Raw genomic sequence first — 457,782 nt, 5'->3', positions numbered from 1 at the left:
AGACCGCCGCCTTGACCCCGGATACCAGCCTGCCGCCGGACGGTATCGTCGGCTACGAGGGCAACGAGGCGATCGGCTATTTCGAGGCGCTCAATCGCATCTACTGGGCGGGCGACGCCGGTGTTTCCGCCTCGCTCGACGACATGCTCGCCTGGGAGTGCTTCATCGACAGGACGCGTGACGATGAGGACGGGCTCTATCGCCGCCTTTCTGCGCCGCAGACCTATGCGGATGGCCGCCCGGCACCATACGGCTTCGGCCTCGCACAGGAAATGATCGGCGATGTCGCGATCAGCGGCCACGGCGGCGCGCTCCGCGGTTTCCGCTGCCGCAGGCTCTACGCGCCGGCCGAGCGTCTCTCCGTCGTGGTGATGTTCAATCACGAAGGCGATGCCCATGCGGCTGCAACGACGCTGATGAAGATCGCTCTCGGCCACGAGGATACCGAGACCGCGTCCGGAAGCTGGGACGCGCGGAGCACCGGAAGCTACTTGGATCCGGAAACGGGCCTCGCCCTTGTCGCCAGGCCGACGGCATCGTCCCGCATCGAACTGCGGTTCGCGACCTCGCCCGAAACGCTTTCCGTCAGTGCCGACGGCAGCGCCCGCTCGGCGGCGGTGACCCTGATCGCGCAAGGCGCCGCGCTTCGCATGGAACGGCCCCGCGAAAATTTGACGGTGAATGCCGAACGCATTTCCGGCACGGCGATCACCGATATCGCCGGCCGCTACCATTCGGCTGAACTCGACGCCCATCTCGACATCGTCTCCACCAATGGTGTCTTCTACGGCGGCTTCGACGGTGCGCTCGGCACCGGAGCAATGGATGCCATGCGACCGCTGGCCGAAGACGTCTGGCTCCTTCGCTGCAAGCGCTCGATGGATGCACCGGCACCGGGAGACTGGACCGTGCTTGTCCGACGCGACGCGCAAGGCAAGGTGGCTGGCCTCACCATCGGCTGCTGGCTCGCCCGGCGGATCGATTACACGAAGATCGGCTGAGGCCGTGATCGAGGCACCGGATATGTTAAGCAGAGGCGCGGCAACGGGCCGCGACAGGACCAGGAACCGGAAGACCGCGGTGTGAAACAGAAGCGACCAACAGCTGCGCGAGACAACGGCCGCCGCCCCGCAGCCGATGCCGGCAAGCGCGTGACCGTTGCCCGCGCACTTTCCAAGCTCGGCTACTGTTCGCGCACGCAGGCCGAAAAGCTCGTGCTGGAAGGACGCCTGAGCATCGGCGGGCGCAAGATCACGGACCTTTCACACTGGGTCGACATCGACAAGGATCACATCACGGTCGATGGCAGGCCGGTGCTTGCCGAAGAAAAGATCTATCTGATGCTGAACAAGCCGCGCGGACTGGTCACCACTCGGCACGACCCCGAGGGCCGGCCGACGGTGTTCGATTGCCTGACAGAAACCGACTCGTCTTTCCTGTCTCCGGTCGGCCGCCTCGACAAGGCGAGCGAGGGCCTTCTGCTCTTCACCAACGACACGGTGCTTGCCCAACGCCTGCTCGACCCTGAAACCCATCTCGGCAAGGTCTACCACGTGCAGATCGCCGGGCAGATCGGTGACGGGCATCTCAGGCAGATGGTTGCCGGCATCGAGGAAGGCGGCGAGGTGCTGCGCGCCGCACGTGCCGTCCATCTCAGAGGCGGCGACAAGAACACATGGATCGAAGTGGAGCTCGAAGAGGGACGCAACCGCCAGATCCGCCGCATGCTCGATAAGCTCGGCTTCGAGGTGTTGCGTCTGTTGCGGGTTTCGATCGGTACGGTCGCGCTTGGCGACTTACCCAAGGGCGCCACCCGTGCCCTCACGACGGAAGAAATCACCTATCTGAGACAACGCACGGGTCTTTGAAGGGACATCCGGACATCCCCAATCGGAACATTAAAGTGCTTCGCGACACAAGCTGGCCTTAAACTTGCCAGCGGACTTCGGGGGAAGGGGGCGACTAAGTCGTCCGCGGCGCGTGACCAGGTGTGATTGTGCAAGGATGCTGTAGGCGTGATCGAAGCATCGAACCAACCGTCAATGCGCGGACAAAGACGAGTGCTCACGCGGTGCCAGCTTCCCGAAGAGAGCAGGGCCAGGCGTAGATTTCGTCACCAAATGGTGCTATTTTCAACACCGGAATCAGGAACCAAACGATGCGCTCGACTATCAATCTTGACGACACCCTCATGGAAAGGGCCAGGTCCCTAACCGGAAAGAAAGAAACTTCCGCTCTGGTTCGCCAAGCGTTGGAGACGCTTGTTCGTGTGGAATCGGGAAAACGCCTCATCGCGCTCGGGGGAACTATGCCGGATGCGGAGGCAGCCCCACGCCGCCGGAGCGCAGCTGCCAAGTGATACTTGCTGACACTTCCATCTGGATTGATCATTTCCGACATGCCGATGCAGAGCTGCGTAGGATTATTGAGGACGATCGTCTTCTCTGCCATCCGGCCGTGATTGGAGAACTCTCGCTGGGCAGCCTTCGGGATCGTAGTAGCGTGATAGCCTTCCTGGCGGCTCAACGGGAAGCGTTCGTCGCAACGCATGACGAAGTCATGACGATGATTGATCGCCACGCCATTTTTAGCATGGGCATTGGCTACACAGATGCCCACTTGGTGGCCTCGGTACTCCTCGATCAGCGGACGGCCTTGTGGACCAGAGACAAGCGTTTGCGGGCAGCCGCCGAAAAGGCGGGGGCTTCACTGCACCCCCCTGCCAATCAGCGAAACTAAATGCTGAATCCAGACGACCGTTACTCGTGCTGGCCTGAGTGGCAGACGCGACTTCATTGACTGCTATGAAGCTTTAATGCGGGCATTCTTCGACGGAAGCCCCGGCGGGAGCCTGCTCATCCAACCTAGGGCAACCGTGAGAGCCCTGCTCAGTGCGAACCCGATATAGCCATGCGGCTATGTGAAGCATCGGTGTTTCCTCGAGTTCCACGTTGTTGAAGGGTGTCGCCTTTCAGGCCGCCTCGTCGCGGCCAATCGCCTGGATCTTGTCCCAGACGCGTTCGGGCCGAGGAATCTCGAGGTCGAAGACGGTCTCAAACGTGTCCGCGAGATGGTCCGCGCTTGTAATGCGGTGTTCGCTAACGCTGACGGGCGTGACCGTGCGCAAGCGGTCGTTCTGTAGGGCGACATAGCCGTTCGCGGTATGACGCAGGACCGCCAGCGCGTTTGTGAATGGCGATCCGGGATCCCGCATCAGCCAGCCATGCGTGTCAGCCATGGCAGCCTCATCGCTGTGGTCGGCCCGGAAATCGAAGCTACGCGCAATGCCATGCGCATGATTGTTGAAGCGCAGCCAGTCGTCCTGCGTCGGTACGATCGAAAAATCGAAACCACGCTGGCTGATCGGTCCGACGGCAAGCGGCACGGGTTCGATAATGGCATCGGCCACGCCGACCTCGGCGAGATAGGAGCGGTCGCCGAGATCGACACGCAGGGTCAGGTGATTGCCAATGGCAACGTCGCCCAGTTTTTCGCGATCGACGCCGCCGCAAAGACGGGTTACCCGGAAACCGAGCGCATCGAGAGCTGCGCCGAAGAGACCATTCATCTCGTAGCACCAGCCGCCGCGCCTGCCCCCCACCATCTTGGCGAAGGCGGAAGCCGGGGTAATTGAGGACGGCCATCCCATGAAGGCATCCAGCGCCTCCCACGTGAAGGTCATGAGGTGCGCACGGTGAAGCCTCGACAAGCTGGGAAGATCGAGAGAAGCTGGCCGGTCGACACCGGTCTTTGCGAGATAGGCGTCCAGCTGGCCAGCTGTCAGGGTCATTCCGTTTTCGTTTGAAGGCGTGAGTGTCATCCTTCGGTCTCCTTTCGATGGACCGTTGCTGAGGTTCTCGGTGCCGGAGTTGAGGGCAGTTCGTCGCCGGGTCAGGCGATCTTGCGTTCGTCGTCGGGCAGGAAAGTCAGGCCGAAATCCTTTGCGACGGAGGCGATCTGCTCGGGCGTTTCGGGCTTGCAGAGCTCGATGATCGGAAAGAAGTTCTCGAACCCGCCCGGCGTCACGACGACCATCAGATGGCCTTCCGTATCTCCGATGTTGCGGAAGCGATGCGGCACGCCACGCGGCAGCGCGATGCAGCCCCCTGCTGACAATTCGACATAGTCGCCGGCACACCAGAAGCCGAAGCAACCGGACAGGACGCGAAAGAACTCGTCCTCGCGCTCATGCACATGAAGCGGCGGACCTTCTCCGGGTGGCACGATGGCCTCGAGCATGCCCAGCGCGCCGCCCGTGTTGGCGGCCATCATGCGTATGACGTGTTTTCCGAACGCCGCTGCGAGCGTTCCATGGCCTGGCGGTGATACCACCGCATAGGTGAATGTCTTCATCTCGGGTCTCCTTCTGCTTGAGGACACCCATTGATTACTTTGTGCTCCGCCTCATGATAAGAGCGATAAATTAACATCATTGAACGGATAATCGCCCTCATGAAAACACTGGATCCGCTTGACGGGATTGCCGCATTTCTAACGGTTTCCGCGCATCTCAGCTTCACCAAGGCGGCGGACGAACTGGGCATGTCGCGTGCGACGGTGGGAACCCAGGTCAGGCAGCTCGAGGATCGCCTCGGCATCCGCCTCTTTCAGAGGTCGACGCGCAAGATCGCCCTTACCGAAGCGGGCGCGGCGTATCGGGAAGCTCTTTCGGGTATCCTGCCGCAGATAAAGGAGGCGGAACGGGCGGCCACCTCGTTCCAGAAGGAAGCCGTCGGGCGCTTGCGGGTGTCCGCTCCGCCCGATCTCGGGCATCTGGTGATCGTGCCAGCCGTTTCGGAGTTCCTCAAGCTCAACCCGGCTATGTCTCTCGAACTGGACCTGTCGCATCGGGCGGTAAACCTGGTCGAGGATGGCTTCGACCTGGCCATTCGGGGTCGCCTCGAAGTCGACATCAATCTCATCACCCGGCAACTGGCGACATCGTCACTCGTGATTTCCGCGTCACCCGCCTACATAGCCGAATACGGTGCGCCGGAAACGCCACACGACCTCGCGCACCACTCGTGCCTCCACTTCGCCGAATTAAGATGGGGGCGGGTCTGGCCGTTCAGAAAGAACAATGAGGAGTTCCGGATTCCAATCGTGCCCCGGCTGGAACTCAATCACAGCCTTGGCCTGCGTGACGCCGCCTTGCTGGGGGTCGGTATCGTCCTCCTGCCCGACTTTATCGTTGGCGAAGATCTCAGGCAGGGTCGGTTGGTTCGTCTTCTCTCCGATTGGCACGTCAGCACGATACAGCTGCAAGCGGTCTATCCGGCCAATCGCCATATCGCGGTAAAGGTCCGACGCTTCGTCTCGTTCCTCGCAGGCAAACTGCGACCGTAGACGAGGCGAAACCCGCACTCCGGATGAAGGTGAGAATGAGCAGGCAGCGCCAGGAAGCTCCGGAACGTCTGCTGGCCGCTTGCACCAGGCGGATGCTGGCGCGGATCGACCCGCTCCTCACAACTAATGCGACGTCCGAAACGACGACCTCACTCCGCCGGAACAGGCACGCGCCAAGCGCGTGATTGGCGGACAGCCGATCGCGACCTCAATTCTCCCGCATGGCCCTGCGAAACGTTCGTGCCAGCGGCTCGCCGATATAGGCGAGCATCGTTCGACTGCCGGTGCGGATCATCACTTCGCTGGTCATCCCGGGGAGCAGCTTGCGGCCGGCAAGTTTGCCGAGCTCTTGCTCATCGACCACGATGATAGCCGTGAAATAGCCGGCGCCGGTTCTGTCATCGGTCAGGCGATCGGCCGATACGAGCTCAACGCGACCATCGAGCGGCGGCATATCATAACGTGCAAAGGCCGATATCCGGACATGTGCGGTCTGCCCGACGGCGATGGTGTCAACGTCTTCCGGACGGACCATCGCCTCTACCACCAGCTTCTGGCCGACGGGCACGATCGACATCAGCGGCTCGCCGGGGCGCACGACACCACCGGCTGTGTGGACCTGCAATCCCATGACAACCCCGTCGACGGGCGCTCTGATGTCGGCGCGCGCAAGCACGTCCTCGGCCGCGCGCAACTGCTGCTGGAGATCGAAAAGTTCGGCTTCGACCTTGCTAAGCTCGGCCACCGCCTCGTTCAGGCGGGTCGTGGACAGGTTCATGATCTGCTGCTCGATCTCCGCCATCGATTCCCGAATGCGGGCGATTGCGGCGATGTTCGTCGCGCGCTCCCCTTTGAGTTCCCCCTGGCGCCGGCGCAGCTGAAGGTGCCGCTCGCGCGTGGCGAGGCCCTTCTTTGACAGTTTTTCCAGATCAGCCGCTTCTGCTTCGATGGACACCATCACTTGATCCTGGGCAGCGACCATGTCTTCGAGCCCTTTGATCTCATTTTCGCTTTGCAGGATGCGCTGATGCAGAATGCCGGTTTCGTTGCTGAGCGCCAGGCGCCGCGCCCGGAAAACTTCGTTCTGTACGGCGACCGCTTCGGCGGCCGAGGACGACGACGACGTCAGAAGCTCTTGTTCGAAGGCAATCTCGTCTTTTCCGTCCCGCTCGGCCCGTAGGCGGGCGGCCGACGCCTTGCGAGATATGACACGGTTCCTGAGGAGCTCCAGATGCGCGGCTGCCTGCGTGTCATCCAGCTTGATCAGAACCTGGCCGCTTTTGACGTGTTCACCATCGGCAACCTTGAGCTGCGAAACGATGCCGCCTTCGAGATGCTGGATCACCTTGCGCTCGCCCTCGACCTTGACGACGCCCTGGGCGACTGCCGCGCTGTCGAGCGGCGCCAGAGCGGCCCAGCCACCGAAGATGCCAAAAAAAGCGAGGATCACCACAAGCCCGGTTGCCACAGCAGGTCTTAGTCGCGGCAGAAGCCGGGCGTCGTCGGTGGCTATGTATGCAGTGGGATCGCCACCAAGAGGGGTTAGCAGCTTGGCAATCATGCGCTCACGACTCCCAATCGAGGGGCAGTGGCTGCGGCTCGCGCTCGCTCTTCCATCGCACGGAACACATCGTTACGTGGGCCGAAGAGATCGATCTGACCGCGCTGAAGCACAAGAACCTTGTCGACGCTGTCCATCATGTTTGAGCGATGGGTGATCAGAACTATCGTTCTTCCGGCGGCCTTGAGCCTTTGAAGCGCATTGCTCAGCGCCTGCTCACCGTCTCCGTCAAGGTTTGAGTTGGGCTCGTCCAGGAGCAAGAACGCAGGATCCCGGTAGAGCGCGCGGGCAAGCGCGATCCGCTGACGCTGGCCGCCCGAGAGCACCGCGCCCGCCTCGCCAATCTCAGTGTGGTAGCCTTTCGGAAGCCCTTTGATGAGTTCGTGTACCCCGGCCTCGCACGCAGCGCGTACGACATCGCTGAAGGACTGCTCGTTGAGTTCCTGAAATCGAGCGATGTTCTCGGCGACGGTCCCGGAGAAGAGCTCTATGTCCTGTGGCAGGTAGCCGACATGCTGGCCGCGATCGGCCGCTGCCCACTGCGCGACATCCATGCCCCCAAGGAGCACCCGGCCATGGCCGGCCGTGGAAGCGCCCACGATGAGCCTTGCCAGACTCGTCTTGCCCGCAGCGGACGGACCAATGACGGCGAGCACTTCGCCGGGTTCGAGCTGGAAGCTCACGCCCTTCAGGATCGGCTCGCCGCCGCCTTCGCGTGCAACGATGACATTCTCGACGACAAGCCGCCCCTCAGGACGCGGCAATGGCAGAATGGGAACCTCGTCGCCCCGGGCGCCGGCCACGACGGATAGCCGGTGATAGGCAGATCGCGCGCTCAAGATCGACTTCCACGTACCGATCGCCTGCTCGACGGGTGCAAGCGCCCGCCCCATCAGGATGGAGGCAGCCACCATTGCGCCGGGAGACGCTTCAGCGTGCACGACGAGATAGGCTCCGAGCCCGAGAACGCCGATCTGCAGGCCGAGCCGGAGAAAGCGCGCCGCCGCGGCAAGGGCCGCCGAACGAAGGCTTGCGGTCGCCTGCCCCTCCGCCGCAGCCTTCTGCACCGCCTTCCAGCCGGACATCATCGCCTGCAGCATCCCCATGGCCTGTATGGCCTCGGCGTTTCGGATCGCTGCCTCCGCTTGCGCATAGGCTTTGCTTTGAGCGCCGCTCGCCTGGGCAACCGGCTGTCGCGTGACAAGCTCCGTGAGCACCGCCAGAAGGAAAAGCGCAATACCGCCTCCCAATGCCAGCCAGCCGAGCCACGGGTGCAGGAGGAAAATCGCCGCGAAGAAGATCGGCGCCCAGGGCGCGTCGAGGATCGGAAAAATTGCCGAGCCGGTGACGAAGTTCCCGAATTGCTCGAGGTCGCGCAGCGTGCGAGCGCCGCCATTACCCTTCTTTCCGGCCGCCTGTTCGATCGACGCGGCAAGAAGAACCGGCGACAGGCGACCGTTCAGCCAGATCCCGGTTGCGATTAGCAGCTGCGATCGAACGGTTTCCAATATTGCCAGGGCCAGGAGCGCCACGACGGCCATGATAGTGAGCGCCGTCAGCGTTTCGAGGCTGTGGCTCGATAGCACCCGATTATAGACCTGCAGCATGTAGAGCGCCGCCGTCAGCATTAGGATGTTGATCGCCGCGCTGAAGGCTACGAGTGGCCAGGCGGCACGCCGAAGTTCGGCCATCACCGCCTGGAGGGAGGACTGGTTGGGTGCCCGGCTCATCGTCGCTCCTAAGAGAACTGGAAATCACCGGCATTCAAGGTGCCGAGATTGCCAAGGAGCGTGACATTGTCGAGTTCCGCGACAAGTACGGCGCCACCCGCCACCGCCGGATTGGGGTCGTAGTAGACCGCGGCATGACCTAGATCCGTATTGTGGAAGACGAAGAACGCACCCGTGGTGATATTGCCGTAGCCGTTGATCGTTCCCTGGACGGAAGCATTGGTGACGCTGGCATCCGTTTTGACGGCAACCTCCGTGCCGGCGAAATTGATCGCTGCGTTGTTGCCCGACTTGAAGTTCTCCACGGTCGCATTGTTGTTGCCGAGCGAGAACTCGCTTGCCCCGGTCCCCACGTCGAAGCGCAAGGTATCGACAGTCGTCGAATTGCTGCCCGCGTCGAAGTCGGTGACATGATTGGTCGTGCTTGCGAATTTGCCGAAGACAAATGTGTCGTTGCCGATCCCGCCGGTGAGAATGTTGTTGCCGGCCCCGGCTTCAAGGGTGTCATCCCCGTTACCACCGACGAATACGTCGTTTCCTTGGGTTCCGCTAAGCGTCAGATTGGCGGTGAGGGTATCCTCGTGGTTCTTTCCATCAATGTACGAATAGTTGTAGCTCAAGGAGCCCAGGTTGATATCATTATCATTGCCGGTCGACGCCACGGAGGGCGTTTGAATGGTGAACTGGGCGGTCGACGTGTGCCCCTGTCCATCGCTGACCGTGTACGCCAGGGTGGCCGCTTGGTTGACATTGCCCGTGCTCACGTTGAACCCGGTGACCACCCCGCCCGCAGTCACCGACGTGATCGTCCAACCGCTCGGCAGCGAGCCGATGCCCGCCCCAGAAATCGAAAGGGCGTCTCCGTCAGCATCCGTGTCATTGTTGAGCAGCCATGCCGCCGAGAGGAATATGGACGTTCCGGTAGATATGACGATAACATCATTGCTTGCCACCGGCGCCGCATTGGCAGGCGGACTGACTATGATCGCCACAGTATCGGTATCGCTCAGGAATCCGTCCGACGTCGCCACTGTCAGCGTATCGGTGCCGCTGTAATTGATATTGCCGAGATAGCTCAGCGCGGCCAGCGCCGCATTGACCTGCACGAGCGTGCCGCTGATCGTCACCGCATTGGTGTCGTTGTTGCTAACCGTCGCACCACCACCGGTTCCAACCGTCAGCTTGCCATGGCCGACCGATACAGTCGTCGACACGTTGGGGCTGTCGACATCCGCCACGGCGACGCCGTTGATCGCGCTCGCCATGTTCGAGTTGACGGTCTGCGCGCCTGGCACGGTATTGGTAGGCGCGTCGTTGACCGGGGTGATGTCGAGGCTTGCCGTGCCCGCCACGCTGCCGCCGTGCCCGTCGGTGATCGTATAGCTGAACGAGACCCCGGTGTCGTCGTTGGCGGCAGGCGTATAGGTCCAGGTGCCATTGGCGTTGGCAACCAGCGAACCATTGCCGATCGCAATTTCCAGATTCGTGGCCGTCAGACTGTCGCCGTCAATGTCGGACGCATTGGCTCGCAGCTCCGCCTGGGTGATGATGCGGCTGGCGCTGTCCTCGGCAATTGGTGTTAGCGTCACCGCAGAGGTCGTCGGCGCATCATTGGTGCCGGTAACGGTCCAGGTGGCCGAGGCCGCCGTCGAGGCGACGCCGTCCGACACCGCATAGTTCACCGTCACGGTCGTCGGCTGGCCGGCCGCCAGGTGATCGTAGGCGGCATCCTTCGGGTCGAGCGTAAAGGAATGGGTGGCGGCATCATAGCTGACGCCGGCCGGCAGCTGGGTCGGCACATCGACGACCTGCAGCGTTGTGCCGTCGTCGACGTCCGAGGCGTTGGCGAGCGCGTTGAGCGTCACGGCCGCTCCGCCCTCGGTGGCCCCGCCGCTGACCGCCCCCGACACGGCAGGCGCATCATTGGTGCCGGTAACGGTCCAGGTGACCGAGGCTGCCGTCGAGGCGACGCCGTCCGACACCGCATAGTTCACCGTCACGGTCGTCGGCTGGCCGGCCGCCAGGTGGTCGTAGCCGGCATCCTTCGGGTCGAGCGTAAAGGAATGGGTGGCGGCATCATAGCTGACGCCGGCCGGCAGCTGGGTCGGCACATCGACGACCTGCAGCGTTGTGCCGTCGTCGACGTCCGAGGCGTTGGCGAGCGCGTTGAGCGTCACGGCCGCTCCGCCCTCGGTGGCCCCGCCGCTGACCGCCCCCGACACGGCAGGCGCATCATTGGTGCCGGTAACGGTCCAGGTGGCCGAGGCCGCCGTCGAGGCGACGCCGTCCGACACCGCATAGTTCACCGTCACGGTCGTCGGCTGGCCGGCCGCCAGGTGGTCGTAGGCGGCATCCTTCGGGTCGAGCGTAAAGGAATGGGCAGCGGCATCATAGCTGACGCCGGCCGGCAGCTGGGCCGGCACATCGACGACCTGCAGCGTTGTGCCGTCGTCGACGTCCGAGGCGTTGGTGAGCGCGTTGAGCGTCACGGCCGCTCCGCCCTCGGTGGCCCCGCCGCTGACCGCCCCCGACACGGCAGGCGCATCATTGGTGCCGGTAACGGTCCAGGTGACCGAGGCCGCCGTCGAGGCGACGCCGTCCGACACCGCATAGTTCACCGTCACGGTCGTCGGCTGGCCGGCCGCCAGGTGGTCGTAGGCGGCATCCTTCGGGTCGAGCGTAAAGGAATGGGCAGCGGCATCATAGCTGACGCCGGCCGGCAACTGGGCCGGCACATCGACGACCTGCAGCGTCGTGCCGTCGTCGACGTCGGTAGCGTTGGCGAGCGCGTTGAGCGTCACGGCCGCTCCGCCCTCGGTGGCCCCGCCGCTGACCGCCCCCGACACGGCAGGCGCATCATTGGTGCCGGTAACGGTCCAGGTGACCGAGGCTGCCGTCGAGGCGACGCCGTCCGACACCGCATAGTTCACCGTCACGGTCGTCGGCTGGCCGGCCGCCAGATGGTCGTAGGCGGCATGCTTCGGATCGAGCGTAAAGGAATGGGTGGCGGCATCATAGCTGACGCCGGCCGGCAGCTGGGCCGGCACATTGACGACCTGCAGCGTCGTGCCGTCATCGACGTCGGTGGCGTTGGTGAGCGCGTCGAGCGTCACGGTCGCTCCGCCCTCGGTGGCTCCGCCGCTGACCGCCCCCGACACGGCAGGCGCATCATTGGTGCCGGTAACGGTCCAGGTGACCGAGGCTGCCGTCGAGGCGACGCCGTCCGACACCGCATAGTTCACCGTCACGGTCGTCGGCTGGCCGGCCGCCAGGTGGTCGTAGGCGGCATCCTTCGGGTCGAGCGTAAAGGAATGGGCAGCGGCATCATAGCTGACGCCGGCCGGCAACTGGGCCGGCACATTGACGACCTGCAGCGTCGTGCCGTCATCGACGTCGGTGGCATTGGTGAGCGCGTCGAGCGTCACGGTCGCTCCGCCCTCGGTGGCCCCGCCGCTGACCGCCCCCGACACGGCAGGCGCATCATTGGTGCCGGTAACGGTCACTACGATGTCTTGGCTGGCGGTCCCGTCCGCGGACCACACGGTCAGCTTGTCCGTGACATGCTGTCCGGCGGGAAGCGCCTGGGTCGCCAAGCGAGCATTGTCGAGTGCGTAGGTCCAAGCCCCTGTGGACGCGTCGAAGCTGAACTTGCCGTATGTACCCGCGAGCGCGGCCTCCAGCGGTGCCTGGAAATGGTTCTGGTTGGAATCGGCATCATAAACGTGCAGCGTACCGGTCGCTGTCGGCGAACCGGGATCGCTGTTGTTCGTGCCTCCCGCTTCGACGACGGTCCCTTCGTAACTGCCGCCGAACGTCGGCCCGTCGTTCTGGCCCGTTATGTCCAGCGTCACCTTGGCGTAGCTCAGCGTGCCGTTGCCGAGCCGGATCGAATAGTAGAACGAGTCCTGTATGTGTTCGCCGCCAGCCAAGGAGTCGACGCTCCGGGCATTGTCGGGCGAGTTGGAGCCGTCAGCAATTCTATATTCGATCTTTCCGTTGGAGATTCGCATCCAGTTTCCTTCTGCGGTCCTCTCCCAACTGGTTGTGATATTGCTCTGCAACAGCTCCGTCATGAAATTCGAGCCGCCGTCGTCGATCGACCAGAGAGTCTTCGCTTTACCGCCAAGATCGTTGGCCATCACGTCCAGGGTGATGGTGTTGGTACTGGAATTGTAGAGGCTAGATGCCTTCAGCTGATCCTCGGTCCACGCATAGGCGTCGCCCTGCGCCTGCGGTGCGTTGCTGAAAGATGTAGTGCTTCCACCACCCGTGGTCTGCGTAGCCATGACATTACCCCTCCCGCCATGCGTACCCCTTATCGAGGCACTGTGGTTTTATGCGATGCCCGTCCGATGGCGTGCCTTTGCGCCATCGGCGATCTCATCCCACCGTTGATTGAAATCCTTCATGCAGGGCGCAGAGAGCGCCAAAGCATCGATGTCCTGTGTGGAGCGACCGAGTGTGAGCCCGCGACGACCTGCTCGCGATCGCCCGGTTGGTCGAGCATTGGAAGAAGAAGCAACACTGCAATTCTCGGCCAAGCAGAGGCAAGAATACTGGCCAGTCTTAGCCGGTGTCCTTGCCGTCGGCACGCCCTCTCGGGGCGAGAAAAATTCGCGCACGACTACTCCTATCGGGGCAGCCAGAAAAACAGCCGCTCCCAAACTAACTTCCTGAAATTTATGTTGGTTTCCTCAGCCGCTCTTTGTCCCACCGGGCTTCGGCAACCTATATCCTTAATGAATTAATAACACATTCGGCGGATTAGCAAGCAAGATATTTCAATTTGCTAATTTAAAGAGTGTAAACATAGTTAAAATCCTTCGCGCCCGAAAGAATGAGCGAAAATGGCACACCTAATCCTGCGACCACGAATACTCGCGGGGAAGAGGTGATGCTGGCGGGCTCAGCCGCGACGCGATGGACTTTCCGCCCCCGGAAGAAGGCCGAAAAGGCTTTGAGATCCAAGAACGCTAGCGGCAACAATCGACGAAACCGAAGCGCCCTCGATGCCAACTTCTACGTCATTCGCATAAATCCGTACGACGAACAGACGAGCCCCGCCCCCTTGGTACCCGCCGTGTTGACGTTGAACCGCGGGCTCCGTCGCTGTATCATTTTGGTGTTCTTTTTCATCCTGTTAGCCTGCGGAAGGAGGACAAAATGCGCCTTCCTGAGATACCTTGGGCGGTCCCGCTATCTGTTCGTTTGCAGTCAGGATCGAACCGCATTTTTGCATCGGTCTACGACGCGCTGGACTTTCTAGAACATGAATGGCCGATACGGCACGGACAAGGCTATGAACGAGCCGTCATAACGTGCCGCTGTGCGCTGAACCGCTCTGTTCCAGCAACGGTCGCCCGTGATGCCTTCATCGGTGCGTGCTTGGAGGCTGGTATGGCGACGTCAGCGGTTGCCAACCACTATCATCATGGCGGCCCGGGATCTCATGGCAACAAGCCATTGAGCTGAACCCTGCCCCTCCCGTGCTTATCGAACTCCGATCTTCGCTGATCGGCTCTTCCAAAATGTGGTGATGGGATCCGACCGATCCAGCCAAGATGAGACGAACGACTGCGTACCGAATATGTGACGACACCCGACGGCGCCGCCTAAGCTTCGACAGCGTTCGGGCCTTGGTTGACGACATCCGCGTCTGGGATCATTCTCAATTCATCCCGACTGCAATCCCTTAGGCTGGTCCGATGCGCTGACAACGACAATCGGGGGTGCCTGCCAAACGTCGATTTCGACTTGGGAGCATGGTCGGCGGGGCTGGCTCCTATGTATTTTCTTCGTGCGGCCGTTGTGCTCTCGTTCTTTTTTCTAAGCTCCTACGCTTGGGCCGAAAAGCGCGTCGCGCTGGTCATTGGAAACTCGGCCTATCAGCACGCGCCACAGCTTACGAACCCTCAGAATGACGCCAGCGACATGGCGTCGAAGTTGACAGGACTGGGATTCGTGGTGGTGACCGGCCGCGATCTCGACCTGGCGGGAATGCGTCGGTCGATCCGAGAGTTTGTGGGCAAAGTCGAAGGCGCTGACGTGTCGCTCTTTTTCTATGCCGGTCACGGGCTGCAGGTGAACGGGGTCAACTACATGATCCCAGTCGACGCGCAGCTTCGCTCAAACAACGACCTGGATTTCGAGGCGTTGCCGATCGAGCTCGTGCTCTCCGCCATGGAGCGTAACGCCAAGGTCAACTTGGTGTTCCTCGACGCGTGCCGTGACAATCCACTTGCCGTGACATTGGCCCGCTCCCTGGGAACGCGGTCCATGGTCGTGGGGCGGGGGTTGGCGAAACTCGATACCGGCGTCGGCTCGCTGATTGCGTTCGCAACTCAGCCGGGAAACGTTGCCCTTGATGGGGCTGGCAGGAACTCCCCGTTCACGACGGCCTTGCTGAAACACCTCGGTACACCCGGGCAGAGCATAACGGATGATCTGATTGCAGTGCGTCGCGCCGTATTACAGGTCACGGACGGCAAGCAGATCCCTTGGGACAGCTCATCCCTGACAGGCCCCGTTGTTCTAAATCCATCGCCGGTCCCGGACCCGGCAACGCGCCCGGCGGCGACAGCCGATACCGACAGAACCGTGGAGCTTGCCTACTGGAATTCCATTAAGGATTCGACCGAAAGCAGTTTTTTCGAAGCATACCTCCGGGAATACCCCAATGGCGCGTTCGGAACGCTTGCGAAGTTGAAGATCGCGGCGATCGGAGCGCACGAAAAGGAAAGGCAGGCGGCGGAGCAGGAAACGGCCGATTCCAAACGCGCCGTAAACCTGGAAGACAACGCCGGGCCAACCGATGTCGCGGCGCTTGAACAGGCCAACCCAGGGGCACAGGTATCCGGTTCAGCCGCCAACATGACTGTCGGCGAACTCGCGTTCGCCACCCAAAGGGAACTGGCGCGCATCGGATGCCTCAGCCGGGTCGACGGCAAATGGGGTGACAGCAGCCGGAAGGCCCTACAGGCATATGCCGAGCGCAAGGGACTGAAGCTTGCATCACTCGCTCCGACCGAGGAACTTTTGAATGGCCTGAAAGCGATCGGCAATCGTGTCTGTCCGCTCGTCTGCGGCAACGGAATGGAAGCCCGCGACAATCGTTGCGTGGAGCCCGGCCTGAGTGCCTTCGATGGCACATGGCGGATAACAAGGCATGCAAAGACGGACTGCGGCGATTGGCGCGAACTCTCGTCAACCGTTTTCGTAAGTCACGGCACAGTGTCGTCCAGCTATGGGTTCTCGGGAAAAATCTCCAGCAACGGAGCCGTCACCATTACCCACACATTTGTCCATAAGGGAAGGAAAGGAGGCAACATCCTGACGGGGATGATAAAAGGAGATAAAGGGACCGGCAAGTTCAGGGGGACCGGAGCAGGCAGCGGTTGCTCCGGAATTATTACTATGGGCAAGATGTAGCGCGAAGGTCGTGTCAGTAGACTTCGATGTGCGTGCGACCTGCCACCGAACTTTCATCCCGCGGCGACATGCTTGAAGCCTGCGGCGCCACCCACTTCAACGTCAAAGGCGGGTTCCTGGGCCATCCGTGTCGAGTCGCCTGGGCCTTCGTCCGGTTCCTGTGCGATTGCAAGTGCAATGGAGAAAGCGTTTGCTTAGGTAGCAACGGCCTGCAAGCGGTGTTCCACGGCTTGGTCGCTTTAGTCCCCGCGCAACATGGCCGCTTGAAATCGCCCTGCGCGAGCCTAGCTACCATTGCATTGCCTACCTTGAAGGAGCGCAGCCATGGAACTCACCGTGGTGCCCATCGTCAAGCCGGACGCCGCCAACTTCATTTTCGGCCAGTCCCATTTCATCAAGACTGTGGAAGACCTCCACGAGGCGATGGTGGGCGCGGTTCCTGGCATCCGCTTTGGGCTGGCCTTCTGCGAGGCCTCCGGTAAGAGGCTCGTGCGCTGGTCGGGTAATGACGAGCCCATGCTCGCCCTTGCACGCGACAACGCATTGGCGATTGGCGCCGGCCACACCTTCCTGATCTTCCTGGGTGACGGATTCTTTCCCGTGAATGTGCTGGCCGCCGTGCGTGCCGTGCCGGAGGTCTGCCGCATTTACTGTGCGACGGCCAACCCGACACAGGTGATCGTCGCGCAAACGGAGTTGGGTCGCGGCGTGCTCGGTGTGGTGGATGGCGCCTCGCCGCTGGGTGTCGAAACCGACTCAGACATTGCGTGGCGGAAAGATCTGCTGCGGCAGATCGGCTACAAGCTTTAGTGCCTGGATTAGGCTATGAAATCGCTGCGGGGCTTGCCCGCTTCCATACGACCCCTCGTTTTGCTCGATCTCGGCGAAGCTCACCTGTTCATTCCCCCTCGATCAGCTCGTCAACGCACTTGCGCGGGAAAGGGGCGTCATCAATGCAAACCGTCGCATGTTCGTAACGGCGAAGGGTAATCAGGAGAACGGAACCTCTTCACCGTTCGTGACGGCTAACGAAATTCGTACGCCGTCGTTTCCAGATGATACGTCGTTTCCAGATGATACATTGTGCGAGGCAACAGCGGACCTGCACCGGCGCTGTAGCACTTTGATTTGCTGCATGTCTTCGTCCTCAAATAGAGGTCGACTTAAGGACACATGCCGTAGGCAAAGCACGCTCGGAACTACTCAGAGCACGCATGCTGCCGCTCAACAACACTCATCCTCCCACGAAGTGAGGAAGACGTCATTCAAGTGCCGAGCGACAGATCGGCATCACGTCAAACCGTACTTGCGGATTTTATCGTGCAGGGTCGCCTTTGGCGTCAGTAATTCCTCGCTGGTGCGGGCGAGGCTATTGCCGTTGCGGCTGAGGGCTTCGGCGATCAACGCGCGCTCGAAAGCTTCGACGGTTTGTGCCAGAGGACGAGAGGTGGCGTCCGCCGCTCCGCCGAAAGGCGGAAAGCCGGTCTCGATGCCCAGCACGCAGCGCTCAGCGACATTGCGCAGCTCGCGCACATTACCCGGCCAATGATAGGCAAGCAGCCGCCTTGTCCGCTCGGCATCGGGACCGAGCACGGCCCGCTCGTGGCGTGACGCCGCCTGCAGGGCAAAATGCTCGAACAGCAGGCCGATGTCCTCGCGGCGCTGGCGCAAGGGTGGCAAGGGTAGCGTTGCGACATTCAGCCGATAGTAGAGATCGGCACGAAACTCTCCTCGTTCCGCAAGCGCCGCCAGATCGACCTTGGTCGCAGCGACGACGCGGCAGTCGATGGAGATCGGCGTGTTCGATCCAAGGCGCTCGAGCGTTCGCTCCTGCAACACCCGGAGCAGCTTGACCTGCATGGCCATCGGCATGCTCTCGATCTCGTCGAGAAACAGCGTGCCGCCGCTGGCGTGCTCGATCTTGCCGATCCGGCGCTTTGCGGCACCGGTGAAGGCGCCCGGCTCGTGGCCGAAGATTTCGCTGTCGAACAGGTTTTCGGGAACCCCGCCGCAATTGATGGCGACGAAATTGCCGCTCCGTCTCGGGCTGGCATCGTGCAGGCAGCGTGCCACGAGTTCCTTGCCGGTTCCGGTCTCGCCTTGGATCAGCACATCCGCAGCGCTGTTGCCGAGCTCGCCGATAAGGTGACGCACCCTCTCGATGGCGTCAGAGCCTCCGATAATGCGAGCGGCGGTCATTTGCCTGTTCTCAAGCCGCGCGCGCAGTTCGCGGACCTCCAACGTCAGCCTGCGCTTTTCAAGCGCTCTCCGCACGACCTCGACGAAATAGTCGGGCGAGAACGGTTTCTCGATGAAGTCGTGGGCTCCGTCCTTCATCGCTTGAACTGCCAGAGAAACGTCGCCATGCCCAGTCATCAAGACGACCGGCAGGTCGCGGTCCTGCCGCAGAAGATCATGCATGAGCGCCATGCCGTCGTCTCCCGGGAGGCGGATGTCGGTAACGACGATGCCCGGAAAGTCGGCAGGAACGAGCCGTCGCGCCTTCTCGGCGCTCTCCACCGCTTCGACATCCATGCCTTCAAGCTCGAGCGTCTGCTGGCATCCAAGGCGGACGTTCGGCTCGTCCTCGACGATCAGGACCTTGAGGTTGTCGCTCATGGCGTTTCTCCGATACCGGGTGCGGGCAGGACGACGGTGAAAATCGCGCCGCCCTGAGGGTGGTTCGCCCCGGTCAGCGTTCCACCGAAATGGTGCACGATTTCCGACGAAATGGCCAAGCCGAGCCCCAAGCCCCTGTTGCTTTCCTTCGTCGTGAAGAAGGGCTCGAAGAGGTGCTCGCGCACGTGTTCCGGCAGGCCCGGTCCGTTGTCATGGACCTCGATGACCGCGCGTCCATCTTCGCGCCAGCCGCGAAGGCGCAGAGCAGGCGAGGCTGCGTTTTCGATGGCGTCCAGCGCATTGGCAATCAGGTTGACCATGACCTGCTCCAAACGGTTGGCATCGCAGAGCGCCGTAATCTCTCCCGTCCCAATCTCGGTGGACACGGCCACGTTCGCGCGGCGCAGGCGCTGGTCGAGCAAGAACAGCGCGTTGTCGACGGCGCGTCGGACATCGACCGGACCGGGCGTACCCGAGGATTTTCGGGCGAAGGACTTGAGCTGGTTGGTAAGCGCGCCCAGCCCGTCGACGATGCCGCCGATGCGGTCGAGATTGCTTTCGGCAGTCGCCACATCGCCGCGCCGGAGGAATTTGACCGCATTGCCGGAAAGGGTCCGCAGCGCCGCCAGGGGCTGGTTTATCTCATGGGCAAGGCCAGCGGAAATCTGCCCGATCGTTGCCAGTTTAGCGGCATGGACGAGCTCGTCCTGCGCGGCCCGCAACGTCCGTGTCCGTTCCTCGACCTTGCGCTCCAGCTCGTCATGGGCGCGCTGCAGCGCTTCGCGAGCCCGCAGTTGATCGTGCAGATGCCGCCGCCGTTGGTCAAGCAGCACAAGCACGATGCCGACGAAGGCGCTGGCGATTGCGGCCAGCGCCGCACGAGTCCAAGCGATCGCACCGATTTCGCCGGCGGGGGAGAGCACCGTCAGCGACCAGCCAGTGTCGCCCATCGGGGCGGTCTGCGCCAGAAAGTTGCCCGACAGCTTGAAACCACCGTCGACGTCCGCCGATGGCGCGAGCCGCACGAGGGTGGCATTTTCGCTGAAAGCCTCCTCGCGCCGCAATCCGAGCGAGGGAAGCGGCCGGGCGTTGTACTGCAGACTGCGCTCCAGACGCCGCCGCTCTTGGTCGGGCAGCGGGCGCAGCGTAGTGAATTTCCAGGAAGGTACGGACGCAAGGATGACGACGCCGTTCTGGTCCGTGACGATGACCGGCACTTCGACGGTCGCCCAGGACTGCTCCAACTGCTCAAGGCTGACTTTGACCGCAGCCACGCCGACGACCACGCCGTTCGCGAGCAAAGGCGAAGAGAGATAGTAGCCGGGCTCGCCGCGGGTGGTACCGATGCCGAAAAGCCGGCCGGGGCGCCCCTGCATGGAATCGTTGAAATAGGAGCGATAGGACAGGTCCTCGCCGATGAAGCTGTCCGGGCGGTTCCAGTTGCTGGCGGCGACCACGTGTCCCCCGCGATCGAGCAGGTAGATCGACAGCGTGCCTGCCCGCTGGTTGAGCTGCTCCAGGTAGCGGTTGACGGTGTCGGTAAGCGGCTTACCGTGCGCGATCAGGTCGATCACGTCCCGCTCCAGGCCGAGCGTCGCCGGGAAATAGGCGTATTTGTCGATCTGCCTGTTCAGGCTGGTGGCATAGAGTTCGAGGCGTTGCGTTCCGGTTCTCTGTAACTCCGCCAGGCCCAGCGTCTCGCTGATGCGAAAGCCCGCAAGGCCGACAACGAGCGCCACGGCGGCGAGGCCGGGGAGCAACAAACCGTATTTGCGGACAAAAGAGGCGATCGACATTGGCACGAATGGGAGCGGATGCACACGCCGCAACACTATTATTGATCCGGCTCCCTACCACATCCGATGAGGCCGAGCGAGCATGCGGTGGTCTGCCCGCCTTCTCAAGAGAAAGCGGGCAGACCGTCATTGGGCGTCGGCCTATTCGGCTGCGACTAGTCTTTCGCGCGTGCGCTGTTCCGCTTCGTCAGGAATGTCGAGTGCGTTTTCCCACTTGGCGACGACCGTCGTGGCGATCGCATTGCCCAGCACGTTGGTGGCGGTACGTCCCATGTCAAGGAAGTGGTCGATGCCCATGATCAGGAGCACGCCGGCCTCAGGCAGGTTGAACATTGGCAGTACCGCCGCAACGACGACCAGCGCGGAGCGCGGCACGCCGGCGATGCCCTTGCTCGAAACCATGAGGACCAGCAGCATGACGATCTGCTGTTCCATGGTGAGCGGCAGGCCATAGGCCTGGGAGATGAACAACGCAGCGAAGGCCGTATAGATCATCGAGCCGTCGAGGTTGAAGGAGTAGCCGAGCGGCAGGACGAAGCCGATGACGCGCTCCTTCACGCCGAAGTCTTCCAGCTTCTCCATGACACGCGGATAGGCCGCTTCGCTGGAGGCGGTGGAGAAGCCAACGAGCATCGGCTGGCGCACTTCCTTGACTAGGCGGAACACGTTCGAGCCCAGCACCAGGAAACCGGCACCGACCAGCACGGCCCAGAGCACGACAAGCGTCGTGTAGAAGCTGCCGACGAACTTGCCGTAGACCATCAGGATGCCGAGGCCCTGGACGGTGACGACGTTGGCGACCGCGGCAAAGACGCCGAGCGGGGCGAAGCGCATCACATAGTCGGTCACCTTCAGCATTACCGGGACGGCACCTTCGATGACTTCGATCAGGGCGCGAGCCTTCGTGTCCTTCAGGCTGCCAAGCGCAAGACCGAAGAACACCGAGAAGACGAGGATCTGGAGGATCTCGTTGTTCGCCATCGCTTCGAAGATGTTGCGCGGGAAGACGTGGGTGATGAAATCCTTCAGATTGAGCGACGACGTCTTCAAGTCGGCGGTGGCCGAAATGTCGGGCAGCGGCACGCCGACATTGGCGCCGGGTTGGAAAAGGTTGGCGAAGATGAGGCCGATCGCCAGCGACGCGAGCGAGGCCATCAGGAACCAGCCGAGCGCCTTGCCGCCGATGCGCCCAACCGTGCGGGCGTCGCCCATGCCGGCCATGCCGGCGACGAGTGTGGTGAAGATCAGCGGCGCGATGATCATCTTGATCAGCCGCAGAAAAATGTCCGTCACCATCGCGAAATAGCCGGCGATGTCCTTTGCTGCAGCCGGGCTGCCCGACAGGACGTTGCAGCCATAGCCGACGATGACCCCCAGGATCATCGCGATGACGATCCAGGTCGTCTGCTTGTTTATCTTCATGATAATCTCCTTCCTCCCTCCGCCCGGCTCATCCGGGCGGATTTTCAGTCAACAATTGGGGTGGTTCAGTTGCGCGCCATGATCGGGCGCGGTTTGGTCAGCGCCTCGGGGCGCAAGGCTTCGGCAAGCGTTTCGGCCGTCATCAGGCCGCGCGCCTCCACGAGTTCAGCAACGCCTTTGCCGGTCCGGTGCGCCTCGGCTGCGATCTCGGTGGCATTGGCATAGCCGATGATCGGGTTGAGTGCGGTGACGATGCCGATCGAGCCCAGCACGCTAGCTTCCAGGCGTTCGCGGTTCGCGGTGATGCCGTCGACGCATTTGTCGGCGAGGATCAGGCATCCCTGACTGAGGTGGCCGATGCTCTTGAACAGGCTGTGGGCGATGATCGGTTCGAAAGCGTTGAGCTGCAGTTGGCCCGCCTCGGCGGCGAAGGTCACCGTCAGGTCGTTGCCGATCACCTCGAAGGCGATCTGGTTGACGACTTCCGGGATCACCGGATTGACCTTGCCGGGCATGATCGAGGAGCCGGCCTGGCGCGGCGGCAGGTTGATCTCGCCGAAGCCCGCCCGCGGGCCGCTGGAAAGCAGCCGCAGATCGTTGCACACCTTGGAGAGCTTCACCGCGACGCGCTTCAAGACACCCGAAAGCTGGACGAAGCTACCGCAATCCTGTGTGGCTTCGATGAGATTGGGCGCGGTGATCACCGGCACACCACTGATCTCAGCAAGCAACCGACAAACCAGGGACGCGTAGTCGGGATGGGCGGTGATGCCCGTGCCGATGGCGGTGGCGCCGAGGTTGATCTCGCGGATCAGTAGCGCAGCTTCGCGCAACCGCTGCTCGTCTTCGGACAGCATCACCGCATAGGTGGAGAACTCCTGCCCCAGCGTCATCGGCACTGCGTCCTGCAACTGGGTACGGCCCATCTTGAGGATGTCGTGGAATTCGTCCGCCTTGCGCTCGAAGGCCGCCCGGAGATGCGCCATGGCATCGATCAAACGGAAGATGCCGCTATAGGTCGCAAGCTTCAGCGCGGTCGGATAGACGTCGTTGGTGGACTGGCCAAGGTTGACGTGTTCGTTCGGATGCAGATGCCCGTAGTCACCGCGCACGCGCCCCAGGACCTCGAGCGCCCGATTGGCGATCACCTCATTGGCGTTCATGTTGGTGGAGGTGCCCGCGCCGCCTTGGATCACATCCACGACGAATTGATCGTTGAGCGCGCCGGCTTCGATATCCCGGCAGGCTGCAACGATCGCCTCCGCCCTTTGAGCATCGAGCTGCCCCAGTTCCCGATTGGCCCGGGCGGCCGCCATCTTGATCTGCGCGAGCGCGCGGATCAGGTCCGGATAGTGGGAGATCGGAATTCCGGTCACCGCGAAGTTTTCGACGGCGCGCAGGGTGTGAACACCGTAGTAGGCGTCCATGGGGACCTCCCGGTCCCCGAGCAGGTCATGCTCTACACGGCTCAAGGCAACAGTCATTGAATGTTTTCTCCTCTCCATCCACCCGCTGCCGAGCGGGGGGTTGCCTGAAGAGAGCAACACGCGTGCCAATTCGAGCGGACACGAGCAGCGCCGCTAAACCATTGAAATCAATCTATCCTGTTTGCTGGCCCGCTCGATCGCGTTCGGATTTCCGGATGAGGCGTGGCCAGCGCGTTCGGAAACCCGAATGATATACCCCCGTTCCGGGAGCCACCCCACTTCCTGTCGTCGCGGCCCAAACAAGACTCGTCCGGATGCCGGGCTTTTGCTTAGCCATTTCGCCTGGACATGATCCGGCATTGGCAGGGATCTTTGGGTTTTGCTGGCTCCACGCCGCTGTCCCAATTGCGCCCGCGAACGGACGAATGCGCGCGCGATGAGCAACGCGAGCCGACCTGCCAATTCGACTAAGGGTAAGTCTGAGCTATCTCGTCCACGAGCGTCATGCTCCCGGACGGCATCGGCAGCAGCGCCGAGCCGCCGCCGCATAGGAGCGCGATGACCAGGTCATCCGCAGACAGACTCGAGACCGCTTTCAAGAGCCGCCTCGAGGCGAAGCCCCGCCTCGTCAGCTACCGGATGCGATGCTGCGATAACTTGGATCCTTGCCGCAAGCGACGCCGAACCCCTATCGCGTACCGACGACCCCACGGACCATCCCAATTGCTCTCCAGCGCTTTCGCCATCGGCGCCGAACCCTTGCCCGCACCGATAACAACGGCGCGGCCCTTCGGGCGCGGCGGCAGATAGGCGGCGATCCCTTTTACCGGATCGGCAGCGACCGTGGCATAAAGAGCGAGGTCAAGAACGGACGACGCTCATCGGGTAGTTACAAGTATCACTCCTCCGCTGGCCCGTAGAGGCCGAGCTTTTCGAGCAGCGCGCGCTGACGATCGACATTTTCAACGAGCAAGCCGGTGTAGCGATCAACGATCCGGTCGCGATGGTCCGGACCGCAGACGGCAGAGAGCGCGCCGAGGATCGCAGCGACCCTTTCAGACGTTTGCCGTAGGTCCCCAAGGAGCTCCGCCTTGCCGCCGAGGTCGGTGACCGCTCTCTTCGACACCCGGCCGATGCCGGCGGGAGTGCGACTGCCTGCCGACACATAGCCAACCGGCAGGTCGCCCTTGAGGTTGGTGACCGACTTGAATCGGATGGCATCGAAGATCTGGTCGACTGCCTGCTTCGCACCGGTTACCCGCGAGGGATGATCGGTATCCGCGGCAGCATGCGGCAGCAGTTCGAGCTTGCCCTTATGGCGCTCCTCGAGCGGCAGGTAAGGCAGCATCGGTCCGCTGAGCTTGCCGGTCGCGGCATCCTTGAAGAGGTCGGCGTCGATCGCGGCGTGCGCGATCTTGCCGGATGACAGCGCCTCGTCGAGCGCGACCGCATCGACGACCTCGCCGCGGTCGTAATTGACCAGCACGGACCCGTCATTCATCGCGCCGAGCACCTTCGCGTCGACAGTTCCGGCGTTGGAATAGACGCCCGTCGCCGCGTCGAGGCGGCCGAGACCAATATGGACGGAAAGCACGTCGGCACCGGTCGCCGCCGCGAGCGGAGTTGCCGCATAGTCAAAGCCTTCCGCCTCGATCCAGCGCTTGTGATGCGCGCGGGCGTAGATCGCCACCTTCATGCCGAAGGCCTTGGCGAGCTTGGCGACTTCACGACCGATATTGCCGTAGCCGAGAATGGCGATCTTCCGGCCTTCGAGCTTGGCGGTGGGAAAATCCTTGAGCTGACGGCCGGTGTCGAAGTCGCCCTCGGCAACCATCCGATGCAGCCTGTCGACCGGCAAATCAGGAACGACCTTCACGACCGCCTTCATCGCCATCTGGGCGGTCGCCCGGCTGTTGATCCCCGGCGTGTTCATGAGCGGCGCCTCGCCGCCCTCGCCATTGCCGCCGCCCCAGGAGGCCGAGCCCATGTTGCCGGTTCCCGCGCCAATGCGCACCCCGCCGAGCGGGAAGATGGAGGCCTTCGGAATGAAGGTCGCTGCCGCGATCAGCGCGTCGTACTGGCCCTTGTCGGTCTGCGGCAGGATCTCCGCCTCGGTGCTGAGATCTGGCTGGTAGAAGAAATGGATGCGGCCTTTCTCGAGCGCCGAGCGGTCGCCGAGCGGCCCGAGATGAAACACACCGCCCTTTTCCTCGATATAGGCCTTCACCTCGCTGTGATCCGGCTGACCGTCGGCGCCGAAGCGCAGGCCGATCATATCGGCGATCAGCACGGTATAGGCGCGCGTCGGATCGTCCTTGCGGATGGGTCCATCGACTTTGGCCGGAGCCTCGAATGTGACGCCGTTCTTCGCCAGTTCCTCTTCGAGAACCACGATCTTGGCACGCAGATAGGCGTATTGCAGGTTCTCCAGAAGCGCGACGACGTCTTCCGGCTCGCGGATGCCGCCGACCCAGGCGCGGTAGTCGCCGGGCGTGCCCGGGAAGGCATTGACGTAACGGGCCGCGTCGAGGCCGGCCTCGTATTCGCCGTTCGGGTGGGTAATGCCCTCATAGCCGAGCAATTGCTTCGAACGGGCGATGATGCGGGCGTGGATGGCAGGATCGCTGATGCCGCCGTCCTCCACCTTCAGCAGCGTCACCGCCGCGCCGCGCCGCTCGGCATCGGTGACCGTCAGCGACAAAAGCGGATGCGCCTTGACCCACTCGTCGACCACTTTGCGATTGGCGGCGGACCGACGGTTGAGGTCGATGACGGAGCCAACCCGAGCCTCCGACTGCAACAGGCCGAAGGTGGTTTCGGCAAAGGCGAGCGCGCTATAGGTGTTGATGACACCGCCGAGCATGCGATCTTCGGCCGCGTCGTAGAACGGCCCTGCGTCGACGGAGCGCTTGGCCGAGAACGGCTGCCTGGGATCAATCGGCGGCGCGATCTTCAGTTGCCGGGGGATCGCCCAGGCGGGAGATTGCTGGTTCTTCTCGATCAGTGCCAGGGCGTGCGGCGTGAAGGAGGCGACAAAATAGCCCGAAATACCGCCGATCGCCTTCTGGAAAGGCATGAACAGGCAGCACTTCGCCATAACGGCAGAGACCAGTTCGGGCTCCCACGGCATCGCACCGAGCATCGAGGTTGCGTCGAATACCGCATGGCGGTTTGCCGGATCGCCGTCGATCCAGTTCAACAACTCGCGGATCTCGCCGCTGGTATAGGCATTGGCACCGGTCGTCTCGTGGCCGACACCGACGAAGATCGAAACGCCAAGGGAGGAGAGCTCTGCCGCCGTTGGAATGACACCTTCGGAGGCGGCGAAATGGATGCGGCTCTCGCAACCCTTTTCGGCGAAGCGCTGCATTTCGATCAGTTGAGTTGCCCAGGACTGGCGGAAGAAACCCGCAGCCTTGGACGGATCGCTCTCTGGCCGCGGCGTATCGACATAGATGCGTTGGGAAGTGTCGTTGGCGTTCATCAGATGCTGAACGCAAACGGTGAAACCACTATGGCCACCGCCGAGCCCGACTGCCATGCGGTTCGTCTTCGGAAAGCCGAAATAGCGATGGATCGCCCGCATCATGTCGGTCAGAATCTTATCGGCCGGATAGCCGCGGTGCATGCTGCGGGAAATCTCGGCGGTTGTGAAGCCGCCAATGTCATTGCCCCTGTCGTCGAACTTGCGATAGGTCTTCTCGATCCAAGCATCAAATGCGATCCGCCGCAGGCGGCTGTCCACTTCGTCGGTGGTTGCATCGGTGATCGGGCCGACACCGAAGAATGGGTTGGACGGCAACGCCGGCGCGCCCGATTTGGTCAGTTCGATTGCCGTCAGTCGCTGTTCCTGCATCTGCGCGATATTCATCATGATCAGCCTATCTGTTTTCGAGGCATGAGGATGCTCGAATAGTGGATCGAACCCATCGGAAAGAAGACTTCATCTGCGGCGAACAGCAGGCGAAATGCGCCATGGGCGCGCTCCGAAGCATCCCGATCACGCTCGCGCCGGCATCCGCGCCCAGGTCAGTCCAACGGACGATATTAACGGAATCGCCTTTCGCGCCGCGGCGGTAGCAGACCAAGCGCCGAGGCAAGTACCGGAACCGACAGGCCGCCGAGTACGGTCGGCGTGACGACGACCCCAGCGACAAAGGCTGCATGACGATCAGTCGCCCCTGTCAAAGGCGCCGGACTAATTCGTTTGGGTAACTTTTCGCGCATCGTCCGCACGTTCTACTATCTTGGCGTGAAATGCGGAGAGGGGCATGCACTATCGCCAAAGATCGGTGCTGTTCGCAGCGCCCGGGCTGATCATCGGAGCGATCGCAGTGGGCGCTTCCGGCGGCATGACCGTTGCGGATTTAGAGAAGCCGGAACTGCTGATCGCTGCCCTGTTTGTCGGACTTGTCATCGGCATGGCCGTCGAGCAGTTCCTAACCACGATGCGAAGGGAGGCGTGGCGGGCGAGAGACAAATCACGCTGGGAGGAAAAACGCAGTATCGGACACATCGTATTGGGGCCTTGGCCCCCGCGCCTGTTGCCGAACCGCCGAGACAAGTCGACGCGGCTGATCAGCTGCGCATTGTCATGGGCTCGCATTTCAGCATTCAGCCGCTGCTCAATAAGAGCGAAGCGCGGGTGTTTAGGGAACTTGACCGCATTGTCATTGGTTGCAACCCCTCTTGGCAAGTGATGGCGCAGGTCTCATTGGGCGAGATCCTCAGGAGCAAGGATGCTGACGCGTATCGTTGCATCAACTCCAAGCGCGTCGACTTACTGCTCGTCGACGGCGACTGCCAGCCGCGGCACGTCGTCGAATATCAAGGCGGAGCGCATCATCAAGGCACCGCAGCCGCGCGTGATGCGGTAAAGAAGGAAGCGTTGCGACGCGCCGGGATCGGCTATTACGAGGTGGTGGCTGGCCAAACGACACCGTCGGAACTCAGACGCCTTGTCGAAAAGCTGATGGACAAGCCGAGTGTTACCTAACGCGCCCTCGTCACGAATGCCTTCACGGTCGAACCACTTCCATTGGAGGAAAACATCGCCTTGGCTTGATGGAAATGAGGCAGCCCCGAGATGATCTCCGATTTCGAGGCAGTTCGGCGGAACTTGTTTCCGGCCAGTCATGGCGCACGCGATCGAGGACTGGAATGCATTCCCCTGGCATCGTGACCGAGCGAACCGAATTCAGGCACACAAAGTGCACTCATCGCAGGCCATCGCCATTGACGTCTTCGGCACACTCAAGATGAGCGCAGATCGCGACCGCATCCTCGACACCATCGCTGAAAGCGTGAGATTACCACAGGGTGGTCCATGGTCGATAACGCTCGAGTGGAAGGATACCGATCGGCTTTTGGCCGAACCTCGACCCACGCAAGTCGATGTTCTTGCTGTCGGCGCAAGGGCAGCGCTCGTTATCGAATGCAAGTTTACCGAACCTGGAGGGAAATGCGGCCAAACGGCTGCGTCGGCCTCTGGCCAGCGTCAATGCTGTGGAAGCTACGTCGACCAAATCAACCCGGTCAGCGGCGTGCGTGCCCGGTGCACTCTTGCAGGCAAGGGCATTCGCTACTGGCAGTACATCCCACAGATATTCGCGCTCGATCCGGATGTTGACCAGTCGCCTTGCCCCTTTGCAGGAGACGCCTATCAGTGGATGCGCAATGCCGTGCTGGCGGCCGCAATAGGCAAGCACCGCAATCTTCAATGCTCGGCACTCGCCGCCTTTGCCGACCACCCAAGCTTTCCGACGGCACGGAAGGCAAAGCTGGGTCTGATTGGTCTCAGCGGACAAGCAGCCATCACACCGATCTCCTATCAGCGGATCATTGAGATGGCTCGCCACGTCGGCCTGGATCAGGACCTTTGGAGCCGCCTTTCTGTTTGGGTAGATCAAAAGATCGCAGGAGCGGCGTCGCGCTCGTCCGGCAAGTTTAGGGGGACCGGGGCAGGTAGCAGCTGTTCAGGAACTATTACCGAGAACAGGATGTAGAGGGTGATGTCCGTGCACCTGCGATGCGGCTCGGTGTAGGCCGTCGCTGCGACTACCATGTGACGGGAAAACTGAAATTCCGCGACATCCCGGGTCATAGGGCTGGCGATAGCGCCTTCCCTGGTACCCCGCCTTACCAGCGACCAAGCAATTGGTGATGCAGTCCCAAGCCACCGTCAATTGCCCACAACTGCTTGGTCATGGTCAACGAAAACGCGACTGTCTTTGCGGTTACGTCCGCAAAGGGCTGATAGTGGCCAAGTTGGCTTTTGAAAGAAGCGCGCTGTCTAGTCCGGAAAGCCGACTAGCCGGACGTCGTGTCCAGCCAGATCGTTACGGGACCGTCATTGGCCAATTCCACCCGCATGTCCGCGCCGAAGACGCCATTCGCAACGGCAACGCCAAGGGCCGAGACATTGGCTGAGAAATTCTCATACAGACGTTTTCCCTCCTCCGGTGGCGCCGCCGTAGAAAAGCCCGGGCGGTTGCCTTTCGTCTCGGCGGCCAACGTGAACTGGCTGACGATGAGAGCTGAGCCGCCGACGTCGACAAGCGAACGATTCATCCGATCCGCATCGTCCCTGAAGATGCGCAGGTTGACGATCTTGCGCGCCAGCCACTCGCTTTCCTTTTCGGTGTCGCTCTTCATCGCACACACGAAGACCACCAGGCCATTGCCGATCTCCCCCGTCACCGCCTCGTTGACAGTGACGCGAGCGGACGACACGCGCTGAATAAGTGCTCTCATGACGACGATTCTCCCTATATTCGCGCTCTTATCGGCTCCGCGGCAGGCGCAATCAAGCTCTACCTAGAATCGCCCACCGATGGTCTGGAGATCGTCACGAAATCGATTAACAGCCGTAGCGCAGCCTAGAGCAGTGTCGCGAACGAAGCGAAGACGCCGTGCGCTTCGTGCTCGCCATTGATCCGTAATTTCGCGCCTCAGCTTCATCGTGCCAACCAGCCGCCATCGACCGGTATTGCCGCACCATGCATGTAACGCGATGCCGGCGCCAGCAGGAAGACCGCAGCATCGCCGATATCATCGGGCGTGCCCCACCGGTCGGCAGGGATGCGCTCGAGGATGGCAGCGCTGCGATCCTCGTCTGCCCGCAGCGCCTCGGTGTTGTTGGAGACGATGTAGCCGGGCGCGATAGCGTTAACGTTGATACCCTGACTTGCCCACTCGTTGGCAAGGATGCGGGTGATACCCAGCACCCCATGCTTTGACGCCGTATAGGAAGCGACGCGAATGCCTCCCTGGAAGGACAAAAGCGAGGCGATGTTGACGATCCGCCCTGCCCGCTTTTCGGCAAGAAGTCTGCGGCCATAGGCTTGGCAAAGAAGAAAGGTCGCCTTGAGGTTAAGGTCGATCACCTCATCCCAGTCCGCTTCCGAGAGCTTCACTGACGCGGCCCGCCGAATGATCCCGGCATTGTTGACAAGTCCGTCCAGGGCACCGCAATTCTCCCAGACGCGGTCGATCAACTGCCTTACCGCTTCGCCACCGGCGAGATCACATGCGAAGGGCACGATCCTGCCGTCCGCGGCTCTGACCTTCTCCACCGTTTCCGCCATCGACGAGCGCCCGACCGCGATCACCTCACCTCCGGCCCTGCCGATCGAAACCGCTATGCCTTGGCCGATGCCGGTGTTTGCGCCGGTAACCAGCACGCGCTTCCCTTCGAGGCTGAAGGCGGAAAGATCACTCATCGCAATGTCTCCATCGGTACCGGATCGACATCGGTGTAATCGACATTGTCCCCCGCCATCGCCCAGACGAAGGCGTAGTTGGAGGTGCCGCAGCCGGAGTGAATGGACCAGGCGGGCGACAGCACGGCCTCTTCGTTGGCTATGACGATATGGCGTGTCTCGGATGGCTCGCCGAGGAAATGAAAAACCCGTGCCGGCTCCGGGAGGTCGAAATAGAGATACACCTCCATGCGCCGGTCATGGACATGCGCAGGCATGGTGTTCCACACCGACCCCTTCTTGAGTTCCGTCATGCCGACGACCAGCTGGCAGGTCTCGATCCCATTGGTGAACTGGAAGATCGAGCGTTCGTTGGACGTCTCCAGACCACCGAGATCCAGGCGTTTCGCCCCGGCAATCGTCAAAAGCGCCGTCGGAAAGGCCCGGTGCGCCGGTGCCGACAACAGGTAGAACTTTGCCGGAACTGCCCGATTGTCCGATACGAACGTCACCTCCTCGCCCAAACCGACATAGATCATATCGCGCGCACCGAGCGGATGGCTCTTGCCGGAGACAACGACACGCCCCGGTCCGCCGATGTTGACGGCAATCAACTCGCGGCGCTCGAGGAACGTCTTCGTACCCATCGGCTTGATGGCTTCGAGCACCAGTTCGGTCTCAACCGGCATCGCCCCACCGATCACCATGCGGTCGTAATGCGTGTAGATGAGGTTGACACGATCGCCTTCGAAGAGGTCAGCGATATGGAAATTGTGGCGCAGTTCGTCCGTTCCCATGGCGGCGGCTGCGAGCGGGTCAATGGCATGGCGGGACGAGAAATCAGGGATTGTCATATCAGGTCTTTCGGTCGTTGCGGGAGGATCGATGACGGTTAGAGCGGCACGCCGCGCATCAGCGTTACAGCAGTCCCCTGTTCCGACAGGAGCAGTCGCAGCGCCTCGACGTCGGGCGCTACAGGCAAACGGGCAAGCTTCCTCTTGCCATCGTTTGGCTCGACCTGCGCGAGAACCGCCACGGCGAGAATGCTGATGCCGGCAGGAATATTGCCGAGCAGTTGAGGGACCATGGACTTCGCGGAAATCAGATTGGTATTCGGAGCAGCGATGTGGCACCGCCCGATGCGGGGGACGCTGGACCCGATGTCAATGATGGCCGACAGGTCCGCCGCCGTGGTGACGACGGCCCGACCAGCATCCTTATCTGCTACTTCGCCGACGTCGCGTCCGATAGCAAAGCCACCTTCGATGGTGGCGAGCCGCCGTGGCGTGTCGATGCGGTGGAGCCGGACATGAAAATCGCCGTCCCAGTAGAGCCAGGTCTCGACCGAGACATCGGCAAAGGGCCGCCAGCGCGCGTAGAGAACATCGCCGGCAATCATCGCCGCTTCGTTGCTTTCGCGCACGCGGAAATGCACGCCGTCGTCGCTGAAGCCGATCATGGATTCGAGCACGGAATTGTCGAACCGCCAGGGATCGTTCTCGATGCTGAAGCCGTAGCGCGCCGAATAGGCGAACTTCGCATATTTCTCCGGTCCGAAGCGGACGAACGTATTTCCGGGGCCTGTCTGTTGGCCGCAGGATAGCGCAATGGCGTCGCCAGGCGGATTGGCGATCAGGAAGCCGACGTGACGCTGCGCACAGATCGTCGGCCTCGGCGGGCAAAATTTCTCGTCGCTCGCCCAGAACGGATGCTCCTCAGGCAACATGAGCGGAAGGAAGGCCTTCAGCGCCCAATAGGGCGATTGCGCGGAATTATACGGCTCCGACATGATCAGGTTTGGATAGGCGTAGCCGACGGGCATCACACCGTCGCGCGCGGCGAAGGGCTGCTTCGCCCACCAGCGCAGATGTCTTAGGAAGTAGCCCTTCTGCTCGCCGAAAGGAATCACCTCTTCGCCCGCGAGCGCCATGGCACCGAAGAGACCGCAGATGGCAAAGCGATAGGTCATAGAGCGGCCGAAGCAGAGCGCCGGTCCGCCATCAGCAAACCATCTCGCCATGTCTCGGGCGATCAATCGGGCCCGCTCACGATATGTGTTCGTCCAGTCGGCACCATCCAGCGCCGCCAGGATCAAGCCGTAGAAGTGGAAAGCGAAGGGAATGTAGTGATCGGCGCGGCGCGTATCGCCATCGTGATACCAGCCGTCGCCAAGGTAAAAGCCATCGAGCTCCTGCCGGTACTGTTCGTCGAGCCGAGGATCATAGTCGACGCCAACATGGCTCAACCCCATGCCGACAAGCAGCCGGAAGAACTTCCAGTTGTTGTCGCTGTATTCGCAGGCATGGCCTTTTAACAAATAGCAGGCGACGTTGCGCTGTTCGGCCTGCGTCAACGGCGTCCAGAGCTTGTCCGGCACGAGCTTCAGGGCGAAACCGATCGCTGCCAGCTCCACCAGGCGCTGACTGCGGTCGAAGCAGTCGCCCCAATACTCCGGGTGTGCCGGATCGCAGCCATTGGCGAGACCGCGCGCGATCGGCGTCCAATCGATCCACGTGGCGCCGCCGACCTGTGCTGGCGCCAGGCCCCAGAGCAGTCGCGAATAGCCCTCCATGTCGGCGGATTCCTGGTCGAAATGCGCGGCATGAGCGTCCAGTCGAATGCGCGCGCCGCCGGGAGACCGGTACTTCTCGACCGGCTCCACCAGCGCCCTGAGTGCAATCTCGACATCGGCGCGGCTTTCAAGGGGATTCCCGACCCAGGGTTTGAACAGGGTTTCGGCGAAGATTGTGTCTGTCATGTGAGGCTTCCGATCGGACAATTCTGCGCGGGAACGGTGGCCCTCCCGCGCAGCGCGGTAAGCTGGAGCAGATACTCAGGCCTTGAGGATACGGTCGGCCGCCGAAATGAGCTCGCTCCCCGCGTCCGCCGGCGTCAGTTGACCAAAGGCAACTTTGTCGGCGAGCGGCCGGAAGACGCGCTCGTCAAGTTCACCGGCGCCGAGCGGCACGGCCGGCGGGTAGGCGCCGACGCGGTCGCCGATGCTGTTGACATAATCAACGGTCTTTTTCGCCGTCGCGTCAATTGAGGGGATGACTGCGGCTTGCACGTCAGTATTTACGGGCACGCCGCGCTCGACCTGAAGTATCTTTCCGGCCTCAAGGTCGTTGACGAAGAAGTCGATGAACTGAGCCGCGAGCTCCGGGTTCTTCGCCGTGCTTGCGATCGACCAATGCAGGCCCGGGCGATAGAAAAGACCGGAAGGCCCACCGGCACTGCTGACCGGCAGCGATGTGATGTCGAGGGTGCTCTTCGAGATCTTCTGGAAGGCCGGCAGTTGATTGGAGAAGGCAATGGCGATCACCGCGTTGCCCGTCGTCATGGGGTTGGTATCGACCAGGACTTTGTCCAGCGCTTGTATCTCGGCCGACACGCAGCCGCCGTTCTTGGTGAGGCTTTCCCAATAGCCAAACCAGTCGGCCGCATCGCTGGCCTCGTATCCAAGCTTTCCGGCTTCGGTATAAAGCTTCTTGCCGCGTTGATGCAGAAACGCCTCGAAAGCGAAGATGTAGCGCGACGCGTTTCCAACCGCCCACACGTTCTTGCGGCTAATCGCCTTGGTGAGATCGATGCAGAGCTTGGCAAAATCGTCCCAGGTGGTCTTGGCCGACGGTGAGGCAAGCCCGGCCTTCGCCACGGCATCCGCGTCGTAGATCATGGCGAAGGCGTTCAACGACAGCGGCATGCCGGTGACCTTGCCGTCGACCGTTCCGAGATCGAGCACCCCTGGCACCAGCTTCTCCGTGCGGATCACCTTGCCGAGATAGTCGTTGAGCGGCAGGTTGGTGGCCCGGCGGCTGTAATCGGCAAAGCGGCTGGGCTCGAGCTGGAAGATGTCCGGCGCATTCCCGCCGGCGATCATCGTCGTGAGCTTCGCCCAGTAATCGCTTCCACCCACCTCGCCAACGATCTTTGCCCCGGAATGCGCCGCTTCGAAAAGTTTGGCGACGCCGAGCGTGCGCTCGGCCCGACTGGGTGTCCCCCACCAGTAGAGGCGCATGGATTCTTCTGCAAAGGCGCGGAACGCAGGCACTGTCGCGAACGTGGCACCGGCGCCAAATAGCGCGGCGTTACGCAAGAAGTGGCGTCTATTGATCATGTTTTCCTCCTCCATGATTTGTTTTGAGATCCCTTTTTTGAGATCATTGGCCGATGCGATCGCCGGCCTCGTCGAACAGATGGCAGTTTTCCGCGGCAATCCTCACCTCCAGTGTGGAGCCGGCGCTGATCGCGCGTTGGCCATCTACCGCGACCGTCAGCGACTGCCCGTCGACGAGCCGGCCATAGACGATGGTCTGGCCGCCGAGATGCTCGACGTGGACGACGGTGAACGCGCCGAGTTCGAGCCCGCCGGCTCCGTTGATGCCGATATGTTCAGGCCGCAGGCCCAGGCTGACCTTCGCACCAGCCGCGATGCTGTCCTCGATCGGTAGCCACGCTTTTCTGCCGGCAACATCGATCGACACTCCGCCGTCGCGAACGCCGCCCGCGACGACATCGAGGAAATTCATCTTGGGCGAGCCGATGAAACCGGCGACGAACCGGTTGGCGGGGCGGTTGTAGATCTCCAGTGGCGTTCCGTGTTGCTCTATGACGCCGGCGCGCAAAACGACGATGCGGTCGGCAAGCGTCATCGCCTCGACCTGGTCATGGGTGACATAGATCATCGTCGCCCCGATATCCTTGTGCAGTTTGGCAATCTCAACGCGCGTCTGAACCCGGAGCTCGGCGTCGAGGTTGGAGAGCGGCTCGTCGAACAGGAAGATCTTGGGATCGCGCACAATCGCTCTGCCTATGGCGACGCGCTGCCGCTGGCCGCCGGAAAGCTGCTTCGGCTTGCGGTCGAGCAAATGCGTGATCTGCAGGATGTCAGCCGCCTTGCGTACGCGTTTGTCGATCTCCGGCTTCGGCATCTTTGCCGTTTCAAGGCCGAAGGACATGTTCTTGTAGACGCTCATGTGCGGATAGAGGGCATAGGACTGGAAAACCATTGCGATGCCCCGCTCACTAGCCGCCCTCTCGTTCATACGCTCGCCGCCGATCGAGAGTTCACCGCCGCTGATCGGCTCCAGGCCAGCGATCATGCGCAGCAGGGTCGACTTGCCGCAGCCAGACGGGCCAACGAAAACCACGAACTCTCCGGAGCCGACCGCCAGGTCGACGCCGCGGATGATGTCGAGATTGCCAAAGCTCTTCTTGATCTTGCGCAAAGCCAGCGTCGTCATCGTTTCCGTCCCTATCTCTCGGTTCCAGTTTGTCTCAGCGCTTCATGCCGGTTGTCGCGATGCCTTCGATCAGCAGTCGCTGGAACAGGATGAAGAGGATGAAGATTGGCAGCACCGTCAGCGTCGACATGGCGAAAAGCGCGCCCCAGTCGGACGTCCCTGTGGAGTCGACGAAGGTACGCAAACCGAGCTGCGCGGTGTATTTCTCGATGTCATTCAAGTAGATCAGAGGGGCGAAGAAGTCGTCCCAGGTCCAAATGAACGAGAAGACTGCTGCCGTCGCCAAGACGGGCGTGGAGAGCGGCAGGATCACCTTCAGGAATATGCGCAGCGGCCCGCAACCGTCCATGATTGCCGCCTCGTCCAGCTCGCGCGGGATGCCCCGGAAGAACTGCACCATCAGAAAGATGAAGAAGGCGTCAATCGCCAGGAATTTCGGCACCACCAGCGGCAGGATGGAGTTCACCCAACCAAGCTTGAGGAACATCACATATTGCGGGATCAGTACCGCATGCTGTGGCATCATCAAGGTGCCGAGCATCAGCGTGAACCAGAACCCGCGTCCCTTGAAACGCAGTCGCGTGAAGGCATAGGCCGCCATCGAGCAGGAAAAGAGGTTGCCGATGACGACCAACAGCGAAATCACCAGCGAATTGAAGAACATCCAACCAAAGCCGATGCTCAAACCGCTCCAGCCACGACGATAGGCATCGACCGTGAGTTCCGTCGGGATCAGCCCTGTCGAGGTGAAGATCTCGCTGTCCGGCTTGAACGAACTCGCGACCATCCAGAGCAGCGGATAGAGCATGAGGAGACTGACCGCCACGAGCAGCGCGTAAAGCAGGGCCCGTTTCCACGGTGACGCGGCAGGCGCGCCCCGGTCGGTGCGCGATGTGACGGTAGTCGTCGAAAGAGCGGCATCAGTCATCGTAGTGAACCCAGTATCTGGCCGTCAGGAAAGACATGGCGGTGAAGAAGGCGATGATGAGCACCAGGACCCAAGCCAGCGCCGAGGCATAGCCGAAACGGAAATTGGTGAAGGCCTCCTGGTAGAGATAAAGCGTGTAGAACAGCGTGGAGTCGATCGGGCCACCGGTCCCGTCGCTGATGACAAAGGCCGAGGTGAAAGCCTTGAAGGCATCGATCGTCAGGATCACCGCATTGAAGAAGATCACCGGCGTCAGCAGTGGCAAGGTGATCTTGAAGAACTGACGTGCCTTGCTGGCGCCATCGATGCTTGCCGCTTCGTACATGTCCTGCGGGATCTGACGCAGACCGGCAAGAAAGATGATCATCGACGACCCGAACTGCCAAACGGCCAGGAGGACGAGGGTATAGAGCGACGTCGAAGGGTTCGAGATCCAGCTTGGCCCTTCGAAGCCGAACAGCGTGTTGAGCGCCTGATTGAGCAGACCGTCGCCCGCAAATACCTGTCGCCATAGCACCGCCACAGCGACACTGCCGCCCACCAGGGACGGCAGGTAAAAAATCGCACGAAAGAGCGACAGGCCTTCGAGGCCTCTGTTCAGCGCCACCGCAACGGCGAGCGCAAAGAGCAGCTTCAAGGGAACGGACAAGAGCACGAACGTGAAGGTCACGTTCATGGCGGTCCAGAAGCGCGGATCGTCGGTGGCGATGCGCACATAGTTTTCCGCGCCAACCCAATTTGCGGCACCAAGGCCGCTGTAGTCGGTCAAAGATAAATAGAACGAGGCAATCGCAGGGCCGAGGGTCAGCAGAAAAAAGCCGACAAGCCACGGCGCCAGAAAGCCGTAAGCGGCTAAACTGTCGCCGAACCTGAACCGGCCACCGGCAGCCAGCCTTTCAGTTGTCCGCAATGTGGACATGGGTATCCCCTCCAACGATGCCCGGCTCCTCCCGAGCATCCGACTCCTATCGTTTAGAAATTTTCTCGTCAACAGAAAGTTTCGTAGTTGACGAAAATATCGTTTTCGTGCGAAAACTTCACAAATCAACGTGAGGCTCATCATGCGCATCGAACGAAACAGCTACTTCAACGCGGTCGAAATGGTTGGCAATCGCCCCAGTCGCGAACGTCACCAGCAAGCCCTGGAACGCTGCGTTGCCAAATTGCGCCAGACCATGCCGGCCATCGGTCTGCGCAATCCAAAAATCGGCCTGCCGGATCAGACGTGGAGCTATTGTGGACCTTATGACTGGGTCGTGAGCTTCCACGCCGGCCAGCTCTGGCTGGCGCTAGAGCTCACCGGCGATTCCTGCTTCTTGAACGCCGCCCGTGCCCGACGCGCCGTGTTCCGCGACATCTTGCGCCATCGCGACGCCCAAGACCACGATCTCGGCTTCCAGTTTTCGCTGAGCTGCGTCGCGGAGTGGCTGCTGACTGGCGACCGGGAGGCCCGCGAGCTCGCTCTTGAGGCCGCGTCCCGGCTGCTTGAGCGCTACCGGCCGGACGCGCAATACATCCAGGCCTGGAATGCCCGCTCGATCCATGGCGGCATTCGCTCCGAATTCGCCAATGGACGCGTCATCGTCGATACAATGCAGAACCTCGCGCTGCTGCATTGGGCGCATCGCGAGACGGGTCGCGGCGATTTTGCCGAGGCCGCCAACGGCCACGCCACGACGACGCTGAAACACCTCGTTCGTGCTGACGATACGAGCTTCCACACGTTTCTGTTCGACCCGGCCAGCGGCAAGCCGCTGCGCGGAGAGACCCATCAGGGCTATGCGGACGATTCCTGCTGGTCGCGCGGCCAGGCCTGGCTGATCCATGGCTACGCGCAATGTGCTGCGACGACCGGCAACCCAGTCTTCCTCGACGCGGCCAGGCGCTTGGCGGCGAAGGCGGAAACGCTCATGGGTGATGACGACGTTCCTGTCTGGGACTATTCCGTCCCCAACGCCAAGACCGCGCCGCGCGACAGCTCGGCCGGCGCGATCATGGCCGCCGGGGTCTTCATTCTCGCAGGTCTCTGCGAACCGGAAGAGGCGTTACGCTGGCACGGCTTCGGCGATCGCCTGATCGGCGGCCTGCTCGACAGTTGCGACCTGACCGGCGATCCCAAAGCCGAAGGCTTGCTCGCCCATGGGGCTGCCCACGCCAGCGCCGGCTACTCCGACGCCATGCTGCCTTACGGCGACTACTATTTCATGGAGGCATTGATGCGCTCGCTTGGGCATACGCGCTTCTTCTGGTAGTGGACGGATCATGACCACGCAGCCGCGATCACTCTCGCCCACTTCGGCACAATAGGACGCTCGTCGATATGGATGACGAATCGAACGCCCCGACCCTCAAGGACATCGCCGACGCCGCCGGCGTTTCGGTCGCGTCCGTATCGAAGGTGCTCAACAATCGCGGCGGCGTCGGTGACGAAAGCCGGCGCAAGATTCTCGACCATGCGGAGCGGCTGGGCTACCAGGTCCGCGCCGCCCGCTCCCTCATCCGCGCCGGTGTCGAGAGCACCGTGCTGGTGATGCCGGCGCAGTTTTATGCGAGTTCCGCTTTCTATGAAGACGTCATCCAAGGCGTCCTTTCGGAGGCAGGCACAAATTCGCTGCGGATTGACGTCAGGCTCGTTTCCCTCGACGCAGAGATCGCAATTGGCGAGATTGCCGACATCCTGCGTGACCTCCGTCCGGGCGCCCTGATCATGCTCGGCATGGATCATCCGGTCATGATCGACAGGATCGTCGAAAGCGGTATCCCCGCCGTCATCATCAACGGCATGGACCGGACCATGCGGCTCTCTTGCGTGCTGCCCGACAACTGGTCTGCCGGCTGGCTCGCCGCACAAAGGCTGCTGGCGGCCGGCCACCGCGAGATCGTGCACGTGACGATCCCGCATCGGCTCTCGCTGCGCCGCCGCCTCGAAGGTTTCCGCGTCGCGCTGGAAGAAGCCGGCATCGGCTTCGACGAAAATAAGCACCTCTTCGATCTCGGCCGCCTTGGCCTGCAGGAGCCCGACACGACCCCGGCCATAAGGCAAGCCCTGCAGCAGGGACGCTTCGGCGACACGACGGCCTTCTTCTGCAGCACGGACCTGATCGCGATCAACGTCATGCAGGCGCTCGAGGCCAGCGGCCATTCTGTGCCGGAAGACTTCTCTATCATCGGTGTCGACGATATAGCAATTGCCCGACACAGCCGCCCCCCACTGACCACAATGCGAATTGACCGTTCCGAGCTTGGTCGGGCCGGCATCCAGCTCCTATTGGAGCGGATCAACGATTCCGAAATCAACGTGCGCCGGGTCAATCTGGGTGTACGCCTGGTGGAACGCGCCACACTCGCTGCGCCAAGGAACAGCCTTCACGCGAAAAGAGCGTGAGACGCAGCAGAGATCCGAAAGCGACAGCCTTGCTACCCTCCACTCCGAGGTCGCGAAAGGCAAGCGTCCCGGCCCCTGCCGCGGAAGCGGGCATGGCCAGTTCGGCGCGGCGTCACCGGTTAAAAAGCATGACCGGTTAGGTCACCGCATGTTCAGCATGGGTAGCCATCCTCGCCTTCAATCCGCAGATCGAGTTCGGCATTGCGCACGTCGTCGATCGAATAGCTTTCCTCGAATAGACGAATGAACGGGCCGAGCGCGCAAGAGGCATTGTTGTCCTTGGCCTTGCCAAGCAACAGCGCCGAGCGCCCTTCGACATCGCGCAAGTTCACATCGTGGCCGAGCGTCGGTTGAGTGCCTGGGCCAGCGGGAATGAAATCGAACGTTGGCTAGTAACGGGCATTTCGGGTCTCGCGAAAAAGCGCGGTGCGGAACATAAATTACGTCTGGAGGTTCTGCCCGGCATTCGAAATGGAGAACTGCGATGAGAGAGCCTCGAACCGGTAAGCCCGGGACAACGAGTCAGTCGCCACGGTGGGAAGGGCCCAGGGAAACGCGACCCCGCGGCTACCTGCCTCCGACCGATAATCCGGAAGAGGATCGGGATGCCGTTGGCGAGAACCTGAAGGACCCGCATCGCGGCAAAGCCTCGGATGCAGGCAAGACCAAGGGTGATTGAGGTTGCCCTATTGATGAACCGCGTTTGTCGACCTTGTTGAGTGAGAGCACCGATTTACGGAGAACTCGTAGTGGATCACTTTCTTTTTCGGATGGCTGATTTTCTATCCCGTCCTCCCGGCTTTTATTTCGTGATCCTGGCGATGGCCGGCAGCACCGCCCTGGTGCCCTTCGGCTTAACAAACGTCGTCACCTATGCTCTGTCGGTCGCAGCGATCGTGATCACCAGCGTTGTTTTGATCCAAGGCTATCGCGACACCGCAGCAATCCACGCCAAGCTCGACGAAATCATCATGTCGATGCATGCAACCCGGAACGAGGTGGTCGGCCTCGAACACGAGCACCCGGAGCACATCGCGGCAGCAGTCGAGCAGCGCGAAGCGGAAGCTGACGCACAAGCCGGAGCGACTCAGGCGACCACCATCTAGGGAATTTGCGTAGCGACACCTGTGCGGGAGACTGCGCAGGATTTGGTCAGATGGCACGGGCCGCCCCGCAGACAATGGCTCCCCGTGTGGCTGTGGCGAATTTTGAATCTGGGAGGGGATGGCAATTTGATGTCGTCGGCCGTCACCATGTCTCTTGCCGAAAAGACGAAAATAGCTCTCGATGAATCCCGGATGTTAATGCTGGGTGCCCAAATTCTGCTCGGCTTTCAGTTCCATGCACCATTCCAGGACGGGTTTTCGCGACTAAGTCCGCCTGAAAAGGCGACAGAGATCATTGTCCTTCACACGATTGTAATCGTCATCGCACTGCTGATCACGCCGAGCGCCCGCCATCGGATAGTGGAGCGAGGAGAAGACGCGCCGAGCTTCAACCGTTTTGTCACTCAAATTGCTATGATCACACTTGCGCCGCTTGCCCTTGCACTCAGCCTTGACCTTTATGTTGCCGGGAACCTCAGTCTTGGATCGCCTATCGGGGCGGTAATGGGTCTTATTGGAGGTCTCGCGGCTATTGGCCTCTGGTACGGGCCGTGCGTGCTTAGGAACTCGGAGGGAGGTCCAGCCGTGTCAACTTCGAACGAGAAAACGTCGCACGCCGCAAAGATCAACTACGTGTTGACCGAAGCGCGTGTCGTATTACCCGGCGTCCAAGCGTTGCTTGGCTTCCAACTTGTAATCGTTCTGACAACCAGCTTTGCCGATCTGTCTGCCGGCGCAAAAGCCATTCATGGCATGGCCCTGGGTTTCGTGGCCTTGGCGATCATGCTTTTGATAGCGCCGGCTGCCTATCATCGTATCGTTTATGAAGGCGCGGACGTTCCCGAGTTTTATCGCATAGCAGGGCGCTTTCTGTTGCTGGCGACCATTTTTCTGGCACTCGGTCTCAGCGCCGACATTCAGGTTGTTACGGCAAAGATTACTGGAAGCGAGGTATTCGCCAACATTACGGCAATCGCGACTGCGATGGTCCTGTTTGGACTGTGGCATATCTGGCCCTATTGGTTGCGCATTCGAGCACGCAAACCGTGAGGTGTCGAAATGAAGAGCGGGTACTCAAGGCAGCCACGTCGAGACGAAGTCCGAATGCATCACGTTTGACTTGAAGCTCAAGTCGGCATTGCCAGCAGGATCGATGCCGGCGCGTTCGTCCGGTTGACCAGCGCCCGCGCCTCACCTGGCGCCAGCCTGCAACTGTCGAGCAAGCCGAGCGTCACGCTCTCGGTTGGCGTTTCGATTGTCACCTCGCCCGCAACGACGATGTAAATCTTCTCGACTTCGGCCGCCTTGAGAGACGTCCGGCCAGCGGGAAGGAGATGCGACAGGCCGATCCAGATCGTATCGGTTTCCGTCGCCTCCTTGCCCTGCAGCCGGAGGCAGCGCATGTCGTAATGCTCCGCTGCCTCGTAAGCCTTGGCCGCGGCGTAACGCGTGACCTGCATCCGGCTCTCCTTACGGCTTCAGCAGCACGCGGTCGGCCGTGCCGCGCAGCACCGAGGCATAGGCCTTGGCCGCTTCCGCAAGGCCATAGACGGTCGCCGGGTTGATTGGGAACGGCTTCAGTTTGCCTTCTTCGAACATCGGCTTGAGCTTGTCGAAGATGCGTGCGCCCTCGACGGAGGAGAGAGCCAGCGTGTCGATGCCGATATATTTGTGGCGGCCGCGGAAGAAATTGAAGATATCGAAGGGCACGGCGCGATCGAAGGTGGAGATGAAGATCTGCCGCGCCTGCTTTGCCATGGCATTGTTGGCGATTTCGAAATAGGGGCTGCCGACCGTATTGAAGACAATGTCGGCGCCATGACCGCCGGTCTTTTCCTTGACGATCGCGGCAATGTCGTCCTTGGCGCTGTTCAGCATGTCCACCGGAGCGTTCGTGTGGGCGAGCAGCGGCTGCTCGTTATATTCGACGGCGAAGACCCGTGCGCCTGCAAGTGTGGCAAGCTGGATCGCCGCCTGGCCAACCTTGCCGTTGCCGCCACAGACGAGCACGACGTCTGTCGGCTGCACGCCGCCGGCCTCACGCAAACCCTCATAGGCCGTGATGAAAGGAACGCCAATCGACCCTGCCTCTTCCATCGTGAAGTTCGAAGGTTTGGCGCGCACAGCCTTCTGATCAAGAACCATCCACTTGGCGTGACTGCCATCCTGGGTAATGCCGAGCTCACCGCCGCCGCCCCAAATTTCCATACCGACCATCGAAGCCGGTCCCTCGCGCACGACGCCGCCGAAGTCGCGTCCCGGCGTGCGTGGCCAGATCGCATGCGGCATATGTCCGAGCGACGCCTTGACGTCGCTCGGATTGACGCCGGCTGCAACGACTTCGACAAGCACCTGGCCAGGGCCTGGCCGCGGAATGGTCACATCGACCAGATCAATCTTGAGATTGTCGAGATCAGGCGATTTCTCGCTGACCCTCAACGCTTTGGCGATTTTCGCGTCGACCTGGATATTCATGTCTCATCTCCCCTGAATTGGTTGTCAAAATCATGCCGGAAGGCCGAGCATCTCGCGCGCCTGTGAGGGCTCGGCGATCTTCCCGCCGAGTTTCTCGATCAGGTCGCGCGCACGCTCGACGAGTTCGTTGTTGCCTTTGGCGAGCACGCCCTTGGCGATGTAGGAATTGTCTTCGAGGCCCACCCGCACATGGCCGCCGAGCAGAAAGGATTGCACCGCCATCGGGAACGACATCCGGCCGACCCCAAACCCGGTCCAGACGGCATCGCCAGGCAGCATGCGCGCGGCGGTTGCCATGATATCGGTCGTCGACGGAAAGCCGTATTTGACGCCGGTGACGATCGTAAACATCGCGGGCGACTTCAGGATGCCCGCTTTCAAGAGGTCCTGCGCGAGCTGGATGTGACCCGTGTCGAACACTTCGAGCTCGGGCTTGGATCCCGCGTCGTTGATGATTTCCGCCATGATCTTCACGTTCTCAGGCGTGTTGATCACCACCTCCGAGCCGAAAGTCATCGTGTTCAAATCGAGCGTCGCAATGTCGGGCTTGAGTGCCACGATGTGCTCGACGCGCCGTTCCGGCCGCATCAGCGTGGTGCGCGGCCCGGCGACGGCGGGATTGTCCTCGCTCGGATGATACCTGCCGCCGGGACCGGTTGTGATATTGAGGATCAGGGCATTGTTCCTCGCCCGAATCCGCTCGACCACCTCCCGATAATATTTGAGCTCCATCGACGGCTTGCCGGTCTCTGGATCGCGGACGTGGATGTGGGCGATAGCGGCGCCCGCTTCTGCCGCTTCCAGGCAGGAATTGGCGATCTCCTCGGGCGTGACGGGTAGACCGGGGTGGTTTTCCCGCGTGGTGAGATTGCCTGTCACGGCACAGGTGATGATGACGTTTTGCCGCATCAGAGATGCCTCCCACCATCGACGACGATCCGGTCGCCGGTCGAGAACTTGAGATGTGTCGCGCAGGCGACGATCGCCTCGGCCACATCGACCGGCGAGGTGATGCGCTTCAGCGGCGTCGTCGCAGCAACTTTGTCGTTGAACTCCTTGCCGCGACCGGGGACGAACTGGGTGTCAACCGCGCCGGGCGACACCGAGAGCACGCGGATGGCTGGTGCCAGTGCGCGAGCGAGCGATTTCGTCATGATGTCGAGCCCGGCCTTGGCGCCGCAATAGGCGACATTGGAGCCGACGCCCGTAAAGGCGGCGATCGACGAGACGTTGACGACGAGCCCGTCGCCGCGCTCCTGCAGTGCGGGCGCGAATGCGCGGATGGTCGCGAAGACTCCGCGCCAGTTGTTGACGAAGATCTCGTCGATGAGGTCGTCCGTTAGCGCATCGAGGTCGCCATGCGGGATGGGCTTGGTGATGCCGGCGCTGTTGACGAGAATGTCGGCGCCGCCCATTTCGACGAGCACACGGTCGCGAAAGCCGTCAATGCTGCGGCTGTCTTCGATCGAGACGGCCTCCGTCATGTGGCCCTCCCCCGCCAGGCTCTCCTTCAGCGTCCGCGCCTGTTCGGCGGACGACCGGTATCCGATCGCCACCCGGGCGCCCGCTTCGGCGAGAAGCCGGCAGGCCTCGCGCCCGATGCCGCCGGAGCCGCCGGTGACAACGGCCACCTTGCCGGCGAGCGGCAGTCGATGTTCATGTGCTGCCATCATGACTTGGTCCCCGAGATCGGCGGGACGGGATAGGTCGACTCGCCCTGCGTCAGGCGGAACTGGTATTCGCAGGTGTAGAAAGGCGAGGGCGTATCCGGGTGATCAGGATGCGGCTCGCGATGCTCGACGAAATCGCCGACGATCTGCTGCTTGGCGCCGAACACGACGTCATCTGCGAGCGCCTCCGGCGTATCGGAAAAGATCTGCGTGATCAGGGTCTTGTATCCGGGCGCCGAGACGATGAAGTGGATGTGGGCCGGACGCATCGGACGCCGCCGCTGGGCATGCAGCAGTTCCCCCACCGGTCCGTCCGTCGGGACCGGATAGCCGGCGGGTTTTACCGAGACGAAATGGAACGAGCCGTCCGCGTCCGTATGAAAGACGCCGCGCAGGTTGAAGTCCTCCTGGTCCGGATCCTGGTTCTCGTAGAGACCAACGGGAGAGGCCTGCCAGACATCGAGCTTGGCGCCGGCAATCGGCATGCCGTCGACCCCGGTCACCTTGCCCTGGAAGAAGAGCTTCGGCCCGGCCGTGTCGGAGCGCGCGATGCAATCGCCGCAGGCGCAAGCGGGAGCCTTGCCGCGGTAGAACGGGCCGAGCAGCGCGGACATGGTTTCGCCCTGCATGCCGTCATTGTTGATGAGGTCGATCAAGGTCGATGCGCCGAGAACATCGGCGGCGAGCACGACCTCATTGTTGGTCTCATTGGTGTGGTGACCGAGGGCGGCGATCCATTGCAGCGCCTTTTCGAATTCCGCCTCGGTCGGAAGGGTCTCGATGATGAACGCATGAAGGTGACGCGTCGCGGACTCCATCAGCGTGCGCAGGCGCGCGTCCGGTGTAGCCGCCATCGCCGTGACGACCGTCGGCGTCACATCCTCGAGCGTCGATATCAGTTTCGGTTCGACTTTTACGTGTTGCATGACATGTCTCCTGGCTGTCGCAACCGGCCTCAGGCCGCCGTCGTCTTCAGGGATTGCAGGTGCGGGTATTTCTCAGTCAGCAGCGACCCGTGGTAGTAGGTCGCGGCGAAGGCGTCGGTCTCGCGGATGAGGTCCAGCCAGCGGCCGACCGCGGGCGTTGCGGCCCACAAGTGGCCGAGGTCGATGTCGTCCATGCGCACGATGACCGGCATGATGGCGATGTCGGCGAGCGATAGTGTGCGGCCGAGGACAAAGGGGCCACCGCTCTCGTCGATCCAGCGCGCGAACCGGTCGACGCCGCGCTGCAGGCGGCCGAGCGCTTCGTCCATCTCGGCCTTGGGGAAGCCGGTGCGGCCCATCTTCAGGAGGAACTCGCGGCGCAGCGGCTTGCTTTCGCAGACGGCCAGAAATTCCTCCTCGGTCATCGCCTGATAGTGTGGCAGGAAGGCGAGATTGTAGGAAGGTACGCGCACGGCCGGTGTCGGCACCTCGTCGATGTAGCGCATCTTGGCCCGCATTTCGGCAACCTTGAGCGGGTCGGACGGGCGAAGCGGCGCCACCTCGGGATGGATGTCCTCGAGGTATTCCATGATGACGGAGGAATCGAGCACTGAGGTCCCGTTGTGGACGAGCGCCGGCACCAATCCGTTGGGATTGATCGCCAGATAGGCAGGCTTCAACTGGTCGCCCCGGAAGAGGTCGAGCTTGTGCTCGACGAAGGGAACCCTCTTCGTGTGCAGCGTGTAGCGAACGCGCTGGCTACAGGTCGATTGCGGTGCGTTATAAAGTTCGTACTCGGACATGCCTTCCTCCTCCTGCGTCCTGCAGGTCAGTCGTGTTGCAGTTCGATGTGTCGGGACTGGCGCTTCAGTCCCAGTTGAGCACGCGGGGCAGCTTGCCACGTCGGGCGAGCGTCCCAACCAGACCGAGCGGGAAGAACATCAGCCCGAGCGCCATCACCACGCCGGTGCCAAGGATGTTGAGTTCCGAAGCCCCCATCATGGCGACGAAGAGCTCGTTGAGCGCAACGATCAGCACGGCGCCAATCACTGGACCGGCAACGGTGCCCTTGCCGCCGAGGATCGACATCAACACGAGGTTCACCGCGATCGGCATGATCAGGAAGATATTGGGGCGGAGATAGGTGATGTACTCGCCCCAGACGGCGCCAGCCATGCCGACGAAGAAGGCCGAGAGCGCGAAGGCCATGACCTTGTAGAAGCGCGTATCGATGCCTGCGCTTTCCGCCTTGATCTCGTCCTTGGAAATCGCCCTGAGGCCGAGGCCGAACTTGGAGTGCTTGATGCGATAGCTCGCCCAGACGCTGAAGGCGGCGATCGCCAGCATGGCGTAGTAGTAGGGAACCTTTGCCCAGAGCACCGGAAGACTGGTGACGGGCAGCGTCACGCCATTGGCACCGCCGACGAATTCCCAGTTGTCGAACAGGATGCGGGCGATCATCAACAACGCGATCGAGGAGATGATGAAGCTCGGACCGCGAACCTTGAGCGTGATCATGCCGATCAGATAGCCGATCACGGCGGCGACGAGGCCGGCAATCGGCGCGGTGATGATCGTCGAGACGCCGAAGCGGGCCAGGATCATGCCGGAGAAATATCCGCCGATCGCGAAGAATACGGCGTGGCCGAGCGAGATGTAGCCGGTAAAGCCACCGAGGATGTTCCAGCCCGAGGCCATCGCCACGTAGCTCGCGGTGAAAAGCACCATGTGCAGCACGTAGTTGTAATTGCCGGTAAGCTGCAGCAGCGGCAACGCGACAAGAATCGCCATCAAGGCGAGCGGGAACCAAGTCGTCCGCGCCTGGTCGGCCTTGCGAGCGAGCTTCTCGTTGTGCAGGCGGCGTGCTTCGAGGACGCCGCTGGTGGTGGATTGCTGAAGCGTGACGGTCATCATGCCATCTCCGGTTTTTCGCCGAACAGCCCCTGGGGCCGGACGAGCAGGATGAGGAAAAGGGCGACGAAGAAGGTCAGCGTCGACCAGGTCGCGCCAACCCAGGCGCCGACGAAGGCGGCAATGACCGACAGGAACAGGGCGGCTACGACCGTGCCGAGAATACTGCCCATGCCGCCGAGCACGACGACGGACATCAGCATCGCAATCCACTCTCCATGTTTCGCCGGGAAGAAGCTGAAGACGAAACTGACCAGCGAGCCCGCTGCACCGGCAAGGCCGATGCCGATTGCGAAGGCAAGCACGCTGATGAAGTTGACGTTGACACCGAGAAGCTCTGCCGCCTCCCGGTTTTGCGTCGTTGCCCGAATCGCATAGCCGAGGCGCGAATATTTGAGGAACAGCGTCAGTCCGGCGATGATCCCCAGGGAGACGATACCGGCGTAAAGCTGGCCCTTCGGAATGAAAAGGTCACCGATGAAGAAGGCATCGGTCGCATAGTCAGGCGAGACGATGCGCTGCGTGTTGGTGAAGAGCCCACCGAGCGCGCCTTCGACGACCATTGCGAGCGCAAAAGTCAGAAGCACAGTCATCTCGGAATATCTGGCGCTTTTCGTCTGCCTCTCGAGCATCAGGCGATAGAGCAGCACGCCGATTGCCGCCATGATGACGGAGGCGACGGGCAGCATGACGATCGGATCGACGCCAAGGAGCTTGAAGGCCCAATAGGTGATGTAGGCACCGGCGATGATGAGAGACGGGTGCGCGAGATTGACGATGCGCATCACGCCGAACACCAGCGACAGACCGGAGCCCATCAGCGCGATGACGCCGCCTAGAGCCAGACCCAGGATCAGAATTTGAAGTGTTTCTGCCATCATAGCTCCTTCAGGCGGCTTTTTTGCCGCCGAGATAGAGTTCTTGGATGCGCGGATCGGACAGGATCATCTCTGCCGGGCCCTCGAAAAGCGTGCGGCCGAGATCGAGCACCACGCCCCAATCGGAATTCTTGAGCCCCATCAAGGCGTTCTGCTCGACGAGCAGCACCGTGACACCCTCCGCCGACATCATCTTCATGATGTCGAACATCTCCTGAATGACCTTCGGAGCGAGTCCGAGTGACGGCTCGTCGAGCATGACGATGGCCGGCTTGATGATCAGCGTGCGGGCCATCGCAAGCGTCTGCTGCTGGCCGCCGGACATGGTGCCGGCGTGCTGGTCGGCGCGCTCGCGCAGGATCGGGAACCGCTCCAGGATGCCGTCGATCCGCCGCTCGAGTTCCCGCTGGTCGTTGAGGATGAAGCCGCCCATGCGCAGGTTTTCGCGCACGGTCATTTTCGGGAAAAGCGCCCGCTCCTGCGGCACGAAGCAGATGCCCTCGCGCAGGATCTGGTCCGGGCGCATGCCGTTCAGGCGCTTGCCCCTGAACACGACGTCGCCCTTGCGGATGGTGAGCATGCCGCAGATGGCTTTCATCAGCGTCGACTTGCCGGCGCCGTTCGGGCCGATGATGCAATGGACCTTGCCGGGTTCGACGGTGAGATGCGCGCCGTCGAGGATCGCCGGACCATCGCCGTAGCCGGCGGTGATGTTGGTGACCTGAAGAAGCTCGCTCATCACGCCGCCTCCGCTTCCAGGACGCCACCAAGATAGGCTTCGAGCACCTGCGGATCCCGGCGGACGACATCCGGCGTGCCGGAACAGATGACGCGCCCCTGCGCCATCACCACGACCTTGTGCGAAAGACGCATGATCAGATCCATATTGTGCTCGACGATGAGCACGGTCAGGCCCTTCTCGTTCAAGGCACGGATGTGGCCGATAATCTCTTCGAGCAGCGACGGGTTGACGCCGCCTGCCGGTTCGTCGAGCAGGATGATCTTGGGATCGGACATCAGCAGAGCCGCGAGATCCATCAGCTTCTTCTGGCCGTAGGAGAGATTGTGGCCGTCCTCGTAGGCGATGCGGGTGATGCCCAGGAACTCCAGGATCGACATCGCCTTGTCCTTTTCCTCCGCGCTCATGGCGGGACGGAACAGCCGGACCAGCCATCGACCCGCGATTGCACGATGACGTTCTCGATAACCGACATGTCCGCGAGATTGCGCGAGATCTGGAAGGTCCGGCTCAAGCCGCGCGCCGTCACCTTATGTGGCCTCAGATGATCGATCCGATCGCCGTCGAGCCGGATCTCGCCCGATGTCGGCGTGACCGTGCGGCTGATGCAGTTGAACGCCGTGGTTTTTCCGGCGCCGTTCGGGCCGATCAATGCGGTGATCGATCCCTTCTCGACGGTAAAGCTCGCACCGTCGACGGCCCTGATGCCGCCATAGTGCTTGCAGAGATTCCTGACTTCGAGCATGCGCTCGACCTCCCGTTCCTTCAGTTCACAGGAATGTCGCGAGGCGGACAGTTGCCGCCTCGCGTCGGCTTCACCGGTCAGAAGCCGGCCTTGGGGTAGCTGAAGGGGACGACGCCTTCGAACTCACCCTTCGGATAGACGAACTTGAGGTTGCCACCCTGCCACTGGGTCATGATGTGGGATTTGTTCTGGGCGAGGCCGCGCTCATCCCAATTGAAGCGGCCGAGCACGGTTTGCACGGGTGCATCCTGCGTGCGCGCGTGCAGCCATTCCGCCATCTTGGCATTGTCGGTGGAACCGGCGCCAGTGATTGCCTGCTCGATACCCTGGCAGACAGCGAACGGGATGGCGCTGTCCTCGTCCGGCTCGACGCCGTAGGCCGCGGTGAAAGCCTTGACGAAATCGCCATTGCTGAACGGCTTGCCGGCGAGCGTGCTCTCGAAGGGCACGTCCTTGTGCCAGGTGGTATGGATCATGACGCCGTCGGCCGCGTCCTTGCCGACGCCTTCGATGAATTCGTTCTGCGCGCCCTGGCTCAGGTAAACGAGTTTCGGCGTGGCACCAACGGTCTTCAGCGCGCGGGTCAACTGCACGGCTTCCTCCGCCGAGGCCGTGAGGCCGACGACCATTTCAGCGCCGGAGCGCTTGATCGAGTTGGCGAGGTTCAGCCAGTCGTTGAAGCCTTCCTCCGGCCACTTCTCCTGCATCACGACCTTGATGCCAGCATTGGCGAGGTAACCCGGAGCGAGATCGGCGATCTCTTTGTCGGTCGCCGGATCCTTGACCTTTTCGCCGAGCAGGCCGGCGGCAATCGCATTGGCAAAGAAGTCGTCCGCGGACACGATTGCAGCACTCTTGGGCCCCTCGCCTGCCGGGATCAGGTCGTGGATGACAGCAGTCACGTCCTTTCCGGTATATTCGGCCGCACTCACCTGGAAATAGAAGAGGTTGCGGTAGCCCTGCTCGTAGATGCGCAATGCGCCGCCGGAGGGAACCGCGTGTACCATGTTGTACTTCGACAGAATCGCGGCGACGGGGAACGTCAGGCGGCTCGAAGAACGTGCCGTAGACGGCGTCGACCTTGTCGACATTGATGAAGCGTTCGTATTGATTGATGGCGGTCGCCGGATCGGAACGATTGTCGCTGACGATCAGGTCGACCTGCCGGCCGAGAATGCCGCCGGCTTCATTGATCAGCTTGGTGCAGAGCTCGTAGCCCCGCTTGTGCTTTTCGCCGCTGACGGACAGGCCGCCTGTGATCGGCAGCGACGCGCCGATGCGGATGTTCTCCGCATGCGCAGCGGTTGCTGCGAACACCATTGCGGTCGTTGCTGCCAGAATTCTTGCCAGAGTCATCGATGCTCCTCCCATCAAATCGGCTACCGGTTTCATTGCGCCTTTACATCGTGCAATCGATTGCACACATCGGCGCAAAACAAGTCGGTCAACGCGTGACGCGCACCCTGACGATCTCCTCCATCGCGATTAGGGCACCCGCCCGGCACAGCCGCGGTATCGACCGCGCCCATGCAATCGATTGCGCAACGTATCTAACACGGCTAATATGTCGCGTCAAGATGATTGTGCAATCGATTGCTTCGACGCTCGAACGCGGTAGAATGGGACACGGACGGAGTAACCAAATGAAGAAAAAGAGAGTTACGCTCAAAGACATAGCCCGCGAAACCGGCGTCCACGTGTCAACCGTTTCGCGGGCGCTCGACCCCGTCGAACGCAAGTCGATTACCGACGACGTCGCCAATCGGATTCAGGCTGCCGCCGAACGGCTCGGCTATCGTCCGAACCGCATCGCCGCCGGTTTGCGCACCAACCGGACGATGACCGTGGGCGTCATGATTCCCGACATCACCAACCTGGTTTTCCCGCCGATCCTGCGCGGCATCGAAAGTGTGCTCGAACCGCTTGGCTATGCCGCGATCATCGTCAACACCGACAGCGAGCGCGACCGCGAGGTTCGCCTGCTTGATGTGCTTCGCGACCGAGGCGTCGACGGCATCATCCACGCTGCCGTGCTGCGAAGCGACCCTTCGATCGCGCGGGCTGCCCAGGACGGCCTGCCCGTCGTCACGCTTAATAGAAAGGTGGAGCAATCGACGATCCCCAGCGTGATCAATGACGAAGGCGCCGGTATCTGCGAGATGCTGCGGCATTTGAAACAGCTCGGCCACACCCGCATCGCCCATATCGCCGGGCCGCAGGAACTCTCCACCGGTCAGCTCCGCCTCTCCGCCTTCCGCAAGGCGGCCGATGACCAGGCGATAGAAGTCGACGAGGCGCTTATCCGGGTGGCGACCCGGTTCAACGAGGAGGATGGAGCCCGCTGTCTTCTTGAACTGCTGGATGGCGGTAACGTCTTCACTGCCGTCCTCTGTGCCAACGACCGCCTGGCGCTCGGCGCCATCGAAGCCCTGCACCACCGCGGCATCGACTGTCCCCGGCAGATCTCCGTCACCGGCTTCAACGACATGCCGCTGCTCGACCTTATCCGACCAAAGCTCACGACCGTTCGCATTCAGCAATACGAGGCAGGTCGCACGGCGGCAAAACTGCTGATGCGGCTGGTTAATTCCGCCGAGGGCGACCCGATACCGCTCGAAACCGTTCTGCCCGTGGAACTCGTCGCCAGGGAGAGCACGGCCCCCGTGGCCGCCGGCGGTCCGCGTTCTGGGTAGCCGGGACCGGGCAACACACGATCGTCGAACGGTTCGAGCGGGCCATTAAGCGCTCATTGACTGCAACACGGTTGCCGTGCAGTCATTCTGCAAGTCACGAAGTTTCAGATTCTTGAATTCGCCTGCACCTGCTGCGGCGATATGCGCTCGCCGAGCACATTCGTAAGCTCGGCCAAACAAAGCGGCCCTGCGGTCACCGGGTTGGCGTGGGCACCTTTTCAGCTAGACACCCCATACCACGGCCTGTTCATGTCGATGGATCAGGTGCTGAAGCCGGTCAAAGCTGTGGCGGATGTGTTGCGAGAATTTCTCAATGGCCGGGGTATGCGCCGAGGTCGCGCGTCTCAAAAGCCCGAGGGCGCGTTCCGGGTGCGGGACCGAAACCGGAAGTGCCGTGACCGATTTTTCGTTGCGTAGCGCAAAGACGACGCTGTGCGGAAGCACGGTCAAGGCGTCGATACCCTTGAGGTAGTTGACGAGGCTCATCAGCGAGCCGCCTGTGTAGCGTATCTTGATCTCGGTCGCCCCGAAGGAGAGGAGCAGGCTATGAAGATCCGCAAGCAGCGGGCTTCCCGGCGGCGGCGCCACCCAGGGATATTCGAGAAGCTGCGACGGCTGCGGCCGTCTCTTCAGCAGAAGCGGATGCGTCACCCGGCAAGCGACGACGTTTCGACCGGGAAGCACCTTCTGGAACGCCAAGCCCGATCCCTCCTCAAGAATGTCGATCGGGCAGATGGCAAGATCGATCTGATCGCCCTTCAGGGCAGCGCGCAGATCGGCCATGTAGCCGTAGCTCTGGTCGATCCGGACATCAGGGTTTTGTGCCTGGAAGTCTGCGATCATCGGCGCAATCAAGGCGTCCATGAAAAACGGCGTGCCGCCGACGCGCACGAGGCCGCTTTTGCCGAGGCGAAAGCTCTCGATCGTATCGGACGCCTTGCGCGAGGCCGACAGCATGACCTGACCATGATCGGCGAGCGCGCGCCCGAGCGGCGTCGGTTGCAGCGGCCGCCGCCCTTTGACGAAAAGCGGTTCGCCCAGGCGCTTTTCGAGCATGGCAATGGTGCGCGAGATCGCCGGCTGCGACAGCCCGAGCAGCGCTGCGCCTTCGGTGACGCCGCCCGCTTTCACGACCGCAGCGAGCTGGACAAGATGGCGTTCGTCTATCTTCATAACAATTAATTATATTAACTGAGAGTAAAATCATCAATCGCGCCTGGGCCTCGTGCTAGCTTTCATTTCAGCCAAGTGTCTGGAGGAGTGTGATGCGGGGCGCGATGGTTTCGAATCCCAACGAAGCAGCCTTCACCGAGGCTTTCGCACAGCGAATTTCGAAAGCCGATGACGGCTCGCTGCCGCAGGTGCTGCGCACGGTCGTGAGTCACCTCCACGGGCTCATCAGAGAATTGCGCCCCAGCGCCGCCGACTGGCGCAAGATGATCGAGTTTTTGACCGAGGTCGGTCACACGACCGACGAGCGACGGCAGGAATGGGGATTGCTGTTCGATCTGCTTGGTGCCTCGGCGCTGGTCGATGAGATCAATTCGCGGCGGCCGAAGCAGGCGACACCCAACACGGTCCGTGGTCCCTTCTTTCGCGCCGACACGCCAGAGCGCGCTTCCGGCAGCAATATCTCGCTCGATGGTGTGGGCGAGCGGCTGGCGGTTTTCGGACAATTGCTCGATCTCGACGGGCACCCGATCGAGAGCGCAGAGGTCATGACCTGGCAAGCGAACGCCGCCGGTTTCTACGAGAACCAGCAGCCGGACCTGCAGCCGGAGTTCAATCTGCGAGGCGTCTTCAAAACGGACCGGCAGGGACGATTCGACTACCTGACGGTGCGCCCGGCCGGCTACGGCGTCCCGCAAGACGGGCCGGTGGGCAAGCTCCTTGGCCAAGCGGGTTGCTCGCTCCGGCGCCCAGCCCATCTGCATTTCATCGTCACCGCGCCAGGATTCCAGACGATTACGACGCATATCTACGACGGCAGCGATCCGCATATCGACGAGGACGCGATCTTCGGCGTCAAGCCGGAACTGGTGCACGAATTCAAATGCTTCGACATCGGCGGCAAGTCCGGCTGGCGGCTGGACTTCAAGTTCCTGATGGCGAGGGCAAGGGAAGGATCTGCATCGTGAGGAACAAGTTCACCTATCAGGGCAGCGCAGCGCACATCGTCTTTGGCGAAGGCAAGAGCGACGAAGCAGGAGCCTGGGTCGAAAAGCTTGGGTGCAGGCAGGCGTTGGTGCTTTCAACACCACATCAGCGGGCAGAAGCAGAAGCATTGGCGGAGCGGCTCGGGCCGCTTGCCGTCGATGTCTTTGCCGGGGCTATGATGCATACGCCGGTCGACGTCACGGCAAGAGCGATGGAGGCGGTCAAGCAAAGCGGCGCCGACTGCGTCGTCTCGCTTGGCGGAGGCTCCACCACCGGGCTCGGCAAGGCGATCGCCTATCGCACCGACCTGCCCCAAGTCGTTATCCCGACGACCTACGCCGGCTCGGAAGTAACGCCGATCCTCGGACAGACGGAAGGCGGCCGAAAGACGACCGTTCGGCACTCTTCGATCCTGCCGGAAGTGGTGATCTACGATCCGGAGCTGACGCTCGGCCTTCCGGTCGGCATGAGCGTGACGAGCGCGCTCAACGCCATGGCCCATGCGGTCGAAGCCCTTTATGCGCAGGATCGTAACCCGATCTCTTCACTGATGGCAGCCGAAGGCCTGTTAGCCTTCAAGACGAGCTTGCCGAGGATCGTCGAGGCGCCGGGAGATCGCGAGGCGCGAGCCGAGGCGCTTTACGGAGCCTGGCTCTCGGGCACCGTCCTCGGCACCGTCGGCATGGCGCTGCATCACAAGATTTGCCACACGCTCGGCGGCACCTTCGACACGCCGCACGCGGAAACGCACGCAATCATGTTGCCACATACGGCCGGCTACAACGCCGCGGCCGTGCCTGACCTGCTTGACCCGGTGGCCCGGACCTTCGGCGGATCGGTTGGCGGCGGCTTGTGGGATTTCGCAAAGTCGCTCGGCGCGCCGCTCGCCCTGAAAGATCTCGGGCTTTCCGAAGCCGACCTCGATCGCGCAGCCGCGATTGCGACCGAAAACCCCTATTGGAACCCGCGGCCGATCGACCGCCAGTCCATTCGGGCGCTGCTGCAGAATGCCTGGGAGGGTAACCGGCCGACGAACTGACGACACCCTTCGGGAGGAAGGGCATTGGGAGGAGGAACCATGCTGACGAGACGCGATTTTCTGAAGACGACAGCCGCAGGTGGCGCTGTCGCCTTTTCATCGGCACTTTCGATGCCGGCGATCGCCAAGGACACGGCAATCAAGCTTGGCTATGTGAGCCCGCAGACCGGGCCGCTCGCCGCCTTCGGCGAAGCCGACAAATTCGTGATCGACGCCTTCCTGGCGACAACCAAGGCCAAGGGCCAGACCTTCGAGGTCGTGGTCAAGGACAGCCAGTCGAACCCCAACCGGGCGGCGGAAGTCGCCAAGCAGTTGATCGTCGATGACGAGGTCAATCTCGTCCTTGTCGCCTCGACGCCGGAGACGACGAACCCAGTAGCAACCACCTGCGAAGCCGAGCAGATACCCTGCATCTCAACGGTTGCGCCATGGCAGCCCTGGTTCATTGGCCAGCAAGGCAATCCCGGCGATCCAGCTTCTTGGAAACCGTTCGACTATGCCTATCACTTCTTCTGGGGTCTCGAGGATGTGATCGCCGTCTTCACCAACATGTGGGCTCAGGTGGAGACGAACCACAAGGTCGGCGGGCTCTTTCCCAACGATGGCGACGGCAATGCCTGGGGCGACGGGACCGTGGGCTTCCCTCCGGTCCTCGAAAAGCTCGGTTACGGTCTCACCGATCCTGGCCGCTACCAGAACATGACCGACGACTTCTCGGCGCAGATCAATGCGTTCAAATCGGGCGGATGCGAGATCGTCACCGGTGTGGTCATCCCCCCTGATTTCACGACCTTCTGGAACCAGGCCAAACAGCAGGGTTTCGTGCCGAAGGTCGCCTCGATCGGTAAGGCCCTGCTCTTTCCGCAGGCAGTCGAAGCGCTGGGCAAGGCCGGGCATAATCTCTCGTCGGAAGTCTGGTGGTCGCCGAGCCATCCTTTCGCCTCATCGCTGACTGGCGAGACATCCGCTCAAGTGGCCGAAGCCTTCACCAAGGCGACCGGTCGGCCCTGGACCCAGCCGATCGGTTTTGCCCACGCCCTCTTCGAATTGGCCGTCGACGCAGTGACGCGGGCCGACGATCCGACCGACGGCGATGCGCTGGCTCAGGCGATTGCCGCCACCAGGCTTGATACGCTCGTCGGTCCCGTCGCCTGGGACGGCAAAGGCTTGCCGCCCTTTGCCGCACGAAACGTGGCCAAGACGCCGCTCGTCGGCGGTCAATGGCGGCTCAAGGACAGCGGCGGTTATGACCTCGTCATCACCGACAACAAGACGGCGCCGAACATTCCCGCCGGCGGGAAAATGGAAGCGATCGTTTGAGCGCCTCTAGGCGTGGGACGGTGACCGAGGAGGGTTAGGCATGTCTCTGTTAGAAATCGAGCGGGTCGCGAAGCGCTTCGGCGCGCTGACGGTTGCCGACGAGATCAGCTTCTCGATCGGCGAGGGCGAGGCGCTGGGCATCATCGGGCCGAACGGTGCCGGCAAATCGACGTTGTTCAACCTGATTACCGGCAACATCGCCCCCGACAGCGGCACCGTCCGCTTCGGCGGCGTGGATGTCACCCGAACACCGCCGATGGGCCGCTGTCTGTCGGGCATGGGGCGGACCTTCCAGATCCCCCAGCCCTTCGAAAAACTGACCGTCTTTGAGAACCTGCTCGTCGCCGGCAGTTTCGGCGCGCGGCGGCGCGAGGCGGAGGCCTGTGACCGCTGCGCCGAGATCCTGGTGGACACGGGCCTGTTCGACAAGGCGAATGTTATGGCCGGCGGCCTTACCCTGCTGCAGCGCAAGCGGCTGGAACTGGCAAGGGCGCTCGCCACCGAGCCCAGGCTGTTGCTGCTGGACGAGATCGCCGGCGGCTTGACGGAAGCCGAATGCCACCAGCTTGTCTCGACCATCAGTGCCATCCAGCAGAAGGGCGTTGCCGTCATCTGGATCGAACATGTGCTGCATGCGCTGACCTCGGTGGTGGAGCGGCTGCTGGTTCTGAACTTCGGCAAGGTGATCGGCATCGGAAAACCCGACGAGCTCATGGCGTCGCGTGCGGTCCAGGAGATCTATCTGGGGATCGAGCTATGACGGTGATGCTCGAAACCAGAGGCCTCAAGGCCTTCTACGGCGACTTCCAGGCACTTTTCGGCGTTGATATCGCCGTTGCCAAGGGGGAAACCGTCGCGATCATCGGGGCCAATGGCGCGGGCAAGACCAGCCTGATGCGCGCCATCTCCGGCGTCCTCGCGAGCGAGCCGGGCATGGTCGTCTATCGCGATGAACCGATCGGTGCGCTGGCCGCACCCGATGTTCTTGCCCGCGGCATCGCCATGGTGCCCGAGGGACGCCGGCTGTTCCCGTCGCTGAGCGTCGAGGAAAACCTGCTGATCGGCGCCTATGGCCGCAAGGGAGAGGGGCCTTGGACGCTCGAGAGTGTCTATGAGCTCTTCCCGATCCTGCGCGAGCGTCGAAACAACCCAGCGACAGCCCTTTCCGGCGGCCAGCAGCAGATGGTGGCAATCGGCCGGGCGCTGATGTCCAACCCGGACGTGCTGCTCTGCGACGAGATCAGTCTCGGCTTGGCGCCGGTCGTCGTTCGCGACATCTATGCGGCTTTCCCGCGCATCCGCGAAACCGGTGCTTCGATCGTCATCGTCGAGCAGGACATCGCCCAGGCGCTGAAGGTCGCAACCCAGGTCTATTGCCTGATGGAAGGGCGGGTGACGTTGTCCGGGCGTCCGGAGGCGCTGACCCGCGAGCAGATCCACCAGGCCTATTTCGGAGCGCCGCGCCATGAGCTTCATTGACACGATCGTGCAGGGTGTCCTGCTCGGCGGGCTCTACGCCCTGTTTGCCGCCGGCCTCAGCCTGGTTTTCGGCATCATGCGGCTCGTCAATCTCGCCCATGGGGACCTGATCGTGCTTGCCGCCTTCCTGATCCTTCTGCTGACCTCGGCGCTCGGCCTCAATCCATTTTTCGCGGCACTCATTGCCGCGCCGCTGATGTTCGTTGTCGGTTGGGCACTGCAATATCTCGTGCTCAATCGCACCCTCGGCAAGGACGTCTTGCCGCCGCTGCTCGTTACTTTCGGTATCTCCATCGTCCTCCAGAATGGCCTGCTCGAAGCGTTTTCCGCCGATAGCCGCCGTGTCTCCGCCGGCGCGCTGGAGAGTGCGTCGACCGGTCTCGGCCCGCTCAACATCGGCCTGATGCCGTTGATGACTTTTCTCTCGGCGCTCGCCGTCATCTTCGCGCTGAACCAGTTGATCTATCGGACGGCGCTGGGACGCGCCTTCCGGGCAACCTCCGACGATATCGTGACGGCGGGGCTGATGGGCATTCGCCCGCAACGCATCTTCGCGATCGCGACCGGGCTTGCCATGGTCGTGGTGACGATCGCCGCGCTTTATCTTGGCACGCGCGCCAACTTCGATCCGACGTCGGGTCCGTCGCGGCTGATCTACGCCTTCGAAGCGGTGATTATCGGCGGCCTCGGCTCGCTCTGGGGAACACTTGCCGGCGGGGTCATCCTCGGCGTTGCACAGACGCTTGGGGCGGCCGTCAATCCGGAATGGCAGATCCTTGCCGGGCACCTCGCCTTCCTCGCCGTTCTCGTCATCAAGCCGCGCGGGCTATTTCCCCGCGCCGTCGATTGAGGTCAAGCCGATGTCCATAGCCATTCCGTCCTTCAAGGTCGAAACGCGCAGCGGAACCTCATTGCTTGCAGCCTTGGCGGCATTCGTCGGCCTCGCGCTCGCGATTGCAGCCCCCCTCATCGTCTCCCGCGGCGTCGTGCAGGATCTCTTCTTTATTCTGACCATGCTTGTGCTCGCGCAGAACTGGAACCTGCTCGCCGGCTATGCCGGGCTGATCTCCGTCGGCCAGCAGGTTTTCGTCGGATTCGGCGCCTACGCGATGTTCGGTGCGGTCATTCTCGCGGGCCTCGATCCGATCGCCGCCATCCTGATTGCCGGCGCTCTTTCAGCACTTCTCGCCATCCCGACGGCCTTTTTCACCTTCCGGCTGCAGGGTCCCTATTTCGCCATCGGCACCTGGGTGGTGGCCGAGGTGGTGCGGCTGCTGCTTGCCCAATGGAAGGCGCTCGGCGGCGGCACCGGCACCTCGCTACCGCGCGATGCCACGCGCGATATGGTCGGCGTTGACGTCATCGGCGACCTCTTCGGCATGAAGGCGGCCGCGGCCAGCGATGCCCTCACCTATTGGATCGCACTCCTGTTGGCGCTCGCAACCATCGGCTTCATCTACCGCCTGCTGCGCAGCAAGCAGGGGCTCGGGCTCGCAGCCGTGCGCGACAACGAGCAGGCTGCCCGGGCCGTCGGTGTCGACGCCCGGCGCATGAAGGCGCTGGTCTATATTGCGACGGCTTTCGTCACCGGTGTGGCCGGTGCGCTGATCTATGTGCAGAAGGCGCGCATCTCACCCGACGCGGCCTTTTCCGTCACCGACTGGACTGCCTATGTCATCTTCATCGTCGTGATCGGCGGGATTGGCACCATTGAAGGGCCGATCGTTGGCGTCGTTCTCTTCTTCCTGCTGCAGAAGCTCTTCGCGGATTATGGCTCCTGGTACCTGCTGGTCCTTGGCCTCATCGGCATCCTCGTCATGCTCTTTTCGCCGCGCGGTCTCTGGGGCTTGTTCTCCGATCGCACCGGCATCCAGCTCTTTCCAGTCCGCCGCACGTTGATCGGCGGACCGCCTGCACACACGCCTAAGGGAGGACCAAATGGCTGACATCACAACCGACGTACTCATCATCGGCACGGGGCCGGCCGGGTCTGCCACCGCCGCGCTGCTTTCGAGCTACGGCATCGAAAACCTGGTGATCAACCGCTACCGCTGGCTGGCGAACACGCCACGCGCCCACATCACCAACCAGCGCACGATGGAGGTGCTGCGCGATCTCGGCCGAGACGTGGAGGACGAAGCCTACATGTTCGCGGCCGAACAGGACCTGATGGGCGAGAACGTCTTCTGCACCTCGCTTGCCGGCGAAGAGATCGGCCGCATGAAAAGCTGGGGCAAACATCCGGTCTCACGCGCCGAACATCAGCTTTCCTCGCCGAGCCAGATGAACGACCTGCCGCAGACTTTCATGGAGCCGCTGCTGTTCAAGACGGCTTGCGCACGCGGTACCCAGGCGCGGATGTCGACGGAGTATCTCAGCCATGTGCAGGATGACGACGGGGTTACCACGACCTGTCTCGACCGGTTGACCGGCAAGGAATTCACCGTTCGCTCGAAATATCTGATCGGCGCGGATGGCGGCAATTCGAAGGTCGCGGAGCATGCCGGGCTCAGCTTCGAGGGCCGGATGGGTGTTGCCGGATCGATGAACATCCTCTTCGAGGCGGACCTGTCGCGCTATGTCGCGCATCGCCCTTCAGTGCTCTACTGGGTGCTGCAACCGGGAGCCGACGTCGGCGGTATCGGCATGGGCCTCGTGCGCATGGTCCGCCCCTGGAACGAGTGGCTGATCGTCTGGGGATACGACATCAACCAGCCGGCACCGGCCGTAGACGAAGCCCACGCGAAGAAGGTGGTGCGCGACCTGGTCGGCGTGCAGGATCTCGATGTCACGATCAAGCAGGTCTCAACCTGGACGGTCAACAATATGTACGCGACGACGATGTCGAACGGACGCGTCTTCTGCATGGGAGATGCCACGCACCGCCATCCGCCATCGAACGGGCTCGGCTCGAACACCTCGATCCAGGATGCCTTCAACCTTGCCTGGAAACTCGCCTTCGTGCTGAAGGGCCAGGCTGGCGAAACGCTGCTCGATACCTACACCGCGGAGCGGGCGCCGGTCGCCAAGCAGATCGTCACGCGCGCCAACAAGTCGATTGAAGAGTTCGGCCCGATCTTCAAGGCACTCGGCCTGCTCGATTCCATCGATCCCGTGAAGATGCAGCAGAACATGGACGGGCGCTGCCGCGATACGCCGGCGGCGGAAGAACAGCGCGCCGGCATCCGCAAGGCAATCGCCGCCAAGGTCTACGAGTTCGACGCCCACGGCGTCGAGATGAACCAGCGCTATCGTTCGGATGCGATCGTTACCGATGGTCAGCCCGAGCCTGCCTTTACCAAGGACCCGGAACTACATTTCCAGCAGACCACCTGGCCGGGGGCCCGACTGCCGCATGCCTGGGTCTTCTCGAATGACGGCAAGAAGGCCTCGACGCTCGATCTCACCGGCCACGGGCGGTTCACCGTGCTCACCGGGATCGGCGGACAGGGCTGGATCGAAGCGGCGAAGATCGTCGGCCACGAGCTTGGTGTCGATATTGCGGCCCACGCCATCGGCGCGCGGCAGCATTGGGATGATTTCACCGGCGACTGGGCCGCACTCAGCGAAGTGCGCGACAGCGGCATCGTTCTCGTGCGTCCTGACCATCATGTCTGCTGGCGCTCGAAAGTGCTGCCGGCAGATCCCGTCGCAGACCTTCGCCGGGTCATGACATCAATCCTTGGGAGGTGATCCATGGAAGCGCATGAGAAAGGCTTCTTCACCGAAGAAAACTCGATCGAGGTCGTCACCGGCCGCAACAAGAACGCCAAGGACGAACGGCTGAAGCAGATCATGGAAGTGGTCACGCGCAAGCTGCACGAGGCGGTGCGGGAAATCGAGCCGACGCAGGACGAGTGGATGGAGGCGATCCTCTTCCTCACACGCACGGGGCAGATGTGCAACGAATGGCGGCAGGAGTTCATCCTGCTGTCCGACACGCTCGGCGTCTCGATGCTTGTCGATGCCATCAACAACCGCAAACCGTCGGGTGCCTCGGAAAGCACCGTGCTTGGTCCGTTTCACGTGCAGGATGCGCCGGAGCTCGAGATGGGAGCCAACATCTGCCTCGACCAGAAGGGCGAGGAGATGGCCGTCGGCGGACGCATCCTCGACACCGAGGGCAGGCCAATTGCCAATGCGGTGATCGACGTCTGGCAGGCCAATGACGAAGGCTTCTATGACGTGCAGCAAAAGGGCATCCAGCCGGAATTCAATTTGCGCGGCGTCTTTCGAACAGGGTCAGACGGCGAATATTGGTTCCGGGCGGTAAAGCCGAAATACTACCCGATCCCGAATGACGGTCCGGTCGGCCAGATGCTGGAGCATCTGGGCCGCCACCCCAACCGCCCGGCCCATCTTCACTACATCATCAAGGCCGACGGGTACGAGACGCTTATTACCCACATCTTCGATCCAGATGATCCGTATATCCATTCGGATGCAGTCTTCGGTGTGAAGCAGAGCCTGCTCGCAACATTCCGGCACGTCGAGGACCCGGCTCGCGCCAGGGAATACGGATTCTCTGATCGCTTCTGGGAAGTGAACCACGACTTCGTGCTGGCGCGGTCAAAGGGTGGCGCCCGCTGACCCGATCCGGAGACCCCTACCGTGCTGAGATGATCCGGGAAGTACCGTCGCTGAGGCCGCGGGCCCTTGCGCAGCACAACCACGCCCAACACTACTGCATGTTCCTTTAATCGTACCCGATTAAAGGACAAAAACATGCAGCAATTCAAATACTACGGCGACCTTTGCGCGTCTGATAAGACGCGCGGCGCTGTCGTGGCGCGCCGTGCCCTGGACGAGGAAGCGGGCCGTCTTCGGATGCGCCCACGCGAGGGTGAGATTCCGCAATGGCGGAAGAGAGTGGGAGTCGAACCCACCAGGGACCGTCTGTCAGCCCCTCCCGGATTTGAAGTCCGGACGCCCCACCGGGGACGCATCTCCTCCTCGCGCGTCCGATTGGACGAGTGGCACTCCAGGAACAGCATTCGGCAAATTGCCGAAGAAATCCAGACGGCTTCGGTTGAGGCGGCGGAGGTCCCCGCGTCTGAAGGTGACGCTGTGACGATCGAAGAAGTCAAGGATCTGGATAGCAACCTTGCGGCCGTTTTCGAGGCGATCGCGAAATTGCATCGCAGTGAACCAGCCCTGGTCGGCGGCCGCACCGATCGCTGCCGTGACAGCGATCATCTCGGCAACCACCTGGCGCAGAAAGAAATGATCATGCGCCACTTCGTGCACGCGGCCCATCCGGCTGCCGAGTTTCAGGAGACGACGCGCCTGCACCTCCGGGATCGCCAGCAATACGGCAATATCGCGCACGCGTGGCGGGCGGAACCGTTCGGATCCGCCGAGCAGGGGCTCGATCTGACGCCAGAGCCGCTCGTCGGCCAGGCTCATGGTCACCTGATGTTCGACAAGCCGCACCCAGGCGCCATCCACCACAATCTCTCCTGACGTGACGAGCGCCTGCAGGGCCGCACGAAACGCAGGGACCGGCAGGCGCAGTGGAAGCGCTGTCCGCAACCGCTCTATACCCATGCCCAGCAGATCCGGATTTTCCGCATGGAAGATCGCGAGCCGGGCGAGGATGTCGCTTCGGAGTTTCTCCCAGCTCTGCAAGGACATGACGAGCCTGGCGGCCTCCGATGGCAGTTCAATCACGCCTAGGGATCGCGCCAGAGCTTGCGCTTCGGCGGCAGTAATCGCCCGATCGCGGCCGAAGGCGCCGATGTCGATGAAAAAGGGTGGAATGGCGAGCAACGCCTCGATCGTCTGTCGTGCTTCGCTCAAGCGGAGGGCATCGAGTTGCGCCATCCGTTCCGGCGTGCGGCGCTTCCTTGCGGGGGCCCGCAAATCCAGAAACCGACCGCCGCCGACCGTGCGCCGGGCTGACGTATCGCGAACAACATAGCGGTCACCAGCGGCCGCCGCGATCGGCCGGTCCAACACGAGTTGGACGCGCGCGCGCGTTCCTGGTGACACGGCCTGTTCGGCCAAGAGGACGATGCGGGCTCCGACTTCCACGGAGGCGTGATGAAGCCGCACCGGAAACCAATGCCCGATCGGCTTCGGTTCGGAGCCAAGCACGCGCAAAGTCGCGTCGATGCGGTCGGTCGGCGCATGTAGGCCGGGGTCGCAGACCACGTCGCCGCGGCCGACTGCCGCCTTCGTGATGGCGGGACCAACAAGGTTGAGCGCGCAGCGATCACCAGCGCAACCGGTTTCACTTTTCCTGTTCTGTGCGTGGATTGAGCGCACCCGCGCCTTGAGGCCCGAAGGGCTGACGACGACATGATCTTCGATCGACACCTGACCCGAAAGAACGGTTCCGGTGACGACCGTCCCTACGCCCTGGATGGTAAAGGAGCGATCAATGGCCATGCGGAAGCATCCGCCTGCCTGCCGCCGCGCGAAACGCCGCGCCGCGTCGAGGATTTCGTCGCGAACCGTCGCCACACCTTTGCCCGATATCGACGAAACCGGGATCATGGGCGCATCGGCAAGCGCCATTCCCGCGAGGTGGTTGCGCATCGCCTGCTCGACAGCCGCAACGCGAGCGTCCGTCACGAGATCAGCCTTGGTGATGACGACGACGCCGTGCTTGATGCCAAGCAGATCGACGATAGCGAGATGCTCGCGCGTCTGCGGCATGACACCGTCGTCGGCCGCGACCACGAGCAGCACGAAATCGATGCCGCCGGCACCTGCAAGCATGGTGTGGATGAATTTCTCGTGGCCGGGCACGTCGACGAAGCCGATCGTCTCCACGCCCTCGACCGGCATGTAGGCAAAACCGAGCTCGATCGATATGCCGCGGTCCTTCTCCTCCTTCAGCCGATCCGTCTCGATACCGGTCAGCGCCCGCACGAGCGACGTCTTGCCATGATCGATGTGGCCGGCCGTGCCTACGATCACCTTTGATCCCTCTCATTCGTGGCTTGAGGCGGCACTACCGCTTCCGAGAGCGGCAGCAAGGCTCGGCGCTCGGCCTCCTGCAATTCCTCGGCATTGAGCGCGGCGCGCACGACGTCGAAGAACGGCGCCGCCAGCGTACTGCCTCCGTCGCGCGCCCTTATCAACCAGGCAAAGGCCTCGATCGGGTCGCGGACTGTGCCGCTTCCAAGATGATAGGCCGCGCCAAGCATCGCCTGCCCGTCGGCATCGCTAGCGCACGCGCCGCGCCGCCACCAGTAGGTAGCTTCGACCGGATCGCGCGCCACCCCGATGGCATTGTGATAGAGCATGCCGAGCCGCGTCATTGACGCCGCGGAACCGTTCTGCGCGGCAGCCAGCGCCCATCGACGGGCTTCGGCAATATCGGGCTCGATGAGATCCCCTTCGAGCGCCATCCAGCTCAGCATGTCCTGAGCTTCCGCGTCATTCTGTTCGGCAGCCTGGCGGTACAGGCTTGCTGCGCGCTCGTAGTCCGGCGTGATCCCCTCGCCCTTGAAGAGAAGCGACGCGAGGTTGCGCTGACCAACAGGATCGCCGGCCTCGGCAGCAAGACTGAGCCAGCGATACGCAAGGCCAGCATCCCGGGCGACTCCCAAGCCGCCGGCAAAGCATGCGCCGATATTGTTCTGGGCCCGGGCATTCCCCGCCTGTGCGAGAGGTCCCCACAGGGCGAGAGCGGTTTCGTAGTCACCGTTGCGCGCTGCGGCAAGCGCCTTTGCCATGGGTGCTTCTGAGGACTCATCACCCTTGGGCGGCCTTCCAAGGAGACGGTTGAGAAGGTTCACGATGAAGCTCCCTCTTCTGCCAACGGCTCGAGACGCGCGAGATTGGCGATGAAGCCCTCTTCGTCCTCGAGGCAACGCAAGTCCAGAATGAGCGGCCCGCGTTCGATGCGGCCGATGACCGGCATCGGCAGGCGCCTCAGGGCCGCGGCCAGTTCGGCAAGCATGCGGCCGCTGCCGGACGATGACGCCAACGCCAGGCCCGCGCTCGGCACGGTGACGAGTGGCAAGGCGCCGGATCCGATCTGGCTGCCGCAATCGACGACCGAGACTTTGAATGCGCCCTTTACCGCCCGCTCCACCGGGGGGGACAACCGCTCGGCCTGCTGGCGGACTTCAGCCTGCGGACGCGCGAGCAGACGCATGGTCGGAAGGCGCTCGCTCAAGCGGTCCGGGTCGCGATAGAGCCGGAGTGTCGCCGCCAGTGCCGCCAAGCGGATCTTGTCAAGGCGCAGCGCCCGCTTCATCGGATTCCTGTTGATCCTTTCGAGGAGGTCGACGCGCCCGACGATGACGCCGGCCTGCGGTCCGCCAAGCAGCTTGTCGCCGGAAAAAGTGACGATATCGGCGCCGTCTGCGACCGCTTCGGCGACGGTCGGCTCATGCGCGAGCCCGAACCGGTCGAGATCGACCAGCGTGCCGGAGCCGAGATCGTTGATCAGCGGCAGCCCGTGCTCGCGGGCGATTGCCGCCAGCTCGCGCGCCCCGACCTCCTTGGTGAAGCCCTCGATGCGGTAGTTGGAGGTGTGGACCTTCAATATCAGGCCCGTTTCGGGGCCGATGGCATCCCTGTAGTCCCGGGCATGGGTGCGGTTGGTGGTGCCGACCTCCACAAGGCGGACCCCGGAGCACCGCATGATGTCCGGCATGCGAAACGCCCCGCCGATTTCGATAAGCTCTCCGCGCGAGACGATCGCTTCCCGGCCGGCGGCCAGGCTGTTCAGCGTCAGCAGTATGGCGGCGGCATTGTTATTGACGACCGTCGCACCTGCCGCGCCGGTTAAATCGCAAATGAGCGCGCGCAGGTGATCGTCCCTCTCCCCGCGTTTGCCACTCTCCAGGTCGAATTCGAGCGCGACAGCTTCGCGCATCGCCGCCGTCGCGGCATCGATCGCCGCTTCCGCGAGTAAAGCGCGGCCGAGATTTGTGTGGAGCACTGTTCCTGTCAGGTTGAACACCGGGCGCAGCGTCGATCGATCATTTTCCTCGAGCGCCGCAACGGCAGCCGTGGCAATGGCGTCCAGAGAGGGAACCTCTTCGCCTTTACGCACGTCCTCCCGGGTCATGACCAGGACATTCCGCAAGGCTTCGGTCACAGCTCGCCGCCCGAAACATTCGATCGCTTCGACAAAGGGCGCCGATCTCAGAAGCTCGTCCACCGAGGGGATGTCACGCAACCTGGCATTGGCGTCCATTCCGGCTCTCCCTGGGGCGCGCGCCTCGATTCGATCCAAATAAATTAGAGCGGGATACCGGCGGAAAAACCACTCGGACCTTTCCTCATCTCGCTCTAGATTCCGGCCAGAAGCGGTGCAAACCCGCCCCGGCGATAGGGGCCTTCACGCATCAGGAGATCGAGGCTGAGGCTCGCGACATCGTCGGCAATCGGCTCGGTCGCCGGTGCTCTGTTCTGATAGAAGATCTTCGTCCAGCCATGGCATTCGTCGCAGGTTTCGGCCTTGACGGTGCCGCCGTGGTTCTCGATCTCGCGATAGGCGATCCCCTTTGTGGAGCCGCAAAGCACGCACTTAATGCGGACATAGTGCCAGAGCGTCGAGCAAAGCGAGCAGCAGCAGAAGCGTGCGCCGTGAGAGCCCGGCCAGCCGACGACCATGGATGATGCGGGCCTGCCACCGCAGGCCGGGCAAATGCCGTCGGCGACCGGCCTTAGCGTGGCGGGGTCAAGCACGGATGCCAGCCGGGCGAACTGTACCTGAAGCCCGGCCCAGACGAAGATGTGCTCGGCAACCGCGTCTCCAGGCAATGAGCCGGAGAGGACGGTTCCGGCCATGGCGAGACGTGCGTCACGATCGGCACCGATCACCCGAGCGAGAGCGCCGGCGGCTGCGGCCGGCTTCTCGATCGCGTCAGCGGCGGCGAACAGACGGTCGAATATGGCGTGGATTGTTTCGCCGTCCTCGATCCTGTTGCAGTGGAGCGGCGGCATTTCGAACTCGCGGGCGCGCAGGAGCGTCGCAGCGTCGGGGCTCTCGGCGGGCGGGAGGTCGGCTTGGATGAGATGCTGCGCGGTCGTCAGTCCTGCAAGGAAGTTGAGATAGGACGCAAGTCCGCTCGCCTCGGCCAGATGACTGAAACGCGTGGCTCGCGTGGCAAAGAGGGACGCTGCGTTTGGCAGGCGCGCAAAGGGTGGCGAGGAGACGTCTCCAATAGCGGTCGGATCGGGCACTGCGGCGTCTTTGCGTGTCATCACACTCCCTCACGAACCCGACGGGTCACGTGATGCGAACCCAGAAAAACTACTCGGCTACGGTCTTTTTTCTGTCTGCTGTCGGCTCTTTCGTCGGCGGTCTGGTGACCAGTTCGCGCAACCACTTCCGGTGATGCCGCCACGCCCACCCGCCCGTTACGGAACCACGTACCATTGCCCGTATCGTACCCTTTACCCAGATCGCTGCATAGACATGGGTAATCCAGACGCTGATCGCGAGGATGGCGGCGATCGAGTGCACAAGTAGGGCCCATCGCTGCTGCTCGATCGTGGTGTAAGCCGCGAAATACTGATTCCATATGACGATACCGGACCCTATCAGCACGATGATCAGGATCGACATGGACCAGAAGACCAGCTTCTGCCCGGCATTGTACTTGCCGACTTCAGGCAGGCGCTCATCATGGGCAGCGAGTACGTCGCGCACGCGTGCAAGCCAGGTGCCATCTTCCCGTTTCCAGAGATTGAGCCTCCAGAAGCGCAAGAAAAGACCAAGGAAGCTGAAGAAAAGGACGACACCGATCCAGGGGTGAATGGTCCGCACCCATTGACCGCCGCCGAAGAGCGCCGACAGGAAGAACAGCCGTGGATGGAACAGGGATAGGCCGGAAAGCGCGAGCAGGACGAGGCTCGTGGCAGTGATCCAATGGTTGATCCGCGCGCCGCCGGTATAGCGATCGACCGTGACGGGTTTGCCGGGGTGAACGCTGTCGCCTTTCCCGACGTCATATCCAGTATCCGTACTCATGAGGATCGATCTCCCGTGAGCCGCTCAGCGGCCTCCTCGTCTTCTTCGGAAACGCGGTTCGGACCGTTGACCATGTAATGCAGGAAGCCGGTGACCGCCGCGACGCCCATGACGGCGAGGCCGGCATATTTCGTCACGCCCTTCCAGGCCTCAACGATCGGGCTGATCGTCGGATTGTTGGGCAGGCCGGCATAAATCTCCGGCTTGTCGGCATGGTGCAGCACATACATGACATGTGTACCGCCAACCCCCGGCGGATCGTAAAGGCCCGCATTGGCAAAGCCGCGAGACTTCAGGTCGGTGACCCGCCCCTCCGCATGTTTCTTCATCTCCTCCTTCGTGCCGAAGACGATCGCCTGCGTCGGGCAGGCCTTGGCGCAGGCCGGTCCCTGGCCGACGGCGATGCGATCAGAGCAAAGCGTGCATTTGTAGGCGGTGTGATCGACCTCGGAAATCCGCGGAATGTTGAACGGGCACCCTTTGACGCAATAACCGCAACCGATGCAGTTCTCGTGGACGAAATCGACGATGCCGTTCGAATATTGGACGATAGCACCGGGTGCCGGGCACGCCTTGAGGCAGCCTGGGTCCTCGCAATGCATGCAGCCGTCCTTGCGGATCAGCCACTCCAGATTGTTCGTCTCCGGATTCTCCCACTCGGTGAACCGCATCAGCGTGAACATGTCGGGGGTCAGGTCATGTGGATTTTCGTAGACGCCCGTATTGCTCTCGAGTTGCGGATGAGTGTCATTCCATTCGATGCAGGCCGATTGGCAGGCCTTGCAGCCGATGCATTTCGAGACGTCGATGAGTTTCGCCACCTCGGTCTGTCGCTGGGCCGGCGGCGTCACGGTCGACGCCGATCGCCGCATCAGGTCCTTTTCGCCGAACTTCGGTTGTTGAGGTACGGTGGTCGGGTTTGGGACGGGCGGGAACATGGTTCATGCCTCCTACGCCACCGGCCCGGCAATGGGCTCGATATTGACCAGGAACGCCTTGTATTCCGGCGTCTCTATGTTGGCATCGCCGACGAAGGGCGTCAGCGAGTTCGGTCCGAAGCCCTTCCTGGCTGCGCCGGTGAAGCCCCAGTGCAAGGGGATGCCGACGACGTGGACGGGCTTGCCGTCGCAGATCAGCGGCTTGATCCGCTTGGTGACGACCGCCTTGGCCTGGATCGATCCGCGCTTTGACCAGACGCGCACCCAGCCACCCTTGGTGATGCCCTTTTCGGCCGCGAGTTCCTCCGAAATCTCGACGAAGAATTCCGGCTGCAGCACGGCGTTCACCCGGACATGCTTGGTCCAGTAATGGAAGTGCTCGGTCAATCGGTAGGAGGTCGCAGCATAGGGGAACTCCTTCGAGGCGGTCTCGGCAAACTGCTCGAAGTCGCCCTTGAACACCCGCGCCGCCGGATTGCCACGCACTTTCGGGGCGACGAGATTGTCGAGCGGCGATTCGAACGGCTCGTAATGCGCCGGGAACGGCCCGTCGCGCATCATTCCCCTTGTGAAGAGGCGAGAGACCCCTTCCGGATTCATGATGAACGGCCCAACATCGCCAGGCTTTGCCGTCGGCATGATATCGGGCACGTCGTAGCCCGACCATTTCGTGCCGTCCCATTCAATTATCTTGCGGCTCGAATCCCACGGCTTGCCATTTATGTCCGCCGAGGCCCTGTTGTAGAGGATGCGGCGGTTGGCAGGCCACGAGAACGTCCACTTGGAATAGGCGCCGGTCTCGTCTGGGTCCGACGTGTCGCGCCGGGCCATGTTGTTGCCGTTCTCATTGAAGCAGCCGGAATAGACCCAGCAGCCGCACGCGGTCGAGCCGTCATCGCGCAGCGCCGCAAAGCCGGGCAAGAGCTTACCGGCCTCCGCCACGACCTTTGTCGGGTCGGCTGTATCGTAGACGGTGGCAAGCGCCTTGCCGTTGATCTCCTTGGCAAGTTCTTCGGCGGTCGGCTCATTTGGATCGGCATAGGCCCAGTCGAGATTGACGATCGGATCCGGAAACTTTCCTCCTTCCTTGCGGTAGAGCTCCTTCAGCCGCACATGGATCTGCGCCATGATCCAGTTGTCTGTCTTCGCCTCGCCTGGAGGCGTGCCGCCGGGCCAATGCCACTGCAGCCAGCGGCTGGAATTGGTCAGCGACCCCTCGTCTTCGGCAAAACAGGTGGAGGGTAACTGGATGACCTCCGTCTGGATCTGCGAGGTGTCGACATCGTTGTACTCGCCGTGGTTCTCCCAGAAACGCGATGTCTCGGTATCAAGCGGATCCATGGTGACGAGGAATTTTAGTTTCGACAGTGAATCCGTCAGCTTCTTGCGGTTCGGGGCGGCCAGCAGCGGGTTGAAGCCCTGGCAGAGATATCCCGTCATCTTGCCCTGGTTCATCAGCTCGAACGCGCGCAGGAGGTCGTAGCCTGCAACGTCGAGCTTCGGCAGCCAGTCATAGGCGAAATTGTTCTCCGGCGTCGCCGCCGTGCCCCACATCGCCTTCTGGAAGCTGACGAAGAACTTCCGGTAGTTCTGCCAGTAGCTCATCTGGTTCGGCCGAAGCGGCTTGTAGCCGCGCGTCGACATGTAGGTCTCGAGATCGATCTCCTTGTCGGTCGGTATCGTCAGGTAGCCGGGCAGGAGGTTCGACATAAGCCCGACATCGGTGAGGCCCTGGATGTTCGAATGGCCGCGCAGCGCATTCATGCCGCCGCCGCGCATGCCTATATTGCCGAGGATCAACTGCAGCATCGCCATCGAGCGGATATTCTGCGAGCCCTTCGAATGCTGCGTCCAGCCGAGCGCATACATCGAGGTCATTACCTTGGTCGGCGACGAGCATTCCGAGACCATTTCGGCCACCTTCAGGAACTTGTCCTTCGGCGTGCCGCAGATGCGCTCCACCAGTTCGGGGGTGTAGACGGAGACATGCTCTTTTAGCAGGTTCCAAACGCAGCGCGGATTGGTCAGCGTGTCGTCCACAACAGCATAGCCGTCGGGGCCGATCACATAGTCCCACGTCGACTTGTCGTAGTCGCGCTTGGCTTCGTCATAGCCGGTGAACAGCCCGTCCTTATAAGCGAAGCCGTCCTTGACGATGTAGCTGGCATTGGTGAACGCCTTGACATAGTCCCACTGCACCTTGTCGTTCTGGATGCAGTAGTTGATCACGCCGAGCAGGAAGGCGATGTCTGTGCCCTGGCGGATCGGCGCGTAGAAATCGGCGACCGATGCGGAGCGGGTGAAACGCGGATCGACGACGATGAGCTTCGCGCCACGATTGGCCTTCGCCTCGGTCACCCATTTGAAACCGCACGGATGCGCCTCGGCGGCATTGCCGCCCATGATGATCACGAGGTCGGTGTTCTTGATGTCCGTCCAGGAGTTGGTCATTGCGCCGCGGCCGAATGTTGGAGCCAAACTGGCTACCGTGGGGCCGTGTCAGACACGCGCTTGGTTGTCGAAGACCAGCATCCCGGCGCTGCGGACGACCTTGTAGGTCTCCCATGCCGTTTCGTTCGTTGTCGCCGAGGCAGCGAGGAAGCCGGTCGTTATCCACCGGTTCACCGGCACGCCTGCCTCGTTCCTCTCGATGAAATTGGCGTCGCGGTCGTCCTTCATCAGCCGGACGATCCGGTCAAGGGCGTCATCCCAGCTTATTCGTTCGAACTTGTCCGACCCCGGCTTGCGGATCATCGGATATTTCAGCCGCGTTTCCGACTTCACGAAATCGAGCAGTGCCGCCCCCTTGGGACAGAGCGTGCCGCGGTTGGTCGGGTGGTCGGTGTCACCCTCGATATGGATGATCTCCGCCTGCTCGCCCTTCTTCCGGTCGCCCTTCGAATACATGATGACGCCGCATGCGACGGAACAATAGGGGCACGTGTTGCGGGTTTCGGTGGTGTTTACCAGCTTGAAGGCGCGGATCGCTTCGGCATGCGCCGCCTCGATTTCACCAAAACCCAGGGAGCCAAGCGCCGTGGCCGCAACCCCAGCACCGGCCGCACCCAAAAATTGGCGCCGCGAGAGTTCCATGTTCATGCCATGATACCTCCCTGAATACCGGCTTTGCCAACAGGGGCGCGCCGGAAACCTTGGTACGCCTTCGCATACTCAGGCATAACTCGGCCTTTGAAATTAAAATCTTAGCTGTCCGCTTTCTATTGTCAATTTAATAAGAAAGATAAACGGGAAAGCCACTCTCTAGTTAAGTCCAAAGCCATATATTTGGACTGGCGGCCGTCGCCCCCGTTGCGGGACATTAACGAAACCCGAATTGACGCCCTATTCGCGATCGACCATATTCAATTCATGAGCTTGCTCGCCGCTCCCGAGTTTCGGGGCGCTCCACATCGAACTGACATTGCGCCGCCGCAGTCGGCGATCGCTTCGAATTGTTCCCGCTCATATTCTGCAACATTTGAGCAGACGGACCGGCATTCGACTCCCGCAAGTATCCACCGGCGGAAGTCAGTTCAACGAGGCCCAACTACAGTAACTTCAAAGTGCTACAGCGACCTGTGCGGATGTAATTGGAAGCACAGGCACTCTCGAGCCGGATGCGACGGAATGCGTGATCCGCTCGCGTCAAATTTGTGACGGACTGGGAGCGGGCTGAAGATAATCCTTGCGACGCATGGGAGGCAATCATGGATACCTCGACCGCAACGACGCCCCCCCGGCTGACCGCACTTGCCCACGGCGGCGGCTGCGGGTGCAAGCTGGCGCCCTCGGTTCTACAGCAATTGCTTGTCCATCAACCCGCGGGCGACTTCCCCCGCCTTCTCGTTGGTACGGAGACGGGCGACGACGCCGCGGTCTGGCAGCTTGACGATGAAACCTGCGTGGTCGCGACCACTGATTTCTTCATGCCGATGGTCGACGATCCGTTCGATTTCGGTCGCATCGCGGCGACCAACGCCATCTCCGACGTCTATGCCATGGGCGGCAGGCCCATTATGGCGCTCGCCATTGTCGGCATGCCGATCGCCAAGATGCCGGCTGAAATGGTACGGGAGATCTTGAAAGGCGGCGCCGCAATTTGCGCAGAGGCAGGTATTCCGGTGGCCGGTGGCCACTCGATCGATTCTCCCGAGCCCATCTATGGCCTGGCAGTGATCGGAACATGTCCGGCACACAGCATTCGGCGCAACAGCAGCGCCCGAACCGGCGACGCGCTGATCCTGACAAAGGCACTCGGTGTCGGGATCTATTCAGCGGCCTTCAAGAAGGGGGCGCTGCCATCGGATGCCTACGCGGAGCTCATCGCGTCGACGACGCGTCTCAACAGCATCGGCACCGAACTCGCCACGGACCCTGACGTGCACGCCGTCACCGACGTCACCGGCTTCGGTGTGCTCGGTCACGCTTTGGAGATGGCCCGCGGATCAAAGAAGCTGTTATCGCTGAAGGCGGGCAACTTTGCCCTCTTTTCCCGCTGCGCCGAGCTCGCCGAGCAAGGATTCGTGACCGGCGCATCCGATCGAAACTGGGCCAGTTATGGCACGGACGTCTCTTTGCCCGATGCTCTCCCGATGTGGCAACGCCAGGTCTTGACCGATCCCCAAACCTCCGGCGGTCTTCTTGTGTCATGCAGCGCCCGCCGAGCGCAGGGTCTGCTTCAGCACATCGTTGCGGCAGGCTATCCCGCCGCCAGGATCATTGGTGAGGTCGAGGACGGCGAGCCTGGAGTTCGCATCGTTGCCTGAGGGCCGGTCGATCTTCCGGAGTATTGGTTTGCTCAAGCAACGGAATAAATGCCGGATCGGGTGGCGCTTGACGCGCACCTGCTCGTGGCAGCCGTGTTGAATGGACAGCATTAGCGAAGGGGCGCTGAATGATTTTAAGAGCGATATAGACGTCGTTGCGGTGGCTCTGGTCGCTATTGGCTCCATGGCTGGCGGACCGTAATCGGCCTCACAATTCAGAGGCGGCCTTGCCATTTGGGTTTGGCGCTGGCGCGTCTGTCGTGTCGCGAGGCGGAAGTGTTTGCTCGTCGGACGTCGGCTCGACGTTTTAGGGATCGCGACTGCGGTCTGGCCGTGGTTTCGGGTCGCCCTTCCTTGGCGGCACAGGAACTTTCGCTGACATAATCTAATACTCGCGCTGCAAATACTAACTGACGAAACTAAGGTTCCGCTCGAGCCGGTAGTCTCGTCGTCGAGTGTAGTTGCCGCCTGGTCCAGACGCCGTCTCAGACGAGCATGGCACTGAACTAACCTCGTCACACCTTATCAGTTGGAGTATTCTACCCACTCTGGCGCCGGCCATGGCGCACCCCGTGGTGGTGACCTAGCGCTCGACGCAAGCTGATTGCATGGGGGATACTGCAGTGGAGGGGCGCGAGGCGGATGAATCAAGCGTCAGTCTCAGACAACAGGTCGAACTGCTGAAGCGGGAGCTTGACGAGGCCCTCGAGCAACAGACGGCGACCAGCGAAATATTGCGGGTCATTCCGACCTCGACCAGCTCCGCGCAGCCCGTCTTCGAAGCGATAGCGAAAAGCGCAGCGAGGCTGTGTGCGGCAGAATTTTGCTTTGTCTTTCGGTTCGACGGCGAGCTCATGCACGCCGTCGCCTATCACGGCGTATCGCGCGAAGGCATTGAAGCGGTAAATGCCATTTTCCCGCGGCCACCCTATCGGGGCAATATAACGGGGCGAGCTTTTCTCAGTGGTACCATAGAGCAGATTCCTGACGTATTTGCCGACCCCGAATACCAATTGCTCCCGCTGGCGAAAATCGTGTCTTATCGCAGTGCGATCGGCGTGCCGTTGGTGTTGACAGGGCGTCCGATCGGAGCGATCGGCGTTAGTCGACGGGAGGTCGGATACTTTCCAGAACGGCAGATCAAACTCCTGCGAACCTTCGCCGATCAGGCCGTGATCGCGATCGAGAACGTCCGTCTTTTCGAGGAGGCCCAAGCGCGCAACCGAGAGATTGGCGAGGCGCTCGAACAGCAGACGGCGACCAGCGAAATACTTCGCGTCATCTCGACCTCACCGACCGATGCGCAGCCCGTGTTCGACACGATCGCCCAGCGCGCCGCCCGGCTGTGCGGCGCGCAATTCTGTCACGTGTTTCGCTATGATGGCGAGCTGTTGCATTTCGTGGCGCATCACCGGCTGGAACCCGAAAGCGCGGTGCTTCCAGCCCCACCCGGTCGAGGCACCGCGGCCGGGCGCTCGATCCTCAGCCGATCGGTGGAACAGATACCGGACCGGCTCGTCGACCCGGAATACGTGATGCATCCCGCCATCAAGGCCCAAGCGTCGAACCACCGAAGCCTGCTGGCCGCACCTATCATGCGCGGCGGTGTTCCCATCGGCACCATTGTCGTGGCACGAACCGAGCCAGGATTGTTTCCCGATCGGCAGGTCGACCTCCTCAAGACCTTCGCCGACCAGGCCGGGATAGCGATCGAGAATGTTCGACTGTTTTCGGATCTGGAGGAACGGAATCTCGATCTCAAGGAGGCCCTGCAGCAGCAAACTGCGACAGCCGATGTCCTCAAGGTCATCAGTCGGTCGACCTTCGATCTCCAGACGGTGCTGGATACGCTTGTCGAATTGGCGGTGCGGCTATGCGAGGCCTATGATGCGGCCATTTTCCTAAAGGATGGAGACACGCTCTACTTGAGGGCGCATTACGGGCCAATACCGATCGATTTCGTCGGCTGGCCAGTGTCGCGGGGCTGGGTGACCGGGCGGGCCGTCGTGGATAGAAAACCGGTTCATGTGCCCGACCTGACGGCCGCTGCCGACGAATACCCGGACGGCCAGAGTATGGCGGTGCGGATGGGGCATCGCACGATCTTGGCCGCGCCCCTGCTGAGGCAACAGGAGGCTATCGGTGGCCTCGTTATACGACGAACTGAAGTCAAACCATTTGCCGAGAAGCAGATCGACCTTCTCCAGACCTTTGCCGACCAAGCGGTCATAGCAATTGAGAACGTGCGGCTGTTCGACGAGGTGAAGTCGCGGACCGCGGAACTGGCCGAAGCGCTGAAGCAGCAGACCGCAACAGCGGACGTACTGAAGGTCATCAGCCGCTCCGCATTCGACCTGCAATCGGTTCTGGATACCCTCGTAGCATCCGCTGCCCGTCTTTGCGAGACGGACATGGCGACGATGACCCGGCCGATGGGTGACGCGCACTATCCTGTCGCCCGCTTCGGCTTCTCGCAGGAATTCGACCAATATTTCCGAGCACTGCCGCTAGAGCCGGGGCGCGGCAGCGTAGTCGGGCGAACCCTGCTTGAGGTCCGGCCGGTCCAGGTCGTCGATGTCCTCGACGATCCGGAGTACGCAATGCCGGAAGCGCAAAGACTTGGCGGGTTTCGTAGCGTACTTGGCGTGCCGCTCCTACGCGAAGGAAGCCCGATCGGGGTACTCGCATTGGCCCGCTCCACCGTGCGGCCCTTCACCGATAAGCAGATTGAGTTGGCATCGACCTTCGCCGACCAAGCGGTGATCGCGATCGAGAATGTGCGTCTTTTCCAGGAAGTGCAGACGAGAACCGAGGAACTGTCGCGCTCCCTTGAGGAACTCAAAGCCACGCAGAACCGGTTGATCCAGACGGAAAAGCTCGCCTCGCTCGGACAACTGACCGCCGGAATTGCACACGAGATCAAGAACCCGTTGAACTTCGTGAACAATTTCTCGGCGCTGTCGGTGGAGTTGCTCGAAGAGCTTCAGCAGGCGCTCGACGGCGCTGTATCCGACGGCGCGCCGCGCGCCGAGATCGACACGCTCGCTGAGACGATAAAGGGTAATCTTGAAAAGATCGTCCAGCACGGCAAGCGCGCCGATTCAATCGTCAAGAACATGCTCCTGCATTCGCGTCAGGGAGCGGGCGCGCGCAGGCCGACCAATATCAACGCCATCGTCGAGGAGAGCCTCAATCTCGCCTATCATGGCGCTCGAGCGGAAAAGCAGGGGTTCACGATCACGCTGGAGAAATCACTCGATCCGGCGGCCGGGGAAGTCGACCTGTACCCGCAGGAGATCACGCGCGTGCTGCTCAATCTCATCGCCAACGGCTTCTACGCAACGAGCAAACGCGCGCCATCCGAGGCCGGCGACAGTTATGAGCCGACGCTCGCGGCGGAGACCAGGGACCTCGGAGACAGCGTTGAGATCATCATCCGTGATAATGGTGTCGGAATACCGCCAGAGGTGAGAGAGAAGATGTTCAATCCTTTCTTCACAACCAAGCCTGCTGGCGAGGGGACGGGTCTCGGCCTGTCGCTCAGCCACGACATCGTCGTCAAGCAGCATGCCGGTTCCATCGAGGTGGACACTGAGCTTGGTCACTACACCGAGTTTCGCATTCGACTGCCGCGGATTACCCCGGCGATGTCAGCGCCGGAGGGCAGATCATGAGCCTCCTCATCCTGGTGGTCGATGACGAGCCCGACGTCGAGTTGCTTTTCAGACAGCAGTTCCGCCACGACCTGCGCGCAGGTCGGTTTGTCATGGAGTTCGCGCAATCAGCGTCATCGGCACTCGTAAGGATCGCCGATGCAAGCGACGTCACGCTCATCCTCATCCTGTCCGACGTTAACATGCCAGGCATGAGCGGGCTCGAATTGTTGCCGAAGGCGAAGAGCGTACGGCCTGATGTGCCGGTGATCATGATCACTGCCTATGGCGATCCGGATACGAAGCGAAGAGCCATGGAAAGTGGCGCAGAAGCGTTGCTCACCAAGCCGATCGACTTCAGCGCGTTGCGAGAAGAAATCGACAGTCGAGTTGGGCCCGCCGCATGAACACAAACATACTCGTTGTAGACGACGAGCCGGACCTGGAGATGCTTCTTCTCCAGAAATTCCGGAAGCAGGTCCGTGACGGATCATTGCGTTTCCTGTTCGCCCGCGACGGAGTTGACGCCTTGACCATGCTTGCGGCCAATCGTGACGTGGATATTGTGCTGAGCGACATCAACATGCCGCGTATGGATGGCCTGTCGCTGCTGGCGAAGCTTCAGCAGATGGACGAGGACCTATCCACGATAATCGTCTCCGCCTACAGCGATATGGCCAACATCCGCATCGCAATGAATCGCGGCGCCTATGATTTCGTAACGAAGCCGATCGATTTTCCCGATCTGGAGGCGACGATCGTCAAGACGATCCACCATGTGGAGGCGTTGCGTGAGGCGCAACGCAGGCAGTCTGCGGCCGAGCAGGCGCGCGCGTCGCTTTCCCGCTACTTTTCGCCAAACCTTGCCGAGCGCCTAGCCAACGGCGTCGACGCCCTCGATCTTGGTGGAAAGCGCCGAGACGTTGCGTCGCTGTTTACCGATCTGACCGGGTTCACCACACTGGCGGAAACGATCGAGCCGAACGTGCTTGGGCAACTCCTCAATGATTACATCGTCGGCATGACGGACATCGTGTTCACCCACGACGGAACTGTCGCCAAGGTCATTGGCGACGCACTGCATGTCCTTTTCGGTGCGCCGGTCGATCAGTCGGACCATGCCAGTCGCGCGATCGCCTGTTCATTCGCCCTTGACGCTTTCGCACGGTCTTTTCGAGAACACTGGCGCAGAAAGGGAATAGCCCTCGGCCACACCCGGATTGGTGCACATGCCGGCACGGCCGTAGTCGGCAACTTCGGCGGAGGAAAGTTCTTCGACTATAGCGCCTACGGCGACACCATCAACGTTGCCGCGCGTCTGGAAGCGGCCAACAAGTCGCTTGGCACGCGTATTTGCGTGAGTGGCAGCCTCGCGGCGAACATGCAGGGGTTTTGCGGTCGCCCTGTTGGCGACCTCCTGCTGAGAGGTAGGGTGGAGCCGATCCGCGCGTTCGAGCCGCTTGAGGCCGAAATCTATGCCAGTGGCGCAACGCAGGCGTACATGGCTGCATTCGAAGAGCTGGAGGCCGGCGATCCTCGTGCCGTAGCTTCATTCGCTGCGCTGGTCGGTCGCAATCCGGAGGACCCGCTCGCTGGCTTTCACCTGAAGCGACTCATGAACGGCGAATTCAGCGCAACCATCAACCTCAAGAATTTCCACTGATCGGCTAGCCTTTCAGGACCAGCTCATCGTCCAAACCTTCATTCCTCCCTGAACGCGCGGGCGCAATCCCTCGGGAGTTGGCTGGTAACCACGCCGGCAGTTCCCGCCAGGCGTGTTCGAACTTCGAGCTTGCAGACTGCCAGGGCGGCATGGCCTTCGTCGCAGTGACGCGCGCCAAAACAGGGCCACCTGCCCTTTCAACAGTCACGACTACGCTCCGGTGCCTGTCGTTTTCTGCGATCCTGTCCGCAACCGCTCTGCCGCGCGCCACCGCCTGGCTGTCGCTGGCATGAAACGTTCCGGTGTGGTCGCGATTGACCGTCCCAAGAAGATGAATGTGGAAGAGATATCGGCGCATCTTCGTACTCGAACACCGGCATGGCTTTTCCACTTCTTAGCAGTTTCTAAAGTAATTTGCGCGTGACAGTCGCGTGACACCCCTCGCCGCCTGGTTGCTTTGTCGGGCGCGACCAGTAGTTTCATTTGTCGTAACCGAGAACTCGTTCTGCTCTATTGGAACATTGGCTGCGAGATCTTGGCACGCCAAAATGCTAAGGAATGAGGCAGCCGCGTCATCGATCGGCTCGCCGCAGATCTTCGGCGCGACGAAACCCCAAGTATTTGCGCGCCTTTGCTGAGTCGTTCCCCAACGGGCAAATCGTGCAACAACCTGTTGCACAATTGCCCTGGGACCATAATGTCAAGCTCGTCGAAGGCAATGTCCCATCATGCGAGCCGATTCGGCTTGTCAGATCCCAGTCGCTGTCGGGGTTCTCACGGTCATCAGCAGCGCACTTGCAGCGCCGCCGGCGCCGCTTCAGCGCGGGGCAACGGCGCCCGCATAGAAACCGCCGTCACCGCCGTAGTAATCCTCTCTGACACTGCTCGCACCGCCGGCGGTCTGGGCGCATCCGGCGAGCGCGGAGAGTACGAGCAACAATGTGACAATACGCATTGAGTTTGATCCCTTCTTGGCTGCCGCACACATAGTCATCGGCAAAGGCTCGGACAACCAGGCGAAAGCACGATTTTCAACCAAACCCTGTATTCGAACGGGTACGTCGAAACGAAGACGCACAACCGTGACGATCCCGCCCTCGGCCAAATGTTGACCCGGCGCTCGATCGATACATTGTGTGATCTTTGCCGCCGTGGTCGCAAGGGCCTCGGCGGAACGTCGGCAAACCCGCCGATAGCCATTTGCCCTCAGCTCGGCACACGCCGTTCGGTTTCGGCGTCGAAAAGATGAATGCTGCCGGGGGCGAAGTTCAGCCCGACCCTGTCGCCGGCTCGCGTCTCCGACCGGCCATTGAAGACCACCGAAAGCTCGGGCGTCGTTGCCATCGTCAAAAAGCAGGTCGCCCCGGTCGATTCGACCAGGGCCACTGGCGCCGAGAAAACGCCCTGATCCGGCGCAGCAAGCTCGATATGCTCTGGACGCAAACCGATGCTCAGGGCCTGCCCCGGCCGCACCGCCCGGTTGATGGCGATTGTTTGTTTGACGCCGAGATCCAGGATGACCGACTGCCCATCCTGGCCGCCGATCGCAGGCAAAAAATTCATGGCCGGAGATCCGATGAACCCGGCCACAAACTTGTTCGCCGGCCGGTCATAAAGCTCAAGCGGGCTGCCCTGTTGCTCGATGACTCCATCGCGCATGATGACGACATGGTCGGCCATCGTCATAGCTTCCACCTGGTCGTGAGTGACATAGACCGACGTGGCGCCCAGCCGGTCATGCAGCGCGCGAATTTCCTTTCGCATATGTACGCGAAGTGCCGCATCGAGATTGGAGAGCGGCTCGTCGAAGAGGAACGCCTTCGGATGACGGATAATCGCTCGGCTCATCGCCACGCGCTGTCGTTGGCCTCCGGAGAGTTCACGCGGATAGCGCCCGAGCAGATGCGTAAGCCCTGTCACGGCGGCGACTTCATTTGCCGCCCTCTTGCGCTCGGCCTTGGCAACGCCCTTGATGCGCAGGCTGTAGGTCAGGTTTTCCTCGACCGTCATGTGCGGGTAGAGCGCGTATGACTGGAACACCATCGCCACATCCCGCTTGCGCGGAGGCACAGCGTTCATAACCTGGCCGTCGATCTTCAGGGTGCCGGACGATATGCTCTCCAATCCGGCCAGGGACCGCAGCAGTGTCGACTTGCCGCAACCCGAAGGACCGACAAGCGCGGTGAAACTGCCCTTTCTGATCGAAAGCTCAATATCCTTCAGGGCATGGTAGGCGCCATAGTACTTGTTGACGTTGGTCAGTTCGATCTGGGCAATCATTTGAGCGCTCCCGAGGTGAGGCCAGAGACGATGCGGCGTTGCAGGAGGACGAAAATGGCGAGGATCGGCGTCACGTAGATCGCCGCATACGCCATGATGTTGTTCCATTCATTGGTGTTCGGCCCCATAAAGGAATTCAAACCGACGCTGGCGGGTTGAAGCTCGACAGCCTGGATCATCGATTTCGAATAGACGAACTCTCCGAAGGCCTGCATGAAGATCAGGATGGCGCTAACGAGGATGCCGTTTCGTGCCAGCGGCAGGACGATGTTGAAGAACGCGCCGACCCTGGAGTTGCCGTCTACCAGTGCTGCTTCCTCCAATTCCTGCGGCACACTCATGAAGGTCGCGCGAACCAGAACGACGAAGAAGGGCATGCTTTTCGCCGCAATCGCAAGGATGACCGCAAGCCGAGGATAATTGAGCAGTCCAACTTGCGAAAAGCCCACGAAGATTGGCGTCACCATCAGCGATGCCGGGAGCACCTGCAGCATGAGGATGAGGAAGAGCCCGATATCGACCCAGATGTTGCGGTAGCGCGCCAGCACGTAGGCGCAGCCGACACCTAGCACCGCGATGACACTGACCGCCCCGCAGGCAATAACCAGCGAATTCCAGATATACCGGCCCATATTCCGGCTTTGCCAGACATTGCCGAAGATTTGCCACTGAGGATCGGTCGGCCAGAAGGTCGGCGGCGTGGCGAACATCTCCGACCCGGACTTGATCGTGGTGATGTACATCCAATAGAGCGGGAACAGATAGATGCCGGCGAGAATGATGGCGGCTGCGAAAAGCAGACGATCACGGGATACGTTACTCATCCGCGCACCTCATGTCGTGTCGAGCGTACATAGACGACCGAGGCAATCATCACGAATACGATCATGATCACAGAGATCGTCGCGCCCTTGGCAAAGTCATACTGCCGAAACGACAAATCCCAGGCCCAGTATTGCGTGACGTTCGACGCATTGTTCGGCCCTCCCGAGGTGATGGCCGCAAACAGATCGAATTGCTGCAGCGTGAAGATAAGCCCGAGCGCGATGATGGCACCGATCGATGCGCGCATCATTGGCAGCGTGATCGTCCAGAAGCGCTGCCAAACATTGGCGCCGTCCAACTCGGATGCCTCATAGAGATCGCGGGGGATGGCCGACAGTCCCACAGACAGCAGGATCATGTTGAAGGATGTGCCAAGCCAAATGTTGGCGATAATGACCGCCCAAAGCGAAAAATCGGGATCGGAGCGCCAGAAGATGTTGCCACCGATAAGACCTGTTTCGCGCAGGATAAAGTTGAGTACTCCAAAGTCGCCCGAGAGGATCCAGTTCCAGATTGCGCCGACCACAAGCCCGGGCATCACCCAGGACACCAGGAACAGACCCCGCAGCCACGAAGCACCTGGAAAATTTGTCCAGAAGAACAATGCCAGGCCGAAACCGACGAGGAATTGACCGGCGATCGAGGCGATGACAAAGGTCGCGGTATTGGCAAGGATCGGCCATGTTTCCGGCTGAGCGAACAGATCGCGGTAATTCTTGAGACCAACGAAGGGGCGCCAGAAACTGCCGAGGCTGAACATATCAACCTCCTGGAAGCTCATGACGATATTGTAGAGCAGCGGCAGACCGGACAGAGTGAGCAGGAAGGCGAGCGGCAGGCTGACAAGTCCGATATCGAAGCCGCGGCCGTCGATCATGCTGGATAGAAAGCGTTTCATGGGCTCCTCCGCCGCCAAGGCGCCAGCACACGGCTTGTACAACCCGGCCTGCAAGTTAGAACGTGTGGGAGCACGCCGACACTGGCGGCGTGATTTTGCGGTTTCCGCCCGAGCGCCTCGTTGCGATTGAGCGCGTCTGAAAGGCGGCCGGCTGCTCCGGTCAGTCCGGAAGCGTGCGGGCCGCCTTGCCCGAAGCTTTTAGCCAAGCACCGCCTTTATCTTTTCAGCCGCCTGGTCGAGTGCTTCCTTCGAGGTCATCTGTCCGGTCAGAGCCGCCTGGATTGCATCCTGGATGGCCTTCGAGATCTTCGGCCATTCCGGATGAGGCCCGCGCGGCCTTGCAAACTTGAGCTGCTCGATGAAGACTTTGAGAGCCGCGTCCTTCAGCGGCACGCCGGTCTCGGGGATAGCGATATCGGAACGGGCCGGAAGCTGGCCGAAGTCCTTGAACATGCGGTTGTCCTGGGAGGCGAAATACTCAAGCACCTTGAACGCTTCGGCAGGATGCTGCGTGTTCGAGAAAATCGCCCAGTTGAAATCGCCCATGGCCGACGAACGCTCCGCACCGACCTCCGGCACCGGCAGCAGCGCGACGCCCCAGTCGAACTTCGCTTCGCTCACCATGCGGTCGAGCTCCCATGGGCCGGAGATGGCCATGGCGGCGTTGCCGGAATTAAACGTGCCGGTCGAGTCCCACTGACCGCGGGTCAGCGTATCCGGCGAGGCCAGTTTTTCGGTTATGATCGTCTTCCAGATGTCGAGCGCCTTGACGGCGCCATCCGAATTGATGTGCTCGTAGCCACCGCCGGCCATTTGGGCCCAAGGCAAGAACTGGAACGTCCCCTCCTCGCTCGCCTTGGCCGAAAACGCGAGGCCGTAGACGTTGGCCGCGGGGTCCGTCAGCTTGCGGGCCGCGTCGACCAGTTCGGCCCAGGTCTGCGGCGGCTTGTCGGGATCGAGGCCCTTCGCCTTGAACATGTCCTTGTTGTAGTAAAGCGCGATCGTATTGGTGGCCTTGGGCAGGCCGTAGTTCTTGCCGTCCCACATAGTGGAGGCGAGGGGTCCGGGAAAATAGTTCGCCGTTTTCACCACGGTCGACTTGGCGATCATGTCGGTGAGATCGAGGAATGCGCCGCGTGACGAAAACAGTGCATGTTCCGGATTGTCGATAGCGATGATGTCCGGCGCCTGCCCGGTCGAATAGGCGCGCATTGCCTCGCTGACGACATCATCGAACTGGATCTGGCGATACTCGACCTTGATGCCGGTGTTCAGCTTGTTGAAGTCCGCTATCAGGTTCGGTGCGGGCTGGATATCGCGATCGAGCGACCAGACGCTGATCGTGACATCGTCCGCCTTGGCAGAGAGACCGAACAAAGAGACACCTGCAAGGGCGAGAGCGCCCAGGATTGCGGATCCGCGGATAGCCATTTTCTCCTCCTTTGGTTATCCCAATGCCGGCATCCTCCATGCCGGCCGGCATGCACGTCTCAGACCGGGTCGACGACAAAGTCGCCGCCCCGGCACGTCTTGAGGTACCTCAATCCATGGACCTGGCCAGTCATCTCCAGATCGTCGCGGTAGACCGGATCGTGCCAGCCTTCGATATCGATCGAGCCGGACCAGCCGGCCAGCCGAAGCTCGGAAATCACGTCGGTCCAGTTGGTGTCGCCAAAGCCGGGCGTGCGCATGAAGACGAACTTTTCCTTGCCGAAAATTCCGTGTTCGCGGATGACATCCCAGCGGATGGTCGCGTCCTTGCCGTGCACGTGGAAGATCTTCTTCGCCCATTTGCGGATCTGCGGCAGCGGATCGATCAGATAGACCATCTGATGGCATGGTTCCCATTCGAGGCCGATATGGTCGTCCGGCGTCTCGTTGAAGATGAGTTCCCAAGCGTCCGGATTATGCGCGATGTTCCAGTCCCCCGTATGCCAGTTGCCGTCCATGGCGCAATTTTCGAAGGCGATCCTTACGCCTCTGTCGGCTGCGCGCCTTGACAGCTCCGACCAGATTTTCCGGTAGCGCGGCAGACTGTCGGTCAAAGGCTTGCCGCGAAGACGGCCGGTGAAACCGGCGACGCATGTGGCGCCGAAGTGGTGGGCGTTGTCGATGCAATCCCGCCAGCCCTGCAAGGTTTCCTCGTCGACCGCGGTCGTCTCCAACGGATTGCCGAACATGCCGAGCGTGGAGATGGTGATGTCGCGATCGCCGATCGCCTCGATGCAACGCTTGCCAAGTTCGGCGAGATCCTGCCCATTGGTCGTCTGCCAGAAGAAGGGCTCGAAACTCTCGAAGCCCATGTTGGCGATCTGGCTGATGCGCTTGTCTGCGCCGTCCTTAGTGGCCGAAATCATCGTTCCGATGCGAATGGAGTTTCTGGGGTTTTTCAAAATTGGCTCCCTAGGCTGCGATGGTGACGCGCTTGCCATCCCGCGCGCTGTCGATCGCGCCGAAGACCATGGCAAGGCTCTTGATGTTGTCGCTGCCATCCGTTTCCGGCACGGTTCCGGCGTCGATGGCTTGGACGAAACGCCCGATGACGCTCGCGTGCCCGTGCGTGTCAGCACGGTCTTCGGCCTCGGGCACTGCGATCGGCTCGACGGCACGCAGGAAACCCTCGCTGCCGGTGACCACATTGGCCTCGAAGCGCTCGCCGCCATCCCAGAGCAAGGTTCCCTTGGAGCCGACAATTCGCCACGCGCTTTCCCAACTGGTGTTGGCGCCCTCTGCGCACCAGGAACCGCGATAGCTGAAGGCGACATTGTCGGAAAATTCGAAGATCGCATTGGCGGCCGCGCCGTGGCGATACCAGGAGCCCTGCGGATTGTATTCGTGGCAATAGACAGCAAGCGGCTCCTTGCCGGACATGAAGCGGGCCGCATCGAAGGTGTGGATCGCCATGTCGAGCAAAAGGACATTGTCCATCTGTTCGCGGAAGCCCCCGAAATGCGGACCGAGGAAGAAATCGCAATGCAACGCCGTCAGCTCGCCGAGGATGCCGGACTGGATGAGGCGGCGTATACGGCGGACGCCGTCGATGAAACGTCGGTTCTGCACGATCGCATGGATGCGCGAGGCTTCGGTCGCAAGTCGGCGCAACTCGCGCGCCTCTTCGAGCGTGGCTGCCATCGGCTTTTCGCTCAGCACATGGCAACCATGGGCGAGACCGGCGGCCACCACCGCACGCCGTGCCGCCGGAACGACGATGTCGAAGAGCAAATCAGCCCGGCTTTCGCGAAGAACCTCCGGCAGGTCCGTACCGATCAGGATGTCGCCGAGGTGGAACTCGGCGGCGAGCGCTTCAGCGGTCGCCCGATTGAGATCGACAAGGCCGACAATCTCCACCTTATCTTGAAGAGAGTTGCTCTCTGTCAGAGCCCTCAGCCAGCCTTTGGCCATAGCTCCGCACCCGCACAAAACGGCCCTGTGTCTCACGTGATTTCCTCCAAGAAACGGAAGCGGCAACTCCTCAATTGGCTTCCGTAAACGTTTACGATACTATGCGGCAACGGGTTTTTATGTCAAGAGGTGAGAAAATGGCCGGTCGCGGGTCTGAGGAGGAACGCGGAAAAATGAAGGGGATTCGCGAGCTTGCTGAACACCTCGATATTTCGATCGGCACGGTGTCCCGTGCGCTGAACGGCAAGCCCGACGTCAACGAGGAGACGAGAAAAAGGGTGCTGGAAGCAGCGGAATCCCTTGGTTACGTCGCGAACCAATCGGGTCGCGCCCTCCGGAAGGGAGCAACTGGCGTCATCGGCTTCATGATGCAGACCGGCACTGAAATCACCGGTCAGGGCGATACCTTCTTTATGAGCGTCTTCGACGGTGTTCAGACCGTTTTTGCGCGTCACAAGCTCGATCTGGTCGCCCTGCTCTGCTCCTCTGAGGAGGATCCGAACGACTATTTGAAGCGCGTCGTTGCACGCGGTTTTGCCGATGGCATCATCCTCTCGGCGACCCGGCGGCACGATGCCCGCTTCGAACTGCTGGCCAAGCGCAAGATCCCGTTCATCACGCTCGGACGAAGCCTGACCGATGTCGGTCAGCCGTGGCTCGACCTGGATTTCGAGGGCATGGCCGAGGCGTCCATCGACCGGCTCGTCGCCCGTGGTCACAAGAACATTGCCGTCACGCGACCGCATGACGACATGAACCTCGGCTATGTATTCGAGGATCAGTGTCGGGCAACCCTTGCCCGCCACGGGCTTCGCCTCGATGAGCGTCACGTCTTTCGTTCGACTCCGAACGAGGCCGGAGGCTACCAGATCGCCCGTGAATTGAGCGCGCTTCAGAACCGTCCGACGGCGATCGTGCTGATCAACGAAGCAATTACTGTCGGCCTTTATCGCGGGCTGGTGGAAGCGGGAATAAAACCTGGACGAGATCTTGCGATTATCGGTCGTCAGAGTCCGCATTCGCAATTCCTGTCGCCCCGCCTGACATCATTCAGCCTGTCGCTACGTGACCTCGGCATTGCACTTGCCGAATCCCTGCTTGGCACGATGCCGGCTTTCGCCCACGTCTACCCGGCGAAACCCGCACGACTGCTCTGGCCCATGGCACTCGTCCCGGGCGAAAGCGATTAAGCAACAGACATGTCCCGTCAGCAGAAACGGGCTCTATGCAGCTGTGCATCACGACGTCTTGAAGCGGTCGAAGGCCGTCAAGTGCTCGAGGCAGATCGACCTCATCCCAGCAATATCCTCGCGCAACGCAGCGATGACGGACAGGCATTTGGCCCGACTGGCGGAGGCGATCGTTCGGATAACGCCTGCGAATACTCGTCATCCCCTGAAATGGGTACAGCTCCCCATAGGACCAAAAGGTGGAAACTCAGTTTCCCTGGGAACGGCCGCTTCTAACTGGCCTGCCTAACATTGGTGTCGTTCAAATCGGTCATGGATAGATCAGATGTCTAACTCAATCTGCGAGACTTTTCCCGGGATATGCGAAAAAAGCCGCCTCAGAGGTCCTCGACCGACTCGGCTCTTGCGCGCCGCAAACGACAACCTTCTTCATGGCAACTGGTCATCGTTCGATACGTCCCTTCCCACGCTGCCTCCTGGCGGCGACGGCAGCCCTGTCATCCGATTTGGATCCGCGATCTCCATCTTAGGGTTGGTTGTTGTCACCGCGCATGCCGAGATTGGAGCCGCGGCAGAAATCCTCTTCGGGGCGCTTGGTGAACTCTTGACGAGAGTGCCAACGATTCTCTGGTAACTTCGGCATGTCAGCAAGGCCAGCACGGGCCGGCAGAGGCGGTGCGGACTGATCCTTCCGTGCGGCCGAGTGCGCGGTTCCCCGCGCCGTCGACATGGTTTAGAATCCGCGTGGCGGCACGAACAGGCAGACGGTCCGCCCGCTGTTGGAGCCGTTCACTGAACACCAATGATACTCGCCATCGGGCGAATCCCGGATCCTTGCGTCCTTGTAGGGAATAGTCTCGCCGGTCGCTTTTACGATGAAGCCTTCCGGACGCTCGCTGATGTCGGCAGCCGGCACTTCCCGACAATCGAAGTTCGAGCAGCAAGACGATGGATAAGTCCATCCACTCAGTGCGTCGTGGGCCGAAACGGGCGACGATAGCAAGCAGAGGCCGAGAATAATGGAAATCCGCATCCTGGGTTCCTCTTTTCGTCAAGCCTTCAGATTCGAAGGCCGCGAAACGGAACCACGATCGACGTAAAATGATCCATCGTTTCTGAGTGCGCCCCATTAAGCTTCATCGCGAGTTCACCCGAGTGATGCGCTTGCGCACGCGATCCAACATGTAAGACGCGAGACCTTTTATACGAGGAGCATATGGCTCTACAGGGGCTGCATTTTTCGCAAATCGCTCAGTTGCCGCTTCATCTGCTGAAAACGCGCCTGTTCCTCCGGAGAGCGGCGCATAGCAACGCTTGTAGAGAGAATATCAACGACGACGAGTGCCGCGATCCGAGAAATCGTCGGTGTATACATGTTCGTATTTTCGAGCGTCTCAACAATGAGCGCCACGTCGCAATAGCCTGCAAGTGGTGAATCGGAGCCGGTCAGGCCAATTACTTGCGCGCCATTCTCCCGCGCGATCCGGGCAATTTCGATGATGGAACGCGTCATGCCGGTGTTGGAAATTACGAAGGCCACGTCGCCGGGCTTCATCATCGAAGCCACCATCACCTGCTGGTGGGAGTCGAGCTGAGCGCCACACGGAACACCGAAAAGTGGGAACTTCTGCTGCGCATCACGGGCAACTATCCCCGAAGCGCCAAAACCGAAGAACTCGATCGAGCGGGCAGCCGCCAGAATATCGATCGCCTTGTGCAAAGCGGCCTTGTCGAGACGCGAGCGCGCCCAATCCAGGCTCGTCATGGTGTAGTCGAAGATCTTCTCGGCTACGATTTCAGGCTCATCTGTATCGAGCAAGACCGAATGAGTTGCGGGCGTTCCAAGCGCAAGGCTCTGGGCAAGCCGGATCTTGAAATCCTGAAACCCTCCGCAACCGATCGCGGTCGCGAAGCGAACGACCGTCGGTTGGCTCACCTGCGCAAGTGCAGCCGTCTCACCCACCGTGGCATTGAGGATCCGGCGCGGATCCTGCAATACGACATCGGCGACCTTCCGGTCTGACTTGCGCAACTCCGACCGCAACGTACGGATCACCTCTATGATGTTCCGGTTGGGGTTCCGGATGTCTGCGCGTGCATCAATGTCCATATCTAAGAGGTGTCTCCACATTCGTCGCGCCGGTATGCAATCCTCGCCCCTGCGTCATTCCCATGCTAACGCAAGTCGCCGGCAGGTGAAATCACCGAAGCCCGAACATCGATTTCGTTGATGAGAGGCTTTCGGCGACGTCTCACGCTTGCCAGCGATAGCAGACTCCGGTGCATGCCCGCAAAAGTTTAAGCGGCTTGACGCGCGGTATCGCAGCGTCAATCGCCGCCGGATCCTCGGTATTAAAATCGAACAGCCCATAGTGATGGGCAATCATGGTGCTGACACCGATATCCGCGGCGATCTCGGTCGCTTCGTCGAGGGTGAAGTTGCCGGGCACTCCATTGTTTGAAAGTTCCGGCCGTCGGCCATTGACCGGCAACAATGCAATCTGTGGTGCAAGCGCTCTCACCTCCGGCACAAGACCGTCAAACGGTATGCAGTCCCCCGAATGCCACAAGCGAAGCGTGCCAATGTCGATGACATAGCCGAGGAAATTGTGATGCCCCTCCGCGTCCAAATCCAACCCCTCATGCGCCGCACGGCTCGCCGTCACGCGCACGCCGGGCAGCGGCTCGATGATCTCACCGGCGTCCATCGTGATCAGCCTGTCTGCCCCCAGGCCCGAGCGTTCCAGTGCCTGAGCCCTGACGGCCCGCGGGGCGACAAAACGGGCTCGGGGGCAGGCAGCAAACAATGGGCGCAGCGTCCCGGGATCCATATGATCCGTATGGGCGTGAGTCGATAGCACGAGATCGACTTCGCCGAGATCATTGACTTTGATTGGCGGCGGCATCATGCGAATATGGGGTCGCGCCGTTCCTTTGTATTTCTCGGCGAGAGAGTCCGACAGATAGGGATCGACGAGCAACCGCAATCCTCTTACCCGCAGGAGAAAGCCGGCCTGCCCAAGCCAAAACAGCTCGCCCGTGCTGGCGGGCGTCTGCAAATATTCGGCCAGATCGCCGGAAAACTCTGTTGCAATCAGCTCTCCCATCATGCCTTCCCCATAACCATCCAGCCCGCCTAGGGATCGAGACTGGCAAGCAGATTTTCAGCGGCGATGCGCGTCGCACGGTCGACGCTCTCGCCGGTAAACCCGCCGATGTGGCTGGTGGCAATCACCCTTGGATGAGAGACGAGCGTGAGAGATGGCGGTGGCTCCACCTCGAAGACATCCGTGGCATAGGCGCCGAGCTGACCACTCTCGAGCGCTTCCAGCAATGCCTCTTCGTCTACCAGCCGTGCCCGAGCGGTATTGATAAGAACCAATCCGGGTTTAACCAACTTGATCCTTTCCCGCGAAATCAACGCCGACCCGTCACGTGGCGGCGGTGCGTGCAACGAAACGACATCGGACGATGCCAGAATATCGTCGACATCGGCATAAGAAAACGACGACGAAGGCAGATCAAGGTTCGGTCGGGCAGGATCGAACGCCATGACCTGGGCCCCGAGACCGATGACCATTCGGGCCACTTCGCGGCCGATCGCACCACAACCGATAATGCCGACCGTACGGCCCTGGATCTCGCTGCCGCGCGCCCTCGGCCAGCCGCCGGCCTTGACGCCGGCATCCGTCAGCGGGATCGACCTCAGTGCGCTGAACAGCAATCCGATGGCGAGCTCGGCCACCCCACGCGCATTGGCGCCCTCGGCAATACGGACCGCCACACCCTTGCGGGCAAGCGCCTCCATTGGCAGATTGTCGACGCCCACACCATTGCGACTGATGACCTTCAGCTCGGTTGCCGCCTCGATAATGCGCTGCGTGACAGGCTCGACGCCGGCAAGCCAACCGATGCAGCCAGGCACCAGCGCGACCAGTTCATCCTCCGTCGGCATCGCGCCGGGCGTGGAATAGACGATATCGAATCCGACGTCGCGCAGACGCTCGACTTCCGGGTGTGGGTCGGCGGTGAGCGATCGCGGTGTGACAAGAATACGCCGAACCATCATCACCTCCCGGCCGCTTTCAGGGCGATCTGGGAGATCTGTTCGAATTCCGGGCCCGAGGTGGCGATATCGATGTCGAACACCTCTGCGATCACCTGTGTCCAACCATGCAGGAAGTACGTCCAGCCATCTTCGACCTGTAGCGAACGAGTCCGCTCCTGCGCTCGCGCCTGGTCGAGAAACACGAGTTCGCCGCGGTAGTTGAGATCCCACACAACAGCGCGTTCGGGAAACACAGCCGCATTCGATAGGGGCGATCCCGGTGCATCCTTCCCAAGTCCAGTCGCGTTGATCACGAGTGAGCCGGGCTTGAGATTTGCAAGCACCGCGTCGTTGTCCTCAGGTCTGGGCGCAAGCACGTATTCCACGGGAACATCGCTTGCGATCTCGGTATGGATCCGCCTGATCTCGTCAAGTCGGTGCTGGCTGCGGTTGGAGACAACGATGCGGCCCGGTACATCCTTGCCGCGGGATCGGCGCATGAGGTGCCAGGTGATTGCAATGGTCGAGCCGCCAGCCCCCATCGAGAAGAGATCTGCTCCAGTTCTCGCAAAATAGCCGGCGCCGAGAAAGCCATCGATCGCAAGCCCCGAGGAAATCGGGTCCTTCGCATGACACACAAGCTTGCCGTCGCGTTTCGATATGCAGCTCGTTTCGTCCATCAGCCTCGCATGCGGATCGACGACGTCGAACAGACCCTTGCAAGCATTGAAGAGATCGATCTTATGCGTGGTCACCAATGCGCCCATCGAAAGTGGATCGTCACGGATGAATTCGACGGCCTCGCGATAGGCGGCCGGATCGTCGTGCAGTTTGAAATCGATCCCTTTGATCTGGGCACCTTCTAGACCAAGATGCGCGGCCCAGGCCGGAAAGACCTTCATGATCGAGCTTTTTGTCGTGGTCACGCCGATGAAATAGAGCGTGGGCATCGTTGCGGCTTGGTATAGGGTCATGCGCGCTTCTCCAGTGCCTGACGGGCCACTCTGACGGCAGATGCCGCGTTCTCGGCGATCGCCTTGAAGCGGCCTTCCCGGATATCCTCAGTCTTCGCAATCCACGTGCCGCCAACCGCAACCACCTGCGGTATCGAAAGCCATTCGCCAATGGTCGCCTCGGTCACGCCGCCGGTTGGAATGAAGCGCATACCCAGATGGGCAAAGGGCGCGGCAATGCCGGAGAGCGCCTTGGGGCCACCGGCAACGCCTGCAGGAAAGAACTTGGCAAGGCGAATGCCTTGCCCCGCGGCAAGGGTCAGATCGGTCGGAGTCATGATGCCGGGGCAGAAAGGAATCTTGGCGTCTGCCGCCGCTGCCACGACCTGCGGATCATGCCCCGGCGCAAGGGCAAAACGAGCGCCCGACGCGATGGCGCGCTCCAGGTTCGGCCTGTCGAGGATCGTGCCGGCACCGATGCAGAGTTCCGGACGGGCATCTCGGATTGCAGCCAGCACATCGGCTGCCGCCTCGGTCCTGAACGTGATCTCGGCCACCGCCAACCCGCCCTCCAGCAGAGCGTCGGCCAAGGGGACAGCGTCCCTGGCATTTTCGATGGCAATGACGGGCACCACGCCAAGCCGGGCGATGAGGTCAATCGGGTTTTCCATGTCGGTCTCCTCAAGAATTGCTGCGCGGTCAGGCATGCTGCTTCATCAATGAATTGACCGTCGTGGTCGAGCGCGGTGCATAGGCAGGATTTTCGGTGAGTTCCCAGCCGCCATCCGCCCGCGCCACAATGCGATGCCGCATACCGTTCGACGCCTCGATGATCCCGTAATCCTGGCCGCTGTCGGACGGGTAGGCGAAGACCATCACCAGATCTTCGCTGCCGACATTGATCGAGCGATGGATCCAGAACGGCGGCACGTAGCAAATGGTCTGGGGAGCAATTTCAATGATGCGCGTCTCGCCTTCGGGCGACTCGAGTTGCATCAGCCCGCTGCCCTTCTGGCCGTAGTAGATTTCCGGACGGTCGGCCTTGGCATGGATGTGACCTCGCGTCAGGAAAAATTCGCGCCCGACCCTGCCCGGGCTCATCCGGGTAACGCCGTAGATGAGGTCGCCGGACTTGTCGCCTGGGCGAAAGTCCTCAACGTCATAGACAATTGGATTGCCAAGTGCGCCGACAAGACGGGCATGCTCTTCGCCGTCTTCATAAAGCCCCGCCAGGTCCGCAAGACGCTTTTCATAGCGGCCGGTATGGCCGCTCATTCCGCCCGCGCTGACATCAACAACGCTCACTCTCGGTTCACGCAGCATTCTAACCTCCGTATTTGGTAGTTAAATTACATAAATAAACACAGACATTCAATCAAGCGTAAAATTTCACGCCAAATTGCGTAATTTCATTGCCAAAAATGTCAGAAATCGTATTGACGATCACAAATCTCGTAATTACGTTACAAATTAGCCGCTGAATTGTGGCCGCCCAATGCCATCCGTGGAGGAGATGTCTGATGTCCATTCTGAAAACCACCGCAATGAAGCTTGCCTTGGCCGCAACGGTCTCGCTCGGCACGCTTTCCGTCGCTCACGCAGCCGATTGCAAGATCGGTATTTCCATGAAGACGCTCGACGCGCCCTACTTTGCCGCGCAGGAGGTCTCGGCAAAGAAGAAGGCAGAGGAACTCGGATGTGAGGTCATTTCCGTCGATGGACAAAACGATCTCAACAAGCAAATTGCCGACGTCGAGGATATGGTTGCGCAAGGCATCGGCGCTCTGATCATCAACCCGCGTGACAGCAAAGGTCTGATCCCCGCAGTCAACGCCGCTTCGGCAGCCGGTGTAAAGGTCTTCGTGATCGACTCGACACTCGATCCGCAGGCAGATTTCGTGACCCTGGTTCAGTCTTCCAACAGCGCCAACGGCCTTCTTGTCGGCCAGTGGCTCGCAGACCAGACCAAAGGCAAGCAGTTGAAGATTGCACTCCTGTCGGGCGACAAGGGCAATGAAGTCGGTCAGGAGCGCCGCCTTGGTGTTCTCGCCGGCCTGCTTGAAGGCCAGTTGCGCAATGAAGGTCACGCCAACTTCGAGATCGTCGGCCAGGGTTGGGGCCTTTGGGGCCACGAAGGCGGGCTGAAGGCAATGGAAGATATCCTAGTTGCTAACCCCGACATCAATGTCGTGCTCGGCGAAAACGACTCCATGGTGCTCGGCGCCAAGAAAGCCCTTGAGCAGGCCGGCCGAACCGATGGCGTGCTGCTGGTTGCAGCAGCGGACGGACAAAAGGAAGCGCTGCAGATGATCAAGGAAGGTCAGTACGGCGCCACCGGCCTCAACGATCCGGCCCTTGTTGCCGCCACGGCCGTCGAAATGGCCAAGCAGGCAATCGATGGCTCGCTTCCGGCAAACACCGGCAAGGTGACCTACACCAAGCCAGCTGCAATCACCAAGGACAACGTCGACCAATACATCAAGGCGGACGCTGTCTTCTGATGATTTGATCCTCTCGACGGCGAACGGGCGTCTGACAGCCTGGCCCGTTCGCCTGCCTATTCGCGATCAGGCGCGTGCTTGGCGCCTGCCAAACAGCATGAAAAGCAACCCCATGGATCACCTCGTAGAACTGACCGGCATCCGAAAGTCCTTTGGAGGCGTTCACGCTCTTCAAGGGGTGGACTTCGCGCTCAGCGCCGGTGAAGTCCATGCCCTCCTCGGCGAAAACGGTGCAGGCAAGTCAACGCTGATGCGCGTACTTGGCGGCGAGTATGTTCCCGAAACCGGCTCCGTCACCGTCGCCGGCGAAGAGCAAAAATTCCGAACACCATCTGACGCCCTCTCGAAAGGTATCGCCATCATTCATCAGGAGATGGCATTGGCGGAGGATCTTACCGTCGCGGAGAACATCTACCTCTCCGAGATACCTTCGATCATCTCGTGGCGCGAACTCAACCGCAAAGCGGCGGAACTGATTGCTAGCCTCGGTTTTTCCATTCACCCGGGAGCTGTCGTATCGGATCTGTCGGTCGCGCACCAACAAGTGGTCGAGATTGCCAAGGCGCTGTCGCGCAATGCCCGCATCATGGTCTTCGACGAACCGACAGCTGTTCTGTCCGTTCAGGACGCCGAGAGACTATTGGGCATCATCCGAACGCTGCGCGCGCGCGGGGTCGGCGTGATCTACATCTCCCACAGGCTGGACGAGGTCTTCCGAATTGCCGATCGCATTACGGTGATGAAGGACGGTGCCTCCGTCGCGACGGTTGAGCGCAAGGATGTGGAAATCGAGGATGTCATTCGAATGATGGTCGGTCGATCGCTGAAAGCGCTCTTTGGCGAAGACGTAGCGCGGACCTTGGGCAAGGAAGTCTTGCGCGTCGAGGATCTATCCGACGGGGCGCGGGTCAAGGGCGTTTCACTTAACGTTCGCGCTGGCGAGATTGTCGGCCTGGGCGGCCTTGTCGGTGCGGGTCGCACCGAACTTGTCCGGCTGATCTTCGGCGCAGAACACGCACGCTCGGGAAAGGTCCTCGTCAACGGTGTCGAGGTGACGCCGAGATCGCCACGGGACGGCGTCAAAGCCGGCATCGGGCTGGTGCCCGAGAGCCGTAAGGAACAGGGACTCGTCCTTGACTTCCCGATTCGCGTCAATGCGACCATGGCTAAGCTCCGCCCCCTTACCAACTCTTTCGGCTTCATTCGCCGGGCCAAGGAAAGATCAACGGTCGATGCGCTGGCCAAGCGCCTGCGGCTGAAGGCAGGCAGCATTCACGATCCGGCCTCCAGCCTTTCAGGCGGCAACCAGCAAAAGGTCGTGCTTGCCAAATGGTTTCACGCCGATGGTGAGGTGCTGATCTTCGACGAGCCGACGCGCGGTGTCGATGTCGGCGCGAAAACCGAAATCTACTCGTTGATCAAGTCTCTCGCCGCCGAAGGGCGGGCCGTCCTCGTCATTTCTTCCGAGCATCTTGAGCTGTTCGGCCTTTGCGATCGCATTCTTGTCATGCGCGAAGGTGAAGTGACGGGCACGCTCGATCCTGCCGACTACACCGAAGAGAAGCTTCTCAAGCTGGCGATGGTGGCGACGCCTTCCAGGCCTGAACTCGTCTCCAAGCATTGATTGGATAGCACCGTGACCGAATTGACCGAAACCTCTCCCCGCTCCTTCAATATCAGCGCATTGCTGCAGCGCTACGGAACTGTGGTCATCCTGATTGCGCTGCTCATCGTCGCGACCTCGATGTCGAATGTATTCCTGACCGAGCGCAACATCCTCAACGTCCTGCGGCAGATATCCGGCAGCAGCCTGATGGCTATAGGCATGCTGTTCGTCATCCTGACACGCGGCATCGATTTGTCGGTAGGCTCGATCGCGGCACTCGGCAGCGTGTTGTCGGCCATCCTCATCCAGACCTTTGCACCCGGCACGGCAATCGTTGCCACGCTGATCGCGGGCGGCGTCTGTGGCCTGGTGTCGGGCGGTCTCGTCTCGTTCCTTAAACTGCCGCCCTTTGTCACAACGCTCGCAATGATGACCGTCGCGCGGGGTCTTTCGCTTATCATTTCCGCTGGTCAGCCGATCGTTATGGGCGAGCGTGGCGGTATCATAACCGCTTTTGGCGCGGGCTCCTTTGCCGGCATTCCCTATTCCGTGCTGCTCATGGCCGCCGTTTTCCTGCTTGCTGGCACCGTGTTGATGTTCACTCGGTTCGGCAGGTTGGTAAAAGCGATCGGCTCGAACGTGGAAGCCGTGCGTCTCTCCGGTATCCGTGTCGCCTGGTACACGATGTCCGTCTACGTGATTTCCGGGGTTCTTGCCGCCGCCGCCGGCATTATCTCCTCGAGCCGCACCGGCGTCGGATCAGCGACCATCGGTGTCGGCGCCGAGCTCGACGCGATCGCGGCCGTCGTCATCGGTGGCGCCAGCCTTATGGGCGGACGCGGTGGAGCGTTCAACACTTTCATCGGTGTCGTCGTCCTTGGCATCATCGCCAACATGATGAATCTTGCCCGTGTGCCCGGCTATCACCAGCAGGTGTTCATGGGCTGCATCATCATCGGCGCGATGCTGTTGCAATATGCGTCCAACTGGATCCGTCGATAAAGGAACCGCGCGCAGCAATCGACGAAGGCCAGAACAACATCAAGTTCAGAAGGTTCGAATATGACGGAGGAGATCACCCTGGCATTTGATATCGGGACGGGCAGCGTTCGTGCCGCCCTCGTCGATGCTCAAGGTCGGATCCTGGAAATGGCGACGCGCGAGCACGAGCAGATCGTGCCGTCCTTCGGCTGGTCGGAACAACGTCCTGCAGATTGGTGGGAGGGTATCGTCGCAACGATCCGTGAGGTTCTGAACCGTCGCCCGGAGGCGCGCTCGCACATCGCTGCCGTTGCCGGCTGCGGACAAATGCATGGCACCGTTCTGGTCGATGACCGAGGTGCATTGACGCGCGATACGGTGCCCCTGTGGAACGACAAGCGAACCGTCGACTATGTTCGCACCTTCGAAAAGAAGCACCGGCCCGAGAGCTATCTTGCCGAAAGTGCAAATCCACCGACGCCGGCGTGGCCGGGCTTCAAGCTGCAATGGCTGCGCGATAATGATAGGGACGCTTACGGTCGCGCCCAAGCCGTCCTCATGCCCAAGGACTATATCAATCTCAAGCTGACCGGCGAATTCGCCATGGACCGCACCGACGGTGGCGCGAGCATGCTGATGAACCCGCGCACCGATACCTGGTCGCAGGCCATGGTCGACATGCTCGGGCTTGATGCGTCCAAGCTCGCGCCCTTGCGTAACCCAGTCGAAATTCTTGGCCGTATCACGAGGCAGGCAGCTCGGGAGACGGGTTTGCGCGAAGGCACCCCCGTCCTCGTTGGCGCAGGTGACTATCCCGCCGCCCTTTATGGTTCCGGCGTCTGCCGCCCCGGCCTTGGATCGGAGGTCATGGGCACTTCGGCGATCATTACGGCGATCGCACCCAAACCGTTGCTCGATCCCGAGATTTCCAATGTCGGCACGGTCGAGGGTAATTGGGGGGCCTTCATGCTCCTTGAATCCGGCGGCGATGCGATGCGCTGGGCTCGACGCGCCTTTCATGAAAAACAGATCAGCTACAGCGATATCGTCGAAAAGGCGTCCGAAGCGCCTGCCGGGTCCGATCGGCTGTTCTTCATGCCCTATCTCGCAGGCGAACGCTTTGGCGAGCACCGCAATGCGCGCGCGCAATTCTTCGGGCTGGCTGCATCGCACGGCCTTGCCCACTTGCACCGCGCAGTGCTTGAAGGCGTCGCCTTCGGCGTCAAACGACACATCGGCATCCTTCGAGAAAATCTCCGGTCACCGGATCGAACGGGTTGTCGCCTCCGGTGGCGGCGCCAAGACAAAACTCTGGATGAAGATAAAAGCGAGCGTCTACGACATCCCCATCGTCGTCCCATCCGAACCTGAATGTGGCATCGTCGGCTGTGCGGCAATGACCGCGACCGCCATGGGTCAGTACAGGACGCTGGAAGACGCGGCGAGCGCTCTGGTACGTTATACCGAAGAGATTGCACCAGACCCGGCCTGGGCAGAGATTTACCGCCCCATGCAGTCGTTCTTCGACAAGCTCTACGCACACAGCCAGGCCCTCTACGACGACCTTGACAGGCTTGCATCATGAGAAAGCGACCAGTTCTGTTTGATATGGACGGAACGCTGGTCGACAGCGAGCCTCTGCATTTTGCGTCTATGCTGGAAGCTGTGACAGCCAAGGGTCACAGTTTTCCAACCGGTTTTGGTGAAGCGATCACCGGCAAGAGTGCGGCTGAGTGCCATGCGGCTCTTGTCGCAGCCACCGGGCTGGCGATGACGCTGCCGGATTTCGTCGCTGCGAAAAACGCGGCCTACCTGCGGGAGGCGCATCGGCTGAAGCTCAGGGACGGCGCGGCGTTGGTGCTCGATGTCATGGCACGCTCCGGGCAACCCATGGCCATTGTCTCGAACTCCGACCGGATGATCGCCGATGCCAATCTTCGCGCAACCGGGCTTCTGCGGCCCGACCTGATCAGCGTCACGCGTAACGACGTCCGACAGGGCAAACCGCATCCCGAGCCCTATCTCAGAGCGGCCTATCTACTCAATGTCGCGCCAGCCGACTGTATCGTCGTTGAAGATAGCATACCCGGCGCCGCAGCCGGTCTTGCAGCCGGGATGACCGTGATTGGTTGGCCGGAGCCGCACCGCACCGACATTGCCTTTCCGCTCGGTACGATCCTCGCGTCGCCGGACGATCTCCTTCCCGTTCTTAGTCGCTGCCTCATGGGAGAGGCCGCAGCAACAGCATGAACATGCCAAGGATTAGCTGATGTATCTCGAAAAATTCAAACTGACCGACAAGGTCGCGGTCGTCACCGGTGCTGCCCGCGGTATTGGTCTGTCAGCCGCCGAAGCCCTGGCGGAAGCCGGAGCGACAGTCGTGCTGACCGACATGAACCCGCAACTCCTAGAGGCCGCAACCAGCGGCTTGCGGGCCAAAGGCTACTCCGTCGACAGCGAGCATCTCGACGTGACCGACCCGGCAGGCGTGCAGGCCGCCCACGACGCAATCCTGTCGCGCCACGGGCGCATCGATGTTCTCGTCAATAACGCCGGCATTGCAATCAGCAACCACCCCGCCGAGACGATGTCGGATGAGGTCTGGAACAGGGTCATCGACGTCAATCTCAACGGTGTCTTCTGGTGCTGCCGCGCCTTCGGCAAATCGATGTTGGAACGGGGCCAAGGCAGCATCGTCAATGTCGGTTCCATGTCCGGTTTCATCGTCAACCGGCCGCAAGAGCAGGCCAACTACAATGCCTCCAAGGCTGCGGTCCACCATCTGACACGCTCGCTCGCGGCCGAATGGGGCGCGCGCGGCATTCGTGTCAACGCAGTCGCCCCGACTTATATCGAAACGGAGATGAACGCCTATGTCTACCAGGATGCAGAAATGTATCGCCACTGGGTTGGCGGCACGCCGATGAACCGTCTCGGGCGCACGGATGAGGTCGCATCGGTCATTCTCTTCCTGGCGAGTGAAGCGTCGAGCCTCATGACCGGATCAATCGTTCTTGCCGATGGGGGCTACGTATGCTGGTAAGCACCCCACAACCGCCAGTGCGCGGCGCCCGGTTTCCAGGTCGCTACATCCAGGGCCAAGGGGCGATCGCCAGACTTGGTAATGAAGCCGGGCAGTACGGTCGACGTGCCACAGTTCTGCTCGACAATGGTGTCTTCGACCTACTGCGAGAACAGGTCGATGCGGCATTCGCCGGATCTGCAGAGCCCGAAATCGTCCGTCATGCGGGCGAATGCTCGGAGAAGTCAATCGCAGCACTTGTGGAATCGGCGCGGGCGTTTGGCGCAGAGGTCATTGTCGGAGCCGGCGGTGGCAAGGCGCTCGATACGGCCAAGGCGGCGGCCCATTCGCTCAGCCTGCCGATAATTGTTGTGCCGACGATCGCCGCATCCGATGCGCCCTGCAGCGCACTCGCCGTGGTCTATAACGATGATGGCACCGTTGCCTACGATCTCTTCCTGCCAAGCAATCCGAATCTCGTTCTCGTCGATACGGCGCTAATCGCCGCCGCGCCCGCTCGGTTTCTCGCCGCCGGTATCGGCGATGCGCTTGCAACCTTCTACGAGGCGGACTCGTGCCGCCAAAGCGGCGCGTCTAACTGCATGGCAATGCCGGGTGTCAGCCTTGCCTACGAGGTCGCACGCTTCTGCAGGGACACGATCTTCGAAAACGGCGTTGCCGCGCTTGATGAGTGCGACGCCCGTAAGCCGGGCGAGGCATTCGAGCGTGTGATTGAAGCGAATATTCTTCTGTCCGGCATAGGCTTTGAATCTGGCGGCGTCGCCGCCGCCCACGCGATCCATCACGGCCTGTGCGAACTCGACGATGTCCATCATCACTTGCACGGAGAAAAGGTCGCAATCGGCGTTCTCGCCGGCCTGAAACTTCATGGCCGCGATGAGGAGTTCGAGAAGATCCGAAGATTCTGCAAATCCGTACGTTTGCCGACGCGTCTGGCCGATATCGGTATCACGGAAGCGACGAAGGAGAAGCTGGAGATCGTGGCCCGGCGCGCCTGCCGCGCCGGCGAAATCATCCACAACGAACCGATTGCGATCGATGAAAAGATGGTCGTTCGTGCTTTGGCGGCACTGATCTAGGTAGTTGATCATCCCGAGGAAGGAACAAAGATGCATATTGTCGAAGTGTATGCTCCGGGCGTTTTTGCCGGAAAATCCGTCGTGGTGTCAGGTGGCACCAGCGGCATCGGCCTGGCATTGGCGAAGGGCTTTGCGGACGCCGGCGCATCGGTCATTGCGACAGGCAGCTCCCAGGAGAGATTGGTAGCCGCACAGCAGGTAGCTACCACGAAGCTGTCGTTTGAGCGCCTCGACGTCCGCGATGTGATGGCCGTCGAGGCTTTCTTCGGATCACAGAGCACGCTCGATGTTCTGGTCAATTGCCAGGGTGTAGCTCGCCCGGATGCCGAGTGGGAGGAAGAGACCTTTCTCGATGTGATCGACGTCAATCTATCGAGTGCCATGCGCCTGACCCGGGCCGCCTATCCCTTGCTGAAGGCGAACAGGGGCAGCGTCGTCAACGTCGCTTCGATGCTGAGCTATCTCGCCGACGAGACAGTTCCTGCCTACACCGCAAGCAAGACCGGCATCGTCGGATTGACCCGCGCGCTTTCGCATAAATACGGCCGCGATGGCGTGCGGGTAAATGCGGTTGCACCGGGATACCACCGCACGGAGATGACCAAGCCACTCTGGTCGGTCGCCGAAAGCGAGAGCAAGATCAGTGAACGGTCCGCCTTGAAGCGCTGGGGCACGACAGACGATCTTGTTGGCCCCGTGCTGTTCCTCGCCTCACCAGCCGCGGCTTTCGTTACAGGCGTTACGCTGCCGGTCGACGGGGGGTATCACATTGGCTGACACGCGTCTCGACGATGGTTCAAGTCTCTCCCAGTGAGATAGAGCAACCACTCCTCGTGCACGACGCGGCATACCGCACGCGCTGATCACCGCCCATCAGTTGGTTCTTAGCCGCGGTGTCCGGGCACCGGTGTGCCCTTCACACGCGCGGCGTCTCTAATCCAGATGAACGCCTGGTCAGGGCTGTGTAAGAACGGCGCGCATCGTTCTGATCGACCGGGGCAGAAGAGAAGTCTGAGGGAATCAAGCGAAACCAGAGGCTGGCCCACACTCCGTCCGGGGCCCGGCTCGAACGTTGCCGAACTCAGCGAACGGGGCTTTGTACGTCTCCATTCAAAAACGCGCTGAACGGAGTTGGCCGCCTCTACACTTCAGAACTCCTGCACGATCCAACCCCTACGACTGTGAGAGAGCGCCGTAACCCGGCCGCTTATAGAGCATGCTCTCGTTGGCCGCGATTTCAGGATCGTAAACTTTTGAATCCCACTCCGCCGGTTCCACTTCGGAGATGGAAACGGAAAGGGAAGCATCGCTTGAACCTAAGATGGTTTTCGCGGCTTCGACTACTTTCGCGGCGAATTCCTGCTTCTGTTCCTCGGTGCGGCCAGGGAACATCTTTACGGCTATGTGCGGCATTTCCATTCCATTTGTTGGTAGCGCGTGCACTGATGGGGAAAAGCACGCCAAGTGTTACGCGGATCGCGTCCCGAATCGATATCTCACCTGCTCGCCGCGCGATAGCCCGTTATGGCGGTCAAAATGCTTAGAAGCGGCGAGCATGATCACCCCCAGCCAAAGCTTGCGGCACCAAAGTTCGACGCAGACGCTGTCCGCCTTGGTGTCGGTCTTCTCGTCGTTCATCCCTGCCTTGCCACCCTTCAGGGCTCATTGGCGGCGATTGGCAGAAGCGACGCCGCCGAAGGTGCGGCCCCATTCCGGCCGTGACGCCCGGAGGCAATGGTAAAGCCATTGCGACCATGCCGCTTGGTCTCGTAGAGGGCCATGTCTGCCTCTTCGATGATATCTTCGAGAGAGGCGACATCGCCGGCTGGCCGGAGCGAGACACCGACACTGATCGACAGCGGAATGATCTCATCTTGCCAATCGAACCGACTCGCAACGACAGCTCTTGCAAGTTGATCGGCGAGTGCCCGTGCGACGGCCGGTTCGCTGACAACAAGAGCAATCCCAAATTCGTCACCCGCCAGACGTCCGAGGAACTGTCCTGACAGCCCCACTATCCGTTTGGCAACCGTGGAGAAATGCTGCAAGCAGGCGTCGCCTGCCGCATGTCCATATGTGTCGTTGATGGTCTTGAACCGATCGACGTCGATGATCATGACGCCGAAGCTAGCACGGCGGCGCTCCGCGTCTGACTTCATCGTGCGCGAGGTTTCCATGAAGTTGCGACGATTAGGCAGCCCGGTAAGCTCGTCGAAGGAGGCGATTCTGGTGAGATCGGATGCCAGGCGATCTACAGCCATCAGTACAAAGCCAAGGTTCCAAACGGTTGCGCCGAAGATAGCCGCAACAAGCAGGAAGGCGGCTAGGTCATAATAGCGCTCCGTCGACAAACTTCCGGCCAACCGCATAACGTTCAGCAGCACTTCGGTACCTTGTCCGGCGAAGGCGACAACAAAGCCGAATGTTGCGGCGATCGCTCCGAGACTCGGACGTTGATATGCCTTCAGTGAGACGATCGCCAAAGCCATCGGGATGAGTTGGAACACAGCAATAGCGACATTGATGACGGGGCGGCTGTCGCCGGTCAATGCCAAGACACATGCACCCGCAAAAACAATAAGTGCGACGGCGCGCCACGCGGCAGGCTCTCCTTGAAACCGTCTGATACCGGTCCATCCCAAACAGAAGCCCAGGACCGTGCAAGCGTTAGCAGCAACGATGCACACGTGTCCGTACGTTGTCCCGAGTGCGAAGAGAACGCCGCCTAGTGTCGTCAATAGGCACGCAGCGAGCCAGTATCCGGCACCATCGATATTACGATGCACCCCGACGAAACCCGACCACACGATGCAGAGCACGACCGAATTCAACAGGATGATGAGGTAAAGCGTTTGGAAATCCAGGCTCATCCGAGTTCCATGAAACGTGTATTCAATTCGCGCTGCACGCCTCTCATGGCGACCGCATACCCACCACGATCCGTGGGGGGAGCCTCGCAGTAGCACGCTCCACTTAGATCAAGTTCAAGAAAATCGCTAAATTTAAGCCAATGGCTGGCTGGCTGAAGCCGGCCCAGCCCTCCCGCTCGACTGTATCGCCCGCCTTCAGTCGCCCGGACCTGCTCAATCCGAGAACGGTCGAGAAAATCCTCTCGATTGCAGAAGAGATCGGCTATCGGTCGAACAATATCGCCTGGGCGCTTCCACAGTCCGGACCGGCAATATCGGGCTGCTCTCACACGCTATCGCCAACCCGTTCTTTCTGCCTCGTCAAGGCCATTCAGCAGCATGCGGACGTTCATAACCTCCACCTGTTTCGGCTCATCTGGAGAAAGCGCAGCGCGGGAAAATACGCTTTTCCAGCGTCTGGCCAGCCAAACGGATGGCATCTCCCTTGCGCCATCTGTCGTGCTTTCTTGTCAAAACTTCAATGACTGCAATCGGGACTTCCAATTTAGACCCTACTAATATCTACTGACTGTAACGTGCATTGCGCAAGGCTGAAGCTCTCGATTGCGACGAACTTAAAGACGATCGGTGAAAGTCTATAGGATGAGGTCCACCCCATTGGATGCTTTCAAGCAGGCGCTCTCGACGTCTCAGAAACTGCGCGAAACCCTGAGTTTGTATGGTGATTGGGGGATTTTTCATGTTTTTGAACCGCATCGACCTAGATGACGCCGTCAAACGATGGCGCGACATCATCCTGACGTCCTTGCCGTGGGACCGACTTGGCGGCTACGTGGCGCTACGCAAGCATGATTTGACGATCGAACTCCACGACCTTGATGAGGACGGCGATCTCATCGTGTTTGCCACCGATGGAGAAGCTCTCATCGATCGGTTCCGTTCGGCTTACCCATTCACCGCCACATACGCAGGAAACCCCGGTTACCCACTGGAATATCTGGTCTGGCTCTCGTTCCACATGCAAGCGAACTTTGAGCGGTTGGGTGCCCTTGAAATGAGCGCGGCATACGAGGATGAAGACGGCGACGTCGAGAGCATGTCAGCCCTAGCGATGGGCTTCTCGCGCCAGGCCGATCTTGAGGACTTCATAACGCGGTTCGATGGCAAGGACTTAAGCAAAGATCCTATGTTTGGCTACGAGGCATACGTCTCAGAAGTCAGAGACAAAGCCGAATAGACCTCCCCGCACCTCTCGCCCTCTGCCCGCCGAAACCGGCCTCTATGCCGACCCGCGGCGCCAACTCATCGTTGGGCCGGACGCCGCGACGCGCAGCGGATACCGGAGGGCACCCACCCCATCGATGAAGCGCTCCTGTCCGTGACCATGCCGATTTCGACGGCTGCTAGCTATCCGCCGTCCAGACGCCCATGCCGTGTTCTGGCGATCCAATCCGGCCCACGTTCCAGGTGGTCTGATTTTGGCGGACGCCGTTTGGCAAACCAGAGGGCGCATTCCAGAAGACAAGCTTCGTCCGTATGACCGAGACGGAACTCATCGACAAGGAACCTGGCGACCTGGTCGCCGCCAGCAGAGTGCTTCGATAGCTGTGCTAGAAAACAGGTCTTTTCGAAAACCCGTTGCAGCAGGTCGATATCTGACGGGCTTAAGTCGCACCCCGTCTTTTCGATGAGATAATGCATTTGACGCCTCCCGCAAAGGAGCACCTATCGGCTGCGTTTTGGTACAACTCGATCAGACGGGCAGTGGGTGCCGCCGCCTTTCGACCCGAGCCGAAAGCGCTTCTGCTTACAGCCGCTTATGGGCTGCCAGGATCGGCCCGCGCGACCAATGTTCGACTGCTGTGTCATCTTCAATGGGGTTCGACTCCGCTGAGCGTGCGTCTAAGGGATACTGCGACCAGCACATCAGCATCCGCAAGGCCGCTTCGCAGCGCTTGATTGGCCCATGGTCTTCTCCTCGCCAGCGCCAACTCTGGATAACGTTGCTTGTTCCGACCTGCTCAATAATCAAATTGGGCTAGGACTGCAGTCGCTGTCGATCCCAGCGGGTTGCGGTTTGTCGTCATCGGATGACGTCCCACCAACGGGAAGATTCCGCAATGGCGGAAGAGCGTGGGAGTCGAACCCACTGGAGGGTGGCTATCGCGCTCGGTCTCTATCACGACGCGCAGATCGCCGAGGTGCTGAGCGGCGGCATCGAGGCTGTTCCGATGGGCCAGATCGAGGCCGGGGCGGCGCTCGGCCCCAGGGCGACCAGATCAGCCGGCTCGTCGTCGTGCCCCGAGCTACGCACCGTCGTTCCGCCTCTCAACAACCAGTTCGCCTGTCTACCGGCCATGGAGGTATCCTCCTTCGGTTCAGAGCGCTCTGAAAAAACACAGCACACGCATCAACCACGCGCGATTTTGACGCCGCCATTCCAGTGAAAAAGAGGCAGCGACGGCGAAGTCGCAAATCCTTGTCCTCGATCTGAGTTTTCGCCACGCTCCGCGGCGCGAGCAGCTTCAAGCATAGCCAGTGCAGCGTCTCCACAGCGGAAGGTCGCACCAGGCATGACACCATTCTCGGCGGCGGACAATGTCGCCTGAGCGGCCCGACCACCGTTACAACTGCGGCAATCGCGGTCCAGAGCCTACCACTTGGCGACTAGCTTTTCGGCAATCCCTCGGGTCTCAGGAGCTTTCTCAGCGCGGCAATGCGAAAGATGGCGTTGGCGGCTCCGTAGCCGCGATAGCCGCGCCTTTCGACAATCTCGAAAAAGAAACCTTCGCCAAAGGTCGGGCTGTAGAGCTGGAAATACTCGCCACCGTCATCGCGATCATAGAGAATGTTCTCGGACTTCAGCCGCTCGATAAGTTCCGCATCGAGACCGAACCTGGCCTCGACATCGTCGTAGTAGTTCGGCGAGATCGGCAATGCGTTGAAGCCATTTTTCCGCAACGCCTGCGCCGTCGCGAAGATATCTTCGGTGGTAAAGGCCAGGTGCTGGACGCCGGAGCCGAAGGTTTCGGCAATGAAGCGGCCCGCCAGCGTATTGCGGTTCTCCGCGCCATTCAGCGTCAGGCGCAACGTGCCCGCGTCGTTTTCCACGACCTGACTGCGAACAATGCCGGCCGGGTCGATGATGTCGACCATGGATGTTTTATGCGCATCCAGTAGCGATGTGTAGAAGAGCAGCCAGGTCAGCATCTCCTCGTATTTGACCGTCTGAGCGATGTGATCGATGGTGGACAATCCGGCCGGGATGACCGAGTCTGCGTCTCGTACCGGATCGAATTCGATCTCCCAGATCCTGGAAAGCTCGGATTTTTCGTCCAGGAAATAGATAAGCCCCCCGCCAACACCGTGGATCGCCGGGACCAGGAGTTCACTTGGGCCGACCGGCTGCTCGAACGGTTCGGCGCCAAGCGCCCGCGCCCGTTCCACGGTCGCGACCGCATCGTCCACCATGAGGCCGAAGGCGTAGGCCGACGCGCCGTGTACCAGATAGGAGGCGCTGGCAAAGCCTTCCCGCTCGGTATTGACAACCAGATTGATTGCTCCCTGGCGATAGACCACCACCTGTTTCGTCCGGTGCTGTGCCGCCTTCCTGAAGCCGGTGGAAACGAGCAGGGCTTCGAGCTCGCCTGCTTCTTCCTCGGAGGCACTGAACTCCACGAAGGCTACCCCCTTCACATCGACGCGGGGGGGCATCTTTGGAACCGGCAACGCGATATCCGCTTCGGCGCGCCTGACCTGGTCCCCGAGATAGATCAGCGAGCGATATCCGTCGACGGCAATCGCATTGGCGTTGCCGCCCCGAAATTGGTCATTGAAGATTTCGAGCGACAGATAACCGTCATAGCCGGTTGCCGCCACCGCGCGGGTAAAGTCGGTCACCGGCAAGTCGCCCTCGCCCGGCATGTTGCGGAAATGCCGGCTCCAATAAAGAAGGTCCATGTCGATCAATGGAGCGTCGGCGAGCTGGACGATGAAAATCTTCTCCTTCGGAATCGAGCGGATCGAGTTGACTTCGATCTTGCGCGACAACGTATGGAAGCTATCGAGGATCAGGCCAATGTTTGGATGATCGGCGCGCCGGACAATCTCCCAGGCGTCGCGATGATCGCTGATGTGGCGACCCCAAGCGAGCGCCTCGTAGCCAACGCGCAGGTCCCGCTTCGCGGCGCGTTCCCCGAGCTCGCGAAAGTCAGCGGCCGCCCGGTCAAGTCCACCCAGTGCCGCCGGCGACACATTGGAGCAGACGAGGACGAGGTCGGTACCAAGCTCCTGCATCAGATCGAACTTGCGCTCGGCGCGGTCGAAAGTCCGTGTCCGAAGCGGCTCCGGCATGCCCTCGAAATCACGGAACGGTTGGAACAGACTGATCTCGAGGCCGAAGTCGCGCACCATCCGCCCAACTTCGCGTGGACTCTCGTCGAAGGCGAGGAAATCGTTCTCGAAGATTTCGACACCGGCAAAGCCCGCCTTGGCGATGGCACGCAGCTTGTCCTTGAGATCGCCGCTGAGCGAAACCGTTGCTATCGAAGTCTTCATCGTTCGTTCCTCGCTGGAGTTCTCGGCGTCAGCCGGTCATCGCCTTGAAATGGTTGAGCATCCGCGCCGCGTCCGGCTCGTGCCCTGTAAACAGGCGAAAGGCACCGACCGCCTGGAAGACGGCCATTCCGCCGCCATCGAGCGTGCGGCAGCCGCGTCGTCTGGCTTCCACGAGCAGCGCCGTTTCGAGCGGGAAGTAGACGATCTCGGCGACCCAATGGCGCGGATCGAGAAGCTCGCTGTCGAGCGGCAGCCCCGGATAATTCGCCATGCCCGTCGGCGTGGCGTGGATCAACCCCGACGCTGATCGCATTGCTGCCGGGAGGTCCGTGCCGGCTGCGATATCCGCCTCGGGGAACAGGGCGGTCAGCATCTTGGCAAGCGACTGCGCCCGTGCCGGCTCGCGGTCGAAAACAGCCAGGCGCTTCAGGCCGAGCGAAAGCGCCGCGTAAGCGGTCGCGACGCCGGCGCCGCCTGCCCCGAGCTGCACGGCAAAGGAAAGGTCAGCATCTGGTAGCCCGCGCCTGAAACCTTCGGCAAACCCCCACCAATCGGTGTTGTGGCCGTAGCGCCGCCCTCCCTTGAGCACGACGGTATTGACGGCGCCGAGCCGCTGCGCGTCAGGTGCAAGCTCATCGAGATGGGCAATGACTGCCTGCTTGCACGGATGGGTGATGTTGAGGCCTACAAACCCCAGCCGTTCAGCCTCGGCAAGCAGGCGCGGCAGATCGTTTTCTGTCTCGTCGATTTCGCGAAGGTCGATCAGTTCGTACGCATAGCGAAGCCCTTGAGCCGCACCTTCGGTCATGTGCATCGCCGGGGTCAGCGACGCTTGAATGCCCGCGCCGATCAGACCGGCCTTCAAGGGACTTACAAGCGTTTCGGTCATGGTTTGCGTTTCCATCTTCTAGGCCCGCAGCAACGGGCAGCCAGCCTCCGGCCCGCCGTGACTTGCGGGCGGGCCGAAGTCTTCGCGCTGTTACTGGCCCCGTGCGGCACCAATCTCCTTGAACAGCGCCTGCACCGTCTCCGTGCCAATCTCGGCGCTGAACTTCTCGATCACCGGCTTGACGGCATCACGCAGCTTCTGCGTCTCCTCCGGGCTGAGTTCGCTGATTTCCATTCCGGTCTTGCGGATTTCCTCAAGGGCTGCGGCGTCCGCTTCGCGCGACACCTTGCGCTGATAGTCGCGCGCTTCGGTTGCAGCCGCCTGCAGGACCGCCTTCTCCTCGTCGTTCAGCCCATCCCAGAACTTCTTGCTGACGAGCACGATCTGCGGATTGTACTGGTGACGGGTCAGCGTCATATATTTCTGCACTTCGTAGAACTTGGCGTTCAGGATGTTTGCGGCCGGGTTTTCCTGCCCATCGACTGTCCCAGTCTCGAGCGCGGTATAGAGTTCGGTATAGGGCAGCGGCACTGCGTTGGCGCCGAGCGTGTTGAAGAGCTCGATCGGGATCGGGGACTGGATCGTGCGGATCTTCAGACCCTTGATGTCTTCGAGCTTCGTCACCGGATGGCGATTGTTCGTGAGGTTGCGGAAGCCGAGCTCCCAGTAGCCAAGACCGACAAGGCCGGTATCGGGCAGAAGCTTGAGAAGACTGTCGCCGAAGGCACCGTCCATCACCTTGTCCGCTTCCGCACCGCTGTCGAAGAGGAAGGGAAGGTCGACGGCGCCAAACTGCTTGACGTTATTGGCAAGAATGCCGGCGTTCAGCACCGTCATTTCGATGACGCCGCCCTGCAGCGCCGACACGGTCTGCACGTCACCGCCGAGCGTGCCGCCCGGGAAGAGCTTTACCTCGATCTTACCGCCGCTCTTGTCCTTCACGATTTCGGCAAACTTCTCCATGCCCATCACCTGCGGGTGACCCTTGTTGTTGGCCGAAGCGAACTTGATGGACTGGTCGCGTATTTCCGCAAGCGTCGGCCCTGCCGCCAGCAAAACGAGCGGCAAGGCAAGCCCCAAGGCCATTTTCGTCAGTTTCAACATGTTCTCCTCCCAGATTTGGCCGGCATTTCCACCGGCCGTGTTGAAGCGTGAAATTTCCGTCAGTGCCCGAACCAGGTAACCGGGACGGTCACCAAGGCGGGGAACAGGACGAGCAGGAACAGGACGATCAATTCGGCGACCAGGAAGGGCAACACACCCTTCATCAGGTCTTCCATAGACAGTTTCGAGACGCCGCAGATAACGTTCAGAACCGTGCCGACCGGCGGGGTGATGAGGCCGATCGAATTGTTGATGATGAACAGCACGCCGAAATAGACCGGGTCGATGCCTGCCTGCTTGATGATGGGCATCAGCACAGGCGTCATGACCAGGATGGTCGGCGTCATGTCCATGGCCGTGCCGACGACGACGATCAGCACCATGATCGCAATGAGCAGAGCGGTCTGGTTATCCATCAGCGGTTCGACAAGGGCGGCGAGCGCGCCGGGGACGTCGGCAACGGTGATCAGCCAGGCGGAGACCGCTGCACAGGCGACCAGGAACATGACAACGGAGGTGATCTTTGCAGCCGACACAAAGACATGAAAGAGCTGAGCCGGCGGCAGTTCGCGATAGACAACCATGGCGACGAAGAGCGAGTAGACGGCAGCAACAACACCGGCTTCGGTTGGCGTAAAGACCCCGAACTTCAGGCCAACGATGATGATTACGGGCAGCATGAGTGCCCAGATGCTGTCAACGAGCGCCTTGAGACGCACTGCCCCGCTCTGCCTTGGCGGCAACTCGAACTGCTCCTTGCGGGCAACGATCAGCCAGGTGACGCAAAGGGCCGCGGCAATCATCAGCCCCGGGAAAATGCCGGCGAGAAAGAGTTTGGTAATCGAGACGCCGCCGACGACGCCATAGAGGATGAAGCCGATCGACGGCGGGATGATCGGTCCGATCACCGAGGCGGAGGCAAGCAGCCCGCCAGCGCGCGCCGCGTCATGACCGCTTTTCAACATCATCGGCAGAAGCAGCGCTCCAAGCGCAGCCGCATCCGCAACGGCCGAGCCCGAGAGACTGGAAAGAATGCAGGCGGCGAAGATCGCGACGAAACCGAGGCCGCCGCGAATATGGCCGACCATCGCCATTGCCAGCGCGACGATGCGGCGGGAAAGCCCTCCAGTGTTCATAACCTCGCCGGCGAGCAGGAAGAAGGGCACGGCCATGAGCGGAAAGCTGTCGGCACCGTTCAAGACGTTCTGTGCCACGATTTGTGCGTCAAAGAGACCTAGGTAGAGCATCAGCGCGACACCGCTGATAATGAGGGCAAAGGCAATGGGCACGCCGAGCGCCATGGGTCCGAGAAGTGCGCCGAGGAAGATCGTAACGGTCATCGCAACATCCTCAGCGCTTGGCGGAAACGGAGCCGAGGACCGGCTCGGGAAGATCGTCGAGCGCCATCTCGTCCTCGCTGTCGCGCACCAGTTCGACCGTTGTCACATCGATACGGCCTGTGGCGATGGCGAAGGCGTCCGCAAGCAGGATCAGGAATGCGGGGACACCGAAGGCGAGACCGGCGCCGTAGAAGAAGCCCATCGAAAGCCCGGTCGCCGGCGCGCCGACGTGAAAATTGATCAGCGTCTGTGCCCAGCTGCCGCTAATCATCAGCCAGGTCGCATAAAGCATCAACACATGGCCAAGAAGCACCGCGGCTTTTGCTGCGGTCGGCGGCAGTCGTTTGATGAGTGTGTCAACGCCGAGGTGCCCGTGTTCGCGCATGGCGACGACTGCACCGAGGAAGGTAAGCCAGACGAAGAAGATGCGCGACAGTTCCTCGGAAACCGTAATCCCCTGATTGAAGGCATAGCGTAGGACGACATTGCCGAAGACGAGCACGACCATGCCGGCGAGCAGCAGGGCAATCGCCACCTTCAGCGCGAAGAAATAGAAATCGATGATGCGGGTCATGCGCTCCTCCCAAAGCAGAGTGCCGTCGTCGCACCCCAAGCATCTTATGGCTTCATCGGGCGGAGTCCGGGGCACGGCGCGAATACGGCCTCCTCCGGTCGTCTTCGCTTTCTACAAAATGTACGAACTAGTACGTATGTCAAGTGGACTCTCTTGAAAGGCCCCGCCAACCTCAATATGACTTCCAAGGGAGACGAAATGAGGAGGGCCCGTGGCCCGCCCATTTTAATTTGGTTTCATTGGGAAAATTTCGGCTGGTGAAAGATATCGGCCGGTGTCGGGAGTGACGACGAGAGGATGGCAGGGCGGGCGGAGGCAAGTCGAAAGAACGATCCAGAACGAACGAAGGAAGACATCCTTGTCGTCGCCACGGAGGAGTTCTCGACGCATGGGCTAGCGGGCGGACGCGTCGATGCGATCGCAGAACGGACCCGAACCTCCAAGCGCATGATTTATTACTATTTCGGGAGCAAGGAAGGACTTTACCTCTCCGTGCTGGAGCGCGCCTATCGCAAGATCCGCACGCTTGAAGAGGATCTGAAGCTTGCGAGCCTTGCGCCGGAAGACGCGTTGCGCACGCTGATTTCCAGTACCTTCGACCATGACGAGGCCAATCCCGATTTCGTGCGGTTGGTTAGCATCGAAAACATCCACCACGCAGCACATATGCTGCGTTCGGAAGCCATTCGAGATTTGAATGTCTCAGTCATCGAGACTATCGCTGGCATTCTGGAGCGCGGTATCGCCGAAGGGGTGTTTAAGCGGAAAGCCGACCCGATCGACGTGCACATGTTGATCAGCGCCTTCTGCTTCTTCCGGGTTTCGAACCGCTATACATTCGGAACGATCTTCGGCCGCGACCTCTCTGAGCCGGATACGATCGGCAGGCATCGGAGCATGATCGCCGATGCCGTTATCAGTTACCTGAAAAATACAGACGAACCGATTTGACAACAGTCGTGCTCGGTAACTTGTGCGATATTCAGCCGATGGAACGGAATCTTACCGTTAAGTGCCAAGCGACACCTTCGCGTTCAAATGTAGAGAGCATGTAGTGAACCTGTCGCACGGAGGTCTGCTGCACTGAGGGAATTCAATGAGCGCGGTAGAACCAACCGTTTATCCTAAAGGTGGAGAACAATGGGCGTCATCAACGAGACGAGCCGTCGGGCCGCGGCTGCGTCTTTTCGCTGTGAAACAACCTCCATTTTGTTGGCCTGAAAGTGATGCGGGTCCGGCGGGGAAAAAGTGCACGATCGGGCGGCAGTTCAATCTCGACCACTGAATACGACTCTCCCAACCCCACCTCTAAGTGCCGAGTGCCAGCGACGCGCCGACTTCCAGTGATATGGCCCTCGAGGCCGTTTTCGGAATCCTCAAGGAGCTCTATGTCGTGGGGCCGGAAGTAAAGGACCGCTTCACCATCGGACTCGCTTATAGCCGGCAGCCCTGAAGATCGGCCGTTGAGCCAGATCTCACCGCCTGAAATACTAACGTTTAAGCAGGTCGACTGGCCAATAAATCCGTAAACGAACTGAGACACTGGGTTATCATATATCTCGTCCGGCGTGCCCGACTGCTCGATTGAGCCGTTGTTCAGCACGACAATCCGATCGGCTAGCTCAAGCGCCTCCTCTTGGTCGTGAGTAACAAAAACTGTTGTGTATCCGGTGCGATCATGGATTTCCCGCAGCCGTCGGCGCAATTCCTTGCGCACCTGGGCATCAAGCGCACCGAAAGGTTCGTCGAGCAACAATATTGTGGGTTTGACAGCCATCGCACGTGCAAGTGCCACGCGTTGACGCTGGCCACCTGAAAGCTGAGCGGGGTAGCGCTTTTCAAGACCGGAAAGCTGCACAAGTTCGAGCAGGTCAAGCGCCCGGTCGCGGATCTCTTCTGGAGGTGGCCTTTTGTCTGAGGGACGAACCTTCAGCCCAAAGGCGACATTGTCCAGCACCGTCATGTGCCGAAAGAGGGCGTAATGCTGGAAGACAAAACCTATGTTTCTTTCCTGCACGGTCTTTTGCGAAGCATCTTCGGCGTCAAAGAACACCCTGCCGCCAGTCGGGTTCTCCAGGCCGGCGATCAGACGGAGTAACGTCGTCTTTCCCGAGCCGGAGGGACCGAGCACAGCAACCAATTCGCCAGAGTGAATGTCGAGAGAAACGTCATGGAGCACGCCAATGCGGTCAAACTCTTTGCTCAGACCTTCGATTCGAACATCCATGTAAGCCGCCAAAAATCAGCTTCACGTTTTGTGGAATCTGAACGCGCGAAAAGAGATTTTGTTCGTAAGGCTGCTAAAGTCGGTCACGATCACGGATGGGCCTGCCAGAAGAGGAAGCGCTGAACCGGCTGAGCATCAGCGCGGCTTGCAGCAGCCAGGCCATTTCCTGATTTTGGCAGGCCGCCGAGCGCCAACCCAATTTGGGGGCGACGCTCGGCTGTTAAAGATCCTCGCAGCAATGCGAGAGGGCATGTTCAAAACACCTTCCCTTCCCTCAAATGGGTGGTCGTGCCGGTCAGCAGATAGTCCCCTAGAACACGCGACTTGTGCAGGAGCGGGTTATGGTTAAGGACGGTGCGGATATTGCGCCAGTGCCGATCGAAGTTGTTGTTGCGGGAGGTCGCCGACCCGCCACCCAACTCGAACATGCGCTCGGCGCTTCGCAATCCGAGCTGGCCAAGAACGAGCTGTGCCCGCGCCGTCGAAAGCGCGCTGGCGATCAAGGCATCCTCAATCTCTACGTCCGTTCCTCTGCCGAGCGCGGCGACTGTGCGGTCCAGCGCCTCCGCGGCGGCGGCGACCACCTTATCGATGGCGAAGGAGTTTGCAGCGATCTCGCCAATGACGTGCTGGACGAAGGGATCGTCGCTTGCCGTCTCGGCGCTGCTGTGGGCGGCGGAGCGCGCCTGCTTGCGGACATAAGCAAGACCATCGGAAAGGACGTTGCGCACTGCGCCCGCCGCACTTGCCGCCAGGTGCAACTGGCGCAACGTCGAGCAATGGCGACCGACAACGTTGTCGAGCGCGCGGCGGGTAAGCTCGTGCGGAAAGACTTCGACATTGTCGAGGATCACGCCGCCACTCGCGGTCAGCCGCTGCCCCATGCCATCCCAATCGTCGAGAATGGTTATGCCTAGGCGATCGGTCGGCAGGAGAACGCCGACCGCCTCGCCCTCCTCGTCGAGCGCACTGAACGACGCAAAGTCGGCGAAGGCAGTGCCTGTGGCGTACCACTTGCGGCCATTCAGCCTGTAGGTATCGCCATGCCTGACGATCGTCGTCGTCACCTGCCCCGGGCGGGCGGTGCCCTGTTCGGTATGGGCGCCGCCGAACAGCTTTCCTGCGAGAATGAGTTCGATTGCGCCTGCATCACGCTCACGCGGGTCGCTGAGGATGACGTTTTCGACATAGTTGAAATGGGACCGGAGCGCGTGTGCGACGTTGGAGTCAGCAGCGCCGATTGCGGCGATCATTTCGATATAGTCGGCAACCGAACCGCCTGGCCCGCCGAGCGCAACCGGGATGCGCAGCGTCCCAAGTTCAAGCTCACGAAACAGTTCGAACGCTTCGAAGGGAAGCGTGCGCGTCAGATCGCGTTCGGCCGCCCCCTTGGCGACTTCGGATACGAAGCCGGGAATGCGCGCGAGAAGTTCCGCACGTGTCGGACGGGAAACAGTCAGCGCCTTGGTTATCGTCACATGTCAACTCCAACTGATGAAGAAGAGAGTGCAGCCGGATTCCACTCCGGCTGCACTGCGCCTTCGACGACTAGGTCGTGGGGATCGTTCACGATTGCCCGTCGAGATAGATGTCTGCCCCGTTGCTCCAGAGATGCTCGACACCCAGTTTCAGGTTCTTCACCCGCTTGTCGTAGACGGTGATCACGGCCGGGGTCACGATGTCGAGCGTCGGTAGATCCTCAACGACCAGCTTCTGGAACTCGTTGAAGAGTGCCAGCCGCTTCTTCGGGTCGATCTCGACTGCGGCCGTCTCGAGCAGGCGGTCGACTTCAGGGTTCGAATATTTGGAGCCGTTGGTGAAAGGCACTCCCGGCTTGAAGTTCTTCGACCAATAGAGGCGCTGGACGCCGACGGTCGGATCGTAAAGGTTGCTCATGCCTTCGATCGCGATATCGAAATCGCGGTCGGTGAAGACGCGCTTGACGAAGGTCGCGAAGTCCTGCGTCCGCGGCTCCACCTTGATGCCCACCTTGGCAAGGGCCTGTGCGATGTATTCCGCGGTCTGCTTGGGAGGACCGGACGGCTGGGTGGGATCGATGAACAGCTTGAAGCGAAAACCATCGGCCCCGCGCGCATAGCCCGCCTCGTCCAGAAGCTTTTCGGCCTTCGCCGGATCGAACTCGTATTTGGGGAGGTCCGGCGCGTAGAACTTCGCAAGGTCCGGACTGACAGGCCCGTCGAGCCGCGTCGCATAGCCGAGATAGACGGTATTGACGATGAAGTCCTTGTCGACCGCGTGCGCAATCGCATGGCGGACCTTGATGTCGGCCAGATACTTGTTCTCGAGGTTGAACTCGGCGCGCGCAATGCTCGGCGAATAGGGTGCTGGGTCGGTATCGACGACGAGGTTCGGATTGGCCTTCAGCCGGTCGATGTCGGTCAGCGGCAGATTGGCGGTCGAGACCTGCACTTCGCCCGTCTCGATCGCCGCAACGGCTGCGGCCGGGTCGATGATGAAGCGGAAGATGAGCTGGTCGAGGTAGGGCTTAGGCGAACCCCAGTAGTCCTCGTTGCGGACGAAAAGCGCGTGGCTGCCACGGACCCATTCGACGAACTTGTAGGGGCCAGTGCCAACCGGCGCGACGTTGTGCGGATTTTCCGCGATCTTCGTTCCTTCGTAGAGATGTTTTGGAACGATCGGCGCCTCGAAGCTGGCAAAGGCGGTCAAAAGGTAGGGCGCCGGCTTTGAAAGGATAAGCTCCACTTCATGCGAATTGAGGACGTTTGCCTCTTCCACGTGGGCAAAGGTCGCACGGCCGCGCGGATGGTTCTCCTTCAAAGCCAGGATTGAAAAGGCGACATCCTCGGCGGTGAAATCCTTGCCATCGTGCCAACGAACGCCCTGACGCAGCTTGAACCAGTAACGCAGGCCGTCTTCGCTCACCGTCCACTCCGTGGCGAGCAGCGGCTGGGGATTGAAATCCTTGTCATAGGTCAGCAGGCTCTCGGTCGCCTTGCCGCTGATGTAATAGGCGGCGCCGGCGCTATGGGCGATAAGCACCAAAACCGGCGGCTCAGTGCCGATATTGATCGAGACACTGCCGCCGCGCGGCGGCTCGTCTGCCGCCAACGAGGGCGTCGGCAGTATTGGCACGGCAATTGCGGTCGCGAGCGCAACGGAGGAGAGGAGGAACGCGCGGCGCGTCGGTTTCAAAGTCCCTGTCTGTCTTGATGTCATCTGAGTATCCCCAAGCAGGCGAAGCACAGGCAACGCCGATTTCTGCAGCACCTGGACGGGCTGTTAGGCAAACCTTATAAAATCCACTAATTTTATCGAGATAGTGCATTTCTAAAGTCTGCGGCTTTTCTGAAAAAAGCTACTCAGAGCGCTCCGTATGCCGCGTTCCTGATGTTCACACGGAGAGGTGACGATGCGGCAGTGCCGCCTCGATGGAGGAAAAGTTCTCGTTTGGACGAGCGCGCGGCAATCCATCCCAAGATCCGCGGGCAAAACGCAATCGACAAAATACATCAATTGAATAGATTATGACTTCACATGCCTGCTTTCTGAAGGAGTTCTCCATGCGCCCTGAATTCATTGGCCACACGTCCAACAGGGAAGGGTCAGACATTGTGCCCGCCTCGGGCCCGGTCATCGACAAGGCCTATATCCGCAATCACGTGCAGGCGGCGGAGGCGGCGGGCATCGATCGTCTGTTGATCGGCCAATTCGCCCAATGGCCCGACAACAACCAGATCGCGGCTTACGTCTTCAGCCAGACCGAACGGATCGGGGCGCTGCTTGCCCACCGGCCGGGCCTGATGGCGCCGACGCTCGGCGCGCGCCAGCTTGCCACACTCGACCAGTTCTCCGAGGGCCGATTGTGGGTGCATATCATCACCGGTGGATCCGACACGGATCAGGCACGCGACGGCGACTTCGAGGATCACGATACCCGCTACGCCCGCACCGACGAGTATCTGCAGGTGCTGAAAAAGGTTTGGGAGAGCGACCAGCCCTTCGATCACGAGGGACACTTCTACAGGTTCAAGGGCGCCTTCAGCCAGGTGAAGCCGTTCCAGAAGCCGCGGATCCCCATTTCCTTCGGCGGTTCGTCGGACGCGGCGATCGCCGTTGCCGGAAAACATGCAGATATTTATGCGCTTTGGGGCGAGCCGCTCGACGGCGCGCGGGAAACCATCAGCAAGGTACGGGCCGCGGCGGTCGCCAATGGCCGTGCGGCCGACGATATCCGCTTCACCCTCGCCTTTCGCACCGTCGTGGCGGAAACCGAAGACGCAGCCTGGGCAAAGGCGGCGGATATCCTCGATAAGGTCAAGGCGCAGGTTGCGCGCTCGACCGGCGGCAACGGCGAAAAGCTGCCGTCGAATGTCGGTTCCGTTCGCCTGCGGGAGGCCGCCAGCCGCGGCAAGGTCCTCGACAAGCGGCTGTGGACCGAAGTCGCGGAAGCGAGCGGCGCCGGCGGAAACTCCACAGCGCTGGTCGGCACGCCTGAGCAGGTCGCCGACGCCATCCTCGATTACTACGATGCCGGCGTTTCCAACTTCCTGGTTCGCGGCTTTCATCCGACGGAGGACACCGTCACTTATGGACGCGAAGTCGTACCACTGGTCAAAGCCGGCATCGCTGACCGCGAAGCACGAAAGGTTGCTGCCGAATGACCGCGCCGCTCGATATCGTCGACATCCACGCCCATCTCTGGCCGCCCGCCTGGCGTCCCGGTGGCAAATATGAAAAGCCAGCCGCTGCTTTCGCGCCGGAAATACACCGGAAGATCACCACCCCGCAGACGCTCGTCGATGAGCTTGAACACAATGGTGTGTCGCTTGCCGTGGTCACGGCCACAATCGAAAGCCTCTTCGGGTTGGAAGGGAGCGTGCCTCTTGCCGCCGTCCGGCAAGCCAACGACTGGCTGGCAGCGCTTTCGCGCGAATACCCAACGCTTGCCGGTTTTGCCGCCATCGATGCCTTTGCCGGTGAGGAAGCAGCCCGCGAAGCTGAACGTGCGATCGTGGAGCTCGGCCTTTCAGGACTGGTGATCGACTCTGCACGCGACGGCAAGTTCATCGCCGATGTCTCGGTCCGCCCGACGCTCGAAGTCGCGGCGCGCCATAAGGTGCCAGTTTTCGTGCATCCCGTCGCCCATCCGAATGCCGAGGGCCTGATCAAAGGCGCGGGCAATCTCGGCAATTCACTTGGTCGCGGGCTGATGAACGGCGTCGCATTCCTGTCGGTCATCCAGTCTTCTCTGCTCGACGACCTTCCGGACCTGCATCTGGTCTTTGCCACGCTCGGACTTGGCGCAATCGTGCAGGCGGCACGCGGCGGCATCTACGGTCGTGGCGAGCGGACAGCCAGGCGGCGGCCCAACATCTACTTCGATACGATGGGGTATGATCCCGACATCGTCCGCATATTGACCGGCTTTTTCGGAGCGGAACGCGTCCTCGCGGGTACGGATTGGCCGATCCTTGGGGTCCTGAACGCAGACGCGTTGCGACAGAACTTGGAGCAGGCGGGGTCGAACGATGAGGAGGCGCGCCTCGTTGCTGGCGGCAATGCCCGACGCCTCCTCCGCCTGCGGCATGATCAAACGATAGCGGCTGAGTGAAACCTGACAAAACCAAGCCGCCCCGGATCCTGGATCCGGGGCTCTTTGCACCTGGATAGCACCCGCCAAACGATGCCCAACCAGAACCTATTAGGCGACACGCTGTGAGCGGGTAAGCGGAATGATCTCGGCCTCCGCGGCGCCGAAACGCGGTTCACGTCCCTCAAGCGGGTGGCCCGGATCGGTGAAGCCCGGTGTTGACGGATGGCCCGGCGCAACCAGGCGATCGACCAAAGCCTCGTCTTCAGCGTCGAGCTTGACTCCGAGTGCGCGGATATAGCCATCCCAATGCTCTTCGGTGCGCGGGCCCGCAATGGTCGAGGTGATCAGCCGGTTGTTGAGCACCCAGGCAAGCGCGAAATCGGCTGCCGCGATGCCCTTGGCCTCGGCATGCGCGGCGATCTGCTTGGCGATCGCGATCGATTCATCGCGAAACTCGACGTCATGCATGCGCTTGTCGCCACGCCCGGCGCGCGTATCGGCAGCCGGCGCTTCGCCGGGATTGTACTTGCCCGTCAGAACGCCGCGGGCGAGCGGGCTGTAGGAGACGGCACCCAGACCATAGGCGGCAGCGGCCGGTAATTGCTCTGCCTCGGCGGTGCGGTTGACGATGTTATAGAGCGGCTGGCTTGCAATCGGCCGGTCAATCCCCAACTGGTCGGCGAGATGGGCGACTTCCGCAATGCGCCATCCGCGGAAGTTCGAAACCCCGAAATAGCGCAGCTTTCCGGCCTTGATCAGGTCGGCGATCGCCCTCACCGGCTCTTCGAGCGGCGCGTCGAAGACGGCGCGGTGGAAATAAAGGATATCGATATAGTCCGTGCCGAGGTTGCGCAGCGAGTTCTCGACCGTCTGGTACACCCACTTGCGCGAATAGCCGCCAAGGTTCGGCCCCTTCTGGCGCGAATTGACGAACTTCGTCGCCACCACCCAGTGGTCGCGATGCGCCTTGATGCCACGCCCAACCACTTCCTCCGACTTGCCGTCGTGGTAGACATCAGCCGTGTCGATGAAGTTGATGCCTTGTTCGCGCGCCTTGTCGATGATGCGGAAGGCGACGTCGTCCGGCGTCTGGTTGCCGAACATCATCGACCCGAGCGTCAGCGGCGAGACTTTGAGGGCGCTGCGCCCAAGATAGCGATACTCAACCATTCAAGTTCTCCATTCAGTTGATGTGGTCCGCGACATGACAGGCCACCTGATGGCCCGGTTTGATGGTGCGGAATTCGGGTTCGGTGACGCGGCAAAGCTCGGTCGCCAGTGGGCAGCGAGTGTGGAACCGGCAGCCCGACGGAATGTTGCTTGGGCTTGGCAGATCGCCGCCAAGGGGTGCCGCTCGCCTAGGCCGCGACGGATCGGGCACAGCTGCCATCAGGGCTCGCGTGTAAGGATGGCGCGGGTCCGACCAGAGCGTCTCGTTATCGGCACTTTCCACGATCCGGCCGAGATACATGACCAGAACCCGGTCGCAGAAATAGCGCACCACCGACAGGTCATGGCTTATGAACAGATAGGAGAGACCGAACTCCTTCTTCATTTCGACCAGGAGATTGAGGATCTGCGCCTGGATCGACAGGTCGAGCGCCGAAACGGGCTCGTCGCAGACGATCAGATCCGGATTGAGCAGAAGCGCGCGGGCAATGCCGATCCTCTGCCGCTGCCCGCCTGAGAATTCGTGCGGATAGCGATTGATGGCATCGGCAGGCAGTCCCACCTTGGCGATGATGCCGGCGACGGTACGACGGCGCTCCGCTCGGTTGCCGACCTTGTGCACAATCAGCGGCGCTTCGAGGATTTCTCCGATCGTGTGTCGCGGATTGAGCGAGGCGAACGGATCCTGGAAGATCATCTGGATCGACTTGCGGACGCTTCTAAGCCGCTTCTGATCGAGATCCGTGATGTCCTCGCCCTTGAACTCAATCCGCCCCTTTGTCGGGTCGACCAAGCGCAACAGCGTCTTGCCAAGTGTCGACTTCCCGCAACCGCTTTCGCCGACAAGCCCAACGGTCTCGCCAGGCTCGACCACGAGATCGACACCATCGACCGAGCGCAGCAGCCCGTCGCGGGTCTTATAATGGGTCTTGAGATCAAAGGCTGAGAGAAGCGGCATCGGGAACGGCCTTGATGGACGAGGTGAACGGGCAGGCGACGAGGCGGTCCGGCGTCCGCGCAATCAACGGAGGCACCTGATCACCGCAACTTGCGCGCGCCTGGCGACAGCGCGGTCTGAAGGGACACCCGGCCTCGCCCGCCGCTGAGACGATCGATCCTGGGATCTCGGTCAAGCGACCGCTCAGATAGTGTAAATCGTTCTTCAGGCGCGGCGAAGCCGAGAGCAGGCCGCGCGTATAAGGATGCAGGGGATCGTTAAAGAGATCGCCGGGCAAGGCCTGTTCAACTTTGCGGCCGGCGTACATGACGACGACCTTGTCGGCCCATTGCGCGACGACACCGAGATCGTGGGTGATCAGCACCACCGCCATCTGCAGTTCGCGCCTGAGCTTGTCGAGCAAGTCGAGCACTTGCGCCTGGATTGTCACGTCGAGCGCCGTGGTCGGCTCATCGGCAATCAGCAGTTTCGGCCGGCAGGCAACCGCCATGGCGATCATCACCCGCTGGCGCATGCCGCCCGAAAGCTGGTGCGGATAGTCGTCGACCCGCTTTTCTGCAGCCGGAATACGCACGAGCTTCAACAATTCGATCGCGCGTTCGCGCGCCGCCCTGCCCGACAGCTTCTCGTGCACCTTCAGCACTTCGCCGATCTGCCGCCCGATCGACATGACCGGATTGAGGCTCGTCATCGGCTCCTGAAAGATCATGGCGATGTCGCGTCCGCGCAGCTGCCGCATCTCGCGCGCGTCAAGAGTGAGCAAATCGCGGTCGTCGAAGATGACGCGGCCGCTCCTCACCTGTGCTGCACGCGGTAGCAGTTGCATCAGGGCGAGCGCCGTCAGCGATTTGCCGGACCCGGATTCTCCGACGATCGCCAGCGTCTCGCCCGCACCAACCTCAAAGGAAAGGTTTCGGACCGGTTCGGCGCGCGGAAAGCCGACGGTGAGGTTTGCGACCTGAAGCAGCGGCGCCATCGTCAACGGTCCTGCGTGAAGCGAGGATTGAGGGCGTCGTTCAGCCCGTCGCCGATGAGATTGAGCGCAAGCACCGTAAAGACGATCGCCAGGCCCGGGAGCGCTGTCAGGTACCAAGCTGTTCTGACCAGTTCACGGCCGGTACCGATCATCGAACCCCAGCTCACCACATTTGGATCGCCGAGCCCCATGAAGGAGAGCGCCGATTCCATCAGGATCGCGGTTGCGACCATGACCGATGAGGTGACGATGATCGGCGGCAACGCGTTCGGCAGGATCTCGCGAAAAATGATCCGTCCATGGCCAAAGCCGAGGCTGCGGGCGGCCATGACGAAATCTTTCTCCCGGATCGCTCTGAATTCGGCCCTGGTCAGCCGCGCGACCGTCGGCCAGGAGATGACGGCGATCGCAAGTGTCACCGTCATTGCCGATGGCTGGACGATCGCGACCAGAACGACGAGCAGCACGAAGCTCGGCAGGGTCTGGAAGATCTCGATGAGCCTGACCAGGAGATCATCGACCCAGCCGCCGAAGTAGCCGGCAATCGCACCGACGAAGACGCCGAAGGTAAGACCGAGTGCCGTCGCCATCAGTCCGACGAACAGAGAGATGCGTGCCCCGTGCAGAATACCGGCGAGCACGTCGCGGCCGAGCGAATCCGTACCGAGGGGGAAAGCGGGATCCTGCCCCGGCCAGAGGAACGGTTTCCCAACCATCGACAGGGGATCGTCGGGGTAAAACACGGGCGCCAGCAGGGCGATAGCGATCACGAGCGTAAGGAATGCCGTCCCGAACAGCGCATTGGGATTGGCGAGAAAGACTTTCAGGGCCCTTCGCCCATTGGTAATGGCGACCGCAGCACTCTGCTGGGAGCGCGCGTCGGGCGCCTTTACGTTGGACCAGGCCGGGCGTTCCGGCGCAGTTGCCTGCTCGGTCGTGGCGGGGGCAGCATAGGCGCCGCCCGTGACGGCTGGGAATGCTCCGAAATCGGTGGTGGACATCAGCGCGCTCCAATTCGGGGATCGAGCCAGGCGTGGACGAGGTCCACTGTGGCATTGGCAGCAATGACGAGAAGAGAGGACAGAAGCAGGATGCCGAGGAGCACGGTGAAATCCCGCCCCATGACCGCCTCGAAGGCAAGTCTTCCGAGGCCCGGCCAGCTGTAGACGGTTTCCACCACAACGGCGCCGCCGAGCATGCCGCCAATATGCATTCCGGCCATGGTCGTGATCGGGATCAGCGCGTTGCGCAGGATGTGCCGCACGGTCACGCCAAACGGCGTCAAACCCTTGGCATAGGCGGTGCGGACGAAATCCTGGTTCTTGACCTCGAGCATGGCGGCGCGTGTCAGCCGCGCATAGATCGCTACGTAGAACAGCGCAAGCGACGTTGCCGGCAGCACCATGTAGCGCGCCTTGTCGAAGAGCGCCGGGAATCCTTTCAGCTGCGAGCCGATCGTCGCCGCACCGCCGCTTGGCAGCCAGCCGAACTTGACAGAGAAAAGCACGATCAGCATCAGGCCGATCCAGAAGCTCGGGATCGAGTAGAAGAGCAGCGAGAACACCGACAGCAGCCGGTCGGGAAGCCGACCGGCAAAGGTTGCCATCAGCGATCCCAGGACCACTCCGAGCAGGATCGCAATGACGAGCGCCACCGCCATCAGCGTCAGCGTTCCGGGCAAGCGCTGGGCAATGAGATCAGCGACCGGCATGCCATAGCGCGGCGAAAACCCTAGGCTGAACTGCGCGAGGTTGCCGAGATAGACCGTCAACTGTTCGAGTACGGGACTATCAAGGCCGAAGCGGGCTCTGAGTGCTGCAACACTTTCTTCCGTCGCCGACCCCGCCTCGCCGGCCAAAACATCAGCCGCATCGCCGGGGGCGAGTTGCAAAAGAAAGAAATTAAGGATCACAATTCCGAGGATGGTCGGAACCGCCTGCAAGAACGTTCGCCTGAGCGTTCGCCCAATTCTGATCAGCGCCGGCATCGATGTCGCCTCTCCGTTTGGCTGTCCGCCAACAGCGAACCTTCACCTCGGCTCGATCTCTCGCCGCCGATGATTTTAATTGTTGACTAATTACATAGTCTTTGTCAAATCTGTTTTAGCAATTTCGCCCCGCGAAATCGAGATAGCGGGAATCGCATTTCACAATTCGCTACCGTTTACGCACATTGCGCAAATTTCACCTTCGAAAGCCGCAAAATGCGCAACGACAGACTACGCCGCCGTACTCGAGCGAAAACGCTTTCCGGCACAGCTCAGCACAGACAGTGGAGAACCCCGTGACCCGCAAAAATGCCATCTCTCAAATCTGGTACACGCGCTGCCCTGTCCCGACACCCGTGGGGCTTGCCACCCAGCTCGGCCTGCTCGACAAGGCATTTGCAGCCGAGGGCATCACGCTGAACTCCATCATCGACAGCAAGGACCGCGCTGTCCGGTCCAGCCACTTCGATCACCACCTCGACTATTCGTTTCGCCATGGCGGCAATGTTCCGCCGATCCACGCCCGCTCGGAAGGCAATCCGACGCGGCTCGTCGGCATCACCTGGACCGATGAGTTTCAGGCAATCATCACGCTGCCGGGCACCGGGATCAAAACGACACGCGACCTCGTCGGCCGGCGCTTCGGCATTGCGCGCCGACCACCTGGTATCGTCGACTTCATGGCCGCCACGGCGCTGAAGGGCCTCGTTTCCGCTCTGTCGCTCGAAGGCCTCACGCCCTCCGATGTCGAGATCGTCGATATCCCGCTATCCGAGAGCGTGCTCGACAGCAGGGAGGGGCCGCAGCTCTACGGCCTCAGAAACCGTCAGGCCTACGGGCCGGAAGTGGCCGCGCTGCTGCGCGGCGACGTGGACGCGATTTATGTCAAAGGCACGCCTGGCATTGCCATCGCCAATCTCTTTGCGGCCCACACCGTCGCGGAATTCGGCTTTGACCCCGATCCAAAGATCCGCATCAATTCCGGCTCCCCCCGGGTGCTCACCGTCGATGAGCGTTTGGCGGAAGATCGTCCCGATCTCGTCGCCAAGCTGATCACGACTTTGAAGCACGCCGGCGCCTGGGCCGAGGAGCACCCGGACGAGGTGCGCCGCTTCGTAGCCCGAGAGGTGGGCGCGTCGGAAGAGGTCGTGGCAGCGGCCAACGGCCCCGATCTGCACAAACATCTCGGCATTGGCCTCGAACCGGAGCTTGTCGCGGCGATCGGCCACTACAAGGACTTCCTGCATGAATGGGGATTCCTCGCAAGCAACTTCGACATCAACACATGGGTCGACCAACGCCCCTGGGCGGAACTCGACGCCCGCGCTGTCGCCTGAACGAGAGTGACCGATGACCGATCCTACACGTTTCGAAGCGACGATTGCCGAGGCCGAGGAGCTCGGCAAACGCTTCGCCCTGACCGCCCGCCACTACGATGAAACCGGCGAATTCCCCTTTGCAAATTTCGACGCGCTGCACGAGGCGGGGCTGCTGGGCCTGGTCACGGCGACCGAGCATGGCGGCCTTGGTGGCGGACTGACGGAAGCGCTGGCAGTGGTCTCGGCGATTGCTCGCGGAGAACCATCGACTGCTCTCGTCCTCTCGATGCACTACAATCAGCACTATTCGGTGCGAACTTCAGGCAAATGGCCGCCGCACTTGATCGACCGTGTCACCAGAGCCAATCGCGAGGGTGTTGCGCTGATCAATGCCGCGCAGGTGGAACCGCGCGTCGGTTCCCCGTCCCATGGATCGTTACCGGAAACCGTTGCGCGACGCGTTGGCGATCAGTGGCGCATCACCGGCCACAAGACCTATGCCACCGGCATTCCGCTGCTGCGCTGGGTGTCGGTCCTTGCCGTGACCGACGAACCCGAGCCCCGACTGGGTTCGTTCCTCGTGCCGACATCGGCCGACGGCATTCGCATCGAAAAGACGTGGAATGCAACGGGCATGCGGGCAACCAACAGCGACGACCTGATCCTCGACGATGTTGCGATCCCGCTGGAGGATGTCCTCGACATCGCGCCGGCGAGCGAGGGCCTGAAGCGCGACGAGCGCATGGGCGCTTGGTACTTCAGTCTCGTGCCGGCGATTTACGACGGTGCAGCCCGCGGCGCGCGCGACTGGCTGATCGACTTTACCACCTCGCGGGCACCGGCAAGCCTTGGTGCGCCGCTCTCCACCGTCCCCCGCATCCAGGATGGCCTGGGCGAGATCGAGGTCTTGCTGACGGTCAACAGCCGGCTCCTACGCTCGATCGCTGAGGATTTCGACAGCGGACGTCCCTTCGGCGCCGATGCCGCCGCGGTCAAACACACGGTGATCGCCAATGCGATCACCGTGACGACCCTTGCCCTTGAACTCGGCGGCAATCCCGGCATAAGCCGCGACAATCCGCTGGAACGCCACCACCGCGACGCGCTCTCCGGCAAGGCGCACGCGCCACAGAACAACCTTATCCGGACGATGCTCGCCAATGCCGCTTTCAGCCGGCATGCCGCGACACCTGCGGTCGCGCTTGAGCCGGTGCCCGTTCGATCCCGCCAGCAACCCCGTCTCGCCGTCGTCGGCCGCAGCTAGGAGTTTCGCGATGTCTTCCCTCTCTTCCGTCTGGTACACGCGCTGTCCCGCCCCGACCCCGCTGTCGATCGCCCATCAGCTCGGCTGGGTCGACAATCAATTTCAGAACAGCGGCGTTACCGTCCGCTCGATCCGCGACAGCAAGAATCCGTCGGTCCGGCAGAGCCACTTCACTCATGCGCTGGACTTTTCGTTCAGGCAGGGGGGCAACATTCCACCAATCTGGGCAAGATCCAGCGGGCGTGAGACACGCGTCGTCGGCATCACCACGACGGATGAATTCCAGGCAATTATCGCGCTGCCAGGTTCCGGCATCGCGGTGGCAAGAGACCTGAAAGGCCGCCGCGTCGGCGTGCCGCGCAAACCTAATTCCGACGTCGTCGACTTCCAGCGGGCCACCGCGTTGAAAGGCATCGTCTCGGCGCTTTCGCTCGAGGGGCTAGATCACCGCGATGTCGACCTCGTCTATCTCGACACTGATGAGGGCAATCTGATCGAACGCGGCAATGCCGCCTTCCTGGGCCTGAAGCGCCGGTACCCCTACGGCGACGAACTGCTGGCTCTGGCCTCGGGCAAGATCGACGCCTTCTTCGTCAAGGGAGCGGAGGGCGTCGTGCTCGCCAACCAGATCGGCGCCGTGGTTGTATCGGAATTCGGCTTCCATCCGAATGCAAAGATCCGCATCAACAACGGTACGCCGAGACCGCTGACGGTCGACGCCCGCTTCCTTGACGAGCATTTCGATCTCGTCGTCGATCTCGTCGCGACGGTTGCCAGCGTCGGCGATTGGGCGGCGTCGAACCCGGATACGGCTGTTCGGTTCATCGCCAACGAGATCGGCGTCGGCGAGGATGCGATCTGGGCGGCAAACGGCACCGATGTTAACCGCCACCTGAGGCTGACCTTGGACGACGACCAGATTGCCGCCTTCGACCACTTCAAGCACTTCCTCCTCGATTGGGGATTCATTCCCGGAGATTTCGACGTCTTTGCCTGGATCGACAACCGGCCGCTGGCGGCGGCGTTACGGCGGCCGGCAGCATGAGCGCTCGACCGATCCTCGTTACCGGCGCCACCGGCAAACTCGGACGGCTCATCGTCGAACGGCTGGTCTCCCTCGGGCAACCGGTTCGCGTCCTCACTCGACGCCCTGAAGCGGCACGTGTCCTCTTCAAAGAAACCGTACAGATCGCCGCCGGTGACTTCGGCGACCGCGCGGCCATCGACGAAGCCGTTCACGGGATTGGACGGCTTCTGCTGCTCTCCCCGATCAGTGCCAGGCTTGTTACCGATCAGATCGCCGTCGCGGAGGCGGCGGTCGCCGCGAACGTTGCCCGCATCGTCAAGATTTCAGGCTCCGATTGGACGATCGAACCACCAGGAATTTCGATCTCCGGCGCAGCGCACGCTGCCGTCGAGCGCCACCTTGGCGGGCTGCCGGCAGAGACTGTTTCGCTCCGTCCCAACGCCTGGATGCAGGTGTCACTCGCCAACACCATCAGGCAGGCAATCGCGAACGGTCAGGTCATCGCAGCCAACCTCGACGCCGGCATAGGCTATATCGACGCGCGCGACATTGCCGATGTCGCCGTGCATCAACTGCTTGCCGACCGCGTCCGCGGCCGCACGCTCAACCTCACTGGTCCGGACGTCGTCTCGTTCCGGCAGATCGCCACTCTGTTGGCGGCCGCGTTAAAAAGGCCGGTTGCAGCACTCGAAAAGCCGCCCCAGACAGTTCCCGGAGATGGCGATTTCGAGCACCGCGCCGTCGCGCAGTTCGTAAGGTTGATCGCGGCCGGCCGCGCCGCAACGACAACCGATGTCGTTGCGGCTCTGCTTGGCCGTCCGCCGCGTGCCGTCGCCGCCTTCATTTCAGAACAGCTCGCCTCGGCGGCTGCAGTCCCCGAGTATCAGCCATGACCATGCCCTTCGTCGACGTCGCCATCATCGGTGGAGGGCCGGGCGGCCTCGCCCTGGCGCAGGGCCTAAAGAAGAACGGCATTGACGCCGCCGTCTTCGAGCGCGACCCGGTCCGGTCGGACTATGTGCAGGGTTTCCGCATGCGTATCCGCCAGCGCGGGATCGATGCGCTTCGGGCCAATCTGCCGCCGCATCTCTATCAGGCGTTCCTCGACACACTTGGGCTTGCTCCAACCGAGAACCTGATCCTCGATGAGGAGTTCAACCGTCTCGACGATGCCGGGCAGGCACCCCGCGAACCCGAGGATACCCATATCGAGAAGTCGGTCAGCCGCATCACGCTGCGGCAGATCCTTTTGTCCGGGCTTGATGGCATATTTCATACTGGCAAACGGTTCGAGCGCTACGAGGCGCTGCCGGACAACACGGTTGTCGCGCATTTCTCCGACGGCTCGGCCTTGCGCGCCAATCTGCTGGTAGGCGCTGACGGGGCGGGGTCGACGGTCCGACGCCAGCTGCTGCCAGACCTCAAGAGCATCGACACGGGCGTACGCCGCTTGGCCGGCAAGATCACGCTCGACGCGGCGGCGCGCCATGACGTCTCGCCACTTCTCACCGAGTTCAACACCCATATCCGCCCACGCGACGGCCGCGGCCTGATGATCACCAGCCACCGCGTCGATCCATCCGCATATGCCCGATACGACTTTCTCAGTGCAGATGACCCGGGCCACCGCAACATCCCCGGCTTCCACTTTAACAACTCGACCAGCTACACTTGGTGGAACACGGCCTATGACACGGACGAGCTCGGGCCGGACGACATGCTGGAATCGCTCAGTGGTGCGGCCCTGCTCGAAACGCTCCTTCAGCACATCGGCCACTGGGACGAGCGCATTCTGAAGCTCATTCGCCACAGCGATCCGTCGACTGTCGCCTTTCTCAAGGTCAAGAGCTCCACACCCGGGGCAGTCTGGCAAAGCGGTCCGGTTACGCTGCTCGGCGACGCCATCCACGCGATGACTTATTTCCGCGCGCTTGGCGGCAACACCGCCCTCTACGATTCTGGATTGCTCGCTCGCGAAATCGTCGCCGCAAGGCACCATGGCAAGCCGCTGCTTGCGGCCGTGAACGACTACGAAAACGCCATGCGCGAACACGGCTACGAAGCCGTGCGGTCCTCGCTTTCCGCCATGCAGCGCAATGTCGGCGCCAATCGACCGCTCAAAGCGATACCTGCCCTCTAGTCCTCAGGAAAATCGATCATGTCCATCGTCGTATTCGGTGCTTCCGGCAACATCGGCAGCAACATCCGCAAGGAAGCTCTTTCGCGAAATCACCGCGTCACAGCCGTGACGCACTCTTCAAACCTGGAGCCTGCCGAACGTCTCACCGCGCTAAAGGCGGATATCGCCAATCCGGACGACGTGGCAAAGATCGCCGCCGGCCATGATGCGGTCATCAGCGCCTATAGTCCCGGTCTTCGTCATCATTCGGCGGAGAATGCCGCAGTTCTCATCGAGAAAGCACATGCCTCCCTTTTCGAAGGCGTCAAGCGCGCGGGCGTCCGCCGCATCATCATCGTCGGCGGGGTCGGCAGCCTCGAGGCGAGCCCCGGCGTGGACGTCGTCGACAGCGACTTTTATCCCGCCGATCATAAGGCTCACACGCTGCGCAATCGCGAAATCCTGCGCAGCTTGCAACGCGGCGAGCACGACCTTGATTGGACCTATGTCTCCCCGCCTCTCTCCATCAAATCCGGCGAGCGGACCGGCCGCTTCAGGCTCGGCGAAGATGCGTTGTTGCGCGACGAAGCGGGCGAAAGCCGGATTTCCGAAGCGGATTTCGCCATCGCTATTCTCGATGAACTCGACAAGGGACAGTTCGTCCGCCGTCGTTTCACCGCGGCCTACTGAAGGACCTTCATTCGCATGCCCCGCACGCTCAACCTGAATGTCGGCATCAATACCACCGGCTATCTGCCGGCCGCCTGGAAGTATCGCAGCGGCAACCGCCACGACATCTATGATCCGCAATACTACAGACATCTGACAGAACTCGCCCACAAAGGTCTGTTCGACGCCGTGTTCTTTTCCGATCATCCGGCATTGATGATCGACCCGAACAGCCGGCCATTCCATACCATCGACCCGCTGATCCTCTGTACGGCGCTTGCGGCACAGGTGCCTGACATCGGCTTTGTGGCCACGATGTCGTCGACCTACAATTCGCCCTATAATCTCGCCCGCCGCACCCAGTCGACGGACATCGTTTCCGGCGGCCGGCTGATCATCAACATCGTCTCTTCCTTCAACCCGAACGTGGCGGCCAATTTCGGCTCAGCGCCGCTGCCGCCGCGCAACGAGCGCTACGCGAAGGCCTCCGAATTTCTCGATGTTGCCAAGAAGCTCTGGGCAAGCTGGGATCCGGCCCGGGAAGGTCCCGTGCCCGACGAACGTTTCTGGGATGCAGAGAGCGCGCATGCGATCGACCACCAAGGCGATCATTTCACGGTCAAAGGACCGCTGAATGTTCCCCGCGGCCCGCAGGGTCATCCGGTCATCGCGCAGGCAGGCGCTTCCGAGGGCGGTATCGAGCTTGCCGCCCGCCACGGCGAGATCATCTATTGCAACATCCTCTCCCGCCCCGCCGGCCAGGCCTTCGGCAAGAGGGTCCGGGATCGCGCCGCAGCCCTTGGCCGCGACCCCAAGGGCATCCGGATCGTGCCCGGGGTGGTGGTGATCCTCGGCGCGACGAAAGAAGAAGCGTTGCGCAAGCACGAGCTCTTCAGCGGCGCCGGCTCGGAAGACGGTCTGATCGCGCGGTTCGTCAAGGAGAACAGCATCGATCCGGATGGTTTCGATCCGGATGCAGTGCTCGACGCCGAACGCTTCATCCCGGATCCCAACCGTCTGCAGGCAGTCGGCATGGGTTTGGGGCTTTCCGATCTTCTGACGCATGAAAAGCTCACGGCAAGGCAGGTGGTACGCCGCTCCGAGGGTCATCATCGGCTCCTGCTCGGGACCGCGGAAGAGGTAGCTGATGCGCTCATCGATTTATGGGAAGACGGTACAGTCGACGGCTACACGCTTCAGCCGCCACGAGCACCGGACGATATTGAGGAATTCGTGAAAAAAGTTGTGCCGATCCTTCAGGACCGCGGCGTTTATCGCAGCCGTTACGAGGAGCGCACCGTCCGCGAACGTTACGGATTGCCGTTTCCAGCAGATTGAAGATAGCTCGTGTCGACCGGCGTCCGAGGGCAAGCGGCTTGTCTTCCGATTGCGAAATCTGGCCCTCACAGCCGTTTCACCGCACATGCAGCGACGCCGGTTTGAAACGCCTGCTTTCCCGCTTCAGATTACCTGTGCTGTTACCGAATGGATCGAGTTGTTGCCGTAGCCCAGCCGGTTCCACGCAGCGTGCTCGGGTTGTGTCCGGCCCGCCGTGTCGGTGGCGCGCGCCCGCACGGTGAGTGGCCCCGTCTCCTCAAGTCGCGTGATCAACTCCCACCATTGCCAGGCAGCCCGTCGTCGTTCGCCAACGAGCCGTGCCTCGCACCACGGTCCGTCGTTCAGGCTTACATCGACCCGGGCTATGCTCCCAGCGCCCGACCATGCGACGCCCCGGATCGCGGTCTCGCCGCGCGGCAGGTTCTCTCCCTCATCAGGTGAAGATACCAGCGCTCGTACATTCATCAGCTTCACCGGCGCGCGTTCGTCATGCCCATTATGCACCCAATGGTACCAGTATTTCTCCGCTTGAAAGTACGCCTGGCAGGGCTTGTCGGTAACGATGATCTCGGTCAGCCACTTGACGGACGCCACCGCATACCAGCCAGGCACGATCAGCCGCAATGGATAGCCATGAGGTGGTGACAGTGGCTCGCCGTTCATCTCGTAGGCAAGAAGCGGATCTGTTTCCCTAATCTGGTTCAAGCTCAAGCCACGTTCGAAACGAACCGGCGCGCCGTGCCCCTCGACGACCCCGTTGTCGGCGCCGCGGAAGGTGAGTTCCTTCGCCCCAGGTCGCAGGCCCGCGCGCTCAAGCACTTCCATCAGGCGAACCCCGGTCCACTCGGCGGTGCTGACGGCGCCCAATCCCCAGGCTTCGCCAGGCACGACCGGATCGAACAGACTGCGGCCGTTGCCGGCACATTCCAGCGTCACCACGCGGCTCTCTGCGTGAAGGTTGTGAAGTTCCCTCATGCACAGGCTCAGTGGCCTTTCCACCATCCCGCTGATCGACAGCCGGTAGCTGTCACCGCCAAGGTTCGGAATACCGAAGTGGTTCCGCAAGTAAAACCGACCGTTCGGCATCACGGCACCGCCCGCAAGGTCCGGCACCGAAGTTTCGCCATTCAACGGATTAACGCTGTGAATGAGAAGGCCAGCCTCGATGGCATCCTGGCATGCGTCGGCGGGATTGAGCGCCTCTGCAGAAACGTTCACCGGGCGCCCATCACAGCCGCCGCTCGAAACCATCGCGGCGCAGGTCATCGCTGCCGTCACCTCGACCTCGCCGGCTTGGCGGAGGGGCGACAGAAAAGCCTGAAGCACGGTCTCATCCGCTGCCTCGGCAATGAAGAACAGTGAATGTGCGTCCTGTGCGACGGCTTCTCCCTTGATCAGCACACCGTGGCGGGCAGCGCTCGGCCGGCTCAAATGGTTCAACAGCATCACGCCCGTGGCCGGATTGCGCGCGGGACAGGTCTCGGGTGAGTGCCGATGGTGCACAATGAACAGAGGCATCCAAAACTCCCTGCTGGGGTCGCGTCCAACTGGCTGATCTTGGTCCTTCGGCCACTTCAGCACCTGCATGATCAGATAGAACCGCGTCGCCTCCCGGCCAGATTAAAAGCCGGAATTTTGGATGGAACATGCCTTGTCAGCCGGCCAGGAATAGGTTTGCGATTGATGTTGCGAGGCTGAAGATCCGCTTTTTTCCCCGCCTTGAGCCAATTGAACCCAAGACCCGACGCATGGGGAGTCTATAGCGACGGGGACACTGCCGCCTCAAAGGGTGTGGTCTCGCGCGTCGCGATTGTAAATCCTTTGGAAGCTGCGATAGCCGCAGAATATCCATCGAGACAGGCCCCCCCCCATCTCTTTACGGTCGCCGATCACTAATCTGGCGGATCGCCTCGATTGCCCCCTGCGGCGCCTATCGGTCAGCCGGGGATCACCCCACCGAGAAAGATGGCAGGCCTGCGCTCGCAAACCGCCTAGACCGCGCGAGCGGCCGAAAAGGCCCGCTCCAGATCCGCCTTGAGATCGTCGACATCTTCCAACCCGATTTGCAGGCGCAGGACCGGCCCGTCAGTCGGCGCGGGCGTCACCTTGCGCTCGTCAAGATTGACATGAAGCGCGAGCGAAGCAAATCCGCCCCAGGAATAACCCAAGCCGAATATCGATAAGGCATCCAAAAAGGCTTGTGCTTTCGCTTTGAACCGATCCTCACGCTCGGCGCGAAGGACAAAGGAAAAGACACCACTCGCGCCCTTGAAATCACGCTTCCAGATGTCGTGGCCCGGAAAACTCGGCAATGCGGGGTGAAGAACGCGGGCGACGTCATCGCGTCCTTCGAGCCATGTCGCGATCTCAAGCGCGCTTTTCTGATGGCGCTCTAAGCGAATTCCAAGTGTTCGCAGGCCACGCAGTACCTGGTAGGCATCATCGGGTGCAGCACAAAGACCGAGCAACCCGTTCACCTCCTTCAACCGCGGCCAATGTTCATGGTTTGCCGACACTGTTCCGAACAGGAGATCGGCGTGACCGGCCGCATACTTGGTGGAAGCCTGGATGGAAACATCAACGCCAAAGTCAAGCGGCCTGAAATAAAGCGGTGTCGCCCAGGTGTTGTCCATCATGACGATTGCTGCACGACGGTGGGAAACCGCGGCGATGGCGGGAATATCCTGCATTTCGAAGGTATTGGAACCAGGCGCCTCGGTGTGCACGAGCCGCGTATTCGGCTTGAAGAGGGTCTCGATTTCCGCCCCAAGCGAGGGGTCGTAATAATCCACTTCGATGCCAAGGCGCGCCAGCATGACGTCGCAGAACTGGCGGACATTGCCATAGACGGAATCGACAATCAGCGCATGGTCGCCGGGAGCGAGATAAGCAAGCAGTGGCACCGTGACGGCCGCAAGCCCTGAGGGCACAAGGATCGTGCCGGCTGCCCCCTCCAATTCATTCATTGCCTCACAGAGCGCATCGGTGGTCGGCGTTCCGCGCGTCCCGTAGGTATATTTCTGTCCGTGCGTTTCCATTGTCCACGCATCCGGGAAGAGCACGGTTGATCCGTGAACGACAGGAGGATTGATGAAACCGCGCGGGCTGTTCGGATCGTAGCCGGCCTTGATCAGCTGTGTCTGCGGACCCGGCGCGACGGTGACGTTTGCTTTGTCATTCATGATCGCATGCTCTTTGAAGGATGGAGGATCGATTGCGAAGCTATGGCCGATCGCCACCCAGATGGCGCTCCAGGAAGGGCAGATTGTCCTGTCCCCAATAGAGTTCACCGTCATAGCGATAGGTCGGGAAGCCGAACACGCCGCTTGCAACAGCATGATTGCGGTCATCAGCCCATTTTGCTTTGACGTCTTCATCCGCTTCGCGCCGAACGAGGGCCGCGCCGTCAAGACCCGCAGCCTGCGCAATCGCCTCGCGCACATCCGGATTGCCGATGTCCTGGCCTCGGCCCAGAAGGCATGCTGCAGCGCGCTGGTAAGACCGATCCAATCCTGGCCGTCGATTAGGGCCGCGATCACGATCAGCGATGCAGGTGTCGGGTCGGCAAGTCCGCTCCGCCCTTCGAGCCGCAACGGCTTGCCGCGCGTCCGCGCCCACCGCGCGAGGTCGCGTGCCCCATAGGCTCGGCGGACATCCGGCCGATTTCGCGAGAAAATCCCGCCGTTCTCCTCGATGACGGTGGCCAGATACGGCCTGATCTCCGCGCCATGGCGGGCGGCGAGCTCGAACAGCGTGTCGAAGCCGATATGAGACCATGGCGAGCCGATGGAGAAGAAGTAATCGATCGTCTTTGTCATTTCCATGTTCCTGTCTGGCAAGCGTTCCGCACCGGATGCACCCCTCGTTTTTTAGGCCGCCTTTTGCCCGGCCGGCGACCAGCCGAGTTCCGGCGCGATGCGGGCCACGAAGTCATGGACGATCTGCCGGTAGTCATCGTCCTCGAATTCGTAGGGGAGCTCGAGCCTGAGTTCGCGGACATGCGGCAGGATCGGGTCGGCAAACAAGCGTTCGAGCATCTCGTCCGAAGTTCCGACGAGGTCACGGGCATAAAGCGTTCGTCGTTCCCCCTGCGGCGTCAGCGTCCGCTCGGTGCGCCCGGCCGCGTAGTCGAGATAGCGCCGGCGCGTTTTCGCATCCGCGCCGTCGAGCGGAACAATCACCCGGCCCAAAGCCACTCTTCTGTCCTCGCCGCCGGCTGCGCGATAGGTCTCGAGCTGGCGCCGTTGCGCGACGAAGAAATCGTCGGTCCCCTCCCCGGTCGTCACATTGCCGATCAGGAGATTGAGGCCGCTGCGGCCAGCCCATCCTGCGGACTTCAGCGAGCCGCCGCCGTACCAGATCCGGTCCGTCAGCCCCTTGGCATGCGGCTGCAGCCGGGGACGTTGCGGGCCGAACGGCGTCTTGATGAACGTGTCTTCGTCCCCGATCGGCTGGCTGCGCAGATTTTCGACAAAGCGCAGGACACGCGCGTGGGTAAAGTCGAAACTTTCCCAGCCATCGTCGAAGACGAGATGGCCGATCAGGTCGGCATGTAGCGGACGTCCGGCGCTGAGGCCGATGTTGAGACGGCCTCGCGAAAGCACATCAACCGTCGAGAGATCCTCCGCGAGTCGATAAGGGCTCTCGTAGCCGATCGGAATGACCGCCGTGCCGAGCTCGATACGGTTTGTCCGCTGGGTCGCCGCGGCGAGAAACGCTGCGGCCGACGATATGCCGGGCTCCAAATGTCTCTGGCGCACCCAGGCACTGGCAAAACCCAGCGCCTCCCCGTACTGCAGGAGCGAAAGCGTGTTTTCGAGCCCGTCCAGCGGATCGTCCGCGGGATAGTTGCCCGGGCTCAGGAAGCCGATATGGGCAATCGATATCTTGTTCTGGGTCACGGGGCGCTCCCTAGAATTTCGGCAGGCCAGGCGGATTGGTCTCGGACTTCGGCAACGCCTCCTCTTGGAGGTGCCAGCGTTGCAGAACCTTGCCATAGGTGCCGTCGGCAATCAGACCGTTGGTGGCGATCGTCAGCGCGTTGGCGAGCCCGCTGCCCTTGCGTGTGGTGATCGCCACATCCGAACGCTCCGGCCAGCCGGCGCTCAAGGTCCCGACACGCTTGATGTTGCGGTCTCGGGCGGCGATGAAGACGAGCTGCGCATGCGGCTGAACGATGACGTCGGCGCGTCCCGAGGCAAGCGCCACGAGGCTTGTCGCCTCGTCGTCGTAATATTGCAGCTCCAACGGCTTTAGACCGGCAGCGACATTCTCGTCGCTCCATTTGAGCAGGATGCGCTCCTGATTGGTGCCGGCCCCGACAATGATCCTCAGGCCCGCCGCATCCTTCGGCTCCTTGATCGAAGTGATGCTGCTGTCGGATTTGACGAAGAAGCCATGCAGCCCCTGGCGGTAGGTGGAAAAGTCGAATTTCTCCTTGCGCTGCTCGGTGACGCCGACATTCGAGATGACCGCGTCGTACTTGCCGGAGGTCAGTCCAAGCGGCCAGTCGATCCAGGCGACGGGCACGAGTTCGAGCTCGAGGCCCAGGCTGTTGGCGATCGTGCCGGCATATTCCGGGTCGGCGCCGACGACGGTTCTAGCATCGGTGGCATAGGTCGCAAGCGGAGGGCCGCCCGGGCTCACGGCAACGGTCAGCTTGCCGGGGGTGACAAACTTGAAGTCGGCGGGAATGGCGGCGATGGCCGCCTCGTTGCGGGCGGCGTGTACCTGCCCCGGCTGTTCGGGGCTGAGATCGAAGCCGGCGTCAGCACGCGCCGGGCCAAAATGCAGAAGAGTTGCAGCGGCGGCGGCCAGAAGGCTGCGAAGGGCGGTTGAGGCGATCATGCGGGTTGTCTCCAGGTGGCATGCAGGGCTGGGACCGGCGGCGATCGCGCCGGTCCGCGGCGGTCAGGTCACGAGCCGCTCTTCGGCAGGCCGGGCGGGTTGGTCTGTGCAGCATCCACCGCCTCCGCGCCGAGGCTCCAGCGCTTCAGAACCTCGCCATATTTGCCGTTCTTGATCAGATCGTTGAGCGCGATGGTGACGGCATCGGCGAGCCCCGCCCCTTTGCGCGTCGTGACCGCGATTTCCGCAGTCAGCGGCCAGCCGCCACTGACGATCCCGACGACTTTCGTGTCGTTCTTGATCGAGGCGGCATAGGCCCTCGTCGCATTGGGATTGAACTCGACATCGGCGCGGCCCGACTGCAAGGCGAGATCGCTGGTCGCGCGGTCGTCGTAGTACTGCACCTCGATTGGCTTCAGGCCGGCCGCCACATTCTGCCGGTCCCATTCGAGGATGATCTTTTCCTGATTGGTGCCGGCTCCGGTGATTACCTTCAGCCCGGCGACGTCCTTGGGCTCCTTGATCGCATTGATCTTGCTGTCGGACTTGACGAAGAAGCCGAGTACGTCCTTGCGGTAGGTGGAGAAATCGAACTTCTCCTTGCGCTCCTCGGTCACGGTGACGTTGCTGATGACAGCGTCGTATTTGCCCGAGCTGACGCCGAGCGGCCAATCAGCCCAGGCGACAGGCACGAGTTCGAGTTCAAGACCGAAACTATCGGCAAGCAGCGAGGCGATATCCGGATCCGCGCCGACGACGGTCTTGGAGTCCGATGCGTAAGTGGCAATCGGCGGATCCCACGGGCTGACGGCAACGGTGAACTTGCCCGGGTTGACAAATTTGAAGTCGGACCCGATCGCCTTAACTGCCGCCTCGTTCTTCTCGGCGCGGATGCGGTTGGAGGTATCGGGGCTGAGGTCGAACTTTTCCTCAGCATTGGCCGTGGCGATGGCGAGCGTCGCAGCGGTGACGGCGCCAGCGAACAACAACTTTGCGGTGTCAAGCATTCTCATATTTCGCTCCTTCAATCTTTGGTTGCCGTTGTCGGCAGCCCTCGCCTATCAGGAAGGTCTGCCAGGTTCTTTCAGAGAACGCGCGCCAGAAACTCGCGGGTGCGCGGGTGCTTTGCATGGGTGAAGATCTCGGCCGGCGGACCTACCTCCAGCACCCGGCCCGCCTCCATGAAGATCACAGTGTCGGCAACCTCGCGGGCAAAGCCGACCTCATGGGTCACGATCACCAGCGTCGTGCCGGTGCGCGCCAGCTCCTTGATCACATCCAGAACTTCGCCGACGAGCTCGGGATCGAGCGCCGAGGTCGGCTCGTCGAAGAGCAGCACCTTCGGTCGGAGCGCCAAGGCACGGGCGATCGCGACGCGCTGTTGCTGTCCGCCCGAGAGCTGGCGCGGATAGGCATTGATCTTGTCGCTCAGGCCGATGCGGGCGAGCAGTTCCTGGGCAGTGCGGATCGCCTCGTCCCGCCCGAGGCCGCGCACGTATAGCGGCGCCTCGATCAGGTTCTCGAGCACGGTCAAATGCGGGAAAAGATTGAAGTTCTGGAACACCATGCCGATATCGGCTCGCCGCTTCAGGATATCCTTTTCCTTGAGTTCGTAGAGCGTGTCGCCCTTCTGGCGATAACCGACGAGTTCATCGTCGATCGAGATGAAGCCGTCATCGACGCGTTCGAGATGATTGATCGTTCGCAGCAGGGTCGATTTGCCCGAACCCGACGGGCCGAGGATGGCGGTGACGCTGCCTGGTTTTAGATTCAGCTCGACGCCGTCCAGGACCTTCAGCGACCCGAAGCTCTTGGAAATGCCATGGACATGCACGGCACCGCCGGAACGGAAGGCCTGCGCATCGCGAAAGCCGGTTTTGACCGCGGGAGCACTCGGAACTGCAACCTCGGGCAACGGCCGGCGGAAGCGCGCGATCAGCGCCTGGAACGGCAGGGGTACCGGATTGCGGACGGCCCCTTTTGAAAAATGGCGCTCGATGTAGTGCTGGGCGATCGATAGTCCGGTCATGATCACCAGATACCAAACGGTCGCGACCATCAGCAGCGGGATGACCTCGAGATTGCGGCGGTAGATGACTTGGACCGTATAGAAGAGCTCAGGCAGCGCCAGCACGTAGACCATCGACGTGCTCTTCGCGAGACCGATGATTTCGTTAAAGCCGGTGGGCAGGATCGAGCGCATGGCCTGCGGAAGCACGATGCGGAACGCCTGGCGGTGGCGAGGCAGGCCGAGCGCGGCTGCCGCCTCATGCTGTCCTTGGTCGACAGCGAGAATACCGCCGCGCACGATCTCGGCGAAAAAGGCCGCCTGGTTGAGGGTGAGCCCGAGGAAAGCCGCGGCGAAGGGTGTCAGAAGCTGCGTCGTTGGGTAGTTGAACCACACGGCGTCGGTAAAAGGCACGCCGATGCTGATTGTCTCATAGAGATAGCCGAGATTGTTGAGCACGAGCAGAAGCACGATCAGCGGGATCGAACGAAGAAGCCAGATGTAACCGAAGGAAAGACCTGACAGCAGCGGCGACCTCGATACACGGGCGAGCGCCAGCGCGGTTCCGAGAAGCGAGCCGGAAACGGTTGCCAGCGCCGTCAGCAGAAGCGTTCGTCCAAGGCCTGCCAGGACCGGTTCGGCGAAGAACCATTCCGCAAAGACCGGCCAGCCCCAGCGCGGATTGGTCAACACCGAATAGAGCGCGCCGGCGATGACGAGAGCCGCAAAGAGCGTCCCGAGCGCACGCCCCGGATGACGCGCCGGCACGATACGGTAATGGGCGTGGCCGGGGGTCGGCTCGCTGCTGCGACTGGCGCCGGACACGCCGGCGAGATCGGTCAGAACTGCCATGGAGGAATCCTCTGCTGATGTCTGTTGCGGCGGTGCTCGGCGCTAGATGTGGTTCACGGCCTGGGGCCTTGGTGGCGGCGCATCACCGATGAGCGCGAGTGACGCCAGGAGATGCGTGATGTCCTTCTCGAACGGCAGCGTCTTGTAGACTTCTGGATCGGCCTCGACGTCGAAGAGCGCGGTGTAGCCGTTGGATAGGTAGAGCCCGACAGCTTCGGGTTGGCGAAACCCGGTCGTGAGATAGATGCGCGAATAACCCTGCCGCGCTGCCTGCGCTTCGAGCTCGAGCAGCACCTTTCGTGCCAGCCCCTGGCGGCGCAGATCCGACCGGGTCCAGATGCGCTTGAACTCGGCGGTGCGGTCGTCATAGGGCTTGAAGGCGCCGCCACCGATCGCCTGGCCGTCACGCATCAGCAGCACGAAATTGCCGTGCGGCGGCGCAAAGACCTCCGGCGGGTAGCGGTTCATCTCGGCAGTTGCCCCCTCTTCGCTGAAGTAGTTGCCGTAGCGGCTGTCATATTCGAAGATCAGTTCGTCGATCAGCGGCTTGGCGCGCGGGTCGAGGGGCGTGGTGTAGAGAAACGTGTCGCTCATGTCTTTCGCCGTCCCATGGTCGTCATGCGAGAAAGGTTTCCACCAGCCGCACCCAGTAGCGGACTGCCGGTGCGATGATCGCGTCGTTGAAGTCGTATTGGGCGCTGTGGAGGGCCGCGCTGTCGCCATTGCCGATGAAGGCGTAGTTGCCCGCCTTCTCTTCCAGAAAGAACGCGAAGTCCTCGCTGGCGGTGCGCGGCTTGAAATCGGCGATGACCGTTTCAGGCCCGAAAGCCTCTAGCGCCACGTTGCGGGCGACGTCTGTCTCCGCGGGATGGTTGATCAGGGCCGGAAAGCCGAGCCGGTAGTCGACGTCGGCGCGCGCGCCGAAGCTTTCGGCCTGTGCCTGCGCCAGCGCCTGGACACGCTCGCCGAGCAGGCGGCGAACGTCTCTGTTGAAGGCGCGCAAGGTCAGTTTCAGCGAGACGCTCTCGGGAATGACGTTCGATGCCTGCCCGCCATGGATGGAGCCAACGGTGACGACGGCGGTCTCCTGCGGATCGACATTGCGCGAAACGAGGCTCTGCAAAGCGGTGATCAGCGACGCAGTTGCCACCACCGGATCGACGGTCAGATGCGGTTCGGCGCCATGTCCGCCCTTGCCGATGATGGTGACGTTTGCCTGATCAACCGAGGCCATGGCGGGTCCCGAGACGAAACCGAAACGGCCGGCCGGCACGCCGGGCCAATTGTGCAATCCAAAGACAGCATCGACCGGAAAGCGCTCGAACAACCCCTCCGACAACATCTTGCGGGCACCGGCGCCGATCTCCTCGGCGGGTTGGAAAATGAGCCGCAACGTTCCATCAAAGCGGCCTTCCGTCGCCAGGAAGCGCGCTGCCGCAAGCAGGATCGCCGTGTGCCCGTCATGGCCGCAGGCATGCATCACGCCCTTGTTGCGACTGGCATGGGCAAGTCCGGTCGCCTCCTCGATCGGCAGCGCATCCATGTCCGCGCGAAGGCCGATCGCCCTCCCGCCGCTTCCGCGGCTGAGCGTGGCGACAATACCGGTTCCGGCAATGCCACGGTTCACCTCATATCCCCAGGAGGCGAGCAGGTCGCCGACCAGGTTGCTGGTGCGCTTTTCCTGGAAAGCGAGCTCCGGGTACCGGTGAAGGTCGCGGCGGATCGCGACGATCTCATCTATGAAGGCGTCAAGGCCCCGCGCGACGACGGCGGATCTTTGGGGGTGGGTGGCGATTGCGTTCATGGGAGTTCTTCGCCGGCCCTTCAGGCGCCGACGGCCTTTGCGTGTTCAACGGCGGGCGCGGATTGCGCGTAGCGGCTTTCGCGATAGGCAAGCCCTAGATGAGCACGGAGTGTCGCGCCCTCGAGCCTTGGATCGAAATAGCCGCGGCGCTCAAGGATCGGCAGCACATGTGCGACAAAGTCGGCAAGACCTTCGGCAATCACCGGGAATCCGAGGATAAAGCCGTCGGCGGCCTGCTCGTCGATCCACCGGATGATCTCGTCGGCGATCTCTTCGGCCGTGCCGATGAATGCCGTTCTCGGCGTGGCGACATCGAGCGCGATTTCGCGCAGCGTCGCCCCGGTTTCACGCGCCGTCTTCTTGATGCGGTCCGTCGTTGCCCGGAAACTGTTCCTGCCGATATCGCCGATGTCGGGAAATGGCGCGTCCAGCGGATAGGCGCTGAAATCGTGATGGTCGAAGAAACGACCGAGATAGAGCAATGCCTCCTCGACCGTGACCAGATCGCGGATGGCGCGATACTTCGCCTCGGCCTCCTCGGCCGTCGCCCCGACGATCGGGCCTATGCCCGGAAAGATCCCGATATCGGACGTGCTGCGCCCTTGCGCCACAGCACTTTGCTTGACCTGCCTGTAGAACGTTTTGGCGTCCTCGATCGGACCGCCATTGGTGAACACGGCATCCGCATGTTTGCCCGCCAGCCGAATACCGGAATCGGAGGCACCTGCCTGGAACACCACCGGTTGGCCCTGCCGGGAGCGTTCGATGTTGAGCGGACCCTCGATCCGGAAGAACCGTCCCTTGTGATTGAGCCGGCGCAGCTTCGACTTGTCGGCATAGACACCGGTTGCCCGGTCACGCACGAAGGCGTCGTCGTCCCACGAGTCCCAGAGCCCCTTGATGGCGTCGAGATATTCGTCGGCGATCTCGTAGCGCAGCTCATGTTCCGGATGCTCGCGGCCATAATTGCGGCCGGAGCCTTCAAGCGGCGAGGTCACCGCATTCCAGCCGGCGCGGCCGCCGCTGATGAGGTCAAGCGAAGCGAATTGACGGGCGATGGTGAACGGGTCGCTGTAGGAGGTCGAAACCGTGCCGACGAGGCCGATCTTCGAAGTCGATGCAGCGAGCGCCGACAGGATGGTCAGCGGCTCGAAGCGGTTGAGAAAGTGCGGGATCGATTGTTCGTTGATGTAGAGGCCGTCGGCGACGAAGGCGAAGGCAATGCCGGCAGCTTCGGCCTTTCGCGCCGTTTCGACGAAGAAGTCGAAATTGACGCTGGCATCGGCCGGGCCGCTTGGATGTTTCCAGGCGTTCATATGCCCGCCCGGTCCCTGCAGCATGATGCCGAAAGTTACGTTCTTCTTGGACATGACAGATCCTTTCCTGAAACGATCAGGCGGCGAGAGACAGTCGTTCTCGTGCAATGAGTTCGATTGAGGCGAAGCGTTCGGAAGCAGCGAGTGAAGGCGTATCGATGACGAATTCCTTGACGCCGTAGCGTCGGTGCAGTTCATCGAGTTGCTGGCGAACCTGCCGCGCCGTGCCCGTCAGCACGCTCGGCGTCTTCTCCTCGACGCGGTAGTCGGCAATCCCGGCCTGACGGGCGAATTCGGCAGCCTGTTCTTCGCTACCGACATTGACGCTCTGGCCGTTTGCAAGCAGCACCTTGAAGATCTTCAGATCGGCAACGCGTTCGCGCGCCCGCTGCTCGCTTTCGGCCGCGAAAGCTGCGAGAGCAAGGAGCGGTCGATCGCCTTTCGTTGCGCGCTCATAGGCGTCGAAGGTTTTCTGCAGATTGTCCGGATCGCCGTTGAGATGGCCGGCAAAGACAAGCTTCCAGCCCTTTTCGGCAGCCAGCAATGCACTGTCGACGCTCGCTCCCAGCAGAAAGCGTTCCGGCGCGACGGGCGGCAGCGGCGTCGCCAGCAATTCCGCTTCAGGTCCAGCCTGCAGAAAGCGATTGAGATCGCTCAGTTGCTCCGAGAAACTCCGTCGTATTGTCGGGTCAATTCCGACCTGCAGCGCCTTGGTGGAGAATGGAAAACCACCGGGCGCCTTGCCCACCCCGAGATCGACCCGCGACGGCGCGAGGCTGGCGAGGAGGTTGAAGGTCTCGGCTACCTTGTAGGCGCTGTAATGCTGCAGCATGACGCCGCCGGAGCCGATGCGGATCCTCGACGTCTTCGCCAGGAGATAGGCAATCAGCGTTTCCGGTGCTGAGCTCGCTAGACCTGGTACGTTGTGGTGCTCTGCAACCCAGAAACGATGATAGCTCCATTCCTCCGCCTTCGCAGCGAGACTGGCCGTCGCGTGAAGGGCCTCCGTCGGTGTCTGTCCAGGGTCGACGGGGCTCTTGTCGAGAAGGCTGAGGAGATACGACATGGTTCGGGGCTTTCATCGGAGGTCACGACATAACATCATTAAATACATAATTTTTATAGACTATAGGAATATCGTTCTGTTTCTCAGCCCGAAACGAGAAAAGTTGCCGCTTACAACTACGTCCTGGGCCAAACAACACGTTCTTCGTCTGGATGGGCTTCAACGAGAAGCTCACGAGCGTCATCAGAGAGAATGTGATGAGAGAGAACGCTAGGACGGTGCCCTATCGCTGCGAAAATGACATAGGGGCACTTTCAATATGATCCCGACAATTGAGGGTTTACCGAAAAAACGCTGGCGTTTTGTGGTTAGCGCTCGGATTGTCGCGATCCCCTGTGCTTCGAGCGGCGACGATGTAGCGCAAATTCGCGGACGAACAGCGGGAAGTCTTGCGCGGGCAGCGGCTCTGAGAAAACAGAACCTTGACCTCGGTCGCAGCCCATATTTCGCAGGAGCCTAAGCTGCTCCTCCGTCGCGATACCCTTCGCAGTTACGTCAAGGTCGAGGCTGTGAGCTATCTCGATGATGCCGCGGATGATCTTCTGGTCTGTATTGTTGCGCCCCAGCCCGCGCACGAGACTGCTGTCAATCCTGATGCCATCCACGGATAATTCCTTGAGGTGCGTTAGAGCAGCGTAGCCCGCGCCAAAATCGTTTAGAACAACCTCGTAGCCAGCCTCGCGCAGCCGGTTTGCTTCCTCTCGCACGCGCGTCGATTGCTTCCCGAGGAACAATCCCTCAGAGACTTCAATCGAAATAGCGCCATGGGTCATACCCGCCGAAATCATGGCCTTTGACAATCGCTCGCAATAGTTCGCCACCAGAAAATCGGCCGCGGTCGCATTTATGGCGACCTTCCCAAAGTTGACGCCGTTCTTTGTCCAATCAGCGATCTGCGAAACTGCAAACTCCCGGACAAAATCGCCAAAGGCAGTGGCGAGCCGAAAGTCATCAAAAATCTCTGCGAATTCGTTGGAGCCTACCAAGTCGAGGTTTGGCTGTTCCCAGCGAAGCGACGCCTCCACAGCCTTCAGGCTCTCGTCGGCCAACGAGACGACCGGCTGATAATGGAGGCAGAATCGGCCATCACGCAGTCCGTTGCGCGCCTGGTCCTGCATGCTGAGCCGTCGAACCGTTGCGTCCTGAAGCGCAGGCGTAAAGAACTCGTATCGGTCGCGACCCAGTCTCTTCGCATTATAGAGAGCAATGTCGGCGTTCTTTAGGAGTTCGGCCGGCGTCGCGCCGTGATCGGGAAGGCAAGCTATTCCCATGCTCATCGAGGCGCTTAGCCTGTAACTATCAAACGCAGAAATTCCGACGGCGTCGCGAATGGAAGCCAGTAGCTGCACGAGGCGCGCGCGTGAAGGCGACGGAGTGAATACGACGGCAAATTCATCACCTCCGAGCCTCGCAACGATATCGGTCGCTCGGACCGACCGGCGGATCCCGGAACTCACTGCCTTAAGCAGTTCGTCGCCCGCGTCGTGACCGTGGATGTCATTGATGTCTTTAAAGTTGTCGAGATCCAGCAGAACCAAAGCCACTCCTTGGCGGCCGCCGGCCAAAGGATCTACGGTCTTCGCCAGCTCACTTTGGAAAGCACGCCTGTTCAACAGTCCGGTCAGCGGATCGATATTAGCGACAGCGACTAGATGCTGTTGTGCGCGCTTCAGCTCAGTGATGTCAAAGCGACATGCAACATACTGGCAAACCTTGCCGCCAGAATCGAGCCGCGGGATGATCGTGGTCGCCATCCAATAGAGCGAGCCATCCTTTGCCCTGTTGCATATCTCGCCCCGCCAGATCCGGCCGCCTCTTATCGTGGCGTACATCTCGCGAAAGAACCGCTTGCCATGGAAGCCGGAATTGAGCAGACGATGATTGGAGCCGACCAGCTCGCTCGATGCATATCCGCTGATCTCGCAGAACCTTGAGTTCGCGTAGAGGATCGTGCCCTTCGTATCGGTCACCGCTATGCTTAGAACTTTGTCGATCGCATCGATCCAGAAACCGGAATCCTGACATTGCCAGTTGGCCTCGAGCATCAGCGTTTGGGATAAGCTGTTGGTAAAACAAACCAGATCCTTGATTGCTTCAGGAGAACCGCTGGCTTGTGCATCGCGCAACACTTGATGGATTGCAGATGTGGCCGCCTGCACGGGGTCTGAAGGATATGGGGCTGGTTTCAGGCTCTTCCCCACGGGACTACTATTCATACGGCCCTCGTCGATGCCCCTGCCGCCGAGTTGAAATGCACCCTCTGCGCAGGCGGGTTCAATGAAAGGCAACGTTCCGAAGCGCTCGAAGGTGGCAATTTTGCCTTCATCAGGTCGCTGGGTTGCCGACAGCCCAGAACATAATCCCTTTGGTTGAAACGCCGATTTATCGTCATGCCTCAGCGGCGTGCGCAATATGAGCATTTACTGCTCTCCTTCGCCGAAGAAGAGACATATATGCTCAAATATCCGGTGAATCTTTCGCACGTGATCGAAAGTTGTTCACTTCACCATCGAAGTCTTTTCCGGTTTTTCTATAATAAATGTGCCGCGGCCCCTAAGCGAGAAACCCGACATATTCTCCGAAAACCAGTTTGTTAATCGAGAGGAATTCTTGTATTTGGAGGAATGGGCGGTCCAAATTCGCTCGAAGAACCCCACTTCGATAGCAGAACGTCGCAGAATGACAAATTCAAAGAGATTTCTCAGAGTCTGATTCAAAATTATCCGTTGTAATTTCATAGCCTTGCGATGCGGCGGGTGAAGAGCTGTATCGAGGCGATGAAGAGCCATGCGGTTGCCGATGCGATGGTTTGCTCGAAGTCCTTGGCGAGGCGACGGTTTCGATTGAGCCATGCCAGGGTTCGCTCGACCACCCAGCGCCGGGGCAGTAGCTCGAAGCCTTTCACAGTGTCGGACCGCTTGATGATTTCGACCGTCCACTTGCCGATCCGGCGCAGCGCCTGCCTGAGCTTGTCGCCAGCATAGCCGCCATCGGCGAAGACGTGCCGCAGCCAGGGGAAGCGCCGGATGATTTCACGCAGCACCATCGGTGCGCCGTCACGGTCCTGGATGTCGGCGGTGTGGATCACGGCGTGAACGAGATTACCATCGGTGTCGGTGAGGATGTGGCGCTTGCGCCCCTTGATCTTCTTGCCTGCGTCATAACCGCGAGGGCCGCCGCTTTCCGTGGTTTTCACGCTCTGGCTGTCGATCACTCCGGCGCTCGGCGATGCCTCGCGGCCTGTCGCTTCCCGTCCGATCAGCAGCAGCGCATGATTGAGCGAGAGCCACAGCCCGTCGTCGCGCCACAGGTAGAACCAGCGCCGTACCGTGGAGACCGGCGGGAAGCACGGTGGCAGCATCCGCCACGGCAGCCCGCCGCGCAGCAGGTACAGGATCGCCTCGACGATCCGCCGTAGCGGCCACTTGCGCGGTCGCCCGACATGCGAGGGCGGCGGAAAGAACGGTTCCAGCACCGCCCATTCGGCATCGGTCAAATCGCTTGGCAAAATCAGTTCCGCACGGGCATATTGCGCCCGAGTGGTGTCAGTCCACATCGTTGATTTCCTTCGGTCTGTAGCAAAACCGCTGAATCAACGACTTGGGCTTCCGTCAAGGATAACCCGCTGATACCACTCAACTTAATTTCGGATCAGGCTCTCAAGACTCCAGATTTGAAGTTAAGAATTATAGAAGAACGTTGTAATCTTGGCGTTTGGACTTGGGAAATTGAATCCTCAGAAGTAACCTGGTCGAATGGGTTGTTCCGTATACTTGGAATCGAACCCGCGTCCGTTGTCCCTACAATTGACCTTTACCAGTCCCTTGTGCATCCGGATGACCAACTGGATTTCAGTAATGCTGTGGGGCTCGCATCCGATAAACGACTTGCGGACAGGACGTTCCGGATCATCCGTCCCGACGGCAGCCTGAGATGGGTCCGCAGCAAAGCACAACCGCACTTCGATCGAAATGGAAGTCCGATCGCTATGATGGGCATCGTAGCGGACGTTACCGATGTCCAGGAGCTTAAAGCCAGTCTGAATGGCGAGAAGAAGCTCAATTACATTTTGTCCCGCCTGCTCGGCGGCCATATCTGGCGGGCCTACCCAGATGGCAAGCTGGTCGAGACAAGTGAATGGTCGAAGCTGACCGGTCAATCGCCAGCGGAAGCTCGCAATTGGGATGAGTTGGCCGCGATACATCCCGACGACAGAGCTACATTCCGGCAGGCCTGGGCAAGCGCGATCGCAACGGGAAAGATGTTCCGTGTAACGATGCGGGTAAAAGATCTGGCGGGACGTTATGTCAGGTTGAAGGGCCAGGCCCTTGCCGTCCGGGATGAGACTGGCGAGATTGTCGAATGGGTCGGATATACCGATTATCTTGACGACCATGTTTTGCAGCCCGCCACAGATGAACCGCTTACTCCCGGCCAGATCCGAGCGGCACGAGCTTTGCTGAACTGGACGGCGCCAGAATTAGCCAAGGTCGCCGGGGTATCATTTTCGACCGTGAGGCGCCTGGAATCGTCTACTGTTTCGGTAAGACAGGAAAACTTGAGAAAGGTGCGAAACGCGCTGGAGACGCACGGCGTTCGGTTCTTCCGCGACTTAAAGGGTGGGGTCTCGGTCGGCCTCTCAACGTCAACGGCCAACACCTGATGATTGCATTTGCCGCAGCTCAAGGTCTTTCACAGCTTTAATGCCCGCGTCTGAGGTCGAGCTAAAACATGGCGATGACCGGCAGTTCATGGCCAAGAAGATCATCGACGCCAAAAAGGAAGAAATCGAAGGTGGCCCTTCAAGAGCTCTCTCGTTTCTGGTCAGCTGGCAGGAACAATCAGCCCAGGGACTGCGACGCCAGGGCATAGACCACCGGCGCACCATTTTCTCCCGTGCCATAGCTGGCGCGTTCCTTGGTCACCATCGTCCTCACCGTGTTGCAGACGCCGAGCCCGCACTGGTGGACGAAGGCAGCAAACGCGCCCGTGTCGAAATGCGTATCGATGCGAAGAAAACGGCCGACATTGGCGGCGACATGCGGCTGGGTGACTGCAATGGCGTCCTCGTCGCAACCGGCCACCACCGGCCCGACAACATGTCCCCGCCCGAAGCGACGAAGCATCGAAAAGGCCCGCAACTGTCGGCCCTGGTAGAGACCGTAGCATATCGAACTGTCGAACAGCCGCACCAGGTGCTGGCACCGCGCCGTACCGAAGGCTGGAGCATCAAGGGCAATGACCGCATCCAGATCGGCACGGTCCAACCTCCTCAGGACAAGGTGTTTGCCAAGCGGCGGAAGCTCCATGGCGGTCATCACCGTGCCTTGACATTGATAGACCTTCCCCTTCGCCATGAAGCCCAGAGACGCATAGAGCCGCCGGGCTTCCCGGGTCGAATTGAGGCGGATGCAGCCATGACCACAGTCCGCCATGATCTGGTTCATCAGCCATTTTGCCGTGCCGTTGGCCTGCAACCTTGGCAAGGTTATCAGCATCCCGATGGTGGCGAAACCCTCGCCATGCGGGAACCACATGGCGGACGCGCCTATGCGGCCGATCTCATCGAGCGCGACATATCCCCTCCCGACATCAAGGAGGTGCTGCCAGTCCGCCGCCCGGTGAGGCCATTCCACCGAGATCGACAAAGCCTGCAACTGGGAAAGTTCGACATCCGCGATGTCGGCGAAGCGCATCTCGAAGTTATCGACACTCAACGTCCCTGGTAGTTCGCTATCCATCATTCACCAAGCCAAACGACAAGTCCTCCTCCGGGGCCGAGTGCCCGGATGTCCCGGTGGCCATGTTAGTTGAGATCCTGCGAAACATTTCACTGCTGAAGCGAAGGCCAGCACAAGATTTGACCGTATCGCTTCCTCTTTCGGCAGCTATTAGTTTCTTATGCCTCTACTTTGATTGTCAAAATCGGTTCGCCTCTCCTGCTGGAGCATGGCGGGGTGCGTAAGGACGTGACAGCGCTTGGAACGGGAACTAATGATGACGCGCGCCATGTACATCCTGGAAAAGCTGGTCAGCTTTCAGTCGGTGGTCGGCACGCCCAATGGCGACATCGTCGAATGGATCGCCGACTATCTGAGGTCCTTCGGCATTGCCCCGCAAATCCTTCCCGGGCCGGAAGGAGACAGGGCGAACCTCTTTGCCACGATCGGTCCCGCCGACAGGCCGGGCTACATCCTGTCCGGCCACATGGACGTTGTCCCGGCCGGGGAAGCGGGGTGGGACGGCGATCCCTTTGTGTTGAGGATCGAGGGCGACAGGCTCTATGGACGCGGAACGACCGACATGAAGGGGTTCCTGGCCGTCGTCCTGGCAGCCGTCCCCTCATTCCTCTCTCGTCCGCTCTCTCGCCCGATTCACCTGGCTTTCTCCTATGACGAGGAAGCCGGTTGCCGCGGAGTGCCACACCTGATCGCTCGCCTGCCGGATCTATGCGGACCGCCGCTCGGTGCAATCATCGGGGAGCCGAGCGGGATGCGGGGCATTCTCGCCCACAAGGGAAAGGCGGCGGCACGACTGACACTCAGGGGCCTTTCGGGCCACTCCTCCCGGCCGGATCTGGGCCTCAATGCAATCCACGCCATGACGGAAGTGCAGCAGGCCGCCGTCGCAACGGCGATCGACCTTGCGGAAGGACCGTTCGAGGACGAATTCGAACCGCCCTACTCGTCTTTGTCGATCGGCACGATCACCGGTGGTCAGGCTGTCAACATCATTCCTGAACTCTGCAACCTGGAACTAGAGGCCAGGGCCATTTCGTCCGTTGACCCCGAAGCGCTGCTGGCTCCGGTGCGAGAAGCCGCAGAGGCTTTGGCATCAAAGGGCTTTGGGGTCGATTGGCAGGTTCTCAGCGTCTATCCAGCGCTCTCCCTTGCCCCGTCCTCTCCCCTCGCCGCTCTGCTGAAAGACTTGACGGGAAGCGAGCCGCTCGCCGCCGTCAGCTATGGAACCGAGGCCGGGCTCTACCAGCGCGCCGGCGTGGATGCGATCATCTGCGGACCCGGCGACATTGCGCGTGCCCACAAACCCAACGAGTTCATTCTCACAAGCGAACTCGCCGCCTGCCAGTCGCTGATCGACGCACTGGGGCGGCATTGCCGCGCGGACCCTTGAACGAGCCAGGATCGGATCCGGACGATGACCTTTCTCTTCAATTCCGATGCCGCTCGCGGCCAGATATTCCGGGACACGTTTGCTCGCGAAATCCCGGACCTGCCGTTCTCGATGGACCCGACGACGGTCGATCCCGACAAGGTGCGCTATCTCATGACCTGGACCGTCCCGGAGAACCTGGCGCGCTACCGCAATCTGGAGGTGCTGTTCTCGACCGGCGCCGGCATCGACCAGTTCAGCGCCGCCAGCGTTCCTGACGACGTGAAGATCGTGCGCATGGTCGAAGAGGGCATCGTGCGGATGATGCAGGAATACGTGGTCCTCGGCGTTCTTTCACTCCATCGCAACCTGCCGGCCTACCTGCAGCAGCAGAAAGCCGAGGTCTGGAAGGTCCTGCCGCAGGCCCAGGCCGGCGAACGCCGCATCGGTGTGCTGGGGCTCGGCAACCTGGGCCAGGCCGTGCTCGAGCGCTTGAAGCCCTTCGGATTTCCCCTGTCCGGCTGGAGCCGATCTGCCCCGGAGATCGAGGGCGTCCGATGCTTCTCCGGCCCAGCGGGTCTGGAGGCCATGCTGGCAGAAACCGACGTGCTGATCTGTCTTCTGCCCCTGACAGACGACACCCGCGGCTTCCTCGACGCCGGGCTTTTCAGCCAATTGCCGAGAGGCGCTGGACTGGTCCATGTCGGCCGCGGACCGCAGCTCGACCAGGAGGCGCTTCTCGCCGCGCTCGACAGCGGCCACATGTCCGGCGCCGTGATCGACGTCACCGATCCGGAACCGCTGCCGCCCGGCCATCCGTTCTGGCATGACGCCCGCATCCTGCTGACCCCGCATATCGCCAGCATCACCCAGCCCCACACGGCCGCACTCGCCGTGATCGACAACATCAGGCGGCTGCGCGCCGGGCTCGATCCGATCGGCCTCGTTGATCGGAAGCGCGGCTACTGAAACCTCAACCCCGAAAGGAATGCCATGTCGCTCCTCAAGACCATCGAGACCAACCCCACCTTCGCACCGCGCGAAAACACGCCCGCACCGGATCGGCTGATCTCCGGCAATCCCCAGCTCAAGACCTGGGCGCAAGACGAAGCCCATGGCGAGCTGGTGCACACCGGGGTCTGGGAAGCGACCCCGGGCGTCACCCACTCGATCAAAGGCCAGACCTTCGAGTTCTGCCACCTCCTGTCCGGCCTCGTCGAAATCACCCCTGAAGGCGGCCAGCCGGTCGTCTACAAGGCGGGCGACAGCTTCGTGATGAAGCCGGGCTTCGTCGGCGTCTGGAAGACCATCGAAACCGTCCGCAAGATCTACGTCACCGTCACGCCGTGACGCACGCTCCGGTGGGGCGGCATCCGTTTCGGGTCCGCGCCGCAGAATGCGCTGTGAAGCTCTGCCAAAACAGTGACTTCCACTGCGGCCTTTCACTCTACCGGATCAACCTGTCCTGGCGATCCGGTAGTGTTGCAGTCAAACGACGGAGACATCCCGATGAGCCTGAGTTTCGATCCTGACAGCCTCGCCCTGCCGGTGGGGCATTTCATCGGCGATCGCCTGCTGGCGGCCGAGGGCGTTATCGCGATGCACCGGCCGTCCGACGGCAGGCCCTACGCCGCCTGTCCGATTGCCGACGCCGATCTTGTCGACCAGGCCGTACTGACAGCGAAGACAGCCCTCAAGGAAAGCAACTGGGGCGGGATCCGCCCACGTGAGCGGCTGAAGGTTCTGCATCGCTGGGCGGACCTCATCGAACAGGACGCCGTAACGCTAGCAAGGCTGGAGGCGGTCTCCTCAACCCGTCCGGTCGGTCACCTGGTCCAAGGCGACATCGCCATTTCGGCAGAGCAGATCCGTTTCTTCGCCGAATTCGCCGACAAGGAAAGCAGCGACCTGGTGCCGACCGACGATGCCAGTCTCGGCATGATCATGACGGAACCCTACGGCGTCGTCGGCGCCATCACACCCTGGAACTTTCCGATCAACATGGCCGCATGGAAGCTTGGTCCGGCGCTCGCCGCCGGCAACGCGGTCGTGCTGAAGCCATCGGAGATGACGCCGTTCTCGACAATCCGGCTGGCAGAACTCGCCGTAAGCGCCGGCATTCCGGCCGGCCTGATCAGCGTCGTGCTCGGCGATGGCATGACCACCGGCAATGCCATCACAGGCCATCCGGACATCGCCAAGATCAGCTTCACCGGCTCCACCCGCGCCGGCTCCGCGATCATGGAGAACATCGCGCGCACCGGCATCAAGCCGATGACGCTGGAACTCGGCGGCAAGAGCCCGCAGATCGTCTTCGCTGATGCCGACATCAATCGGGCAGCGGCGGCAGTGACCGCGAGCATCACCAGCAATGCCGGCCAGGCCTGCGTCGCCGGATCGCGCCTGATCGTCGAGAAGAGTGTCGCGGCCCCGCTGATCGACGCCATCCTGGCGAAGATGAAGGGCGTCGTGCCGGGACCGACCTGGGATGCGGCGAGCCAGTATTCGCCGATCATCTCCGAAAGGCAGCGCCAGCGCATCGATGACATCGTCGCGGCCTCCGTCGCTGCAGGAGCCGAATGCCTGACGGGCGGCAGTCACATGGACGTGCCGGGATATTTCTACGCGCCGACGCTGGTCGCCCGCGTCGACCAGCGCTCTCCTGCCGTCATCGAGGAAATCTTCGGGCCGGTGCTGACGCTGCAGACCTTCGAGGACGAGGAAGAAGCCGTGAACCTTGCGGACCATCCGAGCTACGGACTGGCCGCCGGCCTCTTCACCAGCGATCTTTCCCGGGCCATCCGCCTCACCCGGCGGCTGCAGGCCGGCACCATCTGGGTCAACCGCTACGGCCGCTCGCGCGACCACATCCTCCCGACCGGAGGCTACAAGCAGTCCGGCATCGGCAAGGATCTCGGTCGGGAGGCCTTCCAGGCCAATCGAAAGAGCAAGAGCGTCTTGATCAGCCTCTGAGGACGAAACCATGAAGACACAGACGATAGCCCTGATCCCCGGCGACGGCATCGGCCGCGACATGACGGAAGCCGCTTGGTCCGTGTTGCAGAAGGCAGCCGCTTCGCACGGATTTGCCTTGAAGGGAACCGTATTCCCGTGGTCCTGCGCCTACTACAGGGAGACCGGCGCGATGATGCCGGCAGACGGCATCGACACCCTGCGCGGCTTTGACGCGATCCTGCTCGGCGCCGTCGGCTGGCCGGCGGAGGTTCCGGATTCCGTTTCGCTGCACGGCTTGCTGCTGCCGATCCGAAAGAGTTTCGCACAATACGCCAACATCCGTCCGCACCGCCTGCTGGCCGGCGTCGAAGGGCCGCTCAAGACGACCAGGTTCGACATTCTCTGCATCCGCGAGAACACCGAGGGCGAGTATTCCGGCGCCGGCGGCCGCATCCACCAGGGCTCGGCCGACGAAGTGGCCGTCGAGACGTCGATCTTCACCCGCAAGGGCGTCGAGCGCATCCTGCGCTTCGCCTTCGAACAGGCCCGGTCGCGGCGCCGCAAGCTCGCCTCGGTGACCAAGTCGAACGCCCAGAAATACTCGATGGTCTTCTGGGACGACGTCACGCGGCAGCTCGCGGCGGAATATCCCGATGTCGAGGTCACCAGCTATCACATCGACGCGATGGCGGCGCGCATGGTGATGGCGCCGGAAACGCTCGACGTGGTGGTCGCCTCCAACCTCTTCGGCGACATCCTGACCGATCTCGGCGCAGCCATCCAGGGCGGTCTCGGCTTTGCCGCCTCCGCCAACATCAATCCCGAGCGCAACGCCCCGTCGATGTTCGAGCCGGTGCACGGCTCGGCACCCGACATCGCGCATCTCGGGATCGCCAACCCCATCGCCACGGTCTGGTCCGGCGCCATGATGCTCGAGCACCTCGGCGAAAAGGATGCCGCCGGGGCCGTCATGAAGGCGATCGAGGCCACCACGGCGGCCGGCATCGGCACGGTTCCCGGCAAGGACCGGACGGACACCATCACCGCGGCGCTCCTTGCCGCACTGTAAAAATCGTACCCGAGGATCGGAAGCATGCGGAATTTGAAACTCCCCTCCCTGTTTCGGCAAGAAGGCTTGATCGGCGGCGCGTGGGTCGCAGCCCGATCGGGCAGGAGCGTCGACGTCACCGATCCTGCGAGCCAGGCGGTGATCGGCACCGTACCCGACATGGGGGGCGAGGAGACGCGTGCGGCGATCGGGGCCGCCGACAAGGCCTACCCGGCGTGGAAGAAGCGCACCCATGCCGAGCGCGCGGCGCTGCTCGAAGCCTGGTACGCACTGATGATCGAGCATATCGAAGATCTCGCGCTGATCCTGACGACCGAGCAGGGCAAGCCGCTCGACGAGGCGCGCGGCGAAATCCGCTACGGCGCCTCCTTCGTCAAGTGGTTCGCCGAAGAGGCGCGCCGCATCGGCGGCCAGACCATACCATCGCCGACGCCTGACCGCCGCATCATCGTGCTGAAGGAACCGGTGGGCGTCTGCGGTATCATCACGCCCTGGAATTTTCCGAACGCGATGATTACCCGCAAGATCGCACCAGCGCTCGCCGCCGGATGCACCGTCGTCGTGAAGCCTTCCGAGTTCACGCCCTATTCGGCCCTGGCGCTCGGCGTGCTGGCCGAGATGGCCGGCATTCCCGCCGGGGTCGTCAACATCGTCACGGGCATGCCGAAGGAAATCGGCAACGAGATCATGGCCAATACGACCGTGCGCAAGATCTCGTTCACCGGTTCGACGCCGGTCGGTTCGCTTTTGATGCGCGGCGCTGCCGACAGCGTCAAGCGGCTTTCCCTCGAACTCGGCGGCAACGCACCTTTCATCGTCTTCGACGACGCCGACATCGACCTCGCGATCGAGGGCGCAATCGTATCGAAGTTCCGCAACGGCGGTCAGACCTGCGTCTGCGCCAACCGCATCCTCGTTCAGGCGAGCGTCTACGATCGTTTCGCCGAAAAACTCACGGCGCGCGTCAACGCCATGAAGGTTGGCCCCGGCACGGAAGCCGGCGTTTCGATCGGTCCCATGATCAACGATGCGGCGATCGCCAAGATCAACCGTCATCTCGAGGACGCGCTCGCGAAGGGTGCCCGGATCGTCACCGCCAGGGGCGAACTGCCGGCAGGGCGGCAGTACACGGCCCCGGTCGTCCTGACCGGCGCCACCATCGACATGCAGCTTGCCAGCGAAGAGACCTTCGGGCCGGTCGCGCCGCTGTTCCGCTTCGAGACCGAAGAGGAGGCGATAGCCATTGCCAACGGCACGCCCTACGGGCTGGCGGCCTATTTCTATACGGAAAACCTCAAGCGGGCCTGGCGCGTCGGCGAGGCGCTCGAATTCGGCATGGTAGGGCTGAACACCGGCCTGATCTCGACCGAGGTCGCACCGTTCGGCGGCGTCAAGCAGTCGGGCCTCGGGAGAGAGGGATCACAGCTGGGGATCGACGAGTATCTCGAGGCCAAGACCTTTCATATCGGCGGCCTCACCTGATCCTGCCGCAGCACGCGGGCTACGAAAAAGGTGGGATTGCGATCGCAGCCCCACCTTTCTTGTTCCCGGCGACGATGACCAGTCCCCTGCGAAGCACGCTCCGCGGTTATTGGATCTTGTCGAGCATCCTGTAGTAGAGCCCGACCAGCGGCAGGAACCAGGGCTTGCCGAAATGACCCGGCACCGCCGGCCATTCGAGGCCCTTCACCGGATTTCGGTCAGGCCGACCGAGGATCGCGTCGGCAATCGCCATGCCGAGATGGGTCGAAAGCTGTGCGCCGTGCCCGGAATAGCCCATGGCGTACCATAGTCCGTCATGGTAGCCCGCCCGAGGGTAGCGATCCTTCGTGATATCCACGAGGCCACCCCAGCAATAGCCGATCTCGACATTCGACAGTTGCGGAAAGATGCGGCTGAGGCTGTCGCGAAGGATGGTGCCGCTCCTGGCATCCGAACGCTGGTCCGACGTCGCCGAGAACCGGGCCCGCCCCCCGAAGATCAGTCGGTTATCCGGCGACAGGCGCCAGTAGTTGCCGATGTTCATGCTGTTGACGCAGGTGCGATTGCCCGGCATCGTCGCGGCGATCTCCTGGTCGGTGAGCGGCCGCGTGGCGATGATGAAGCTGCCGACCGCCATGATCCGGCGGCGGAAGTAGCCGAAGTTCGGCGTCGTATAGGCACCGCTTGCCATCATGACGTTGTCAGCCGTCACGGTGCCCCTCGCGGTCTTCAATACATGCCGGGCGCCCGCCTTCGAAATGTCGATGACCGTCGCCTTCTCGGCAATGATCGCGCCGCGCCGCCTTGCCGCCTCGGCGAGGCCGACGACATAGCGCCCCATGTGCATCATCGCACTCTTCTTCGACAGCATGGCGCCGTGGAAGGGCGAACCGATTTCGCGTTTGAGATCATCGGGCGACAGCAGCGCCGTGTCCGGATCGACCTCCGCATGAACCGCCTCGAAATTCCTGGCCAGTCCCTCGAAATGCTGCGGCTTCGATGCGAGCTTGAGCTTGCCGGCACGGCGAAAGTCGCAGTCGATACCTTCCTCGGCGATGATCGCCTCCAGCGTGTCGATCGAATCGTCGAGTGCCTTGTAGAGAGCGATCGCCCGCTCCTTGCCGAGTTCACGCTTGGCGGCAAGATAGCTATGGGCCAGGCCGTTGTTCAGATGTCCGCCGTTGCGACCGGAAGCCCCGAAGCCGACCGTCTCGGCCTCCAGCACGATAACTTTCGCGCCGGCCATGGCGAGCTGCCGCGCCGCGCCGAGCCCGGTAAAGCCGCCGCCGACCACGGCAACGTCGTAATGACCTTCGATCGGACCCGAGACGGCGCTCGCAAAACGGGGCGCGGTGTCGTGCCAGTAGGAGACGTATTTCATCGGCTTCGGCCTTTCCTCAGAGACCGACGACGCCCGGCAGGCCAGAAATGTCGGAGATTTCCTCATAGCCATAGAAGGGATTGGCCGGCTCGTGACCACGATTGACCCAGACCTTGTTCTTTATGCCGAGGTCGTGGGCGGACATCAGATCGTAGCGGAAGGACGAGGAGCAATGCAGGATGTCCTCCGGACCACAGCCAAGCATGTCGAACATGTATTCGAAGGCCTGGAAGCGCGGCTTGTAGGCGTTGGCCTGCTCGGCCGTGTAGACGGCATGGAAAGGGGCGCCGAGTTTGGCGACGTTGGAGGGAATCTGGTCGTTCATCGCATTGGACAGGATGACGAGCGGGATTTCCTTGGCAACCTTGGCCAGACCCGCCGGAACGTCCGCATGGGGACCCCAGGTCGGTACCCGCTCATAGACCATCCTGGCATCTTCGTCCTTGAAGGCGACGCCGTTTCGCTTGCAGGTCCGCTCCAGCGAATTGTGGACGACGTCGGCATAGGGTTTCCAATCCCCCATGATCTCGTCCAGCCGGTAGGCCGCGAAGTTCTTGATGAACTGCAGCATGCGCGGCTCGTCGAGACGATCACCGTAGAGGTCGCGGGCAGCTTCGGCCATCTGGAAATTGATGAGCGTTCCGTGGCAATCGAAGGTGATGTATTTCGGGCGGAAGGTAGTCATGCGCTTCGTCCTTGCGTGATGGCCCATCGAGCCTTTCGGGTGAGAACACGATCATAAGACCGCTTCCGGCATCAGAGCCGACTGATTTGCCGGAATCCGAAGCAGAAAGTTCCGTATCGTGCCGCCGCTTTGGCATTTGGTTGCAGACGGCGGCCGACGTGGCCGGCGATGTGGCGGCTCGTCCCGGCGCCTGATCGCCGACGCACGGCATAAGATGCGGAACCATGCCGTCGCTTTGGCGAAAGATACCGCCACCAGCACCGCCTTCGGATAATCGTCCGGCTCTTTCACCTCGAAACTCTGGGCAGAAACGGAGAGCACTGTCATGCACGTCGGGGACATCGAAACCAGATCTTTCGCCATCGAGCACCTGGATGATGCCGTCGACCTGTCGCGCCAGGCCGGCTGGCCGCACCGCTTGCAGGATTGGCAGACCATGCTTGATCTCAGCCAGGGCGTCGTCGCTGTGAACGAGACCGGCAAGGTGGTCGGCACGGCTCTCATGACGCCCTACGGCAATGACTGTGCCGCGATCAACATGGTGATCGTCGATGCGCGCATGCGTGGCCGGGGCGTCGGCCGCCATCTGATGGACGCGGCGCTCAGCCTCGCCGGCGAACGGTCCCTTCGCCTCGTCGCCACGGTCGAGGGCCTGCCTCTCTATGAGAAACTGGGGTTCCGGGAAACCGGCGCCATCCTGCAACACCAGGGCATCGTCGGCGACGTGGCGGCGCCCGAGGGTACGCAAACCGCGACCCCCGGGGATCTCGCCGCGATCATCGCGCTCGACCGCGAAGCCTTCGGCGCCGACCGTTCGGCACTGATCGCAAGGCTGGCCGAAATCGGCGAGTTCGCCGTCCTGGGCCGCGATGCCAGGATCGCCGGCTTCGCCTGCATCCGGGCTTTCGGTCGCGGCGAGGTCGTCGGGCCGGTCGTCGCCACAGGCATCGACGACGCCAAGGCGCTTATCGCGCATTTCATGAGCCGCCGCACCGGTGCCTTTCTCAGGGTCGACACCGGCGCCGGCACCGGCCTCGCCCCCTGGCTCATCGACTGCTCTCTCGCTCATGTCGGCGGTGGCGTCGCCATGGCGCGCGCCCTGCCCGCCCGCCCTGCCGAATCGACTGTTCATACCTTTGCCCTGGCCAACCAGGCCCTCGGCTGATCCGGAGACACCATGTTCAGCAATTCCCTCATCGAACTCGATCGCGCCCATCTCGTTCATCCCGTCGCCTCCTATCGCGTCCATGAACAGCAGGGGGTACGCGTTCTCGCTTCCGCCAGGGGTGCAACCGTCACCGACGCACAAGGACGCCAACTGGTGGACGGCTTCGCCGGCCTCTGGTGTGTCAACGCCGGCTACGGCCATGACACGATTGTCGAGGCGGCGGCACGCCAGATGCGCGAGCTTCCCTACGCGACCGCCTACTTTGGCTTGGGCTCCGAGCCGGCCATCCGGCTTGCTGCCGAACTTGCCGAACGCGCCCCTGGCGATCTTGACCATGTCTACTTCACGCTCGGCGGCTCGGATGCCGTCGACAGCACCATTCGTTTCATCCGCTACTATTGGATCGCCAAAGGCCAGCCCCAGCGCGACCAGTTCATCTCGATCGAACAGGGCTACCATGGCTCGTCGACGGTCGGTGCCGGCCTCACGGCGCTGCCGAGCTTCCATGCCGGTTTCGGTATTCCCTTCGAGTGGCAGCATAAGATCCCCTCGCCCTACCCCTACCGCAACCCGGCAGGCGAGGATCCGCAGGCGATCATCGACGCGTCGCTCGCCGCGCTGAAAGAAAAGGTCGAGGCAATCGGCGCCGATCGCGTCGCTGCCTTCTACGCCGAGCCTATCCAGGGGTCGGGTGGCGTAATCGTTCCACCCAAGGGTTGGATGAAGGCCATGCGCAACCTTTGCAGGGAATACGGCATCCTTTTCGTCGCCGACGAGGTGATCACCGGTTTCGGCCGAACCGGCCCGCTGTTTGCTTGCACCGAGGACGACATCGTCCCGGATTTCATGACCACGGCCAAGGGCCTGACCTCCGGCTATGTTCCCATGGGCGCCGTATTCATGGCCGATCATGTCTATCAGGTGATCGCCGACGGCGCAGGCGCATCCGCAGTCGGGCACGGCTATACCTATTCGGCTCACCCGGTCAGTGCCGCCGTCGGTCTCGAGGTGCTCAGGCTTTATGAGGGCGGCCTATTGGAAAACGGCATCAGGGCCGGCGCCCGTCTGATGGCCGGCCTGGAAAGCCTGAAGGCCCATCCGCTGGTCGGTGATGTCCGGGGCCGCGGCATGCTGGCGGCGATCGAACTCGTCACCGACAAAGCCGCCAAGACGCCGCTTCCGGCGGACGCCGCGCCGGCTCGCCGCGTCTTCGATCGCGCCTGGGACAACGGCCTCATCATCCGCGCCTTCGCCAACGGCGTGATGGGGTACGCGCCTCCGCTGTGCTGCTCGGATGACGATATCGATGCGATTATCGAGCGTACGGCAAAGACGCTGGACCAGACCTTGGAGGATCCCGATGTCCGTCGCGCCATCAAGAGCTGAGCCGTTTGAGGCCCCAGCTGGCCGAAATATCGCAGCGGCCCGAAATTTCGGAATTATGTGCCGTAGCGCCCGGGCAATTCGGCGCAAACGGTTCGGGCCAAGTGGCACTATCGTAGCCAATAAAGGCCTCAAACCCCGGGAAATCCGGGGATCTTCTTGAAAATACGCCGAGGCCGGGGACAGCATATTCTTCCGCCGGGCTGCCGTTGCGCATCACCTGCGACTTAACTGGGGATATGGAATTGATAAAATCTCTGCCGGAATTCAAGTACATGACCTTCGACGTGGTCGGCACGCTTATCGATTTCGAGGGCGGTCTCAAGTCCTGCCTGCAGGAGATCGCCACGGAAGCCGGCGTCGAGATCAACGGCGAAGAGGCGCTCTCGCTCTATCGCGCCGCACGGTATTGCGACGACGCCGATCTCTTTCCCGACGATCTGGTGCGCGTCTATCTGGCCATCGCGCCGCAGCTCGGCTTGCCGGCTGAAGAGGCCTATGGCATTCGCCTGCGCGATTCCGCCAAAACCTGGAAGGCCTTTCCCGACAGTGTCGAGGCGATGGCGGAGCTTGCAAGGAACTATCGCCTGATTGCCATGACCAATGCCCGTCGCTGGGCCTTCGAGCACTTCTCGAACGCGCTCGGCAATCCCTTCTATGCCGCGCTCACCGCTGACGACACCGGCACGGAAAAGCCGGACCCCGCCTTCTTTCATCAGGTCTTCGACTTCGTTTCGCGTGAAGGCGCGAGCAAGGACGACATCCTGCACGTGGCCCAGAGCCAGTATCACGACATCGGCGTTTCCCGTGATCTCGGCATGACCAATTGCTGGATCCAGCGGCGCCACGCGCAGCCGGGCTATGGCGGCACCATCGAACCGGCCGAGTTCACCAGGCCTGACTATCATTTCATGTCGATGGCCGGACTGGTCGAGGCTGTACAGACAGCACACGGAAACTGACGGGATTCAGGATTTTCTAGCATCGGGCCAAACCACGGAAGATGGGTCGCCCGCCAACCAGCAAAAAGGGGAATGAAATGAACGACAAGATCACGAACTGGACCGCATCTGACGATGCCATGGTCGAGAATGCCATTCGCCGGGGCGCGACCCGCCGCGAGCTGCTGACGATGTTGTTGGCGGGGGGCGTTGCGCTTTCAGCGGGCGGCCTCGTGCTGGGGCGCGCGACCAACGCAGTGGCTGCCACCCCCAAATCGGGCGGGAACCTGAAGGCGGCAGGCTGGTCGTCGTCCACCGCCGACACGCTCGACCCGGCCAAGGCGTCGCTGTCGACTGACTACGTCCGTTGCTGCGCACTCTACAATCGCCTGACGTTCCTCGATCAGGGCGGCACCGTGCAGATGGAACTCGCCGAAAGTATCAAGAGCGCCGACGCCAAGGTCTGGACCGTCAAGCTCCGTTCCGGGGTCACCTTCCACGACGGCAAATCCCTGTCGTCGAACGACGTCGTCTTCTCGCTCAAGCGGCATCTGGATCCGGCCGTCGGCTCCAAGGTCAATGCGATTGCCAAGCAGATCACCGACGTCAAGGCTCTCGACCCGCTCACGGTGGAAATCACGCTTGCCAATCCGAACGCCGACCTGCCGACCATCCTGGCCATGCACCACTTCATGATCGTCGCGGACGGCACGACTGACTTTTCCAAGGGCATCGGCACCGGCGCGTTCAAGATGGAAACGTTCGAGCCTGGCGTCAAATCGATCTTCAGCAAGAATCCCAACTACTTCAAGGCCGGCGGCCCGCATGTCGACTCGTTCGAGTTCTTTGCCATCACCGACGACAATGCGCGCGTCAACGCCCTACTTTCCGGCGACATCCATCTGGCTGCCTCGATCAAGCCACGCTCGATGAAGCTGGTGGAAAGTCAGCCCGGCTTTGCATTGTCGCAGACGACGTCGGGCAACTATACCGACCTGAACGTCCGCCTCGACCTCGCCCCAGGCGACAAGGCCGATTTCGTCATGGGCATGAAGCATCTGATCAACCGCCAGCAGATCCAGAAATCCGTGCTGCGCGGTCTGGCGGAGATCGCCAACGACCAGCCGGTCCCTCCGGCCAGCATCTATCACAATGCGGAACTCAAGCCGAAAGTCTTTGACCCGGAAAAAGCGAAGTTCCATTTCCAGAAGTCCGGCCTGCTCGGCCAGTCGATCCCGATGATCACTTCGGAGGCGCCGACGTCGGCGGTGGAAATGGCGACGATCGTCCAGCAGTCTGGCGCCGAGATCGGCATGAACTTCGACGTGCAGCGCGTTCCTTCCGACGGTTACTGGTCGAACTACTGGCTCAAGTCACCGGTTCACTTCGGCAACATCAACCCGAGGCCGACGCCGGACATCCTGTTCTCGCTTCTCTACGCCTCCAACGCACCGTGGAATGAAAGCCAGTACAAGTCGGAAAAATTCGATAAGATGCTGGTGGAAGCGCGTGGTCTTCTCGACGAAGCCAAGCGAAAGGAAATCTACGGCCAGATGCAGGTCATGATTTCCGAGGAAGCCGGCACCGTCATCCCGGTCTTCATCTCGAACGTGGATGCGATCTCGGCGAACCTGAAGGGCCTCGAAGCCAATCCGCTTGGCGGCATGATGGGCTACGCGTTTGCCGAATACGTCTGGCTTGACGCCTGAGGCTGATCGTCGGCGGCAGGGGATGTCTTTCCTGTCGCCGAAGCGACGCCTGACAGCACCTTCCGCCTTGTCCGCGGATGTTGCCGGCGATTTCCAATTCTTCAGGCAGGGAAACCATATTGCGCACTTATGTCCTCGGACTCATCGCCAACAGGCTCGGTAGTTCCGCCCTGACGCTGCTGATCGTCTCCTTCGCGGTTTTCTTCGCCACGGCAATGCTGCCCGGCGACACCGCAACGATCCTGCTTGGCCAGGCCGCGACACCGGAAGCTGTAGCCGGCCTCAGGGCCGCAATGCATCTCGACGAGCCTGCTTTTATGCGTTTTGCGCGATGGCTGCTCGGCCTGCTGCAGGGAGATCTGGGAACGTCCTATGTCAACAATGTCCCCGTCGCGGAGCTAATCGGCACGCGCTTCGTCAACACGATGCGTCTTGCAGGCATCACGACCTTTTTTGCCGTGCCGCTGTCGCTTGCTCTCGGGATCACCGCTGCCATGTTTCGCGGCTCCGTCTACGACCGTGTCGTGACCGTGCTGACGATCGGCATCATTTCGGTTCCCGAATTCATGATCGCCACCTCGGCGGTGCTGCTGTTTTCCGTCTATCTCAAATGGCTGCCGGCGCTGTCTTTCGCCAGTGACGCGACGTCCTTCGCACAGGTCCTGAAGATCTATGCCATGCCGGTCATCACCCTGACCTTCGTCGTCTCCGCCCAGATGATCCGCATGACCCGCGCCGCCGTCATCGACACGATCAACACGCCCTACGTGGAGGCGGCGATCCTCAAGGGCGCATCACGCTGGCGGGCGGTCCTGCTGCATGCCCTGCCGAACGCGGTCGGCCCGATCGCCAATGCGATCGCACTGTCCCTCTCCTACCTGGTCGGTGGCGTCATCATCGTCGAGACGATCTTCAACTATCCAGGCATTGCGAAGCTCATGGTCGACGGCGTCTCCACGCGTGATCTGCCACTGATCCAGTCCTGCGCCATCATCTTCTGTGTCGGCTATCTCACGCTCATCACCTTCGCCGACATCGTTGCAATCCTGGCCAATCCGAGGGTGCGTTGACCATGACCATGACCACATCCACCGCCCTGTCACGCAGACCGAGCTATCGGTTCAGTTGGGTTGGAATGATCGGCCTTTCGATCATTCTCTTTTGGGCGGTCGTCGCCCTCCTGGCACCCCATATCGTCCCCTATCCAGTCGGCGAAATCGTCGACGAGGATTATTTCGGCCCGATGAGCGACACGCTCCTGCTCGGTTCCGACTATCTGGGCCGTGACATGCTGTCGCGCATCATCATGGGCTCCCGCTATACCGTCGGCATCTCGCTTGCCGCCGTCTGCCTCGCCTGTTTCAGCGGCGCAGCGCTCGGCATGGCGGCCGCTGTCATCGGCGGCTGGTTCGATACGGTGCTAAGCCGGCTGCTCGATGCGCTCAACTCCATTCCGAGCAAGCTTTCCGGTCTGGTGATCGCCGCCGCCGTGGGTTCTTCGCTGGGCGTTCTGGTTGCCATGCTGGCGGTGATCTATACGCCCGGCGCCTATCGTTTCGCCCGATCGCTGGCCGTCAACGTCAACACGATGGACTACATTACCGTCGCCCGCACGCGTGGCGAGGGCATCTTCTACATCGTCTTTTCGGAAATCCTGCCGAACATCATCGGCCCGCTGCTCGCCGATTTCGGTATCCGCTTCGTCTTCATCGTTCTGCTTCTCTCCGGGCTTTCCTTCCTCGGCCTCGGCGTGCAGCCGCCCTATGCGGATTGGGGCGCGCTGGTTCACGAGAATATCGGCGGTCTGCCGTTTGGCGCACCTGCCGTGATCATCCCCTCGCTGGCGATTGCGAGCCTCACAATCAGCGTCAACCTGCTGATCGACAATCTGCCGAAAAAGATCCGCGATCGGAGCGCCTGAATGGAAAATCTCGTTGAAATCCGCGACCTGAAGGTGGAGGCGACCACAGACGCCGGACGCCGCCTCGAGATCATCAAGGGTATCGATCTCGACATAGCACCTGGCGAGATCGTCGCCCTGATCGGGGAAAGCGGATCGGGGAAGACGACGATCGCCTTGACGATCATGGGCTATGCCCGCCCGGGATGCAGGATATCGGGCGGCAGCGTCACTGTCGCCGGCAAGAACATGGTGGCGCTGAGCGAGCGCCAGCGCGCGCAGGTCCGCGGCCTGGAGGTCTCCTATGTGCCGCAGTCGGCCGCTGCCGCTTTCAATCCCTCCAAGCGCCTCATCGACCAGGTTGTCGAGGTCACCCGTATCCACCGCCTGATGCCGCTGGCCCAAGCCAGGGAGAAGGCCATATCACTGTTCAGGGCGCTGTCGCTGCCGGATCCCGAAGGAATCGGCAACCGCTATCCCCACCAGGTTTCCGGCGGCCAGTTGCAACGCCTCGCCGCGGCGATGGCCCTGATTGCCGATCCGAAGCTCGTCATCTTCGACGAGCCGACCACCGCGCTCGACGTGACGACCCAGATCGAGGTGCTGCGCGCTTTCAAGGCGGTGATGAAGAAAAGCGGCATCGCAGGCGTCTATGTATCGCACGATCTCGCAGTCGTGGCCCAGATCGCGGACCGCATCGTCGTGCTGCGCGGTGGCGAGGTCCAGGAGGTCGGGGATACCGCCGCCATCTTGTCAAACGCCAGGCATCCCTACACGCGCGAACTGCTTTCGGCCTTTGAACCCAAGGCTCGCGGCGAAAGCGTCCTTGCCGTGGCGGAAAGCAGGCCGCTCCTCCAGGTGAGCGGTCTGATCGCCGGCTACGGCCCGACCCAGGCTGACGGTCTGCCGCTCGTCAAAGCCGTGCAGGAAGCAAGTCTTTCCCTGGAGAAAGGCCGGAACCTCGGAATTATCGGCGAATCCGGTTGCGGCAAGTCCACGCTTGCGCGCTCGATTGCCGGGATCCTGCCTGCATCGGCGGGAAAACTGACCCTCGACGGACGCGAACTCGCCCGATCCGCCCGGCAAAGAAGCCGGGAACAGCTGCGCGAGTTGCAGATCGTCTTTCAACATGCGGACACTTCGCTCAATCCTGCCAAGTCGATCGAGGAGATCCTCGGTCGTCCGCTCAAGTTCTACCATCGCATGAAGGGCAAGGCCCGGGATGCGCGGATCGACGAACTGCTGGACATGGTTCGCCTGCCGAAGTCCCTTCGCAGCCGCACGCCGGCCGAGCTCTCAGGCGGACAGAAGCAGCGGGTCAACTTCGCGCGGGCTCTCGCCGCTGAGCCGAAGCTGATCGTCTGCGACGAGATCACCTCAGCCCTCGACACGGTCGTGGCAGCCGCCGTCATCGATCTGCTGAAGGAGATGCAGCGGGAACTTTCGCTGTCCTACATCTTCATCAGCCACGATCTCTCGGTCGTCGAAGCCATCTGCGACGAGATCGTCGTGATGTACAACGGTCGCAAGGTCGAGGAAATCACGCCCGCACGTTCGAAGGTTCCGCAGCATCCCTATTCGCAACTGCTGTTCTCATCCGTTCCGAAGCTCGACCCCAGCTGGCTCGACAGCCTGGAACGCGACCCCGAACTCGTCAAAACCTATGTGCATGGGTGAGCGGGTATCCGCGCCTTGCAACAGATGACGCGTCCGCGCAGGCAGAACATCAGACAACATCTTCGGCCGACGCGGCAGGCCACGCAGCCGCCCGCTATACCATGAACAGACTGGTGAGCGGCATGTGCGCCTTGACGATGGGCGACTTCAGGACGACGAAGCTGAAATACTTGTCGATACCGATGTCCATATCGGTCAGCCGCTCCATGATCGTCTGATATTCGCCGATGCCGGCGGTGACGAATTTGAGCATGTAGTCATAACCGCCCGACACCAGGTGACACTCGATCACCTGATCGACTTTTTCGACCGCCGCAAGAAAGCGCGCGAAGTCGATCTGCCGGTGATTTTTCAGTGTGACCTCGGTGAAGACGGTCAGTGTCTGGCCAAGCTTGCCGATATTGATCTGGGCGGAATACCCTTCAATGTAACCCTCATGCTGGAGCTTCTTGACGCGCATCAGGCAGGGGCTGGGCGACAGATTGACCAGTTCGGCGAGCTCGACATTGGTGATGCGGCCGTTCTTTTGAAGTTCGTAGAGGATCTTGATGTCGATACGGTCGAGCTTCACGTGCTGACACCTCCTGCGGCCGCCGGTGGCTTGTAGCATTTTATGCCGCAAATTTTCCGGATCGGACTTTAACACTCTGGCTTTTCTTGTCTATTTCATTCTGCGCAAGAACGACCGGCACAATAAGCTGGATCATCGGCCACCAGCGGAATCTTGTGCTGTCCCGCGGGCGTGTGCGGCAACCTCCGCGCGGCCGCCACCACTATGCTGAAGCATGGTCACGACCCAGGAGATTGAAATTCATGCCAGCACCGCTCGCGCTCGTGGAAACCGACGCCGGATTGCCGCAGGCTGCGGATGCGGTCATTATCGGCGCCGGTATCGTCGGCGTCTTCGCCGCCTATTACCTGGCCAGGCGAGGCCTGAAGGTGGCGCTCGTCGAGAAGGGCCGCGTGGGTGCCGAGCAGTCGAGCCGCAACTGGGGCTGGTGCCGCCAGCAAAACCGTGACGCGCGCGAGCTTCCGATGGCGACCAAGAGCCTGGACCTCTGGGAGCGCTTCGCCGCCGAGAGCGGCGAGGATACGGGCTTCCGTCGTTGCGGCCTGCTCTATCTGAGCGACAATGAGGAAGAGTTGGCTGGCTGGGCCCGTTGGAGGGACTTTGCCCGCACGATGGGGGTCACCACCTGCATGCTCGACAGCACCGAGGCCAGCGCGCGCGGCAAGGCGACCGGCCGCACCTGGAAGGGCGGCGTGTTCTCGCCGACGGACGGTACCGCCGATCCGGCCAATGCCGCACCGGCGGTGGCCCGGGCCATTGCGAAGCTAGGCGGCACGGTGCACCAGAACTGCGCCGCACGCGGCATCGAACTGGAAGGCGGCAGGCTTTCGGCAGTCGTGACGGAGCATGGCACGATCAGAACAAAGATCGCCGTCCTCGCCGGCGGGGCCTGGGCCTCGTCCTTCTGCCGCCAGCTTGGCATCCGTTTTCCACAGGCCTCGGTCCGCTCCTCGATCCTGTCGGTCGAACCGGGCCCGGGCGATCTGCCCGATGCCCTTCACACGGCCCGTGTTTCGGTGACCAGGAGGGGTGACGGTGGCCACACATTGGCCATCAGCGGGCGCGGGCGGGTCGATCCCACGGCCCAGAACATGCGCTTCGCCGGCCAGTTCCTGCCGATGTTCATGCGCCGCTGGCGCAGCCTGTCGCCGGGAGGCCTCGAGGGCATCCGCAGCGGCCACGAAAGCCTGGCCGGCTGGCGCCTCGACCGCCCGACGCCGATGGAGCAGATGCGCATCCTCGATCCGGCCGTCGACCGCAGAACGGTCAGGCTGACGCATCAGCGCGCCATCGAACTCCTGCCCTCGATCGGCGAGCGCCGTATCACTGCAAGCTGGGCCGGGTACATCGATTCAACCCCCGACGGGGTGCCGGCCATCGGCGAGGTGGCAACCGTTCCGGGCTTCATTCTGGCCGCCGGCTTCAGCGGCCATGGTTTCGGCATCGGCCCCGGCGCCGGTCATCTGATCGCCGACATCGTCACCGCTGCCGCCCCGATCGTCGATCCGGAGCCCTACCATCCCAAGCGTTTCCAAGCATCCGCCTGGGGCAAAGTGGCGGACTTCTGATTTCCGGGTCGATACAATAGGCGCTGCCATCGAGAACCATAGGACGTCCGAATGCAGGCACGGCAACTCGAGGTCTTTTGCATGCTCATGCGGAACGGGACGGTGACCGGCGCCGCTGCCATGCTCAACATATCGCAGCCGGCGCTCAGCCAAATCCTGCTGCATGCCGAAGACCAGCTTGGTTTCAAACTGTTCAACCGAGTCCGCGGCAAACTGATCCCTACCCGGGAGGCCGAAGAGCTCTATCCGGAATGCGAGCGGATCTTTTCCGAACTCAGCGCGCTGCGCAGGCACACCACGGATATGCGTTTCGGCCGTACCGGGCTGATCCGGGTGGCGGCTTCGGCGCCGCCGGCGATGTCGATCGTGCCGAGGGCGCTCCTCTCGTTTCGCGCGTCCCATCCCGATATCGTCGTGCGTTCCCTGATCGCCCCGCTGGTCAATATCGTCGACATGATCCGCGACGGCGACGCGCCGCTCGGCCTCGTGATGAACAACAAGCCTCGCACGGGCATCGATGTGGAGACACTCGGGTATACCGACCTGGTCTGCATCATCCCCGAACGACATCCGCTGGCCGAACTGCAGCAGATCTCCTTTGCCGACCTCCAGAACGAGACGTTGATATCGTACCGCGCTGGCACCTTGCCCGGGCGACTGCTGGTCGCCGCGGCAGCCGCGGAGAAGCAGATATTCAACCCGGCAATCGAAATCGACATCTCCATCACCGCCCTTCCCTTCGTGCGTGACGGCTTTGGCGTGGCGATCGTCGACGGCCTCCTGCCGTGGGAGCAGTTTCCCGGTCTCGTCCGCCGGCCGCTCCAGCAGAAGATTTCCGTCCCGATCGCCTTGCTGACGAGCCGAGACCGCCCGCTGACGGGAAGCCATCTCGCCATGCGCGATGACCTTCGTGCGGCCTGCGTTGCGGTCCTGAATGCAGAAAATTCGATGCCGAAGGCGCCCTGACGCTACCCGGTCAGGCATCGCGAACCCATGAGCCGATCGGCAATGGCCTCACCGGTGCCTGTTCGCGCAACCGTCCTGCGTCGCAGACTTTGATCCCCGCCTTGCCGGCAATCAACTCGGCGCCGGCGAGCTGGCAGTAGCGCCCCTGGCAGCGCCCCATTCCAACACGAGCGAGCGACTTGACCCGGTTCGCTTCACCGCCGCCATAGGTGACGCTCTCGCGCAACTGGCCGGCCGTAATGCCTTCGCAACGGCAGACGATCGTCTCGTCCGGTACGGCGCGGACGGCTTCGCCCGGCCAGGGAAAGGCACGTGCCATGGCGCGGGAAAAGCGCTCACAACGATCCAGCCGGCGCAGGTCGGCCGCCACGTCCGGCAACGCCAGGCCCATGTCCGCAAGACACGCTGCCGCCGCTAGCCGCCCTGCGACTTCTGCCCCGTCCGCGCCCAGGATCCGCAACCCGTCGCCGGCCAGATAGAGCCCTTCGGCGGCACGGCCCATCCGGTCGGTGCGCGGCAGCCATTGCGCCCAGTTCCCGTCATAGTCGAATGTGCAGCCCGCCAGGCCGGCAAGCTGCGTTTCGGCGCGCAGGTGCCACCCGAGCCCGACCATGTCGCATTCTGTGAAATGCGTTCTGCCGCGCGCGTCCCGCCAGCGCATGCCGACCGGCTCGCGCTCGTCCGTCTCGATACCGTCAAGCCTGACACCGGCGTGATAGAGCCGGCCGAGTTTCGCGCGCATGAGAAGGCCGCGCAGAACCAGGCCGGGCCGCACCATCATGCCTGGTAGCCCGGCCATCTGGTCGCCGAGCGAGGATGTGTCAAGGATTGCAGCGATTTCCGCGCCGGCCTTGAGCAACTGGGTTGCGACCAGTGTCAGAAGTGGGCCGGATCCGGCCAGCACGATCCGGCGGCCGAGCGCGATACCCTGGGTCTTTAGAGCGATCTGCGTGGCCCCGAGGCTGTAGACACCGGGCGCCTGCCAGCCGGGAACTGGCGCCAACCGATCCATGGCACCGGTCGCGAGTATGAGGCGGTCGTAGCTGAAGTCCCTGCGGCCGCCGGAGGCTAACGCCTGCAGGAGATTGCCGGCAATCGCCAGCACCGAGCTCTGTGGGTAATAGTCGATCTCGCCAGCGGCGACCATGCGGTCGAACAGCGTGTGAAGGGTGACAGCCTTGCGGGCTTCGGATCCGTAGAGCTTGTCGGGCGGCCGTGTAAACCCTTCCGGTGGCCTACGATAGATCTGGCCCCCGGCCTTCATGCCCTCGTCGATTACCACCGGCCGGATTCCGGCATTCACCAGCGTTTCGGCGGCGCGGATGCCGGCCGGACCGGCACCGACAATCACAACAGTTTCCGCTCCGGGCACCATCATTGCCAATCCTCAGGCGGCGCGGTCCGCAGTTGCATACCATCGGCGATCAGCGTCGAACAGGCGCGAAGCCGCTCCCCGTCCTCCTGCCAGAGCCAGCAGTCCTGGCAGGCTCCCATCAGACAGAAGCCCGCCCGCCGCTCCGGTCCGAATTCCGACTGCCGGACCGCAGGCGCCGAAACCAGCACGGCGGTCAGCACCGTATCGCCGGCGAGCGCCTCGCAATAGGCACCGTCCAGCCAGAACCGGACCTGCAGCCTCCCCTGTTCGGCAAGGCGCACTATTCGCCCTGCCTGCCGGGCGCCCTGCGGTACGGATGTCACTCGGCAGCCTCTTTTCTGTCGCGCGCAGGCTCGGGCATGTCCCTGAAGCGCGCACGGACATCCGCAAAAGCGGCTGCCACGCCTTCGGCTCCTACACGCCCCTTCATGCAGCGGAAGATTTCCGTCTTGGTGAAGAAGCGCCAGTGGATGGGCAGCCCCTGCAGAATGTCCGTCAACAGGTCGTAGGCTGCCGGTGTCCATTGCGCCTCGTAGCCCTCGCGCTCAGGACCATAGTGAAAGTGAGCGGAAGATACTGCGCGGGCCGCCCTGAGTTTTTCGGTTTCCGCCTCGTCCACCGCGCCGTTTCGGATGACCACCGCGTAGTCGCGTTCCGCGGCCTCTGGTGAGACGTAGCCGCGCGCGACGTCCTGCGCCACGCGCCAGGTCTCGCGCTCGATCGGATTGCCGCGCCCGCCGCCACCGGCGGAGCGGATTTCCAGGACGTCGCCGGGCTGCAGGATCGCGGTGTCGATGTTGCCGAGACGCCGGTAGTCGTCACGGCCGGAATTGAGGACCATGTCCGACAGGCCAGCAGCCTTGCCGCCCAGCGTGCCCCAGGGACGGAAGAAGCTGCGGTCGCGGTTGCGGGCGGTGATGCGGCTGCCGGGCGAAAAGACCCGAAAGGCCATTTCGGTGGCAAGGCCGCCCCGCCAGCGCCCGGCGCCGCCGCTGTCCCTGGCGAGCCCATATTTAACGAACTCGATCGGCACTTCCGTCTCGGTGATCTCGATCGGCGTGTTCTTGAGATAGGCCGCATCGGCGCCGGAGCCGTTGGTCCCATCGCGATGCGGCATGCCGCCGCCACCGCCGACCACCGGATTGACGGCAGCGATCACTGTGCGGCCGTTCCGTTCATCCGTGGTCATCACGTTGACGATGCAGTTGTTGCCCGCGGGCGCTGCCGGCAGCTTTTCCGGCACGGCCTGGTTGAAGGCGCCGAAGATGACCGAACGCAGGCGGGCGCAGGTCAACGAACGCATGCCGACGGCGGCCGGTGCGACCGGGTTCAGCACGCTGCCTTTCGGCGTGATGCAGGTGAAGGGCCGCGTCAGCCCGGTGTTCAGGAGGATCTTCGGGTTCAACGTGTAGAGCACGTAGTAGACGCCGACCAGAAGCATGGTGTGGCGCGGGTCACCGCCCGAGGGAACGTTGAGCGAAGAGCCGAGCTGCGGGTCCGAACCGGTGAAATCGAGGAGCGCCTCATCGCCGCGGATCGTCAGCGTCAGCTTCAGTCGGCACGGGTTGGCTTCGACGGAATCCTCGTCGGCATAGTCGACGAATTCCCAGGTTCCGTCCGGCATGGACCGCAGCAGAGCGCGCGCCTGCGCTTCCGCGTGGTCGAGCAGGACTTCGGTGCCTTCCAGGAAGGTCTCCTTGCCGAATTTCTCGACCATGGCGAGGATCTTCCGCTCCCCTGTATTCAGGGCACCTACCAGGGCCTTCATGTCGCCGATGTTGAGATCGGGTTTGCGGACATTGGTGGACATGATCTTCAGGATGTCTTCATCGAAAACCCCTTCGTTGACCAGCTTCATGGGCGGGAAGCGGATACCTTCCTGATGGATCTCGGTCAGTGCCCGCGACAGCGAGGCCGGCACGGCGCCGCCCATGTCGGTGTTATGGATATGGCCGCCCGTCCAGGCGATGATCTCGCCCTCGTGGAACACCGGCTTCCACAGATGCGTGTCCGGCGCATGCGTCGCGACGAAGCAGGAATAGGGATCGTTCGTGAAAGCGACATCCCCGGGCTTGTAGTTGTCGATCATCTCGATTGCCCGGGTGTAGGTCAGCCCGGGATACCAGGTTGCGCCCAGCCCCATCGGTACGCCAAAGGTCTCGCCCTTGCGGTTGATCAGCATGACCGTGAAGTCTTCCGTCTCCTTGACGAAGGCGGAATGCGCCGTCCGCTGCAACGTATAGGCCATGTTCTCGGCGGCAGCCCGCGTATGGTTGGCGAACACCTGAAGGTTCAAAGGATCGAACATGGGCTGTTACTCCGAGAAGGTAAGGTGCAGGTTGAGGTGACGGTCGACTTCGACATGCGTGCCGGTCGGGATTGCAAAGGTCGTATCTTCCTGGGCAACGACCGCGGGTCCGGCAAAGCGGCTGCCGGGTCGCAGACGTTCGCGCCGGTAGAGGCCGATCCATTCGAAGGACTCACCTGTAAAGACCGGGATCTCACGCTCCGGCTCCGCCGTCTTGCCGCCTTCGCCGGTATCGACCGGGAATTCCAGCGCCGGCCCGGCGCCGATTGCCGAAAGGCGCAGGTTGACGATCTCTATCGCTCCGTCCGGATCATGGAAGTCGTAGAGCCGGGCGTGCATGGCGTGGAAGGCTTCTTCGATCGAGCCAAGCTTGTTCTCGGCGATCCAGGCCGCCTGGATCGGCACTTCGATCTCGAAGCTCTGGCCGACATAACGCATGTCGGCAGAGACATTCAGCGTCGCGGCGCCGGCATGGCCCTGCCTGGCGAGCCAGCCGCGCCCCTCCGCCGCAAGCGACTCCAGCGCCTCGCGCAATTGCGGTGCCGCGGCGTCGGAGAGATGGGTAAACACCGTGCGGATGAAGTCGCCGCGCAGGTCGGCCACGAGGCCGCCGAGCGCCGAGACGACGCCGGGCCGCGGCGGGCCGATGACCCTGGCCATCTTGAACTCGCGGGCAAGGAATCCCCCGAGCATCGGTCCGCCGCCGCCGAACGGCATCAGCGTGAATTCCCTGAGATCGACGCCGGCTCGTGAGGCCAGCTTCTCGACTTCCACGAACATTTCCGAGATGGCGATATCGAGGATGGCCTGGGCGGCTTCCTCTGCCGTGCGGCCGATCTTTTCCGCCAGCAGCGTGACCGCCGCGCGGGCCAGGCCGACATCGATCTGCAGCTGTCCATAGGCCATCTGGCTGTGGCCGAGCCACCCGCAGACGGCCATGGCGTCGGTGACCGTGGCTTCCATGCCACCGCGCCCGTAGCAGGCAGGTCCCGGTGTCGAGCCCGCCGATTCCGGTCCGACCCTCATGACGCCCTGCGCATCGACGCTGGCGATCGACCCCCCGCCGATGCCGATCGAACTCACCGAGACGGACGGAATGTGCAGAGGGAATTCGCCGATCAGTTCGCCGGTGCCGAACTGTGGCTCGCCATCGATGATCAGCGCGAAGTCGGCCGAGGTGCCGCCAATGTCGAGGGTCAGGATATGCTTCTCGCCGGCCCGGCGGGCGAGCCAGGCCGCGCCGATCACGCCCGAGGCAGTGCCCGAGAGCAGCATCTGCACGCAGGACCGCTTGCCCTCGTCGGCATTCATAACGCCGCCGTTCGACTTTGTGAGCAGCGCCGGCGCCGTCACGCCCCGCGAGAGCAACTTTTCCTCGAGCGCCGCCAGATAGCCGGAAACGCGCGGATGCACGTAACCGTTCAGAATAGCCGTGGTAGTCCGCTCGTATTCGCGGATAACCGGCCAGACCTCGCAGGAAGTGAAGACGAAGAGCTCGGGAGCGATCCGGGCGATTTCCTGCTTGACCGCCGCCTCATGGGCACCGTTGCGCCAGGAGTGCAGGAACGAGACAACGATGCCGGCAGCGCCGCCGGCCTTCGCCTTTGCGACGGCCGCTGCGACCGCTTCCAGATTGGGTGCCTCCACCTCGCTGCCGTCCGCCCGCAGGCGAGCTGGGATCCCGAAGACCATGTCGCGCGCGACAAGCTGGTCCGGCCGGGAGCAAAAAAGCGAGTAGACGTCGGGCATTCTCAGGCGCGCCAACTCGATCACGTCCTCAAAGCCCGCATTGGTCAGCAGTGCGAGCGTTACACCGCGCCGCTGGATGACAGTGTTGATGCCGACGGTGGTGCCGTGGACGAAGCGGGTGACAGTTGCGGGGTCGAGACCCTCCCTCTCACCGAGCAGGGTGAGGCCCGTCATCAGTTCGGCGCCCGGATCATCCGGGGTCGTCAGAACCTTCAACGAGGCGATCCGACCCGAACGGGTCTCCAAAGCGCAGAAATCGATGAACGTTCCGCCGATATCGACGCCAATCTTCCAGTCCTGTTGGCCGAGTTCGCTCGTGGCGGACGCTGACATACTGACCATTCCGGTTCCCTTTCTCCGTGATGCCGGAAAGCTGGCACGAATGGCACGGCAGGGTCCAAGATCGAAACGGGCAGCAGCCATAAGGTCGACTTATGCAGATCGGATCCGGCCATCCCATAGGCTTGACTTATGGACGAGGCAAAACCTCGACTTTGACTTCTTCCCGTCGGATCGCGCAGGCTGGAAATCAATTCAGCAACGCGGGGAACCGATGGACGCGATCGTTCTGGGCGGCGGCCTGATGGGGGCCGCTTCCGCATATTTTCTCGCCCGGCGCGGCGTGCGGGTGACGCTACTTGAACGCAACCGGGTCGGCAGCGGGGCGACGGTCGCATCCTTCGGAAACATCCGCCGCAGCGGCCGCCATATCCCCCAGCTCGGCCTCGCGGGCCGTTCGCTGGCGCTGTGGGGAGAGGCGTCGAAGATGCTGGGCCGGGACGTGGAGTTTCGTGCCACCGGCCACCTGAGGCTGATCTTCAGCCAGGCCGGCCTTAACGAGATGCGCGCCTTTGCCGAGGCAGCCAGGCCGTGGGGCGTCGATCTCGAGGAGCTAGGGCCGACCGAGATCCGCAGCCGCTTTCCGGGCCTTGGCCCTGAAGCGATCGCGGCGTCCTTTTCCCCAAAGGACGGGAGCGGCAATCCCCGCCTGATCGCGCCCGCCTTCGCCGACGCCGCAAGGCGTCTGGGGGCGGAGATCGTCGAGGAAGCGGACGTGACGGCGATCAGGAGGTCTGCCTCCGGCTTCAGGATCGAGACCTCCAGGGGAGCGTACGCTGCGCAGACAATGCTCAACACGGCGGGAGCCTGGGGCGCGCGCATTGCCGCCCAGTTCGGCGAGAATGTCCCGATCGTCGCCAAAGGTCCGCAGATGGGGGTGACGGAACCGCTTCCCTATCGCATCTTGCCGGTCGTCGGAGTGTGGGCGCATGACCATGGCGGCGGCTACCTGCGCCAGGTCGAACGCGGCAACATCGTCTTTGGCGGCGGGGCGGAGAGGACCGACGTCTCGCTGGACAGCGGACATGCCAAGGCGGATCCGGCGCGTCTGCCCGGACAACTGCGGGCCTTGCTGCCGATCCTGCCGGCCCTCTCCAATGTCGCCGTGATCCGGACCTGGTCTGGTTGCGAGGGCTATGTGGGCGACGGTCTTCCGGTGATGGGGCCCTCCGCCACGACACCGGGCCTATTCCATGCCTTCGGCTTCTGCGGCCATGGTTTCCAGCTTGGCCCGGGCGTCGGCGACGTAATGGCAGAGGTGATGACCACCGGCGGTACCGACATCTTTCTCGACGATTTCAGGATCAATCGATTTGAGGCTTTTCCGGGGATCGCTGACCGGCCTCGGGGTTCCGCGCTGCTCTGAGATGACCCGCCGCGATCAGCATCGCCGTGGCCGATTCGGGGTCAATCTGACGAATGCCGCGGGTCTATAGGGGGCCGCATTTAACCGGATTCATCCAAGGCTGCATATGCGAATTCGGCCGTTTCCGCCGCCCAGGTGACAGACATGCCGAATTGCTCGACGACCGCACGATCGAAATCACGTTCGCACACCACAACGGCGACGAGGCCATATTCAAGGGCAAACACGAGACTTCTTCATCAGCCTGCTCGAGCCCGATCCGGTGGCTGCTGGGCACTTGCGGGATTGAGTCCGAAGAACGGCCGTGGTTGATCACATCGCGCGTTCGATGAAGGCCGCAATATCTTTCCTTAAATCCGATCCAGGATTTGCGATGTCAGCACTATAAAAGTCATGCGGCTTGGCAGCATAGGTTTGCGAGCAGCTTGGCACGGCGTCGTTCCAAGTATCATCCGGCCTATTCGGATCGCATTCTCCCCAAATCACCAAGGTCGGTATATGGAGCGGATATACTTCGAAGCGCAGCCTCGTCGAAGAAATGCAGATCAGAGCTTGCAAGTTCAAACCCGCCTTGACGGCATGCCATAAAGCGGTCCCACCGGCGCTGAAACCTATCCCGAGGCAGGAAGGGCCCTCTTCACGAAGGCTCTGGACGGCCCGCTCTAAACCATCGCCCTTAAAAAGATGGTTGTGAAGCTCCTCTCCGCTCAGATCCGGGCGTCCACTGACGTCAGCCAGTTGCAGATTTCGGTGTTCGAAGCGAACAAGCGTTTCAAATACCTTTGGACAACCACGAATGTCTCCAACCACCAACAAATCTCGTATCCTGGGCATTGATCAAACCTGGGCTCGTCAGGGCGGTAGCTTTGCACCGCTAGAATGCTTGCGATACCTAAGATGGCCATTTCAGTCGATACATTGTGCGACCCTGGCAGCACAGCACGAGAACCAGCAAGAAACCTTCGGTGCGACAGTCGCTTAGACAACGCCCATGAACGCTGAGTTCGGAATTTTCTAACTCCGCTCAGGTGCATATCTGCCAGCCGCCGCCTTTGCAGGCTTCTCATCGTCCGCTCCAGCAGGCGGTGCATTTCGATGCGAGTGAGTGCATCCAAAGCGCCGAAGTGCCTCACGCGCACCACGATTTGCGATTCTGCGAAAGGCGCCGAGGAGTGTCGGCACTAGACGCCTGAAAACACACTCGACCAGTCGTTTTCCCGGACCTAACTCCCTTAGGCTCTCTGCTCTTCATAGCGTCGGATGGAGAAGTCTCGCGCTGATTTACTGAGCTAATTGTGCCTTCGGGCGGCTTCGCGGTTCTGGCGAAGGCTGCGGATAGCATCGATGTGTTCCGGCCCGATACCGCAGCATCCGCCCACAATCGTCGCCCCGTCCAGGCCGACCTTGAAGACTTTATAGCGCGGTTCGATGGCAAGGACTTGAGCCAATATCCCTTGTTCGGCTACGACGCATATCTGTCTGAGGTGGGAGAGAAAGTCGATCGAGGATCCTTCTTCAAGGAATGGCTCCGCTTCCGCCCCCGTTAGATTGCAGCGCACCTCGCCAAACCAAACCCGACCAGCAAATCTTCCGCCTTGAGTGAATACGAACCATGGCCCACCAATAGCTTCGATGGGAATGTCCAAGCGGTCAGTGATTGTTCGGCTCCAGCATCCATTGCGGAATGTCTTGCTTGGCATGTAGCACGCGCCACACATCGACATGATCTGGCTGGTCGCGATAGAAAACGAGATAGGGATATCGCTTCAAAGAGACGCTCCGCAGGTCAGGCAATCCCAATTCGTATGCATACCGCAACGATCCGGCCTCCGGATGGCTTGCGATCAAAGCGTACGCCGCTTGAAGTGCGTCAATAAATCCGAGGGCGACCTCGGTTCCTGCTTCGCGTGCATAATAGTCAATGGCCGCCTCGACGTCGCTGCGCGCCAACTGCCGCGGGATAACAGTCTTATTATTCACTTGCTGTGCTGACCACGAACTCGATCGCGCAGACTGGTGAAATATTCCGCGTCGATCGGCTCAGTTGGTGCGGACGAGGCTCCGTCAATCAACAGCCTTCGTAACGCGAGGCGATCTTGATCTCGACGTATCAACTCCCGAATATACTCACTACTTGTCCCATAACCCCGTCCGGCGACTTGCTCATCGACGAAGCTCTTAAGATGGTCCGGCAGGGAAATGTTCATTGTGCTCATGCAAAGTGACCATACCGGCTTTGGCAAAAATTGGCAAGATCGTTCGCTTTCCCTTCAACAACGAGACCGCGCCGCAATGCCGAATCCGCGGCTTGCCAGTGACGGCATTCGCCAACATTACGGCAATCGCGACTGCGATGGTTCTGTTTGGACTGTGGCATATCTGGCCCTATTGGATGCGCATTCGAGCACGCAAACCGTGAGGTGTCGAAATGAAGAGCGGGTACTTAAGGCAGCCACGTCGAGACGAAGTCCGAATGGCATCACGTTTTTTTTTGCCGACTAAAGAGCGTAGGCCGCTGGTCGTGTCATTTTCCGTTGATGCCGCTATGGACGCGCAGGCAAACGAAAATGACATGGTCGCTCGGTCCAGGGTTCGGCATTTGCCCTGATTGCGTGAGATCGTCTCATCGAACCTTCAAAGCCACGCACCGAAATCACGTTGACGCGGAGCTCGATGCGGATGATAGATCGCCGCGATAAAGAGAGGCGCGGAATATGACAGAAGAACAGCACGACGCTGCCGAGAACCTTCAAGAACCTGGGCTGCACGCCCTCGGCAGGCCGGAGGAGATCCCCCGAAGATCAAGCCGGCGCACGTTTTCGGGGCTTTGGTTTTATGTGACTATTGTACCCCAAGCGACCTCCTGACCTCAATCACAACTGGATAGTCCTCGTCGTCCCACTCCAAATAACCGCCGGCAAAATAGTAGATGTGTGTGTAACCCCAGGCGATCGCCTTGGCCGACGCGTAGGCTGCATAGGTGCAACTCTTGCCCTGACAATAGAAGGCGACCTCGCCTTCCTTCCGCGCTACCTTGGCAAGGCTTTCCTTGGATAGGCCGGTCACGAGCGATAGGTTGACGGCCTTGGGGATATGGCCATTGTCATAGTTGAGCGGAGCCCGCACATCGATGAAGGGCACTCCACGTGCGAGGAGCGCCTTTGCTTCTATCACATCGACCTTTATCGTTCTGTCGATACTGAGTTCGCCTTTCCTCAGCGTCAAGAACTTCACGTAATCGTCAAGGGCGAGGTCTGTGCCTGCCCCCTCAGGCAATCCGGCCTTTCGGAGCCCTTCCTGCAGGCGCGCAATGTAAGGCCTGTGGTAGCTGAGCACGCTACCATACCAACTGAACCCGCTCTCCTGGACGGTGAGCGGATCGCCTAAAGAAGACATAGCTAACTTGTTGTACTTGTCGACAAGCGCCCGAATGCCGTCGATGCGTCCGAGGTGTCCATAGCTCGCAATCAGAGTCGCGTAATCCGCCAACAGGTCGGAATTCCTTTCGACCAGGCGTTCAAAGGTGTCCACGGCTTCGTCGTATTTTCCCTGGGAGAAAAGCGAGATTGCCAGCATGCGCAGCGTTGCCTGCGTGGGATGGGGATCAAGCCTCATCGCCAGGCGGGCCTGCTGTTCCGCCTCCGCCGCGTGTCCCGTCGCATTAAGTATCTGCGCCATTCTGACATGATTGTCGGGATCATTCGGCGCAAGCTTCATCGCCCGGTCGATGGCAGCGAATGCCTCATCATAGCGCCCCTGCTGCGCAAGCAATTGCGCCGATATCGCATAGGCAAGCGGCGTTGGTTTCTCCATGGCCTTGGCAAGATTTCTGGTCAGGTTCCTGGAGGCGCTCTCCCTGCGGGAAAAATTCCAAGATAAGACGCTCGCCCGCCAGTTTGCTGCCGCCAGCGATGCATAGGCGCGGCTATAGTTCGGATCGATGACTATGGCCTTCTGGAAGAACGCAGTGGCCCTGACTGTTTCCGCCTCGCTGTCCCGACGAAGATGCTCCCAGCCCCGCAATAAAGTGTCGTAGGCTTGCGGATTCTCCGTTTCAGGTATCGCTGCGACGTTTTGTTCGGCATTCGTCAGCTTTACGGAGAGCGTCGACACGATCTGACCGATCACCCTATCCTGCAGCTCGAACACGCCGCTCATTTCACCATCATAGCGCTCAGCCCAGAGGTGGTGTCCGTCGATCGCATCGATCAACTGGGCATTGATCCGAACATGGTTTCCTTCTCTGCGCACGCTGCCCTGCAGGATGTAATGGACGCCCAGATCCTCGGCCACCTGCTGTACCTTAGTGGGCCTGCCCTTGTAGGTGAAGGTCGAGTTGCGCGCGATCACGAAGATGCCGGAGAGTTTCGAAAGTTCGGTGATCAAGTCGTCGGTCATTCCGTCGGCGAAATAGCCCTGCCCCGCATCGGAGCTCAGATTGTCGAATGGCAGAACGGCGATCGAGGGCGATTGGGGTAGCGGAAAGGCCATCCGCGCAACGGACGCCGCATCGGCACTCTCGCGCCTCTGTGCCAGCCACGCTACCGGAACACCTACCAGGAGCACGAGGACCAAAGCTGCCGGGATTTTCCACTGGCCGAAGCTCTTGCGGTTGAAGCGCCGAAACCGTGCATTTCCCTCGAACCTCACCCGGTAGACACGGACGGGCCGCTGGATGTTCTTCACATGCTGCTCGCCGATAAACTCCAGTGGCAATTCGAATTTGCCCTGCAAGTGATCGAAAGCAGTGCCGGATACGAACAGGCCTCCCGGTTCACACATCTGTTCAAGGCGCGCCGCGACGTTGACGCCATCGCCAAGCAAATCATCCCCGTCGACAACGACATCGCCGAGATTGATGCCCATGCGGAGGAGAAGTCGGCGCTGGATTGGAACATCCCCTTGACGTGCCGCGGCCTTGTTTTGTGACGCGACCGCGCAAGCCACGGCATCGACGACGGAGCCAAACTCCACGATCGCACCATCGCCCATGAGTTTCACGATGCGTCCGTGATATTCCTCCATGAAGGGATCGAAGATCTCGGAACGCCATGCCTTGATCGCTGCTAGGGTCCGGGCCTCGTCGGCTTCGATGAGTCGTGAATAACCAACAATGTCGACGGCAAGGATCGCCACCAGCCGCCGCTCTACGCGAACTGCTTCCATAACCACCTCTCCCTAAGGTGTAGAAGGCTTCGCTATTTGCGTCGGTAGAGGCGGAACTCCCAGCCTCCTAAGCTCCGAAGCTACACTTGTTTCCTCTCCCGTGCCAGATTTATTGCCTAGTTCGCGACGTTGCGGGCGGTACCTCGCAATGCTGACGATACAAGTTGGAGTCGAATGGTTCTGATGTGCGCACCGCCAGCGGGTTAACTGAAGCTTAACGGTTACGGTCTTACCTTGGACCCGCAGACCTTGAAGGCTTCGATTGGACCAGCCATGCCGATTGCGAGCCCGCCGGCCCGCAATCAGGGCGACGGCCGAGGATTTCTTCGATCGCGGCCAGACCGTTGGCCCTAGCTTGGAAAGGAAATGGCCTCGTCTTCGCGACGAACGGCCGGTTCCCGCCGGGAGTGGGAAAAAGCTGGGGGTTAGGTTGCGAGATTGAGTTTTGCCTGTTTGAGACGGCCGTCCGCGACGGCGGCTCGGACTTGAGGAACCCGATGAGCGCCGATCGGTGTCCAACGCATTTGCCGCTTCTTACTCATACGGGCATTGACGAGGCTATTGGCGGCACTTTCAGCCGGCGAACTGGATTATCGGCTGACCGGACCAGTAGCGCCGACAGTAGTTGACGATCGAAGCTGCGTTCTGCCCCAGGTAGGTGCCAAGATTGTTGATCAGCTCGTATAGGCGCCTGATTTTGCTGGGGGCGTCGCGAAATCCGGGATGCTGATCCAATGGGACGAGCATCTACTTCACGGCTTCGCTTGCCTCTCGGACATATCCGCTCCAGAGGAGATGCCGAGCCTGGACGCGTGGACCGCGACGTTTCGCAGATAGACATCCAGATTTTGCAGATGCCTGGCGCCCTCCCAGGCCTGCCCAATGTGCCGCAGCCGCATCGATAGATGAAACCAGTCGAGAATATGCGTGACGGGCTGGCGTGTTGCGCTAAGGACGATGCTCTGCAGCCCGATCTCTCCGTCGCTAAAGACAGTGACATCTGGGCCAGGCAGACATGCTTGCGCGCGCATCGCCGCGCGAACGATATCGTGTTTGCCGGTAGCGATATTCGGCCCACCGGCAAACTGACGCGGTGCTTGGCCTTGCGCAACAACGCGTCCCATCGCCATCTCGAAATGCCAGCTTTGACAACCGGGAACCGCGCGAATATAGGCGCCATCAATGAAAACGGAAACGGGAGATTGCCGGCGCGACTGATACAGAGATAACAGCAATGCTCGCCGGATACGACTCCAGGCCTGCTCGGGCCACGTCTTCGGCAAGACAAAAGCCTTTGTTCAGGCGCCAATTTCAGGACGGACGCTCCACCATCCGCGTCAGCTCCTGCTTTCACTCGTCGCGATGTTCTATTCTCAACCCGGCTCGCGTTCAATCAGTCCCCTCAGGATCGACCGCGGCGACCAAACGGCGACACGCGTCAACCAGGTTGGACTCTTGGAGCAGCGCACCTCCGACAAGATACATTACGTCCCGTCCGTAGGCTTCGCGCATCTCCGGTACACACTCAAACGTCATGCCGCCGCCGGGCGCGGCTACGATTGCCTTCGGCCCACCCATGTCAGCGGCACACGCCCTAGCAATCGATAGGCACTCCTTGCGCGTGAAGCCGAAGCGCCCGCCGAAATTCGGGTAGATCACCGCGTCCGCACCCATGAGGCGATGCAGAGTGCCGAAGTAGGCCCGGTGAGAGAAGCCGCCATCGGGTGAGACCACGTTTGTACCGGAGAAAGCCGGGTGCGTGACGATGGGGAGCGCGAATTCCGGATCGGCCGCAAGCGTGCGAATGACGTCGTAGCCGGCCAGCGCCGGCGCCACCATCACCGCGCCGGCACCAGCCGTCTGGGCTTCTTTCGCCCGGTCAAGTACGGCATTCGCCGGCCCCGTGACATTCGGCACAAAGCTCGCCTTGCCCCCGCTTTTGGAGTTCGCTTCCCCGACCACTTCGACGCAGGCTTTCAACCGTTCGGCAAAGGGCGCCGTCTTCTGGTCGACAAGGCCGTGATCGTCCTTGATGAAGTGCATGCCGCCGAGCGCAAAATCACCGGCAAGGCGGGCGAGCGCCGACGTCGAAAGCCCGACGGGTTTGATCGCCGACATGAGCAGCGGGCTTTCGCCAATGCCTGCCCGGGCGCGCAGCCCTGCGATGCCGTGGCGAGGGCCCTTGCAGAGCTCGAGGATTCCGGGTGAGGGAAGAATATCTTCGACCCTGAGACCGGGCTTGATGGAGCTGTTGCCGAAGACGATGTTCAAAAACTGAAGGAAGTCGCCCCCGACATCATCCTCTGAATAGGAGATGGAGGCGAGGTAGCCTTCGCGGCCGTTTAGATCCTTTTCAAGCGCTTCTAGCCGGCCGAGGATCTCGTCTTCAACGTAGCCTTTCGGAACCGCATTGCGCGGGATCTCGACGGTCTGCTCAAGCGCGATGTCGAGCGCGCGCGCCTTGGCCTCAGCGGCGTCCTGGGCGCGGATGAAATAGGTGACGGTGAAACGCGGAGCCACTAGAGCGCCTCCGCTTTTTGCGCCGAATGAACATGGTCGATCCGGACCTCCACCAGTTCATCCTCGGTGATCACAAGCGGCTTGCCTATGAGGTCGCTGATCGCGGCGACGAGTGCCCCTGCGTCGAGCCCATATTTCTTCATGAGGTAAGGCTTGGAGGCGCCATGCGCGAAGGTATCATGGAGGCCCAGGCGCTTCAGGCGGACACCCAGGCCCTCTTCAGCAAGGATTTCCGCAACCAGCGAGCCAAGGCCACCGACGATGGTGTGATTTTCCAGCGTGACGATCCCCTTCTTGCCGCGCGCAGCTTTCAGCAGGCCCTCGCGGTCGAAGGGTTTCAGGGTCGAAGCGTGGAGGTGGGAGATGCCGATCCCATGCGCTTCGAGAGGCTGGATGGCGCGCAACGCTTCTTCCGTGCAGACCCCTGAGGATACGACGAGAATGTCGTCGCCTTCGGACAGGACGCGCAGCTTGTTGAACTCGAAAGGTGTCGAGAAGAGACGGGGCACCTCGCCGCGAAGCACGCGGACATAGACCGGCCCCTCGATGCTGTCGGCCACTTCGAGCACCGTTTCCACCTCGGTCGCGTCGCCGGTCTCGAGGATCGTCATGTTGGGCACGGCCCGTAGAACCGCAACGTCCTCGATCGCCTGGTGGGTGATGCCGCCGGGGGTGGTGATACCCGGCAGGAACCCCATTAGCCGTACCTTGCGATTGGAATAGGCGATGGAGTTGATGAGCTGGTCGTAGGGACGGCGGTAAAGGAAGACCGAGAAGGTGTGGATGAACGGCCGGTAGCCCTCCATCGCAAGCCCGCCGGCGAAGGACAGCATGTTCTGCTCGGCCATGCCAAGCGAGAGGAACTGCATCGGATGCCGGTCGCGGAAGCCGTCGACTTCGCAGGAGGAGGTCAGATCGGCCGATAGGCAGATGACCTCGGGCCGAGCGGTGGCAAAGGTCTCGAATGCCCTGGCGTAGGGACGATTGACGATCTCGACCATGTTCAGGCCTCTTCCATTGTTTCGATGTCGACGCCGAGTTCGGCTGCCAGCGCCGCCTGCATTTCGAGCCGCTCCTCAGCACTTTTGAAGCGGACGTAGTGAAGGCGCGGGAAGCGTTTCTTGAGGAAATCCATGCCCTGATAGGGCGACGTATTGGCGAGAATGACCAATGGCTTGCCAGGTTCGGCACTCGCGGCCGCCATTCTAAGCGCGCCGAGGTCGTGGCCGTCCACTGATCGGCAGGTGACGCCGAAGGCGCTGATGCGAGCTTCGAGATCGCCAAGGTCCAACACGGAAGACATCGCGCCGTCGCATTGCTGGCGGTTCACATCGACGATGACGCGGATGTTGTCGATGCGGTGATGGGCCATCGCGGCAAGGCATTCCCAGGTCTGTCCCTCCTGGAATTCCCCGTCCGACATGTAGACCCAGACCTTGCCCGGCTCACTTTTTTGCAATCGCGCAAAGGCGACACCGGACGCCATGGAAAGACCCTGCGCGAGCGAGCCGGTCGTCACTTCCATTCCGGGGCTGTGTTCGGCGCCGATCATTTCAACCGAGCTGCCGTCCTTGTTGAAGTGATCGAGCGCGTGTTCGTCCATGCGCCCCATTTCGATCAGCGCCGAATAGATGACGAGCGCATAGTGGGCGGGCGAGATGAAGAAGCGGTCGAATTGCGGACCGACCGATCCATGATAGCCGGCGCCGGTGAAAGCATCGGGATTGTGGGCTGAAGGCACACCACGGAAAGGCAGCGGCACCTTCGGCAGCGTTGGCGCGCCCAATGTCAAGAGCTCGTTATAGAGCAGCGCAAGACTCTCCGCGGCCGAACAAGCCTGGCTGAGATAGCCGCCATTGTTCTTCATGGTGTGGAAGAAGACGCGCCGACGAATGCCGAGCGCGATATCCTCGGTGGAATTCCGGTTCGAAAGGGTCATCGTCTCTCGCTCCGTTCCGGGAAAAGCGCCCTCAGGCCTTCAGGCGACGGCGTCGCGATGCCGCGCTCGGTGATGAGGCCGGTGATGAGGCGGGCCGGCGTGACATCGAAGGCCGGGTTTGCCGCGGGGCTGCCTTCCGGCGCGATGCGCACGCTGGCAATCGTTCCGTCAGCGGCGCGCCCCTGGACGAAGCTCACTTCGTCGGCGGTCCGCTCCTCGATCGGAATTTCCTTGACCCCGTCATGAACCGTCCAGTCGATCGTGGGAGAGGGAAGGGCAACGTAGAAGGGTACGTCATTGTCACGCGCGGCAAGGGCCTTCAGATAGGTGCCGATCTTGTTGCAAACATCGCCATTGGCTGTTGTCCGGTCAGTGCCGACGATCACCATATCGACGTCGCCGTGCTGCATCAGGTGCCCGCCGGCATTGTCGACGATGAGCGTATGTGGCACACCGTGACCGTTCATTTCCCAGGCGGTGAGGTAGGCGCCCTGATTGCGCGGTCGAGTCTCGTCGACATAGACATGCACCGGAATGCCTTCTTCGACCGCCATGTAGATCGGCGCCGTCGCAGTGCCATAGTCGACGGTCGCGAGCCAGCCGGCATTGCAATGGGTGAGGATACGGACGGGTTCGCCGGGGCCCTTTTTGGCCGCGATCTCGCGGATGATCTTCAAGCCGTTTGCACCGATGGCGCGGTTGAGTTCGATGTCTTCCGCAGCGATCTCCGCGGCGCGTTCATAGGCCGCCTTGGCGCGCTCGTTTTCCGGCAGTGGACGGAGGTGATCGCGCATGGCGTTCAAGGCCCAGCGCAGGTTGATCGCGGTCGGGCGGGTTTCATTGAGCTCTTCCCAGACCGCGTCGAGATGGGCGTCCGAGGGATCGTTCGCCATGGCGATCGCAATGCCATAGGCGGCAGTGACGCCGATCAGCGGTGCGCCGCGCACCCACATGTCGTGAATGGCAACGGCCACATCCGCGACGGTTTCCAAGGTCACGACGCGAAATTCGTGCGGCAGCCAGCGCTGATCGATGATGTCGACGGACCGGCCGTCCTCGTTGAGCCAGATCGTATGGTAGTGGCGTTCTCCGACTTTCACGCGAGTGTCTCCTTCTGAAGGCGTTCCGCGACTGCGCGGATGTCCTTGAGGCCATGGATATGATGCCGGTTGACGGCGAGGTGACGCCCGAGCTTCAGCGCCTTGGTTTCGCAGGCGGCACGACGGTCGGGGTCGGCGATGGCTTCGAAATCGGCGTTGTGGGCGAGGCCCAGGATGCGGCGGTGCATCTCGACGCCGGCGAAACCGAGCATCTCTCGCCAGATCTCGTCCATGACGATCTCAAGCGCCTGTTCTGCGCCGAAGGGATCGTTACGGTCCTCAAAGAGGCTTGCCTGGTAGAGAATGCCCTTGCGCTCCGTCCGCCACAGATTTGCGAATTCGGCACGGAAAGTCTCCCAGATCACTTCGATCGTATCGAGCAGATAGGTACGCATGCCGTCCCGGGCGCTGGCTGCGTTCTCGTGCCCGCCTTGCGAGAAATAGCTCATCCAGAAATTGGCGAGCAGCATGCCGACGTCAAAGCTGATCGGTCCGTAGAAAGCGAATTCCGGATCGATGACGCGGGTCTCGTCGTCGGTGACCATCACCGAGCCGGTGTGGAGGTCTCCATGGCAAAGTGTCTCGGCCTTGGCCGAGAAGAGGTGCTTCAACCTCTGTGCCTCGACCTTGAGATCACGGTCGGCGCGAAGCGCCGCAACGATCGGATCGAGCTGCGGTGTCGTGTGCCGATTGAGCTTGGCCTCGAAATAGGGATCGGAAAAAACGAGGTTTTCCGTGATGTCGCACAGTTCAGCGTTGTCGGCAAAAAGTGCGAGGTCGGCCTTCTTCTCGCGTGTCGCCATGGAAAGATCCGAGCCGCGAAACAGTGTACGTGCGGTAAAGAGGCCCAGATCGCGGCCAATCTTCGGCAGCTGCCGGCCGTCGATCAGCGCACGCCTGAGGATGACGTGCGGCGTCAGGTATTCCATCGCGATGAGGGCTTGCGCCTCATCGAAGAAGAAGATCTCCGGCACGAGACCCGGATCGCGCGCTGCTTGGCGCACCAGCGCATGGTATTCGAAGAACGAACGTTTCAGCGGCAGAGGCCAGCTTTCACCGACGAGGCGCACATAGGGAAGCGCCTGCTTGATGATTGCCGCGCCCTTGTCGCCTGTCACGATGAAGACGAGATTGAGGTTGCCGTCGCCGACTTCCTTGACCTCCCAGCACGTGGAATCCGCGCCGATCTTTTCCCGAAACACAGCATTGCCGCCGAGCTTCAACGGCAACGTCTCGGCGCTCAGCGCCTCGAAGACTTGCTTGTCCATGTCGTCCTCCTCCAACGCATGGCGCCGCCTCCACTGCGCGCAGCCATGCCGTGTATAGGCACAACTAATGCGGCATTCAGTCAAATGTCAATGGCCTTGACATTTGACTGAAGTCCGTCTTAACCTGCCTTCATCGGGAGGAGAGAATGAGCGAACAGGCAGTGTTTCGCGTTGAGGGCGTGCGCAAATCCTTTGGGCCAGTACCTGTGCTTAGAGGTGTGGATCTCGACCTCAAGGCTGGAGCGGTTACCGTCCTCATGGGCGCGAATGGTGCTGGAAAGTCCACGCTCGTGCGCATCTTGAGTGGCGTCTACACGCGGGATGCCGGCACGATCGTGCTGGCCGGTGCGTCCTTCGAGCCCGCGACGCCCGCCGAGGCGATCCGCGCCGGTGTCGTGACGGTGCACCAGAACATCAATGACGGCGTCGTGGCCGACCTCGACGTCGCGACCAATCTCACGCTCGATCGATTGAATGGAAGTGGCGCACGGCTCTTCTTCAACCCCCGCCGCGTGCGGCGGGAAGCGGCTGCGGTTGCTTCCCGAATGGGCCTTGCGATCGATCTTGGCGCCAACATCAACGACCTGACGCTCGCAGACCGCCAGATGGTGGCGATCGCCCGCGCCATGGCGCATGAGCCGAAGGTGCTGGTCCTCGACGAGCCGACCTCATCGCTGTCGAGCGCCGAGGCCGACCGCCTTTTCGATCTCGTCGACCGGTTGAAGGCCCGCGGCGTCGCCATTCTCTATATTTCGCACCGCATGTCGGACATCCGCCGACTTGCTGACAGCATCGTCGCGCTCCGCGACGGCCGCATTAGCGGCCGTTTCGAGGGACCGGAACTTGACTACGAAGGCGCCGTCAACGCGATGCTCGGCCGCAAGGTTTCGGCAGGCGCCGTTGCCCTGCGCAAGGCCGGTATGCCGATCTTCAAGGTGCGCGGTCTCAAGCTATCGGAACAGTCGCGTCCGTTTGATTTCGACCTCGGCGATGGGGAAATTGTTGCGGTCACCGGCCTCGTGGGAGTCGGCAAGACGGCGCTCGCCGAAACCTTGTTTGGAGCGCGCGCACCGTTTGCCGGCGATATGGCTCTCGACGGTGCCGGCTACGCACCGAGGAGCACCGGCCAGGCTATTGCCCGCGGCGTCTTCCTCGTTGCTAAGGACCGGAGCGATAGCGGCATCGTGCCTGACTTCAACATCTACGAGAACATCAGCCTGCCGTTCCTGCGCCGGCTCTCCCGGTTCGGCGTTTCGAGCCGGCAGGCAGAAAAAAACAAGGCGCGCCAGCAGATCGCATCTCTTGGTGTCGTCTGCCGCAACGAACGTGATGAGTTGCAGACGCTTTCGGGCGGAAACCAGCAGAAGGTGATGGTCGCACGCTGGCTTTCCGAGCCTTCGCGCCTTCTTATCCTCGACGAACCCTTCCAGGGTGTGGACATCGCCGCCCGCCGCGACATCGGTGAGAAGCTGCGCGCGTCCGCTGCCGGGCGGGCCACAATCCTGTTCCTGACGGAACTCGATGAAGCCTTCGAGGTCGCCGACCGCATCCTCGTCATGTCGGAACAGACGATCGTTGGCGAACATCGCAACTCCGACATCGACGTCGAGCGGCTGCTGTCGGAGATCGCCGGTCAATTCTATCAACAGGTGCATGCGTCATGAGCAGTGAACAGAGCAAATCCGCAGCTCCGGTTGCGGTCCTTTCGAGTGCGTCGGGCTTCCGGGAGGCGGCGATCAAATACGGCTTCCTGGTGCTTCTGGCCGGGCTGGTCCTCTATTTTTCGCTCGTGACCGGCGGGTTCGCTTCGCCTCAAAGCGCTGTCTTCATCCTACAGTCCGTATCGATCACTGGCATTCTGGCACTGGGCGTGACCGCGACGCTTGTGGTCGGCGGTTTCGACCTTTCGATCGGCTCCGTTGCGACGACGGCGATGATGGCCTCATCCTATGTGATGGTGGTCATGGACGGGGATGCGGTAACGGCAACGCTCGTCTGCCTCGCGATCGGCGTACTGGTCGGTCTCGTCAACGGCATCATCATCGTCTACATGCGCGTGCCGGATCTCCTGGCGACGCTTGGCATGATGTTCCTGCTGCTCGGCCTTCAACGAATTCCGACGGAAGGCCGTTCGATCGCCACCGGCATGACGATGCCGGACGGATCCGTCGCTGACGGCGCCTTCAGCCCGGCCTTCCTTGCACTCGGCCGCCATCGCTTCGATTTCATTCTGCCCAATCTCGTGCCGGTCTCGGTCGTGGTCCTGATCGTGCTGGCGATCCTGATCTGGTTCTTCCTCGAATACACGCGTTTCGGCCGGATGATGTATGCCGTCGGTTCCAACGAGCGCGCTGCCGGTCTCGCCGGCGCCCCGGTCAATGCCTACAAGATCTCGGCTTACATCATCTCCGGCGTCTTCGCCTCGATCGGCGGTATCCTGCTTGCCGCCCGTCTTGGCCGCGGCGACATCGCCTCCGGCAACAATCTGCTGCTCGATGCCGTTGCCGCCGCGCTGATCGGCTTCGCAGTCCTCGGTGCCGCCAAGCCGAACGCCTTCGGTACGGCCATCGGCGCGCTTTTCGTCGGCATCCTTCTGCAGGGTCTGACGATGATGAATGCGCCCTACTATACGCAGGATTTCGTCAAGGGCGCGGTGCTCGTCATCGCCCTGATCTTCACCTTTGCGCTCTCTAAAAGAGGCAAACGCTGAGGGAGTGTCCTTCGGCGGATAATAAAAGTTCACCAGTGGAGGAGACTGACATGAACATAACTCGCAGAAGCCTGGGCGGGTTGACGCTCGGGTTATTGGGTACGGCCGCATTCGGCGTGCCGTCCTTTGCCGCCGACATGCCGAAGCCGTTCGACAAGCCGGGCGACGTGAAAATCGCGCTCGTCCGCTACCTTTCGACCGGCGACTTCTTCCAGTCCTACCTTGCCGGTGTCGAGGCCCAGGCCAAGGCGCTCGGCGTGCAGCTCCAGGTCTTCGACAGCCGCCAGGACGCCGCATTGCAGGCCGACATGGTCGACCAGGCGATCGCGCTTGGCGTGCAGGGCATCATCATCCAGCATGGGCTTACGGAATCCATGAAGGAAGCCGCGCAGCGCGCCGTTGACGCCGGCATCAAGGTTGTCGCCTTCGACGTCAACGTCGAGAACGAGAAGATCCCGCAGGTCGAACAGTCCGACCGAGACCTCGCCCGTCTTGCGCTCGAGCAGGCCGTCAAGGACAACGGCGAGAGCTTCAAGGCCGGTTACGTCTATGTTGCCGGCATCGCGCCGCTCGATCGCCGCGATGAGACGTGGAAGGAATTCAAGGCGAAGTACTCCGGCATCGAGGAAGCCGCCCAGTTCGGAACGATGGACAATCCGATTGCCAATTCGGTCGCCAATCAGGCCCGCGCGGTCATCTCGGCGAAGCCCGACATCACCGTGATGTTCGCGCCTTACGACGAATTCGCCAAGGGTGTGAAGATTGCGGTCGACGAGGCCGGGCTTTCCTCGAGCGTGAAGATCTACTCGGCCGACATCTCGACGTCCGATATCGCAGCCATGCGTGAATCTGGTTCGGCCTGGACCGCGACTGCTGCCACGAATCCGGCCGTCGTCGGTCAGGTATCGGTTCGTTCGCTCGCCATGCTTCTCGCCGGCGAAGATCCTGGCCGCCAGGTCATCGTGCCGCCGACGCTGATCACCCAGAAGGACCTGAATGATCAGGACATCAAGAACATGGAGGAACTCGGCGTGAAGCTGCCCCAGTTCGCCCATGCAGAGGTTGCCATGCCGGCGTGGATGCCGAAGCCCTGATTTTGCGAACGGCGGAATGAGGAAGGGGCGGCGAGTGTGCCGCCCTTTTTGTTATGGAACACCTTCGACGCGGGCCCTCCATCAGCACAACGGGAAAGGGCACATTCTCCGGTATCGGGATCATCACGATTGTTAGCCGCTTCAGCCCCATACCGGCGTGGAAGGATTCGACGTTGAAGCTGGCAAAGGCCTGGAAACGCGATACGCCCTGCGCCGACGCCGCGCGACAGCACTTTTTGAAGATCAGGCGGCCGACACCCTGCCGCGCGCACCGGGGTCGATGGCGAAATGGCTTCGATGCGCCAGCCCCTCGCTTATCCGCCCGGAGTCCGGCTCACCAAACGTCCAGCCACGCCGCGCGCGTCGCCCGCATGTTCCACCAAGTAGAGTGCTTTCGAGGTCAGCAGGTCGAGTTTCGCCTTTGTCATCAGAAGCAACGCCACGATCAAACCGTCCTTTTCATAGGCCGTTGCCATCACGGTGGGGTCGGATCGGCCAAGGCGGGTTTTCGCCTGGGAAGCATCCCCTGCGATGGTCTGTCTGATCTTCATTTTCCGCCCGTTCGAGTTGCCCTTGCCGGTCGGCGAGGGGTCGGAGCACATTTACATGCACTCCGATCCCAAGACCAAGGCGCTCAGCGCATCGCTGCCGCGATATTGCCACCATCCACGGTCGTCACGTCCGCAGTGGTGCGCTCCGCGAGGGCGTGGTGTACGAAGGCGCGAGCCACATCCTCCGCCGTTACTTCGAGGCCGAGCAGGTTGCCGCCCATGTAATCCTTGACGGAGAGGCCGCGAGCCGCTGCTCTGTTGGCGATCATTTCGTCGTTGAGCAGGCCCGAGCGGATGCGATCGGCATTGACTGCATTGACGCGAATATGGTCGGCGCCGTGTTCGAGCGCATATTGCCGCGACAGGAACAGCGTGGCCGCCTTCGGCAATCCGTAGGCGCCGAACTTTGCGCCCGGATTGACCGCCTGCTTGGAAGCGTTGAAGAGCAGTACGCCGCCGGTCTTTTGGGCCTTCATGATACGCACGGCATTCTGCGCTACCGATTGGTGGGCGAAGAAGTTCAATTCGAAGCTGCGGCGCAGCAGGGCATCGTCCATCGTGGCAATCGGGCTTTCCCAGGCAGCACCAGCGTTGGAGACGACGATGTCGACACCGCCAAAGGTCGCAACCACCTTGTCGAAGGCGGCGCGAACGGATGCGGGATCGGTGATGTCGCAGGCGAGGCCGATCGAATTGTTGCCGGCGGATTTCGCGACCGCGGCGGCTTTCTCTCCATCGAGATCGAGCACGACCGCATGGGCGCCTTCCGCAACGAAGGCCTTGACGATTGCCGCGCCAATGGCGCCGGCACCGCCGGTGACGAGCGCGACCTGGCCGGTAAACGGCTTCGGCTTGGCGCCGGCGAGCTTCGCTTGTTCCAGCGACCAGTATTCGAGGTCAAAAAGATCCGGACGGCTCACCGGTTCGAACCGTCCGACGCTCTCGGCGTCGCGCGCCGCCTCGATCCACATCTCGCCGACATCGACCGCAATCGTCGCGTCCTTGTAGGTCCGGCCATGGCCGAACATGCCGAGCCCCGGCACCAGCGTCAGCCGCGGCATCGGATCGAGCATTATGCGCTTGACGCCGTCGCGGGCGTCGTTGCTGCGGAAATACTCGGTGTAATCAGCGGCAAAGGCGGCGACGCGCTCGTCGATCACGGCCCGGTAGCTGGAGAGATCGTCCTTGGCCGTCGCCGGAAGCACCATCGGACCCGTCTTGATACGGATGGAAAGGTCGGGCGTTGAAACGCCCCTGGCGGCCATCTCCTGAACCTGCGCCGCGTTGACGAAGTCGAGGATTTCAGGCGAGGAACGGAAGACGCTCACCATCCGCTCATAGCGGCCCTCGCCCTTGTCGACGGCAACGGCGCCGCGCAGCATCGGCGCAATGTCTATTGCACTCGGAAGGTTGGCGGGTAGGGCAGCCGGCGTGAACGGGTTGCGCCCCTTCGCCTTAACATGATCCTCGGCGACGCCGACATAGTGGATCATGCGGTCATAGGCTTCCTTGGCCGTCTCGCCGAAGGTGAAGATGCCGTGCTTGTCGAGGATCAGACCTTCGACCGTCGGGTCCCGATCGAACACTTCGGCCGCCGCCTTGGCGAGCGCAAATCCCGGCATGATGTAGGGCACGAAGCCCATCTTCTTGCCGAAGAGCTCGCCGCACATCTCGCGGCTTTTCGCCTGGTCGGCGATGGCGAGGATGGCGGTCGAATGCGTGTGGTCGACAAACTTGTGCGGCAGGAAGGCGTGCAGCAGCGCTTCCACCGACGGATTTGGAGAGGCGGGATCGATGAGATTGGCGCGCAACAGCGTCACCATGTCTTCGTCAGAGAGCTTTTCGAGCTTGCGGCTCTTGAGCAAGGGGGTGATCTTGACGGCAGGCAATCCTGCCGGCTCGATCGTGCCCATGTCCCAGCCGCTGCCCTTGACGCAGAGAACAGTGTGCGTGTCGCCGACGAGGTCGGTAATTTCGGTCTTAACCGAAGTGTTGCCGCCGCCGTGCAGAACGAGGCGTGGCTCGCCGCCAAGCAGGCGCGTCGTATAGGTGCGCAGCGCCAGATCGCGGTTGATGCCCTTCGCCAGATAGCCCGCAACGACCTTTTCCGCCTCGTCGTCGCGCCATAGATTTTCCATATATTCAGCCTCCCGATAAACCGGCCAGCCGGTATCGGCGGACCCAAACACGAAGCTCAGGCCTTGCCTGAGCCGCTCTTGCCAAGCCCTTCGCGGCTCCAGCGATCCAGCACACGCCGCGCCATCGACTCCGTGACGACGAGGTGCGAAGCAAATCCGCCCTTCAGAGCCGCCATCAACGGTTCAAACTTGCTGTCCTCCTGCACCACCAGCATGCGCTTCTTGATTGCGCGAATGGAATCGAGGTCGGCCGAGATGCAGCGGCGATTATGCTCGCAGTCCATCCATTGACCGTCGCGATCGATGAGCTGCCCGGCGATCACGCCGGCCGCACCCTTTTCGCCCATCGCATGCATGTCTGCTGAAGAAAGCGCACCGCACTTGACGAGATGGCTGTCATCCTCAATGCCACCGACGGAATAGAGTGCGAGCCCACAGTCGGAGATAGTGCCAAGCTGCTCCTTGATGACAGGTTCGCCGCGAAGCTCCTGCGCAAGCCGCTCTGACGAAAGAACGAGCGGCGCATAGAAGTTTATGCCTTCCGCGTTGAGGCGGCGGGCAATTTCAGTGGTGCACTGGTCGGGACGGTAGGAATAGGGTGCGCCGAGGTTGCCGCAGAGCTGTACCACCGTGACGCCGCGCAAATCGGCAAAGGGCATGACGTCGGCGATGTTGTAGACGGTACGGCCCCAGGCAACGCCAACACGGTCGCCCTTGTTGATGAGTTCGAGGAAGATTGAAGCCGCGACAACCGGCATCTCGGCGGCCGGATCGATGACCTTGTCCTCAGGCACGAGCCAGGCGCTCGTGAGGCCTATTGCATCCTCAACCTCGCGTGCAAGAACATCGTGAGAAAAGAGTTCCGTCGAGGTCGCGATCGTAACCATACCCATCTCACGGGCCTTGCGCAGATAGAGCGTGACGGATGCGCGGGAAATATCGAGCCTATCGGCCACTTCGTCCTGGCGCAGTCCATGCGCATAATAGAGCCATGCGGCCCTGTGGATGAGCTGATCGGTGGCACGGGGCGGCATGACTGGTCTCTCGCAAGGTTATTTTGACATAATTCATCAATGATGACAAAAGTCAACATGATAGTGCTGTGGACCCCAGAGCCCGTGCCGGATCACCTCTTCCCGTCAGGATCGATAACAATTAGCAGATCACAGCCGTGACATGGCGCCTGTTGCACGGACGTGTTGATCGCGCCATCCGGGATCTCGAGGGGGCTGTTGGCACGGCTGAGGCCCTCGCAGCAAGAAGGCGTTTACTCGCTCGCAAGGCTTCACAGCCTCGGTTCGCAACTCTATCCGGCCATCTTAGCGAATCGTCGCTCTTGTCCATCATCTGAACGCGCTGCCACGCAAGTGCCTGGGTTACCGCAGCCCGCCGAGGTCTTCATGGCGCATTTGCGCGAGGGAGTTGAAGTCCGACGAAGACGATGTCAGTCCTGTCCCTAACGCCTTGAGTAGACTTGAACCAGACACCCCGAATTGCACACAGAGAGATCAGTAACCGCCAACGATCGGCAGGATCTCGCCGGTGATGTAGCTCGACATTTGTGAAGAGGCGAGAAAGACGTAGGCCGGAGCAATCTCCTCTGGCTGCGCGGCACGCTTCATCGGCGTATCCGAACCGAACTTCTCCACATCTTCCGCCTCCTTGTCCGATGGATTGAGAGGCGTCCAGACCGGGCCGGGCGCGACGGCGTTCACGCGAATACCTTTGGACACGAGCTGTGCCGAAAGAGCACGGGTGAATGCATGAATGCCGCCCTTTGTCATGGAGTAATCGAGAAGCTCCTTCGACCCGGTGAGACCCGTGACCGATCCTGTGTTGATGATTGCCGAGCCGTTCTTCAAATGAGGAATCGCGGCTTTTGCCATGTAGAAGTAGCCGTAGAGGTTCGTTTTCAGCGTTTCGTCAAAGTGATCGTCGGTAAGGTCCTCGATGCCCTCCGTGTGAACCTGAAACGCGGCGTTGTTTACGAGGATGTCGAGGCGGCCGAGCTGCATCACGGTCTTTTCCACTGCCTTGCGGCAGAAGCTTGCATCCTTAATGTCGCCTCTGATCACAAGGCACTTGCGTCCCTCCTTCTCGACAGCAGCCTTGGTGTCCTCTGCGTCCTGGCGTTCCTCGAGATGCACGATTGCGACATCCGCCCCTTCACGAGCAAAAAGGACCGCTACCGAGCGACCAATGCCGGAGTCGCCCCCCGTGATCAGTGCCACCTTGTCTTTCAGCTTGCCTGAGCCCTTGTAAAACGGGGCATCATACATGGGCGCGACAGGAAGATCGGCCTCTGAGCCTGGCTTGTCCTGATGCACCTTTGGAAACGGCGGCTCCGGATAACGGCGAGCACCCGCCTGCATGGCTCCGGAGGTCTTCGGCTTTTGCTTCTTGTCGGCCTCTTCCACCTGCTTCTGGATTTCGCGCTGCTTGTGACCGGTTTCGGACTTCATTGGAACCTCCTTTGATGGAACAGGTAAAACGTTGGGCGGGCAAAAAGGTTTGGACGAGGTTTGCTCGATCGCATGCTCGACGTCCTCGCTTAAGTTTGCGAACGGCAGCGTTGTGTCCGCATTTCGGACGTCAGGGGCATGCGGGAAAACTCTCAAGAGCCTTGGCGGGGACCGCGACGGCGACAGACGTTAACCGGATCACAGAAGAACGACCGTGGCAAAACTCTTTCATCCGCTTCGCCTGGCATCGGTGCTGGCGTTGGCGGCCATGCCAGTCGACGTTACCTTCGCCCAGACACAGGCGTCCGCGGAACAGGCGCCGACGGATGAAATGGCGGCAGACCTTGATACCTACGCTGCCGACGAGGACCCACCGATCTTCGATGATCCCGCCAAGGCGGTAGACGAATTCAAGGCGAAGCTCGCCGCCAATGAGTCAAGGCGGAGCAGCTGAGGGCCGGTGAAGAGGCGATGGATACCTTCGCGCTCATTCACCGTTGCTCACGCGCCCGTCAGGCGGCACGCAGGAGTGGTGGATTGGGTTTGAATATCGAATGCATGTTCGGTTCTGGCTATCGGAACCGTGTCCTCAAACGATCGTGAAGTTCGCCGTTCAGCGCGGCCGTCCGGACCTGCATGAGCATGTGCGCGCCGTGGTGCGACTATCGCATCTGCTGTCTCTTGACCATCCACTTGCCAACAAGGGAATTTACCGCCGAGTCGGCGAGAGTCGTAGCGACGCGAAATCCGGCTCGGTAGCGCTCCATCGTTGATGATCGCACCTGCCGTCGCGGCCCGGATCCCGCCGAGACCTATTGGACGCTTCCCCGATCTCCATGGCTCTGGAGACAGCTCTGAAGCAGGCCCTCTCGTTGTCGATGAGTATGCGTGCCCGGCGCGGAACCTTCCGGCCAACTCGCGCCGCGTTCCTATGCCTCATTGTAGTCAAGCCAAGTCGGAGGCTCAGCGTGTCTGCTGGAGTGCTTCGAACAAGAGCACGGCCTGCCGAATATCTTTGGCACGCTCAGCTGTGCTCTGGCCATCGGTGTGGCGACGCGACGATAAACTTATGGATGACGTAGCGCTCCAGGGCTGGGACTGTCTCAGGAACACCGGACTTGCAGAGCAGGATCGTTCGAATGGGGTAACTGATCAGGAAATCGGGGATGCGCAGCCGATCCGCACCTGCGCTGCCCAGGGCAGGCATCCTTGCGTGCTTTCAATATAGTCGTCACTGCCTCTGTTCGAAGTAAGAAACTCCACCCGATAGCCGGAGCTGCTGACAAGGCGCACGAAGCCACAGCTCCCGATCGATGCGGGACGGGCCGGAAATCGGATAGACCGATCGCAATAGGTCGACGATCGGCGGCAGGTGACGTATGAAGCCTTCTCTGCGTGGGTTCTACGGAGCCTTTCCACTCCAACGACATCCACGAAACCGTCCAACGTTAAGGACGAGCGAGCAGCACGGTCATGCCAGGCTCAAGGTCGTTCGTGGGCATATCCGCCTCCAAGCGAACGCGGAAACTGTTGAGGTCGTGATCTGCGACGGCACGCGCCGCTCGCCATGTCGCGAATTCGCCCAACGGCCGAAGTTCCGTCACATGTGCGGGGATAGACAGCCCGTTCGGCGTCGCAAGCGTTACGGAGGTGCCCACCGTCATGCCGTGGAGATCGTCCTCGCGCACCGTGAACGCGAACCACGACCGGTCATCGACATCCATCGTTACGACAGGTTTGCCCGGCCCGATGATCTCTCCAATTTCGGCGACGCGGATGTTGATCGTGCCATCGGCTGGCGCAACGAGCCGCGTCTTGTCGAGCTTCGCTTGAATACTCGCCACCGTCGCCTCGGCAAGTGCGACCCTGGCATCCGCGAGCGCCCGCTCTTCAACAGTAGGGCCCGCATTCGCCGCTTCCGCCTGAGCGCGCTTTAGCTCTAAATCTGCCTCACCCTTGGCGAGTGAGGCAGCGGCTTCGTCGGCCTTTTGTCGACTTGCGAAGTTGCTTGCCGCAAGCGCCGTTGCCCGATCGTTCTCCTGTCGTGCAAGGACAAGGTTTGCCTCGGCCGTGCGCACGGCCTCCACTGCAATATCAACCTGTTCGCGCCTGACGCCGGAATAGATCCGGTCGCGCTCTGCCTTCGCGCTCGCGGCCGCCGCCCTCGCCTCTCCGACAATCGCCGACAGATCTGGATTGTCCAACACCGCAATTATGTCGCCTTTGCGCACCTTCTGTCCGGGTTTTACGGCAACGCTGGCGAGGCGGCCGGATGTCTCGGGAGCGATGCGGATTTCCGTTCGTCTGACCATTCCGGCGATACCCTCCCTGCCCGCCCCCGCGGCAAACGACGCGGCAAATGCCGAGAGGGCCAATGCGGTCGCGGCAACGATCGGTAGGCACATGGATCTAGCGTTCATTGACGCCCCTCCGTGAAGTGACGAACCGTGCAGAAATCATGGCCAGGGCGGCATAGATGAACGCCAGCATCCAGAGCCGCGCCCAGTCCTTGAAAACATCGCCGAAGGAGGCCCCCATCTGGTTTGCCCGAACCAGCGCATCGATCCCGGACGTGCTTGGAAGGGCGTAGCTCGCGGCCCGCAGTGCCGGCGGGATCGCCTCCGGTGGCCAGGCGACGCCCACAAGGAAGAACAGCGGCAGGCTGATCGCTATGAACAGCAAGACGGCGGTCTCTCGGCGCTTGAACCAGCTACCCGCAAACTGACCCAGGAAGCTGACCGAGAGAATAAAGGGAACAGCGAGCACGAAGAGGTCAAGCACCCGATCAGTGGCGGAAAATCCATAGACTCTCGGCAGGACGACGAGGAAGAACGCGTAGGCAGGCAACGCCAGCAGAAGATGCGCAAGCGCCTGGCCGAGAACTGACTTTATCGCACTACGGCTTCGCCGCGCCTCATGCCCGCCGCGTTCGAACGCAACCCCACCAATCGTCGCCGTCCCCATTAGCAAGGTCTGCTGCAGGATCAGGACAAAGGCAGCCGGCACAATGTAGCTGCCATAGCCGCCCGTCGGATTGAATAGCGGCTGGTTGAGAACCTCGACCGGCGAACTGACGGACAAAGCTGCCCGATAACGGCTTCCTTCGGCGCGCGCGCTTTGCGTGGCGAGGTCGGAGCGAACCGAACCGACAGATTCCTGAATGCCCTGAAGCGTCCGGCTGTAAAGCAGGAAATATGTGGAATCGACAAAGGCCGGCAACCGCGCCGCGGCCCCCTTCATCACCTCGCGCTCGGTGCCGGCAGGAATATTCAGGATACCGAACACCTGCCGTCGGGCGAGTGCCATCTGCGCTTCGGCAAGGGTCGTTGGGCGGGCTGCAACTTCGAGCGCTTCGTGTCCATCCAGGGCCTGGACGATCGTGAGGCTGACGTCCGAGTGGTCGTCGTCGACGACCGCGATCGGAATGTTTCGGATGAGTTGCCCGACATAGGGCTGGGGATAAAACACACCGTAGATGATCGGACCAAGAACGATGAGGCCGAACGCTCCGCGGTCGCGCAGGACGCGGCCATATTCGTCCGCGAGCGAGCGAGCGACGCTGATCCTACCTGATCGCCGTGGTTCGACCGCCTCTTCCACGGTGGGGACAGGTTTATTCGCGATCGCGCGCAACCGAAGCCATGCGAACAGGAAATAGAGCGCTGCGAGAGCGCCAAGTGCCATGAACGGCATAATCGAATCCTGCTCAGGTATGCCGCGGGCCGCCTGGTCGAACAGGACCTGAATGTACCAGCGCAGCGGCAGCAACATCCCCCAGCTTTGGGCGAAGGTACTCATCGCCAGGATCGGGAAGCCGACTCCGGCATAACCGAAGGCGGGAGAGCAGAAGATACCGGTCAGGCTGAGGCCGGCGGCGAGGTTTCTGACGAGCAGTTGAAAGAGGGCGCCGACCGAGAGATAGGCAATGATGAGAAGGCATGCGGCCGCCGCGACCAGGATCGGATTGCCGCGGAACGGGATTTCGTAGAGGCCGTGAATGATGCCGAGCACCACAGCCATCATCAGCAGAAAGATCGCCAGATAAGGCAGCAGCTTGCCGACGAGAGCGGTGAGGCTGCTGCCTCCGGCCGCGGCAAGCCATTCGTTCATGCTGCGCGATCCGAATTCCGATCCGACTGCATATCCGCCCGCGATCGCGACCACGACATGAAGCACTGTCGGCAATATGGCGCGAAGCAGAAACTGCGCGTAGTTCAGGGCCGGATTGGTCAGGACATATTGCTCGACGACGAGCGGACCCGGCCTGAAGGCCGGACTTGCCGGGCCGCGTGGCAGGTCAGCGATCGCCGCCGAAACCGCCGACTGCAGGGAGGTCGCGGCCACGTTCCCGGGTGTGAAATACTGCTTGTTATAGAACAACACGATCTGCGGCCGCCGCCCGGCCAGGATGTCACGCTCGAGATCCTCGGGAATATAGACGGCAGCAATCGCCTCACCCGATCGCACCGCGTGCATGGCGCCGCTAAGATCAAAGGACCGCCTGTCGACGTTGACCCCGGGGGCGGCGCTGACTGCCTGCACAACGGTCATCGAGGTTCTCGACCGATCCCGATCGACGACGTCGACGTGAAGATTGCGGATGACCGCATTCCCAAAAGTTGCGGCAAGCAGAGAGAAAGCCAGAAGCGGAATGCCCACCACCAGAAGCAGAGCGACCTTGTCCCGCCAGATCCACCGGACTTCCCGGGCAGCAACCGCGACGAGCCCGCGGGGCTGAGCGGCCGTCGTCACCGTGCGTCCGCCCAGTCGGCATAGGCGCTCATGCCCGGCCTCAACGTGGCAATCTTTTCGACCGGATAGGCCCGAACTTCAAAGGTTCTGAGGTCGAAATCACCGGTCGCCCGAGTTGCCCGCCAGCCCGCATATTCACCGCGCGTCGCAATCGTGCGGACCTCGACTTCCACGGGGCTGTCACCGAGCGCTGGAATTTTTACCTGGAAATGGTCACCCACCTTCAGGCCCTTCACGAGGTCCTCTCGCAGGTCGAAGCGCAGCCAGATATCGGAAAGATCGACGAGCGAAAGCAAAGGCACGCCAGGCGAGACATACTCCCCCGGTTCGGTGGCAATCTGGTAAACCTGCCCGGCGATAGGCGCGGTCACTGTCAATTCCGCGATCTGTGCTTTCAAGGTCGCGACTGCGGCCTCCGCCTTCGCCACGGCCGCCTTCGCGACACCGCGCTCCTCTGGGGTGTAACCGGCCACGGCCTCGTCGTAGGCGAGTTTCGCCTGCTCGTTCGACCGTTTGGCGACATCGAGATTTGCCGTTGCCTGGTCGAGGTTCTGGACCGACGCGTGTTCGCCCTTCGTCAACTGCAGAGTGCGATCATAGGTCTGCTGCGCCAGCGTCAGGTTCGCCTCGCTGGCCGCGACCGCTGCCTTGCGTTCCGCCACCACCTCTGCCCTTGTACCAACTTCGATCCGATTGAGGTCCTCCACCGAGACGGCGCGAGCGGCCTCGGCCTCCTGCAGCTTCATCAGCAGCTCGGGATTGCTGATCGAGGTAAGCGTCTGTCCAGCCTTGACATCTTCGCCGCGTGACACCGGTCGCTCACCGATGCGCCCGTCCACACGGGCGGCGATATCGATGCGGGTGGCGTCCGCCTCTCCCTGCACCAAGAGCGGCTGCGGCTGGACGAGGTACCAGAGCGACAATCCGACGATCGCCAGCGTGGACACCGTGACGATGAGCGCGGCGGCGATCGGCGGCTTCCCGCGCAGGCCGGACTCGGCCGCGTCGGAAGGAACATTTTCTGGATTGTCGGGCCCACCAAGCTGGACGTTCGGGTCCACCGCCTTGTTTCGTTCCGTCGTCTTTTCCGTCGCGCTCGTCGCGCCATCGGAACTGCGGTCAGTTTCTGAAATACCGTTGCCTGCGCTGCGTGACGTATCTACCACTGCACCGTCTCCAATTCGGCTTACCCGCAGCTCCAAGCACGGCACCGCCCTGCTTCGTCCGCTCTGGGCCCGCGTCTTGAACAAACTGGCCGCCGGGACCTTCGCCCGAGGAGCAAATGGTGCCCGCGTGATGTCGGAGACGTCAACAGGAAAAACCGGTCAAGCGCCGATGATATGCTTGCACGGCAGAAATGGAGAGCGATGGTTTTCGCCGCGTCGGACTCACCGGAATCGCTTTCCTGAACTCAAGGCCATCCCGTCACCGATCAGGAAGGCGGTTGCGGGTTCGCATGGACGCATATCCAGCTAAACACCCCAAACCACGGCCTGTTCTTCGATGGATAGGTGCTGAAGCTGGAAAGCGGAGACGACGTGTTCGCAAAACAGCGAATATTTAGAATATTTTATCTATGTAATTTATATATTATTCGCTTCCATAGACCTGCCGATCTAACGATGAACCTCCCAGCGCCCGCCGAATGTCGCGAGGGCGAATGCGAACTGCTGACATTTATCCAGATTAACCAGGAGATTTCCATGAGCAATCGAGTTCTCGTCAATCAGATCATTCCAGACTCCGATGTCGAGCTGCTGACCGGCCGTGTGGGAGCCGAGATCAAGGGTATCCGCCTCGATGGGGACCTCTCGGACGCAACCGTGGCAGCCATCAATCAGCTTCTCCTGAAACACAAGGTGATCTTCTTCCGCGATCAGGGACATCTTGACGACTCCGAACAGGAATCGGTCGCACGCCGCCTGGGAGACCTGGTGCCTCATCCAACTCAGGGGCCGGTGGCAGGCACGGCTTCCATCCTCAGTCTCGATTCCAGCCGCGGCGGCGGCAGGGCGGATCAATGGCATACCGACGTCACCTTCGTGGATGCCTATCCTAAATTCTCGGTCCTTCGCGGCGTCGTCATCCCGGCAGCAGGCGGCGATACGATCTGGTCCAACACCCATGCCGCCTACGAAAGCCTACCGGCGCCTCTCAAGTTGTTGGCTGACAGCTTGTGGGCCATTCACAGCAATGCCTATGACTACGCAGCCGTGCGCCCTCGCGCCACCGCTGAAGAGAAGAAGCATTTCGAGGAGGTTTTCACGTCGACCGTCTATGAGACGGAGCATCCAGTCGTGCGAGTCCATCCCGAGACCGGCGAAAGATCGCTGCTGCTAGGCAATTTCGTCCAGCGCCTGGTCGGCTTGTCGAAGAGCGACTCCGCCAAACTCTACGAGGTGTTCCAATCCTACGTCACCGCCCCGGAAAATACCGTGCGCTGGCGCTGGAAAGCCGGTGATGTCGCGATCTGGGATAACCGCGCGACCCAGCATTATGCCGTCAACGACTACGGCGACCAGCACCGGGTCGTGCGCCGCGCAACCGTTGACGGCGATGTCCCCGTCGGTGTCGACGGCCGCCGCAGCGTAACGCACGTCAAGGCCGCGAAATCGGCGGCGAAAGCAGCCTGAGCGCATCGGACAAGAAAAGATTATGATATCGTCGCGGCGCTTGCCGTCCTCACGCTGTTCGACAGCCTGCCGGACAAAGCGCTGCTCAGCGTTTCGCATCGGGATTTCTATGAGGATAGTGCCTTTGAGGCGGCTGCGTCAAAGCAGCCTCTCTCGTTCGAAGATCTTAACTCGGATGAGGCGGCGGAATCCGCAGTACAACATTCCGGAATGTCATCCGGCGGGTGGCATTCAACCGAAAGCTCGATCTTCCTCGAACGTCCCTTTTGAACATCAATCCGACTTGGTTAGAGCAGGTCGTTCGCTGCGGTTTCGGCGAAAAGGCATCGGCGTTTGACCGTCGCGCAGAGCGCGGCGTTTTACTGTGGCACTTGAGGTGATGCTTCATCAGCATGATATCGTGGAGGTAATCCTGCTTTGGCCGAAACTCGTAATCCGGATCGATATTGGTTGCGGGTAAAGCACTCGAACAGATTGATGCCGTCCCAGGTGTGTCGACTGCCCCGAACCGATCCGGTGCGGTATCCCGCGCGGGGGAACGCCATGAGCGACCCCGCCTATCTTACGTCAAGCCGCTCAAGCATCTTTCGAAGCAGGATGTTCTCTTGCCGAAGCCGATGTGCCAGCAATCCCTTCAGCCGGCGGTTCTCCTCCTCGAGCGCGACAAGGTCGTCGGGAGAGGCTTCGGCTTCGGTAGCAGCCTTGGTCGCCACTCGACCTTTTCGAAGAATGTTGCGGGTGCTGCGACGGCGCTTCGGCGCTGTCGCCAACGCCATCTTCGGGCTGTCCGTTTCCAGCGGAGAGATGGAAGCTTCTTCGATCCCGGCGACCGTTCCTGTCAGGTCAGCGGATTCCGCAATTTGTGTGGTGTCGCCCGCGCTGGTACTGTCATTTGCGCGGATCTCTACACTTTGCGCCGGAGAAAGCTCGTTCAGCCCCTCAGCCGGTTCGAACAGATGTGGAGCCTCGGTCTCAGCCTTACGCACGAGTGCCTTAAGATCCGTATCGCCCCAGATGGAGGCTGGCCTGATCGTCGAGCGCCGGCGAGCCGATTTAACTTCAACGATGAATTTTCGCTGCTGTGGTTTCATAGGTATCCAATCGTCAGGAGCGCGAAACTGCTCACTATGCGTCGTACCGCTCTAGCATTTGCTTGAGTTGCGCGTTCTGCAAAAGCAATTTTTCTGCCAGTTGGCGTCTCAATTGCCTGATTTCCGCATCCAGTCCAGCAACATCATCGAAGAATGTCATCGGCGGCTGCGCAACGATGGAGCTTTCGACTCCATATTCGACGGCGTAGGTCACCGCAACATTCTTGACATTCGTTTTCCCGCTGCGCCTACGCCTTTTCGCCGGCAATGGTTGGGCTGGATGTGCGCGTTCCGGAAGCACCGCGTGATCGTCGGTAGTTGACCGATCGACCGTCGCAACGGCCGCGCTTTCACTGCCGGAAACTTCGCCGATAGCGGTCTGCGTGGTTGTGGCATCGAGATTGCTAACCGCATCGTTCGAGGCTCCCACTGTGGGCTCTGCACCGTTGCTAGTGGGAACGGACAGTGCTGCAGTGAGGGCTGGCGGCGCGTCCGGTTTCGCGGCCTCGGCTTTCCGCGAGCTGTCGGGCTCCTTCGTTCGGCCGAGAGACGCCAGTTGCATCAAATATTTCCATGGCGATTTCATAGTGCGCCGTCACCCCGAGCCCGCACCAGCATCCATTACCACAGTCCGTAGGCACATCGAGCAAGAATGCGATGATGAGGGCCGATCGCGCAAGCCGATCAGCCCTTCACCAAATGATCAAGCAAGACCAAGCCGCTTGCGCAGATCAGCGTTCTCTGCCCGCAGCTTTTCAGCCAGAGCCTTGCGAAGCCGCGCATTCTCTTCTTCAAGCTGAAGAAGATCCGCGATGTCGTCGAGGATCGGAGCTGGAGCCGGGGTTTCTATGGTCTGTTTTGCCACACGGGTTTTTCGGGTGCCCTTGGCGACATTTTTTGCCTTGCCCCTCGAACCGGCCTGCGTCTTTGCTGAGACCGTCGCGTCTGCCGGCTTGTCTGCGCGCTTCCTGCGTCCCCCCACGGGCTGAGCAGCAGCTGCCTCCGGTGTTTCAGCCGATGCTTCCGAGACTATATTCTTCGGCCGCGGCCCCCGGCGCTTCTTGGGCGGCGCTATCTCTGTGGGCGGAGTCGCTTCCAAAGCGTCTGTATTGTCCTGCGTATTGTTCTCGTCTGCCATAAGTTGTTTTTCCTCTCCAATTGTTGGCCTTTTTCCAATGGGCAGAGAACAGAGTCAATATTCGTGCGTAGCACCCACATCGAGACATCGGCGATCCAGGCCGGTGTTGCGTGAGGCTGTCTCATGAACGACCCCGAGTTCTTGGCTCGTCTCCGGCATCGGAATCGCGCATGGCTTGTCGGGCGCGGCCGCGGGCCCTTTGGCAGCCCCCGTGAATCGGGCGCCAGCGGTCCATGGTGAAACTCGTCGCCACGCCCGTGCGGCAGCGGGAATCTGGCGTCGCGATCGCCGACGCTCGCAAGCTCTGCGGATAGATCAGTCAGCCGAGGGGCTACCAGGTGGACCACCTCTCCCTCCCTCCGGATCCGGCCATAGATTCCGAGCATACCGGCGCCCAGCACGACGCGGCGGTACTTCTCGACGGTCTTTGCCCAGACGACGAGATTGGCGATCCCGGTGTCGTCCTCGATGGTGATGAACATGACGCCCTTGGCCGAGCCTGGCCGCTGGCGAACGAGCACGAGGCCGACGGCCTCCAGCCATCTTCCGTCGCCCGCCTGCATCGCATCGCGGCAGGTGACGATTCGGCGCTTCGTCAGATCGGCACGCGGGAACGAGAGCGGATGACTGCGCAGCGTCAAGCCGACATGTCCGTAGTCCTCGACGACCTCGCCCCCTGATGTCATGGGCCTCAGCGCGATCGATGGTTCGTTGGACTCGGCCACACTCCGACCCTCGCGCTCCGACGCGGCGGCAAACAGCGGCAGAGATTCGTCGCGAAGCGCCTTGATCGCCCAGAGCGCCTCGCGCCGAGCAAGGTTCAGCGACGGCCTGAAGGCATCGGCTTCGCCAAATGGCAGGACCTGTCGCCCGCGGCCGCTTTTGCCTTCAAGACGCTTGATGCGCTCACGAAGTTCAGAGACGACTGTGTTGTCGACTGGACGGGCCATTTTGCAAGGAACAGCTCCTTGGGGCTATGCATTAGTGCTTCCAATTGGTATGTTCTCTATATGTTCCTACTCGAATTGCGAGTCAACGACCTCAAGGGCAAGAAGCTCTCAAGAATGCAACCTAAGGGAAGACGAGTATGACGTCGGACGAAGGCCGCCAGTGTTCGTTGGTGAACTGCAGCGGATTGGAAGCGGGGAGGACTGAAAATGTGCAACCCTCTACAACATCACGACCACGCGTGACGCCGTGATGCAATTCACGAGAGCTTTCCGCGACGAGGCCGGCTGGAATGAGCCGTCTCTGGACATCTATCCGGGCGACCGAGCACCCGTCGTGCGCGTTGGCACGGACGGCCAGCGCGAGATCGCACGCACTACGTGGGGCATGCCCTTCCCGCCCGAAGTCGTAAAGAACTACGACCCCGGCGTCACCAAGATCCGCAATCTCAATTCGCCGCATTGGAGACGCTGGCTCGGTCCTACCAGCCGCTGCGTCGTGCCGTTCACCTCCCTTGCGGAGCCCGATCCCGCAAGCAAGGTGACCGGCCGTCAGGTCATGGCGGCCTCGCCGAGGTGACGGCTATGGAAACGCCAGGCCGACCACGCAAGATCATCCATGTGGACATGGACGCCTTCTATGCGTCCGTCGAGCAACGGGACAATCCCGAGCTGCGCGGGCTCCCGATCGCCGTTGGCCATGGCGAAGCGCGCGGCGTCGTCGCGGCGGCAAGCTATGAGGCGCGGAAGTTCGGCGTCCATTCGGCGATGCCATCGGTGACTGCCAAACGCAAATGCCCCGAGTTGATATTCGTGAGACCGCGCTTCGGTGCCTATCAAGCGGTGTCTCAGCAGATCCACGCGATCTTTGCGGAATACACGCCTCTGATCGAGCCGTTGTCGCTCGACGAGGCCTATCTCGACGTGACGGAGAACCTGAAGGGAATGGGAGTTGCAACCGAAATTGCCGAGGAAATCCGTGGAAAGATCAAGGCACGGACCGGGCTGACTGCGTCCGCCGGCGTTTCCTACAATAAGTTCCTCGCCAAGATGGCATCCGACCAGAGGAAACCCGACGGCCTCTTCGTCATCACGCCGAAGAATGGTCCGGCCTTCGTCGAGGCGTTACCCGTCAAGAAGTTCCATGGCGTAGGGCCGGCAACAGCCGAGCGCATGCACAGGCTCGGTATAGAAACCGGCGGTGATCTCAAGGCTTGCGATCTTGCCTTCCTGCAGCAGCACTTCGGTAAATCGGGACCGTACTTCTACTGGATCGCCCGCGGCGTCGACGAGCGACGGGTGAAACCCGATCGTGTGCGCAAGTCGATCGGAGCGGAAGACACGTTCTCGGCCGATATTCACGATTTCGAAACGGCACGCTCGGGGCTGCAGCCGTTGATCGAGCAGGTCTGGCGTTATTGCGAGGTAAACCGCATTCAGGCCAAGACGGTCACGCTGAAGGTGAAATGGGGTGATTTCACGCAGATCACCCGGAGCAAGACCGTTACCGCCCCGATCGCAAGCGCCGGCGAACTCGCCGACGTCGCGATGCTCTTGCTCTCGCCGCTTTTCCCGGTCGCGAAAGGTATTCGGCTTTTGGGCGTGTCGCTATCATCGCTCGACAGCGCAAGCATCGAAGACAAACATCAACTCGCGTTCGCGCTTTAAGCTTGTCCGGCCGGAACCGTCCACCCTGGCCTAATGTCGCTCTTTTGACATGTTGTGCGGCATATCCTCACGGAGGACTTTGCCAGATTGCTGTAGGCACGAACTTTGACACGTCAGAAGCCTTCCATATCGAAATCGTCGCGAGAAAGCAGCGGGCCGGTTCCAGCACGCAAGAGGGAAATAACCAAGGCCGAAGAGATCAATGCTCTCCTCACACGGCCGATCGCAATCTTGCCGATAAAAGTTGGCGATCCAATCCGGCCCTTTGCCTTGGGCCTATGGAATGAGATCCGATGCCTTCTGAAGCCGGAGATCAGCGTGTCAACGCTACGCAAGGCGACGGGGGCCTATATCCATTCGAGAAGCTATCAGATCGCGGTTGCGCGGCAGGATTCGTCCCGACATGACATTAACGGCGTGCCGATCGATTTCGTATCCGACGCCGATCGATTGGATGCTCACCAGAAGTACGAAAGCTTCAGGATACGCGACGGGAAACGCAAGCCAAGCGTATGTCCCCCTCTCGCTCTTCCTGCACCGCCTTCAAAGACAGAATTGATCCGCACGGCCCGTCTTGATAGACGCCGGCCTCCTAAGACCGGGTAAGCCCATGCCAGAATTGGCGCGGTTCAAAGACAGCTTCACGCCGCCTTGAAGCGGTCGAAAGCCGTCAGGTGCTTGACAGGCGGATCAGCCTCATCCCAGCGATAGATATCCGAGCGCAGGTATCGAAGCTCGTCCTCGAGAGCATCCTCGCCAACTTCGATCCACCATGATTTCGGGCGCCCGTCGCTTCCGTCCGACCAGCGATAGCCGCGTGCCTTCAAATGGTCTTTCATGTCGAATGGACTGTTCTCCGCAAACACACGAACCCGAGATCGCTGGCTTGCCTCATAAAGTTCGGCAAACGGCGTACGGCTCGCGCCGTCCTCGCCCTTTGCCAAGACCTCCAGGAGCGCGAAGCAATCATCGACGGCTCGATGTCCATCGTGGAAGTAACCCGCCTGCCCGATCAGGTAACCAAGCTTGGTGCCTTCAAAGCCGCGAGACACCCAATCAATTTCGGAGACAGAGCAAGCCCAGGCCTTGCCCGCGAAGAGAGGAGAAAAGCCTTCGCAGAAGGGGCGATCGAAACCGGCGTTGTGTGCAACGATGAGATCCGCAGGCTCGATGATCGCGCGCAATAACTGAATGTCGATCATTCGGTCAACAACCATCTCGTCCGTAATTCCGGTCAGGCGCGTGACCTCAGGCGGAATCGAAACGCTTGGTTGCTGCAGCCCTGCATAAACGCCGGTTACATCGCCGATGTTGCCGGCCTCGTCGAACGTGAACGCGATGGCGCCAATCTCGATGATCTCGTCCTTGCGATGGTTGAGTCCGGTCGTTTCCGTATCGAGGATGACGCCTTTCAAGGGAAATTCGGCGCGCAATGCAGTCCCTATGGGGCGCGGCTCGAGTTTCGTGAGTATCCGAAATCGACCTGTAGCGCGTAGGTGTCGGACCATCTCCTCATCGCTGAGGCCGGTTGAAACCTGTCGCTTCATACTTAATGGACGAGCAGCTTTGGAGGGGACCGGCTTATCGGGAGCAAATAGGTCGAACTGTTGCGTCATTCGTTTCCTCGAAATCGTTCCCGAATCTGTTTCCCGAATCCAATGCCCGGAAGCTCGGATCTAAGCCATACGCCTGAACGAACTCCCCGGAAATTGCGGAAGCGATGGAAAGCAGCGAACGCAGCGATTTTACACAATGATAAGCGTAACGTTCCCTGGATCTCGAATTCACGGAGCAAAGGCAAATACTCGCCCCAATCCCCCTGAAATGGCTATAGCTCCCCTCGGGAAGCAAAAGGTGGACTTCAGGCCTGGCAAGGACAAGGTGAGGCTTGGGCAAGTGGGACGTCGATCGTTCCTCACTATAGTTCCCCTGGGAACGGCCAGTTCTAACGGACTACCTAAGATTGGTGTCGTTCAAATCGGTCATGGATACGTCAGATGTCTAAATCAATCAGCAAGACACTTCCGCGGATTTGCTCAAGAAGCCGCCCTAGAGGTCCTCGGTCGCCTCGGCTCTTGCACGCCGCAAACGACAACCTTCCTCCTGGCAACTGGCCATCATTAGACACGTCTATTCCCATTGTTGGCGGCACTGCTCTATGCGATCGGTACGATCCTTGGAAAGAAACTCGGTGACCAGCGTCCGGAGGTCACGACGCTAATGCAGGCCGTCATCGCCGCCGTGCTGCTTCTCGCCGTGCCGGAGGTTACGGAGTCCGTACCGGCGGCATAGTGGAAGTGGCTGGTCTGCCTCGGCGTCATCCATACCGGCATGCCTACACCCTGATGTTCTGGGCGCTGCCGAAGCTCTCGACCCCGACCATCGGCGTTCTAGCCTTCGTCTTCCCTCTGGTAGCCATCATCGTGGACTGGCTGTTTTACCAGCAGTCGCTAGACTAGGTCCGCTTCAGGCAGCTGGAATGGGCCTCATTATGCTCGGCACGCTCGGCGTGCAACTCGGATGGAGTTTGGGAATGCACAAGGAAACCGTCGCGACCTGATAATCGGGGCTGTGTCCGTTGCTGTTTCCGCGCACCGCTGGTACTTCCCGCAGTTGGTGTAGGCTTACACGTCAGCAGAAAGGGACTTGCCATAGCGGTGGAGCAGCTGCGCGACGTCGCTTTGCATGGCAGTCAGGGGATGCGTCGTCTTCACATCGAAGGCGATCGGCTTGCGCTCGAAGACAGCGTAGCAGACCTCGCCGGGATCGTGTCGAGACAGATAGGCAATGCCGTCAGGCTCCTCCGGATGGTCCCAGAGTGCATCTGCCCATGCACCGCACGGCTCGTAGGGGCCAGTCGAGATTGAGTTATCCGTGCCGAGGATCTGCAGCCCGGCGCCGTGCATCGTCACCATGCGCAGAGCCGCCCGGCTGGTGAGCTCCGTTACCGACCGAGTGACAATTTCGCGTTCTGCAACCATCAGTCGTTGCGGATTGCGCAGGATCGTCTCGGCGAACGCGCCTGCGAAGGCGTGGCCGATATAGAGCACGCCGAAGCGTCCGCTCGCGCTGTCGAACCGATAGACCGGATCGTTGCCGGCTCCCGGTCCGTAAAACACCGGATCAAGGTTCGATCGGTGAATCCGGTGCAGCACCTGCCCGGCCGGAACGGTCGTGATCGGCAAGTTCGAGTTCTTCAGCCAATCGGGCGGCTGCGGCGCCGCCCCGGACGGTCCTCGCACCGGCGGGGCCATCAGGTGAAGCCGTCGCCGGTATTGGCGCGGACTAGCCGCTCGACCGCGCCGAGATCACCCTGGCGCAAAGCCTCCAACGGCGATCGGCCGCCGAGCGCGCCGTCCTGCGCGAGCAGGAAATCGAGCGTCGCCCAGGCGCCTTGGTCTGTGAGACCGCGAACGACCTCGGCTATCCCTGGCAAAACCTCTCCGTCCCGGAACTGGCAGGCTGGATATTTCCAGTCGCTTCCCTCCCGGACACCGAGGATCGCGTTGCCGCGTCGCCGTTTGTCGATCGCCTGGCGGGTTATGCCCGCAATCTTGCCGGCTTCTTCGGCGGAAAGGAGGCCGCCGGCACGTTGGAGCAGCTGGTTCCGATGCTCGACATTGCGCGCGAGCGCCGGGACCATCGGGTCGAGATTGCTCACCGCCTCCCCGATAAACTCGGGATGGCTGAGGATTTGCGCGAGTGTTCCTGCGCCCGTCGGCGCACCGAGAGCCGCCGTCAGCGCCTTCGACGGCGTTGTCGCGGCAATCCGTTCGAGTGCCGACATGGCACGGCGCAGAAATGCGGCCTGGACGGAATCCGGGTCGGTCTGGAAACTCAGCACGAGCTCAGTCGAATGCGGGGCACGAGGCATAGCGGCCTCCTTTGGTTGTCGTAGGATTAATATAGGAGCGAAAACTACTACGTCAACTCACTTGATGGGGACTGGATTATCCACGTCATCGATCAGAAACGAGGGTTCGTCCGCATTGAGTTATGGGCGATCCCCCTTCGGGGTGCGGCGCTATCTGGCCGCCACGCTCACCGCCATCGTCAATGGCCACAAGCAAAGCCGAATTGATGAGCTTTTACTGTGGAATTTTCGGCCTCAAATCGGATAGCCCGGCCGCAACAATGCGCCTGGCCCAGCCTCCCACCAAGACAAAAGACGACTTTTTCTTACGGCATCGGATTGGGTGGCAGGCAAGGGACACTGGATGGCAGACGCCAACCCATCCACCAAGACGGCATAGCTTCAGTCCCGAGCGTTTACTTCGCAGGCTCGACTTTGCGTCTACGCGTCAACTGGGAACAATCATGACAATTGAAGAGGAAGCGCGGCGATTCGTCACGCATATGATTGCCCCGACACGATCATGCAGTTGCGTGGTAGGCGGTTAGTCGGAGCTACTCGTTCGCTTAGTACGCCGCTGACGTCCCGCTGACACTGGGTGAAGGCGCCGGCGATTGAGAAGAACAACCGGCCATTGGGACAGTAACGGCGACGGCAAGGCGGACCTCACCGGCTGCAATCCGGGTTGGGGGTGTGAGCGGGAGATCGAGCATCAGCTTGACGCCTACAAATTGCGTGATGTCGTCAACCACGACCAGGGAAGCTATTTTGCTCTGATCGCAGATATGATCACCCGTCACGAGGCCGGCCATCCGATCTTTTACTATACGTGGACGCCGCAATGGATCGGTGCCATCCTCCAGCCTGGCAGGGACGTTGTTCAACTGGATGTTCCGTTCTCGGCATCAACGGACGGCAGCGACACCGCGCAACCAGACGGGTCAAATCCGGGCTTCAAGACCAATGACATCGTCTTTCTCGCGAACAAGGCGTTTCTCTCGTCCAATCCCGTGGTGAAGCGCCTTTTCGAAGAGATCGCAATCCCTCTCGACGACATCAATGCAATGATCCTGCGCCAACATGATGGAGAAAATCAGCCTGATCAGATCCTGGGCCAGGCGCGGGAATGGGTTTCGAAACATCAAGCCCAATTTGACGGATGGATAGCGGATGCCGCCGCGGCCAAGTGATCCGGCGTGATGACGCCAAACAATCCGCAAGGGAAGGAGCCCTTTCGCAGGAAGCTATGCAACGGAGAATGAGGAGCCTGGCAGGAATTCGGCTACGCTGAACCGCGCCAGGTTTGCCGGAGGCTGTTTCGTTTAAGTCATGCGGCCATCGCTGGTCAGCATGGCGTAATACTGCTCCTCGGCTTCGGCTGGCGGATTTCTCAGATGTTCAGTCATTGGCCGCCAGGCCGATCGAACTGACGATTCTTCGGGCGGTAGGCTAAGGGGCGTTTTTCCGGCCGGTAGCTCTAGTCAGTCGTGCCAGCCTCGGCTGGCACGCTCTTTCTGATCGCGATCACATAGGCCCGCTTTTGCCCTGTTCGAACCGGGCAGCCGCTACGTGAACGGCGGCCATCACGCCACGCTTACGATGCTCCAGCCGATACATTATGCGATCCTGAACGCACAGAACGGGACACCCTGGCAAAGCACGTCCGTTCCTGCTCCATCGCAGACGGCATCGGCCCGGGCAAATCAAGAAAGCTAACCTCACGCATGACTTCCTGTAACGGAGCAGGCGCATTAGAAGCGTGGCCTTCTTTGCTCTCGAAACAGTTCGTCATCCAGCGTGACCTCGCCCGCGTGGTGCGGCTCCCCTCACGATAGGCTTGAAACCTCTCGCGTGGAATTTCGTTGCTGCCGGAACGTCGTGGCGTGGAGGAAGGTGGGCGGCAGGTGCTTGCAGGGGCGAAGGGGGCGGCGCCCCATATGCGCTAACTTAAGGCTCGACACGAGGAATCGTTGTGTGATTCCTCAGTGAGATGCGAGCAACTGATTCCATCGAAACGGACTGGCAGTCTCTGGTCTCGAGACTGTCGAATGTTATTGACCTCGAGGCGACAGCACGTGCGTCGGGCGCACTTGTGCGGCGTCGCTGCATCGGTAATTCGTCGACTTTGCTGCGACTGGCGTTAGCCTATGGTCCTGGCGGGATGAGCCTGCGTTCGGCGGCCGCATGGGCGGGGTTGAACGATGTGGCGAAGCTTTCCGATGTCGCTCTTTTAAAACGCCTTCGGGGGTCAGCCGAGTGGCTGGGAAGCATTGCGGGGGCTCTTCTCGCAAACGTTTCCAGAACAAGCCCTTCGATGACGGGTCGCCGCTTACGTATCACGGACGGCAGTTCGATCTCGTGCCCCGGTAGCGCTGGCACGGACTTTCGGCTTCATGCCACATACGAGCCTGCACTTGCGCGTTTCACGCATCTGGAGCTCACCGATGCTCATGGCGGCGAAGGTTTCTCTCGCGTTCCAATCCATCAAGGCGACATCATTATCGGGGACAGGGGCTATGCCCGCGCCCCATCGCTGGAAAAGGTGGTTTCGGCTGGAGGCGACTTCATCGTCCGCACGGGTTGGGCGAACGTACGGTTGACAACACTGGATGGTCAACTGGTGGATTGGGACGCTATTTACAAGCCGATGCAGCCCGGAGAGGCTTGCGACATCGACGTTCTCGTCGAGCATGCAGGGCGCAAAAGCAAAGGTTGGGGTAAGCCGATCTTCCAAGCTCGGCTCATTGTCATGCGTAAGAACGCGGGGGCGACCGAGAAGGCCCAGAGGGTCGCCAGAAAGGGGTTTCAGCGACGCCGAAACAACGGAGAAATGCAACCGATGACCATGACAGCGGCCGGCTTCGTCATGTTGCTGACGTCTATCCCTGTGAAGGAAATGGGTGCTGAACATATCCTTCAAACCTATCGGATCCGATGGCAGGTCGAGCTTGCATTCAAGCGGCTCAAGAGCGGATTGGGCATACACAGGCTTCCAGCCCGCGATCAACGCCTCGGCCGAAGTTGGCTGATGGCTCACCTGATCCTGGCGCTGATGATTGACGAGACCATGAACGAGGTTCTCGACTTTCCCCCCTGTGAGGAAGACACAGGAAAAAACCAGAGTACCTTCGCTCTGGAGATTGTTTAAGCTGCTGAAGTGCACAATCCTCGCAGCCATTTTACGCCCCTTGCGGCGCAGGAAAATCTCCGTGCTCTTGCCTGATATAATTCGTCATCTTTGCGATCCGCCACGAAAGCGAAAAAGCCAGTTCGCTGCGGCCATCCCAGTCAGACAACCCTTAAGTTAGCGCATATGGGGCGGCGCCCCTCGGCCCCTTCCCTTGAAACCGGCGGTCGCGGGTTCAGCCGCGTCACAAAAAACTGACCATGCGCCCAGAAATGTTCGCCGCGACGCACTCGCGCCGCGGGCGGCTGTTCCACGTTTGCCCAGATGCGCCCGCGCCCCAAGTTGCAGATCGCCGAGAAAAGCAAGACCTCGTATCGAGGCCGACGGCTTGGGGCGGGCCAGCAATTTCGGCGTATACGCAGTGCGGGGGGTAACTCATTGAATAAGCTCAATGGTATTGTGAAGCCTGGTCAACTGACGAGGACGTCTGCTTACCTGTTCGGAGGTGCTTTGATGGGCGACAGCGCTCGGACGGTTGCCACCGTCCTCCCGAAGCCTGTCGACATCACCTCGCGGTAGCCAAGAGCGCGGAGCCTGACCTCCTCGCAGGAGGAAGCAAGGCGCTGACCGAACAAACAGCACGCCATAGAGCATTTGGCTGTTCCTCGATACAGCGGACCTCAGAGGGTGGTTGGTCCGCACGTGTTGGGACTTCTGCCGGCCGTTGCCGGTCCCCAGCCAGAGGCTGAGGGCCTTGGGAATGGTGCACGCGGACGCCCGATGACGATCGCACGACATGGAACGACCGTCGCGCTGGCAGCGTTGCTGGTATCTGCCGCGGCTCCGGTCGTGATCAAGGCAATCTGGGAAGTCCCCGGATACTCCTCATAGGAACCCAAGGCCCTCCGAGCGTTCGACTTCACAGAGCCGCACTGTAGTCAGCGACCATTGTCGAGCGCAATCAGATCAGATGCTCAATGCCCAGCATTCGCCCGCCAATAGCGCGCAAGTTCAGGATCTAAGTCAAGGTGCTCCTGCCACGCGGCCTCTGGGACCTGCCCCGATCGGTAAGCTTCGATCAGCAGGCGCTGGTCATCGTTTAACTGCGGCTCTTCCGCATGGTGCAGATGAAACAGACCTAGAACCGCCTCGCCGATATCTCGCATATGGATGGACACTTCGAAACCTCGCTTCGCTCTCTGATATAAACGCGCGGGTGCGGATCATGTTTCGAGGCTGCCCATACAGGATTGTGCTGATTGGAATGCCTTCGCGGTCCTGCCGGTGTCTGTCGCGACAGAGCAGCTTACCAAGGCGCGTACGGGAACTGGCGCCGCCAGGGTTGCCATCCAGCAAATGTTAGCCTGCCTATTCGGAGACGAGGTTGGCGGTCAGGGACATCTACTCCCCACAGCTTGATACAGATGGAGGGAGGCGGTGTGGTGCCTCAGCCCCCCTTCTCTCGGCTTACGCGCCAGATGACGTTGCCGACGTCGTCTGCCACGAGCAGTGCACCGGTCTTATCGATCGCCACGCCGACCGGACGCCCCCTCGCCTTGTTGTCGCTACCGATAAAGCCTGTGAGGATATCTTGCGGCCGTCCACTCGGCTTGCCATTGCGGAAGGGAACGAAGACGACCTTGTATCCGTTGTAGGCGCTCCGGTTCCAGGAGCCGTGCTGGCCGACGAAGGCGCCGTTGCGATAAGGCGGGCCGAGTGAAGCGCCTTTGGAAAACGTCAGCCCGAGCGAGGCGGTGTGCGAGCCCAGCGCATAGTCCGGCTTGATAGCCCTGGCAACGAGATCGGGCCGCTGAGGCTTAACCCGGGTATCGACGTTCCCGCCGAAATAACTGTAGGGCCACCCGTAAAAGCCCCCATCACGGATCGAGGTCATGTAGTCGGGGACGAGATCGTCACCGATCTCGTCCCGTTCGTTAACGGCGACCCAGAGTGCGCCACTCTGCGGGTTCCAGGAGAGTCCATTCGGATTACGCAGACCAGAAGCGAAGACGCGTGTATGGCGGCTTGCGCGATCGACCTCGAAGAACAGCGGCTCGATTCGTTTCCGCCGCTATACCGTTTTCGCCGACATTGCTGTTCGAGCCGACCGTCACGTAGAGCTTGCGCCCATCGGCGCTGGCGATGACGTCCTTGGTCCAATGGTGGTTGATATCGCCCGCGGGCAGGTCGACGATCTTCTGCGCCGGGGCGGTTATTCGAGTGCGACCACTCCTATAGGGGAAGGCAACGAGGGCATCGGTATTGGCGACATAGAGCTCCCCGTTCGACAGCGTCATGCCGAAGGGCGAATTGAGCCCTTCCAGAAATGTCCGCCGCATATCGGCGACGCCATCTCCATCGGTATCCCGCAAGAGCGTGATGCGATTGGCGCTCCTGGTTGCCGCACCGGCGCGCTTCATTGCTGCGCCCATAACAACCTTGCGAAGACTGAAGCCGCCATCCTTCTTTTCCGGCGCATTGCTTTCGGCGACCAGCACATCGCCGTTGGGCAGGACGTGCAGCCAACGCGGATGGTCGAGATCACTGGCGAAGGCATTGACCCTCAGTCCCTTCGCCGGTGTCGGCGCCGTGCCGCCCTGCCAACCTTTTGCCTCGGCGATCCGGATCGTGGGTATCAGCGTCGATCGCGGCTTTGGCAGCGTCGGGTTCGGCCCGTAGCCGCCATTGCTCGCGATTGCCCCTGTCTTCTCGGAGGAAATGGCGACACAACCTGTAACGACCGCCCCTATCAGGGTGACGATGATCGAGAATCGCGGGATGCCGGTATTCATCGGATGTCCTCCGAACGGAATGGATCATCGCCGGTTCGGATGTCGGCCTTCCTTCGCATCCGTGACCACATCATGCCTCATGACCAAGATGGTCTCCCGGGGATCGCCGCATTTCATCGTCCCATAGATGAACCGGCATGTCGCCAAGCCCGAATAATGTCCATGCTTGCAGCGGGTACATGCAGGGTCGAGCGTCATCCGGGAGAACGCGCCTCACTCGCCTTCATTGTCTCGTCCAGAACTCCTTTGGTGCCTTCGATTGCCCCTTCTGCTGCGGCATCGGCCGTGGCCGCGAGGTGATCGCGAACTCTGTCCGACGCCTCGCCGGCGGCCACATCCTCTAATTCGGTTGCAGGCAGCGCGGCGCCGATCGCGGCACCGATCGCAAAGGCAAGTGCGCCTCCAACCAGGGGCTGGTCGCGAAAGTTCTTGAGAATGGCCGCATTCAGTTGCGCGCCTCGGGCTTGTGCCGTCTGGTGAACATCTCGTGCACTGTCTGCCGCGGACCGGCCGGCGTCCGCAACGGTATCTGAAATGCCGCCCGCCACGCTCTTCATCTCGCGCCACGTTGCTGACGCCCAGCCGGAGGCTTCGTCGAACAATTTGCCTTTTTCATCACGGATATCCTCGATCGGCCGTCCGGTAACGTCGGCGAAACCACGGTAGACTGTGCCACTGGGATCGACGAAATGACCGGCTCTGTGGCCGGCGGCATCGGTACGAGCTCGAAAGCGACTGCCACTTTCGTCTTCGAAGTGGCTGTACCGCTCGCCAAAATTCGCCTCGACCGGGCCAACGCGCCGCAAGTTGCCATTCACGGACGCGAGTGGATAGTTGTCGAAACCATCGTCGGGGGCTGAAGCATGAGGTGCGCGGGAGGCGGGATCCGCGAGTAGCCACGCAAGGCCGATGCCCGTCAGAGCTACCGGGATAGGATTTGCCTTCATCGCGCCGCCGAGATTGGTGAGAAATTCAGCTCCTCCGCTCCGCCTCGCATAGGCGAGAAGTTCATCCATCAATTCGCCAGGGGACATCCGCTCCTGGATCGTGTGAAGCTTCTCTTCGATCCTTTGTCGATCGGCTTCGATCTCCCGTTGTAATTCGGCAGGCGAATGCGTCTCAGCGGTCATCGTACGACCTCCTTAGCCACATCGAGGTCACGTTGGAGGGACGCCGTCGTCTTGTCGAAGCGTATGCTGCGGCTTCCGAGCCTCGCGAGGCTGCGCGAAATCATCGCCCAGGCCAGGAGACCGACGAGGACACCGACGGTAACGGCTGACAAGGCGTGGGCATCTGCTTCCCTCATTCCTTGCGCGACGAGGAAGGCGCCGAGACCCTGCACAACAGCACTCAAGAGCACGCCAATGGCCGCAATGGCGAAGATAAGCCCGACAAGAAGCGTCTCGATCCTGCCGATCGCTCGATCAAAACTTTCGCTCGCCTCGGCCTTGGCAAGATCGATTTCCTTCCGGAAAAGTCCGGATATGTCTGTCACCAATCCTGCCACGAGGTCGGATAGGGAGCGGTCGTCACGAGAGTTAAGCATCGCGCAATTCCTTCTCAAAGTCCCAATCGCCTTCCTTGTCAAAGTCCCAATCGCCTTCCTTCTCGTTTGTCGGAGAGGAATTCGATCGAGCATCATCTGAAGTGTTTTGGGATCGCTGGGCCGAGGCAGACAGGAAGCGACTTGCCGCCAATCCCGCAATTGCTGCCATGCCGAGGAAGGCGAGGGGTTGCCTTCGCCCGAAATCTTCTGCCATTGCGGCTATTTCGCCGAGCTCGCGGTCCTCACAGTCGCGCGCCAGCCGCCCGATGGAGGTTCCCATTTGCTGCGTATAACGCCCAAGGACCGGTTGCTCTGAGTGGCGAAGTTCAGTTCCGACCTTCTCCATGGCGCCTGCAAGACCGCGTAAATGGCGGGCCAGCGCGTTCTTTTCGTGATCGATGGCCCGGGCTGCGGTTACCTTCGCTTGGCTGGCTTGATCATCACCACGTGAATTTCCGTCAGCCCGGGCTTCATCCGGGCCCTCGGGGAAACCGTTCCCGGAGCTTGTCGCGGACCGGCCGTTCTCCTCGGACGACGACAACCTTTGCTGTTGCTGGGGTCTACGGTCCCTTGGATCGTCGATCATTTGCGCCTCCTCTTCGATCGGACGGCGGCCCGATTCATTGCACATCAAACCAACGAATTTGATCCTTGTTCCTCGGATAAGGCGTAGCCTGGATCGCTCGACCGTGTCGCGATACTCGCCCCGGGAAATGGGTCTGCGACCGAGCGTTATCGCCACAAACTGCCTCGCAGGAAACCGCCCATCTGGATTTCACCAGGCAGCATCGATAGCTCTCGATGCCCTGCGAACTTGCGCCGGTGTGGCGCCCAGAGCCCCTTCGCGCGCAGCCTCAGCGGCTAAGAGTTGCCGCAGAGGGTTCAACTTAGCGCCCGCCTGTCATCGAAGACGAATAACAAGCCGGTGCAACATCCTCACTTGAAATCCCGCGTCTTCATTGATCGCCTCGAGATTGAGATAGGGATCGTTGATGTCGTGCGGCAGCGGGCCCTTTGGCAGACCCCGTGGATCGGGCGCCGGCGCTCCATGATGAAACTCGTCGCCACGCCCGTGCGGCAGCGGGAATCTGGCGTCGCGATCGCCGACGCTCGCAAGCTCTGCGGATAGATCAGACAGCCGATGGGCTACCAGGTGGACCACCTCTCTCTCCCTCTGGATCCGGAGCTGTGATTGTTCGTCGTCCCGTTCTCTTGAAAACCGGGCCACGAAGTAATACTTTCTAGAAATCATTCCTTACAATGGCTCGACAATGACGACAACGGTGACAGCGAAGGGGCAGATTACGATCCCCAAACCGGTGCGCGACCTCTTGGGTATAGTGCCCGGCAGCAAGATTGATTTCCGCCGTGCACCGGATGGGAGCATAGTGCTCGTCCATGCCGCTAAGAAACAGCAACCCAGCCGCTTCGCACAATTGCGGGGGCACGCCGGCAAAGGGCTGGATACCGACGCGATCATGGCCCTCACGCGTGGCGAACCGTGACATTCGTAGACACGAACGTTCTTCTCGACATTGTAACAGATGATCCGAAATGGGCCGATTGGTCCATAGCGCAACTCGAAACCGCAAGTCTTAGGGGGACACTATGGATCAACGATATCGTCTATGCAGAACTCGCCGTTCGCTACGATCGGATCGAAGAAGTCGACGCGCTCCTTGATCGAGCCGGGTTAGAACTCGCGCCAGTCCCGCGGGCGGCTCTCTTTTTGGCAAGCAAGGTTTTCACACGCTATCGCAAAGCAGGGGGAACGAGAGCTGGCGTTCTCCCGGATTTCTTTATCGGTGCCCATGCGGCCGTCAGCGGGCTACCATTGCTCACGCGTGATGTTGCTCGCTATCGAACCTATTTCCCGACACTGACATTGATTGCGCCGGATTTGCCGACCGAACCTGATTGAGGCAGATACGGTGGCGTCGCTATGAATCCCACTGCCGCTGGCAAAGGGAAGAGACTGAAGCCCACCCTCTGGCCGCGAGCAGCACCGGCACGTGTTGCGTGCGGAAGTGAATTCCGCCGGTCGACAGTGGTGACGTGGCACTGTGAACTGCCGCCTGATCCCTTAAATCGGTTCTAATCCAAGGGATCATCTAGTAGACCATCATGCAAAGATGGAGGCTACGACCCTGCGGTGCATCGATTGAGTTGGGATGCCAGGTTTTTCGCGCGCCCCGCCTTCGAGGTGGCAGCGGACTTGATCGGCGCCGAATTCGCGGTGTCCGGCATCGGCGGCATTATTGTCGAGACCGAGGCATATCTGCCCGATGACGCCGCGTCGCACAGCTTCGCCGGCGCCACCGACCGAAATCGAGCGATGTTCGGTCCGCCGGCGCACACCTATGTTTATCTCTCCTATGGCCTCCATTGGTGCCTCAACTTCGTTTGCTTGCCCGGCAGCGCCGTCTTGATCCGCGCGATCGAGCCGAAGTGGGGCATCGAGGCGATGCAAGCGCGGAGGGATGTTCGTAAGGACAGGCTCTTGTGCTCCGGGCCGGGACGCCTCGGCCAGGCGCTGGCGATCAATAGAGCGCAGGATGGCTTGCCGCTCTGGCAGGAGCCATTTCACCTCCACCTACCGGCTCAGCGTCCGCCGATCTCCAGCGGTATCCGTGTGGGAGTTACAAAGGCGGTGGAACACCTGTGGCGTTTCGGGCTCGCCAACTCGCCCTTCATCAGCCGTAAATTCTAGCGCGGAAACGTCTGCGCCGTTTTAGCCTGATCCCGAGGCTCGACTTGTCGGAATCGATCGCGTTCAATGGCTCTCGGGCCCCGACCCAGATTCATCGTGATCTTGATAGCCAATCAGTGGAGGCGACCAAATGACAAAATCAAATGTGGGCTTCATCGGGCTCGGGCTGATGGGTCAGGGCATGGCGGCGAATATCCTGAAGAAGGGGTCGCCGCTTTGCGTGACGGCGCATCGCAATCGCGCGCCGGTCGACGCGCTGGTCGCCGAAGGCGCGACGGAGGTAGCAACACCGCGCGATATGGCCGAGCGTTGCGACATCATCATCCTTTGTGTAACCGGCTCGCCGGAAGTCCTCTCGGTGATTGAAGGCCCGGACGGCATCGCTTCCGCCGGCAAGCCGCTCACCATCGTCGATTGTTCGACCTCCGATCCCTCCGTCACCACAAAACTCGCTGCGAACCTCGCCGGCAAGGCTATTACCCTCATCGATGCGCCGCTCAGCCGTACCCCGGCGGACGCCGCCGCCGGTACGCTCGATGTGATGGTCGGCGGCGCGGACGAGGACGTGCGCCGTGTCTGGCCCGTGCTCGAATGCTTCGCCGGCAGAATCGTCCACACAGGCCCAACCGGCACCGGCCACACGATGAAGCTGCTCAACAACTTTCTCTCGATGGGCTATGCGGCGCTCTATTCCGAGGCGCTGATGCTCGGACGCAAGGCGGGGCTCACCCCGGAAGTCTTCGACAGCGTCATCCGAGGGGGCCGCATGGATTGCCCCTTCTATCAGACGTTCTTCCGCTGGGTGCTGGAGCGTGACCCGAACGCCCACAAGTTCGCAATCCGCAACGGCTTCAAGGACATGAGCTATCTCGCCGGCTTCGCCAATGCGAGCGGCGTCGCGAACCCGATCGGGGCCGCAGTCAGGAATTCCTTCGCCCAGGCGGTCGCAGCTGGTCGCGGCGAGGATTACGTGCCGATGCTATCGGATTTCGTCGCCGAGGCGAACGGCATCAAGTGAGAGGCGGCTGCTAACGGCGCGGCTTTCTCCGACGTCGAGCATGACATCGAAGCGTCTATGCGCGCCAGCCATTCACGTCGGCAACAAGGACCCGGGGCTCCGATTTTTGTAGGCCGATCAGTTCCGGTTCACCGTACCTCCCCAATCTCCGTTAGCGGACGATACGTGCTTCTTTCCGTCGCGTGGATTATACGTGCGTTTGACCACCGTCGCGGAGCAGAAACGTCCCGAAATCAGGCGATAATCTGATCGGCCCGCAGTGCCGCAAGTCCGGCCGAACCGAGAACATCTTCACCGCGTTTGGAGCGGCGAAAATTGTCGAAGTAGAGTGTCCATTCGCTCTGGGCTGCCGACCGGTAGGGGCCGAACTTGAAGTACTGCCGCGAACCGAGCCCGTGTTCGTCATGTCCGATATGGCCACGGACCGTGACGACCCAGCGGTCGTTGGCGAAGAGTTCAATATGCCCTGTGCCGTCCGGTCCGGGTCGCGTCATAACTGCAAAGTCAATCCATCCGCTATCCGGCGCTGGCAGTGAATTCCCCCTGTTGACGACCGTGATGCGATCCGTATAGGCCGTGAATAAGTGCCCGTCCGCCGGCCTCCAGTCAGGGTCCGTGGCAACCAACGCTCGCATCTGCCGCTTTCCCGGCCGAAGCCAAACAGGCGTGAGACCAGCTGTCTGGGTCGACGAGAGAACGGGCCCAGGGATCACCGGAAATGTGGTTTCGACCGTCGCAAAGAGCCGACCACGCACAAGACGAAGCGCGAGGAAAGGGCTGTAGTCCCCCCTTGCCTCGGGACCGATCTCACGCTTCCATTGTGCGATCAAATGACGATGGTCAGCCTGCGGAATGGGATCGGCAAACCTGACCGAAAAGCCGTACCAGACAGCCTTGTCAAAAGGGACCCGGAGGCTGGTGCGTTCCCACACCTCCGCCCGCTCACTTCGATCTTCCTCGCCCTGCCAGAGTGGCCGGACGCTTAGCTTTAACGCGCCCGCACTGCCAAACGTGACGTCGCTCTGAAACTCAACGGAACCCGCCCGTTGCTCGGCATTGTCACGATAATAGAGCCCACCCCTGGGCGAGAAGCTGTCGCCCTCGAAGCCGTCAAAAAGGTTGGCTTCCCAGGACAGTGGCGTCGCGCCGCCGACCTCATCAGATGCTTCACCAACGGTGTCCAGCCCCCTCTCCTCCATGGTCTTAGCACTCGCTTACTATCCTGCGACTGTCCATCGCAAGCTTGAGATCAGCGATGTGGTCGTCGCACCGAGTTAGGTAACGGCCGTTGTTTGACATCAATCGACCGACACCTCCGCAGACGTCGCAGGTGTGGTAAGATCGGCTGGCGATCTCGTGGTAGATCACGCCAAGGGCGGCGGCCTTTTCTGCCGACAAGCGATAGCCGTTCGCTGGCGTCAGATAGCAGCGGAGACCGCCCCATTTTTCTTCTATTTGCCGAACGTAGACCATGGATAGCAGACCGTGTTGGACCACGAACTCTTCGACGCGCTGCAAATACTCTTCAATCAGTGCGTTCCAACCGGTGTTTGTGGTCAGGAAATCAGGCCACGCCTCCAGGCTCGTCCTCGGATCGAAGAGTCCCGCATACGTCTGGCGAATGTGCGCGACGAACTCTGCATCGGTCATACGGAGGCTACCCTCGCATGAAACCAGATAATCCGATGGAGCCTTTCCAACCGCTCAAACACTACCCTCCTCAATTCGATCCGAGGCGTCAGTCGAAGAGCGTCACCGGCAGACCGGACTGGCGAAGCGCCTTGCGCCTAAATGCCAAACTTGTCGTGGCAGATGTGCTGCCGGGGAACGAGACGGGCCGAACCTGTCCCTGTTCCCCGGAGCGCAATTTCAGCTCACATTTCTCACCGGTGGGATCGTCCACGTGCCGTCGATGATGGAAGGATTGGCCTCATTGGGCCAATAGAGGCGCATCATCAGGATAAATTTCCCCTCAGGCGCGGGCAGCCAGTTTGATTCCATGTCCGCTCCGGGAGATTCATGCTGGATCAACAGGTCGATCGAGCCGTCCGGGTTGGCCTTGAGCGGCTCCCTTGCACTGATCGAATAACGGTTCAGCGGATTGTCGACAAAGAAGTACTGCGCATCATACATGGTCAGTGACCAGAAGCCCCCAACCGGCGGCGTCAGACCTTTCTTGAATGTCAGCACATACTTCTCGGAGCCATTGTAGGCCCGCTTGATCAGACCCCCGCCGGACTTCGTCGACGTTGGGTAGATCGCGTCCTGTGGCCGGTTTGCCCCAAGACCGATCGCGGTGACCAAGGCACGCTGCAGGTAGTTGGTTCCGTAGACGCCGGTCTTGGTTGTGAAGCCCCAGCCGTCGATGTCCTGAACGTCGCCGTCGCTGAACTTGAAATGCATCATGATGCGGGCGAAACCGGCCTGGGGGACACGCTTCACAAATGCTGGATCGAATTTGCTTTTGTCAAAGTCCTTACCGGGAACGATCCCCAGCTCGGCGAGCTTGGCGACCATCGGTGCGTCCGCATCAGTCGGCGGATTTCTTTTCAGGAGCTCGGCGAATAGAGTGAAGTATTCGACGGCGTTCATGCTGTTGACTTGCTCGCGCACGGCAGTCTTCATGTCGATCGCCGGGTCGACCTTGCCTTCGGGTGCCGTCCAGTCTTTCCCCCAGGCACTCAAGGGGTAAAGCTTGACCTCATCCTGCAGCTTATGGACTTCTGCATAATCCTCTGGTGTGCCGGTGCAATAGATGCGACCGAGCAACCAGACGATGCTTGTCGGCGACTTGTACTGCTTCAGTCCATCCGGCAGCGTACCTTCCCAACCGGGACCGGTCACCACGAAGGTCTGCGCACCTGTACCGGTCGTCCGCTTTCCTGGAACGTCGAACACCGTCGTCCAACCATCCAACATGGGGAACAGCGCATAACGATCCTTCAGATCCGGTAGGCTGATCACCCAGGGCTCGTCACCCACGTCGAAGAATGCGGTCGTGTATAGTGTGTCGGCATTCGGCGCGGTCACATCGCGGAACTTAGCGTCCGGATACTGCCGCAGCTTGATGACATGCCCCATCGGGCCGCGGGTGCCCTTCGACTCGGCTACGTTGGTGATTACACGCCGAGTTACCTCCATCGTCACAAGCGGATAAGCGTAAATATACGCTTCGACCGCAAGTGCGAATTCGTCGAGACCCTCCGGCAAATTTGCCACCAGCCCGTCGTTGGCGTTCGACGTCGACCCCATAGATCCGGCGGCCATCAGCCCTAGACCAGCCACCGTCAGCTCACGGCGCGTAATATCCATTTTATCCTCCGAAAAAACGATTCATGACGAAATGTATGCAAAACGCGGACATAGACTTCTAACGCCGCAATCCACGACCGCAGAATGAGAACCGAGGCAAGAATTGGGCTATTTGGCGAGACCGAGATTAATCAATTGGACCCGCCGGTTCTCCGCCGCTTTCGGGTTGGCTGCATCGAGCGGCCACTCCTCGCCCACGCCGATCGAATACAAGCGGTCTGGTGCGATCGCAAACGTGGTCGAAAGCGCCTCGGTTATGGCGTTGGCGCGCTGCGCGCTAAGTTCGAGATTGTGTTGCGCGTCTCCCGTCGAACTCGTGTGACCGACGACGAGAAATTTGTAGCGCCGCAGGTTGGGATGATGCAACGCGTCGGCGATCAGGCCGACCGTACGGTAAGATTTTGGCTCGATGGCGACGGAGTCGTTTTCGAATTCGATATCTACGATCAGTTGCGACAACTTGGAGAGTTTCTGCCAGTTCGGAAGGTTGGCGACACCTTTGCCGGCACTTGCCGATGCCTCTTCTACAAGAAGCGCAACGTCGATCGCAGGCGCAGTACTTTCCAGTCTGCCGAGCGTACGGATAAGTTGCGTGTCACTGATTTCCTGCGATGCTACTTCGCCAGCGAACATCGTGAGCCCGATCGTCAGCAACGCGCCAAGTTGGATTCTCTTCATCGTCTTGCCTTTCGTCCTCAAGAAGGCCTCAACGCCATCCGGCGTCGATGATGGCCTGGCCGCATTGCCCTTCGTTCACGCGCGTCGCCTTGTTCAGACAGGAGAGAACATTGCCCTCGCCTTTGACGCTCTTGCAGTACTGGGCGATGTCGTGCTTACAAGTCGTCGCAAAGGACGACTGCGCTGCCTGACGTTGACTTATCGACGTGATCACGTTCGCCAGTGTCACGGTACAGGCCGGGGAGACTTTGCCCTCGTTCTGCTCGAGACAGGTCTGAATTCGGCCGCCGCCGAGATTGAGCCCCTTGCAGTATTTCCGGATATCCGCGCCACAATCGTTGGCGAGCATGCTCACCGCGTCGGCATAGCTGATGGTTTCCGCCCGACCGATGGTGGCGAGGGCAATAACCGCAAGAAGGATCGTTCCTCCGAAAACTCCAAGTCTGTTCGCCATGGCATATCCGATCGAAAACAGCGTTGAACTCGACTGCCCCAGCCGACTGGCCAGGCATTAGCTAGCAATGACATGCTCAATGCGGCGGCCAAAAGAAAAGTAGCTTACAGTATCCAACACCCTCGTTACGGCCGCATCGCTGTTCTGCCACCATGGCGAGCGCGATCGCGTTGCCGTATCGGACGCTCTTCGCACTCTCGACGGCTGCGCTGGATCGATGCGCCGGCGTCACCGCCGAAATCGATAAACACGCCTGCGCACCAAGTGCAGCTTCCAATTGCGTGCGGCAATATCCCCAGAGAGTCACCTCGGTAGCGCCGACATACGGCGTCCGATACTAAGAACCTACCAGTGGCTACAGGCGCACGACCGAGAACAGGCGTAGATTTCGAGAAGCAACATCTCACAGGAGCGATTTATGAAGCGCATCTTCGCCATGGCGGCTGCATTGACGATGACTGCAAGTGCCGCCCACGCAGACGATCTCATCGTCGGCAACTGGAAGACTGAACTGGGCGACATTGCTGCCATCGCACCTTGCGCTGAAGGCTACTGCATAACCCTGAAATCCGGAAAGCACGCAGGCAAGCAGATCGGAACGTTCCACGGCAAGGATGGAAACTATTCGGGAAAGATCACGGATCCCGAGGCGAACAAGACTTATGATGGCTCCCTTTCCGTTTCAGGTAACGCACTGAAGATGAAGGGGTGCGTTCTGAGGGTCGTATGCGAATCTCAGACCTGGCCGCGGATCTGAAAGCGGGATTTCCCTCGCCCAAAAAAGAGTCTCCGGCAAGACGTCGCCCGCCACGAGATAATCGCAAAAAACTGTCGATCACCCGCCCTCAGCGCATGAACATGGCTATGGATGCGCTCTATGAGCCGCATCCGAGCCGGCCGCGCCCAGAGCGTCGCTACCAGCTGTGACAGCCCCCGCACGTCCGCGCGAGGCTTCACCAGTCACGCGCTCAATCGCGATACTCCTTCAAGTTTTTTCATGAGAATCCGTTTGAACCGGATCGGCTGGCCTTTTCGTGCGCCCGATGCTCGGACACGGGAACTTCACCGCAGCATCAAAATCGCTGTGTTGGTCCGGTGTGCTTTCTGGACGAGCACACTTTTTTGCAGCATAGGTTACAGAAAGGGCGCTAACTAAATCTGTAATTGTTGCATTTGCGTAGTGGGGGCGATCGATGGGCACCTTTGTGGCAAAGGGATCAAAGGACGCGGAAGAACCGCCAGGATCTGCGCCAAACCCAGCCGATATCCGGGACCAGCTCGCGCGCATCATCTCCAGCCCAGAGTTTCCGCAGGCAGGCCGCGGCCCTGCTTTCCTTACTTTCGTCGTCGAGGAGGCCCTTGCCGGACGCGCGCAGCGCCTGAAGGGCTACACTATCGCGGTCGAAGTGTTCAAGCGTAGCGAAAACTTTACCCAGGACGACCCCGTCGTCCGTATCGAAGCCGGGCGGCTGAGGCGGTCGCTCGAGCGCTACTATCTTGTGGCGGGACGGCACGATCCAATCAGGATAGATATTCCAAAAGGACGCTATGCACCTTCGTTCGCCTGGAATGTTCCGATACCTACCGCCGCGACATCTGTTCCCGCCGAGACCGATGGCGATGAGAACCGCCAAACGAGGCGAAGGAATTTGTGGCCGATCCTTGGCCCTGTTGGCGCTTTTGGGCTGGCCGCGCTGATTTACTCGGCAAGCGAACATATAGACAAGGCCGCGACCTGGCGCGGCGCCACGAAATCGGCGCACGAGCCGACGCTGGTGATCGCACCTTTTGCCAATCTGGGAGACGGCCCGCAGGCCGATCTTTACACAAGCGGCCTCACTGAGGAATTGCTCACCGCGTTGCCGCGATTCAAGGAGATCATGGTCTTCGGTCGCGAGACGTCGAAGTCACTTCCCCCCAATGTTGAGGCTTCTGAAATTCGTGGTGGTCTCGGCGCTCGCTATCTGCTTGCAGGCGGTGTCAGGGTGTCGGGCTCCAAGGTCCGAGTGACGGCACGTCTGTTGGACACATCCGACGGTGCTATCCTCTGGTCGCAAACCTACGACGATGACTTGTCCAGCCGGGAACTTTTCGTCATTCAATCCGACGTCGCGAGCAAGGTCGCGACAGCTATTGCCCAGCCATACGGAATCATCGCTCAGGCCGCCATGGCAAGCCCGCCCCCCGATGATCTCGGAGTGTACGACTGCACGCTCCGCTTCTACGCGTACCGTTCTGAGCTGAGCCAACAAACGCACCTGGCCGCTCGAGAGTGTCTCGAAAGCGTCGTAGCGCGTTACCCAACGTATGCGACCGCTTGGGCAATGTCGTCCATCGTTTATATCGATGAGGACCGCTTCCGCTTCAACCTCACGCCCGGCCAACCGACGCCGCTCGAGCGAGCGTTGCGCTCCGCCCGCCGAGCGGTTGAACTCGAACCTGGAAATACCCGGGCGCTTCAATCTTTAATGATTGCACTGTTTTTCAACCAACAACTCGCCGAGGCGCTTCAAGTTGGCGAGGAGGCTCTGGCAATAAACCCGAACGACACCGAACTGTTGGGCGAGTTCGGAACGCGGCTGGCAATCTGTGGTCAGTGGCAACGCGGCGCAGATCTCCTTGACCGCGCGCTTGCGCTTAATCCCGGCGGCGCAAGTTTTTATCACGGAGCGAGAGCGCTCGCCGCCTACATGCTGAATGACAATGACAAAGCTGTGAGCCTGATCCGGACAACAAAATTGCAGACGTTCCCGATGTTTCATCTGGTCGCAGCCGCAATCTACGCGGAGGCCGGCTTCCTGGACGATGCGAGGCGCGAGGGCGAAATCTTCATGAAAATGCGCCCGGACTACATTCCCAACATCATGGAGGAACACAGGAAGCGCAACATCCAGCCACGCGACAATCTACGGATGATTTCGTCGCTTCGCAAAGCCGGACTTCCTGTGCCGAGCGCAGAGGAAGTCGAGGCGTCGGTATCTGCCTCCACTACGTCCAAAATCCCCTGAAGCTTGCGACGACAGACAGAGCCTACGGTCTGGTCGCACAGAGCCTACCAGACGTTACGAGTGTTTGGCTTCTCCGATGGTTACAGTTTTCCAATGACAGTCGCCGGCCGGCGCCTGTTTCATGCCACGGACCGAGAGGCATAGACAGATGTTTCATGGGTATAGGAAAACCGCCCTTTCAGGCGCTGCGTTCGCGTTAATGTCGGGACTGATGCTGCAAACACAGGCCGTGGCGGCAGAAGTTGACGCCAAGAACCTCCTTAAGGCGATGTCAGACTACGTCGCTTCGCAAAAGGCGATTTCCTTTGGCTACGACTCAAACCTGGAAATCGTCACAGCAGATCATCAGAAACTACTGCTGGCGAGCTCCGGAAAGGTCGAGGTGGGGCGACCAGACAAGCTGCGCGTCACGCGGTTTGGCGGCTTTGCAGATATCGAGATGGTTTTCGACGGCAAATCGGTAACCCTCGTCGGCAAGGAGAGCAACCTTTATACCCAGGTAGAACTCCCCGGCACGGTAGAGCATCTGATCGACGAGATGCGCGACAAGCTCGGTAGACCGGTTCCCGGTGCGGACCTGCTCCTGCCCGACGCCTACAACAAGCTGATGGAAGGCGTAACCGACATAAAGGATCTCGGCAGTGGCGTGATCGGTGGCGTTGAATGCGACCACCTCGCGTTCCGGGCGAAAGACGTCGACTGGCAGATCTGGATTGCGCAGGGCGAAAACCCGCGTCCCTGCCGTTACGTGATTACCGCCAGCCAGGTCGATCAGGCTCCGCAATACAGTATCCAGATCAGGGACTGGAAGACGGGCGTCGATGTGGCGGCGGAAGACTATAGTTTCATCAACAAGACCGACGCCAAGAGGGTCGACCTCAAGGATCTTGCTGACACAGACGAGCTACCCGATCACCTGAGGATGGGAGACAAGAAATGACCGCGCACGCGCGACTGAGGACTGTCCTGCTTGTTGCCGCTTTGTGGCTTCCTGCAATCGATGCCGCTGAGCAGCTGACGACTTTTGGGCTCTACAGTCTTTTAAGGCCCGCCGAGGCTCGTGTCGGTCGCCCGTTGACGCCGGTCAGCGTCGCAGGCGTGGCTCGACGAACCGTGCGGCGCTGCGCCGTTGGCGTCTATTACTGCTAGGGGCTGGTATCTGGTGAAAGTTGGAAGCTTTTTGATCGATTCACCCACTCGCGAAGCCTGCCTTGGTTCTTATTTGTGTCGCCTGCGAGGGATGATTCTTTTCCTGACGCTAGTCACCATTTCGGGATGCGGTGGCCATCCGAAAGGCGTGTTGACGCCGGTCGCCGAGACGCAAGCCGACGCAAGCCGGGTGGACATGTTGATCACGACAACCCGTGATCGCTCGCAAGTGCCCGGAGAAATGTTCACGGGCGAGAGGGCGCGTGCGCCAACGTTCGCCGACATCACAGTATCCATCCCCGCTGTACGGAAGGTGGGTGACGTGGCTTGGCCGAAGAAGCTACCCCCCAACCCGGCCACCGACTTTGCGACCCTGAAGGCGGACGAACTGACGAAGGACGAGGCTAAGGCTTGGCTGAGCACTTCGGTCCAGAAAAGCCCTGACCGCAGCGTGCTCGTGTTCATCCACGGGTTCAACAATCGCTTCGAAGACTCCGTCTATCGTTTTGCCCAGATCGTCCATGATTCCGGCGTCAAAAGCGCGCCCGTTCTGGTGACCTGGCCGTCGCGGGGCAGCCTGTTGGCCTATGGCTATGACCGTGAAAGCACCAACTATACCCGCAATGCGCTGGAATCGCTGTTCCAATATCTGGCTGCGGATAAGCAAGTGAAAGACGTCTCAATCCTTGCGCATTCCATGGGGAACTGGCTGACATTGGAAGCGCTTCGCCAAATGGCAATCCGTAATGGACGCCTACCGACAAAGTTCAAAAACGTGATGCTCGCGGCGCCTGACGTCGACGTCGATGTGTTCCGCTCGCAGATCGAGGACATGGGCAATCAGCACCCGCGGTTCACCCTCTTCGTATCGCAGGATGACCGGGCGCTCGCTTTCTCGCGCAGGGTCTGGGGGGACATCCCCCGGCTGGGATCGATCGATCCGGAGCAGGCCCCTTATAAGCAAGAGTTGGCGGACCACGATATCACCGTCATTGATCTGACGAAGGTGAAGGCCGGGGATAGCATGCACCATGGCAAGTTCGCGGAATCGCCGCAGGTGGTCCAGCTAATCGGCGCCCGGATATCAGAGGGCCAGACGTTGACCGACAGCAAGATGGGTCTTGGGGATCATCTCATCGCTGGAACGACGGGGGCTGCAGTCGCGGCGGGCAGCGCTGCGGGTTTGATCCTCGCTGCTCCGGTCGCTGTTGTCGATCAAGCGACACGCGAAAACTATACTCACCACCTCAATGGATTGGCGGGTCGGTCGGGCGCTGAGCAGGAGTTCACGGTCAAGGACTGCACGTCAAAACAACGGGTGGAACCTAAATCAATCTGTGACGCTCATCAGAATTGATGGACAGCCCGTGAAAACGGACCGAGCCTTTCGGCATCCCTCAATGGAGAAGCCCCTAACGCGCCGGTTGCGGCCATCGCCTGACGGCCATTCCGCTTACCACTGAATTGGACTTCTCGAAAACGGAGCATTTTATGAAGAGACTAATTACGGCTGCCGGCGTCGCGAGCGCCCTCGTGTGCGGGCCGCTGATGGCAGCCGACCTTGATGCTAGCCGCGCAGCGAACGACATTTCTGCGATCGAGGAAAGATGGTCTTATTCGATCACGCCCTACTTCTGGGCGGCAGGTCTATCCGGTGAGACCGCACAGTTTGGTCTTCCCACGGTCAACATGGACGCGAGCTTTAGTGACATTTTCGACAACCTTGATTTTGGCGGAATGGTCATAGGAGAGGCGCGGAACGGACGATTCAGCGTTTTCGGCGACCTGATCTACACCAAGCTTTCCGCCGGCGATGACACACCACGCGGCTTGTTGGCGACGAGTGTCGACGTCGACACTCAAACTTTCGCCGGCCTTTTCGGCGTGGGTTACTCGGTCCTTGAAGGATCTGAGGGCCGCCTGGATGTCGTGGGCGGCCTGCGGGTGTGGTCAGTGGAGACCGAGATTTCCTTCAACGGCGGAATCCTCGGTGGGCGCAGCTATACTGACAGCGCCACATGGGTCGATGGCCTAGCCGGGGTGCGCGGCACCTACAACTTCACGCCCAATTTCTACGCCATTGGATGGGGCCTTGTCGGTGGTGGCGGTGCCAACATCGATTGGGATGTCATGGCAGGCCTTGGCTACAACATCAACGAGACGGTTTCTGCGACGCTTGGTTACAGAGCACTCGGCGTTGATTACCGTGACAACGGCTTCATCTTCGATGTCGTGCAACAGGGCCCGATCGTCGGTTTCACAATTCGCTTCTGACGATGCTTGCAACTGCTTGGAATACCGCGTCAAAGACACCTGAGCCGATCAAGACACGACTTTTCGGAAGGAACGTCTTCCCGTGCAAATGAACATCCGCTCTTGGCCAGCGGTCGGGCGAAGCGCTGTGTTATTACATGTAGCAACTGTGATGGGCCTGCTCCTTTTCGCAATCCCACAGTCCGTCTTGGCGGAAACCAATCACACGGTTGGGTTAACACCCAACGTCGAAGAGTTTCTGGACCTCCTCGGCAAAAATGACGTTCAGGATTGGCTCCGCGCCCGACAACAAGCCAGTGGCGGCGCCGAAATTCGCAAGGGGCTGCCCTCCGATGGTTCCTTCGGAAAAGCTCTCTCGGAACGTCTAATGGCGATACGGGTGCATCTCAACGCCCTTTGGCAAGTTGTGCCACGTATGAATGACGAGGTGGAGACGGCAACGCGGCGACTGCGGATCGCGAGCGGCGGCGCGGGCTTTATCACAATCTTTGCTACGGCCGGCGTGCTGGTGGGTTCGGGACTTGCAGCCTTGTTCCTCGTCAAGAGCCGGCTAAGCATCGGCTATCCGGGCGAGGGAGGAGAAGGTGAAGCGTCTCTGGCCCATCGCCGCCGCGTAATAGGACTCTCCCTCGTGCAAGAGGTGGCCGGAGTCATCGCATTCTGCGTCGCCTGTTTCGGTCCGCTTCTCTTCTACGAACGGGCGCCATTGGCTGATCCGATCCTTTTGACCCTTTTGGCAGCGGTCACGGCATGGATGCTCCTGCGTGGGGCCTTACGAGTGCTTTTCTCAGTGAGAGGAGAGCAAAGAGAATGCCTGTCGGCACCCGCCACCCAGGGTTGGGCTTGGCGCAATCGCAATCCTTCCTGGCCGCTCACAGCGGCCGGGTGGTTCTTCTTTGGAACAGCACTCACCGAAACATCACGGCTGAGCGGCATGGACCCCTTGGCTACGGAGCTAATCTCCTACGTCGTGGGGTTCGGTTTGGTGGCGATCGGTATCACCGTCATCTGGCAAACGCCATCGCTGGAATCCGCAAGCGATCTCAAAACCGCAAAGAGCGGCCTGATGGGTCGGTGGGCCGCGACGTTCCTTGTCGTCGGCCTTTGGTTGATATGGGTTGCTGGGGCGGTGCATCTCTTCTGGTCACTTGCGATTGGTTTGTTGACCCCGATTTCGCTTCGCTTCGTCCGGACGCTCACGGGATATCTTTTTGTGGACGAGCGGGGTCAGGCAGACGATCAAGAGTTATCCACTTCCATGGTGCTGATGGACACGCTGACACGGGCACTCTTGATCGGCCTCGCCTTGTGGGTGCTTGCCAGAGTGTGGGGGATCGGATTCCCGCAGTTGGCGACAAGCGACGATGCGATCTTCAGGTTGACCCGCGCGTGTGTGATTGTTCTCGCCATCCTTTTTACTTTTGATGCGTTGTGGCAATTCGCACGCCTTGCAATAGATGCAAAGATTGCGCGGGTTGATAAGGCCGCTTCAGCGGGCGCCGAGGTGAGTGCGAAGCAAGCGAGATTGCGAACACTGCTCCCGGTCGCGCGGAATTTCGCCATGGTGATATGCGCGACCCTTGCTGTGTTGATGACACTGTCTACGCTCGGGGTCGAAATCGGACCGCTGATTGCGAGCGCCGGGGTCGTCGGTTTGGCAGTTGGCTTTGGAGCACAGACCCTGGTGAAGGACATCATCAGTGGGGTCTTTTATCTCCTGGATGACGCCTTTCGCGTGGGCGAGTACATCCAGTCAGGCAACTACAGTGGGACCGTAGAGTCGTTCAGCCTGCGCTCCGTTCGTCTGCGGCATCAAAACGGCCCTGTATTCACAGTTCCTTTCAGTGCATTGGGCGCGGTGCAGAACAGTAGTCGCGACTATGCCATCGACAAACTTCTCGTCACTGTCGCTTATGACACCGATCTTGAAAAGGCGCATAAGCTGATCGACCGGATCGGCCAGCAAATGATGGAAGATCCCGAGCTCGCGCCGATGATCATTGAACCTTTGAAGATGAATGCAGTTGGTGAATTCGGGGCTTACGGCATTCAACTCAAGCTCAAAGCGACAACGAAGCCAGGTTTCCAAAGCATGGTGCGCAAGCGAGCCTATCCGCTGATGAAGAGAGCTTTCGACGACAATGGAATCGAATTCGCACCCACCCAACGGTAAGCTCTCCGAATGGGCGTTGTTGTCGGCCAACGTCGGCGCGACGATGAAGCCGCGGACACTCAGCGACTGGAGGCTCGCAAGCAGGGAGACCTCCTGCCCAAGCTCCTCCTCGCTGCTGCCGATGATGAGGTTGTGCCCACATTCGCGGACAAGAACCTCGATGTCGTGCGCGATGCGGGCGAAAAACGGGTTCTGTATACCACCGAGGATGCAGCCGACGATCGGCAACGGCCCACTGCGCCACGCCTGTGCCAGGCGGTTGCCGCGATAGCCGAGCTTTTCCGCGGCAGCGTGAACCTTCTGCGCGGTTTCGTCGCCGACATAGCCATAACTGTTCAGGGCGCGGGCAGCCGTTGCACGCGACACGTTCGCCAACGCCGCCACATCTTTCAAAGTCGCCGGTTTCCGAACCATTTCACCCCTCGCCATCGCACATGCAGGATCCACCACGATCCTCCTTGTGGCGCCGGCTCGCATAGGCATGCCGCTGCGGAAAGCGACATGCCGTCTGCAACCGCCGGTCCTGGCCCCGAGCGGACGGGCCCACCGCCTTACTGCGATGCGAAGCGTTCAGGTCGGAACGTTACGAGCATCGGATGCTCCGCACCGGTCGCGATCTCGTAGCCCAACAACTCACCCATGATAAGACCGAGCGTCGCGCCGCTGTGGCTGAAGACGACGTAGGCGCCGGGAATGGCTTTGAGGGCGCCGACTACGGGCTCGCCATCACCCGGGATCGGCTTACCGCCGACGCCAATGGAGGCGATCTCGAGCCGGGGATTGCCTTCCATCACCCTTGAAGCCTCCGCAAGCAGGGCGTCGACGACGGCATCGTCGATCTCGTACCCGCCGTCCTCGCGCATCTTCACCCCTTCGTCCGCAGCCCAGTCGGCATCCAACGAGAACGTGCCGCCGGGTGCCGGGCGGACGGCAACGCGCGGCGTGTTGAGAACAGCGCGTAAGGGATGGGCGAGTGGCTTGGTCTGCACCAGCAGCGCGATCGGCGTTCCATCACCGATTGACTGTCCCGCGTCCGCCGCCATTTTCGGTACAGCCGGGCCAGTGGCAAGGACGACGGCATCGGCCAGGATACGGCCACCCGTTGCCGTCTCGGCACCGACAGCGCGGCCGTCTTCGACCATGATCCTTGCTTTGCCCTGATCGGTGACGAGCGAGCCGCCGAGTTCGGCAAACTCTTCGAGAAGCAGATCGATGAGGATCGGCAGGTCGACCCAGCCCTCGCCCGGGTTGAAGATTGCCCCTTGTGGCGTGATCGCCTTCGCATCAAGGCCTGGCGTCACTGTCGCGACATCAGCGGCCGAAACATGCCGGGCATCATAACCGAGCGAAACCTCGTGGCGGAATGCAGCATCAATCTCGTTGCCCTTGTCGTCGGCATCCCAGGTCAGGCCTCCGTCAAAACGAAGCCAATCCGTTTCGGGGTGTCGCGCGAAAAGCGTGCGGTAGCGATCGATGCCCGCCATCCGAAGGCGATGATAGGGGTCCGAGCGCATGCGCGCCGAGTTCAGCCAGGAAAGCGAGCGACCGGAAGCGCCATTGGCTGGCGGGCCATCATTGAGGATCGTGACGCGTATGCCGCGCCGCGCAAGCTGAAGGCCTGTGGAAACCCCGAATATGCCGGCGCCAATGATGACGGCCGATGAGATAATGTTGTCGGTCATGGGATGTCTTTCAGTCGGTTGATCATGCGGATGGATAAAACGGTCAGGGCACTTCCCAGTGGCCGCTGGCGGCGGAGCGGAAGAGCGCGTCGATGACCTTCATGTTGGCGACTGCATCCTCCAGCCCTATTTCGAGTGGGGTGCCGAAGAGAATGGCTTCGGCGAAGGCATCGGCCTGCTCGCGGTACTGGTCAACCGGCTCGATGGCGATCTCCTGGCGCCCGCCACCTGCGAGGTCGCGGCCGTCGTCAAGCACGAGCCGGGTTGGCGCGTCGGCCGGCGCATTGAAGGGGATGGGAATTTCCAGACGCCCGCGCGTTCCGAGCACCGTGACCGCCTGCGTAAGGGCCAACTGCGTGGAACAGGTGAAGACGAGCTGCCTGCCTTCCGGGAACTCCATGAGGCCACTGGTCAGGCGGTCCGTATCGAAGGCCGGGTCGCGTTCCAGAAGCGCGATGGCCCGCAGCGGCTCGGAACCGAAGAGAAAGCGCGCCGTGCTAATGGCATAGCATCCGACGTCGTAAAGGCCCCCGCCGCCGATACTGGCCTGGTTGCGTACGTTCTGGGGATCGTCGAGATAGTAGGAAAAGATCGTCTGTATGGCCCGAGCCTCGCCGATCCGCCCTTCAGCGACTAGCGCCCGCGCCCTTTTCCACTGCGGATGGTGACGGACCATGAAGGCCTCGGCGACGGGCAGGCGCGCTGCTTTTTGCGCGGCTGCTAGCCTTATTACCTCGTCGGCATTAAGCGCGATCGGCTTTTCGCAAAGGACCGGCTTGCCGTGCTCCAGCGCCATGATCGTCATCGACACATGCAGGTGGTTGGGCAGCGGGTTGTAGATCGCGTCGATCTCCGTGTCGGCCAGCAGCGCCTCGTAGCTACCATGGGCTCTGGCGATGCCGAAGCGCGCCGCCATCTCCCCCGCCCTGCCTGGATCACGCGAGGCGATGGCCTCGACCCGTCCCAGGCGGCTGGATTGAATGGCGGGAATGACGGCCTTGGCGGCGATGCCCGCGCAGCCGAGCACGCCCCATCGTATCGTTCGTGTCATCTTTTTCTCCTGTCCCCCTCAAAGCACTTCCGCAAGGAAGCGCTGAAGACGCGGGCTCTGCGGGTTGTCGAAGATCGCTGCCGGCGTGCCGGCTTCGACCACGCGTCCCTCGTCCATAAAGACGACCTGATCGGCGACGCGGCGGGCAAAACCCATCTCATGGGTGACGACGACCATCGTCATGCCGCGCTTGCCGAGGTCGGCCATCAAATTGAGCACGCCCTTGACTAGTTCCGGGTCGAGCGCACTCGTTACCTCGTCGAACAGGATGACTTCCGGCTCCATGGCGAGTGCGCGGGCAATGGCGACGCGCTGCTGCTGACCACCCGAAAGGCCACCCGGACGGTGGTGCTGCCGGCTGGCAAGACCAACATCGGCAAGCCTGGCCTTGGCGATATGCTCTGCCTTGTCCGCTGGCAGCCCCTTGATCTTCGTCAGCGACAGCATGACATTTTCAAGCGCAGTGTGATCGGGGAAGAGATTGAAGTGCTGGAAGACCATGCCCACCCGTCGGCGCAGGCGCTCCGGCTTCATGCCAAGGATGCTGTCGCCGTCGAGAAGTATGTCGCCGCTCTTCGGCTCGACCAGCCGGTTGATACAGCGCAGCAGTGTCGATTTTCCGGAGCCCGACGGCCCGATGATGCAGGTGACACTGCCGGGCCTGACCGAAAGGTCGACCCCCTTCAGCACGTCGAGCTCACCATAGGCCATGCCGAGATCGCGGATGTCGAGGCTGCCACCCTTGAATTCGGCCTGCGAAGCGCGGCTCGCTCCATCGAGTTCACTGACCTCCTCCAGCCCGCTGGAGATGGTGGCCGGACGCTGCTTGCCGATCCTGAGCCGGTTGTCGATGGCGTTGACGACATGGGTGAGCGGCACAGTGATGACGAGATAGAAGACACCGGCAAGAAGCAGCGGCGAAAGATTGCCGGTCACAACCGCCTGATCCTGGCCGACGCGAAAGATCTCGCGTTCGGCAGCAAGCAGACCAAGGAAATAGACGAGGCTCGAATCCTTCACATTGCCAATGAACTGGTTGACCAGCGCCGGCAGCACGCGCCGCACGCCCTGGGGCACGACGATCAACCGCATCCCCTGGCCATAGCTCATGGATAATGCCCGGCAGGCTTCCATCTGACCGCGATCGACGCTCTGAATGCCCGAACGAAAGATCTCGCCGATATAGGCGCCGGCAATGAGGCTGAGCGCCAGTATGCCGAGCGGATAGGGTGAAGGGCCGAACAGTTCGCGGCCGATGCGCGCAAAGCCCTGGCCGATCAACAGGATCGTGACGATGGCCGGCAGACCGCGAAAGATGTCCGTATACACGCGGGCCGGAATGCGTAGCCAGGGCGAACGAGAAATGCCCATGATGGCGAGCACCATGCCGATGACGACACCGAGCACCGTCGAGGCCGCCGCAAGGATCAGCGTATTCTTGAGGCCGACCGTGATCATCGTCGGCAGCACTTCGGCCATCGCGCTCCAGTCGAGGAAGCTGCGGCGCAGATTTTCAAGCCAGTTCATCAGGAGGTCCCTTGGAAGAAAAACCGGTCCGACCGGCGAGGCCGGACCGGCAAGGTGGCATCACTGCTTGGGAAGATAGGCGTCCGGCATCGGCGTGCCGGGGAACCACTTTTCGTGCAGGGTTTTCCAGGTACCGTCCTGCATGGCGGCCTGGAGGCCCTTGTTCAGTGCCTCGCGCAGCGCGTCATTGCCTTTGCGGACGACGAAACCGGCCGGCGCGTCGAAGCTCGGGATGTTGACGGCGACCTTCAGTTCGGGGTAGCGCGCCGAATAATCCTTTGCCGCCTCGTAATCGAGGAAATGCGCATCGACAGTGCCATTGTTGAGCGCGGAGATGGCGGAGTTGTTGTCCGGGAACTTCACCAGGTCCGCACCCGTGAAATTCTTCTCGGCATAGATTTCCTGCAGCGTACCCTGCACCACCCCAAGACGCTTGCCCTTGAGGCCGGCCGCATCGGTGATGCCGGCATCCGGCGTCAGCACGGTGAGAAAGCCGGCGAGATAGCCGTCCGAAAAATCGACGGTCTCCTTGCGCTTGTCCGTCGTGCCGATCGCGGCGGCGGCGACGTCAAAGCGGCTGTTGGCCACCGAGGGCATCAGGGCGGAGAATTCCTGTCCGGTGAAGATCACCTGCTCCTTCTTGAAGCCCAGGCGCTCGGCGACGTTGAGGAAGAGTTCGACGTCGAAGCCGCTGAAACTGCCGTCAGCGGTGGTGAAGGCATAGGGCTTCGCATCCCCCATCGTGCCGACGCTAATCACCGCCGGATCGATCAGGCCGAGGGAATTATCCTCCGCTAGGGCCGGTGCCGTTACGCCTGCCACGACGCTGAGGGCGATTGCGACGGCTATAGCCCGCATGCGGGCAAGGGGGGAAGTGATGGCTTCTGATAGTCTCATCGATTTCGTCTCCTCTGGTGGTGTTGTCTGCGATGTTTTCAAGCCGCACGGGTCCCACCCGGACGACGGCACGAACCGCTCGTCCGGCCCATGCCATCGCATGCCGGGATTTCGCTATTCTTATATTGAGACCGGTCTCAAATATAAAAGAGACCGGTCTCTTTGACTTTTCTCAATTGTTATCTTCGCATTTGCCAGTCGTCAATATCTCTTGTATGGCTAACTTCCATGGACCAAAGCCCACCCAGATCATCCTCCGCCACGGTCGCCGATGTTGCCCGCAAGGCAGGTGTCTCGAAGGCAACCGCCGCGCGTGTGTTGGGAGGGTATGGAACCGTGAGCGACCATGTGCGCGATACTGTGACCGCGGCCGCCCGCGCCCTCAACTACCAGCCGAACGAACTGGCCCGTAGTATGACGACGGGGCGCTCCGGCACGATCGGTGTGGTGGTGGGCGATATCGAGAATCCCTTCTTCAGCTTGGCGATGCGAGGTATCACCGATGTCGCTCGGCAGGCCGGTTTCACCGTTGTGCTGATCAATTCTGGCGAAGACGCCGACACGGAAAGAGCCGCAATTCGCACCCTGCTCGCAAAGCGGGTGGACGGCCTCATCGTCTCCCCGGCCAAGGAGAGCGACGCCGACCACTTGCGTGAAGCCGCCCGCTCCGGTCGGCCACTTGTTCTCCTCGACCGCGGCAGCGAGACGCTCGACGTCGATACCGTGATCGCCGACGACCGGCACGCTGCGGAAGACATCACACGCCGGCTCATCGCGCTCGGCCATAGGCGTATCGCCTACCTCACTGCCTGTGACACCCCCGACCACCGCTTCCGCACACCGGCCGACATCAATACCGGCTCGGTGCGCCGGCGGATCGAGGGTTTTCTCGATGTCTGCCAGAGGGCCGGGCTCGAGCGAATGGAAGACTGGGTGCATGTGGGCGCCGTGACATCGGAATACACCCACCGTATCGCCACCGTCATGCTCAAATCCTCGCGGCGTCCGACAGCGATCATCGCATCTGACAGTGTGATCGGCCTCGAAGTCTTCAAGGTCTGTCGCGAACTTGGCCTCACCATTCCAGACGACCTGTCGCTGGTGTCGTTTCACGACGCGGACTGGACGTCCGTCACAACACCACCCGTCACGGTCGTGCGCCAGCCCGTCTACGGCCTTGGCGAAGCGGCGGCCAAGCTATTGGTCGAGCGGCTTAACGGAAACAGCGCGGAGGCAACGCGCGTCGTCCTGAAGACGGAAGTCGTCGAGCGCGCCTCCGTGGCCGCCGCGCCCACATAGACATTCGGCGCCGCCAGAACTGTACCCCAAGCCGCAGGGCATCCAGCATGGCCGCATGAACCCATCGGCTACGTGCCGCGGCGCCGATCTTGTGCAGTCAATACCGGAGGGCGGCCGGGCACGCAGAGGCGTTGAACCGACCAGTCTTTCGATCTCCGTGACGCCATCATTCGCTGAGAGCGGCCGCAATTTATCGAAGAGGTCGTTCACCGGGATCGTCCCATGCTCGACAATAACCTGGGCGGGGGTCTCGCGAATTTCCCGGTGAGTCAGCAAGTGGCGCAACACCACCTAGGTGATGCTCTATTTCCGGCGCGATGGAGGGTCGCGGGCGACGAATGTCGCCCTCTTTCCCACTGCAGCGATTTCCGCGGCGGCCGGTCGCGTCATCGACAATCTCTGCCGGATTGCCGAGCGCATCGAAGACGCTCACGCAGAGCTCGCTGCCTGCAACCGGACCGAGTCCGGAATGCCGCCGGTGGCGGTGAAGATGAGATCGGGTTCTTCGTCATCTGATGAGTCGCAGTAGGCGGCTGCGACGGAGATATCATTTTGGTAGATTCTTGCTGGGCTCGTGGGCGCGCCAAACACGTCTCTCGTCCTGATAAGCGCCGCTCATGCACGCATGATACCTACTTATTTGCGCCACAGCATGCCGCAACATAGGCTTTCCTTATAGCCCGCAAGCAAGACGGGCACTGCGACGGGTACGTCAAATCTGTCTCCAGAGAGGAATTTCCATGTTCAGAAAACGCATTGTTCTGGCAGCGACGACGCTCGCCTATGGTTTGGCGTTCCTGCCGGCATTCGCTGCCGAACCACTTTCCGTAATGAGTTTCGGTGGCGCCTATCAGGATGCTCAGCGCAAGGCCGTGTTCGGCGCTTATGCGCAAGAAACCGGCCGGCAGGTCTCCGAGCAGGAATACGGTGGCGAGATCGCCAAGATCAAGGCCATGATCGACAGCGGCAACACGACGATCGATGTGGTTGACGTGGACGCGCCGACCCTGCTCCAGGGCTGCGACGAGGGCATTTTCGAGATCATCGACTGGGAGAAGATCGGAGCGAAATCGGATTGGCTTTCCGGCACGACGTCGGACTGCGGTGTTGGGACGATCGTTTATGCGACGATCCTTTCCTATGACGGGGACAAGCTGGCAAAGCCGCCGACGAAGCTTGCCGACCTGTTCGATCTTTCCAGCTACCCCGGAAAACGCGGGCTGTGGAAGAACCCGGCGACCAATCTTGAGTTTGCGCTGCTGGCCGACGGAGTGCAGCCTCAAGACGTCTATGCGACGCTCGCAACACCCGAAGGCCTGGATCGAGCCTTCGCCAAGCTCGACACCATCAAGAAGGAGATTGTCTGGTGGGAAGCGGGGGCACAGGCGCCGCAACTGCTTGCCTCGGGCGAGGTGACCATGACGACGGCGTGGAACGGCCGCATTTTTAACGCCAACAAGGAGGGCCGTCATTTCGGCATCGTCTGGGACAACCAGATCCTTGATTCCAACTACTGGGTCATTCCCAAAGGCGCCAAAGACCTGGAAAGCTCGCTGGCCTTCATTCGCTTCGCCGTTGAACCAAAGGTACTGGCCGGCATCGCCAAATACATCCCCTACGGCCCGGTTCGCACGAGCGCGGCGGCGGAAGTGGCGCCGGAAGACGCCAAGAACCTGCCAACGAGCCCCGAGAACCTGACAACCTCTCTGACGCTCGACAACGCCTTCTGGGCAGATCATGGCGATGAGATCCGCAAGCGCTTCACCACCTGGCTTTCCAACTGAGGGGCGCGCAAATGAATACCGTCACATTGGAAAGGGGGCGCCTCGACGGGGCGCCGCCAACCACATCCGCCGCGCAGGCCATGGTCGCGTTCGAGCGCGTGCAAAAGACCTATGACGGGCGCACACTTGTTGTCGAGGACCTGAACCTCACGGTGCGGCGCGGCGAATTCCTCACGATGCTGGGGCCTTCCGGTTCTGGCAAAACGACGACGCTGATGATGCTCGGTGGCTTCGAGCAGCCGACTGCCGGGCGCATTCTGCTCGAGGGACAAGCGGTGGAGCGCCTGCCGCCCGAACGCCGCGACATCGGATTCGTCTTCCAGAACTATGCGCTGTTTCCGCACATGACGGTCGCCGAGAATGTGGGTTTTCCGTTGCGCTATCGCGGCGTCAGGGGTGTGGAAGCCAAGCGTCGGGTTGAGGATGCGCTTTCCATGGTCAGGCTTTCCGGTTTCGGCGAACGCCGTCCGGCACAACTTTCCGGCGGCCAGCAGCAGCGCGTGGCACTTGCCCGCGCCATGGTTTTCAACCCTAAACTCATCCTGATGGATGAGCCGCTTGGCGCGCTCGACAAGCAGTTGCGCGAACACATGCAGGTCGAGATCCGACGGATTCAGCAGAGCCTCGGCATCACCATGGTCTATGTAACGCACGACCAGTCCGAAGCCCTCACGATGTCTGACCGCATCGCGGTTTTTCACGAGGGCCGCATCCAGCAACTCTCCGATCCGGTGACGCTCTACGACCGGCCGGAAAACCGCTTCGTCGCCGGCTTCATCGGCGACAACAATACGCTTTGCTGCGAATTCGCCGGCACGGAAAACGGCATCTGCGTGGTTCGGATGGCAGATGGAACGCGGCTCTTCACGACCGGACCTTTGGGCCAGGTCCGCTCGAACCTCTCCGTATCCATTCGCCCTGAACGATTGAACCTGGAAAGCGCCGGCAGCAAGGGTGCCGAAAACCATATCACCGCGCGCGTTGTCGACAGGATCTTCCTCGGCGACCGGGTGCGGCTGACGCTGGAGGCCTTCGGCAGCGAACGTCTCGTCGCCTCCGTGCCGGCAGCCGAGGGCGCCGTGATCTTGCCGGGGGGCCACATTCGCATGGCCTGTTTTGCCGCCGATTGCCGAACACTGACGAGGTAGCCATGACACGGACCCTGTCCCTCACCGCTCCTGCTGCACACGCCAGCCTCGACGCGGCGCTACGCCGCGCCGAGCGGCCTAACCGCCTGCGGGCATTCGCCCTGGCTCTGCCGGCTCTGATCTTCCTCATCGTTACCTTCGCCGCGCCGATCGGTCTCTTCCTCACCGCGGCCGTGTTCAATCCGGAGGTTCGCACCGTGCTGCCGCAGACCCTCGTCGCTCTTGAAGGCTGGAACGGGCGTTCGACACCCGGCGAGGAGGCCTTCATTGCGCTAGCGGCCGACCTTGCCCGTGCAAAGAAAGACAATACGGCTGCCGCGCTCGGCAAGCGACTGAACTACGAAAGCGCCGGCATGCGCAGCCGCATCATGTCGGTGGTCCGCCACCTCGGCAATTTCAAGGACGGTGCCCTCGCTCCGCAGTTCGCGGCCCTCGACCCCGTCTGGGCAAGCCCCGATCTCTGGACAATCATCAAGCGCAATGCGAGCCCTCTGACAGCCTACTATCTTCTGACGTCGGTCGACCTTGGGCAAGACGCTTTAGGCGGTGTGGGACGGGTGGAAGAAAGCCAGGCGGTCTTTCTCGACATCCTCGGTCGCACGCTCTGGATTGCCGGGCTTGTGACCGTTGCAACGCTGGCTCTCGGTTTTCCCACGGCCTATATCATCTCGCTGGCACCGGCACGGACAGCCAGCTTCCTGCTTCTGCTGGTGCTGCTGCCGCTCTGGACCTCACTACTGGTGCGCACCACCGCCTGGGTCGTGCTGCTGCAGACGGATGGCGTGATCAACCAGGCGCTCCTGGCGCTCGGCATCACCACGCAAAAGCTCCAGCTCATCCTCACTCGCTTCGGCACGGTGACCGCGATGACGCATATCCAGCTGCCTTTCACGATCCTTCCGATCCTCAGCGTGATGAAGGCGATTCCGGAAGGACAGATGCGGGCCGCACGGTCGCTTGGTGCGCCGCCGCTCCGTGCGTTCTGGCGGGTTTATGCGCCGCAGACCTTGCCGGGCGTTGCCGCCGGCTGCCTGATGACCTTCATCCTGTCGCTCGGCTACTACATTACACCTGCATTGGTCGGCGGCCCACGCGACCAGATGATGTCGAACTTTATCGCCAACTACATCAATCGCGACCTGAACTGGGGGATGGCTGCTGCGCTCGCCTGTCTGCTCCTCGTCATGACGCTTTCCATTTACCTCGTGTTCCTGCGTCTCGTCGGCGCGGAGCGCATCAAGCTCGGATGAAAACCATGTGGCTTCCCGCTTACGCGACCCGCAGCGAACGGCTTTGTCGCTTCGTTGTCGTCACCTTCGCCCTCGCCGTGCTCGCCTTCCTGATCGGGCCACTCTTCGTCGTCTTTCCGCTCTCCCTTGCGAAGGATCCGTTCTTCACCTTTCCGATCCACGAATATTCGTGGCGCTGGTACGCCGATTTCTTCGAGAATTCGCGCTGGACGCAGAGCCTGCTCAACAGCCTTGTGGCAGCGCTTTTCAGTACGACGCTTGCCACCGTTCTCGGCACGCTTGCAGCACTTGGCATCAGCCGGCCGGGTTTCCCCGCCCGAAAGGCGGTCATGGCGCTGATGATCTCGCCGATGATCATGCCAGTCGTCATCGTCGCCGTCGGTGCCTACATGTTCTTCGGCGCGCTGGGCCTCACCAACACGCGCACAGGGCTGGTTCTTGCCCATGCGGCCCTTTCGGTTCCGTTCGTGGTTGTCACAGTGCTTTCGGCGCTTTCAACCTACGATGCCAATCTCACGCGGGCAGGCTCGAGCCTCGGGGCGGGACCGGTCAGCGTCTTCTTCGCCGTCACGCTGCCGCTCATCCTGCCTGGCATCGTATCGGGCGCATTGCTTGTCTTCGCCGTCTCCTTCGACGAAGTGATCGTCGCACTATTCCTGACAGGCGCCGAGCAACGCACGCTGCCCGTGCAAATGTTTTCCGGCATCCGCGACCAGATAAACCCGACGATCATGGCGGCGGCGAGCCTGCTCACCACCGTCTCCATCGCATTGTTTCTGGCGCTGAATCTTGCCCGCCGGGTGCGGCGGGCCTGAACGCAGCCGTTTCCCTGCAGTGCTAGCGGGCGTCAGGATTGGCGCCCGCTGAAGCGTTTCGAGAGAAAGAACAAGTGCACTATTCCGCTCGCGTATCAGCGAGAAAGGCGTCGGCGAAATGCGCCGCGAAGCTCTCTGCAACGGGAGAGCGCTTGCGGTCAGAACTCAGATAAATGCCGACGACGACGTCCGCCAGCCTCGGAAGACCAAGGGTATCGTCAAGACGGACCAGCTTGGGCGGGACGATACGACGAGCGAGCACCGTATTGCCGAAGCCGGACCCGACGGCCGCCTCGAGACCTGAAAGGCTGGGGCTGGTATAGACGAGATCATAGCCGCGCCCGTCACGCTGCAGGGCAGTTAGCATCGCTCGTCTGTAAAGGCACCCCTCCGGATAACAAACAATGCGCAGGTTGGCGTTCTCATCCGTGACCACTGAGCTCGCCCGGTCGCCCACCCATGCAAGCGGCTCCTTCCAGGTCATGAATGCACCTTCTGCCGGTCCATCGGGCGTCATCGCGACGACGATGTCGTAAAGGCCGTTGCGCAGTCCCTGCAAAAGGACATGCGACAGGTCGCAGACCACCTCGAAGCGAAAGTCATGGCCGCTGCTGGCAAGGCGGGGCATCAACTTCGGCAGGAAATGGTCTGCATAGTCGTTCGGGATGCCGAGGCGGATCTTTCCGTGCTGGTCACGCCGTGAGAGGCGCAGCATCATTTCGTCGTTCAGTGCCAGCATCTGGCGTGCATAGCTTGCGACAAGCTCACCGGCCTCGGTCGGCTGGGCGCTCGCGTCTTTGGCGAAAAGAGAAACGTTGAGCAGCTCCTGCAGTTTCTTCATCTGCAGGCTGATGGCCGGTTGAGTGCGACCCAGCTGTTCGGCAGCGCGCGTATGACTGCGCAGGTCGATAACCGCGAGGAACGTGCGAAGAAGGTCGGTCGGTATATTTCTCACGTCGGTGGCATCGCTTCCAAAAGGAAACGGGCCGATCAGACGGCCCGTTTCAAGTTGCCCGCGGACGGGTCAGGCGGGAAGAATATTATGCTGCGGGCCGAAGGGGAAGCCGGTAATGTTCTCGCTGCCGGTCTCCGTCATCACCAGGATGTCGTGCTCGCGGTAGCCGCCTGCACCCGGCATGCCGTCGGGAATGGTCAGCATCGGCTCCATGGAAACGACCATGCCAGGCTGAAGCACGGTGTTGATGTCCTCGCGCAGCTCGACGCCCGCTTCGCGACCGTAATAGTGCGAGAGCACCCCGAACGAGTGGCCATAGCCGAAGGAACGGTAACCGAGCAGGCCATGCTCGCGGTAGATCTCATTGAGCTCTGTCGCCACGTCGCCGCAGCGCGCGCCGGGCTTCAACAGTTCGAGACCGCGGCGATGCACGGCGCAGTTGATCTCCCATATGCGCAGGTGCTCGTCGCTGGCATGGTCGAGGAAGAGCGTGCGCTCTAGCGCCGTGTAATAGCCCGAGATCATCGGGAAGCAGTTGAGCGAGAGTATGTCGCCCTTTTGAACGCGGCGCGACGTGACCGGATTGTGGGCACCATCGGTGTTGATGCCAGACTGGAACCAGACCCAGGTATCCATGAGCTCGGCATGGGGGAAACGGTTGGCAATATGGCGTACCATCGCCTGCGTGCCGGCAAGCGCCACTTCATATTCCGGAATGTTTTCGCGGACCGCCTGCGCCACGGCCTCCCCGCCGATATCGGCTGTTGCCGCCCCCTCCTTTATCAGGGCGATCTCTTCGGCAGACTTGATCGTGCGCAGCCACATGGTCGGCGCACCGATATCAACAAACTCAACGCGCGGAAACGCGTCCTCCAAAAGCCGGCGCAGATCGAGGTTCACCTGATCGAACTCAATGCCGATGCGGGAAACCTTCGGCAACAGCGTTTGCAGCGCATGAAAGAAGTTGTCACGCTGCCAATCAGTGTAGGTGATGTTGTCGCCAAAGGTGCGGCGCCACGGCTGTCCTGCATCGATGCCCGCAGAAATCGACGTCGCCTTTTCCGGTGTGATGACAAAGGCGTAGCGGCGACCGAAGGAGCAGTAAAGGAAATCGGAGAAGTAGCAGATGTTGTGGTAGGAGGTGAGTATTGCCGCGTCGACCTTCAGCTCCTCAAGAATCCGGCGCATGGCGTTCTGCCGCCGCTCCATTTCGCCCACCGAGAATGTCGGCTTCACCTTTTCGCCATTGTGCATCTCCTGCAGCCGCAGAAGCTGGTTCGGCATCCCTCGTGCATACATGTTCATGTGAAATCTCCTTCCCGGCGGCCAGCCGCACTGTTTGACAAGCGCAGGGTAAGAACGTTCTCGGTCGCAGCAAAATTAGAAGTTCCAATGCGGCCATAAGAGATCCGAGTGGTTCGCATGCGCACCGCTAATACCCGCATTTGCGTTCGTAACTTCCGTCCCAATCGACGCAGGTGTATGCCTGTGTCGCTTCACGGCGCGGACCGCCGGCGACACGGAGGCAAGAACCGTCTGCTTTGGACGTTTCTCCACCGCGATGCGCTGCCCGCGCATGCCGGTGAACACGTGCGCGGCGAGATAGGTTTGCTATGACGACGACCATGAGATCCAACGCAGCGGCGACGAACCGTCTCGAGATCGGCTTCGTACTGGCGCGATCGTTCACGCTCTCGGCCTTCGCTCTCTTCATCGACACGCTTCGGCTGGCCAGCGACGAACTCGACAAATCGGGCCGCGTGCACCGATCTGGTTGACAGACGTGGATTTCGTCACCAAATGGTGCTACTTGTAACACCACACTTAGGATTCAGGTCATGCGCTCAACGATCAACCTCGACGATTCTCTCGTGGAGAAAGCCAGGTCTTTGACCGGCACGAAAGAAACCGCTGCCTTGGTACGTCAGGCGTTGGAGACACTCGTTCGTGTGGAATCGGGAAGACGCCTTATTGCGCTTGGAGGAACGATGCCGGATGCAGAGGCAGCGCCACGCCGCCGGAGCGCAGTGGCCAAGTGATACTCGCAGACACGTCGATCTGGATTGATCATTTCCGGCATCCCGATGCTGAACTGCGCAGGATTGTTGAGGAAGACCGTTTGCTGTGCCATCCAGCTGTGATTGGCGAACTGGCACTTGGCAGCCTTCGAGATCGCGGTAGCGTGATAACCTTCCTGGCGGCTCAACGCGAAGCCCTCGTCGCGACACATGACGAAGTCATGATGATGATTGATCGTCACTCCATTTTCAGTATGGGCATTGGCTATACGGATGCCCATTTGCTAGCTTCCGTTCTCCTTGATCAGCGAACGTCCTTGTGGACCAAAGACAAACGGTTACGGGCAGGGGCCGAAAAGGCGGGAGCGGCATTGCACGCGCCCCGCTACGCGCCAAACTAACCTGCTGAAGCCGAGGGCCGTACCACAATGGCAGCGATCCTGTGCATACCGACGGTTTCCCCGAGAATGGGGATCGACGCGAGGGTCACGACGATGGGGGTGAAGAAGACGATCGCGTAGACGTCCGCCAATGGCAGGGTCGAGAAGACGTAGAAGCCGCAGAGCGTGTTGGCGCCGGCAAGCACCGCGAGATCTCCATCTTCGGTAAACTCGGCAAACATGCTCTCATTGAGTCCACCTTTGGTGGAATATTCATGTCGCAGGTCCTCCAGCGGAGTAGCAGGTTTGCGGAACGCGACCGTTGAAAGGCTCAGAAAATGCTGTGCGAGATACCTGCGCGCGCCTTCCTGCGGCAGTCCTCCCTTGGACTGCATCCAACCGACAACGTGATCCATAATGCCGAAGTAAGAGCCCATCAGCGCGCTTACGACATTTTCGCCGGCGGCGTAGGTGTTGCGGCTGGAGGCCATCTTCACGATCCATTCCGCCATTTCGACGGGCTCGGCGGCGCGGCCGAGCGCGCTTGCCTTGGCAAGCTCTGGCAGGAAGCCGAGTTCCTTGGCGCGGTCGGTGGCAAAGCCGGCGGGTGCGACCGAGTTCACCAGAATCTGGTCTGCGGCGCATTCCTGCGCGAAGGATTTGGTGAGAGGCTGACGACGGCGGCCTTGGTAGCGGCATAATGGGCGTTCTGCGGATGCGCCTTGAAGGCATCGACCCTGGCTGCCCGCCCCTGCAGGAAGTATCGGGAAAGCACCGTGAGCGGAAATGGTACATTTGGATGCTCCGAAATTATGAGAGTGACGCAGAGCACTAAGGAGAGGCGTATTACTTGGTTTTGAACGGATCGATACGTAGGCGGAAAAGGGCGGCGGAACCGGCCACCACCAACAAGACCCGGGTAATGTGGTGAAACACCACGAAGGGGACTTCTACCTCGAGGGAAAGCGCCATCAGACTCATCTCTGCGACCCCTCCCGGTGAGTACGCGAGTACCGTTCCTACGAAGCGATCATCAGTCATGGTCGAGATAAGCAGCGCGAACCCAAGCGAAACTGCAAGTAACAACACCGTCGAACCAACGGACAAACCGATAACCCTAAGGATCAACTCAGGCGCGGTGCTCACAAACCGGCAGCCCACCGTGGCCCCGATCACCACCTGCGCCGCCGCCAGAAAGGCGCTGGGAAGCTGGAAATCGGAAACGCCCGAGAGGTGCAGTCCCGCACTGACAATCATCGGTCCGAGCAGATAGCGCGCGGGAAGACGAAGGAATATACCGCCCGCCACACCTATCCCTATAGCGGCTGCAAACCAGGCGAGGTCCTTCGCCTCGATCGCTGCGAACGGGACGTAACTTGACCCGCTTCGACCTATTTCTTCCCCCGTTATCAGTTGAATGATAAACGGCATACAGAGAACCACGAGGAAGATGCGCGCCGCGTGGATGAGCGAGATCATCCTCTCGTCGCCGCCCCGTTCCGCACCCAGCGTGACCATTTCGACCAGTCCACCGGGCATGGCCGAGAAAAACGCCGTCTGATGGTCGAATTTCCCGACCTTACGAAAGTAGACGTAGGCGACCGAGGCCGCGGCAGCGATAAAGAAAACGAGCCCGGCGAGAGACACGAGCCATACGCTCGCGTGTTCGAAGACTGCCGGCGAGAACGACGTCCCCAACATTGCTCCGATCGTCGCGGTCATCGGAGGGCGCGCAAACTTTGGCGTGGCAAGGCGAAGTCCCGCCAACGCCGCAAGCCCGCAGAAGATCATCGCGCCGAGAAGCCAGGCGAGTGGCATATGGAAATGCCACATCACCCATCCACCGACCCCTCCGATTGAAAGCGTCAGCAGAAACTTCGCAATGTCATGCATCTTCATTCTCGTCACTCGGGCTGTATCGGGCCGTAGACGAAGAATGTGTCACCACCGGTGGGCTGTCGAAGAACGCGCCGACGAGATTTCGCCACTCCTGGAAATCGTCACAACCACGAAAATCGATGAGATGATTTTCGATGGTCTCCCATTTCACGAGGAGGCGATAAACGGACTGGTTCTCCACGACTCTGTGGAGTGAAAGGCCGTGGCAACCTTTTGCACGAAGGAAAAGCGGAGCTGCTTGCTCGACCCCCTTTTCGAAGTTCGCTTCCTGACCGGCTTTCACCGTGATTTCAGCAAGCTCGTAGATCATTGGAACTCATGACAGCTTGTGACCGTGTTCAGCGTCGATCGACCGTTCCTCGCCAGTCGCGATCATCGTGCGGGTCGCATCGACGGACGCATATATCCAGAATATGCGCATGGGCTTATCGGTTGGGTTGATGAAGCGATGCGGCACATTTGCGGGAATCCACGTCGTGTCATTCGTGTCGAGATGATGCTGGACACCGTCGATCTCCGCGATCGCCTCGCCTTCGATGACCATCACGCATTCTTCGCAATTATGCTTGTGCAGCCCGATCGCAGCACCCGGATTAAAGGCGGTGATGCCGTTGATCATGCTGGTCGATCCACATTTGCGCGTGACCAGAGGCGTAGTGCGCGCACCACCGCCACGGTCGTTGGCCGGCAGTTCACGCGGGCGAAGTATTGCTGCTTGGGTCATCAAAGCCATTCCTTACTTTGCCGCGACCGCCGGACCGATCCAGACGGTCTTGATGTTGACGAACTCGCGAATGCCATAGACCCCGAGTTCGCGGCCATAGCCTGAGCGCTTGATGCCACCGAAGGGATAGCGCGGATCGGAAGCGACCATGCCGTTGATGAAGACCGCACCGGCATCGAGGTCGCGGGCGAGCTTTCGCGCCCGCTCGACGTCGCGGCTCCAGATCGCCGAGCCGAGACCGAATTCAGTCTGGTTTGCCAGGCGGATCGCCTCCTCGGAATCTCGTGCCCGGATGATCGCCGCAACAGGTCCGAAGGTTTCCTCGTGGAATGCCGTCATCTCCTCAGTCACATGGTCAAGCACGGTCGGGGGGTAATAGAAACCGTCGCCATCGATCGGCTTGCCGCCCAGCTTGAGTGTCGCACCGGCCGCGATCGTCTTTTCCACCTGCGCATGTAGGCCGCTCAGGAGATTGGCGCGCGCCATCGGCCCTATATTGGTATCGCGCACAAGGGGATCACCGATCTTCAGCTTCGCGACGCCCGCGCAGAAAAGCTCGACGAAACGATCGGCAACCGCCGCCTCGACGATGAAACGCTTGGCGTTGACGCAGGACTGTCCGACATTGATGTAGCGCGCCTTGACCGCGATCTTTGCCGCCTCTTCCAGATCGGCGTCGGCAAGCACGATGAACGGATCCGAGCCGCCGAGCTCAAGCACCTGCTTCTTCAAGGCCTTGCCGGCCTGTGCGGCGACAATCGCCCCCACTTCCGTCGAACCCGTCAACGTGACGGCAGCGATCCGGTCATCGTCGATAATGCCGGCAATCTTCGACGGCTCGATCAGAAGCGTAGCAAAGAGACCTTCAGGGCAGCCGGCTTCCCGCATCACCTCTTCGATCGCGAGCGCGCATTCCGGAACATTGTTCGCGTGCTTCAAGATTGCGCCATTGCCTGCTGCAAAGGTCGGGGCCGCAAAGCGGAAGAACTGCCAGAACGGATAGTTCCACGGCATGATCGCCAAGACCACCCCGAGCGGATCGAAGGCGATGGCGCTCTCAGCCGCGTTCGACGCTACCGTTTCATCCGCAAGGTACTTCGGCGCATTCTCGGCATAGAAATCGCAGTTGTAGGCGCACTTCTCCACCTCAGCTTCGGCTTCTGCGATTGGCTTGCCCATCTCGCGTGTGATCATGGCGGCATAACGGGACTTTCCGGCCCGCAGCACCCGCGCCATGGCGGAAAGTAGCCTGCAGCGCTCAGCGACTGGCACTCTTCGCCAGCCGGCCTGTGCCTTCGCCGACGCGCTCAACGCCTGGTCGACATAGGCATCGTCGTGAAGGTCGTAGCGCGCAAGCTCGCGGCCGTTGGCCGGATTGATGGAAACGATCATACTCTTCTCCTGATTTCTGATCTCGCCCGCCAGGAAGCGAGAAACGTCAAGCTCTCGACCGAGTTCGTCGAGGGTGTAAATTCGAAGCCGATGGCACCCTGGAAGCGCTGCGCTTCAAGTGCCGAAAGGACAGATTCGAAATCAATCGTCCCGGTTCCCGGCTCCTGCCGACCCGGATGGTCGGCGATGTGGATGTGCCCGATCCTATAGGCATTCGCCGCGATCCACTCAGCCGGATCGATGCCGGTCGCGCACCCATGGAAGGTGTCGAGCAGCAGCGAGAGATTGCCGGGACCGAAGACATCCTGCACGCGGCACGCCTGCTCGAGTGTGGAGAGCGTATAGCCCGGCACCGACCGTTCACTGATCGCCTCGATCAGGATCTTCACCGGTGTGCCGGCCGTTCGCTGGACGGCGTAACGCAGGTTCTCGAAGTAAACGCTTTCAGCGTCTGCATCGCGAGGTGGAATGCCGGCCATCGGGTGAAGGTAGGGCGCATCGACGGCGCGCGCGAACTCAAGGGCGCTATCGAAGGCTGTGCGAAACTCGGACTGTCGGCCCGACAGCGCGGCAAGGCCTTTTTCGCCCTTCGCGAGGTCGCCGTATGCGCAGGAGAGCTGCGCAAAGCGGAGACGGTGCTTCTCTAGAAGACCGCGGATGATCGCTGGCTCGAACGTCTCTAGATAAGGGTGTTCGACGGCATCAAAACCCACCGCAGCCGCCGCTTCGAAGCGTTCCTCGAAGGGTAGCTCCCTGAACAGATAGCCGATATGGGCCGAGAACATGGACTGCACGGTCACCGCACTATCCCCTCAGCGAAGATCGCGGTCGCTGAGGAGCACGCCATCCGCATCCGCGTAGAGGTAGGCGCCGGGCGCGAACTTGACGCCGCCAAACTGGACGGGAATCTCGAGTTTGCCGGCGCCATCCTTCACGGATTTTTTCGGCGTGACCGACAGGCAGAAGACGGCCACATCCATCTCGCCGATCTCGGCACTATCGCGTACGGCGCCGTTGATCACGATGCCAGCCCAACCGTTGTCGCGAAGGATCATGGCAATCTGATCGCCAAGCAGCGCGACACGGCTCGAGGCGCCGCCATCGACGACCATGACCCTGCCCTCGCCTGGCTTCTGCAACTCGGCCTTCAGCAGGGCATTGTCCTCAAAGCATTTGACGGTCGCGATCGGACCGCTGAAGGACTTCGTCTTACCGAGTTTCAAAAAGGGAAGATCGCAGAAGTGCACTTCCTCCCCATGCGCATCGACGAGATCAGCCGTTTTCATCGGTGTTTCCTTCAATAGCCGGCGAAGACGGCCTTTAATTCCGTGACGTTTTCAGGGGAAAGCATGCGTTTCGGCGCATCGCGCAGCAGTACCAACAGCTTCGCCGTTTCCTCCAGCTCCTCAACTGCGTAGACCGCCGATGCAATGTCCTTGCCGGTAACGACGGGGCCATGATTGGCAAGCAGCACGGCGGCATAGCGACCACCGAGTTCCCGGATCATGTCGCCCATGCTTTTGTCGCCCGGCTTGACGTAGGGTAGCAGCTTCACTTGCCCCACGCGCATGACGACGTAGGGAGTGATCGGCGGAACGCAGTCGTCCGGATCGATGTCGGCGAGGCAGGAGAGAGCCGTGGCGAAGGTCGAATGGAGGTGGACCACCGCGCCCGTCTGCGGCCGTGTTTCGTAGAACGCACGGTGCAGGAACACTTCCTTCGACGGCTTGTCCCCGGAGATGTGCCGGCCGTCGCGATCGAGCTTCGAGATGCGTGCCGGATCGAGAAAGCCGAGGCACGAATTCGTCGGGGTCATCAGGATCCCGTCCTCGACCGCAGCGCTGATGTTGCCGGCGGAGCCGACCGAGAAGCCACGGTCGAACAACGACTTCGAAAGCCGGGCGATCTCGTCGCGTATCCTGTTTTCAGCACTCATCTGCCTGCGAGCCTTTCCAGTGCTTTGACAAAGAAGTCGGGGGCGCCAAAATTGCCGGACTTCAGCGCCAACGCCACAGGTTTTGCCCCACCCGACAACAGCACCGGCACCCCGGGATCGATTTCCGACCCAATCGTCAACGCGCCGAGGTCGAGTGCCGAGACGACCGCCCCGGACGTTTCGCCACCGGCAACGACGAGGCGGCGGACGCCAGCCTTGACCAGTTCCTGAGCCGTTTTCGCAAAGAGATCATCGAGCGCCGCGGCAACCGCTTCCCGGCCGAAGCGCGCCTGGACCGCCTGGACCTCGCCGGGTGTGCCCGAGGAACAAACGAGCGGCGCCCTGCCCTCGTTCGCGAGCAGGAAGGATGTCAGCTTGGCGGCCGTCACCGAGCCCGCCATGACGCCGGCAACGTCGATGGCAAGCGTCGGGTGGTTCTTGCGGTGGATCTCGACCTGTTCGCGGGTCGCACCGGAGCAGCTTCCGGCGAGAATGGCCTCCGGCCCATCGACGCCTGCTGCGCTGGCGCCGGTTCCGGCAGCAAGGCCTTGCTCGATGAAGTTTGCGGCAAGACCGATTGCGATGCCGGAACCGCCGGTGACGAGGCGGTCACCTGCCGCCGCACGACCGATGGCGACGAGATCGTCATCCGCGATTGCATCGACGATGACGAGCGTGCGATTGCGCTCGCCATTCTCCCGCAGCGCTGATTTGATTTCAGTCGGCCCTTGCCGCACGATCCCGATATCGACGTGTCCTACGTCGGTGGTCGATTGCAGCCGTAGCCACCGGCGGATGTCTGCATCGGTCATCGGATTGAGCGGATGGTTCTGCAGTCCGGACTCGCTCAGAAGCCGATCCTTCACGAAGAGGTGGCCCTGATAGACCGTTCGGCCGGCACCGGGAAAGGCAGGACAAGCAATCACACCCGTGACGCCCAGAGCCGCGGCAAGAGCTTCGGCAACCGGGCCGATATTGCCGGCCAGGGTGGAATCGAAGGTCGAGCAGTATTTGAAGACAATCTGCTGGCACCCCTGATCGAGCAGCCAGCGCAGGCTCGCCAGCGACTGTTCGACGGCCGAAGCTACATCGATCGACCGGCTCTTTAGCGCAATTACCCCAGCCTCCACCTCGGCCTCGGCCTTTGCGCGAGGGATTCCAAGGTATTGTACCGTGCGAAGGCCGCCCTGCCCCGGCAAGCCCTTGGCGAGCGTATTCGCGATATCGCTTGCCCCTGTAAAATCGTCTGCAATGACGCCAAGCAGCATCGAAGGTGTACTCCCGAAAATCATGCTGCGCCGAGAAGGCGCTTGAGTTTGTCGATGGCGGCATCCGGGCTCGACAGGACCGGTATGTCCGTCACAGCCCGCACCGCAGGTACGGCGCGTGCCGTTGAGAAATGCGCAAGCACGATGCTGTCGAAGCCACGCAAACCCGCCGCCGCTTCGGCGACGAGCCGATTGTGCGTCTCTACATCACCCGCCCGCACCGCCTCGATCGCGCCATGCACCAGGAAGCTCTCCATGGTCGCGGTCGGATCGATCCTTTCGGCCTCCTCCTGAAACTCCGCCTCCATGCCGTTGCGCGCAGGCGGGAAGGTGTAGAGCATGGCAGTCCTGCCGCCTTTCCGGATTGCAGCCTCGAACATCGCCTCGTTGGGTTTCAGCGCCGGGATGTCGACGGTCGTCGCCGCCTGCTCGATCGCCCGCCCGAAGGCCGAGCAGGTGAAAAGCACCGCCGCACTCCCGATCTGCCGCGCATATCGGGCCAGAGCCTCGATACGCGCCGTCAGGGCTTCGGTGATGTCGATACTTGCGGCACGGTCGGGCGAAAGGCTGTCTTCCAGAAGGTTGACCACATCCGCATCCGGCCAGGCCGTTGCGAAAGCAAGTTTGATCGGTTCCATCGCGATCGGTGTCGCATGGACGAGCGTTATCCGGGGCTGTCTCGACATGAAAATACCTTTGAACGGGGCGGCCGCCGCGAGGAACGGCGGCCGTCAACGACGACCTTCGCTAATGCTGGCCCGCCGAAAACACCCAGACGCTCTCAGACGGAATCCGTGCCCAAACAATGCCGGTCGCCAGCTGCCGTGCGCCGTGTGCCTTGGCGACGAAATCGCCGCGACGCAGACGGTATTCCCAGCGGTCGCCGAGATAGATGCTGTCGTCGAGGTTCATCTCGAGCCCGCCCGCCTCGGGCTGGTCGCTGACGCTGATCTGCTCGACCCGGATCACCGCACGCGCGTCGTCGGATGCGTTGACGCCGGATGCCTCGCGCACCGTGCCATCGAGGCTCCAGTTGTCGCCGCCGATGACCGCGCTGCGGCCGTTGATCGACTTGACCTTCGCCTTGACGATATTGTTCGCGCCCAGGAAGTCTGCCGAATAGAAGCTGTTTGGATTGGAATAGATCTCCTGCGGTCCGCCTTGCTGGACGATGCGACCGTCCTGCAGCAGGAGAATGTTATCGGCAGCGGCCAGCGCCTCGCTTTGATCGTGCGTGACGAGGATGGCGCAGATCTTCGAGATCGAGGATCAGCTTGCGGATCCAGTAGCGCGCCTCTTCTCTGAGCTTCGCATCAAGATTGGAGAGCGGCTCATCGAGCAACAGCACGCGCGGCTCATAGACCAGCGCCCGGCAGATGGCGACGCGCTGCTGCTGGCCGCCCGACAATTGCGACGGGAAGCGATCGGAAAGATGGCCGAGGCCCATGCGTTCCAGGATCGCCTGTACGCGCTTTTCCATATCGGCCTGCGTAACGCCACGCAGCTTCAGCCCGTAGCCGACATTCTCCTTGACGGTGCGATGAGGCCAAAGGGCGTAGGATTGAAATACGAGGCCGATGTTGCGCTGCTCAGGCGGAAGCGCGAGCTTCCTTTCGCCATCGAGCACGGTCTTGCCGCCGATGACGATCTGGCCAATCTCCGGCTGTTCGAGCCCGGCGATACAGCGCAACAGTGTGGTCTTGCCGCTGCCTGAGGCACCAAGCAGGGCGACGATGGAGCCGCGCTGCGCGGTGAAGGACGCGCCTTTCAGGATCTGCAGACCGCCCAGCCACTTCTGGACATTGCTGACAACGAGTTCAGTCATGGATTTTTGCTCCCAAACGGAGGGCGAGTGCGAGACCTGCGCCCGTCAAGACGATGCTGATGAGGGAAAGAGCGGCGATCGTGTTCATGGCGCCGGTCTGAAGAAGCGAGACCATCAGCGAACCGATGACTTCCGTGCCGGCCCCCATGAGGTAGACGCCCGTCGCATATTCGCGAAGGAAGATGATCATGATGAGCGCCCAAGCACCGGCCAGACCCGGCCGGACGATCGGGATCACCACATCCTTCCAGGTGCGGCCGATCGTGGCACCCGTGGTGCGGGCGGACTCTTCGAGTTCCGGGGCGACCTGGATCAGCGTTCCTTGCAGGAGGCGCAGACCATAGGACAGGCCGACGACCAGATAGGCGACGAAGAGGCTGACCAGCGTTGGCCTAAGTGGCGTGAGCAGCGGCACGAACAGGAAAACCCAGAAGAAGGCAAGGCCGACGACGAGGCCCGGAAGGGCACGCGGCAGGAGGACGATATAGTCGAGCACCGTATTCGACATACCCCAGTTGCGGTGACCGGCCAGGCCGACGGCGAGATAGATCGCCACGGCTGCAGCACCACCGACGACCGACAGGATGATCGTGTTGACGATGCCATTGTAGAGGCTCGGCACTTCGAGCATGCGGCTGAAGTTGGAGAGGGTCAGTTGGTCGAAGAGGTTGACGCCTTCGCCCCAGGCATCGACGAACGCGCGCACCGTGATGCCGCCGATCGGGAGAACGACCGAGACGAAGAGCCAGAAACCGATGACCGAAAGGGCAATGACCTGGCCGCTGGTGCCGAGTTTCAAGGTGGCAACGCGGGCACCCTTGCCGCCGAGTGCGGCATATTTGCGGGCATTGCGCAGCAGTCTTCGCTGCATCCAGACCAACGGCAGCGTGATCAGCACCAGCACGACTGCGACGACCGCCATGAGTTGATAGGTCGGCGTGCCGAACAGCGTCGTCAGCTTATAGATGTAGGTGGTCAGCACCATGATCCCATTCGGATCTCCGAGAACAAGCGGGATGCCGAAGGTCTCGAAACCGAGCAGGATGTTGAGGGCCGCCGCAAAGATCAGCGCCGGCAGCACCATCGGCAGCGTGACGTCGCGCGAGACCTGCCAGATGGATGCGCCGGTGGTGCGGGCCGCCTCCTCGAGATCCGATGGCAGATTGCGCATGGCCGACGAGACATAGAGATAGACGTGCGGAACGTGGCTGAGGCCGGCTATCAGGATCATGCCCGGCAGGCTGTAAATGTTCCAGGGTACGAAGCCCAGCACACTGCGGACGAAGAGCGAGACGAAACCGGTCGGGCCGACCGACACCGTGTAGCCAAAGGCAAGCACGATGGAGGAAATGAACATCGGCACGAGCACGAGGATCTCGAGCAGGCGTTTGCCCTTGATGTCGGTGCGCGTGATCAAGAAGGCGAGCAGACCGCCGAGCGGCACTGCGATCGCCACCATGCCGAAGGAGAAGATCGCCGTCGTGCCGAGAGCGCGATAGAAATTCTTGTCGGTGAAGACGTATTTGTACGCATCGAGGCCGAAGTGCGCACGGGGGCTGAAGAACGCAGCCGTCAGAAGGCTCTGGTAGATGATCAGGCCGACCGGCGCCAGAACGGCGACCGCGAGCAGACCGATGACGATACGCCGATAGAAGTTTGCATTGCCGTGCCGCGGCATCTTTGCCGGATACTTCTTTTCGGCTGCGGCTTTCGTCAGGGGGACTGCAGCCTGTGCTTGGATGTGGGTTGACATTCTATGCCTCTCGCAAACGGTGGCGGAACCGCGGCGCCGGAGCGCCGCGGTCGGCTAAGCATCAGCGGCCGAGGGCGGCTTTCCAGTCGTTGAGGAACTGAACGCGCTTCATCTGGTCCATGTATTCCAGGACTCCCTCGTCGACGGCGATCGGCTTCAGGCCACCACCGACACGCTCGTTGAGCGTCTTGATGTTGAGGCCGGCGGTCACGTCTTCACGGATCGACGGCAATCCGCCTTCCGCCAGAAGCGACTGGCCTTCGGACGACAGCATGAAGTCGACGAAGAGCTTGGCCGCGTTCGAATGCGGAGCATCCTTGGTGATCAGCGCCAGACGCGAGAATGCGGGCGTATAGTCCGTCGCGAAGTGCACGCCGAGGTTCGGGCTCTCCTTGACCCAGTCGAGCGCGTAGGAGCCGATGATGTTGATGGCGATGACGTTTTCGCCCGAAACGACCGTTTCCTTCATACCGCCGGAGCTGGAATAGATCTTAGCACCATCGTCGCCCATGGCCTTGGCAAGATCCCAGAAGTCCGGCCGGTTACGCGCATCGTTGGAGTGGTGCAGGAAGCCGGAACCACTCTTTTCCGGATCGAAGGTCGCAACCTTGCCTTGAAGCTCGGTCTTGTTGTCCTTCAGGAACGTGATCATGTCGGCATAGGTCTTCGGAAGCTTGTCTTCAGAAAGGGCCTTGGTGTTGTAGATCACGCCGATCGGCTCGACGGTGGTGGCGTAGAGCGTGTTCTTGTAGTTTGCCCAGTTCGGAAGGTTGCCGGCTTCTGGTGAAGCGTAATCAGCCGCATAACCATCCTGGACCAGCGTCATCTGCAGGTCCATCGCCGAGCTCCAGACGATGTCGGCGGTGGTCTGGCTGGCGGCAGCCTCTGAGATCACCTGGTTATAGGCACCGTTCGTCCCGAGATCGTTGTAGGCGATCTTGATCCCGTATTTCTTGGTGAAGGCATCCTGCAGCTTCTGCGACTGCGCCGCATCGGTCGAGGTGTAGATCGAAACGGTACCTTCCTGCTTGGCCTTGGCGATCAGGTCCGCATAGTCGGCAGGATAGCCTGCGGGTACGTCTTGTGCGTGTGCCGCAAAAGCCGTCATGAACGCGGTGACCGCAACGGCCCCAAGGCGGCCGGAAACATGCTTGTTCATTCTCTCTTCTCCCAAAAGACGCCCGGCTCCAAATCTCCTCCGGGCAGTTCCGCGAGGGCCGTTGCCGCCCTCGCGCCTCCATGTCCGTACTTTGGCTTTTAAATATCCAAAGTACAAACTCCCATCAGGCGTTCGCGAGCTTGCGTTCACCTTCACCGCTGCGAACGGCCCGTGCCACTAACGAACCGAACGCGTCCGTACCGATGCTGCCGCCGAGGTCGCGTGTGCGGGACGCGGGGTTCGCAAGAACTTCGTCGACCGCACGCTCGATTTCCGCACCCGCCGCTTCGAACTGCAGCAAGCCGCGCTGCTCGCCGAGCCAGCTGAGCATCATAGCTGCGGACAGGATGAGCGAAGTCGGGTTGGCGATGTTCTGGTTCTGGATATCGGGCGCCGAACCATGCTGGGCTTGCGCGCAGACAAGGCCGGTTTCGGCATTGGCGTTGATCGAGCCGGCAAGGCCGAGGCTGCCGGAGAGCTCGCTGGCGAGATCCGACAGAATGTCCGAGTAGAAGTTCGTCGCGACGATCACGTCGAAGCGCGAGGGGTCGCGAACCAGATGGGCGGCCATCGCGTCGATGATGAATTCGTTGAGCGTGACCTCGGGGAATTCGGCAGCGACCCTGCGTACCTGCTGAAGGAACAGGCCGTCGGTGAGGATGAAGTTGTTGGCCTTATGAACTGCGGTTACCTTCTTGTTGCGCTTCATGGCGAGCAGGAAGGCCTGGCGTGCGATGCGCTCGCAAGCAGACGCAGTGATCTTGCGCACGGAAAGCGCCACGTCCGGCGTCGGCATGAACTCACCCGTACCGGCATACATGTTGCGGTCGGGATAGAAGCCTTCCGTCGCCTCGCGCATGATGACGAGGTCCATCTTCTTGGCGTCGTTTAGGAACGGCCGGGAGCGCGCCGGACGCACGTTCGCGTAGAGGTCGAGCTTGACGCGGAAGCCTGCAGAGACGTTGACGCCACCCTTGTCGCGGGCAGGATAATCCAAGTGCGACTGGGGCCCGAGGATAATGCCGTCAAAGGTGCGGGCGCGATCGAGCGTCTCGTCGCGAAGCGTCGAGCCGTACTTCTCCAGGCTGGTGAAGCCGGTGTCTTCGAAATGGTACTCGAGGCCCAGACCGAAGGCCGCGTCGGCTGCCTTCAGGACCTCCATGGTTGCCGCAGTGATCTCCGGACCGATCCCATCACACGGCGTCACGAATATTTTCATCAGCTAATCTCCCATGAGGCGACGAGCGAAGTCGTCGCTCTACGTCACGGGCGGATTATTGGCTTTTTAAATCTGAAAATGCAATCTCTATTTTTCGAGATTGTCTTTTTCATGCGCTTGGTGCGACCAGGACCAGGTAATCGGCGACTTCTTCGACAGCGCGCCCCCAAGGTGTCGACGCATAGCGTAGGAAGCCTCGACGACCTCGCCGCGCTCAAGAAGATCAAGGATTTCGAGGTGTTCCTGGCATTGCCGTACCGTACGGCTGCGGTCGACGCGGGAGCGATATTCGAGGAGGCGTCGCATGCGGTTTACCCGCACCAGCGAAATGTGGAAGAAGGGATTGTTGGCCATCTTGATGAGCTCTTCGTGGAAGAGCGCGCCATTGTGCAGCAGGCGCTCGGCCGGCAGACGCTCGATGTCGGTGTCTAGCATGCGCATCTGAATCCGGCGTTGTTCCTCGATGATCTTGCGGTCAAGCCGGAACTCCGGCTCCAGCATCGCCGCCGGCTCGATCAGCATGCGGAAGCGATAGATCTGCTCGAACGCCTCCGGTGTCTTGGCAACGGGCAGGAAGCGCCAGCCATAGCCCTGCTTGCGCTCCGCCCAGCCCTCGCGGGTGGCACGCATCAGGATGTCGTTCAACTGAGACTTCGTCAGTTCGTAGCGCTCGCGCAGCATCTGTTCCGTGACTTCGGCCGGTATACGGTCGGTCAGCCAGTCCTCCGCCAACCGTTGATAGTCATTGGCGACCTCGAAGGGTTCGGCATCATCGCGCACCTGTTCGACAATGCCACCGACCGCCTCCCGGACGAAGAAACCGCGATTTTCCTTCTGTTCCAGCAACCCCTGCGTTGCCAGCATGTCCATCGCCTCGCGCACCGGCGAGCGAGAGACACCGAAGCGGTCGGCCAGTTGCTGCGTCTTCAGGTGATCCCCCACCGAGAGCTCACCGGATGTGACAAGCAGCGTGATCTCATTGGCGATGGTCTGGGCAAGCTGGCTGGAGCGCATGAATTCTATCCGGTCTTCTGAAGCGATGACCGGAGGTTATTCCATGGCGGGCGCAAAAGAAACACGAGACCGCAATTTTGCATATCTACCGAGTTAAAAGCCAATGATCGGCAAGAATTCCGTTGACACTGTGCATTAATTGGTTTTTTACGTACACAAAATCACTTCGGAGGATAACAAATGGCTTTGTTGATCGAAACCGGGACAGGGCCGGTTGAAGCCATTGATCTCCGCGCGGCTTTCGACGAGGTCCAGCGCTTGCCCTTCGTCCTGCGCATCCTGCTTGAAAACGTTGCCCGCCGCGACCCGCCGCGCCTTCCCGCTTTCACAAATGCTCTGCGGGATTGGTTGCGCGCGGGCACAAGTGAGGCGGAGATCGATTTCCACCCATCACGCATCCTCATGCACGATACGACCTGCGTACCGGCCCTTGTGGATATTGCCGCCATGCGCGACGCGATCGCGGAAGCCGGTGGCGATCCCTCAAGGCTCACGCCCGTACTACCCGTCGATGTCTCGGTCGATCACAGTGTCGCGGTCGACTGGTATGGCCGCAGCGATGCCCGGGACCACAACATGCGGCGCGAGATGGAGCGCAACAGCGAACGGTACCGCCTGATGAAATGGGCAACGACGGCACTGCCCGGTGTGCGAGTGCACCCGCCCGGTACCGGCATCATGCACACGCTGAACCTCGAACAGCTCGCCACCGTCATAGAGACCGTGGAGCGCGACGGTACCCGCCGCGCCGCGCCGGACACGCTGATCGGCACCGACAGCCACACGCCGATGATCAACGGTATCGGCGTGCTCGCCTGGGGCGTCGGAGGCCTGGAGGCCGAGAGCGTCTTCTTCGGCATGCCGGTGACGATCCGCCTGCCCGATGTCATCGGCATCAGACTGACCGGCCGGCTCGGCGCGGGGGTGCTGTCGACGGATCTTGCGCTTGAGGTCACGCATCTGCTCAGGAAGCATGGCATTGCAGGAGAATTTGTCGAGTTTTTCGGCGAAGGCGTTTCTACACTCTCCTGCGGTGATCGCGCCGTCGTCGCCAATATGGCGCCCGAGTACGGGGCTTCGACCGGCTTCTTCCCGATCGACGGGCAAACCATTGCCTATCTGCATCGGACCGGCCGAAGCGCCGACCACTGCACCTTCGTCGAAAGAGCGGCGAAAAGCCTTGATCTCTGGTTCGATCCGGCGGCGGAACCACGCTACAGCCGCGTGATTGATCTCAACCTTTCGGCAATCGAACCGCTGCTTGCCGGCCCTCAACGCCCGCAGGATAAGCTGCCGGTCGCTAAAGCAGCCGAATTGTTGGAGGCCGCGACCGGCAAACCCTTTAAGACCGGAAAGACGATTCCGGACGGCGCTATGGCTATCGCCGCCATAACGAGTTGCACCAACACCTCCGACCAGCGTCTTCTCGCCGCAGCCGGGCTCGTTGCCCGCAAGGCGCGGCAACTCGGTCTTCGACCTCCGGCCTGGGTGAAGACGTCGCTGGCGCCCGGCTCGCCCGCCGCCGCACGTTTTCTGGGACGCAGCGGCCTACTCACCGATCTGGAAGCACTCGGCTTCGGCATTGTCGGCCAAGGCTGCACGACCTGCATCGGCAATTCCGGCCCACTGCAAGCGGACATGGCCGCGGCGATCGCGGACGGAACGGTCGCGGCGGCCCTCCTCTCCGGCAACCGCAACTTTCCGGGGCGTGTCCATCCGAGCCTCCGGTACGGTTTTCTCGCGGCTCCGCCGCTGGTTGTCGCCCTTTCGCTGATCGGCCAATTTGTGCCCGATCCGCTGAACAGCGTGATTGCCCTTGGTCCGCAGGGAGAGGCTATCCGGCTTGGCGAACTCCTCCCGGCCAACGAGGAGGTCGATGCAATCGTCCAGAGATTTTCCGACCCCGCCGATTTCGGCCGTGCTTTCACAGAGGCCACCGCCAACGAGGAATGGCAGGCATTGGACGCCCCCTCTTCGGCGCAGTTTCCATGGGACACCGCATCAACCTATATCCGCCGCCCGCCGTTCGCTTCAGCGCGAACGACAACCCGGCTCGGCGCTTATGAGGCCCATCCTCTGCTCGTTCTCGGTGACGACATGACGACCGACCACATCTCTCCAGCCGGCCAGATTGGCAGAACCAGCCACACCGGCCAGCATCTCATCCGTCGTGGTGCCACGGCCGACGACCTCAACGTCTATGCGGCCCGTCGCGGAAATTGGGAGGCCATGGTCCGGGGCCTCTTCGACAACCGCACCGCCGGCAATCTGCTGATCGGCGGCCGCTCAGCCTCGCGCACGATCCATGCACCCACGATGGAGGAAGGCACACTATGGGAAATCGCCGAGCGCTATCGGCAGGAAGGCCGTTCGGTCATTCTTGTGGCCGGCGAACGTTACGGTGCGGGCTCTTCGCGCGACTGGGCGGCGAAGGGCGTGGCACTGCTCGGCGTGCGCGCTGTCGTCGCGCGCAGCTTCGAACGCATCCACCGCACCAATCTCATCGGCATGGGTGTGCTTCCCATAGTAGTAGATCGCGACACGCCGCTCGCCGTAGAACCGCGGGACCGGATCAACGTCGATGCGACCGCGGTTACGCCTCGAGGGAATATCAGCTTGACTATCCGCCACGGCGACGGAGAAGACCGGCACCTTATTGGAACTGTCGCAGTTGAAACCGAGCGGGAGGTGGAAATCCTGCTCGCTGGAGGCATGATCCAGGCAATCTTGTCGGGCGAAGACTTCCGAATGTGAACTGGCGACTAGATCGTTAGCCGCCGACGCATTCACTCTCGCAATCGTTGATGGCTTGAAATCAAGGGATACCTACGCCGCGGCAACTAGTACGCGAGCGCTCTTGATCTCTTGATCGCCTGCCGGAAAGAAAGAGCACTTCGTTGAAGCGTCTAAAAAGTCCTCTAAGGAATGGCAAAAAATACAAGGTCCGCCGCCTAATCATTAACCTCGCTTCGGCCGGATTTGGACCTGGGGCCGCGTGCCCTCAACTCGACCAGGACGTCCGCTTTCGGGAAAGTCGAGGAGACGTCGGACGGCTCGCAATCTCCTCGCCGACGTGGGCCGCCGCCCTCGGATTTTCGCTTTCAATGTAACTGAAGATAGCGTCTCGATCATCAAGCGCATACCGCGCCCAGACAAGCCTCATCAGTCGCCAGCCCCTGCCTTACGCAGAGCTGTCGCCCGGCGCTCGCGGAAGCGAGCCTCGACATCGGCATTGTCAGCCCCGTGTTCTGTAGGACGGCGGTGGCGCGGTCCTTAATGTCGGCATCAATCCGCGTAGACGAAGCAGTCACGTTCCTCGGCTTGTCGACGGTCAAACCGGGGAGCGCCAGCAGGCTCTAAGCAGCCTGATAAAGACCAATTGAGCGCCTTGAAGGGATCTGAACCGGAGATCGACCACGTTGAGACCGCGTATACAGGAACGCGATTGCGAATCTGTATCGTGCAATGATACATATTGGTTGGACTTCCACCAGTATCACCATATGATACAAACATTAAGAGCCAGGCGTGATCAGGTCATTTAAGGATGCGAGAACCGAAGCCGTTGCCCGCGGCAAAGCGCAGAAAGGCTCTCCTTCAGACATCGTGAGGTTGGCCGTCCGCGAACTGACAATCCTGAACAGCGCTGCAGCTCTTGAGGACCTGCGTTCTCCTTCCGGCAATCGACTAGAAGCGCTTAAGGGGAATAGAGAAGGCCAACATTCAATCCGGATCAATGATCAGTGGCGAATATGCTTTGTATGGACTGATGCCGGTATCGAGGACGTTGAAATAGTTGACTACCATTGAGAGCCAATCGTGGCACAGAAGGAGCTTGAGATGACCCATATTCTTCCACCGGTCCATCCGGGCGAAATCCTCCGCGAGGAGTACCTGCGTCCTCTGAACATGAGCGCCGGTGCATTGGCGAAAAAGCTCAATGTTCCTCGCACCCGCATCGAACGCATAGCGGCCGAGCAAACACCGATAACCACGGATACCGCCCTGCGGCTCGCCAAGTACTTCCGCACAACGCCGGAGTTTTGGATGAACATGCAGACCAGCTTCAACCTCAAAACAGAGGAAATAGCGCTTCATGGCGAACTGGAGTTGATCCCAGAAATCGATAGAGCGGCGTAGCCGGAGTCTGCGCAAAATGGCGCCTTCCAGTCGATACATCATGCGATCATCTTGGCCTAAAAGGTGAACGTACTCGCAACAACCCGTCCACGGCACTCGTGACCTTCTGCTCAGGGCCGATTTCGCTCAAATCTTAACCGAAGTGCATGATGCCAATCGGCAAGGTGGCACCGCCTTCTGGCAATATGCAGCACTTCGCTCGGCTTCCTGCCGTGGTGCGTTTCACCGACCAGGCAGCTTTACGTGGCGCTCAGCCCATTCGCTCTGGCGCGTAGGAGCCCGGAGATGCACGAAAACACCACCGTCTTGTTGCCGTCGATAAATACACGCCCGTGGATGTGGTTGTGGATGCGAGCGAGCACCTGGCTTTCGACATCGCGCCCGGGGGCACACGTAGTCCTCGCCGCTCCGCGCATGGGTGACCCGAACGATGTCCTGTTCAATGATCGGCCTTTCGTGCAACGTCGCGCCAATGAGCTTCACGCCCCGCTCATACGCTAGGATTCGCCCCTTAAAGCTTGGCAGGAAGGAGTGATGGATGTTTATGATGCGGCTGGACATCTTGCGGCACATCTCGTCCGACAGAACCTGCATGTAACGCGCGAGAACACGTCGGTGGCGATCTGGCGGTCTGCATCACCACCGACGCAATCAATTCAGAAAGTTTTCAGTTATTGCAGCTATCGGCCATAGACACCATATTGACGATCAAGGAGAAATCGCCATGGCCAGCCAGATCGTTCATTTCGCCGGATTGTCCGATCGCGACCGGGAGACAGCCTCGCCGTTGCCGAAGCTGGTCGCCGGCGATAGGCTGGAACTTCATGTTCGTCACGAGGGCGGCAAGGAACGGACGCTCTCGATCCCGCCCTCGGCCGCCGCGGCAGTTGAAGCGCTTTTGGCGCATATGCTGCGCGGCGAGCGAGTCGCCGTCCTGGCCGAAGATCAGGAATTGAGCCCGACCGAGGCGTCGGCCATTCTCGGCATTTCTCGTCCGCTCGTCGTCCTGCGCATGGACCGAGGCGATCTGCCGTTCCGCTATGTCGGCAAACACCGCCGTGCCCTCCTGAAGGATGTGCTCGCGCTGAAAACCAGGCTCGACACCCGGCATGCCGCGATGGACGCGCTTGCCGAAGACACCGAGGATTTGATCCAGGCCCATGGCCTCTAACCCGCCCGTCGCGGTCTACGACGCCTGCGTCCTCTATCCCTTCCACCTGCGCAATGTCCTGATCCAGCGCGCCTTCGATGGCCTCGTCGAGGCGCGCTGGACCGACGACATACATGATGAGTGGATGCGCAATCTCGCCGCCAATACTGATGCCTTACTCATAGAACGCCTAATAGCCACGCGTGACAGGATGAAGGCCGTCCTACCGGAAGCCGACGTGTCGAACTATCGCCCATTGATCACGGACCTAGAACTACCTGACCCTGACGATCGGCATGTGCTCGCCGCCGCAATTGCCGGGAAAGCCTCCGTCATCGTCACCTGGAACCTCAAGGATTTTCCTGCACCAAACCTCCTCCCGTACGGCGTGGCCAGTCAGTCTCCGGATGATTTCCTGACCGCTCTCCATGCGGCGCATTTCCCGACGCCCTTATCTCCAGCGTCAATCGTGCGCGGCGCAATCTGCGCAAGACAACGCCATCGGTTGAAGCCTTCGTCGACGCGCTTGAGCAAAGCGGATTGAAGAAATTCTCGGTCGTGCTTCACCGCAACATCGCCTCGCTGAACTGAGCTGATGGGGTCTAAACAGAGCACATCAACCGAAATACCCTGCATACATAAGGCGGCACCTTACTCCCCATCAACTTCCGCCTCGCGCGAAAGAGGCTCATTCTGAACAGCCTGCCGACTGAGATGCGACCGCGGTTACGCCTCGAGGGAATATCAGCTTGACCATCCGCCACGCCGACGGAGAACACCGACACCTTATTGGAACTGTCGCAGTTGAAACCGAGCGGGAGGTGGAAATCCTGCTCGCTGGAGGCATGATCCAGGCAATCTTGTCGGGCGAAGACTTCCGGATGTGAACTGGCGACTAGATCGTTAGCCGCCGACGCATTCACTCTCGCGATCGTTGATGGCTTGAAATCAAGGGATACCTACGCCGCGGCAACTGGTACGCAAGCTTCCTTGATCGCGTGTTCCTGTCGGCGTATAGCGCCGCCGGCGCGAGTTGGTGGCCTGTGTTCCACGTCAGGCGATATCCTCCGGCCGAGTTGATAACGAGATCGGCGACCTCACCAAAGTGGCGGCTCCACAAGCCTTCCCACAATTCGGTGACAGCTTTTGACGAGATCACAGTCGTGAAATGGCGCCTGTGGCACGGCCGTGTTGATCGCGCCATCCGTGATCTCGAGGGGCTGTTGGCACCGCTGAAACCCTCACAGCAAGAAGGCGTTTTCTCGCTCGCAAGGCTTCACAGCCTCGGTTTGCAACTCTTGACCTATATTCGTTCGAACCGTGGTGCGATCGTCAACTATGGACAGCGCTATCGAGCCGGGCTTCGTGTCGCCACCACCCTCGCCGAGTCAGCGGTGAACTCGTTGGTCGGCAAGCGGATGGTCAAGAAGCAACAGATGCGCTGGACGCTCCATGGCGCTCACATGCTCATGCAGGTTCGGACGGCCGAGATCAATGGTGAGCTTCGTGATCGATTGCGGGCACCGTTTCGAGAGCCAGGGCCGAAAGTGCCATCCCTGTTCAACCCCAAACCGCCGCTCCTGCGCGCCGCCTAGCCCCAGACAAGTTACCGGTCTCCACACGACGCATGTGCAACTCCTGTCAGATCGAGTGATGGGAGACGCGCGCTCGAAGTTCCGTCGCGAGTTACGGGCCTTTTTTGCCCCGTACACCATGCCACTTCATAAGCAGATACGACGTTTAATCAGATCAGCGTTCGGGCAATCCCGCCAGCCTCAAGGCTTCGGCCACCTTGTCTGCCCATTTCGGCATGTGCCGAAAGAAAGGCAGCGACAGATATTGCTCAATCGTGAAGCTTGGCTGAAGGGCCAAAAGCTTGCGAGCCGCCCAGCGGGCGGTCTCCAGGTCTTCGCTCATTGCTGCCCAGGCGGCGAGGTATCGATAGGACATGAGGATGTCAGGATGGCTGGCGATCACCTCACGGGCGATCGCGATAGCCTGCGAGAGAGAACCGGCCTTCGCCATCGAGGTGGCCACTCCCAATCTCATGTTGAATGCGAGCGGATCCCTCGGACTCAGCGTCATCGCCCGTTGAAACCGTTCCGTCGCACCCAAGGCGTCGTCCCTGTAAATTGCGATCCAACCAGAGCGGGCCCATGCCCAGGCATTGTTCGGATCGAGCGCAAGCGCCTTTCCGATGAAGCTGGCGGCACGCTCCTGATCGCCGTAAATGCTCATTGCCGAACCGGCGGCGGTCAATGCGATTGGATCGTCGGCGATCGAGCCCGCGGCTTCGACCGCCGCCAGCGCCTTTTCCAGTTCCCGATTCGGTTGCTCGGTCCAGAGATAGGCGGCACTCGAGGCATGGCACCACGCCTTCAGTGCATGGGCGCGCCCATAAGTCGAATCGTCGGCGATCGCTTTCCGCAGCAGCTCGATCGCCTGTTCGTTGGCATCCTTGCGCCGTCCCCAAAGATGGGGGTAGGCGCGCATGACGAGGTCATAGGCCCGCAGACTGGTTGGCGGCCTGCGCTTGGCCAACTCGATCTCGGCGCTGCGGATGGCCGGATGGATGGCACCGGCTACCTGGGCCGCGATCCTGTCCTGGAACGCGAAGACATCTTCGACCGCCCCCTCGTAGCGCTCGGACCACAATTGTGTTCGCGTCTCGGCATCGACCAATTGAACGGAAATGCGCAGACGGTCGCCGCCGCGGCGAACGGTGCCTTCGACCACGTAGCTGACGCCGAGTTCCCTGCCGACCTCACGCACGTCGACGAAACGCCCCCTGTAGGTGAAGGCCGACTGGCGGGCGATGACGAAGAAGTCCCGCACGCGCGAGAGCGCGGCCGTGATCTCCTCCACGACGCCGTCCGCAAAATACTCGTCGTCAGTTCCACCCAGATTGTCGAACGGCATCACCGCCACCGAGGGCTGGTCCTGGGACCTCGCCGGGACGAGAACGGTCTGCGGCAGCGGCGATGCGGCTTTGTGCATCGACGCGGCCAGATGTTGCCCGGCACGTCCCCGCAATTGCAGCGACGCCGCCAGGGCATTCGTCTCTGCCTCGGGTTCGACGTCCAGATGCTTCTTCAGCAGCGCGCGACAAGTTTCGAACTGGCGCAATGCCGCGTTTTCGTGGCCCCTGAAGGCATGGATACGCATCAGCGCGCGATGGGCTGCCTCAGCGGTCGGATCCGAGGCGAGCAGCCTTTCAGCAAGTCGTGTGCAAGCCGCTTCGTCCGCGGATCCGGTATCGGGCAATGCGAGACTTAGCCGCTCCACCAGTTGCAACGCCTTCTGCCGAAATCGCGTCTGATGCGGGCCGAACCATTCGTCGAGGCCGTCGGGGATGGCTTCGCCCGCCAGGAGATCACCGCGGTAGAGGTCAGCGGCAAAGGCAAGGTTCGCTGTCCCGCCTTCGGCGAGCTCCCGCTCAAAGAGCCAGACATCCCCTTCCTCCGGACTGGCTATCAGGGCGACCGTTTCCTGATCTCCCTCGACAGAAACGGCGGCATTACCGCCGGCGGGAAACCACCGCCTGATATCGGCAAGAGCCTGGCGCAGGCTGTTGCGCGCCTGCGCGTCGCCGCGTCCGGGCCAAAAGCTTTCGGACAGCAGTTCACGGTGGTGGCCGCGGCGACCTGCCAGGACGAGAGCGGCAAAAAGCAGCGAAGACTTGCGCGTCGCGAACCGGACGGGCTGGCCCTCTCCGGAAGTGATTTCAAGGCCGCCAAATAAACGGATGCGCACATCTCGTCTCCTGATTTCGGTCGCGACCCAAGAATAGCATTCTCGGCAGTCGATTTAACGCGGATTTAACGGCGGCTCGCCGGACTGTCGCTCGTGGTTCACAGGTGACTGAACAGCCACAAGTCATCCGCGTGACAAGCTTCACCTTCATCTGGAATGGGAGAGCAAAAATGGCTTACACGGTAGCTCGCGCGGAGAACCGCACATCGAACCGGCCGCTGCTCGGGGTAGCGCTGAAAAAGCTAGCAACTATCGTCACCGCCTTCACAGCGTGGCGACGGGCACTTGCAATGCGCAGGGCGATGGAAGGGCTGACATCCGATCAGTTGGAGGATATCGGCTACTCAGAGACCCCTCGCCGCAAGCTCGTCATCAAGGCTGGCCTGATCACGAACCTGATGTCGATGCGATAAGGCTGACAATGATTTCATCGCGCATCGCTGCGCCATCTGGATCGAGCACCGCCCCCGCGTCCCAAACTAAACTGAACAGCGTCCAGCCGCTGCGGAAGTTGTTGACGACTGCCACGGTGCACCTGGCCCCAGTATAGCTGGTCGCTCGCCCTCTTCTGAGCCAGGGTCTTGTGGCTCCCACGGATGGTCTGAATTCTGTCGATTAGGTTTCGCCGACCTGATCCCTCGGACGGCCAGAGCCCATGTGCGGTTCAAGGTGCAGTGGCATGATTGGCCATAGGCGCATCGGACTAGATCCAATCCCTGAAGCAGGCCAAGTGCCAGTCGATACATTATGCGATCCCAAACTCCCAACCGGAAACAAAGCCGGCACTTGCGGCTTGAAGGGGTCGAGGTACAAATACGCTCGACCCCTGCGCAGGTTGCCTCGCGTGCCTGCCCGCAGGTCATGCGAAGCGAGAACGAGTTGCCCGGCGCCATAGCTGATCGAAGAAGCTTGACGGAAGCCCAAAGCTGAAAATAAATCCTGATTCAGGATCAAGGAGTTGCCCGCGAAAGCGCTCAGTCGGGTGCATTTTTGCCCCCCCGCGTTGTTGCATTCTTAACGAGTATGGGCCATATCACTCATTAATAAGACCCGCCACGCCTCGGACGAAACTTCGGTCTCGGAACTGCGCACCCAGGCGGGTTTCTCTTTTCTGGAGCTTCGAATCCGCCTATGAAATGGCATGAAGTTCAACAAACCTTCCGTTTCAATAGCTGATCAAATTACTCTACTTGAAGCGAGGGGCATGGCCGTCCCCGATCCGGCACACGCCGCCCACTGCCTTCAACACATAAGCTACTATCGTCTGCGCGCCTACTGGCTCCCCTTTGAGGAACCAGCGCCAGCTGACGGAGAGCACCGGTTTAAGAATGGCACCTCCTTCGATGACGTGTTGGCGCTGTATGCCTTTGATAGGCGTCTTCGATTGCACGTCATGGATGCGATCGAACGCATCGAAGTCTCGCTACGGGGAAGCTGGGCACATCACCTTGCTATGAAGTACGGGCCCCACGGCTACCTCGACCCTGCGCATTATGATCGCGCCGACTATTATGCCAAAGCCTTTGCCAACCTCATGGAGGAAATCGAGCGCTCTAAAGATACTTTCATCGTTCATTATCGGACAAAATACGACGATCCCGAACATCCACCGATCTGGATGACAGCTGAAGTCATGTCGCTTGGACAACTTTCAAAGTGGTTGGGCAACCTAAAGCTTCGCGCCGATCGCCGGGCGATAGCCAAACCCTATGGGCTCGACGAAAAAGTTCTGGTCTCCGTTGCGCACCACCTCACATATGTCCGTAATATCTGCGCGCACCATGGTCGTCTTTGGAACAAACAGTTTACTGTGACGATGATTGTGCCGAACTCCCCGGCATCGTTGAAGCTGGCGATGAACGCCGCGTCCGCGAGGAAGCTTTACAACACACTGGCGGTCGCCGGCTATTTGATGGGGATCGTCGCGCCTGGGACACAGTGGCGACAGTCACTCATAGAGCTGATGGATTCTTGCCCACTCGCCGAAGAAGCTGCAATGGGCTTTCCGCCCAGCTGGAGAAACTTGTCGGCATGGAAGCCGCCCACAATACAGCAATGAGACCGGCTGAAGGGAACCGGCAACACAATGCCCAAGCTAGGCGACATCGCGCTGCGCGAGTCGCGCGCCTGTGAGGGATTCGAACCGCAAAAAGTGGATGCCAGCTAACGGCCACTGCCCCACGGGCCGTGGTGGCTGTCGGCGCCGTCGACGCGGTCGAAGCCGTGGGCGCCGAAGAAGTCGCGCTGCGCCTGGATGACGTTGGCCGTGCCGCGGCCGCGGCGGTAGCTGTCGAAATAGCCGAGCGCCGAGGCGAGTGCCGGCACCGGCAGGCCGCCGAGCACCGCCGCCGAGACGACGCGCCGCAGCGCCCCGTCGGTCTCCTTGACCATGGCGGCAAAGGCCGGCGTGACGATCAGGTTGGCGGCATCCGGCGCCTTGGTGAAGGCGGTGGTGATCTCGTCGAGGAACTGCGAACGGATGATGCAGCCGGCGCGCCAGATCTTGGCGATCGTCGGCATCGGCAGGTTCCAGCCGAACTCCTTCGACGCCGCCGACATCACCGCAAAGCCTTGCGCATAGGCGCCGATCTTGGCGGCGAGCAGCGCGCTTTCGAGATCCTTGATGAAGGCGGCCCTGTCGGCGACCTGGAAGTCACCGACCTGAGGCAGGCCGAGAATCTTTTCGGCCGCCTCGCGCTCGTCCTTCATCGAGGAGATGCTGCGCGCGGCAACCGCCGCCTCGATGCCGGTCGCCGGCACACCCATGTTCTGCGCCTCGATCACCGACCACTTGCCGGTACCCTTCTGGCCGGCCTTGTCGAGGATCATGTCGACGATCGGCTTGCCGGTCAGCGGGTCGGCCGCCTTCAGCACCTTCTCGGTGATCTCGATCAGGTAGGAGTTGAGGCGGCCCTTGTTCCAGGCGCCGAAGACCTCGCCGATTTCGGTTGCCGACATCTTCAGGCCGTCGCGCAGGATGCCGTAGATTTCGGCGATCATCTGCATGTCGGCATATTCGATGCCGTTGTGGATCGTCTTGACGAAGTGGCCGGCGCCGTTTTCGCCGAGCCAGGCAACGCAGGGGTCGTTGTCGTATTTCGCGGCGATCGAGGTCAGCACGCTTTCGACCCGCTTCCAGGACTCTTCCGTGCCGCCGACCATGATCGACGGACCGTGACGCGCGCCTTCCTCACCGCCGGAAACGCCCATGCCGATGAAGGTAAGACCGGAATCCTTCAGCGCCTCGAAGCGGCGCATCGTGTCGCGGAAGTTGGCGTTGCCGGCATCGATCATGATGTCGCCCTTGGCGAGATAGGGCTTGAGGATTTCCATCTGCTGGTCGACCGGCTCTCCGGCCTTGATCATGATGATGATCGGGCGCGGCGGACGGATGGCGGCGACAAACGCTTCAATGGTGTCGCAGGGCACGATCTGGCCCTGGAGTTCGCCGGCCTCCGCGTAGAATTTGTGCGTCGCCTCGACGGTGCGGTTGAACACCGCGATCTTGTTGCCCTTCTCAGCGATGTTGAGCGCCAGGTTCGAGCCCATGACACCGAGACCGATTAGGCCGATTTCCGCCTGTGACACGTGATTGCCTCCTTAAGGAGATTGGACGCGAGATGATGTTTCAGACCGCTCTTGGCGGTACTCCCGACGACCGCAGTCGCGCGGCCGCCTGGAGCATTGGAGCTAGAAGGCGAGTTGCACCTTCATCGAACGATTGCGGTCGCCAGCCGTCTCGAAGGCCGTCACAGCCTCGTTCAGCGGGAAGACGCCGGTGAGAAGCGGCTTGAGGTCGACACGTCGCGCATTGATGAGATCAACGGCCAGCCCGAACTCCTCGTGGAAGCGAAACGTGCCGCGCATCTCGATCTCCTTGGCCACCACCAGGTTCTGCGGGATGGCAACATCGCCGCCGAGCCCGAGTTGGACGAGCACCGATCGGGGTTTCAAGACCTCAAGGCCGGAACGCACCGCCTGCGCATTGCCCGAAGCCTCGAACTGCACGTCGAAGGTGCCTTTGTTGGCTGCATAGGCTGCGAGATGATCGGGAGCGTTGGCAACATTGATCACCCGGTCGGCGCCGATCGTGAGCGCCTTGTCGAGCACGCCGTCCATGACGTCGGTCGCCACGATCTCGCGCGCGCCGTGAACACGCGCGGCGATGATTGCCAGCGCCCCGATCGGCCCGCAGCCGGTGACGAGCACCCGCTTGCCGGTGAGCGAACCGGCGCGCGCCACGGCGTGAAGCGTCACGGCAAAGGGCTCGGCCATCGCCGCTTCGTTGATCGACACGCCATCAGCGACCTTGTGGCACTGCCACGCCTCGGCGACCAGACGCTGCCGGAACGCCCCCTGGATATGCGGCATCGGCATGGCGCTGCCGTAGAAGCGCATGTTCAGGCAATGGTTCTGCTGGCCGCGCTGGCAATAATCGCAGGACCCGCAGGGACGGCTCGGCGACACCGCCACCCGGTCGCCGACGGAGAGACCGGAGACACCATCGCCGAGCGCCTTGATCGTGCCCGCGACCTCGTGGCCGAGGATCATCGGCTCGCGCAGCCGCACCGTGCCGAAACCGCCATGGTTATAGTAGTGAAGATCCGATCCGCAGATGCCGCCGGCTTCGATCTCAATCTCCACCTGGCCCTTTCCCGGCGCCTCCGGTTCCCGCTCCTCGATCCGCAAATCCTTGGCGGCATGAATGACAACGGCTTTCATCTTATCGCCTCAGATGACGGGGGTAATGAGCGCTTCGCCGGCAAAATGCGCAGCGAGGTTGTCCCGCACCAGCTTGCCCATCGCCTTGCGGGTTTCGATCGTGCCGGAGGCGTGATGCGGCTGTAGCAGGACATTGTCGAGCTTCAGGAAGCGCGGATTGAGCTTCGGCTCGCCCTCGAAGACATCGAGCGCCGCCGAACCCAGCGCACCGCTTTCGAGCGCATCGAGCAACGCGTGCTCATCGATGTTGGAGGCGCGCGAGATGTTGATCAGCATGCCCTCCGGACCGAGCGCTTCGATCACCGCTTTCGAGACAATGTGGCGGGTCTCGGCGGAGGCCGCGAGCGTGACGAACAGCACATTCGAGCGTTCTGCCAGAGCGACGGGATCGGCGATGAAGGTCAAACCGTCGGCATAGGGTTTTTCCGAGACGTCGCTATAGGCGATGTCCATGTCGAAGCCCTTGAGGCGCTTGGCGACCTCGAAGCCGATGCGGCCGAGACCGAGCACGCCGGCCTTCTGCCCCCAGACCCGCCGCTTCAGTGGATAGAGGCCCTTGGCTGCCCAGCTGCCGTCCTTGACCCAGCGTTCGGCGCCGATCATGCCGCGCGACTGGCAGAGCATCATGGCGACGCCGAGATCGGCGACGTCGTTGGTCAAGACATCGGGGGTGTTGGTGACGCGAATGCCGCGCTCGCGGCAGGCGGCGAGATCGACGGCGTCATAACCGACGCCATAGACGGAGACGATCTTGACCTGTGGCAGCCTGCCGATCAGATCCGCCGATGCGCCAAGTTCGCCTCGGGTGGCGATCGCTCGGATCTTCGGGCCGTTTGTCGCCAGGAAAGCGTCGCGATCCTCGGCCTCGTAGATCTTGTGGACGGCGTAACGCGCCTCGAGCTCCACCAGGTCCCACTCCGGATAGGGACCCATCAGCAGGATGTCCGGTTTCGTCATCAGTTTCCTCCCGTGGTTTGTTCACTGGCCGCGCGCTCGGCGCGGATCGCCAGCATGTTCATCGCCAGCGCAACGATGCGCTCCAGCGACTGGTCGATTTCGATGGTAATGACGTCCGCCTCCCCCGAGGGCAGTTCGAGGGTGGCAAGTTGGCTGTCGAGCAGCGACAGCGGCATGTAATGGCCCTTGCGCTCTCCCAGCCGCGCCGCCAGCAGCGCCCGCGTTCCCTGCAGGAAGACGAAGGTGATCGGTTGCCAGGCGACGTCCCTCAAGCGCTCGCGATAGGCGCGCTTCAAGGCCGAGCACGACACGACGGTGGCAATCGGGCTCGCCAGCCGGCTGCCGATCGCGTCCAGCCAGGGCCAGCGGTCCGCATCGGTAAGCGGGATGCCGCTGCGCATCTTCTCGACATTAGCGGCCGAATGCAGGCTGTCGCCCTCGATGAAGCGCGCACCGAGATAGCTGGCGAGCCGTTCGCCAACCGCCGACTTGCCGCAGCCGGATACGCCCATGACGACGACCGGGCCGAAGCCGCGGCTGACCTCAGAGGCTGGTGGTGATGCCGCCATCGACATAGAGCGTGTGTCCGTTGACAAAGGAGGAAGCGTTGCTTGCCAGGAAGACCGCGGCCCCTACCAGCTCTTCGACCTCGCCCCAGCGGGCCGCCGGCGTGCGCTTTTCCAGCCAGGAGGAGAACTCCGCGCTGTCGACCAGCGCCTGGTTCAGCGGCGTCTTGAAGTAACCGGGGGCGATCGCATTCACCTGCAAGCCATATTTTGCCCAGTCGGTGCACATGCCGCGCGTCAGGTTCTTCACCGCACCCTTGGTCGCCGTGTAAGGCGCGATCGACGGGCGCGCGAGTTCGCTCTGCACCGAGGCGATGTTGATGATCTTGCCGGCGCCGCGGCCGATCATGTGGCGCGCCACCGCCTGACCGACATAAAAGACACTGGAGACATTCGTCTTCAGCAGCTGCTCCCAGCGTTCGGCGGGAAAATCCTCAAGCGGGGCGCGAAACTGCATGCCGGCATTGTTGACGAGAATGTCGATGGCGCCGACATCCCGTTCGATCTGATCGACGCCGCCCTTAACCGCTTCTGCGTTCGTGACGTCGAAATCCGCGACATCGACCAGGTGGCCGGCATCCCGCAAGGCGGCAGCCGCCGTCTCCAGCTTCGAACGGTCGCGACCGTTCAAGACAAGTGCAGCACCATGCTCGGCCAGACCACGCGCCAGCGCCAAACCAATGCCCTGCGATGAGCCCGTCACCAAAGCCCGACGGCCCTTCAGGTCGAAAAGTGGAAATGACAAACCTGTTCTCCTTAACCGCCGGACGCCTCGCGCGAGATGCGCCCGGACCTTGGTCAGCCTTCGACTACGAGCCCTTTTGCCTTCAGCACCGGCTCGAGCTTGCTGACTTCGATGACCGATTTTCCTGCCTTGTATGCGGCAATGTACTCGGCTTCGGCATCTTCGCGCGCCTGCGACAAACTCGCGACCTCGAAAGCCTCCTCCCGCCTCACCACGACCAGGCCATCAGCGTCGCCGACAATGATGTCGCCGGGATGGACAAGCTCTCCGCCGATGATGATCGGGTCGTTGGTGGCGGTCAGGGTTTCCTTGACCGTGCCCTTTATGCAGACGCTGAGCGAGAACACCGGAAATCCGAGCTCGCGCAATTGCAGCGTGTCGCGCACGCCGCTGTCCGTCACGAGGCCGCCAATGCCCTTCGCAAGGCAGGCATTGGCAAGTACGTCGCCGAACGATCCAGCCTCTTCGTATTCACCGGCCGAAACGACGATGATGTCGCCCGGCTGAGCGTAGTTGATTGCAAGCTGCAGCATGATGTTGTCGCGGGGCGCGCAACGGACCGTGAAGGCCGGGCCGCAAAGCTTCATGCGGTAGTCGACAGGTTTGATGCGGGAGGACAATGCCCCCCGGCGTCCCTGCGCCTCATGGATCGTTGCCGGCGAAAACTTGGCGACCGCTTCCACTTCGGCGGCACTCGGACGAATGGGCATTTTCTTGATATGCGTCATGATTTTTCCCACGGGTGGTCGCGGCGGGCGCGACGCCCGCCGTTTGCGTTGTTCAAAACATTCGAAAAACGGGGGTCGCTTACGCGAGACCCGGCCCCATCAGGGGATCGGGTCGAATTTCAGGTCGGAGAGCGGTGCAACCTTGTCGGTGCGCGCCATTTTGTATTCGGTATTCGGGCCAAGCCATTTATCCCAGATCTGGTTGATCTCACCGCTATCATCGAGCTTGTGCAGCACTTCGTTGATCTTGGCTGTCAATGCCGGCTGATCCTTTGCCATGCCGACGCCGATCGGCTGGAACAGCATGGGCTCAGGGATCATGCGCATTTCCTTGCCGCGGGTCTTCGATTCGTTGACCAGTTTCGTGGTCGTCATCGTGTTAGCGACCATGCCGCGCGCCTTGCCCTGCTGCACGGCGAGGTAGGCTGATGCGGTATCCTGGAAGGTGAGCGGCTCAGACTTGTTGAGCTTGATTGACATTTCCGAGGTCGAACCCTTGGTGGAGGCCAGTCGCTGGCCAACATAGTCAGCCTTTGCCTTGCCAGCATCATCCGCCGGCACGATCAACATTTCCTTGGCCAGATAATAGGGGTCGCTGAACTGGATCTGTTCGGCACGGCTCTGCGTGTAAGCGAGGTTGGCGACGGTGATGTCAACGCGCCCAAGCTTTACCTCCGGCACGCGGGCTTCGACCGAAACCGGCTTGATCTCGGCTTTCACGCCGAGTTCGCGGGCAATCGCGCCGCAAAGATCGACGTCGAACCCGACCATTTCGCGCGTCTTTGCGTCCGGCGCAGCGAAGGGCGGCACGTCCGCGAAGGTCGCGCAACGCAAAGTCTTATTCGCGATGATGTCTTCGAGCTGATCAGCCTTTGCCGGACCTGCGAGCGCCGCCGCCGCAACGCTCATTCCGAGAATAAGATGACTGCACTTCATTGCTGTTCTCCTTCGTTTGTTGGCTTTTCTCGTTTTAGTGGCGCAGGTCCGCGAGGAAGCGCTGCGCACGCGGATGCCTGGGGTTCTTGAAGAACTCCTCAGGCGTCGCGGTCTCGATGATCTGGCCTGCATCGATGAACCAGATGCGGTCCGCGACATCACGGGCGAAGCCCATTTCGTGGGTGACGCACATCATGGTCATGCCTTCGGCGGCGAGAGACTTCATGACATTCAGCACTTCGCCAACCATTTCCGGGTCGAGTGCACTGGTCGGCTCGTCGAACAACATGACGGGCGGCTCCATGGCGAGCGCGCGCGCGATCGCCACGCGCTGCTGCTGCCCGCCGGACAATTGGCCCGGATAGGCGTTGGCCTTTTCACTAAGGCCGACGCGCTCGAGCAGCTTCAGCGCCTTCTCGCGAGCCTCCGCCGGCGCCACACCTTTCACCCGGATCGGGGACATCGCGACATTGTCGACCGCGGAAAGGTGCGGGAAGAGATTGAAGCTCTGGAAGACGAAGCCGATGCGGCTGCGCAGGCGGTTAAGGTCTCGCCCGCTCATCGGCGCATGAACGTCCTGCCCTTCGAAGAAGATCGAACCACTGTTGATCTCCTCAAGTCGGTTCACCGTGCGGATCAACGTTGACTTGCCCGATCCGGAAGGGCCGCAAATGACGACCACTTCGCCCCGTCCCACCGTCGCGTCGATCCCTTTCAAGACGTCATAATCGCCGTAGCTCTTGCGGACATCGGCGAGCCGGATCGCCTGATCCTTTGCGAAGGTGGAGGTTGACGCGGTCATGGCTGCTCCGTGGCGTTCGGTGTCAGGGAAATCGGCAACTGCCCACGGCGTTTCGGGGCAACAAGGCCAGCACGCCGGCGTGTAATGCGCCGTTCGACGACACCGGTGAGCCAGGTGAGCGACCAGCAGATCACGTAGTAGGTCAGCGCCAGGATGAGGAAGACCTGGAAGGGCTGCGTGAGGAGCTGGTTGTTGACCTGACTGGCAGCGAAGGTGAGGTCCGGCACGTTGATAACGTAGCCGAGCGTCGTGTCCTTGATGGTTGCGACGAAGGTCGACAGCATGCTCGGGATCATGTTGTAAAGCGCCTGCGGCAGGATCACGTAGCGCATCGCGCTGAAATAGCTGTGACCGAGCGCGCGAGCCGCATCCATCTGGCCCTGCCCCAAAGCGACGATGCCTGCGCGGATGATTTCGCTCAGAAACGCGCCCTGATAGACGACCAGGGTCGTCAGCATGGTGAGGAAGCTCGGCACATCGGCGCCCGTCAGAAGCGGCACGAGGAAATAACTCCAGAGCACGAGCATGAGCAGCGGCACGCCGCGGGTTACGTAGACGAGCACGGTCACCGGCCAACGCAGGATCCAGTACTTGGAAAGCCTGCCGAAAGCGAGAAGGATGGCAAACGGGAAGGCAATCGCGATGCTGAGCGCCGAAAGGATCAGCGTGTTGGCGAGGCCACCGAGCGGACCGTTCGGGTACTGCCCGATCAGAAGCAGCAGCCAGTATTCATCGACGATGGTGATCAGGTCATGGATCATCGTCTCGCTCCATGCGCCGGATCAGCACGCCATGTGAGGTAGGCACCAACGGCCATTATGATCAGGGAGAAGAAGAGGTAGAGAATCGTACCGATCAGGTAGATTTCGAAGGTCCTGAAACTGAGGTTTTCGATTTCCTTGACCGCGTGGCTGAGCTCCGGTGCACCGATCACGATGGCAAGGCTGCTGTTCTTGAACAGCGAGACGCTGTGATTGACGAGCGCCGGCAGCGCGTTGCGGACCCCCTGCGGGATCAGCACGAAACGCATCGCTGAGAGATAGCCGTGGCCCAAGGCACGCGCCGCCTCCATCTGGCCAGGATTGACCGAGCGCAGGCCGGAGCGCAGATCCTCACTGAAGTAGGCCGCCTGGCAGAGCCCGAGCCCGACGACGGCAAAGATCATTTCCGCCGAATGCGCCGAAAGCCAGTCGGCCAGCCCAGAGGGCAGGATCGAATAGATGCCGAAATACCAGAGCATGAGCTGCACGAGCGTCGGTACATTCCGGTGGTAGGAAACGTAAGCTGCGACCGCCGCATTACCGGTGCGGCCGGGAGAAAACCGGATCGCGAGCAGGATGATCGCGAGCGTCATCGCCAGAGTCCACGAGCACACGGCGATGATGAAGGTCATCTCGATGCCATGCAGCAGCATGGCCACGTATTCCGGGTTCCCGAGGATCGCGGCGAGTTCAAAGCCCTTCACGACCGAGGTTCCTTCGTCTGTGGCTTGGCCGTTTGCAGACCGCCCATGACCTGAAGAGTCGGCGTGATTTCCATGTGCCCGACGTTGACCGCGACGGGTGCGGCGATCGCAAAGGCAATCGCATCGGCGATGTCGCTCGCCTGCGGCAGTTCAAAACCGTCGATGAAGCGCTCACGGATGGAAGGATCGGTGCCGTGAACATGATTGAAGATGTCGGTCGCGACCCGGCCCGGGCAGATCTCGGTTACGCGCACGCGTTTACCGAAGGTATCGATGCGCAGCTGGTTGGAGAGCATGCTGACGCCGGCCTTGGTCGCGTGATAGGTAGAGTTACCACCGAAATTGTAGTTGCCGGCAATCGAGGAGATGTTGATGACATGGCCGCGGTCGCGCGCCGCCATGCCAGGCACGATCAGCCGGCAGAGATGGAGGACGGCACGCAGGTTGACGTCGACGAGAAGATCGATGTCGCCATCCTCCGCCTCGAGAAATTTCTTGGGCCGGTCGACGCCAGCATTGTTCACCAGAATGTCGAATTCGACTTCGCCGGCAAGCTTTGCCAGAGCGGCGCGGTCCGTTACGTCGATCGCGTGGGAAATGCAGCCCGTGCGCTCGGCAAGTGCCTTCAACGCATCGGCACTACGGGCAACCGCATGCACTTCGAGGCCCTCGCGGCGCAGCCGCTCGACGACCGCAGCACCGATCCCGGAGGATGCACCGGTCACGAGTACGGTTCTGTAATCGGAAAAGGACATTTTGGTTCCCCTGTTGTTGAAAGAGAGAGTAGCGAAGGTTTTCAGGTCTGAATAAGACCGTTTGAATCTGGATGGATAACGAAGGCTTATGACTTGCGGCGAACCCACCGGACTGTAACATTTGCGCCGAACAGGCAGGCAGGGCATATGGATACCAGGCGTCTTAAATCCTTCATCGTCATCGTCGACACCGGGAGCATCACACGTGCGGCCGACGTTCTTCACATCGCGCAGCCGGCCCTCAGCCAGCAACTTGCCGCGCTGGAGGACCATTTCGGCCAGAAGCTTCTGATCCGCAGCCAGCAGGGGGTCTCGATGACGGAGGCCGGCAAGGCCGTCTATCGTCACGCCCAGATCGTCCTGCGGCAAATGGACCAGGCCCAGGCAGACGTGAAGGCAGCCGGCGCCACGCTTGTCGGGCGCGTCTCGGTCGGTCTCGTACCCTTCTCGAGTGCCGCCACGCTCTCCGTCGACCTGTTGACAGAGACGCGCAAGCGGCACCCAGGCATCCTGCTGCATCTGACCGAAAGCGTCGGCCAGACCTACAGCCAGATGATTATGAACGGCCGGCTGGAAATGGCGCTGATCCATGGTACGGGACCAATCAAGGGCGTACGATTCGAACCCGTCTTCGTCGAAGAGTTTCACCTCGTGGCACATCGCGATTTCGGCATCGAACCGGGTGACGCGCCGCTACCGTTGAGTGCGCTCAACGACATTCCGCTGCTCCTTCCGCCACCATACAATTTCGTGCGCCGGGCGATCGACCTTGCTTTCACGCGCGCCCGCCTGTCGCTCAATGTCGTGGCCGAGGTCGAAATCGTCCGCACACTCGGGCGCGCCGTCTCAAGTGGCGTCGGCGCGACCATCATGCCACGCGCGATCGCGGAACGGATCGTTGCAGAATCCTCCGAGCCTCTGGTTTCACGCATGGTGGCGCCGAAGATTGAGGAGACCCTATCGCTCTGCGTTTCCGATCAGAGCGAACTATCAGAGCCAGCACTGGCGGTGAGGTCGATCCTCATGGAACTCACCGCCCGTCTCAAAGACTGAGTGCTCACCGAAGACCGGCGCAGAATTCGGCGATGCGACCGCAGGCCTCATCGAGTTGCTCCATGCTGGTCGCGTAGGAGATGCGGAAGAACGGGCTCATGCCGTAGGCCGCGCCCTGCACGGTCGTCACGTGATGTTCGTCGAGCAGCGCCAACACAAAATCCGTATCGTTCTCGATCCTGCGGCCTTTCTTGCTGGTCTGGCCGATGAGTTCAGCAATATTTGGGAAAACGTAGAATGCGCCTTCCGGCTTATGGCAGCGGATGCCTTCGATTGTACTGAGCCGCTCAACCACGAAGTCGCGCCGCTTCCTGTAGATCGTCGCCCGTTCCTTGAGGATGTCCTGCGGCCCGTCAAGCACGGCGGCAACAGCGGCTTGGGTGATCGTCGACGTGCCGCCGCTGTTCTGGCCGTTGACGTTGCTGATCGCCTTGATCAGGTCCTTCGGGCCACCGCAGAAACCAAGACGCCAACCAGTCATCGCATAGGCCTTCGATGCGCCGTTGACCGTCAGCACGCGATCCTTAAGGAGTGGTTCGACTTCGGCAATCGTGCAGAATTCGAAGTCGTCGTAGATCAGGTGCTCGTACATGTCGTCGGTCATGATCCAGACATTGGGGTGCCTGAGCATCACATCGGCAATCGCCTTCATCTCGGCCCGCGAGCAGGCAGCACCCGTCGGGTTGTTTGGGAAATTCAGAAACAGCCACTTGGTGCGCGGCGTGATCGCGCCTTCGAGGTCTTCGGCCCTGAGCTTGAATCCGTTCTGTTGCGGGCAATTAACGGGAACCGGTACCGCGCCGGCGAATTTGACGATATCCGCATAGCTGATCCACGAGGGCGAAGGGATGACGACCTCGTCACCGGGATTGCAGGTGGCAAGGACAGCGTTGAAGATGATCTGCTTCCCGCCGCCGGCCACGACGATCTCGGAGGGATCGTAGTCGAGGTTGTTGTCCCGTTTGAACTTCCGGGCAACGGCCTGCCTGAGTGCCAGCGTCCCATCGAGCGGCGGGTACTTCGTGTCGCCGGCAAGTGCCGCGGCATGTGCCGCCTCGACGGCGTTGACGGGCGTCGGAAAATCCGGCTCGCCAGAGGAGAGGCTGATAACCTTGACGCCGTTTGCGGCAAGATCGCGGGCACGCTGGGTCATTGTGGCGGAAGCGGAAACGGAAACATTCTTCAGGCGGTCGGCAATAGCGGGCATGATCGTTGCTTTCGATAGGGGCGGAGAAGGCTTTGCGGTGTGCGGAGGTCAAGTGAGGAGCTTGGAGACGGGCGTCACCTCGCCGCCAGCTGTCTCGATTTCGCTGCGGACGACACGGGCAAGCTCGAGTGAGCCCGGCGTATCGCTATGCACGAGGATGGAACGAGCCCGCATGGGGATCACGGTCCCGTCGATGGCGGTTACGGTCCCATCTATCAAAAACTGCCGCACCCTTGAGCGGACCGAGACCTCGTCCTTGACGAGGGCACCGGGTTTTCCGCGCGGCACGAGCTTTCCTTCGGCATCATAGGCGCGGTCCGCAAGGAAGAGGGTCAGCGTCTTCAGCCCAGCATCGAGCGCCGCGCGTTCAATGATGCTGCCGGACGTACCGAAGACGATCAGTTCGGGATCGACGACACGGATCGCCGCCATCATCGCAGCCGCCAGGTCGGGATCACGATTGACCATGTTGCCCATTGCCGCGTGAAAACTGACATGGGAGACCCGAACATCTTCCACGCGGGCGATCGCAATCAGCGCGCCCAGTTGGTAGAGCATCTGCTGGCGCAGTTCATCAGGGCCGAAGGGCAATTCGCGGCGGCCAAAACCCTGACGGTCAGGCAAGCCCGGATGCGCACCGACGTCAACTCCCCTTGCCCGTGCGAGTCGCACCATCCGGGCCATCGTCTCCGGGTCGCCGGCATGAAAACCACAGGCGACGTTGGTGGAAGTCACGACATCCATCATCGCTTCGTCATCGCAGAGCGAATAGGGTCCGAAGCCCTCGCCCATGTCGGAATTGAGATCCACCTTCATCAATGTCCTCCTAAGCCATAGCGGCGAGCGCCTTGCTGACGAGACGCGCGGTATTTCTGATGTCTTCGACATAGGCGGCGAGCGCCTTCTCGATGGCCCGAGCCTCGGCGTGCGTCGCCGGCAAGAAACGCAGCGTCGAACCAATGCGGGCCTGTCCCATCCGCCAGAGATCCGCCTCGATGACGCCGGCGATCTTCGGATAACCTCCGGCCGTGTTGGCATCGCTCATCTGGACGATCGGTTCGCCTGCAGGTGGCACCTGGATGACACCGGGCACGACGCCGTGCGAACGCATCTCCACCACCTCCACCGGATGGATCGGATCTCCGCTGAGGCGATACCCCGTGCGGTCGCTGCGCGCCGAGATCTTCCACGGTTGGCGCCAGAACCGGTCCGCGTCGGACCCGAAGAGATCATGTTCGCCGGCCGGCAGTGCGCGAATGAGAAGCGCCCCACCTTCGTCGACAGGAAACACATCTTTCAAAGCAACCGTTGGCGGCACAACGCCGAAGCCGCCCTTCGGCAGGACTGCGGGTTCGGCTGGACCGGTCGCGATGTCGTCGCCGACGGCAAGCGTTCGGCCGGACAGCCCACCGAAGTTTCCGCGCAACGACGTGCTGCGCGATCCCATCACCTGGGCCACATCGACCCCGCCAGTCAGGCTCACATAGGCTCGTGCATCGCGAAGCGGTGGAAAGAGCTCCAGCACCTGACCGGTCACAGCTTGCATAGCCCACCAGGGTGGCAGGGCGACGCCGTCGAGCTTCGCCCCGCAATCAGCACCGGTAACGGCGAATGCGCCGCCTTTCACAAAACGTAGCCGGAAAGGAAAAGTCTGTACCTCGATGACGGCGGCACCCTGCGGATTGCCGAGGAGAATGTTTCCGACCTCCATAGCCAGCGAGTCCATCGCTCCTGAGGCCGTGACTCCGATGTTGCGATAACCCGGCCGCCCCAAATCCTGGACGGTGTTCAGCGGACCTGTTTCGACGATCTCGATCACAGCTCGATCCTTTCGGGGCGGAAGCGCACGACATCGCCAGGCGCCATCAGAGCGGGCGTTGCGGCCAAGGGATCGAACATCTGAAGTTCGGCAAAGCCGATCGAATTCCATCCATTCGGGCCGGTCAGCACAGCCACACCGGTCTGCATGCCGCCGATCGTTACGCAGCCCCGCGCCATCTTGAGCGAGGGCACGGTCTTTCGCGGCATGTGTATGCGTGGATCAAGCCCGTGCAGATACCCGAAGCCCGGCGCACTGCCGAGGGCGAAGACGCGATAGATGCCTTCGTGGTGAATGCGCACGACTTCCCGATCACTAAGGCCGCTGAGGTCACAGAGCGCCGGAAGGTCGGTGGCATGTTCGCCGCCATAGATGACGGAGACATCAATTTGCCGACCGGCAAGATCGATGCCCTGCGCGCGCTGCCATTCGTCCTGCAGTTGTTGGACGACCGCTTCCGGATCGTCTGGGGTCTCCTTCAAGATCATCAGCAGGTTCGTCATACCCGGAACGATCTCGGCGACGTCTTCGTGCGCCTCGAGCGCGCGGGAGAGCGCCCAGATACGCCTCTGGTTTGGCAGGTCGAAGGCGCCGGGTGCCTCGAGCAGAAAGGCACGCGCACCGATGAAGGAAATCTTCGCCAACCCCTCGGTATTCGGGACGATTGAAGTCGGCGTCGGAAATGGCGTCTGTTGCAGGACACTCATTGGGCGTGTTCCATCGTCAAAACGGGATCGCCGTAGCCAATCAGCTCTCCGGCACGGGCATGAACTCCTGCCACGAGAGCGGTTGCCGGCGCGATTACCGGAATGAGGATCGGCCCGACCTCTACAAAACCGGCGATATCGCCCGCCTCAAGCGTACGGTCCTCGCCGGCAAGCGGTCCAGGTCCGAAGCCGCCGGGATGCCGGTCGCGAAACACTCCGGCAAGCGGCGCCTTGACGGCCCGACCTTCAAGGACCGAAGAGGCGGCGTCCTGAGCCTCGTCACGATGCCTCACCGGGCTTGCGTCGGGGGCCAGCACAATCTTCAAGGCGTGCCCGTCCTTCGTGCTGATCTCCAACTCGCTCGCGCCGGAAGCGCCAAGCCAGGTGGTGAGAGTGGAGATTAGCGCCGGATCGGAGAAGTCACCGATCCCGGATCTGCCTGACGATCGGTCACGCCTTGACACAGGCTTCCTCCCTCAAACGTTTTTCAAGATGATGAATATCGACGCAGCCCTGCATGAAATCCGGATCGGCGAAGATTCTTTCGTGCAGCAGAAGGTTGGTGGAGATGCCCTCGATCCTGGTTTCCGCAAGGGCGACCTGCATGCGCCGGATCGCCTCGTCGCGGGTCGGCGCATGGACGATCAGCTTGGCGATCAGAGAATCATAGTATGGGGAAACCCGGTATCCGGCCGAGACATGGGTATCGACGCGAATGCCCGGTCCGCTCGGAAAACGAACCGCTGATATGCGGCCCGGGGCAGCCATGAAAGTGGTCGGGTCCTCCGCGTTGATGCGGCATTCGAAGGCGTGTCCCCTCGCCTCGCCGTGAAAGCGGCCCATGTCGAGCACGTCGCCCTGGGCAGCACGCAACTGTTCGTGGACCAGGTCGACGCCGGCTGTCGCCTCCGTCACGGGATGTTCGACCTGCAGCCGGGTGTTCATTTCGATGAAGTAGAACTCCCCGTGCTCGTACAGGAACTCGAAGGTACCAACGCCGCGGTAGCCGATCTGCCGGCAGGCCTCGGCGCAGCGCGCGCCGATCCTCTCTGCGAGCTCCGGCGCGATACCGGGTGCCGGAGCCTCCTCGACGACCTTCTGATGCCGTCGCTGAACGGAGCAATCGCGATGACCGACCCAGACCGCATTGCCGTGATGGTCGCAGAGTACCTGGAACTCGACATGGCGCGGGTGCTCCAGAAACTTTTCCATGTAGAGCTCAGGCTTGCCGAAGGCGCGGCGCGCCTCCTCACGCGTAATCGCGACCGCGTCGGCTATGTCGGCGCCATCGCGCACGACGCGCATGCCCCGCCCGCCGCCGCCACCGGCCGCCTTGACGATAACCGGGTAGCCAATGGCCTCGGCAAGAACGCGCACGGCCTCGACATTATCAGGGAGAGGTTCGCCCGGTCCTGGCACACAAGGGACGCCGGCAGCCATCATTGCGCGCTTCGCCGCGATCTTGTCGCCCATGATACGGATCGCCGAGGCCAGGGGGCCGACGAAAACCAGCCCGGCCTTTTCGACGGCTTCGGCGAAATCAGCATTCTCCGAGAGAAAACCGTAACCCGGATGGATCGCCTCCGCGCCGGTCACACGCGCGGCAAGCAATATGGCCGCCTGGTTGAGGTAACTCCTGGCCGGTGACGGCGGCCCGATCGAGAGTGGACCACCTTCGGTGGGCGCTGCCGCTCCGGCCCTATCCGCCTCGGATGCAACAAGGATCGCGCGAAGGCCGAGTTCCTTGCAGGCCCGTTCGATCCGGGCGGCGATTTCTCCGCGATTGGCGATGAGGACGGACTGGAATGAGTGGCCGGTTTCCCGGGCGGCCTGGCAAGACGCGTCCATCAGCCAATCTCCACGAGCGGGTCACCGAAGGCAACCTCCTGGCCGTCCTCAAAGAAGATGCGCGTGACGATACCGCCGAACGGAGCCGATATGGTCGTGAAGACCTTCATCGCCTCCACGATGCAGAGAGCCTGCCCCACTTCTACCGCATCGCCTTCCGCCACGATTGGAGCAGATCCGGGACTGTTTGACCGATGTATGATGCCTGACATCGAAGCGCGGACAAGCTGTGTTTGTGCCCGGTCATCCAACCTAGCCGGCTCGTCCGTCGATAGTGCCTGTACTGCGGTCGCAATTTCTTGGTTGGCTGCAGCATCACGAACCGGCTTACGGATGACGACGGTCGTCTCCGCATCGCTGACTGCCAACTCAGAGACGCGCGAACGCCCGACAAAATCGAGAAGCGTCTTGATCTTCTGCAGATCCATTGTTTTCCCCATGGAACAAAGATCACCGGGGTGCGGCCCTTAGAGCCGCGATCCGTCCGGCATTCGGGGGAATCTTACACAGCATCCCGATTGATGGGGGCAGACAAACTTTGAATAGAGAAACCACGGCCAGGTCTAAAAACTGCGGCGATGAACGAATGGAGCGTCCGAGGCAGCGGCCGCGACATCCTACCCGAGCCCTTCGACCATGTCCTCTTCGCTCAACGCAGTTGTGGGATGTCGTTTCGCCACCGACGAGCCCGTCACATTCTGAGGTGCCGTCTCGGTCGGCCGCTGCCCCGCACGCCTTGAAATCGAAACAGCACTCGATATTGGCCCCGGCGAATCTGCTCGGCCGCACCACGTTCGCGCTTTACGACAGTCTGGCAACCTGGTCGGTTACACGGCACTCTGCCCGCTCAATCACAACGTCTGAGGCGCTCGGCGAAGGCCATCATCAGTGGTCCGACGCCCTTGGCGTCATCCGCCACTACCTTTTCGGTGAGGTAGTAGCCGGGTGAACCGTCCCGATAGTGGCCTTCGAACCCGCCGAGGCCGGCAACGCCAACGATCGTCGTCAAGCGCGTGACGCCCTGGTCGTCTGTGTCGAGACGTCTCGACAGGAGTGCGTCGAGGGCCCTGTTGCCGACAGAAACTGCGCGGTCGGGCTCGGCAAGACCCAGCCTCGCGGCGCGCAGCAACGCGTAGGCAAACATCGCGGAAGCCGATGTTTCCTCGTAATTATCCGCAAGATCGGGCTCGTCGAGTATCTGCATCCAGAGACCGGACGACGTCTGGCGTGCCGTCAGTTCGTCCAGCAGACGGCGTGTCCGCTGACGTAGCGCTGTGGTAGCCCCGTCTTCGGACAGAAGCGCCAGCGCATCGACCAGAGCCATTGCCAGCCAGCCGACGGCGCGCGCCCAAACCGCCGGTGACTTGCCCGTGGTCGTGTCGGACCATCGTTGCATCCGGCTGTCATCATAGCCGTGGACGTAGAGACCGCCCTTAGTCGCAGTGAACACCAGCGCCGTCGAAAACTGCTGAAGCGCGTCAGCAATCAGCGCCGGCTTGTCATTAACGAGTGCATACTCGATCTGGAATGGCAGCCCCATGTAAAGCCCATCGAGCCAGACCTGGTGCGGGTAGCGGTTCTTGTGCCAATAATTGCCCGCAAGAATTCGCGGATGGTTTTGCAACTGGCCTGCGAGATGATCCGCGGCCTTGCTGTAACGAGGATCCCCTGTTTCTGTTGCGAGCGGGAACAGGACGCGTCCTGCAAGGATGTTATCGATATTGTACTCGGCAGGATCGTACCCGAGCAGTGTGCCGTCAGAAGCGACCTGCCGGTCGATAAGCCGGTGCAGGTGCTTGTTCCAGCGCACCTCGCCGGTCGCCTCGAAAAGAAGGCGAAGACCGCGATAGACGCAGCCATCCTCGTAGCACCAGCTTCCGCCCTTGTAGGGGGTGTAGCGTTGCGCGAACTGATCGAAATAGTCGGTCGGGTCCATCGGATATCTCATTCAAGGGAAACGGAAATCGGGGCTCCACTCAAGAGCGCAGGTTGTTCGCAGTCGATCTCGGCGCACTCGGCGACGATCGTCTCGTGCCGCATCGGTCGCACTCGGTCCGCCATGATCGGAGGCGTTGCGGTCGTGTCACCGCGATAGGACGCGATCTTCAAGCGGCGAATTCTGATGTTGCGGATCGGTGCTTCCGGCAGTCCGAGAAATGCCCCTGCCGCGTGCGAGAGCTTGCGGATTTCCACGTCCTCGATGGTGAGGCCATCGATGAAGGGTGTTCCCGCATCTACCAGGGCCGGTTGGCGCGATTGCACCCAGTCGTCGTGACCGTCGGCATCACAGTGGTAATGAGCGTTGGCCGATAGAGCGGTCTCGACGCCATCCATGAGAACCCGCCGCATAGTAATGTTCGTGACAGAGCCGCCGCGACCACGCCTTGTCTTCAGACGCAGGCCGCGATCGGTACCGACCATTTCGCAGTCCTCCACCGAAACGTCGTGCACGCCGCCCGACATTTCCGAGCCGATGACGAGGCCGCCGTGGCCGCGCTCCATCAGGCAGTGGGTGACACTGATGCCGCGCGTCTCTGCAAGATGATCGTCTTCGCCATTCGGCCCGCGCTTACCCGCCTTGATCGCGATACAATCGTCCCCCACGGAAAATCGCACGCCGGTGATCGTAGCGTCGCAGCAGCCTTCGGGGTTGAAGCCATCGGTGTTCGGACTGTCGGGCGGGGCGGTTACAGTGAGGCCCACAGCGATCAGCCGGCGGCAGCCCTGCGGATGGATCGTCCAGGATGGCGCGTTGCGGATGGTAAGGCCTAAGAGCTTCACGTCGACACAGGAAACGAGGTGCAGGCCGCGCGGACGGCGGGCCCCCTCACGGGTTTCCTTCGGCCAATTCCACCAATCCCCCAGGTCTCCCGACCCGTCGAGCGTACCCTCGCCCTCAATCACCAGGCTTTCAGCGCCGATCGCATGTATTGGAGCGGCGAAACAGGCGGCTGGCAACCCTTCCCAGCTCCCGAGCATCCTGCCCTCCATGTCGCGGGCCTCAAGAATGGGCCAGCCTTCGCGAACCGAAGGCGCCCGAAGGATCGCTCCCTTGGAAAGATTGAGGGTCATGCTGCTCTTCAGCCGAACCGGAAAAGCCGTCCAGTCTCCCTCGGGCAGACGCAGAGTGCCGCCGTCAGGCACGGCGCTTACAGCATGCGCCAAGGCGGCAGCGTTGGCTCGCGCACCCTTGAGGTCGTCGTGACGAATGTCTGGGACAAAGCCAAAGGTGGTAGGATCGATGAGACCGGCGCAGGCTGCCGTTTCGAACTCGAGTGGCTGGAACCCGTCGATCTCGATTCGGTAGCGACAACTGGGCTGTAGATCATGCAGAAGGCTAACGACCGTCGACGTCTCGCCTTCCCGCATTTCGTTGTCGCCCGTCAGCGACGACAGCTCCCAGCTAATCCGCTCAGGCAGGCGATAAAGCGCTCCGGCTTTAGGCAGGCAAAGCGCTGCCGTTCGCGCCGATAGCGCGATGATGGACGGTCGGATCATGATCTCTTTCTCTTGGTTGTTATTCCGCCGGGGGCGGACCCGCCGCGGAAACCGCGGCGGGAAATCTGACGATCAATCGAACTCTGCGAGCACGTCGTTCACCGTATCAATGATCTGTGCGGCTGCTTCATCGGCCGTGAGTTGGCCATAGGCGTACTCTTCCAACGTATCGATGAAGGCTGCGCGCACTTCCGGATGCTCGTTAAACGGCGAGACGGCCGGGCCGCTTGCGGCGACTACGATCGCGTTTGCGGCCCGCACTTCAGGCTCGCCCTTGTCACCCAGGCGGGCAGCGGCTGCCTTCGACGCCGGCAGGCCGCGCGATGTGCCGAGTGCATCGATGCCCTCCGGTTCGTTCAGCAGGCAATTGACGATCTGAGCTGCCGCCTCCGGATCCTTGGAATTTTTGGAGATGGAGAAGACCATCGAGGGCTTGCGATAGACGCCTTCCGTCACGGCGTCCGGAAGCTTCAGCATAGCCACGGGCTTAAGAACCTGACCGTCCTTCAACGGGTCTGCATATTTCGAATAGGTCGAATCCCATTCGTAGGAGCCGGCAACCTTGCCGTCGGCCCAGGCCGGCTTTTCAAACAGGTTGACATTGCCATCCGCCGCCTCCTCTTTCTGCGATCGGATTGCGCCGGTCTCGACCAGCTTGCCCAGGAACGATATGCCCTCGGCAAGTTCCTCCGGCGTCCAGGCAACGCGATTGGTCGCGGGATCGACGAGATCCTTGCCAGTCTTCTGAACGACAGCCAGGGTCGTCAAAAGCTGCGCCGTCTCCTTGACGGCATTGAAGGTATAGTAGTCCTTGCCGAGCTTTTCCTTGATGGTTGCCGTGGCCGCAAAGAACTCGTCCCAGCTTTTCGGAGTGGCAACGCCTGCCTTCTCGAAGGTCGTGGCGTTGAAGAAGAAGACGCGGCCCGTAGTCGAAACGGAAAGCCCCTGCAGCACCCCGTTCATCGAGCCAGCCGACAGGTCCGCTTCGGTCCAGTTGGAAAGATCGATCGCCTTCAGCTTGCGCAAATCGGCGAAACCGTCGCCATTCTTCGAGAACAACGGCAGCCAGGGCCAGTTGACCTGGATGATGTCGGCTTCAGTCTTGCCGGCCATCTGGGTCGTCAGCTTTTCAAGGTAGCCGTCAAAGCCGGTGAATTCGCCCTTGACCGTGTGGCCATGTTTTTTGCCGCAGGCGGCGATCGCCTTCTGCGTGGCGACGTGGCGGCTCTCACCGCCCCACCAGGCCATACGCAGTTCGGCGGCCTGCGCTGCCGTGCCAAGGGCCAGAGCGCCATAGGCGACGCTGGCCAGTGCTGCGATCATTCTCAATTTCATCGAACTTCTCCTCCTTGGAATGGGGTCGAACGCTGCTCCTCACAGCGAGACGTTGCGGCCGTCGGTCTTGTCGAAAACATGCAGGTGGTCAGGATCCGGGCGCAGGCGAATCACGTCCGACTGGCCGAGCGCCTCGAACTCGGCAGCACCGACGACGCTCACCAGCTTGCGCCCTTCGAGATCCGCATGAAGATAGACCTCGTGGCCCATGAACTCGGCATTGGTTAGCCTTGCAGCGAGCCCCTGCCCGTCGGCGGCGAGCGAAAGATGCTGCGGGCGCATGCCAAGGACAGCGTCAGCAGGGCGGGCCGAAAGCCTGCCTTCGAGATTGGTGCCAAGCGCCAACCGCTGGCTGCCGATCTGGAGTTCGCAACCCTCAAGCGTCGCATCGACAAGGTTCATCTCGGGGCTTCCGATGAAGCCGGCGACGAACAGGTTTGCCGGACGATTGTAGAGTTCCTTGGGCGTTGCCACTTGCATGATATGGCCGGCCTGCATGACGCAGATCCGATCCCCCATGGTCATGGCTTCGGTCTGGTCGTGCGTCACGTAGATGACTGTCGAAGACAGGCCCTCGGCCTTCAACTGGCGGTGCAGGTCGGTAATGCGTACCCGCATCGAGGCGCGCAGCTTGGCGTCGAGATTGGAGAGCGGTTCATCGAACAGAAAGACGCCCGGCTTCTTGATCAACGCGCGCCCGAGAGCTACGCGCTGGGCCTGGCCGCCGGAGAGCTGCTTCGGCAGCCGGTCGAGCAACGGCTCGATCTCCAGGATCTTGGCCACGTGATTGATGGCCGCCTCGATCTCGGCCTTCGGCTTGCCCGCGATCTTCAGACCGAAGGCGAGGTTGCCGCGCACTTTCATATGCGGATAGAGCGCATAGTTCTGAAACACCATTGCGATCGAGCGCTTGCCGGGCGGCAAATCGTTGACGCGCTGGTCGCCGATCAGGATTTCTCCGCCTGAGATTTCCTCAAGCCCTGCGACCATGCGCAGCGTCGTGGATTTGGCGCATCCGGACGGGCCGACGAAGACCATGAACTCTCCATCCTCGATATCGAGGTTGATGCCGTGGACTGCCTTGAACGCGCCGCCATAGACCTTTTCGAGGTCTTTCAATTGAACCTTTGCCATGGTCAGCCTTTGACTCCCCCGGAGGAGATCCCTTCAATGAAATACCGTTGTGCAGCGAAGAACACGACCAGAGCCGGCGTGATGGTCAGCACCGACATTGCGAGAATGCGGTTCCATTCGAAGGCTTCTGTGGTGTCGATGGAGAGTTTGAGCGCGAGGCTCACGGGATACTTGTCGACCGACGAAAGGTAGATCAGCGGCCCGAGAAAATCGTTCATCGTCCACATGAACTGGAACAGGCAGACCGAGATCAGCGCCGGCGCCAGCATCGGGACGACGATATAAACCAGTGTCTGCAGACTGTTGGCTCCATCGACGCGCGCCGCCTCTTCCATGTCTGCCGGCAGCGAGCGCAGGAATTGCACCAGCATGAAGACGAAGAACGCGTCGCCGGCAAAGGCAGAAGGCACCCAGAGCGGCAGGAAACTGTCGAGCCAGCCGAGATCACGAAACAGAATGTATTGCGGGATGCGCGTCACCACGTTCGGCAAGAGCAGGATCGCGATCACGGAAGCGAAGAGGATCTTCTTGAACGGGAAATCGAACCGCGCGAAGGCGTAGGCCGCCATGGTACAGGAGATCGCCGTGCCGATTACCTTCGGCAGAATGATCAGGAACGAGTTCCAGAAGAAGCGGCCAAACGTGTAGGGCGTCGACGTCTGCCAGCCCTTGATGTAGCCGTCGCCAGTCGGATCGTTCGGCAGGAAGCCGGCGCCGGCGAAAATCTCCGAATTGGTCTTGAAGCTCGCGCCGACCAGCCAGATCAGCGGATAGAGCATTACGAAACCGACTGAAAACAAGAGCACGTAGCGAACTGTTGTCGACAGCAGACGGAGCCTTGCCCTGCGTGCGGCCTGCCGGTCGTTGAAAGTCTGGAGATCGACCATGGCTCAGTTCCTCTTGTCGCCGGCGTAGTAGACCCACTTCTTCGAGGACCAGAAGGCCACGAGGGTCAGCACGGTGATGATGATGAAGAGCACCCAGGCAATCGACGAGGCATAGCCCATGTTGAACTTCTTGAACGCCTCGTCATAGATGTAGAGCGGCAGCAGGTAGGTTGCCTTCAGCGGACCGCCCTGGGTGATGATGTAGGGGCCGTTGAACTCCTGGAATGCCTGGACCATCTGCATGATGAGGTTGAAGAAGATGACCGGGGTCAGCAGCGGCAGCGTGATCCAGAAGAAGGTCCGCACCTTGCCCGCACCGTCGATGGCCGCCGCCTCATAGAGCGACTTGTCGATCGATTGCAGCGCCGCGAGAAAGATCACCATGGCCGAACCGAACTGCCAGCAGCGCAGAAGCGTGATGGTGAAGAGCGCGTTGGTCGGATCGCCGAACCAGTCGATCGGGGCGAGCCCCAGCGTGGCAAGCGCCATGTTCGCCAGCCCCTCCGAGGCAAAGACATAGCGCCACAAAACGGCGATCGCGATCGAGCCACCGAGGATCGACGGCACGTAGAAGGCGGTGCGGAACAGGCCGATGAACTTCAACCGGTAATTCAGGATCGCCGCGATGAAGAGTGCAAAGGCGAGCTTCAACGGCACGGTCAGGAACACGTAGAGCAGCGTGACGTTCAACGACTTGATGAAGGTGCGGTCACGGGTAAACAGCCGCTCGTAGTTGGCAAGCCCCGTCCAGCGTGGCTCGCTCATCAGGTCGTAGCTGGTGAAGCTCAGGTAGAACGAGCCAATGAACGGAATGGCCGTGAAAATCAGAAGGCCAATGATGTAGGGCGCAAGATAGCCGAGCCCGAGAAGACGCTGCCCTTTCATGCCCTTCCTCCCGGATGGCACCGAAAAGCTGCTTTCATAGATACAGTTTCGTACAAATTACGCTCCCGGAATGGCACGGGCGAAAGCAGGATTTTCCCCTTTTTCGCCACGAACCATTCCCTCCTCCCAGACGATGCGGTGCGCATAAGCGGTTTATGCGATGACAATCACCCATCTCTCCGGCAGAATGAATTCACAAAGGCGAGGAAAAAGATGGACGAAATTGAAGGTGGTATTCTCTCTGCGATTCCGCCGACGGCACTGACCCTCAATCTGACGCGAGCGGCGATCCGCATGGAACACTCGCACACCTGGCGGATCGACAAGTCCAATGAGGTCGATGACCTCGTGATCTGCCTCGAAGGACGCGGCCATTACCTGATAGACGGCGAAGCGGTGATCATGGAACCGGGCGATGCGATGCTGATTTCGCGCAGGCAACGTTTCATCGGATGGAATGAAGGGCGGGAAACCTATCTCGGTGTCGCGCAGCACTTCACGCTCGATATCTATGGGCGCCATAACCTTATTGCGCAGATGGATCTGAAACCGAAATTGCGCCTGTCGCGCTGGCCGCTTCTCGAACCGCTGGTCCGCCACTATCGGCAGAGCGCTCCCCCCTCCTCCGTTACCCTCGGTCAGCATCATCTCTTCATGGTGCTGCTCATTGCCTTCATCGAGGATGCGTTCATCGGCTGGCGCGACCACGCCACCTACCAGCCCGAGGGCGCCGATGCGATCGACCTTGCGGTCATGAAAGCGGCCACTATGATTTCCGCCAACCCGCTCGATCCGGAAATTGCGACGCGGGCGGTCGACGCGTCGCCTTACAATCGCGACTACTTTTTGCGCGAATTTCAGAAGCGGGTGACCCGCACGCCACGTAAATACCAGGAACTTAAACGCATGGAGCGCGCCATGCATTTCCTGGAGGCTGGTCTTTCCGTGGCGGCCGCCGCCACGGAAGTCGGCTATTCCGACCCCTATTACTTTTCGCGGATGTTCAAGCGAACTTTGGGACTTAGTCCGCGCGATCACCTGAACAAGGTTCGTCAGAGCCGGGACGGTGGCTTGATGCAACTCGATGAGCCCGAACAGGCACGGGTGTTGTCCGCACAATTCGGCATCGAGAAGCCTTCATCGAACGATGCCTTCGAGAAGGGCGACCGTCACGGTGCTCCCTGACATTGGCGGACTTGAAAATCACTCGGCGCCATCCCGGAGGCGCCGTTTCATGACGAACGACGCCTCCTCCCATCAAGCCGTCACACCTTGCGCTTGTGACTGCCGATCAGCGCCTCGAGCATCTCAACTTCTGCGCTCGTCAGGTCGGTGAGCGGGCTGCGCACCGGACCGGTGCTGAACCCTTGCAGTCGCACGCCTGCTTTGACCGCCGAAACCGCATAGCCCTTGGCGCGATTGCGGATCGCCATGAACGGATAGAAAAAGTCATTGAGGATGCGTTCGCAGGTGGCGCGATTTCCGCTTCGAAGGGCTGCATAGAACTCGTTGGCAAGTCCCGGCACGAAATTGAACACGGCGGACGAATAGGTGGTGAACCCGGCACCGAGATAGGCCTCGGCAAAAAGCTCCGCCGTCGGCATGCCGCCGAGATACATGAGCCTGTCGCCCATCTTGGCGGTAACCTGACGCACGAGGCCGATGTCGCCGGTGCCATCCTTGAAGCCGATCAGGTTCGGGCACTCGTCGCAAAGCCGGGCGAGTGTGTCGGGCTGCAGCACCGAGTTGTCGCGGTTATAGACCATGACGCCGATGCCGACCGACTGGCAGATCTTCTTCACATGGGCATAGAGGCCTTCCTGCGGCGCGTCGATCAGATAGTGCGGCAGAAGCAGGATACCATCGGCGCCGACCTTCTCGACGGAGCGGGCGATATCAACGGCCATCTCCGTGCCGTAACCGCAACCGGAGACGATTGCCGTCTCTCCGGAAGCCTCCTTGGCGGCGGCAACGATGCCGGAGATTTCGTCGGGCTTTAGCGAGAAGAACTCGCCCGTACCACCGGCGGCAAACAGCACCGGCGCCTTGTAACCTGCCAGCCATTCGACATGGGCCTTGTAGCTCTCCGGCGCGAAACGGCCCTGCGCATCGAAGTGCGTCACCGGAAAGGAAAGCAGGCCCGATCCTAGCGCGGCCTTGATCTGTTCTGGGGTCATTTCTCTTGGTCCTCAACGTGTTTTCAGAATAAAAATGGCGGGGTACGGCCCGGTTCTGTATCAACTCATCATATAGCTAGTATGATGAGTTAGCGGTCGGCGACAGCGTCAACGGGCCAGCCAGCCACCGTCCACATTGAGTATTGCGCCGTGAACGTAGTCGGCAGCAGACGACGACAGGAACACGGCAGCGCCGGCGATGTCTTCAGGCTTGCCCCAGCGGTTGGCGGGGATGCGATCGAGGATGGCTTTGTTGCGACCAGGATCGTCGCGCAGTGCCTCGGTGTTGTTGGTCACGATGTAACCTGGCGCGATCGCGTTCACATTGATACCCTTGGATGCCCACTCATTGGCAAGCAGCTTGGTGAGACCCGAAACGCCATGCTTGGATGCCGTGTAGGAAGGCACGCGGATGCCGCCTTGAAAGGAAAGTAGCGATGCGACGTTGACGATTTTTCCGGGTCGGCCCTTCGCCAGCAATTCCTTGGCGAAGGCCTGGCATGTGAAGAAGAGGGCTTTGACGTTGACGTCCATGACGTCGTCCCAGTCGGCCTCGGAAAACTCGACCGCATCGGCGCGGCGAATGATGCCGGCATTGTTGACAAGAATGTCGTAGCCCTTTCCGGCAAAGACGTCGCGCGCAGCCATCGGATCGGCAAAGTCCAAGGCAAGCGGTGCGGCGATCCCGCCCGCGTTTGCGATGATTTCAAGTGTTTCCTCAGGCGCGCGTCGCGCCGCGCAAGTTACCTCGGCGCCAGCCGCAGCAAGGCCAACGGCAATCGCCTGCCCAAGCCCGGTGTTTGCGCCGGTGACGAGCGCCTTATGTCCCTGAAGGGAAAAGGGATTTGTCACTTCAGATTCCCCGGTTGGACGAACTCCATGTCGGTATAGTCAACATTGTCGCCGGCCATTGCCCATATGAACGTGTAGGAGCCGATGCCGGCGCCAGAGTGAATGGACCAGGGGGGAGAAATCGCACCTTCCTCGTTGGAAATGAAGAGATGGCGCGTTTCCTGCGGTTCACCCATTAGGTGCAGCACGCGGGATTTTTCGTCCATGCCGAAATAGAGATAGGCCTCCATACGGCGATCATGGACGTGCGCAGGCATGGTGTTCCACACCGAGCCATCTTCAAGCGTGGTGTAGCCGAGGACGAGCTGGCAGCTCTCCATGACCAGCGGGTGGATGAACTGGTTGATCGTGCGCTTGTTGGAGGTTTCGGTCGTGCCGAGTTTGACTTCCTTGCTGTCGGCAATGGTGACAAGCCGGGCGGGCAGGCTGCGGTGGGCCGGGCAGGAAGTGATGTAAAAGCGCCCCTCCCCGGAGAAGGTTACGGCCCCCGTACCGATTCCGAGATAGAGAACGTCGCCGCGCTTGAGCGTGTAGCTTTCCTTCTCGGTGGTGACGATGCCTGTTTCGCCGACATTGACGATACCCATCTCGCGCCGGTCAAGGAACGACGGCGTCTTGGTTTCTTCAACCTTGTCGAGCGTCAGTGGCTTGCCCGCGGGAACGGCGCCGCCCATCACGAAGCGATCGTAGTGGGTATAGATCAACCGGATCTCACCCGACCGGAACATGTCCTGAGCCAGGAAATGCCTGCGGAGACCCTCCGTATCGAGTGTCTTTGCATAGTCCGGATTGACGGCTTGCCGCGTTTCAACGGTCAGCATGAAACTCCTCCTTCGGTGATTGTGACCAACATATAATATGTGTTATGCGTATTTGTATGATATGTCTGACAAGGTCAATAGGCAAGCACCAACCTTGTCTTTGTTTGCGGTGTCTGAAGGGGGCTTGGAATGGAACGTCTGCTCATTACCGGCGCGGCGGGTCAGCTTGGGCGCGTGATGCGTACAAAGCTCGCCGGGCTTGCTGACACGGTCCGGCTTGCAGATCGTGCAGGTCTAGGCACCCCGGCTGACCATGAGGAGCTCGTCCAATGCGATCTTGCCGACACTCAAGCGGTGAACGCCATGGTCGCCGGCTGCGACGGTATCGTCCATCTTGGCGGGGCGTCGACCGAAGGGCCGTTTGAGGGGATCGTGCGCGGAAACATCTCCGGTCTTTACAATCTCTTCGAGGCCGCCCGCGCCAATGGCCGCCCGCGCATCGTCTTTGCCAGTTCTAACCATACGATCGGCTATTATCCACAAACCGAACGGCTCGCCCCCGATGTTCCGTTCCGCCCGGATGGACTCTACGGGGTCTCAAAATGCTTCGGCGAGGCGCTGGCGCGGATGTATTTCGAGAAGTTCGGGCAGGAAACGGCGCTGGTGCGGATCGGCTCCTGTACACCGGAGCCAACGAACCACCGGATGTTATCGACCTGGTTTTCTCATGAAGACTTCGCGTCGCTTATCGAGGCGGTTTTCCGCGTACCGGTTTTGGGCTGCCCCGTCATCTGGGGCGCATCGGCGAACGATGCCGGGTGGTGGGACAACACCCATCTTGGCTGGCTCGGCTGGAAACCCAGGGATAATGCCGAACATTTCCGGGCGGGTTCGCGGAGGCCGTGCTGCCGCAGCCTGGCTCCGACAAATCATGGCCCGCTTTCAGGGCGGTGCCTATGTCGACAATCCGATCTTTAAGGAGTGATGAATGACTTTCAAACCGCATGGCAAACATCTGGTCGCAGGCGAATGGATCGCAACTGCGCAGAAATTTACGAGCGAACCGGCAAGTGGCCCTGCCTTTGAATTCTCCGTCGGAACGGTGGAACTGGTTGACCAGGCGGCAAAAGCCGCAGAGAACGCCTTCTGGACCTATGGCCACTCCACTCGGGAGGAGCGCGCAGCCTTCCTCGAAACCGTCGCCGACGAGATAGAGGCGCGCGGGGCGGCGATCACCGAAATCGGGAGCTCGGAAACCGGGCTGCCAGCCGCCCGGCTCGAGGGCGAGCGTGCCCGAACCACCAGCCAACTTCGGCTGTTTGCCGCCCACATTCGCAAGGGCGAGTACCTCGACAGGCGACGCGACGAGGCCTTGCCGGACCGCAAACCCCTGCCCCGCCCCGACATTCGCCTGATCCAGCGCCCGATCGGTCCTGTTGCCGTCTTCGGCGCCTCCAACTTTCCGTTAGCGTTTTCGACCATGGGCGGTGATACAGCCTCGGCTCTTGCCGCAGGCTGCCCCGTCATCGTCAAGGGCCATTCGGCACACCCCGGGACCGGCGAGATCGTTGCGGAGGCTGCCCTTTCTGCCATCAGGGCGCATCGATTGCATCCAGGTGTATTTTCATTGATCCAGGGCGGCCGCCGCGATGTTGGGACAGCACTCGTCACGCATCCGCTCATCAAAGCGGTTGGGTTTACCGGTTCACTCGCCGGCGGTCGGGCACTGTTTGATCTGTGCGCGGCGCGACCGGAGCCTATTCCCTTCTTCGGTGAACTCGGCTCGGTGAACCCGATGTTCCTCCTGCCCGACGCAATCTCGAAGCGAGGCGATGAGATCGCCAAGGGGTGGGCAGGTTCGCTTACCTTGGGCGCTGGGCAGTTCTGCACCAACCCAGGTATCGCGGTGATCCTTGCCGAACAGGCCCTCGCGTTCGCGGAGGCTGTTCGCTCCGCACTTTCGGAATTTGGTTCGCAGGTAATGCTCACCGACGCCATTGCCACGGCCTATCGCGACGGGCGTGACCGCATCACGGCGGGAGCTGGCGTACGCAAAGTCCTCGGGTCAAGCTGCGAGGGCCGCCACGCAACGCCCAGTCTCCTTCTCGTTGCGGCACGGGATTGGCTCGACAATCACGCCCTTTCGGAAGAGGTCTTCGGCCCACTCGGCCTGATCGTCACAGTCGAAAGCGCCGAAGAGATGATTGAGGTCGCGAATTGCTTCGCAGGACAGTTGACAGCAACCCTCCATCTTGAAGCGGGCGACACCGATCTCGCTCGCAAGCTCATGGTGATCCTTGAACGCAAGGCGGGCCGCATCCTGGTCAACGGCTATCCGACAGGCGTCGAGGTCTGCGATGCGATGGTTCACGGTGGCCCGTACCCGGCCTCGACCAACTTCGGCGCAAGCTCGGTCGGAACCATGGCCATTCGGCGGTTTCTAAGACCCGTTTCCTATCAGAACATTCCTGAACGGCTGATGCCTCGGGATCTGAGGTCGGCATAGCGACGGATTGCGCCATCACCCCTTGATAGCGTATCCACAAACGGACCGACAGTGATCTTGGAAACGGCCTATTGCATGATGACAGCGACGACTTCCGATCCCTCCGCCTCTCAGGGCAAGACGCTCGTGGCGCAGGTTACGGATGCTCTTCGTTCCCAGATATCCAAAGGGCGTTACAATCCTGGAGACCGCCTGCCGTCTGAATCAAAGCTCACCCAGGAATTCGGCGTGAGCCGCACAGTGGTGCGCGAGGCGATTGCGGCCCTGCGCTCCGACGGCTTGGTTGAGCCCCGGCAAGGAGCGGGCGTTTTCCTTTTGGACCAGGCTGCGTCCGCGCGGGGACCGTTTCAACAGGTCGACCTCACGCGGGTGTCGTCGCTGATCGAGATGCTGGAGCTTAGAACTGCAGTCGAGGGCGACGCGGCGGCACTTGCGGCCCTTCGCCGCTCGCCCGGTCAGGAAGGCAAGCTCATCGAAGCCTTTGACGCCTTCAGGGTCTGCGCGGCTGCAGGGAAACCGACCGCGGAGGCCGATTTCGCCTTCCACGTCGCGATCGCCGAGGCAACCAACAATCCGCGCTTTGGCGAGTTCCTTAGGGCGCTTGGACCGGCTCTCATCCCCCGTCGCGCCATCGCGGATAACGGCGAGGAGGCTGTTCTTGCCTCCGACGAACTCAGCCGTCTCGTTGACGAACACGAGGCAATTCTCCTGGCCATACAGAACGGCGACGAGGATGCAGCACGCGCGGCCATGCGCAACCACCTCAAGAATAGCCAGATACGCTATCGCGCCATGTTGCGCACTACGCGCTAAGGACGCGAACCCGCGGCCGCCCTTGCAATCGAACAGATAACGGCTAACATGCCAGACAGGTTCGAAACAGGAGTGGAAATGGAAGCCAAAAACAATCACGTTCGCGGCACGTCGCTGGCGGCAAAGATCAGCACTGCACTGCGCCGCGAGCTGATGGAGGGTGTTTTCCGTCCCGGCGACAGGCTTCCAAGCGAAAGCGCGCTGACCAAAGAGTATTCGGTCAGTCGCACGGTCGTGCGTGAAGCTATCGCAATCCTGCGGGCTGACGGTCTGGTCGAGGCGCGCAAGGGCGCCGGCATCTTTGCGCTGGAAATCCAACAGGACAAGAACCAGCCCTTCAGGGATTTGACGACCCAACGGATTTCATCGGTGATCGAACTGCTCGAACTCAGAACGGTTTTCGAGGTGGAATCAGCAGGACTTGCGGCATCCCGCCGTTCGGCGGCACAGATCGAGGCGATCCTTGAGGCCCATCACCATGTGGGCGAATGCTTGGCGACTGGGTCGCCCACGCGAGACGCAGATTTCGAGCTTCACCTTGCAATTGCCGAGGCCACACAGAACAGACGGTTCCCGGAGTTTCTTCAGCTGATCCGTTCGGGTATCATTCCCCGCGGCGAACTACAGGGATCGGCGCCCGGATCGCGTCCGAAAGACTATAATCTGCACCTTCAGGAGGAGCACGGCCAGATCGTCGACGCGATCATCGAGGGGAACGCCGAGGCCGCACGCGAACGCATGCGCGCCCACCTTCGGGGGAGCCTGGAACGCTACAAGGTGCTTTTGCGGTCGCGCACCACGGCAACCGAAGAAAATTGAGCGACACCGTAGTTGTCATACAAGCACAAGAACATGTATGGTGATGATGTTATACAACATCATCGAGGTTTACATGGCTCTCCCCACCTTCCCCGCCGTATCGTCGGACGCGGGTGTCACCCGTCAGGTCCTTTCCGATTCCCCGGATCTCATGGTCGTGTCTTTTCGCTTCGAATCCGGCGCCAAAGGCAGGTTGCACCGCCATCCGCATGTACAATCCACCTATGTGGCACGCGGCCGCTTCCGCTTCTTCCGCAATGATGAAACCTATGATTTGCAGGCTGGCGATAGTCTCGTCATTCCAGGCGGCGCCGAGCACGGGTGCCAGTGCCTTGAGGCGGGCGAGCTCATCGACTGCTTTTCCCCCCGTCGCGATGACTTCCTATGAGCGGTTTGGCTTGACAGCATGGCAAGCCTGTGACAGGTTCGCTGAAGTTGTCATACAGGATAGGGGCCTGTACCGCCTTTACTTAGGCGAATGACACACGGAGGAACCATGTCACTACGCCGCATCCGCATCTATGGCGCGGCCGGACAGATCGGGACCATCGCGGTCACGCTGCTCGGCCTGCTTCTCCTGACCTTTTTCATCGGCCGGCTGATGCCAGCCGATCCCGTCCGCGCCATTGTCGGAGAAGATGCGACCCGGGAGACCTATGAGCAAGTCTACCGCTCGCTGGGTCTCGACCGGCCGCTCTGGGAACAGTTCTTCTATTATCTGGGAGACGTCTTCACCGGCAATTTCGGTACCTCCATTCGCACCGGCCAGCCTGTTATTCAGGATATCCTGCATGTGATGCCTGCGACGATCGAGCTTGCCACCTTCGCGATCCTCATCGGCGCGGGGCTTGGCGTTCCGCTCGGCGTCCTTGCCGCCGTCAACAAGGATCGCTGGCCGGACCATGTCGTGCGCGTTTTCAGCCTCTTTGGCCATTCCATGCCGATCTTCTGGACGGGCATGATTGCACTCATTGTGTTTTACGCCCATTTCGGCCTCGTCGGCGGCAGCGGGCGGATGGATCAGTTCTATATCGGGCTCGTCGAGGAGCGCACCGGCTTCCTGCTGATCGACAGCCTCATGGCGGGTGAGATGGACGTCTTCTGGTCGGCCGTCAATCACATCATCCTGCCGGCTGCCCTGCTCGGCTATTCCTCATCCGCCTACATCACGCGCATGACGCGCAGTTTCATGCTTGATCAGCTAGGTCAGGAATACGTAACGACGGCGCGCGTGAAGGGTCTTTCGCGCAGCCAAACGATCTGGCAGCACGCCTTCATCAACATCCGTGTCCAGCTGGTGACCATCATCGCGCTTGCCTACGGATCCTTGCTCGAAGGGGCAGTGCTGATCGAGACGGTCTTTGCTTGGCCAGGCTTTGGCCAATATCTCACCAGTAATCTCATTACCGGCGACATGAACGCCGTCATGACCTGCGTGCTGATTGTCGGCATCATCTTCATCGGACTGAACCTCCTGTCCGACGTTCTCTACCGCATCTTCGACCCGAGGACACGCTGATGGACACACGCGTTCAACCCACTTTCCGTCTGCCGGCACCGCTTCAGTCCGTGAAGAACATCGTACTTTTCCTTCTGAAGAGCCCGACGTCGACCTTCGGGCTCGCTGTTCTGGCACTGCTTGTCCTCATTGCTGCCCTCGCACCGCTGATCGCGACCCACGACCCCTATGCGCAGAACCTTGCCAACACCTTGCAGGCCCCGGGCAACGGCCACCTTTTCGGAACCGACGAGCTTGGCCGCGACATCTTCAGCCGGTTGGTCTTCGGCGCGCGCATCACGCTCACGATCATCTTCCTCGTCTCGATCGTCGTCGGCCCGATCGGTCTCGTCATCGGCACGACTGCTGGCTACCTCGGCGGCAAGGTCGATACTGTGATGATGCGCATCACCGACATTTTCCTGTCGTTCCCGAGCCTCATTCTCTCGCTCGCCTTCGTCGCGGCACTCGGGCCGAGCCTCAACAACGCGATCATTGCGATCGCGCTGACCTCCTGGCCGCCCATCGCACGGCTGGCGCGCGCGGAGGCGATGACATTCCGCAAGGCGGACTACATCTCGGCAGCGCGACTGCAGGGAGCGTCCGCGACCCGCATCATCTTCAAGTCGATCATGCCGATGTGCCTGCCTTCGGTGCTCATCCGGCTGACGTTGAACATGGCCACCGTCATCCTGACCGCCGCCGGCCTCGGTTTCCTCGGACTGGGCGCGCAACCTCCGCTTCCGGAATGGGGCGCGATGATCGCGACTGGCCGCAAGTACATGCTGGACAGCTGGTGGCTGGTTACCTTCCCGGGCATCTCCATCCTTTCCGTCAGCCTCGCATTCAATCTGCTCGGAGATGGCCTGCGCGACGCGCTCGACCCCAAGCAGATGAACCGGAGATAGCCCCCATGGAAAAGACCATTCTCGAGGTCGAGAACTTGCACATCCGCTATGGCGGTGCTCCGACAGATGCGGTGCGCGGCGTCTCCTTCACCCTTGGGCGCGAGCGTCTCGGGATCGTCGGTGAAAGCGGTTCCGGCAAGTCTACGGTCGGACGCGCGCTGCTGCGCCTGCTGCCCGGCGCAACGATCACCGCCGACCGGCTTCGCTTTGCGGAACTCGATCTGCCGTCGCTCTCCGAAAAGGAGATGCTGAAGGTCCGCGGAAGGCGCATGTCGATGATCCTGCAGGATCCGAAGTTCTCGCTGAACCCTATCCGCCGCGTCGGCGACCAGGTGGCGGAAACCTATCTGCGGCACTTCAGGTGCTCGAAGGCCGAGGCGCGCGACAAGGCCCTTGCCATGCTTGAAGCGGTGAAGATCCGCGACCCGCAGCGTGTCTACGATCAATATCCGCACGAGATATCCGGTGGCATGGGCCAGCGTGTCATGATCGCGATGATGCTGCTTGCCGACCCGGACCTCGTCATCGCCGACGAACCGACTTCCGCGCTTGATGTCACGGTGCGGCTGCAGGTGCTGAATATTCTTGACGGCCTGGTTCGGGATCGCGGCATCGGCCTCATCATGATCAGCCACGACTTGAATCTCGTACGTAACTTCTGCGACCGCGTCCTGATCATGTACGCCGGTCTCATCGTTGAAACCCTGGCGGCTGCGGACCTCGACAAGGCGAAACATCCCTACACGCGCGGCTTGCTCGCAGCACAGCCGAGGATCGGCGGCGGGCGCGCCCCGCTTGCCGTGCTCGATCGCCGTCCTGAATGGCTGGAGGAAATTGCCTGATGTCCGTTTCAGTCGAATGCCGCGATCTCGCTATAACCTTCGGCGCGGGCCCAACGGCCGCCAAGGTTCTTCCGGGCGTTACCTTCTCGGTGCAGCCGGGCGAGTGTTTCGGGCTCGTTGGCGAAAGCGGCTCGGGCAAATCCACGGTCCTGCGTTGCGTTTCGATGCTTACAGACATTTGGACCGGCGACATTCTCATTGACGGAAAGCCGGTGCGCGACATGCCGCTCATCGACCGCTGCCGCATGCTGCAGATGGTGTTCCAGGATCCCTATGGCTCGCTGCATCCGCGCCAGTCGGTACGCACCGTCCTCAACGAGCCGCTCGTGATCCACAAGCTTGGCGACCGTGAGGAACGCATGCGCAAGGTGATCACCGATGTCGGTCTGCCGGTCTCGTTTCTCGACCGTTTCCCTCACCAGCTCTCCGGCGGTCAGAGACAGCGCGTTGCCATCGCCCGCGCCCTGATCCTCGAGCCGTCGCTGTTGCTGCTCGACGAGCCGACCTCGGCGCTCGATGTCTCAGTGCAGGCGGAAATCCTCAACCTGCTTCAGCGCCTGAGGGACGAACGTGGCTTCACCTACATTATGGTGACGCACGACCTCGCCGTGGTCGACCATATGTGCGACCGCTTTGCCGTCATGCTCCATGGCGAAATCACCGAAGTTCTGCCGCGCGAGGCGATCCTCGGAAACTGCGCGACCCATCCCTATGCGCGAGAACTGATCGGCGCCTCGCTGGAATACGAGGGCGCGCACTGAAGTCCCGCCTCTCAAGACCGCTCTTCCCAGCTTGCGGTCCAGGACAAGGTTTCTCCCCCGACTTGCCCGGCCCAGTGCCGGGCATTTCTTTGCAGCAAGGAGACTGAGTTTTGAAGCGAATTGGCAGGCCATCAAGACGTCCCTCGCCGAACGGACGCCACGTACCCGGCAAAGCGCGCACCACATCCGCAAAGCTTAGCGTTGTCGCTCTCCTCGCAATGCGTTCGATCGTCGATGGGATCGATACCGGGTCAATGGCGATGGCTGCGCTTGCCCGCAGGTCACGGACCAACTTCCACCCCGACTACTTCACACCGTTGCTGGCGAGGCGATCACGCTTGTACGTTCCGGGCTTTGCGGTGTCTGACAGGCACCGCCGCAACGGCGTTGTCCGGCCTATGAAACCTGCACCGGTCCCAACAGCAAAAAGGCGCGCCGGGCGACGCGCCTTTTCAGATTCGCTGAAAGCAAAGCCTGGGGTTATCGTTCCTTATTCACCCCTTCGAAACGCGACAGCCAGGGGCTAACGATCATCCCCTTCACGTCGCTTCGGAAGGCTGCTGTGTCGACGACTTCCGAGAACGGCTGGATCGACATGACAATCTCGTCCATGTAGGTCTGGACGCCTTCGTAGAGCTTGATCTGCTTGGCGGTGTCGCGCTCGACCAGGGCCTCCTCGATCATCTTGTTCAGCTTCTCGTCAAAGAAGCTGGTGCGCCAGCTCTGATAGTTGGTGAGCTTCGCGTCATCGGAATTATTCGAGTTATAGGCAACGGACCTGAGGTTGTTGTCCGGGTGCGGTTGCTGGCCGCCGCCGCCGCGACCGAGCAAAAGTTCGAACTTCCGTTCGCGCATGGCACCGTAGATCTGATCACCCGAACCGCTGATGAGCTCGGCCTGAATTCCGGCCTGGCCGAGCGTGTTCTGGATGGCGGTCGCCGCCTTCATGAAGGGGTCTTCGGAAAGGACGCGCAAGGTTGTCTTGAAGCCGTCCGGATAGCCCGCCTCTGCAAGCAGGGCCTTGGCCTTCGCAACATCCAGCTTGTAGCCTTCGTCCGGCAAAGCGCCAAGCACACCCGTCGACAGCGGCCGCTGGTGCAGCTTGCCGTAATAGGGCATCACCGCCTTGTCGAGACCTTCGTAGTCGATGAGATAGCGCAGCGCCTCGCGAACCTTCTTGTTGGCGAACCGTTCGTCCTTCATCGAGACGCTGAGATAGTAGAAACCCGATCCAGGCGTCGATTTAATCGTGATCGCCTTGTCGGCTTCCAGCGATTTCAGATCCGGCGCCTGAAGTGAATATGCAACGTCGATGTCGCCCTTTTCCAGAAGCAGGCGCTGCGACTGCGATTCCGGCAAGTGGCGAAGCAGCACGCGCTTCATGCCAGGCGCTTCGCCCCAGTATTCGCGGTTGCGGGTCAGGATGATGAATTCGTTCGATTTCCACTGCGTCAGCGTGAACGGACCGGAGCCGGCGGAGTTGAGCGTCAACCATGCGGCCCCGAGGTCGCCGTCCTTTTGGTTCTCAAGCGCCGTCTTGCTGTCGATGATCGAGCCGGGACCGTTTTGCGCGAGGATCATCAGGATCAGGTTCGGGTCGTCGGCTTTCGGCAGATGCAGCACGAAAGTGCGATCGTCTTCGACGGCGAACAGCTTGTCGGCCGCCTCGAGCGTAAAGCCGCGAGTCTTCAGGAACGACGATTGCGCCAGATTGCGCGCGAGCAGACGTTTCAGGCTCCAGGCGACGTCTTCGGCTGTAACCGGATTGCCGGAGGCAAATTTGGCGTCGCTGCGTAGATGGAAGCGGATCGACATGCGGTCGTCTGCCACTTCCCAGCGTTCTGCCAGTCGCGGCTGAACGCTGCGGTCCTCAGGCGAGAGCACGACCAGCGTGTCATAGATGTTGTTCAGCACCTGGACCGTCTCGCGGCCGGTGATAGCGGCCGGGTCGAGGGTGAGAATGTTGCTCATCGTCGTGGCGACGACGAGCTGATCCTCCGGCGTTTCGGCCAGGACGACATGGGGCATCGTGGCGACGAGAAGCGCACCAAATGCGACCGTTGCTAAAAAGTGTTTCATATTTCCTCCTTTGCGGCCGTCCACGCGGGATCCGACCTTCCTATCACAAGATCCGCCGGCCTGTTCCTCCACAGGCGAAGGCCAGATCAGCCAAGAATTTCGCTGACGGGAACCGCGAGCGCCCGTCCGATCGCCGCCGTATCGACGGCCTCAAGATGAACGCCATCGGTCGTAGACGCGCGCGTCACCAAGCCGGCATCAAAGAACCGATGGCCAAGCTCATCCGCGAGCTTGCCGTAAAGCGGAGACAGCCGTTCGGATTCAGCGACGCTGCGACCCGCCGCCGGGTTTCCATCGGGACCGGGCGAACAGGGGGGCGGCGCTACGATCAGAAGTTTGGGTATTGCCGCCTTCGGCTTGTAGGGAAAGGTTTCGACGATCTGTGCCAGCCGGCGCATACCGGATACGGCTCCCTCCGCCCGCCCGCCATGGACAGGCTTGATGTCGTTGGTACCGAGCATGACGATGACAAGGTCGAGCGGCATGTGACTGGCGAGCGCCACTTCCAGCGCCTTGGCTCCGTTACGGCATGCCGGGCCGGCGTGGTCGTCGTAGCAGGTGGTTCGGCCGCCGAGACCTTCCGCAATGACTTTTGCGCGATCGCCCAACGCTTTTCCCAGTACCTCAGGCCATCGCCCCTCTGGCGGATGGCGCAGGCCCGTCGCCGGGTCGGCGCCCCAGGTCAGGCTGTCTCCGAAGGCAAGAACGGTCTTCATCACCAACTCCCGCCCGTTACCGCACGCGATTGTTTTCGATGAAATTGAAGTCGATATCCTCGCCAAGACCTGCTCGATCCGGCACGTGTACATAACCCTCGTGATCCATGGGGTCGGACAGCGACTTCAGGTAATCGGGCCCATCGTCATATTCGAGGAACGGATGCAGCAGGCCACGCTCGTACCAGCGGCAGTTCTTGGTGGCGGCCACGACATGCAGGTTCATGGCGGTGTTGCCGTGCACTTCGCACTCCATGCCGAAGGCCTCGGCAAGGTGCATCGTCTTCAGCGCCGGCGTGATGCCCCCGACGTCGTTAACGCCTGTGCGCAGGATGTCGCAGGCGCCGGCCTTGATCCACTCGGCGCGATGCCAATGCTTGCCGGCTGCACTTTCCGGGCCGACGACGGGAATGTCGAGATTATCTGCGAGCCACTTGTAGGACGAAAGCGACTGCTCATCCATCGGTTCTTCGATCCAATTGAAGCCAAGCTTTTCGAGCCCGCGCCCAAGTTCAAGCGCGTCTGTTCTGGAGTACCAATGGAAGGCATCAATCATCAGGTGGATATCCGGTCCGACCGCCTCGCGCACGGCCGCACATGCCTTGATGTCCATCTTTACGTCGGGAGCCCAGCTCACCGGTGGCATCCAGGTGTGTAGCTTGATGCCCTTGTAGCCGCGCTTGACCAGCGTTTCGGCGAAATGCCCATAGTCCTCGGGTGTTGCAAGACCACCCTCAAGTTCGTCCCCGCACATGATCGAGCCGTAGGCGAGCACCTTGTCGCGGTATCCTCCGATCAACTTGTATACAGGTTGTTTCAGGGTTCGCCCCGCCAGGTCCCACAGCGCGCAATCGACCACGGCAAGTGTGCGATCGGTCAGCTGCGCTGCCGAGCCGCGTTGCCAGTGCGCGAGGTCCTGCCAAAGCCGTTCGCGATCGCGATGGTCCTCTCCGATCAGGACCTTTTTCACAAATTTGTCGATGACATGCGGCCGGACGATTTCCGGCGCAGTGAAGGAATGACCCTCGTGACCGTCTTCTGTGCGAATGGTCAGCAACGCCTGCTCGACCTGATGCGGCGGACCTGGATGCGCATGACCAGCACTATCCGAGTGGCGGCGTGTGGTCGTGCGGAAAACCCGCACTTCGGCGTCGGTGATGATCATTGGTCCTCCGATATGCGAAATACGCGATCTAGTCGCGCCAACTTGTCTAATGTGAACTTACACAGATATCAGCCATGTTGTCAAACATGTATGACAGATTATGCAAAATGCCTGATAGGAGCTGAAGCGGTTGCCCTCATCATATTGCTCATGCCCGGGCTTTCCCGCCTTTCCCGCCTTTGCCTCGTGGCAAATTGGCCACGAGAAACCGGGCTTTGCCATATCGCGAACGAGTTTCTTCATCGCGGAACACAATATGGCACCCCTTGCCACGAGGGGTTCTGAGGGGCCGCGCAAAGGAACATCCTGCAACCGAATTCGGCATCTTGCGCTTTCGCCACGCTGGTCGAAGATGCGAGGGCAGCAAGACCCAACCTGTCCTGAAGTCGTCTCGACCTTGCTGCAGGCCTGTCCCGCTTCGCCGGAGAAAGCTTTAACCTTGTCGCGCGCGCTGTGAACCGCGGGAGCCCGTGATCCGTGCAAGCGCTATTGACGGTACAATCAAAGATGAGTATAGCACCACATATCTTGAGTCTTAGACTCAAGATATGTGCAATGCAAAAACCGAGCGTGAGGCCAGACCGCATGGAATATTGCCTTCTCCCACCAGCACGTTTGATCCCAACAGAAGAGGTGAACCACGACAGGGTGGATGCGCTTGAGGCCCAGATCCTCCGCGCGGGCAGATGGACCGCGCCGATAACAATCGAGAAGGACGCGCTGTTCGTCATGGACGGTCATCACCGTTTGACGGTCGCACTTCGTCTCCGCCTCGCCGCCGTACCGGTGGTTCTACTCGACTACGATTGCGTTCAAGTCGAGGGCTGGCGTCCCGGAGAGACGATAACGCCCGCAGCCATCTTCGCCATGGCGCGGAGCGGTCGCAAATTTCCCTATAAGACGACACGGCACCTCTTTGAGCGGGGACTGCCGCGATGCGATGTGCGGTTGGCACTTCTGCGCAATCCCGCTCCCGTACCGTCAGCCCAGGCCTGTGTTGCGGAGGCGTTCCGATGACGCTTTTCGGTCACAAAATCGACGCCGGCCTGCCGCCGATCCTGCGACCCGCAACCGCAGAGCTTCTCGCCCGAAGGGGCTCGCGTCTGTTCGACTGGGTCGCTCGCCATGGCTCACCGCTCAATCTCGTCTGGTCGGATGCGTTGCGGGAGAATCTTGCCGCGCTCAACTCCGTGCTGACGGAGCACCACGTCGCCCACGCGATCTATTACGGGGCGAAAGTCAACAAGTCGCCCGGGCTCATGGCCGCAGCGCTTGGCGCCGGCGGCGGACTCGACGTCTCCAGCCTCTACGAGCTGCGCGATGCGCGACGGCTTGGGGCGGATGGTACAAGGATCGTGGCAACCGGGCCGGCAAAGTCGCGCGATTTTCATCGAGAACTCCTCGATTGCCGGGCCTTGGTATCGGTGGACTCGCCGGAAGAACTGGAGGACCTCATCGCCACGTTGCCAGCAGATGGCGGTCCGCAGCCGATCCTGTTGCGCCTGCAGCCGCGGGACCAGAAAAAGAGCCGCTTCGGCATGCCGGCTGACGCCATCATCGGTTGCCTCGCACGCCTCGCCGGTGACAGCCGGCTGCGCTTTGACGGGCTGCACTTTCATCTCAGCGGCTATCGGTGGGAGATCCGTTTGGCGGCGCTGAACGAGGCGGCCGATCTCATCGCCGAAGCCAGGCGCATGGGATTTTCGCCGACGATGATCGACATCGGCGGCGGCCTGCCTATCCAATATGTCGATGAGGTCGAATATCAGGCGCATCTGGCGTCACAGACGCCGGAAGACTATCGCACCGGAAGGCTGCCTGCCTCCTTCTACCCCTATGGCGGCGCGCTTTCGGCGGCCGACTGGCTGCGTGCGTTTCTGCAAGCCGGGATGAGCGACGGCCGTAGCGTCGCGTCCTATCTCGCGGCTGAGAACCTGACCCTGGCGATGGAGCCCGGTCGCGCGCTCGCCGATCAGGCGGCGATAAGCGTCTTCCGGATCTTGCGGGTCAAGGCGCTCGGTCCGGACGCGCATGTCATTTTTGTCGAAGGCAGCAGCTTCAGCGCCTGCGAGACTTGGTTCGCCTCCGAATACTTGGTCGATCCAATTCTCGTGCCGGCCACGCGCGTGGCCGCGCCGTCGCCGCCGGTCCGCGCTTATCTCGCCGGCCACAGTTGCCTTGACGAGGACGTTCTCAGCAACAGGTGGCTGACCTTCCCGACTGCACCGCGGGCCGGCGACCTGCTGGTCTTCGCCAACACCGGCGGCTACCAGATGGACCTCCTCGAAAACGAGTTCCATCGCCATCCCATGCCCGCCCGCCTCTGCGTCATTGAAGACGCGGAAGGGCGGCCCACGCTCATTCCCGACACAGTTGGAGAAGTTTAAATGCTGCATACGACCGTAACGCAATTGATCGGCCAGACGCCGGTCATGTCGATCGACGTACCGGACCGCAACGCCACCCTGGTGCTGAAAATCGAGAAGAACAATCCGGGTGGTTCGATGAAGGACCGCATGGCGCGCAGCATGGTGGTGGCCGCGCTTGAGGAGGGGCGCCTCGCCCCCGGTGGCACTATCGTCGAATCCTCTTCCGGAAACACGGGCACCGGGCTGGCGCTCGCGGCGCTGGAGTTCGGGCTCAGTTTCATCGCCGTGGTCGATCACCATGCCGCGCCCGACAAGATCCGTATGATGCGGGCGCTCGGCGCCGAGATCCGCTATGTCGAGGGCGATTTTCGCGAGGACGAGGTCGCCGTCGTCGAGCGGCAACGCCTTGCCGCGCAACTCGGGGCGCAGCTTCCAGGCGCCCTGTTCATGAACCAGTCCGACAACCCGGCCAATCCGGAAGGCTACGCCGCGCTCGTGGACGAACTGCTTGATCAGCTTCCGGATGGCATCGACGCCTTTGTCGGTTGCGTCGGGACCGGCGGCTCGATGACCGGCATCGCCCAGCGATTGAAGCGCCACAATCCGGCGGTGCGCACGATCGCTGTCGAGCCGGCCGGCTCGATCGTCTTCGGCAAGCCGGGGCATCCCTATTTCCAATCCGGCACGGGCACGCCCGCCGGTGACGAAGTCGGCAAGGTGCTGGACTATGGATGCATTGACGAAGGGGTGCAGGTGACCGACGCGCAAGCCTTCGAGACGGCGCGCTACATCGCCCGGCGCAAGGGACTGCTCGTCGGCGGCTCGACCGGCGGCGCCATCTTCAAGTGCCTGGAATTCATCGCCACAGGCAAGCTGACAGGCACGGTCGTAACCACGGTTGCCGATGGTGGCGAGAAATACTTGGGCACGATCTTCGACGACGAATGGATGGCCAAGCGCCGCCTGCTCGATCCGGCGATCGCGGCCCAGCTGGATGGTTGGCTCTTGGGGAAGGTGCGCGCAGCATGAAGGTGACCATTTGCGGCGCGGGCCGCACCGGCCATCTGAACGCGGTCCTCTTCAAGCAGAACCCGGGTATCGAGGTTTCCGTCCTGACGTCCTCCGCACCGGTGGCGGAGCGGTGGGCACGTGGCGACGATCTTTGGCAGGCGGAAACGCGAGACGATCGCGTCCTGAACGCCCGGCCCGACTATGTCGGAACGGATCCGGGCCGGGCCCTCGAAAGCGCAGACGTCGTGATCATAACGCAGCCGGCCCAGGCGCGGCCTACGCTGCTGTGCGACATCGCGCGGCATTTGCCGAAAGACAAAAGCGTCTATGTCGGAGCCATTCCTGGTTTTTGCGGCTTCGACTGGCTGGCGGCAAAGGCCCTCGCGGGACAGGACAATGTCGTGATATGGGGCATGAAGGACGTGCCCCATATTGCCTTCGATCTCATTGCCGGCAAGCGCGTGCGCATGGGCGGAGCCAAGGCGGAGCTTTTTGTCGCGCTTCATCGCCGCGAAAGTGCTCAGAGCGGCGCGGCACTCGTCGCGATGCTCAACCGCCTCTATGAAGCGCCCGTCACGCTACTCAAGGACTATCTCGAAATCACCCTGACGCCGGGCAACGCGCTGATGCACCCTGCCGTGCTCTATGCGCTCATCGGTCCCGGCGCCCCCTTCGAAACCGCGCCCTTCGACGAACCGCTATGCTGGTGGAGCGATTGCCCGCAGGCGGGCGCCGAACTGCTCGAAGCTTGCGACGCGGAAAACCAGGCGATCCGCCGCGCCAGCGAGGCGCGTCTTGGCATCGATCTCTCCTCCGTTAAGCCGCTTCAGCAGGAACTGATCGAGGCCTATGGGGATCAGATCGCCGACGATCGGACCATGTATACGCTGCTGCGCACAAACCGCGCCTATGCGGGCATTCGTGCGCCTCTCGTCGCCAACCCACATGGGCGCGGGCTCGTCATCGACCGCGAAAGCCGTGCCTTTCACGAGGATATTGCTTTCGGGCAGGCGCTACTTGTCTCGATGGCAGAACGGCTCGACGTGCCGGTTCCGGCCATCGCCAAGACCTATCGCTGGGCCCGCGACTATCACGGCGGGTTGGCCGACGGCGCACCTGACTATGTGCCAACTGAATGGCCGGAGGCAGCATGATGGACATAAGAATTTCCCCGGCAGCGGATCGCGCCTCTGCCACTGATAAAGAACTTCGGGCGAATGCGGCATCCAACGCCATCAACCGCCTCGTCCGTTGCCTCTTCGCAGAACGCCTGATCGATCCGGAGGGATTGCTGTGGGCACCCGACGGCCGCCAGGCCTGGTTGCCGCTCTGGTCGTCGCGCCGCGTGCTGCATTTTGCCGACCTCCGCCGGGCGCCTGCCGGCACCCTGCAGAACCGCGGACCGATCGAGGTGCTGGACGGCGACGGCGCACGGCAGCGGATAGACGGTCCGGCTCGGTTAATGAGGGAGGTTGCCCCGTCTCTGGCGGTCGACCCTGCTTCCGACGGATTGGAGCTCCTGCTCCGCGACGTAGAGAACAGCATGGACAACGACATCCTGGTCCGCCGCCACCGCGAGACCTGGAGCGCCGAGCTGCGTCGCAACATTGCCGACGCGCATGCGCCCGGCTTCTTTGCCTATCTCGAAAGGACCCTGCCGCCGCATCTGGCCGCCATGAGCCTCGACCAATGGGGCGCGCTCGAAGGACACCCCTTCTACCCGACTTGGAAGGCAAAGCCGGGCCTCGTGCAGGAAGACGTCGCGGCACTCTCGCCCGAGTTCGGCGCGCGGGTGCCCCTGCGCATCGCGGCGCTGCGCAGCGACTGGGCCTATATCGAGAAAATGCCGCATGTCGGCAGCTATTCGGAATGGTTCTGCGAAAACTTCCCGGAATTCTGGCGTGCGTGGGCAGAGGGCCTGAAGGCGCGGGGCAAGTCACCAGAAGATTGGCTGCCGCTGCCGATTCATCTCTGGCATCTCGAAGAACTTCGTACGGCGCGAATTCGCGTCCGAGATTGAGTCCAGCGTTCTCGACCCCGAAGGTCCCGAGATCGTCACCCTGCCGTCCATGTCGTTCCGCACGATGTTGCCGGAGGCCGAGACGCCACGTCCCTTCATCAAGCTGCCGGTCGCGATCTGGATGACCAGCGAACAACGTACGCTGCAGGCAAAATCGATCCATATGGGTCCGCGCCTCAGCACGCTGGTTTCCGACATCCTGTCGAAAGAGGATGGCATCCGATGTGGGCTGGAGATCTTCACCGAAGAACTCGGCGCGATACTGCATCATCCGGAAACGGGCGATGAGCACCCCGGTCGTTTCCTATCGGTCGTCTATCGCAATTGCGATGCGCTCGCGCGCAAGGACGGCCTGCTGCCCGTCACCGTTGCCGCGCTGCTGACGGCAAGACCGGCGGATGGCCGTCCGCTCATCTGCGAGCTCATCGCCCGAACTGCGGAGGATGACGGCGCGAGCGTTGAAGACTTCTTCCGCCTTTATGCCCGGACCGTGGTGCGCCCGGTGCTTGCCATGTATCTCTTCTATGGGATCGCTTTCGAAGCGCATCAGCAAAACAGCACGGTCCTCTTCGATGATCGTGGGCGGGCACGTAAGCTGCTGATCCGCGACTTCGGCGACGGCCGCAGTTTTGCCCCGCTCTTCAGGGAGCGCGGCTATAAGCTGAAGCCGTTCAGCCGCAAGGGCATTCTGCCGACGACCTTCGACGACGACATCAGCCTCGTGCGCTCCTTCGTTATCGACGCCTGCTTCGTTTGCCATCTGCACGAGATCGCGCTTTGCCTGACAGAGCAGTACTCGCTTCCGGACGACCGCCTGTGGCGGATCCTGCGGGAAGAGACGGAAGCGGCATTCGGGGCGCTCCGGCCGCGCATGCTGTCGGACACGTTCTGGATCGAGGAGCGCGAGGCTTTCCTCGAACGGCCCTGGCCGACCCGCTCGGTTCTCCGGATGCATTTGGAACGCTACCGCGACTACCGTCTCGAGCATCTGTTGCCCAACCCGCTGGCGAGCGCGAAATGACCGGTGCGGTCGCCGCCCTGCGCGGCTTCGGGCCTGTCTTCGCGCTGCTTTTTGCCCTGCAGTTCATTTCCATGGGCGCCATGGAAATGAGCGGCCCGTTCTGGCCGATCCAGATCAAGGCGCTCAGCCCGTCCGAGAGCGCCTTTAGCCTGGCGGCAATTGGCGTCTACATCTGCCCCATGCTCGGCGTGTCGCTGACGAGTGCCTTCTGGGGGCGCATGGGCGATCGCTTTGGCAACCGAATGATGATGGTCAGGGCGCTCGCCGGTCTTGCCATCACGCAATTGCTCGTCGCCTTCGCCCCTGATGTCTGGACCATCCTGGCACTGCGCTTCCTGCAGGGCGCCTGCGCCGGCTACATCGCTCCGGCCCAGGCCTATGGCGTGCAGGTTACCGGCGGCCGAGACCGGGCCAGCCTCTTTGCCTGGCTCCAGGTGGCAACGAATGTCGGCTCGCTGGGCGGCGCTTTCCTCGGGGGCCTCATCCTCGATGCCCTGCCCTTTACGGCCGTCAATCTCACCGCCGGCGCGGTCTGCGCCATCTGTGCCGCTATCGCCTGGGCAAGCCTGCCGGCGCCACCGCACGGGTCAGCACAAGGAGCAGGCGGCGCCAGCCCCGCCCGGGCGGCCGCCTTATCCGAAGCGCCGACGATCCGCTTGTCCGTTCCCGGACTGCTGTCGTTGATTGGATTGCTGCTTGCCAGCCGGATGGTCCTGCAGGTTCCGTTTTCCCTCTACATGGCAGAAGTCTATGGCGCCCAGCATTGGATCACGGGCTTGAGTTACGGCCTGCTGGCCTTCGGCTTTGTTGTCGGAGCTCCCGTTTGGGCCAGATTCTTCGCTGGGCGCCCCCCGTCCTTTGTGCTGGGCTGGAGCGTGCTGATCGCGGCCGGTTGTTTGGCCGTAACCGGCCTTGCTGGCTCGGCCCGTGTCATCGGTCTCTTCGCGGCGCTTAATTTCACCTGGGGTGCGCTTCTCGGAGGAACGACGCCGGCGCTCCTGGCACTCGTTTCGGCCGCCACACGAGGCGATCGGCAGGGTTCGGTCCTGGGTCTCGCACAAAGTTGCCAACAGGGAGCATCGATCATCGGGATCATCATTGGCGTCGTCGCGACGCAACGCTTCGGACTCGCCACTGCCTTCCCCCTCGTTGCTGGCCTTTATGGTCTTTCAAGTCTCGTGGCGCTCGGCCTCTGGCTCAAATCGCGCGCCCCCACAATGAACAAAGGAGAACTGTTTTGAGGAGAAAACCTTCGGTGCTGCGTGCCGTGATCGCGGCCGTGGCCTTGATGGCGCTGAGCCCATCGATGGCATCTGCCAGCGAGCCGGCGGCCGCACCGCAAACACCAACCACCGTCACCGACATCACCGGCCGCGAGGTGACCGTGAACCTGCCGGTCAGGCGCATTCTTCTCGGAGAGGGACGACAACTCTATCTCCTCGCGTCGCTCGAGCCACAAAACCCGCTCGCCAGCATCGTCGCGTGGCGCAACGATCTGATAGAGGCCGACCCGGCCACCTACGCCCAGTATCTGGAAGCCTATCCGGAATTGGCAAAGCTGCCGGCTTTTCCGGGGCAGGAGAATGGACTGATCGATATCGAGTCGACCATTGTGCAGAAGCCAGATGTGGTGCTGCTCAATCTCGAGGCGATGCGGGCAAACGAGGATGCCCAATACATCGAGAAGCTTGCGGAGCTTAAGATACCGGTCCTCTACATCGACTTCCGGCACTACCCGCTGAAGAACACCGAGCCGACCATTCGCCTGCTCGGCAAGATCCTTGGACGCGAAGCACGGGCCGAAGAGATCATCAAGTTCCGCCATCAGGCCATGGCCCGAGTGACCGACGTAATCGCCCGTGCGAAGCCGGAGCGCCCCAAGGTCTTCATCGAACGGATCGGCGGCTACACTGACGATTGTTGCCTTTCGTTCGGCGCGGAAAATTTCGGCAAATATGTCGAGCTTGCCGGCGGCCACAATATCGGCAGCGACTTCCTGCCGAGCACCTTCGGACAGCTCAATCCCGAGCAGGTTGTCGTTTCTAGTCCCGAGCATGTGGTCGTGACCAGTGCCAACTGGCAGGCCTACGTGCCGGGCGGCCACTGGATCCCGCTTGGCCCCGGCGCCGATCCTGACGAGATGCGCAAGAAACTCGAATGGTTCACCACCCGCGAGGCCTATACCGGGATCGCCGCGCTGAAGACGCGGAACTTCCATGGCATTTGGCACCAGTTCTACAATAGTCCTTACGAGTTCTTCGCCGTCCAGCAATTGGCGAAATGGTTCCATCCGGACCTCTTCGCCGATCTCGATCCGGACGCGACGTTCGCCGAGTATCACCGCCGCTTCCTGCCCATTCCCTATAAGCCGGGCTATACCGTCAGTCTTGCCGACAAAGACTGACGCGGCAATCTCGCTCGAATGACGGGGCGTCAGGGCAGTAGCCGGAACTTGAGAACTATCGGAAGGCGGGGTTCGACAAGGGACCCCGCCTTTCGTTTCTGTTGGAAAAGCGAGCGGAAGTGTTGCCACCAAGTCCCGGCAGATCGCCGATCGGTCCTTCGGAAAGCGCGTGGCACAGCTATCAAACGACAGGAGACGCCTATTGGCGCCTTCCCTTGGCATCACTTGCCGTGTCGTCGCACCGACGACGACGTTCGCGAGGTCAGAAATCGGTCGTCATCGAGACCTTCACGGTCAGCGGCGCACCCTGTGAAATCGTGCCGAAGCTCGCGACGCCGGACCAATAGTCGAGGTCGAGGACGTTCTCGACCTCGGCTCGGAAGGTGACCGGCGTTTCGTTGATCTTCGTCAGATACCTGGCGCCGAGATCAAGCCTGGTCCAGGAGGGGATTTCCTGAGTGTTGGCCACGTTCACAAACTGCTCGTCCGTATGGATGACGTTGCCGGTAAGCGTCAGGCCCTCCACGAACGGTGTATCCCATTCCGCACCAAGGTTGACCTGCACGGCTGGAACGCCGATCGGTGTGTTGCCGCGGGTTGCGGCACTGTTGGTTTTCGTCAGTTCGCCCTGAATGAAGGTCACGCCGCCAAGCAGGCGCAGTTCGGATGTCACTTCGCCGAAGACGTTGATTTCCAGGCCGCGGTTGCGCTGTTCACCGCCCTCAACGAAGACGAGGCCGCTGCCACGTGCTTCGAGTTGGCCGAAGGGTTTTTCGATCTGGAAGGCGCTGACGGTTACCGCCATCTGGCCCAGGTCCACCTTCGTCCCGAGTTCGTACTGCCTGGATCGGTAGGGGGCAAGCGTTTCGCCGGCATTGATCGCCGTCGTCGGAGCGCTATCGCCAACGCTCAGGCCCTCGACATAATTGGCGTAGAGCGCGACGTTATCCCACGGCTTGACGACGACGCCGACGAGCGGGGTCACTGCCGCCTCATCCGATGAGGTGGTGACATTACCCGTGACCGGGCTGTAATTTTCGGTATCGATGTGCTGCCAGCGGCCGCCCAGCGTCAGTTGCACCCGCTCGTCCAGCATCGACATCGTGTCGGAAAGGGCAAAGCCGTAGAATTCGTTCACGGAGACCCTTGGCACGTGGGTCGGACGCGGCACATTTTGCTCGGGGCGATCACGCGGGTCAAAGAGGTTCGTCAACTGCGGGGTTCCCGAGTTCGACCCGCGTGCCAGGCGCTGCTGAAGGCCACTGACCTGAAACGTGACCGTGTGATCCACCTCACCGGTATCGAAGTTTGCGCGCAGGCCAGTCTCGGCCGTCAGCCGATCGACATCGAAGATGAAATTCTGCGGCGTGATGCTGGCATCGCCAGCCGAGGTGAGAATAGTCGGCGTGCCGAAAAGCCGCTCGATGCGCGAATTGCCGCCACCGATGGCACCAAACACCGTCACGCTGTCGGTCAGGTCATATTCGACACGTCCGAGCCACGACAGATCCTCCCCGGTCGACCATTCCCAGGGCGCTTGGACATTGGACCGCCCGTCCGGCGCATCTGGAATCTCTATGCCGGCAACCGGAAAGAATGGCCGCTGAGGCGCGTCGAGATGTTCCCGTTGACCGATGACATCGAGCGTGGCCCGGAGCCCCTCGCCTTCATAGTCGAGTGCGAGCGCACCGACGGCCACTTCGCGTGACTGGTTGTCGATCGCCGCGTCGCCGCCATGGAAGCTACCGTTGAAGCGAGCGCCGAATTGACGCTCTTCTCCGATCCGACGGCTGAAGTCCACATGGCCTCCACCGTAGAGATCAGAAACATAGTCCGTCGTGACCCGCGTCAGGTCGACGTCTCCTGCGCGCTTGGGCACGATGTTGATGGTGCCGCCGACGCTGCTGTTCGGCGAGATACCGTAGAGCAGTGCGGTGGGACCTTTCAGAACCTCGACCCGTTCGGCATAATCAGTAAAAACGCGGTAGGTCGGCGCCACACCAAAGACGCCGTCGAAGGCGATTTCGCCGAAGTTTCCCTCATTGAGAGGGAAGCCTCTGACGTAAAAGGAATCCAGCATCCCGCCGGAGGCATGGGTGCTACGAACCGACGGATCGGCCGCCAACACGTCGGCCAATGTCTGCGCTTCCTGATTTTCGATCGTCTCCGCGGTGTAGCTCGTGATGTTGAACGGCGTATCCATGAAGTCGCTGTTGCCGAGCAAGCCGACGCGCCCGCCACGCGCCACCTGTCCGCCGGCATAGACCTCCGGCTCATTACCGATCGTCCCATTTGACGAGCCGGTCTTCACCTCGATCCGCTCCAGCACGGTCGCCTCCTGCGCCAGTGCAATACGGCTCACCGTCGCCAGCAAAACCGCCAGTCCAACACGTAATCTCATAAATAGCCCCCTGTAACACCTTGACCAAAAACACTTTGGTTGGCCCAGCAGGGCGCTGAATGTCATTGGCTCGAAGGGTGCTAAATAACATGACTATGATTGTCAAGATATTCAAAAAGGCGGTGCGGAAGTGTCCTTACGTCGCTGCTCTCGACGCCGCGAAACGTCCGGGTTTCGAGGGTGCCGGCGTGGCGCGGCAAACCACAATCCCGGTAGTTGGGGCCTCGACGCCCATTCCAGTCGATACATTATGCGATCCCGACCGCGAACATTGACTGAACTCGGGGTGCGTGCCGTCGCTGTATCCCACGTGAAAGGCGATGTCGCTGCGTGAACCGCTTTGCGGAGTAGCCGAAGGCGTCACTGCGATGCCGATGGTCTAGGCAAGTCCTCAAAATCGACCGCGGCAATAAGACGTTGACAGGAGAGTTCACCGACAGGGAGTTTCGCACGGAAGTTGCAGTTCCGGTCAGTTTTGTGCGAGAAGACGATCGCACCGAGCGCAGTGCGTCTCAGCCATCTCGTTCGACCATATGAGGTATCCAGGCAGTTGAGCAACCAGCGCTCCGACATCCAATCCTTGGCACGTCAGCTTTACAGGAAAGCATAAAAAGGTGCTGGACCTCGTCCGGGAGCATGGTCCCGGCCCGGGCTTTGAGCTCGCGGTTAATCGAAGACGGTATAGTCGCTAATGGCTTACCTCGTGCTCTGCTGCGGTCCTGATCAAGTTCGCGGTTCAGGGCATAGCGATGCGGCCCTGGATCTTCCCTCCCTGGTTTACTGTAGCGTTCCGACGAACAGTTGGGTCATGCCTCTGCCGTGGCGCCTGCCACACTGCACTTGCAAGTGGATAGTAGGGGCAGCCGGTTTCACGCCTTCTTAACCATGACTTGTGAAAATCCACCCAGCCGGAGGCATGATGCCGACCGTTCGTTTGGGGTAAAGAGTGCATGCGTAAGCCGCAAGATCAGAAGCTGTCCTCCGGCACCACCATTTCGGAGTCCCACTATGTCGTCTCTCGCCGCGCCGTGCTTTCGGGGCTCGGTGTCATGACGCTGCTTGGTGCCTCCGGCTGTTCGCAGGCGCTCGAACTCCCGTCGCTGGGACCGCTCGAGCCGTCCGGTCGCATGCCGCCTGTGGGTGTTGACCACATGTCGACCGGGGCGATTCCACCGATCAGCGTCGACAGTAACATCACCGACAACAGCACGATGTATGCCTCGCTGATCGACAATGGCTTCGTGATCCCGGCAGTCCCATTCCAGAAGGTGAGGCCGGAATTCCGGCGTCAGATCGTTATCGATCCGACCGGAGAGGCGCCGGGCACGATCGTGGTACGGCTCAACGAGCGGCATCTCTATTGGGTGCAGGAAGGCGGCGAAGCGATCCGTTACGGCGTCGGCATCGGCAAGGCTGGCTTCGAATGGAGCGGGCGCGCGGAGATCCAGTACACGAAGGAGTGGCCGACCTGGACCCCGCCCAAAGAGATGATCGCGCGCAAGCCGGAGTTGGTGAAATGGACGGGCGGTCAGCCAGGTGGTCTCGATAACCCGCTCGGCGCCCGCGCCCACTATATCTACAAGGACGGCCACGACACGGGTTATCGCGTGCACGGCTCACCTGAATGGTGGACCATCGGCACTCAGGCCTCTTCGGGTTGCGTGCGCATGATCAACCAGGACGTCATCGATCTGTACAACCGAGTCAAGGCGTCGCCGACTAAAGTCCCGATCGTGGTAGCGTGAAGGCCTTCCAATCGGGGTATGGTCGAGGATCGCACCTGCCCCGGGTTCAGCGTTGTCTCGCTTTACATTTTAGAAAGCTCGCATTTCTGCGAACTGCGAACTTGGAATCCGCTCGTGTCGGGCGAAATGAAAAACTGGGGGGTCCTATTGCCTCACCCACGAATGTTACCGAAGTTTTGTGCGCTGAGATGGCCGTTATCTTCTCCTGCCGCGGCGGGAGAAGATAACGGCGCGCGCTTCATCCAGTCTCCATCGAGAATAATCTGCCCGGCTGTTTCGATACGCCAAGCCTTGACGGCCATCTGCACCGTCCGCAGGCTTTTCTGCGTGAAGCGTGACGGATCGGCGCTCATCAGACGCTGCAGGACCGAGGCTGCCGAGAGCGCCGGATCCGCCTCAAGCCACGCTCGAATCTGGGGCTCGAATGGCTCCAGCATGCTCGGCCTTTTCGGGTAAGGCTTGGTCCGACGATATGGCCTCCGATGTGTCGGCCGTTTCTCCCCAACCTGCCAGGCTGTCTTCAGGCTCAAGGTGAAGCGTTGCAGATCGACGGCGAGCGGTTCTTCGGATCTGGCGTTTAGGCCACGCCGATCGACCCGCCTTCCGAGCTCCTCCTGGGCGGCGCGGATCCCGGCAAACAGTATCACTGGATCCGCCCTTTCCAACATCGCCTGCAGCCGCTCCTTGTCGGCCTCGGCCACACCGGAATGGGCCAGCACCCGCGCAACAGGCGGCACGGGCGGATGGTAGCGTTTGATGACACGAGCGCCGATCCGTGTCTTCTCCCGCAACTTGAACGAAGGTTGGAACAGGTTGCCATGCAGACGTACCGCCTCATAGAGGCGAGCCAGTGCTGCCGTCGCCTCCGCGCCGACGAACCTTCCGTAACCGACAAGCCTTCGCACGATCGCACCATTCTTCTGCTCGACCCAGGCTTGATCGTTCTTTCGATAGGCGCGCGAACGCGTCACCTCCAATCCCTGGCTCCGACACCAGCAGACCACCAGTTCGTTCATGAAGGCGCTGTCATTGTCGAAGTCGACGCCAAGCAGCGGAAATGGAAACTGCGAGCGGGCTTGCTTTATGGCAGCGATCACGAGACCGCTTTCGCGCGTCCGCACCGGCACGCACTCGGTCCAGCCCGTAGCGATATCGGTCAGCACCATCGTCTGCGCGAAGCTGCCGGACGAAGAGGTACCCGAATGGGCCACGAAATCGACCTCGACATAACCGGGCAGCGGATCGTTCCAGTCCCCGAAAGTGCGCACCGGGACCGACCGGCGTACCGCAGAACTCATTCCGGCACGCCGACGCTGGCCACCGCGAGCCACCACACGTACCTCTGACAGCAACCGATCCATCGTCGCTGCACTGACGATTAGCAGTTTATCGCGAAGCTCGGTGTTCAGCTCGAGCCGGCCATGACGCTCAAGGGCTGGCAGTAAAATAGGAATCAGCGGCTTCAGGCGTTTCGAGCAAAGACGATCGGACGCTTCCCACAGAGCCACCAGCGCTTCCCGAACCTCAGGACCATACCGGACAGCATATTGCCGAGCGCAAGGCGGCTCGGCCTCACTAGGGCGGAGCACTCGGATCGCATGCTTGCGGTGATATCCGGTAACCGCGACGAACTCATCTAGGATCCTTTGCTTGTCCACCCGACAGCTCGATCGATATCGTTCGATGATTGCCTCGACCAGTTCCGTCCGTGTCGCCATGCTGATCCGCCGTGTCATCCATCCCCCGAGCCGGGACAGAGAACCATGACCATCCCATCGGGAGCATCAACACTATCGGTAACATTTTGCTTGAGGCAATGCGGGGGTCAATTCTTCGATTCGCTTGACAGCTCGAAAACTTGGTCTGGAGGTGGGCACTCGCTTTGATTGCCACCGTCGCATAGTACGAGTGAACCACGGCCCAGGAAAACGCGCTTCTCTAGTACCGCCCGGTGTTGATACAAAGCTATGTCAATGGCGAAATTCTGATGGCACTTCGTTATTTGCTTTGATGCGACGGTTGCACAAACGATCCTTTACGCAACGGCCATATGCCATGCTCAGCCTCCAAAAGGCGGAAGCGTTGTCCCGGTCGCACGCGCGAGGACGATGAGCTGTCGCATACGCCTCGATGCTGTGATCCCAATTCGTATGCATACCGCAACGATCCGGCCTCCGGATGGCTTGCGATCAAAGCGTACGCCGCTTGAAGTGCGTCAATAAATCCGAGGGCGACCTCGGTTCCTGCTTCGCGTGCGTAATAGTCAATGGCCGCCTCGACGTCGCTGCGCGCCAACTGCCGCGGGATAATAGTCTTATTATTCACTTGCTGTGCTGACCACGAACTCGATCGCGCAGACTGGTGAAATACTCCGCGTTGACCGGCTCAGTTGGTGCGGACGAGGCTCCGTCAAGTAACAGCCTGCGTAACGCGAGACGATCCTGATCTCGACGTATTAACTCCCGAATATACTCACTACTTGTCCCATAACCTCGTCCGGCGACTTGCTCATCGACGAAGCTCTTAAGATGGTCCGGCAGGGAAATGTTCATTGTGCTCATGCAAGTGACCATACCGGCCTTGGCAAAAATTGGCAAGACCGCTCGCTTCCCTTCAACCACGAGACCGCGCCGCAATGCCGAATCCGCAGCATGGCAATGACGCAGGTTCCCGACGATACATTATGCGATCTTCGTGGCCCAAAAGGTACATCCTAGCAACACGCCGTGCAGCGGCGCGGTAAACCACAGTTGTGCGAGCGACATCGGAATTCGAGCTTGCCCTCGACGCTCGGGCCATGACAGCGCGGCAAAAAGACAGTTGACGGGATACCACCCGAAGGCTCTCTTTTTGAGCGTTCTCCCAATCATGCGAGAAAAGTTCTTGCTTAGGTAGAGCAGCCCGCGCACTGGATTCCGGAATGATGTGTCCAACTCAATGCTTGCGCATCGGACGCCGAAGGACATATCGATGATGGAAGCGGTTGGCGTTGACGGTGCAGAAAGATATGAGCGATCCAGTCAGTATATATGACGCTCACGCTGATGCCTTCGTCACCCAATATGAAAGTGTGTCTGCCGAGGCGGTGCACTCTGCATTGCTCGAGTATGTTCGCCAAGATTCCAATCTGATTGCCCTGGATGTCGGTGCGGGGTCCGGGCGCGATGCAGCATGGCTTGCCTCGCTCGGCTACGAGGTAGTCGCAGCCGAGCCGGCAACGCGCATGCGCAGCGAGGCACAGCGACGTCACACTGACCCTCGAATTCGGTGGGTCGACGACCGACTACCAGACCTGGCCGTCGTGCATCGCTTCGGCGTTGCATTTGATTTGATCCTCCTCAGCGCCGTGTGGATGCATGTGCCTCCGTTTTCGCGCGAGCGCGCTTTCCGGAAACTCGCCACCCTTTTGAAACCCGGTGGCGTAATCCTGATGAGCCTGCGCGAGGGGCCGTCCGAGCCGGACCGACCCATGTGGCCGGTGTCGACAGGCGAGGTAGAGGCGCTCGCACGCAGGCACGGACTTGCCGTCCTGCGAGCCGTCGCCAGCGACGATCAACTCGGCCGCAGTCAAGTTCGGTGGACTGCAATGTGCCTGCGACTACCGGATGATGGGGCCGGCGCTCTGCCTCTGCTGAGAGGAGTCATCCTTAATGATGACAAGTCCTCCACCTACAAGCTCGGCCTTCTCCGGTCGATAGCAAGGGTCGCCGACGCGACACCCGCTCTCGGCGTTCCTCATCCCGAGGAGGATGTGGTCGATATCCCCCTCGGCATGGTCGCCTTGAATTGGCTCCGCATGTATCTGCCGCTCACCGGCGCCGCGCTACCGCAAATGCCAGGCAACTCGGGACCCGATGGCTTGGGCTTCGCCAAGGCAGGTTTCCGTGAGTTAATGGCCTACAATGTCGTAGGCCAAGACCTGCGTATCGGGGCGCGTTTCTCTGGCGACCGTGCCGCCGCTGTCGCCCGCGCACTAGCAGAAGCTCGAAGTACTATTGTTAAAATGCCGGTCAACTTCACGCGGTTTCCGAACTCAGAGGCTAGGGTTTTTCGGACCACGTCCGCGACCGCACCTCGGATCAGGGGCGACCTGACGTTGGACCGGGATATTCTTGCTGCATATGGGAGCCTTTCTGTACCCGGCCATATCTGGCGGACGCTCCAGCGCCTCGGGCCGTGGGTCGAGCCGGTATTGGTTGATGAGTGGGCCCGCCTTGTACGCTCTTACGGCGAGAGAATGGGTCGCTTTGTAGCGCCCGGCGAAGTGGAAGCTGCCCTTGCTTGGCTTGACCCGGCCAGGGACACTCTGCTCGCACGACTGACAGCTCAGCGCGTGCTCAAGGACGGGCAGCAGATCACCTGCGTCTGGACGGGTGTGAAACTGGATCTAGGAAGCCTGGACATCGACCATTGTCTACCGTGGTCCGTCTGGCCTTGTGGCGATCTCTGGAATCTCCTCCCAGCCTCACCGCGGGTGAATCAACACCTCAAGCGGGATCGCCTCCCCTCCGCGTCCGCTCTCGCAGCGGCGCGCGAAAACATCATTGGGTGGTGGGAACAGGCCTGGCTTCCAGACGATGCGCTTCGGCCCCGGTTCGAGAGGGAAATCGTGGCGGCATTACCGGTAACCGCCGGTGCCTCCCCTGAAGACATCTTCGCAGCCCTTGAGTGGAGGCGTCTGCGTCTGCGTCAGGACCAGCAAGTTCCGGAGTGGCTGGGCGTTCGAAAAGGGTCTGGCGAAAGCCTCTCGTGACTCCAGCTGCGCGGGTTCCTCTCGTGGCACTCGCACTAACTCCACTCAGATGGCCATTTCTTCCTATGTCACTCCTTGTTTTTTCCAATCTCCGTCTGCCTGTGTGTCCTACTTCGTCACAATCGCGAGCGAAACGCTTCAATCATCGCCTTTGAGACATCACCGGGGTAGCAGATTGGAGCGGCACCTCCCGGTTTCGAGTACGCGCTCCTACGCCCGCATCGCCGCCCAGCCCGATCGCGACTCTCCGGGCATGGGCACGAGCCACTATACCCGGAAACCGACTCGGCGATGATGCGCTGTACGATTGTTGAATCGGAAATCCGCGGGACTTCGATCGGATCTTCGCGTGCTGATTCTCCGGATGCGGAGCTATCACGCCTTGGCTCCGACCCCGGCTTGTCGGAACTTAGGAGATGCGATGCGATCCACCCCGCTCTTCGTGTGAGGTTGTCTTGGACACGCGACCATTCGCCATCGACTGCCAGGAGGCGGACCGGCCGGCCCACATTATAGCGATCCAGGATTGGATAATCTTTACCCGGTCCCTCTCGTAAGGCGACCCGCTTACCGCGCACGAAAGCTGTGGCTATCACCTCCTCAGTGCCGGGGTCGCGAACCGGCGCAGAGACTTGGCCTTGTAGAGGCGCCGTCCCGAAGACTTGGGTCGCGTCTGCGGACGCGGATTTCCGCTCTTGAACGACATTTCCGGCTGAAGGCAGCTGCGTTTCGTTGATCGTTGCCCGTTCGCCGCTGTTCGCGCCGAGCCAGTAAATCAACGTTACAGCTATGGCCGCACCAACAAGAAATCGTCGCACAACACTTCCCCGCCCCTGGGTTGTATCATTTAACGCTTTCCGAGAGACAGCAAGCCCACGAAATGGTCATCCGGATCGTGACTGAGATTCCACCATCACTTCACCCACGGACGTCAGTTGAGCATTGCGATCATTTGTCCTTCTCAACGTTAACCGTTGCGGCTTTTTTGTGTTGCAACTTCAGTTTGATCAATGTTCTTTGAATATAAAAGAGCGTGGGAGTATCAGGTCTTGCCGAGTTTTCCGTTCGGCCTCAGTCGCATCTTGGCATTCTGCTTGGCCGTCTCGCTTCTGAGTAATGTCGCATTCGCCGCGACGAAGAAATTTGGTCCCTTTTCGTTCGAGGAGAGTGACCCGAGCGTTATCACGCTCACCGGCGAGATCGACCTTTATTCTGCTTTGAATTTCAGGCGAGCACTCCATGCTTCCCAAAAGGCTCGGCTGCTCGTCCTCGATAGCGTCGGCGGCGCTGTCCAGATGGCACTGCTGATTGCTGACGACGTGCACGAACGGGGCCTCTCCACCTTTATTCCGAAAGGAAAAGGCTGCTATTCGGCCTGCGCCTTCATTTTTATGGCGGGTGCCGAACGCCAGGTCGACGGTGAGCTTGGTGTTCACCAAATCTCCAGCGAAACGAACGACCTCGTGAACGCACAGCTGTCGATTTCCGATATCATCGATATGCTAGCTCGCTTCGATACGCCGGCGGAAGTCATGACAACGATGTTCAAAACGCCTCCGTCCCAGATGCATGTGTTCTCGAGCGAGGAAATCGATCGCTACAAGCTCAACCGTAAAGCCGCGTTGACGGCCTCGAATGGGCCGATCCCCACAACGGCGGCCGTCTTTCTTCAGGGTGCACCATCGTCGACGACAAATTCGACCGAGGCCCCCGCTTCCGATCCAAATAGCGAAAAGGTTGCCTCTTCTAGTCCCTCGCTGATTGATCCCGGCCAAAGCGGGAAAATGTCGGCGATCGAGGAGTTTGCCCGGAAGCCGACGCGTATTGCCGTCTACACTGGCCTCGACCTATTTGGCGATGACCTCACTTCGAAAAGGACGGCCGACGTCGCCGAATGCGCCACGAGCTGTCTGGAGATGAACGGCTCCTGTAAAGCGTTCACCTTTAATGCCAATCCGAAGATTGTGCGCGGACCGAACTGTTTCCTGAAAGCAAACGAAGGTCGAGCCGATGGCAACTTGGTCGCGATCTCGGGAAAATTCCTGGCGAGCGCGGACCCCGATCCAACGTCATTTAGCATGGGCACGATCGACCCAAAGAAGGCGCTGTTCGAGGATGTGGATCTGCCTGGAGGCGATCTCGGCGTCCGTGCGTCGATCTCTAATGCAACGCCTTTGCAGTGCCGACTGGCTTGCATCGACAATGACCGGTGCGTCGCCTTCACCTATATCAAAAAGAAGCGGGAGTGCTGGTTGAAAGGCGCCGTCGGCACACCTCTCTTCAAGTCCGGCATGATTTCCGGAGTGAAGAGTTTTCAAACGTTCGCACCGGCGAAAGTCATCGGACTCGATTGACCATCTGCACAACGTGCCGATTCCCACGCCTTGAGCGGAATCGAACCGTTGGCACCGCTTTCTGTGGCCCCATGGGTCGCGGCTCGGGAACCATTAGAGACGACGCGCCAAAGCCGAGACACTATCTGTGGGCGACTGTTGAACGGCGAATGTGGTGCAACCATCAACCTCAAGAATTTCCACTGGCGGCTAGTCTTTCAGGACCAGCTCATCGTCCAAACCTTCATTCCTCCCTGAAAGCGCGGGCGCAATCAACTGTTACGATTACGCTCCGGTGCCTGTCGTTTTCTGCGATCCCGTCCGCAACCGATCTCCCGCGCGCCACCGCCTGGCTGTCGCTAGCATGAAACGCTCCGACGTGATCGCGATTGACCGTCCCAAGAAGATGAATGTGAAAGAGGTATCGACGCATCTTCGTACTCGAACACCGGCATGGCTTTCTACTTCTTAGCAGTTTCTAACGTTCTTTGCGCGTGACAGTTGCGTGACGCGCCGCCCCGTTGCCCTGTTAGGGCGCTATCATCCGTTCATCTGTCTGGTTGCAAGCGGGCTCTGCGTTCCGAAATGGTTCGATACCAGAGGCTGGACCTCTGGCGGGACCGACCGAACCTCTCTCAAGTAACGCTCCATGGGTGTCTCGAGGCCCTTGGACGCTTGGCGGAATCACCACCATCACGCAACCGTTCGAAGAGCCTGGAATCTTACCGGGGATGTCGATCCTATCCTTGCCTTGAAGGGGGTCGAACCAACGACCTGTTGTTCCAATTCCCCATTTCAGCTGGATTCTGTAAGGTGTCGCTTGAACTTGGCTTGTTGGAATGACCCCTGTGGAGCGTTAGCCGGCGGACTGCTTTCGGGGAGCAGGCGCTGAAAGCGCCGAAGGTCTGGCCTCATGCCCAACCGGCCATGCGGCCGGCCGGGCATGCGAGATCACGTGTTGAGCGATCTCACGAATGGCATGACGCGGATCCGCTTGCCGAGCGCCCTGTAGGCGGCGTTGGCGACTGCCGGGCCGATGGGCGGAACGCCGGGCTCGCCGATGCCGGAAGGCGGATTGGCGGAGGCGACGATGTGAACTTCGACCTTTGGCATCGCATCTATCCTGAGCGGTGTGTAAAGGTCGAAATTGCCCTGGTCGACCTTGCCGTCCGTCAGCGTGATCTCCTCGCCGAGTATCGCCCCCAGCCCAAAGCCGATTCCGCCCTCCACTTGGGCGCGGACCTGGTCCGGATTGATCGCCAGACCGCAATCGACAGCGGCGACGACGCGCTCGACCTGGATCTGTCCGTTTCCGTCAGTAGAAACTTCGGCGATCTCGGCCACAACGGAGCCGAAGCTCTCGGCGATGGCAACCCCTCGGAAGCGCCCCTCGGGCAAGGGCTTCTGCCATTCCGCCTTTTCCGCCGCCAGCTTGAGGACGGTCGCGTGGCGCGACTGCGGGTCAAGCATCGAAAGCCGGAATTCTACCGGATCTCGTCCTGCCGCCTCGGCCACCTCGTCCAGGAAGGTTTCGGCTGCGAAGGCGGTATGGGTCGAGCCGACGGAGCGCCACCACAGAACCGGAACGCCGACCTCAGTTGTGGTCAAGCCCACCGTCTGGTTCGGGATGGCATAAGGCAGATTGTTGGCCCCTTCGACCGAGGTCGGGTCGACCCCATTCTTGACCATTCCGTCAAACGCAGTCTTCGCCATGATGGACTGGCCGACAATGTGGCTGCTCCATGCAACTAGCTTTCCGCTTTCATCGATGCCCGCCTTGAGGCTATGCACATAGGCGGGCCGGTAGCGCCCCGCGCGCATGTCATCCTCCCGAGTCCACTGCACCTTTACCGGCGCGCGGAAACCGAGGGCCTTGGCCACATGCACCGCCTCGACGACGACGTCACCGTCGAACACGGCCCGCCGGCCAAAGCTGCCGCCAGTCTTCATGACGTTGAGCCGTACCTTTTCGGGGCCAATCCCAGCCACTTGTCCGGCAAGCATCTGGTATACGTCCGGGAACTGATGCCCACCCCAAATCTCGAGCGTGCCGTCCTCGTTCATGCGCGCCACCGCATTCAGCGGTTCCATGGCGGCATGCGCGAGATAAGGGAACTCGAAATTTGCCTCGATTACCTTCGTTGCGCCCGCGAAGGCTGTTTCGACGTCGCCCTCGTTGCGCGCAAGCGTGGCCGGCGTCTTCTTCGCAAGGTCCCTATACGCAGACATCAGCTCAGCCGTGCCGCGCTTCTCCGCCGCCGTTTCGTCCCAATTGGCGGTGACCGCCTCGCGGCCTTTGATTGCCGCCCACATGTTTTCACCGACGACGGCAATGCCCCGAGGCGTTTCGACGACGTCGACCACTCCCTTGACGGCGCGCGCGGCTGAGGCGTCGAAGGACTTTGCCTTGGCGCCGAACAGCGGCGGATGGATCATCACGGCGGTCAACATGCCGGGAAGCTTGATGTCGATCGTGTACTGCTCCGTCCCGTTTGCCTTGCGGGCGCTGTCGAAACGCTTCAGCCCGGCATTGCCGATCAGCTTCCAGTCGCTCGGCTGCTTGAGTGCCACGTCCGTGGGCACCGGCATTGTCGCCGCCTTTGCGGCGAAGACGCCGAAGCCGCCGCTCTTGCCGGATGGATGGGCAAGAGTGCCGTTCTCGACGGTGATCTCTGCCGCGGAAACACCCCATTCGGAGGCAGCGGCGGCGACCAGCATGGAGCGGGCCGCGGCACCCGCCTTGCGATAGCGCTCCCACGAGGACGCCATCGACGTGGATCCGCCGGTGCCCTGGAAGGCGCCGCCAAAGGCGAGGTTGCCATAGGCCTTCACGTCGCCGGCGGCCCCCTTCACTTCGATCGTGGACCAGTCGGCATCGAGTTCTTCCGCCACCAGTGTGGCAATGCCGTTATAAGAGCCCTGGCCCATCTCAAACTGTGACGAAAGGACGGTCACTTTTCCGTCGCCGTCGATCGTGACGTAGGGGGAAAAGGCATGTGAAGCGCCGGTCGTCGCTGCCTCGCCCGCTACCGCCGGGGACGCGGACAGAAGGCGAAAGCCGACGGCTATGCCAGTACCTGCAGCAAGGGCACCAATGAGGAACTGTCGCCGCGATGCCTGCGCTTTCGCGGCCGGAAGGAAAACCGATTGCATGAGTTTGGGTAGCATGGCTTCAACCCTCCAGACGCTTAGCGGCTTCGTGAATGCCGGCTCGGATTCGGTGATAGGTGGCGCAACGACAGAGATTGCCCGACATGGCCGTGTCGATGTCCTCATCGCTCGGCTTCGGATTGTTCGCCAGGAGGTCTGTCGCCGACATGATCTGCCCCGACTGGCAGTAGCCGCACTGCGGGACGTCGAGATCGGCCCAGACTGCCTGAACCGTTTCCGCGACCTTTCCCGTGAGGCCCTCGATGGTCGTGACCTTTGCGCCTTCGATGTCACCGACCAAGGTCTGACAAGACCGAACCGGCGAACCGTCGACATAGACCGTGCAGGCACCGCACTGCGCCATGCCACAGCCGAACTTCGTCCCTGTTAGTCCAACCAGATCGCGGATCACCCAAAGAAGCGGCATATCCGCCTCGGCCTCGACCGTGTGTTCGACGCCGTTGATCGTTACAATTGCCATGATGCTCTCCTCGCGTTCGGGCGCGTGGTCTCGGGATACTTATCCGGAAACCCCGCTTCACGCGCCGCGGCCATTCGCCAGACCACGGCTGCAGCTTAGAAGACCATCCTGCACGCTGGTAGGTTCGATCCTGTCAGATTATTGCCCATTCCTCTTGGCCTGACGAAATTGTGATCATGACAAAAGATGCGCAAGCGCACCAACGGGCGCTCCACTTATGTTCGGCAGCACGTCAACCGACGGAGTCGCGTCTTTTCGAGTCGCTGGCGCTGAGGATTGCCTTGATGTCTCGGAGCGGCGGATGACCGAAGGCGCGCCGATATTCCCTGTTGAACTGTGTCTGGCTTTCGTAGCCGACGCGCAGCGCGGCGGTTGCGGCGTCGAGCGATTCCGAAAGCATCAGTTCCCGCGCATGATGCAGCCGCAGGTGCTTTTGGAACTGCAGCGGGCTCATGGCTGTCATCGCGCGGAAATGGTGGTGCAACGTGGACATCCCCATGTTCGCAATCTCCGCGAGTTCTTCGACACGAAGCGGCCGCGCATAGTTTTCTTTCAGCCACGCGACGGCCTTCGCCACCCGGTTACTGTTCGTGCCAGCGAGCGCGAAACGCCGCAGCCGCGCGCCTTGCTCGCCGGTCAGCAGCCGATAGAGGATCTCGCTCTGGATTTGACTGGCCAGGAACGGGATGTCCGCTGGCCTGTTCGCGAGCGAAATCAGTCGCAATAAGGCGTCGAACAGTTCCGGTGTGGCAGCGCCAACCGCGACGCCGAGATCGCGTTCGGGTGCATCCGGCGGCTGTATGTCGTAATCGGAGATGATTCGACGCAGCTTTTCGAGATCGAGGCGCAGCGTGGCTGCCACATAGGGCTCACTCTCGCTCGCCTCGCAGATCTGGCCGGTCATCGGCAGGCCGATGGCGGTCATGAAGAAGCAGGATTCATCGTAAACGAGCATTTCGTTTCCGACATGGGTACGCTTGCTTCCCTTGATGATGAGCGCCACGCTTGGTTCGGAGACGCTGGAAAACGGGCCGGCTGGCTCGATGATGCGATAGAGCGAAAGTCCCGGAACAGGGTGGCCATAGCGAACGCCGTCCCATGGCAGTTGCGAGAGCATGTCGAGAATCCGCGCCCGAAGGGGCGCGGTTTCCTCGCGCAGGTCGCGTTGCTGCATAATCGTCTCGCTCGTTGCCATGCCCTCGCGTCCCTCCGACCGGCTCATCAAATTGGCGTCTTATCATATTATTTTGACCTCGACAGGAATAGGCAACCAGAACGCCGGAGCGCGCGGCGAAGCAGCAATTGACGGGAAGGCTACGGTCAGCAGCGACAATTGTGGGCGCATGGGGCGCTTTATTGAAACCGCTGGCTGGTGAACGCATCAAGGCCTTTTTGCCACCTCCCTGCCGAATCCGCCAATTGCAATCACTGGCCTGCTGGGCTGTCTGAGCGCGGCCGGCAAAAGCGCTAAGATCGCGGTCGCGGAATCTCCTGGTCGGCATCTTTGGATCCTGCGCGAATATCTAACTTTGGCGCCGGAGCGCTTCCTGGCGATTGTTCGTCATCCAATTCTCTTGAAAACCGAGCCGCGAAGTAATACCTTCGAAAAATCAGTCCTTACATCGGTTCGACAATGACGACGACTGTTACAGCGAAGGGGCAGATTACGATCCCCAAACCAGTGCGCGACCTCTTGGGTATAGTGCCCGGCAGCAAGATTGATTTCCGCCGTGCACCGGATGGAAGCATAGTGCTCGTCCATGCCGCTAAGAAACAGCAACCCAGCCGCTTCGCACAATTGCGGGGGCATGCCGGCAAAGGGCTGGATACCGACGCGATCATGGCTCTCACGCGTGGCGAACCGTGATATTCGTAGACACGAATGTTCTTCTCGACATCGTAACCGATGATCCGACATGGGCCGATTGGTCCATAGCGCAACTCGAAAACGCAAGTCTTGGGGGGACACTATGGATCAACGATATTGTCTATGCAGAACTCGCCGTTCGCTACGATCGGATCGAAGAAGTCGACGCGCTCCTTGATCGAGCCGGGTTAGAACTCGCGCCAGTCCCGCGGGAGGCTCTCTTTCTAGCAAGCAAGGTTTTCACGCGATACCGCAAAGCAGGGGGAACGAGAACCGGCGTTCTCCCAGACTTCTTCATCGGTGCCCATGCGGCCGTCAGCGGGCTACCATTGCTCACGCGTGATGTTGCTCGCTATCGAACCTATTTCCCGACACTGACATTGATTGCGCCGGATTTGCCGACCTAATCGCAGCTGATTGAGACGACGGTCGCACCGGGCACCCACTCCGCTTGCGCTCTCGTATTGGACGACGGCGACCGAGACAGTCCTGACGGCAGCTTTCAAGGCGCGTGGCTGGAAGGACTCCAAGGTTCTGACCTACGAAAACCTCGAGAAGCTCTTCTCCGCCCTCAACTCCGGCCGTTGCAACGCAATGAGCACCGACAAGTCCGCGCTCGCCGCCTGGGCCGGAAATGCCCCCACGCCCACCGACTATCTTATCCTCCCAGACACACTGGATAAGTCACCGTTCGGCGGCTTCGTCGTCGCCAACGACTCCAAGTGGCGCAACGCCCTTCGCTGGATTGAATACGGTCTCTTCCAGGCTGAAGAATCCGACATCTCGCAGGCCAATCTCGCCGAGAAGCTCAAGAGCGAAGACCCGTTCATCCAGAAGTTCCTGGGTGTGGACGGCGGCTACGGCAAGGACTTCGGTCTCTCCGACGACTTCATCGCTCAGGCGGTCAAGGTCGTCGGCAACTACGGCGAAGTCTACGACCGCAATCTCGGTCCGAAGACCAAGATGTATCTTGATCGCAAGGGCACGCCCAATGCGCTCTGGACGCAGGGTGGAGCAATCTACTCCCCGCTCTGGAACTGATGCACGCCGAGGGGTCGGGGCTCAAGCTCCGGCCCTCAGGCACTGGGAGCCGAAAATGACAATCCATGAAACGAGTGCGGTCCGCGGCATGGTAGACCATGATCACCAGAAGTCACGGCGCCTGCGCAACCGAATACGGCACGAAGCAATCCAATTTGGCGTCATCGCCATCGTCGTGGCGCTCCTCGGACTGCTGGCTTGGGCCGTCAAATCCGGACTCGCCGAGAAAGGCATCCGGTTCAGCTTCTCGTTCCTTGCGAACACGGCGGGCTTCGACATCAGTGAAGGTTGGACGCTGACCTCCGGCGAGAGCTTCCTTCCCCATTTCACGCTCTTTACGCCCGACATGACGGTTGCATCGGCTTTCGTCACCGGCATCTTCAATACCGCGAAGGTCGCGATCCTTGCAATCATCCTCAGCACCGTTCTCGGCACAATGCTCGGGGTCGGCCGCCTCTCGACCAACTGGATCGTGCGCAATCTCTGTTTCTGGATCGTCGAGTTCGTACGCAACACACCGCTGCTGATTCAGCTCGTATTCTGGTATTTCGCTGTCGTTCTGCGCTTTCCGCCCATGGCATCGGCCGCGCATTTCTACGGTCTGATCGTTAGCCAGCAAGGCGTCTACGTCCCTTCCCTTTCATGGGTTGGCGGCGATTCCATCCTTTCGATTGCCCTAGCCACACTCATTCTGGTTTCCGTTGTCGGAGCCATCTACGATCCCACCAAGGGCCCACGGCGCGTCAGCGTTGCCGCAACCGTCATCTGCTTCGCACTCCTCTTCGCCACGGGCGGCGTAGAACTGAACTTCCCGGTTGCCAACAAGTTCAAGGCCAGTGGCGGCACTAGCATCAGCCCGGAAATGGCGGCTCTCCTCCTCGCGATCGTCGTGAACAGCGCTTCATTCATCGCCGAGACTGTCCGAGGTGCTATCGACGCGCTGCCTAAATCGCAATGGGAGGCCGCAGCTTCGCTCGGACTGAGCCGACGCTACACCGTGAACGACATCGTGCTTCCCCAGGTGTTCCGTGTGGTCCTGCCGTCGTTCGGCAACCAGTACATCAGCCTGACAAAGAACACCGCCCTGGGCATTGCTGTCGGCTATCCCGATCTCTTCAACATTTACGGAACGATCGCCAACCAGACGGGCCATAGCCTCGAAGGCATCCTCATCGTGATGGCATCCTATCTGATCCTGAGCTGGATCATCAGCACGCTCGTCTACTGGGCAAACCGCCGTCTGAATCCAATGGGAGATCCGCGATGATCGCCACCTCAATCAAGTGGACCCGTCACAACCTTTTCGGCAAGCCTTTAGACGTCGTCCTGTCTCTGCTTGTGATTCCGGGCGTCCTCTGGCTCGCCTATTCCATAACCGACTGGGCATTTGCGTCAGCGAAGTGGGACATCGTCGTGCAGAGCCTTCGGGTTCTCATGATCGGCGTGCTTCCGGCAGACCAGGCGTGGCGAGCCTGGACCGCCTCGGCAATCATCGGCGCAATCCTCGGCGCGGGACTCGGCTGTGTCTTCTCGTTCAAGCCGCACCACGGCCTTGTTCTCCTGCTGGTGCCGCTTCTGCTGCTGATCGTGAATGACGGCCTCACAAACACACTGCCGGCTACCGGTATCATCGCATCGACCATACTTGGCTGGGCACTGACATCCTCTCTGCCATTGTCCCGAAAGGTCCTTCCGGCCGCAGCATTTACAGGCTTCATCGTCATCGTGGCCGTGATGGCTCCTCCGGGTGTCGGACTTTGGGGTGGGCTGCTTCTCAGCGTGCTTCTCACGCTCGTCACATCGGTTCTTTCCCTGCCGATCGGAATCCTTCTTGCCTTTGGTCGCCAGAGCCGCCTGTCGAGCCTGCGGATCATCTGCACCTGGTACATCGAAGTGATGCGCTCCGTCCCTCTGATCCTGGTCGTCTACTGGATCTGGATTCTGATGCCGGTATTGGCGCCCCAATGGGGACTGGCCGACGTCGCGCGGGGCATGATCGGCTTCGCGATATTCTACTCTGCATACGTGGCCGAATACGTTCGAAGCGGCTTGCAGGCAGTGCCGCGGGCGCAGACCGAAGCGGCGCGTTCTCTTGGCATGAGCGAGTTCGATATCAACCGCTCGATCGTTCTGCCCCAAGCGCTCCGGGTCGTCGTCGCCCCGCTTGTCGGCAACGTGCTCGACATCTTCAACTCGGCACCGCTGGTATTCATCATCGGCCTCACGGACTTCCTACGCGCCGGGCAGATGATCCTCGCGAACCCGCAGTATGGGGATCGGACGTTCGAAGTCCTCTCGTTCCTTCTCGTCACCTATTTCGTCATCGGCTCGATGATCACCTACGCGGCGAGAAAGCTCGAAGACCACATGGCATCGGGCACCCGCTGATCCGATGAACAACGGAGACTCAACGATGAACGCCATCGTCGAAATGAAGAGCATGAACAAGTTCTACGGCACTCACCATGTGCTCAAGGACATTGATCTCGCCGTCACCCGCGGCGAAGTGATGGTCATCCTCGGAGCCAGCGGATCCGGTAAGTCGACACTGATCCGATGCGTCAATGGCCTCGAGATGTATCAGCACGGCAGCCTCGTCGTGGACGGCTTCGAGATGCCGGTCGAGGCGGATCGGCGGCTTGGCGGCGAGCGCGAGCTGGCCCAGATCCGCAAGGGCGTCGGCATGGTGTTCCAGCAGTTCGGTCTCTTCCCGCACAAGACCGTGCTCGACAACATCACCATTGCTCCGATGCGCGTCCGCAACAAGACGCGCGAAGATGCGGAGGCGACGGCGATGAAGCTTCTCGACCGCGTCGGCCTGAGGGCTCATGCGCAGAAGTACCCGGGGCAACTGTCTGGCGGCCAGCAACAGCGCGTGGCGATTGCCCGCTCGTTGGCGATGGAACCGCACTTGATGTTGTTTGACGAGCCCACGAGCGCACTCGACCCGGAAATGGTTGGCGAAGTCCTCGATGTCATGCGCGAACTCGCCGCCTCCGGCATGACGATGATGGTCGTGACGCACGAGATGGGTTTTGCAAGGGAAGTCGCTGACCGCGTGGTCTACATCGACCAGGGGTCAATCCTCGAGATCGGCAAGCCGGACGAATTCTTCGACAACCCCAAAAACGATCGCGCGCGCTCCTTCCTTGCGCGTGTCCTTAAGCACTGACGGGAGAGCCATATGTCCCGATCCACGAACACATTGGAAATTGACATGAACGCGATACTGCCTGCCGAACCTGCGCGCGACGACGTCCTCGCAGCCCGCCAGACGCTGTGGCTCAATCCCCTATACAGAAAGCAGGCGATCGTGTCCTCGCACCTGCCGATCTCGACAGCCGACGTTGAGCAGGCTCGGGCAAACTGGCAGCGCCTTGCACCCCTCCTCGCCAAGTGCTTTCCGGAGCTGGAGTCCTCTGGGGGTGCTATCCGTTCCGAACTGGTCGAACTCAGGGAACTCCGCGAAGCTCTCGGCTACGGCCCACCGGAATTCGGAAACGTGTTCATCAAGGCCGACAGCCACTTGCCCGTCGCCGGCTCGATCAAGGCCCGCGGCGGTGTCTACGAAGTGTTTCTGTTTGCGGAGACCCTGGCGAGTGAAAACGGGCTGTTTTCCGGCAGTGAGGACATCCGCAAGCTGGCAACCGAAGAGCTTCGGACGTTCTATTCGAAATATACCGTCGCCGTCGGCAGTACGGGCAACCTGGGCCTGAGCGTCGGGATCGCTGCGCGTTCTCTCGGGTTCAACGCCACCGTCCACATGTCCTCGGACGCCAAGGCCTGGAAGGTCGAGCGCCTCCGGAAACTGGGCGTCGAGGTCATTCAGCACGAAGCGGACTATACGACTGCCGTGGAGAACGCCCGCGACATCGCCGACGCCGATCCGACCATCTATTTTGTCGACGACGAGCAGTCCAAACACCTGTTCCTCGGCTATAGCGCGGCCGCATCGGAGCTGGCGACGCAGCTCGCCGAACGCGGGATCGCTGTCGATGCCGATAAGCCCCTTTTCCTCTATCTGCCCTGCGGCATCGGTGGTGCCCCTGGCGGGGTCGCGGCCAAGGCGATCTTCGGCGACAACGTGCATGCCTTCTTCGTCGAACCCGTGCAGTCGCCCTGCGCCCTCGTCCACATGATGTCCGGCTCGCAGGAACTGGTTTCGGTCTATGATGTCGGACTGACGAACAAGACGGAAGCTGATGGTATGGCCGTCGCTCGAATGTCTGCTTTTGTGGCGATAGTGATGCGCGAAATGCTCGCGGGTGTCTTCACCGTCGCTGACGACGAACTGCTCAGGCTGGTTCAGATAGCATGGACGGTTCAGGGGCAGAGATTGGAACCCTCGGCTGCAGCGGCGCTTTTAGGGCCACGGTTTCTGGTCGACCACAAGGAGGGCCAGAGGTTCCAGGATGAGCAAGGCCTCCGCGTCAAGATGGCGAAGGCCACGCATGTTCTTTGGACAACGGGCGGCTCGTATGTTCCCGAAGAACAGTTTCAAGCCTTTCTCCTACAGGCGGCAGCGCTAGGGTAATAGCTTCAGCCCTTGCAATCATCCGCTGGGAACCGGAAGCCGATCACCAACCCTCGTCTTGAAGGGTGATACCCAGAACCTTGACCCCTGGGCCGGGTGACCATTTCAATTGCGTTCGCATCCCCGCAGATAGCAGTCGAAGCGTTAACCCTCTGTTAACCACAGAAATTCAGGAAGAACCCCGAAAAGATCCTGCTGAATCTCGACAACGTAGAACCGTGCCAGATTGCCGGTTGTATCGACACGTTCCAGATAGATGTCTCTTGCGCTGCTTGTCATGCGCCGAGTATCGATCCATGCGTCGGACACGTCCAATGAGTTCCATGAATCGGATAGCTGCCATCGATTCACGACTTTGATGGGTCACTCCGAACGAGAACTGGTGCTGACGGCTTCTAACGCTCCCCGTGTTGGCGAACGGTCCCGCGCGCGAAGAACGGACTCAATAATTGACCGCAAATCAAAAATATGATTTACGATTTACGGCATGATGATTTCGCGACCTCGTATCGAAGCTGCCCTTGAGCGTGCCTTGGCACGCGCGCCCGTCGTCGCGCTGATTGGCGCACGACAGGTTGGCAAGACCACGCTTGCCCGCAAGCTTGCGGATCGAGCGAAAGGCACACTCTATCTGGATCTGGAACGGATAGCAGATCGCCGCAAGCTGGAGGATGCAGAAGCATTCCTTCAAGCCCAGGCTGGGCATTTGACGGTGCTGGACGAGGTACAGCGGCTGCCTGAGTTGTTCGCCGAATTACGAGGGATCGTTGACGATCGGCGCGCCGGAGGCGAGCGATCCATGCAATTTCTGTTGCTGGGCTCAGCATCTTTGGACCTGATCCAGCAGGTATCGGAAACGCTGGCAGGGCGAATTGTATATCTTCGAGATGCCACCGATTGGCGCGGAAGAGGCTGTAGCGGCTTCTATTGATATCGACCGGCTGTGGCTGCGCGGCGGCTTTCCCGATAGCCTGACCGCGGCAACGGACGAGGACAGCTACCTCTGGCGGCAGGCTTTTGTCCGGAGCTACCTTGAGCGCGATGTCCCCATGTTTGCTCCGCGCATGCCGGCCGCAACGATCGGTCGTCTTTGGACGATGTTGGCCAACGGACAAGGAAATACACTTAACAGCGCGCGGCTCGCCCAGGGCCTGGGTGTGTCGGCGCCCATGATTGGCCGGTATATTGATCTTCTTGTTGATCTCATGCTGGTTCGGCGCCTCCAGCCATGGAGCGGCAATCTCGGAAAGCGCCTCGTGAAGTCGCCCAAGATTTACGTCCGTGACAGCGGGCTTGTCCACGCTCTCCTGGAAATCGGCACGCTCAATCAATTGTTAGGACACCCCGTTGTCGGGCCAAGCTGGGAGGGGTTTGTAATAGAGACGCTTATCGACGCGGCTGGGCCTGATGTGGCTCCTTTGTTCTACAGAACGGCCGACGGTGCAGAGATCGACTTGGTGTTTGAACAAGCTGGCAAGCCAATGGTGGCGATCGAGATCAAGCGCGCCAGCGCTCCGCAAGCCGAGCGCGGGTTCTTTGTCGCCTGTGACGATCTTGACATAGAAAGCAGAATTGTTGTTGGCGCAGGTGCGGATGATTATCCGGCGAAGGGCGGGGCCAAGGTACGCACGCTGCTATCGGCGGTCAAAGAGGTCCGCGAAATTCTGAAATCACCCTTTGCAGCGTAACCAGAATTATGGAACTGGACGGTCATTTTGGAGGTGTTGCTTTTCTGGCAGAGCCGAGTGCGCACGAAGCCCCGTTCTTCCTGAAACTTTGAGGATAGGGCGAAAACGAAAAGGCAACAAACAGCCTATTTCCGATCCTGCAACAGCCAATCCTATGCGCAAGGTCGCCAAAGCATTGTCTTGCAAAGCAAATCGTTCACTCACTCACCCAACTTCACCGCCGAAACCGCACTCTCTGGAACTGTGACGAATCTAAGCCTCTCTGGCAAGGAAATCGATGAGCGTCCGTGTCGCTGTCGAGAGGCGGCGGTGCGGAGCGAAGATGAGTGAAAAAGGCCGGGAACGGCCGCTCGCGTGCTCCAATATATCGACGAGACGTCCCTGTTCGATGCGGTCCCGCACGATAAAGTCGTAGGACTGGCAGATGCCCAGACCGTTTTCTGCCAGTGACACCACGCCCAGTACGTCGTCGAATACCCGGATCCGACCTGGCGGAGTCCAGTCTACGTCGCGACCGTCGACACGAAACAGCCATGGTGCGCACCGGCCCGTGCTCGGCATCACGAACGGCAGACACTGATGTTTCGCTAAGTCTCCAACCGCCCGGGGTACGCCAGCCCGACTGAGATAATGGGGAGAGGCGACCAGCCGTAGCGACGCATCCTCAAGTTTACGCGCCACCAGCCCGCTATCGGGCAAAGGACCAAGGCGGATTGCCAGGTCGTAACCTTCCGCTACAAGATCGACATTGCGGTTGGTGATGCTCAATTCGATCTGAACTTCCGGGTAGGCCTGCGTGAAGCGGTCCAGCATCGCGGGCAGCCGGTAATGACCGTAGGTCGTTGGCACGCTGATGCGGACATGACCCGTCAGCAACGCGCCAGTCGGCCCCTGAATCGCTCGTTCTGCATCGTCGATCATCGAAAATGCGGCGCGTGCCTGTTCGAGGTAGGCACGGCCTTCATCCGTCAGGCTTAAACGTCGGGTGGTCCGGCGCATCAGTTGAGCGCCAAGGCGGGTTTCGAGCCGCGTAATCGCCCTGCTGAGAACCGAGGGCGTCGTCGAAAGCGCAACCGCCCCTTCGGTCATCGAGCCTTTTTCGGCAACGATGACGAATGCCTCCACGTCGCCCAAATGATCAAACCGCCGCCCCATTTTGGCCCCTTGCGAATAAGTCCGTTTCTTCCGAGCAGGTTTATCCCCGATTTTGGCATCAATAAAGTGTTTTAGCCCTCTCTGTCCGGAGGAGGCCGGCTTACGCACTTATTTCCAGACACCACCCCGGCCACAAAATCGAAAGGCAGTCCTTATGACCGAACAACGTACATTTCTCGTGACCGGCGCCAGCAAGGGGATTGGCCGCGCCGTGTCTGAACGGCTTGCCGCGGCGGGCCATCGTGTCATCGGCGTTGCCCGAAGTGGGGATGTCGACCATTTTCCGGGTACTCTCATGTCTGTCGATCTGGCGGATCGTCAGCAGACGGAAAACGCGTTGCGCGATATTTCCGAGCGGTATGGCATCGAGGGGATTGTCAACAATGTCGGACTCGTGCGGCCGCAAGCGCTTGGTGATATCGAACTCGACGCACTCGATGCGGTCCTTCGCCTGAACCTGCATCCCGCCATTCAGGCCGTGCAGGCGGCGTTGCCTCAGATGCGTGCCAACGGCTGGGGCCGTATCGTCAATATTTCCAGCCTCACCATTCTTGGCATCGCCGAGCGGACTGCCTATGCGGCCGCAAAGGCGGCCTTAGTCAGCTTCACCAGGACGTGGGCGCTCGAACTCGCGCGAACAGGCATTACGATCAACGCTGTGGCGCCCGGCCCGATCGAAACAGAACTGTTCCGTGCCAACAACCCCGCGGGCAGCGAGGGAGAGAAACGGTATCTGGCCGGCGTCCCCATGCACCGGCTAGGCAGGCCGGACGAAATCGCAACGGCAATCCAGTTCCTGCTGTCGGAAGATGCCGGTTTTATCACCGGCCAGACGCTGTTTGTCGACGGCGGTGCATCGATCGGCAAGGCAATGCTCTAAACAATTCGCATCAGATGAACGGGAAAAAAGGACAGCGAGCTCGTTCGCCGTGGCGCCGCAGCGTGCTGTTCACCGCCATTCTGTTCTCTTGCGAACAAATGAATTCCCCGGCGGCCCATTTATCCGCCCCACCAGCTTTAATACATTCACATCATCGAAGGCGACCCAACGTCATCCCCGATTTCAGGAGCAGATCATGACAAGCGCAACTCAGGACGTCAAACCGGTTCTCTTCATCCTCACCAGCCATGGCGTCAAAGGCGAAACCGGCGAACCCACCGGCTTCTACCTCGGCGAAGTCACCCATCCCCTCGCCGTCCTAGATGCCGCCGGCATCCCGGTCGAGTTCGCCTCGATCGATGGCGGCGAGCCGCCCGTCGACGGTCTCGACCTCAACGATGGGACCAACGCCCGCTACTGGAACAGCGAAGGCTTCCGCCACGCCATTCGCAACACGACGCGCCTTTCCGACGTCGATCCGAAAAACTACGCCGCCATCTTCTTCGCCGGCGGTCATGGCGCCATGTGGGATTTCCCAACAAGCCCGGCCGTCAACAACGTCGCCCGCGATATTTACGAGGCAGGCGGTGTCGTCGCCGCCGTCTGCCACGGCCCCGCCGCACTGGTCAACATCACGCTGAGCAATGGCGCGCATCTTGTCACCGGCAAGAATGTCGCCGCCTTCACAGATAACGAGGAGCGAGCCGTCAAGTTGGACAAGGTTGTTCCGTTCCTGCTCGCCAGCACCCTTTCTGCCCGTGGTGCGCATCATCATCCGGCCGCCGATTGGACGGCCAAGGTCGTCGTCGATGGAAGGTTGGTCACCGGTCAGAACCCGCAATCTGCCACTGGCGTCGGCGAGGCGCTCCGCGACCTCTTGACCGCATAAACGGGAATACCCCGACCCGATTACACCCGCCAACACGTGATAGAGCCCTTCCCTTCCAAACAGGATCGGGAACGGCCTTCGCATGGAGAAAAACATGAAACTCATCCGCACCCTCGCCATCGCACTTGCTCTTGGAACGAGCACTTTCAGCGCACAGGCAGCCAATGTACTGGTCGTCCTTTCGGATTCCGATCACCTCGATCTAAAGGACGGCAAGGTTTTCGAGACTGGCTTCTACCTCAATGAACTGATGCAGCCCCTCAAGGCGCTGCTCGACGCTGGTCATGACATCACCTTTGCAACGCCGAATGGTACCGCCCCTACCCTCGACAAGTCATCGGTCGACAAGATGCATTTCGGCGGCGACGTCGCTGCCATGGAGGCGAGCAGCGCGCTGCTCGAAAAGCTTAACCTGACGTCGAAGGAGAAGTCGCCGGTCGTCAGCCTCGCCCGCGTCGAGCAGATCGGCTACGACCATTTCGACGCGGTCTATGTGCCGGGCGGTCATGCCCCGATGCAGGATCTTCTGGTCAGCCAGGAAATGGGTAAGCTGCTGACCGATTTCCACATGAAGGGCAAGACCACCGCCCTTGCCTGCCACGGCCCGATAGCGCTGCTCTCGGCATTGCCGGATGCCAAGGGCTTCACAGGTGAGCTCGAAGCAAACGGTACCGCAAAGACCCAGGACTGGATCTATGCCGGATATCAGCTCACCGTCATCAGCAACCAGGAAGAGGAAATGGCCAAGGGCCTGCTGAACGGCGGCGAGATGAAGTTTTACCCGCAAACGGCGCTGGAACAGGCCGGCGCCCGCCACGTCAGCAACCAGACACCGTTTACGCCAAATGTCGTCACGGACCGCGAGTTGATCACCGGACAGAACCCTCTGTCCGCCCCGCGCGTTGCCGAGGAATTGCTGAAGCGGCTGAGGTAAACCGCTGTCGGCAGTCGGATGCCGGTCATCCGCCAGCAAAAATGCAGGCGGATAATCGGTGAGCTACCCCCCGCCGTCCGGTTCCTGAAGCCGCGTTCGATCACGCGAGAGCCACCTACACCGGTTCTCGCGTGATCGAAACTCGACGGAAAGTCGGGCTGTAAGCCCATAACAAAATCCGTGGCGAAGTCGAACGGCTGAAGCCGCCAGGCGGGCAGAAATGGCCTGATAGCGGAAATTATTTCCGGAATGCTTTTCCGCAGCATTGGCTACCCTTCGAGGGAAGCGCCTGCCATCTAGGAACAACAACTCGCAACCGGGTTGCTTAACCACAGCGAAGGAGACTGCGATGAAGACGATTTCTTCCCTTGGGAAGTACATTCCAATGAAGGCAACGCTTGGGACGATGGTGGTCGGAGCTGCGCTTTTGGGTATGACGCTGTCGGCGCCTGCCGCCGACGAGTCGGGCGAGAACATTATCTTGAAAAACCCCGGTTCGCTGAAATGGGAAAAGACCATTCCGGAACTGGGTGACCGGTCCCCTGAATACGCCATCCTCTTTTCTGACCCGAAGACGAAGCTGACGACACTGATGTTCCGCACACCCATCCCGGTGCACATTCCAGCTCATACACATGACCTGGCCGAAACCCATGTCATTCTCGTCGGCGGCACCCATACGTTCGATTCCAGGGGCGTGCGCTACAACATCGAAAACGGCGGCTTCTTCCGCGCGCCCGGTGGCGTCGTCCACGAAGCCTGGCTTCCCGCCGGTTCGCAGACGCTCAACATTCTGGAAAGCGGCTGGGCGGTGAACTGGCTGCGCGAAGGGCCGAGTGTGGCTGACGCCGACCAGTATCCCCCGAAAGATCCGCAGGGCAACTAAGATGCAGAACTCCCTCACCATCGTCGCGCATGCCCGGGCAAAGCCCGGATTGGAAGACCTGATGATCAGCGAGCAGACAAAGCTGGTCGAGGCGACTGTGCGAGCGCCTGGATGTATTCGATACGAACTGCATCGCTCCAACACCGATCCCAGGCTGGTGACGTTTGTGGAAGAATGGGCCTGCGCCGACGACTGGCATAAACATATGCAAAGCCCGGCTATTCAAGCCTTCAGGGCAAATGCTGGACATTGTATCGGCGATTTCTCGCTGTTTGAGATGCACCGGATCGCATAAGTCCAGAACATTAGCAGATCTGGTTCCCCAGTCTGCCCGATCTGACTGACGGTCTCCATCGTCAGTCGCAAAACTCATCCTCAGCTTCACCGCGAACCGGTCGAAATCGCCCGCCGTAGTCCTGGCGCAGCCAGCACTGTGCTGGATCCGGCGATGTATCTTCGATGTTGCTGAAATTCTCTACGAAAAGAGGTAGATGGCCATGACAAAACTCAACTTCGGAATTGTCGGAACAGGCTTCATTGCTGGACTGATCGCACCGGCAATCCAGGGATCAGAATATGCCCGCCTTGCGGCGGTATCGAGCCGGTCGAAGGAAAAGGCCGAACGTTTCGCAGCCCAATACCCGGGTGCACGGGCCGTGCAGGGACTGGACGAACTGCTGGAGCAGTCGGACGTACAGGCCGTCTACGTCGCAGCGCCGACATCCGCCAAGCAAGATATTGCAGCGCGGGCACTGTCTGCCGGCAAGCATGTCCTGATCGAAAAACCGCTGCAGTCGAAGGACGTCGCAGAACGACTGGTTGCGATCGCACGCGAAAACAACGTCGTCCTTATGGATGCCACGCATTTCGTCCACCACACACGAACGCTTGCGATGCGCAAGCGTATCCCCGAACTTATTGGTGAGCCGCGCTCGTTGCACACCATGTTCTATTTCCCCTTCTCCGACCGGGAAAATATCCGCTTCGATCAGAGCGAAGAGCCGATGGGTGCGATCGGCGACATGGCATGGTATTCCGTGCGCGCGGCCGTGGAGTTCCTGTCACCCGGGCAACTGAAGGATATCCGGGTATTTGCAGAACTCGATGCGCAGACCAACGCGGTTATCCGGGCCACCGGCCTTCTCGCCTTCGATGATGGAAAGACAACGACGTTCGACGTTGGCTACACCACCGGCACGGCCATGATGGACCTCACCCTAGGCGGGACCTCCGGTGTGGTCGCTCAAGATGATTTCGTCCTCGACTGGAACAGCGGCTTCGCATTTGACAATCCCGATATCCCGACAGGCTTCACACACCGCACTGGCATGGCAACTCGCAAGGATATCAGCTTCATTGCAACGCCCGGCAGCAAGCCGCAGCATGCCTTGATGATCGACACCTTCGCGCAGCTCGCGCTCGACCCCGACTTCGGGCAGCGCTCGCACTGGATGGATGCCACCATTCAGACTCAGGCCTTGCTCGACGCCGTCTGGCAGGCAGCTGAAACGGCGTAAGGGAGAGAAGATGACCTCGCTTTTTGACTCTTACAATCTATCGGGACGCCTGTTGCGCAACCGTGTCGTGATGGCTCCCATGACGAGAGCACGGGCCACCGAAGGCCATGCGGACGGCGAAATCGCCCGTTATTATCGCCAGCGGGCCAGCGCAGGGTTTATTGTGACTGAGGGCACGCCGATCTCCCAGGGGGGACAGGGCTTTGCTTTCGTACCCGGAATCTGGAACGCCGACCAAATAAAGGGGTGGCGGAAGGTTACGGACGCCGTGCATGAGCAAGGCGGTACGATTTTTGCCCAGATCTGGCATGTCGGCAGAATGTCCCACGTTTCTCTGCAAGCCGAGAACAAGGCGCCGGTGAGTTCTACAGCAACACCAGCCCGGGACGACATGAGCAGGGCCTTTGCCTTCGGTCATGACGGCCAGCCTTCATTTGTCGAGACCAGCATTCCGCGAGCCTTGACCACCGAGGAAGTGCCGCGCGTGATCGCGGATTTTGCCAACGCGGCCAGCAATGCGGTCGACGCAGGCTTCGACGGCGTGGAATTGCACGGTGCCAACGGCTACCTGATCGAACAATTCCTCAACCCCACTGTCAACGACCGCCCGGACAGATACGGCGCTAAAACACTCGAGGACCGTACGCGGTTCCTGTTGGAGGCTGTTGACGCCGCAATCGCCCGCATTGGCCGTTCACGCGTGGCAATCCGGCTGTCGCCATACGGCCAATTGTTCCAGATGGCACTTTATCCGCAGATCGAGGAAACATACCTGCACATCGCAGCCGAGCTTGGCAAACGCGATATCGCCTACATTCATATCATGGACCAGGCAAGTCGCGGCGCCTCGCCGATGCCGGAGGGCTTCCTCGAAAAGTTCCGCCGGGCCTATTCCGGCACGCTGATCCTCGCGGGAGGTCTTGATCAGGCACGAGCCGAACAGCTTCTTAAGGACGGTTTGATAGACCTCGCTGCGTTCGGCCAGCCTTTCATTGCCAATCCCGATCTGGTGGAACGCTTTCGCCATGATTGGCCGCTTGCCGATGCCGATAGACGGACATTCTACGGCGGCGATTCATACGGCTATACCGATTACCCGGCCTATCAGCCGGCACCTGTCGCCGCGCAGGGATAAACGTCGACGGTTCGTCGCACGGGCGGGGATTCTCTCCGCACCGGCGGCATCGTCATCGCACAGTGGACCGGTGCCTCAGCGGCTCCGCTCCTTATCCAAACTCTCAAGGAGTCATTGCCGCTGGCTGGGCTCGTCGCCGGCTCTGCAGGGGTTTAATCCAATCGATCGCTTGAAACCTAGGAAAGCCCATGGATAGCAGAAGCGGGGAAATGTTAGCCTTCACCAGGGTGGTGGAAACAGGCAGCTTTGCGGCGGCCGGAAAAGGCCTCGACATGACCGCCTCCGCCGTCAGCAAGGTCGTGACACGGATCGAGCAACGCCTCGGCGTGCTGCTGTTGAAGCGTTCGACACGGGCGTTGAGTGTGACGGCGGAAGGCAAGCAGTTTTACGAAAATTGTGTCCGGATCATTTCCGATATCGACCAGGCTGAAAGCGATCTGGCTTCCAAGACGGCCTCCCCCCGCGGCGTTCTGCGGGTAAACGCGTCGCTTCCGTTTGGGAGCCATTGGTTGCTACCACTGCTGCCTGAGTTCAGGCAGCGCTATCCCGAGGTCGTACTCGATATCTCGCTGACGGATGCAATCGTCGATCTCAATCGCGATTCGGTCGACATCGCCGTGCGCATGGGACCATTGGCCGACGCTGATTTTCATGCCCGGCTCCTGGGACGCAGTCGTCGAGCAGTGGTCGCTGCGCCATCATATCTGGAAAAACACGGCTATCCGGCCGAGCCCGGCGAGCTGGCCAGGCATCAATGCTTCAATTTCAACTTCAGGCGCTCGATGGACGAATGGCCCTTCGTCGTGGACGGGGAACATGTGAACGTCGCGATCCGCGGAAGCACGTTGACCAATAACGGGGAGACGATGCGCCAACTCACCCTCGACGGGCTCGGTATCGGCCGTCTGGGAATGTTTCATATTGCGAAGGACCTTGAGAGCGGACGCCTGGTGGAGCTCTTACCGGACTACAATGCCGGCGACATTGAAGAGATAAATGTCGTCTACAGCAGCCGGCGCCATATGCCGACTCGAACCCGTGTGTTCATTGATTATCTGGTCGAGAAACTGCAGTCCGTGTTGAAGCTCGATCAATAGCTTTCGGCCTTTTCGTGCGCCGTCGCGCTGCGTGATCCAGCTTGCGCCGGAAACATATATGAACGCGAGCAACAGGGTTTGGCGTCGCACCCCTTCCGTTCTGGGGTCACACTTATGGAACGGGTATGCAACTGAGGAGGTACGATACGCATGAGTTCGGGTAAAGACGTTATAGCGACACCCAAGGGCGCCTGGCCGTCACAGCGTCACCCTGTGCTTGAGTGGCTCATGCTCGATACGCGGCAAGATCGCTTCCTCGACAATATCCTGGTAGAACTATGCGAAAGACTTCGCGAAAGCGGAGTATCCGTCGCGCGATCGACCGTACATATCAGGACCTTCAACCCTCAATGGCTGGGCGCGCGCCTACTTTGGCGCAAAGGACTGAGCGTAGCCGAAATAACCACCTTCGAATACGGGATCGAGGAAGCACAGCGCTACCAGAACAGTCCTGTGCAGGAAATCATGAACGGTTGCGATTTTTTGCGCCGGTCCCTTTGCGATGGCACCCACGGTGCAACCTATCCTCTCTATGTCGAATTGCGCGATGCAGGTTACACCGATTACGTCGCCTGGCCGATCAAGCACACGCTTGACCGCAAACACATCATTTCGTTCGCCAGCGACAGACACGGCGGTTTCACACAGCAAGAGATCGATCTCCTCGAAGACATAGTGCCAGCCTTTGCGCTGGTAAGCGAAATTCGGGTCAAAAACCGCCTGGCTCGAACCCTGCTTGAAACCTACGTCGGACCTCATGCCAGCGAACAAATCCTCGCCGGCGCGACGACCCGCGGTAGTGGTGTAACGGTTAGAGCGGCAATCATGGTCTGTGATCTGCGGGACTTTGCCACAATTTCGGAACACCGGTCCCGCGACGATGTAATCGATCTGCTCAATCGCTTTTTCGACGCGATGTGTGAGCCGGTCGAACGGCATGGTGGTGAGATCCTGAAGTTTATGGGGGATGGTTTTCTCGCTATTTTCCCACTCGACCGGGACGACGCGTGCCTGCGACTGGTTACCGCGGTCAACGCGGCCCAGTTGGCGTTATTCAAAATGAATGCTGAGAACGGCGTGCGCGGTATTGATCCTCTCGGTTATGGGATCGGTATACACTTGGGCGATGTCATGTATGGAAATATCGGGTCGCGAACACGGCTGGATTTCACCGTCATCGGACGCGCAGTGAACATCGCCGCTCGCCTTGAAACTCTTACCAAGCAGCTTAGCCGTTCCGTCCTCATGTCCTCGGATTTCATCACGGCTGTCCCGTCGATGCAGGTGGAGGTCTTGGGGACGTACAGCCTCAAAGGTCTGGAAAGCCCTCTCGACGTTTACGCGCCTCGAACAGTACCTGCGTAACCTGTCATGTGAGGGCGACGCTGGTGAAGGACGCAATAATCGACGGTTTCAGTTCGTTAATTAGCCGAATAGAGGGACAGGCCAGGTCTGGCGGTTGCTGACGAACGGCTGAAATCCGGCCTTCATGAAGGTATACGTCGTCGCTTCTGATCTCAGGCCCCAACGGTTTTCCCCGAGACTATCATCGTCGTCCGCCACCCTTCTTAGCGCCGCTGCTAATGAGTGACCGAAATTTCGATTTCATCCACACGACGAATGCCAGAGTGGCCCAGGATCTTGAGTGCATCTGGCCCGTCGGCATAATCTGGGATGAATCGAGAGGAAAGCGGCAAGGGCTTCTTCAAATTCGATTCTTGCCAACGCTCCGCCCAGGCGGCGATGGCGGAGGCCGCTTGGTTTAAGTTATGCAGCCAGGACTGGTTCGTCCCAGCATAGCGTTATGGGGTATGCGCCGCCTCCACCCCATTGATTTTGCGTGTTTGTGACCATTGAGGTTTCTGCCTTTCTGCCAGAATGTTTTCGGCAAGAGCTGGAGATTTGGCATGGCGGATGGTGAAGGATTTGTCGGACGATGCGAAGTGGTGGAGCCTCGTCGGGGAAACCGACGCTGGCCCAATGCTGTGAAAGCGCGGATTGTTGCGGAGAGCCTTCAGCCTGGAACCCGGGTCGCTGACGTAGCGCGTCGTTATGATCTCGTTGCACATCAGCTTTCGAGCTGGCGACGACAGGCGCGTCAGGGTCTTCTGGCGCTGCCTGCTGAGCTGCTGCCGGTCATGCCGGCCTTTGCGGACGGATCTATCGAACCTGCCTTCGTGCCACTGGCGATTACGACGGAGCCGAACATGACTTGTGATGCTTTGCCGACCCCGGAGCCGGTCGCGGCCGCTTCGCAGATCGTGACGGTAGAAATAGGGGCAGACCTCGTGATGCGGGTTCCCGGCGATGTACCGGTTGATCGGGTGGCGGCCTTGGTGCGTGCGATGCGAGCGCCGGCATGATCGTCGCGGGCCAACGCTTGCCGATCCTGATCGCGACGCGGCCGGTGGACTTCCGCTGTGGCCATCAGGCGTTGGCCTTGATGGTGCAGACCGAGTTAAAGCTTGATCCGCATTCCGGGGTGACGGTGATCTTCCGGTCGAAGCGCGGGGATCGTCTGAAAATCCTGGTATGGGATGGCACCGGAATGGTGCTGACCTACAAAGTCTTGGAACAGGGCAGCTTCGCCTGGCCCAAGGTGCAGGATGGAACGATGCGGCTGTCGCGGGGACAGTTTGAAGCCTTGTTCGAAGGGCTTGACTGGCGACGCGTGATGGCGCGGCGAGTGGTGCCCCCGGCTGCGGCAGGATGACTCACCAGCTTAATTTTGGCATTGTTTTATTGGGCTTTTCTGCTTCGCTTTGCTATGAAGACACATGTCGAAGCCGATCGATCTCAGCCAGTTCCCGGACCTCCCTCCCGAGGTATTGAATGCCTTTGCGGCAGTGCAGTTCGAGCTTTCGGTCGAGCGTGCGGCACGCCAGCATGAGCAGGCGGTGGTGGCCGAAAAGGACGCCTTCATCAGCGAGCTGAAGCAGCTGATCGAGAGGTTGGAGAGCCAGGTTCAGGACTATCGGCGCACGAAGTTCGGGCCGAAATCGGAAAAGCTTGATCCGACGCAGATGGAACTGGCGCTGGAGGACCTGGAGACGGCGATTGCCGAAACGCAGGCCCAGATCGCCTTCGTCGAGGAAAAGATCGCGGCCAGCGCCGTTGATCCCGCAAAGGCTGTTCCTCGCAAGGAGCGGAGGCCACGCGCACTGCCCCAGAGCCTGCCGCGGGTCGAGCGGGTGATCGAGCCCGACAGCATTGTCTGTCCCTGTGGTTGCGGCAACATGGTTCGGATCGGCGAAGATCGGACGGAACGGCTCGATCAAATTCCGGCACGCTATCAGGTGATTGTCACGGTCCGCCCGAAATACGCTTGCCCCAAGGGGCGCACGGGCGTCGTTCAGGCCAGAGCGCCGGCGCATTTGCTGGAGGGCAGCTGGCCGACCGAGGCCCTGTTGGCGCAGATCGCCGTGTCCAAGCATTCCGAACATATGCCGCTGAACCGGCAGGCCGCGGTCATGGCCCGACACGGAGTGCCGATCGACCGCACGGTCCTGGCAGATTGGATGGGTCGGACAGGTGCTGCGGTCGCGCCGGTGGTCGACCACATGGCCAAACGGCTGATGTCGGAAAGCGCGCGGCTCTATGTCGACGAGACCACGGCTCCGGTGCTGGATCCCGGGCGAGGCAAGACGAAGACCGGTTATCTCTGGGCCGTGCTGCGCGACGACCGCGGCTGGAACGGATCTGCGCCACCGGGCGTAGTGTTCCATTATCGACCGGGGCGTAAAGGCGAATATGCAGCAGAAATCCTCGACGGCTTCAACGGCACGATCCAAGTCGATGCCTACGGTGGCTACTCGCACCTGGCTACGCCAGACCGCACGGGCGGGGACCCGTTGAAGCTGGCCTTCTGCTGGGCGCATGGTCGCAGAAAGCTGATTAAGGCCAAACCCAAGAAGGGGTCGCCCATCGTCGACGAGGCGCTGTTGGGCATCGCCGCCCTCTACAAGATCGAGGATAGCATCCGCGGTTGCGATCCCGATCATCGCCGGGCTGTCCGCCAGAACCTGTCCCGTCCGCTGGTGGACGAGTTCTTCACCTGGTTGGCAGCTCAGGCCAAACGCGTCTCGCGCAAGTCCGACCTCGGCGAAGCCATGGCCTATATGCTGAGACGTCAAGACGGCTTCCGACTGTTCCTGGACGACGGCTGCGTCGACATCGACTCCAACCTCGTCGAAAACGCGATCAGAAGCCCCGCCATGAACCGCCGCAATGCGCTATTTGCCGGGCACGATGAAGGCGGCCGTAATTGGGCCCGTTTCGCCAGCCTGATCGGCACATGCAAGATGATTGGTGTCGAGCCCTATGCCTATTTGCGCGATCTCTTCATCAGCCTCGCCAACGGCCACCTCGCCAAAGACATCGAGGCCCTCATGCCCTGGGCCTATGCGCAACGCAGCGCCTCACAATGAGCTCGTCCGGGACTCCCCGATGAGCTCACAGGACCTTCCGCAAGCGATCGACATCGCCGTTGCAACCGCAAAATCAATGGGGCGGAGACGCCGCATACCTTCTGAGCAATCGGCGGTAGGCGTTGTTGTCGCTCGTGGTCTGATCAAGAATTTCTCTAAGCACCGCATGGTCGTTTGGCGTTAGATAACACTGAAGTCGATTGCTCATGTCATAACTCCTCGGAGCAGATCTGCTCCGGCAAAATTAACTGGATCACAGTTTCCCTGGCCGCTGGTCTCATGGCGCCAGGGTCACGGTCCTGAAATGGAGCTACCGCCTTGAGCCAGAAAACGACGGAGTCGTTGAGAAGGCAGGATGAAATCCGGGTCGTCTGCAGTTAGCAGACGATGACACCCGATGCACCGTCAGCGCTGCATCGCTTCCCTAGACGAAGGCTTGTCACACTCAACGCAGGCTTTCTGGACGTTGCGTATCCACTCGGGCCAGGATTTTTCACTTCAAACAACTCGCATAATTTGCGTCACCAATCCTCTCCGGTTCGCTCGAAGACGAGCCACTCGGTTCCCTTTTTGGCCAGCCGCGCCCTGCGGGCCTCCTGAATTTGCTCCGCCCGTCGTTTGGTGAACGGCCCCATGGGCTGGGTTTTCTTTTCGCCGCAACGGACCTGGCAGTACCAAGTGATGCCATCGTACGAGAAGATATCGACGGAAGTAGACGTCTCATGCGGCTCTTGCTTGGCAATCTCGTCGATGAAGACGATCGACCTGGAGTAGTGCTTGGCGGGCGTCATCTTCTGCAAGCCAGGAGCCGGATTGCGCTCGGGCGACGTTGACATGGCAGAACCTCCTTTTTTCGCTGCGGCGGTGCGAGCCTGGCATCTGCCTCGTCAGCAGACGACTTTCTCATGCTCCATTGCAACCTCGATCATCAGATTCTCGATGTCACGGGATATCGAAGCGGCAGCCAGTACGCGCCCGTCGCGCTTGAAGCGCAGCAGACAGTCCGTGCCGGAAATGTCGCCTTCGACCATGATCTCGTCCCATCGCTCGGCATAGCCGACATAGTTGATCCTGACGTCGTAGTGCTGGCTCCAGAAGAACGGCACGGCTACGAACTTCTCGCTCCGGCCGAGCATATTGAGCGCCGCGGTCTGCCCTTGCCTCTCGGCCACCACCCAATGTTCGACGCGAATGTTCTCTCCGCTATGGGGGTCGGACCAGCGCGCGATGTCACCCGCCGCGAAGATCCCGTGTTCACTGGTTTCCAGAAAGCTATTCACGACGACGCCGCGGTCCGTTACCATTCCTGCCGTTTCAGCGAGTTCCGTCCGTGGTCGCACACCGATGCCAACGACCACGAGGTCCGCGGCCAGCGTGTCGCCGCCGCTAAGTTTCACTTTGCTTCCATTGATGCTGCTGGCAGTCTCCTCAAGGTGAAAAACGACCCCGTTCTTCTCGTGCAGGGTCCGGATGAAGTCGCCCATCTGCGGACCCAGAACCCGCCCCATTGGGTGCTTGCCGGGGGCGACGACATGGACTTCGATGCCGCGAGCGCGCAGGGCCGCGGCGACTTCGAGGCCGATAAAACTCGCTCCAAGCACGACCACCCGGCGGGCCGTCGCGGCCTGCTCGATTATGGCCCGGCAGTCGGCGAGCGAGCGCAGCATGTGGACATGGGGTTGGTCGGCACCCGGAATCGTCAGGCGCACCGGCTCTGCGCCGGTCGCGAGCAGCAATCTGTCATAGGGGATCGAACCACCGCCAGCGAGGATGACCTCGCGGGTCTGCGGCTCGATGCGAACCGCTTGCGTCCCGAGACGCAGGTCGATCTGGTTATTCGAATAGTAGCTCTCCCCTCGTAGCGGGACCCAGCTCTCCGGCGCCTTGCCGGCAAGATAGTCCTTTGAAAGGTTCGGCCGGTCGACAGGCGCCGCCTCGTCGTCGCTGAGCATGACGATGCTGCCGCGATAATGCTCTCGCCGCAGCCTCTCAGCGGCGGCAAAGCCGGCCGCCCCCCCGCCAACGATGACGATCTTCTCAGGCATTCCTTCCACGGCACGCTCGCTCGTCGTCAGTTCGCCGCGCTTGCGCTTGCCGACGACGAAGATATGGCCGTCGCGCTGTTCCACCCACCAGCATGCCAGCGGCCTGAAGGCGGGCGCGCTCAGGGCCTCCCCGGTCCTCAGGCTGAAACATGCGTGATGCCATGGGCAGCGGACGGTATCACCGACCACCAGCCCGTCCGCGAGCGGACCGTTGTAGTGCGTGCAATGCGCGTCGACGGCGAAAATCTCCGCCCCGCGGCGCACGAGCAGCACCTGCGCATCGCCGCAATGGCCGACCAGCTTGCTGCCGTCAGGAAGATCGGCAAGTTTGATTCCTAGCGCCAGATCGGGCCCAGTCATGCTGGTGTGTCCAGGAGCCATTCGTTTCTCCTTTCGCTATCGAGATGCGGTTTCGCCGTGACTGCTGATAGCGTCTTTGCAGGTCGGGGCATTTGATCTCAGACGGCAGTTTGTTACCGCTACGTCTATGAAGCAAACGAATTTAATCGCCTGTTGTGTGCAAATTTTCTGTTAGATTGGAAGCGGCAACAGGACATCTAAAGTATGGCTTGCCCGGTCCTGCCCCAATCGGCGAGGAAGGACGCCAGTCCCTTCTCTGTGAGCGGGTGATTGCTCAGATTCCGAAGCACTCCCGGTGGCACCGTCGCGATATCGGCGCCTGCGATTGCAGCCTGCGTAACATGCAGCGGCGTGCGAATTGAGGACGCCAGAATTGCGGTATTGAAGGACTTGTCGTTGTTGTAGATCGCTCGGATTTCCCGGACGACTTCCATGCCGTCGAAGCCGATATCGTCCAGCCGTCCGACGAAAGGCGAAATGTAGGCCGCGCCGGATTTCGCCGCGAGCAAAGCCTGGTTGGCCGAAAAGCAAAGAGTCACATTGACCTTCAACCCGCGTTCGCTGAGGGCCCGGCAAGCCCTGAACCCATCCCAGGTGGATGGCACCTTGACGGCCACATTGTCAGCTATGCTGGCCAACTGCATCCCTTCGGCGACCATGCCGTCGAACTCAGTCGCGGTGACCTCCGCTGAGACCGGGCCCTCGATCGCCTCGCAGATCTCCTTGATAACCTCCCGGATCGGTCGGCCGGTCTTTGCGATCAACGACGGGTTCGTCGTCACTCCGTCGACAACGCCTGCGGCGGCAAGCCCGCGGATTTCGACAATATCGGCTGTATCGACAAAGAACTTCATCGTTTTTCTCCTGGCATGGTCGCATATGCATTGGCGACGCGATCTCCGAGGTGACTTGGTCGTAGCAGATGTGATCGCCCGCCCTATCTCTGTGAGGGCAGGGCAGCAGAGAGCGACGTGCATGAGCGCCAAAATCTCCGAGAAGGACATCAAACTGAAGCGTGCCTATGAGAGTCCGACGGACAGTGACGGCAAGCGTGTCTTGGTTGACCGGCTGTGGCCGCGCGGAGTGAGGAAGGCCGATGCGGCAATTGATTATTGGGCGAAGGAACTGGCGCCAAGCACTGAGCTGCGGAAATGGTTCGCTCACGATCCCTCCCGATGGGCGGAATTCCGCCGGCGGTATGCTGCGGAGATCAAGGAGCATCGCGAAGAATTTGATCGGTTGCGTAACCTCGCGCTTAACGGTCCCATCACACTTGTCTACGCGGCCCGCGACGAGGCGTACAACGATGCTGTTGTCCTCAAGGAGATCTTGCTGGCACATCGATAAAATGCCCTTCCGAGAGTGTCGGCATTGCCGACGATCGACGCGGGTGTCAACCGTGGCGCGGCCACGCCAAATGGCGTCCGGCAATCCCCGGCCCAGTGCTCACTGCCGGCGCAGCCACGCCGAGTTGATAGACTGGCTACCCGGCATGCAGCGCTCGACTGAGGATTTCACTCCATCTTACGGACCAGCTAATATACATCAAACGAATTTGATTGACATTTAAACGCAACTTTTATGCTATACTTTGATGGACATCGAACTCGCCCGTACTTTCTTGGAAATTGTTTCAACGGGAAGTTTTATTCGAGCCGCGGAGCGCTTGAATGTTGCGCAGACGACGGTCAGCGCGCGGATTCGCCATCTCGAACAACTGCTCGGCCGGCCGCTATTCATTCGGAACAAAGGCGGCGCGTCCCTGACGCCGGCAGGCGAGCAGTTCCTGCGTCACGCGCCAACGTTTGTCCAACTCTGGCAGCGCACTCGTCAACAAGTCGCGGTGCCGGCAGGGCGCCGGGCGGTGCTGACGGTGGGCAGCGAAGTCACTCTTGCGCAACCACTGCTGCTGAGCTGGGTTGGGTGGATACGCCAGTTTCTTCCCGATATTGCGGTTCGCGTCCATGTCGACGTGCCTCAGGATTTAATCAATCAGGTCGCCTCGGGAATGGTCGATGTGGCGATCATGTATGCTCCGCAGCATCGTCCCGGCTTAAGAATTGACCTGCTGATGGAAGAAAAGCTCGTGCTTGTAACAACCGATCCGGAAGCGAAGCGCCTTGAGGAGACGAGCTACGTCTACATGGATTGGGGACCGGATTTCGGCCGGCAACATGACATGAACTTCCCGGACGTCGCACCGGACCTCTCTTTCGATCTCGGTCCCCTGGCTCTCAGCTATGTCCTTGCGAGCGGCGGCTCGGGCTATTTCAGAAAGAGCGCGGTGGAGCCGCATTTAGCGGCGGGTGAGCTCCATCTCGTACCCGACATGCCGCAATACTCCTATCCGGTTTACTCGGTGCGGTCGGCAAATGCCGATGAGAGTGTCGTGGGACCTGCCCTTGCCGGCTTGCGCGCGATCTCCGAAGGCAACATCGAGGCCTAAGTGGCCGCGTCCGTCGATGGAAACAGAAGATCGGCTGTGGTTCCGTTCCCTCGCTCGCTGGCAATGTGCAGATGGCCCCCGACCATCTGCATGAAAGTGCGCACCTGCGCTAATCCCATTCCGGTACCGTCCTCGCCCTTGGTCGTGAAGAACGGGTCCAGGACCTTTTGCAGAACGTCCGGTGACATGCCGCAGCCGTGGTCCTGGACGCGAAGCCGGGCGTAGGTTCCTGGCGCGGGCCGGCCGGGCGCACAATCGGTCTCAACAATCCGCTCCGTTCCGATGCAAATCTCGCCGCCGCCTGGAATCGCATCCCGAGCGTTAAGGACAAGATTAAGGACCGCGGCTTCAAACGATGCTGGATCGATCAAACAGCTTGGAATGTCGGAACCAAGTTCGAACCTGACGCGGACGTCAGGGCCCGCGCCATATCTGAGAAATGGCCCGGAAGAGCTGACGCACGCATTCAAGTCGCCCACTTTGAGGTCGAGTTCTCTGCGATCGGCAAAAGCAAGCAACCGCGAAATCAGTTCGACACCCCGATCGACGCCTTCCCGCGCCGCCGCAATATAAGCCCGCACGCTCTCCGGCTGGTCGGCTTTTCGGTCGGCGAGCCTCAGGCCGGAATCAACAATCGCCAGGATGTTTCTGAGATCATGGGCAATACCACCGGTCATCTCTCCCAGAGAGGCAAGTCGGCGCATTGTGCTTTCGCGCTGTTTGGAGGCCTGTAAGCCGCCGCTGCTCTCCGCCTGCGATGGCTCTAAGAACTCTGGCCGAAACGCCATGTTTGTCATGGTAGCCCCTCATGGTTGCCGGTGCCGGCCGGACACTGCGGTCCCGCGCCATCGTCCTAAGTTATTCGCGTTGGCTGACCGGCGCCCGAAACCCGCTCTCTAAACTCGGCGGACTATCCGCTTCGCCATTATTTCTTCGACCCTTGGAAAGGCCTTGAGGATCTCATCCGGTAGGCCGCCCCCTGCAGCGCCCGCCTCCATCCAACCGCCATGCGCTGGTTCGCCGACTACGATGCGTCCGACCATTCCCGCCTGCTCATGTGGAACGCAACAGTAGTCATAAACCCCTTGCTCGGTGAAGGTTACCGAAAAGCTCTCGTCGGGCAGGAGATAGCCCGAATCCCAGGATTTTGCCGTTTCAGGAATGCGCCGCGGCCTCCCGAAGTTTGCCGGATGATAGGCGGTTGTCGTATGCGAATTGCCGGGATTGAAGTTGGTCCAGCGGACCATCTGACCCGGCTTGATCAGAACACCGATCGGGTCGAGCCATACATGTGAGCCATCGGCGCGCCCCTGCATCCTGATCTCCAAGACCTCTTCGGCCCACACGTCCCGCCGGAACAGGGAAAGGACGGCGGCGAACCCGCCCCATAGACCCAGCACTTCACGCCGCGCGACCTTCATTTGGCGACGCTCGCTTCGCCGTCCGCGGGAACATGCCACAGGACCACATGGACATGCGGCTCTTCCACGCCTGGATGGCCGGCGTTGTAGTAGACGTCGACATGGTCGACGCTGCCGCCGGGCGCTACAAGGTTATCGAATGACTTGTCCGGATTGAGATCCTTTGTCGGCAGCATATAGATCGTGCTGACAAGCTTTCCGTCGTGGTCATATGCGAGGAACGGACCGGCCGGCAGGGTCGCCGGATCGACGAAGAGCTGGCCCATGCCGGGGAGGAAATCGGGTAACTTCACCAGCTTGCTGACCTGCTGATAAGGTGCGGCCGGCGGCGCCTTTACGACTTCATCCGCCGCCATGGCACCAAGCGTGCTGGCCAGTGTCAGGATAGATCCGAGGAGGAGTTCTTTCATCGGGGGAGATCCTTTTCTCGTTCAAACCCGCGGTCGCCGAAATTCCGGCAGCCAATGACTGTTCACGACCTGCCGCGTACAGACATTCAACAGCCCGGCAGTAATATTAGTCCAATGAAATTAACTGGCATTTCAGTGCAGTATTTCTGCATTGCTCCGTTTCCGGAACTTCCGAGCTATCGCATAATTCCGCGCGGTCATGTTCGTTGCCGCGCGCTTGATTTCAAAAATTCCGTCCCCATGTTTCAGTAATCATGGATATTCTGGTGACACAGCGAGAGCCCCAGCGCCTCAAAGCAGGCCTCTAGCCCGGACGCGAACTCTACTGGCTTCGCGTCCGGGTAAGCCAGTTTTCAAACCCAATGCGAGACCGCTGCAGACGGAGTGCCGAACGCACTTCGCGCGTATCGCGTGTATCGGCTGAGAGGCGACCATGATGATCTTCAGAAACCTGTCGAAAGACGATATTACCCTTGATCTTGCGACAAAGGGAAAGCACTCGGCGCTGGCGAAGATCGCCGTACAAACGGCTGCGAGAACCGGGCTCGATGATCGGAAGGTTCTTCGCGGCTTTTGGCGGCGCGAGAGGCTCGGCTCGACCGCCATTGGTCGTGGCGTCGCCGTCCCGCACGCGTTGCTGCGCTCGATCACGGCGCCTGTGGCATCCTTTACGCGACTGGCTCCTCCGATTGATTTCAACAGCCCCGACCTCGATCCCGTCGATCTCGTCTTTACCTTGCTCTGGCCGCGCTCTCAGACTCGCACCTTCTTGCCCGCGCTTTCGCAACTGTTTCGGCTGGTGCGGACGCCGCTGATCCGCGAGGGGCTGCGGCTGGCCCGGTCGGCCGAGGAGGTGATGGCGATCCTGCAGAGCGAGGCATGCCGCCGAGCTCCTGCGCCTGCCGAAACGTCATCCAGTAGTTCGAACTGTAGCCGCGCTCTGCCGCCGTCATCCAGAGCAGAACCAGGTTGATGCCGCGATAAGCAATCCCGTTGTGTCGCAGCGGTCTCACCGGCGTGCCACCGGCGCCCCAAGGCTGCATCCACGGCCGTGTCCCCGCCTCCAGCTGCTCGACGATGCGTGCGGTGATCCGCTCATAGACGTCACTGACGGTGGTGGTCTCGATAGCCTTTGCCTTAGCCATTTCCTTGCCCTTTCCCTGATCTCGCGAAGCGGGAGCCCTTCGCTCCTGCTTCCGAGCTCGTGCGGAACAGCGGGGGATTGGGGTGCAAGCGGCTGCGCGGGGACCCGGCTGCACGCAGCGGCACGTCAGTGGCGTGGAGGAAGCTGGGCGGCAGGCGCTTGAAGGGGCGAAGGGGGCGGCGTCCCCATATGCGCTAACTTAAGGCTCGACACGAGGAATCGTTGTGTGATTCCTCAGTGAGATGCGAGCAACTGATTCCATCGAAACGGACTGGCAGTCTCTGGTCTCGAGACTGTCGAATGTTATTGACCTCGAGGCGACAGCACGTGCGTCGGGCGCACTTGTGCGGCGTCGCTGCATCGGTAATTCGTCGACTTTGCTGCGACTGGCGTTAGCCTATGGTCCTGGCGGGATGAGCCTGCGTTCGGCGGCCGCATGGGCGGGGTTGAACGATGTGGCGAAGCTTTCCGATGTCGCTCTTTTAAAACGCCTTCGGGGGTCAGCCGAGTGGCTGGGAAGCATTGCGGGGGCTCTTCTCGCAAACGTTTCCAGAACAAGCCCTTCGATGACGGGTCGCCGCTTACGTATCACGGACGGCAGTTCGATCTCGTGCCCCGGTAGCGCTGGCACGGACTTTCGGCTTCATGCCACATACGAGCCTGCACTTGCGCGTTTCACGCATCTGGAGCTCACCGATGCTCATGGCGGCGAAGGTTTCTCTCGCGTTCCAATCCATCAAGGCGACATCATTATCGGGGACAGGGGCTATGCCCGCGCCCCATCGCTGGAAAAGGTGGTTTCGGCTGGAGGCGACTTCATCGTCCGCACGGGTTGGGCGAACGTACGGTTGACAACACTGGATGGTCAACTGGTGGATTGGGACGCTATTTACAAGCCGATGCAGCCCGGAGAGGCTTGCGACATCGACGTTCTCGTCGAGCATGCAGGGCGCAAAAGCAAAGGTTGGGGTAAGCCGATCTTCCAAGCTCGGCTCATTGTCATGCGTAAGAACGCGGGGGCGACCGAGAAGGCCCAGAGGGTCGCCAGAAAGGGGTTTCAGCGACGCCGAAACAACGGAGAAATGCAACCGATGACCATGACAGCGGCCGGCTTCGTCATGTTGCTGACGTCTATCCCTGTGAAGGAAATGGGTGCTGAACATATCCTTCAAACCTATCGGATCCGATGGCAGGTCGAGCTTGCATTCAAGCGGCTCAAGAGCGGATTGGGCATACACAGGCTTCCAGCCCGCGATCAACGCCTCGGCCGAAGTTGGCTGATGGCTCACCTGATCCTGGCGCTGATGATTGACGAGACCATGAACGAGGTTCTCGACTCTCCCCCCTGTGAGGAAGACACAGGAAAAAACCAGAGTACCTTCGCTCTGGAGATTGTTTAAGCTGCTGAAGTGCACAATCCTCGCAGCCATTTTACGCCCCTTGCGGCGCAGGAAAATCTCCGTGCTCTTGCCTGATATAATTCGTCATCTTTGCGATCCGCCACGAAAGCGAAAAAGCCAGTTCGCTGCGGCCATCCCAGTCAGACAACCCTTAAGTTAGCGCATATGGGGCGGCGTCCCCTCAGTCCCTCCCCTAGAGATCAGATGTCGCGGGTGCACCCGCGCCGGAAGAACCTTGTCGATAAAAGGCGATGGACGAACGGGAGATCCGATGCGCGCTCGACTTCGCGACCACCCGCCCTAGCATAACCCGATTGCGTGATTGCGGGAGGCAATTCCGGTGAATAAGCTTCGCGGCATTGTGCAACCTGCTCAACTGACGAGGGCATCAATGGCGATCGGTACTGTGAAGTTTTTCAATCAGGACAAGGGTTACGGCTTCATCTCTCCGGAGAACGGCTGTCAATGCCGGGTGAAATTTCCCCAAAAGTGCCGAAGTAAAATTCCCCAATTATGCCGCCCCGGATGACGTGGAGAATTGGGTATTTTTCGGTGGCCTTCCGCGAGGGCGTTGCGGCGGGGCGAAGGACGGCGGGGTGATCAAAGCCTTGGATCTCACGTGTTCAGGCATCAATTCGGCATGTTGGCGCAGCCTGTAACTTGATCCCTCGATTTGAACGGCGACGGCATGATGCAAAAGTCTGTCGAGCAAGGCTGTGGCGACTACGGCGTCTCCAAAAACATCGCCCCATTCGGCAAAGCCGCGATTGGATGTGAGGATCATCGCGCCTTTCTCGTAGCGAGCGTTGACGAGCTGGAAGAACAGATTGCCGCCGCCGGCGATGACCGGGAGATAACCGATCTCGTCAACGATCAGGAGACTGGGCCTGCAGAAGAAGCGGATGCGTTCTTGCAGCCGTCCTTCGCGCTCGGCTCTGGACAGGGCCGCAATGAGATCGGCCAGTGTGCAGAAGTAGACGCTCTTGCCTGCTTTGACAGCTTCGACGCCGAGCGCCACGGCCAGATGGTTTTTGCCGGTTCCCGGCGGCCCGAGGAAATGGACGACCTCATGGCGGTCGACAAAACCCAGTTGCGCAAGCGTGAAGATCCGATCTCGATCGAGTGAGGGCTGGAAAGAGAAATCAAAGCCAGCGAGCGTTTTGATGGTTGCCAGGCGACCCATCCGAAGCGCGGTCTTTATGCGGCTGTTCTCCCGCAGGGTCAGCTCTTCGGAAAGTAGGATATCGATCGCTTCGAGTGCCGACAGCTCGCCGTGCTCCAGGCGCCGGACAATATGGTCGAGTGCTTCAAGGGCACGTGGCATCTTCAAGCCGACAAGGTCATGGCGAATGCGGTCGATCATCGACGGCACGGAATCGAGAGCGGCGCTCATGTGCGGTTCTCCTGTGCCATAGCTCTGGCGACAGCGTCGTAGAAGGCGAGCGGCCGCTGTGTGACCCTGTCTCCGGATCCATGAAGAATGATCTCGTCATTGTTGACGTGTGGTCGCGATCGTGGCTGTGAGCGAAGGGTTCTGTGTCCTGGTTCGACGCGGCGCTGATGACGACCCTCCAACACTGGATGCACCGCAATGAGGGTGCCTTCCTCGAAGATCCGAACTTCATTGGCCAGGGTATGAACCTCGACGAGACGTCTCCTGGTGGCGTCGGGCACGCTGTAGGCGTTTTCCACCAACGCTGACCATTCCGTCTCGAGAGATCCTGCGCTCCAGTCTCAACACGGATCGGAACGGAGCCAGTGGCAAGGGACGCAAATGATGACGCTCCTCGGCGAAGGCCTCCATGACGACACGCTGCGTTGTCGCGTGCACGCGCGGATTGGCAACTGTATCAAGCCAATACCGCAGTTGGCTGTTAAGGTCGTCGAGGTTGCGAAACGAGCGTGCCAGGAAGAAGTCTTCGCGGATATAGCGGAATGGTCGCTCGACCTTTCCCTTCGTCTTGGCGCGATAGGCTTTGCAGGCCTTTGGATGAAAGCCGTAATGGCGGGCAAGATCGAGCAGAGCACGGTTATAAACAATGCCCCCGGTTTCCCCTTCGCCGATGACGGCAGTCTTCATTCGGTCGTAGAGAATCTCGCGTGGAACACCGCCAATTGCATCGAACGCGGCGACATGGCATCGCAGCACCGTCGGAAGATCCTGATGCATGGCGAAGCGGCCCCATATGAGACGGCTATGGCCCAACACCATGGAAAAGAGCCAGACGATCCTGGGCGTTGACGGCTCATCGGTGAAGATGACCTGAAACTGGGCGAAATCCACCTGGGCCTGTTCGCCGGGAGCTGTTTCGAACCGAACTTCAAATCCCTGTTCTGAGGTTGGGCGAACATCTCTGAGAAAGTCCGTGACGGCCGTGTAGCCACCCGCATATCCCCGATCCTTCAGCTCTCGCAGGAGCCGCCGGCCGCTCAGGCCGGGATAGGCAGCAACCCGTTCACGTAGATAAGCCGTGAACGGATCGATCACCGTCGCCCGTGGCTTGCGTGGTCCATAAGCAGGCGCTTCGAGACCCCGCTCAATATATTTACGAATTGTCTTTCGATCGACGTTGGTTTGTCTGGCGATCGCCGACACCGACAACCCCTGCCGGTGCAAATCTAAAATCATGACTATCTCCCCGAGTTTGACCACCGACATTCCCCTCTCGACCATCGAGAGCAGTATCGGTGATGACGCGCCGCCGGTCTTCCGGGGCGCGCCCCGGAAGACCGGCGGCAACGCTAAACTGGGGAAGATTCAAACGGCACTTCTGGGGAGTATTGATCCGGTATCGACAACGGCGGAACGGACGTGTTTGTCCATATGTCAGCAGTAGTCGCCGAGAGGCCGCTGCAAGAAGGCCAAAGGTCAGCTATGAGATTGGCCAGGATCGCAAGACTGGAAAGTCGAGAGCCGAAAACGTCAGGTCAGTCTGAACCGCGCCGTCGCTGCGCAAAGCCGGTTATGCGGGCGAACGACTGGCAACAGAGCCATCGCGGTGACCAACAGATCAGCGCTTGACGACCAGCCTTGCAGTCAGGGCGCCAGGCACGCTTTACAGATCCCACAGCCGTCTGTGTCCATGCTTGTCGCTCAGCGCTGCTCTTGACAACAGAGGCAACTGACGGTGTTCCGCGCGCTTCTGTCGACTTGTGCGATATGGCTTCGATTTGATGCTCGCAGAAAGCTCAAACGTCCTTCGGTTTGGAAAAGCGGACCCCTGCCCCGCCCCCGTTTTCGGGGATGAACTCCAAGCCAGCTTATTCAAAAGCAGTCTGGATGGCATTTACGGTTCATAGAGAGCCCGGCTTCACACAATCGGAGGCAGGATTGAGCGCAGCCGTTACCTTCCCACCCGTCGGTCCCGACGGAGCGGTGGATCAGAGACGAAGTTCACGCGGCATTTTCCGTCAGCGCTCAAGAATCACCTTCCAGCGTGATCCGCAAAGCCTGAATGATCTCCGCGGCATCGAGAAGGGTATCCCTCGCGTCTTCAGGTGAAAGGTCTCGGGCCCGCGACGATGCGATTTGCAGATCGATCAGCACATCCCTTGCACGACGATTACCCGCGATTTCCGTCTGCCCACGCAGATCGCGGATGGTGTCGACGGACCGGTCAAGAAGACGGCTCATCTCACGCGGGGTCAGCTTCTCGACCTCGTTGGCGGCTCTGATCAATTCGCAGATGAAGGCGTGAATGGCAGACATGGTGGGAAGTGGTCTTGCTATGTGATTTCAATGTTACGTTGGCGTGAGGGGCCGAATTTGATCAAGGGCGAGCGCTCAGATCACGAGGCGTCAAAACGCTTCAACAATCTTTCAAGCTGCTCGTTCTGCAATCGCAGCTTGTCCGAGAGCTGCCGTCTCAGCTGCCGGACCTCTTCATCCAAAGCAGCAACTTGCTCGGATAAGCTCGGCGCCGGTCGCACAGCGACCGGCGCTTCATCGGGCTCAATCTCGACAACCACAGCAACGGGTTTCGCGCTCGTCTTCCTGGCGCGCCGCTGCACTCTTTTCGGTTGCGTCGACGGTGCGCGTCCAGCGCGTGAGGGCTCGTTGCCACCGATCGGTTCCTCAACAACGGGAACTGTTTCGAGTAAACGATCGTTTGCCGATTCATTCGCCACGGTATCCGCGGAGGTAACGGCCTCATCAAGCGGGGCTACCGGCGTTTCGACAATCGGGGCCGGGAGTTCTTCCGGTTTCTTGGTGTCGATCTCGGGCGCGTTTTTTGCGTGCTCGCCGGCTGCCCCTCGAGACGCCAGATCACGCAGAAACTTCCATGGTGATTTCATAATGCTTCGTCACCCCGGACTTGAGCGGCCCGTCCTTGCGATGTGATGACGAAGGCCGATCGCCGAAGCGATCGGCCTCTCACGATATGCATCAGGCAAGCCCGAGCCGCTTGCGGAGATCGGCGTTCTCCGCCCGCAGTTTTTCACTAAGCGCCTTGCGCAGCCGCGCATTCTCTTCTTCGAGCTGAAGAAGATCGGCGATTTCGTCCAGGACCGAAACCGGCGCTTCTGCGGACGAAGTTGGTGCAGAGCGCTTTCCCGTGGCTTTCGCAACGCCCTTGGCCCGGGTCTTGGAAACGGCCGAAGACGGCCCGGCGACCTTCAGGTCAGCCGGCTTTTCCTTGGGCTTCCTGCCTCTCTTGACCTTCGGCGCAGCACCTGCCTCTTCTAAGGCCACATCCGACGCAACCTTCTTCGCCCGCGGGCCGCGCTTCTTCGGCGCCGCCACTTCGGCCGGCGTGGTCGCTTCGGCGACGACAGCGCTGTCGTCCGGTTTGATTTCGTCTGCCATAAGTTTTCTTCCTCTGTAAGCCTGCACAGTTTTCCGATGGGTGAAGCGCAGTGTCAATGATTGCACTGGCCAACGCCGGGCATCGGCAATATCGGTGCTACATTGCGTGGCGCTGTTGCAGACGAACGACCCTGCGCCAGCGCGCATGCGAGAGCGAATGGAAGACAGATGACGAACCGCAAAGACATCGCCGATCGCGTTAGTGCCAAGTGGCACGATTTCGGTTTTCCGATTGACGATCACCCCGAATTCCAGGCCCTTTTAAAACTCTGGATCAATGGTGACGTATCCATTGACGATATCCGGCGTCGATATGTGAAATTACTCGAGCAGCGCATCCGTAAAGGCAAGTCCGAGTAAACGCGACTGACATCCGCCAAGCGTCGTTCGCCGCGGGCCTGTATGCGCAGGAAAGATCTGTCCCGCGCCACATTCCAGTTTGCCGCTGCCCGCTTCCGTCGGGCACAGATAACTGAAAGCGCTCTGATCAAACGGGCGCCGGCCCGGCGGGGCCGGGATGACGCGCGGTTTCGGCGCTGGTTGACACGAGGTGGAGCCATTGGTGGTGAGTGGCGCCAGACCGAGAGAACCATCGCCGGTGAGGTCGACGGTTCTCGAGGGCCAGGAACTTTAAGCGCGTTGTGGCAGTCCCCCTCCATTTACGGGGTTTGCACGGTCGCCCTGGGGCGGGCCGCGTTCTCAGATTGTTCCAGTGCCATTTCGAGACAACTTCTCTTGCTTTTCAACCGACACGCGCCCACGACATCTCGATGCGCCGATTTTTCCAATAATCCGAACGGGTTAGAAATCCACTTTCGTACACGCCCCGTTCTCACGTCGTTCGGCGCATATTAGAGTTTAAACTTTCAGTAGAAATTCAGGGTTTTTGGCGCAATAGATCTACGCGTTTTCTCGCACTGGCACATAGGAACGGGATGCAGCTTCGAACCCTTTCTCGCAACCAGTTCCACGAGAACTTCGCACAAACCTGCGAGTCCGGCCGCTGCCGCTGAAGAAATGTCGCCGAAGTTTCTCACGCTCGAGACTGGTGGTGCTATTGGGGAGTTTGCGTTGAACCGCGAAATCACAGCAGGCCTCGCACGGCTTCCGGAGGACCCTTCGCTTTACTTCGACCTGCGCGAAGCACATCTTCTTATTCCACTCGCGCACCTGGTTAACACGCGTGCGCGCGAACGAGGCATGGTCAATGCGAACCGTCATATGTTGGCGGCGGCCAATGGCCGACAGGAAAAACGGAAACCTCTGACGGTTCGTGCTCTCGGCAACGAGCTGTGGCTGATGGTCGATGGGAATTCGACTTTGCTCAATGCGCGTCATTCCAATTGGCGGGCGATCCCTTGCAGCGCCAGGTGAGCGCCCACCGTATTAACGTCGACTGGGAACGGTTGCGGGCGCAAAAATCACATGATTTCGGATGAGGCCACGATTGTGCTGTGGAAATCGTCGATATTTGGTCCGTGCTCGCGAGGACCCCAGATGACAACAGAGAGCCGCTCGGCCGAGAATTCCCGCGTCATCAAGAGGGGAAAACAATGACAACGACCAATGAAATCGCAGAAAAGATCGCGACCGAACATGGCTTGACGAAAGTCCAGAGCAAGGCGGTAGTCGAAGCGGTCTTCGCTGCCGTGACCGCCGCTGCCACATCGGGCGCTGAAACGTCGATTCCAGGCTTCGGCAAGTTCAAGATTAAGAACACGCCAGAGCGCGATGCACGCAACCCGGCAACTGGTGCGACCATCAAGGTTCCGGCTGCAAAGAAGCTGACGTTTGCGCCGGCCAAAGCGCTGAAGGACGCGCTAAACGCTTGATGAGAACGGCGGGGGCGGGCGTAAATCGCTAACCGGAGCGCACGCCCCCGCCAGCCGCCCCAGGTTTGTGGCTACGGCACTTCTCCGCGGCATACCGCAGCCAGGCTGTTAGGATTCTGTATGTCTGCAACTTCGATCACTATCGAAGCTCGTCTCATTCAGAACCGGCGAACCTGTGGACAGCCCTAAATCTGTCTATGCGCTTTCCGGATAGCCCGCTTGATGGATCGAAAATGGTGCGTTTTGTCCGGCAGGTCGGGGGTGCATAAAGCCCTGTGGTTTACTTCTCCGGTTGTGATAGAGCGCCGTAACCTGGCCGCTTATAGAGCATGTTCTCGCTAGCCACGATTTCCGGCTCGTACACCTTTGCGTCCCACTCAGCCGGTTCCAATTCGAAGATCGAGACGGAAAGGGATGCATCGCTTGAACCCAGGATCGCTTTCTGCCCGAGCAACTCTTCCGTCCCTCGCGATTGTAAAGTTATTCGATCAAACAACCGCACCTTGCTGAATACGGGGCGGATGTGGTCGCCTGATCGTTGGGACTACCTCGGCGCTGTCGAACGACAGAAAATGGCTACCCGGTCGCTGCTGGAAGACCAGAATCCTACCGCCACAAAATCGATAATCAGTGATCTCGTTGAGGCGCAGATGGCTCGAGAGCTCGTCTTGTCACCTGCAGAGGAACTGAAATTTGACGGCGTGACGACAGACTAACCCCGGAGCATTGACCAATGCAAAAAATACGGAGATTTGCTTTAGCAATATCGCTCTTAGCAGGTGTTCCCTCCGCAGTGAGCGCTCAGGAGCGGGCGCTTAGGGAGGCGCAATATAGGTTTGCTTCTTCGCATCCACTACGCATAAGACAACGGAGTCAGGGGTTGCAAATTCGAAGGTTAAGGTAATGCTTTACGATCAACGGCCAACTGCTGCGATAATAGACACTTCAAAGGTTGCGTCTCCGGGCAAGGAGCTCACCCCGATGGCAGCCCGACTAGATACGCCGTCGTTGGTATGTTCTTCCATGAACCTTGAAGCAAAATCAGCGATCCTGCTGTGAAGCGTGTAGCCCGCGGGTGCGTTGACGTAGACCGTCAGGCTAAGAACAGAGAGTATCTGTTCTCCGCTGACCAGTTGGGATTTTGCCGCCGTCAGAGCATTCTTCGTCGCGAGTTCCATCGCCCTCCGGTATGTTTCAACCGGCGCTTCCGGCACCACTTGCCCTATATGAAGAAGCTTGCCGTTTTCTCTCGGCGTCATTCCCGAGACAAAGATCATATCGCGGTGGCGTCTTGCCGGGACGTAAAACCCCTGTGGTTGAGGTGCGCTTCGGTGAATCATCTGTCCTAGCTCCGATAGCGATTGACCATCTCAACGATGCGCTTTCCAGCTTCAACGGTGGCCGAATGGTCCTGTGAGAAGTTCAGGCGAATGCTATTGGGATGGGGGCCGAACTCGGTTCCGGGCGTGACAATTACGTTGGCCTGATGCCGAAGGAGCCGAACGAAATCCTGAAGGCCGACGGACAACGGAGGCAAAGTCGGAAACAGATAGCTTCCCGCCTGCGGTGTGCGGCTCTCCAGCCCGCCGCTGCGGAAGACTTCGAGCAAGTCGTCTCTGATTGCCTGATGCAGGCGGATGCGCTCATCCATCCATCCTCCAGGCTCGTTGAACCAGGTTCTGAATACCGCCTGGTTGTAACCTGCCGCGCGCAGCGAAACGATGGCCTGCAGCTTTTCCATCCTGCTTATAATCGTCGGGGAACCAAACGCGACTCCGAGACGGTAGCCGCTGAGCGACTCCGTTTTCGAAGGTCCCATAATGGTGATCACCTGTTCGGTCGGCAGACCCCGTGCGCGAATGTGGGTGTACTCCTCGCCTTCATAGCGCAGCCTCGAATAGAGCTGATCGGCGATGACGGTGACACCGTAGTCTCCAGCAAGCTGGACGATCTGGTCAATCTCGGCTTCTGAGTACACTACGCCAGTGGGGTTGTTCGGATTGGAGAACAGGAAAGTCTTGGCCCCCGCCTCAAATGCGGCACGCAACTGAGAGAGATCCAAGCCAGCCCCAGCCGCGGCGTTCAGATAGTTCATCGCAACCGGCATCACCTGCCCGCCGAAGAACTGCACCAGTTTTCGGTTGGCAAAGTAGTCAGGCTGCACAATAGCAACTTTGTCACCGTCCGAGACAGTCGCTGCGACTGCTAGAAACAGTGCGCCTTGCGTTCCCGGAGTGAGAATAACGCCCTCGTCCCCAGAGACAGGCGCCCCGGTGAACGTTGCAAGCCGCTGCGCCAAGTCAGTACGTATGTCGGCCGAACCGCGATATTCGGTATAAGCCTGTCGGCCGCCGGCATCCACCGCCTCGAAAAAGCGCTTCGACGAGCCGGGCGTCGGAGTGAAAGCATCGACGTCCCCGTGCGAGAAATCGACGAGCGTGCCCTGGAGTTCATCGCCGCGCATCAGCTCGCGAATGTTGCCGGCGCTTTGCCTGACCTCCTGGCCGGGCGCGTTGTCGGTGGCGAGAGTGGCGAACTTTTCTATGACGGAAACCATTTTAACCTCTTGAACTGATGTTATTGTGAAAGCGATGGCGTGTGGTAGCCATCGAGGGCTTCCTTGAATACCGAAGGCTCAACGTTGCCTCCGGAGACAATTACGATCACGTTCTTTCCGCGGACGGACTTCGGATCGTTCAGCAGCGCTGCGAGTGCAATCACACCTCCTGGCTCGGTCACCAGCCGCAGCTCCTCGAAAGCATACCGGATGGCGAACATGACCTCTTGATCGGAGGCGACCTTCACCTGTGAAATACCCCGGCGGTTGATCGAAAACGGCAGTTCGGCCGGTGTCGGCGCGAGGAGTGCATCGCAGATGGAGCCACTCAGGGCAGGATTGGTTTCACGCTTCCCGCTCGCCAATGACCGCTTGGTGTCGTCGAAACCCTTTGGCTCGACGGCCCAGATCTCCGCGCGCGAATCAGCCGCCCGAGCGGCCAGCCAGGTTCCTGCAGAGAGTCCGCCGCCGCCGCAGGGAACCATGATGGCATCAATCGCGACACCTGCCGCCTGCTCTAACGCTTCGGCGACAACGGTCCCTTGTCCAGCTATGATGTATGGATTGTCGCCTGGCGGTATGATTGCGACCGGCGCTCTTTCCGCAATCTCAGCGGCGATCTGTTCGCGGGATTGGGTCTGGCGATCATAAAGCACGACATCGGCACCGTTTTCCCGCGCCTTGTTAATTTTGATCGCGGGCGCATCGCTGGGCATGACGATGGTGGCCGGTATACCAAGCATCCGACCAACTGTTGCGATTGCCTGTCCGTGATTGCCGGTGGAGTAGGCAACAACGCCACCAGGATAGGCCGACCGGTCCAGACGCGAAAGGCAATTGAATGCGCCTCTGAACTTGAATGCGCCGGTGCGCTGCAGGTTTTCGCACTTGATGAAGACCGTCGCACCGGTCATCTGATCGAGCTTCTCGGACCGCAGCAACGGCGTACGGACTGCGACGCCGTCAAGCGTCCGTCGAGCGTCGAGGATGTCGTCGTATGTGGGAGTAATCAGACCGTTCATTTCAATGCACCAGAATACGAGAGAGAAAAAGACGCGCACGCTCGGAACTCGGCTCAGCAAAGAAACGCGCAGTTTCCGCCTCCTCGACAATCGCTCCGGTATCCATAAAGACCATTCGATCGGCGGCAGCTTTCGCAAAGCCCATCTCATGGGTGACGACGATCATCGTCATGCCTTCCTTTGCAAGCTCGGTCATGACGGCGAGCACTTCGCCGATCATCTCCGGATCGAGAGCTGATGTCGGCTCGTCGAAGAGCATGGCAATCGGGTCCATCGCTAGGGCGCGCACGATGGCGATGCGCTGTTGTTGGCCCCCGGAAAGCTGGGCTGGATATGACTGCTGTTTATCGAGGAGCCCGACCCGCTTAAGTAGGCCCTGGGCTTTGCTGACTGCTTCATCGCGGCTTCGTTTGAGGACATGGACCTGCGCGAGGCAGATGTTGTCTAGGACGGTTAGATGCGGATAGAGCTCGAAATGCTGGAATACCATTCCGACACGTGCACGAAGCTTTGCTGCCTCTTTACCCTTCGTGGCCAGAGCCTGACCGTCGATCGTCACGTGCCCGGACTGGAATGGTTCAATCCCGTTGAGGCATTTGACGAAGGTGCTTTTGCCTGACCCTGAGGGGCCGCAAACGACGACGACTTCTCCGCGCTGGATGGTCAGGCTGCAATCGTTCAAGACCTTCATTTGACCGTAACTTTTGGAGAGATTTTCAACCCTGATCATTTCACGCGAAGACATTGTGGTATCCAGTCGTAGGTTAAGAGAACCGCCGCGCCCATGCCGAGCTATCAAGCAAGGGTGGGATTGCGTTTCAGTCGCTCAGCGAGCGTGCTGCCAAGCGTACAAAGGATGAAGTAGACAACCGCTGCGAACACATACATCTCAACCATGCGGTTCTGCGTGTTCGCAACGATGCTCGCCGAGGTCATGAAATCGTGCAGGGAGACGACGTAGACCAACGACGTGTCCTGAAAGAGGATTACCCCTTGAGTTACCATCAACGGTACCATCTTGCGGAGCGCTTGGCAGATGGAGCTCAAGGACACCGCTCTGGTTTCCGTCACCGGCCTCGTCGAGCTGATGCGGACGATCGATGTCGGCGCCGGCTCCACGCGCAACCCGTTCCAGTTCTACCTCGTGGCCATCGCCCTTTTTCTGGTCATCACCGCGGCATCCAACCGGCTGTTCGAGCGTTCGGAGCAGCATTTCACGCGGCATGTAGCTCAAGGGGTACGGCCGATGAGGTGGGACGTCATCCTTAGAATGGCGAGCACGACGCCCGCGCCGACGGATGACACGGCAAGCTCCAAAGTTACTGGGACGACGCGAACCAGCTCGGGGAGGCAATCATGAACGCGGGGGATCGACCGCAATGCGCCGCGCAGAACTTCGGCGCTATAGGCGGCCGCGACGAGGATGATCGCAGAGATGCCGCTGACATGGAAATCACGGGCGCGGATCGAATTTGGATCGAAGCTGCTGAAGCGATCCACGGGATTTGGAAGAGCCTAGCTCTCGATGCGGCCGAGAGACAGCAATCGTTTGGGACCATTTCGCTGGATGTTCGAGATGCATCGACTGACGGTTCGGTAGCTCCCGTAAAGATGGGAAGCGGGCCAGCGGCAGAACCCGAATGAGTCGCCTCAAAAATAACCCCTTCTCTGCGTGAAGGGGTTAATAAGCCGCCCCGGGGAAGTTCTTGGGTCTAGAAGAGGGACGGCTTCCCATTATGGCCCAACTCGGCACTGCAATCAAACCGAGCGAGGATAAGCCCCACCTCCCCGTCTACCGTATGACTGGCATATCGTCAGCGCGAGCTCGTGCGGTCCGCACCTTACTTCGGATCGCGTTCTTGAAGGTGCTTGGGGCTTGAGTGCGGTCTGCCGGGCGAGTCCGACTGCGGAGCCCGGATGGCTTGCCGCTCTCTGCCGGATCCGTCGGGGGGCTGCAGCAGCTTGCGAAATTCATCCCGTTTCTCGTGAATCGATGCGATCACCCGGCCCATCGGGATGCCGATATCAACGGGCACTGCTTGCGAGAGCTGGAGGCTGGCTTCGATGGTCTCCGGCACTGCATCCGTGACTTTCAGCTCGTACAATTTCGTTGCGTGCAGCGCATCCCGCGCGCGGGCGACAATGGTCAGATCCGGCCGCTCCGCGCGTGCAGCGCGGACGATGGATTCGATCGCGTCGGCATTGTCCAAGGTCACGACAAGCGCGCGGGCGCTCTGAATTCCGCAACGTCGAAGCAACTCGATCCGGGTGGCATCGCCATAAAAGATCGTATGACCCCGCTCTCGCTCTCTGGCGACCAGCAGCGGATCGGCATCGATCGCCAGGAACCGTAGTTCGTGTCGTGTGAGCATTTCAGCGACCAATTGTCCGACGCGCCCATATCCGACGACGATCACCCGCTCCAGACCGTCGTGATGGTGAGGCGTCAATCCTGCGAAAGCAGCTTCATCCATATGGGCGTATGCGCCGCCGCGGCCGAGCATGCGGATCAGCAGCGGAATTCCCACCATCGTCAAAGTAGCCGCGACCGTGGCAGTGGCGCCCGCGTCACCAGGGACGACGTTACCTGCGACAGCCGCACCGATAAGGATCAGTGCGAACTCGCCGCCGGGCGCCAATACCACCGCCAACTCGCCGGCCCCCCGGTTTGGCAAGCCCATCAGGCGGGCGATCGGGAACAGGAGAACCGCCTTGATGGCAAAGAAACCGATCGCGACACCCACTGTTGGGATTGGGTTGGCAATGATCGCCGAAAGGTCCAGGCGGGCTCCCACCGAGACGAAGAAGAGGCCAAGCAGAAGGCCCTGGAAGGGCTGGATCGTCACCTCGATCTGCCGGCGATACTCGGTTTCGGCCAGCAGCAGCCCTGCGATGAAGGCGCCCAGGGCCATGGACTGGCCGCTGAGCGCCGTGACAAGGCCGGAGCCGATCACCACCAGGAGGCATGCAGCGACGAACAGCTCGCTGCTCCTTGTTGCCGCGACGAGCTTAAACAGGGGGCGAAGAATGAGACGGCCCAGCCCGGCCATTGCGATGATCGCAATGGCGGCAGGAGCCAGCGCATACAGCAAGCCGGCGCCGACCCCCGTCCCTTCACGTGCACCCAACATCGTCACCATGAACAGGAGAGGTGCCACAGCCAGGTCTTGGAAGAGCAGCACGGCGAAACTTGCGCGTCCAGCCGTGGTGTTCAGCAGTTTCCGCTCTACGAGCGAGGGTAGAATGATCGCCGTCGAAGACATCGCGAGCGCAGTGCCGAGCACCACCGCTGAAGCCGGAGTTTGACCGAGCAGGTACGTCACGGTCGCGAGGACCGCCGTCGAGGCGAGAACCTGCAATCCCCCCAATCCGAAGACCAGTCTGCGCATCAGCAGCAGACGCTTCCATGACAGCTCGAGCGCGATCATAAAGAGTAGGAATGCGACCCCGAATTCGGCCAGATGGGTGATCTGTCCGACATCCGTGATGGATACTGCAGAGAGCCACGGAACGTCTGGGGCGAGAGCGCCGAGACCGAAGGGGCCGAGAATAATGCCGGCGGCCAGAAATCCAAAGACCGGGCTCACCTTCAACCGCCCAAACAGAGGCACGATGACGCCCGCAGTCGCTAGAAACAGCAGAAGCTCCTTGTAATTTTCTGGTCCCGGCGTCATCGACAGCTCTCAAATTCCACTCAATACGAAAAGTCCGCAGCGCTTGTTCCCCGTGCCGATCCGTACCACCGCTCGCAACATCACACTTCGTCTCCTCTGGCGGATTCTACTCTCGTTTCAGGGGATAATGTCTCCGGTGCGATGACAGGTAAACTCGCCCATCTCCGAGACGGCAAGAACGACCGAGTCCATCAGACGCCGCAGGCGGCGCATGGCCGATTTCCGCCATACAACGGCACGTGCACCTTGTAGGCGGCAAGGTGCGACCCAACCGTCACCCGGGTGCAATCAGCACGCCACCCGCCGCGGCGACGAGCACGACGATCCATGATGGTGCTTTCCACGCCATCAACAGCACGAAGCAGGTGAGTGCGAGGGCGAACTGGCGCGTACCGACCACCGCGCTGGTGAACACTGGATCGTAGAGCGCCGCACCGAGAATACCGACGACGGCGGCATTGGCGCCCCTCATCAAGGCCTGCGCGCCTTGGCGTTTGCGAAAGCTGTCCCAGAACGGAACCACGCCGAGCAAGATCAAGAACCCCGGCAGGAAGATGGCAATCAGGGCGATGCTCGCCCCGACGAGACCGTTAGGCCCCGGCTCCAAAATTGCTCCCAGATAGACGGCGAAGGTGAAGAGCGGCCCTGGCACGGCCTGAGCCGCGCCATAGCCGGCCAAGAATTGGTCGTGACCGACCCAGCCGCTTCGCACCACCTCGTTTTCGAGCAGCGGCAGCACGACGTGGCCACCGCCGAAGACCAGCGAGCCAGCGCGATAAAACGAGTCGAATATTGCCAGCCCATGCAAGGACGTGGAGGGTGCGATGACCGGCAGTCCAAGCATCAGCGCGAAGAACAGGATGAGCGAAACTGCCCCGACCTTCGGTGAAACAGGGAAGTTGATGTGTCTGGTGATCTCTTCGTGGTGATGGCGGCAGAGCAGAGTGCCTGCCGCCGCGCCGGCGGCGATCGCAGCCACTTGACCGAGCGCGCCCGCCACGAGGACGACAATCAGCACCGCACCCAGCGCAATTGTCGCCCTTTCGCGGTCCGGACACAGGTTCCTTGCCATGCCCCAAACCGCCTGCGCCACGATCGCGACGGCGACGATCTTGAGACCGCTGATGATGCCGGTTCCGACCGACCCACCAAATGCCGCGGCGCCGTAGGCAAAGAGAACAAGGAGGATCGCCGATGGCAAGGTGAAGGCCGTCCACGCCGCAAGCGCGCCAAGCGGTCCGCCACGCAAAAGTCCTAAGGCAAAGCCCACCTGGCTTGACGCTGGGCCGGGCAGGAACTGGCTGAGCGCCACGAGATCGGCATAGCCCCTTTCGTCGATCCATTTGCGCCGCAGTACCAGTTCGTCGCGAAAATACCCGAGATGCGCGATCGGACCCCCGAAGGAGCTCAGGCCAAGCTTGAGAAATGCCACGAAAACCTCGGCCGCCGAGCCTCTGCTATGGCTTTCTTCGCTCGTCGCCCTGTCCGTCATCGCTTCATCACCTCTCCAGTAAATTCACGGATGCGCTCCTTGGCCAAAGCAAGGCCCGCGCGTCCCTTGTCGGTAATGGAATAGAGCTTGCGTACAACGCGGCCGTCGCGCTCCTCGCGCGAGGTGAGGTAGCCGTCACGCGCCATTTTGTGCAGCAACGGGTAGAGCGTGCCGGCCGACAAGCGATAGCCATGGCTTGCCAGCTCATCGATCATCCATTGGCCGTAGATCTCATGCTCGGCTGCATGATGCAGCACGTGCAGGCGCACAAGTCCGGAGAGGAGATCGTGGTGCTCCATTTTCAACGAACGCTTTTTCTCAGGCGCAACGTTTTCCGGCTGGGTCCTGGTCATGCCCGTTCCTTGATTCGTGGAGCGATCGGTTCGCTCTATCGATATACGATAGCGAAAATCGAGTATACTATACAGACGAAGATAGGGAATTGTTTTTGCTCGGCACTGTGGCCACTACTGACCGCCGGTGTGACGCTTTTCTGACGGGCCACTCCAGTGCCGGTCTTCCCAGTTCTGCCGGCAATCGCTGCCATAAAGCTGTTTAACTGCAGTACTTGAAATGTGATCTCGAGAAAGAAGGCTCGGAAAGAGCGAGGGCCTTCGCGAAGTGATGGCCCTTCGGACAAAAATACTTCGCAAGACCTTTTATCGAAGAAGATGCCATAAGGAGGACCGGCGAATGAAAGGTGTGCTCGATTTCGGCGGTTCGTCCGCACTCCGCTTCGTCCTCATTATGGGGGTCGTCAATCTCTTCGGCGACCTCACCTATGAAGGTGGCGCGGCGATCAATGGCCAGTTCCTTGGAATGCTCGGGGCAAGCGCCGCGGCAATCAGCGTCATTGCCGGCGCAGGGGAATTCCTTGGCTATGCGTTGAGGCCCGTCGCCGGCTGGGTCGCCGACCGGACTCGCGCCTATTGGGCGGTCACCTTCGCCGGCTATGCGATCAACCTCTGCGCCGTACCGGCGATGGCGCTGGCCGGGAGTTGGGAGCTTGCGGGAGCCCTGATCATTGCCGAACGGGTCGGACGGGCAATGCGCAAGCCGACGGTCGACGCGATGATCTCCTATACGACCGGCGAGCTCGGGCGAGGCTGGGCCTTCGGCCTCAACACTGCCCTGGATGAGGCGGGAGCGACCTTGGGGCCGTTGATCGCCGCTCTCATTCTATTCCTGCGCGGAGACTATCGCACCGCCTACGCCCTTTTAACCATTTCGGTCGTGCTGGCAATCATCGCGCTCGTCGCTGCGCGGCTGACGTTCCCGCTTCCCGAGCGATTGGAGCAGGGCCGCACCGCCACGGCGTGGAAGCTCGGCTTGCCCTATTGGCTTTACATGGGCGCCGGCGCGCTGTTCGCGGCCGGGTTATTGAGCTACGAGCTCGGTGCGTATCACCTTGAGCGGACCAGGACTGTTCCGTCCGAATGGATCCCGGTCCTGCTTGCCTTCGCCACCGGGTCAGGGGTGCTCGCCAACCTTATCCTCGGCAGGCTGTACGACTGGTCGGATAAGCTGGCGCTCATCGCGGGAATCGTGCCGTCGGCCTGCTTCGCCGGTGCTGCTTCAGGGCGGTCTCGCCGCGGCGCTCATCGCAATGCCCTTATGGGGCATCGGTTATGCGGTCCAGGACACGCTGCTGAAGGCGATTATCGCCGGGTTGCTGCCGGAAGGCCACCGCGGCTTGGCCTTCGGTTTATTCTATACGGCCTATGGCGGAGGTTGGCTGTCGGGCAGCATCGCGATGGGCTTGCTGTATGATCGATCGACGCTGGCGCTTGCCGTCTTCGTGGCCGCGGCGCAGCTTGCCTCGCTTCCGATGTTTCTCCTAGCGAGAGCCAAAACGAGCCATCAGACGCGGTCAGACCTCTCGCACTAGCGAGATTCCGACCTGCCAGTCTCCGCCAGCCTGGCGGTCACCGGACCGACGAACCGGCGCATGACGCTCGGCAACGTCAACGTGGTTTACGGTCCAGTGCCGCCGCTGACAGCACCTGGCCTACAAAGTCACGTGCTGCCAGAAAATCCTCGGCCGCATCCAGCCTTCGCGGGCACTTGTCGACCGGGGCGCGGGGTCGCTATCAGAAGAAGTTCACACCGTGCGGTCCGACATATTCTATCTTATATCCCCGCGCTCGCGCGTTTCCCATGAACCCGTTCGCACCGATCAGATCGGTTCGGAGGACATTTTCAAGGGAGAATCCGGATGGTAATTGGCTCGCAGCCATCTCACGGCGCGATCGGATAAGGCTGAGATTTCCCACGAACGGTCAACCGCCCTTTGGACGCGAAAATCAACACCCTCGGTGCGTCGCGTAGCAAAGTCGCTTTGATGGCCACTATCGGCCCGCGCCTCGCTTGAACCGACTGAATGATCCATGATTCTCCTCCACGCCTTCTTTGGGCTTTTCCTCGTGAATTTCCTTGAGAGGCACTTCGATGTGAGCGCATCCGCCCTTTGAACCTGCGAGCAGGCGCCTGCGACAGTCATCCGGGTGCGTTTGTGCAAATGGATCGCACATTCACCAATTCTATACTACCGTAAATGGGTGAGGGTCTGGGCGGATTCATCGTCTAGGTGCGGCCTGCGCCCCGTGATTGAGGAGATCGACGGTGGCGGTGGATTTGCGATCGCTGTCGGCCAGAAGCTTGTCTTCCGGATACGCACCGTGTGGGATCAACAGCGTCACAAAGCCGATCCTGATGGAGCGGAGTTTCGCCGAATTCAGCCTTGGACAGCGGCCCGTTGAAGTTCTTGATTAGAGAGGCAAGGGCGGGCTCATCGACGAGAAGCGCTGCATCCTCCTTGGATAGCCAGGCCAATTTCCTCTCGCCCTTTTCAGGCCAGCTTGGCCGGTGCTTTTTCACCTCCAGCGGATAAACAAGCACTTGAAGCCGTTCAAATTTCCCGTCGCCGCGCTTCCAATATGTGTAGTTTCCAGTCGGCTTGCGCGCCACTTTGCCGACAACGCCAGCCTCCTCGTAGGCCTCCATGGCAGCAGCGTCTGATCGCTTCTGGCCCTTCTTTCGCCATCCCTTCGGGATGATGAACCGGCTGGTCTCGCGCGAGGTGATCAAGAGGACTTCAATAAAATTGGAGTCTGAAATGCGAAACGGGAGTGCCGCCACTTGTTGTCGCAGCGTGGACTCGTCCGTTGAGCGATTCTTCTCTTTCTTTGCCATTCGCGGGAAACTTTAATGGAGCGAACCAAGCGAGGCAAACCCTTGTCTGATGATGGAATTGATGCCTCCCGACGGGGCACATAAGGTGGCCATGCCCCGAGGACCCGACGATACATAATGCGATCTTCTAAAAACGGACTGGTACATTCTAACTTGAAATGCGACATGCCAATGATTTCAATGGTTTCACTTTGGACATTTTGGCATGTCCCGACGCTATTCGCAGCTGAATCTGGCCGATCGACGCCGCCTCCTCCACTTTGTCGAACGCAAGCTGCCACCCAAAGAAATGGCGCGCGAACTCGGTCGTCATCGATTCGACGATCTATCGTGAGATCCGACGCAACCCCTTCCACGACCGCGAGCTGCCCGACTATAGCGGCTACTTCCCAACGGTCGCTGACGGTATCCGCAAAGAGCGGCGGCAGCGTTTAAGGAAGCTTGTGCGGCCCCCGCATTTGCGCGAACTGATGATCGAGCAGCTGAAGGCGCTTTGGTCCCTGAAACAGATCGCCGGTCGTCTGCTCGCCGATGGCGTGAGCCTTGCAAGGAGGGGCCGTCCACATATGTCCGCAGTCGGCGCTGGGCCGCTGCTCTATGGGGTCTGCTGAGGACCGGTTGGCCAATCCTTTAGAGGCGCCGTCACCGCGTGCCAATGATCAGGTGTCTTCCGCCGAGAGCGTCATCAGCGGCAAGTCACACACCATGTATCGAACTGTGCTGCCGCACCGCTCATTAAATCAAATCGGTAACGCCCATCACTGTCAGGCCGCACATTCTTGCCCTTGTCTGATCCGCCCCTAGATGGCCAGAGCATGGATACACGACGAACATCAGGCGTTTCACGCGCGAGCGAGTTTCAGCGCCCGCCCAACGATTGCCCCCGACGGTCGTCAGCGAAGTCGATCGTCTTCTTGCGGGACGCACACGCGATATTCGCCTTAATGCGGAACTTGCCCGGCTCTTCCACGCGCGGTCGTGGCCATAGGCGTCGAAGATTATCCGTGCCTGGATGATGTGGGTGGTGGTCCTCGACGTCCTGACGCTGGCAGTCAAGGCCGCCTTGCTTCAGTCTGAAGTCGTCATGAAGATGCTTCTGCCGGCGTCGATTCTGCCCCCCGCAGCAATCCTCACTGCGATCGTATTTCAGAAACCGCGCGGGACTTGGATCGAGGGCGTAGCGCTCCACGTTGGTGTGTTTTTGATCCTGCTTTCGGTCGCGCTGGTCGGCGTAAATACGGGAGGCGAATATTACGAGCGACACCTTACGATCATGCTTTTTGTCGCCGTGACCGCGATCATCATATTCCCCGTCCCGCTCGAACGGTCGATTGCAATCGCCGTCTTCGCGCTCGGTCTTTATCTTGTCTTCCAGATGCAAAATCCGGAAATTACCGCCGAGAATGCTCTGGCCGGTGCGTTCTTCTTCGCAAGCGGGGTCGTCGCGACCGTTATTGCGCGCAGGACTGCAGGCATCCTGGCGCACAAGACCTTTCTGCTCGAACTACGCGACCGGTCTCGTCTTGGCGAATTGACGGACGCAAATTCGCGGCTCGAGCTGGTGGCCCGAACTGAGGTGGGGATCAAGCTGCTTGGCGTCAGCAGTTGTTCGAACCGGAGGCGTCAACGTGTTGGCGCTGCCCGCGCTCTGGATCAAGGTATATCAAGTGACGACGAAACCTGGCTAACCCGCTTATGGCGCCAGGCATCCGCCCTGCGGCCGAGCCCGCCGGCCTCGGTCCAGAGTAGACTGCGGCCCAAGCCTCAGTGCATCGGGAACTCGCCTTGAACGCTGCGCCACTCGCTGGGACCGATCAGCCGCCGGTGGGTATAACGGACGGAATATAACGGGCCATCGAGGTTGGATCACCAAAATCCAGAAACTTGTGCATTTGGGGGAAATCAGGGGCTATGCCGTAGTCCTGCCAGACATAGGTCTGCAGAACGCTCTCGTAATCCGGAATGCGGTAAAGGATATGCGCGGTGGTAAGACCATAGCCGGCAAGCTCACGTTCAAAATCCGATGAAAATCGCATGCTTCATCTCCGTTTGACTGCCGCTGTGAAGATCACCCAAGTTTTCCGAATATTTAATTCGAAATCAAACGACGTAGCCGCAATTGTTGTTCCTTTTCCGAGCGTTAGCCGCCACCTCGTGAGAGTGCAAATTTTTTCCACACGCCCTCTTGCTTATCCCGGTTGCCGCACTGTCTGGCTGACAGAACGCTGACGGAAAATCTTGTCGTTCTTCAGGTGGTCATCAGGACGGCGGGGCATTCTTGCAACCGTAGATGATGGCAACCGAGGAGTTGAACCCATGAGAAAGTCTATCGTAATGCTCGCCTTGCTGGCGGCGCTGCCGGCGGGTGGGGCCCTGGCCGGAGAGACATGCGACGTCGCGCCCGAAAAGAGGCAATCCTTCGAAGCCCTGGCACGGCTTGTAAGCGACTTCGAATGGACCGTCGACAAGATGAAGATCGACGACGGCTGCTACGAGCTTCGAGTCACTGATGCGAGCCGCAACGTTCTCAAGGTAAAGATCGACCCTGTGACGTTGGAAGTTGTCGATGGGACAGTCAAACGCTTCGGCAATGATCCCGACGCGGCTATCAGCAGGACAAAGCATAAGGCCGTGCGCAACTGAGCAGGTTCAATTATGCGACGAAGGCATTCATGGTGATGCGTGGATGCCTTCGTCAATCACCAGATGGCAGCACGGCAGTTCTGAGATTCTCTACTTTCCTGCGGAGAATCTGACCTCAAAACCGTCCTGCCGCCCCTCTCTAGGTGAGTTCAGTTCGAGCTTGCCGCCCGTACCGGTGGTGATCGCCTTGGCGATAGCTAGGCCGAGCCCTGCGCCGTCCGCCTGGGAATGGCCCCGCTCGAAGGGCTCGGACAGGCGCGACAGCATCTCCGCCGACACAGCCGGCCCGGCATTTGCGACATGTAGCACTCCCTCGGCCGATAGCGCCACGCGGACCGGTTCCGCCGGATCCCCATGCTTTAGAGCGTTTTCGATAAGGTTGCGCGCCAGAACGGCGAAGGCATCAGGATCGATAGCGGCAGGCACCGGTTCGTCGGGAATCGTCAACTCGATCCGGCCGGCTGTATTTGCATGTCCGCCGAATTCACTGACGACCATGCGAAGGATGGCGGCGATGTTGACGGGCTTCTCCGCCAGAAGGCGGCCGCCTTCGGCTCTTGCGAGCTGCATCAGCTTCTCGGCCAGCCTTGAAAGACGCCGCAAGGCGCTTTCCATATCGCTCGCTCGCTCGCGGGCAGTTTCGTCTGGAGCCTCGATGATCATCCTTTGCGCCTGTGCCAACGCAGCGGCGACAGGCGTTCGCAGTTCATGAGCGGATTTTGCCGCCAGCGTTCGTTCGGCCTGCAATGTCCGCTTCAACCGCTCAAGAAGCCGGTTCACCGACTGAGCGACGGGTTCGATCTCCGAGGGCAGATTGTCGACCTTCACGGGGTTGAGATCGCCGCCGCGCACTTCGATTTCTGACCGAAACGATCGGATCGGCGCCATCGACAGCCGGACGATGACCCAGACACCGACGAGGCTGAGAGGAACGATTAGGCCGAGCGGCAGAGCGAGGCCTAGCGCGGTGTGCTCGGCGACCATTCGGCGAATCGAAAACGGCTCGGCGACGGTGATCGTAAGGCTCTCCTGCAAAGCAGAGTCAGAGTAGAGGCGATGCGTCGGCGTATCGGTGAACCCCATCTCCGAGAATGGCGGGAAGATCGTAGGGTCTGCTTTGTGCGAGAGCAGCAGCACCTTACCCGACGCATCGCGCACGACGTAGGTGAAATATTCGTCATGCTGGCGAAGTGTCGCGACGCGCTGATCCGTATCGCCGGCATCACGCGAGAGGATTTCGAGCGCAGCAAGCGGCAGAATCCGTTGGGCGGTCTCCTCCAGCGCACTATCGAAAACCTCATCCATTTCATGATGCAACCTATAGGCGGTAGCCACGGCAGCGACCGTCCAGAGCATCGTGATGCCCAGGCCGAGCCAGAGCGAAAGACGCCATTGCAGGCTGCGCGGGCGCATTATCGCGCGCTTCCGAGGCGGTATCCGATGCCGCGCACCGTGTCGATCACCGAATGGCCGAGCTTCTTGCGCAGCCGGCTGACATGGACCTCGATCGTGTTGCTCTCGACCTCAGCCCCGAAAGCATAGAGCCGGTCTTCAAGCTGGGTTTTGGTCAATGCGATACCGGGCCGTTGCAGGAATGTCTCGAACAGCGCCCATTCCCGGCCGGTCAGTTCGACGCTGTGTTCGCTGCGTTTTACGGTTTTGGCGGCGAGATCGATGCGCAGGTCGCCGATCTCGACGAGGGGATTGGGATTGCCGCTATACCGCCGCGCCACTGCATTCAGCCGCGACGACAATTCCGAAAGATCGAACGGCTTGATCATGTAGTCGTCAGCGCCCGCGTCGAGCCCCTCGATGCAGTCGGATATCTGGTCGAGCGCCGTCAGGATGATGACCGGCGTGACGCTTCCCTCCGCGCGCAGTTTTCGCAGGAAGCCGATGCCCAGGCCGTCGGGGAGCATCAGGTCAAGAAGAATGAGGTCGTAGGCGGTGCTGTTGATATGATCGCGTGCGGCGTCGAGCCGTGTCACCCAATCGACGGAATGTCCGGCGGCGATGTGGTCACGAACGGCTTTTCCGAGGATTACATCGTCTTCAACGAGCAAAACACGCATCGTGCGATCGGCCTCCTAGTCTGTTGTGTTCCTAAGATCTGAAGCTGACGAGCTGCTGAAGGAGCATTTCCCGCTCCTTCAGCAGTTCGTCAGATTAGCATGCCACTTTCGCGGTCAGATCACGTTGATCAGGAACAATCAGATGTTAAAGCAGATGGCGGCGGCGGTCCTCTTTCTGGCTTTTGCCGGAGCAGGTATCGCAAGCGCGGACGATGATTGCGGCGTTCCGATGGAGCAGTGGCAGCCACGCGAGGCGGTGCAGACGATGGCCGCCGGCGAGGGGTGGACTGTCGCGCGGATCAGGATCGACGACGGTTGCTACGAGGTGCGCGGAACGGACAGAACCGGTAGCGCCTTCAAGGCCAAAATCGATCCGGCAACGCTCGAAATCGTCACGTTCCGCCACAAGGATCGGGATCACGATCGGCACGGATCAAGGCGCGAATGAGTCCGGAATAGGGAAGCGGACACTACCGGCGAGGCACCTGCGGACGGTCTGCTTGAGACGAACACGCGGAAGCAATCCGTTTTGAAGTAACCAATTTGCCGCTCGTCCATTTTGGATGCGGCTTGTTCGAAGGAACCTCGACATGACCGATAATTCCCAGCGTTTTCCCATGAGCGTGATCGTCATCCACTGGCTAACCGCCGTTCTGGTGCTGGCCGCCTGGTTCACAGCCGAGGGCGGTCGCAAGATCGTCGAGAACCCGCCTTTGTTGCATTTCACGCTTGGGCTTTTGGTTCTCTTCCTGGTGCTGCCCCGGTTGGTACTGCGGCTGACTGGCGGCACACCGCGAGCCGACACACAAGGTTGGCTCGCGTTGGCTGCAAAAGCCGGCCACGCTCTACTTTATCTGTTCCTGATCGCGCTGCCGATCACCGGCTGGTACGCCGCATCGCGCATGGGCATTCCGGTATCGCTGTTCGGCTTGGAGCTTCCCGCGCTTACGGCAGCCGTTCAGGGGCGGCCGGGCCTGATCGCCGAATTGCACGAAAATGCCGGCACCATCATCCTGATCCTCGCCGGCCTGCACGCCCTGATGGCCGTCTGGCATCAGTTCGCCCTGCGGGACGGGACATTGCGCCGGATGTCTCTGCGTTGAGTGAAGAGCGTCGCAAAGAAAGCCCTGCCGTTCCTGGCGGGGCATACTGACAGGCTCCGTCTTAGATTGCAGCAGCCCCTCTATTGTCGCGAAAGTGCCGAAACCTGCCACACCCTACCGGCGCGAATTATTCTCGATTACAGGCAAAACAACCGGGCAATGCTGCTCCTTCTTCGTCTGGAATATATCCGCATGCACTTATCCAGCGTCGTGCGGTTGGCCTCATAGACCCATCCGGCCGTCACAATGTCCTGCGGCCGGCGCTGACGCGATCCTTCCCCATGACGGGAGTGGGAAAAAGGTGGGGGTAAGAAGTTTCGGGTAAGCAAGTGCCTTTTCTGAAGGGGCATTCTTCGGCGGTCGCAATTAAAGATGATCATCACGGTCGAGCTTGTTGGCATTGACGGCGTGTCGCAGCGTTGCGAAATTGCCAAGGTCGACCGATCTCTCGATGGGGCCCGTCTCAACGATTTTGGCCTCTCCCTCGAAGAAGCCAAGGAATAGCGCACATAGCCGTCAGTCGCGGCTTCTACCTCGCTGAGCGCGGAATCGAGATCCTGCCCGGTCAGCAACCGCCCGTCGGTCTCGACCGTGAAGGAGAGTGCCAAAGGCAGGCCAAGGTCGCGCGCCCCGTTGATCATGCCGATGGCCTCGCCGGGATGGGTAATGGTGAAGGCGGACACGATGTCCACAGCTTCCTCGGCAAAGGTCTCCAACTGGGCGCTGTGCAGGCGGGCCGCTTCGGTCGGGGTCAAAAGCTGCTCAGGTGCGTAGCCATCGCCTGCCGGCCCCAGCACCCCCTCAATCAGGATATGGTCACGCCAGGGATGGGCGCTCCGCAGATCGCAGGCAAAAGCGATGGCGCGTCGGTTGACGTCCCGAATCCCGGCATCGTCGAGCCCGAGCTTCGGCCCCAGCCGCCGTTGGCACGCCAGGTCGGCGTGCCCAACACAAAGTCCCGCGCCACGCCCTGGGCCAAGTCGAAGTACGAAACCGCGTAGCGCCGAAGCATCTCGCGTCCCTCTGAGCTGTCGAGCAGGACGAAGGAGGCGAACAGCGGCATTTCGGCGCCTTCGTGGAAGATCAGATCCGCATCCATGCCCCCGTCGCTGATGAATGGGTCTGGCGACGAAAACAGGCGATCAAGAATACCCATGATATTCACCCCCGAAGAAAACCACTGTAGCAAACTCTGACGGCGCGGGCGAACTTCGTGGCGGGGCGCGGCCGACGACCAGACGTCGGACTTATCACTGGCCCCGAATTCCCGTTAGACGGCCTCCGTCGAAGGGATACAAATCACGCGCAGGCAAAAACGGATCAAATGCCGGCCAAAACGTCACGCCATTTTCCGGAGTGAACGCAGGTGGTTGGCTAACATCTGCCTTCACAATTGCTTTAGTGCCCCGAATTCGGCGTGACTGACGAGGGTGAGCTAGTCGCGCGAGTCGGACGGTGAGCGCCTTTACCTAGGCTGCCCGCTTCGTCGCCAGCCGGTTGAACAGCCCCTTGAGCTCGGGCTCGGCAACGAGCGCGGCAGCCTCCGCTGGCGGAAGCCATGCAAGCTTTCTCTGCCGGCGTTCCGGGAAATTCTTGCTTGTCCGCTTTACCTTCACAAGGTGGACTTCGACGAGCGAAGGCAGCTTGCGACCGTCATCCAGAGCCTTGATGTAGCTGAAGTAGCCAAAGACTCGCTTCTTGGCGCGTCCCTTGACTCCGGCCTCCTCCCAAGCCTCCTGTTGGACAACCTTGTGAGGAGCGCGGCCCTCCATCGGCCATCCCTTCGGAATACTCCAGCGTCGGGTGTCGCGCGTCGTAATTAGCAAAACCTCGCATCGCCCGGCGCGATCTTTTCGTATACAGATTGCGCCAAACTGCTCGATCGCGCCCCCACTAATTATGGTCTGCACGTGCTGCGTCAGTCGGGAGAGGTGTCTCAGAGCTCTCTTCATAACAACAAATCTGGAGCCAATAGTGATTCTCGGCAAGAGATTGGGTAGCCCTGCTTTTGGCGGATGAGAACCAGCACCCTCCGCGCTAGACAAATCATCTAACTCGCCCTGCCAAGATAGGGCTGGCGCTCGATTTCAGCCAACTTCTGGGACTGCCTGAGCCGAAGGATATCCTTTCGCGTCACCAGACCCAGCAGGACGCCGGAAACCGGATCGGTGATGGGAACGCGCGCAGCGTCGCTCGTAATCATGATATCGGCGATATGGCCGACCGTGTCGTCCGGGTGCCCCACGGGGATCGATGCGTCGGATATTCTGTCTTTCAGCAGCTCGGGTCCGACCTCCGGCTCCCGCTGCCACTGCAGCACGTCACCGCGGGAAACAATGCCGATCAGCACGTTGCCCTCCCCGACAACCGGATAGGTTCGGTGCGCGTTTTCCAGAGCAAAGTGCGAAGAGACCTCGGCCACACTCATGGTCGCCTGGAACGTATCGACGGCATTGACCATGATGTCACGGGCACGGGTGGCCTCGAACGGATCGACGCCATATTCGCGGCTGATGTGCTGGCCACGACGGGCAATCTTCTCCGTCAATATCGAGCGCCGTAGCAAAAGGACGGTCACCGCGTAGGCCGCGATGGTCGCGGCGAGCAAGGGGATGAGGGTGCCGAGATCACCAGTGATCTCGATGGCAAAGAACGTTCCGGTGAGCGGCGCCCGCATCGTTCCGCCCATCATCGCCGCCATGCCAAGGAGCGCCCAGAAGCCAGGATCACCCGGCAGCGCCAGGCCCACAAGCCATCCAAGCGCACCACCGAGGATCAGCAACGGTGCAAGCACGCCGCCTGACGTACCGGAGGAAAGCGCGATCAGCCATATGGTGGCTTTGACCAGAAGGATGGTGACTACGGTCGATGCCGGCAGGCTGTCATGCAGCAAACCTTCGATGACGTCGTAGCCGACGCCAAGAGCGTGCGGTTCGAACAGTCCACCGAGCCCGACGGCGAGACCACCAAGGGCCGGCCACCACATCCAATGAACAGGCAGGCGCTCGAACAGATCCTCGATCTTATAGAGAAGGGTCGTCAGCAGGCCGGACTGAAGCCCGGCGACGATGCCGACTCCGGCACACAGGGCGATCCCCCACCAGGGAAGATTCAATTGGAAATGCGTGGGAAACAGCGGGCCTTTGTCGAAGAGTAGCGGGCGCCAGGAAATTGCGACGCAGGCGGAAACGGCAACGGGAATGAAACTGCGCGGCTTCCATTCAAAAAGCAGCAGTTCGACTGCAAGCATGACGGCGGCAAGTGGAGAACCGAAAATTGCCGTCATGCCCGCGGCCGCGCCGGCAACCAGCAAGGTTTTCCGTTCCGCGGCGCTCATGTGGAAGAACTGTGCAAACAAAGACCCTATCGCCCCACCGGTCATGATGATCGGCCCTTCGGCGCCGAACGGTCCACCCGTTCCAATCGAAAGCGCCGACGACAGGGGTTTCAGAACCGCGACCTTCGCCGACATTCGACTGCCGCCGATGAGGATGGCCTCGATGGCTTCCGGTATGCCGTGACCGCGGATCTTTTCCGAGCCAAAGCGCGCCATAAGGCCGATGACAAGCCCGCCGACGACAGGGATGAAGATCATCCAGGGCGAGAAAACCACCTCGGCAATTCGCGCTTCCTGGATGCTTATCCGTCCAAACCAGACGGCATTGGTTACAAGTGCGATCAGGTTGACGAGGAACCAAGCGGCAAAGGCGCCACCGCTTCCAACGATCACCGCCATCCCGATCAGCAAAAGCACGCGCTTGTCAGTGGTGAAGTCGCCGGCTTCGCGGCGCGCGAGGCCGCCCATGAAATCGTGCTGGCGCGACGGAGAGAGTTTCATTCGCATCAAAAGAGACCTGAGGTGAGGGAACCGTTGATTTTCGACATCGCAAATATATCGCATCACGATATTAATCAAGCGACGTTGGCAGACCCGGCCTTCGACGGTATGGAGGTAGCCAGCGAAACACTTCTGGTGCCGATGCCCGTGACAAAAAAACGAGACGCCCTGACAGAGGCAGACTACGAGGCGCTTGCGAACCTGCGCTACATCCTGCGTCGGTTCACGGATTTCTCGACATCCGCTGCGCAACAGGAAGGCTTGCCCAGTCAGCAACACCAGGCCCTGTTGGCCATCAAAGGCTATCGCGGCGATGCTCCCATGGCGGTCGGGATATTGGCCGAGCGTCTGCTGATCGCGCCACATACTGCCTCCGAACTTGCCGAGCGGCTGGTGGCCGCAGGCTACGTCACACGCGAGCCTGACCCAGCCGACAAGCGCCGGCAGACGCTCGCTCTCACCGTTCGGGCCGAAGACCTGCTGCGACGCTTGAGTACCATTCACTTGACCGAGATTCGAGACATGGCACCGCGTCTGATTGAGCTGCTGACCGATCTGCAGAGCGAAGATCTGTTTCCCAAGGCTTGATTGCAGACAGCGTCTCCGCGGTCTGGTAGCCGTTGCGCCTACGATTGAACGAGAACGCCTAGCGTCCCTCCGGCTTTATTTATGTCGCATTACGATATATATTGGGATCGGGCTGATTGCGTTCAGAGACCCATCGGGCGCATTCCGCCAAATGGAGCAACCCGACATGATCGAGAATCAAACGACTTCGGAGCCTGGTGTAGCTTCCGACATGGCATCGCGACCGGACCCATCCGTTAGCTTGGACTTCTCTTCGCCGACAGCAAAGATGGATCTGCTTCGCGCGCAGCTTGCAGCCTATGGCTGGCCTACAGAGGGCATGAGTTGGAGACTCCTGATTTTGGAATGGAAATACGATCTCGTTTTACTTTCGATGCAACTCGGTGGTTGGATGACGAATGTCGATCAACGGTTCCGCCGCTTGCCGAGCCGCGAGCATTAACGAGGCGACGTCGACGACTCGCGGTTGATCTCGAAAAAGACCCGCTGGCGGCGATAGCCCGAACAATGCTCGCAGCAAGGCCCATTGGGATTGCGGTCTCGTGAAGACGACCTACCCACCAATTCGGGCTGCTGCCGTGGGGAGTGTTTGTGGCGCGGAGTGATCAAAGTCTCGGTGGCGCAGGTTCGCGAAAGGGCTTCGCCGAGGTATCGAGAGTAACCAAGCAGGGCGCCGGAGGCACAGTTCCAGCGACTGTGCCCAGACCGGCGAGAATCGAATGGGTCGTGATCCGCCAAGGGCGCCCTCGCTTTGATCGTCTCGGCGCGGCATTCGATTTCATCCTCGCTGCTGGTTAAGCGAAGGTTCTTGATCAGGGTGCCTCTGCTCGCGCCCGCGCTTGTGTCGAGGCGGCGAGGCCGGCCAACGCCCGCAAGGCCTACGCGTCGGACTGGAAGCACTTTTCCGCTCGGTGTCGGCGTCAGAACCTCGCCCCCCCGATCCGAACGTCGTCGGCCTTTACATTTACGTACTTCCTGCGAACGTCATCGCAGCCTCGCGGAACCTACCCGTCGCACTGACCGCGCATCTGATCGTTGTCATCGGCGGACTGATGTGTTCATACAGGCCCATGGCACCAACCACAGACATCGGCATTTCCGCCGTTACAGATGATACATTATGCGATCCACTGAACGCACAGAACGGGAATACCCTGGCAACACACATCCGTTCCTGCTCCATCGCAGACGGCATCGGCCCGACAAATCGAGAAAGCTAACCTCACGCATGACTTCCTGTACGGCGCAGGCGCATTAGAAGCGCAGCCTTCTTTGCTCTCGAAACAGTTCGTCATCCAGCGTGACCTCGCCTGCGTGGCGGCGAGGGCTTGCCGGCGGCTCCCCTCACTATAGGCTTGAAACCTCTTCCCCGGAACTTCATTGCTTCTTGTTATCAGTATCTGATAACATAGATAATATGAGTGTAGAACGAGATGAGGGGCTGGACGCCCTTTTGGGATTGGACGGTGAAACGTTCTTCGTCGATGCGAACGGCCATTATCGCGTCAAGTTCGTAGTGAAACGCGTGAAAGCCGACGAGCGCAAGCCGCATGGCCTAAATTACAGTCTCACCCTGCATGATAAGTCGGGCGAGCGCATTGTCGGATTCGATAATGCCCATCCAGTTCCCACCCAGGGGGGACCGGCTGGCAAGAAACGCGTCGTGAACGACCACAGGCACCGGTTCAAGACGATCCGCCCATATGATTACAAGGACGCAGCCACCCTGCTTGAAGATTTCTGGGCACAGGTGGATTCCGTCCTGAAAGAGGAAGGAGTCATATCATGACGACGCTTAAAGTAGGTATTGCTTCGTACGAGGACTACAAGAAACGCACGATGGCGGTCGCGCGGGGGCAGATCAAGCCCGGCGCTGATGAGCCTAAGGTGTGGTTCACGTCCATGGAGAGCTTCGCGAAGGTTCTCTCTGATCGGAACAGGGAACTGCTTGCGCTAATCGCGGCCACAAAGCCCAGTTCAATGAATGAGCTAGCGGAAAAGACAGGACGGGCTCCGTCCAATTTATCACGCACTCTACGCACCATGGAGCGTTTCGGGTTAGTCCGGTTCGAAAAAGGCGCGGGTAAAACGTGGGCCCCGCGCGTCGATTATTCAGACATCATTCTCGATGTGCCTTTGAAGCGTGCTGCTGAACGGCTGGCAATGTGAAAAATGCATTAACGACGGCGGCTCCGACTTGCTTCCCTCTTAGCGCCGGAGTTGCGAAGGAACTGGTCGCGACCGGAGCTTGATCAATCGGTTTGCTGTCCCTCGAAACCTTTCTGGTGGGCCTGTGGCTCAATGGTAATAGCCGTGGGTAATAGCCGTGGGCCATAACCGAATGGTTGCAGGTTCGAGTTCTGCCGGGCCCGCCATACTGATCAGGTCGTGTCACCGCTGTCTGGAACCAATGGACAGAGCAACCTTACAGTCAGGCCCAACACACGCGCAGGTGCGCCCTACCTACCGGGTGCGCATTTGCCTTGAGCGATCGGTCGGCGCTGTACGGCGTCGTGATGGGATTCTCATCAACTGCGCCACTTTTTTCGCCTCGAAAGGATACGGACCGGGGACACTGTCATTTTTTGCGACCCGTTAGACGGCGACTCCAGCGCGACGTAGCCCGTAAGTCCAGAGGTCGGCGTCCTCCTTCGAGGCGCAGACCTTCGCGGTGATGTGTGCATAGAGGGCGGCATCAAAACCGCTGGGCAGTTGGTTCAGGGCACTGCTTGCCTCGTCCGTCCTGCCAAGCTGCGCAAGGCACGCTGCCTCGTTGAGCCGAAAGAAAGGCGGAGGATCGATGAGCGATCGATAAGCCTCCAGGGCCAGCTCAAATTCACGGGAAAGATAGCAGCAGTCCCCCAAGCTGGAGACAAACGTCGGTGGCAACAAGGGCTCGAAGCTACATGCACGCTGGACGAGGGAGAGCCCTTCGTCGTGGCGGCCCGCGTAGGAAAGTATCATGCCTCTCGCCACCTGAACATTGATGTCGCGCGGGCTCATGGCAGCGGCGATTTCAGAGTGGCGCAACGCGTCCTTGATCGCGCCGGCCAATAGAAAGCATGCCGCGACGCTTGTCAGCACAAAGGGATCGCTCTTGCCGCTTATCAGTGCCCTTTGGGCGTACTGAATCGCAAGCTGCTTGCGTTCACCATCCGTATCCCGCGACGGGCGTACATCAGCGCAAGTGAGGCAAGAGCCGTTGCGTAGTGCGGATCGATCGCAGCGGCATTTTGCATGTGCTGGCGTGCAGTTACCTCGTCACCATTGCGCCAAGCATCTCCGGCGCGAAGCCAGCTCGTATATGCGGATACGCTCGTTGTGGGATTTCTGGATCGCACGGCGCTCGCGACAGTCTGCAAATTGAAGAACAACCGTCCGATGATAGCGTCGACTATTTCGTCCTGCACTGCGAAGATGTCCTCGACTCGTCGCTCGAATCGCTCTGCGAAGACCTCATTACCTGTGCAAGTGTCGACGAGTTGCACCGTTACACGAACGCGCTGATCCGCCAGTCGCACGCCTCCAGTCACAACAACGTCTGCCCCGAATTTCCGGCCCAGTTCGGCGGCATTTACCGGCTGGTCTCTGTACGCGAAGGCGGTGCTGCGAGCAACGACGGACAGGTCTCGATGCTTGCTGAGTTCCGTCACGATGTCTTCAGTGATGCCGTCTGCGAAATAGCTCTGGTCGTCGCGGCCCGACAGATTGGCAAACGGCATAACCACGATCGTCGTGAACTCCCGAGAAGCATTAGGCGCTGAAGCGAGAGACGCAGGCGAAGCCACGGAGCTCGATGCGTCGACGGCATATGCTCTGACAGGAGTTCGAATGTTCTTGAGCGGTATTGCCCCCAAGTCGCGAACCGGCGCGATGATCTTGCCCTGGATCTCTTCGAACACCTTACCTGAAATGCAAATGCCACCGGGATCTGCGAGCTGTTCCAGACGAGCAGCTACGTTGACGCCCTCGCCATAGATATCGTCACCCTGACCGATGATATCGCCGAGATTAATGCCTATTCGGAAGACGATCTTCCTCTCGTCCGGAAGGGTGGAATTGGCGTCCTTCATCTGCTTTTGGAGGCGCATCGAGCAGTCGACGGCATTTATAACGCTGGCAATTCGATGAGAAGGCCGTCGCCGAGAAGTTTGACGATCCGGCCGCGGCACTCCCGAACGAGCGGTTCGACAGCCCTCTCGCGGATTTCGCTGAGAGCATTAGTGTTCCGCTCTCGTCTGCCCCCATCATACGGGCGTAGCCGACGACGTCGGCAACGACGATGGCAGCCAGGCGACGATCAATCTGTTTGGTCGAAGACGACTCTTCCATTTTCCTACCGATGGTTGGCTAAGGACCTTCCGGCAGAATATATCACGGTTCCAGTGGTCCTCTTCGTCCGGGGTTCGCCGCGACCAGGATGTTGGCGTCCCCGAAGATACATTATGCGATCCTTCTGTAACCGGCGGGAGAACAGGTTTCGAACGCAAGCTTTATCTGGGACCTGGCGATCCGGAAGCCGCGGGCTCACCGTCTTCAAAGGCCTACGTCTACTGGTACGTACGTCTTCAATTTCATCCGCTCGGGCAGTCTGAAGCAGTCGTCGGGGTCGTGCTGGTGCATGGGTTCTGGTCGATCAGCCATTATAAACTGATCGAACCCGGCTGGAACTACGTCGTCCGGCTTGCCAGCCCCGCTCCAACATCCTCAATGGGCGTTGGAAGTTCGCCGAGGCAAAACCCGCTCATACTCGACCGGCAACATTGCCGCATCCCTTACGAAGTATCTGGCACATCCATTGATCGAAGGCGCTGGTCGGAACATCTATCGGCGTCTGACGTGGCGACTCCACTTTTATGATGGAAGCCGCCGAGTGCCGCGTGGCTGCCAGTTCACAGGTCGATATCGACCTGACCTCACCACACGCTTGGTGTTCGACGAAATCGAGCAGCGCGGGTTTCGCAATCGTGCGCTTGGTGGCATCGTGGCGAACGTCAATCTACGACGTTCGGACCTTGCCGAGGCCGAATGATTTCCGCAGACTGCCATCGACCGCGTTTGCTGGCATGAACCTGCGCAGGCGGCTTAGAAGGGTTGCTTGCCCGCCAACCGGCTGACGCAGTTTGTAGGGGCCGTTGATCACTGCCAGAATTTTTTCAGCTACCACCTGCGGGGAAGGCGCGGACTTGATTTGAGCCGCGACGGCCGCGACGCTCGCTTTCGTCTGAGCCTCATAGACTCCCAACGGCGCCTGCGTATGCGCAGCATTGGCGTCGAGCTTCGTGTTCGTGAACGTCGGTTCGAGCAAGACCACACGGACGTTGAAATCTCGAATTTCATGGTCGAGGGATTCGGATAAGCCCTCAAGGGCATGCTTGCTGCTGGCGTAGATGCCCATGAACGGCGCAGGCAAGAAACCCAAGACCGAGCTTATGTTGATGATAAGCCCGCTTCGTGCTGTCCGCATTGGCGGCAGAACGGCCCGGATCATGCGAAGGGGACCGAAGACGTTTGTGTCGAAAACGGACGTGGCTTCGGGGATCGATGTATTTTCGACTGGCCCCACGAGGGAAATACCGGCGTTGTTGATTAGAATGTCGATCTTACCGGCCTCGGACAGAACCCATTCCACAAAGCTGGCAACAGATGTCTCATCTGTCACGTCTACGGCCCCGAACATTACCCCAGGGATCGGATTGGCGCGTCCTGGGTCACGGGCGCCACCAAGAACGCGGTGACCATTCTGCGCGAGTAGACGGGCCGATGCCTGGAGACATTCACCGAACATTCTATGCCCTGTCTCGCCAGATCGGTCTGCGCGGGATGGACGACAGCCACGGCCCGCGTCTGCACGACATGAGACATGTGTTCGCGACGAACACGCTGTTGCGTTGGTATGAAGCCGAGCAAGATCCCGAGCGGCTCCTGCCCATTTTGTCGACCTATCTCGGTCATGTCCACGTGGCCGATACGCAATGGTACCTTAGCGCCTCGCCCGAACTGATGACAGAAGCAATGCGCCGCCTTGAGCGCCGCTGGGAGGATTGGACATGAGCAAACATGCGAGCTTGGCGCCACTCTTGGAGCGCTTTTTCATCCAACGCCTGATGCAACAGCGGCAGGCAAGCCCCCATACAATCAGTTCCTATAGGGACACATTTCGGCAGTTGCTGAAGTTTGCCGAGCGGAGGTTGCACAAGCCGCCGTCTCGGCTGAGCTTTGAGGAGATCGATACCCCGCTGATCGCCGCCTTCCTTGATGATCTTGAGACCAGCCAGGGCATCAGCGTCCGCAGCCGTAACCTGCGCCTCACCGCAATTCATTCCTTCTTTCGCTTCGCCGCCTTCGAGGCACCCGAGCATTCCGCCCAAATTCAACGCGTGCTAGCGATCCCCAGCAAGCGCTTCACTCGAACGCTCGTTAGTTTCCTGACACGCCCGGAGGTCGATGCCTTGCTAGCCGCACCGGATCGATCGACCTGGTCCGGCCGACGCGATCACGCGTTTCTCCTGGTCGCGGTGCAGACCGGATTGCGGCTATCGGAGATCACCGGTCTCAAGCGGGATGATCTGTTCTTCGGAACGGGCGCCCACCTGCGCGTCATTGGCAAAGGGCGCAAGGAACGCTGCACCCCATTCGCCAAATCTACGACCGCAGTCTTGAGAAACTGGCTGAATGAGCCTCAGCGGGGAGACCAAGGTATCCTGTTCCCCAGCGCCAGAGGTGAGCGGCTAAGCGTTCATGGCGTGCAGTACATTCTAAACAAACACCGCCAGACCGCCTCTGCCATGTGCCCGTCCTTGAATGGAAAGCGCGTCACTGTTCACCGTCTGAGGCACACAATGGCAATGGACCTGCTGCAGGCCGGCGTCGATCGCGCCGTCATTGCCCTGTGGCTCGGCCATGAATCGGTCGAGACCACACAGATCTATCTCGAGGCGACGTTAGCGATGAAGGAGGCGGCGTTGGCAAAGACGTCCCCTTATTCCGGCAGGTCATCCCGCTTCCGTCCCGACGACAATCTGTTGGAGTTCCTCAACAGCCTGTAGATCGCGCCGACTATGTCGGGTGGCCCGGGTGTCTCTGCGGAAAATCTCTTTATTCCTCAGACGTTTGCCGTTGCGGTCAAAGCTACCCGACATAGTCGGGCGGGGTAGATAGTGCCGCAGGACATGAGGCGACACCCGCTTCGAGCGAAGGGAAAGGCACTGCTCGCGCGCTTTGACAACATATTTGTTCAGCAGTGCCTGCACGCCGTCAGCACTGAGCTTGCCACCGTGCATGTTCGGAAAGAGCGCCGTTGCGCTTCGCTTTCTGGGCTCCTTGAGCCAGTGACGAAGGGCTTGCTGTGCAACCTTTGTGAGTGGCGTACATCGCTCTTTGCGGCCCTTGCCAACGCATCGCACATGTGCGCCCTGGCCGAGCATTACGCAGTCTCGGTCCAGGTTGACAATCTCCGAGACCCGCAAACCGGTTTGCGCGGCCAACAATAGCAGAGTGTAATCGCGGCGTCCCAGCCACGTGCTTCGATCCGTGCAGTCCAGGATCGCTTCAATCTCGGGCCTGGTTAGAAACTGTAGCTGCCGCTTGTCACATCGCTTGCTGGGGAGCGCGAGCACACGCTGAATATGGGCGCTATGTGCGGGTTCCTCGAACGCTGCATACCGAAAGAAGGATCGGATGGCTGTGAGGCGGAGATTCCGGGTCCTCACTGAGGCGGATCTCGTCGTCTCAAGGTCTTCCAGGAATGCGCCGATGAAAGGGGCGTCCAAATCCCGCAGTGTCAACTGAGATGGGGACCTCCCAAGGCGCGCCTGTGCAAACGCAAACAGGAGTCTGAAGGTGTCGCGATAGGAGGCGATGGTGTTGGAACTTACACCTCGATGCTTCATGAGGCGATCTGTGAACCACCGCTCGATCAGCACGGCCAAGTCGTTCGTGCGTCTCATGACCGAGCCTCCCAACGCTTATCCAATCGCCGGACCGCATGGTTCATCAGTTCCGGCGCGGCGGACAGGTACCAGTAGGTGTCGCGAACATTGGTATGGCCGAGAAAGGTCGAGAGAACCGGCAGTTCGCGTTCCACATCTTCGCCAGCGCGATGCCAGTTGATCAGGGTCTGGACGGCGAACCGGTGACGAAGATCATGAATCCGTGGGCCATTGCGATTCCCCTCCTGCCGTAATCCGATTTGCCGGGATAATCGCCAGAACACGCGGTGCACGTATTGATGCAGCAATCTGCCGCCCTGTTCGGCGACGAAGAAATAGGGACTGCGCGGCGTACCAAGGTGTGCATCGCGTCGGGCGGCATAGCCTGAAAGGACGGCGATTGTCGTGGCATGCAGCGGCACCAGCCGTGACTTACCAAACTTAGTCTCTCGAATGGTGAGGATGCCCTGGTCGAGATCAACGTCGGTTCGGAGCAGGCCGAGCGCTTCGGAATGGCGCAGTCCGGTCACCGCTATCAATCCGAACAGGCAGTTATATGTCCATCGCCGAAGCGCGCCGGCCGGCGGCAACGACAGTGCTGCTGCCAAAAGCGCCTGAATCTCGACTTCACTATAGATGTAGGGCTTTGTGCGCCGTGCCGGCGGTACAGCGTCGCTCGGTAGTACTTCTGTCAGCGGATCGAAATGAGCCAGGTTCTGGGCAAAGCAGCGCACGTCAACCAGGCGGATGGACCAACTCGGCTGCCGGCCCATTGAGGTGACCCACTCCATTGCAAGGTCCGTCGTGATGGTCTCGGCGCTGCGGGATTCCATGAAAGCGACGAACTCCGACAATCGTTTTGCCGGACCGTCATATTTGTATCCCAGCCCTTGGCGCATGCCGACGTAGCGCTCAAGCGCGGTGCGAAGCCGGCTCATTGGACACCTCCCGGCCAGGGCAGGCTCAGTTCACGCAGCTTCTCGATATCGAGCTTGGCATAGATCCTTGTACTGTCGATGCTTCGATGGCGGAGCAGTTGGCCGATCTCGGCAAAGCTGGCTCCTGACCGCAAAAGGTCGGTCGCAAGGCTGTGGCGGAAAAGATGGGCACCGTGATGCGCATAGCCGTCAATGCCTGCCCGTTCGAGTGCCTGCTTCGCGATCATCGTGATGGCGCAGCCGGAGGCAAAACCTACGTGCGGCGCAAGAGTTCGCAAGAAAACTCGCCGACAAGTCGAAGCGGGCCGCCCATGCCGGATATAAGCGACGATAGCTGTTCCGACGTCGTGACGTAGCGGCATAGTCGCTTGCCGCCGCCCCTTTCCATGTACGAGGAGCGTGCCGCACTGCCAGTCGATATCATCGAGATTGAGGGTGGCAACTTCGCTGGCGCGCAAACCGAGCTTGGCAAGGATCATCAGAACCGCATAGTCCCGATGACCCATTGCCGTCGTCCGATCACAGGCATCAAGAACCTTCTGGACCTTCTCTGGCGGTAGGAATGTCGGAAGGCCGGCAAGTCGCCAGCGGCGGATGGATGGCACGCAATCGGCCAACGCCGTCGAAATGAAGCCCTTCAGATGCAAGTAACGCAGAAAGGCACGCACCACTCCGCACATTGCTTTGCCACTGTCGGCGGAGCCATCGAGTGCATGTCGCTCGACATAACCGATAACGATCTCCGGGGTGAGCGCTGCAAACCCGTCTGCGCCAGCAGGACAGACCTCCAGCAGAAATCGAAGTGACAGTAGCTTGTGGCTTTCCACCGTCGAGGCAGCGAGTCCTCTCTCATTCGACAAATATGCCGCGAATACATCGATAATCTGCTCGTGCTCTGTACGCTCAACCGGGAGGGCAGTCGGTATTAAGCGCTCTTCCCGTAGCGCGGAGAGTAGGCGTCGGAGCGCTGATCGGTCGCCCGTGTCAGGGCTCCAGTGTTCGAAACGATGCTCAAGAAAACGATCAACATCAGCTTCGCTTAAATCCTGCGGATGATGTCCATTGCCAACATACCAGTCCATGAGGTCTCGAAACAGGCTCAGCGATCGCCGCGTGCAGTGACGACCCAAACCTTCGTTTGACATCTTGGTGGCGTAAACGCGCGCAAACTCCCGATATGGACCGTGGACCAGCTTCCGATACAGTGCGCTGCGCTTCAAATAGTCACTTGCGATCATATGTCCTCTCCTTCGCGTCAATTGCGACGGAGAGACGCTACGCTATGCCGATCAGGCTCCCGCTATGCGACCGAAAACGTTGGAAAAAATTTGCTTAATTGGCATAGTTCGGCGCTCGGCATAAACATGCAAGATGAACGGCGTTGAGCCCTATGCCTATTTGCGCGATCTCTTCATCAGCCTCGCCAACGGCCACCTCGCCAAAGACATCGACGCCCTCATGCCCTGGTCCTATGCGCAACGCAGCGCCTCACAATGAGCTCGTCCGGGACTCCCCGATGAGCTCACAGGACCTTCCGCAAGCGATCGACATCGCCGTTGCAACCGCAAAATCAATGGGGCGGAGACGCCGCATACGGAAGACCTTGATCTCTTGTCTCTCGAAGCTTTGCCCTGTGGCGCGGCAGTGCCATCGCCAGTCGAGCCCGACCCAAGTGCACAGTCCCATGCTGCTCTCTAATCCGTAGTGCGATCCAGCTTCCAGGTTACCTCGAGTTTGCCACGACCGGCCTTGGAAGAACGATGCCGACGCTTTCGTCCGGGCTGTTGGTGAACGCACTTTCCACCAGCAGGAAAGCGCCAATCGCCAGCATCAAGAGCAGCACCATTCGAAGCGGAAGACCTGTCGAAAATTTCCGCTCTGGTGCGCCGTAGCTGTATCGTTCGTAGTGTGCCACTTCCAAAACCTCCCGTGAGGCAACGACGCGAGAGGGTCTTGTGCGAACTGGAAAAGATACCTCTCGCGTCGTTGCCGCCCATGTCATCCGCGGGCTGGGATGTCATGGGCTACTAAGAAAACTAAGGTGGCCGGGCACACCGTCAACGCAGCTAAGACCTTTGCGAAGGGCTTCCCGGACTGAAGTCCCATGGAGGAACTTTTCCCGTCGCCCTAGGTTCTGAAACGCCCTTCGACCTTTGCTCGCCGCGGGTTGTTGAGGCCATGCCCTTTGTCTCGGGAAGCCGTGACCACCGTTGTTAACAGGCGCCGACATTGCTGCGCCTTTCTTCCTGAAAGCCCGGAGGAAAATTCATCCCTCAGCGCGCGCTTGCCGATGTTGCCCGGGATCCGCCACCTGAAGTCATAGCCCACGCACCGACAGGCGTGCGGATATGCGCGGGCAAACCGGAACCGGTTGCGACACATCCGTTCACGTTGCGCAAGACACAATCCGCTCCTTCGCGAAGAACAATGGCATCCTCGTGAAAGCTTCCGCGGTTCTGGCCGTGGATGATCAAGGCAAAGTGCGGCGAAAGAACCTCACAAGAGGCTGCAATTGCGGTGCTCGAGCCAAAAACGGCCAGCGGCGACTGCTTGGGCGCGGGCGCGGCGCCTACCAGGGTCGGACCTGGCTGCCGATCACCGGTGTGCGCACGGGTTTTGCCAGTCCGAAGAAGACGACGAAGCCGTTGCCGCCGCAGCGTGTAGATGCCGTTTCGTCAGGGACCTTTGTCAGGCAGGTCTCATCCATCAGATCGATGTTGTTGGCGGCCCACACGTTGCCCGCCGGATCAACGACCACGCCGGTCAGAAACTGCATCCCTTTGCCAGCGTAGCCCGTCTTGGGCGGCGAGATCGGATCCCCCGTCTTGAAGCCGGGCGGGCATGTCTCGGTGCGCACGCCGCAAAGCTGGGTGAGCGTCTTGCCGAAGCCGTTGGCAACCCAAACGTGGTCGTTGCCGTCAACCGTGATGCCCCAGGGTCCGCTGATGCTCGCTCCTCCATCAAACGGCGAGCCCGGCATTTGGGTCCCGTCGGGGCGGATCACGCTAACACTGCCGCCGGGGAACTCTTCGATGATGCGCACCAGGGCGATGAATTTTTCCACCGTCTCATCACCGCCGCCGGCTGATGTCAGCTTGCTTTCCAAGCTGCTGCGCACCTTGGTTCGCAGGAGGTCCAGCTTCTCTTTGACACTTGGCTCCCCCAATGTGTTTGCGACCCATGCATTGCCTTGGCTATCGATAGCGATCGCATGCGGGCTGAACCCGACCTTCAATTCTTCAGCCTTGCTCGGATCATCAGCCGGAAAGCGCGTGACCGTATTCGAATTGGCGTTGGACACCAGGATGCGGCCCTGCAAGTCGACGGCGACGTGGAACGGTCCTTTCACCTGGCAGCTGCCGTCGACTGGCTTGCCGTCGACAGTACGGCAGACGATGCGCGCCTTGGACGGATCGCCTTTCGGGATGTGGACGATCTGGCTCTTGCTCGAATCGAGCGCCCAGACATCGCCTTCAGGGCTGGTGTTGACGCCCTGCATGCCGCCGAGCTGTCCGTCGAGATTGTAACCCTTCGCCGGCGACAAGGGCTTTCCGGTCCCGTCAAACACCGAGATCGTCTTGCCGGCAATGCTGGTGATCCACACCTTGCCATCGGCTGCAATGGTCAAGCCCCAGCCGGGGAAGTCCACGCCGCCCCCGGTATAGCCGGTGGTCATCGGCGAGATCGGACGGCCGTTCGCTGCGAGCTCGGACAGCGTGCCGCCGATCCCGCCATACATGGTCGATTGCGAGCCTGCCATCTGATTGTTTGCCGCCCAGGCGTCGCCATCGCCGTCAATGCCGATGCCTCCGAGGCCGCTCAGGCCGCCACCGGCGTAGCGAAGCGCAATTGTCCAGCTGCCAGGAGCGAATAGCAGATAAGGCCGGAAGGGCACGGCGCGAGCGCCGGTTCCCTCCTCGGCCGGGTAGAAATAATCCAGCAGCGCAAAAAGCTTGGCCGGCTCATTCCAGGGATGCCGCGCGATGGCCTCGGCCGCAGTCAACGTGTCTGTCGGAGCAGTTCCTCCTGGCGGTGTCGTAGCCTCAAAGAGCCTTTCACAAGCATCTGCCTTCACCCGCGTGATGCAGCCAGCCAACAGGCCGCCGACGGTGTTCAATGTCGCCAGAGAGGTGGTCTGGGTGCTGTTGAGAGGGTCCTGAATCGCGGGACCCAATTCGCCAGTGGCCAGATCCACCAGGTTTGGCACATTGCCGGAAGCAATCTTCAGCCCAAGCGCATATCCACTCAGCGTTTCGCCCTTTAGGAATTGCGCGCCCGTCCAGGCCGATGCCACGGTCGTCAGTTCGTTGATCGTCACTTCCTTCGGCGCGGTGGCGCCCAGGATCGCCATCAAGGCGATGGCCGGGTTTTCGTCCTTCGCGTCGCCGATCTTCGGCGCGCCGCCCCTTGCCGTAAGGTAAAGCACGGCTCCGTCCGCTTTGGCGAAATCGAACTCGAGGCGGAAGGCGCCGTCATCACCTGTGCTTGAATCCGAGAGCTTGGTGGGGGCGCCCTCGCCCGCAGTCCATAACGTCACCGTGGACTTTGCGATCGGCCCGCCGCCACCGCTCACGCTGCCTACAAGTTCCTCGGCGGAGGCGTGCTGAGCAAGGGCAGTTGTAAGGAAAGCGAAGGCAAGAAATGGCAGACGCATCACTGTCACCCCAAATAACCGCACTGGCTAGTTCGATATCACGTCGCGCTAATACATGTCAAAATTGTATTCCGCCTTCAATATCTTCTTCGTTCGGGCGCGGCCGTGACTCCCTTCACCTCGGCGTCCTTAACGTCTCATTACGTTTTGCTTTTCCGTCTGGACGGCGATCCCGACCTTCGAGGTGTAAGGCAAGAGGGTCTTCAAAGGCTTTCAGCAACTCGCGCGCGCCGCGGGTGTCGTGACCGTCTCTTTCGAGTTCGTGGATAATCTGTCGCTGGGAACCTACGTGCCTCAGACCATCCGCGACGTGCCGTTCAGCTGCAGCGAGATGGCGCTCAATGGTTGCAAGTGGCTCGGCATTTGCCTATCCTCTCCGGGTAACGACTTCAGCGGTCAGCGGTTCTGAGGAGGAACGATCCCGAAAAGGCAATTGGCCTTAGGTTTCTACGGGCGTTGTCGCCTCCAATTGGCTTTCCCGGACAATCACGCGTGCCGTGAGTCCTGACGCATCAAAGTCGACGGCGACGGAGCCTCTTTCAGCCGATAAACAGCTGTTGAGCAGCCGGCTCCCAAAACCTCGCCGCTGCGGGTTCGGATCAACCTGCGGCCCGCCCCTCTCGCTCCAATCAATCACCAGCGATCCTCTATCCGTGGAGGCCGCTACGTTCACACTGCCTGCGTCCGAGCTAAGCGCGCCGTACTTGACGGCATTCGTGCCGAGCTCATGGAAGATGAGGGCAAGTCTTGCAGCCACCTCGGGCGTTATACCGGCCGATTGTCCATTCACGTGGATGCGATCGCCAAATGGGAGCAACACGGTCTTGATCATGGACAATGCGTCCTGATTTCCATCCGGGGTCATCGGTGCGGTCAAGGCCGAGCCGAGAGCGACGAGCCGGGAGTCGAAAAGGCGTTTCTGCTCCTCCGGGCACCCACCCTCTTTGAAGGTCATGCTGGCGACGGCCTGGACGAGCATCACGAGATTGGCAGTGCGGTGTACCATTTCACGGGCATAGAGCTGCGACGTATTTTCGGCCGCCTGGGCGCGACGTGCGGTCTCGTCCAACCTGTGCATTAACAGAATGAGCAGGAGGGACAGGAAGGGCGTAAATTGCTACGGTGAGCCACCCATGGCGATCGAGCATCAGTGACTGAACAGGCGGAACCCAGAAATATGCGGCGAGCAACCCGCCGGCCACTGTCGTCGCTACGCCTGCCATAGGTCCCGCAAGATAAGCTGCAACTGCAACAGCCGGAAAGAATGTGATGAAGGGAACGCCTTCTACGACCGGATTGATCAGCGCTCGCAGACCAGTCGCCACAACGATACATACAAACGCCACCAGCGCATTATAGGCGGAAGAGCGTTCCCTTTCAGATGGAGGAAGCATGTGGCGCACTAATTTCATTGCCACCTCCTTTTCAAAACGGTAGCGCCGAAACAGGGCGGCCGACGGGTTCGTCAACAGGCGGCTCGCGCGCGCGGCCTCGATGGTCATGGGTTGCCGCGCTTCCATCACGGCCCCTCTGCCCTTCGCCCCAGAGGTAGGTTGCGGAGAGCCCCTGGAGGAAACGTGTAACCTGCAACTGCGGCAGCCGATCCAGCGTAGAGAATACCTCTTTCGCAATTGGAAACAAATCCACCCTGGGGAGCTATTCGAATGGGCTACATAATGCAGAGCGTTTTTAGCGTGGCGTCGCGTGTATGCACGTTGACGGGTACACCGAGGCCGAGAGCGACGGTGCGCTAAAAACGTGTTGGGCTAAGCCGCGGGCGCGATTCAGGTTCTATGGGTATTGAATGGTGCGGCTCCAAGGAAGGGCGTCGCAGGGGCGGTATTGAGCTGCGCCACCGCGGGGAGCACGGGACGGAAGCCGCGCCGATTTCGAACTCGACAAGGGTAAAGATTGGCATTGTGACCTGCCGGAAGGAGCTGGTAGGCGCGACGGCACGCACGTCCGCGGGACCGACCGGTTTCCGGCGGAACGGTGCGACGGTGACGATGAAAGCGGCGCGCTTCTTTCATGACGTGTCCCAGCATCGCGGCGGTCCGCTGGTGCCGTCGAAGGTCTCGATGGTGATCATCTGGCCTTGACGACAGGCCGGGCATTGCCTGAGGGAACAGCCGGTAAGTTCCTCGTAGCGGCCGCGGTAGTCCTTCGGAGCCTGGCTCGGTGATGGCGCGGGAACCGGCATGCCGAGCAGGTCGCGGCAATGGGCAAGCTTTTGTTCACGGTAACGATTGCCGAGGAAACCGTAATAGCGGATCCGATGGAAGCCCTCGGGCAGGACGTGCAGCAGAAAGCGGCGGATGAATTCGTCGGCGGAGACGGTCATGACCTTTTGCCGATCGCCGTGCCGATAATCCTTCCAGCGGAAGCGCACCGCGCCATCCTCGATATCGACGAGGCGGTTGTTGGATATGGCGACGCGATGCGTGTAGCGGCCGACGTAATCGAGCACCTGTTCGGGTCCAGCGAACGGCGGCTTGGCGTAGACCACCCAGTCGGCCTTTCGCAGCGGCGCCAGATAGCGCCGGAAAGCGTTGCGGTCGCTGAGGTGCAGCTGGATCGCCGTCATGACACGGCGCTGAGCGGTCGACAGCGATGTGTGCTGGGCACGATAGGCCTCACCGTAGCGACGGAAGATGTCCGCCACTTCCGGCCCCGAACGGACCATCGGCAGCTTAGAAATACTCAGGCTTGGCAGGCGGCGGCGGGGTGGGCGCTGGATGTGGCAGCAGCTCGAAAGGGCTCGAGGTGGCGCAGACCTTGTTGGTGGCGATGCGCAGGTAATGGGCGGTGGTTGCGAGGCTGCGGTGACCGAGCAGCAATTGGATGGTGCGCACGTCGACGCCGGCCTCGAGGAGATGAACGGCGAAGGCGTGCCTCAGGCTGTGCGGTGTCACCGGTTTGGACAAGCCGGAAAGATCGTGCGCTTTTGCGCAGGCTTGCCCGACTGCATCCCTGCCGATCGGCTGGCCGGCGCGATCTCCGGGAAAAAGCCACGCCTCTGGCCGCCGCACCCTCCAATAGTTGCGCAGGATCTCCAGGAGCTTGGGCGACAACATCACATAGCGATCCTTCTGGCCTTTACCCTGCTCGACACGGACGACCATTCTCTGGCTGTCGATGTCCGTGGGCTTCAGGTGCACCGCTTCGGAAATGCGTAGGCCGGCGGCATAGCAGGTCGTCAGGATGGCATGGTGTTTGAGATCGGCCACGCAGCCGAGAAAGTGCTGTACTTCCTCCGGACTGAGGATGACCGGCAGCTTCTGCGGCTTCTTGGGAAGCGGCAAAACCTCTGCAGGCACCCAGTCCCTCTCGAGCGTGACGCTGAAGAAAAAGCGCAACGCCGAAATGGCGATATGGATTGAGGTAGGCGCCAGTTTCTTCTCGTTGGCCAGATAGACCTGATAGGTTCGAATATCCTCGCGGCCGAGCAAGTCCGGGGCTTTGCCGAAGTATCGTGCAAACAGCGATACCTGCCGCAGATATGAGAGCTGGGTATTGAGCGAAAAATTGCGCACCTGCATGTCCTCGCTCATGCGCTGGCGAAGTGGGGTCATGACGAGCTCCTCTGGCTGATGGAATAGGCTGCTAAACAGCCGTCCCATCGTCGCGCAGTCGGGGCTCCTACTGAATACCTGACCTCCTTCCCGCTCCGGCGTAGCGGAGCGGGTTAGTCCAACCAACATTAACATCAAAAGCGGGGACGTAGCGCGCTAGACCAGCGGGAACCGGTTCCATTTCCAAACTGTTTGCGAAGGCCTTTAACAAGAAGGGCGGTGACCGGCTTATTGGTGAACTTTCAGAACGGAGGTTCTACGGCCGGCTCTCTTGCCGTATCGTGGCAGATCGCCTCAACAGTTGTTGGTAGCTGAACCAGGCGCGTTGGTCGGTCGCTGCCGAATTCAGGTCGCAGTTACAGCGCCGAGACACGCAGCCGTTGCCTCCTGAACGTACTTTCGTCATACCCAGTCAACATCGCCGCGGGGGTGCGGTACGTGCATTCGGCCTCGTCACAAGCGAGTCGGCGGCTCGCAAGGCCAGAATTCCGCCACGCCTCGAACCGACAAGAGGCTTTGGCATCGATGCCCCTCCCCGCACATAGCCGAGCATCACCGTGGTGGCCGATGTCACCACGCCGATGCTCGCCTGAGGCTGTGCCTCGTCAGCTGGCCCTTGCCTCAGGTTCGGTTTGCCGCAGCGGCGATTGGCGCGCGCCCTGCGCGGCACCCACCAAAACCGAAGCGCTGGACATGTTTTCGAAGCAGAGTTGCCAGCCATCCGATCCGGATCCAGCCGAACAGTTGAACTCGACGCCAGGATACCAAGAACCACCGCCATCAAAGGTGCTGATGGTCAATATCGCCCCATCATCGAGATTGCAGGTCAATACGGGCTCGTCCCCCGAAGCCAGTTGCCAACTGCCCGACGCCGACTGGTTGATGTCGGGAAATGGTCGACCCGTGATCACCGCCGACACGGAGCATGTCGCTGGCGTCAACGCAACCTCGATCTTGATGGTGCCCTGTCCCGACCCGAGGTTAAAGTGGTCCCACTGAAACCCACCTGCTATCGTCAGTGTGTTGGAGCTTACCGACACCGTTGGTACCGCGCCGTTGTCGCCGTCATTGTTCATGCTGTGCCAGGCGGCAACGTTGTAGAAGTCGAACCGGCCAGTATCGCCGTTTGGCAATGTCGGGACGATGCCGGGCATGTAGACAGCAGAGTTCGACGCCCAGAATGGCGTCCCGGAATTGTCATAGTAAACGAGATTGCCGTCGTCCTGGACTGCCAGATAGGCGGGCGAGGGGTTTTGTGTGTTTGAAGCCCAAATCGGATTCGAACCGTTGTAGATTACGAGATTGCCGTCAGTCTGCACATCGAAGACAAAGGGGACGTCGTAGTCTGTCTGCGATGCCCATATCGGGTAACCTTGAAAGCTGGAATTCGGCGCCGGCGGCGCCCCATCGACTTGGTATAGCACCAAATTACCGTCTGCCTGCATGATCAGCACATACAGGCCATTCGGGCTTATCGCCCATTGGTTCTGTTGAAGGCTAGTGGCAGCCGGTATTTCGCCATTGGGTAATGCGATTTGATCTCCAACGGAAACAGCAATAGCGCCCATGTGACCATCCTCCTCTAGATGCTCGCGTGAAAAATGCGGCGACGTACAGATACGGATCGCCCCCGTCGCCGCGCGGCGGGCTACCGCATTTCTGGATTGAATGGGTGCATCCTCTCGACCGCGTCGAGCAATCATGGCGTGTCGCGGAAGGCTTCATGCTCAGTAGCACCCGCTCAATACAACCGCGCGCACTCCAAAACAATCCAGAGTTTTATGGGGTTTCGCCCACGGCAGTGACGAGTTGAGCAAAACTCTTGAATGGATGATCCAGGCAAGCGGGAATGCTGGATGATAAGCGCCACGCGCCTCTTCAAGTCCGGTATGATTTCGGGAATGAAGAGTGCTCAAGCCTTCGCACCGGCCAAGGTCATGCGACTCGACTAACAATCGGCAAATCGGCCGCCTTAAAAGGACTGAATCCAGGAGATCATGTCAAGGAACGGCGCCTACTCCAGTTGTTCGGGTATAAAGCCGCCCGTCTGTCGTTTCCAAAGGCGGGCGTAGAGCCGGCCGGGTCCAGTCTTCGCAAAGGTGGCTCGGGGAGAAGAGCGGAAATACCGGGCGAGACTTTCACGACCCGGAAATCGCGGCTAACGCGCCGGCTCTTTAACTTCGGGTTAGATAGACCATCCTAATGTGCCAACCGCAGCGCCTCGCGGGCATGATGCCTTTCTGCAGTTCCGACTTTGGAACATGCTGAAGTTTCATGGGCGAGGGTTACAGTCGGTGCAGAAGTTCGTCATCTCGGAGGATCGCCGCAGACAGCTATCTGTCGTTGCTGTGGCAACAGTTTTTATCGTCGTCGCCGCGGTATTGGCAGGTCTGGTCGCGGGGTCAATCAACAAGCTTACGACTACAGCCGACGCGATTGATGACAGGCGTGCGAGGCGCGCTGCTTCCGCAGCATTGCAGTCCCTTCGCCAACAGCTCGGCGCGACGGTCCGCGATAACGCCTATTGGGACGACGCGTTCGAACAGGTCAACTCGGAAACGCGCGTGGAGTGGACCATCGAGAACTGGGGTTCCACAAGCGCTGACTATCCGCTTTACGACACCGCGATCGTCGTCGACAGCCACGACCGGCCCGTTATTGCTTATCGCAACGGAATATCGATGGGTGTCCCGCCCGCACGATTCTTCGACAGTTTCGATGCTCTCTTGCAAGCAGCAAGACGAGTTGGCCCGTCTGATCCTGTTCCTGTGCACTTCGTTCATTCATCCGCCGGCACTGCCTTGATCGGAGCGGCCGCCATCCAACCGTTTGAGCGCGACCCTTTGCTGAAGCCCGACGACTTTTACGTTCTCGTGTTTGCCAAGCACATCACACCCCAGGTCGTCGCCGAGATATCGGACAGCTTCAGCATTGCCGGCCTCAGCCTCGACGCATATCCAATACCGGGAAGATTGGAGGCGACACTCACAGACGTCATGGGCAACAAAGTGGCTGTGTTCACCTGGCCTCCGGAAGCACCGGGAACGAAGAGCTACGCAATGGTTGAAGGCGATTTGCGGACAGCAGGCACCATTCTTGTGCTTTTCCTGTGCGGAATCGCCGCCGCCGGAGCCGTTACCGTCCGCAGCCTGAAAGCGAGCGAAAGCCGTTCACGCTACAGGTCGCTGCACGACGCACTCACCGGCTTGTTGAACCGCGCGGGCTTGCTCGAGAGTATTGCCACTGCTTCGGCGGCGGTTAACCTCGATGCAACGGCTGTCAGGCTTCACTTCATCGATCTCGATGGTTTCAAGGCAGTTAACGATGCGTGGGGGCACAATGTCGGCGACGAACTCATCATCGCGGTTGCGCACCGTTTGACCGACGCCCTCCCGAAAAACGCGATCATTTCCCGATTGGGCGGCGATGAGTTCGCGGTTGTCACCCTGGAAAACCCGCTCGTCGTCTCCACCTCCGATGTTGGCCACCGAATACAGGCTGCCCTGGCAAGGGTATTTGAGATCGGCGGCCGAACGATCGAGATCGGCGCCAGCGTTGGCGTGGCAACCTCGCCACGCGGTGAGATTGAGACGGACGAGCTTATACGCCGCGCCGACATCGCTCTCTATCGGGCGAAGGATCTCGGCCGTGGTGTGACCGTGGAGTTCGAGGACAGTTTCGACGACGACACCAATAGACAGGCCGACCTCGAAGCACAATTGCGGACCACTTTGGCGACAGGCGGCATCGACGTTTCGTTTCAGCCCCTTGTCGATGCGAAATCGGGCGCAATTTGCGGCGTGGAAGCGTTGGCCCGCTGGAACACGGACCGTGGAGACAGGATCAGTCCCGATATCTTCATCCCGTTGGCAGAGCGGTCGGGTCTTATCGACCTGCTCGGCCTGCAGGTACTGCAGAAGTCTCTCCAAGCGGCGTCCTCTTGGCCCGACATTGGTTTGGCGGTCAACGTTTCGCCGCTTCAGCTCAAGAACCCCAAGTTCGTGAAACAAGTAACGGATGCTTTGGAAGCGGCCAGGTTCGAGCCCGGCCGCCTGAGCATCGAACTCACGGAAGGGGTGTTGATCTCCAACCCGGATCAGGCCCGCCGTGCCATCGATGGCCTGAAAGCTGCGGGTATCAAAATTGCTCTCGACGATTTTGGATCGGGATACGCGAGCATTGGGACGCTGCGCCAGTTCGGTTTCGACCGGATGAAGGTGGATCGCTCGCTGATCGTAGCCCTCGACCACGACCAGAACGCGGGTGCGGTTCTGCACGCAACGATCGCTCTCGCCAATGCACTTGATATTCCCGTCACCGCAGAAGGGATCGAAACCGAAGCGCAGGCCAACGCTCTCAGGCTATCTGGTTGCGACGCCTTGCAGGGATATCTGTTTAGCAGACCAATCAGCGCCGAGCAGATGACGGAGGCTTATTTCAGCAGCGATCATGATCGCAGTGACGGCCAGTCAGCCGCGTAGCCGAACTGGAGGATGACGGCCTGGTTCGGAGACCGTTGAACGGCCTGCTCAGACATGATGCGTAATCCGAGGATGCCGGACGGTAAAGAATTGTTGATGAGCACTAAAAACTGGAGCTTCTCTAGCGCATGGAGGGCGGTGAAACCGTTAGCAAGTTGGCAGATGAAGTTGGTCGCCAACGTCTTTACGGGTCGCGTTCCACCATACCTTCAGACACGCGTCAGATCATGCCGCGAGATGATCTGCCACTCCGAAATCGGAATGCTTTGCGCTGAAGCTGCCACTGCCACAGAGTCGAATGTGATAGGACGACCGCTCATTTCGCGCGAAAGTGCGGCAATCGTCGTATTCTTCTCGTCTCCTGAAGGAGCGCCATAGGCAAGGGAAACATGGGGCTGAAAGCTTTCGATGTCTCCGTTGCGAAACAAGTCGATGGCACGCCGCTTAAGTGAAATTAGATCGGCTCGGTTGGGAAACGCGGCATAGAGCGACCGATAGAACAACGTCGTTCCGACGATCTTTTCGATCGGGCACGCTAAGGCTGGGCGGCCGGAGACCAATTCCCTGACCAGTTCGGAAAGATCCATACTTGGTCGCCGCATGTCCTCCACCAGTGTCAGATGAGGGCAAAACACCTCCGTCCCGAAATGTGCACCGAGACGGTTTACGATATCGCGGAAATACTGAAGGTCGTCTTCGGCTGGCATCAGCCAGATGGAATGGTAGGCGGACATGCAGGTATATTCCTGAAACGAGGCGCGAACTCTCGGATGGAGCGCCTCAGAGTGGCTTGACGGTGTTACGGAAAATTAGCGGCAGATCGAGCTGTCTCACAATTGATGGCGCGGCCGGATCATTCAAACGCGCCTCAAGCACGCGAATGATCTCTGATGCCAATCTGTCGGCATCCTGTTGGAAGGTGGTCAATCGATACGCTCCCCAGCGCGCCTCCGGCACGTCGTCAAAACCGATGACCGAGACATCATTCGGAATCGAGATGCCGACATTTCGGGCATAGTCAATGAAACCAAAAGCCATCAAATCGTTGATGCAGAAAACACCTTCTGTCGCGCGCGCCAGCAGCGACGAGGCCGCGAGATAGCCTCCGTCATAATCAGTGCGCTCGGAACGCTCGACCAGGACCTCTATCCCGAGTTCGCGAGCGCGCTGAATGTAAGCTTGCTCTCGCTCTACCAGGTTTGGGCTGCCTACATGTGACGTAGCAAGGCCGATGCGGCGCATGCCACGTGCCGCAAAGACCTGAACCGCCGTTTTCGCTGCCTGAGCGTTGTTGATGTGTACGTGATCAACCCCTTCTTCATTACGCCCCACGGCGATCAGCGTCTGCCCATTTCGCTGTGCGAGATCGATGAAAGCCTTCGATGGCATGCCAGACAGAACAATTGTAGCCTCCGCCCGATAGCGCAGCAGCGTTGCATGCGACGCCTGCGAAGCCGCCTCCGAAGTATCGGTCGGGATAAGGACCGGTACACGTCCTCGCTCTACCAGTTGACGCGACAATGCAGAAATTTGCAGGGTCCGAAACGGTGTCTCGGGGTCGGAAGCGATCATACCAACCAGCTGGCTTCGATTGGCGAGCAAACCACGTGCAAGATCATTGACATGGTAGCCAAGTTCCTTGGCCGCTTTCATTACCTTTTCGCGGGTAGCCTTCGAAACGCTTGCTCCGTCTGTGAATGTTCGCGATACTGCAGAGCGGGAGACACCCGCTCTTTCCGCGACTTCGTGTGCGCTGATATAGCGCGGAAGACCATCGTCTTCCGCACCGTTCGTTCCATCGTTCATCGGCCTACTTTCGACAATACGTCCGCGCGGAGGAACCGCTCTACCACGAACATGAACGCGATCGATGGCACGAGCAAGATAAGGGCGGTGATCGACGCTATCTGGTAATTGCCACCGGAGCCTGCCGTATAGAGCAAAAGCGGCAAAGTCGAAATATCCGGTGCTCCAACAAAATAGGTGCCTGTAAATTCGTCGAGCGATTCCAGGAACACGAAGATAGCGCTGGCGAGCAAACCGGGCGCCGCGATCCGAAGCGTCACATCAAAAAATCCTCTCAAAGCTGACGCTCCTATAGACCGAGCGGCCTCCTCCAGCTCTCTGTCTATGGCCGAGAAGGCAGCCGTGGCGATCCAAACGGCATAGACAAGCCCGTGCGTGACGTGGACCAGGACCACACCAAGCACCGTTCCGTTCAATCCGATCTGATAGAAGATACGGGCAATGTTGACGTAGACCGGCAAGTTCGGAAAGGCTTGCGGGATCAACAAGATCAGCAAAATGAGCCCCCGAAACGGCAACCGAAGCCGTGCAAGCGCATACCCAGCCGGGATGGCAAGACCGATCGACACGACGACCGTCAACGACGCAATGATAACGCTCATGATCAGCGACGTTGTCGCATTACCCCTAGGCGAAAAGACACTCACCCAGTAGGAAAAGCCGTATTGCAGCGGCAATGCATGCGGAAAATACCATCGCTCAGCCACCGCCCAAAGCAAGAGGTTTGTCAGCGGACCGAAGATTGCGAATGCCAGCAATCCAAGGCCGAGGCCACGTGGTATCCAGTAGAGATCGAAGCGGCGCTCCATTAGCGGTGCTCCTTCATTGTTTGTCTAAGATAAATCCAGGCGACTGCACTGGTAATCAGCAAGGAAATCACGCCGAGCGCATTGGCCGCTCCGTAGTCGCCGTAGGCATTGATGCGGAAAGCCATATTCGCTGTGATCATGGTCGGTGACTGTGCATTGATCATCATTGGCACCGAAAGCACCGACATCATTGTCACGAAGCTGAGGATGAGCCCCACCATCAAGGTTGGCATGACCTGAGGGAGGATTATCTCGATGAGTATTCGAAGCCGGCCTGCACCGAGGTTACGTGCGGATTCGATGGTGGACCGGTCAAGTGAAGCCATTGCACCGGCAAGCAGCAAGGTCACGAAGGGGGTCTGTTTCCACACGAAGGCGATCACGATGCCGCGCCAATCGAGAAAACTCATTGTCTGTGAGGCGGTGAGAACCCCTGTTTCAACCAGCATGCTGTTCATCAAGCCGTTCTTGGCAAGAAATGTCCGCAGCACCTGACCGACAACGATGAACGGAACGAAGAGCGGCCATCGATAGAGCCAGCGGAGGATAGTCACTGCGCGCGGGTTCGCGCCGAGCGTCAAGTACCCGCCGATTCCAATCGAAAGGACGCCAATGAGCGCGGACGAGAGTGCAACAATGACGAGGGTAAACAGCACGTCACTGCTATAAAGTTCAAATGCCTTGACGAAATTGCCCGATCCGAAGCTGCCTGCGACATCGAACGCACCGGTGATCGAACTGAAGAGCGGCACGATGAACAGCAACAGCACGACGGCAAGCGTCGGCGCGACGAGAAGAAGACCAATGATAGGGATCGGCATGTAGTCACCCGATTTCGGATTCGCAGTGCCCCATAAGAAAGACACCGATGGGATGAGGCGAGAGGCGTCGCGACCGGTCGCCGCGACGCCCAATCGGTCAGTTGCCGACCTGCCGCTCATAGGCCTCTAGGATCGCCTTGTTGTACGATGCAATCGGAAACGCCTTGCCATTGGCGGCGAGGTCCTCGGGCGAAATGTCCGTGAACAGCTTCGCCCATGTTTCCCTGTCGAGTTCGGCTTCGACATGCTTGGCGTCGATGCCCGGATACCAGTTGAAGCGCTTTACGATCCCCTCGGCCTGGACCTTCGGGCTGGTTGCAAGGTCGACGAACTTTTCGGCGAGTTCCTTGTTGGGACTCTTGGCGGGGATTACGTAGTGCATCGGTTGCCCGGGCATACCTGGGGACGGAAGGACAAGCTTCATTTCGGGGGGCAGTTGACCGTTGGCCTTCCAGGAATAGAACATGTCAACCCAGACCGGACCGATAGCGATCTCCCCTCGGCTCAGCATATCGAGGGTTCCGGCATTGCCAGGCGTCAGAGTTGCATTGGTTGAGAAGTCTTTGAGTTTGGCAAAGGCGTCGCTCCACTTTGATGCTTCGGCTTCGTCAAAAGGACCATTGATCAGCTTGTCGGCATCGCCGCCAAACGCGTAGAGCCAACCCATAACGAAGCTGACGCCGGAGGCACCGCCCTTGATGCCGTTATAGCCGAACTGCTTGGGGTTCTCCTTGGCCCATGTCACCAGTTGTTCATAGCTTTTCGGAGGATTGGCAACGAGAGTTGGGTTGTAGGCGAGCGCGGTCTGGCTATTAAACATCGGCATCACGAAACCGTCGACGTTCGCACCGAGGGCCATTTTGGCATTGCCGCGGGTTACGAGGACGCCGCTGGCAATCTTGTCTCGGTACTTCTCCAGAAAACCCTGTTCGACCATCGGGCCGGCGAACTTTTCGTGGACCACCGCGACGTCGGCGTCCCAGGTTGCCGTGCCCGCTTTGGACTGAGCTTCGAATCGTTCCAGGATCTTCTGTGAACCCGCATCTCCCGGTCCGGTCCCAACGGCGCGTACCGTATTCCCGGGGTTTTGCGCCTCAAATAGCGGGCCGAGATATTCGTTGATATAGTCGACCATGTTCTGATCGCCAGCAGTGATCACTGTCAGCTCCGCCGCCATCAGCGGCGAGGTGGTCGCGGCAAGGATGGCCGTTGCACTAAGAAACGCTTTCATTTTGAAACCTCCCATGTGTGATGTCTGTTCCAGTCCCGTGGCGATCAACACGCTGGACACGACGATCGCTTCTCCCAAACGGGGCAAATCGGCCCCGTCACTCCCGTGTCGCGAAGGCCTCCCGCCTACGCACGCACGCCTTGCCGCTAATGTCTTGCGAACAAGAACAGCGCCTCTTCCGGAACCCGCACATGCACGGGGCTCCCGATTTCGAATTGGCGTTCCGCGTCGACGATGACTTTGCTCGTACCGAGCAAAATGACATGCCGCCATACGCCGCCTGGATAGCTCGATTGCTCGACGATGCCTTTCAGCAACAATTCGCCGGTGGTTGCCATTAGCTCCGTACCGTCTGCCGCGGTAAGGCTAATGGCCTCGCTGCGAAACCTCGCGATCGCGCGCCCACTGGAAATCGTACGGCCTTTGGCCGAAAGAGACGCTCGACCATTGTGCCCACTTTCGGCCACGTCGATCCGCTCGCCACTCACATGAACATCAAGGTCGATGATATTTTCAGCGCCCATGAAGGCCGCGACGAAGTCGGACGAAGGACGATTATAGACTTCCTGGGGCGTTCCGGCCTGCGCTATCTCTCCTCCGTTCATGATTACGATCCTGTCAGCCATCACCATAGCCTCCTCTCGATCGTGAGTGACGTGGACCGCTGTAATCCCGAGGCGGCGTTGCAATGCGCTGATTTCGTGCCGAACGGTCAGCCGGATGCGCGCATCGAGATTTGAAAGCGGCTCGTCGAGCAGCAGAATTTCAGGATTGATTGCCAGTGCCCGACCGAGAGCGACGCGCTGACGCTGACCGCCCGAGAGCGCTCCTGGCTTACGCTGGCCAAGCGCTTCTAGTCCGAGCAGTGCTTTCATTTCGCCGACACGCGCAGCGGCAGCCTGAGGCGGAGTCCGCCTGAGCTTGAGACCATAGCCAATATTTTGGTCCACCGTCATGTGCGGCCACAAGGCGTATGATTGGAATACCAAGGCCATGCCCCTTTTATCCGGTGGCTGGCGAGTGACGTCGCGGCCGCCGACTTTAATCGCGCCTGCCGCTGGCGTATTGAACCCGGCGATTGTACGCAAAAGAGTCGTCTTCCCGCACCCCGACGAACCGAGAAGCGCAACGAATTCGCCCTTGGCAACAGAAAGATTGATCCCTTTCAGGACCTCTACTTCGCCATATCGAACACGGGTTTCATTAATCTCCAGAAATCCGCCCATAGCCTCCTCCTAGGTCAAGCGCTTTTTGCACAGCCGTGCAATCACATATAGGCACCGCTTGACTAAGTATGCAAGTGAAAAAATGTCGTCGCCGCACAATACTTCGAAAATAACTCGGGCAGTTTTTCTGAAGGATCAAGTGCTCCCTCACAAGCACTTTCAGACAGCAGAAAATCGATGAAACCGCCATCAAAGGCCGACGTTTGCGCCACAAGCCTCGTCCCACGCCAAAGAGCGCACGCCACTATTGACCGAAGCCAGCAGTGTATTTGGAACCCCTTGACGCCGCTCATCGGTGGCAAACGACAGGATATGAGTTCTGCGACCTATTATCGTCGTAAGTGCACAGCCGTGCAAATCCGATCCATCGTCTGTGCGCCATCGCGATGGTCGCCCGGCGGTGAGCGTTTAGGAAGCCGCCTGCCGGATGCGGCTCTCGAGCAACAGTCCGCTCTGATCGAGGATCGGGTGGGCAACAGAGGCGATATGCGCATTGATGCGCTTCAGATCACGCAGCATGTCGAGATGAAGCGAACTGGTCTCGACGCTGTCCGCGCGTCCGTCGCGCAACCGCTGCAGATGCTGTTCGGCCGATTGGCGCTCCAGCCGGCGAACGTCCTCTTTCGCCTCGACAAGGCGCCGCGCCATGGTGTTGTCGCGCGTGGCAAACACCGCCTGCGCCATGCGCAGATTGTCGATCGTGATCGCGAACAGCCGCGAGAGCTCTTCGTGGCCATCGCGGGAAAACGTCAGGCCCCGGGTGATCTTCTTTGCAAGTTCAGCCAGCAGACCCTTTTCGATGATGTCGCCGATGTGCTCGAGATTGATGGCATAGTCGACGATATCGGTCGCACGCCGGCGATGCTGGTCGTCGATATCGAACTGGCCGACACGCGAAACGTAGACCTTGATTTCGTGCTGCACACGATCGACCCGCCCTTCAAGGGTGCTGATCGTCGAGAGCTTGGAAAGGTCCGTCTGTAGTAAGGCGTCGTTTGCCTGAACGAGCATGCGCTCGATCATGTCACCGACGCTGAGGACCTCCCGGCTGGCTCCGGCAAGGGCCGCAACCGGCGTTTGCAGATCGCCTTGCTCCAGAAACGACGGGCCGTCCTCGGCTTTCGCCAAATCCGGCAGAAGCCGCGCGGTGAGACGAGAAAGCGGCCGGGCAAAAGGGGCAGCCAGGACCGCCAACGCGAGATTGAAACCGAGATGCGCGTCGACCGGCAGCTTGTCATGCGACAGGGGCAATAGCTCGACCAATTGGGCGGAGTAGCCGGCCAGCGGCAGTGCCAGAAGGCAACCGAGTGCCCGGACGATCAAATTTCCAAGCGCGACACGCCGGGCGCTGGGCGCCGCATTGAGAGTTGCAAGAACCGGCGGCACGGCCCCACCGAGGTTTGCGCCAAGAACAAGTACGATGAGTAGCCCGGTCGAAAGCTGGCCGGACGCGGTAAGCGACAGGATCAACACCACGATAGCGAGGCTGGACGAGGCAAGGACAGCAAGGGCCGCAGAGATCACCAACGCAACCGGCCAGGCATTATCAAGCAGTGCGAGGAAGGCAGAAAGTGCCACCGACGTTCGAAGCGGTTCGGTCGCCGCGCCGATCAGATGCAACGACAGCAACATCAGCCCAACGCCGACGAGCGCGGCACCTGCCCCCTTGCGGGCATTCGAGCCTCCGCGCCCGACGACTACACCGCAAATCAGCAAAAGCGGCGAAAGCCATCCCAGGCCCAATGCGACGATCCAGGAAGTCATTGCCGTTCCGACATTGGCGCCAAGCAATACCACTTGCGCCATGCGTGGCAGGATGAGGTCGCGCTCGACGAATGATGCCACCATCAGGGCCGTCGCGGTCGAACTCTGCAGCGCAACGGTCGCGACAAGGCCGGTGAAGAAGGCGCGAAAGCCGTCGCTCGTTCCGGCCGCAAGGCCAGCCTTCAGCCGTGCGCCGAAGGCGCGCTCCATGCCCTCGCGCACCTGGCCGAGACCGAAGAGGAGCAGAGCCACGGCGCCGAAGAGATTGATGCTGACGATCGCCGATTCCACGGTTCCCTCCCCTTGAGCAGCCCTACTGCCGGCCCCGCAGCAATTCCGCCCGGAACAACTGCTGAAAGGCAGCATAGCTTTCGAAGCCGAGATCGTTGACGAGGCGCATCACCGTCGTCGTCGAGACACCGCTGCGTGTCGCCACTTCGCGTGCACTCGCAAAGGCGACATCAAAAGGGTGGGCAAGCACGAACTTCGCAACCTCCAGCCGCCCGCCCTTCAACCGCCATGCGGCGAGGCGACAGGACTCCCGCAGTCCGATGAAGGTCGCCGGGGGCGCGATAGGGGTACCCTGAACGGAGAATTGATGCATCTGTGCGTCCTCCTCATTCGCGGCCGCGCCAAGGGAGGGTGTCTCCCCACCGGCTGTTTGAATTTTACGGATTTTATCAGACATGATCGCCACCTCCCTTACGCTATGCACAGCCGTGCACGATCAGCCAAAGTTTTTTTACAGGGCTGATCCCCAAACCTCTGCGCGCGCGCCGTCGCGAGAACCGTCCTCAAGCCCGCCAAGCGGGATTTCGGTTGCCCGGCTGAGCACAGACGAAATTCGCGGAGCCGCCGCGAGGACGGGCCCCCCAGCTTCGAGCGTGCCCAAGTGGAGAAAGGGGCATACATGGCCGCCAGCCTCCTCGACCAGCAGCAGGCCGGCCAGACAATCCCAGCTGTTCATGTGAATCTCGGCGTATCCGTCGCTCCGCCCATCTGCGACGTATGCCAGCCCGAGCGCCCCCGAACCAGCCCGGCGAGCATTAAAGCCGCTATCAAGCACGGCACCCAACACCCTCATGTAGGCGATATTTGGGATACGTCCCGACCAACCGAGTTCGATCGAAGCCGCTTGCGGTAAGAGCGTTTGTGCTGCGTGGATAGGCCGGCCATTGAGAGTCGCTCCCATGCCACGGCGCGCAAGGTACAGTTCATCGAGCGCTGGATTGTAGATCGCCCCTATTTCGGTTTTCCCGCAGGAGACGAAGGCGACTGAGATGCAGAAGTGCGGAATATTACGAGCAAAATTGGCGGTCCCATCGATCGGATCCACTACCCAGACATTATCGCCTGCCTGACCACCGGTCTCTTCGCCGAAGAAGGCATCCTCAGGATAGGCTGCGGCCAGTTGGCTTCGAATGTACGCTTCACATTGAGCATCCGTCTCCGTGAGATAGTCCTGGGGACCTTTCATTTCCAGTTGTCGAGAGGATCCGAAACCTTCCATCACCACCTTGCCGGCCGCAAGAATAAGGTCGCGGCAAAAAGCTGCCCTCGTTTCGAGACTGCTAGAACTCAAGTGCATCGGATATTCTCTCTCATCAATTTGGTCGCCCTAGACTGCACAGCTGTGCAAAGAATGTCAAGCTTGGACGAGTGCCGTGGGGCGCCGCGCGCAACTCCCTTGGCATTCCCGAAATCAACGCCTTTGTTCGGCGGATTCGGCCGGGTTCCCGTGAATACAATTGGAGACCTTCTGTAATTGGTCAACGGTTTCTCCGTTCCTGTGTACTCGTCGTCTGCGGGTTTCACGCTTCTGTTCGGGGTCGGCGCGATGGACGCCCCACTCTGGGCGGTTCGAATGGTGAGATTGAATGCTGCAAGCTCGAAAGCGTGATCGGCAATGTCACGAGGACTCCAACGCAGTCATTCAGGCCCACACGCTCTCCGCATTCTCACGACGAGACGTGATGGACGATCTCGGTCAGGCGTTCATGGTGATCGGCCTTTCCATCGAGAATTCGGTTCCGTCGCACCACATGCGATGCAGCACCACGGCAAGCCGGCGTGCCAACGCGACCTTTGCCTTTCGGGCTCCGCGGCGACGGGCGATGGCGAGCGCCCAGGACTTCAGCCAGTTGTCCGCCCTGCAGCGGGTCATCATGACATTGGCCGCCTCGTAGAGCATCGCCCGCACCATCGCGTCACCGCATTTGGTGATGCGTCCGAGTTGCTCCGTTTCACCGGAAGCATGCACGCGCGGCGTCAAGCCGAAGACGGCAGCAACCAGCCGCGACCTATCGAAGCGCCAAGGAGCGTCGATCCCGGTGCGGAAGGTGAGCGCCGTCACCGGTCCGACCCCCGGCACAGTCATCAACAGACGGCAAACCGCGTCCTTCTTCACAATGTCGAGCACCATCTTGTCGATCCTCGCCAGGGTGCGCAGGCCATCTTCATAGGCGACAAGCAGCGGCTCGGTCATCGCCAGCAGGACGGCATCGTCAACGGCCTCACGAACCCGGCGTGCATAGAGCGTGTTCTTGCCGCCGCCGGTTCGGATACCGAACGCCTTCAGCGTGCCGCGCACGGTGTTGATGAGATCCCTGTTGCGGCGGACCATCGATTGCCGATGCCGGAGCAGCAGCCGGATACGCTGGCTATAATCAGTCTTCACATGCGTCGCCTTGAACAAGCCGGTCCGCATGGCTTGGGCGATCAAGCGGGCGTCACGGCGATCCGTCTTGACCGGCGAGGCTTTGGCGAACGCCTTCATCTGGCGAACCTCGATGCAGAACACGGGCAGGCCATGGTCCACCAGGCCACTGTAGAGCCACGGCGCCAATGGCCCGGCTTCGAGCCCAACACGCTGGATTGGCCCGGCCAGTTCGGCAAGGCAGGCGCTGATGTCATCAGGGTGGCTGACAACGCTACGCTCCATGACGACCCGGCCATCTTCATCCAAAACGCAAACGGCCGTCTGTTCCAACGACACGTCCAATCCGACAGAGTAATGCACGGCGGCTTCTCCTTTCGCCTCTCTCATCAGTGAGCGATCCTATCGCTCAACAAGGAGCTCCGTCGCCTCGCAAAGCCAGATTATCCCAGCTCGAATTACCGCTGAATTGGTGATCGGCGGCGCGGCCTGATGGCTGTTGGCGGCATTTGCCTCCGATTTCGGGCTGGATCTCGTGGTGTCATCGCCCCTTTCGGGGCGGCCAGCGTCACGCGGCGGCACGGCGTCCTTCGTGGAAGACGTATCGCAGCATGTTGTAGGCGATATTGGCCATACCGATCTTCACCGTCGCCCTGCTGATGCCGATCGTGCGGATGAAGAGTTTCATCTGGTCCTTTTGCCGGGCGAAGACATGCTCGACGGCGGACCTGATCTTTGATCGTCGTCCGTTTGCCCGCGACATCGTGTCCGGCATTGGCTTGCCCTTTGGCTTTCGCTGATGAATGTCCGACTTCAGGCCATTGTCCTTCAGCCACTCCTCGTTGGTCTTCGAGCGGTAGGCACTGTCGGCCCAGACGGTCGAGGCGGTGTTGTCCTTGGCGACGACGTTTCTGAGTTGAGCGCCGTCATGGGCGGCCGCGCTCGTCACCGTCCATCCCCGGATGAACCCATGCGCCCGGTCGATGCCGGCATGGTTTTTGTAACCGAACATCGGAATGGCGATGTCGTGCTGCTTGGTCGCGGCTGAAGTCGGCGTTTCCGTCGGCTGCTTCGCCTTGGAATACTTCACCGTCCAACGGGCGTCTCGATCCTTCTGGGCAAGCTTGGCGGGCTTGTCCTTCCACTCGTCCGGGATCTCGCCCGCCTTGATCGCCTCTTTCTCGTCCTGGCTGTTGTGCTGCCTGGGCGCCTGGATGATCGTTGCATCGACGATCTGGCCGCCTTTGGCCAGGTAGCCGGACCGTGAGAGATGTTTGTCGAAACGGGCAAACAGATTATCGATGGCACCGGCTCGTACCAGGCTTTCGCGGAACAGCCAGATCGTCTTGGCATCCGGAACCTTGTCGGAAAGGCCGAGCCCGAGAAACCGCATGAACGACAACCGGTCCTGGATGACGAACTCGGCCTGGTCGTCAGAGAGATTGTAGAGCGCCTGCAGCACCAGGATCTTGAACATCAGCACCGCCGGAAACGGTGGACGTCCACCCTTCGATCCGTCGGAGCGCTTCAGCGCCTTGGCCAACGGCTTCTCAAACACACCCCAGGGAATGATGCTGTTGAGCTTCTCCAGAGGGTCGCCGACGGCACTCAGGCGCTCGTAACGCTCGTTCAAATCCCAAAAACCCGGCTGCCCACGCATCATCCGTTCCCTGCAAATCACGCAAGCCGGATTGAATCACGAAAACAGGCTGAAGGGGAGGTTTTTAGAGCTGGGATAATCTGGCTTTGCGAGGCGACGGAGCTCCTTGTTGAGCGATAGGATCGCTCACTGATGAGAGAGGCGAAAGGAGAAGCCGCCGTGCATTACTCTGTCGGATTGGACGTGTCGTTGGAACAGACGGCCGTTTGCGTTTTGGATGAAGATGGCCGGGTCGTCATGGAGCGTAGCGTTGTCAGCCACCCTGATGACATCAGCGCCTGCCTTGCCGAACTGGCCGGGCCAATCCAGCGTGTTGGGCTCGAAGCCGGGCCATTGGCGCCGTGGCTCTACAGTGGCCTGGTGGACCATGGCCTGCCCGTGTTCTGCATCGAGGTTCGCCAGATGAAGGCGTTCGCCAAAGCCTCGCCGGTCAAGACGGATCGCCGTGACGCCCGCTTGATCGCCCAAGCCATGCGGACCGGCTTGTTCAAGGCGACGCATGTGAAGACTGATTATAGCCAGCGTATCCGGCTGCTGCTCCGGCATCGGCAATCGATGGTCCGCCGCAACAGGGATCTCATCAACACCGTGCGCGGCACGCTGAAGGCGTTCGGTATCCGAACCGGCGGCGGCAAGAACACGCTCTATGCACGCCGGGTTCGTGAGGCCGTTGACGATGCCGTCCTGCTGGCGATGACCGAGCCGCTGCTTGTCGCCTATGAAGATGGCCTGCGCACCCTGGCGAGGATCGACAAGATGGTGCTCGACATTGTGAAGAAGGACGCGGTTTGCCGTCTGTTGATGACTGTGCCGGGGGTCGGACCGGTGACGGCGCTCACCTTCCGCACCGGGATCGACGCTCCTTGGCGCTTCGATAGGTCGCGGCTGGTTGCTGCCGTCTTCGGCTTGACGCCGCGCGTGCATGCTTCCGGTGAAACGGAGCAACTCGGACGCATCACCAAATGCGGTGACGCGATGGTGCGGGCGATGCTCTACGAGGCGGCCAATGTCATGATGACCCGCTGCAGGGCGGACAACTGGCTGAAGTCCTGGGCGCTCGCCATCGCCCGTCGCCGCGGAGCCCGAAAGGCAAAGGTCGCGTTGGCACGCCGGCTTGCCGTGGTGCTGCATCGCATGTGGTGCGACGGAACCGAATTCTCGATGGAAAGGCCGATCACCATGAACGCCTGACCGAGATCGTCCATCACGTCTCGTCGTGAGAATGCGGAGAGCGTGTGGGCCTGAATGACTGCGTTGGAGTCCTCGTGACATTGCCGATCACGCTTTCGAGCTTGCAGCATTCAATCTCACCATTCGAACCGCCCAGAGTGGGGCGTCCATCGCGCCGACCCCGAACAGAAGCGTGAAACCCGCAGACGACGAGTACACAGGAACGGAGAAACCGTTGACCAATTACAGAAGGCCTCCAATTGGAATAGACGCACAAACCGTAAACAAAACCCCGCGCGTGGACCCGAGGCCCCCTTAGGCACGTAGGGCTTCCGCTTCAGGTCGCTTGGCATCTTTCATCGGGTGGGCGGAGTGTAGCAGTCGCTTCAGCAAGTCGATAGCGCACAGCCTGGCGGTCGGCTCCCCCGAGGTCATCTCGCCTTGATCGAACCGTGGATTGGCCACCTTCCGGTGCGTAAACAGGATCGCAATTGCGAATCCGTATCGCGATATGATACGTACCAATTGACTTTCTCCAGTATCACCGTATGATACAAACATGAAGAGCAGGACGTGATCAGGTCATTTAAGGACGCCAAGACCGAAGCCGTTGCCCGCGGCAAAACACCAAAAGGCTTTCCTTCGGACATCGTGAGGTCGGCCGTCCGGAAATTAACAATCCTAAACAGCGCTGCAGCTCTTGAGGACTTGCGTTCTCCTCCGGGCAATCGATTAGAAGCCCTTAAGGGGAATAGAGAAGGCCAACATTCGATCCGGATCAATGATCAGTGGCGCATATGCTTCGTATGGACTGATGCCGGTGTCGAAGACGTTGAAATAGTTGACTACCATTGAAGGCCAAGCACGGCAGACAGGGAGCTTGAGATGACCCATATTCTTCCGCCGGTCCACCCGGGCGAAATCCTCCGCGAGGAGTATCTGCTCCCCCTGAACATGAGTGCCGGTGCACTGGCGAAAAAGCTCAATGTTCCTCGCACCCGCATCGAACGTATAGCGGCGGAGCAAACACCGATAACGACGGATACTGCCCTACGACTCGCCAAGTACTTCCGCACGACACCGGAATTTTGGATGAACATGCAGACCAGCTTCAACCTCAAAACAGAGGAAGTAGCGCTTCATCGCGAACTGGAATTGATCCCGGAAATCGATAGAGCGGCATAAGGCGGCACCAACCTCGGTACGGCGCCTTCCAGACGATACATTATGCGATCTTGGACGCACATACCATGAACATTCGGGCAACTGGCCGTGGATCGCGTTCGTCAAGTACGGGGCCCTTCGGCTCGAAAGCAAACTCAGGCCATCAAGTGCAACATGCCCCGGTGGCAGAAGGCCCGCAGCACCGCTTTTCCACTGACGCCGACCCAACCAACCAACGGTCCCGCGGCTTGCAACTGGCGGGGCGCGGCGTTAGCGCAACCTCCAGGGCGCCGTTTTTCGAAACAGGGTCGTTGGCACTGAACAACTGTATCGGGCGGACGCCATCGCTGACTTCAAAGGTCAGCTTGGCGGAACCGTCGAGACGGACGTGTTCGGAAACCTTGCGGACGATGGCCGAGAACTTCCCCGCGGTCATATGGGTTCGATCGCCCTCCTCGACATCCCACAGCTGCACGAAGATTTCCGACCAGGCTTCCGGGTTCGCCCCGCAATCAAGCGCGGAGAACTGACCCGCCTTGACCTCGGTCACGTGATAGCCGGGCTTCACGGGCCTCCCGTCATACAGGAACACCAACGGCAGGTCCGGTGTCTCGGCGGCTCTACCCAGCAACTCCCCGAGCGAGATATCGGTTTTGTCGGATTGGCTATTGTCGATCGCGATCATTTGCGGCTATCCTCTATTTCAATTATTCAAGGATTATTGAAATATGGATGACCGTCAAGCCCTCTCTTCTTTCGCCGCGCTTTCACAGGAGACCCGGCTCTCCATCGTGAGGACCCTGGTGGTCGCCGGCCCTGAAGGTCTGGCCGCAGGCGCGATTGCCGAGCGCATGGGCGTCTCTCCATCGAATGTCTCGTTCCACCTCAAGGAACTCGAGCGCTCCGGTCTGATCTCCCAGCGTCGGGAGTCGCGCTCGATTGTCTACACCGCAAGCTATGACACCCTCGCCGAGCTGGTGACATTCCTGATGGAAGACTGCTGCGCGGGACATCTAGGCATCCGTGGCTCGGTCGAGCGATCCACTGGTTGCTGCCCGAGCGAAGCATAGGCCGTCAAGGAATACCTCATTGCATACGACCAAGGTTCCAGCGGGAATTGTCTCCGCCCTCGGTGTCACGCAGATAATCGGCTACGGCACTCTCTACTATTCCTTCAGCATCCTCGCGCCTGGAATGGCCAAAGACCTCGGCATCAGCCTGGAATGGGTCTTCGCCGTCTTCTCGGTCTCCCTGTTCATCGGCGGCCTGTCTGCTCCGTTCATCGGCAGGCACATGGACAAGATCGGTGCGGCGACGGTGATGACGCTAGGGTCGGCCCTTGCGGCGTTCACCCTGGCGCTGTGTGCGTGGTCGCCGTCCGTATCGCTCTTCGTCCTTGCGATTGTCCTGCTCGAGGTGTCCTCCGGCATGGTCCAGTACCAAGCAGCCTTCGCCACGCTGGTCGAAAGCGAACCTCGTACGGCGTCCCGCAGCATCACCTACCTCACGCTCATCGGCGGCTTTGCCTCTACCATCTTCTGGCCGATCGCCGCGACATTGACCGGATACCTGTCCTGGCGGGAAATCTATCTGTTGTTCGCCGCCCTGAACCTTCTCGTCTGCATGCCCCTGCACTACTGGATCATGCGTGCCGGAAGGGTGGGATCGAAGACGGGCGAGACGAGAACCCGCCAGGTCGTGGTTGGCGCTCTCGAGCCGCAGGCACGCCGCCGCGGTATGTTGCTGGTCTCATGCGCCTTTTCGCTGACGGGCTTCACTCTCGCCGCGATCCTTGCCCACATGGTGCCAATGCTCGGCGCGATCGGACTTGGCAGTGCGGCGGTCGTGATCGGCTCCTTGTTCGGTCCAGCACAGGTTATGAGCCGTCTGATCAACATGGTTTTCGGGAAGAGACTGTCGCCGCCGGCGCTTGCGATTGTCTCCGCGGCGCTGATGGTCGCCGGGGCGGTGATACTCGGGGTGTCTGGTGATTGGCTGCCTGGTGCGGTGGCCTTCGCTATCTGCCTTGGGCTTGGGTCGGGGATCAACAGCATCGCTCAGGGCAGCCTGCCGCTCTATCTCTTCGGGTCCGCTGGCTACGGCGCGATCACGGGCAAGATGGCGGCGGCAAGACTGGCGACTGGCGCGGCCGCCCCGTTTGCGTTCGCGGCTGCGATGAACCACGTAGGGACCACCATTTCCCTTTTCGTCATCGCTGCCCTGGGTACGCTCGGAATCCTGGCATTCGTCGCCGTCGCTTCATCGGTGCGTAGCCACAGCGTTACCTGATGACGGAAGAACGAACATATGCCCAGGGATCGCAGCCATTCCCCTGCTCGCAATGATCTTGTTGCTGTCAGCCGTGAACCTCTGGCGGCACGGCTGACAGCATTTCGCCTTAGATCGACTTGAGGTGCACGCGCTTCTCCAGTTCGACCGAGTGCTCCTTCCGCTCGCTGTAGCGGTCCGTTAGATGAGCCGAGGCGTCTCGTGTCAGCAGCGTGAACTTCACCAGCTCCTCGCAGACGTCTACGACCCGGTCGTAGTAGGAAGATGGCTTCATCCTGCCGTCGGCGTCGAACTCCTGGTAAGCCTTTGCGACGGATGACTGGTTCGGGATCGTGATCATCCGCATCCAGCGACCGAGCACGCGCATCTGGTTCAAAGCGTTAAACGATTGGCTGCCACCGGAGACTTCCATGATCGCCAGCGTCTTTCCCTGCGTTGGCCGGATCGATCCGAGCGACAGCGGAATCCAGTCAATCTGAGCCTTCATGATGCCCGTCATCGCGCCGTGGCGCTCAGGGCTGACCCAGACCTGGCCTTCCGACCATTGCGACAGTTCGCGCAGCTCCTGCACTTTCGGATGGCTGACCGGAGCTTCGTCGGGAAGCGGCAGCCCCATCGGATCGAACATCCGAACCTCGCATCCCAAGCGTTCGAGAAGTCGTCTGGCTTCATGCGCCAGCAGTCGGCTGTACGACACCTCCCGCAGCGAACCGTAGAGGATCAGGATGCGGGGCTTATGCGTCGAAAACGTCGGACGCAACGCGTCGAGGTCAGGGTGGCGAAGATGCCGCTCCTGCAAGGCGGGAAACGTCTCAGACAATGCGCTTTCCCTCCTGATCGAGGACCTGCTCACCGTCTTCCTTGAAGAACGCTCCCTTGAAGGCATCCGGTAGGATGTCGAGCACGGCCTCGGAGGGCCGCGCCAGCCGCGTTCCGAGTGGCGTGACGACGAACGGTCGGTTGATGAGGATTGGGTCCTTCAGCACGGCGTCGAGCAACTGATCATCCGTGAGCTTAGGGTCGTCGAGACCCAATTCCGCATAAGGCGTGCCTTTCTCGCGGATCGCCTGGCGAACGGTCAGCCCAGCATCGGAGATCATCCTGGCCAGCTCGTCTCGCGACGGCGGCGTCTTGAGATACTCGATCACGGTCGGCTCGATCCCGGCGGCGCGGATCATCTCCAGAGTGTTGCGGGACGTGCCGCAGGCGGGGTTATGATAGATGGTGACGTTCATTGTCATGTCCTTTCAGTAATGGTGTTCCGGGAGACGGCGGGCGCGGCCTCGTACCAGCCTTTGGTGCGGTTCACGGCCCAGACGACCGTGAGCATCACGGGAACTTCGATGAGCACGCCGACGACGGTCACCAGCGCAGCTCCTGACTGGAAGCCGAATAGGCTGATGGCCGCGGCAACAGCGAGTTCGAAGAAGTTGCTGGCCCCGATCAGTGCCGAAGGCCCGGCAACGCAATGGCGTTCCCCCGACATACGGTTCAGGAGATAGGCCAGCCCCGAGTTGAAATAGACTTGGATCAGGATGGGGACGGCTAGCAGCGCAATGATCGTCGGCTGCGCTATAATCTGCTCGCCCTGGAAGCCGAACAGAAGAACGAGCGTCGCGAGCAGGGCGACAAGCGAAAGCGGCTGCAGCTTCGCCATCATGGCGTCCAGCGCCTTCGTCGTGTCGTCGGCGGTCAGCCGCCCTCTCAGAACCTGGGCGATGATGACGGGGACGACGATATAGAGGACGACCGACAGGACGAGCGTGTCCCACGGTACGGTGATGGCCGAGAGTCCGAGCAGCAATCCGACGATCGGTGCAAAGGCGACGACCATGATCGCATCGTTGAGCGCCACCTGAGACAGCGTGAACAGCGGCTCACCGCGCGTCAGGTTGCTCCAGACGAAGACCATCGCGGTACAGGGCGCAGCCGCAAGGATGATCAGACCTGCGATGTAGGAGTCGATCTGGTCGGCCGGCAGATAAGGACGGAACAGCCAGCCCACGAACAGCCATCCGAGCAGCGCCATGGAGAACGGCTTGACGGTCCAGTTGATGAACAGGGTCACGCCAATGCCACGCCAGTACGTGCTGACCTGCGCCAGCGAGCGGAAGTCGATCTTGATGAGCATCGGGATGATCATCAGCCAGATCACGATGGCGACGGGCAAGTTCACCTTCGCGACCTCCGCCGCACCAATGACCTGGAAAACACCGGGCATCAGATGGCCGAGGGCGACGCCTACGACGATGCAGAGGAAGACCCAAATGGTCAGGTAGCGTTCAAACGTAGACATCAGGCCGTCTTTCCCTGAGTTCCCGTCGAGCCGTCCATCGCACCGATCTGGCTGAGCTTGGTTTCGAGCGACAGGCGGTCGATCGATGCCAGTGGAAGACTGACGAAGGCCGTGATGCGGTTCTTGAGGAAACGGGCCGCCGTCGCGAAGGCCCGCTGGATTTCGGTGTCGGAACCAACGACCGCAGCCGGGTCCTCGACACCCCAATGCGCCGTCATCGGATGACCGATCCATACCGGGCAGGCTTCGCCATGCGCGCTATCACAGACGGTGAAAATGAAATCCATTTGGGGTGCACCACGTTCGGCAAAGACGTCCCAGCTCTTCGACGAGAAGCCAGTCGCGGGATAGCCGAGCGCGTCCAGTTCCTTCAGGGCATGCGGATTGACTTCGCCCTTGGGCTGGCTGCCCGCTGAGAATGCCCTGAAGCGCCCGCCGCCTTCCTTTGAGAATGGATTCTGCGAGAATAGAACGTGCGGAATTGCCCGTACACAAGAAGAGCACGTTGTAGGTCTTGTCGGTCATGGTCGTTTTCCGTGTTTAGGTCGGAGGTCTGTTGAATTTCATGATCGTTGCCGATGCCGGGCAGATGCCCGACAGCTGACGGGTCGCGAGAACGGCGGGCGGCACATCTGCGCGCTCGATCACAGCGAAGCCAAGGCTTTCGAAGAACGGTGCGGCGGAGGTCGTCGCCAGGAAGACTGCCGAGCTGACATTGACGGCCTTCAGTGTTTCCCTGGTCAGCGATTTGCCAAGTGCCTTGCCGCGATGTTCGGGCAAGATGACCATCGACCTGAGGAGCACGTCGTCGCCGCACGCCTCGATGCCAGCATAGCTAACTGTGCAGCCATCGGAGGAAACCGCCCTGAAAAACGAACGCCCTGTGTCTTCGAGGTCCTCGGTTGGAAGACCGGAAGCGGACAGCGCCAGTTTCAATTCCGGATCGCTTCCCGGGATTGGGTCCAATCGGATGTCGCTCATGACGGCTTCACCTCGGGTGCGCAGCAAGGCGTGAGTTCGGCGATTAACGGCGCGCAGAGTTCGGTCGAGCCGCCGCAGCAGTCCTTCAACAAGAAGAGAGTCAGGTCGCGCAGCCCCTGAAGGTCAGCCCGATAGATGATCGAACGGCTCTGCCGTTCACTCGACACCAGGCCCGCACGCGACAGGGTCGCCAGGTGCGCGGACATGGTGTTCTGCGGGACATCGAGAAGGCGGGCGAGTTCGCCGGCGGGTACGCCATCGGGTTCTTGCCGGACGAGAAGCCGAAACGTCTCGAGCCTGGTAGACTGGGCGAGTGCGGCAAGAGCCGCGATTGCGGTTGAGTTATCCATATATCCAGACTAATAGATATATTAAGCTTGTCAATAGGTCCGCCGTTGTGTCGTAAATCAGTTGTGGTCGCATTCTGGATATCGCGGCGCGCGGCGAGCCGAATGCATCCACGAACCCTTGGAATGCGTCCAAGCACCACCTTTGTTTGCAGCTATCCCATCAAGGGCGAGAGGCGCGCCGCCGCTTTTCCAAAGATAGATTCTGCAATTTCTCTCGCCCACGAAGCGAATATCTTCGCATCAAGCTGTGTGTGGCCCTCGCATGATACCCCTACATTTGGTGCGTTGTTATTCGAGACTGCTACTCATTTCGGAGAGAGGCGGGGTCAGAAGCCCGGCAGCTTGCGGCCGGCCTTGCGATGCGCGGCGATGACGGTATTAGCCATTAGCATGGCGATAGTCATCGGGCCGACACCGCCTGGGACCGGCGTCGATGACCGTCGCGCCCGGCTTTACCCAATCGGCCTTGACCATCTCGGGGCGACCGACGGCGGCAACGAGGATATCCGCATTGCGGCAGACGGCGGCCAGATCCCTGGTGCGCGAATGGGCCGTCGTCACGGTCGCGTTCGCAGCAAGAAGCAGCGCCGACATCGGCTTGCCGAAAAGGTTCGAACGGCCGATGACGACGGCGTTCAGGCCGGAGAGGTCATCGCCGTGGGTTTGGCGAACGAAGACCATGGCGCCGGCGGGCGTGCAGGAGACGAGACCACCTTCGAGGTCGCCGGTCGCAAGCTTGCCGGCGTTGACCACGTGAAGGCCATCGACGTCCTTTTCCGGCAGGATCGACTGGATGATCGGCTCGGAATTCAGATGCTTCGGCAGCGGCAGCTGCACGAGGATGCCGTGGATGGAGGGATCGGTGTTGAGCTTTGCAACGAGTGCGGCAAGCTCCTCCTGGGTGGTCGCCTCCGGCAGCGTGTGCTGGATCGACAGGAAACCACACTCCTTGGCCATCGTCGCCGACGATGACCACCGCGAGACCCGCGCGAACTCCGGCATCGGCCTCAAGCGCCTTGGTCGCGGCTTTCACAGTCTCGATCACCGAAGCGGCGACTTGTTTCCCATCGATCTTTGTAGCGGTCATCACTCAGCCCATGCGCTCGGATTTGTAGGAGTCTGGGCTCGGGGCGAAAACAATGGTCTTGTTGCCGTTCATGAAGACGCGGTTATGGATGTGCGCATGTACTGCTCGCGCGAGAACCTGGCTCTCGACGTCCCGGCCGATTGAGACATAGTCATCGGCCGATTGCGCGTGCGTGATACGGGCGACATCCTGCTCGATAATCGGGCCCTCGTCGAGGTCCTCGGTGACGTAATGCGCCGTCGCGCCGATCAGCTTCACACCGCGCTCATAAGCCTGCTTGTAGGGGTTGGCGCCTTTGAACGACGGAAGGAACGAGTGATGGATGTTTATGATGCGGCCTGACATCTTTTTGCAGACCGCATCGGAGAGGACTTGCATATAGCGGGCGAGCACGATCAATTCGGCGCCGGACTGCTCGACCACGTCCATCAATTTGGCTTCTGCTTGCGGCTTGTTTTCCTTCGTCACCTTGACATGGTGAAACGGTATATCGTGGTTGACCACCACCTTCTGGTAATCGAAGTGGTTGGAGACGACGCCGACAATGTCGATCGGCAGCGCGCCGATTTTCCAGCGATAAAGCAGGTCGTTGAGGCAGTGGCCGAAACGCGACACCATGAGCAACACCTTCATGCGCTCTTCGCTATCGTTGAAGCGATACGTCATGGCAAATTTCTTTGCGACCGGCGCAAACCCCTCGGTGATCGAGGCGCGATCCGCCCCCGTTTCTGACAGAAACGTGAGGCGCATAAAGAAGAGACCTGTCTGCAGGTCGTCGAACTGCGAACTGTCGATAATGTTACAGCCAATCTCCGCTAGGTACCCTGTCACAGCGGCGACGATTCCTCGCGTGGACTTACAGCTGATGGTCAGTACGTATGAGGGCATGACTTTCCTCGGGATATTTCTATTCGCGGGTGCTTAACGGTGTTTAGAGCGCCTTCTGCAACTCGGGCAGTGCGTCGAAGAGATCGGCAACCAGACCGTAGTCGGTGACCTGGAAGATCGGTGCCTCTTCGTCCTTGTTGATCGCGACGATGACCTTCGAGTCCTTCATGCCGGCGAGGTGCTGAATAGCACCGGAGATGCCGCAGGCGATGTAGAGATCGGGGGCGACCACCTTGCCGGTCTGGCCGACCTGCCAGTCGTTCGGGGCGTAACCGGCGTCGACGGCGGCGCGGCTTGCACCGACGGCAGCACCGAGCTTGTCGGCAACCGGCAGGATGACTTCCTGGAACTTCTCCGAGGAACCGAGCGCACGACCACCGGAGATGATGATCTTGGCCGACGTCAGTTCCGGGCGATCGGACGATGAGAGGGCGTTCGACACAAAGGTCGAAAGCTCCGAAGAAAGGGCTGCCATCGAGATCTGCTCGATGGCAGCAGGTGGGCCGTCGGAGGAGGCCGGGGAGAAAGATGCGGTGCGCACGGTGATGACGCGCTTGGCTTCCGTCGTCTGCACCGTCTGGATGGCGTTGCCGGCATAGACCGGACGCTTGAAGGTGTCAGCCGAGACGACCTCGATGATTTCCGAGACCTGGGCGACGTCGAGCAGGGCTGCGACGCGCGGCAGCACGTTCTTGCCGACCGAGGTGGCGGCAGCGACGATCGTGTCGTAGCTGCCGGCGAGCGAGACGATGAGAGCGGCCAGCGGCTCGGCAAGGTTGTTGGCAAGCGAAGCGTCGTCGGCAACGAGCACCTTGGCAACGCCAAGAAGTTTGGCCGCCTCAGCCGCCACGGCACCAACGCCAGAGCCTGCGACTAGCACATGAACTGCCGGCTCGATGAGTTTTGCCGCGGTCAGCGCCTTGGCGGTCTGATCGGAAAGGTGGTTGCTGTCGTGGTCAGCCAGTAGAAGAATTGCCATGTTGATATCTCCCTTCCTTAAATCAGAGGACGCCGGCTTCGACTTTAAGCTTTTCGACGAGCTCGGCGACCGACTTGACCTTGATGCCGGCCTTGCGGCCCGACGGCTCCTCGGTCTTCAGCACCTTGAGGCGGGCGGCGGTGTCGACACCGAAGTCGGCCGGCGACTTCTTGTCGAGCGGCTTCTTCTTCGCCTTCATGATGTTCGGCAGCGAAGCGTAGCGCGGCTCGTTGAGGCGCAGGTCGGTGGTGACGACCGCCGGCAGCTTGATGTCGATGGTCTGCAGGCCGCCGTCGACTTCGCGCGTCACGGTTGCCTTGCCATCGCCGATCTCGACCTTGGAGGCGAACGTCCCTTGCGCCCAGCCGAGGAGAGCCGACAGCATCTGGCCGGTCTGGTTCGAGTCGTCGTCGATTGCCTGCTTGCCGACGATGATCAGGCCCGGCTGTTCGGCCTCGGCGACACCCTTGACGATCTTGGCGACGGCGAGCGGCTCGACCTGGTCTTCGGTCTCGACCAGGATGGCGCGGTCGGCGCCCATGGCGAGCGCGGTCCTCAGCGTCTCCTCGGCCTTGGCCGGGCCGACGGAAACGACGACGACTTCCGCGGCCTTGCCGGCTTCCTTCAGCCGCAGCGCTTCTTCGACCGAGATTTCGTCGAAGGGGTTCATCGACATCTTCACGTTGGCGAGCTCGACGCCCGAACCGTCTGCCTTCACGCGGATCTTGACGTTGTAGTCAACGACACGTTTGACCGTAACCAGAATCTTCATGGGTTTGCCTTTCGTCAATTCGTTACATACGACCGCGGAGGGCTTCGGGGTCATAGGGTGATTCCGGGATAACACGTGCTTTGCGCATCTCGCCGAGGATCGGCACCTCTAGTCGTGTCCCGGGCGTGCCAAGGTCCACTGGAAGCAGCGCGAAGGCAACGTCATATCCGAGCGTATAGGCGTAGCTGCCCGATGTGATGCGCCCGACCAACTTCCCCTCGTGGTAGACGCCCTCGTGGATTAGTGAGCTTGCATTCTCCGTGTCGATGGCAATCGTCACCGAACGGTTCCTGACACCATCCTGCTGCTGGCGCACCAGCGCCGCCTTTCCAATGAAGTCGCCCTTATCGAGCCGGATAAAGCGGTCGAGGCTGCTTTCCCACGCCGTCAGTTCAGGGTTCATGTCGCGATACATGGCGCGGTAGGACTTTTCGAGGCGCAGCGATTCCAGAGCGTGATAGCCAACAAGGCGCAGGCCGTGCGGCTGGCCCGCCGCAAGGATCGCCTGCAGCAGCTGCCGCTGATAGGGCAGTGGATGGTAGAGTTCCCAGCCAAGCTCGCCTTCGTAGTTGACGCGCAGCATCCGCACGTCGGTCGCAAGGCCCACCGTGCCCGACTTCACGCCAAACCACGGGAACGCCTCGTTGGAAAGATCCGTCTCGGTGAGCCCCTGCAGCACGTCGCGGGCCTTCGGGCCGACGACGGTGAAGCAGCCGCGCTCGTTGGTGACGTTGCGCAACTGTACGCCGCCGTCCTTTGGCAGGAGCTTCGACAGGTCGTCGAAATTCCAGCGCTCGGCGCGCGGCGTCGAGATCAAATAGAAGCTGCCGTCCTCAAGACGCGCCACTACATATTCGGCCTGCACGCCGCCGGTTTTCGTCAGGTGATGGCTCAGATTGACACGGCCGGCCTTCGGCAGGCGATTGGCAAGGATGCCGTCGAGCCAGGCTTCCGCACCGGGGCCGGACACTTCAAACTTGGTCATCGGCGTCATCTCGACGAGGCCGACGGCGGTTCGCACCGCCTTTACTTCTTCGGCGATGTAATGGCCCTTCTGCGTCCAGCGCCAGCTGTACTGATCTTTGGCCTCCACGCCTTCTGGCGCAAACCAGTTCGGCACTTCCCAACCATTCAGCACGCCCCAGACGGCGCCGCGCTGCGACAGGATATCGTAGGATGGGGCGGTCTTCTGCGGGCGGGCGGCGGGCATGTCCTGGCCGGGATAATGAAGTTCCGCATGGGTGCCCCAGCTTTCCCTGACTTTCTGACGCGTCCATTCCTTGTTGGCATAGTTGCCGAAGCGTCGCGGATCCAGTTCCGACGTATCAAGGCTGTTGGCGCCTTCGACGATGCGCTCGGAAAGATAGTAGCCGATCGCTCCGCCCCACAGGATGCCGCCCGGAACACCCTCGGCGATCCAGACATTCTCCAGCCCCCAGGCGGGACCAACGAGCGGCAGCTCATCCGCCGTCATCTGGAACGGGCCTCGAACGTTGGCCTTGATGCCGACGCGCCCCAAGGCCGGAACCATCTCCATCGCGGCTTCCCAATTCCACGCCACTGCGTCAAAATCCTCTTCGACCAGATCGGCACCAAACCATTCCGGCACGCCGTTTTCGGCAAAGAGCTTCAGATGCTCGGTCTTTTCATAGGGGCCGAACATCAAACCATCGCCTTCTTCACGCAGATAGCCTTCGAAACCTTCGTCGCGCAGGATCGGCATTTCGGGCAAACCCCGGCGCTTGCGCTCCACGATCTCAGGTACAGCGTCGGTGATCCAATACTGATGCAGGATGGGGATTGCCGGGATTTCGAGGCCGAGCATCGCGCCTGTCTGGCGGGCGTAGTTGCCGGTAGCGGAAATGATATGCTCGCAGATGATCGCGCCGTTATTTGTGATGATCTTCCACTCACCGCCGGCGAGGCGCTCAAAGCCCTTCACCTCGGTGTTAAGATAGATTTTCGCACCCCGGTCACGCGCACCCTTTGCCATCGCTTGCGTCACGTCCGCCGGCGCGATGTGGCCGTCATCGGGATGGTAGAGCGCGGCCAGCATGTCCTTATTGTTTTCGAGAAGCGGCCAGAGGTCACGTGCTTCCTGCGGGCTCACCAGCTCAGCACGGATCCCCTGCACCGCTGCGACGCTCATGTAGCTCTTGTATTCGTCGAGGCGATCGCGCGTATTGGCGATACGCAACTGACCGCATTTGTGCCAGCCGACATGTTGGCCAGTTTCCTCTTCGAGACCTTCATAAATCTCGATCGTCTTGGCGATCATGCGACCGATGTTGATGCTGCGCGCATAGGAGGGGATAAGGCCGGCAGCGTGCCACGTGGATCCCGCCGTCAGTTGGGTGCGCTCGAGCAACGCGACGTCAGTCCAGCCCCGCTTAGTAAGCCCATAAAGAATGGCGGCGCCGACGCAACCGCCGCCGATGACTACGGCGCGAGCATGTGTTTGCATGGAGAGGTTCCCTTAAATTGGTTCGACCCACCGTACAAAGGTCGCATGCAGCTGTAATCTTGCTAAAAATTGTCGAGGGGCATAACTTCAGATTATGCACCGACTCCGCTCTCTCATCCCCTCCGCCAACTACCTGTTTTGCTTCGAGGCTGCTGCCCGCAGGCGCAGCTTCACAGCCGCCGCCCAGGAGCTCAATGTTAGCCAGCCCGCGGTAAGCAAGACGATCCGGCTGCTGGAGGAGGCAACGGGCCTGAAACTTTTCCGCCGCGATCACACGCGGCTTGAGCTGACAGCGGATGGCCAGCGCCTCTACAAGGAAACGCAGGAGGCGTTCGATCATCTGCACATGGTCATATCCTCATTGCAAAAAAAGCACTCTAGCGACGTGGTGCGTGTATCGTTCTCGGCTTCCTTCGTGCAGCTATGGCTGCTGCCACGGCTGAGAGATTTCAAGGCCAAGCATCCGGACGTCTCGCTGCGCATCGAGGAAAGCAGCCGCGATGACCAGGACCTGGTCGAGGAGGATATCGACCTCTCGGCTCGCCTGGGTAACGGCAAATGGCCGGGCATCCATTCCTGGCATTTCGTAACAGAAGAGATTTTGCCGGTGTGCAGCCCGGATTACCTCAAGGAAAACGGCCCGATCAACGAGCCAGCCGATTTACTGCAGCACACATTGCTGAATTTTGAGGAACGCCACCGCACGCGCCTTGCCTGGCGCGAATGGCTGGAGCGACATTCGGTTCCCGTCGCGCGGCTGAAGCAGGATTTCGTTTTTACCGACGCGCTTGGCTCGATCGAGGCCGCGGTACGCGGCCAGGGTGTTGCACTCGGCTGGAAGCATCTAGTGCACGAGCATCTACTGGCGGGGCGGCTGGTCGCCCCATTGAAGGAGACCTATCAGTCAGGTCAATCGGTACACCTCATCATGCCGGCGCAGCGTCCGCCGAAGCGGGGCGCGGAACTGTTCCGTGACTGGCTGATGGAGCAGAACGCGGATGCAAGAATCCCGATCTGATTGCCGCTAAAACCGCTCGCTGGCAAAGTGCGCAATCTGCGCGCCAGCCTCGTAGTAGAGTTCCTTGACCGGTCGGAAAGCCGGAGCCTTCGGATCTGTTTGCGGCAGCGGCAGGTCCGCCTCACCGAGGTCGCCGAGCACAAGCTGTGCCAGCGTTCGGCCGAAAACCGTGCCGGGCGCGATGCCGCGGCCGTTGTAGCCCGAGAAGCCCACAACATTCTCGGCAAAGCGATGAAAGCGCGGCAGGGCATTGTCCGTCATGCCGATCTTGCCGAACCACTCGCATTCGAATTCGACCGGCCCGAGCGCCGGGTAGAGGCGCTTCAACGCCCGCTTCGCCCAGGCGACATGCACGGCTCGGCCGGCATTGCGTAGTGCGCCAACGCTGCCGAAAACAAGCCGGCCGGCCCGATCCATGCGGAAGGACGAGAGGATTTCCTTGGTATCCCAGGCCCCTTCGCGTCCCGGCAGGATCATGGAACGGATATCTTCCGGCAAAGGGTGCGTTGCAAGATTGAAATAAGGCAGATGAACCTGCTCCTGCCGCACGCTTTCCCAAGCCCCCCTACTGTAGGCATCAGTCGACACGATGACCCAGGACGCCGTGACGGAACCTGCATCCGTCCGTACGGTCCATTCGGAACCCGAACGCGTATAGTTCGTCACCCGAGATCCGGTATGGATGGT

General features: G+C 60.7%; 405 protein-coding genes, 1 tRNA gene and 39 pseudogenes (2 of these 445 only partly in view). 181 read left to right on the top strand and 264 right to left on the bottom strand.

Annotated elements, in window-relative coordinates; all coding sequences use genetic code 11:
* From AC1Z3V_RS08215 to AC1Z3V_RS08200, 4 genes are all read left to right on the top strand, one after another.
* Positions 1-1,001, top strand: partial view of a D-aminopeptidase gene (locus AC1Z3V_RS08215; RefSeq protein WP_483499599.1) — the 3' portion only. The gene continues 562 nt to the left of window position 1, outside the view; the window shows 1,001 of its 1,563 coding nt (coding positions 563-1,563); the start codon falls outside the window, past its left edge; the stop codon is at positions 999-1,001.
* Between the two features lie 81 nt (positions 1,002-1,082).
* Positions 1,083-1,868: a pseudouridine synthase gene (locus AC1Z3V_RS08210; RefSeq protein ID WP_483498258.1), complete on the top strand. Its 786-nt coding sequence runs from the start codon at positions 1,083-1,085 to the stop codon at positions 1,866-1,868.
* Between the two features lie 290 nt (positions 1,869-2,158).
* Positions 2,159-2,359: a type II toxin-antitoxin system VapB family antitoxin gene (locus AC1Z3V_RS08205; RefSeq protein ID WP_483498257.1), complete on the top strand. Its 201-nt coding sequence runs from the start codon at positions 2,159-2,161 to the stop codon at positions 2,357-2,359.
* A complete protein-coding gene (locus AC1Z3V_RS08200) occupies positions 2,356-2,739 on the top strand; it encodes a type II toxin-antitoxin system VapC family toxin (RefSeq protein WP_483498256.1) in 384 nt (127 codons plus the stop codon). The genes AC1Z3V_RS08205 and AC1Z3V_RS08200 overlap by 4 nt, the downstream gene beginning before the upstream one ends.
* Before the next feature lie 232 nt (positions 2,740-2,971).
* Here the strand turns inward: AC1Z3V_RS08200 and AC1Z3V_RS08195 are convergent, their stop codons facing one another.
* Positions 2,972-3,820, bottom strand: a complete 849-nt coding sequence (locus AC1Z3V_RS08195; RefSeq protein ID WP_483498255.1) for an arylamine N-acetyltransferase family protein — start codon at positions 3,818-3,820, stop codon at positions 2,972-2,974.
* A gap of 71 nt (positions 3,821-3,891) precedes the next feature.
* Positions 3,892-4,353, bottom strand: coding sequence for a cupin domain-containing protein (locus AC1Z3V_RS08190; protein WP_483498254.1), 462 nt, complete (start codon positions 4,351-4,353; stop codon positions 3,892-3,894).
* Between the two features lie 99 nt (positions 4,354-4,452).
* Here AC1Z3V_RS08190 and AC1Z3V_RS08185 point away from each other — a divergent pair, with 99 nt between their 5' ends.
* On the top strand, positions 4,453-5,346 hold the full coding sequence (locus AC1Z3V_RS08185) for a LysR family transcriptional regulator (protein ID WP_483498253.1): 894 nt from the start codon (positions 4,453-4,455) through the stop codon (positions 5,344-5,346).
* A gap of 208 nt (positions 5,347-5,554) precedes the next feature.
* Here the strand turns inward: AC1Z3V_RS08185 and AC1Z3V_RS08180 are convergent, their stop codons facing one another.
* The 3 genes from AC1Z3V_RS08180 to AC1Z3V_RS08170 are packed head-to-tail and all read right to left on the bottom strand — an operon-like array spanning position 5,555 to position 12,923.
* Positions 5,555-6,907, bottom strand: a complete 1,353-nt coding sequence (locus AC1Z3V_RS08180; RefSeq protein WP_483498252.1) for an HlyD family type I secretion periplasmic adaptor subunit — start codon at positions 6,905-6,907, stop codon at positions 5,555-5,557.
* The gene (locus tag AC1Z3V_RS08175) at positions 6,904-8,637 is read right to left on the bottom strand and encodes a type I secretion system permease/ATPase (protein WP_483498251.1); all 1,734 of its coding nucleotides are present in this window, start codon (positions 8,635-8,637) and stop codon (positions 6,904-6,906) included. The genes AC1Z3V_RS08180 and AC1Z3V_RS08175 overlap by 4 nt, the downstream gene beginning before the upstream one ends.
* A gap of 8 nt (positions 8,638-8,645) precedes the next feature.
* Positions 8,646-12,923 (bottom strand): beta strand repeat-containing protein, encoded by a 4,278-nt coding sequence (locus AC1Z3V_RS08170; protein WP_483498250.1) that lies wholly within the window; start codon positions 12,921-12,923, stop codon positions 8,646-8,648.
* Between the two features lie 877 nt (positions 12,924-13,800).
* Here AC1Z3V_RS08170 and AC1Z3V_RS08165 point away from each other — a divergent pair.
* From AC1Z3V_RS08165 to AC1Z3V_RS08155, 3 genes are all read left to right on the top strand, one after another.
* Positions 13,801-14,109, top strand: a complete 309-nt coding sequence (locus AC1Z3V_RS08165) for a DUF982 domain-containing protein (RefSeq protein ID WP_429809435.1) — start codon at positions 13,801-13,803, stop codon at positions 14,107-14,109.
* 312 nt (positions 14,110-14,421) lie between these two features.
* On the top strand, positions 14,422-16,065 hold the full coding sequence (locus tag AC1Z3V_RS08160; protein WP_483498249.1) for a caspase family protein: 1,644 nt from the start codon (positions 14,422-14,424) through the stop codon (positions 16,063-16,065).
* Positions 16,066-16,389: 324 nt separating this feature from the next.
* Positions 16,390-16,875, top strand: coding sequence for an adenosine-specific kinase (locus AC1Z3V_RS08155; RefSeq protein ID WP_173519081.1), 486 nt, complete (start codon positions 16,390-16,392; stop codon positions 16,873-16,875).
* Positions 16,876-17,355: 480 nt separating this feature from the next.
* On the opposite strand, the gene AC1Z3V_RS08150 is transcribed toward AC1Z3V_RS08155, so the two are convergent.
* The 6 genes and pseudogenes from AC1Z3V_RS08150 to AC1Z3V_RS08125 form a co-directional block, all read right to left on the bottom strand.
* The gene (locus AC1Z3V_RS08150; RefSeq protein ID WP_483498248.1) at positions 17,356-18,684 is read right to left on the bottom strand and encodes a sigma-54-dependent transcriptional regulator; all 1,329 of its coding nucleotides are present in this window, start codon (positions 18,682-18,684) and stop codon (positions 17,356-17,358) included.
* Positions 18,681-20,480 carry a sensor histidine kinase gene (locus AC1Z3V_RS08145; protein ID WP_483498247.1) on the bottom strand — a complete coding sequence of 600 codons (1,800 nt, stop codon included), beginning with the start codon at positions 20,478-20,480 and terminating at the stop codon, positions 18,681-18,683. Before AC1Z3V_RS08145 ends, AC1Z3V_RS08150 begins: the two co-directional genes overlap by 4 nt.
* 141 nt (positions 20,481-20,621) lie before the next feature.
* A complete protein-coding gene (locus AC1Z3V_RS08140; protein ID WP_483498246.1) occupies positions 20,622-21,902 on the bottom strand; it encodes a dicarboxylate/amino acid:cation symporter in 1,281 nt (426 codons plus the stop codon).
* Positions 21,903-21,967: 65 nt separating this feature from the next.
* A complete protein-coding gene (gene aspA, locus AC1Z3V_RS08135; RefSeq protein ID WP_483498245.1) occupies positions 21,968-23,386 on the bottom strand; it encodes an aspartate ammonia-lyase in 1,419 nt (472 codons plus the stop codon).
* A 425-nt stretch (positions 23,387-23,811) separates the two neighbouring features.
* Positions 23,812-24,177: pseudogene (locus AC1Z3V_RS08130) on the bottom strand (DUF4147 domain-containing protein); the annotation flags it as partial.
* 50 nt (positions 24,178-24,227) lie between these two features.
* Positions 24,228-27,203: an NAD(P)-dependent oxidoreductase gene (locus AC1Z3V_RS08125; RefSeq protein WP_483498244.1), complete on the bottom strand. Its 2,976-nt coding sequence runs from the start codon at positions 27,201-27,203 to the stop codon at positions 24,228-24,230.
* A gap of 397 nt (positions 27,204-27,600) precedes the next feature.
* Here AC1Z3V_RS08125 and AC1Z3V_RS08120 point away from each other — a divergent pair.
* Both AC1Z3V_RS08120 and AC1Z3V_RS08115 read left to right on the top strand, forming a co-directional pair.
* Positions 27,601-28,325, top strand: a pseudogene (locus AC1Z3V_RS08120) (DUF2726 domain-containing protein).
* A 139-nt stretch (positions 28,326-28,464) separates the two neighbouring features.
* A complete protein-coding gene (locus AC1Z3V_RS08115; protein ID WP_483498243.1) occupies positions 28,465-29,334 on the top strand; it encodes a PGN_0703 family putative restriction endonuclease in 870 nt (289 codons plus the stop codon).
* 304 nt (positions 29,335-29,638) lie between these two features.
* On the opposite strand, the gene dtd is transcribed toward AC1Z3V_RS08115, so the two are convergent.
* The 8 genes from dtd to AC1Z3V_RS08075 all read right to left on the bottom strand — a co-directional run bounded on the left by dtd (position 29,639) and on the right by AC1Z3V_RS08075 (position 38,119).
* Complete coding sequence (gene dtd / locus AC1Z3V_RS08110; RefSeq protein WP_483498242.1) at positions 29,639-30,082, bottom strand: D-aminoacyl-tRNA deacylase; 444 nt, start codon at positions 30,080-30,082, stop codon at positions 29,639-29,641.
* 203 nt (positions 30,083-30,285) lie between these two features.
* Positions 30,286-31,050: a 2-dehydro-3-deoxy-D-gluconate 5-dehydrogenase KduD gene (gene kduD, locus AC1Z3V_RS08105; protein ID WP_483498241.1), complete on the bottom strand. Its 765-nt coding sequence runs from the start codon at positions 31,048-31,050 to the stop codon at positions 30,286-30,288.
* Complete coding sequence (gene kduI, locus AC1Z3V_RS08100) at positions 31,047-31,883, bottom strand: 5-dehydro-4-deoxy-D-glucuronate isomerase (RefSeq protein ID WP_483498240.1); 837 nt, start codon at positions 31,881-31,883, stop codon at positions 31,047-31,049. The genes kduD (AC1Z3V_RS08105) and kduI (AC1Z3V_RS08100) overlap by 4 nt, the downstream gene beginning before the upstream one ends.
* 38 nt (positions 31,884-31,921) lie before the next feature.
* On the bottom strand, positions 31,922-33,787 hold the full coding sequence (locus tag AC1Z3V_RS08095; protein WP_483498239.1) for a DUF2264 domain-containing protein: 1,866 nt from the start codon (positions 33,785-33,787) through the stop codon (positions 31,922-31,924).
* 75 nt (positions 33,788-33,862) lie between these two features.
* Complete coding sequence (locus tag AC1Z3V_RS08090) at positions 33,863-35,146, bottom strand: ABC transporter substrate-binding protein (RefSeq protein WP_483498238.1); 1,284 nt, start codon at positions 35,144-35,146, stop codon at positions 33,863-33,865.
* A gap of 43 nt (positions 35,147-35,189) precedes the next feature.
* Positions 35,190-36,272 (bottom strand): ABC transporter ATP-binding protein, encoded by a 1,083-nt coding sequence (locus tag AC1Z3V_RS08085; RefSeq protein WP_483498237.1) that lies wholly within the window; start codon positions 36,270-36,272, stop codon positions 35,190-35,192.
* Between the two features lie 34 nt (positions 36,273-36,306).
* Entirely contained in the window at positions 36,307-37,200 is an 894-nt protein-coding gene (locus AC1Z3V_RS08080) for a carbohydrate ABC transporter permease (RefSeq protein WP_483498236.1), read from the bottom strand.
* A complete protein-coding gene (locus AC1Z3V_RS08075; protein ID WP_483499597.1) occupies positions 37,193-38,119 on the bottom strand; it encodes a carbohydrate ABC transporter permease in 927 nt (308 codons plus the stop codon). The genes AC1Z3V_RS08080 and AC1Z3V_RS08075 overlap by 8 nt, the downstream gene beginning before the upstream one ends.
* A gap of 142 nt (positions 38,120-38,261) precedes the next feature.
* On the opposite strand from AC1Z3V_RS08075, the gene AC1Z3V_RS08070 reads away from it, so the two are divergent.
* Together AC1Z3V_RS08070 and AC1Z3V_RS08065 are read left to right on the top strand one after the other, a co-directional pair.
* Positions 38,262-39,452, top strand: a complete 1,191-nt coding sequence (locus AC1Z3V_RS08070; protein ID WP_483498235.1) for a hypothetical protein — start codon at positions 38,262-38,264, stop codon at positions 39,450-39,452.
* Between the two features lie 68 nt (positions 39,453-39,520).
* Complete coding sequence (locus AC1Z3V_RS08065) at positions 39,521-40,585, top strand: LacI family DNA-binding transcriptional regulator (RefSeq protein ID WP_483498234.1); 1,065 nt, start codon at positions 39,521-39,523, stop codon at positions 40,583-40,585.
* A 161-nt stretch (positions 40,586-40,746) separates the two neighbouring features.
* Here the strand turns inward: AC1Z3V_RS08065 and AC1Z3V_RS08060 are convergent.
* Positions 40,747-40,932, bottom strand: a pseudogene (locus AC1Z3V_RS08060) (fumarylacetoacetate hydrolase family protein); the annotation flags it as partial.
* A 137-nt stretch (positions 40,933-41,069) separates the two neighbouring features.
* Between AC1Z3V_RS08060 and AC1Z3V_RS08055 the strand changes: the two are divergent.
* From AC1Z3V_RS08055 to AC1Z3V_RS08045, 3 genes are all read left to right on the top strand, one after another.
* A complete protein-coding gene (locus AC1Z3V_RS08055) occupies positions 41,070-41,264 on the top strand; it encodes a hypothetical protein (protein ID WP_483498233.1) in 195 nt (64 codons plus the stop codon).
* 70 nt (positions 41,265-41,334) lie between these two features.
* The gene (locus tag AC1Z3V_RS08050) at positions 41,335-41,691 is read left to right on the top strand and encodes a low affinity iron permease family protein (RefSeq protein ID WP_483498232.1); all 357 of its coding nucleotides are present in this window, start codon (positions 41,335-41,337) and stop codon (positions 41,689-41,691) included.
* Between the two features lie 129 nt (positions 41,692-41,820).
* Positions 41,821-42,741, top strand: a complete 921-nt coding sequence (locus AC1Z3V_RS08045) for a DUF6328 family protein (protein WP_483498231.1) — start codon at positions 41,821-41,823, stop codon at positions 42,739-42,741.
* A 77-nt stretch (positions 42,742-42,818) separates the two neighbouring features.
* On the opposite strand, the gene AC1Z3V_RS08040 is transcribed toward AC1Z3V_RS08045, so the two are convergent.
* The 13 genes and pseudogenes from AC1Z3V_RS08040 to AC1Z3V_RS07980 all read right to left on the bottom strand — a co-directional run.
* Complete coding sequence (locus tag AC1Z3V_RS08040) at positions 42,819-43,151, bottom strand: cupin domain-containing protein (RefSeq protein WP_429809409.1); 333 nt, start codon at positions 43,149-43,151, stop codon at positions 42,819-42,821.
* Between the two features lie 10 nt (positions 43,152-43,161).
* Positions 43,162-44,166: a quinone oxidoreductase family protein gene (locus AC1Z3V_RS08035; protein WP_483498230.1), complete on the bottom strand. Its 1,005-nt coding sequence runs from the start codon at positions 44,164-44,166 to the stop codon at positions 43,162-43,164.
* Positions 44,167-44,196: 30 nt separating this feature from the next.
* Positions 44,197-45,075: a beta-keto acid cleavage family enzyme gene (locus AC1Z3V_RS08030; protein WP_483498229.1), complete on the bottom strand. Its 879-nt coding sequence runs from the start codon at positions 45,073-45,075 to the stop codon at positions 44,197-44,199.
* The gene (locus tag AC1Z3V_RS08025; protein WP_483498228.1) at positions 45,075-45,839 is read right to left on the bottom strand and encodes an SDR family NAD(P)-dependent oxidoreductase; all 765 of its coding nucleotides are present in this window, start codon (positions 45,837-45,839) and stop codon (positions 45,075-45,077) included. Before AC1Z3V_RS08025 ends, AC1Z3V_RS08030 begins: the two co-directional genes overlap by 1 nt.
* Positions 45,836-46,762, bottom strand: coding sequence for a dioxygenase family protein (locus AC1Z3V_RS08020; RefSeq protein WP_483498227.1), 927 nt, complete (start codon positions 46,760-46,762; stop codon positions 45,836-45,838). Before AC1Z3V_RS08020 ends, AC1Z3V_RS08025 begins: the two co-directional genes overlap by 4 nt.
* 29 nt (positions 46,763-46,791) lie before the next feature.
* The gene (locus AC1Z3V_RS08015; RefSeq protein WP_483498226.1) at positions 46,792-47,565 is read right to left on the bottom strand and encodes a glutathione S-transferase family protein; all 774 of its coding nucleotides are present in this window, start codon (positions 47,563-47,565) and stop codon (positions 46,792-46,794) included.
* A gap of 64 nt (positions 47,566-47,629) precedes the next feature.
* The gene (locus AC1Z3V_RS08010) at positions 47,630-48,673 is read right to left on the bottom strand and encodes a branched-chain amino acid ABC transporter permease (protein ID WP_483498225.1); all 1,044 of its coding nucleotides are present in this window, start codon (positions 48,671-48,673) and stop codon (positions 47,630-47,632) included.
* Positions 48,673-49,551, bottom strand: coding sequence for a branched-chain amino acid ABC transporter permease (locus tag AC1Z3V_RS08005; RefSeq protein ID WP_483498224.1), 879 nt, complete (start codon positions 49,549-49,551; stop codon positions 48,673-48,675). Before AC1Z3V_RS08005 ends, AC1Z3V_RS08010 begins: the two co-directional genes overlap by 1 nt.
* 10 nt (positions 49,552-49,561) lie before the next feature.
* A complete protein-coding gene (locus tag AC1Z3V_RS08000; protein ID WP_429809387.1) occupies positions 49,562-50,290 on the bottom strand; it encodes an ABC transporter ATP-binding protein in 729 nt (242 codons plus the stop codon).
* On the bottom strand, positions 50,290-50,736 hold the full coding sequence (locus AC1Z3V_RS07995) for an ABC transporter ATP-binding protein C-terminal domain-containing protein (protein ID WP_483499596.1): 447 nt from the start codon (positions 50,734-50,736) through the stop codon (positions 50,290-50,292). Before AC1Z3V_RS07995 ends, AC1Z3V_RS08000 begins: the two co-directional genes overlap by 1 nt.
* The gene (locus tag AC1Z3V_RS07990) at positions 50,694-51,035 is read right to left on the bottom strand and encodes an ATP-binding cassette domain-containing protein (protein WP_483498223.1); all 342 of its coding nucleotides are present in this window, start codon (positions 51,033-51,035) and stop codon (positions 50,694-50,696) included. The genes AC1Z3V_RS07995 and AC1Z3V_RS07990 overlap by 43 nt, the downstream gene beginning before the upstream one ends.
* 77 nt (positions 51,036-51,112) lie before the next feature.
* Entirely contained in the window at positions 51,113-52,042 is a 930-nt protein-coding gene (locus AC1Z3V_RS07985; RefSeq protein WP_483498222.1) for an ABC transporter substrate-binding protein, read from the bottom strand.
* Positions 52,043-52,151: 109 nt separating this feature from the next.
* Positions 52,152-52,355: pseudogene (locus tag AC1Z3V_RS07980) on the bottom strand (ABC transporter substrate-binding protein); the annotation flags it as partial.
* Between the two features lie 323 nt (positions 52,356-52,678).
* Between AC1Z3V_RS07980 and AC1Z3V_RS07975 the strand changes: the two are divergent.
* Complete coding sequence (locus AC1Z3V_RS07975; RefSeq protein ID WP_483498221.1) at positions 52,679-53,728, top strand: LacI family DNA-binding transcriptional regulator; 1,050 nt, start codon at positions 52,679-52,681, stop codon at positions 53,726-53,728.
* 222 nt (positions 53,729-53,950) lie between these two features.
* Here AC1Z3V_RS07975 and AC1Z3V_RS07970 read toward each other — a convergent pair whose 3' ends face one another.
* The gene (locus AC1Z3V_RS07970) at positions 53,951-54,901 is read right to left on the bottom strand and encodes a LysR family transcriptional regulator (RefSeq protein WP_429809375.1); all 951 of its coding nucleotides are present in this window, start codon (positions 54,899-54,901) and stop codon (positions 53,951-53,953) included.
* Positions 54,902-54,990: 89 nt separating this feature from the next.
* Between AC1Z3V_RS07970 and AC1Z3V_RS07965 the strand changes: the two genes are divergently transcribed.
* The 9 genes from AC1Z3V_RS07965 to AC1Z3V_RS07925 are packed head-to-tail and all read left to right on the top strand — an operon-like array spanning position 54,991 to position 64,313.
* Positions 54,991-55,866, top strand: coding sequence for a dioxygenase family protein (locus AC1Z3V_RS07965; protein ID WP_483498220.1), 876 nt, complete (start codon positions 54,991-54,993; stop codon positions 55,864-55,866).
* Complete coding sequence (locus AC1Z3V_RS07960; protein ID WP_483498219.1) at positions 55,863-56,924, top strand: maleylacetate reductase; 1,062 nt, start codon at positions 55,863-55,865, stop codon at positions 56,922-56,924. Before AC1Z3V_RS07965 ends, AC1Z3V_RS07960 begins: the two co-directional genes overlap by 4 nt.
* 39 nt (positions 56,925-56,963) lie before the next feature.
* Positions 56,964-58,244, top strand: coding sequence for an ABC transporter substrate-binding protein (locus tag AC1Z3V_RS07955; RefSeq protein ID WP_483498218.1), 1,281 nt, complete (start codon positions 56,964-56,966; stop codon positions 58,242-58,244).
* 40 nt (positions 58,245-58,284) lie between these two features.
* Positions 58,285-59,004 carry an ABC transporter ATP-binding protein gene (locus AC1Z3V_RS07950; RefSeq protein WP_483498217.1) on the top strand — a complete coding sequence of 240 codons (720 nt, stop codon included), beginning with the start codon at positions 58,285-58,287 and terminating at the stop codon, positions 59,002-59,004.
* A complete protein-coding gene (locus AC1Z3V_RS07945) occupies positions 59,001-59,723 on the top strand; it encodes an ABC transporter ATP-binding protein (protein ID WP_483498216.1) in 723 nt (240 codons plus the stop codon). The genes AC1Z3V_RS07950 and AC1Z3V_RS07945 overlap by 4 nt, the downstream gene beginning before the upstream one ends.
* Complete coding sequence (locus AC1Z3V_RS07940) at positions 59,710-60,573, top strand: branched-chain amino acid ABC transporter permease (RefSeq protein WP_483498215.1); 864 nt, start codon at positions 59,710-59,712, stop codon at positions 60,571-60,573. The genes AC1Z3V_RS07945 and AC1Z3V_RS07940 overlap by 14 nt, the downstream gene beginning before the upstream one ends.
* A gap of 10 nt (positions 60,574-60,583) precedes the next feature.
* Positions 60,584-61,669: a branched-chain amino acid ABC transporter permease gene (locus tag AC1Z3V_RS07935; RefSeq protein ID WP_483498214.1), complete on the top strand. Its 1,086-nt coding sequence runs from the start codon at positions 60,584-60,586 to the stop codon at positions 61,667-61,669.
* A complete protein-coding gene (locus tag AC1Z3V_RS07930) occupies positions 61,662-63,416 on the top strand; it encodes an FAD-dependent oxidoreductase (protein WP_483498213.1) in 1,755 nt (584 codons plus the stop codon). Before AC1Z3V_RS07935 ends, AC1Z3V_RS07930 begins: the two co-directional genes overlap by 8 nt.
* A 3-nt stretch (positions 63,417-63,419) precedes the next feature.
* The gene (locus AC1Z3V_RS07925) at positions 63,420-64,313 is read left to right on the top strand and encodes an intradiol ring-cleavage dioxygenase (RefSeq protein ID WP_483498212.1); all 894 of its coding nucleotides are present in this window, start codon (positions 63,420-63,422) and stop codon (positions 64,311-64,313) included.
* Positions 64,314-64,580: 267 nt separating this feature from the next.
* Here AC1Z3V_RS07925 and AC1Z3V_RS07920 read toward each other — a convergent pair.
* From AC1Z3V_RS07920 to fdnG, 8 genes and pseudogenes are all read right to left on the bottom strand, one after another.
* Positions 64,581-64,676, bottom strand: a tRNA-Sec gene (locus AC1Z3V_RS07920).
* A 135-nt stretch (positions 64,677-64,811) separates the two neighbouring features.
* Positions 64,812-66,599, bottom strand: a pseudogene (selB, locus tag AC1Z3V_RS07915) (selenocysteine-specific translation elongation factor); the annotation flags it as partial.
* 44 nt (positions 66,600-66,643) lie between these two features.
* Positions 66,644-67,408, bottom strand: a complete 765-nt coding sequence (locus AC1Z3V_RS07910) for a tetratricopeptide repeat protein (RefSeq protein WP_483498211.1) — start codon at positions 67,406-67,408, stop codon at positions 66,644-66,646.
* Positions 67,409-67,467: 59 nt separating this feature from the next.
* A complete protein-coding gene (selA, locus tag AC1Z3V_RS07905) occupies positions 67,468-68,883 on the bottom strand; it encodes an L-seryl-tRNA(Sec) selenium transferase (protein WP_483498210.1) in 1,416 nt (471 codons plus the stop codon).
* Positions 68,884-68,978: 95 nt separating this feature from the next.
* A complete protein-coding gene (gene fdhE / locus AC1Z3V_RS07900) occupies positions 68,979-69,896 on the bottom strand; it encodes a formate dehydrogenase accessory protein FdhE (RefSeq protein WP_483498209.1) in 918 nt (305 codons plus the stop codon).
* 49 nt (positions 69,897-69,945) lie between these two features.
* Entirely contained in the window at positions 69,946-70,665 is a 720-nt protein-coding gene (locus tag AC1Z3V_RS07895) for a formate dehydrogenase subunit gamma (protein WP_483498208.1), read from the bottom strand.
* On the bottom strand, positions 70,662-71,603 hold the full coding sequence (gene fdxH / locus AC1Z3V_RS07890; RefSeq protein WP_483498207.1) for a formate dehydrogenase subunit beta: 942 nt from the start codon (positions 71,601-71,603) through the stop codon (positions 70,662-70,664). Before fdxH ends, AC1Z3V_RS07895 begins: the two co-directional genes overlap by 4 nt.
* A gap of 12 nt (positions 71,604-71,615) precedes the next feature.
* Entirely contained in the window at positions 71,616-74,702 is a 3,087-nt protein-coding gene (fdnG, locus tag AC1Z3V_RS07885; RefSeq protein ID WP_483498206.1) for a formate dehydrogenase-N subunit alpha, read from the bottom strand.
* Between the two features lie 608 nt (positions 74,703-75,310).
* On the opposite strand from fdnG, the gene selD reads away from it, so the two are divergent.
* From selD to AC1Z3V_RS07865, 4 genes are all read left to right on the top strand, one after another.
* Positions 75,311-76,369, top strand: a complete 1,059-nt coding sequence (selD, locus tag AC1Z3V_RS07880; RefSeq protein ID WP_483499594.1) for a selenide, water dikinase SelD — start codon at positions 75,311-75,313, stop codon at positions 76,367-76,369.
* A gap of 623 nt (positions 76,370-76,992) precedes the next feature.
* On the top strand, positions 76,993-80,043 hold the full coding sequence (locus AC1Z3V_RS07875) for a GAF domain-containing protein (protein WP_483498205.1): 3,051 nt from the start codon (positions 76,993-76,995) through the stop codon (positions 80,041-80,043).
* Positions 80,040-80,429, top strand: a complete 390-nt coding sequence (locus tag AC1Z3V_RS07870) for a response regulator (protein ID WP_483498204.1) — start codon at positions 80,040-80,042, stop codon at positions 80,427-80,429. The genes AC1Z3V_RS07875 and AC1Z3V_RS07870 overlap by 4 nt, the downstream gene beginning before the upstream one ends.
* Entirely contained in the window at positions 80,426-81,685 is a 1,260-nt protein-coding gene (locus AC1Z3V_RS07865; RefSeq protein WP_483498203.1) for an adenylate/guanylate cyclase domain-containing protein, read from the top strand. The genes AC1Z3V_RS07870 and AC1Z3V_RS07865 overlap by 4 nt, the downstream gene beginning before the upstream one ends.
* Positions 81,686-81,689: 4 nt before the next feature.
* Here AC1Z3V_RS07865 and AC1Z3V_RS07860 read toward each other — a convergent pair whose 3' ends face one another.
* The 8 genes from AC1Z3V_RS07860 to AC1Z3V_RS07825 form a co-directional block, all read right to left on the bottom strand.
* Positions 81,690-82,043, bottom strand: coding sequence for a DUF6894 family protein (locus AC1Z3V_RS07860; protein WP_483498202.1), 354 nt, complete (start codon positions 82,041-82,043; stop codon positions 81,690-81,692).
* 459 nt (positions 82,044-82,502) lie between these two features.
* The gene (locus AC1Z3V_RS07855; protein WP_173519127.1) at positions 82,503-82,640 is read right to left on the bottom strand and encodes a hypothetical protein; all 138 of its coding nucleotides are present in this window, start codon (positions 82,638-82,640) and stop codon (positions 82,503-82,505) included.
* Between the two features lie 251 nt (positions 82,641-82,891).
* On the bottom strand, positions 82,892-83,965 hold the full coding sequence (locus AC1Z3V_RS07850) for an ABC transporter ATP-binding protein (protein ID WP_483498201.1): 1,074 nt from the start codon (positions 83,963-83,965) through the stop codon (positions 82,892-82,894).
* The gene (locus AC1Z3V_RS07845; RefSeq protein ID WP_483498200.1) at positions 83,962-84,789 is read right to left on the bottom strand and encodes a carbohydrate ABC transporter permease; all 828 of its coding nucleotides are present in this window, start codon (positions 84,787-84,789) and stop codon (positions 83,962-83,964) included. The genes AC1Z3V_RS07850 and AC1Z3V_RS07845 overlap by 4 nt, the downstream gene beginning before the upstream one ends.
* Positions 84,786-85,688 (bottom strand): carbohydrate ABC transporter permease, encoded by a 903-nt coding sequence (locus AC1Z3V_RS07840; RefSeq protein WP_173520151.1) that lies wholly within the window; start codon positions 85,686-85,688, stop codon positions 84,786-84,788. The genes AC1Z3V_RS07845 and AC1Z3V_RS07840 overlap by 4 nt, the downstream gene beginning before the upstream one ends.
* 198 nt (positions 85,689-85,886) lie before the next feature.
* Entirely contained in the window at positions 85,887-87,119 is a 1,233-nt protein-coding gene (locus AC1Z3V_RS07835) for an ABC transporter substrate-binding protein (protein WP_483498199.1), read from the bottom strand.
* A gap of 59 nt (positions 87,120-87,178) precedes the next feature.
* Positions 87,179-88,081, bottom strand: a complete 903-nt coding sequence (locus tag AC1Z3V_RS07830; protein ID WP_483498198.1) for a sugar phosphate isomerase/epimerase family protein — start codon at positions 88,079-88,081, stop codon at positions 87,179-87,181.
* Between the two features lie 10 nt (positions 88,082-88,091).
* Positions 88,092-89,126: a Gfo/Idh/MocA family protein gene (locus AC1Z3V_RS07825; RefSeq protein WP_483498197.1), complete on the bottom strand. Its 1,035-nt coding sequence runs from the start codon at positions 89,124-89,126 to the stop codon at positions 88,092-88,094.
* Positions 89,127-89,263: 137 nt separating this feature from the next.
* Between AC1Z3V_RS07825 and AC1Z3V_RS07820 the strand changes: the two genes are divergently transcribed.
* The gene (locus tag AC1Z3V_RS07820; protein ID WP_483498196.1) at positions 89,264-90,280 is read left to right on the top strand and encodes a LacI family DNA-binding transcriptional regulator; all 1,017 of its coding nucleotides are present in this window, start codon (positions 89,264-89,266) and stop codon (positions 90,278-90,280) included.
* A gap of 733 nt (positions 90,281-91,013) precedes the next feature.
* Here the strand turns inward: AC1Z3V_RS07820 and AC1Z3V_RS07815 are convergent.
* From AC1Z3V_RS07815 to AC1Z3V_RS07785, 7 genes are all read right to left on the bottom strand, one after another.
* Positions 91,014-91,313: a hypothetical protein gene (locus AC1Z3V_RS07815; RefSeq protein WP_483498195.1), complete on the bottom strand. Its 300-nt coding sequence runs from the start codon at positions 91,311-91,313 to the stop codon at positions 91,014-91,016.
* Between the two features lie 189 nt (positions 91,314-91,502).
* A complete protein-coding gene (locus tag AC1Z3V_RS07810; RefSeq protein WP_483498194.1) occupies positions 91,503-92,411 on the bottom strand; it encodes an SIS domain-containing protein in 909 nt (302 codons plus the stop codon).
* Positions 92,412-92,532: 121 nt separating this feature from the next.
* Positions 92,533-93,387, bottom strand: coding sequence for an MBL fold metallo-hydrolase (locus tag AC1Z3V_RS07805; RefSeq protein ID WP_483498193.1), 855 nt, complete (start codon positions 93,385-93,387; stop codon positions 92,533-92,535).
* Positions 93,388-93,416: 29 nt separating this feature from the next.
* Entirely contained in the window at positions 93,417-94,346 is a 930-nt protein-coding gene (locus AC1Z3V_RS07800; RefSeq protein ID WP_483498192.1) for a phosphoglycerate dehydrogenase, read from the bottom strand.
* A 2-nt stretch (positions 94,347-94,348) separates the two neighbouring features.
* Complete coding sequence (locus AC1Z3V_RS07795) at positions 94,349-95,302, bottom strand: shikimate dehydrogenase family protein (RefSeq protein WP_429809283.1); 954 nt, start codon at positions 95,300-95,302, stop codon at positions 94,349-94,351.
* Positions 95,299-95,952 carry a bifunctional 4-hydroxy-2-oxoglutarate aldolase/2-dehydro-3-deoxy-phosphogluconate aldolase gene (gene eda / locus AC1Z3V_RS07790; protein WP_483498191.1) on the bottom strand — a complete coding sequence of 218 codons (654 nt, stop codon included), beginning with the start codon at positions 95,950-95,952 and terminating at the stop codon, positions 95,299-95,301. The genes AC1Z3V_RS07795 and eda overlap by 4 nt, the downstream gene beginning before the upstream one ends.
* A gap of 28 nt (positions 95,953-95,980) precedes the next feature.
* Positions 95,981-96,604, bottom strand: coding sequence for a glucose-6-phosphate isomerase (locus tag AC1Z3V_RS07785; protein WP_483498190.1), 624 nt, complete (start codon positions 96,602-96,604; stop codon positions 95,981-95,983).
* Positions 96,605-96,825: 221 nt separating this feature from the next.
* Between AC1Z3V_RS07785 and AC1Z3V_RS07780 the strand changes: the two genes are divergently transcribed.
* From AC1Z3V_RS07780 to AC1Z3V_RS07745, 8 genes and pseudogenes are all read left to right on the top strand, one after another.
* Positions 96,826-97,782 carry a sugar ABC transporter substrate-binding protein gene (locus AC1Z3V_RS07780; RefSeq protein WP_429809829.1) on the top strand — a complete coding sequence of 319 codons (957 nt, stop codon included), beginning with the start codon at positions 96,826-96,828 and terminating at the stop codon, positions 97,780-97,782.
* Positions 97,783-97,894: 112 nt separating this feature from the next.
* Positions 97,895-99,406 carry a sugar ABC transporter ATP-binding protein gene (locus tag AC1Z3V_RS07775; protein ID WP_483498189.1) on the top strand — a complete coding sequence of 504 codons (1,512 nt, stop codon included), beginning with the start codon at positions 97,895-97,897 and terminating at the stop codon, positions 99,404-99,406.
* On the top strand, positions 99,407-100,390 hold the full coding sequence (locus AC1Z3V_RS07770; protein ID WP_429809271.1) for an ABC transporter permease: 984 nt from the start codon (positions 99,407-99,409) through the stop codon (positions 100,388-100,390).
* 60 nt (positions 100,391-100,450) lie between these two features.
* Positions 100,451-101,954, top strand: a pseudogene (locus AC1Z3V_RS07765) (xylulokinase).
* Positions 101,951-102,619 carry an HAD family hydrolase gene (locus tag AC1Z3V_RS07760; RefSeq protein ID WP_483498188.1) on the top strand — a complete coding sequence of 223 codons (669 nt, stop codon included), beginning with the start codon at positions 101,951-101,953 and terminating at the stop codon, positions 102,617-102,619. Before AC1Z3V_RS07765 ends, AC1Z3V_RS07760 begins: the two are co-directional and overlap by 4 nt.
* A 19-nt stretch (positions 102,620-102,638) precedes the next feature.
* Positions 102,639-103,412 (top strand): SDR family NAD(P)-dependent oxidoreductase, encoded by a 774-nt coding sequence (locus tag AC1Z3V_RS07755; protein WP_483498187.1) that lies wholly within the window; start codon positions 102,639-102,641, stop codon positions 103,410-103,412.
* Positions 103,403-104,491: a glycerol dehydrogenase gene (locus AC1Z3V_RS07750; protein WP_483498186.1), complete on the top strand. Its 1,089-nt coding sequence runs from the start codon at positions 103,403-103,405 to the stop codon at positions 104,489-104,491. Before AC1Z3V_RS07755 ends, AC1Z3V_RS07750 begins: the two co-directional genes overlap by 10 nt.
* A 30-nt stretch (positions 104,492-104,521) precedes the next feature.
* Positions 104,522-105,268: an SDR family NAD(P)-dependent oxidoreductase gene (locus AC1Z3V_RS07745; protein WP_483498185.1), complete on the top strand. Its 747-nt coding sequence runs from the start codon at positions 104,522-104,524 to the stop codon at positions 105,266-105,268.
* A 396-nt stretch (positions 105,269-105,664) separates the two neighbouring features.
* Here AC1Z3V_RS07745 and AC1Z3V_RS07740 read toward each other — a convergent pair whose 3' ends face one another.
* From AC1Z3V_RS07740 to AC1Z3V_RS07730, 3 genes are read right to left on the bottom strand one after another with little or no spacing between them, the layout of a single operon-like run.
* Entirely contained in the window at positions 105,665-105,904 is a 240-nt protein-coding gene (locus tag AC1Z3V_RS07740; protein ID WP_483498184.1) for a tautomerase family protein, read from the bottom strand.
* A gap of 54 nt (positions 105,905-105,958) precedes the next feature.
* A complete protein-coding gene (locus AC1Z3V_RS07735) occupies positions 105,959-106,129 on the bottom strand; it encodes a hypothetical protein (protein WP_483498183.1) in 171 nt (56 codons plus the stop codon).
* 17 nt (positions 106,130-106,146) lie between these two features.
* On the bottom strand, positions 106,147-107,361 hold the full coding sequence (locus tag AC1Z3V_RS07730; protein WP_483498182.1) for a GGDEF domain-containing protein: 1,215 nt from the start codon (positions 107,359-107,361) through the stop codon (positions 106,147-106,149).
* Positions 107,362-108,100: 739 nt separating this feature from the next.
* Between AC1Z3V_RS07730 and AC1Z3V_RS07725 the strand changes: the two genes are divergently transcribed.
* The gene (locus tag AC1Z3V_RS07725; protein ID WP_429809245.1) at positions 108,101-108,598 is read left to right on the top strand and encodes a hypothetical protein; all 498 of its coding nucleotides are present in this window, start codon (positions 108,101-108,103) and stop codon (positions 108,596-108,598) included.
* Positions 108,599-108,768: 170 nt separating this feature from the next.
* On the opposite strand, the gene AC1Z3V_RS07720 is transcribed toward AC1Z3V_RS07725, so the two are convergent.
* Positions 108,769-109,062, bottom strand: coding sequence for a hypothetical protein (locus AC1Z3V_RS07720; protein WP_483498181.1), 294 nt, complete (start codon positions 109,060-109,062; stop codon positions 108,769-108,771).
* Between the two features lie 419 nt (positions 109,063-109,481).
* Between AC1Z3V_RS07720 and AC1Z3V_RS07715 the strand changes: the two genes are divergently transcribed.
* Positions 109,482-109,808, top strand: a complete 327-nt coding sequence (locus AC1Z3V_RS07715; RefSeq protein ID WP_483498180.1) for a hypothetical protein — start codon at positions 109,482-109,484, stop codon at positions 109,806-109,808.
* 220 nt (positions 109,809-110,028) lie between these two features.
* On the opposite strand, the gene AC1Z3V_RS07710 is transcribed toward AC1Z3V_RS07715, so the two are convergent.
* The 5 genes from AC1Z3V_RS07710 to AC1Z3V_RS07690 all read right to left on the bottom strand — a co-directional run bounded on the left by AC1Z3V_RS07710 (position 110,029) and on the right by AC1Z3V_RS07690 (position 115,825).
* A complete protein-coding gene (locus tag AC1Z3V_RS07710) occupies positions 110,029-111,918 on the bottom strand; it encodes a bifunctional sugar phosphate isomerase/epimerase/4-hydroxyphenylpyruvate dioxygenase family protein (RefSeq protein ID WP_483498179.1) in 1,890 nt (629 codons plus the stop codon).
* A gap of 28 nt (positions 111,919-111,946) precedes the next feature.
* Entirely contained in the window at positions 111,947-112,807 is an 861-nt protein-coding gene (locus AC1Z3V_RS07705) for a shikimate dehydrogenase (protein ID WP_483498178.1), read from the bottom strand.
* Positions 112,808-112,897: 90 nt separating this feature from the next.
* Complete coding sequence (locus AC1Z3V_RS07700) at positions 112,898-113,911, bottom strand: TRAP transporter substrate-binding protein (RefSeq protein ID WP_483498177.1); 1,014 nt, start codon at positions 113,909-113,911, stop codon at positions 112,898-112,900.
* Positions 113,912-113,970: 59 nt separating this feature from the next.
* The gene (locus AC1Z3V_RS07695) at positions 113,971-115,251 is read right to left on the bottom strand and encodes a TRAP transporter large permease (RefSeq protein ID WP_483498176.1); all 1,281 of its coding nucleotides are present in this window, start codon (positions 115,249-115,251) and stop codon (positions 113,971-113,973) included.
* A 10-nt stretch (positions 115,252-115,261) separates the two neighbouring features.
* On the bottom strand, positions 115,262-115,825 hold the full coding sequence (locus tag AC1Z3V_RS07690; protein WP_483498175.1) for a TRAP transporter small permease: 564 nt from the start codon (positions 115,823-115,825) through the stop codon (positions 115,262-115,264).
* Positions 115,826-116,122: 297 nt separating this feature from the next.
* On the opposite strand from AC1Z3V_RS07690, the gene AC1Z3V_RS07685 reads away from it, so the two are divergent.
* Positions 116,123-116,776 carry a TetR/AcrR family transcriptional regulator gene (locus AC1Z3V_RS07685; protein WP_483498174.1) on the top strand — a complete coding sequence of 218 codons (654 nt, stop codon included), beginning with the start codon at positions 116,123-116,125 and terminating at the stop codon, positions 116,774-116,776.
* Positions 116,777-116,975: 199 nt separating this feature from the next.
* Here the strand turns inward: AC1Z3V_RS07685 and AC1Z3V_RS07680 are convergent, their stop codons facing one another.
* The 3 genes from AC1Z3V_RS07680 to AC1Z3V_RS07670 form a co-directional block, all read right to left on the bottom strand.
* Positions 116,976-118,052, bottom strand: coding sequence for a sulfate/molybdate ABC transporter ATP-binding protein (locus tag AC1Z3V_RS07680; RefSeq protein WP_483498173.1), 1,077 nt, complete (start codon positions 118,050-118,052; stop codon positions 116,976-116,978).
* Positions 118,053-118,306: 254 nt separating this feature from the next.
* Positions 118,307-119,530: an acyl-CoA dehydrogenase family protein gene (locus AC1Z3V_RS07675; RefSeq protein ID WP_483498172.1), complete on the bottom strand. Its 1,224-nt coding sequence runs from the start codon at positions 119,528-119,530 to the stop codon at positions 118,307-118,309.
* 88 nt (positions 119,531-119,618) lie between these two features.
* On the bottom strand, positions 119,619-121,250 hold the full coding sequence (locus AC1Z3V_RS07670) for an ABC transporter substrate-binding protein (RefSeq protein WP_483498171.1): 1,632 nt from the start codon (positions 121,248-121,250) through the stop codon (positions 119,619-119,621).
* A gap of 344 nt (positions 121,251-121,594) precedes the next feature.
* Here AC1Z3V_RS07670 and AC1Z3V_RS07665 point away from each other — a divergent pair, with 344 nt between their 5' ends.
* A complete protein-coding gene (locus AC1Z3V_RS07665; protein WP_483498170.1) occupies positions 121,595-122,695 on the top strand; it encodes an LLM class flavin-dependent oxidoreductase in 1,101 nt (366 codons plus the stop codon).
* Entirely contained in the window at positions 122,692-123,645 is a 954-nt protein-coding gene (locus tag AC1Z3V_RS07660) for an amidohydrolase family protein (RefSeq protein WP_483498169.1), read from the top strand. The genes AC1Z3V_RS07665 and AC1Z3V_RS07660 overlap by 4 nt, the downstream gene beginning before the upstream one ends.
* A gap of 90 nt (positions 123,646-123,735) precedes the next feature.
* On the opposite strand, the gene AC1Z3V_RS07655 is transcribed toward AC1Z3V_RS07660, so the two are convergent.
* Genes AC1Z3V_RS07655 through AC1Z3V_RS07635 form a run of 5 tightly spaced genes read right to left on the bottom strand, consistent with a single transcriptional unit; the run spans position 123,736 to position 128,718 of the window.
* A complete protein-coding gene (locus AC1Z3V_RS07655; RefSeq protein WP_483498168.1) occupies positions 123,736-124,797 on the bottom strand; it encodes an aldo/keto reductase in 1,062 nt (353 codons plus the stop codon).
* Between the two features lie 13 nt (positions 124,798-124,810).
* Positions 124,811-125,755, bottom strand: a complete 945-nt coding sequence (locus tag AC1Z3V_RS07650; protein WP_483498167.1) for an ABC transporter ATP-binding protein — start codon at positions 125,753-125,755, stop codon at positions 124,811-124,813.
* Complete coding sequence (locus AC1Z3V_RS07645) at positions 125,733-126,731, bottom strand: ABC transporter ATP-binding protein (protein WP_483498166.1); 999 nt, start codon at positions 126,729-126,731, stop codon at positions 125,733-125,735. Before AC1Z3V_RS07645 ends, AC1Z3V_RS07650 begins: the two co-directional genes overlap by 23 nt.
* A gap of 2 nt (positions 126,732-126,733) precedes the next feature.
* Complete coding sequence (locus tag AC1Z3V_RS07640; RefSeq protein ID WP_483498165.1) at positions 126,734-127,732, bottom strand: ABC transporter permease; 999 nt, start codon at positions 127,730-127,732, stop codon at positions 126,734-126,736.
* The gene (locus tag AC1Z3V_RS07635; RefSeq protein WP_483498164.1) at positions 127,732-128,718 is read right to left on the bottom strand and encodes an ABC transporter permease; all 987 of its coding nucleotides are present in this window, start codon (positions 128,716-128,718) and stop codon (positions 127,732-127,734) included. The genes AC1Z3V_RS07640 and AC1Z3V_RS07635 overlap by 1 nt, the downstream gene beginning before the upstream one ends.
* 296 nt (positions 128,719-129,014) lie before the next feature.
* On the opposite strand from AC1Z3V_RS07635, the gene AC1Z3V_RS07630 reads away from it, so the two are divergent.
* The 7 genes from AC1Z3V_RS07630 to AC1Z3V_RS07600 are packed head-to-tail and all read left to right on the top strand — an operon-like array spanning position 129,015 to position 136,454.
* A complete protein-coding gene (locus AC1Z3V_RS07630) occupies positions 129,015-130,055 on the top strand; it encodes an ABC transporter substrate-binding protein (protein ID WP_483498163.1) in 1,041 nt (346 codons plus the stop codon).
* Positions 130,056-130,068: 13 nt separating this feature from the next.
* On the top strand, positions 130,069-131,301 hold the full coding sequence (locus tag AC1Z3V_RS07625) for an acyl-CoA dehydrogenase family protein (RefSeq protein WP_483498162.1): 1,233 nt from the start codon (positions 130,069-130,071) through the stop codon (positions 131,299-131,301).
* 10 nt (positions 131,302-131,311) lie between these two features.
* Complete coding sequence (locus AC1Z3V_RS07620; RefSeq protein ID WP_483498161.1) at positions 131,312-132,346, top strand: ABC transporter substrate-binding protein; 1,035 nt, start codon at positions 131,312-131,314, stop codon at positions 132,344-132,346.
* Positions 132,343-133,221, top strand: a complete 879-nt coding sequence (locus tag AC1Z3V_RS07615; protein WP_483498160.1) for an NmrA family NAD(P)-binding protein — start codon at positions 132,343-132,345, stop codon at positions 133,219-133,221. The genes AC1Z3V_RS07620 and AC1Z3V_RS07615 overlap by 4 nt, the downstream gene beginning before the upstream one ends.
* On the top strand, positions 133,218-134,468 hold the full coding sequence (locus tag AC1Z3V_RS07610) for an FAD-dependent oxidoreductase (RefSeq protein ID WP_483498159.1): 1,251 nt from the start codon (positions 133,218-133,220) through the stop codon (positions 134,466-134,468). The genes AC1Z3V_RS07615 and AC1Z3V_RS07610 overlap by 4 nt, the downstream gene beginning before the upstream one ends.
* Positions 134,469-134,486: 18 nt before the next feature.
* Positions 134,487-135,137 (top strand): NAD(P)-dependent oxidoreductase, encoded by a 651-nt coding sequence (locus AC1Z3V_RS07605; protein WP_483498158.1) that lies wholly within the window; start codon positions 134,487-134,489, stop codon positions 135,135-135,137.
* Between the two features lie 15 nt (positions 135,138-135,152).
* Positions 135,153-136,454: an NtaA/DmoA family FMN-dependent monooxygenase gene (locus AC1Z3V_RS07600; RefSeq protein ID WP_483498157.1), complete on the top strand. Its 1,302-nt coding sequence runs from the start codon at positions 135,153-135,155 to the stop codon at positions 136,452-136,454.
* A 123-nt stretch (positions 136,455-136,577) separates the two neighbouring features.
* Here the strand turns inward: AC1Z3V_RS07600 and AC1Z3V_RS07595 are convergent, their stop codons facing one another.
* The 13 genes and pseudogenes from AC1Z3V_RS07595 to AC1Z3V_RS07535 all read right to left on the bottom strand — a co-directional run bounded on the left by AC1Z3V_RS07595 (position 136,578) and on the right by AC1Z3V_RS07535 (position 152,903).
* On the bottom strand, positions 136,578-137,972 hold the full coding sequence (locus AC1Z3V_RS07595; RefSeq protein WP_483498156.1) for a molybdopterin-dependent oxidoreductase: 1,395 nt from the start codon (positions 137,970-137,972) through the stop codon (positions 136,578-136,580).
* A 473-nt stretch (positions 137,973-138,445) separates the two neighbouring features.
* Positions 138,446-139,636 (bottom strand): cystathionine beta-lyase, encoded by a 1,191-nt coding sequence (locus AC1Z3V_RS07590; RefSeq protein WP_483499592.1) that lies wholly within the window; start codon positions 139,634-139,636, stop codon positions 138,446-138,448.
* A 40-nt stretch (positions 139,637-139,676) separates the two neighbouring features.
* Positions 139,677-140,272 (bottom strand): annotated as a pseudogene (locus tag AC1Z3V_RS07585) (DsbA family protein).
* A gap of 51 nt (positions 140,273-140,323) precedes the next feature.
* Positions 140,324-141,355, bottom strand: a complete 1,032-nt coding sequence (locus AC1Z3V_RS07580; RefSeq protein ID WP_483498155.1) for an LLM class flavin-dependent oxidoreductase — start codon at positions 141,353-141,355, stop codon at positions 140,324-140,326.
* Positions 141,356-141,365: 10 nt separating this feature from the next.
* A complete protein-coding gene (locus tag AC1Z3V_RS07575; protein ID WP_483498154.1) occupies positions 141,366-142,301 on the bottom strand; it encodes an ABC transporter substrate-binding protein in 936 nt (311 codons plus the stop codon).
* 68 nt (positions 142,302-142,369) lie between these two features.
* Positions 142,370-143,314, bottom strand: a complete 945-nt coding sequence (locus AC1Z3V_RS07570; protein WP_483498153.1) for an ABC transporter substrate-binding protein — start codon at positions 143,312-143,314, stop codon at positions 142,370-142,372.
* A gap of 71 nt (positions 143,315-143,385) precedes the next feature.
* Positions 143,386-145,161, bottom strand: a complete 1,776-nt coding sequence (locus AC1Z3V_RS07565; RefSeq protein ID WP_483498152.1) for an amino acid ABC transporter permease/ATP-binding protein — start codon at positions 145,159-145,161, stop codon at positions 143,386-143,388.
* A 42-nt stretch (positions 145,162-145,203) separates the two neighbouring features.
* On the bottom strand, positions 145,204-145,755 hold the full coding sequence (locus tag AC1Z3V_RS07560; RefSeq protein WP_483498151.1) for a GNAT family N-acetyltransferase: 552 nt from the start codon (positions 145,753-145,755) through the stop codon (positions 145,204-145,206).
* Positions 145,756-145,777: 22 nt separating this feature from the next.
* Positions 145,778-146,965 (bottom strand): M20 aminoacylase family protein, encoded by a 1,188-nt coding sequence (locus AC1Z3V_RS07555; RefSeq protein ID WP_483498150.1) that lies wholly within the window; start codon positions 146,963-146,965, stop codon positions 145,778-145,780.
* Between the two features lie 20 nt (positions 146,966-146,985).
* The gene (locus AC1Z3V_RS07550) at positions 146,986-148,335 is read right to left on the bottom strand and encodes an LLM class flavin-dependent oxidoreductase (RefSeq protein WP_483498149.1); all 1,350 of its coding nucleotides are present in this window, start codon (positions 148,333-148,335) and stop codon (positions 146,986-146,988) included.
* Between the two features lie 22 nt (positions 148,336-148,357).
* On the bottom strand, positions 148,358-149,347 hold the full coding sequence (locus AC1Z3V_RS07545) for an MsnO8 family LLM class oxidoreductase (protein ID WP_483498148.1): 990 nt from the start codon (positions 149,345-149,347) through the stop codon (positions 148,358-148,360).
* 308 nt (positions 149,348-149,655) lie between these two features.
* Positions 149,656-151,767 carry a putative bifunctional diguanylate cyclase/phosphodiesterase gene (locus tag AC1Z3V_RS07540; RefSeq protein WP_483498147.1) on the bottom strand — a complete coding sequence of 704 codons (2,112 nt, stop codon included), beginning with the start codon at positions 151,765-151,767 and terminating at the stop codon, positions 149,656-149,658.
* A 314-nt stretch (positions 151,768-152,081) separates the two neighbouring features.
* On the bottom strand, positions 152,082-152,903 hold the full coding sequence (locus tag AC1Z3V_RS07535; RefSeq protein ID WP_483498146.1) for an IS5 family transposase: 822 nt from the start codon (positions 152,901-152,903) through the stop codon (positions 152,082-152,084).
* A gap of 117 nt (positions 152,904-153,020) precedes the next feature.
* On the opposite strand from AC1Z3V_RS07535, the gene AC1Z3V_RS07530 reads away from it, so the two are divergent.
* A complete protein-coding gene (locus AC1Z3V_RS07530; RefSeq protein ID WP_483498145.1) occupies positions 153,021-154,010 on the top strand; it encodes a PAS domain-containing protein in 990 nt (329 codons plus the stop codon).
* A 178-nt stretch (positions 154,011-154,188) separates the two neighbouring features.
* On the opposite strand, the gene AC1Z3V_RS07525 is transcribed toward AC1Z3V_RS07530, so the two are convergent.
* Positions 154,189-155,091 (bottom strand): GNAT family N-acetyltransferase, encoded by a 903-nt coding sequence (locus tag AC1Z3V_RS07525; RefSeq protein ID WP_483498144.1) that lies wholly within the window; start codon positions 155,089-155,091, stop codon positions 154,189-154,191.
* A 250-nt stretch (positions 155,092-155,341) separates the two neighbouring features.
* On the opposite strand from AC1Z3V_RS07525, the gene argE reads away from it, so the two are divergent.
* The 6 genes from argE (at position 155,342) to AC1Z3V_RS07495 (ending at position 161,963) form a co-directional block, all read left to right on the top strand.
* Positions 155,342-156,478 carry an acetylornithine deacetylase gene (gene argE / locus AC1Z3V_RS07520; protein ID WP_483499591.1) on the top strand — a complete coding sequence of 379 codons (1,137 nt, stop codon included), beginning with the start codon at positions 155,342-155,344 and terminating at the stop codon, positions 156,476-156,478.
* A gap of 24 nt (positions 156,479-156,502) precedes the next feature.
* Positions 156,503-157,426 (top strand): 2-hydroxyacid dehydrogenase, encoded by a 924-nt coding sequence (locus tag AC1Z3V_RS07515; protein WP_483498143.1) that lies wholly within the window; start codon positions 156,503-156,505, stop codon positions 157,424-157,426.
* A gap of 24 nt (positions 157,427-157,450) precedes the next feature.
* Positions 157,451-157,807 (top strand): cupin domain-containing protein, encoded by a 357-nt coding sequence (locus AC1Z3V_RS07510; RefSeq protein ID WP_483498142.1) that lies wholly within the window; start codon positions 157,451-157,453, stop codon positions 157,805-157,807.
* Positions 157,808-157,966: 159 nt separating this feature from the next.
* Positions 157,967-159,430 carry an aldehyde dehydrogenase family protein gene (locus AC1Z3V_RS07505; protein ID WP_483498141.1) on the top strand — a complete coding sequence of 488 codons (1,464 nt, stop codon included), beginning with the start codon at positions 157,967-157,969 and terminating at the stop codon, positions 159,428-159,430.
* A gap of 10 nt (positions 159,431-159,440) precedes the next feature.
* Complete coding sequence (locus AC1Z3V_RS07500; protein ID WP_483498140.1) at positions 159,441-160,481, top strand: tartrate dehydrogenase; 1,041 nt, start codon at positions 159,441-159,443, stop codon at positions 160,479-160,481.
* A 24-nt stretch (positions 160,482-160,505) separates the two neighbouring features.
* Entirely contained in the window at positions 160,506-161,963 is a 1,458-nt protein-coding gene (locus tag AC1Z3V_RS07495; protein ID WP_483498139.1) for an NAD-dependent succinate-semialdehyde dehydrogenase, read from the top strand.
* 106 nt (positions 161,964-162,069) lie between these two features.
* Here the strand turns inward: AC1Z3V_RS07495 and AC1Z3V_RS07490 are convergent, their stop codons facing one another.
* Together AC1Z3V_RS07490 and AC1Z3V_RS07485 are read right to left on the bottom strand one after the other, a co-directional pair.
* Positions 162,070-163,344, bottom strand: a complete 1,275-nt coding sequence (locus tag AC1Z3V_RS07490; RefSeq protein ID WP_483498138.1) for an NAD(P)/FAD-dependent oxidoreductase — start codon at positions 163,342-163,344, stop codon at positions 162,070-162,072.
* Between the two features lie 16 nt (positions 163,345-163,360).
* Positions 163,361-164,029 carry a haloacid dehalogenase type II gene (locus AC1Z3V_RS07485; RefSeq protein ID WP_483498137.1) on the bottom strand — a complete coding sequence of 223 codons (669 nt, stop codon included), beginning with the start codon at positions 164,027-164,029 and terminating at the stop codon, positions 163,361-163,363.
* A 325-nt stretch (positions 164,030-164,354) separates the two neighbouring features.
* Here AC1Z3V_RS07485 and AC1Z3V_RS07480 point away from each other — a divergent pair, with 325 nt between their 5' ends.
* The 7 genes from AC1Z3V_RS07480 to AC1Z3V_RS07450 all read left to right on the top strand — a co-directional run bounded on the left by AC1Z3V_RS07480 (position 164,355) and on the right by AC1Z3V_RS07450 (position 172,807).
* Positions 164,355-165,194, top strand: a complete 840-nt coding sequence (locus tag AC1Z3V_RS07480) for a GNAT family N-acetyltransferase (RefSeq protein ID WP_483498136.1) — start codon at positions 164,355-164,357, stop codon at positions 165,192-165,194.
* Positions 165,195-165,206: 12 nt separating this feature from the next.
* A complete protein-coding gene (locus AC1Z3V_RS07475) occupies positions 165,207-166,583 on the top strand; it encodes an aminotransferase class III-fold pyridoxal phosphate-dependent enzyme (protein WP_483498135.1) in 1,377 nt (458 codons plus the stop codon).
* Positions 166,584-166,825: 242 nt separating this feature from the next.
* Positions 166,826-167,542, top strand: coding sequence for an HAD-IA family hydrolase (locus AC1Z3V_RS07470; RefSeq protein ID WP_483498134.1), 717 nt, complete (start codon positions 166,826-166,828; stop codon positions 167,540-167,542).
* Between the two features lie 77 nt (positions 167,543-167,619).
* A complete protein-coding gene (locus AC1Z3V_RS07465; protein WP_483498133.1) occupies positions 167,620-169,230 on the top strand; it encodes an ABC transporter substrate-binding protein in 1,611 nt (536 codons plus the stop codon).
* Positions 169,231-169,349: 119 nt separating this feature from the next.
* A complete protein-coding gene (locus AC1Z3V_RS07460; protein WP_483498132.1) occupies positions 169,350-170,300 on the top strand; it encodes an ABC transporter permease in 951 nt (316 codons plus the stop codon).
* Positions 170,301-170,302: 2 nt separating this feature from the next.
* On the top strand, positions 170,303-171,151 hold the full coding sequence (locus AC1Z3V_RS07455; RefSeq protein ID WP_483498131.1) for an ABC transporter permease: 849 nt from the start codon (positions 170,303-170,305) through the stop codon (positions 171,149-171,151).
* Entirely contained in the window at positions 171,152-172,807 is a 1,656-nt protein-coding gene (locus tag AC1Z3V_RS07450; RefSeq protein ID WP_483498130.1) for an ABC transporter ATP-binding protein, read from the top strand. It abuts the gene before it with no gap.
* A gap of 94 nt (positions 172,808-172,901) precedes the next feature.
* On the opposite strand, the gene AC1Z3V_RS07445 is transcribed toward AC1Z3V_RS07450, so the two are convergent.
* Positions 172,902-173,378, bottom strand: a complete 477-nt coding sequence (locus AC1Z3V_RS07445; RefSeq protein WP_483498129.1) for an Lrp/AsnC family transcriptional regulator — start codon at positions 173,376-173,378, stop codon at positions 172,902-172,904.
* Positions 173,379-173,620: 242 nt separating this feature from the next.
* Between AC1Z3V_RS07445 and AC1Z3V_RS07440 the strand changes: the two genes are divergently transcribed.
* Both AC1Z3V_RS07440 and AC1Z3V_RS07435 read left to right on the top strand, forming a co-directional pair.
* Positions 173,621-174,946 carry an NAD(P)/FAD-dependent oxidoreductase gene (locus tag AC1Z3V_RS07440; RefSeq protein ID WP_483498128.1) on the top strand — a complete coding sequence of 442 codons (1,326 nt, stop codon included), beginning with the start codon at positions 173,621-173,623 and terminating at the stop codon, positions 174,944-174,946.
* A gap of 51 nt (positions 174,947-174,997) precedes the next feature.
* Complete coding sequence (locus AC1Z3V_RS07435) at positions 174,998-175,912, top strand: LysR family transcriptional regulator (protein ID WP_483498127.1); 915 nt, start codon at positions 174,998-175,000, stop codon at positions 175,910-175,912.
* Positions 175,913-175,922: 10 nt separating this feature from the next.
* Here AC1Z3V_RS07435 and AC1Z3V_RS07430 read toward each other — a convergent pair whose 3' ends face one another.
* The 4 genes from AC1Z3V_RS07430 to AC1Z3V_RS07415 are packed head-to-tail and all read right to left on the bottom strand — an operon-like array spanning position 175,923 to position 181,686.
* Positions 175,923-177,290: an FAD/NAD(P)-dependent oxidoreductase gene (locus AC1Z3V_RS07430; protein ID WP_483498126.1), complete on the bottom strand. Its 1,368-nt coding sequence runs from the start codon at positions 177,288-177,290 to the stop codon at positions 175,923-175,925.
* Positions 177,287-177,610: a (2Fe-2S)-binding protein gene (locus AC1Z3V_RS07425; RefSeq protein ID WP_483498125.1), complete on the bottom strand. Its 324-nt coding sequence runs from the start codon at positions 177,608-177,610 to the stop codon at positions 177,287-177,289. Before AC1Z3V_RS07425 ends, AC1Z3V_RS07430 begins: the two co-directional genes overlap by 4 nt.
* Positions 177,607-179,595 carry a hydantoinase B/oxoprolinase family protein gene (locus AC1Z3V_RS07420; protein ID WP_483498124.1) on the bottom strand — a complete coding sequence of 663 codons (1,989 nt, stop codon included), beginning with the start codon at positions 179,593-179,595 and terminating at the stop codon, positions 177,607-177,609. The genes AC1Z3V_RS07425 and AC1Z3V_RS07420 overlap by 4 nt, the downstream gene beginning before the upstream one ends.
* A 6-nt stretch (positions 179,596-179,601) precedes the next feature.
* Entirely contained in the window at positions 179,602-181,686 is a 2,085-nt protein-coding gene (locus AC1Z3V_RS07415) for a hydantoinase/oxoprolinase family protein (RefSeq protein ID WP_483498123.1), read from the bottom strand.
* 211 nt (positions 181,687-181,897) lie between these two features.
* Here AC1Z3V_RS07415 and AC1Z3V_RS07410 point away from each other — a divergent pair, with 211 nt between their 5' ends.
* Positions 181,898-183,049, top strand: coding sequence for an NAD(P)/FAD-dependent oxidoreductase (locus tag AC1Z3V_RS07410; RefSeq protein ID WP_483498122.1), 1,152 nt, complete (start codon positions 181,898-181,900; stop codon positions 183,047-183,049).
* Positions 183,050-183,129: 80 nt separating this feature from the next.
* Here AC1Z3V_RS07410 and AC1Z3V_RS07405 read toward each other — a convergent pair whose 3' ends face one another.
* The 13 genes and pseudogenes from AC1Z3V_RS07405 to mtnK form a co-directional block, all read right to left on the bottom strand.
* Complete coding sequence (locus AC1Z3V_RS07405; RefSeq protein ID WP_483498121.1) at positions 183,130-183,276, bottom strand: hypothetical protein; 147 nt, start codon at positions 183,274-183,276, stop codon at positions 183,130-183,132.
* An 85-nt stretch (positions 183,277-183,361) separates the two neighbouring features.
* Positions 183,362-183,859 (bottom strand): alpha/beta hydrolase, encoded by a 498-nt coding sequence (locus AC1Z3V_RS07400; RefSeq protein WP_483498120.1) that lies wholly within the window; start codon positions 183,857-183,859, stop codon positions 183,362-183,364.
* Between the two features lie 479 nt (positions 183,860-184,338).
* Positions 184,339-184,695 (bottom strand): homocysteine S-methyltransferase family protein, encoded by a 357-nt coding sequence (locus AC1Z3V_RS07395; protein ID WP_483498119.1) that lies wholly within the window; start codon positions 184,693-184,695, stop codon positions 184,339-184,341.
* Positions 184,696-184,699: 4 nt separating this feature from the next.
* The gene (locus AC1Z3V_RS07390) at positions 184,700-185,029 is read right to left on the bottom strand and encodes a type II toxin-antitoxin system RelE/ParE family toxin (protein WP_483498118.1); all 330 of its coding nucleotides are present in this window, start codon (positions 185,027-185,029) and stop codon (positions 184,700-184,702) included.
* Positions 185,026-185,302 (bottom strand): annotated as a pseudogene (locus AC1Z3V_RS07385) (type II toxin-antitoxin system ParD family antitoxin). The gene AC1Z3V_RS07390 and the pseudogene AC1Z3V_RS07385 overlap by 4 nt, the downstream one beginning before the upstream one ends.
* Positions 185,303-185,890: 588 nt before the next feature.
* Positions 185,891-188,215 carry a rhodanese-like domain-containing protein gene (locus tag AC1Z3V_RS07380; protein ID WP_483498117.1) on the bottom strand — a complete coding sequence of 775 codons (2,325 nt, stop codon included), beginning with the start codon at positions 188,213-188,215 and terminating at the stop codon, positions 185,891-185,893.
* Between the two features lie 183 nt (positions 188,216-188,398).
* Positions 188,399-188,534, bottom strand: a pseudogene (locus tag AC1Z3V_RS07375) (transposase family protein); the annotation flags it as partial.
* 106 nt (positions 188,535-188,640) lie between these two features.
* Positions 188,641-189,420, bottom strand: a pseudogene (locus AC1Z3V_RS07370) (hypothetical protein); the annotation flags it as partial.
* 184 nt (positions 189,421-189,604) lie between these two features.
* On the bottom strand, positions 189,605-190,735 hold the full coding sequence (locus AC1Z3V_RS07365) for a RuBisCO large subunit C-terminal-like domain-containing protein (RefSeq protein WP_483498116.1): 1,131 nt from the start codon (positions 190,733-190,735) through the stop codon (positions 189,605-189,607).
* Entirely contained in the window at positions 190,735-191,736 is a 1,002-nt protein-coding gene (locus AC1Z3V_RS07360) for a transketolase family protein (protein WP_429809200.1), read from the bottom strand. Before AC1Z3V_RS07360 ends, AC1Z3V_RS07365 begins: the two co-directional genes overlap by 1 nt.
* 2 nt (positions 191,737-191,738) lie before the next feature.
* A complete protein-coding gene (locus tag AC1Z3V_RS07355; RefSeq protein WP_483498115.1) occupies positions 191,739-192,674 on the bottom strand; it encodes a transketolase in 936 nt (311 codons plus the stop codon).
* Complete coding sequence (gene mtnA, locus AC1Z3V_RS07350) at positions 192,671-193,774, bottom strand: S-methyl-5-thioribose-1-phosphate isomerase (protein ID WP_483498113.1); 1,104 nt, start codon at positions 193,772-193,774, stop codon at positions 192,671-192,673. The genes AC1Z3V_RS07355 and mtnA overlap by 4 nt, the downstream gene beginning before the upstream one ends.
* Entirely contained in the window at positions 193,771-195,042 is a 1,272-nt protein-coding gene (gene mtnK, locus AC1Z3V_RS07345) for an S-methyl-5-thioribose kinase (RefSeq protein ID WP_483498111.1), read from the bottom strand. The genes mtnA and mtnK overlap by 4 nt, the downstream gene beginning before the upstream one ends.
* Before the next feature lie 146 nt (positions 195,043-195,188).
* Here mtnK and AC1Z3V_RS07340 point away from each other — a divergent pair, with 146 nt between their 5' ends.
* From AC1Z3V_RS07340 to AC1Z3V_RS07330, 3 genes are read left to right on the top strand one after another with little or no spacing between them, the layout of a single operon-like run.
* On the top strand, positions 195,189-196,706 hold the full coding sequence (locus AC1Z3V_RS07340; protein ID WP_483498109.1) for a sugar ABC transporter ATP-binding protein: 1,518 nt from the start codon (positions 195,189-195,191) through the stop codon (positions 196,704-196,706).
* Entirely contained in the window at positions 196,703-197,752 is a 1,050-nt protein-coding gene (locus AC1Z3V_RS07335) for an ABC transporter permease (RefSeq protein ID WP_483498107.1), read from the top strand. Before AC1Z3V_RS07340 ends, AC1Z3V_RS07335 begins: the two co-directional genes overlap by 4 nt.
* Positions 197,753-197,802: 50 nt before the next feature.
* Positions 197,803-198,846 (top strand): substrate-binding domain-containing protein, encoded by a 1,044-nt coding sequence (locus tag AC1Z3V_RS07330; protein ID WP_483498105.1) that lies wholly within the window; start codon positions 197,803-197,805, stop codon positions 198,844-198,846.
* Positions 198,847-199,160: 314 nt separating this feature from the next.
* Here the strand turns inward: AC1Z3V_RS07330 and AC1Z3V_RS07325 are convergent, their stop codons facing one another.
* The 4 genes from AC1Z3V_RS07325 to AC1Z3V_RS07310 form a co-directional block, all read right to left on the bottom strand.
* Positions 199,161-199,397: a hypothetical protein gene (locus AC1Z3V_RS07325; RefSeq protein WP_483498103.1), complete on the bottom strand. Its 237-nt coding sequence runs from the start codon at positions 199,395-199,397 to the stop codon at positions 199,161-199,163.
* 83 nt (positions 199,398-199,480) lie between these two features.
* Entirely contained in the window at positions 199,481-201,535 is a 2,055-nt protein-coding gene (locus AC1Z3V_RS07320; protein WP_483498101.1) for a bifunctional aldolase/short-chain dehydrogenase, read from the bottom strand.
* Positions 201,536-201,591: 56 nt separating this feature from the next.
* Complete coding sequence (locus AC1Z3V_RS07315) at positions 201,592-202,569, bottom strand: sugar-binding transcriptional regulator (RefSeq protein ID WP_429809184.1); 978 nt, start codon at positions 202,567-202,569, stop codon at positions 201,592-201,594.
* Positions 202,570-203,043: 474 nt separating this feature from the next.
* Positions 203,044-203,997 (bottom strand): SDR family oxidoreductase, encoded by a 954-nt coding sequence (locus AC1Z3V_RS07310; RefSeq protein ID WP_483499589.1) that lies wholly within the window; start codon positions 203,995-203,997, stop codon positions 203,044-203,046.
* A gap of 214 nt (positions 203,998-204,211) precedes the next feature.
* Here AC1Z3V_RS07310 and AC1Z3V_RS07305 point away from each other — a divergent pair, with 214 nt between their 5' ends.
* Positions 204,212-204,451, top strand: coding sequence for a hypothetical protein (locus AC1Z3V_RS07305; RefSeq protein WP_429809175.1), 240 nt, complete (start codon positions 204,212-204,214; stop codon positions 204,449-204,451).
* Between the two features lie 478 nt (positions 204,452-204,929).
* Here the strand turns inward: AC1Z3V_RS07305 and AC1Z3V_RS07300 are convergent.
* From AC1Z3V_RS07300 to AC1Z3V_RS07285, 4 genes and pseudogenes are all read right to left on the bottom strand, one after another.
* A pseudogene (locus tag AC1Z3V_RS07300) lies at positions 204,930-205,369 on the bottom strand (GSU2403 family nucleotidyltransferase fold protein); the annotation flags it as partial.
* Between the two features lie 76 nt (positions 205,370-205,445).
* Complete coding sequence (locus tag AC1Z3V_RS07295) at positions 205,446-206,417, bottom strand: HlyD family secretion protein (protein ID WP_483498099.1); 972 nt, start codon at positions 206,415-206,417, stop codon at positions 205,446-205,448.
* The gene (locus tag AC1Z3V_RS07290) at positions 206,407-208,749 is read right to left on the bottom strand and encodes an ABC transporter permease (RefSeq protein ID WP_483498097.1); all 2,343 of its coding nucleotides are present in this window, start codon (positions 208,747-208,749) and stop codon (positions 206,407-206,409) included. The genes AC1Z3V_RS07295 and AC1Z3V_RS07290 overlap by 11 nt, the downstream gene beginning before the upstream one ends.
* Complete coding sequence (locus tag AC1Z3V_RS07285) at positions 208,746-209,915, bottom strand: HlyD family secretion protein (RefSeq protein ID WP_483498095.1); 1,170 nt, start codon at positions 209,913-209,915, stop codon at positions 208,746-208,748. Before AC1Z3V_RS07285 ends, AC1Z3V_RS07290 begins: the two co-directional genes overlap by 4 nt.
* Before the next feature lie 537 nt (positions 209,916-210,452).
* On the opposite strand from AC1Z3V_RS07285, the gene AC1Z3V_RS07280 reads away from it, so the two are divergent.
* Positions 210,453-211,382: a TauD/TfdA dioxygenase family protein gene (locus AC1Z3V_RS07280; protein WP_483499587.1), complete on the top strand. Its 930-nt coding sequence runs from the start codon at positions 210,453-210,455 to the stop codon at positions 211,380-211,382.
* Positions 211,383-211,939: 557 nt separating this feature from the next.
* Here the strand turns inward: AC1Z3V_RS07280 and AC1Z3V_RS07275 are convergent.
* The 4 genes and pseudogenes from AC1Z3V_RS07275 to AC1Z3V_RS07260 form a co-directional block, all read right to left on the bottom strand.
* Positions 211,940-212,473, bottom strand: a complete 534-nt coding sequence (locus tag AC1Z3V_RS07275; RefSeq protein WP_483498093.1) for a hypothetical protein — start codon at positions 212,471-212,473, stop codon at positions 211,940-211,942.
* A 34-nt stretch (positions 212,474-212,507) separates the two neighbouring features.
* Positions 212,508-213,035, bottom strand: a complete 528-nt coding sequence (locus tag AC1Z3V_RS07270) for a hypothetical protein (protein WP_483498092.1) — start codon at positions 213,033-213,035, stop codon at positions 212,508-212,510.
* 141 nt (positions 213,036-213,176) lie between these two features.
* Positions 213,177-213,611, bottom strand: a complete 435-nt coding sequence (locus tag AC1Z3V_RS07265) for a SyrB-like regulator (RefSeq protein ID WP_429809152.1) — start codon at positions 213,609-213,611, stop codon at positions 213,177-213,179.
* Positions 213,612-213,796: 185 nt separating this feature from the next.
* A pseudogene (locus AC1Z3V_RS07260) lies at positions 213,797-214,459 on the bottom strand (OB-fold nucleic acid binding domain-containing protein); the annotation flags it as partial.
* 352 nt (positions 214,460-214,811) lie between these two features.
* Between AC1Z3V_RS07260 and AC1Z3V_RS07255 the strand changes: the two are divergent.
* The 3 genes from AC1Z3V_RS07255 to AC1Z3V_RS07245 all read left to right on the top strand — a co-directional run bounded on the left by AC1Z3V_RS07255 (position 214,812) and on the right by AC1Z3V_RS07245 (position 216,832).
* On the top strand, positions 214,812-215,138 hold the full coding sequence (locus AC1Z3V_RS07255) for an SOS response-associated peptidase family protein (RefSeq protein WP_483498090.1): 327 nt from the start codon (positions 214,812-214,814) through the stop codon (positions 215,136-215,138).
* A gap of 5 nt (positions 215,139-215,143) precedes the next feature.
* Positions 215,144-216,226 carry a DNA polymerase IV gene (gene dinB / locus AC1Z3V_RS07250; protein ID WP_483498088.1) on the top strand — a complete coding sequence of 361 codons (1,083 nt, stop codon included), beginning with the start codon at positions 215,144-215,146 and terminating at the stop codon, positions 216,224-216,226.
* Between the two features lie 105 nt (positions 216,227-216,331).
* Positions 216,332-216,832, top strand: coding sequence for a ProQ/FINO family protein (locus tag AC1Z3V_RS07245; RefSeq protein ID WP_483498086.1), 501 nt, complete (start codon positions 216,332-216,334; stop codon positions 216,830-216,832).
* 35 nt (positions 216,833-216,867) lie between these two features.
* Here AC1Z3V_RS07245 and AC1Z3V_RS07240 read toward each other — a convergent pair whose 3' ends face one another.
* On the bottom strand, positions 216,868-217,842 hold the full coding sequence (locus AC1Z3V_RS07240; protein ID WP_483498084.1) for a 3'-5' exonuclease: 975 nt from the start codon (positions 217,840-217,842) through the stop codon (positions 216,868-216,870).
* 523 nt (positions 217,843-218,365) lie between these two features.
* On the opposite strand from AC1Z3V_RS07240, the gene AC1Z3V_RS07235 reads away from it, so the two are divergent.
* A complete protein-coding gene (locus tag AC1Z3V_RS07235) occupies positions 218,366-218,518 on the top strand; it encodes a hypothetical protein (RefSeq protein ID WP_483498082.1) in 153 nt (50 codons plus the stop codon).
* A gap of 5 nt (positions 218,519-218,523) precedes the next feature.
* Positions 218,524-218,685, top strand: coding sequence for a hypothetical protein (locus AC1Z3V_RS07230; RefSeq protein WP_483498080.1), 162 nt, complete (start codon positions 218,524-218,526; stop codon positions 218,683-218,685).
* A 165-nt stretch (positions 218,686-218,850) separates the two neighbouring features.
* Here the strand turns inward: AC1Z3V_RS07230 and AC1Z3V_RS07225 are convergent, their stop codons facing one another.
* Together AC1Z3V_RS07225 and AC1Z3V_RS07220 are read right to left on the bottom strand one after the other, a co-directional pair.
* Positions 218,851-219,483 (bottom strand): RES family NAD+ phosphorylase, encoded by a 633-nt coding sequence (locus tag AC1Z3V_RS07225; protein ID WP_483499586.1) that lies wholly within the window; start codon positions 219,481-219,483, stop codon positions 218,851-218,853.
* A complete protein-coding gene (locus AC1Z3V_RS07220) occupies positions 219,480-220,100 on the bottom strand; it encodes a DNA-binding protein (protein WP_483498078.1) in 621 nt (206 codons plus the stop codon). Before AC1Z3V_RS07220 ends, AC1Z3V_RS07225 begins: the two co-directional genes overlap by 4 nt.
* Before the next feature lie 593 nt (positions 220,101-220,693).
* Here AC1Z3V_RS07220 and proX point away from each other — a divergent pair.
* The gene (gene proX / locus AC1Z3V_RS07215) at positions 220,694-221,269 is read left to right on the top strand and encodes a glycine betaine/L-proline ABC transporter substrate-binding protein ProX (protein ID WP_483498076.1); all 576 of its coding nucleotides are present in this window, start codon (positions 220,694-220,696) and stop codon (positions 221,267-221,269) included.
* A 971-nt stretch (positions 221,270-222,240) separates the two neighbouring features.
* Entirely contained in the window at positions 222,241-223,227 is a 987-nt protein-coding gene (locus tag AC1Z3V_RS07210) for a transposase (RefSeq protein ID WP_483498074.1), read from the top strand.
* 953 nt (positions 223,228-224,180) lie between these two features.
* Here the strand turns inward: AC1Z3V_RS07210 and AC1Z3V_RS07205 are convergent.
* The 5 genes and pseudogenes from AC1Z3V_RS07205 to AC1Z3V_RS07185 all read right to left on the bottom strand — a co-directional run bounded on the left by AC1Z3V_RS07205 (position 224,181) and on the right by AC1Z3V_RS07185 (position 228,130).
* A complete protein-coding gene (locus tag AC1Z3V_RS07205; RefSeq protein ID WP_483498072.1) occupies positions 224,181-224,384 on the bottom strand; it encodes a hypothetical protein in 204 nt (67 codons plus the stop codon).
* 269 nt (positions 224,385-224,653) lie between these two features.
* Positions 224,654-225,998, bottom strand: a pseudogene (locus AC1Z3V_RS07200) (PQQ-dependent sugar dehydrogenase).
* Between the two features lie 194 nt (positions 225,999-226,192).
* On the bottom strand, positions 226,193-227,128 hold the full coding sequence (locus tag AC1Z3V_RS07195; protein WP_483498070.1) for a DUF3618 domain-containing protein: 936 nt from the start codon (positions 227,126-227,128) through the stop codon (positions 226,193-226,195).
* On the bottom strand, positions 227,125-227,544 hold the full coding sequence (locus AC1Z3V_RS07190) for a phage holin family protein (protein ID WP_483498068.1): 420 nt from the start codon (positions 227,542-227,544) through the stop codon (positions 227,125-227,127). The genes AC1Z3V_RS07195 and AC1Z3V_RS07190 overlap by 4 nt, the downstream gene beginning before the upstream one ends.
* Positions 227,537-228,130: a nutrient deprivation-induced protein gene (locus AC1Z3V_RS07185; protein WP_483498066.1), complete on the bottom strand. Its 594-nt coding sequence runs from the start codon at positions 228,128-228,130 to the stop codon at positions 227,537-227,539. The genes AC1Z3V_RS07190 and AC1Z3V_RS07185 overlap by 8 nt, the downstream gene beginning before the upstream one ends.
* A gap of 685 nt (positions 228,131-228,815) precedes the next feature.
* Here AC1Z3V_RS07185 and AC1Z3V_RS07180 point away from each other — a divergent pair.
* From AC1Z3V_RS07180 to AC1Z3V_RS07165, 4 genes are all read left to right on the top strand, one after another.
* A complete protein-coding gene (locus tag AC1Z3V_RS07180) occupies positions 228,816-229,049 on the top strand; it encodes an AbrB/MazE/SpoVT family DNA-binding domain-containing protein (RefSeq protein ID WP_483497934.1) in 234 nt (77 codons plus the stop codon).
* Positions 229,046-229,465: a type II toxin-antitoxin system VapC family toxin gene (locus tag AC1Z3V_RS07175; RefSeq protein ID WP_483498064.1), complete on the top strand. Its 420-nt coding sequence runs from the start codon at positions 229,046-229,048 to the stop codon at positions 229,463-229,465. The genes AC1Z3V_RS07180 and AC1Z3V_RS07175 overlap by 4 nt, the downstream gene beginning before the upstream one ends.
* Positions 229,466-229,696: 231 nt before the next feature.
* A complete protein-coding gene (locus AC1Z3V_RS07170) occupies positions 229,697-230,254 on the top strand; it encodes a DNA-3-methyladenine glycosylase (protein WP_483498062.1) in 558 nt (185 codons plus the stop codon).
* Positions 230,255-230,384: 130 nt separating this feature from the next.
* Complete coding sequence (locus AC1Z3V_RS07165; protein ID WP_483498061.1) at positions 230,385-231,272, top strand: NAD(P)-dependent oxidoreductase; 888 nt, start codon at positions 230,385-230,387, stop codon at positions 231,270-231,272.
* Positions 231,273-231,505: 233 nt separating this feature from the next.
* Here the strand turns inward: AC1Z3V_RS07165 and AC1Z3V_RS07160 are convergent, their stop codons facing one another.
* From AC1Z3V_RS07160 to AC1Z3V_RS07140, 5 genes are all read right to left on the bottom strand, one after another.
* Positions 231,506-232,471 (bottom strand): polysaccharide lyase family 20 protein, encoded by a 966-nt coding sequence (locus tag AC1Z3V_RS07160; protein ID WP_483498059.1) that lies wholly within the window; start codon positions 232,469-232,471, stop codon positions 231,506-231,508.
* Between the two features lie 4 nt (positions 232,472-232,475).
* Positions 232,476-232,922 (bottom strand): hypothetical protein, encoded by a 447-nt coding sequence (locus AC1Z3V_RS07155; RefSeq protein WP_483498057.1) that lies wholly within the window; start codon positions 232,920-232,922, stop codon positions 232,476-232,478.
* A 219-nt stretch (positions 232,923-233,141) separates the two neighbouring features.
* Entirely contained in the window at positions 233,142-234,584 is a 1,443-nt protein-coding gene (locus tag AC1Z3V_RS07150; RefSeq protein ID WP_429808981.1) for a DUF1254 domain-containing protein, read from the bottom strand.
* Between the two features lie 108 nt (positions 234,585-234,692).
* A complete protein-coding gene (locus AC1Z3V_RS07145; protein ID WP_483498055.1) occupies positions 234,693-235,262 on the bottom strand; it encodes an OmpA family protein in 570 nt (189 codons plus the stop codon).
* 28 nt (positions 235,263-235,290) lie between these two features.
* Positions 235,291-235,716 carry a cysteine rich repeat-containing protein gene (locus AC1Z3V_RS07140; protein ID WP_483498054.1) on the bottom strand — a complete coding sequence of 142 codons (426 nt, stop codon included), beginning with the start codon at positions 235,714-235,716 and terminating at the stop codon, positions 235,291-235,293.
* A 418-nt stretch (positions 235,717-236,134) separates the two neighbouring features.
* On the opposite strand from AC1Z3V_RS07140, the gene AC1Z3V_RS07135 reads away from it, so the two are divergent.
* The 7 genes from AC1Z3V_RS07135 to AC1Z3V_RS07105 all read left to right on the top strand — a co-directional run bounded on the left by AC1Z3V_RS07135 (position 236,135) and on the right by AC1Z3V_RS07105 (position 244,320).
* Entirely contained in the window at positions 236,135-236,473 is a 339-nt protein-coding gene (locus tag AC1Z3V_RS07135; RefSeq protein ID WP_483498052.1) for a DUF2147 domain-containing protein, read from the top strand.
* 436 nt (positions 236,474-236,909) lie between these two features.
* Entirely contained in the window at positions 236,910-238,724 is a 1,815-nt protein-coding gene (locus tag AC1Z3V_RS07130) for an adenylate cyclase (protein ID WP_483498050.1), read from the top strand.
* Positions 238,725-238,872: 148 nt separating this feature from the next.
* Positions 238,873-239,664 carry a DUF2092 domain-containing protein gene (locus tag AC1Z3V_RS07125; RefSeq protein ID WP_483498048.1) on the top strand — a complete coding sequence of 264 codons (792 nt, stop codon included), beginning with the start codon at positions 238,873-238,875 and terminating at the stop codon, positions 239,662-239,664.
* Positions 239,661-239,873, top strand: coding sequence for a hypothetical protein (locus tag AC1Z3V_RS07120; protein WP_483498046.1), 213 nt, complete (start codon positions 239,661-239,663; stop codon positions 239,871-239,873). The genes AC1Z3V_RS07125 and AC1Z3V_RS07120 overlap by 4 nt, the downstream gene beginning before the upstream one ends.
* Before the next feature lie 91 nt (positions 239,874-239,964).
* Complete coding sequence (locus AC1Z3V_RS07115; protein ID WP_483499585.1) at positions 239,965-241,230, top strand: alpha/beta hydrolase; 1,266 nt, start codon at positions 239,965-239,967, stop codon at positions 241,228-241,230.
* A gap of 134 nt (positions 241,231-241,364) precedes the next feature.
* Complete coding sequence (locus AC1Z3V_RS07110) at positions 241,365-242,147, top strand: hypothetical protein (protein WP_483498044.1); 783 nt, start codon at positions 241,365-241,367, stop codon at positions 242,145-242,147.
* A gap of 88 nt (positions 242,148-242,235) precedes the next feature.
* On the top strand, positions 242,236-244,320 hold the full coding sequence (locus AC1Z3V_RS07105) for a mechanosensitive ion channel family protein (RefSeq protein WP_483499584.1): 2,085 nt from the start codon (positions 242,236-242,238) through the stop codon (positions 244,318-244,320).
* A 270-nt stretch (positions 244,321-244,590) separates the two neighbouring features.
* Here the strand turns inward: AC1Z3V_RS07105 and AC1Z3V_RS07100 are convergent.
* From AC1Z3V_RS07100 to AC1Z3V_RS07080, 5 genes and pseudogenes are all read right to left on the bottom strand, one after another.
* A pseudogene (locus AC1Z3V_RS07100) lies at positions 244,591-244,734 on the bottom strand (LacI family DNA-binding transcriptional regulator); the annotation flags it as partial.
* 137 nt (positions 244,735-244,871) lie between these two features.
* Positions 244,872-246,002: an NAD(P)/FAD-dependent oxidoreductase gene (locus AC1Z3V_RS07095; RefSeq protein ID WP_483498042.1), complete on the bottom strand. Its 1,131-nt coding sequence runs from the start codon at positions 246,000-246,002 to the stop codon at positions 244,872-244,874.
* 43 nt (positions 246,003-246,045) lie between these two features.
* Positions 246,046-247,053, bottom strand: coding sequence for a Gfo/Idh/MocA family protein (locus AC1Z3V_RS07090; RefSeq protein ID WP_483498040.1), 1,008 nt, complete (start codon positions 247,051-247,053; stop codon positions 246,046-246,048).
* Between the two features lie 18 nt (positions 247,054-247,071).
* Complete coding sequence (locus tag AC1Z3V_RS07085) at positions 247,072-248,580, bottom strand: amino acid ABC transporter permease/ATP-binding protein (protein WP_483498038.1); 1,509 nt, start codon at positions 248,578-248,580, stop codon at positions 247,072-247,074.
* 60 nt (positions 248,581-248,640) lie between these two features.
* Positions 248,641-249,477 (bottom strand): ABC transporter substrate-binding protein, encoded by an 837-nt coding sequence (locus AC1Z3V_RS07080; RefSeq protein ID WP_483498036.1) that lies wholly within the window; start codon positions 249,475-249,477, stop codon positions 248,641-248,643.
* A 228-nt stretch (positions 249,478-249,705) separates the two neighbouring features.
* On the opposite strand from AC1Z3V_RS07080, the gene AC1Z3V_RS07075 reads away from it, so the two are divergent.
* The 5 genes from AC1Z3V_RS07075 (at position 249,706) to AC1Z3V_RS07055 (ending at position 255,773) form a co-directional block, all read left to right on the top strand.
* Positions 249,706-250,776: a LacI family DNA-binding transcriptional regulator gene (locus AC1Z3V_RS07075; protein ID WP_483498034.1), complete on the top strand. Its 1,071-nt coding sequence runs from the start codon at positions 249,706-249,708 to the stop codon at positions 250,774-250,776.
* A 740-nt stretch (positions 250,777-251,516) separates the two neighbouring features.
* On the top strand, positions 251,517-252,560 hold the full coding sequence (locus AC1Z3V_RS07070; RefSeq protein ID WP_429820589.1) for an ABC transporter substrate-binding protein: 1,044 nt from the start codon (positions 251,517-251,519) through the stop codon (positions 252,558-252,560).
* An 11-nt stretch (positions 252,561-252,571) separates the two neighbouring features.
* Positions 252,572-253,708, top strand: coding sequence for an ABC transporter ATP-binding protein (locus AC1Z3V_RS07065; RefSeq protein WP_483498032.1), 1,137 nt, complete (start codon positions 252,572-252,574; stop codon positions 253,706-253,708).
* Positions 253,709-253,710: 2 nt separating this feature from the next.
* Complete coding sequence (locus AC1Z3V_RS07060; protein WP_483498030.1) at positions 253,711-254,958, top strand: ABC transporter permease; 1,248 nt, start codon at positions 253,711-253,713, stop codon at positions 254,956-254,958.
* Between the two features lie 5 nt (positions 254,959-254,963).
* On the top strand, positions 254,964-255,773 hold the full coding sequence (locus tag AC1Z3V_RS07055; protein WP_483498028.1) for an ABC transporter permease: 810 nt from the start codon (positions 254,964-254,966) through the stop codon (positions 255,771-255,773).
* A 79-nt stretch (positions 255,774-255,852) separates the two neighbouring features.
* Here AC1Z3V_RS07055 and AC1Z3V_RS07050 read toward each other — a convergent pair whose 3' ends face one another.
* Positions 255,853-256,728, bottom strand: coding sequence for a LysR family transcriptional regulator (locus AC1Z3V_RS07050; protein ID WP_247960525.1), 876 nt, complete (start codon positions 256,726-256,728; stop codon positions 255,853-255,855).
* 69 nt (positions 256,729-256,797) lie between these two features.
* Positions 256,798-258,012 (bottom strand): M24 family metallopeptidase, encoded by a 1,215-nt coding sequence (locus AC1Z3V_RS07045; protein WP_429820634.1) that lies wholly within the window; start codon positions 258,010-258,012, stop codon positions 256,798-256,800.
* A 329-nt stretch (positions 258,013-258,341) separates the two neighbouring features.
* On the opposite strand from AC1Z3V_RS07045, the pseudogene AC1Z3V_RS07040 reads away from it, so the two are divergent.
* From AC1Z3V_RS07040 to AC1Z3V_RS07030, 3 genes and pseudogenes are all read left to right on the top strand, one after another.
* Positions 258,342-258,491: pseudogene (locus tag AC1Z3V_RS07040) on the top strand (GlxA family transcriptional regulator); the annotation flags it as partial.
* A 75-nt stretch (positions 258,492-258,566) separates the two neighbouring features.
* Entirely contained in the window at positions 258,567-258,767 is a 201-nt protein-coding gene (locus AC1Z3V_RS07035) for a type II toxin-antitoxin system VapB family antitoxin (protein ID WP_483498026.1), read from the top strand.
* On the top strand, positions 258,764-259,147 hold the full coding sequence (locus AC1Z3V_RS07030) for a type II toxin-antitoxin system VapC family toxin (protein WP_483498024.1): 384 nt from the start codon (positions 258,764-258,766) through the stop codon (positions 259,145-259,147). Before AC1Z3V_RS07035 ends, AC1Z3V_RS07030 begins: the two co-directional genes overlap by 4 nt.
* Positions 259,148-259,551: 404 nt before the next feature.
* Here the strand turns inward: AC1Z3V_RS07030 and AC1Z3V_RS07025 are convergent.
* The 16 genes and pseudogenes from AC1Z3V_RS07025 to AC1Z3V_RS06950 all read right to left on the bottom strand — a co-directional run.
* Positions 259,552-259,862: pseudogene (locus tag AC1Z3V_RS07025) on the bottom strand (SDR family oxidoreductase); the annotation flags it as partial.
* A gap of 110 nt (positions 259,863-259,972) precedes the next feature.
* Positions 259,973-261,025 (bottom strand): AbrB family transcriptional regulator, encoded by a 1,053-nt coding sequence (locus AC1Z3V_RS07020; protein ID WP_483498022.1) that lies wholly within the window; start codon positions 261,023-261,025, stop codon positions 259,973-259,975.
* Positions 261,012-261,335, bottom strand: coding sequence for an antibiotic biosynthesis monooxygenase family protein (locus AC1Z3V_RS07015; RefSeq protein ID WP_483498021.1), 324 nt, complete (start codon positions 261,333-261,335; stop codon positions 261,012-261,014). Before AC1Z3V_RS07015 ends, AC1Z3V_RS07020 begins: the two co-directional genes overlap by 14 nt.
* A 6-nt stretch (positions 261,336-261,341) precedes the next feature.
* A complete protein-coding gene (locus AC1Z3V_RS07010) occupies positions 261,342-261,749 on the bottom strand; it encodes a cupin domain-containing protein (RefSeq protein WP_483498019.1) in 408 nt (135 codons plus the stop codon).
* Positions 261,750-261,761: 12 nt separating this feature from the next.
* Entirely contained in the window at positions 261,762-263,141 is a 1,380-nt protein-coding gene (locus tag AC1Z3V_RS07005) for an NAD-dependent succinate-semialdehyde dehydrogenase (protein WP_483498017.1), read from the bottom strand.
* On the bottom strand, positions 263,138-263,941 hold the full coding sequence (locus tag AC1Z3V_RS07000; protein WP_483498015.1) for a hydroxypyruvate isomerase family protein: 804 nt from the start codon (positions 263,939-263,941) through the stop codon (positions 263,138-263,140). Before AC1Z3V_RS07000 ends, AC1Z3V_RS07005 begins: the two co-directional genes overlap by 4 nt.
* Positions 263,942-263,953: 12 nt before the next feature.
* Positions 263,954-264,427: a ribonuclease E activity regulator RraA gene (gene rraA, locus AC1Z3V_RS06995; RefSeq protein ID WP_483498013.1), complete on the bottom strand. Its 474-nt coding sequence runs from the start codon at positions 264,425-264,427 to the stop codon at positions 263,954-263,956.
* An 11-nt stretch (positions 264,428-264,438) separates the two neighbouring features.
* Complete coding sequence (gene otnC, locus AC1Z3V_RS06990; protein WP_483498012.1) at positions 264,439-265,077, bottom strand: 3-oxo-tetronate 4-phosphate decarboxylase; 639 nt, start codon at positions 265,075-265,077, stop codon at positions 264,439-264,441.
* Complete coding sequence (gene otnK, locus AC1Z3V_RS06985) at positions 265,074-266,345, bottom strand: 3-oxo-tetronate kinase (RefSeq protein ID WP_483498011.1); 1,272 nt, start codon at positions 266,343-266,345, stop codon at positions 265,074-265,076. Before otnK ends, otnC begins: the two co-directional genes overlap by 4 nt.
* 20 nt (positions 266,346-266,365) lie before the next feature.
* On the bottom strand, positions 266,366-267,031 hold the full coding sequence (locus AC1Z3V_RS06980; RefSeq protein ID WP_483498010.1) for an arylsulfatase: 666 nt from the start codon (positions 267,029-267,031) through the stop codon (positions 266,366-266,368).
* 61 nt (positions 267,032-267,092) lie between these two features.
* Positions 267,093-267,359 carry a hypothetical protein gene (locus AC1Z3V_RS06975; RefSeq protein WP_483498009.1) on the bottom strand — a complete coding sequence of 89 codons (267 nt, stop codon included), beginning with the start codon at positions 267,357-267,359 and terminating at the stop codon, positions 267,093-267,095.
* A gap of 184 nt (positions 267,360-267,543) precedes the next feature.
* Positions 267,544-268,170, bottom strand: a complete 627-nt coding sequence (locus AC1Z3V_RS06970; RefSeq protein WP_483498008.1) for an ABC transporter ATP-binding protein — start codon at positions 268,168-268,170, stop codon at positions 267,544-267,546.
* The gene (locus tag AC1Z3V_RS06965) at positions 268,163-269,923 is read right to left on the bottom strand and encodes an ABC transporter permease (RefSeq protein WP_483498007.1); all 1,761 of its coding nucleotides are present in this window, start codon (positions 269,921-269,923) and stop codon (positions 268,163-268,165) included. Before AC1Z3V_RS06965 ends, AC1Z3V_RS06970 begins: the two co-directional genes overlap by 8 nt.
* Before the next feature lie 61 nt (positions 269,924-269,984).
* Positions 269,985-271,082: an ABC transporter substrate-binding protein gene (locus AC1Z3V_RS06960; protein WP_483498006.1), complete on the bottom strand. Its 1,098-nt coding sequence runs from the start codon at positions 271,080-271,082 to the stop codon at positions 269,985-269,987.
* A gap of 124 nt (positions 271,083-271,206) precedes the next feature.
* Positions 271,207-272,301, bottom strand: a complete 1,095-nt coding sequence (locus AC1Z3V_RS06955) for an isocitrate/isopropylmalate dehydrogenase family protein (protein ID WP_483498005.1) — start codon at positions 272,299-272,301, stop codon at positions 271,207-271,209.
* An 87-nt stretch (positions 272,302-272,388) separates the two neighbouring features.
* Positions 272,389-273,315 carry a GntR family transcriptional regulator gene (locus AC1Z3V_RS06950; RefSeq protein WP_483498004.1) on the bottom strand — a complete coding sequence of 309 codons (927 nt, stop codon included), beginning with the start codon at positions 273,313-273,315 and terminating at the stop codon, positions 272,389-272,391.
* A 180-nt stretch (positions 273,316-273,495) separates the two neighbouring features.
* Between AC1Z3V_RS06950 and acnA the strand changes: the two genes are divergently transcribed.
* Positions 273,496-276,069 (top strand): aconitate hydratase AcnA, encoded by a 2,574-nt coding sequence (gene acnA / locus AC1Z3V_RS06945; protein ID WP_483498003.1) that lies wholly within the window; start codon positions 273,496-273,498, stop codon positions 276,067-276,069.
* A 228-nt stretch (positions 276,070-276,297) separates the two neighbouring features.
* Here acnA and AC1Z3V_RS06940 read toward each other — a convergent pair.
* A pseudogene (locus AC1Z3V_RS06940) lies at positions 276,298-276,478 on the bottom strand (type II toxin-antitoxin system RelE/ParE family toxin); the annotation flags it as partial.
* Positions 276,479-276,843: 365 nt separating this feature from the next.
* Between AC1Z3V_RS06940 and AC1Z3V_RS06935 the strand changes: the two are divergent.
* Together AC1Z3V_RS06935 and AC1Z3V_RS06930 are read left to right on the top strand one after the other, a co-directional pair.
* Complete coding sequence (locus AC1Z3V_RS06935; RefSeq protein WP_483498002.1) at positions 276,844-277,125, top strand: type II toxin-antitoxin system RelE/ParE family toxin; 282 nt, start codon at positions 276,844-276,846, stop codon at positions 277,123-277,125.
* A gap of 30 nt (positions 277,126-277,155) precedes the next feature.
* Positions 277,156-277,455, top strand: coding sequence for a HigA family addiction module antitoxin (locus AC1Z3V_RS06930; RefSeq protein WP_483498001.1), 300 nt, complete (start codon positions 277,156-277,158; stop codon positions 277,453-277,455).
* 250 nt (positions 277,456-277,705) lie between these two features.
* On the opposite strand, the pseudogene AC1Z3V_RS06925 reads toward AC1Z3V_RS06930, so the two are convergent.
* Positions 277,706-278,064: pseudogene (locus tag AC1Z3V_RS06925) on the bottom strand (formyltransferase family protein); the annotation flags it as partial.
* Between the two features lie 115 nt (positions 278,065-278,179).
* On the opposite strand from AC1Z3V_RS06925, the gene AC1Z3V_RS06920 reads away from it, so the two are divergent.
* From AC1Z3V_RS06920 to AC1Z3V_RS06900, 5 genes and pseudogenes are all read left to right on the top strand, one after another.
* Positions 278,180-278,626: a DNA-binding protein gene (locus AC1Z3V_RS06920; protein WP_483498000.1), complete on the top strand. Its 447-nt coding sequence runs from the start codon at positions 278,180-278,182 to the stop codon at positions 278,624-278,626.
* A pseudogene (locus tag AC1Z3V_RS06915) lies at positions 278,616-278,897 on the top strand (PIN domain-containing protein); the annotation flags it as partial. The gene AC1Z3V_RS06920 and the pseudogene AC1Z3V_RS06915, both read left to right, overlap by 11 nt.
* A 161-nt stretch (positions 278,898-279,058) precedes the next feature.
* Positions 279,059-279,196, top strand: a complete 138-nt coding sequence (locus AC1Z3V_RS06910) for a hypothetical protein (protein ID WP_483499582.1) — start codon at positions 279,059-279,061, stop codon at positions 279,194-279,196.
* 158 nt (positions 279,197-279,354) lie between these two features.
* The gene (locus AC1Z3V_RS06905) at positions 279,355-279,492 is read left to right on the top strand and encodes a hypothetical protein (protein ID WP_483497999.1); all 138 of its coding nucleotides are present in this window, start codon (positions 279,355-279,357) and stop codon (positions 279,490-279,492) included.
* A gap of 402 nt (positions 279,493-279,894) precedes the next feature.
* Positions 279,895-280,200, top strand: a pseudogene (locus tag AC1Z3V_RS06900) (hypothetical protein); the annotation flags it as partial.
* A gap of 154 nt (positions 280,201-280,354) precedes the next feature.
* On the opposite strand, the gene AC1Z3V_RS06895 reads toward AC1Z3V_RS06900, so the two are convergent.
* Positions 280,355-282,358, bottom strand: a complete 2,004-nt coding sequence (locus AC1Z3V_RS06895) for a BTAD domain-containing putative transcriptional regulator (protein WP_483497998.1) — start codon at positions 282,356-282,358, stop codon at positions 280,355-280,357.
* A 170-nt stretch (positions 282,359-282,528) separates the two neighbouring features.
* Between AC1Z3V_RS06895 and AC1Z3V_RS06890 the strand changes: the two genes are divergently transcribed.
* Positions 282,529-282,771, top strand: coding sequence for a hypothetical protein (locus AC1Z3V_RS06890; protein WP_483497997.1), 243 nt, complete (start codon positions 282,529-282,531; stop codon positions 282,769-282,771).
* Here AC1Z3V_RS06890 and AC1Z3V_RS06885 read toward each other — a convergent pair.
* Positions 282,746-282,886 carry a hypothetical protein gene (locus AC1Z3V_RS06885; RefSeq protein WP_483497996.1) on the bottom strand — a complete coding sequence of 47 codons (141 nt, stop codon included), beginning with the start codon at positions 282,884-282,886 and terminating at the stop codon, positions 282,746-282,748. The two genes, AC1Z3V_RS06890 and AC1Z3V_RS06885, sit on opposite strands and share 26 nt — an antisense overlap.
* A gap of 613 nt (positions 282,887-283,499) precedes the next feature.
* Between AC1Z3V_RS06885 and AC1Z3V_RS06880 the strand changes: the two genes are divergently transcribed.
* Positions 283,500-284,417: an Abi family protein gene (locus AC1Z3V_RS06880; RefSeq protein WP_483497995.1), complete on the top strand. Its 918-nt coding sequence runs from the start codon at positions 283,500-283,502 to the stop codon at positions 284,415-284,417.
* A 104-nt stretch (positions 284,418-284,521) separates the two neighbouring features.
* Here AC1Z3V_RS06880 and gndA read toward each other — a convergent pair whose 3' ends face one another.
* The 11 genes from gndA to AC1Z3V_RS06825 form a co-directional block, all read right to left on the bottom strand.
* Positions 284,522-285,946, bottom strand: a complete 1,425-nt coding sequence (gene gndA / locus AC1Z3V_RS06875) for an NADP-dependent phosphogluconate dehydrogenase (RefSeq protein WP_483497994.1) — start codon at positions 285,944-285,946, stop codon at positions 284,522-284,524.
* Positions 285,947-286,048: 102 nt separating this feature from the next.
* Positions 286,049-287,080: an L-idonate 5-dehydrogenase gene (locus AC1Z3V_RS06870; protein ID WP_483497993.1), complete on the bottom strand. Its 1,032-nt coding sequence runs from the start codon at positions 287,078-287,080 to the stop codon at positions 286,049-286,051.
* Between the two features lie 9 nt (positions 287,081-287,089).
* Positions 287,090-288,037, bottom strand: a complete 948-nt coding sequence (locus AC1Z3V_RS06865; RefSeq protein ID WP_483497992.1) for a 2-hydroxyacid dehydrogenase — start codon at positions 288,035-288,037, stop codon at positions 287,090-287,092.
* A complete protein-coding gene (locus AC1Z3V_RS06860; protein ID WP_483497991.1) occupies positions 288,037-288,612 on the bottom strand; it encodes a gluconokinase in 576 nt (191 codons plus the stop codon). The genes AC1Z3V_RS06865 and AC1Z3V_RS06860 overlap by 1 nt, the downstream gene beginning before the upstream one ends.
* Positions 288,581-289,348, bottom strand: coding sequence for an SDR family oxidoreductase (locus AC1Z3V_RS06855; protein WP_483497990.1), 768 nt, complete (start codon positions 289,346-289,348; stop codon positions 288,581-288,583). The genes AC1Z3V_RS06860 and AC1Z3V_RS06855 overlap by 32 nt, the downstream gene beginning before the upstream one ends.
* 53 nt (positions 289,349-289,401) lie before the next feature.
* Positions 289,402-290,076 (bottom strand): 4-carboxy-4-hydroxy-2-oxoadipate aldolase/oxaloacetate decarboxylase, encoded by a 675-nt coding sequence (locus AC1Z3V_RS06850; protein ID WP_483497989.1) that lies wholly within the window; start codon positions 290,074-290,076, stop codon positions 289,402-289,404.
* 99 nt (positions 290,077-290,175) lie between these two features.
* On the bottom strand, positions 290,176-291,012 hold the full coding sequence (locus AC1Z3V_RS06845; RefSeq protein WP_483497988.1) for an ABC transporter substrate-binding protein: 837 nt from the start codon (positions 291,010-291,012) through the stop codon (positions 290,176-290,178).
* Between the two features lie 34 nt (positions 291,013-291,046).
* Complete coding sequence (locus AC1Z3V_RS06840) at positions 291,047-291,814, bottom strand: amino acid ABC transporter ATP-binding protein (RefSeq protein WP_483497987.1); 768 nt, start codon at positions 291,812-291,814, stop codon at positions 291,047-291,049.
* A complete protein-coding gene (locus tag AC1Z3V_RS06835) occupies positions 291,811-292,575 on the bottom strand; it encodes an amino acid ABC transporter permease (protein ID WP_483497986.1) in 765 nt (254 codons plus the stop codon). The genes AC1Z3V_RS06840 and AC1Z3V_RS06835 overlap by 4 nt, the downstream gene beginning before the upstream one ends.
* On the bottom strand, positions 292,572-293,279 hold the full coding sequence (locus AC1Z3V_RS06830; RefSeq protein WP_483497985.1) for an amino acid ABC transporter permease: 708 nt from the start codon (positions 293,277-293,279) through the stop codon (positions 292,572-292,574). The genes AC1Z3V_RS06835 and AC1Z3V_RS06830 overlap by 4 nt, the downstream gene beginning before the upstream one ends.
* The gene (locus AC1Z3V_RS06825; RefSeq protein WP_483497984.1) at positions 293,276-294,034 is read right to left on the bottom strand and encodes an SDR family oxidoreductase; all 759 of its coding nucleotides are present in this window, start codon (positions 294,032-294,034) and stop codon (positions 293,276-293,278) included. The genes AC1Z3V_RS06830 and AC1Z3V_RS06825 overlap by 4 nt, the downstream gene beginning before the upstream one ends.
* 147 nt (positions 294,035-294,181) lie before the next feature.
* On the opposite strand from AC1Z3V_RS06825, the gene nac reads away from it, so the two are divergent.
* The gene (nac, locus tag AC1Z3V_RS06820) at positions 294,182-295,087 is read left to right on the top strand and encodes a nitrogen assimilation transcriptional regulator NAC (RefSeq protein WP_429817244.1); all 906 of its coding nucleotides are present in this window, start codon (positions 294,182-294,184) and stop codon (positions 295,085-295,087) included.
* A gap of 4 nt (positions 295,088-295,091) precedes the next feature.
* Here nac and AC1Z3V_RS06815 read toward each other — a convergent pair whose 3' ends face one another.
* The 13 genes from AC1Z3V_RS06815 to AC1Z3V_RS06755 form a co-directional block, all read right to left on the bottom strand.
* Positions 295,092-296,294 carry a pyridoxal phosphate-dependent aminotransferase gene (locus tag AC1Z3V_RS06815; protein ID WP_483497983.1) on the bottom strand — a complete coding sequence of 401 codons (1,203 nt, stop codon included), beginning with the start codon at positions 296,292-296,294 and terminating at the stop codon, positions 295,092-295,094.
* A gap of 48 nt (positions 296,295-296,342) precedes the next feature.
* Positions 296,343-297,110: a LamB/YcsF family protein gene (locus AC1Z3V_RS06810; protein WP_483497982.1), complete on the bottom strand. Its 768-nt coding sequence runs from the start codon at positions 297,108-297,110 to the stop codon at positions 296,343-296,345.
* Positions 297,111-297,120: 10 nt separating this feature from the next.
* Positions 297,121-298,113, bottom strand: a complete 993-nt coding sequence (locus AC1Z3V_RS06805; RefSeq protein WP_483497981.1) for a 5-oxoprolinase subunit C family protein — start codon at positions 298,111-298,113, stop codon at positions 297,121-297,123.
* Positions 298,110-298,820: a 5-oxoprolinase subunit PxpB gene (gene pxpB, locus AC1Z3V_RS06800; protein ID WP_483497980.1), complete on the bottom strand. Its 711-nt coding sequence runs from the start codon at positions 298,818-298,820 to the stop codon at positions 298,110-298,112. Before pxpB ends, AC1Z3V_RS06805 begins: the two co-directional genes overlap by 4 nt.
* A complete protein-coding gene (locus tag AC1Z3V_RS06795; RefSeq protein WP_483497979.1) occupies positions 298,817-299,284 on the bottom strand; it encodes an acetyl-CoA carboxylase biotin carboxyl carrier protein in 468 nt (155 codons plus the stop codon). Before AC1Z3V_RS06795 ends, pxpB begins: the two co-directional genes overlap by 4 nt.
* The gene (locus AC1Z3V_RS06790) at positions 299,271-300,668 is read right to left on the bottom strand and encodes an acetyl-CoA carboxylase biotin carboxylase subunit (RefSeq protein ID WP_483497978.1); all 1,398 of its coding nucleotides are present in this window, start codon (positions 300,666-300,668) and stop codon (positions 299,271-299,273) included. The genes AC1Z3V_RS06795 and AC1Z3V_RS06790 overlap by 14 nt, the downstream gene beginning before the upstream one ends.
* On the bottom strand, positions 300,668-301,096 hold the full coding sequence (locus AC1Z3V_RS06785) for an acetyl-CoA carboxylase biotin carboxyl carrier protein (RefSeq protein WP_483497977.1): 429 nt from the start codon (positions 301,094-301,096) through the stop codon (positions 300,668-300,670). Before AC1Z3V_RS06785 ends, AC1Z3V_RS06790 begins: the two co-directional genes overlap by 1 nt.
* 419 nt (positions 301,097-301,515) lie before the next feature.
* Positions 301,516-302,604, bottom strand: a complete 1,089-nt coding sequence (locus tag AC1Z3V_RS06780) for a glycoside hydrolase family 88/105 protein (RefSeq protein ID WP_483497976.1) — start codon at positions 302,602-302,604, stop codon at positions 301,516-301,518.
* 8 nt (positions 302,605-302,612) lie between these two features.
* The gene (gene pglA, locus AC1Z3V_RS06775; protein ID WP_483497975.1) at positions 302,613-304,166 is read right to left on the bottom strand and encodes a polygalacturonase PglA; all 1,554 of its coding nucleotides are present in this window, start codon (positions 304,164-304,166) and stop codon (positions 302,613-302,615) included.
* A gap of 72 nt (positions 304,167-304,238) precedes the next feature.
* Positions 304,239-305,501 (bottom strand): ABC transporter substrate-binding protein, encoded by a 1,263-nt coding sequence (locus AC1Z3V_RS06770; protein ID WP_483497974.1) that lies wholly within the window; start codon positions 305,499-305,501, stop codon positions 304,239-304,241.
* Positions 305,502-305,540: 39 nt separating this feature from the next.
* Positions 305,541-306,635, bottom strand: coding sequence for an ABC transporter ATP-binding protein (locus tag AC1Z3V_RS06765; RefSeq protein ID WP_483497973.1), 1,095 nt, complete (start codon positions 306,633-306,635; stop codon positions 305,541-305,543).
* 2 nt (positions 306,636-306,637) lie between these two features.
* Positions 306,638-307,522, bottom strand: coding sequence for a carbohydrate ABC transporter permease (locus tag AC1Z3V_RS06760; protein WP_483497972.1), 885 nt, complete (start codon positions 307,520-307,522; stop codon positions 306,638-306,640).
* A gap of 3 nt (positions 307,523-307,525) precedes the next feature.
* Positions 307,526-308,407: a carbohydrate ABC transporter permease gene (locus AC1Z3V_RS06755; RefSeq protein WP_483497971.1), complete on the bottom strand. Its 882-nt coding sequence runs from the start codon at positions 308,405-308,407 to the stop codon at positions 307,526-307,528.
* Between the two features lie 213 nt (positions 308,408-308,620).
* On the opposite strand from AC1Z3V_RS06755, the gene AC1Z3V_RS06750 reads away from it, so the two are divergent.
* Positions 308,621-309,592 carry a helix-turn-helix domain-containing protein gene (locus AC1Z3V_RS06750; protein WP_483497970.1) on the top strand — a complete coding sequence of 324 codons (972 nt, stop codon included), beginning with the start codon at positions 308,621-308,623 and terminating at the stop codon, positions 309,590-309,592.
* A gap of 80 nt (positions 309,593-309,672) precedes the next feature.
* On the opposite strand, the gene kdgD is transcribed toward AC1Z3V_RS06750, so the two are convergent.
* From kdgD to kduI (AC1Z3V_RS06735), 3 genes are all read right to left on the bottom strand, one after another.
* A complete protein-coding gene (kdgD, locus tag AC1Z3V_RS06745) occupies positions 309,673-310,584 on the bottom strand; it encodes a 5-dehydro-4-deoxyglucarate dehydratase (RefSeq protein WP_483497969.1) in 912 nt (303 codons plus the stop codon).
* 108 nt (positions 310,585-310,692) lie between these two features.
* The gene (gene kduD, locus AC1Z3V_RS06740) at positions 310,693-311,436 is read right to left on the bottom strand and encodes a 2-dehydro-3-deoxy-D-gluconate 5-dehydrogenase KduD (RefSeq protein ID WP_483497967.1); all 744 of its coding nucleotides are present in this window, start codon (positions 311,434-311,436) and stop codon (positions 310,693-310,695) included.
* Positions 311,433-312,257, bottom strand: a complete 825-nt coding sequence (gene kduI / locus AC1Z3V_RS06735; protein ID WP_483497965.1) for a 5-dehydro-4-deoxy-D-glucuronate isomerase — start codon at positions 312,255-312,257, stop codon at positions 311,433-311,435. The genes kduD (AC1Z3V_RS06740) and kduI (AC1Z3V_RS06735) overlap by 4 nt, the downstream gene beginning before the upstream one ends.
* Before the next feature lie 129 nt (positions 312,258-312,386).
* Here kduI (AC1Z3V_RS06735) and AC1Z3V_RS06730 point away from each other — a divergent pair.
* From AC1Z3V_RS06730 to AC1Z3V_RS06690, 9 genes and pseudogenes are all read left to right on the top strand, one after another.
* A pseudogene (locus AC1Z3V_RS06730) lies at positions 312,387-313,182 on the top strand (NAD-dependent epimerase/dehydratase family protein).
* Between the two features lie 3 nt (positions 313,183-313,185).
* Positions 313,186-314,703 carry an aldehyde dehydrogenase (NADP(+)) gene (locus AC1Z3V_RS06725; RefSeq protein ID WP_483497963.1) on the top strand — a complete coding sequence of 506 codons (1,518 nt, stop codon included), beginning with the start codon at positions 313,186-313,188 and terminating at the stop codon, positions 314,701-314,703.
* Between the two features lie 75 nt (positions 314,704-314,778).
* Positions 314,779-315,516 carry a FadR/GntR family transcriptional regulator gene (locus tag AC1Z3V_RS06720; RefSeq protein ID WP_483497961.1) on the top strand — a complete coding sequence of 246 codons (738 nt, stop codon included), beginning with the start codon at positions 314,779-314,781 and terminating at the stop codon, positions 315,514-315,516.
* A 78-nt stretch (positions 315,517-315,594) separates the two neighbouring features.
* Positions 315,595-316,335, top strand: a complete 741-nt coding sequence (locus AC1Z3V_RS06715; RefSeq protein ID WP_483499580.1) for a FadR/GntR family transcriptional regulator — start codon at positions 315,595-315,597, stop codon at positions 316,333-316,335.
* Between the two features lie 37 nt (positions 316,336-316,372).
* A complete protein-coding gene (locus AC1Z3V_RS06710) occupies positions 316,373-316,723 on the top strand; it encodes a cupin domain-containing protein (protein WP_483497960.1) in 351 nt (116 codons plus the stop codon).
* Positions 316,724-316,831: 108 nt separating this feature from the next.
* Positions 316,832-317,854, top strand: coding sequence for an ABC transporter permease (locus tag AC1Z3V_RS06705; RefSeq protein WP_483497958.1), 1,023 nt, complete (start codon positions 316,832-316,834; stop codon positions 317,852-317,854).
* A complete protein-coding gene (locus AC1Z3V_RS06700; protein WP_483497957.1) occupies positions 317,854-318,741 on the top strand; it encodes an ABC transporter permease in 888 nt (295 codons plus the stop codon). Before AC1Z3V_RS06705 ends, AC1Z3V_RS06700 begins: the two co-directional genes overlap by 1 nt.
* A gap of 5 nt (positions 318,742-318,746) precedes the next feature.
* Positions 318,747-319,583 (top strand): ABC transporter ATP-binding protein, encoded by an 837-nt coding sequence (locus tag AC1Z3V_RS06695; protein ID WP_483497956.1) that lies wholly within the window; start codon positions 318,747-318,749, stop codon positions 319,581-319,583.
* On the top strand, positions 319,583-320,344 hold the full coding sequence (locus AC1Z3V_RS06690; RefSeq protein ID WP_483497955.1) for an ABC transporter ATP-binding protein: 762 nt from the start codon (positions 319,583-319,585) through the stop codon (positions 320,342-320,344). Before AC1Z3V_RS06695 ends, AC1Z3V_RS06690 begins: the two co-directional genes overlap by 1 nt.
* A 480-nt stretch (positions 320,345-320,824) precedes the next feature.
* Here the strand turns inward: AC1Z3V_RS06690 and AC1Z3V_RS06685 are convergent, their stop codons facing one another.
* From AC1Z3V_RS06685 to AC1Z3V_RS06675, 3 genes are all read right to left on the bottom strand, one after another.
* Positions 320,825-322,423 (bottom strand): ABC transporter substrate-binding protein, encoded by a 1,599-nt coding sequence (locus AC1Z3V_RS06685; RefSeq protein WP_483497953.1) that lies wholly within the window; start codon positions 322,421-322,423, stop codon positions 320,825-320,827.
* An 86-nt stretch (positions 322,424-322,509) separates the two neighbouring features.
* The gene (locus AC1Z3V_RS06680; RefSeq protein ID WP_483497952.1) at positions 322,510-323,139 is read right to left on the bottom strand and encodes an SGNH/GDSL hydrolase family protein; all 630 of its coding nucleotides are present in this window, start codon (positions 323,137-323,139) and stop codon (positions 322,510-322,512) included.
* Positions 323,140-323,155: 16 nt separating this feature from the next.
* On the bottom strand, positions 323,156-324,304 hold the full coding sequence (locus AC1Z3V_RS06675) for a mandelate racemase family protein (RefSeq protein WP_483497951.1): 1,149 nt from the start codon (positions 324,302-324,304) through the stop codon (positions 323,156-323,158).
* A gap of 585 nt (positions 324,305-324,889) precedes the next feature.
* Here AC1Z3V_RS06675 and AC1Z3V_RS06670 point away from each other — a divergent pair.
* From AC1Z3V_RS06670 to AC1Z3V_RS06640, 7 genes and pseudogenes are all read left to right on the top strand, one after another.
* Entirely contained in the window at positions 324,890-325,321 is a 432-nt protein-coding gene (locus tag AC1Z3V_RS06670) for a ParB N-terminal domain-containing protein (RefSeq protein ID WP_483499579.1), read from the top strand.
* The gene (locus AC1Z3V_RS06665) at positions 325,318-326,691 is read left to right on the top strand and encodes a Y4yA family PLP-dependent enzyme (protein ID WP_483497950.1); all 1,374 of its coding nucleotides are present in this window, start codon (positions 325,318-325,320) and stop codon (positions 326,689-326,691) included. The genes AC1Z3V_RS06670 and AC1Z3V_RS06665 overlap by 4 nt, the downstream gene beginning before the upstream one ends.
* Positions 326,692-327,702 carry a PLP-dependent cysteine synthase family protein gene (locus tag AC1Z3V_RS06660; protein ID WP_483497948.1) on the top strand — a complete coding sequence of 337 codons (1,011 nt, stop codon included), beginning with the start codon at positions 326,692-326,694 and terminating at the stop codon, positions 327,700-327,702.
* Positions 327,699-328,838, top strand: coding sequence for an NAD/NADP octopine/nopaline dehydrogenase family protein (locus tag AC1Z3V_RS06655; protein WP_483497947.1), 1,140 nt, complete (start codon positions 327,699-327,701; stop codon positions 328,836-328,838). The genes AC1Z3V_RS06660 and AC1Z3V_RS06655 overlap by 4 nt, the downstream gene beginning before the upstream one ends.
* Positions 328,835-330,725, top strand: a pseudogene (locus tag AC1Z3V_RS06650) (IucA/IucC family protein). Before AC1Z3V_RS06655 ends, AC1Z3V_RS06650 begins: the two are co-directional and overlap by 4 nt.
* Entirely contained in the window at positions 330,722-331,966 is a 1,245-nt protein-coding gene (locus AC1Z3V_RS06645; RefSeq protein WP_483497945.1) for an MFS transporter, read from the top strand. Before AC1Z3V_RS06650 ends, AC1Z3V_RS06645 begins: the two are co-directional and overlap by 4 nt.
* A 47-nt stretch (positions 331,967-332,013) precedes the next feature.
* Positions 332,014-333,129 carry an ABC transporter substrate-binding protein gene (locus AC1Z3V_RS06640; protein ID WP_483499577.1) on the top strand — a complete coding sequence of 372 codons (1,116 nt, stop codon included), beginning with the start codon at positions 332,014-332,016 and terminating at the stop codon, positions 333,127-333,129.
* A gap of 262 nt (positions 333,130-333,391) precedes the next feature.
* On the opposite strand, the gene AC1Z3V_RS06635 is transcribed toward AC1Z3V_RS06640, so the two are convergent.
* Entirely contained in the window at positions 333,392-335,530 is a 2,139-nt protein-coding gene (locus AC1Z3V_RS06635) for a TonB-dependent receptor (RefSeq protein ID WP_483497943.1), read from the bottom strand.
* Positions 335,531-336,480: 950 nt separating this feature from the next.
* Here AC1Z3V_RS06635 and AC1Z3V_RS06630 point away from each other — a divergent pair.
* A complete protein-coding gene (locus AC1Z3V_RS06630; protein WP_483497942.1) occupies positions 336,481-337,275 on the top strand; it encodes a L,D-transpeptidase in 795 nt (264 codons plus the stop codon).
* Between the two features lie 152 nt (positions 337,276-337,427).
* Here AC1Z3V_RS06630 and AC1Z3V_RS06625 read toward each other — a convergent pair whose 3' ends face one another.
* From AC1Z3V_RS06625 to AC1Z3V_RS06615, 3 genes and pseudogenes are all read right to left on the bottom strand, one after another.
* Positions 337,428-339,011, bottom strand: a complete 1,584-nt coding sequence (locus tag AC1Z3V_RS06625) for an integrase catalytic domain-containing protein (protein WP_483497941.1) — start codon at positions 339,009-339,011, stop codon at positions 337,428-337,430.
* 403 nt (positions 339,012-339,414) lie between these two features.
* Positions 339,415-339,600: pseudogene (locus tag AC1Z3V_RS06620) on the bottom strand (type II toxin-antitoxin system RelE/ParE family toxin); the annotation flags it as partial.
* Positions 339,597-339,872 carry a type II toxin-antitoxin system ParD family antitoxin gene (locus tag AC1Z3V_RS06615; protein WP_429820636.1) on the bottom strand — a complete coding sequence of 92 codons (276 nt, stop codon included), beginning with the start codon at positions 339,870-339,872 and terminating at the stop codon, positions 339,597-339,599. The gene AC1Z3V_RS06615 and the pseudogene AC1Z3V_RS06620, both read right to left, overlap by 4 nt.
* 398 nt (positions 339,873-340,270) lie before the next feature.
* Here AC1Z3V_RS06615 and AC1Z3V_RS06610 point away from each other — a divergent pair, with 398 nt between their 5' ends.
* A complete protein-coding gene (locus AC1Z3V_RS06610; protein WP_483499575.1) occupies positions 340,271-342,028 on the top strand; it encodes a class I SAM-dependent methyltransferase in 1,758 nt (585 codons plus the stop codon).
* Between the two features lie 116 nt (positions 342,029-342,144).
* Here the strand turns inward: AC1Z3V_RS06610 and AC1Z3V_RS06605 are convergent, their stop codons facing one another.
* On the bottom strand, positions 342,145-342,606 hold the full coding sequence (locus AC1Z3V_RS06605) for an SH3 domain-containing protein (protein ID WP_483499574.1): 462 nt from the start codon (positions 342,604-342,606) through the stop codon (positions 342,145-342,147).
* 471 nt (positions 342,607-343,077) lie between these two features.
* On the opposite strand from AC1Z3V_RS06605, the gene AC1Z3V_RS06600 reads away from it, so the two are divergent.
* Positions 343,078-344,382 carry a PAN domain-containing protein gene (locus AC1Z3V_RS06600; protein WP_483497940.1) on the top strand — a complete coding sequence of 435 codons (1,305 nt, stop codon included), beginning with the start codon at positions 343,078-343,080 and terminating at the stop codon, positions 344,380-344,382.
* A 930-nt stretch (positions 344,383-345,312) separates the two neighbouring features.
* Here AC1Z3V_RS06600 and AC1Z3V_RS06595 read toward each other — a convergent pair.
* From AC1Z3V_RS06595 to AC1Z3V_RS06585, 3 genes are all read right to left on the bottom strand, one after another.
* Complete coding sequence (locus AC1Z3V_RS06595; RefSeq protein WP_483497938.1) at positions 345,313-347,529, bottom strand: xanthine dehydrogenase family protein molybdopterin-binding subunit; 2,217 nt, start codon at positions 347,527-347,529, stop codon at positions 345,313-345,315.
* Positions 347,530-347,533: 4 nt separating this feature from the next.
* Positions 347,534-347,992 (bottom strand): (2Fe-2S)-binding protein, encoded by a 459-nt coding sequence (locus tag AC1Z3V_RS06590; protein WP_429820613.1) that lies wholly within the window; start codon positions 347,990-347,992, stop codon positions 347,534-347,536.
* Positions 347,993-348,224: 232 nt separating this feature from the next.
* Positions 348,225-349,187, bottom strand: coding sequence for an AraC family transcriptional regulator (locus AC1Z3V_RS06585; RefSeq protein ID WP_483497936.1), 963 nt, complete (start codon positions 349,185-349,187; stop codon positions 348,225-348,227).
* Between the two features lie 438 nt (positions 349,188-349,625).
* Between AC1Z3V_RS06585 and AC1Z3V_RS06580 the strand changes: the two genes are divergently transcribed.
* The 8 genes and pseudogenes from AC1Z3V_RS06580 to AC1Z3V_RS06545 all read left to right on the top strand — a co-directional run bounded on the left by AC1Z3V_RS06580 (position 349,626) and on the right by AC1Z3V_RS06545 (position 357,122).
* Positions 349,626-349,859, top strand: coding sequence for an AbrB/MazE/SpoVT family DNA-binding domain-containing protein (locus AC1Z3V_RS06580; RefSeq protein WP_483497934.1), 234 nt, complete (start codon positions 349,626-349,628; stop codon positions 349,857-349,859).
* On the top strand, positions 349,856-350,266 hold the full coding sequence (locus AC1Z3V_RS06575; RefSeq protein ID WP_483497932.1) for a type II toxin-antitoxin system VapC family toxin: 411 nt from the start codon (positions 349,856-349,858) through the stop codon (positions 350,264-350,266). The genes AC1Z3V_RS06580 and AC1Z3V_RS06575 overlap by 4 nt, the downstream gene beginning before the upstream one ends.
* Before the next feature lie 10 nt (positions 350,267-350,276).
* The gene (locus tag AC1Z3V_RS06570; protein ID WP_483497931.1) at positions 350,277-350,900 is read left to right on the top strand and encodes a type 2 periplasmic-binding domain-containing protein; all 624 of its coding nucleotides are present in this window, start codon (positions 350,277-350,279) and stop codon (positions 350,898-350,900) included.
* The gene (locus AC1Z3V_RS06565) at positions 350,851-352,167 is read left to right on the top strand and encodes an ABC transporter permease subunit (RefSeq protein ID WP_483497929.1); all 1,317 of its coding nucleotides are present in this window, start codon (positions 350,851-350,853) and stop codon (positions 352,165-352,167) included. The genes AC1Z3V_RS06570 and AC1Z3V_RS06565 overlap by 50 nt, the downstream gene beginning before the upstream one ends.
* A complete protein-coding gene (locus AC1Z3V_RS06560; RefSeq protein WP_483497927.1) occupies positions 352,164-353,288 on the top strand; it encodes an amino acid ABC transporter permease in 1,125 nt (374 codons plus the stop codon). The genes AC1Z3V_RS06565 and AC1Z3V_RS06560 overlap by 4 nt, the downstream gene beginning before the upstream one ends.
* 25 nt (positions 353,289-353,313) lie before the next feature.
* Positions 353,314-354,072, top strand: coding sequence for an amino acid ABC transporter ATP-binding protein (locus AC1Z3V_RS06555; RefSeq protein WP_483497925.1), 759 nt, complete (start codon positions 353,314-353,316; stop codon positions 354,070-354,072).
* 45 nt (positions 354,073-354,117) lie between these two features.
* Positions 354,118-355,434: a D-serine ammonia-lyase gene (locus AC1Z3V_RS06550; protein WP_483497924.1), complete on the top strand. Its 1,317-nt coding sequence runs from the start codon at positions 354,118-354,120 to the stop codon at positions 355,432-355,434.
* A gap of 487 nt (positions 355,435-355,921) precedes the next feature.
* Positions 355,922-357,122: pseudogene (locus AC1Z3V_RS06545) on the top strand (ATP-binding protein).
* A gap of 252 nt (positions 357,123-357,374) precedes the next feature.
* On the opposite strand, the gene AC1Z3V_RS06540 reads toward AC1Z3V_RS06545, so the two are convergent.
* Positions 357,375-358,277, bottom strand: a complete 903-nt coding sequence (locus tag AC1Z3V_RS06540) for a LysR family transcriptional regulator (protein ID WP_483499573.1) — start codon at positions 358,275-358,277, stop codon at positions 357,375-357,377.
* Positions 358,278-358,431: 154 nt separating this feature from the next.
* On the opposite strand from AC1Z3V_RS06540, the gene AC1Z3V_RS06535 reads away from it, so the two are divergent.
* The 12 genes from AC1Z3V_RS06535 to tnpC all read left to right on the top strand — a co-directional run bounded on the left by AC1Z3V_RS06535 (position 358,432) and on the right by tnpC (position 370,042).
* On the top strand, positions 358,432-359,157 hold the full coding sequence (locus AC1Z3V_RS06535) for an SDR family oxidoreductase (RefSeq protein ID WP_483497923.1): 726 nt from the start codon (positions 358,432-358,434) through the stop codon (positions 359,155-359,157).
* Positions 359,158-359,353: 196 nt separating this feature from the next.
* Positions 359,354-360,046: a type 1 glutamine amidotransferase domain-containing protein gene (locus tag AC1Z3V_RS06530; RefSeq protein WP_483497922.1), complete on the top strand. Its 693-nt coding sequence runs from the start codon at positions 359,354-359,356 to the stop codon at positions 360,044-360,046.
* A 94-nt stretch (positions 360,047-360,140) separates the two neighbouring features.
* Complete coding sequence (locus AC1Z3V_RS06525; protein ID WP_483497920.1) at positions 360,141-360,980, top strand: type 1 glutamine amidotransferase domain-containing protein; 840 nt, start codon at positions 360,141-360,143, stop codon at positions 360,978-360,980.
* 349 nt (positions 360,981-361,329) lie between these two features.
* The gene (locus AC1Z3V_RS06520) at positions 361,330-361,866 is read left to right on the top strand and encodes a cupin domain-containing protein (protein WP_483497919.1); all 537 of its coding nucleotides are present in this window, start codon (positions 361,330-361,332) and stop codon (positions 361,864-361,866) included.
* Position 361,867: 1 nt separating this feature from the next.
* Positions 361,868-362,161 carry a putative quinol monooxygenase gene (locus AC1Z3V_RS06515; RefSeq protein ID WP_483497918.1) on the top strand — a complete coding sequence of 98 codons (294 nt, stop codon included), beginning with the start codon at positions 361,868-361,870 and terminating at the stop codon, positions 362,159-362,161.
* A gap of 196 nt (positions 362,162-362,357) precedes the next feature.
* Positions 362,358-363,383 carry a Gfo/Idh/MocA family protein gene (locus tag AC1Z3V_RS06510; RefSeq protein ID WP_483497916.1) on the top strand — a complete coding sequence of 342 codons (1,026 nt, stop codon included), beginning with the start codon at positions 362,358-362,360 and terminating at the stop codon, positions 363,381-363,383.
* A 10-nt stretch (positions 363,384-363,393) separates the two neighbouring features.
* Entirely contained in the window at positions 363,394-364,518 is a 1,125-nt protein-coding gene (locus AC1Z3V_RS06505) for an alkene reductase (RefSeq protein ID WP_483497914.1), read from the top strand.
* Positions 364,519-364,706: 188 nt separating this feature from the next.
* Positions 364,707-365,615: a LysR family transcriptional regulator gene (locus AC1Z3V_RS06500; protein WP_483497912.1), complete on the top strand. Its 909-nt coding sequence runs from the start codon at positions 364,707-364,709 to the stop codon at positions 365,613-365,615.
* Between the two features lie 150 nt (positions 365,616-365,765).
* Positions 365,766-366,980, top strand: a complete 1,215-nt coding sequence (locus AC1Z3V_RS06495; protein WP_483497910.1) for an adenylate/guanylate cyclase domain-containing protein — start codon at positions 365,766-365,768, stop codon at positions 366,978-366,980.
* A 542-nt stretch (positions 366,981-367,522) separates the two neighbouring features.
* Entirely contained in the window at positions 367,523-367,978 is a 456-nt protein-coding gene (gene tnpA / locus AC1Z3V_RS06490; protein ID WP_483497908.1) for an IS66-like element accessory protein TnpA, read from the top strand.
* Positions 367,975-368,328 (top strand): IS66 family insertion sequence element accessory protein TnpB, encoded by a 354-nt coding sequence (gene tnpB / locus AC1Z3V_RS06485; RefSeq protein WP_483497907.1) that lies wholly within the window; start codon positions 367,975-367,977, stop codon positions 368,326-368,328. Before tnpA ends, tnpB begins: the two co-directional genes overlap by 4 nt.
* A 64-nt stretch (positions 368,329-368,392) precedes the next feature.
* On the top strand, positions 368,393-370,042 hold the full coding sequence (tnpC, locus tag AC1Z3V_RS06480) for an IS66 family transposase (RefSeq protein WP_483497905.1): 1,650 nt from the start codon (positions 368,393-368,395) through the stop codon (positions 370,040-370,042).
* A gap of 521 nt (positions 370,043-370,563) precedes the next feature.
* Here the strand turns inward: tnpC and AC1Z3V_RS06475 are convergent.
* From AC1Z3V_RS06475 to fsa, 3 genes are all read right to left on the bottom strand, one after another.
* Positions 370,564-370,878, bottom strand: a complete 315-nt coding sequence (locus AC1Z3V_RS06475; protein WP_483497903.1) for a hypothetical protein — start codon at positions 370,876-370,878, stop codon at positions 370,564-370,566.
* A 51-nt stretch (positions 370,879-370,929) separates the two neighbouring features.
* A complete protein-coding gene (locus AC1Z3V_RS06470; RefSeq protein ID WP_483497901.1) occupies positions 370,930-372,468 on the bottom strand; it encodes an FAD-dependent oxidoreductase in 1,539 nt (512 codons plus the stop codon).
* Positions 372,469-372,644: 176 nt separating this feature from the next.
* On the bottom strand, positions 372,645-373,301 hold the full coding sequence (gene fsa, locus AC1Z3V_RS06465) for a fructose-6-phosphate aldolase (protein WP_483497899.1): 657 nt from the start codon (positions 373,299-373,301) through the stop codon (positions 372,645-372,647).
* Between the two features lie 121 nt (positions 373,302-373,422).
* Between fsa and AC1Z3V_RS06460 the strand changes: the two genes are divergently transcribed.
* Complete coding sequence (locus AC1Z3V_RS06460) at positions 373,423-373,794, top strand: DUF488 domain-containing protein (protein WP_483497897.1); 372 nt, start codon at positions 373,423-373,425, stop codon at positions 373,792-373,794.
* A 247-nt stretch (positions 373,795-374,041) separates the two neighbouring features.
* Complete coding sequence (locus AC1Z3V_RS06455) at positions 374,042-374,893, top strand: LysR family transcriptional regulator (protein ID WP_483497896.1); 852 nt, start codon at positions 374,042-374,044, stop codon at positions 374,891-374,893.
* Here the strand turns inward: AC1Z3V_RS06455 and AC1Z3V_RS06450 are convergent.
* The 3 genes from AC1Z3V_RS06450 to AC1Z3V_RS06440 all read right to left on the bottom strand — a co-directional run bounded on the left by AC1Z3V_RS06450 (position 374,890) and on the right by AC1Z3V_RS06440 (position 376,724).
* Entirely contained in the window at positions 374,890-375,690 is an 801-nt protein-coding gene (locus tag AC1Z3V_RS06450) for a sensor histidine kinase (protein WP_483497894.1), read from the bottom strand. The two genes, AC1Z3V_RS06455 and AC1Z3V_RS06450, sit on opposite strands and share 4 nt — an antisense overlap.
* Positions 375,691-375,789: 99 nt before the next feature.
* Positions 375,790-376,314: a plastocyanin/azurin family copper-binding protein gene (locus AC1Z3V_RS06445; RefSeq protein ID WP_483497893.1), complete on the bottom strand. Its 525-nt coding sequence runs from the start codon at positions 376,312-376,314 to the stop codon at positions 375,790-375,792.
* Positions 376,311-376,724, bottom strand: a complete 414-nt coding sequence (locus AC1Z3V_RS06440; protein ID WP_483497892.1) for a DUF5602 domain-containing protein — start codon at positions 376,722-376,724, stop codon at positions 376,311-376,313. Before AC1Z3V_RS06440 ends, AC1Z3V_RS06445 begins: the two co-directional genes overlap by 4 nt.
* Positions 376,725-377,157: 433 nt before the next feature.
* On the opposite strand from AC1Z3V_RS06440, the gene AC1Z3V_RS06435 reads away from it, so the two are divergent.
* On the top strand, positions 377,158-377,697 hold the full coding sequence (locus tag AC1Z3V_RS06435; RefSeq protein ID WP_483497891.1) for a PTS sugar transporter subunit IIA: 540 nt from the start codon (positions 377,158-377,160) through the stop codon (positions 377,695-377,697).
* On the opposite strand, the pseudogene AC1Z3V_RS06430 reads toward AC1Z3V_RS06435, so the two are convergent.
* Positions 377,654-377,869 (bottom strand): annotated as a pseudogene (locus tag AC1Z3V_RS06430) (ArdC-like ssDNA-binding domain-containing protein); the annotation flags it as partial. The gene AC1Z3V_RS06435 and the pseudogene AC1Z3V_RS06430 overlap by 44 nt on opposite strands.
* Before the next feature lie 412 nt (positions 377,870-378,281).
* On the opposite strand from AC1Z3V_RS06430, the gene AC1Z3V_RS06425 reads away from it, so the two are divergent.
* Both AC1Z3V_RS06425 and AC1Z3V_RS06420 read left to right on the top strand, forming a co-directional pair.
* Positions 378,282-379,268 carry a transposase gene (locus tag AC1Z3V_RS06425; RefSeq protein WP_483497889.1) on the top strand — a complete coding sequence of 329 codons (987 nt, stop codon included), beginning with the start codon at positions 378,282-378,284 and terminating at the stop codon, positions 379,266-379,268.
* Positions 379,269-379,659: 391 nt separating this feature from the next.
* Positions 379,660-379,734 (top strand): annotated as a pseudogene (locus AC1Z3V_RS06420) (cold-shock protein); the annotation flags it as partial.
* Between the two features lie 45 nt (positions 379,735-379,779).
* Here AC1Z3V_RS06420 and istB read toward each other — a convergent pair.
* Positions 379,780-380,661, bottom strand: a complete 882-nt coding sequence (istB, locus tag AC1Z3V_RS06415) for an IS21-like element helper ATPase IstB (RefSeq protein ID WP_483497888.1) — start codon at positions 380,659-380,661, stop codon at positions 379,780-379,782.
* Positions 380,658-381,921: pseudogene (gene istA, locus AC1Z3V_RS06410) on the bottom strand (IS21 family transposase). Before istA ends, istB begins: the two are co-directional and overlap by 4 nt.
* A gap of 141 nt (positions 381,922-382,062) precedes the next feature.
* Between istA and AC1Z3V_RS06405 the strand changes: the two are divergent.
* Positions 382,063-382,205, top strand: a pseudogene (locus AC1Z3V_RS06405) (cold-shock protein); the annotation flags it as partial.
* Between the two features lie 481 nt (positions 382,206-382,686).
* Here the strand turns inward: AC1Z3V_RS06405 and AC1Z3V_RS06400 are convergent.
* From AC1Z3V_RS06400 to AC1Z3V_RS06390, 3 genes are all read right to left on the bottom strand, one after another.
* Positions 382,687-382,977 carry a hypothetical protein gene (locus AC1Z3V_RS06400; protein ID WP_483497886.1) on the bottom strand — a complete coding sequence of 97 codons (291 nt, stop codon included), beginning with the start codon at positions 382,975-382,977 and terminating at the stop codon, positions 382,687-382,689.
* Between the two features lie 80 nt (positions 382,978-383,057).
* Entirely contained in the window at positions 383,058-383,564 is a 507-nt protein-coding gene (locus AC1Z3V_RS06395; protein WP_483497885.1) for a hypothetical protein, read from the bottom strand.
* Positions 383,565-383,655: 91 nt separating this feature from the next.
* On the bottom strand, positions 383,656-384,318 hold the full coding sequence (locus tag AC1Z3V_RS06390; protein ID WP_483497884.1) for a hypothetical protein: 663 nt from the start codon (positions 384,316-384,318) through the stop codon (positions 383,656-383,658).
* An 828-nt stretch (positions 384,319-385,146) separates the two neighbouring features.
* On the opposite strand from AC1Z3V_RS06390, the gene AC1Z3V_RS06385 reads away from it, so the two are divergent.
* Both AC1Z3V_RS06385 and AC1Z3V_RS06380 read left to right on the top strand, forming a co-directional pair.
* Positions 385,147-385,449, top strand: a complete 303-nt coding sequence (locus tag AC1Z3V_RS06385) for a hypothetical protein (RefSeq protein ID WP_483497883.1) — start codon at positions 385,147-385,149, stop codon at positions 385,447-385,449.
* An 80-nt stretch (positions 385,450-385,529) separates the two neighbouring features.
* On the top strand, positions 385,530-385,907 hold the full coding sequence (locus AC1Z3V_RS06380) for an HU family DNA-binding protein (protein WP_483497882.1): 378 nt from the start codon (positions 385,530-385,532) through the stop codon (positions 385,905-385,907).
* A 914-nt stretch (positions 385,908-386,821) separates the two neighbouring features.
* Here the strand turns inward: AC1Z3V_RS06380 and AC1Z3V_RS06375 are convergent.
* The 5 genes from AC1Z3V_RS06375 to AC1Z3V_RS06355 all read right to left on the bottom strand — a co-directional run bounded on the left by AC1Z3V_RS06375 (position 386,822) and on the right by AC1Z3V_RS06355 (position 390,452).
* Positions 386,822-387,247, bottom strand: a complete 426-nt coding sequence (locus AC1Z3V_RS06375) for a RidA family protein (protein ID WP_483497881.1) — start codon at positions 387,245-387,247, stop codon at positions 386,822-386,824.
* Positions 387,248-387,252: 5 nt separating this feature from the next.
* Positions 387,253-388,464, bottom strand: coding sequence for a pyridoxal phosphate-dependent aminotransferase (locus AC1Z3V_RS06370; RefSeq protein ID WP_483497880.1), 1,212 nt, complete (start codon positions 388,462-388,464; stop codon positions 387,253-387,255).
* A 20-nt stretch (positions 388,465-388,484) separates the two neighbouring features.
* Complete coding sequence (locus AC1Z3V_RS06365) at positions 388,485-389,486, bottom strand: threonine ammonia-lyase (RefSeq protein WP_483497879.1); 1,002 nt, start codon at positions 389,484-389,486, stop codon at positions 388,485-388,487.
* 1 nt (position 389,487) lies between these two features.
* Positions 389,488-390,216, bottom strand: coding sequence for an amino acid ABC transporter ATP-binding protein (locus AC1Z3V_RS06360; protein ID WP_483499572.1), 729 nt, complete (start codon positions 390,214-390,216; stop codon positions 389,488-389,490).
* Between the two features lie 65 nt (positions 390,217-390,281).
* Complete coding sequence (locus tag AC1Z3V_RS06355) at positions 390,282-390,452, bottom strand: hypothetical protein (protein WP_483497878.1); 171 nt, start codon at positions 390,450-390,452, stop codon at positions 390,282-390,284.
* 70 nt (positions 390,453-390,522) lie between these two features.
* On the opposite strand from AC1Z3V_RS06355, the gene AC1Z3V_RS06350 reads away from it, so the two are divergent.
* Both AC1Z3V_RS06350 and AC1Z3V_RS06345 read left to right on the top strand, forming a co-directional pair.
* Complete coding sequence (locus tag AC1Z3V_RS06350; protein WP_483497877.1) at positions 390,523-390,846, top strand: hypothetical protein; 324 nt, start codon at positions 390,523-390,525, stop codon at positions 390,844-390,846.
* The gene (locus tag AC1Z3V_RS06345; RefSeq protein ID WP_483497876.1) at positions 390,843-391,130 is read left to right on the top strand and encodes a hypothetical protein; all 288 of its coding nucleotides are present in this window, start codon (positions 390,843-390,845) and stop codon (positions 391,128-391,130) included. The genes AC1Z3V_RS06350 and AC1Z3V_RS06345 overlap by 4 nt, the downstream gene beginning before the upstream one ends.
* 197 nt (positions 391,131-391,327) lie before the next feature.
* Here the strand turns inward: AC1Z3V_RS06345 and AC1Z3V_RS06340 are convergent, their stop codons facing one another.
* The 3 genes from AC1Z3V_RS06340 to AC1Z3V_RS06330 form a co-directional block, all read right to left on the bottom strand.
* Positions 391,328-393,160 (bottom strand): cation:proton antiporter domain-containing protein, encoded by a 1,833-nt coding sequence (locus tag AC1Z3V_RS06340; protein WP_483497875.1) that lies wholly within the window; start codon positions 393,158-393,160, stop codon positions 391,328-391,330.
* A gap of 274 nt (positions 393,161-393,434) precedes the next feature.
* Entirely contained in the window at positions 393,435-394,652 is a 1,218-nt protein-coding gene (gene chrA / locus AC1Z3V_RS06335) for a chromate efflux transporter (protein WP_483497874.1), read from the bottom strand.
* Positions 394,649-395,005 (bottom strand): PadR family transcriptional regulator, encoded by a 357-nt coding sequence (locus AC1Z3V_RS06330; RefSeq protein WP_483497872.1) that lies wholly within the window; start codon positions 395,003-395,005, stop codon positions 394,649-394,651. The genes chrA and AC1Z3V_RS06330 overlap by 4 nt, the downstream gene beginning before the upstream one ends.
* A gap of 340 nt (positions 395,006-395,345) precedes the next feature.
* On the opposite strand from AC1Z3V_RS06330, the gene AC1Z3V_RS06325 reads away from it, so the two are divergent.
* The gene (locus AC1Z3V_RS06325; RefSeq protein WP_483497871.1) at positions 395,346-396,422 is read left to right on the top strand and encodes an MFS transporter; all 1,077 of its coding nucleotides are present in this window, start codon (positions 395,346-395,348) and stop codon (positions 396,420-396,422) included.
* A gap of 813 nt (positions 396,423-397,235) precedes the next feature.
* Here the strand turns inward: AC1Z3V_RS06325 and AC1Z3V_RS06320 are convergent.
* Positions 397,236-397,844: an NUDIX hydrolase gene (locus AC1Z3V_RS06320; protein WP_483497870.1), complete on the bottom strand. Its 609-nt coding sequence runs from the start codon at positions 397,842-397,844 to the stop codon at positions 397,236-397,238.
* 205 nt (positions 397,845-398,049) lie between these two features.
* Between AC1Z3V_RS06320 and AC1Z3V_RS06315 the strand changes: the two are divergent.
* Positions 398,050-398,395: pseudogene (locus tag AC1Z3V_RS06315) on the top strand (transposase); the annotation flags it as partial.
* Positions 398,396-398,659: 264 nt separating this feature from the next.
* A pseudogene (locus AC1Z3V_RS06310) lies at positions 398,660-399,465 on the top strand (GGDEF domain-containing protein); the annotation flags it as partial.
* Positions 399,466-399,608: 143 nt separating this feature from the next.
* Here the strand turns inward: AC1Z3V_RS06310 and AC1Z3V_RS06305 are convergent.
* Positions 399,609-399,880 (bottom strand): annotated as a pseudogene (locus AC1Z3V_RS06305) (usg protein).
* Positions 399,881-400,178: 298 nt separating this feature from the next.
* Between AC1Z3V_RS06305 and AC1Z3V_RS06300 the strand changes: the two are divergent.
* Positions 400,179-400,487, top strand: a complete 309-nt coding sequence (locus AC1Z3V_RS06300; RefSeq protein WP_483497868.1) for a PepSY domain-containing protein — start codon at positions 400,179-400,181, stop codon at positions 400,485-400,487.
* A 90-nt stretch (positions 400,488-400,577) separates the two neighbouring features.
* Here AC1Z3V_RS06300 and AC1Z3V_RS06295 read toward each other — a convergent pair whose 3' ends face one another.
* Complete coding sequence (locus tag AC1Z3V_RS06295; protein ID WP_483499570.1) at positions 400,578-401,903, bottom strand: sensor histidine kinase; 1,326 nt, start codon at positions 401,901-401,903, stop codon at positions 400,578-400,580.
* Positions 401,900-402,559 (bottom strand): response regulator transcription factor, encoded by a 660-nt coding sequence (locus AC1Z3V_RS06290; protein ID WP_483497867.1) that lies wholly within the window; start codon positions 402,557-402,559, stop codon positions 401,900-401,902. Before AC1Z3V_RS06290 ends, AC1Z3V_RS06295 begins: the two co-directional genes overlap by 4 nt.
* Positions 402,560-402,701: 142 nt before the next feature.
* Between AC1Z3V_RS06290 and AC1Z3V_RS06285 the strand changes: the two genes are divergently transcribed.
* Both AC1Z3V_RS06285 and AC1Z3V_RS06280 read left to right on the top strand, forming a co-directional pair.
* Positions 402,702-403,007: a PepSY domain-containing protein gene (locus AC1Z3V_RS06285; protein ID WP_483497865.1), complete on the top strand. Its 306-nt coding sequence runs from the start codon at positions 402,702-402,704 to the stop codon at positions 403,005-403,007.
* A 142-nt stretch (positions 403,008-403,149) separates the two neighbouring features.
* Entirely contained in the window at positions 403,150-403,662 is a 513-nt protein-coding gene (locus AC1Z3V_RS06280) for a cytochrome b (protein WP_483497863.1), read from the top strand.
* A gap of 581 nt (positions 403,663-404,243) precedes the next feature.
* On the opposite strand, the pseudogene AC1Z3V_RS06275 reads toward AC1Z3V_RS06280, so the two are convergent.
* The 4 genes and pseudogenes from AC1Z3V_RS06275 to AC1Z3V_RS06260 form a co-directional block, all read right to left on the bottom strand.
* A pseudogene (locus tag AC1Z3V_RS06275) lies at positions 404,244-404,504 on the bottom strand (homocysteine S-methyltransferase family protein); the annotation flags it as partial.
* Positions 404,468-404,818 (bottom strand): hypothetical protein, encoded by a 351-nt coding sequence (locus AC1Z3V_RS06270; RefSeq protein ID WP_483497862.1) that lies wholly within the window; start codon positions 404,816-404,818, stop codon positions 404,468-404,470. The pseudogene AC1Z3V_RS06275 and the gene AC1Z3V_RS06270, both read right to left, overlap by 37 nt.
* 313 nt (positions 404,819-405,131) lie before the next feature.
* Positions 405,132-405,614 (bottom strand): NUDIX hydrolase, encoded by a 483-nt coding sequence (locus tag AC1Z3V_RS06265; RefSeq protein ID WP_483497861.1) that lies wholly within the window; start codon positions 405,612-405,614, stop codon positions 405,132-405,134.
* A gap of 98 nt (positions 405,615-405,712) precedes the next feature.
* A complete protein-coding gene (locus AC1Z3V_RS06260; protein WP_483497860.1) occupies positions 405,713-407,506 on the bottom strand; it encodes a chloride channel protein in 1,794 nt (597 codons plus the stop codon).
* Between the two features lie 135 nt (positions 407,507-407,641).
* Here AC1Z3V_RS06260 and AC1Z3V_RS06255 point away from each other — a divergent pair, with 135 nt between their 5' ends.
* The 6 genes and pseudogenes from AC1Z3V_RS06255 (at position 407,642) to AC1Z3V_RS06230 (ending at position 410,463) form a co-directional block, all read left to right on the top strand.
* A complete protein-coding gene (locus AC1Z3V_RS06255; RefSeq protein ID WP_483499569.1) occupies positions 407,642-408,088 on the top strand; it encodes a MarR family winged helix-turn-helix transcriptional regulator in 447 nt (148 codons plus the stop codon).
* A 166-nt stretch (positions 408,089-408,254) separates the two neighbouring features.
* Entirely contained in the window at positions 408,255-408,530 is a 276-nt protein-coding gene (locus AC1Z3V_RS06250; protein ID WP_483497859.1) for a hypothetical protein, read from the top strand.
* Positions 408,531-408,916: 386 nt separating this feature from the next.
* A pseudogene (locus AC1Z3V_RS06245) lies at positions 408,917-409,053 on the top strand (integrase); the annotation flags it as partial.
* Between the two features lie 452 nt (positions 409,054-409,505).
* A complete protein-coding gene (locus tag AC1Z3V_RS06240; protein ID WP_100674792.1) occupies positions 409,506-409,877 on the top strand; it encodes a toxin-antitoxin system TumE family protein in 372 nt (123 codons plus the stop codon).
* Entirely contained in the window at positions 409,874-410,257 is a 384-nt protein-coding gene (locus tag AC1Z3V_RS06235) for an HVO_A0114 family putative DNA-binding protein (RefSeq protein ID WP_483497857.1), read from the top strand. The genes AC1Z3V_RS06240 and AC1Z3V_RS06235 overlap by 4 nt, the downstream gene beginning before the upstream one ends.
* Before the next feature lie 118 nt (positions 410,258-410,375).
* A pseudogene (locus AC1Z3V_RS06230) lies at positions 410,376-410,463 on the top strand.
* Between the two features lie 220 nt (positions 410,464-410,683).
* Here the strand turns inward: AC1Z3V_RS06230 and AC1Z3V_RS06225 are convergent.
* From AC1Z3V_RS06225 to AC1Z3V_RS06215, 3 genes are all read right to left on the bottom strand, one after another.
* Positions 410,684-411,172, bottom strand: coding sequence for a tetratricopeptide repeat protein (locus tag AC1Z3V_RS06225; RefSeq protein WP_483497856.1), 489 nt, complete (start codon positions 411,170-411,172; stop codon positions 410,684-410,686).
* Between the two features lie 23 nt (positions 411,173-411,195).
* On the bottom strand, positions 411,196-412,260 hold the full coding sequence (locus AC1Z3V_RS06220) for an adenylate/guanylate cyclase domain-containing protein (RefSeq protein ID WP_483497855.1): 1,065 nt from the start codon (positions 412,258-412,260) through the stop codon (positions 411,196-411,198).
* Between the two features lie 827 nt (positions 412,261-413,087).
* Positions 413,088-413,876, bottom strand: a complete 789-nt coding sequence (locus AC1Z3V_RS06215) for an oxidoreductase (RefSeq protein ID WP_483497853.1) — start codon at positions 413,874-413,876, stop codon at positions 413,088-413,090.
* On the opposite strand from AC1Z3V_RS06215, the pseudogene AC1Z3V_RS06210 reads away from it, so the two are divergent.
* Together AC1Z3V_RS06210 and AC1Z3V_RS06205 are read left to right on the top strand one after the other, a co-directional pair.
* Positions 413,858-414,142, top strand: a pseudogene (locus AC1Z3V_RS06210) (site-specific integrase); the annotation flags it as partial. The gene AC1Z3V_RS06215 and the pseudogene AC1Z3V_RS06210 sit on opposite strands and share 19 nt — an antisense overlap.
* On the top strand, positions 414,139-415,137 hold the full coding sequence (locus AC1Z3V_RS06205) for a site-specific integrase (protein ID WP_483497852.1): 999 nt from the start codon (positions 414,139-414,141) through the stop codon (positions 415,135-415,137). The pseudogene AC1Z3V_RS06210 and the gene AC1Z3V_RS06205, both read left to right, overlap by 4 nt.
* Here AC1Z3V_RS06205 and AC1Z3V_RS06200 read toward each other — a convergent pair.
* Genes AC1Z3V_RS06200 through AC1Z3V_RS06190 form a run of 3 tightly spaced genes read right to left on the bottom strand, consistent with a single transcriptional unit; the run spans position 415,084 to position 418,195 of the window.
* The gene (locus AC1Z3V_RS06200; RefSeq protein ID WP_483497850.1) at positions 415,084-416,037 is read right to left on the bottom strand and encodes a tyrosine-type recombinase/integrase; all 954 of its coding nucleotides are present in this window, start codon (positions 416,035-416,037) and stop codon (positions 415,084-415,086) included. The genes AC1Z3V_RS06205 and AC1Z3V_RS06200 overlap by 54 nt on opposite strands.
* Positions 416,034-416,957 carry a tyrosine-type recombinase/integrase gene (locus tag AC1Z3V_RS06195; protein ID WP_483497848.1) on the bottom strand — a complete coding sequence of 308 codons (924 nt, stop codon included), beginning with the start codon at positions 416,955-416,957 and terminating at the stop codon, positions 416,034-416,036. Before AC1Z3V_RS06195 ends, AC1Z3V_RS06200 begins: the two co-directional genes overlap by 4 nt.
* Entirely contained in the window at positions 416,954-418,195 is a 1,242-nt protein-coding gene (locus AC1Z3V_RS06190) for a site-specific integrase (protein ID WP_483497847.1), read from the bottom strand. The genes AC1Z3V_RS06195 and AC1Z3V_RS06190 overlap by 4 nt, the downstream gene beginning before the upstream one ends.
* A gap of 124 nt (positions 418,196-418,319) precedes the next feature.
* On the opposite strand from AC1Z3V_RS06190, the pseudogene AC1Z3V_RS06185 reads away from it, so the two are divergent.
* Positions 418,320-418,454: pseudogene (locus AC1Z3V_RS06185) on the top strand (transposase domain-containing protein); the annotation flags it as partial.
* A 226-nt stretch (positions 418,455-418,680) separates the two neighbouring features.
* Here AC1Z3V_RS06185 and AC1Z3V_RS06180 read toward each other — a convergent pair.
* From AC1Z3V_RS06180 to AC1Z3V_RS06150, 7 genes and pseudogenes are all read right to left on the bottom strand, one after another.
* On the bottom strand, positions 418,681-418,872 hold the full coding sequence (locus AC1Z3V_RS06180) for a hypothetical protein (RefSeq protein ID WP_483497845.1): 192 nt from the start codon (positions 418,870-418,872) through the stop codon (positions 418,681-418,683).
* Positions 418,873-419,526: 654 nt separating this feature from the next.
* Positions 419,527-421,611 carry an NHL repeat-containing protein gene (locus tag AC1Z3V_RS06175; protein WP_483497843.1) on the bottom strand — a complete coding sequence of 695 codons (2,085 nt, stop codon included), beginning with the start codon at positions 421,609-421,611 and terminating at the stop codon, positions 419,527-419,529.
* A 439-nt stretch (positions 421,612-422,050) separates the two neighbouring features.
* On the bottom strand, positions 422,051-422,680 hold the full coding sequence (locus tag AC1Z3V_RS06170) for an HWE histidine kinase domain-containing protein (protein ID WP_483497841.1): 630 nt from the start codon (positions 422,678-422,680) through the stop codon (positions 422,051-422,053).
* Entirely contained in the window at positions 422,619-423,113 is a 495-nt protein-coding gene (locus tag AC1Z3V_RS06165; RefSeq protein ID WP_483497840.1) for a DUF4118 domain-containing protein, read from the bottom strand. Before AC1Z3V_RS06165 ends, AC1Z3V_RS06170 begins: the two co-directional genes overlap by 62 nt.
* Positions 423,114-423,637: 524 nt before the next feature.
* Positions 423,638-424,159, bottom strand: a pseudogene (locus AC1Z3V_RS06160) (IS91 family transposase); the annotation flags it as partial.
* A gap of 142 nt (positions 424,160-424,301) precedes the next feature.
* Positions 424,302-425,183 (bottom strand): tyrosine-type recombinase/integrase, encoded by an 882-nt coding sequence (locus AC1Z3V_RS06155; RefSeq protein ID WP_483499567.1) that lies wholly within the window; start codon positions 425,181-425,183, stop codon positions 424,302-424,304.
* Positions 425,184-425,788: 605 nt separating this feature from the next.
* Positions 425,789-426,751 carry a hypothetical protein gene (locus AC1Z3V_RS06150; RefSeq protein ID WP_483497838.1) on the bottom strand — a complete coding sequence of 321 codons (963 nt, stop codon included), beginning with the start codon at positions 426,749-426,751 and terminating at the stop codon, positions 425,789-425,791.
* A 726-nt stretch (positions 426,752-427,477) separates the two neighbouring features.
* Here AC1Z3V_RS06150 and AC1Z3V_RS06145 point away from each other — a divergent pair.
* Positions 427,478-429,664 carry a putative bifunctional diguanylate cyclase/phosphodiesterase gene (locus AC1Z3V_RS06145; RefSeq protein ID WP_483497836.1) on the top strand — a complete coding sequence of 729 codons (2,187 nt, stop codon included), beginning with the start codon at positions 427,478-427,480 and terminating at the stop codon, positions 429,662-429,664.
* Positions 429,665-429,873: 209 nt separating this feature from the next.
* Here AC1Z3V_RS06145 and AC1Z3V_RS06140 read toward each other — a convergent pair whose 3' ends face one another.
* From AC1Z3V_RS06140 to AC1Z3V_RS06090, 11 genes are all read right to left on the bottom strand, one after another.
* Positions 429,874-430,398, bottom strand: coding sequence for a haloacid dehalogenase (locus tag AC1Z3V_RS06140; RefSeq protein WP_483497835.1), 525 nt, complete (start codon positions 430,396-430,398; stop codon positions 429,874-429,876).
* A 46-nt stretch (positions 430,399-430,444) separates the two neighbouring features.
* Positions 430,445-431,470 (bottom strand): LacI family DNA-binding transcriptional regulator, encoded by a 1,026-nt coding sequence (locus tag AC1Z3V_RS06135; RefSeq protein WP_483497834.1) that lies wholly within the window; start codon positions 431,468-431,470, stop codon positions 430,445-430,447.
* Positions 431,467-432,279 (bottom strand): ABC transporter permease, encoded by an 813-nt coding sequence (locus tag AC1Z3V_RS06130; protein WP_483497833.1) that lies wholly within the window; start codon positions 432,277-432,279, stop codon positions 431,467-431,469. Before AC1Z3V_RS06130 ends, AC1Z3V_RS06135 begins: the two co-directional genes overlap by 4 nt.
* Positions 432,279-433,100 carry an ABC transporter permease gene (locus AC1Z3V_RS06125; RefSeq protein WP_483497831.1) on the bottom strand — a complete coding sequence of 274 codons (822 nt, stop codon included), beginning with the start codon at positions 433,098-433,100 and terminating at the stop codon, positions 432,279-432,281. Before AC1Z3V_RS06125 ends, AC1Z3V_RS06130 begins: the two co-directional genes overlap by 1 nt.
* Positions 433,101-433,197: 97 nt before the next feature.
* A complete protein-coding gene (locus tag AC1Z3V_RS06120) occupies positions 433,198-434,331 on the bottom strand; it encodes an ABC transporter substrate-binding protein (RefSeq protein WP_483497830.1) in 1,134 nt (377 codons plus the stop codon).
* 146 nt (positions 434,332-434,477) lie between these two features.
* On the bottom strand, positions 434,478-435,557 hold the full coding sequence (locus AC1Z3V_RS06115) for an ABC transporter ATP-binding protein (RefSeq protein ID WP_483497829.1): 1,080 nt from the start codon (positions 435,555-435,557) through the stop codon (positions 434,478-434,480).
* 408 nt (positions 435,558-435,965) lie between these two features.
* Positions 435,966-437,612: a Na/Pi cotransporter family protein gene (locus AC1Z3V_RS06110; RefSeq protein ID WP_483497827.1), complete on the bottom strand. Its 1,647-nt coding sequence runs from the start codon at positions 437,610-437,612 to the stop codon at positions 435,966-435,968.
* 22 nt (positions 437,613-437,634) lie between these two features.
* Positions 437,635-437,925, bottom strand: coding sequence for a MurR/RpiR family transcriptional regulator (locus AC1Z3V_RS06105; protein WP_483497826.1), 291 nt, complete (start codon positions 437,923-437,925; stop codon positions 437,635-437,637).
* A 138-nt stretch (positions 437,926-438,063) separates the two neighbouring features.
* The gene (locus AC1Z3V_RS06100) at positions 438,064-438,909 is read right to left on the bottom strand and encodes an inositol monophosphatase family protein (protein ID WP_483497824.1); all 846 of its coding nucleotides are present in this window, start codon (positions 438,907-438,909) and stop codon (positions 438,064-438,066) included.
* Between the two features lie 399 nt (positions 438,910-439,308).
* The gene (locus AC1Z3V_RS06095; RefSeq protein ID WP_483496593.1) at positions 439,309-440,367 is read right to left on the bottom strand and encodes an IS110 family RNA-guided transposase; all 1,059 of its coding nucleotides are present in this window, start codon (positions 440,365-440,367) and stop codon (positions 439,309-439,311) included.
* Positions 440,368-440,545: 178 nt separating this feature from the next.
* Entirely contained in the window at positions 440,546-441,637 is a 1,092-nt protein-coding gene (locus AC1Z3V_RS06090; RefSeq protein WP_483496592.1) for an IS5 family transposase, read from the bottom strand.
* A gap of 132 nt (positions 441,638-441,769) precedes the next feature.
* Between AC1Z3V_RS06090 and AC1Z3V_RS06085 the strand changes: the two genes are divergently transcribed.
* From AC1Z3V_RS06085 to AC1Z3V_RS06075, 3 genes are all read left to right on the top strand, one after another.
* Positions 441,770-442,828, top strand: coding sequence for an IS110 family RNA-guided transposase (locus AC1Z3V_RS06085; protein WP_483496593.1), 1,059 nt, complete (start codon positions 441,770-441,772; stop codon positions 442,826-442,828).
* 552 nt (positions 442,829-443,380) lie between these two features.
* Positions 443,381-443,662 (top strand): type II toxin-antitoxin system RelE/ParE family toxin, encoded by a 282-nt coding sequence (locus AC1Z3V_RS06080; protein ID WP_483497822.1) that lies wholly within the window; start codon positions 443,381-443,383, stop codon positions 443,660-443,662.
* Positions 443,663-443,692: 30 nt separating this feature from the next.
* The gene (locus AC1Z3V_RS06075; protein ID WP_483497821.1) at positions 443,693-443,992 is read left to right on the top strand and encodes a HigA family addiction module antitoxin; all 300 of its coding nucleotides are present in this window, start codon (positions 443,693-443,695) and stop codon (positions 443,990-443,992) included.
* 142 nt (positions 443,993-444,134) lie between these two features.
* Here AC1Z3V_RS06075 and AC1Z3V_RS06070 read toward each other — a convergent pair whose 3' ends face one another.
* Positions 444,135-444,656 (bottom strand): DUF6428 family protein, encoded by a 522-nt coding sequence (locus AC1Z3V_RS06070; RefSeq protein WP_483497820.1) that lies wholly within the window; start codon positions 444,654-444,656, stop codon positions 444,135-444,137.
* Between the two features lie 43 nt (positions 444,657-444,699).
* On the opposite strand from AC1Z3V_RS06070, the gene AC1Z3V_RS06065 reads away from it, so the two are divergent.
* A complete protein-coding gene (locus AC1Z3V_RS06065; protein WP_483497819.1) occupies positions 444,700-445,041 on the top strand; it encodes an ArsR/SmtB family transcription factor in 342 nt (113 codons plus the stop codon).
* Positions 445,042-445,060: 19 nt separating this feature from the next.
* A complete protein-coding gene (arsK, locus tag AC1Z3V_RS06060; RefSeq protein WP_483497818.1) occupies positions 445,061-446,260 on the top strand; it encodes an arsenite efflux MFS transporter ArsK in 1,200 nt (399 codons plus the stop codon).
* A gap of 109 nt (positions 446,261-446,369) precedes the next feature.
* Here the strand turns inward: arsK and arsH are convergent, their stop codons facing one another.
* The 11 genes and pseudogenes from arsH to AC1Z3V_RS06005 all read right to left on the bottom strand — a co-directional run bounded on the left by arsH (position 446,370) and on the right by AC1Z3V_RS06005 (position 456,077).
* Positions 446,370-447,098, bottom strand: a complete 729-nt coding sequence (gene arsH / locus AC1Z3V_RS06055; RefSeq protein WP_483499565.1) for an arsenical resistance protein ArsH — start codon at positions 447,096-447,098, stop codon at positions 446,370-446,372.
* Positions 447,073-447,495: an arsenate reductase (glutaredoxin) gene (gene arsC, locus AC1Z3V_RS06050; protein WP_483497816.1), complete on the bottom strand. Its 423-nt coding sequence runs from the start codon at positions 447,493-447,495 to the stop codon at positions 447,073-447,075. Before arsC ends, arsH begins: the two co-directional genes overlap by 26 nt.
* Before the next feature lie 2 nt (positions 447,496-447,497).
* Positions 447,498-448,556 (bottom strand): ACR3 family arsenite efflux transporter, encoded by a 1,059-nt coding sequence (gene arsB / locus AC1Z3V_RS06045; RefSeq protein WP_483497815.1) that lies wholly within the window; start codon positions 448,554-448,556, stop codon positions 447,498-447,500.
* Positions 448,556-449,081 (bottom strand): annotated as a pseudogene (locus AC1Z3V_RS06040) (arsenate reductase ArsC). The gene arsB and the pseudogene AC1Z3V_RS06040 overlap by 1 nt, the downstream one beginning before the upstream one ends.
* A 15-nt stretch (positions 449,082-449,096) precedes the next feature.
* On the bottom strand, positions 449,097-449,537 hold the full coding sequence (arsN2, locus tag AC1Z3V_RS06035; RefSeq protein ID WP_483497814.1) for an arsenic resistance N-acetyltransferase ArsN2: 441 nt from the start codon (positions 449,535-449,537) through the stop codon (positions 449,097-449,099).
* Positions 449,534-449,887, bottom strand: a complete 354-nt coding sequence (locus tag AC1Z3V_RS06030) for an ArsR/SmtB family transcription factor (protein WP_402326912.1) — start codon at positions 449,885-449,887, stop codon at positions 449,534-449,536. The genes arsN2 and AC1Z3V_RS06030 overlap by 4 nt, the downstream gene beginning before the upstream one ends.
* Before the next feature lie 326 nt (positions 449,888-450,213).
* Positions 450,214-450,974, bottom strand: a pseudogene (locus AC1Z3V_RS06025) (tetrahydrofolate dehydrogenase/cyclohydrolase catalytic domain-containing protein).
* A 3-nt stretch (positions 450,975-450,977) separates the two neighbouring features.
* Positions 450,978-451,862, bottom strand: a complete 885-nt coding sequence (gene purU / locus AC1Z3V_RS06020) for a formyltetrahydrofolate deformylase (RefSeq protein WP_483497813.1) — start codon at positions 451,860-451,862, stop codon at positions 450,978-450,980.
* Positions 451,863-451,905: 43 nt separating this feature from the next.
* Positions 451,906-452,841 (bottom strand): electron transfer flavoprotein subunit alpha/FixB family protein, encoded by a 936-nt coding sequence (locus tag AC1Z3V_RS06015; RefSeq protein ID WP_483497812.1) that lies wholly within the window; start codon positions 452,839-452,841, stop codon positions 451,906-451,908.
* 22 nt (positions 452,842-452,863) lie between these two features.
* Entirely contained in the window at positions 452,864-453,613 is a 750-nt protein-coding gene (locus AC1Z3V_RS06010) for an electron transfer flavoprotein subunit beta/FixA family protein (protein WP_483497811.1), read from the bottom strand.
* Between the two features lie 22 nt (positions 453,614-453,635).
* On the bottom strand, positions 453,636-456,077 hold the full coding sequence (locus tag AC1Z3V_RS06005; RefSeq protein WP_483497809.1) for a GcvT family protein: 2,442 nt from the start codon (positions 456,075-456,077) through the stop codon (positions 453,636-453,638).
* A gap of 94 nt (positions 456,078-456,171) precedes the next feature.
* Between AC1Z3V_RS06005 and AC1Z3V_RS06000 the strand changes: the two genes are divergently transcribed.
* Entirely contained in the window at positions 456,172-457,095 is a 924-nt protein-coding gene (locus AC1Z3V_RS06000; protein WP_483497807.1) for a LysR substrate-binding domain-containing protein, read from the top strand.
* Positions 457,096-457,101: 6 nt separating this feature from the next.
* On the opposite strand, the gene AC1Z3V_RS05995 is transcribed toward AC1Z3V_RS06000, so the two are convergent.
* Positions 457,102-457,782, bottom strand: the 3' portion of a protein-coding gene (locus tag AC1Z3V_RS05995; RefSeq protein ID WP_483497806.1) for an NAD(P)/FAD-dependent oxidoreductase. Its footprint extends 603 nt past the window's final position; the window shows 681 of its 1,284 coding nt (coding positions 604-1,284); its start codon lies beyond the right edge, outside the window — the gene reads right to left on this strand; the stop codon is at positions 457,102-457,104.

It is taken from the genome of Ensifer sp. 38_S197, from assembly GCF_056924495.1.
The sequence above is the reverse complement of the archived record's forward strand: the minus strand, read 5'-3'. Positions and strand labels throughout refer to the sequence as shown.

Bases quoted from the DNA above. Each gene is read 5' to 3' on its own strand.
- AC1Z3V_RS08000 (WP_429809387.1), bottom strand. From the start codon at position 50,290: ATGAGCGAGCTTCTTCAGGTCACCAACATCACCGCCGGCTACGGCGAT.
- AC1Z3V_RS07135 (WP_483498052.1), top strand. From the start codon at position 236,135: ATGAAGCGCATCTTCGCCATGGCGGCTGCATTGACGATGACTGCAAGT.
- AC1Z3V_RS06695 (WP_483497956.1), top strand. From the start codon at position 318,747: ATGGAAAAGACCATTCTCGAGGTCGAGAACTTGCACATCCGCTATGGC.
- AC1Z3V_RS06000 (WP_483497807.1), top strand. From the start codon at position 456,172: ATGCACCGACTCCGCTCTCTCATCCCCTCCGCCAACTACCTGTTTTGC.
- AC1Z3V_RS08005 (WP_483498224.1), bottom strand. From the start codon at position 49,551: ATGGCAGAAACACTTCAAATTCTGATCCTGGGTCTGGCTCTAGGCGGC.
- AC1Z3V_RS07565 (WP_483498152.1), bottom strand. From the start codon at position 145,161: ATGGCAGTTCTGACCGATCTCGCCGGCGTGTCCGGCGCCAGTCGCAGC.
- AC1Z3V_RS07820 (WP_483498196.1), top strand. From the start codon at position 89,264: ATGAAGGGGATTCGCGAGCTTGCTGAACACCTCGATATTTCGATCGGC.
- aspA (WP_483498245.1), bottom strand. From the start codon at position 23,386: ATGACTGTTGCCTTGAGCCGTGTAGAGCATGACCTGCTCGGGGACCGG.
- tnpB (WP_483497907.1), top strand. From the start codon at position 367,975: ATGATCGTCGCGGGCCAACGCTTGCCGATCCTGATCGCGACGCGGCCG.
- AC1Z3V_RS07475 (WP_483498135.1), top strand. From the start codon at position 165,207: ATGTTCAGCAATTCCCTCATCGAACTCGATCGCGCCCATCTCGTTCAT.
- AC1Z3V_RS08165 (WP_429809435.1), top strand. From the start codon at position 13,801: ATGCGCCTTCCTGAGATACCTTGGGCGGTCCCGCTATCTGTTCGTTTG.
- AC1Z3V_RS06680 (WP_483497952.1), bottom strand. From the start codon at position 323,139: ATGAAGACCGTTCTTGCCTTCGGAGACAGCCTGACCTGGGGCGCCGAC.
- AC1Z3V_RS07450 (WP_483498130.1), top strand. From the start codon at position 171,152: ATGGAAAATCTCGTTGAAATCCGCGACCTGAAGGTGGAGGCGACCACA.
- AC1Z3V_RS08150 (WP_483498248.1), bottom strand. From the start codon at position 18,684: ATGAGCGACAACCTCAAGGTCCTGATCGTCGAGGACGAGCCGAACGTC.
- AC1Z3V_RS06785 (WP_483497977.1), bottom strand. From the start codon at position 301,096: ATGGATCTGCAGAAGATCAAGACGCTTCTCGATTTTGTCGGGCGTTCG.
- AC1Z3V_RS06010 (WP_483497811.1), bottom strand. From the start codon at position 453,613: ATGAAGATTCTGGTTACGGTCAAACGTGTCGTTGACTACAACGTCAAG.
- kduI (WP_483498240.1), bottom strand. From the start codon at position 31,883: ATGACAATCCCTGATTTCTCGTCCCGCCATGCCATTGACCCGCTCGCA.
- AC1Z3V_RS07125 (WP_483498048.1), top strand. From the start codon at position 238,873: ATGTTTCATGGGTATAGGAAAACCGCCCTTTCAGGCGCTGCGTTCGCG.
- AC1Z3V_RS07990 (WP_483498223.1), bottom strand. From the start codon at position 51,035: ATGCTCGAAGTCAGGAATCTCTGCAAGCACTATGGCGGCATCAGGGCC.
- AC1Z3V_RS07540 (WP_483498147.1), bottom strand. From the start codon at position 151,767: ATGCTCATATTGCGCACGCCGCTGAGGCATGACGATAAATCGGCGTTT.
- AC1Z3V_RS06440 (WP_483497892.1), bottom strand. From the start codon at position 376,724: ATGAAAGAACTCCTCCTCGGATCTATCCTGACACTGGCCAGCACGCTT.
- AC1Z3V_RS06375 (WP_483497881.1), bottom strand. From the start codon at position 387,247: ATGATTCACCGAAGCGCACCTCAACCACAGGGGTTTTACGTCCCGGCA.
- AC1Z3V_RS07555 (WP_483498150.1), bottom strand. From the start codon at position 146,965: ATGAACGCAATCGCCACCCACCCCCAAAGATCCGCCGTCGTCGCGCGG.
- AC1Z3V_RS06655 (WP_483497947.1), top strand. From the start codon at position 327,699: ATGAAGGTGACCATTTGCGGCGCGGGCCGCACCGGCCATCTGAACGCG.
- AC1Z3V_RS06075 (WP_483497821.1), top strand. From the start codon at position 443,693: ATGACCCATATTCTTCCGCCGGTCCACCCGGGCGAAATCCTCCGCGAG.
- AC1Z3V_RS07045 (WP_429820634.1), bottom strand. From the start codon at position 258,012: ATGCCGAACCAGCTTCTGCGGCTGCAGGAGATGCACAATGGCGAAAAG.
- AC1Z3V_RS07060 (WP_483498030.1), top strand. From the start codon at position 253,711: ATGACACGGACCCTGTCCCTCACCGCTCCTGCTGCACACGCCAGCCTC.
- AC1Z3V_RS07020 (WP_483498022.1), bottom strand. From the start codon at position 261,025: ATGAAGATGCATGACATTGCGAAGTTTCTGCTGACGCTTTCAATCGGA.
- AC1Z3V_RS08160 (WP_483498249.1), top strand. From the start codon at position 14,422: ATGTATTTTCTTCGTGCGGCCGTTGTGCTCTCGTTCTTTTTTCTAAGC.
- otnK (WP_483498011.1), bottom strand. From the start codon at position 266,345: ATGCTGCTTGGCGTCATTGCAGACGATTTTACAGGGGCAAGCGATATC.
- AC1Z3V_RS06710 (WP_483497960.1), top strand. From the start codon at position 316,373: ATGGTGATGATGTTATACAACATCATCGAGGTTTACATGGCTCTCCCC.
- AC1Z3V_RS07615 (WP_483498160.1), top strand. From the start codon at position 132,343: ATGAGCGCTCGACCGATCCTCGTTACCGGCGCCACCGGCAAACTCGGA.
- AC1Z3V_RS06560 (WP_483497927.1), top strand. From the start codon at position 352,164: ATGATCGCCACCTCAATCAAGTGGACCCGTCACAACCTTTTCGGCAAG.
- tnpA (WP_483497908.1), top strand. From the start codon at position 367,523: ATGGCGGATGGTGAAGGATTTGTCGGACGATGCGAAGTGGTGGAGCCT.
- AC1Z3V_RS06455 (WP_483497896.1), top strand. From the start codon at position 374,042: ATGGACATCGAACTCGCCCGTACTTTCTTGGAAATTGTTTCAACGGGA.
- AC1Z3V_RS07330 (WP_483498105.1), top strand. From the start codon at position 197,803: ATGAACATAACTCGCAGAAGCCTGGGCGGGTTGACGCTCGGGTTATTG.
- AC1Z3V_RS06555 (WP_483497925.1), top strand. From the start codon at position 353,314: ATGAACGCCATCGTCGAAATGAAGAGCATGAACAAGTTCTACGGCACT.
- AC1Z3V_RS06370 (WP_483497880.1), bottom strand. From the start codon at position 388,464: ATGGTTTCCGTCATAGAAAAGTTCGCCACTCTCGCCACCGACAACGCG.
- AC1Z3V_RS06200 (WP_483497850.1), bottom strand. From the start codon at position 416,037: ATGAGACGCACGAACGACTTGGCCGTGCTGATCGAGCGGTGGTTCACA.
- AC1Z3V_RS06970 (WP_483498008.1), bottom strand. From the start codon at position 268,170: ATGACTGAACTCGTTGTCAGCAATGTCCAGAAGTGGCTGGGCGGTCTG.
- AC1Z3V_RS06550 (WP_483497924.1), top strand. From the start codon at position 354,118: ATGAACGCGATACTGCCTGCCGAACCTGCGCGCGACGACGTCCTCGCA.
- AC1Z3V_RS08045 (WP_483498231.1), top strand. From the start codon at position 41,821: ATGTCGTCGGCCGTCACCATGTCTCTTGCCGAAAAGACGAAAATAGCT.
- AC1Z3V_RS07255 (WP_483498090.1), top strand. From the start codon at position 214,812: ATGCAATTCACGAGAGCTTTCCGCGACGAGGCCGGCTGGAATGAGCCG.
- AC1Z3V_RS07185 (WP_483498066.1), bottom strand. From the start codon at position 228,130: ATGATCGACGATCCAAGGGACCGTAGACCCCAGCAACAGCAAAGGTTG.
- AC1Z3V_RS08085 (WP_483498237.1), bottom strand. From the start codon at position 36,272: ATGACGACGCTGGCTTTGCGCAAGATCAAGAAGAGCTTTGGCAATCTC.
- AC1Z3V_RS07845 (WP_483498200.1), bottom strand. From the start codon at position 84,789: ATGAGTAACGTATCCCGTGATCGTCTGCTTTTCGCAGCCGCCATCATT.
- AC1Z3V_RS07725 (WP_429809245.1), top strand. From the start codon at position 108,101: ATGTTTTTGAACCGCATCGACCTAGATGACGCCGTCAAACGATGGCGC.
- AC1Z3V_RS06030 (WP_402326912.1), bottom strand. From the start codon at position 449,887: ATGGATAACTCAACCGCAATCGCGGCTCTTGCCGCACTCGCCCAGTCT.
- AC1Z3V_RS06460 (WP_483497897.1), top strand. From the start codon at position 373,423: ATGAGCGCCAAAATCTCCGAGAAGGACATCAAACTGAAGCGTGCCTAT.
- kduD (WP_483498241.1), bottom strand. From the start codon at position 31,050: ATGAGTGATCTTTCCGCCTTCAGCCTCGAAGGGAAGCGCGTGCTGGTT.
- AC1Z3V_RS08145 (WP_483498247.1), bottom strand. From the start codon at position 20,480: ATGTCGATCGCCTCTTTTGTCCGCAAATACGGTTTGTTGCTCCCCGGC.
- AC1Z3V_RS06330 (WP_483497872.1), bottom strand. From the start codon at position 395,005: ATGACCAGGACCCAGCCGGAAAACGTTGCGCCTGAGAAAAAGCGTTCG.
- AC1Z3V_RS07840 (WP_173520151.1), bottom strand. From the start codon at position 85,688: ATGAAACGCTTTCTATCCAGCATGATCGACGGCCGCGGCTTCGATATC.
- AC1Z3V_RS06215 (WP_483497853.1), bottom strand. From the start codon at position 413,876: ATGTTCGGTGAATGTCTCCAGGCATCGGCCCGTCTACTCGCGCAGAAT.
- AC1Z3V_RS06240 (WP_100674792.1), top strand. From the start codon at position 409,506: ATGAGTGTAGAACGAGATGAGGGGCTGGACGCCCTTTTGGGATTGGAC.
- AC1Z3V_RS06070 (WP_483497820.1), bottom strand. From the start codon at position 444,656: ATGATCGCGATCGACAATAGCCAATCCGACAAAACCGATATCTCGCTC.
- AC1Z3V_RS07735 (WP_483498183.1), bottom strand. From the start codon at position 106,129: ATGAACGACGAGAAGACCGACACCAAGGCGGACAGCGTCTGCGTCGAA.
- AC1Z3V_RS07625 (WP_483498162.1), top strand. From the start codon at position 130,069: ATGACCGATCCTACACGTTTCGAAGCGACGATTGCCGAGGCCGAGGAG.
- AC1Z3V_RS06535 (WP_483497923.1), top strand. From the start codon at position 358,432: ATGACCGAACAACGTACATTTCTCGTGACCGGCGCCAGCAAGGGGATT.
- AC1Z3V_RS06960 (WP_483498006.1), bottom strand. From the start codon at position 271,082: ATGAACAAGCATGTTTCCGGCCGCCTTGGGGCCGTTGCGGTCACCGCG.
- AC1Z3V_RS07850 (WP_483498201.1), bottom strand. From the start codon at position 83,965: ATGATTGCCCAGATCGAACTGACCAACGTCAACAAGTACTATGGCGCC.
- AC1Z3V_RS06640 (WP_483499577.1), top strand. From the start codon at position 332,014: ATGGCGCTGAGCCCATCGATGGCATCTGCCAGCGAGCCGGCGGCCGCA.
- AC1Z3V_RS07295 (WP_483498099.1), bottom strand. From the start codon at position 206,417: ATGAACGCTAGATCCATGTGCCTACCGATCGTTGCCGCGACCGCATTG.
- AC1Z3V_RS06325 (WP_483497871.1), top strand. From the start codon at position 395,346: ATGAAAGGTGTGCTCGATTTCGGCGGTTCGTCCGCACTCCGCTTCGTC.
- AC1Z3V_RS07010 (WP_483498019.1), bottom strand. From the start codon at position 261,749: ATGACCCAAGCAGCAATACTTCGCCCGCGTGAACTGCCGGCCAACGAC.
- AC1Z3V_RS07935 (WP_483498214.1), top strand. From the start codon at position 60,584: ATGTCCATAGCCATTCCGTCCTTCAAGGTCGAAACGCGCAGCGGAACC.
- AC1Z3V_RS07975 (WP_483498221.1), top strand. From the start codon at position 52,679: ATGAAGAAAAAGAGAGTTACGCTCAAAGACATAGCCCGCGAAACCGGC.
- AC1Z3V_RS07895 (WP_483498208.1), bottom strand. From the start codon at position 70,665: ATGAGTACGGATACTGGATATGACGTCGGGAAAGGCGACAGCGTTCAC.
- AC1Z3V_RS07075 (WP_483498034.1), top strand. From the start codon at position 249,706: ATGGACCAAAGCCCACCCAGATCATCCTCCGCCACGGTCGCCGATGTT.
- AC1Z3V_RS07560 (WP_483498151.1), bottom strand. From the start codon at position 145,755: ATGAGCGACACGTTTCTCTACACCACGCCCCTCGACCCGCGCGCCAAG.
- AC1Z3V_RS07620 (WP_483498161.1), top strand. From the start codon at position 131,312: ATGTCTTCCCTCTCTTCCGTCTGGTACACGCGCTGTCCCGCCCCGACC.
- AC1Z3V_RS06140 (WP_483497835.1), bottom strand. From the start codon at position 430,398: ATGTCCGCCTACCATTCCATCTGGCTGATGCCAGCCGAAGACGACCTT.
- AC1Z3V_RS08175 (WP_483498251.1), bottom strand. From the start codon at position 8,637: ATGAGCCGGGCACCCAACCAGTCCTCCCTCCAGGCGGTGATGGCCGAA.
- AC1Z3V_RS07685 (WP_483498174.1), top strand. From the start codon at position 116,123: ATGGCAGGGCGGGCGGAGGCAAGTCGAAAGAACGATCCAGAACGAACG.
- AC1Z3V_RS06450 (WP_483497894.1), bottom strand. From the start codon at position 375,690: ATGACAAACATGGCGTTTCGGCCAGAGTTCTTAGAGCCATCGCAGGCG.
- AC1Z3V_RS06625 (WP_483497941.1), bottom strand. From the start codon at position 339,011: ATGACACGGCGGATCAGCATGGCGACACGGACGGAACTGGTCGAGGCA.
- AC1Z3V_RS06515 (WP_483497918.1), top strand. From the start codon at position 361,868: ATGCAGAACTCCCTCACCATCGTCGCGCATGCCCGGGCAAAGCCCGGA.
- AC1Z3V_RS06320 (WP_483497870.1), bottom strand. From the start codon at position 397,844: ATGGCAAAGAAAGAGAAGAATCGCTCAACGGACGAGTCCACGCTGCGA.
- AC1Z3V_RS07360 (WP_429809200.1), bottom strand. From the start codon at position 191,736: ATGGTCGAGATCGTCAATCGTCCCTACGCCAGGGCATTCGAGACCTTT.
- AC1Z3V_RS07440 (WP_483498128.1), top strand. From the start codon at position 173,621: ATGCCAGCACCGCTCGCGCTCGTGGAAACCGACGCCGGATTGCCGCAG.
- AC1Z3V_RS07775 (WP_483498189.1), top strand. From the start codon at position 97,895: ATGGATCACCTCGTAGAACTGACCGGCATCCGAAAGTCCTTTGGAGGC.
- AC1Z3V_RS07155 (WP_483498057.1), bottom strand. From the start codon at position 232,922: ATGACCGATGCAGAGTTCGTCGCGCACATTCGCCAGACGTATGCGGGA.
- AC1Z3V_RS06400 (WP_483497886.1), bottom strand. From the start codon at position 382,977: ATGTCTGCCATTCACGCCTTCATCTGCGAATTGATCAGAGCCGCCAAC.
- AC1Z3V_RS06510 (WP_483497916.1), top strand. From the start codon at position 362,358: ATGGCCATGACAAAACTCAACTTCGGAATTGTCGGAACAGGCTTCATT.
- argE (WP_483499591.1), top strand. From the start codon at position 155,342: ATGATGACGCGCGCCATGTACATCCTGGAAAAGCTGGTCAGCTTTCAG.
- AC1Z3V_RS08020 (WP_483498227.1), bottom strand. From the start codon at position 46,762: ATGCAACACGTAAAAGTCGAACCGAAACTGATATCGACGCTCGAGGAT.
- AC1Z3V_RS07575 (WP_483498154.1), bottom strand. From the start codon at position 142,301: ATGATCGCCTCAACCGCCCTTCGCAGCCTTCTGGCCGCCGCCGCTGCA.
- AC1Z3V_RS07430 (WP_483498126.1), bottom strand. From the start codon at position 177,290: ATGATGGTGCCCGGAGCGGAAACTGTTGTGATTGTCGGTGCCGGTCCG.
- AC1Z3V_RS07590 (WP_483499592.1), bottom strand. From the start codon at position 139,636: ATGAATGACAAAGCAAACGTCACCGTCGCGCCGGGTCCGCAGACACAG.
- AC1Z3V_RS06685 (WP_483497953.1), bottom strand. From the start codon at position 322,423: ATGAAACACTTTTTAGCAACGGTCGCATTTGGTGCGCTTCTCGTCGCC.
- AC1Z3V_RS07280 (WP_483499587.1), top strand. From the start codon at position 210,453: ATGAGCAATCGAGTTCTCGTCAATCAGATCATTCCAGACTCCGATGTC.
- AC1Z3V_RS08140 (WP_483498246.1), bottom strand. From the start codon at position 21,902: ATGAAGATAAACAAGCAGACGACCTGGATCGTCATCGCGATGATCCTG.
- AC1Z3V_RS06705 (WP_483497958.1), top strand. From the start codon at position 316,832: ATGTCACTACGCCGCATCCGCATCTATGGCGCGGCCGGACAGATCGGG.
- AC1Z3V_RS07435 (WP_483498127.1), top strand. From the start codon at position 174,998: ATGCAGGCACGGCAACTCGAGGTCTTTTGCATGCTCATGCGGAACGGG.
- AC1Z3V_RS07145 (WP_483498055.1), bottom strand. From the start codon at position 235,262: ATGAAGAGAATCCAACTTGGCGCGTTGCTGACGATCGGGCTCACGATG.
- AC1Z3V_RS08025 (WP_483498228.1), bottom strand. From the start codon at position 45,839: ATGATGGCAGCACATGAACATCGACTGCCGCTCGCCGGCAAGGTGGCC.
- AC1Z3V_RS08090 (WP_483498238.1), bottom strand. From the start codon at position 35,146: ATGATCAATAGACGCCACTTCTTGCGTAACGCCGCGCTATTTGGCGCC.
- AC1Z3V_RS07600 (WP_483498157.1), top strand. From the start codon at position 135,153: ATGCCCCGCACGCTCAACCTGAATGTCGGCATCAATACCACCGGCTAT.
- AC1Z3V_RS06150 (WP_483497838.1), bottom strand. From the start codon at position 426,751: ATGGGCGCTATTGCTGTTTCCGTTGGAGATCAAATCGCATTACCCAAT.
- AC1Z3V_RS06360 (WP_483499572.1), bottom strand. From the start codon at position 390,216: ATGATCAGGGTTGAAAATCTCTCCAAAAGTTACGGTCAAATGAAGGTC.
- AC1Z3V_RS07525 (WP_483498144.1), bottom strand. From the start codon at position 155,091: ATGATGGATAGCGAACTACCAGGGACGTTGAGTGTCGATAACTTCGAG.
- AC1Z3V_RS07755 (WP_483498187.1), top strand. From the start codon at position 102,639: ATGTATCTCGAAAAATTCAAACTGACCGACAAGGTCGCGGTCGTCACC.
- AC1Z3V_RS07950 (WP_483498217.1), top strand. From the start codon at position 58,285: ATGTCTCTGTTAGAAATCGAGCGGGTCGCGAAGCGCTTCGGCGCGCTG.
- AC1Z3V_RS06965 (WP_483498007.1), bottom strand. From the start codon at position 269,923: ATGTCAACCCACATCCAAGCACAGGCTGCAGTCCCCCTGACGAAAGCC.
- AC1Z3V_RS06175 (WP_483497843.1), bottom strand. From the start codon at position 421,611: ATGCGTCTGCCATTTCTTGCCTTCGCTTTCCTTACAACTGCCCTTGCT.
- AC1Z3V_RS07955 (WP_483498218.1), top strand. From the start codon at position 56,964: ATGCTGACGAGACGCGATTTTCTGAAGACGACAGCCGCAGGTGGCGCT.
- AC1Z3V_RS06470 (WP_483497901.1), bottom strand. From the start codon at position 372,468: ATGGCTCCTGGACACACCAGCATGACTGGGCCCGATCTGGCGCTAGGA.
- AC1Z3V_RS07670 (WP_483498171.1), bottom strand. From the start codon at position 121,250: ATGACATCAAGACAGACAGGGACTTTGAAACCGACGCGCCGCGCGTTC.
- AC1Z3V_RS07455 (WP_483498131.1), top strand. From the start codon at position 170,303: ATGACCATGACCACATCCACCGCCCTGTCACGCAGACCGAGCTATCGG.
- AC1Z3V_RS06645 (WP_483497945.1), top strand. From the start codon at position 330,722: ATGACCGGTGCGGTCGCCGCCCTGCGCGGCTTCGGGCCTGTCTTCGCG.
- AC1Z3V_RS07495 (WP_483498139.1), top strand. From the start codon at position 160,506: ATGCGGAATTTGAAACTCCCCTCCCTGTTTCGGCAAGAAGGCTTGATC.
- AC1Z3V_RS06810 (WP_483497982.1), bottom strand. From the start codon at position 297,110: ATGAAGGTGGATCTCAATTCCGACATGGGCGAGGGCTTCGGACCCTAT.
- kduI (WP_483497965.1), bottom strand. From the start codon at position 312,257: ATGCTGACCGTTGAAACGCGGCAAGCCGTCAATCCGGACTATGCAAAG.
- AC1Z3V_RS07310 (WP_483499589.1), bottom strand. From the start codon at position 203,997: ATGAAGTCCGAAACCGGTCACAAGCAGCGCGAAATCCAGAAGCAGGTG.
- AC1Z3V_RS07715 (WP_483498180.1), top strand. From the start codon at position 109,482: ATGGCGGAAGAGCGTGGGAGTCGAACCCACTGGAGGGTGGCTATCGCG.
- AC1Z3V_RS06675 (WP_483497951.1), bottom strand. From the start codon at position 324,304: ATGATCATCACCGACGCCGAAGTGCGGGTTTTCCGCACGACCACACGC.
- AC1Z3V_RS07035 (WP_483498026.1), top strand. From the start codon at position 258,567: ATGCGCTCAACGATCAACCTCGACGATTCTCTCGTGGAGAAAGCCAGG.
- AC1Z3V_RS07240 (WP_483498084.1), bottom strand. From the start codon at position 217,842: ATGACGCAACAGTTCGACCTATTTGCTCCCGATAAGCCGGTCCCCTCC.
- AC1Z3V_RS06750 (WP_483497970.1), top strand. From the start codon at position 308,621: ATGGACGAAATTGAAGGTGGTATTCTCTCTGCGATTCCGCCGACGGCA.
- AC1Z3V_RS07500 (WP_483498140.1), top strand. From the start codon at position 159,441: ATGAAGACACAGACGATAGCCCTGATCCCCGGCGACGGCATCGGCCGC.
- AC1Z3V_RS06475 (WP_483497903.1), bottom strand. From the start codon at position 370,878: ATGTCAACGTCGCCCGAGCGCAATCCGGCTCCTGGCTTGCAGAAGATG.
- arsB (WP_483497815.1), bottom strand. From the start codon at position 448,556: ATGTCTACGTTTGAACGCTACCTGACCATTTGGGTCTTCCTCTGCATC.
- rraA (WP_483498013.1), bottom strand. From the start codon at position 264,427: ATGAAAACGGCTGATCTCGTCGATGCGCATGGGGAGGAAGTGCACTTC.
- arsN2 (WP_483497814.1), bottom strand. From the start codon at position 449,537: ATGAGCGACATCCGATTGGACCCAATCCCGGGAAGCGATCCGGAATTG.
- AC1Z3V_RS06085 (WP_483496593.1), top strand. From the start codon at position 441,770: ATGAGAGAGGCGAAAGGAGAAGCCGCCGTGCATTACTCTGTCGGATTG.
- AC1Z3V_RS07195 (WP_483498070.1), bottom strand. From the start codon at position 227,128: ATGACCGCTGAGACGCATTCGCCTGCCGAATTACAACGGGAGATCGAA.
- AC1Z3V_RS07610 (WP_483498159.1), top strand. From the start codon at position 133,218: ATGACCATGCCCTTCGTCGACGTCGCCATCATCGGTGGAGGGCCGGGC.
- AC1Z3V_RS06505 (WP_483497914.1), top strand. From the start codon at position 363,394: ATGACCTCGCTTTTTGACTCTTACAATCTATCGGGACGCCTGTTGCGC.
- AC1Z3V_RS06865 (WP_483497992.1), bottom strand. From the start codon at position 288,037: ATGACGAAACCGGACATCCTGCTGATGGGTCCCTATCCGGAGTGGGAC.
- AC1Z3V_RS06790 (WP_483497978.1), bottom strand. From the start codon at position 300,668: ATGGACGCGTCTTGCCAGGCCGCCCGGGAAACCGGCCACTCATTCCAG.
- dinB (WP_483498088.1), top strand. From the start codon at position 215,144: ATGGAAACGCCAGGCCGACCACGCAAGATCATCCATGTGGACATGGAC.
- AC1Z3V_RS07605 (WP_483498158.1), top strand. From the start codon at position 134,487: ATGTCCATCGTCGTATTCGGTGCTTCCGGCAACATCGGCAGCAACATC.
- selA (WP_483498210.1), bottom strand. From the start codon at position 68,883: ATGGACGCCAATGCCAGGTTGCGTGACATCCCCTCGGTGGACGAGCTT.
- AC1Z3V_RS07335 (WP_483498107.1), top strand. From the start codon at position 196,703: ATGAGCAGTGAACAGAGCAAATCCGCAGCTCCGGTTGCGGTCCTTTCG.
- eda (WP_483498191.1), bottom strand. From the start codon at position 95,952: ATGGAAAACCCGATTGACCTCATCGCCCGGCTTGGCGTGGTGCCCGTC.
- AC1Z3V_RS06195 (WP_483497848.1), bottom strand. From the start codon at position 416,957: ATGAGCCGGCTTCGCACCGCGCTTGAGCGCTACGTCGGCATGCGCCAA.
- AC1Z3V_RS06765 (WP_483497973.1), bottom strand. From the start codon at position 306,635: ATGGCAAAGGTTCAATTGAAAGACCTCGAAAAGGTCTATGGCGGCGCG.
- AC1Z3V_RS07910 (WP_483498211.1), bottom strand. From the start codon at position 67,408: ATGGCAAAGGCGCTTGCCGCAGCGCGCAACGGTGACTACGAAACCGCT.
- AC1Z3V_RS07015 (WP_483498021.1), bottom strand. From the start codon at position 261,335: ATGATCTACGAGCTTGCTGAAATCACGGTGAAAGCCGGTCAGGAAGCG.
- AC1Z3V_RS06365 (WP_483497879.1), bottom strand. From the start codon at position 389,486: ATGAACGGTCTGATTACTCCCACATACGACGACATCCTCGACGCTCGA.
- AC1Z3V_RS06630 (WP_483497942.1), top strand. From the start codon at position 336,481: ATGCGTAAGCCGCAAGATCAGAAGCTGTCCTCCGGCACCACCATTTCG.
- AC1Z3V_RS08015 (WP_483498226.1), bottom strand. From the start codon at position 47,565: ATGTCCGAGTACGAACTTTATAACGCACCGCAATCGACCTGTAGCCAG.
- AC1Z3V_RS07730 (WP_483498182.1), bottom strand. From the start codon at position 107,361: ATGAGCCTGGATTTCCAAACGCTTTACCTCATCATCCTGTTGAATTCG.
- AC1Z3V_RS06105 (WP_483497826.1), bottom strand. From the start codon at position 437,925: ATGCATCAATTCTCCGTTCAGGGTACCCCTATCGCGCCCCCGGCGACC.
- AC1Z3V_RS07970 (WP_429809375.1), bottom strand. From the start codon at position 54,901: ATGAAGATAGACGAACGCCATCTTGTCCAGCTCGCTGCGGTCGTGAAA.
- AC1Z3V_RS07740 (WP_483498184.1), bottom strand. From the start codon at position 105,904: ATGCCGCACATAGCCGTAAAGATGTTCCCTGGCCGCACCGAGGAACAG.
- AC1Z3V_RS08080 (WP_483498236.1), bottom strand. From the start codon at position 37,200: ATGACTGATGCCGCTCTTTCGACGACTACCGTCACATCGCGCACCGAC.
- AC1Z3V_RS07650 (WP_483498167.1), bottom strand. From the start codon at position 125,755: ATGCCGCTTCTCTCAGCCTTTGATCTCAAGACCCATTATAAGACCCGC.
- AC1Z3V_RS07985 (WP_483498222.1), bottom strand. From the start codon at position 52,042: ATGGTACACGCGGTTCCCTCCGGCGGCGCATTGCGCATCTACGAGCAG.
- AC1Z3V_RS06690 (WP_483497955.1), top strand. From the start codon at position 319,583: ATGTCCGTTTCAGTCGAATGCCGCGATCTCGCTATAACCTTCGGCGCG.
- AC1Z3V_RS07190 (WP_483498068.1), bottom strand. From the start codon at position 227,544: ATGCTTAACTCTCGTGACGACCGCTCCCTATCCGACCTCGTGGCAGGA.
- AC1Z3V_RS07085 (WP_483498038.1), bottom strand. From the start codon at position 248,580: ATGAACTGGCTTGAAAATCTGCGCCGCAGCTTCCTCGACTGGAGCGCG.
- AC1Z3V_RS07710 (WP_483498179.1), bottom strand. From the start codon at position 111,918: ATGAAGACTTCGATAGCAACGGTTTCGCTCAGCGGCGATCTCAAGGAC.
- otnC (WP_483498012.1), bottom strand. From the start codon at position 265,077: ATGAGTGCTGAAAACAGGATACGCGACGAGATCGCCCGGCTTTCGAAG.
- AC1Z3V_RS08185 (WP_483498253.1), top strand. From the start codon at position 4,453: ATGAAAACACTGGATCCGCTTGACGGGATTGCCGCATTTCTAACGGTT.
- AC1Z3V_RS07485 (WP_483498137.1), bottom strand. From the start codon at position 164,029: ATGACTACCTTCCGCCCGAAATACATCACCTTCGATTGCCACGGAACG.
- AC1Z3V_RS07870 (WP_483498204.1), top strand. From the start codon at position 80,040: ATGAGCCTCCTCATCCTGGTGGTCGATGACGAGCCCGACGTCGAGTTG.
- AC1Z3V_RS07080 (WP_483498036.1), bottom strand. From the start codon at position 249,477: ATGAGACTATCAGAAGCCATCACTTCCCCCCTTGCCCGCATGCGGGCT.
- AC1Z3V_RS07355 (WP_483498115.1), bottom strand. From the start codon at position 192,674: ATGACCCTTTCGAACCGGAATTCCACCGAGGATATCGCGCTCGGCATT.
- AC1Z3V_RS06860 (WP_483497991.1), bottom strand. From the start codon at position 288,612: ATGTCGATGGCGGCATCACCACCAGCCTCTGAGGTCAGCCGCGGCTTC.
- AC1Z3V_RS06950 (WP_483498004.1), bottom strand. From the start codon at position 273,315: ATGCGCTCCAGCCAGCTTGCCCAGACCATCGCCAATGAGATCACGCTG.
- AC1Z3V_RS07750 (WP_483498186.1), top strand. From the start codon at position 103,403: ATGCTGGTAAGCACCCCACAACCGCCAGTGCGCGGCGCCCGGTTTCCA.
- AC1Z3V_RS06665 (WP_483497950.1), top strand. From the start codon at position 325,318: ATGACGCTTTTCGGTCACAAAATCGACGCCGGCCTGCCGCCGATCCTG.
- AC1Z3V_RS06130 (WP_483497833.1), bottom strand. From the start codon at position 432,279: ATGGAGCGCCGCTTCGATCTCTACTGGATACCACGTGGCCTCGGCCTT.
- selD (WP_483499594.1), top strand. From the start codon at position 75,311: ATGGATACCTCGACCGCAACGACGCCCCCCCGGCTGACCGCACTTGCC.
- AC1Z3V_RS07115 (WP_483499585.1), top strand. From the start codon at position 239,965: ATGATTCTTTTCCTGACGCTAGTCACCATTTCGGGATGCGGTGGCCAT.
- AC1Z3V_RS06280 (WP_483497863.1), top strand. From the start codon at position 403,150: ATGACCGATAATTCCCAGCGTTTTCCCATGAGCGTGATCGTCATCCAC.
- AC1Z3V_RS06660 (WP_483497948.1), top strand. From the start codon at position 326,692: ATGCTGCATACGACCGTAACGCAATTGATCGGCCAGACGCCGGTCATG.
- AC1Z3V_RS06090 (WP_483496592.1), bottom strand. From the start codon at position 441,637: ATGCGTGGGCAGCCGGGTTTTTGGGATTTGAACGAGCGTTACGAGCGC.
- AC1Z3V_RS06540 (WP_483499573.1), bottom strand. From the start codon at position 358,277: ATGGGGCGGCGGTTTGATCATTTGGGCGACGTGGAGGCATTCGTCATC.
- pglA (WP_483497975.1), bottom strand. From the start codon at position 304,166: ATGATCCGACCGTCCATCATCGCGCTATCGGCGCGAACGGCAGCGCTT.
- AC1Z3V_RS06300 (WP_483497868.1), top strand. From the start codon at position 400,179: ATGCTCGCCTTGCTGGCGGCGCTGCCGGCGGGTGGGGCCCTGGCCGGA.
- AC1Z3V_RS07780 (WP_429809829.1), top strand. From the start codon at position 96,826: ATGAAGCTTGCCTTGGCCGCAACGGTCTCGCTCGGCACGCTTTCCGTC.
- AC1Z3V_RS06100 (WP_483497824.1), bottom strand. From the start codon at position 438,909: ATGCACTTGAGTTCTAGCAGTCTCGAAACGAGGGCAGCTTTTTGCCGC.
- AC1Z3V_RS06580 (WP_483497934.1), top strand. From the start codon at position 349,626: ATGACGACGACTGTTACAGCGAAGGGGCAGATTACGATCCCCAAACCA.
- AC1Z3V_RS07110 (WP_483498044.1), top strand. From the start codon at position 241,365: ATGAAGAGACTAATTACGGCTGCCGGCGTCGCGAGCGCCCTCGTGTGC.
- AC1Z3V_RS07855 (WP_173519127.1), bottom strand. From the start codon at position 82,640: ATGCGTATTGTCACATTGTTGCTCGTACTCTCCGCGCTCGCCGGATGC.
- AC1Z3V_RS08115 (WP_483498243.1), top strand. From the start codon at position 28,465: ATGGCGCACGCGATCGAGGACTGGAATGCATTCCCCTGGCATCGTGAC.
- AC1Z3V_RS06350 (WP_483497877.1), top strand. From the start codon at position 390,523: ATGGAGCTCAAGGACACCGCTCTGGTTTCCGTCACCGGCCTCGTCGAG.
- AC1Z3V_RS07570 (WP_483498153.1), bottom strand. From the start codon at position 143,314: ATGAGAATGCTTGACACCGCAAAGTTGTTGTTCGCTGGCGCCGTCACC.
- AC1Z3V_RS07090 (WP_483498040.1), bottom strand. From the start codon at position 247,053: ATGACACGAACGATACGATGGGGCGTGCTCGGCTGCGCGGGCATCGCC.
- AC1Z3V_RS07270 (WP_483498092.1), bottom strand. From the start codon at position 213,035: ATGCAACTGGCGTCTCTCGGCCGAACGAAGGAGCCCGACAGCTCGCGG.
- AC1Z3V_RS07535 (WP_483498146.1), bottom strand. From the start codon at position 152,903: ATGTGGACTGACACCACTCGGGCGCAATATGCCCGTGCGGAACTGATT.
- fdxH (WP_483498207.1), bottom strand. From the start codon at position 71,603: ATGTTCCCGCCCGTCCCAAACCCGACCACCGTACCTCAACAACCGAAG.
- AC1Z3V_RS08055 (WP_483498233.1), top strand. From the start codon at position 41,070: ATGAGAGAGCCTCGAACCGGTAAGCCCGGGACAACGAGTCAGTCGCCA.
- AC1Z3V_RS07515 (WP_483498143.1), top strand. From the start codon at position 156,503: ATGACCTTTCTCTTCAATTCCGATGCCGCTCGCGGCCAGATATTCCGG.
- AC1Z3V_RS06005 (WP_483497809.1), bottom strand. From the start codon at position 456,077: ATGCAAACACATGCTCGCGCCGTAGTCATCGGCGGCGGTTGCGTCGGC.
- AC1Z3V_RS06715 (WP_483499580.1), top strand. From the start codon at position 315,595: ATGGAAGCCAAAAACAATCACGTTCGCGGCACGTCGCTGGCGGCAAAG.
- AC1Z3V_RS07180 (WP_483497934.1), top strand. From the start codon at position 228,816: ATGACGACAACGGTGACAGCGAAGGGGCAGATTACGATCCCCAAACCG.
- AC1Z3V_RS06120 (WP_483497830.1), bottom strand. From the start codon at position 434,331: ATGAAAGCGTTTCTTAGTGCAACGGCCATCCTTGCCGCGACCACCTCG.
- AC1Z3V_RS06495 (WP_483497910.1), top strand. From the start codon at position 365,766: ATGAGTTCGGGTAAAGACGTTATAGCGACACCCAAGGGCGCCTGGCCG.
- arsC (WP_483497816.1), bottom strand. From the start codon at position 447,495: ATGAACGTCACCATCTATCATAACCCCGCCTGCGGCACGTCCCGCAAC.
- AC1Z3V_RS07130 (WP_483498050.1), top strand. From the start codon at position 236,910: ATGGGCACCTTTGTGGCAAAGGGATCAAAGGACGCGGAAGAACCGCCA.
- AC1Z3V_RS06270 (WP_483497862.1), bottom strand. From the start codon at position 404,818: ATGGGTATTCTTGATCGCCTGTTTTCGTCGCCAGACCCATTCATCAGC.
- AC1Z3V_RS07720 (WP_483498181.1), bottom strand. From the start codon at position 109,062: ATGCATTATCTCATCGAAAAGACGGGGTGCGACTTAAGCCCGTCAGAT.
- AC1Z3V_RS06235 (WP_483497857.1), top strand. From the start codon at position 409,874: ATGACGACGCTTAAAGTAGGTATTGCTTCGTACGAGGACTACAAGAAA.
- AC1Z3V_RS06890 (WP_483497997.1), top strand. From the start codon at position 282,529: ATGGCTTACACGGTAGCTCGCGCGGAGAACCGCACATCGAACCGGCCG.
- AC1Z3V_RS06880 (WP_483497995.1), top strand. From the start codon at position 283,500: ATGAAGTTCAACAAACCTTCCGTTTCAATAGCTGATCAAATTACTCTA.
- AC1Z3V_RS07655 (WP_483498168.1), bottom strand. From the start codon at position 124,797: ATGGTTGAGTATCGCTATCTTGGGCGCAGCGCCCTCAAAGTCTCGCCG.
- AC1Z3V_RS06635 (WP_483497943.1), bottom strand. From the start codon at position 335,530: ATGAGATTACGTGTTGGACTGGCGGTTTTGCTGGCGACGGTGAGCCGT.
- AC1Z3V_RS06165 (WP_483497840.1), bottom strand. From the start codon at position 423,113: ATGACCATCGAGGCCGCGCGCGCGAGCCGCCTGTTGACGAACCCGTCG.
- AC1Z3V_RS08035 (WP_483498230.1), bottom strand. From the start codon at position 44,166: ATGAATATCCAGGTCGACGCGAAAATCGCCAAAGCGTTGAGGGTCAGC.
- AC1Z3V_RS07105 (WP_483499584.1), top strand. From the start codon at position 242,236: ATGAACATCCGCTCTTGGCCAGCGGTCGGGCGAAGCGCTGTGTTATTA.
- AC1Z3V_RS07220 (WP_483498078.1), bottom strand. From the start codon at position 220,100: ATGCCTCGTGCCCCGCATTCGACTGAGCTCGTGCTGAGTTTCCAGACC.
- AC1Z3V_RS06840 (WP_483497987.1), bottom strand. From the start codon at position 291,814: ATGACCGCGTCAACCTCCACCTTCGCAAAGGATCAGGCGATCCGGCTC.
- AC1Z3V_RS06115 (WP_483497829.1), bottom strand. From the start codon at position 435,557: ATGGGCGGATTTCTGGAGATTAATGAAACCCGTGTTCGATATGGCGAA.
- AC1Z3V_RS06250 (WP_483497859.1), top strand. From the start codon at position 408,255: ATGATCGAGAATCAAACGACTTCGGAGCCTGGTGTAGCTTCCGACATG.
- kdgD (WP_483497969.1), bottom strand. From the start codon at position 310,584: ATGACCCCAGAACAGATCAAGGCCGCGCTAGGATCGGGCCTGCTTTCC.
- istB (WP_483497888.1), bottom strand. From the start codon at position 380,661: ATGAGCGCCGCTCTCGATTCCGTGCCGTCGATGATCGACCGCATTCGC.
- AC1Z3V_RS07340 (WP_483498109.1), top strand. From the start codon at position 195,189: ATGAGCGAACAGGCAGTGTTTCGCGTTGAGGGCGTGCGCAAATCCTTT.
- AC1Z3V_RS06445 (WP_483497893.1), bottom strand. From the start codon at position 376,314: ATGAAGGTCGCGCGGCGTGAAGTGCTGGGTCTATGGGGCGGGTTCGCC.
- AC1Z3V_RS07140 (WP_483498054.1), bottom strand. From the start codon at position 235,716: ATGGCGAACAGACTTGGAGTTTTCGGAGGAACGATCCTTCTTGCGGTT.
- AC1Z3V_RS07865 (WP_483498203.1), top strand. From the start codon at position 80,426: ATGAACACAAACATACTCGTTGTAGACGACGAGCCGGACCTGGAGATG.
- AC1Z3V_RS07945 (WP_483498216.1), top strand. From the start codon at position 59,001: ATGACGGTGATGCTCGAAACCAGAGGCCTCAAGGCCTTCTACGGCGAC.
- fdhE (WP_483498209.1), bottom strand. From the start codon at position 69,896: ATGACACGCAAAGACGCCGCAGTGCCCGATCCGACCGCTATTGGAGAC.
- AC1Z3V_RS06565 (WP_483497929.1), top strand. From the start codon at position 350,851: ATGCGCTCTGGACGCAGGGTGGAGCAATCTACTCCCCGCTCTGGAACT.
- AC1Z3V_RS06720 (WP_483497961.1), top strand. From the start codon at position 314,779: ATGATGACAGCGACGACTTCCGATCCCTCCGCCTCTCAGGGCAAGACG.
- nac (WP_429817244.1), top strand. From the start codon at position 294,182: ATGGATACCAGGCGTCTTAAATCCTTCATCGTCATCGTCGACACCGGG.
- AC1Z3V_RS08195 (WP_483498255.1), bottom strand. From the start codon at position 3,820: ATGACACTCACGCCTTCAAACGAAAACGGAATGACCCTGACAGCTGGC.
- AC1Z3V_RS07705 (WP_483498178.1), bottom strand. From the start codon at position 112,807: ATGACCGAAACGCTTGTAAGTCCCTTGAAGGCCGGTCTGATCGGCGCG.
- AC1Z3V_RS07510 (WP_483498142.1), top strand. From the start codon at position 157,451: ATGTCGCTCCTCAAGACCATCGAGACCAACCCCACCTTCGCACCGCGC.
- AC1Z3V_RS06395 (WP_483497885.1), bottom strand. From the start codon at position 383,564: ATGAAATCACCATGGAAGTTTCTGCGTGATCTGGCGTCTCGAGGGGCA.
- AC1Z3V_RS06260 (WP_483497860.1), bottom strand. From the start codon at position 407,506: ATGCGAATGAAACTCTCTCCGTCGCGCCAGCACGATTTCATGGGCGGC.
- AC1Z3V_RS06255 (WP_483499569.1), top strand. From the start codon at position 407,642: ATGCCCGTGACAAAAAAACGAGACGCCCTGACAGAGGCAGACTACGAG.
- AC1Z3V_RS07160 (WP_483498059.1), bottom strand. From the start codon at position 232,471: ATGGAGGAGAGGGGGCTGGACACCGTTGGTGAAGCATCTGATGAGGTC.
- AC1Z3V_RS06065 (WP_483497819.1), top strand. From the start codon at position 444,700: ATGGATGACCGTCAAGCCCTCTCTTCTTTCGCCGCGCTTTCACAGGAG.
- AC1Z3V_RS06525 (WP_483497920.1), top strand. From the start codon at position 360,141: ATGAAACTCATCCGCACCCTCGCCATCGCACTTGCTCTTGGAACGAGC.
- AC1Z3V_RS06700 (WP_483497957.1), top strand. From the start codon at position 317,854: ATGGACACACGCGTTCAACCCACTTTCCGTCTGCCGGCACCGCTTCAG.
- AC1Z3V_RS06850 (WP_483497989.1), bottom strand. From the start codon at position 290,076: ATGACGCATATCAAGAAAATGCCCATTCGTCCGAGTGCCGCCGAAGTG.
- AC1Z3V_RS06595 (WP_483497938.1), bottom strand. From the start codon at position 347,529: ATGCTACCCAAACTCATGCAATCGGTTTTCCTTCCGGCCGCGAAAGCG.
- AC1Z3V_RS06930 (WP_483498001.1), top strand. From the start codon at position 277,156: ATGACCCATATTCTTCCACCGGTCCATCCGGGCGAAATCCTCCGCGAG.
- AC1Z3V_RS06340 (WP_483497875.1), bottom strand. From the start codon at position 393,160: ATGACGCCGGGACCAGAAAATTACAAGGAGCTTCTGCTGTTTCTAGCG.
- pxpB (WP_483497980.1), bottom strand. From the start codon at position 298,820: ATGAGTGTCCTGCAACAGACGCCATTTCCGACGCCGACTTCAATCGTC.
- AC1Z3V_RS07480 (WP_483498136.1), top strand. From the start codon at position 164,355: ATGCACGTCGGGGACATCGAAACCAGATCTTTCGCCATCGAGCACCTG.
- AC1Z3V_RS07065 (WP_483498032.1), top strand. From the start codon at position 252,572: ATGAATACCGTCACATTGGAAAGGGGGCGCCTCGACGGGGCGCCGCCA.
- AC1Z3V_RS07680 (WP_483498173.1), bottom strand. From the start codon at position 118,052: ATGGATGTTCGAATCGAAGGTCTGAGCAAAGAGTTTGACCGCATTGGC.
- AC1Z3V_RS06835 (WP_483497986.1), bottom strand. From the start codon at position 292,575: ATGATCCATGACCTGATCACCATCGTCGATGAATACTGGCTGCTGCTT.
- chrA (WP_483497874.1), bottom strand. From the start codon at position 394,652: ATGACGGACAGGGCGACGAGCGAAGAAAGCCATAGCAGAGGCTCGGCG.
- AC1Z3V_RS07805 (WP_483498193.1), bottom strand. From the start codon at position 93,387: ATGGGAGAGCTGATTGCAACAGAGTTTTCCGGCGATCTGGCCGAATAT.
- AC1Z3V_RS07325 (WP_483498103.1), bottom strand. From the start codon at position 199,397: ATGAAGATCAGACAGACCATCGCAGGGGATGCTTCCCAGGCGAAAACC.
- AC1Z3V_RS06870 (WP_483497993.1), bottom strand. From the start codon at position 287,080: ATGAAAGCCGTTGTCATTCATGCCGCCAAGGATTTGCGGATCGAGGAG.
- AC1Z3V_RS08030 (WP_483498229.1), bottom strand. From the start codon at position 45,075: ATGCGGCAAAACGTCATCATCACCTGTGCCGTGACAGGCAATCTCACC.
- AC1Z3V_RS07940 (WP_483498215.1), top strand. From the start codon at position 59,710: ATGAGCTTCATTGACACGATCGTGCAGGGTGTCCTGCTCGGCGGGCTC.
- AC1Z3V_RS07785 (WP_483498190.1), bottom strand. From the start codon at position 96,604: ATGCTGCGTGAACCGAGAGTGAGCGTTGTTGATGTCAGCGCGGGCGGA.
- AC1Z3V_RS06530 (WP_483497922.1), top strand. From the start codon at position 359,354: ATGACAAGCGCAACTCAGGACGTCAAACCGGTTCTCTTCATCCTCACC.
- AC1Z3V_RS06670 (WP_483499579.1), top strand. From the start codon at position 324,890: ATGGAATATTGCCTTCTCCCACCAGCACGTTTGATCCCAACAGAAGAG.
- AC1Z3V_RS07005 (WP_483498017.1), bottom strand. From the start codon at position 263,141: ATGATCGTTTCCATCAATCCGGCCAACGGCCGCGAGCTTGCGCGCTAC.
- dtd (WP_483498242.1), bottom strand. From the start codon at position 30,082: ATGAGAGCACTTATTCAGCGCGTGTCGTCCGCTCGCGTCACTGTCAAC.
- AC1Z3V_RS08180 (WP_483498252.1), bottom strand. From the start codon at position 6,907: ATGATTGCCAAGCTGCTAACCCCTCTTGGTGGCGATCCCACTGCATAC.
- AC1Z3V_RS07070 (WP_429820589.1), top strand. From the start codon at position 251,517: ATGTTCAGAAAACGCATTGTTCTGGCAGCGACGACGCTCGCCTATGGT.
- AC1Z3V_RS07595 (WP_483498156.1), bottom strand. From the start codon at position 137,972: ATGCCTCTGTTCATTGTGCACCATCGGCACTCACCCGAGACCTGTCCC.
- AC1Z3V_RS07745 (WP_483498185.1), top strand. From the start codon at position 104,522: ATGCATATTGTCGAAGTGTATGCTCCGGGCGTTTTTGCCGGAAAATCC.
- fsa (WP_483497899.1), bottom strand. From the start codon at position 373,301: ATGAAGTTCTTTGTCGATACAGCCGATATTGTCGAAATCCGCGGGCTT.
- AC1Z3V_RS07415 (WP_483498123.1), bottom strand. From the start codon at position 181,686: ATGGTCAGTATGTCAGCGTCCGCCACGAGCGAACTCGGCCAACAGGAC.
- AC1Z3V_RS07860 (WP_483498202.1), bottom strand. From the start codon at position 82,043: ATGCGCCGATATCTCTTCCACATTCATCTTCTTGGGACGGTCAATCGC.
- AC1Z3V_RS08095 (WP_483498239.1), bottom strand. From the start codon at position 33,787: ATGACAGACACAATCTTCGCCGAAACCCTGTTCAAACCCTGGGTCGGG.
- AC1Z3V_RS07640 (WP_483498165.1), bottom strand. From the start codon at position 127,732: ATGTCCACCACCGATTTCGGAGCATTCCCAGCCGTCACGGGCGGCGCC.
- AC1Z3V_RS07210 (WP_483498074.1), top strand. From the start codon at position 222,241: ATGAGCCTGCGTTCGGCGGCCGCATGGGCGGGGTTGAACGATGTGGCG.
- AC1Z3V_RS06155 (WP_483499567.1), bottom strand. From the start codon at position 425,183: ATGACCCCACTTCGCCAGCGCATGAGCGAGGACATGCAGGTGCGCAAT.
- acnA (WP_483498003.1), top strand. From the start codon at position 273,496: ATGGCTTTGTTGATCGAAACCGGGACAGGGCCGGTTGAAGCCATTGAT.
- AC1Z3V_RS06425 (WP_483497889.1), top strand. From the start codon at position 378,282: ATGAGCCTGCGTTCGGCGGCCGCATGGGCGGGGTTGAACGATGTGGCG.
- AC1Z3V_RS08075 (WP_483499597.1), bottom strand. From the start codon at position 38,119: ATGTCCACATTGCGGACAACTGAAAGGCTGGCTGCCGGTGGCCGGTTC.
- AC1Z3V_RS07690 (WP_483498175.1), bottom strand. From the start codon at position 115,825: ATGACCCGCATCATCGATTTCTATTTCTTCGCGCTGAAGGTGGCGATT.
- AC1Z3V_RS07490 (WP_483498138.1), bottom strand. From the start codon at position 163,344: ATGAAATACGTCTCCTACTGGCACGACACCGCGCCCCGTTTTGCGAGC.
- AC1Z3V_RS06955 (WP_483498005.1), bottom strand. From the start codon at position 272,301: ATGAAAATATTCGTGACGCCGTGTGATGGGATCGGTCCGGAGATCACT.
- AC1Z3V_RS07835 (WP_483498199.1), bottom strand. From the start codon at position 87,119: ATGGCTATCCGCGGATCCGCAATCCTGGGCGCTCTCGCCCTTGCAGGT.
- AC1Z3V_RS06435 (WP_483497891.1), top strand. From the start codon at position 377,158: ATGATGATCTTCAGAAACCTGTCGAAAGACGATATTACCCTTGATCTT.
- AC1Z3V_RS07465 (WP_483498133.1), top strand. From the start codon at position 167,620: ATGAACGACAAGATCACGAACTGGACCGCATCTGACGATGCCATGGTC.
- AC1Z3V_RS07665 (WP_483498170.1), top strand. From the start codon at position 121,595: ATGCGCCCTGAATTCATTGGCCACACGTCCAACAGGGAAGGGTCAGAC.
- AC1Z3V_RS07635 (WP_483498164.1), bottom strand. From the start codon at position 128,718: ATGCCGGCGCTGATCAGAATTGGGCGAACGCTCAGGCGAACGTTCTTG.
- AC1Z3V_RS08125 (WP_483498244.1), bottom strand. From the start codon at position 27,203: ATGATGAATATCGCGCAGATGCAGGAACAGCGACTGACGGCAATCGAA.
- AC1Z3V_RS06345 (WP_483497876.1), top strand. From the start codon at position 390,843: ATGAACGCGGGGGATCGACCGCAATGCGCCGCGCAGAACTTCGGCGCT.
- AC1Z3V_RS07925 (WP_483498212.1), top strand. From the start codon at position 63,420: ATGGAAGCGCATGAGAAAGGCTTCTTCACCGAAGAAAACTCGATCGAG.
- AC1Z3V_RS06125 (WP_483497831.1), bottom strand. From the start codon at position 433,100: ATGCCGATCCCTATCATTGGTCTTCTTCTCGTCGCGCCGACGCTTGCC.
- AC1Z3V_RS07695 (WP_483498176.1), bottom strand. From the start codon at position 115,251: ATGACCGTTACGATCTTCCTCGGCGCACTTCTCGGACCCATGGCGCTC.
- AC1Z3V_RS07095 (WP_483498042.1), bottom strand. From the start codon at position 246,002: ATGACCGACAACATTATCTCATCGGCCGTCATCATTGGCGCCGGCATA.
- AC1Z3V_RS08190 (WP_483498254.1), bottom strand. From the start codon at position 4,353: ATGAAGACATTCACCTATGCGGTGGTATCACCGCCAGGCCATGGAACG.
- AC1Z3V_RS07815 (WP_483498195.1), bottom strand. From the start codon at position 91,313: ATGCGGATTTCCATTATTCTCGGCCTCTGCTTGCTATCGTCGCCCGTT.
- AC1Z3V_RS06590 (WP_429820613.1), bottom strand. From the start codon at position 347,992: ATGGCAATTGTAACGATCAACGGCGTCGAACACACGGTCGAGGCCGAG.
- AC1Z3V_RS06095 (WP_483496593.1), bottom strand. From the start codon at position 440,367: ATGAGAGAGGCGAAAGGAGAAGCCGCCGTGCATTACTCTGTCGGATTG.
- AC1Z3V_RS06190 (WP_483497847.1), bottom strand. From the start codon at position 418,195: ATGATCGCAAGTGACTATTTGAAGCGCAGCGCACTGTATCGGAAGCTG.
- tnpC (WP_483497905.1), top strand. From the start codon at position 368,393: ATGTCGAAGCCGATCGATCTCAGCCAGTTCCCGGACCTCCCTCCCGAG.
- AC1Z3V_RS07700 (WP_483498177.1), bottom strand. From the start codon at position 113,911: ATGTTGAAACTGACGAAAATGGCCTTGGGGCTTGCCTTGCCGCTCGTT.
- AC1Z3V_RS06755 (WP_483497971.1), bottom strand. From the start codon at position 308,407: ATGAAAGGGCAGCGTCTTCTCGGGCTCGGCTATCTTGCGCCCTACATC.
- AC1Z3V_RS06520 (WP_483497919.1), top strand. From the start codon at position 361,330: ATGAAGACGATTTCTTCCCTTGGGAAGTACATTCCAATGAAGGCAACG.
- AC1Z3V_RS06760 (WP_483497972.1), bottom strand. From the start codon at position 307,522: ATGGTCGATCTCCAGACTTTCAACGACCGGCAGGCCGCACGCAGGGCA.
- AC1Z3V_RS07380 (WP_483498117.1), bottom strand. From the start codon at position 188,215: ATGGAAGCAGTTCGCGTAGAGCGGCGGCTGGTGGCGATCCTTGCCGTC.
- AC1Z3V_RS06290 (WP_483497867.1), bottom strand. From the start codon at position 402,559: ATGCGTGTTTTGCTCGTTGAAGACGATGTAATCCTCGGAAAAGCCGTT.
- AC1Z3V_RS07150 (WP_429808981.1), bottom strand. From the start codon at position 234,584: ATGGATATTACGCGCCGTGAGCTGACGGTGGCTGGTCTAGGGCTGATG.
- mtnK (WP_483498111.1), bottom strand. From the start codon at position 195,042: ATGGACAAGCAAGTCTTCGAGGCGCTGAGCGCCGAGACGTTGCCGTTG.
- AC1Z3V_RS07660 (WP_483498169.1), top strand. From the start codon at position 122,692: ATGACCGCGCCGCTCGATATCGTCGACATCCACGCCCATCTCTGGCCG.
- AC1Z3V_RS08040 (WP_429809409.1), bottom strand. From the start codon at position 43,151: ATGCAGGTCACGCGTTACGCCGCGGCCAAGGCTTACGAGGCAGCGGAG.
- AC1Z3V_RS06845 (WP_483497988.1), bottom strand. From the start codon at position 291,012: ATGAAGTGCAGTCATCTTATTCTCGGAATGAGCGTTGCGGCGGCGGCG.
- AC1Z3V_RS06920 (WP_483498000.1), top strand. From the start codon at position 278,180: ATGGCCAGCCAGATCGTTCATTTCGCCGGATTGTCCGATCGCGACCGG.
- AC1Z3V_RS07315 (WP_429809184.1), bottom strand. From the start codon at position 202,569: ATGCCGCCCCGTGCCACCGATCAGCTCATCCACAGGGCCGCATGGCTC.
- AC1Z3V_RS06585 (WP_483497936.1), bottom strand. From the start codon at position 349,187: ATGGCAACGAGCGAGACGATTATGCAGCAACGCGACCTGCGCGAGGAA.
- AC1Z3V_RS07930 (WP_483498213.1), top strand. From the start codon at position 61,662: ATGGCTGACATCACAACCGACGTACTCATCATCGGCACGGGGCCGGCC.
- AC1Z3V_RS07800 (WP_483498192.1), bottom strand. From the start codon at position 94,346: ATGGTTCGGCGTATTCTTGTCACACCGCGATCGCTCACCGCCGACCCA.
- AC1Z3V_RS07505 (WP_483498141.1), top strand. From the start codon at position 157,967: ATGAGCCTGAGTTTCGATCCTGACAGCCTCGCCCTGCCGGTGGGGCAT.
- AC1Z3V_RS08065 (WP_483498234.1), top strand. From the start codon at position 39,521: ATGGATGACGAATCGAACGCCCCGACCCTCAAGGACATCGCCGACGCC.
- AC1Z3V_RS06500 (WP_483497912.1), top strand. From the start codon at position 364,707: ATGGATAGCAGAAGCGGGGAAATGTTAGCCTTCACCAGGGTGGTGGAA.
- AC1Z3V_RS07055 (WP_483498028.1), top strand. From the start codon at position 254,964: ATGTGGCTTCCCGCTTACGCGACCCGCAGCGAACGGCTTTGTCGCTTC.
- AC1Z3V_RS06780 (WP_483497976.1), bottom strand. From the start codon at position 302,604: ATGGACCCGACCGACTATTTCGATCAGTTCGCGCAACGCTACACCCCC.
- AC1Z3V_RS08170 (WP_483498250.1), bottom strand. From the start codon at position 12,923: ATGGCTACGCAGACCACGGGTGGTGGAAGCACTACATCTTTCAGCAAC.
- AC1Z3V_RS07410 (WP_483498122.1), top strand. From the start codon at position 181,898: ATGGACGCGATCGTTCTGGGCGGCGGCCTGATGGGGGCCGCTTCCGCA.
- AC1Z3V_RS07275 (WP_483498093.1), bottom strand. From the start codon at position 212,473: ATGAAACCACAGCAGCGAAAATTCATCGTTGAAGTTAAATCGGCTCGC.
- AC1Z3V_RS06825 (WP_483497984.1), bottom strand. From the start codon at position 294,034: ATGTCCTTTTCCGATTACAGAACCGTACTCGTGACCGGTGCATCCTCC.
- AC1Z3V_RS07120 (WP_483498046.1), top strand. From the start codon at position 239,661: ATGACCGCGCACGCGCGACTGAGGACTGTCCTGCTTGTTGCCGCTTTG.
- AC1Z3V_RS07645 (WP_483498166.1), bottom strand. From the start codon at position 126,731: ATGGCGCCGCTGCTTCAGGTCGCAAACCTCACCGTCGGCTTTCCGCGC.
- AC1Z3V_RS06205 (WP_483497852.1), top strand. From the start codon at position 414,139: ATGAGCAAACATGCGAGCTTGGCGCCACTCTTGGAGCGCTTTTTCATC.
- AC1Z3V_RS06285 (WP_483497865.1), top strand. From the start codon at position 402,702: ATGTTAAAGCAGATGGCGGCGGCGGTCCTCTTTCTGGCTTTTGCCGGA.
- AC1Z3V_RS08205 (WP_483498257.1), top strand. From the start codon at position 2,159: ATGCGCTCGACTATCAATCTTGACGACACCCTCATGGAAAGGGCCAGG.
- purU (WP_483497813.1), bottom strand. From the start codon at position 451,862: ATGCCCTCATACGTACTGACCATCAGCTGTAAGTCCACGCGAGGAATC.
- AC1Z3V_RS06770 (WP_483497974.1), bottom strand. From the start codon at position 305,501: ATGAAATTGAGAATGATCGCAGCACTGGCCAGCGTCGCCTATGGCGCT.
- AC1Z3V_RS06135 (WP_483497834.1), bottom strand. From the start codon at position 431,470: ATGAACGATGGAACGAACGGTGCGGAAGACGATGGTCTTCCGCGCTAT.
- AC1Z3V_RS07550 (WP_483498149.1), bottom strand. From the start codon at position 148,335: ATGTCCAAGAAGAACGTAACTTTCGGCATCATGCTGCAGGGACCGGGC.
- AC1Z3V_RS07760 (WP_483498188.1), top strand. From the start codon at position 101,951: ATGAGAAAGCGACCAGTTCTGTTTGATATGGACGGAACGCTGGTCGAC.
- AC1Z3V_RS07320 (WP_483498101.1), bottom strand. From the start codon at position 201,535: ATGGAAAATCTATGGCGCGACGACGAGGCGGAAAAGGTCGTTGCGGGC.
- AC1Z3V_RS08070 (WP_483498235.1), top strand. From the start codon at position 38,262: ATGCGCATCGAACGAAACAGCTACTTCAACGCGGTCGAAATGGTTGGC.
- AC1Z3V_RS06815 (WP_483497983.1), bottom strand. From the start codon at position 296,294: ATGCCCGCTATTGCCGACCGCCTGAAGAATGTTTCCGTTTCCGCTTCC.
- AC1Z3V_RS07265 (WP_429809152.1), bottom strand. From the start codon at position 213,611: ATGGCAGACGAGAACAATACGCAGGACAATACAGACGCTTTGGAAGCG.
- AC1Z3V_RS07420 (WP_483498124.1), bottom strand. From the start codon at position 179,595: ATGTTCGATCCTTTGAACCTTCAGGTGTTCGCCAACCATACGCGGGCT.
- AC1Z3V_RS06980 (WP_483498010.1), bottom strand. From the start codon at position 267,031: ATGTCGAGACAGCCCCGGATAACGCTCGTCCATGCGACACCGATCGCG.
- AC1Z3V_RS07545 (WP_483498148.1), bottom strand. From the start codon at position 149,347: ATGTCGTATCTCCTCAGCCTTCTCGACAAGAGCCCCGTCGACCCTGGA.
- AC1Z3V_RS07810 (WP_483498194.1), bottom strand. From the start codon at position 92,411: ATGTGGAGACACCTCTTAGATATGGACATTGATGCACGCGCAGACATC.
- AC1Z3V_RS06725 (WP_483497963.1), top strand. From the start codon at position 313,186: ATGACTTTCAAACCGCATGGCAAACATCTGGTCGCAGGCGAATGGATC.
- AC1Z3V_RS08010 (WP_483498225.1), bottom strand. From the start codon at position 48,673: ATGACCGTCACGCTTCAGCAATCCACCACCAGCGGCGTCCTCGAAGCA.
- AC1Z3V_RS08155 (WP_173519081.1), top strand. From the start codon at position 16,390: ATGGAACTCACCGTGGTGCCCATCGTCAAGCCGGACGCCGCCAACTTC.
- AC1Z3V_RS06015 (WP_483497812.1), bottom strand. From the start codon at position 452,841: ATGGCAATTCTTCTACTGGCTGACCACGACAGCAACCACCTTTCCGAT.
- AC1Z3V_RS07795 (WP_429809283.1), bottom strand. From the start codon at position 95,302: ATGACCCTATACCAAGCCGCAACGATGCCCACGCTCTATTTCATCGGC.
- AC1Z3V_RS07165 (WP_483498061.1), top strand. From the start codon at position 230,385: ATGACAAAATCAAATGTGGGCTTCATCGGGCTCGGGCTGATGGGTCAG.
- AC1Z3V_RS06265 (WP_483497861.1), bottom strand. From the start codon at position 405,614: ATGAAGAGAGCTCTGAGACACCTCTCCCGACTGACGCAGCACGTGCAG.